Source organism: Hydrogenophaga pseudoflava (genome assembly GCF_004353865.1).
Taxonomy (GTDB): domain Bacteria; phylum Pseudomonadota; class Gammaproteobacteria; order Burkholderiales; family Burkholderiaceae_C; genus Hydrogenophaga; species Hydrogenophaga pseudoflava.
Genome location: NZ_CP037867.1, coordinates 3429351 through 3880608 on the forward strand (window position 1 = coordinate 3429351; position 451258 = coordinate 3880608).

General features: G+C 67.7%; 430 protein-coding genes, 4 tRNA genes, 1 other RNA gene, 2 pseudogenes and 5 riboswitches (2 of these 442 only partly in view). Of the genes and pseudogenes, 243 read left to right on the top strand and 194 right to left on the bottom strand.

The features are described from left to right. On the bottom strand, positions 1 to 893 hold the 5' portion of the coding sequence (locus HPF_RS16450) for an ABC transporter substrate-binding protein (protein ID WP_066158331.1). Its footprint begins 265 nt before the window's first position; only the first 893 of its 1158 coding nucleotides appear in the window; the start codon lies at positions 891 to 893; its stop codon lies off the left edge, out of view. Between the two features lie 175 nt (positions 894 to 1068). On the opposite strand from HPF_RS16450, the gene trmB reads away from it, so the two are divergent. Continuing rightward, positions 1069 to 1812 carry a tRNA (guanosine(46)-N7)-methyltransferase TrmB gene (trmB, locus tag HPF_RS16455; protein WP_079367186.1) on the top strand — a complete coding sequence of 248 codons (744 nt, stop codon included), beginning with the start codon at positions 1069 to 1071 and terminating at the stop codon, positions 1810 to 1812. Positions 1813 to 1826: 14 nt separating this feature from the next. Here trmB and HPF_RS16460 read toward each other — a convergent pair whose 3' ends face one another. After that, positions 1827 to 2084 carry a hypothetical protein gene (locus HPF_RS16460; RefSeq protein WP_066158327.1) on the bottom strand — a complete coding sequence of 86 codons (258 nt, stop codon included), beginning with the start codon at positions 2082 to 2084 and terminating at the stop codon, positions 1827 to 1829. A gap of 47 nt (positions 2085 to 2131) precedes the next feature. Here HPF_RS16460 and HPF_RS16465 point away from each other — a divergent pair, with 47 nt between their 5' ends. Beyond that, entirely contained in the window at positions 2132 to 3073 is a 942-nt protein-coding gene (locus HPF_RS16465) for a pseudouridine synthase (RefSeq protein ID WP_079367185.1), read from the top strand. A 3-nt stretch (positions 3074 to 3076) separates the two neighbouring features. Here the strand turns inward: HPF_RS16465 and alaS are convergent, their stop codons facing one another. After that, the gene (gene alaS / locus HPF_RS16470) at positions 3077 to 5704 is read right to left on the bottom strand and encodes an alanine--tRNA ligase (RefSeq protein WP_133157220.1); all 2628 of its coding nucleotides are present in this window, start codon (positions 5702 to 5704) and stop codon (positions 3077 to 3079) included. A gap of 104 nt (positions 5705 to 5808) precedes the next feature. Next, a complete protein-coding gene (locus tag HPF_RS16475; RefSeq protein ID WP_066158321.1) occupies positions 5809 to 7215 on the bottom strand; it encodes an aminotransferase-like domain-containing protein in 1407 nt (468 codons plus the stop codon). Positions 7216 to 7362: 147 nt separating this feature from the next. Here HPF_RS16475 and gabT point away from each other — a divergent pair, with 147 nt between their 5' ends. The 11 genes from gabT to HPF_RS16530 are packed head-to-tail and all read left to right on the top strand — an operon-like array spanning position 7363 to position 18570. After that, the gene (gabT, locus tag HPF_RS16480) at positions 7363 to 8658 is read left to right on the top strand and encodes a 4-aminobutyrate--2-oxoglutarate transaminase (RefSeq protein WP_066158318.1); all 1296 of its coding nucleotides are present in this window, start codon (positions 7363 to 7365) and stop codon (positions 8656 to 8658) included. Further along, positions 8655 to 9830 carry a CaiB/BaiF CoA transferase family protein gene (locus HPF_RS16485; protein ID WP_127805015.1) on the top strand — a complete coding sequence of 392 codons (1176 nt, stop codon included), beginning with the start codon at positions 8655 to 8657 and terminating at the stop codon, positions 9828 to 9830. Before gabT ends, HPF_RS16485 begins: the two co-directional genes overlap by 4 nt. A gap of 44 nt (positions 9831 to 9874) precedes the next feature. Beyond that, positions 9875 to 10957: an ABC transporter ATP-binding protein gene (locus HPF_RS16490; RefSeq protein WP_066158316.1), complete on the top strand. Its 1083-nt coding sequence runs from the start codon at positions 9875 to 9877 to the stop codon at positions 10955 to 10957. A 39-nt stretch (positions 10958 to 10996) separates the two neighbouring features. After that, entirely contained in the window at positions 10997 to 12022 is a 1026-nt protein-coding gene (locus HPF_RS16495) for an ABC transporter substrate-binding protein (RefSeq protein WP_066158314.1), read from the top strand. Next, the gene (locus HPF_RS16500) at positions 12022 to 13266 is read left to right on the top strand and encodes an ABC transporter permease (RefSeq protein ID WP_424955201.1); all 1245 of its coding nucleotides are present in this window, start codon (positions 12022 to 12024) and stop codon (positions 13264 to 13266) included. The genes HPF_RS16495 and HPF_RS16500 overlap by 1 nt, the downstream gene beginning before the upstream one ends. Positions 13267 to 13279: 13 nt before the next feature. Further along, entirely contained in the window at positions 13280 to 14098 is an 819-nt protein-coding gene (locus HPF_RS16505) for an ABC transporter permease (protein WP_127805021.1), read from the top strand. A gap of 3 nt (positions 14099 to 14101) precedes the next feature. Then, positions 14102 to 14707, top strand: coding sequence for a GNAT family N-acetyltransferase (locus tag HPF_RS16510; RefSeq protein ID WP_133157222.1), 606 nt, complete (start codon positions 14102 to 14104; stop codon positions 14705 to 14707). 4 nt (positions 14708 to 14711) lie between these two features. Then, entirely contained in the window at positions 14712 to 15671 is a 960-nt protein-coding gene (speB, locus tag HPF_RS16515) for an agmatinase (protein WP_133157223.1), read from the top strand. 15 nt (positions 15672 to 15686) lie between these two features. Beyond that, the gene (locus HPF_RS16520) at positions 15687 to 15971 is read left to right on the top strand and encodes a cupin domain-containing protein (protein ID WP_066158306.1); all 285 of its coding nucleotides are present in this window, start codon (positions 15687 to 15689) and stop codon (positions 15969 to 15971) included. Positions 15972 to 15981: 10 nt separating this feature from the next. Next, entirely contained in the window at positions 15982 to 17058 is a 1077-nt protein-coding gene (locus HPF_RS16525) for an ABC transporter substrate-binding protein (protein ID WP_079367182.1), read from the top strand. Positions 17059 to 17091: 33 nt separating this feature from the next. After that, a complete protein-coding gene (locus HPF_RS16530; RefSeq protein WP_066158302.1) occupies positions 17092 to 18570 on the top strand; it encodes an NAD-dependent succinate-semialdehyde dehydrogenase in 1479 nt (492 codons plus the stop codon). Between the two features lie 12 nt (positions 18571 to 18582). Here the strand turns inward: HPF_RS16530 and HPF_RS24090 are convergent, their stop codons facing one another. The 4 genes from HPF_RS24090 to HPF_RS23960 all read right to left on the bottom strand — a co-directional run bounded on the left by HPF_RS24090 (position 18583) and on the right by HPF_RS23960 (position 23365). Next, on the bottom strand, positions 18583 to 19881 hold the full coding sequence (locus tag HPF_RS24090; RefSeq protein ID WP_207959183.1) for a DUF3047 domain-containing protein: 1299 nt from the start codon (positions 19879 to 19881) through the stop codon (positions 18583 to 18585). 131 nt (positions 19882 to 20012) lie between these two features. Continuing rightward, a complete protein-coding gene (locus tag HPF_RS16540) occupies positions 20013 to 20660 on the bottom strand; it encodes a response regulator (protein WP_066158298.1) in 648 nt (215 codons plus the stop codon). Next, positions 20638 to 22044 carry a sensor histidine kinase gene (locus tag HPF_RS16545; RefSeq protein WP_133157224.1) on the bottom strand — a complete coding sequence of 469 codons (1407 nt, stop codon included), beginning with the start codon at positions 22042 to 22044 and terminating at the stop codon, positions 20638 to 20640. Before HPF_RS16545 ends, HPF_RS16540 begins: the two co-directional genes overlap by 23 nt. Further along, positions 22034 to 23365, bottom strand: coding sequence for a tetratricopeptide repeat protein (locus tag HPF_RS23960; protein ID WP_133157225.1), 1332 nt, complete (start codon positions 23363 to 23365; stop codon positions 22034 to 22036). Before HPF_RS23960 ends, HPF_RS16545 begins: the two co-directional genes overlap by 11 nt. Before the next feature lie 175 nt (positions 23366 to 23540). Between HPF_RS23960 and HPF_RS16555 the strand changes: the two genes are divergently transcribed. Then, a tRNA-Gly gene (locus HPF_RS16555) sits at positions 23541 to 23614 on the top strand. A 62-nt stretch (positions 23615 to 23676) separates the two neighbouring features. Here HPF_RS16555 and HPF_RS16560 read toward each other — a convergent pair. Then, positions 23677 to 24315: a CoA transferase subunit B gene (locus HPF_RS16560; RefSeq protein WP_133157226.1), complete on the bottom strand. Its 639-nt coding sequence runs from the start codon at positions 24313 to 24315 to the stop codon at positions 23677 to 23679. 11 nt (positions 24316 to 24326) lie between these two features. Continuing rightward, positions 24327 to 25028, bottom strand: a complete 702-nt coding sequence (locus HPF_RS16565; RefSeq protein WP_066158291.1) for a CoA transferase subunit A — start codon at positions 25026 to 25028, stop codon at positions 24327 to 24329. A gap of 109 nt (positions 25029 to 25137) precedes the next feature. Between HPF_RS16565 and HPF_RS16570 the strand changes: the two genes are divergently transcribed. Continuing rightward, positions 25138 to 25698, top strand: a complete 561-nt coding sequence (locus HPF_RS16570) for a LuxR C-terminal-related transcriptional regulator (protein ID WP_133157227.1) — start codon at positions 25138 to 25140, stop codon at positions 25696 to 25698. 13 nt (positions 25699 to 25711) lie between these two features. On the opposite strand, the gene HPF_RS16575 is transcribed toward HPF_RS16570, so the two are convergent. After that, complete coding sequence (locus tag HPF_RS16575) at positions 25712 to 26695, bottom strand: Bug family tripartite tricarboxylate transporter substrate binding protein (RefSeq protein WP_066158288.1); 984 nt, start codon at positions 26693 to 26695, stop codon at positions 25712 to 25714. A gap of 70 nt (positions 26696 to 26765) precedes the next feature. Next, positions 26766 to 27143, bottom strand: coding sequence for a 4-carboxymuconolactone decarboxylase (gene pcaC / locus HPF_RS16580; RefSeq protein ID WP_133157228.1), 378 nt, complete (start codon positions 27141 to 27143; stop codon positions 26766 to 26768). Between the two features lie 81 nt (positions 27144 to 27224). Between pcaC and HPF_RS16585 the strand changes: the two genes are divergently transcribed. Beyond that, entirely contained in the window at positions 27225 to 27812 is a 588-nt protein-coding gene (locus tag HPF_RS16585) for a peroxidase-related enzyme (RefSeq protein WP_133157229.1), read from the top strand. Between the two features lie 31 nt (positions 27813 to 27843). On the opposite strand, the gene HPF_RS16590 is transcribed toward HPF_RS16585, so the two are convergent. The 3 genes from HPF_RS16590 to HPF_RS16600 are packed head-to-tail and all read right to left on the bottom strand — an operon-like array spanning position 27844 to position 30037. Then, positions 27844 to 28293, bottom strand: coding sequence for an acyl-CoA thioesterase (locus HPF_RS16590; protein WP_127805172.1), 450 nt, complete (start codon positions 28291 to 28293; stop codon positions 27844 to 27846). Positions 28294 to 28311: 18 nt separating this feature from the next. Beyond that, positions 28312 to 29274 carry a DMT family transporter gene (locus HPF_RS16595; protein ID WP_243721602.1) on the bottom strand — a complete coding sequence of 321 codons (963 nt, stop codon included), beginning with the start codon at positions 29272 to 29274 and terminating at the stop codon, positions 28312 to 28314. Further along, on the bottom strand, positions 29255 to 30037 hold the full coding sequence (locus HPF_RS16600; protein WP_066158281.1) for an SDR family oxidoreductase: 783 nt from the start codon (positions 30035 to 30037) through the stop codon (positions 29255 to 29257). Before HPF_RS16600 ends, HPF_RS16595 begins: the two co-directional genes overlap by 20 nt. Before the next feature lie 139 nt (positions 30038 to 30176). On the opposite strand from HPF_RS16600, the gene HPF_RS16605 reads away from it, so the two are divergent. The 9 genes from HPF_RS16605 to gcvP all read left to right on the top strand — a co-directional run bounded on the left by HPF_RS16605 (position 30177) and on the right by gcvP (position 43128). Beyond that, on the top strand, positions 30177 to 31859 hold the full coding sequence (locus HPF_RS16605; RefSeq protein ID WP_133157230.1) for an electron transfer flavoprotein-ubiquinone oxidoreductase: 1683 nt from the start codon (positions 30177 to 30179) through the stop codon (positions 31857 to 31859). A gap of 108 nt (positions 31860 to 31967) precedes the next feature. Continuing rightward, positions 31968 to 33287 (top strand): TAXI family TRAP transporter solute-binding subunit, encoded by a 1320-nt coding sequence (locus tag HPF_RS16610; RefSeq protein WP_133157231.1) that lies wholly within the window; start codon positions 31968 to 31970, stop codon positions 33285 to 33287. After that, positions 33284 to 34597, top strand: a complete 1314-nt coding sequence (locus tag HPF_RS16615; RefSeq protein WP_133157232.1) for an ABC transporter substrate-binding protein — start codon at positions 33284 to 33286, stop codon at positions 34595 to 34597. Before HPF_RS16610 ends, HPF_RS16615 begins: the two co-directional genes overlap by 4 nt. A 25-nt stretch (positions 34598 to 34622) precedes the next feature. Next, entirely contained in the window at positions 34623 to 35273 is a 651-nt protein-coding gene (locus HPF_RS16620) for a nucleoside/nucleotide kinase family protein (protein ID WP_133157233.1), read from the top strand. 236 nt (positions 35274 to 35509) lie between these two features. Continuing rightward, positions 35510 to 37678: an ArnT family glycosyltransferase gene (locus HPF_RS16625; RefSeq protein WP_133157234.1), complete on the top strand. Its 2169-nt coding sequence runs from the start codon at positions 35510 to 35512 to the stop codon at positions 37676 to 37678. Positions 37679 to 37755: 77 nt separating this feature from the next. After that, positions 37756 to 38280 (top strand): hypothetical protein, encoded by a 525-nt coding sequence (locus tag HPF_RS16630; protein WP_127805185.1) that lies wholly within the window; start codon positions 37756 to 37758, stop codon positions 38278 to 38280. 39 nt (positions 38281 to 38319) lie between these two features. Beyond that, positions 38320 to 38418: riboswitch (glycine riboswitch) on the top strand. A gap of 12 nt (positions 38419 to 38430) precedes the next feature. Beyond that, positions 38431 to 38534, top strand: a riboswitch (glycine riboswitch). 69 nt (positions 38535 to 38603) lie between these two features. Beyond that, positions 38604 to 39764 (top strand): glycine cleavage system aminomethyltransferase GcvT, encoded by a 1161-nt coding sequence (gene gcvT / locus HPF_RS16635; RefSeq protein WP_279512597.1) that lies wholly within the window; start codon positions 38604 to 38606, stop codon positions 39762 to 39764. A 38-nt stretch (positions 39765 to 39802) separates the two neighbouring features. Further along, positions 39803 to 40174: a glycine cleavage system protein GcvH gene (gcvH, locus tag HPF_RS16640; protein ID WP_133157236.1), complete on the top strand. Its 372-nt coding sequence runs from the start codon at positions 39803 to 39805 to the stop codon at positions 40172 to 40174. Positions 40175 to 40200: 26 nt separating this feature from the next. Then, entirely contained in the window at positions 40201 to 43128 is a 2928-nt protein-coding gene (gene gcvP, locus HPF_RS16645) for an aminomethyl-transferring glycine dehydrogenase (protein WP_133157237.1), read from the top strand. 53 nt (positions 43129 to 43181) lie between these two features. Here the strand turns inward: gcvP and HPF_RS16650 are convergent, their stop codons facing one another. Continuing rightward, positions 43182 to 43817: a trimeric intracellular cation channel family protein gene (locus tag HPF_RS16650; RefSeq protein ID WP_066158265.1), complete on the bottom strand. Its 636-nt coding sequence runs from the start codon at positions 43815 to 43817 to the stop codon at positions 43182 to 43184. Further along, positions 43814 to 44710, bottom strand: a complete 897-nt coding sequence (locus tag HPF_RS16655) for a LysR family transcriptional regulator (protein ID WP_133157238.1) — start codon at positions 44708 to 44710, stop codon at positions 43814 to 43816. The genes HPF_RS16650 and HPF_RS16655 overlap by 4 nt, the downstream gene beginning before the upstream one ends. Positions 44711 to 44816: 106 nt before the next feature. Between HPF_RS16655 and HPF_RS16660 the strand changes: the two genes are divergently transcribed. The 5 genes from HPF_RS16660 to HPF_RS16680 all read left to right on the top strand — a co-directional run bounded on the left by HPF_RS16660 (position 44817) and on the right by HPF_RS16680 (position 51918). Continuing rightward, complete coding sequence (locus HPF_RS16660; RefSeq protein WP_079367165.1) at positions 44817 to 45989, top strand: M20 aminoacylase family protein; 1173 nt, start codon at positions 44817 to 44819, stop codon at positions 45987 to 45989. Between the two features lie 23 nt (positions 45990 to 46012). After that, a complete protein-coding gene (locus HPF_RS16665; protein WP_133157239.1) occupies positions 46013 to 47011 on the top strand; it encodes a tripartite tricarboxylate transporter substrate binding protein in 999 nt (332 codons plus the stop codon). A gap of 9 nt (positions 47012 to 47020) precedes the next feature. Continuing rightward, a riboswitch (glycine riboswitch) is annotated at positions 47021 to 47115 on the top strand. 12 nt (positions 47116 to 47127) lie between these two features. Beyond that, positions 47128 to 47235: riboswitch (glycine riboswitch) on the top strand. Positions 47236 to 47296: 61 nt separating this feature from the next. After that, positions 47297 to 48550 carry a D-amino acid dehydrogenase gene (locus HPF_RS16670; protein WP_133157240.1) on the top strand — a complete coding sequence of 418 codons (1254 nt, stop codon included), beginning with the start codon at positions 47297 to 47299 and terminating at the stop codon, positions 48548 to 48550. A gap of 16 nt (positions 48551 to 48566) precedes the next feature. Further along, a complete protein-coding gene (locus HPF_RS16675) occupies positions 48567 to 49955 on the top strand; it encodes an L-serine ammonia-lyase (RefSeq protein WP_079367163.1) in 1389 nt (462 codons plus the stop codon). 43 nt (positions 49956 to 49998) lie between these two features. Continuing rightward, positions 49999 to 51918, top strand: coding sequence for a B12-binding domain-containing radical SAM protein (locus HPF_RS16680; RefSeq protein ID WP_133157241.1), 1920 nt, complete (start codon positions 49999 to 50001; stop codon positions 51916 to 51918). 14 nt (positions 51919 to 51932) lie between these two features. Here HPF_RS16680 and HPF_RS23675 read toward each other — a convergent pair whose 3' ends face one another. Beyond that, on the bottom strand, positions 51933 to 52532 hold the full coding sequence (locus HPF_RS23675) for a Crp/Fnr family transcriptional regulator (protein WP_066158248.1): 600 nt from the start codon (positions 52530 to 52532) through the stop codon (positions 51933 to 51935). Between the two features lie 64 nt (positions 52533 to 52596). On the opposite strand from HPF_RS23675, the gene HPF_RS16690 reads away from it, so the two are divergent. The 3 genes and pseudogenes from HPF_RS16690 (at position 52597) to HPF_RS16700 (ending at position 55345) form a co-directional block, all read left to right on the top strand. Continuing rightward, positions 52597 to 53568: an alpha/beta fold hydrolase gene (locus tag HPF_RS16690; RefSeq protein ID WP_165961731.1), complete on the top strand. Its 972-nt coding sequence runs from the start codon at positions 52597 to 52599 to the stop codon at positions 53566 to 53568. A 55-nt stretch (positions 53569 to 53623) separates the two neighbouring features. Next, positions 53624 to 53791 carry a DUF2256 domain-containing protein gene (locus HPF_RS16695; protein ID WP_133157244.1) on the top strand — a complete coding sequence of 56 codons (168 nt, stop codon included), beginning with the start codon at positions 53624 to 53626 and terminating at the stop codon, positions 53789 to 53791. A gap of 1 nt (position 53792) precedes the next feature. After that, positions 53793 to 55345, top strand: a pseudogene (locus tag HPF_RS16700) (cryptochrome/photolyase family protein). Here the strand turns inward: HPF_RS16700 and HPF_RS16705 are convergent. Continuing rightward, entirely contained in the window at positions 55346 to 56002 is a 657-nt protein-coding gene (locus HPF_RS16705; RefSeq protein ID WP_066158243.1) for a DsbA family oxidoreductase, read from the bottom strand. Between the two features lie 77 nt (positions 56003 to 56079). On the opposite strand from HPF_RS16705, the gene aroE (HPF_RS16710) reads away from it, so the two are divergent. Both aroE (HPF_RS16710) and HPF_RS16715 read left to right on the top strand, forming a co-directional pair. Beyond that, a complete protein-coding gene (aroE, locus tag HPF_RS16710; protein ID WP_133157245.1) occupies positions 56080 to 56901 on the top strand; it encodes a shikimate dehydrogenase in 822 nt (273 codons plus the stop codon). Positions 56902 to 56908: 7 nt separating this feature from the next. Beyond that, positions 56909 to 57796, top strand: coding sequence for an EamA family transporter (locus HPF_RS16715; protein WP_133157246.1), 888 nt, complete (start codon positions 56909 to 56911; stop codon positions 57794 to 57796). 25 nt (positions 57797 to 57821) lie between these two features. Here HPF_RS16715 and HPF_RS16720 read toward each other — a convergent pair whose 3' ends face one another. Both HPF_RS16720 and HPF_RS16725 read right to left on the bottom strand, forming a co-directional pair. Continuing rightward, positions 57822 to 58256, bottom strand: coding sequence for a GNAT family N-acetyltransferase (locus HPF_RS16720; protein ID WP_133157247.1), 435 nt, complete (start codon positions 58254 to 58256; stop codon positions 57822 to 57824). Between the two features lie 74 nt (positions 58257 to 58330). Continuing rightward, positions 58331 to 58708, bottom strand: coding sequence for a bleomycin resistance protein (locus HPF_RS16725; protein ID WP_133157248.1), 378 nt, complete (start codon positions 58706 to 58708; stop codon positions 58331 to 58333). A gap of 290 nt (positions 58709 to 58998) precedes the next feature. On the opposite strand from HPF_RS16725, the gene HPF_RS16730 reads away from it, so the two are divergent. After that, positions 58999 to 60780: an SIR2 family protein gene (locus tag HPF_RS16730; RefSeq protein WP_133157249.1), complete on the top strand. Its 1782-nt coding sequence runs from the start codon at positions 58999 to 59001 to the stop codon at positions 60778 to 60780. 179 nt (positions 60781 to 60959) lie between these two features. Here the strand turns inward: HPF_RS16730 and HPF_RS16735 are convergent, their stop codons facing one another. The 9 genes from HPF_RS16735 to speB (HPF_RS16775) all read right to left on the bottom strand — a co-directional run bounded on the left by HPF_RS16735 (position 60960) and on the right by speB (HPF_RS16775) (position 70305). Beyond that, entirely contained in the window at positions 60960 to 61922 is a 963-nt protein-coding gene (locus HPF_RS16735) for an IS5 family transposase (RefSeq protein WP_133157250.1), read from the bottom strand. Positions 61923 to 62188: 266 nt separating this feature from the next. Beyond that, a complete protein-coding gene (locus tag HPF_RS16740) occupies positions 62189 to 63154 on the bottom strand; it encodes a 2-hydroxyacid dehydrogenase (RefSeq protein ID WP_207959185.1) in 966 nt (321 codons plus the stop codon). Continuing rightward, on the bottom strand, positions 63151 to 63903 hold the full coding sequence (locus tag HPF_RS16745; RefSeq protein ID WP_133157251.1) for a class II aldolase/adducin family protein: 753 nt from the start codon (positions 63901 to 63903) through the stop codon (positions 63151 to 63153). The genes HPF_RS16740 and HPF_RS16745 overlap by 4 nt, the downstream gene beginning before the upstream one ends. Positions 63904 to 63919: 16 nt before the next feature. Then, positions 63920 to 65467: an amino acid ABC transporter permease/ATP-binding protein gene (locus HPF_RS16750; RefSeq protein WP_133157252.1), complete on the bottom strand. Its 1548-nt coding sequence runs from the start codon at positions 65465 to 65467 to the stop codon at positions 63920 to 63922. 34 nt (positions 65468 to 65501) lie between these two features. Further along, positions 65502 to 66299, bottom strand: coding sequence for an ABC transporter substrate-binding protein (locus HPF_RS16755; protein ID WP_133157253.1), 798 nt, complete (start codon positions 66297 to 66299; stop codon positions 65502 to 65504). Positions 66300 to 66373: 74 nt separating this feature from the next. Continuing rightward, on the bottom strand, positions 66374 to 67456 hold the full coding sequence (locus tag HPF_RS16760; protein WP_133157254.1) for an isopenicillin N synthase family dioxygenase: 1083 nt from the start codon (positions 67454 to 67456) through the stop codon (positions 66374 to 66376). Positions 67457 to 67472: 16 nt separating this feature from the next. Beyond that, complete coding sequence (locus HPF_RS16765) at positions 67473 to 68345, bottom strand: sugar phosphate isomerase/epimerase family protein (RefSeq protein ID WP_133157255.1); 873 nt, start codon at positions 68343 to 68345, stop codon at positions 67473 to 67475. Beyond that, entirely contained in the window at positions 68342 to 69337 is a 996-nt protein-coding gene (gene speB, locus HPF_RS16770; protein ID WP_079367138.1) for an agmatinase, read from the bottom strand. Before speB (HPF_RS16770) ends, HPF_RS16765 begins: the two co-directional genes overlap by 4 nt. A gap of 17 nt (positions 69338 to 69354) precedes the next feature. After that, complete coding sequence (gene speB, locus HPF_RS16775; protein WP_133157256.1) at positions 69355 to 70305, bottom strand: agmatinase; 951 nt, start codon at positions 70303 to 70305, stop codon at positions 69355 to 69357. 102 nt (positions 70306 to 70407) lie between these two features. On the opposite strand from speB (HPF_RS16775), the gene HPF_RS16780 reads away from it, so the two are divergent. Continuing rightward, positions 70408 to 71310, top strand: a complete 903-nt coding sequence (locus HPF_RS16780; protein WP_133157257.1) for a LysR family transcriptional regulator — start codon at positions 70408 to 70410, stop codon at positions 71308 to 71310. On the opposite strand, the gene HPF_RS16785 is transcribed toward HPF_RS16780, so the two are convergent. Then, positions 71273 to 72244 carry a LysR family transcriptional regulator gene (locus HPF_RS16785; protein WP_165961732.1) on the bottom strand — a complete coding sequence of 324 codons (972 nt, stop codon included), beginning with the start codon at positions 72242 to 72244 and terminating at the stop codon, positions 71273 to 71275. The genes HPF_RS16780 and HPF_RS16785 overlap by 38 nt on opposite strands. Before the next feature lie 92 nt (positions 72245 to 72336). On the opposite strand from HPF_RS16785, the gene HPF_RS16790 reads away from it, so the two are divergent. From HPF_RS16790 to HPF_RS16805, 4 genes are read left to right on the top strand one after another with little or no spacing between them, the layout of a single operon-like run. Beyond that, complete coding sequence (locus HPF_RS16790) at positions 72337 to 73329, top strand: Bug family tripartite tricarboxylate transporter substrate binding protein (RefSeq protein ID WP_165961733.1); 993 nt, start codon at positions 72337 to 72339, stop codon at positions 73327 to 73329. Position 73330: 1 nt separating this feature from the next. After that, a complete protein-coding gene (locus HPF_RS16795) occupies positions 73331 to 74344 on the top strand; it encodes an alpha/beta fold hydrolase (RefSeq protein ID WP_133157260.1) in 1014 nt (337 codons plus the stop codon). A gap of 41 nt (positions 74345 to 74385) precedes the next feature. Then, the gene (locus tag HPF_RS16800) at positions 74386 to 75366 is read left to right on the top strand and encodes a Bug family tripartite tricarboxylate transporter substrate binding protein (RefSeq protein WP_133157261.1); all 981 of its coding nucleotides are present in this window, start codon (positions 74386 to 74388) and stop codon (positions 75364 to 75366) included. Between the two features lie 17 nt (positions 75367 to 75383). Further along, complete coding sequence (locus HPF_RS16805) at positions 75384 to 76199, top strand: alpha/beta fold hydrolase (RefSeq protein WP_133157262.1); 816 nt, start codon at positions 75384 to 75386, stop codon at positions 76197 to 76199. Between the two features lie 6 nt (positions 76200 to 76205). On the opposite strand, the gene HPF_RS16810 is transcribed toward HPF_RS16805, so the two are convergent. Then, a complete protein-coding gene (locus tag HPF_RS16810; RefSeq protein ID WP_207959187.1) occupies positions 76206 to 77825 on the bottom strand; it encodes a M28 family metallopeptidase in 1620 nt (539 codons plus the stop codon). Between the two features lie 231 nt (positions 77826 to 78056). Between HPF_RS16810 and HPF_RS16815 the strand changes: the two genes are divergently transcribed. Then, positions 78057 to 78536, top strand: a complete 480-nt coding sequence (locus HPF_RS16815) for a VOC family protein (protein WP_133157263.1) — start codon at positions 78057 to 78059, stop codon at positions 78534 to 78536. Between the two features lie 15 nt (positions 78537 to 78551). Here the strand turns inward: HPF_RS16815 and HPF_RS16820 are convergent, their stop codons facing one another. The 6 genes from HPF_RS16820 to HPF_RS16845 all read right to left on the bottom strand — a co-directional run bounded on the left by HPF_RS16820 (position 78552) and on the right by HPF_RS16845 (position 85304). Next, the gene (locus tag HPF_RS16820) at positions 78552 to 79142 is read right to left on the bottom strand and encodes an RES family NAD+ phosphorylase (RefSeq protein ID WP_165961734.1); all 591 of its coding nucleotides are present in this window, start codon (positions 79140 to 79142) and stop codon (positions 78552 to 78554) included. A 13-nt stretch (positions 79143 to 79155) separates the two neighbouring features. Continuing rightward, positions 79156 to 79623: a helix-turn-helix domain-containing protein gene (locus tag HPF_RS16825; protein WP_066158228.1), complete on the bottom strand. Its 468-nt coding sequence runs from the start codon at positions 79621 to 79623 to the stop codon at positions 79156 to 79158. A 392-nt stretch (positions 79624 to 80015) separates the two neighbouring features. Then, a complete protein-coding gene (locus HPF_RS16830; protein ID WP_133157265.1) occupies positions 80016 to 81245 on the bottom strand; it encodes an efflux RND transporter periplasmic adaptor subunit in 1230 nt (409 codons plus the stop codon). Beyond that, positions 81242 to 83611 (bottom strand): ABC transporter permease, encoded by a 2370-nt coding sequence (locus tag HPF_RS16835; RefSeq protein WP_133157266.1) that lies wholly within the window; start codon positions 83609 to 83611, stop codon positions 81242 to 81244. The genes HPF_RS16830 and HPF_RS16835 overlap by 4 nt, the downstream gene beginning before the upstream one ends. Positions 83612 to 83621: 10 nt before the next feature. Next, positions 83622 to 84371: an ABC transporter ATP-binding protein gene (locus tag HPF_RS16840; RefSeq protein WP_079365139.1), complete on the bottom strand. Its 750-nt coding sequence runs from the start codon at positions 84369 to 84371 to the stop codon at positions 83622 to 83624. A 63-nt stretch (positions 84372 to 84434) separates the two neighbouring features. Then, on the bottom strand, positions 84435 to 85304 hold the full coding sequence (locus HPF_RS16845) for a LysR family transcriptional regulator (protein ID WP_079365140.1): 870 nt from the start codon (positions 85302 to 85304) through the stop codon (positions 84435 to 84437). A gap of 89 nt (positions 85305 to 85393) precedes the next feature. Here HPF_RS16845 and HPF_RS16850 point away from each other — a divergent pair, with 89 nt between their 5' ends. Together HPF_RS16850 and HPF_RS16855 are read left to right on the top strand one after the other, a co-directional pair. Next, positions 85394 to 86116 carry an AzlC family ABC transporter permease gene (locus HPF_RS16850; protein ID WP_243721603.1) on the top strand — a complete coding sequence of 241 codons (723 nt, stop codon included), beginning with the start codon at positions 85394 to 85396 and terminating at the stop codon, positions 86114 to 86116. After that, complete coding sequence (locus HPF_RS16855; protein WP_127805231.1) at positions 86106 to 86414, top strand: AzlD family protein; 309 nt, start codon at positions 86106 to 86108, stop codon at positions 86412 to 86414. Before HPF_RS16850 ends, HPF_RS16855 begins: the two co-directional genes overlap by 11 nt. A 6-nt stretch (positions 86415 to 86420) precedes the next feature. Here HPF_RS16855 and HPF_RS16860 read toward each other — a convergent pair whose 3' ends face one another. After that, on the bottom strand, positions 86421 to 88403 hold the full coding sequence (locus HPF_RS16860; RefSeq protein ID WP_133157267.1) for an acyltransferase family protein: 1983 nt from the start codon (positions 88401 to 88403) through the stop codon (positions 86421 to 86423). A 54-nt stretch (positions 88404 to 88457) separates the two neighbouring features. After that, entirely contained in the window at positions 88458 to 89354 is an 897-nt protein-coding gene (locus tag HPF_RS16865; protein ID WP_127805235.1) for a LysR family transcriptional regulator ArgP, read from the bottom strand. Positions 89355 to 89430: 76 nt separating this feature from the next. On the opposite strand from HPF_RS16865, the gene HPF_RS16870 reads away from it, so the two are divergent. From HPF_RS16870 to HPF_RS16880, 3 genes are read left to right on the top strand one after another with little or no spacing between them, the layout of a single operon-like run. Continuing rightward, the gene (locus HPF_RS16870; RefSeq protein WP_133158151.1) at positions 89431 to 90120 is read left to right on the top strand and encodes a LysE/ArgO family amino acid transporter; all 690 of its coding nucleotides are present in this window, start codon (positions 89431 to 89433) and stop codon (positions 90118 to 90120) included. 29 nt (positions 90121 to 90149) lie between these two features. Beyond that, entirely contained in the window at positions 90150 to 90680 is a 531-nt protein-coding gene (locus HPF_RS16875; protein WP_133157268.1) for an FMN-binding negative transcriptional regulator, read from the top strand. Positions 90681 to 90685: 5 nt separating this feature from the next. Further along, positions 90686 to 91321, top strand: a complete 636-nt coding sequence (locus tag HPF_RS16880) for an FMN-binding negative transcriptional regulator (protein WP_079365143.1) — start codon at positions 90686 to 90688, stop codon at positions 91319 to 91321. Between the two features lie 32 nt (positions 91322 to 91353). Here the strand turns inward: HPF_RS16880 and HPF_RS16885 are convergent, their stop codons facing one another. Further along, a complete protein-coding gene (locus HPF_RS16885) occupies positions 91354 to 92013 on the bottom strand; it encodes a glutathione S-transferase family protein (RefSeq protein WP_133157269.1) in 660 nt (219 codons plus the stop codon). Positions 92014 to 92148: 135 nt separating this feature from the next. Here HPF_RS16885 and HPF_RS16890 point away from each other — a divergent pair, with 135 nt between their 5' ends. Beyond that, positions 92149 to 93042 (top strand): DMT family transporter, encoded by an 894-nt coding sequence (locus HPF_RS16890; protein ID WP_241559733.1) that lies wholly within the window; start codon positions 92149 to 92151, stop codon positions 93040 to 93042. Between the two features lie 37 nt (positions 93043 to 93079). On the opposite strand, the gene HPF_RS16895 is transcribed toward HPF_RS16890, so the two are convergent. After that, a complete protein-coding gene (locus tag HPF_RS16895) occupies positions 93080 to 94024 on the bottom strand; it encodes a LysR family transcriptional regulator (RefSeq protein ID WP_133157270.1) in 945 nt (314 codons plus the stop codon). 108 nt (positions 94025 to 94132) lie between these two features. Between HPF_RS16895 and HPF_RS16900 the strand changes: the two genes are divergently transcribed. The 12 genes from HPF_RS16900 to HPF_RS16955 all read left to right on the top strand — a co-directional run bounded on the left by HPF_RS16900 (position 94133) and on the right by HPF_RS16955 (position 103979). Next, positions 94133 to 95059: a ketopantoate reductase family protein gene (locus HPF_RS16900; RefSeq protein ID WP_133157271.1), complete on the top strand. Its 927-nt coding sequence runs from the start codon at positions 94133 to 94135 to the stop codon at positions 95057 to 95059. Continuing rightward, complete coding sequence (locus HPF_RS16905; RefSeq protein ID WP_133157272.1) at positions 95056 to 95466, top strand: VOC family protein; 411 nt, start codon at positions 95056 to 95058, stop codon at positions 95464 to 95466. The genes HPF_RS16900 and HPF_RS16905 overlap by 4 nt, the downstream gene beginning before the upstream one ends. 3 nt (positions 95467 to 95469) lie before the next feature. After that, positions 95470 to 95937: a MaoC family dehydratase gene (locus tag HPF_RS16910; RefSeq protein ID WP_133157273.1), complete on the top strand. Its 468-nt coding sequence runs from the start codon at positions 95470 to 95472 to the stop codon at positions 95935 to 95937. Beyond that, positions 95937 to 97160, top strand: a complete 1224-nt coding sequence (locus HPF_RS16915) for a CaiB/BaiF CoA transferase family protein (RefSeq protein WP_207959191.1) — start codon at positions 95937 to 95939, stop codon at positions 97158 to 97160. Before HPF_RS16910 ends, HPF_RS16915 begins: the two co-directional genes overlap by 1 nt. A 9-nt stretch (positions 97161 to 97169) precedes the next feature. Next, entirely contained in the window at positions 97170 to 97991 is an 822-nt protein-coding gene (aroE, locus tag HPF_RS16920) for a shikimate dehydrogenase (RefSeq protein ID WP_133157275.1), read from the top strand. 53 nt (positions 97992 to 98044) lie between these two features. Continuing rightward, complete coding sequence (locus tag HPF_RS16925) at positions 98045 to 98728, top strand: TetR/AcrR family transcriptional regulator (RefSeq protein WP_207959193.1); 684 nt, start codon at positions 98045 to 98047, stop codon at positions 98726 to 98728. A gap of 91 nt (positions 98729 to 98819) precedes the next feature. Then, positions 98820 to 99353 (top strand): TRAP transporter small permease, encoded by a 534-nt coding sequence (locus HPF_RS16930; RefSeq protein WP_207959195.1) that lies wholly within the window; start codon positions 98820 to 98822, stop codon positions 99351 to 99353. Positions 99354 to 99374: 21 nt separating this feature from the next. After that, positions 99375 to 100655 carry a TRAP transporter large permease subunit gene (locus tag HPF_RS16935; RefSeq protein ID WP_133157276.1) on the top strand — a complete coding sequence of 427 codons (1281 nt, stop codon included), beginning with the start codon at positions 99375 to 99377 and terminating at the stop codon, positions 100653 to 100655. A gap of 94 nt (positions 100656 to 100749) precedes the next feature. Further along, positions 100750 to 101748, top strand: coding sequence for a TRAP transporter substrate-binding protein (locus HPF_RS16940; protein WP_133157277.1), 999 nt, complete (start codon positions 100750 to 100752; stop codon positions 101746 to 101748). A 49-nt stretch (positions 101749 to 101797) separates the two neighbouring features. Further along, a complete protein-coding gene (aroQ, locus tag HPF_RS16945; RefSeq protein WP_133157278.1) occupies positions 101798 to 102274 on the top strand; it encodes a type II 3-dehydroquinate dehydratase in 477 nt (158 codons plus the stop codon). Continuing rightward, positions 102271 to 103104 carry a shikimate dehydrogenase family protein gene (locus tag HPF_RS16950; RefSeq protein WP_133157279.1) on the top strand — a complete coding sequence of 278 codons (834 nt, stop codon included), beginning with the start codon at positions 102271 to 102273 and terminating at the stop codon, positions 103102 to 103104. Before aroQ ends, HPF_RS16950 begins: the two co-directional genes overlap by 4 nt. 14 nt (positions 103105 to 103118) lie before the next feature. Next, the gene (locus HPF_RS16955) at positions 103119 to 103979 is read left to right on the top strand and encodes a DMT family transporter (protein WP_079365154.1); all 861 of its coding nucleotides are present in this window, start codon (positions 103119 to 103121) and stop codon (positions 103977 to 103979) included. A 10-nt stretch (positions 103980 to 103989) separates the two neighbouring features. On the opposite strand, the gene HPF_RS16960 is transcribed toward HPF_RS16955, so the two are convergent. The 3 genes from HPF_RS16960 to HPF_RS16970 all read right to left on the bottom strand — a co-directional run bounded on the left by HPF_RS16960 (position 103990) and on the right by HPF_RS16970 (position 105680). Beyond that, positions 103990 to 104298: a hypothetical protein gene (locus tag HPF_RS16960; RefSeq protein WP_133157280.1), complete on the bottom strand. Its 309-nt coding sequence runs from the start codon at positions 104296 to 104298 to the stop codon at positions 103990 to 103992. Between the two features lie 26 nt (positions 104299 to 104324). Continuing rightward, complete coding sequence (locus tag HPF_RS16965) at positions 104325 to 104879, bottom strand: hypothetical protein (RefSeq protein ID WP_133157281.1); 555 nt, start codon at positions 104877 to 104879, stop codon at positions 104325 to 104327. 105 nt (positions 104880 to 104984) lie between these two features. Next, positions 104985 to 105680: a class I SAM-dependent DNA methyltransferase gene (locus HPF_RS16970; protein ID WP_133157282.1), complete on the bottom strand. Its 696-nt coding sequence runs from the start codon at positions 105678 to 105680 to the stop codon at positions 104985 to 104987. Between the two features lie 71 nt (positions 105681 to 105751). Between HPF_RS16970 and HPF_RS16975 the strand changes: the two genes are divergently transcribed. Together HPF_RS16975 and HPF_RS16980 are read left to right on the top strand one after the other, a co-directional pair. After that, positions 105752 to 106624 carry a LysR family transcriptional regulator gene (locus tag HPF_RS16975; RefSeq protein WP_066158177.1) on the top strand — a complete coding sequence of 291 codons (873 nt, stop codon included), beginning with the start codon at positions 105752 to 105754 and terminating at the stop codon, positions 106622 to 106624. A gap of 325 nt (positions 106625 to 106949) precedes the next feature. Continuing rightward, positions 106950 to 107447: an FxLYD domain-containing protein gene (locus tag HPF_RS16980; RefSeq protein WP_133157283.1), complete on the top strand. Its 498-nt coding sequence runs from the start codon at positions 106950 to 106952 to the stop codon at positions 107445 to 107447. Positions 107448 to 107791: 344 nt separating this feature from the next. Here HPF_RS16980 and HPF_RS16985 read toward each other — a convergent pair whose 3' ends face one another. After that, positions 107792 to 108835 (bottom strand): IS110 family RNA-guided transposase, encoded by a 1044-nt coding sequence (locus tag HPF_RS16985; RefSeq protein WP_243721604.1) that lies wholly within the window; start codon positions 108833 to 108835, stop codon positions 107792 to 107794. Between the two features lie 186 nt (positions 108836 to 109021). On the opposite strand from HPF_RS16985, the gene HPF_RS16990 reads away from it, so the two are divergent. Both HPF_RS16990 and HPF_RS16995 read left to right on the top strand, forming a co-directional pair. Further along, positions 109022 to 109267: a DUF1010 domain-containing protein gene (locus HPF_RS16990; RefSeq protein WP_133157284.1), complete on the top strand. Its 246-nt coding sequence runs from the start codon at positions 109022 to 109024 to the stop codon at positions 109265 to 109267. Between the two features lie 120 nt (positions 109268 to 109387). Further along, positions 109388 to 109597, top strand: a complete 210-nt coding sequence (locus HPF_RS16995; RefSeq protein ID WP_133157285.1) for a hypothetical protein — start codon at positions 109388 to 109390, stop codon at positions 109595 to 109597. Between the two features lie 807 nt (positions 109598 to 110404). On the opposite strand, the gene HPF_RS17000 is transcribed toward HPF_RS16995, so the two are convergent. Continuing rightward, positions 110405 to 111487, bottom strand: coding sequence for an IS110 family RNA-guided transposase (locus HPF_RS17000; protein ID WP_133157286.1), 1083 nt, complete (start codon positions 111485 to 111487; stop codon positions 110405 to 110407). A gap of 176 nt (positions 111488 to 111663) precedes the next feature. Between HPF_RS17000 and HPF_RS17005 the strand changes: the two genes are divergently transcribed. The 3 genes from HPF_RS17005 to HPF_RS17015 all read left to right on the top strand — a co-directional run bounded on the left by HPF_RS17005 (position 111664) and on the right by HPF_RS17015 (position 113249). Then, positions 111664 to 112188, top strand: coding sequence for a GNAT family N-acetyltransferase (locus HPF_RS17005; RefSeq protein ID WP_133157287.1), 525 nt, complete (start codon positions 111664 to 111666; stop codon positions 112186 to 112188). Between the two features lie 66 nt (positions 112189 to 112254). Next, positions 112255 to 112680, top strand: coding sequence for a GFA family protein (locus HPF_RS17010; protein WP_133157288.1), 426 nt, complete (start codon positions 112255 to 112257; stop codon positions 112678 to 112680). 8 nt (positions 112681 to 112688) lie between these two features. Continuing rightward, entirely contained in the window at positions 112689 to 113249 is a 561-nt protein-coding gene (locus tag HPF_RS17015) for a dihydrofolate reductase family protein (RefSeq protein WP_133157289.1), read from the top strand. Positions 113250 to 113276: 27 nt separating this feature from the next. On the opposite strand, the gene HPF_RS17020 is transcribed toward HPF_RS17015, so the two are convergent. After that, positions 113277 to 114035 carry a DeoR/GlpR family DNA-binding transcription regulator gene (locus HPF_RS17020; RefSeq protein ID WP_133157290.1) on the bottom strand — a complete coding sequence of 253 codons (759 nt, stop codon included), beginning with the start codon at positions 114033 to 114035 and terminating at the stop codon, positions 113277 to 113279. Between the two features lie 87 nt (positions 114036 to 114122). Between HPF_RS17020 and HPF_RS17025 the strand changes: the two genes are divergently transcribed. Together HPF_RS17025 and HPF_RS17030 are read left to right on the top strand one after the other, a co-directional pair. Continuing rightward, a complete protein-coding gene (locus HPF_RS17025; protein ID WP_133157291.1) occupies positions 114123 to 114743 on the top strand; it encodes an NUDIX domain-containing protein in 621 nt (206 codons plus the stop codon). 99 nt (positions 114744 to 114842) lie between these two features. Continuing rightward, the gene (locus HPF_RS17030; protein WP_133157292.1) at positions 114843 to 115682 is read left to right on the top strand and encodes a DUF3047 domain-containing protein; all 840 of its coding nucleotides are present in this window, start codon (positions 114843 to 114845) and stop codon (positions 115680 to 115682) included. Positions 115683 to 115688: 6 nt separating this feature from the next. Here HPF_RS17030 and HPF_RS17035 read toward each other — a convergent pair whose 3' ends face one another. Both HPF_RS17035 and HPF_RS17040 read right to left on the bottom strand, forming a co-directional pair. Next, a complete protein-coding gene (locus HPF_RS17035) occupies positions 115689 to 116378 on the bottom strand; it encodes a DUF4286 family protein (protein ID WP_066156004.1) in 690 nt (229 codons plus the stop codon). Continuing rightward, positions 116375 to 117349: a LysR family transcriptional regulator gene (locus HPF_RS17040; protein ID WP_243721605.1), complete on the bottom strand. Its 975-nt coding sequence runs from the start codon at positions 117347 to 117349 to the stop codon at positions 116375 to 116377. The genes HPF_RS17035 and HPF_RS17040 overlap by 4 nt, the downstream gene beginning before the upstream one ends. A 114-nt stretch (positions 117350 to 117463) precedes the next feature. Between HPF_RS17040 and HPF_RS17045 the strand changes: the two genes are divergently transcribed. Both HPF_RS17045 and HPF_RS17050 read left to right on the top strand, forming a co-directional pair. Beyond that, the gene (locus tag HPF_RS17045) at positions 117464 to 118063 is read left to right on the top strand and encodes an FMN-dependent NADH-azoreductase (RefSeq protein ID WP_133157294.1); all 600 of its coding nucleotides are present in this window, start codon (positions 117464 to 117466) and stop codon (positions 118061 to 118063) included. Positions 118064 to 118132: 69 nt separating this feature from the next. Then, positions 118133 to 119017: a pirin family protein gene (locus HPF_RS17050; RefSeq protein WP_133157295.1), complete on the top strand. Its 885-nt coding sequence runs from the start codon at positions 118133 to 118135 to the stop codon at positions 119015 to 119017. A gap of 7 nt (positions 119018 to 119024) precedes the next feature. On the opposite strand, the gene HPF_RS17055 is transcribed toward HPF_RS17050, so the two are convergent. Genes HPF_RS17055 through HPF_RS17070 form a run of 4 tightly spaced genes read right to left on the bottom strand, consistent with a single transcriptional unit; the run spans position 119025 to position 123257 of the window. Further along, positions 119025 to 120455: a phospholipase D-like domain-containing protein gene (locus HPF_RS17055; RefSeq protein ID WP_133157296.1), complete on the bottom strand. Its 1431-nt coding sequence runs from the start codon at positions 120453 to 120455 to the stop codon at positions 119025 to 119027. Beyond that, entirely contained in the window at positions 120455 to 121168 is a 714-nt protein-coding gene (locus HPF_RS17060; RefSeq protein WP_133157297.1) for a YebC/PmpR family DNA-binding transcriptional regulator, read from the bottom strand. The genes HPF_RS17055 and HPF_RS17060 overlap by 1 nt, the downstream gene beginning before the upstream one ends. A gap of 56 nt (positions 121169 to 121224) precedes the next feature. Next, entirely contained in the window at positions 121225 to 122259 is a 1035-nt protein-coding gene (locus HPF_RS17065) for a YeiH family protein (RefSeq protein WP_133157298.1), read from the bottom strand. A 17-nt stretch (positions 122260 to 122276) separates the two neighbouring features. Further along, positions 122277 to 123257 carry a tripartite tricarboxylate transporter substrate binding protein gene (locus tag HPF_RS17070; RefSeq protein WP_133157299.1) on the bottom strand — a complete coding sequence of 327 codons (981 nt, stop codon included), beginning with the start codon at positions 123255 to 123257 and terminating at the stop codon, positions 122277 to 122279. A gap of 136 nt (positions 123258 to 123393) precedes the next feature. Here HPF_RS17070 and HPF_RS17075 point away from each other — a divergent pair, with 136 nt between their 5' ends. The 4 genes from HPF_RS17075 (at position 123394) to HPF_RS17090 (ending at position 127507) form a co-directional block, all read left to right on the top strand. After that, complete coding sequence (locus HPF_RS17075) at positions 123394 to 124434, top strand: AraC family transcriptional regulator (RefSeq protein ID WP_133157300.1); 1041 nt, start codon at positions 123394 to 123396, stop codon at positions 124432 to 124434. Positions 124435 to 124553: 119 nt separating this feature from the next. Further along, complete coding sequence (locus HPF_RS17080; RefSeq protein ID WP_133157301.1) at positions 124554 to 125534, top strand: quinone oxidoreductase family protein; 981 nt, start codon at positions 124554 to 124556, stop codon at positions 125532 to 125534. 20 nt (positions 125535 to 125554) lie between these two features. Then, positions 125555 to 126403, top strand: a complete 849-nt coding sequence (locus tag HPF_RS17085; RefSeq protein WP_133157302.1) for a TauD/TfdA dioxygenase family protein — start codon at positions 125555 to 125557, stop codon at positions 126401 to 126403. A gap of 45 nt (positions 126404 to 126448) precedes the next feature. Further along, a complete protein-coding gene (locus HPF_RS17090) occupies positions 126449 to 127507 on the top strand; it encodes a beta-keto acid cleavage family enzyme (protein WP_133157303.1) in 1059 nt (352 codons plus the stop codon). A 32-nt stretch (positions 127508 to 127539) separates the two neighbouring features. On the opposite strand, the gene HPF_RS17095 is transcribed toward HPF_RS17090, so the two are convergent. Both HPF_RS17095 and HPF_RS17100 read right to left on the bottom strand, forming a co-directional pair. After that, positions 127540 to 129684 carry a xanthine dehydrogenase family protein molybdopterin-binding subunit gene (locus tag HPF_RS17095; RefSeq protein ID WP_133157304.1) on the bottom strand — a complete coding sequence of 715 codons (2145 nt, stop codon included), beginning with the start codon at positions 129682 to 129684 and terminating at the stop codon, positions 127540 to 127542. Positions 129685 to 129686: 2 nt separating this feature from the next. Then, a complete protein-coding gene (locus HPF_RS17100; protein ID WP_066155958.1) occupies positions 129687 to 130151 on the bottom strand; it encodes a (2Fe-2S)-binding protein in 465 nt (154 codons plus the stop codon). A gap of 185 nt (positions 130152 to 130336) precedes the next feature. Between HPF_RS17100 and HPF_RS17105 the strand changes: the two genes are divergently transcribed. Then, complete coding sequence (locus HPF_RS17105; RefSeq protein ID WP_207959197.1) at positions 130337 to 131602, top strand: Hsp70 family protein; 1266 nt, start codon at positions 130337 to 130339, stop codon at positions 131600 to 131602. An 8-nt stretch (positions 131603 to 131610) separates the two neighbouring features. Here HPF_RS17105 and HPF_RS17110 read toward each other — a convergent pair whose 3' ends face one another. The 5 genes from HPF_RS17110 to HPF_RS17130 all read right to left on the bottom strand — a co-directional run bounded on the left by HPF_RS17110 (position 131611) and on the right by HPF_RS17130 (position 136544). Continuing rightward, positions 131611 to 132522 carry a sugar phosphate isomerase/epimerase family protein gene (locus HPF_RS17110; protein ID WP_133157306.1) on the bottom strand — a complete coding sequence of 304 codons (912 nt, stop codon included), beginning with the start codon at positions 132520 to 132522 and terminating at the stop codon, positions 131611 to 131613. A gap of 3 nt (positions 132523 to 132525) precedes the next feature. Beyond that, positions 132526 to 133446 (bottom strand): 4-hydroxyphenylpyruvate dioxygenase, encoded by a 921-nt coding sequence (locus HPF_RS17115; protein WP_133157307.1) that lies wholly within the window; start codon positions 133444 to 133446, stop codon positions 132526 to 132528. Positions 133447 to 133474: 28 nt separating this feature from the next. Beyond that, positions 133475 to 134968, bottom strand: a complete 1494-nt coding sequence (locus HPF_RS17120; protein ID WP_133157308.1) for a tripartite tricarboxylate transporter permease — start codon at positions 134966 to 134968, stop codon at positions 133475 to 133477. Beyond that, positions 134965 to 135477, bottom strand: a complete 513-nt coding sequence (locus HPF_RS17125) for a tripartite tricarboxylate transporter TctB family protein (RefSeq protein WP_133157309.1) — start codon at positions 135475 to 135477, stop codon at positions 134965 to 134967. The genes HPF_RS17120 and HPF_RS17125 overlap by 4 nt, the downstream gene beginning before the upstream one ends. 77 nt (positions 135478 to 135554) lie before the next feature. Beyond that, positions 135555 to 136544 carry a Bug family tripartite tricarboxylate transporter substrate binding protein gene (locus HPF_RS17130; protein WP_066155940.1) on the bottom strand — a complete coding sequence of 330 codons (990 nt, stop codon included), beginning with the start codon at positions 136542 to 136544 and terminating at the stop codon, positions 135555 to 135557. Between the two features lie 167 nt (positions 136545 to 136711). Here HPF_RS17130 and HPF_RS17135 point away from each other — a divergent pair, with 167 nt between their 5' ends. Beyond that, positions 136712 to 137542: an IclR family transcriptional regulator domain-containing protein gene (locus HPF_RS17135; RefSeq protein ID WP_079365199.1), complete on the top strand. Its 831-nt coding sequence runs from the start codon at positions 136712 to 136714 to the stop codon at positions 137540 to 137542. Here HPF_RS17135 and HPF_RS17140 read toward each other — a convergent pair. From HPF_RS17140 to HPF_RS17150, 3 genes are all read right to left on the bottom strand, one after another. Further along, entirely contained in the window at positions 137539 to 138708 is a 1170-nt protein-coding gene (locus HPF_RS17140; RefSeq protein WP_133157310.1) for an MFS transporter, read from the bottom strand. The genes HPF_RS17135 and HPF_RS17140 overlap by 4 nt on opposite strands. Next, entirely contained in the window at positions 138701 to 139801 is a 1101-nt protein-coding gene (gene aroC, locus HPF_RS17145) for a chorismate synthase (protein ID WP_133157311.1), read from the bottom strand. The genes HPF_RS17140 and aroC overlap by 8 nt, the downstream gene beginning before the upstream one ends. A gap of 70 nt (positions 139802 to 139871) precedes the next feature. After that, on the bottom strand, positions 139872 to 140342 hold the full coding sequence (locus tag HPF_RS17150) for a CBS domain-containing protein (RefSeq protein WP_066155932.1): 471 nt from the start codon (positions 140340 to 140342) through the stop codon (positions 139872 to 139874). A gap of 120 nt (positions 140343 to 140462) precedes the next feature. On the opposite strand from HPF_RS17150, the gene HPF_RS17155 reads away from it, so the two are divergent. Then, a complete protein-coding gene (locus HPF_RS17155) occupies positions 140463 to 141773 on the top strand; it encodes an O-acetylhomoserine aminocarboxypropyltransferase (RefSeq protein ID WP_066155928.1) in 1311 nt (436 codons plus the stop codon). Further along, entirely contained in the window at positions 141773 to 142591 is an 819-nt protein-coding gene (locus tag HPF_RS17160; RefSeq protein WP_133157312.1) for an alpha/beta fold hydrolase, read from the top strand. The genes HPF_RS17155 and HPF_RS17160 overlap by 1 nt, the downstream gene beginning before the upstream one ends. Here HPF_RS17160 and HPF_RS23680 read toward each other — a convergent pair. Beyond that, complete coding sequence (locus HPF_RS23680) at positions 142528 to 142866, bottom strand: DUF2917 domain-containing protein (RefSeq protein ID WP_165961735.1); 339 nt, start codon at positions 142864 to 142866, stop codon at positions 142528 to 142530. The genes HPF_RS17160 and HPF_RS23680 overlap by 64 nt on opposite strands. Positions 142867 to 143061: 195 nt before the next feature. On the opposite strand from HPF_RS23680, the gene HPF_RS17170 reads away from it, so the two are divergent. After that, positions 143062 to 144561, top strand: coding sequence for an aminotransferase-like domain-containing protein (locus HPF_RS17170; protein ID WP_133157314.1), 1500 nt, complete (start codon positions 143062 to 143064; stop codon positions 144559 to 144561). Between the two features lie 32 nt (positions 144562 to 144593). After that, positions 144594 to 145883, top strand: coding sequence for a cytochrome P450 (locus tag HPF_RS17175; protein WP_243721606.1), 1290 nt, complete (start codon positions 144594 to 144596; stop codon positions 145881 to 145883). On the opposite strand, the gene HPF_RS17180 is transcribed toward HPF_RS17175, so the two are convergent. Then, positions 145884 to 147116 carry a YihY family inner membrane protein gene (locus HPF_RS17180; RefSeq protein WP_066155920.1) on the bottom strand — a complete coding sequence of 411 codons (1233 nt, stop codon included), beginning with the start codon at positions 147114 to 147116 and terminating at the stop codon, positions 145884 to 145886. It lies immediately after the preceding gene. Between the two features lie 60 nt (positions 147117 to 147176). Here HPF_RS17180 and HPF_RS17185 point away from each other — a divergent pair, with 60 nt between their 5' ends. After that, positions 147177 to 147626 carry a DUF2069 domain-containing protein gene (locus HPF_RS17185; protein WP_341785638.1) on the top strand — a complete coding sequence of 150 codons (450 nt, stop codon included), beginning with the start codon at positions 147177 to 147179 and terminating at the stop codon, positions 147624 to 147626. Beyond that, complete coding sequence (locus tag HPF_RS17190) at positions 147623 to 149044, top strand: FAD-binding oxidoreductase (RefSeq protein ID WP_133157316.1); 1422 nt, start codon at positions 147623 to 147625, stop codon at positions 149042 to 149044. The genes HPF_RS17185 and HPF_RS17190 overlap by 4 nt, the downstream gene beginning before the upstream one ends. Before the next feature lie 33 nt (positions 149045 to 149077). Here HPF_RS17190 and HPF_RS17195 read toward each other — a convergent pair whose 3' ends face one another. After that, positions 149078 to 149707 (bottom strand): glutathione S-transferase family protein, encoded by a 630-nt coding sequence (locus tag HPF_RS17195; protein ID WP_133157317.1) that lies wholly within the window; start codon positions 149705 to 149707, stop codon positions 149078 to 149080. An 85-nt stretch (positions 149708 to 149792) separates the two neighbouring features. Between HPF_RS17195 and HPF_RS17200 the strand changes: the two genes are divergently transcribed. The 3 genes from HPF_RS17200 to HPF_RS17210 are packed head-to-tail and all read left to right on the top strand — an operon-like array spanning position 149793 to position 152065. Beyond that, entirely contained in the window at positions 149793 to 150635 is an 843-nt protein-coding gene (locus tag HPF_RS17200) for a thymidylate synthase (protein WP_133157318.1), read from the top strand. A gap of 10 nt (positions 150636 to 150645) precedes the next feature. Further along, the gene (locus HPF_RS17205) at positions 150646 to 151560 is read left to right on the top strand and encodes a DMT family transporter (protein WP_133157319.1); all 915 of its coding nucleotides are present in this window, start codon (positions 150646 to 150648) and stop codon (positions 151558 to 151560) included. Next, positions 151553 to 152065: a dihydrofolate reductase gene (locus HPF_RS17210; RefSeq protein WP_133157320.1), complete on the top strand. Its 513-nt coding sequence runs from the start codon at positions 151553 to 151555 to the stop codon at positions 152063 to 152065. Before HPF_RS17205 ends, HPF_RS17210 begins: the two co-directional genes overlap by 8 nt. A 21-nt stretch (positions 152066 to 152086) precedes the next feature. Here HPF_RS17210 and HPF_RS17215 read toward each other — a convergent pair whose 3' ends face one another. Genes HPF_RS17215 through HPF_RS17235 form a run of 5 tightly spaced genes read right to left on the bottom strand, consistent with a single transcriptional unit; the run spans position 152087 to position 156416 of the window. After that, on the bottom strand, positions 152087 to 152767 hold the full coding sequence (locus HPF_RS17215; protein ID WP_207959199.1) for a tetratricopeptide repeat protein: 681 nt from the start codon (positions 152765 to 152767) through the stop codon (positions 152087 to 152089). Positions 152768 to 152790: 23 nt separating this feature from the next. Next, positions 152791 to 153612, bottom strand: coding sequence for an SDR family oxidoreductase (locus HPF_RS17220; RefSeq protein WP_079365211.1), 822 nt, complete (start codon positions 153610 to 153612; stop codon positions 152791 to 152793). Beyond that, on the bottom strand, positions 153609 to 154298 hold the full coding sequence (locus HPF_RS17225; protein ID WP_066155892.1) for an iron-containing redox enzyme family protein: 690 nt from the start codon (positions 154296 to 154298) through the stop codon (positions 153609 to 153611). The genes HPF_RS17220 and HPF_RS17225 overlap by 4 nt, the downstream gene beginning before the upstream one ends. Positions 154299 to 154317: 19 nt before the next feature. Further along, complete coding sequence (locus HPF_RS17230) at positions 154318 to 155772, bottom strand: AMP-binding protein (protein ID WP_243721607.1); 1455 nt, start codon at positions 155770 to 155772, stop codon at positions 154318 to 154320. Next, positions 155769 to 156416, bottom strand: a complete 648-nt coding sequence (locus tag HPF_RS17235; RefSeq protein ID WP_133157321.1) for a thermostable hemolysin — start codon at positions 156414 to 156416, stop codon at positions 155769 to 155771. The genes HPF_RS17230 and HPF_RS17235 overlap by 4 nt, the downstream gene beginning before the upstream one ends. Before the next feature lie 133 nt (positions 156417 to 156549). Here HPF_RS17235 and xth point away from each other — a divergent pair, with 133 nt between their 5' ends. Continuing rightward, positions 156550 to 157317 carry an exodeoxyribonuclease III gene (gene xth / locus HPF_RS17240; RefSeq protein WP_133157322.1) on the top strand — a complete coding sequence of 256 codons (768 nt, stop codon included), beginning with the start codon at positions 156550 to 156552 and terminating at the stop codon, positions 157315 to 157317. 89 nt (positions 157318 to 157406) lie between these two features. Here the strand turns inward: xth and ntrC are convergent, their stop codons facing one another. From ntrC to HPF_RS17270, 6 genes are all read right to left on the bottom strand, one after another. Next, positions 157407 to 158945 carry a nitrogen regulation protein NR(I) gene (gene ntrC / locus HPF_RS17245; RefSeq protein ID WP_066155880.1) on the bottom strand — a complete coding sequence of 513 codons (1539 nt, stop codon included), beginning with the start codon at positions 158943 to 158945 and terminating at the stop codon, positions 157407 to 157409. A gap of 38 nt (positions 158946 to 158983) precedes the next feature. Next, positions 158984 to 160072 carry a nitrogen regulation protein NR(II) gene (gene glnL, locus HPF_RS17250; protein ID WP_066155876.1) on the bottom strand — a complete coding sequence of 363 codons (1089 nt, stop codon included), beginning with the start codon at positions 160070 to 160072 and terminating at the stop codon, positions 158984 to 158986. Positions 160073 to 160125: 53 nt separating this feature from the next. Further along, on the bottom strand, positions 160126 to 160713 hold the full coding sequence (locus HPF_RS17255; protein ID WP_373270134.1) for a hypothetical protein: 588 nt from the start codon (positions 160711 to 160713) through the stop codon (positions 160126 to 160128). A 192-nt stretch (positions 160714 to 160905) separates the two neighbouring features. Then, positions 160906 to 162321: a type I glutamate--ammonia ligase gene (glnA, locus tag HPF_RS17260; protein ID WP_066155873.1), complete on the bottom strand. Its 1416-nt coding sequence runs from the start codon at positions 162319 to 162321 to the stop codon at positions 160906 to 160908. 248 nt (positions 162322 to 162569) lie between these two features. Further along, positions 162570 to 163400 carry a competence/damage-inducible protein A gene (locus HPF_RS17265; protein ID WP_133157323.1) on the bottom strand — a complete coding sequence of 277 codons (831 nt, stop codon included), beginning with the start codon at positions 163398 to 163400 and terminating at the stop codon, positions 162570 to 162572. A 5-nt stretch (positions 163401 to 163405) separates the two neighbouring features. Then, positions 163406 to 164296: an EI24 domain-containing protein gene (locus HPF_RS17270; RefSeq protein ID WP_133157324.1), complete on the bottom strand. Its 891-nt coding sequence runs from the start codon at positions 164294 to 164296 to the stop codon at positions 163406 to 163408. A 55-nt stretch (positions 164297 to 164351) separates the two neighbouring features. On the opposite strand from HPF_RS17270, the gene HPF_RS17275 reads away from it, so the two are divergent. Together HPF_RS17275 and HPF_RS17280 are read left to right on the top strand one after the other, a co-directional pair. After that, on the top strand, positions 164352 to 165167 hold the full coding sequence (locus HPF_RS17275; protein ID WP_133157325.1) for an alpha/beta fold hydrolase: 816 nt from the start codon (positions 164352 to 164354) through the stop codon (positions 165165 to 165167). Between the two features lie 224 nt (positions 165168 to 165391). Continuing rightward, on the top strand, positions 165392 to 166123 hold the full coding sequence (locus tag HPF_RS17280; protein WP_066155863.1) for a DUF2726 domain-containing protein: 732 nt from the start codon (positions 165392 to 165394) through the stop codon (positions 166121 to 166123). Between the two features lie 22 nt (positions 166124 to 166145). On the opposite strand, the gene HPF_RS17285 is transcribed toward HPF_RS17280, so the two are convergent. The 6 genes from HPF_RS17285 to ompA all read right to left on the bottom strand — a co-directional run bounded on the left by HPF_RS17285 (position 166146) and on the right by ompA (position 171153). Continuing rightward, complete coding sequence (locus HPF_RS17285; protein WP_066155861.1) at positions 166146 to 166880, bottom strand: 16S rRNA pseudouridine(516) synthase; 735 nt, start codon at positions 166878 to 166880, stop codon at positions 166146 to 166148. 51 nt (positions 166881 to 166931) lie between these two features. Beyond that, positions 166932 to 167320, bottom strand: a transfer-messenger RNA (tmRNA) gene (gene ssrA, locus HPF_RS17290). 14 nt (positions 167321 to 167334) lie between these two features. Further along, positions 167335 to 168006, bottom strand: coding sequence for a phosphoglycolate phosphatase (gene gph / locus HPF_RS17295; protein ID WP_079365239.1), 672 nt, complete (start codon positions 168004 to 168006; stop codon positions 167335 to 167337). After that, positions 168003 to 168707: a bifunctional 2-polyprenyl-6-hydroxyphenol methylase/3-demethylubiquinol 3-O-methyltransferase UbiG gene (gene ubiG / locus HPF_RS17300; RefSeq protein WP_066155803.1), complete on the bottom strand. Its 705-nt coding sequence runs from the start codon at positions 168705 to 168707 to the stop codon at positions 168003 to 168005. The genes gph and ubiG overlap by 4 nt, the downstream gene beginning before the upstream one ends. Positions 168708 to 168727: 20 nt before the next feature. After that, positions 168728 to 169684, bottom strand: coding sequence for a hypothetical protein (locus HPF_RS17305; protein ID WP_133157326.1), 957 nt, complete (start codon positions 169682 to 169684; stop codon positions 168728 to 168730). 800 nt (positions 169685 to 170484) lie between these two features. Then, positions 170485 to 171153: an outer membrane protein OmpA gene (gene ompA / locus HPF_RS17310; protein WP_066155797.1), complete on the bottom strand. Its 669-nt coding sequence runs from the start codon at positions 171151 to 171153 to the stop codon at positions 170485 to 170487. A gap of 250 nt (positions 171154 to 171403) precedes the next feature. Here ompA and gyrA point away from each other — a divergent pair, with 250 nt between their 5' ends. From gyrA to lapB, 9 genes are all read left to right on the top strand, one after another. Further along, positions 171404 to 174040, top strand: coding sequence for a DNA gyrase subunit A (gyrA, locus tag HPF_RS17315; protein WP_079365242.1), 2637 nt, complete (start codon positions 171404 to 171406; stop codon positions 174038 to 174040). Then, entirely contained in the window at positions 174037 to 175146 is a 1110-nt protein-coding gene (gene serC / locus HPF_RS17320; protein WP_066155791.1) for a 3-phosphoserine/phosphohydroxythreonine transaminase, read from the top strand. The genes gyrA and serC overlap by 4 nt, the downstream gene beginning before the upstream one ends. Then, entirely contained in the window at positions 175143 to 176243 is a 1101-nt protein-coding gene (gene pheA / locus HPF_RS17325; protein WP_066155788.1) for a prephenate dehydratase, read from the top strand. The genes serC and pheA overlap by 4 nt, the downstream gene beginning before the upstream one ends. A gap of 1 nt (position 176244) precedes the next feature. After that, positions 176245 to 177141 carry a prephenate dehydrogenase gene (locus HPF_RS17330; RefSeq protein WP_066155785.1) on the top strand — a complete coding sequence of 299 codons (897 nt, stop codon included), beginning with the start codon at positions 176245 to 176247 and terminating at the stop codon, positions 177139 to 177141. A gap of 13 nt (positions 177142 to 177154) precedes the next feature. Next, positions 177155 to 179173, top strand: coding sequence for a bifunctional 3-phosphoshikimate 1-carboxyvinyltransferase/cytidylate kinase (locus HPF_RS17335; RefSeq protein ID WP_133157327.1), 2019 nt, complete (start codon positions 177155 to 177157; stop codon positions 179171 to 179173). Between the two features lie 181 nt (positions 179174 to 179354). After that, complete coding sequence (gene rpsA, locus HPF_RS17340; RefSeq protein ID WP_066155779.1) at positions 179355 to 181031, top strand: 30S ribosomal protein S1; 1677 nt, start codon at positions 179355 to 179357, stop codon at positions 181029 to 181031. Positions 181032 to 181082: 51 nt separating this feature from the next. Then, positions 181083 to 181436, top strand: a complete 354-nt coding sequence (locus HPF_RS17345) for an integration host factor subunit beta (protein ID WP_341785663.1) — start codon at positions 181083 to 181085, stop codon at positions 181434 to 181436. A gap of 33 nt (positions 181437 to 181469) precedes the next feature. Beyond that, a complete protein-coding gene (locus tag HPF_RS17350) occupies positions 181470 to 181772 on the top strand; it encodes a lipopolysaccharide assembly protein LapA domain-containing protein (protein WP_066155775.1) in 303 nt (100 codons plus the stop codon). Then, positions 181762 to 182907, top strand: a complete 1146-nt coding sequence (gene lapB / locus HPF_RS17355) for a lipopolysaccharide assembly protein LapB (RefSeq protein ID WP_066155772.1) — start codon at positions 181762 to 181764, stop codon at positions 182905 to 182907. Before HPF_RS17350 ends, lapB begins: the two co-directional genes overlap by 11 nt. On the opposite strand, the gene HPF_RS17360 is transcribed toward lapB, so the two are convergent. Then, entirely contained in the window at positions 182877 to 183581 is a 705-nt protein-coding gene (locus HPF_RS17360) for an aspartate/glutamate racemase family protein (protein WP_133157328.1), read from the bottom strand. The two genes, lapB and HPF_RS17360, sit on opposite strands and share 31 nt — an antisense overlap. Positions 183582 to 183631: 50 nt before the next feature. Between HPF_RS17360 and HPF_RS17365 the strand changes: the two genes are divergently transcribed. Then, positions 183632 to 184900, top strand: a complete 1269-nt coding sequence (locus HPF_RS17365; protein ID WP_079365246.1) for an NAD(P)/FAD-dependent oxidoreductase — start codon at positions 183632 to 183634, stop codon at positions 184898 to 184900. Between the two features lie 9 nt (positions 184901 to 184909). On the opposite strand, the gene HPF_RS17370 is transcribed toward HPF_RS17365, so the two are convergent. The 3 genes from HPF_RS17370 to HPF_RS17380 are packed head-to-tail and all read right to left on the bottom strand — an operon-like array spanning position 184910 to position 187693. After that, entirely contained in the window at positions 184910 to 186205 is a 1296-nt protein-coding gene (locus HPF_RS17370; protein ID WP_133157329.1) for a TRAP transporter large permease, read from the bottom strand. Continuing rightward, on the bottom strand, positions 186198 to 186704 hold the full coding sequence (locus HPF_RS17375) for a TRAP transporter small permease (RefSeq protein WP_066156067.1): 507 nt from the start codon (positions 186702 to 186704) through the stop codon (positions 186198 to 186200). The genes HPF_RS17370 and HPF_RS17375 overlap by 8 nt, the downstream gene beginning before the upstream one ends. A 14-nt stretch (positions 186705 to 186718) precedes the next feature. Next, positions 186719 to 187693 (bottom strand): TRAP transporter substrate-binding protein, encoded by a 975-nt coding sequence (locus HPF_RS17380; RefSeq protein ID WP_133157330.1) that lies wholly within the window; start codon positions 187691 to 187693, stop codon positions 186719 to 186721. A 170-nt stretch (positions 187694 to 187863) separates the two neighbouring features. Between HPF_RS17380 and HPF_RS17385 the strand changes: the two genes are divergently transcribed. The 4 genes from HPF_RS17385 to HPF_RS17400 are packed head-to-tail and all read left to right on the top strand — an operon-like array spanning position 187864 to position 190974. Further along, on the top strand, positions 187864 to 188412 hold the full coding sequence (locus HPF_RS17385; RefSeq protein WP_066155760.1) for a winged helix DNA-binding protein: 549 nt from the start codon (positions 187864 to 187866) through the stop codon (positions 188410 to 188412). Positions 188413 to 188417: 5 nt separating this feature from the next. Further along, entirely contained in the window at positions 188418 to 189161 is a 744-nt protein-coding gene (gene pxpB / locus HPF_RS17390) for a 5-oxoprolinase subunit PxpB (RefSeq protein WP_079365248.1), read from the top strand. Further along, positions 189158 to 190210, top strand: coding sequence for a 5-oxoprolinase subunit C family protein (locus tag HPF_RS17395; RefSeq protein ID WP_127806405.1), 1053 nt, complete (start codon positions 189158 to 189160; stop codon positions 190208 to 190210). Before pxpB ends, HPF_RS17395 begins: the two co-directional genes overlap by 4 nt. Next, entirely contained in the window at positions 190207 to 190974 is a 768-nt protein-coding gene (locus tag HPF_RS17400; RefSeq protein ID WP_133157331.1) for a LamB/YcsF family protein, read from the top strand. Before HPF_RS17395 ends, HPF_RS17400 begins: the two co-directional genes overlap by 4 nt. Positions 190975 to 191011: 37 nt before the next feature. Here HPF_RS17400 and HPF_RS17405 read toward each other — a convergent pair whose 3' ends face one another. Beyond that, the gene (locus HPF_RS17405; protein WP_133157332.1) at positions 191012 to 192379 is read right to left on the bottom strand and encodes a Tle-like phospholipase domain-containing protein; all 1368 of its coding nucleotides are present in this window, start codon (positions 192377 to 192379) and stop codon (positions 191012 to 191014) included. Then, on the bottom strand, positions 192376 to 193080 hold the full coding sequence (locus HPF_RS17410) for a hypothetical protein (protein ID WP_133157333.1): 705 nt from the start codon (positions 193078 to 193080) through the stop codon (positions 192376 to 192378). Before HPF_RS17410 ends, HPF_RS17405 begins: the two co-directional genes overlap by 4 nt. Before the next feature lie 199 nt (positions 193081 to 193279). On the opposite strand from HPF_RS17410, the gene HPF_RS17415 reads away from it, so the two are divergent. The 12 genes from HPF_RS17415 to HPF_RS17470 all read left to right on the top strand — a co-directional run bounded on the left by HPF_RS17415 (position 193280) and on the right by HPF_RS17470 (position 205592). Then, a complete protein-coding gene (locus HPF_RS17415; protein WP_066155745.1) occupies positions 193280 to 194278 on the top strand; it encodes a recombination-associated protein RdgC in 999 nt (332 codons plus the stop codon). Between the two features lie 22 nt (positions 194279 to 194300). Next, entirely contained in the window at positions 194301 to 194687 is a 387-nt protein-coding gene (crcB, locus tag HPF_RS17420) for a fluoride efflux transporter CrcB (RefSeq protein ID WP_066155743.1), read from the top strand. A 111-nt stretch (positions 194688 to 194798) separates the two neighbouring features. Continuing rightward, complete coding sequence (locus HPF_RS17425; RefSeq protein ID WP_133157334.1) at positions 194799 to 195179, top strand: hypothetical protein; 381 nt, start codon at positions 194799 to 194801, stop codon at positions 195177 to 195179. Further along, on the top strand, positions 195176 to 197110 hold the full coding sequence (nosZ, locus tag HPF_RS17430; RefSeq protein ID WP_133157335.1) for a TAT-dependent nitrous-oxide reductase: 1935 nt from the start codon (positions 195176 to 195178) through the stop codon (positions 197108 to 197110). The genes HPF_RS17425 and nosZ overlap by 4 nt, the downstream gene beginning before the upstream one ends. A 101-nt stretch (positions 197111 to 197211) precedes the next feature. Continuing rightward, a complete protein-coding gene (locus HPF_RS17435) occupies positions 197212 to 199848 on the top strand; it encodes a NosR/NirI family protein (RefSeq protein WP_133157336.1) in 2637 nt (878 codons plus the stop codon). A 41-nt stretch (positions 199849 to 199889) separates the two neighbouring features. Beyond that, the gene (locus tag HPF_RS17440) at positions 199890 to 201140 is read left to right on the top strand and encodes a nitrous oxide reductase family maturation protein NosD (protein WP_424955202.1); all 1251 of its coding nucleotides are present in this window, start codon (positions 199890 to 199892) and stop codon (positions 201138 to 201140) included. Then, on the top strand, positions 201121 to 202065 hold the full coding sequence (locus HPF_RS17445) for an ABC transporter ATP-binding protein (protein ID WP_133157337.1): 945 nt from the start codon (positions 201121 to 201123) through the stop codon (positions 202063 to 202065). The genes HPF_RS17440 and HPF_RS17445 overlap by 20 nt, the downstream gene beginning before the upstream one ends. Next, positions 202062 to 202889: an ABC transporter permease gene (locus HPF_RS17450; RefSeq protein WP_079365257.1), complete on the top strand. Its 828-nt coding sequence runs from the start codon at positions 202062 to 202064 to the stop codon at positions 202887 to 202889. The genes HPF_RS17445 and HPF_RS17450 overlap by 4 nt, the downstream gene beginning before the upstream one ends. Beyond that, complete coding sequence (locus HPF_RS17455) at positions 202886 to 203443, top strand: nitrous oxide reductase accessory protein NosL (protein ID WP_133157338.1); 558 nt, start codon at positions 202886 to 202888, stop codon at positions 203441 to 203443. The genes HPF_RS17450 and HPF_RS17455 overlap by 4 nt, the downstream gene beginning before the upstream one ends. A gap of 2 nt (positions 203444 to 203445) precedes the next feature. Next, positions 203446 to 204078 (top strand): nitrous oxide reductase accessory protein NosL, encoded by a 633-nt coding sequence (locus HPF_RS17460; RefSeq protein ID WP_133157339.1) that lies wholly within the window; start codon positions 203446 to 203448, stop codon positions 204076 to 204078. An 82-nt stretch (positions 204079 to 204160) separates the two neighbouring features. Continuing rightward, the gene (locus HPF_RS17465) at positions 204161 to 204577 is read left to right on the top strand and encodes a c-type cytochrome (protein ID WP_066155725.1); all 417 of its coding nucleotides are present in this window, start codon (positions 204161 to 204163) and stop codon (positions 204575 to 204577) included. Positions 204578 to 204596: 19 nt separating this feature from the next. Next, positions 204597 to 205592 carry an FAD:protein FMN transferase gene (locus HPF_RS17470; RefSeq protein ID WP_133157340.1) on the top strand — a complete coding sequence of 332 codons (996 nt, stop codon included), beginning with the start codon at positions 204597 to 204599 and terminating at the stop codon, positions 205590 to 205592. 21 nt (positions 205593 to 205613) lie between these two features. Here HPF_RS17470 and HPF_RS17475 read toward each other — a convergent pair whose 3' ends face one another. The 10 genes from HPF_RS17475 to HPF_RS17520 form a co-directional block, all read right to left on the bottom strand. Beyond that, complete coding sequence (locus tag HPF_RS17475) at positions 205614 to 206180, bottom strand: RrF2 family transcriptional regulator (RefSeq protein WP_079365261.1); 567 nt, start codon at positions 206178 to 206180, stop codon at positions 205614 to 205616. 121 nt (positions 206181 to 206301) lie between these two features. Further along, positions 206302 to 206748, bottom strand: a complete 447-nt coding sequence (locus HPF_RS17480) for an OsmC family protein (protein WP_133157341.1) — start codon at positions 206746 to 206748, stop codon at positions 206302 to 206304. 64 nt (positions 206749 to 206812) lie between these two features. Beyond that, positions 206813 to 209632 carry a formate dehydrogenase subunit alpha gene (fdhF, locus tag HPF_RS17485; RefSeq protein ID WP_133157342.1) on the bottom strand — a complete coding sequence of 940 codons (2820 nt, stop codon included), beginning with the start codon at positions 209630 to 209632 and terminating at the stop codon, positions 206813 to 206815. Further along, a complete protein-coding gene (locus HPF_RS17490) occupies positions 209629 to 211395 on the bottom strand; it encodes an NADH-ubiquinone oxidoreductase-F iron-sulfur binding region domain-containing protein (protein ID WP_133157343.1) in 1767 nt (588 codons plus the stop codon). Before HPF_RS17490 ends, fdhF begins: the two co-directional genes overlap by 4 nt. A gap of 58 nt (positions 211396 to 211453) precedes the next feature. After that, the gene (locus tag HPF_RS17495; RefSeq protein WP_133157344.1) at positions 211454 to 212410 is read right to left on the bottom strand and encodes a LysR substrate-binding domain-containing protein; all 957 of its coding nucleotides are present in this window, start codon (positions 212408 to 212410) and stop codon (positions 211454 to 211456) included. Between the two features lie 229 nt (positions 212411 to 212639). Beyond that, complete coding sequence (locus HPF_RS17500) at positions 212640 to 212939, bottom strand: hypothetical protein (protein ID WP_133157345.1); 300 nt, start codon at positions 212937 to 212939, stop codon at positions 212640 to 212642. A 22-nt stretch (positions 212940 to 212961) separates the two neighbouring features. Next, on the bottom strand, positions 212962 to 213216 hold the full coding sequence (gene thiS / locus HPF_RS17505; RefSeq protein WP_133157346.1) for a sulfur carrier protein ThiS: 255 nt from the start codon (positions 213214 to 213216) through the stop codon (positions 212962 to 212964). Positions 213217 to 213223: 7 nt separating this feature from the next. After that, positions 213224 to 214579 (bottom strand): NAD(P)/FAD-dependent oxidoreductase, encoded by a 1356-nt coding sequence (locus HPF_RS17510; protein WP_133157347.1) that lies wholly within the window; start codon positions 214577 to 214579, stop codon positions 213224 to 213226. 79 nt (positions 214580 to 214658) lie between these two features. Further along, a complete protein-coding gene (locus tag HPF_RS17515; protein ID WP_066155698.1) occupies positions 214659 to 216506 on the bottom strand; it encodes an aldehyde ferredoxin oxidoreductase family protein in 1848 nt (615 codons plus the stop codon). Between the two features lie 28 nt (positions 216507 to 216534). Continuing rightward, positions 216535 to 217008 carry a 4Fe-4S dicluster domain-containing protein gene (locus HPF_RS17520; protein ID WP_066155694.1) on the bottom strand — a complete coding sequence of 158 codons (474 nt, stop codon included), beginning with the start codon at positions 217006 to 217008 and terminating at the stop codon, positions 216535 to 216537. Between the two features lie 441 nt (positions 217009 to 217449). Between HPF_RS17520 and HPF_RS17525 the strand changes: the two genes are divergently transcribed. From HPF_RS17525 to HPF_RS17560, 8 genes are all read left to right on the top strand, one after another. Further along, a complete protein-coding gene (locus HPF_RS17525) occupies positions 217450 to 217920 on the top strand; it encodes a (2Fe-2S)-binding protein (RefSeq protein ID WP_127806386.1) in 471 nt (156 codons plus the stop codon). 11 nt (positions 217921 to 217931) lie between these two features. Then, a complete protein-coding gene (locus tag HPF_RS17530) occupies positions 217932 to 220304 on the top strand; it encodes a xanthine dehydrogenase family protein molybdopterin-binding subunit (protein WP_133157348.1) in 2373 nt (790 codons plus the stop codon). Positions 220305 to 220320: 16 nt separating this feature from the next. Then, positions 220321 to 221109 (top strand): FAD binding domain-containing protein, encoded by a 789-nt coding sequence (locus HPF_RS17535; RefSeq protein WP_133157349.1) that lies wholly within the window; start codon positions 220321 to 220323, stop codon positions 221107 to 221109. Between the two features lie 70 nt (positions 221110 to 221179). Beyond that, positions 221180 to 222112, top strand: coding sequence for an AAA family ATPase (locus HPF_RS17540; protein ID WP_133157350.1), 933 nt, complete (start codon positions 221180 to 221182; stop codon positions 222110 to 222112). Between the two features lie 11 nt (positions 222113 to 222123). Then, the gene (locus HPF_RS17545) at positions 222124 to 223308 is read left to right on the top strand and encodes a vWA domain-containing protein (RefSeq protein ID WP_133157351.1); all 1185 of its coding nucleotides are present in this window, start codon (positions 222124 to 222126) and stop codon (positions 223306 to 223308) included. A gap of 40 nt (positions 223309 to 223348) precedes the next feature. Continuing rightward, on the top strand, positions 223349 to 223948 hold the full coding sequence (locus HPF_RS17550) for an SRPBCC family protein (protein WP_133157352.1): 600 nt from the start codon (positions 223349 to 223351) through the stop codon (positions 223946 to 223948). 41 nt (positions 223949 to 223989) lie between these two features. Next, complete coding sequence (locus HPF_RS17555) at positions 223990 to 225063, top strand: XdhC family protein (RefSeq protein ID WP_133157353.1); 1074 nt, start codon at positions 223990 to 223992, stop codon at positions 225061 to 225063. A 133-nt stretch (positions 225064 to 225196) separates the two neighbouring features. After that, positions 225197 to 226303, top strand: coding sequence for a helix-turn-helix domain-containing protein (locus HPF_RS17560; RefSeq protein WP_243721608.1), 1107 nt, complete (start codon positions 225197 to 225199; stop codon positions 226301 to 226303). A gap of 23 nt (positions 226304 to 226326) precedes the next feature. On the opposite strand, the gene HPF_RS17565 is transcribed toward HPF_RS17560, so the two are convergent. Both HPF_RS17565 and pedF read right to left on the bottom strand, forming a co-directional pair. Beyond that, the gene (locus HPF_RS17565) at positions 226327 to 227217 is read right to left on the bottom strand and encodes a substrate-binding periplasmic protein (protein WP_133157354.1); all 891 of its coding nucleotides are present in this window, start codon (positions 227215 to 227217) and stop codon (positions 226327 to 226329) included. A 53-nt stretch (positions 227218 to 227270) separates the two neighbouring features. Further along, positions 227271 to 227756 carry a cytochrome c-550 PedF gene (gene pedF / locus HPF_RS17570; protein ID WP_066155669.1) on the bottom strand — a complete coding sequence of 162 codons (486 nt, stop codon included), beginning with the start codon at positions 227754 to 227756 and terminating at the stop codon, positions 227271 to 227273. Positions 227757 to 228157: 401 nt separating this feature from the next. On the opposite strand from pedF, the gene HPF_RS17575 reads away from it, so the two are divergent. Continuing rightward, the gene (locus tag HPF_RS17575) at positions 228158 to 230209 is read left to right on the top strand and encodes a sigma-54-dependent Fis family transcriptional regulator (RefSeq protein ID WP_133157355.1); all 2052 of its coding nucleotides are present in this window, start codon (positions 228158 to 228160) and stop codon (positions 230207 to 230209) included. On the opposite strand, the gene HPF_RS17580 is transcribed toward HPF_RS17575, so the two are convergent. Together HPF_RS17580 and HPF_RS17585 are read right to left on the bottom strand one after the other, a co-directional pair. Further along, positions 230186 to 231202, bottom strand: coding sequence for an MBL fold metallo-hydrolase (locus HPF_RS17580; RefSeq protein WP_133157356.1), 1017 nt, complete (start codon positions 231200 to 231202; stop codon positions 230186 to 230188). The genes HPF_RS17575 and HPF_RS17580 overlap by 24 nt on opposite strands. After that, the gene (locus tag HPF_RS17585; protein WP_243721609.1) at positions 231199 to 232305 is read right to left on the bottom strand and encodes an alpha/beta fold hydrolase; all 1107 of its coding nucleotides are present in this window, start codon (positions 232303 to 232305) and stop codon (positions 231199 to 231201) included. Before HPF_RS17585 ends, HPF_RS17580 begins: the two co-directional genes overlap by 4 nt. Before the next feature lie 31 nt (positions 232306 to 232336). On the opposite strand from HPF_RS17585, the gene pqqA reads away from it, so the two are divergent. The 9 genes from pqqA to HPF_RS17630 all read left to right on the top strand — a co-directional run bounded on the left by pqqA (position 232337) and on the right by HPF_RS17630 (position 238163). Next, on the top strand, positions 232337 to 232411 hold the full coding sequence (gene pqqA, locus HPF_RS17590) for a pyrroloquinoline quinone precursor peptide PqqA (protein WP_068167214.1): 75 nt from the start codon (positions 232337 to 232339) through the stop codon (positions 232409 to 232411). Between the two features lie 72 nt (positions 232412 to 232483). Further along, the gene (gene pqqB, locus HPF_RS17595; protein ID WP_133157358.1) at positions 232484 to 233401 is read left to right on the top strand and encodes a pyrroloquinoline quinone biosynthesis protein PqqB; all 918 of its coding nucleotides are present in this window, start codon (positions 232484 to 232486) and stop codon (positions 233399 to 233401) included. Positions 233402 to 233408: 7 nt separating this feature from the next. Beyond that, positions 233409 to 234140 (top strand): pyrroloquinoline-quinone synthase PqqC, encoded by a 732-nt coding sequence (gene pqqC, locus HPF_RS17600; protein WP_066155657.1) that lies wholly within the window; start codon positions 233409 to 233411, stop codon positions 234138 to 234140. Then, positions 234137 to 234403, top strand: coding sequence for a pyrroloquinoline quinone biosynthesis peptide chaperone PqqD (gene pqqD, locus HPF_RS17605; RefSeq protein ID WP_066155654.1), 267 nt, complete (start codon positions 234137 to 234139; stop codon positions 234401 to 234403). Before pqqC ends, pqqD begins: the two co-directional genes overlap by 4 nt. Further along, on the top strand, positions 234387 to 235613 hold the full coding sequence (gene pqqE, locus HPF_RS17610; protein ID WP_243721610.1) for a pyrroloquinoline quinone biosynthesis protein PqqE: 1227 nt from the start codon (positions 234387 to 234389) through the stop codon (positions 235611 to 235613). Before pqqD ends, pqqE begins: the two co-directional genes overlap by 17 nt. A 4-nt stretch (positions 235614 to 235617) precedes the next feature. After that, positions 235618 to 236343, top strand: a complete 726-nt coding sequence (locus tag HPF_RS17615; RefSeq protein ID WP_207959201.1) for a MotA/TolQ/ExbB proton channel family protein — start codon at positions 235618 to 235620, stop codon at positions 236341 to 236343. Beyond that, positions 236318 to 236929 (top strand): hypothetical protein, encoded by a 612-nt coding sequence (locus tag HPF_RS17620; protein WP_133157360.1) that lies wholly within the window; start codon positions 236318 to 236320, stop codon positions 236927 to 236929. Before HPF_RS17615 ends, HPF_RS17620 begins: the two co-directional genes overlap by 26 nt. 20 nt (positions 236930 to 236949) lie before the next feature. Further along, positions 236950 to 237474, top strand: coding sequence for a hypothetical protein (locus HPF_RS17625; protein WP_066155650.1), 525 nt, complete (start codon positions 236950 to 236952; stop codon positions 237472 to 237474). Then, positions 237471 to 238163, top strand: coding sequence for a hypothetical protein (locus HPF_RS17630; RefSeq protein ID WP_133157361.1), 693 nt, complete (start codon positions 237471 to 237473; stop codon positions 238161 to 238163). The genes HPF_RS17625 and HPF_RS17630 overlap by 4 nt, the downstream gene beginning before the upstream one ends. A gap of 22 nt (positions 238164 to 238185) precedes the next feature. On the opposite strand, the gene HPF_RS17635 is transcribed toward HPF_RS17630, so the two are convergent. Next, entirely contained in the window at positions 238186 to 238881 is a 696-nt protein-coding gene (locus HPF_RS17635; protein WP_127806370.1) for a hypothetical protein, read from the bottom strand. Between the two features lie 252 nt (positions 238882 to 239133). Between HPF_RS17635 and HPF_RS17640 the strand changes: the two genes are divergently transcribed. Continuing rightward, entirely contained in the window at positions 239134 to 239853 is a 720-nt protein-coding gene (locus HPF_RS17640; RefSeq protein ID WP_133157362.1) for a DUF5666 domain-containing protein, read from the top strand. Positions 239854 to 239886: 33 nt separating this feature from the next. Here HPF_RS17640 and HPF_RS17645 read toward each other — a convergent pair whose 3' ends face one another. The 8 genes from HPF_RS17645 to HPF_RS17680 all read right to left on the bottom strand — a co-directional run bounded on the left by HPF_RS17645 (position 239887) and on the right by HPF_RS17680 (position 247839). Beyond that, positions 239887 to 240456 carry a hypothetical protein gene (locus HPF_RS17645; protein ID WP_133157363.1) on the bottom strand — a complete coding sequence of 190 codons (570 nt, stop codon included), beginning with the start codon at positions 240454 to 240456 and terminating at the stop codon, positions 239887 to 239889. Next, the gene (locus tag HPF_RS17650; RefSeq protein WP_243721611.1) at positions 240432 to 240752 is read right to left on the bottom strand and encodes a c-type cytochrome; all 321 of its coding nucleotides are present in this window, start codon (positions 240750 to 240752) and stop codon (positions 240432 to 240434) included. Before HPF_RS17650 ends, HPF_RS17645 begins: the two co-directional genes overlap by 25 nt. A gap of 166 nt (positions 240753 to 240918) precedes the next feature. Then, positions 240919 to 242610: a PQQ-dependent methanol/ethanol family dehydrogenase gene (locus tag HPF_RS17655; RefSeq protein ID WP_066156046.1), complete on the bottom strand. Its 1692-nt coding sequence runs from the start codon at positions 242608 to 242610 to the stop codon at positions 240919 to 240921. A gap of 297 nt (positions 242611 to 242907) precedes the next feature. Continuing rightward, positions 242908 to 243906, bottom strand: coding sequence for a quinoprotein relay system zinc metallohydrolase 1 (locus tag HPF_RS17660; RefSeq protein WP_133157364.1), 999 nt, complete (start codon positions 243904 to 243906; stop codon positions 242908 to 242910). Next, on the bottom strand, positions 243903 to 244700 hold the full coding sequence (locus HPF_RS17665) for a quinoprotein dehydrogenase-associated SoxYZ-like carrier (protein WP_133157365.1): 798 nt from the start codon (positions 244698 to 244700) through the stop codon (positions 243903 to 243905). Before HPF_RS17665 ends, HPF_RS17660 begins: the two co-directional genes overlap by 4 nt. Positions 244701 to 244721: 21 nt before the next feature. After that, positions 244722 to 245567, bottom strand: coding sequence for an ABC transporter permease (locus HPF_RS17670; RefSeq protein ID WP_133157366.1), 846 nt, complete (start codon positions 245565 to 245567; stop codon positions 244722 to 244724). Then, complete coding sequence (locus tag HPF_RS17675; protein ID WP_243721612.1) at positions 245549 to 246706, bottom strand: type 1 periplasmic-binding domain-containing protein; 1158 nt, start codon at positions 246704 to 246706, stop codon at positions 245549 to 245551. The genes HPF_RS17670 and HPF_RS17675 overlap by 19 nt, the downstream gene beginning before the upstream one ends. Positions 246707 to 246834: 128 nt before the next feature. Then, the gene (locus HPF_RS17680; RefSeq protein WP_133157368.1) at positions 246835 to 247839 is read right to left on the bottom strand and encodes a PQQ-dependent catabolism-associated beta-propeller protein; all 1005 of its coding nucleotides are present in this window, start codon (positions 247837 to 247839) and stop codon (positions 246835 to 246837) included. Between the two features lie 177 nt (positions 247840 to 248016). Here HPF_RS17680 and HPF_RS17685 point away from each other — a divergent pair, with 177 nt between their 5' ends. After that, entirely contained in the window at positions 248017 to 249075 is a 1059-nt protein-coding gene (locus tag HPF_RS17685; RefSeq protein WP_165961736.1) for a Bug family tripartite tricarboxylate transporter substrate binding protein, read from the top strand. After that, positions 249072 to 249830, top strand: coding sequence for an ABC transporter ATP-binding protein (locus HPF_RS17690; protein ID WP_133157369.1), 759 nt, complete (start codon positions 249072 to 249074; stop codon positions 249828 to 249830). The genes HPF_RS17685 and HPF_RS17690 overlap by 4 nt, the downstream gene beginning before the upstream one ends. Before the next feature lie 13 nt (positions 249831 to 249843). On the opposite strand, the gene HPF_RS17695 is transcribed toward HPF_RS17690, so the two are convergent. The 17 genes and pseudogenes from HPF_RS17695 to HPF_RS17770 all read right to left on the bottom strand — a co-directional run bounded on the left by HPF_RS17695 (position 249844) and on the right by HPF_RS17770 (position 266804). Then, positions 249844 to 251934: a TonB-dependent receptor family protein gene (locus tag HPF_RS17695; protein ID WP_165961737.1), complete on the bottom strand. Its 2091-nt coding sequence runs from the start codon at positions 251932 to 251934 to the stop codon at positions 249844 to 249846. Between the two features lie 94 nt (positions 251935 to 252028). Further along, positions 252029 to 252409, bottom strand: a complete 381-nt coding sequence (locus tag HPF_RS17700; RefSeq protein WP_133157371.1) for a DUF779 domain-containing protein — start codon at positions 252407 to 252409, stop codon at positions 252029 to 252031. A 78-nt stretch (positions 252410 to 252487) separates the two neighbouring features. Continuing rightward, positions 252488 to 254008 carry an aldehyde dehydrogenase gene (gene adh / locus HPF_RS17705; RefSeq protein WP_133157372.1) on the bottom strand — a complete coding sequence of 507 codons (1521 nt, stop codon included), beginning with the start codon at positions 254006 to 254008 and terminating at the stop codon, positions 252488 to 252490. 229 nt (positions 254009 to 254237) lie between these two features. Further along, positions 254238 to 255005 (bottom strand): TOBE domain-containing protein, encoded by a 768-nt coding sequence (locus HPF_RS17710; RefSeq protein ID WP_127806358.1) that lies wholly within the window; start codon positions 255003 to 255005, stop codon positions 254238 to 254240. Positions 255006 to 255222: 217 nt separating this feature from the next. Then, positions 255223 to 255981: a uroporphyrinogen-III C-methyltransferase gene (cobA, locus tag HPF_RS17715; protein ID WP_133157373.1), complete on the bottom strand. Its 759-nt coding sequence runs from the start codon at positions 255979 to 255981 to the stop codon at positions 255223 to 255225. Next, the gene (locus tag HPF_RS17720) at positions 255971 to 256321 is read right to left on the bottom strand and encodes a (2Fe-2S) ferredoxin domain-containing protein (protein WP_133157374.1); all 351 of its coding nucleotides are present in this window, start codon (positions 256319 to 256321) and stop codon (positions 255971 to 255973) included. The genes cobA (HPF_RS17715) and HPF_RS17720 overlap by 11 nt, the downstream gene beginning before the upstream one ends. Continuing rightward, positions 256318 to 257337 (bottom strand): precorrin-3B C(17)-methyltransferase, encoded by a 1020-nt coding sequence (gene cobJ / locus HPF_RS23685; RefSeq protein ID WP_165961768.1) that lies wholly within the window; start codon positions 257335 to 257337, stop codon positions 256318 to 256320. Before cobJ ends, HPF_RS17720 begins: the two co-directional genes overlap by 4 nt. Positions 257338 to 257523: 186 nt before the next feature. Beyond that, positions 257524 to 258504, bottom strand: a pseudogene (bluB, locus tag HPF_RS23965) (5,6-dimethylbenzimidazole synthase); the annotation flags it as partial. Next, positions 258501 to 259283, bottom strand: a complete 783-nt coding sequence (locus HPF_RS17730; RefSeq protein ID WP_133157376.1) for a cobalamin biosynthesis central domain-containing protein — start codon at positions 259281 to 259283, stop codon at positions 258501 to 258503. The gene HPF_RS17730 and the pseudogene bluB, both read right to left, overlap by 4 nt. Beyond that, positions 259280 to 260086, bottom strand: a complete 807-nt coding sequence (gene cobI / locus HPF_RS17735; protein ID WP_133157377.1) for a precorrin-2 C(20)-methyltransferase — start codon at positions 260084 to 260086, stop codon at positions 259280 to 259282. Before cobI ends, HPF_RS17730 begins: the two co-directional genes overlap by 4 nt. Then, positions 260079 to 261434: a precorrin-6y C5,15-methyltransferase (decarboxylating) subunit CbiE gene (cbiE, locus tag HPF_RS17740; RefSeq protein ID WP_133157378.1), complete on the bottom strand. Its 1356-nt coding sequence runs from the start codon at positions 261432 to 261434 to the stop codon at positions 260079 to 260081. The genes cobI and cbiE overlap by 8 nt, the downstream gene beginning before the upstream one ends. Continuing rightward, the gene (locus tag HPF_RS17745; protein WP_133157379.1) at positions 261431 to 262630 is read right to left on the bottom strand and encodes a cobalt-precorrin-5B (C(1))-methyltransferase; all 1200 of its coding nucleotides are present in this window, start codon (positions 262628 to 262630) and stop codon (positions 261431 to 261433) included. Before HPF_RS17745 ends, cbiE begins: the two co-directional genes overlap by 4 nt. After that, positions 262631 to 263311, bottom strand: a complete 681-nt coding sequence (locus tag HPF_RS17750; protein WP_133157380.1) for a precorrin-8X methylmutase — start codon at positions 263309 to 263311, stop codon at positions 262631 to 262633. After that, positions 263308 to 264198 (bottom strand): sirohydrochlorin chelatase, encoded by an 891-nt coding sequence (locus HPF_RS17755; RefSeq protein ID WP_133157381.1) that lies wholly within the window; start codon positions 264196 to 264198, stop codon positions 263308 to 263310. The genes HPF_RS17750 and HPF_RS17755 overlap by 4 nt, the downstream gene beginning before the upstream one ends. Continuing rightward, positions 264195 to 264977, bottom strand: a complete 783-nt coding sequence (gene cobM / locus HPF_RS17760) for a precorrin-4 C(11)-methyltransferase (protein WP_127806349.1) — start codon at positions 264975 to 264977, stop codon at positions 264195 to 264197. Before cobM ends, HPF_RS17755 begins: the two co-directional genes overlap by 4 nt. 13 nt (positions 264978 to 264990) lie before the next feature. Further along, positions 264991 to 265668 carry an energy-coupling factor ABC transporter permease gene (locus HPF_RS17765; protein WP_127806348.1) on the bottom strand — a complete coding sequence of 226 codons (678 nt, stop codon included), beginning with the start codon at positions 265666 to 265668 and terminating at the stop codon, positions 264991 to 264993. Positions 265669 to 265904: 236 nt separating this feature from the next. Continuing rightward, a riboswitch (cobalamin riboswitch) is annotated at positions 265905 to 266145 on the bottom strand. A 374-nt stretch (positions 266146 to 266519) separates the two neighbouring features. After that, entirely contained in the window at positions 266520 to 266804 is a 285-nt protein-coding gene (locus HPF_RS17770) for a VF530 family protein (RefSeq protein ID WP_127806347.1), read from the bottom strand. A 94-nt stretch (positions 266805 to 266898) separates the two neighbouring features. Between HPF_RS17770 and modA the strand changes: the two genes are divergently transcribed. The 3 genes from modA to modC are packed head-to-tail and all read left to right on the top strand — an operon-like array spanning position 266899 to position 269445. Next, on the top strand, positions 266899 to 267654 hold the full coding sequence (modA, locus tag HPF_RS17775; RefSeq protein WP_133157382.1) for a molybdate ABC transporter substrate-binding protein: 756 nt from the start codon (positions 266899 to 266901) through the stop codon (positions 267652 to 267654). 1 nt (position 267655) lies between these two features. After that, entirely contained in the window at positions 267656 to 268345 is a 690-nt protein-coding gene (gene modB, locus HPF_RS17780) for a molybdate ABC transporter permease subunit (RefSeq protein WP_133157383.1), read from the top strand. Further along, complete coding sequence (gene modC, locus HPF_RS17785; protein WP_133157384.1) at positions 268342 to 269445, top strand: molybdenum ABC transporter ATP-binding protein; 1104 nt, start codon at positions 268342 to 268344, stop codon at positions 269443 to 269445. Before modB ends, modC begins: the two co-directional genes overlap by 4 nt. 9 nt (positions 269446 to 269454) lie before the next feature. Here the strand turns inward: modC and HPF_RS17790 are convergent, their stop codons facing one another. The 3 genes from HPF_RS17790 to HPF_RS17800 are packed head-to-tail and all read right to left on the bottom strand — an operon-like array spanning position 269455 to position 271798. Beyond that, positions 269455 to 270294, bottom strand: a complete 840-nt coding sequence (locus HPF_RS17790) for an ABC transporter substrate-binding protein (protein ID WP_133157385.1) — start codon at positions 270292 to 270294, stop codon at positions 269455 to 269457. After that, on the bottom strand, positions 270291 to 271073 hold the full coding sequence (locus tag HPF_RS17795; protein ID WP_084397290.1) for an ABC transporter ATP-binding protein: 783 nt from the start codon (positions 271071 to 271073) through the stop codon (positions 270291 to 270293). The genes HPF_RS17790 and HPF_RS17795 overlap by 4 nt, the downstream gene beginning before the upstream one ends. Further along, positions 271070 to 271798, bottom strand: a complete 729-nt coding sequence (locus HPF_RS17800; RefSeq protein ID WP_066155557.1) for an ABC transporter permease — start codon at positions 271796 to 271798, stop codon at positions 271070 to 271072. Before HPF_RS17800 ends, HPF_RS17795 begins: the two co-directional genes overlap by 4 nt. 118 nt (positions 271799 to 271916) lie before the next feature. On the opposite strand from HPF_RS17800, the gene HPF_RS17805 reads away from it, so the two are divergent. Continuing rightward, complete coding sequence (locus HPF_RS17805) at positions 271917 to 273032, top strand: substrate-binding domain-containing protein (RefSeq protein WP_066155554.1); 1116 nt, start codon at positions 271917 to 271919, stop codon at positions 273030 to 273032. A 3-nt stretch (positions 273033 to 273035) separates the two neighbouring features. Here the strand turns inward: HPF_RS17805 and HPF_RS17810 are convergent, their stop codons facing one another. Next, a complete protein-coding gene (locus HPF_RS17810) occupies positions 273036 to 274109 on the bottom strand; it encodes an MBL fold metallo-hydrolase (RefSeq protein WP_133157386.1) in 1074 nt (357 codons plus the stop codon). A gap of 85 nt (positions 274110 to 274194) precedes the next feature. After that, entirely contained in the window at positions 274195 to 275445 is a 1251-nt protein-coding gene (gene coaBC, locus HPF_RS17815) for a bifunctional phosphopantothenoylcysteine decarboxylase/phosphopantothenate--cysteine ligase CoaBC (protein ID WP_133157387.1), read from the bottom strand. Positions 275446 to 275546: 101 nt separating this feature from the next. Between coaBC and HPF_RS17820 the strand changes: the two genes are divergently transcribed. The 8 genes from HPF_RS17820 to HPF_RS17855 all read left to right on the top strand — a co-directional run bounded on the left by HPF_RS17820 (position 275547) and on the right by HPF_RS17855 (position 282558). Next, complete coding sequence (locus HPF_RS17820) at positions 275547 to 276089, top strand: hypothetical protein (RefSeq protein WP_127806337.1); 543 nt, start codon at positions 275547 to 275549, stop codon at positions 276087 to 276089. Between the two features lie 116 nt (positions 276090 to 276205). Further along, entirely contained in the window at positions 276206 to 277861 is a 1656-nt protein-coding gene (locus HPF_RS17825; RefSeq protein WP_133157388.1) for a CTP synthase, read from the top strand. 11 nt (positions 277862 to 277872) lie between these two features. Continuing rightward, complete coding sequence (kdsA, locus tag HPF_RS17830; RefSeq protein WP_133157389.1) at positions 277873 to 278727, top strand: 3-deoxy-8-phosphooctulonate synthase; 855 nt, start codon at positions 277873 to 277875, stop codon at positions 278725 to 278727. Continuing rightward, positions 278724 to 279011 (top strand): DUF1330 domain-containing protein, encoded by a 288-nt coding sequence (locus HPF_RS17835; protein ID WP_066155538.1) that lies wholly within the window; start codon positions 278724 to 278726, stop codon positions 279009 to 279011. Before kdsA ends, HPF_RS17835 begins: the two co-directional genes overlap by 4 nt. Positions 279012 to 279058: 47 nt before the next feature. Continuing rightward, entirely contained in the window at positions 279059 to 280345 is a 1287-nt protein-coding gene (gene eno / locus HPF_RS17840; RefSeq protein WP_066155533.1) for a phosphopyruvate hydratase, read from the top strand. A 46-nt stretch (positions 280346 to 280391) separates the two neighbouring features. Then, entirely contained in the window at positions 280392 to 280676 is a 285-nt protein-coding gene (locus HPF_RS17845) for a septum formation initiator family protein (protein WP_066155530.1), read from the top strand. A gap of 8 nt (positions 280677 to 280684) precedes the next feature. Further along, a complete protein-coding gene (locus tag HPF_RS17850; protein WP_133157390.1) occupies positions 280685 to 281359 on the top strand; it encodes an AAA family ATPase in 675 nt (224 codons plus the stop codon). Then, positions 281356 to 282558: an AGE family epimerase/isomerase gene (locus tag HPF_RS17855; protein ID WP_133157391.1), complete on the top strand. Its 1203-nt coding sequence runs from the start codon at positions 281356 to 281358 to the stop codon at positions 282556 to 282558. The genes HPF_RS17850 and HPF_RS17855 overlap by 4 nt, the downstream gene beginning before the upstream one ends. Before the next feature lie 4 nt (positions 282559 to 282562). On the opposite strand, the gene hslO is transcribed toward HPF_RS17855, so the two are convergent. After that, the gene (gene hslO, locus HPF_RS17860; RefSeq protein WP_133157392.1) at positions 282563 to 283543 is read right to left on the bottom strand and encodes an Hsp33 family molecular chaperone HslO; all 981 of its coding nucleotides are present in this window, start codon (positions 283541 to 283543) and stop codon (positions 282563 to 282565) included. 37 nt (positions 283544 to 283580) lie between these two features. Next, a complete protein-coding gene (locus HPF_RS17865) occupies positions 283581 to 284105 on the bottom strand; it encodes a gamma carbonic anhydrase family protein (RefSeq protein ID WP_133157393.1) in 525 nt (174 codons plus the stop codon). Between the two features lie 45 nt (positions 284106 to 284150). Here HPF_RS17865 and HPF_RS17870 point away from each other — a divergent pair, with 45 nt between their 5' ends. The 6 genes from HPF_RS17870 to HPF_RS23700 all read left to right on the top strand — a co-directional run bounded on the left by HPF_RS17870 (position 284151) and on the right by HPF_RS23700 (position 289984). Beyond that, a complete protein-coding gene (locus tag HPF_RS17870; protein WP_133157394.1) occupies positions 284151 to 285002 on the top strand; it encodes a ferritin-like domain-containing protein in 852 nt (283 codons plus the stop codon). Positions 285003 to 285130: 128 nt separating this feature from the next. Next, positions 285131 to 286159, top strand: a complete 1029-nt coding sequence (locus HPF_RS17875; RefSeq protein ID WP_066155512.1) for a sensor histidine kinase — start codon at positions 285131 to 285133, stop codon at positions 286157 to 286159. Continuing rightward, on the top strand, positions 286156 to 287643 hold the full coding sequence (locus HPF_RS17880) for a sensor histidine kinase (RefSeq protein WP_133157395.1): 1488 nt from the start codon (positions 286156 to 286158) through the stop codon (positions 287641 to 287643). Before HPF_RS17875 ends, HPF_RS17880 begins: the two co-directional genes overlap by 4 nt. A 34-nt stretch (positions 287644 to 287677) precedes the next feature. After that, the gene (gene dbpA, locus HPF_RS17885) at positions 287678 to 289087 is read left to right on the top strand and encodes an ATP-dependent RNA helicase DbpA (RefSeq protein ID WP_066155503.1); all 1410 of its coding nucleotides are present in this window, start codon (positions 287678 to 287680) and stop codon (positions 289085 to 289087) included. A 55-nt stretch (positions 289088 to 289142) separates the two neighbouring features. Beyond that, positions 289143 to 289388 carry a DUF3297 family protein gene (locus HPF_RS17890; RefSeq protein WP_066155501.1) on the top strand — a complete coding sequence of 82 codons (246 nt, stop codon included), beginning with the start codon at positions 289143 to 289145 and terminating at the stop codon, positions 289386 to 289388. 11 nt (positions 289389 to 289399) lie between these two features. Further along, positions 289400 to 289984, top strand: coding sequence for a DUF1439 domain-containing protein (locus tag HPF_RS23700; RefSeq protein WP_165961738.1), 585 nt, complete (start codon positions 289400 to 289402; stop codon positions 289982 to 289984). A gap of 39 nt (positions 289985 to 290023) precedes the next feature. Here the strand turns inward: HPF_RS23700 and HPF_RS17900 are convergent, their stop codons facing one another. The 3 genes from HPF_RS17900 to HPF_RS17910 are packed head-to-tail and all read right to left on the bottom strand — an operon-like array spanning position 290024 to position 293195. Then, the gene (locus tag HPF_RS17900) at positions 290024 to 291268 is read right to left on the bottom strand and encodes an AAA family ATPase (RefSeq protein ID WP_133157397.1); all 1245 of its coding nucleotides are present in this window, start codon (positions 291266 to 291268) and stop codon (positions 290024 to 290026) included. Between the two features lie 29 nt (positions 291269 to 291297). After that, complete coding sequence (xerD, locus tag HPF_RS17905; protein ID WP_127806324.1) at positions 291298 to 292218, bottom strand: site-specific tyrosine recombinase XerD; 921 nt, start codon at positions 292216 to 292218, stop codon at positions 291298 to 291300. Further along, on the bottom strand, positions 292218 to 293195 hold the full coding sequence (locus HPF_RS17910; protein WP_066155487.1) for a tripartite tricarboxylate transporter substrate binding protein BugE: 978 nt from the start codon (positions 293193 to 293195) through the stop codon (positions 292218 to 292220). The genes xerD and HPF_RS17910 overlap by 1 nt, the downstream gene beginning before the upstream one ends. A 157-nt stretch (positions 293196 to 293352) precedes the next feature. On the opposite strand from HPF_RS17910, the gene HPF_RS17915 reads away from it, so the two are divergent. The 27 genes from HPF_RS17915 to HPF_RS18045 all read left to right on the top strand — a co-directional run bounded on the left by HPF_RS17915 (position 293353) and on the right by HPF_RS18045 (position 329307). Then, entirely contained in the window at positions 293353 to 294258 is a 906-nt protein-coding gene (locus HPF_RS17915) for an AEC family transporter (RefSeq protein ID WP_066155484.1), read from the top strand. A gap of 76 nt (positions 294259 to 294334) precedes the next feature. Continuing rightward, entirely contained in the window at positions 294335 to 295501 is a 1167-nt protein-coding gene (locus tag HPF_RS17920) for a nucleotide sugar dehydrogenase (RefSeq protein ID WP_066155481.1), read from the top strand. A 30-nt stretch (positions 295502 to 295531) separates the two neighbouring features. Beyond that, on the top strand, positions 295532 to 297328 hold the full coding sequence (locus HPF_RS17925; protein WP_133157398.1) for a GDSL-type esterase/lipase family protein: 1797 nt from the start codon (positions 295532 to 295534) through the stop codon (positions 297326 to 297328). A gap of 10 nt (positions 297329 to 297338) precedes the next feature. Further along, positions 297339 to 298409 (top strand): glycosyltransferase, encoded by a 1071-nt coding sequence (locus HPF_RS17930; protein ID WP_133157399.1) that lies wholly within the window; start codon positions 297339 to 297341, stop codon positions 298407 to 298409. Continuing rightward, on the top strand, positions 298406 to 299359 hold the full coding sequence (locus HPF_RS17935; RefSeq protein WP_133157400.1) for a glycosyltransferase family 2 protein: 954 nt from the start codon (positions 298406 to 298408) through the stop codon (positions 299357 to 299359). The genes HPF_RS17930 and HPF_RS17935 overlap by 4 nt, the downstream gene beginning before the upstream one ends. A gap of 31 nt (positions 299360 to 299390) precedes the next feature. Beyond that, positions 299391 to 300350 carry a glycosyltransferase family 2 protein gene (locus tag HPF_RS17940; protein ID WP_133157401.1) on the top strand — a complete coding sequence of 320 codons (960 nt, stop codon included), beginning with the start codon at positions 299391 to 299393 and terminating at the stop codon, positions 300348 to 300350. Beyond that, positions 300347 to 301078 (top strand): glycosyltransferase, encoded by a 732-nt coding sequence (locus HPF_RS17945; RefSeq protein WP_207959203.1) that lies wholly within the window; start codon positions 300347 to 300349, stop codon positions 301076 to 301078. Before HPF_RS17940 ends, HPF_RS17945 begins: the two co-directional genes overlap by 4 nt. A gap of 98 nt (positions 301079 to 301176) precedes the next feature. Next, positions 301177 to 302241 carry a dTDP-glucose 4,6-dehydratase gene (gene rfbB, locus HPF_RS17950; RefSeq protein WP_066155466.1) on the top strand — a complete coding sequence of 355 codons (1065 nt, stop codon included), beginning with the start codon at positions 301177 to 301179 and terminating at the stop codon, positions 302239 to 302241. Next, positions 302238 to 303140: a dTDP-4-dehydrorhamnose reductase gene (rfbD, locus tag HPF_RS17955; protein WP_079365332.1), complete on the top strand. Its 903-nt coding sequence runs from the start codon at positions 302238 to 302240 to the stop codon at positions 303138 to 303140. The genes rfbB and rfbD overlap by 4 nt, the downstream gene beginning before the upstream one ends. Then, positions 303137 to 304018 (top strand): glucose-1-phosphate thymidylyltransferase RfbA, encoded by an 882-nt coding sequence (gene rfbA / locus HPF_RS17960; RefSeq protein ID WP_133157402.1) that lies wholly within the window; start codon positions 303137 to 303139, stop codon positions 304016 to 304018. The genes rfbD and rfbA overlap by 4 nt, the downstream gene beginning before the upstream one ends. Before the next feature lie 3 nt (positions 304019 to 304021). Beyond that, positions 304022 to 304567 carry a dTDP-4-dehydrorhamnose 3,5-epimerase gene (gene rfbC / locus HPF_RS17965; protein WP_133157403.1) on the top strand — a complete coding sequence of 182 codons (546 nt, stop codon included), beginning with the start codon at positions 304022 to 304024 and terminating at the stop codon, positions 304565 to 304567. A gap of 6 nt (positions 304568 to 304573) precedes the next feature. Beyond that, complete coding sequence (locus tag HPF_RS17970) at positions 304574 to 306049, top strand: mannose-1-phosphate guanylyltransferase/mannose-6-phosphate isomerase (RefSeq protein ID WP_133157404.1); 1476 nt, start codon at positions 304574 to 304576, stop codon at positions 306047 to 306049. Then, positions 306049 to 306840 carry an ABC transporter permease gene (locus tag HPF_RS17975; protein ID WP_133158159.1) on the top strand — a complete coding sequence of 264 codons (792 nt, stop codon included), beginning with the start codon at positions 306049 to 306051 and terminating at the stop codon, positions 306838 to 306840. The genes HPF_RS17970 and HPF_RS17975 overlap by 1 nt, the downstream gene beginning before the upstream one ends. Before the next feature lie 17 nt (positions 306841 to 306857). Continuing rightward, positions 306858 to 308153, top strand: coding sequence for an ABC transporter ATP-binding protein (locus HPF_RS17980; protein ID WP_133157405.1), 1296 nt, complete (start codon positions 306858 to 306860; stop codon positions 308151 to 308153). Between the two features lie 10 nt (positions 308154 to 308163). After that, positions 308164 to 311910 (top strand): glycosyltransferase, encoded by a 3747-nt coding sequence (locus HPF_RS17985; protein WP_133157406.1) that lies wholly within the window; start codon positions 308164 to 308166, stop codon positions 311908 to 311910. Then, the gene (locus HPF_RS17990) at positions 311907 to 313637 is read left to right on the top strand and encodes a glycosyltransferase family 4 protein (protein ID WP_133157407.1); all 1731 of its coding nucleotides are present in this window, start codon (positions 311907 to 311909) and stop codon (positions 313635 to 313637) included. The genes HPF_RS17985 and HPF_RS17990 overlap by 4 nt, the downstream gene beginning before the upstream one ends. Before the next feature lie 48 nt (positions 313638 to 313685). After that, a complete protein-coding gene (gene gmd, locus HPF_RS17995; RefSeq protein WP_133157408.1) occupies positions 313686 to 314720 on the top strand; it encodes a GDP-mannose 4,6-dehydratase in 1035 nt (344 codons plus the stop codon). Further along, positions 314720 to 315604 (top strand): NAD-dependent epimerase/dehydratase family protein, encoded by an 885-nt coding sequence (locus HPF_RS18000; RefSeq protein WP_133157409.1) that lies wholly within the window; start codon positions 314720 to 314722, stop codon positions 315602 to 315604. The genes gmd and HPF_RS18000 overlap by 1 nt, the downstream gene beginning before the upstream one ends. Positions 315605 to 315792: 188 nt before the next feature. After that, the gene (locus tag HPF_RS18005) at positions 315793 to 317802 is read left to right on the top strand and encodes a glycosyltransferase family 4 protein (RefSeq protein ID WP_165961739.1); all 2010 of its coding nucleotides are present in this window, start codon (positions 315793 to 315795) and stop codon (positions 317800 to 317802) included. A 10-nt stretch (positions 317803 to 317812) separates the two neighbouring features. Then, positions 317813 to 319990 carry a glycosyltransferase gene (locus HPF_RS18010; protein WP_243721613.1) on the top strand — a complete coding sequence of 726 codons (2178 nt, stop codon included), beginning with the start codon at positions 317813 to 317815 and terminating at the stop codon, positions 319988 to 319990. Between the two features lie 18 nt (positions 319991 to 320008). Beyond that, positions 320009 to 321709: a glycosyltransferase family protein gene (locus HPF_RS18015; RefSeq protein WP_133157411.1), complete on the top strand. Its 1701-nt coding sequence runs from the start codon at positions 320009 to 320011 to the stop codon at positions 321707 to 321709. 49 nt (positions 321710 to 321758) lie between these two features. Next, complete coding sequence (locus HPF_RS18020) at positions 321759 to 322706, top strand: glycosyltransferase family 2 protein (protein WP_066158141.1); 948 nt, start codon at positions 321759 to 321761, stop codon at positions 322704 to 322706. Continuing rightward, positions 322703 to 323644, top strand: coding sequence for a UDP-glucose 4-epimerase family protein (locus HPF_RS18025; RefSeq protein ID WP_133157412.1), 942 nt, complete (start codon positions 322703 to 322705; stop codon positions 323642 to 323644). The genes HPF_RS18020 and HPF_RS18025 overlap by 4 nt, the downstream gene beginning before the upstream one ends. Continuing rightward, complete coding sequence (locus tag HPF_RS18030) at positions 323641 to 324201, top strand: sugar transferase (RefSeq protein ID WP_066254014.1); 561 nt, start codon at positions 323641 to 323643, stop codon at positions 324199 to 324201. Before HPF_RS18025 ends, HPF_RS18030 begins: the two co-directional genes overlap by 4 nt. A 22-nt stretch (positions 324202 to 324223) precedes the next feature. Further along, positions 324224 to 326149: a polysaccharide biosynthesis protein gene (locus tag HPF_RS18035; protein WP_066158135.1), complete on the top strand. Its 1926-nt coding sequence runs from the start codon at positions 324224 to 324226 to the stop codon at positions 326147 to 326149. A 31-nt stretch (positions 326150 to 326180) separates the two neighbouring features. Then, the gene (locus HPF_RS18040; protein ID WP_079365352.1) at positions 326181 to 327320 is read left to right on the top strand and encodes an NAD(P)-dependent oxidoreductase; all 1140 of its coding nucleotides are present in this window, start codon (positions 326181 to 326183) and stop codon (positions 327318 to 327320) included. 88 nt (positions 327321 to 327408) lie between these two features. Next, positions 327409 to 329307 (top strand): acyltransferase family protein, encoded by a 1899-nt coding sequence (locus HPF_RS18045; protein ID WP_165961740.1) that lies wholly within the window; start codon positions 327409 to 327411, stop codon positions 329305 to 329307. Between the two features lie 6 nt (positions 329308 to 329313). Here the strand turns inward: HPF_RS18045 and HPF_RS18050 are convergent, their stop codons facing one another. Beyond that, positions 329314 to 331038, bottom strand: a complete 1725-nt coding sequence (locus HPF_RS18050) for a DEAD/DEAH box helicase (protein ID WP_079365354.1) — start codon at positions 331036 to 331038, stop codon at positions 329314 to 329316. Positions 331039 to 331474: 436 nt separating this feature from the next. Here HPF_RS18050 and HPF_RS18055 point away from each other — a divergent pair, with 436 nt between their 5' ends. Next, a complete protein-coding gene (locus HPF_RS18055; protein ID WP_066158130.1) occupies positions 331475 to 332122 on the top strand; it encodes a DUF47 domain-containing protein in 648 nt (215 codons plus the stop codon). 16 nt (positions 332123 to 332138) lie between these two features. Further along, positions 332139 to 333149: an inorganic phosphate transporter gene (locus HPF_RS18060; protein ID WP_066158128.1), complete on the top strand. Its 1011-nt coding sequence runs from the start codon at positions 332139 to 332141 to the stop codon at positions 333147 to 333149. Positions 333150 to 333219: 70 nt separating this feature from the next. On the opposite strand, the gene orn is transcribed toward HPF_RS18060, so the two are convergent. Then, entirely contained in the window at positions 333220 to 333825 is a 606-nt protein-coding gene (gene orn / locus HPF_RS18065) for an oligoribonuclease (protein ID WP_133157414.1), read from the bottom strand. 71 nt (positions 333826 to 333896) lie between these two features. Between orn and HPF_RS18070 the strand changes: the two genes are divergently transcribed. Both HPF_RS18070 and rsgA read left to right on the top strand, forming a co-directional pair. Further along, positions 333897 to 335165 carry a M48 family metallopeptidase gene (locus HPF_RS18070; RefSeq protein ID WP_079365356.1) on the top strand — a complete coding sequence of 423 codons (1269 nt, stop codon included), beginning with the start codon at positions 333897 to 333899 and terminating at the stop codon, positions 335163 to 335165. Beyond that, positions 335162 to 336145 (top strand): ribosome small subunit-dependent GTPase A, encoded by a 984-nt coding sequence (gene rsgA, locus HPF_RS18075; RefSeq protein ID WP_133157415.1) that lies wholly within the window; start codon positions 335162 to 335164, stop codon positions 336143 to 336145. Before HPF_RS18070 ends, rsgA begins: the two co-directional genes overlap by 4 nt. 2 nt (positions 336146 to 336147) lie before the next feature. Here the strand turns inward: rsgA and HPF_RS18080 are convergent, their stop codons facing one another. The 6 genes from HPF_RS18080 to rpsP form a co-directional block, all read right to left on the bottom strand. After that, positions 336148 to 337077, bottom strand: a complete 930-nt coding sequence (locus HPF_RS18080; protein WP_127805563.1) for a CobD/CbiB family protein — start codon at positions 337075 to 337077, stop codon at positions 336148 to 336150. 37 nt (positions 337078 to 337114) lie between these two features. Continuing rightward, positions 337115 to 337807: a CoA pyrophosphatase gene (locus tag HPF_RS18085; RefSeq protein WP_066158122.1), complete on the bottom strand. Its 693-nt coding sequence runs from the start codon at positions 337805 to 337807 to the stop codon at positions 337115 to 337117. A gap of 98 nt (positions 337808 to 337905) precedes the next feature. Next, the gene (rplS, locus tag HPF_RS18090) at positions 337906 to 338262 is read right to left on the bottom strand and encodes a 50S ribosomal protein L19 (RefSeq protein ID WP_066158120.1); all 357 of its coding nucleotides are present in this window, start codon (positions 338260 to 338262) and stop codon (positions 337906 to 337908) included. 112 nt (positions 338263 to 338374) lie between these two features. Further along, positions 338375 to 339151, bottom strand: a complete 777-nt coding sequence (gene trmD / locus HPF_RS18095) for a tRNA (guanosine(37)-N1)-methyltransferase TrmD (RefSeq protein ID WP_133157416.1) — start codon at positions 339149 to 339151, stop codon at positions 338375 to 338377. Positions 339152 to 339163: 12 nt separating this feature from the next. Further along, positions 339164 to 339760, bottom strand: a complete 597-nt coding sequence (gene rimM / locus HPF_RS18100) for a ribosome maturation factor RimM (protein WP_133157417.1) — start codon at positions 339758 to 339760, stop codon at positions 339164 to 339166. Positions 339761 to 339776: 16 nt separating this feature from the next. Next, positions 339777 to 340031: a 30S ribosomal protein S16 gene (gene rpsP / locus HPF_RS18105; RefSeq protein WP_066158114.1), complete on the bottom strand. Its 255-nt coding sequence runs from the start codon at positions 340029 to 340031 to the stop codon at positions 339777 to 339779. A 162-nt stretch (positions 340032 to 340193) separates the two neighbouring features. Between rpsP and HPF_RS18110 the strand changes: the two genes are divergently transcribed. Beyond that, positions 340194 to 340724, top strand: coding sequence for a GNAT family N-acetyltransferase (locus tag HPF_RS18110; RefSeq protein ID WP_133157418.1), 531 nt, complete (start codon positions 340194 to 340196; stop codon positions 340722 to 340724). Continuing rightward, entirely contained in the window at positions 340721 to 341176 is a 456-nt protein-coding gene (locus tag HPF_RS18115) for a TM2 domain-containing protein (protein ID WP_133157419.1), read from the top strand. The genes HPF_RS18110 and HPF_RS18115 overlap by 4 nt, the downstream gene beginning before the upstream one ends. 111 nt (positions 341177 to 341287) lie before the next feature. Here HPF_RS18115 and HPF_RS18120 read toward each other — a convergent pair whose 3' ends face one another. The 6 genes from HPF_RS18120 to HPF_RS18145 form a co-directional block, all read right to left on the bottom strand. Next, positions 341288 to 342244, bottom strand: a complete 957-nt coding sequence (locus tag HPF_RS18120; protein WP_133157420.1) for an AEC family transporter — start codon at positions 342242 to 342244, stop codon at positions 341288 to 341290. Positions 342245 to 342266: 22 nt separating this feature from the next. Further along, the gene (locus HPF_RS18125) at positions 342267 to 342698 is read right to left on the bottom strand and encodes a DUF3299 domain-containing protein (RefSeq protein WP_243721614.1); all 432 of its coding nucleotides are present in this window, start codon (positions 342696 to 342698) and stop codon (positions 342267 to 342269) included. Positions 342699 to 342932: 234 nt separating this feature from the next. Continuing rightward, a complete protein-coding gene (locus HPF_RS18130; protein ID WP_066158104.1) occupies positions 342933 to 343175 on the bottom strand; it encodes a hypothetical protein in 243 nt (80 codons plus the stop codon). Between the two features lie 5 nt (positions 343176 to 343180). Further along, the gene (locus HPF_RS18135) at positions 343181 to 344392 is read right to left on the bottom strand and encodes an FtsX-like permease family protein (protein ID WP_133157422.1); all 1212 of its coding nucleotides are present in this window, start codon (positions 344390 to 344392) and stop codon (positions 343181 to 343183) included. Next, positions 344389 to 345039: an ABC transporter ATP-binding protein gene (locus HPF_RS18140; RefSeq protein ID WP_133157423.1), complete on the bottom strand. Its 651-nt coding sequence runs from the start codon at positions 345037 to 345039 to the stop codon at positions 344389 to 344391. Before HPF_RS18140 ends, HPF_RS18135 begins: the two co-directional genes overlap by 4 nt. After that, positions 345036 to 345551 (bottom strand): Fur family transcriptional regulator, encoded by a 516-nt coding sequence (locus HPF_RS18145; RefSeq protein ID WP_079365366.1) that lies wholly within the window; start codon positions 345549 to 345551, stop codon positions 345036 to 345038. Before HPF_RS18145 ends, HPF_RS18140 begins: the two co-directional genes overlap by 4 nt. 86 nt (positions 345552 to 345637) lie before the next feature. Here HPF_RS18145 and HPF_RS18150 point away from each other — a divergent pair, with 86 nt between their 5' ends. The 4 genes from HPF_RS18150 to HPF_RS18165 all read left to right on the top strand — a co-directional run bounded on the left by HPF_RS18150 (position 345638) and on the right by HPF_RS18165 (position 349282). Continuing rightward, a complete protein-coding gene (locus HPF_RS18150; protein WP_133157424.1) occupies positions 345638 to 346447 on the top strand; it encodes a metal ABC transporter ATP-binding protein in 810 nt (269 codons plus the stop codon). Further along, positions 346444 to 347316, top strand: a complete 873-nt coding sequence (locus tag HPF_RS18155) for a metal ABC transporter permease (protein WP_133157425.1) — start codon at positions 346444 to 346446, stop codon at positions 347314 to 347316. The genes HPF_RS18150 and HPF_RS18155 overlap by 4 nt, the downstream gene beginning before the upstream one ends. 37 nt (positions 347317 to 347353) lie before the next feature. After that, positions 347354 to 348304, top strand: coding sequence for a metal ABC transporter substrate-binding protein (locus HPF_RS18160; protein WP_133157426.1), 951 nt, complete (start codon positions 347354 to 347356; stop codon positions 348302 to 348304). 99 nt (positions 348305 to 348403) lie between these two features. Next, on the top strand, positions 348404 to 349282 hold the full coding sequence (locus HPF_RS18165; RefSeq protein WP_207959205.1) for an EamA family transporter: 879 nt from the start codon (positions 348404 to 348406) through the stop codon (positions 349280 to 349282). Positions 349283 to 349285: 3 nt separating this feature from the next. Here the strand turns inward: HPF_RS18165 and msrA are convergent, their stop codons facing one another. After that, the gene (gene msrA / locus HPF_RS18170; protein WP_079365371.1) at positions 349286 to 349813 is read right to left on the bottom strand and encodes a peptide-methionine (S)-S-oxide reductase MsrA; all 528 of its coding nucleotides are present in this window, start codon (positions 349811 to 349813) and stop codon (positions 349286 to 349288) included. 85 nt (positions 349814 to 349898) lie between these two features. Then, positions 349899 to 350786 carry a LysR family transcriptional regulator gene (locus HPF_RS18175; RefSeq protein WP_133157428.1) on the bottom strand — a complete coding sequence of 296 codons (888 nt, stop codon included), beginning with the start codon at positions 350784 to 350786 and terminating at the stop codon, positions 349899 to 349901. A gap of 113 nt (positions 350787 to 350899) precedes the next feature. On the opposite strand from HPF_RS18175, the gene HPF_RS18180 reads away from it, so the two are divergent. Further along, a complete protein-coding gene (locus HPF_RS18180; RefSeq protein ID WP_133157429.1) occupies positions 350900 to 352087 on the top strand; it encodes an acyl-CoA dehydrogenase in 1188 nt (395 codons plus the stop codon). A 57-nt stretch (positions 352088 to 352144) separates the two neighbouring features. Here the strand turns inward: HPF_RS18180 and HPF_RS18185 are convergent, their stop codons facing one another. The 4 genes from HPF_RS18185 to HPF_RS18200 are packed head-to-tail and all read right to left on the bottom strand — an operon-like array spanning position 352145 to position 354381. Beyond that, a complete protein-coding gene (locus HPF_RS18185; RefSeq protein ID WP_133157430.1) occupies positions 352145 to 352588 on the bottom strand; it encodes a hypothetical protein in 444 nt (147 codons plus the stop codon). 10 nt (positions 352589 to 352598) lie between these two features. Continuing rightward, entirely contained in the window at positions 352599 to 353168 is a 570-nt protein-coding gene (locus tag HPF_RS18190; protein WP_066158078.1) for a GNAT family N-acetyltransferase, read from the bottom strand. After that, on the bottom strand, positions 353165 to 353596 hold the full coding sequence (locus tag HPF_RS18195; RefSeq protein WP_133157431.1) for a DUF2267 domain-containing protein: 432 nt from the start codon (positions 353594 to 353596) through the stop codon (positions 353165 to 353167). The genes HPF_RS18190 and HPF_RS18195 overlap by 4 nt, the downstream gene beginning before the upstream one ends. Beyond that, positions 353593 to 354381 (bottom strand): class I SAM-dependent methyltransferase, encoded by a 789-nt coding sequence (locus HPF_RS18200; RefSeq protein WP_133157432.1) that lies wholly within the window; start codon positions 354379 to 354381, stop codon positions 353593 to 353595. Before HPF_RS18200 ends, HPF_RS18195 begins: the two co-directional genes overlap by 4 nt. 153 nt (positions 354382 to 354534) lie before the next feature. Here HPF_RS18200 and HPF_RS18205 point away from each other — a divergent pair, with 153 nt between their 5' ends. Further along, positions 354535 to 354918 (top strand): VOC family protein, encoded by a 384-nt coding sequence (locus tag HPF_RS18205; RefSeq protein WP_133157433.1) that lies wholly within the window; start codon positions 354535 to 354537, stop codon positions 354916 to 354918. A gap of 10 nt (positions 354919 to 354928) precedes the next feature. Here HPF_RS18205 and HPF_RS18210 read toward each other — a convergent pair whose 3' ends face one another. Both HPF_RS18210 and HPF_RS18215 read right to left on the bottom strand, forming a co-directional pair. After that, positions 354929 to 356026 carry an enolase C-terminal domain-like protein gene (locus HPF_RS18210; protein ID WP_133157434.1) on the bottom strand — a complete coding sequence of 366 codons (1098 nt, stop codon included), beginning with the start codon at positions 356024 to 356026 and terminating at the stop codon, positions 354929 to 354931. Positions 356027 to 356047: 21 nt separating this feature from the next. Continuing rightward, a complete protein-coding gene (locus HPF_RS18215; protein WP_133157435.1) occupies positions 356048 to 356455 on the bottom strand; it encodes an MAPEG family protein in 408 nt (135 codons plus the stop codon). A gap of 112 nt (positions 356456 to 356567) precedes the next feature. Between HPF_RS18215 and HPF_RS18220 the strand changes: the two genes are divergently transcribed. After that, on the top strand, positions 356568 to 358049 hold the full coding sequence (locus tag HPF_RS18220) for a potassium/proton antiporter (protein ID WP_133157436.1): 1482 nt from the start codon (positions 356568 to 356570) through the stop codon (positions 358047 to 358049). A gap of 19 nt (positions 358050 to 358068) precedes the next feature. Here HPF_RS18220 and HPF_RS18225 read toward each other — a convergent pair whose 3' ends face one another. Next, positions 358069 to 358551 carry an Lrp/AsnC family transcriptional regulator gene (locus HPF_RS18225; RefSeq protein WP_066158062.1) on the bottom strand — a complete coding sequence of 161 codons (483 nt, stop codon included), beginning with the start codon at positions 358549 to 358551 and terminating at the stop codon, positions 358069 to 358071. Between the two features lie 107 nt (positions 358552 to 358658). On the opposite strand from HPF_RS18225, the gene mdeB reads away from it, so the two are divergent. From mdeB to HPF_RS18275, 10 genes are all read left to right on the top strand, one after another. Next, positions 358659 to 361226: an alpha-ketoglutarate dehydrogenase gene (gene mdeB, locus HPF_RS18230; protein ID WP_133157437.1), complete on the top strand. Its 2568-nt coding sequence runs from the start codon at positions 358659 to 358661 to the stop codon at positions 361224 to 361226. A gap of 74 nt (positions 361227 to 361300) precedes the next feature. Next, positions 361301 to 361912 carry a DUF2239 family protein gene (locus HPF_RS18235; RefSeq protein WP_133157438.1) on the top strand — a complete coding sequence of 204 codons (612 nt, stop codon included), beginning with the start codon at positions 361301 to 361303 and terminating at the stop codon, positions 361910 to 361912. 26 nt (positions 361913 to 361938) lie between these two features. Next, positions 361939 to 362580: a TetR/AcrR family transcriptional regulator gene (locus tag HPF_RS18240; protein WP_066158054.1), complete on the top strand. Its 642-nt coding sequence runs from the start codon at positions 361939 to 361941 to the stop codon at positions 362578 to 362580. A 26-nt stretch (positions 362581 to 362606) separates the two neighbouring features. Then, a complete protein-coding gene (locus HPF_RS18245) occupies positions 362607 to 363794 on the top strand; it encodes an efflux RND transporter periplasmic adaptor subunit (RefSeq protein WP_133157439.1) in 1188 nt (395 codons plus the stop codon). Positions 363795 to 363804: 10 nt separating this feature from the next. Next, entirely contained in the window at positions 363805 to 366972 is a 3168-nt protein-coding gene (locus HPF_RS18250; RefSeq protein ID WP_133157440.1) for an efflux RND transporter permease subunit, read from the top strand. Positions 366973 to 367028: 56 nt separating this feature from the next. Then, positions 367029 to 367718 (top strand): protein-L-isoaspartate O-methyltransferase family protein, encoded by a 690-nt coding sequence (locus HPF_RS18255; RefSeq protein WP_133157441.1) that lies wholly within the window; start codon positions 367029 to 367031, stop codon positions 367716 to 367718. Positions 367719 to 367729: 11 nt separating this feature from the next. Continuing rightward, entirely contained in the window at positions 367730 to 368077 is a 348-nt protein-coding gene (locus tag HPF_RS18260) for a rhodanese-like domain-containing protein (protein ID WP_066158042.1), read from the top strand. Between the two features lie 32 nt (positions 368078 to 368109). Then, positions 368110 to 369453, top strand: a complete 1344-nt coding sequence (locus tag HPF_RS18265; RefSeq protein WP_133157442.1) for a TolC family outer membrane protein — start codon at positions 368110 to 368112, stop codon at positions 369451 to 369453. Positions 369454 to 369533: 80 nt separating this feature from the next. Beyond that, positions 369534 to 370274, top strand: a complete 741-nt coding sequence (locus HPF_RS18270; RefSeq protein ID WP_066158037.1) for a glycosyltransferase — start codon at positions 369534 to 369536, stop codon at positions 370272 to 370274. After that, complete coding sequence (locus HPF_RS18275) at positions 370265 to 372268, top strand: 3-deoxy-D-manno-octulosonic acid kinase (protein ID WP_133157443.1); 2004 nt, start codon at positions 370265 to 370267, stop codon at positions 372266 to 372268. Before HPF_RS18270 ends, HPF_RS18275 begins: the two co-directional genes overlap by 10 nt. Here HPF_RS18275 and HPF_RS18280 read toward each other — a convergent pair. From HPF_RS18280 to HPF_RS18295, 4 genes are read right to left on the bottom strand one after another with little or no spacing between them, the layout of a single operon-like run. Next, positions 372250 to 373500 (bottom strand): O-antigen ligase family protein, encoded by a 1251-nt coding sequence (locus tag HPF_RS18280; RefSeq protein WP_066158031.1) that lies wholly within the window; start codon positions 373498 to 373500, stop codon positions 372250 to 372252. The genes HPF_RS18275 and HPF_RS18280 overlap by 19 nt on opposite strands. Positions 373501 to 373549: 49 nt before the next feature. After that, on the bottom strand, positions 373550 to 374344 hold the full coding sequence (locus HPF_RS18285; RefSeq protein ID WP_133157444.1) for a glycosyltransferase family 2 protein: 795 nt from the start codon (positions 374342 to 374344) through the stop codon (positions 373550 to 373552). Continuing rightward, a complete protein-coding gene (locus HPF_RS18290) occupies positions 374337 to 375221 on the bottom strand; it encodes a glycosyltransferase family 2 protein (RefSeq protein ID WP_243721615.1) in 885 nt (294 codons plus the stop codon). The genes HPF_RS18285 and HPF_RS18290 overlap by 8 nt, the downstream gene beginning before the upstream one ends. A 28-nt stretch (positions 375222 to 375249) precedes the next feature. Continuing rightward, a complete protein-coding gene (locus HPF_RS18295; protein ID WP_066158027.1) occupies positions 375250 to 376632 on the bottom strand; it encodes a phosphomannomutase/phosphoglucomutase in 1383 nt (460 codons plus the stop codon). Positions 376633 to 376739: 107 nt separating this feature from the next. Here HPF_RS18295 and HPF_RS18300 point away from each other — a divergent pair, with 107 nt between their 5' ends. From HPF_RS18300 to HPF_RS18310, 3 genes are all read left to right on the top strand, one after another. Further along, on the top strand, positions 376740 to 378266 hold the full coding sequence (locus HPF_RS18300) for a DNA-3-methyladenine glycosylase 2 family protein (RefSeq protein WP_133157445.1): 1527 nt from the start codon (positions 376740 to 376742) through the stop codon (positions 378264 to 378266). Between the two features lie 11 nt (positions 378267 to 378277). After that, positions 378278 to 378805 (top strand): methylated-DNA--[protein]-cysteine S-methyltransferase, encoded by a 528-nt coding sequence (locus HPF_RS18305; RefSeq protein WP_133157446.1) that lies wholly within the window; start codon positions 378278 to 378280, stop codon positions 378803 to 378805. Positions 378806 to 378866: 61 nt separating this feature from the next. After that, positions 378867 to 379772, top strand: coding sequence for a DMT family transporter (locus HPF_RS18310; RefSeq protein ID WP_066158020.1), 906 nt, complete (start codon positions 378867 to 378869; stop codon positions 379770 to 379772). Positions 379773 to 379848: 76 nt separating this feature from the next. Here HPF_RS18310 and HPF_RS18315 read toward each other — a convergent pair. From HPF_RS18315 to pip, 10 genes are all read right to left on the bottom strand, one after another. Next, positions 379849 to 379925, bottom strand: a tRNA-Asp gene (locus HPF_RS18315). Positions 379926 to 379979: 54 nt separating this feature from the next. Further along, positions 379980 to 380055 (bottom strand) — tRNA-Glu (locus HPF_RS18320). A 60-nt stretch (positions 380056 to 380115) separates the two neighbouring features. After that, positions 380116 to 380191: transfer RNA gene (locus HPF_RS18325), tRNA-Ala, on the bottom strand. A gap of 85 nt (positions 380192 to 380276) precedes the next feature. Continuing rightward, complete coding sequence (gene gltX / locus HPF_RS18330) at positions 380277 to 381659, bottom strand: glutamate--tRNA ligase (protein WP_066158017.1); 1383 nt, start codon at positions 381657 to 381659, stop codon at positions 380277 to 380279. A gap of 17 nt (positions 381660 to 381676) precedes the next feature. Next, positions 381677 to 382891, bottom strand: a complete 1215-nt coding sequence (locus HPF_RS18335; RefSeq protein WP_133157447.1) for an O-succinylhomoserine sulfhydrylase — start codon at positions 382889 to 382891, stop codon at positions 381677 to 381679. 6 nt (positions 382892 to 382897) lie between these two features. Beyond that, a complete protein-coding gene (gene purF, locus HPF_RS18340) occupies positions 382898 to 384403 on the bottom strand; it encodes an amidophosphoribosyltransferase (RefSeq protein WP_133157448.1) in 1506 nt (501 codons plus the stop codon). 33 nt (positions 384404 to 384436) lie between these two features. Beyond that, positions 384437 to 384922 (bottom strand): CvpA family protein, encoded by a 486-nt coding sequence (locus tag HPF_RS18345; RefSeq protein ID WP_079365394.1) that lies wholly within the window; start codon positions 384920 to 384922, stop codon positions 384437 to 384439. Positions 384923 to 384953: 31 nt separating this feature from the next. Next, positions 384954 to 385637 (bottom strand): SPOR domain-containing protein, encoded by a 684-nt coding sequence (locus tag HPF_RS18350; RefSeq protein WP_066158005.1) that lies wholly within the window; start codon positions 385635 to 385637, stop codon positions 384954 to 384956. A 34-nt stretch (positions 385638 to 385671) separates the two neighbouring features. Then, positions 385672 to 387021, bottom strand: coding sequence for a bifunctional tetrahydrofolate synthase/dihydrofolate synthase (folC, locus tag HPF_RS18355; protein WP_133157449.1), 1350 nt, complete (start codon positions 387019 to 387021; stop codon positions 385672 to 385674). Positions 387022 to 387057: 36 nt separating this feature from the next. Further along, complete coding sequence (pip, locus tag HPF_RS18360) at positions 387058 to 388005, bottom strand: prolyl aminopeptidase (RefSeq protein ID WP_133157450.1); 948 nt, start codon at positions 388003 to 388005, stop codon at positions 387058 to 387060. A 46-nt stretch (positions 388006 to 388051) separates the two neighbouring features. Between pip and HPF_RS18365 the strand changes: the two genes are divergently transcribed. Together HPF_RS18365 and HPF_RS18370 are read left to right on the top strand one after the other, a co-directional pair. Beyond that, the gene (locus HPF_RS18365) at positions 388052 to 388411 is read left to right on the top strand and encodes an ArsC family reductase (protein ID WP_133157451.1); all 360 of its coding nucleotides are present in this window, start codon (positions 388052 to 388054) and stop codon (positions 388409 to 388411) included. Between the two features lie 89 nt (positions 388412 to 388500). Further along, on the top strand, positions 388501 to 390555 hold the full coding sequence (locus tag HPF_RS18370) for a hypothetical protein (protein ID WP_133157452.1): 2055 nt from the start codon (positions 388501 to 388503) through the stop codon (positions 390553 to 390555). Positions 390556 to 390569: 14 nt separating this feature from the next. Here HPF_RS18370 and HPF_RS18375 read toward each other — a convergent pair whose 3' ends face one another. Continuing rightward, positions 390570 to 392342 (bottom strand): bifunctional protein-serine/threonine kinase/phosphatase, encoded by a 1773-nt coding sequence (locus tag HPF_RS18375; RefSeq protein WP_133157453.1) that lies wholly within the window; start codon positions 392340 to 392342, stop codon positions 390570 to 390572. 48 nt (positions 392343 to 392390) lie between these two features. Next, positions 392391 to 393686, bottom strand: a complete 1296-nt coding sequence (locus HPF_RS18380; protein WP_133157454.1) for a type IV pili methyl-accepting chemotaxis transducer N-terminal domain-containing protein — start codon at positions 393684 to 393686, stop codon at positions 392391 to 392393. 359 nt (positions 393687 to 394045) lie between these two features. Here HPF_RS18380 and nirB point away from each other — a divergent pair, with 359 nt between their 5' ends. The 9 genes from nirB (at position 394046) to rpsU (ending at position 405082) form a co-directional block, all read left to right on the top strand. Further along, positions 394046 to 396499 carry a nitrite reductase large subunit NirB gene (gene nirB / locus HPF_RS18385; protein WP_133157455.1) on the top strand — a complete coding sequence of 818 codons (2454 nt, stop codon included), beginning with the start codon at positions 394046 to 394048 and terminating at the stop codon, positions 396497 to 396499. 9 nt (positions 396500 to 396508) lie between these two features. After that, positions 396509 to 397291 (top strand): type IV pili methyl-accepting chemotaxis transducer N-terminal domain-containing protein, encoded by a 783-nt coding sequence (locus tag HPF_RS18390; protein WP_133157456.1) that lies wholly within the window; start codon positions 396509 to 396511, stop codon positions 397289 to 397291. 22 nt (positions 397292 to 397313) lie between these two features. After that, on the top strand, positions 397314 to 397697 hold the full coding sequence (gene nirD, locus HPF_RS18395) for a nitrite reductase small subunit NirD (protein WP_133158162.1): 384 nt from the start codon (positions 397314 to 397316) through the stop codon (positions 397695 to 397697). A gap of 5 nt (positions 397698 to 397702) precedes the next feature. Beyond that, on the top strand, positions 397703 to 400501 hold the full coding sequence (locus tag HPF_RS18400; protein WP_133157457.1) for a nitrate reductase: 2799 nt from the start codon (positions 397703 to 397705) through the stop codon (positions 400499 to 400501). Between the two features lie 36 nt (positions 400502 to 400537). After that, on the top strand, positions 400538 to 401485 hold the full coding sequence (gene ybiB / locus HPF_RS18405) for a DNA-binding protein YbiB (protein WP_133157458.1): 948 nt from the start codon (positions 400538 to 400540) through the stop codon (positions 401483 to 401485). 2 nt (positions 401486 to 401487) lie between these two features. After that, positions 401488 to 402306: a uroporphyrinogen-III C-methyltransferase gene (cobA, locus tag HPF_RS18410; protein WP_133158163.1), complete on the top strand. Its 819-nt coding sequence runs from the start codon at positions 401488 to 401490 to the stop codon at positions 402304 to 402306. A 141-nt stretch (positions 402307 to 402447) separates the two neighbouring features. Further along, positions 402448 to 403515, top strand: a complete 1068-nt coding sequence (locus HPF_RS18415) for a sterol desaturase family protein (RefSeq protein ID WP_371836600.1) — start codon at positions 402448 to 402450, stop codon at positions 403513 to 403515. Positions 403516 to 403519: 4 nt separating this feature from the next. Continuing rightward, the gene (locus HPF_RS18420; RefSeq protein ID WP_079365406.1) at positions 403520 to 404722 is read left to right on the top strand and encodes a BaiN/RdsA family NAD(P)/FAD-dependent oxidoreductase; all 1203 of its coding nucleotides are present in this window, start codon (positions 403520 to 403522) and stop codon (positions 404720 to 404722) included. Positions 404723 to 404869: 147 nt separating this feature from the next. Next, positions 404870 to 405082 (top strand): 30S ribosomal protein S21, encoded by a 213-nt coding sequence (rpsU, locus tag HPF_RS18425; protein ID WP_056273869.1) that lies wholly within the window; start codon positions 404870 to 404872, stop codon positions 405080 to 405082. A 54-nt stretch (positions 405083 to 405136) separates the two neighbouring features. Here rpsU and HPF_RS18430 read toward each other — a convergent pair whose 3' ends face one another. After that, positions 405137 to 406069, bottom strand: coding sequence for a LysR family transcriptional regulator (locus tag HPF_RS18430; RefSeq protein ID WP_133157459.1), 933 nt, complete (start codon positions 406067 to 406069; stop codon positions 405137 to 405139). A 70-nt stretch (positions 406070 to 406139) separates the two neighbouring features. On the opposite strand from HPF_RS18430, the gene lysA reads away from it, so the two are divergent. The 3 genes from lysA (at position 406140) to HPF_RS18445 (ending at position 409161) form a co-directional block, all read left to right on the top strand. Next, positions 406140 to 407378, top strand: a complete 1239-nt coding sequence (lysA, locus tag HPF_RS18435; protein WP_133157460.1) for a diaminopimelate decarboxylase — start codon at positions 406140 to 406142, stop codon at positions 407376 to 407378. Positions 407379 to 407418: 40 nt separating this feature from the next. Further along, complete coding sequence (locus HPF_RS18440; RefSeq protein WP_066157959.1) at positions 407419 to 407865, top strand: GatB/YqeY domain-containing protein; 447 nt, start codon at positions 407419 to 407421, stop codon at positions 407863 to 407865. A 96-nt stretch (positions 407866 to 407961) separates the two neighbouring features. Further along, positions 407962 to 409161, top strand: a complete 1200-nt coding sequence (locus tag HPF_RS18445; protein WP_133157461.1) for an ABC transporter substrate-binding protein — start codon at positions 407962 to 407964, stop codon at positions 409159 to 409161. Positions 409162 to 409171: 10 nt separating this feature from the next. Here HPF_RS18445 and HPF_RS18450 read toward each other — a convergent pair whose 3' ends face one another. Then, positions 409172 to 410041, bottom strand: coding sequence for a DMT family transporter (locus tag HPF_RS18450; protein ID WP_243721616.1), 870 nt, complete (start codon positions 410039 to 410041; stop codon positions 409172 to 409174). 110 nt (positions 410042 to 410151) lie between these two features. After that, the gene (gene pmbA, locus HPF_RS18455; protein WP_133157463.1) at positions 410152 to 411576 is read right to left on the bottom strand and encodes a metalloprotease PmbA; all 1425 of its coding nucleotides are present in this window, start codon (positions 411574 to 411576) and stop codon (positions 410152 to 410154) included. A 42-nt stretch (positions 411577 to 411618) separates the two neighbouring features. On the opposite strand from pmbA, the gene yjgA reads away from it, so the two are divergent. The 5 genes from yjgA to HPF_RS18480 are packed head-to-tail and all read left to right on the top strand — an operon-like array spanning position 411619 to position 416224. Continuing rightward, positions 411619 to 412281, top strand: a complete 663-nt coding sequence (yjgA, locus tag HPF_RS18460) for a ribosome biogenesis factor YjgA (RefSeq protein ID WP_066157948.1) — start codon at positions 411619 to 411621, stop codon at positions 412279 to 412281. Then, a complete protein-coding gene (gene mog, locus HPF_RS18465) occupies positions 412274 to 412867 on the top strand; it encodes a molybdopterin adenylyltransferase (RefSeq protein ID WP_066157945.1) in 594 nt (197 codons plus the stop codon). Before yjgA ends, mog begins: the two co-directional genes overlap by 8 nt. A gap of 54 nt (positions 412868 to 412921) precedes the next feature. Then, entirely contained in the window at positions 412922 to 413911 is a 990-nt protein-coding gene (locus HPF_RS18470; protein ID WP_066157944.1) for a PDDEXK family nuclease, read from the top strand. Between the two features lie 19 nt (positions 413912 to 413930). Then, positions 413931 to 414407, top strand: coding sequence for an FKBP-type peptidyl-prolyl cis-trans isomerase (locus HPF_RS18475; protein WP_133157464.1), 477 nt, complete (start codon positions 413931 to 413933; stop codon positions 414405 to 414407). Then, positions 414404 to 416224: a chorismate-binding protein gene (locus tag HPF_RS18480; RefSeq protein ID WP_243721617.1), complete on the top strand. Its 1821-nt coding sequence runs from the start codon at positions 414404 to 414406 to the stop codon at positions 416222 to 416224. The genes HPF_RS18475 and HPF_RS18480 overlap by 4 nt, the downstream gene beginning before the upstream one ends. Here the strand turns inward: HPF_RS18480 and cysE are convergent, their stop codons facing one another. Both cysE and HPF_RS18490 read right to left on the bottom strand, forming a co-directional pair. Then, on the bottom strand, positions 416225 to 416995 hold the full coding sequence (gene cysE / locus HPF_RS18485) for a serine O-acetyltransferase (protein WP_133157465.1): 771 nt from the start codon (positions 416993 to 416995) through the stop codon (positions 416225 to 416227). Positions 416996 to 417026: 31 nt separating this feature from the next. Then, the gene (locus HPF_RS18490; RefSeq protein ID WP_133157466.1) at positions 417027 to 417776 is read right to left on the bottom strand and encodes an RNA methyltransferase; all 750 of its coding nucleotides are present in this window, start codon (positions 417774 to 417776) and stop codon (positions 417027 to 417029) included. Between the two features lie 117 nt (positions 417777 to 417893). Here HPF_RS18490 and HPF_RS18495 point away from each other — a divergent pair, with 117 nt between their 5' ends. Further along, positions 417894 to 418802: an inositol monophosphatase family protein gene (locus HPF_RS18495; RefSeq protein WP_133157467.1), complete on the top strand. Its 909-nt coding sequence runs from the start codon at positions 417894 to 417896 to the stop codon at positions 418800 to 418802. 7 nt (positions 418803 to 418809) lie between these two features. Here the strand turns inward: HPF_RS18495 and HPF_RS18500 are convergent, their stop codons facing one another. Continuing rightward, positions 418810 to 422046 (bottom strand): PAS domain-containing protein, encoded by a 3237-nt coding sequence (locus HPF_RS18500; protein WP_165961741.1) that lies wholly within the window; start codon positions 422044 to 422046, stop codon positions 418810 to 418812. Positions 422047 to 422251: 205 nt separating this feature from the next. On the opposite strand from HPF_RS18500, the gene mutS reads away from it, so the two are divergent. Genes mutS through HPF_RS18520 form a run of 4 tightly spaced genes read left to right on the top strand, consistent with a single transcriptional unit; the run spans position 422252 to position 428469 of the window. Continuing rightward, entirely contained in the window at positions 422252 to 424852 is a 2601-nt protein-coding gene (gene mutS, locus HPF_RS18505) for a DNA mismatch repair protein MutS (protein ID WP_133158165.1), read from the top strand. Then, a complete protein-coding gene (locus HPF_RS18510; RefSeq protein WP_127805445.1) occupies positions 424849 to 425676 on the top strand; it encodes a proteasome-type protease in 828 nt (275 codons plus the stop codon). The genes mutS and HPF_RS18510 overlap by 4 nt, the downstream gene beginning before the upstream one ends. Then, positions 425676 to 426530, top strand: coding sequence for an alpha/beta fold hydrolase (locus tag HPF_RS18515; RefSeq protein ID WP_133157469.1), 855 nt, complete (start codon positions 425676 to 425678; stop codon positions 426528 to 426530). The genes HPF_RS18510 and HPF_RS18515 overlap by 1 nt, the downstream gene beginning before the upstream one ends. Before the next feature lie 34 nt (positions 426531 to 426564). Further along, entirely contained in the window at positions 426565 to 428469 is a 1905-nt protein-coding gene (locus tag HPF_RS18520; RefSeq protein WP_133157470.1) for a PAS domain S-box protein, read from the top strand. A 15-nt stretch (positions 428470 to 428484) separates the two neighbouring features. Here HPF_RS18520 and HPF_RS18525 read toward each other — a convergent pair whose 3' ends face one another. From HPF_RS18525 to HPF_RS18535, 3 genes are read right to left on the bottom strand one after another with little or no spacing between them, the layout of a single operon-like run. After that, positions 428485 to 429756: an MFS transporter gene (locus HPF_RS18525; protein WP_133157471.1), complete on the bottom strand. Its 1272-nt coding sequence runs from the start codon at positions 429754 to 429756 to the stop codon at positions 428485 to 428487. Between the two features lie 28 nt (positions 429757 to 429784). Further along, a complete protein-coding gene (locus tag HPF_RS18530; RefSeq protein WP_133157472.1) occupies positions 429785 to 430609 on the bottom strand; it encodes an undecaprenyl-diphosphate phosphatase in 825 nt (274 codons plus the stop codon). A gap of 10 nt (positions 430610 to 430619) precedes the next feature. Further along, positions 430620 to 431195: a DUF1439 domain-containing protein gene (locus HPF_RS18535; RefSeq protein WP_127805435.1), complete on the bottom strand. Its 576-nt coding sequence runs from the start codon at positions 431193 to 431195 to the stop codon at positions 430620 to 430622. Positions 431196 to 431378: 183 nt separating this feature from the next. Here HPF_RS18535 and HPF_RS18540 point away from each other — a divergent pair, with 183 nt between their 5' ends. Genes HPF_RS18540 through HPF_RS18550 form a run of 3 tightly spaced genes read left to right on the top strand, consistent with a single transcriptional unit; the run spans position 431379 to position 433838 of the window. After that, positions 431379 to 431915 (top strand): DUF6622 family protein, encoded by a 537-nt coding sequence (locus HPF_RS18540; RefSeq protein WP_133157473.1) that lies wholly within the window; start codon positions 431379 to 431381, stop codon positions 431913 to 431915. 37 nt (positions 431916 to 431952) lie between these two features. Continuing rightward, a complete protein-coding gene (locus HPF_RS18545; protein ID WP_243721618.1) occupies positions 431953 to 433035 on the top strand; it encodes a sensor histidine kinase in 1083 nt (360 codons plus the stop codon). Beyond that, a complete protein-coding gene (locus HPF_RS18550) occupies positions 433032 to 433838 on the top strand; it encodes a LytR/AlgR family response regulator transcription factor (RefSeq protein ID WP_133157474.1) in 807 nt (268 codons plus the stop codon). Before HPF_RS18545 ends, HPF_RS18550 begins: the two co-directional genes overlap by 4 nt. 437 nt (positions 433839 to 434275) lie before the next feature. Here the strand turns inward: HPF_RS18550 and hutC are convergent, their stop codons facing one another. Beyond that, positions 434276 to 434977 (bottom strand): histidine utilization repressor, encoded by a 702-nt coding sequence (hutC, locus tag HPF_RS18555; RefSeq protein WP_066157897.1) that lies wholly within the window; start codon positions 434975 to 434977, stop codon positions 434276 to 434278. A gap of 123 nt (positions 434978 to 435100) precedes the next feature. Between hutC and HPF_RS18560 the strand changes: the two genes are divergently transcribed. The 6 genes from HPF_RS18560 to hutG are packed head-to-tail and all read left to right on the top strand — an operon-like array spanning position 435101 to position 442474. Continuing rightward, positions 435101 to 436426 (top strand): YjiH family protein, encoded by a 1326-nt coding sequence (locus HPF_RS18560; protein ID WP_133157475.1) that lies wholly within the window; start codon positions 435101 to 435103, stop codon positions 436424 to 436426. A 40-nt stretch (positions 436427 to 436466) separates the two neighbouring features. Continuing rightward, positions 436467 to 438164 (top strand): urocanate hydratase, encoded by a 1698-nt coding sequence (hutU, locus tag HPF_RS18565; protein ID WP_133157476.1) that lies wholly within the window; start codon positions 436467 to 436469, stop codon positions 438162 to 438164. Between the two features lie 20 nt (positions 438165 to 438184). Continuing rightward, positions 438185 to 439726 (top strand): histidine ammonia-lyase, encoded by a 1542-nt coding sequence (hutH, locus tag HPF_RS18570; RefSeq protein ID WP_133157477.1) that lies wholly within the window; start codon positions 438185 to 438187, stop codon positions 439724 to 439726. A gap of 5 nt (positions 439727 to 439731) precedes the next feature. Then, positions 439732 to 440316, top strand: a complete 585-nt coding sequence (locus tag HPF_RS18575; RefSeq protein ID WP_133157478.1) for a HutD/Ves family protein — start codon at positions 439732 to 439734, stop codon at positions 440314 to 440316. Further along, the gene (gene hutI, locus HPF_RS18580; RefSeq protein ID WP_133157479.1) at positions 440313 to 441527 is read left to right on the top strand and encodes an imidazolonepropionase; all 1215 of its coding nucleotides are present in this window, start codon (positions 440313 to 440315) and stop codon (positions 441525 to 441527) included. The genes HPF_RS18575 and hutI overlap by 4 nt, the downstream gene beginning before the upstream one ends. Continuing rightward, the gene (gene hutG / locus HPF_RS18585; protein ID WP_133157480.1) at positions 441524 to 442474 is read left to right on the top strand and encodes a formimidoylglutamase; all 951 of its coding nucleotides are present in this window, start codon (positions 441524 to 441526) and stop codon (positions 442472 to 442474) included. The genes hutI and hutG overlap by 4 nt, the downstream gene beginning before the upstream one ends. An 18-nt stretch (positions 442475 to 442492) precedes the next feature. Here the strand turns inward: hutG and HPF_RS18590 are convergent, their stop codons facing one another. Further along, positions 442493 to 442930 carry a hypothetical protein gene (locus tag HPF_RS18590; protein ID WP_133157481.1) on the bottom strand — a complete coding sequence of 146 codons (438 nt, stop codon included), beginning with the start codon at positions 442928 to 442930 and terminating at the stop codon, positions 442493 to 442495. Between the two features lie 133 nt (positions 442931 to 443063). Between HPF_RS18590 and HPF_RS18595 the strand changes: the two genes are divergently transcribed. Then, the gene (locus HPF_RS18595) at positions 443064 to 443669 is read left to right on the top strand and encodes a DUF924 family protein (RefSeq protein WP_133157482.1); all 606 of its coding nucleotides are present in this window, start codon (positions 443064 to 443066) and stop codon (positions 443667 to 443669) included. Positions 443670 to 443679: 10 nt separating this feature from the next. Here HPF_RS18595 and HPF_RS18600 read toward each other — a convergent pair whose 3' ends face one another. Next, positions 443680 to 444066 (bottom strand): hypothetical protein, encoded by a 387-nt coding sequence (locus HPF_RS18600; RefSeq protein WP_133157483.1) that lies wholly within the window; start codon positions 444064 to 444066, stop codon positions 443680 to 443682. Positions 444067 to 444227: 161 nt separating this feature from the next. On the opposite strand from HPF_RS18600, the gene HPF_RS18605 reads away from it, so the two are divergent. Then, positions 444228 to 446108 (top strand): glutamine--tRNA ligase/YqeY domain fusion protein, encoded by a 1881-nt coding sequence (locus tag HPF_RS18605; protein ID WP_133157484.1) that lies wholly within the window; start codon positions 444228 to 444230, stop codon positions 446106 to 446108. A gap of 73 nt (positions 446109 to 446181) precedes the next feature. On the opposite strand, the gene HPF_RS18610 is transcribed toward HPF_RS18605, so the two are convergent. Genes HPF_RS18610 through HPF_RS18620 form a run of 3 tightly spaced genes read right to left on the bottom strand, consistent with a single transcriptional unit; the run spans position 446182 to position 450632 of the window. After that, positions 446182 to 447969: an ATP-dependent nuclease gene (locus HPF_RS18610; RefSeq protein WP_133157485.1), complete on the bottom strand. Its 1788-nt coding sequence runs from the start codon at positions 447967 to 447969 to the stop codon at positions 446182 to 446184. A 47-nt stretch (positions 447970 to 448016) separates the two neighbouring features. Further along, positions 448017 to 448775 (bottom strand): NYN domain-containing protein, encoded by a 759-nt coding sequence (locus tag HPF_RS18615; RefSeq protein WP_133157486.1) that lies wholly within the window; start codon positions 448773 to 448775, stop codon positions 448017 to 448019. A gap of 18 nt (positions 448776 to 448793) precedes the next feature. Then, positions 448794 to 450632 (bottom strand): 3'-5' exonuclease, encoded by a 1839-nt coding sequence (locus HPF_RS18620; RefSeq protein WP_133157487.1) that lies wholly within the window; start codon positions 450630 to 450632, stop codon positions 448794 to 448796. A gap of 151 nt (positions 450633 to 450783) precedes the next feature. Here HPF_RS18620 and HPF_RS18625 point away from each other — a divergent pair, with 151 nt between their 5' ends. After that, positions 450784 to 451258, top strand: the 5' portion of a protein-coding gene (locus HPF_RS18625; protein WP_133157488.1) for a nucleotidyltransferase domain-containing protein. Its footprint extends 170 nt past the window's final position; only the first 475 of its 645 coding nucleotides appear in the window; the start codon lies at positions 450784 to 450786; its stop codon lies beyond the right edge, outside the window.

Here is a 451258-nt window from a genome sequence, read left to right on the forward strand (position 1 = left end):
TCGCGGGTGATGGGTTTGGCGGTGCTGAACGGGTTGGGCACCACCTGCGACACCACCACGCCGGCCCCGTCCTTGCCCAGCTCATCGGCCAGCGCCTGCGTGCCCACGAAAGACACGTTGTAGAAGCTGCCGCCGAAGCCGGCCTTGCGTGCCGCGCGGATGTACGCGGCGCAGGATTTGTAGGCGCTGATCTGCACCACGGCCTGCGGGTTGGCGGCGTTGATGGTGGCCACCGCCGCCGCCACGTCCACGCTGTTGCGCTCGACCGTGCCGGTCGCCACCGGCTTGAGGCCGCGGCTGGCCAACGCCAGCACGGTGCCGTCCAGACCGGCCTTGCCATAGGCATCGTTCTGGTGGAACACCGCGACCCGGGTCAGCCCGAGGTTGACCAGGTTCTTGACGATCAGCTCGGTCTCGTCGTTGTACGAGGCCCGCAGGTGAAAGGCCATGCGGTTGAACGGCTGGCGCAGCGACATGGCGCCGGTGAACGGGGCGATGAACGGCATGTCGGCCTTGGTCGCCAGCGGCAGCGCCGCCACGCTGGTGGGCGTGCCGATATAGCCGAACAGCGCGAACACGTCCTTGTCCAGCAGCTTCTGGGTGTTCTCTGCGCAGCGGTCCGGCTCGTAACCGTCGTCCATCTGCTCGATCTCGACCCGGGCCCGGCCCGAGCCCTGGGCGTTGTACTGGTCAAAGAACAGCTTGGCGCCTGCGTGGAACTGGATGCCCAACTGGGCGGCCGCGCCGGTGAAGGCGGCCGACTGGCCCAGCACGATGCGGTTGGACGACTGCGCCCGCAGCGCGGGCACCGCCAGGGCGGCGGCTCCGGCGATGCCACCGGCAAAGGCTCGGCGGGTCAGGCCGCGGCGGATGGAAGAGGTGTGGTGTGTCATGAATTCCCAACGAAGATGCCGCGAATGCTAACCATGGCTCACACCTTGTGAAGCAACTTTCATACGCCCGATGGGACCGCCCATCGCGCAGTCCGGCAAGGCACATTCTTTTTCAGTACAGCACCGCACCTACAATCACGCACCCCGGGCGATCCATGGCCTGCGGCAGCCTCACATGTCCGACGATTCCACGCCCCACACCCCAGATGCCGCCCAGCCGGGCACCCCGTCCAAGCCCTTCATGCGCGTGGTCAAGAGCTACGTGCTGCGCACGGGCCGCGTAGGCCCCGGCCAGCAGCGTGCCTACGAGCAGTTCGGTCCGCGTTTCCTGCTGAACTACGACGCGTCCACCCTGCTGGACCCGGTCGCGGCCTTTGGCCGGCAGGCACCGCTGATCATGGAAATCGGCTTCGGCATGGGCGGCGCCACGGCGCAGATCGCCCAGGTGCGGCCGGGCGACAACTTCCTGTGCTGCGAGGTGCACGAGCCGGGCGTGGGCGCCCTGCTCAAGCTTTGTGGCGAACAGGGCATCGAGAACATCCGCATCTTCCGCCACGACGCGGTCGAGGTGCTGGACCACATGCTGCCCGAGCAGAGCCTGGACGGCGTGCACATCTTCTTCCCCGACCCCTGGCACAAGAGCCGCCACCACAAGCGCCGTCTGATCCAGGGGCCGTTTGTGAACCGGCTCGCGCGCCACCTCAGGCCCGGGGGTTACCTGCACCTGGCCACCGACTGGCAGCCCTACGCCGAGCAGATGCTGGCGGTGCTGAGCGCCGAACCGTTGCTGCAAAACACCGCGCCGGCCGACGGTGACGGCTACGCGCCCAAGCCCGACTACCGCCCGCTGACCAAGTTCGAGAACCGCGGCCTCAAGCTCGGCCACGGCGTCTGGGACCTGGTGTTCCGGCGGGTCTGAGCCCGCCGCAAGGCTCAGTCGTCCGTTGCTTCGTCTTCGTCGTCGTCGAGCACCGCGTCGGCCCCGGCGCCGATGATCTTGCCGCCGATGCGGGCCGTGCCCACGGCGGCATCGACCGCGAGGCCGGCCACGCCCACCACCGCCGAGGCCGCGACATCGGCCACCGCGATCACCGCGCAGCCACCCAGCAGGGGCACCGACAGCAGCAGCGCGCCCAGCACGCGCCAGCGGCGGGCGGAACGTTCAGAACACAGGGGCAGCACAGCAATCATCGCGGCGGGGTCTGGGTGAGAAGGCGCAGAGAATACCCGCTTCCACCATGGCCCGTCCGCCGAAAAACCCCCTGATCCCGACCCGCGACGGCGTTTCGCCCAGTTGCGTGGCGCTGCCGCTGCTGCCTGCGGGCGACAGTCGCTGGCCGACCCTGCTCGACTTTCTGGCCGAGCGCCTGCCGGCGGTGGACCGCGGCGCCTGGCAACAGCGCCTGTCCGACGGCCAGGTGCTGGACGAACACGGCCAGCCGGTGCGCGCGGACAATGCCTACCGGGGCGGCGGCCGGCTCTACTACTGGCGTGCGCTGGACGACGAGCCCGAGATCCCGTTCGAGGCCACGGTGCGGTTCCAGGACGCGCACCTGCTGGTGGTCGACAAGCCGCACTTCCTGCCGGTCACCCCCACCGGCCGCTTCGTGCGCCAGAGCCTGCTGGTGCGGCTCAAGCAGGCCACCGGCATCGACACGCTCAGCCCGATCCACCGCATCGACCGCGAGACCGCCGGACTGGTGGTGTTCAGCCTGCGCCCGCAGGACCGCGGTGCCTACCAGGCGCTGTTCCGCGAGCGCTCGGTGGACAAGGTCTACGAAGCGATGGCGCCGCTCGACCCTGCGCTGGCGCTGCCCCGGGTGCACCGCAGCCGCATGGCCGAAGACCCCGAAGCGTTCTACCGCATGACCGAAGTGGACGGCGAACCCAACAGCGAAACCGCCATCGCCCTGCTGGAGTGTCGCGGCGCCTGGGGCCGCTACCGCCTGGAGCCTGTCACTGGCAAGCGCCACCAACTGCGCGTGCACATGGCCGCGCTGGGCCTGCCGCTGGCGGGCGACCAGTTCTACCCGCGCGTGCGGCGCGGGCCTGGGGAGGCCGAAGACTATGCCGACCCGCTGCGCCTGCTGGCGCGTGCCATCGCCTTCACGGACCCGGTGACGGGCGAGCAACGGAGCTTTGAAAGCGGGCTGGACCTCAAATGGCCCAGCCCGGGCTGAGATCTACAGTTTTTCAGAAACCCAGGCCTGCACCGACGCCAGCGCCTTTGGCAGACCCGATGCATCGGTACCACCGGCCATGGCCATGTCGGGCTTGCCGCCGCCCTTGCCGCCCACCTGCTGGGCGACGAAGTTCACCAGCTCGCCGGCCTTGAGCTTGCCCACGCTGTCGGCCGTCACGCCCGCGGCCAACTGCACCTTGCCGCCGTCCACCGCGGCCAGCACGATGGCAGCGGTCTTGAGCTTGTCCTTGAGCTTGTCCATGGTCTCGCGCAGGGCCTTGGCGTCGGCGCCGGCCAGCGTCGCGGCCAGCACCTTGATGCCCTTGATGTCCACCGCCTGGTTCACCAGCTCGTCGCCCTGGGCCGACGCCAGGCGGCTCTTGAGCGCGTTCATTTCCTTTTCCAGCTCGCGCATCTGCTCCAGCAGCGCACCCACGCGGGCCGGCACCTCGCCCGGCGCCACCTTGAGCGTGCCGGCCACGCCGCCCAGCGTGTCTTCCATGCCCTGCACATAGCGCAGTGCGTTCAGGCCGGTGGTGGCCTCGACGCGGCGCACGCCGGCGGCCACGCCACCCTCGGCGGTGATGGTGAAGAAACCGATGTCGCCGGTGGCCTTGACGTGCGTGCCGCCGCAGAGTTCGCGGCTGCTGCCGATGTCCAGCACGCGCACGGTGTCGCCGTACTTCTCGCCGAACAGCATCATGGCGCCGGTGGACTTGGCCGATTCGATGTCCATCACGCGTGCCTGGGTCGGCGCGTTGGCGACGATCTCCATGTTCACGCGGCGCTCGATCTCGCGGATCTGGTCGTCGGTCACGGGCGCGTTGTGCGTAAAGTCGAAGCGCGTCTTCTCGGCATCGACCAGCGAGCCTTTCTGCTGCACGTGGGCGCCCAGCACCTCGCGCAGGGCCTTGTGCATCAGGTGGGTGACCGAGTGGTTGCGCATGGTCGCGGCGCGCTGGTCGAGGTTGACCGAGGCGGTGACACTGTCGCCCACGGCCAGCGTGCCCTGCTCCACCGTCCCGTGGTGGCCGAACACGTCGGCCTTGATTTTCTGGGTGTCGCCCACGGCGAACCGGGCCGAGCCGCTGGTGATGACGCCCTCGTCACCCACCTGGCCACCGCTTTCGGCGTAGAACGGGGTGGTGTCCAGCACCACGACGCCTTGCTGGCCGGCCTTGAGTTCCGCCACGGGCGTGCCGTCCAGGTACAGGGCCACGACCTTGGCAGGCGCCTCAAGCCGGTCGTAACCGACGAAGGTGTTGCCGGCGCCGCTGTACTCCAGCGCCTTGTCCATCTTGAACTTGCCGGCCGCGCGGCCCTTGGCCTTCTGGGCTTCCATGGCGGCGTGGAAACCGGCTTCGTCCACCGTCAGGCCACGCTCGCGGCAGACGTCGCCCGACAAGTCGAGCGGGAAGCCGTAGGTGTCGTGCAGCTTGAAGGCCACATCACCCGGCAGCACCTTGGCGCCATCGGCCAGGGCGGCGTCCAGGATTTCCATGCCGTTGGCCAGCGTTTCATAGAAGCGCTCTTCCTCGGCCTTGAGCACCTCGGTGATGCGCTGCGCCTGCGAGGCCATGTTGGGGTAGGCCTCGCCCATCATCTTCACCAGATCGGGCACCAGCTTGTGGAAGAACGGGGTCTTCTGGCCCAGCTTGTAACCGTGCCGGATGGCGCGGCGGATGATGCGGCGCTGCACATAGCCACGGCCTTCGTTGCTGGGGATCACGCCGTCGCTGATCAGGAACGAGGTCGCGCGGATGTGGTCGGCGATCACCTTCAGCGAGGGATTACTCAGGTCAGCGGTGCCAGTCTCGCGGGCGGCGGCCTTGATCAGCACGTCGAAGATGTCGATCTCGTAGTTGCTGTGCACGTGCTGCAGGATGGCGGCCAGGCGCTCCAGGCCCATGCCGGTGTCCACGCAGGGCGCGGGCAGCGGCGTGACCGAGCCGTCCTCCTTCATGTCGAACTGCATGAACACGTTGTTCCAGATCTCGATGAAGCGGTCGCCGTCTTCGTCCGGGCTGCCCGGGGGGCCGCCGGGGATCTCGGGACCGTGGTCGTAGAAGATCTCCGAGCAGGGGCCGCAAGGACCGGTGTCGGCCATCATCCAGAAGTTGTCGCTCTTGTAGCGGCCGCCCTTGTTGTCGCCGATGCGGATCACGCGCTCGGGCGGCAGACCGATTTCCTTGGTCCAGATGTCGTAGGCCTCGTCGTCCTCGGCGTACACGGTCGCCAGCAGGCGCTCGGGCGGCAGCTTGTAGACCTCGGTCAGCAATTCCCAGGCCCACATCAGCGATTCGCGCTTGAAGTAGTCACCGAAGGACCAATTGCCCAGCATCTCGAAGAAGGTGTGGTGGCGGGCGGTGTAGCCCACGTTTTCCAGGTCGTTGTGCTTGCCGCCGGCGCGCAGGCAGGCCTGGACGGACGCGGCGCGCACGTAGTTGCGCTTGTCGGTGCCCAGGAACACGTCCTTGAACTGGACCATGCCCGAATTGGTGAACATCAGCGTCGGGTCGTTGCCCGGCACCAGCGGGCTGGACGCCACCACGGTGTGGCCCTTGGAGGCGAAGAAATCCAGGAAGGTCTTGCGGATGTCGGCGACGGAAGCAACGGCGGGGGCGGTCATGGTGGCCTGTCTTTGGGGGTTATCTGTGGGTGGCGCCGGCTGACGCAGACGCGAAACCCGGTATTTTGCGGGCGCGAAGCCCGCCATTTTCGCAAACTGCGGGGTCACCCGGCGTGGCGGTGGTCGCTGAGGAAGCTCAGCACGCGCGGATCGTCGGTGAAGGCGACGTTGAAACGGAACCAGGGGCTGGGTTGCAGCTCGGGGTCGAACAGGTGGCCGGGGCCGAGCAGGATGTCCTGTTCAGCCGCCTGGTAGGCCAGTTCGGTGGCGTTCTGGATGTCGGGGTGGCGCGCCCAGAGAAACATGCCGGCCTTGGGCTCGCAGAACAGGTCGAAGCCCAGGCTCTCCAGCGCCTGGCCCACCCGCTGGTGCGCCTGCGCCAGCCGCTCGCGCAGGCCGCGCAGGTGCTTGCGCCAGCGGCCGTCCACCAGGGCGCCGTAGGCCAGGCGCTCGCTGAACTCGGACGAGGTCAGGCCCGAAATCATCTTGAGCTGGGCGAAGTCCTCCAGCAGATCGGGCGGCGCCGCCATGAAGCCCACCCGGATGTTGGGTGAGATGGTCTTGGAAAAGCTGCTGATGTAGACCACGCGCTGCAGCTGGTCCAGGCTGGCCAGCGAGGGGCGCGGCTCGGGGTCCAGGTCGGCGTAGATGTCGTTCTCGACCACGGTGAACTGGTGCTGCTCGGCCAGCAGCACCACGCGGTGCAGGTGGGCCAGGTTGGCGACCGAGCCGGTGGGGCTCTGCAGCCGCGGCTGGGTGAAGAACACCTTGGGCTGGTGCTCCTTGACCAGCGCTTCCAGCGCCGCCAGGTCGTAGCCGTCGGGCGTGCGCGGCACGCCGATCAGGCGCGCGCCCAGGAAGCGCAGCGAAAACAGCATGTTCGGGTAGCCGGGGTCGTCCACCAGCACCGCGTCGCCCGGACGCACCAGGCGGCGTGCGACCAGGTCCATGGCCTGGCTGGAGCCCTGGGTCAGCAGCACCTGGTCGGCGCTGACGGCGATCTCCTGCTCGGCCAGCAGGTCGCGCACCAGCTGGCGCAGCGGCATGAAGCCCTTGGGTTCGCCATAGCCGCCCAGGTCCACGTTCTCGGCCGCCAGCGTGCGCAGGCTGCGCCGCATGCCTTCCTCGAACAGCCAGTCGCCGGGCAGCCAGCCGCATCCGGGCTTCATCTTCAGAGCCCGCGCCTCGAACACGCGGCGCAGATACCACATCGAATCGAAGTTGTAGTTGGCCGCTTCGGCCGGTGCGTTGCCGGCGCTCAGCCGGGCCAGGGCTTCGCGCTGGCGCACGAAAAAGCCCGAATGCGGGCGCGAAACGAAATAGCCCAGGGCCACGAGGCGGTCGTAGGCGTCGACAACTGTATAGGTGCTGACACCGTGCGCGTGCGCAAACTGGCGGATGGAAGGGGCCTTGGAGCCGGGGCGCAGACCCCCGCCCTGGATGGCGGCGCGGAAACCCTCGACGATCTGAACCACCAGCGGGGTCGCGCCTTTCGGGTTAAGGGAAAACATGGACGAGGGGAATTGGGGTTTGTCTGTACAGGACAACAGAGCTATACAGTGCATCGCTGTACAGCCAGTGTCTGTATATGTTAGCCGCCGGCTTTGGCGCCTACAGTGCGCCCCAGTCTGAAACTTGTTCACGAACGGAGCCCCAGCATGCAACGCGAACCCCACTTCACCAACGCCGCCCTGATGGCCCGCCGCCGCGCCGCTCTGCCCAACGGGCTGGGCCAGGGCTTCGAAATCTTCGCCGACCGCGCCGAAGGCGCCGAGGTCTGGGACGTCGAAGGCCGTCGCTACATCGACTTCGCGGGCGGCATCGCGGTGCTGAACACCGGCCACCGCCACCCGGCGCTGGTCAAGGCCGTGGCCGAGCAGCTCGAGCGCTTCACGCACACCTGCTTCCAGGTGCTGGCCTACGAGTCCTATGTGGAACTGGCTGAGAAGCTCAACGCCATGGCGCCGGGCAACTTCGCCAAGAAGAGCTTCTTCCTGACCACCGGCGCCGAAGCGGTGGAAAACGCGGTCAAGGTGGCCCGCGCCTACACCAAGCGCTCGGCCGTCATCGCCTTCGGCGGCGGCTTCCACGGCCGCACCCTGATGGGCATGGCCCTCACCGGCAAGGTCGCGCCCTACAAGGCGGGTTTCGGCCCCTTCCCGGCTGAAGTCTTCCACGCCAAGTTCCCCAACCCGCTGCACGGCGTGAGCGAAGACGACGCCATCGCCTCGGTGGAAGCGCTGTTCAAGTACGACGTGGAGGCCTCTCGCGTGGCCGCCATCATCCTGGAGCCGGTGCAGGGTGAAGGTGGCTTCTACGCCGCGTCGCCCGCCTTCGCCCAGCGCCTGCGCGCCCTGTGCGACCAGCACGGCATCCTGCTGATCGCCGACGAAGTGCAGACCGGCGCCGGCCGCACCGGCACCTGGCTGGCCTGCGAGCAGTGGGGCGTGGCGCCCGACGTGATCACCATGGCCAAGTCGCTGGCCGGTGGCATGCCGCTGTCGGCCGTGATCGGCAAGGCCGAGGTCATGGACGCCGCCGCCGTGGGCGGCCTGGGCGGCACCTACGCCGGCAACCCGCTGGCCTGCGCGTCCGCGCTGGCGGTGATCGAGACCTTCGAAAAGGAAAACCTGCTGGCGCGCAGCCGCGCCGTGGGTGAGCGCCTGACCAGCCGCCTCAAGGCCCTGCAGGCGCAGCACAACTGCATCGCCGAGGTGCGCGGTCTGGGCGCCATGGTGGCCATCGAGCTGTGCAAGAACGGCGACCCGCACCAGCCCGACGCCGAACTGACCAAGCGCATGGTGGCCGAGGCGCAGAAGCGTGGCCTGATCCTGCTGAGCTGCGGTGTGTACGCCAACGTGATCCGCGTGCTGGTGCCGCTGGTGGCCAGCGACGCCCTGCTCGACGAGGGTCTGGACATCATGGCTGCGTCCCTCGCTGCTGCGCTGGCATGACGGCGCCGGATCGCATGAGCGCCCAGCCGCCCCGGCCGCTCGAGGGTGTGCGTGTGCTCGATCTGTCGCGCGTGCTGGCCGGTCCCTGGGCCGGCCAGATGCTGGCCGACTACGGCGCCGAGGTGCTCAAGGTCGAGCGCCCGGGCGCCGGTGACGACACCCGCACCTGGGGCCCGCCGTGGTGGGGCGAAGGCGAGGCGCGCGTGGCCGCGTACTTCGTCTGCGCCAACCGCGGCAAGCGCTCGGTGGCGATCGACATCGCCTCGCCCGAAGGCATCCAGACCGTGCGCGAGCTGGCGCGCGAGGCGGACGTGCTCATTGAAAACTACAAGGTCGGCCAGCTGGCGCGCTACGGCCTCGACGCGGTGAGCCTGCAGGCCATCAACCCGCGCCTGATCTATTGCTCCATCACCGGCTACGGCCAGACCGGACCACTCGCTCACCGCGCCGGCTATGACTTCGCCATACAGGCCGAAGGCGGCCTGATGAGCATCACCGGCAACAAGGGCGAAGAGCCGCAGAAGGTCGGCGTCGCCGTGACGGACCTGATGACGGGCGTCTACGCCACCACCGCCATCCTCGCCGCACTGCACGAGCGCGCACGCACGGGCAAGGGCCGGGTGATCGACGCCGCACTGTTCGACGTGCAGGTGGCCATGCTGGCCAACCAGGCCAGCAACCAGCTCATCGGGAACAAAACCCCGACGCGCATGGGCAACGCGCACCCGAACATCGTGCCCTACCAGGTGTTCCCCACGCGCGACGGCCACATGGTGCTGGCGGTGGGCAACGACGGCCAGTTCGCCAAGTTCTGCGACGCCGCCGGGCAGCCCGCGGTCTCGCGCGACGCGCGCTTCTCGACCAATCCGGCGCGCGTCGAACACCGCGCCACGCTGGTGCCGCTGATCACCGGCTGGACGATGACGAAAGACACGGCCGAATGGGTCGCCCTGCTCGACCAGGCGGGCGTGCCCTGCGCACCGATTCTTGACATTGCTCAAGTCATGGAACATCCGCATGTGGCGGCGCGCGGAATGGCGCTACAACCACGCGACGCGTCGACCCCGCCCATGGTCGCCAACCCCATGCTGTTCGATGGCCAGCGCCCGGTCGCCGACCTGCCGCCGCCCGCACTGGACGCGCATCAGGCACGGTGGTTGCATACCTCCTGATGATCCGCCCACCGGGCCCGCTCCCACACACAACCCAAGCGTTCATGACCACCAGCTCCGCACTCGTCACCTTCACCGGTGTGCAGAAAACCTACGACGGCAACACCCTGGTGGTGCGCGACCTCAACCTCGAGATCCAGAAGGGGGAATTCCTCTCACTGCTGGGCCCGTCGGGCTCGGGCAAGACCACCACGCTGATGATGCTCGCCGGCTTCGAGTCGCCGACCTCGGGCGAGATCGCACTCAACGGCGTGCCCATCACGCGCACCCCGCCGCACAAGCGCAACTTCGGCATGGTGTTCCAGAACTACGCACTGTTCCCGCACATGACAGTGGCCGACAACATCGCCTACCCGCTGACGGTGCGCAAGCTCGACAAGAACGAGATCGACACCAAGGTCAAGCGCGCGCTGGACATGGTGCAGATGGGCCACATGGGCCAGCGCTATCCGTCGCAGATGTCGGGCGGCCAGCAACAGCGCGTGGCCCTGGCGCGCGCCCTGGTGTTCGACCCGCAGCTGGTGCTGATGGACGAGCCGCTGGGTGCGCTGGACAAGCAGCTGCGTGAGCACATGCAGATCGAACTGAAGGCCCTGCACCGCAGCCTGGGCGTGACCTTCGTCTATGTCACGCACGACCAGAGCGAAGCGCTGACCATGTCCGACCGCGTGGCCGTGTTCAACGAGGGCGTGATCCAGCAGATCGACCAGGTCGACCGCCTCTACGAGACGCCCGCCAACCGATTCGTCGCCGGCTTCGTGGGCGACAACTCCGTGCTCGACGCGCGCGTGATCCACAACAACGGTGACACCTGCGAGGTGCAGCTGGCCGATGGCACGCACCTGCACGGTGTCAACGTGAACCACGCCCAGGTCGGCGACACGGTGCAGTGCAGCGTGCGGCCCGAGCGCATCGCCGTGGTGGACGCCGGCCACAGCGCCGGCAACCGCGTGGCCGCGACGATCTCCGACGTGATCTATTTCGGCGACCACCTGCGCCTGCGCTGCCAGGTGCCCGAGCAGCCCGAGATGAGCGTCAAGGTGCCGCTGCAGCACCTGGGCCACATGCAGGCCGGGCAGACGGTGCACCTGCACCTGCCGCCCACCCATCTGCGCGTGTACCGCTGAGCCCTTTCCCCCGTTCCTCAACCCATGGAGACCCTCCAGATGAAACTCAAACCTGTACTGATTGCCGTGGCCGCCCTCGTGGCCCTGCCCGCCATGGCCCAGAGCCTGACGGTCGTCAACTTTGGCGGTGCCAACGGCGCCGCGCAGAAGAAGGCCTACATCGATCCGTTCGAGAAGACCGGCACCAAGGTCACCATGGTCGAATACAACGGCGAACAGGCCAAGATCAAGGCCATGGTCGAAGCCAAGAAGGTCACCTGGGACGTGGTGGAAGTCGAGAGCCCGGACCTGAGCCGCGGCTGCGATGAAGGCCTGTTCGAGAAGCTGGACTGGGCCAAGATCGGCAACAAGGCCGACTTCCAGAAAGCCGCCGTGCACGAGTGCGGCGTGGGCACCTTCGTGTGGTCCACCGTGATGGCCTACAACGGCGACAAGCTCAAGGACGCTCCCGTGACCTGGGCCGATTTCTGGGACACCAAGAAATTCCCGGGCAAGCGCGGCATGCGCAAGGGCGCCCGCTACAACCTCGAATTCGCGCTGATGGCCGACGGCGTCAAGCCCGCCGACGTCTACAAGGTGCTGGCCACCAAGGACGGTGCCGACCGCGCCTTCAAGAAGATGACCGAGCTCAAGCCGAACATCCAGTGGTGGGAAGCCGGCGCGCAGCCGCCCCAGTTCCTGGTCGCCGGTGACGTGGCCATGACCACCGCCTACAACGGCCGCATCGACGCCGCCCAGCGCGAAGGCAAGAACCTCAAGATCACCTGGACCGGCGGCATCTACGACCTGGACTACTGGGTCATGCCCAAGGGCACGCCCAACAAGGACGCCGCACTGAAGTTCATCGCGCTGGCCAGCTCGGCCGACACACAGGCCGAGTACGCCAAGAACATCAGCTACGGCCCGACCAACACCAAGGCCCTGGGCAAACTCGACGCCAAGGTGCTGAGCCAGCTGCCCACGTCCGCGGCCAACGCCAAGGATGCGCTGCAGTTCAACGTGGGCTTCTGGGCCGACCAGGGCGAAGCCCTGGAGAAGCGCTTCTCGGCCTGGGCAGCGCAATGATGATGGCCGGCGGAACCCTGGACCTGGCCACGCAGCTGCGCCGCGCCGAGCGGCGCCGCAAACAGCGCGCGGTGGCGCTCACGCTGCCGCTGCTGGCGTTTCTGGTCGTTTTTTTCCTGGTTCCGCTGGCATCGCTGCTGGTGCGGGCGGTGGAGAACCCCGAGGTCGCCGACGCCCTGCCCCGCACGGGGCAGGCGCTGGCCGGCTGGGATCGACACAGCCCGCCCGACGCCGCCGCCTTCGCGGCGGTGATCGCCGACCTGTCGGCGATCGAGGACACCGCGCAGGCCGGCGTGCTGGCGCGGCGCCTCAACAGCGAAGTCCCTGGTGCACGTTCGCTGGTCATGGGCACCTACCGTGCCGTGCAATCCGAAGACGCTGGTTTCAAGGACCTCGCCTCCGAACAGGCCAAAGCCAAACTGATCGAGCAGGACGCGCGCTGGGAAGAGCTGCCCTACTGGCAGGCCATCGCCCAGAACAGCTCGCGCTGGACGCCCGACTACCTGCTGGCCGCGGTCGACCTCAAGCGCACGCCGCTGGGCGACATCGTGCGCGTGTCCGACGACGAGGCCGCCTTCTCAGACATCCTGGGCCGCACCTTCCAGATGAGCGCGGTCGTCACCTTCTTCTGCCTGCTGCTGGCCTACCCGCTGGCCTACTGGCTCTCCACCCTGCCCGAGCGCAAGGCCAACATCCTGCTGATCCTGGTGCTGCTGCCGTTCTGGACCTCGGTGCTGGTGCGCATCGCGGCCTGGATCGTGCTGCTGCAGAACAACGGCCTGGTCAACCGGTTCTTCATGTGGATCGGCCTGACCGACGCGCCGATCCCGTTGCTGTTCAACCGCGTGGGCGTGATCATCGCGATGGTCCACATCCTGCTGCCCTTTGCCATCCTGCCGCTCTACAGCGTTATGAAGTCGGTGCCGCCCAACTACCTGCGCGCCGCCATCTCGCTGGGCAGCGCGCCATTCGCCGCCTTCGTGCGCGTCTACCTGCCGCAGACCTACCCGGGCGTCGCCGCTGGCGGCCTGCTGGTCTTCATCACCAGCATCGGCTACTACGTGACCCCGGCCCTGCTGGGCGGCGCGGGCGACCAGATGCTGAGCTACTACGTCGCGCAGTACACCAACGTCGAAGTCAACTGGGGCATGGCCTGTGCGCTCGGCGGCGTGCTGCTGACCACCACGCTGATCCTGTATTCGATCTACCGCAAGGTCTCGAAGGCCGAGCTGAGCCTCGGTTGAGCGGGAGTCCAAGATGTTCAAACTGCCCGACTTTCCCGCCTACTACACCCTGTTCGACAAGCTCGGCTGGCTCGCCCTGCGGGCCGGGGGCCTCGCTGTGCTGGCCTTCCTGCTGATGCCGGTGATCGTGATCATCCCGCTGTCGTTCAGCGACTCGTCCTTCCTCGCCTACCCCATCGAGGGCTGGTCGCTGCGCTGGTACCAGGAGATGTTCCACTCGGACGACTGGATCCGCGCCACCAAGAACAGCTTCATCGTCGCGCCGCTGGCCACGCTGCTGGCGACCACGCTGGGCACGCTGGCCGCCATGGGCCTGGCCAACACGAAGTTCCTGGGCAAGGGCTTCATCACCGGCCTGCTGATCTCGCCCATGGTGGTGCCTATCGTCGTGGTCGGCGTCAGCGCCTACCTGTACTTCGCGCGCTGGGGCCTCAACGACTCCTACCTCGGCCTGGTGATCGTGCACGCCGCGCTGGGCGCCCCCTTCGTGGTGACCACCGTGCTGGCGACGCTTCAGAGCTTCAACCACAACCTGGTCAAGGCAAGCCTGAGCCTGGGCGCCAGCCCGCTGGAGACCTTCTTCCGCGTCACGCTGCCGGTGATTGCGCCGGGCGTGATCTCGGGCGCGCTGTTCGCGTTCGCCACCTCGTTCGACGAAGTCGTGGTGACCCTGTTCCTCGCCGGACCCGAGCAGGTCACGCTGCCGCGCCAGATGTTCACCGGCATCCGCGAGAACATCTCGCCCACCATCGCCGCCGTCGCCACGCTGCTGATCCTGTTCACGACCGCCTTGATGCTGACGCTGGAGTGGCTGCGCGGCCGCAGGAAATAACGGATGCCCTTCACCACCGACACCACCCTCGCCGGCCGCCACGTTCGCCTCGTTCCGCTGCGACCCGAGCACCACGACGACCTGGTCGAGGCGGTGCGCGACGGCGAACTCTGGAAGCTCTGGTACACCGCCATCCCCACGCCCGAGGGCATGGCGGCCGAGATCCAGCGCCGCCTGGGCCTGCAGAAGGCCGGCAGCATGCTGCCCTTCGCGGTGCTCAACCCGGAGGGCCAAGCGGTGGGCATGACCACCTACATGAACATCGACGCCGCCAACCGCCGCGTCGAGATCGGCTCCACCTGGTACCGCCAGGCGGTGCAGCGCACGCCGCTCAACACCGAGGCCAAGCGCCTGCTGCTGACCCACGCCTTCGAGACCCTGGGCTGCATCGCGGTGGAGTTCCGCACCCACTGGTTCAACCACGCCAGCCGCCGCGGCATCGAGCGCCTGGGTGCCAAGCTCGACGGTGTGCTGCGCAGCCACCAGATCAACCGCCATCCCGACGCCCCCGGCGCACTGCGCGACACCTGCGTCTACAGCATCGTGGCGCACGAGTGGCCGAGCGTGAAGGCCCACCTGGATTTCCAGCTGAGCAAGCCCCGCACCTGATGACATGACCGATACCAACACCTTCAACCAGCCGCTGGGCGGCAACGAGATGCCGCGCTTCGGCGGCCTGGCCAGCATGATGCGGCTGCCCGTCGCGGCATCCGCCGCGGGCCTGAACGCAGGCTTCATCGGCGTCCCGCTGGACATCGGCACCAGCCACCGACCGGGTGCGCGTTTCGGCCCGCGCCAGATCCGCGCCGAGTCCTGCCTGATCCGCCCCTACAACATGGCGACAGGGGCCGCGCCGTTCGACACGCTGCAGGTGGCGGACCTGGGCGACGTGCCCATCAACACCTACAACCTGCTCAAGTCGGTCGACATCATCGAGCGGCACTACAAGCCGGTCCTCGACGCCGGCTGCATCCCGCTGACCCTCGGTGGCGACCACACCATCGCCCTCCCGATCCTGCGCGCGATGAAGGCCAGGCACGGCCCGGTGGCGCTGATCCACGTGGACGCGCACGCCGACGTCAACCCCGACATGTTCGGCGAGCGCATCGCCCACGGTACGCCGTTCCGCCGCGCCGTGGAGGAAGGCCTGCTGATCGGCGACAAGGTCTGGCAGATCGGCCTGCGCGGCAGCGGCTACTCGGCCGAAGACTTCGACTGGCCGCGCCAGCAGGGCTTCACCATCGTGCCGGCGCACGAGGTCTGGTGGCAGTCGCTGGCTCCGCTGATGGCCGACATCCGGGCCAAGATCGGCCCCGACACGCCCACCTACCTCAGCTTCGACATCGACGGCATCGACCCCGCCTACGCCGGTGGCACCGGCACGCCCGAGATTGGCGGCCTGAACGTGCCGCAGGCGCTGGAGATCGTGCGCGGCTGCCGCGGCCTGAACCTGGTCGGCTGCGACCTGGTCGAGGTCTCGCCCGCCTACGACACCAGCGGCAACACCGCGCTGCTGGGTGCCAACCTGCTCTTTGAAATGCTGTGCGTCCTGCCCGGCGTTCACTACCGCTGAAACCGAGGAAAGTCCATGAGCCGTCCCCAGGCCATCCCCACCGTTCAGATCGACAACGACCGCGTGATCGTCACCGAATGGCGCTTCCCGCCCGGCGCCGAAACCGGCTGGCACCGCCATGCGCACGACTATGTCGTCGTCCCGATGACCGGCGGGGAGCTGCTGCTGGAGACCCCGGAGGGCAACCGCACCTCGCCGCTGGTGCCGGGCCAGTCGTACACGCGCCAGGTCGGTGTGGAGCACAACGTCATCAACCCCACCGGACACGAGGTCGTGTTCGTGGAAATCGAAATGCGCTGACGCCACGCCCATGCCACTTTCCAGACCCTTCCTGCTGCTGGCCCTGACAATTCCTGCGCTGGCCTCGGCCCAGTCCCAGCCCCTCGTGGTTGCCAACTTCGGCGGCGCCAACGGCAAGGCGCAGGAAGTGGCCTTCCTCAAGCCCTTCACCCAGGCCAGCAAGGTGCCGGCCAAGGGCGTCGAGTACGACGGCGACCTCGGCCCTGTGCGCAAGATGGTCCAGACCCGCAAGGTCGAATGGGACGTGGTGGAAGTCGAATCCTCCGAGCTGACCACCGGCTGCAAGGAAGGCCTGTTCGAGCCCTTCGACAAGAGCAAGGTGCCCCACACCTCCATGCTGCTGGCCGGCAGCGTGCAGGAGTGCGGTGTCGGCGCTTTCGTGTGGTCCACCGTGCTCGCCTACAACGGCGCCACGCTCAAGACCGCGCCGCGCAGCTGGGCCGATTTCTGGGACGTGAAGAAATTCCCGGGCAAGCGCGCCATGCGCAAGGGCGCGCGCTACAACCTCGAGTTCGCGCTGATGGCCGACGGTGTGCACCGCCGCGACGTGTACAGCCTGCTGGCCACCGAGCCGGGGCTGCAGCGCGCCCTGGCCAAGCTGCAGCAGCTCAAGCCCCACATCGTCTGGTGGGAATCCGGCTCGCAGCCACCCAAGCTGCTGGCCGCCGACGAGGTGGTGATGAGCACCGCCTACAACGGCCGCATTTCGGCGGCCGTGGCCGATGGCGCCACCCTGTCGACGGTGTGGACCGACGCCATCTACGACATCGACTACTGGGCCATCGTCAAGGGTTCGCCGCGTGCCGAACAGGCGCGCGCCTTCGTGAACTTCGCCACCACGGACGCCGCCCAGCTCGCGTTCTCGCGCGAAATCGCCTACGGCCCGACCCACTACAACGCCATCTTGCAGTACGACAACGGCCGCAAACGGGTCATCGACGACGCCCACCTCATCGACCTGTCGATGGCGCCCAGCGACCTGCCATCGGCGCCCGGAAACCTGCGCCGCTCGCTGGGCTTCAACCCGACCTTCTGGGTGGGCAATGGCGCGCAGCTTGAAAAGCGGTTCGCCGACGCGCTGAAATAGAGCATTCCACCCATTGCATTCAAGGAGACCCGCATGGACATGAAAACCTCCCCCCTGGCCCTGCTCAAGGACCCGACCCTGCTCAAGACCGACGGCCTGATCAACGGCGAATGGGTCCAGGGCGCCAGCCGCTTCGACGTGCTCGACCCGGCCACGGGTCTGAAGCTGGCCGACGTCGCCAACCTCGGCCCGGCTGATGCCGAGCGTGCCATCGCCGCCGCCAACGCCGCCTGGGCCGGCTGGAAGAACAAGACCGCCAAGGAGCGCAGCATCATCCTGCGCAAGTGGTACGACCTGCTGATGGCCAACCAGGACGACCTGGGCCGCCTGATGACCGCAGAACAGGGCAAGCCCCTGCCCGAAGCAAAGGGCGAAGTCGCCTACGGTGCCAGCTTTGTCGAGTGGTTTGCCGAAGAGGCCAAGCGCGTCAACGGCGAGACCCTGCCGCAGTTCGACAACAACCGCCGCCTGATGGTGCTCAAGCAGCCCATCGGCGTCTGCGCCGCCATCACGCCCTGGAACTTCCCTCTGGCCATGATCACCCGCAAGGTCGCGCCTGCGCTGGCCGCCGGCTGCCCGGTGGTCATCAAGCCCGCCGAGCTGACGCCGCTGACCGCGCTGGCCGCCGCCGAGCTGGCCATCCGCGCCGGCATCCCGGCCGGCGTGCTGAACATCCTCACCGCCGACGACCAGAACTCGATCGCCGTGGGCAAGGTGCTGTGCGCCTCCGACGTGGTGCGCCACATCAGCTTCACCGGCTCCACCGAAGTCGGCCGCATCCTGATGGCGCAGAGCGCTCCCACGGTCAAGAAGATGTCGCTGGAACTGGGCGGCAACGCGCCCTTCATCGTGTTCGACGACGCCGACATCGACTCCGCCGTCGAAGGGGCGTTTGCCAGCAAGTACCGCAACGCCGGCCAGACCTGCGTGTGCTCCAACCGCCTGTACGTGCAGGAAGGTGTGTACGAGCAGTTTGTCGAGAAGTTCGCCGCCAAGGTGAAGACCGCCAAGGTCGGCAACGGCTTTGAAGATGGCGTGAACCAGGGCCCGCTGATCGAGGAAGCCGCACTGCAGAAGGTGGAACGCCACGTCGCCGACGCACAGGCCAAGGGCGGCCGCGTGCTGGTGGGCGGCAAGCGCCTGGACGGCCAGTTCTTCGAACCCACGGTGGTGGCCGACGCCACGGCCGACATGCTGTGCGCCCGCGAAGAGACCTTCGGCCCCTTCGCGCCGGTGTTCAAGTTCAAGACCGAGCAGGAAGCCATCGACGCCGCGAACAACACCGAGTTCGGCCTGGCCAGCTACTTCTACAGCCGCGACATCGGCCGCATCACCCGCGTGAGCGAAGCGCTGGAGTACGGCATGGTGGGCGTGAACGTCGGCATCCTGGCGACCGAGCACGTGCCTTTCGGTGGCGTCAAGCAGTCCGGCCTGGGCCGCGAAGGCTCGCACTACGGCATGGACGACTACGTCGAGATCAAGTACGTCTGCATCGGCGACGTGCTTAAGTGATCTGACCCCCGCCTACAGGATGCGTTGCTGCTGGCCGGTCTGGCCGATGGCAATGCGCCGGTAGGCGCAGCGCCCGACCTGGCGCAGGAACAGCGAGTTGGCGATCAGCCAGACCCGCACCGCCTGCTTGGCCTGGCCGCCGACGATGCGGCGGTAGTCCTCGAACAGATCGCGGCGCTCGTCGAACGCCTTGCCCAGGTCGGCCAGCCCGCTGCGCTGCACCACATGGGTCTCCACCGCGTCCCAGCCCGGCAGCGGACAGCGGAACACCTGGCCCACCGGCAGGCTGGAACTCCACATATACGTAATGTCCTGGCCGTCGTCGAACTCCACCGCGATGGACAGGTAGTCGTGGGTCAGGATCTGGTCCTCGGGCAGGTGCGAGGGCAGGCGGTCCACCACCCACTGCCAGTCCAGCGTGAGCCCCGGACGCAGCGGCTGGTCGGCCAGCGGGTACTGCAGGATGCCGACGTTCTTGTGCGTCTCACAGTCGATGCGCTGGTCGGGCCCCTCGGTGAAGATGCCACCGTCACCGAAGGCGAAGAAGTGGTGCCAGCCCGCCGGCATCAGCCGCGCCTGGCGCTGGCGCTGCAATTCGGCGCGCACCAGGCCCTGCACATCGCCGCGGGCCGACAGGGCCAGCAGCCCGTCTTCGGCGCTGCCCTTCCAGACCACGGCCACGCCCTCCACCCGGCCTTCGCCCGCCAGGTACTGCGCCAGCGGCACCGCGAGATCGCCCTGCGGGTTGGCGAACTCGCCGGCCGAACGGGCGATCTGCAGGCGGCCGGTGCGGTCGGCCGTCAGCGTGCCGGTGTTCTGCATGGTGTTGTGGATGGCGCTGCTGCCGCCGCTGCCCGCCACGCGGGCGAAGAACACGAAGCCCGGCTCCAGCCAGCGGCCGTGTTCCTTGCTGAACCACCAGAGGCCGTTGAGGAAGAAAGTGGCCTGCTGCCCGGCCTGCAGCTCGCCCAGCGCCTGGCTCCAGGGCAGGTTCGCCGGTGTCAAGGTGAAGGGCTCAATGCGGGCCACCGCGTCGACCCCGCGCGCCAGGTGCCGGACCTCCTGTGCCAGCTCGGCCGCCGGGCGGACGGCACCGGGCGCCGGCTGCGGGTTGTTGGCATGGGCCACGGCGCAGGGGCCGGCCAGCAGCGGCGCCGCGGCCAGGCCCTTGACCCACTGGCGACGGCTGGCGCTGGGCATGGCCGGGGTGGCGTGTTCACCCGCGTGGGTGTGGCCACAGCAATGGTCGTGTATGCCGTGGTTTTGGCCGTGGTCGAGGGGCGCGGCGGGAACGGTTGTCGAGAGGGTCACGGTGGTCTCCTGAAGGGGTGGCTGCCCGCCGGAGCGGATGCCGGCGGGCTGGAACCCATGCTAGGAAGCACCACGGCCGCTTCGGACACGGCGGGCGTTTTGCCCGACCCCGTCCGGGACAGCGTCCCGGGTCAGGCGCTGGCCGGGTCGCTGCTGCCCAACAGCTTGAACTGCAGCGCCTTGCGCGTGAGCTCGATGTCGCTGCGCGCGCCCAGCTTGGCCTTGAGCTGGTAGTGGCCGTTGCGCACGGTCTTGGGACTGATGTGCAGCGCCAGGCCGATGGCATCCACGTCCAGCCCCTGCATCAGCAGCCGCAGGATGTCGAACTCGCGCGGCGTCAGTCCGGCGTGTTCGCCCTCGCCGTCCAGCAGCATGCCCGCCACCTCACCCGCGATGTCGGGGCTGAGCGCGCGCTGGCCGCGCGCCACCTGGTAGACCGCATCCACCAGCACCTGTGGCGCACTGCCCTTGGTCACGTAGCCGCGCGCGCCGGCCTTGAGCGCCTGCACCGCGTACAGCGGCTCGGCGTGCATGGAGAACACCAGCACCGCCGCCTCCGGGCTGTGGCGCAGCATCTGGGACAGCAGCCGCAGGCCACTGCCCGATCCCAGGCTCAGGTCCAGCAGGGTCACCTCGGGCTCGTGGGTCTTGAACTGCTCGTATCCCTCGTCGGCCGTGCCGGCCTCGGCCACGATGCGCAGGTCCTGGCGCCGCTCCAGCAGGCGGCGGTAGCCCTCGCGCACGATGGCGTGGTCGTCAATGATCAGCAGGCGCAGCATGGTGTCCCTCATGAACCGGCAGGTGGATGCGCAAGCGCAGGCCGTGCGGATCGGCCACTTCCAGCGCCAGCGTGCCGCCGAGCGCCTGCACCCGTTCGCGCATGCCCAGCAGACCCTGGCCGCCGCTGTCCGGCAGCGAAGGCGGCTGAGCCAGCGGGCCATTGTCCTGCACCTGCAGGTGCAGGCCGTCGGCGCGTTCGCTCAACACCACCGCGATGCGCGTGGCCTGGCCATGGCGCACGGCATTGGTCAGGCCTTCCTGCACCAGCCGGAACACGCTGACCGAGAGCGTGTCGTCCCAGCGATCGAAGTCGCCGTCGATCTGCAGGCTGTACCCGCAGCGCCCGGTGTCGCGTCGACGCCAGCTGTCCACCAGCTGCTCCAGGCTGGCCTTGAGCCCGAAGGTCTCCAGCCCCGGCGGCCGCAGCTGCTGCACGATGTGGCGCACCGCGGTCACCATGCCCTCGCAGGTGCGCGTGAGCGCATCGGCGCTGGGCAGCAGCGCAGGCACCGACTCGCGCGCCACCTCGTCCACGATTGCGACCTCGGCCCGCATCGAGGTCAGCGACTGGCCCAGCTCGTCGTGCAGCTCGCGCGCCAGGTGGCGCCGCTCCTCCTCGCGCACAGACAGCAGCCGGTCGGCCAGCTGCCGCTGCGCGCCCACCGTGTCCTGCAGCCGGTCGGCCATGCGGTTGAACTGGGCGCCAATGCGCTGCAGCTCGCGGGGGCCTGCGGGTGGCATGCGGGCCGACAGGTCGCCCGCCTCCAGCCGCTGCAGCGTGGCCATCATGGCGCCGGTGGGCTTGAGCGCGCGCCGCGCCGCCAGGTAGGCCAGCGCCGCCACCGCCAGCACGCCCGCCGCGCTCACCAGGGTCTGCCACCAGTGCTGCCACAGCAGGGCCGATTGCGCCGGCCAGTGCGGCGCCAGGGCCAGTTCGCCGACGCGGGTGCCGGGGTAGCGCACCAGCGGCAGCAGCGCGCCCACCTCTTCTCCGGCCGTGGCCCGCAGCAGCGACTCCACCCCACCGGGATGCGCCCCCGCCGTGCCCAGGCAGCGCTGGTCCACCGCCAGGCCGTGGATGTTGCGCACGGTCAGGCAGAACGGCACCAGCTCGCCCAGCCCGACCAGGTTCTGCAGCTCCTCGCCCGCGAGCGTGGCCTGGAACACGCCGGGCTCGGCTCCCAGTTCGTTCAGCCGCAGGCGTTCGATGGTCCGCGCCAGGCGCTGCAGCTGCGGGTCGACCGCCGAGGCCACACGCCACAGGCTCCAGCCACCCGAGGCCAGCAGCAGCAGCGCCGCCCCCGCCAGCAGCCAGGCGCCCAGGCGGCGCTGCAGGCGGTAGCCGGGGACGGGGAACAGGACAGAAGCGGGCTCAGCGGGCATGGGCCCGATTGTCGGGCCCGGCCTCCAGCCGGGCGAGGGCCTCGCGCGCCTCGTCCAGGCCCTCCTGCGCTGCGCGCTGCAGCCAGTGGCGCGCCTGCGCCGGGTCGGCCGGCACGCCCTGACCCTGCGCCAGCACCATGCCGTAGTGGTAGCGCGCCAGCGTTGCGTAGCCCGAGGTGTCGGGGTGCTCGGCGCCCTGGCGCAGCAGTTGCGCCGCGCGCGCCAGGTCCCTGGGCACACCATGACCGTTCTCCAGCAGATGCGCCAGCCAGATGATCGAGTACGGGTCGTTCCAGCGGCTGATGCAGTCCTCGAAGATGCGCACCGCCGCCGCGTGGTCGCCGGTCTTGTCTGCGGCGTAGCCGTAGAGGCACTTGATGCGCTTGTCGCTGTTCACGAACGCGCCGTAGCTCATGTCGTTGCCGGAGTCGTCGCGCGACACCGCGGCGGCCGGCGAGGCTGCGGGCGTGTCCCGGAAGCGCTGGCCGTCGGGTCGCAGCCAGGCGCCGTGGTGACCCAGGCGCAGGAACTCCTGCGCATCGGCCTGCCCTTCCCGGGCCAGGTCTTCAAACAGGCGGCGTGCGGCTGTTCGGTCGCGTGCCACACCCAGGCCGAAATGCAGCGCCGTCGCGTAGTGCAGCCGGGCCAGCCGGGCATAGCCATCGTTGTCGCTGTCCATGGCCAGGCGCAGGAACTCCACCACCCGTTCGGGGCGCTTGGGCACGCCGTAGCCGAGGTCGAAGTACTGCGAGAGGCGGATCAGCCCGCCCGCATGGCGCCGCTTCACGCAGTCGGCCATGATCTGCAGCGCGGTGTCGAAGTCGCCGCACTTCTCCAGTTCGAACAGCGCGGTCGAGAAGTGCCCGGTGCTGTACTCGCAGCTGGCGGGGATCTCGATCTGCGCCGCCTCGATCTCCTCGGCCGTCGGGTGGGGGCCGCGACAGAGCTGGTTGCTCGCGCGCAGCCGGCCCGCACGCTCTGCGAGCCGCTGCACCCACGCGGCGGCGTGGGCCTGCGCCTCGGGCGCCGTGGCGGACCAGCGCAGGCGCGTGCCGCCGGTGCGGGTGTCCCAGTCCACATCCAGCCAGAGGTCGGCCCCGGCCAAGGCCTGTGGCCGCAGGCGGGCTTCGTAGCGCCCGTCGTCCAGCGCGAGCACCTCGGCGCGGCCCGCGCCGCGGTCGGCCAGCGCCTGGTGAACCGCCCGCCAGACCCGCTCCGGCGGCATGGGCAGCAGTTGTTCACCGGAGGCGCCGTCGGCCGCCCAGGCCGACGGCGTCGCGAGGGCGGTGAAAAACAGGACGGCGGTCACAAACCTGCGCATGGTGGGCTCCTTCGTGTCGTGGGCTCCCGGGCTCGGGAGTGGCGCGATGCTAGGAAGGAACGCGGGGCTTGTGGGCGGCCGGCGGCGCTCAGGGCACGCCGCCCGGGCGGCGGCGGGCAAAATGCCCGGTCGGCCATCGAGGCCCGGGCTGGCCCCGCTACAATCGCCACCCATTGCGGGTGTAGTTCAATGGTAGAACGGCAGCTTCCCAAGCTTCATACGAGGGTTCGATTCCCTTCACCCGCTCCAGAATGACGAAGGCCCCGCGGCGCAAGCAGCGGGGCCTTCGGCTTTGTGGGCGAGCGGACCGGTCAGATCAGCGGCACGCCGGTCTTGCTCTGGATCTCCTCGCGCGTCACGCCGTCGGCCAGCTCCACCAGCTTCAGACCCTCGGGCGTCACGTCCATCACGCCCAGGTCGGTGATGATGCGGTCGACCACGCCCTTGCCGGTCAGCGGCAGGGTGCACTCGGACAGGATCTTCAGGTCGGTGCTGCCGTCCTTCTTCTTCGCCACGTGCTCCATCAGCACGATCACGCGCGGCACGCCAGCCACCAGGTCCATGGCGCCGCCCATGCCCTTGACCATCTTGCCGGGGATCATCCAGTTGGCCAGGTCACCCGTGCCGGTGACCTGCATGGCGCCCAGGATGGACAGGTTGATCTTGCCGCCACGGATCATGGCGAAGCTGTCGTGGCTGCCGAAGATCGACGAGCCCTTGATGGTGGTCACCGTCTGCTTGCCGGCGTTGATCAGGTCGGCGTCCACCTCGTCCTCATAGGGGAAGGGGCCGATGCCCAGCATGCCGTTCTCGCTCTGCAGCCACACCTCGACGTGGTCGGGCACGTGGTTGGCCACCAGCGTCGGGATGCCGATGCCGAGGTTCACGTAGAAACCGTCCTGCAGTTCCTGGGCCGCACGCGCGGCCATCTGGTCTTGGGTCCATGCCATGTTCGTGCTCCTTACTTGCGGTCGCGGGTGGTGCGCTTCTCGATGCGCTTCTCGGGCGTGGGGTTGTGCACGATGCGGTGCACGTAGATGCCGGGCAGGTGCACGTCGTCCGGAGCGATCTCGCCGGTGGCGACGATGCGCTCGACCTCGACGATGCAGACCTTGCCGGCCATGGCCGCGGCCGGGTTGAAGTTGCGCGCCGTCAGGTTGAAGCGCAGGTTGCCCGAGCGGTCGGCCACGTCGGCCTTGACCAGCGCCACCTCGGGGAACAGCGCGTGTTCCATCACGTAGGTCTCGCCGTTGAACTCGCGCAGCTCCTTGCCCTCGGCCACGATGGTGCCGACGCCGGTCTTGGTGAAGAAGGCCGGAATGCCGGCACCGCCGGCGCGCAGCTTCTCGGCCAGCGTGCCCTGGGGCGTGAATTCCAGTTCGAGTTCGCCGGCCAGGTACTGGCGCTCGAACTCCTTGTTCTCGCCCACGTAGGACGAGATCATTTTCTTGATCTGGCGCGTCTGCAGCAGCTTGCCCAGACCGAAGTCGTCCACGCCGGCGTTGTTGGAGATCGCAGTCAGGTTCTTCACGCCCGAATCGCGCAGGGCGTCGATGAGGGCCTCGGGAATGCCGCAGAGGCCGAAGCCGCCGACTGCTATCAGCTGGCCGTCGGCCACCACGCCCTTGAGGGCTTCGGCCGCGCTGGGATAGATCTTGTTCACGTGAAAAGACTCCAGTGGTTGAACAAACAGGGATCGAGAAATCGGGTGGCGGAACGATACTACGTATCCACATACGTAGTTTGACCTAAGGACCAACCCGCACACACCCATGGACCAGATCGACTACCGCCTCGCCTTCGACCTGGCCCCGGTGGGCCTGGCACTCTCGCGCCAGCGCACCATGGTGGACTGCAACCGGGCCCTGTGCGAGATGTTCGGTACAGCCCGCGAGCAATTGGTGGGTCAGAGCTTCCGCATCCTCTACCCCAGCGCCGACGAATACGAGCGCACCGGCGCGCGCATCGTTCCCATCCTGGGCCGTGGCGGCACCTACGCAGACGAACGCATCATGCAGCGGGTGGACGGCCGCTTCAAGGGAGAAACCTTCTGGTGCCACGTGACCGGCCGCGCGCTGAACCCGGCCGACCCGCACGCCGCCGGCATCTGGACCTTTGAAGACCTGAGCGCGCGCCGGCCGGTGGGCGCTGCGCTGACCCCGCGCGAGCGCGAGGTGGCCGCCTGCCTGATGGACGGCCTGACCAGCAAGGAAATCGGCAAGCAGCTGGGCATCAGCCACCGCACGGTGGAAATCCACCGCGCGCGGCTGATGCGCAAGTACCAGGCGCACAGCACGCCCGATCTTGTCCATCGACTGATCGCGGGAAGCTGAAGCCCGCAACAGTTCACTGGGGCTGGTAGCCCGAGTCCTTGATGATCCTCGCCCACACCTCGCGGTAGGCCGTCTCGCGCTTGCCGAGCTCGGCACCGCTCATGTAGCCCACGGTCAGGCCCATGGCGGTCAGCCGGTCCTTCACGTCGGCCTGCGCGATCACCTTCTGCAGCGCGGCAGCCAGCTTGTCGAGTTCGGCCTTGGGCGTGCCAACGGGCGCGAACAGACCGTAGTACGGCACTTCCTCGAAACCCTTGATGCCCAGTTCGGTGAAGGTCGGCACCTCGGGCAGTGCGGCCTGGCGCTGGGTGCCCATGACGGCGGCCACGCGCAGCTTGCCGGCCTTGTGGTTCTCGATGAAGTCGGGCACCGAGCCCACGCCGGCCGGGATGGTGTTGCCCAGCATGTCGGCCATCATGGGCGCGCTGCCACGGTAGGGTGCCGCCACCAGGTCCAGCCCGAACTGCTTGCCAATCACCTGCACCGCGAACTGCGGCGTGGACGCGGGCGCCGGGATGCCCATGGTCGCCTTGCCGCCGGCCGCCTTCACGCCGTCGATCCAGGCCTTGAAGTCGCGCGCCGGCGTGCCGCCCGACAGCGCCACCGCGTTGACGAAGGTGGCGAAACCGGCCACCGGCACGAAGTCCTTGGCCGGGTCGAAGCCCGGATTCTTCATCGTCAGCGGCAGGATGGACACGCTGTGGTCGTGGCTCAGAAACAGGGTGTGGCCATCGGGCGCGGCCGCCTTGAGCGCCTGTGCCGCCAGCTGGCCGCCCGCGCCGGCCTTGTTGTCAACCACCACGCTGCTGCCCAGCTCGGCCTGCAGGCGCTCGGCCAGGATGCGGGCGATGGCATCGGTGCCACCACCCGCCGGAAAACCGACCAGGATTCGGGTGGTTGGCGCCTGTGCGTGTGCCGTGAACGGCGACAGCAGGGCCGATGAAGTGGCAATCGCAGCGAACGTGCGCAGCATCCATGAACGGCGGCTTGAGGTCATGACAAACTCCTTTTGATTGAACGACGTTTAAGAAATTGACATTTGTTTGATTCTTTGAGCCATCCAGGCATCACAGACCGTCCACCGGGACCACCTCGGCCGCAGTGCGGAAGGCCTCCACCGCCGTGGGAATGCCGCAGTAGACGGCGGCGTGCAGCAGGACCTCCTGGATCTCTGCCGGCGTTGCCCCGTTGTTGAGCGCGCCGCGCACATGGCCATTGAGTTCGTGCTGCTTGCCCAGCGCGGTCAGCATGGCCACGGTGATGAGGCTGCGGGTCTTGCGGTCCAGGCCGGGCCGCTGCCAGACATCGCCCCAGGCGGCGCGCGAGATGTGGTCCTGGATCGGCTGGGTGAAGGACGTGGCGCCCGCCAGGGCGCGGTCGACAAAGTCGTCGCCCATCACCTCGCGGCGGGTCTGGAGGCCTCGGTGGTACTGCTCATCTTGCATGATTTGTTCCCCAGGTGTCAGAGTCGGTGCAACGCGCGAGGATAAGCTGGACCTTTGCCCAGAACCTGACCGGAGACAAACATGAGCGACCGCTACCCCCTGCCCGACCTGAACAGCCTGCCCGACGACCTCAAAGCCAAGATCCTGGAGGTGCAGGAGAAAGCAGGCTTCGTGCCCAATGTGTTCCTGGCCCTGGCCCGCCGCCCGGCCGAGTGGCGCGCCTTCTTCGCGTACCACGATGCGCTGATGGTGCCCGAGTCGGTGGGACGCAGCTCCGGGCTCACCAAGGGCGACCGGGAGATGATCGTCACCGCCACCAGCGCCGCCAACCATTGTCTGTACTGCGTGGTGGCGCACGGCGCCATCCTGCGCATCTACGAGAAAAAGCCCCTGGTGGCCGACCAGGTGGCGGTGAACCATCGCAAGGCCGACATTCCGCCGCGCCAGCGCGCCATGCTCGACTTCGCGATGAAGGTCTGCCTGGCCTCGCACGAGATCGACGACGCGGATTTCAAGGCCCTGGCCGCCCACGGTTTCAGTGATGAGGACGCCTGGGACATCGCCGCCATCACCGCGTTCTTCGGCCTGTCCAACCGCATGGCCAGCTTCAGCGGAATGATGCCCAATCCCGAGTTCTATCTGATGGGACGTATCCCCAAGCAGAAATAGAGCCCCACGCTCCAGCGCTGAAATCCGTCGATCAGCGCCCCAGCAGCGGCGGGTGGCCGGCGCCTTCGATCAGGGCGCGGGCTTGGTCGGACATGGGCACCGACTTCTGCCTGGGGAAGTCCACCCACACCACCGTCGCACCGCCATTGGCGCAGACCGTGACCGGGTCGTCGGTGCGCAGCATCTCGTGGAAAGTGTCGAACGAGGTTCTGCCCATCGTGCCGACATAGGTGCGCACCAGCACGTCGCCCGGGAACTCGAACTGCCGGATGAAGTTGCAGAAGGCGTTGACGATCACCGGCCCCTCGCCCTGCGGGTCGGCCGGCAGGCCCAGGCCGAAGAACCAGTCCAGCCGCGCAATCTCCATGTAGCGGAAATAGATCGTGTTGTTGACGTGCCCCATGGCGTCCATGTCGCCCCAGCGGATAGGCACCACGATTTCATGCACCAGGCGTTTCTCGGCAGGCAGTTCGAGTTTCATGGGTTGTCCTTGTCATGTTCAGCGGTGGGCGCGGATGGAGGCCAGGATGCCGGCCACGAACAGCACACAGGCCAGCAGCTGCGCGGTGGCCGGCCAGTCGCCGCTCCAGGCGAAGGCGTAGATCAGCGCAAACACGGTCTCGCTCACCACCAGCTGGCCGGCCAGGCTGGTGCTCAGTCGGCGGCTGGCGACGTTCCACATCACCGAAGCGATCCAGGCCGAACCGATGCCGGTGAAGGCGCACACGAACACGAACCGGCCGAAGCCAGGCCGGCCGGTCACTTCGGCCCAGCCGGTGCCCCAGCCCAGCCACAGCAACAGCCCGCCGAGCCCGGCGGCCAGACCCAGCCAGTTGGCCCAGGCGGTGGACTTCACCCCGGGGTGGCGGCGGATCCAGCGGGCGTTGAGCATGCCGAAGGCCAGCCAGCTGAGCATGGCGCCTGCAGCCAGCAGCACGCCGCGCCAGAAGTGGCCGGCCCCGCTGGCGTTCACCTCTTCCGCCGTGGCGTCCATCATCAGCACCATGCCGGCCGCCGTGAGCAGCAGCCCTGGCAGCAGCGCCGCCCAGCGCAGGTGCGCGGGTTTGCCCAGCAGCATCATCCAGACCGGCAGCGTGCCGATGATCAGTGCCGGCAGCGCCGCGCCGGCGTCGGCAATGCCGTAGACCAGCAGCAGGTAGTAGCCGGTGTAGCCCAGCACGCTGAGCCACAGCGCTGCGCCGGCCTGGGCCGCATCGGGCCACTGCCCGGCGCGCTGTCCTGATGGCATGCGCAGCGTCTGCCACAACATCCAGGTCAGCGAGAACAGGCCGCAGGCGATGAAGCGCCCCGCCGTGTAGTCCACCGACGAAAACCCGGGCGCCACCAGCGGCGCCACAAAGGTCGTGCCCCAGAACGCCCCTGCTCCCAGCCCGGCGGCGATGCCCGCCGCCATGCCGGGCGGCAGGCCCGCCGGCGCACGATCAGACACCGAAGCCGTCATCTGCCGCAATCACTGCACCGTTCACAAAGTGGCTCTCGTTAGACGCCAGCATGACCAGCACCGCGTCCAGATCGGCCGGCTGACCCACGCGCTTGCGCGGCAGCATGCCGATCAGCTTCTGGCCCTGTTCGGTCTGCCAGTGGTGGTGGTTGATCTCGGTGTCGATGTAGCCCGGGCAGATGGCGTTCACGTTGATGCCGAACTTGCCCCACTCCACGGCCATGGCCTTGGTCATCTGCACCACGGCAGCCTTGCTCATGCAGTACACGCCGATCTGCGGCAGCACCTTGAGCCCCGCCATCGACGCGATGTTGATGATGCGGCCACCGACGAAGGTGCCGGGCGCCGCGCCCTTGGCGCGCGCCAGCATGCGTTTGGCCACTTCCTGGGCGACGAAGAAGGCGCCCTTGGTGTTGGTGTTGAAGACGTAGTCGTAGTCCTCTTCGGCCACATCCTGCAGGCGCTGCGTGGTGCTCACGCCCGAGTTGTTCACCAGGATGTCGATCGGGCCGACCTCGGTCTCGGCGTGGGCCACAGCCGCCCTGATCGAGGCGGTGTCGGTCACGTCCAGCGCCACCACGTGCGCATCGCCTCCCTCGGCCTCGATGTGCGCGCGCAGCGCCATGAGGCGGTCGGTGCGGCGGCTGGCCAGCACGACGGCGGCACCGGCCTTGGCGAGGGTCTTGGCGAACTGTTCGCCCAGGCCGCCGGAAGCGCCGGTGATGAGGGCCACGCGGCCCGAAAGGTCGATCTGGTAGGTCACGGGATAATCTCCGGGCAGGTGCAAATTAGCACGATCGTTCGATTTTCTGGCGCCGCAGCAATAGAATGCTGTCCGCCCGACGACAGACGCCGCGCCAGGTGGCGGCAAAAGTACAAAACCATTATCCGCGAGACCCCCCATGACCTCTGAAGAAATCCTTGCCCAGTTCGGCCCGCGCGAAGCCATGGAATACGACGTGGTGATCGTCGGCGGAGGGCCCGCTGGCCTGGCCACCGCCATCCGCCTCAAGCAGCTGGCCACCGAAAAAGGCAGCGAGGTCAACGTCTGCGTGCTCGAGAAAGGCTCGGAGCCCGGCGCCCACATCCTCTCGGGCGCCGTGATGGACCCCAGGGCCATCACCGAACTGTTCCCGAACTGGAAGGAACTGGGCGCGCCGCTGAACCAGCCCGTCACCGGCGACGACCTGCTGGTGCTGTCCGAAACCGGCGCGCAGCGCACGCCCGACTGGCTGATGCCCCGCAACTTCCACAACGAGGGCTGCTACGTGATCAGCCTGGGCGCGGTCACCAAGTGGCTGGGTGAGCAGGCCGAGGCCCTGGGCGTGGAAATCTTCCCCGGCTTCGCGGCCGCCGAGGTGCTCTACAACGACGACGGTTCGGTCAAGGGCGTGGCCACCGGCAACCTCGGTGTGGGCAAGGACGGCGAGCCCATGGACAGCTTCCAGATCGGCATGGAGCTGCACGCGAAGTACACCGTGTTCGCCGAAGGCGCGCGTGGCCACCTGGGCAAGCAGCTGATCGCCAAATACAAACTGGACGAAGGCAAGGACGCTCAAACGTTTGCCATCGGCATCAAGGAACTGTGGGAAGTGCCGGCCGACAAGGCCAAGCCCGGCCTGGTGGTGCACACCGCTGGCTGGCCGCTGAACGACGACGCCTTCGGCGGCGGTTTCCTCTATCACCTCGAAGGCAACAAGGTCACGCTCGGCTATGTGATCGGCCTGGACTACCAGAACCCCTGGCTCTCTCCGTTCGAGGAGATGCAGCGCTGGAAGACCCACCCCAGCATCAAGGCGCACATCGAAGGCGGCAAGCGCCTGGGCTACGGCGCGCGTGCGCTGAACAATGGCACGCCGCAGGCCCTGCCCAAGACCGTGTTCCCGGGCGGTGCGCTGGTCGGCTGCGACGCCGGCTTCCTCAATGCCGCGCGCATCAAGGGCAGCCACGCGGCCATCAAGAGCGGCATGCTCTGCGCCGAAGCCGCCTTCGAGGCCGTGGCCGCGGGACGCCAGTCGGACGAACTCACCGCGTTCGAGACCGGCTTCAAGGCCAGCTGGCTGCACGAGGAACTCTGGACTTACCGCAACTTCAAGAACTGGTTCAAGAAGAGCCCGCTCATGGGCAAGCTCATGACCGGGGTCGAGCACTGGTTCCTGCCCAAGGTGGGCGTGAGCGTGCCGCCCTGGACGCTGCACAACACCGTCAAGGACCACACCAAGCTGCGCCCGGCGGCCGAGATGCCCAAGATCGCGTATCCGAAACCCGATGGTGTGATCACCTTCGACCGCCTCTCCAGCGTGTTCGTCAGCAACACCAACCACGAGGAGCAGCAGCCGGCGCACCTGACGCTCAAGGATGCCAGCGTGCCGGTGAAGATCAACCTGGCGAAGTACGCCGGCCCCGAGAGCCGCTACTGCCCGGCCGGCGTGTACGAGTTCGTCGAAAAGGACGGGCAGGACCAGCTGGTCATCAACGCGCAGAACTGCGTGCACTGCAAGACCTGCGACATCAAGGACCCGACGCAGAACATCGTCTGGGTCACGCCCGAAGGCGGGGGCGGTCCGAACTACGCCGGCATGTGAGCCCTGTGGCTTCCTGACACCAGCCGCCCTCCCGGGCGGCTTTTTTGTGCCCGCGCTTGGTTGCAAAAGGATACAGAACCCGTATCCTCGCCTTGGCTTTTGTCCACCATGACCTACGCCCACCTCTACCGCCACCGCTGGCTGCTGATCCGCCTGCCGATCGTGCTGGCCGTGGTGGTCATGGCTGCGGCGGCCTGGCGGTGGCTGTACCCGATGCCGCCCACCCAGCTGACGATCAGCAGCGGCCAGGCGGACGGTGCCTACCAGCGCCATGCCATGCGCTACGCCGAGGCCTTTTCCCGCCACGGCATTTCGCTGGAAATCCACTCGTCCGAGGGTTCGGCCACCAACCTGCAGCGTCTGCAGGCGCAGCCCCCCCAGACCGACCTGGCCCTGGTGCAAGGCGGATTTGGCTGGTCGTCGGCCGCTGGCGCGGCCCGCAGCGCGGCCGATGTCCAGACCCTGGGCAGTGTGGACATCGAGGTGCTGTGGCTGTTCAGCCGCGAACAGCCGATGACCTCCCTGCTTGACCTGGTGGGCAAACGGGTGGCCGCCGGCCCCGATGGCAGCGGACACCGGGCCATGCTGCAGCGCCTGCTGAAACAGATGCAAGTCGACCTGGGCCAGGTGGCGATGACGGCTCACAGCGGTGTGGCCGCGCGCGATGCCTTGCTGCGGCACGAGGTGGATGCGGTGTTCATGGTGGCGGCACCGAGTGCGCCCGGCATCGGCGCCCTGCTGTCCGCGCGGGGTGTTTACCTGGCGTCGCTTCGCCGCACAGCGGCCATATCGGAGCGCAACAACTACCTGGAAAACCGGCTGCTGCCCGAAGACACGCTCGGCCCCGGACAGCCACCAGCCGACACCCCGGTGCTGACCACACCGACGCACCTGCTGGTGCGCCAGGACCTCGATCCCGCCCTCAAGCGGCTCGCGGCCGCAGTGGCGATGGAGGTGCACGGCGGCGCGGATGCGTTCCATCGCGCGGGTGAATTCCCGGCCCTGCGCTTCAGCGACTTCCCCTCGGCACCCGAAGCGCGCCGGGTGCTGTCCCAGGGCCTGGGTGGCCTGGAGGCACTGCTGCCCTTCTGGTGGGCGCAGGTGCTGCAGCGCCTGCTGGTGATCGGCGTGCCCATGCTGCTGCTGGCGCTGGTGCTCGCGCGGCTGGTGCCGGCCTGGGTGCGCTGGCGGCTGGAGAACCGGGTCACCCGCTGGTACGGCGAGCTGCGGTTCATCGAGAACGATCTCGCGAACAACGCCGTCAACCTGGGTGGCATGGACCTCAGCCGCATCCACGGGCGGCTCAATGGCATGGAAACCGCCATCGTCGGCGAAGGGTTGCCGCCGGAACTGGCGCAGCGCTGCTACACCCTGCGCCAGCACGTGAACTTCGTGCGGCAGCGGATCCGGGAGTACCGCGGCCGATGAAGATCCTGCTGCTCTACCAGCGCCGCTGGTTCCTGATCTACCTGCCACTGCTGCTCCTGCTGTGCGCGGCGGTCGTGACCATCCTGTGGGTCTGGAAGCCGCTGCCGCCCCAGCGCGTGGTCATCGGCACCGGTCCCGGTCAGAGCAGCTACCTCGAGTTGGCCCGCAACTACGCAGCCCGGCTGGAGAACCTCGGCATCCAGGCCGACATCGTCGCCCACGACCGGCCCCAGGAAGCGCTGGACCGCATGGCTGCGGGCGGGGGCCGCATCGATGTCACCTTCGCCCAGGGCCTGTACGCGCCCAAGGGCGCCGCGGTACAGGCTCTGGCCGTGGTGGGTCACGAAATCGTGTGGGTGTTTGCGCGCGAGGGCATCGACCACCTCGACCAGCTGCGGGGCGGGCGAGTGGCGGCCTCGGTCGAAGGCTCGTCCAACCGCATCGCGGCCGACCTGCTGCTGCGCCACGCCGGGCTGGCCAAGGACGAAGTGGCGTTCACGGACGACGTCGGCGACAGCGCGATCGACGCCATCACCACCGGTCGGGTGGACGCCGTGGTGCACGTGGCGACCGGCGACTCGCAGACCGCGGCCACCCTGGCGCGGCTGGACGGCGTGCGCCTGCTGGGCGTGGAACGTGCCGGGCAGCTGGCCTCGCGCGAGCCCCGGCTGCGCGCCCTGGTCATGCCCCAGGGCTCGATCGAACTGCGCGCCAACCTGCCGGCGGCCGACCTGCCCACCATGGTCACACAGACCCATCTGATGGTGCGCGAGGACCTGCACCCCGCGCTGCAGCGCGCGCTGGTGGACGTGGCAGGCGAGCTGCACGTGATGTCCGGTTTCCTCGAAGGCCAGGGGATCTACCCCACCGCCATCGGCAGCAACTACCCGGTGTCCCCGGTGGCCCGAAAGGCGCTGCGCGGTGGGCGCCCCTGGATGGAAACCATCCTGCCCTACGGCATGGCGCAGTGGGCCGAGCTGGTGCTGTACGCGCTGCTGCCCGTGGGCCTGGCGGGCACCATGCTGCTGCTGCGGGCGCCCCGCTACATCGACTGGCGCGTCGACGCCGCCATCCTGCACTTCTACGGCGAGCTCAAGTTCCTGGAAGAAGACCTCTCCAGGCACCCCGACCCGGCCCGGCTGCGCGCCGCGGCGCGCCGCCTCGTGGTGCTGGAGCAGCAGGTCGACAAGATGGAACTGCCCGACCGCTACGCCGACCGCTGGTACACGCTGCGCGAACACCTGCATCAGGCGCGGACCCGGGTGCTGACCTCTCCGCAGACCGCCCCTCAGACCGTCCCGCAGACCTGAGCCGGCTGCGCTACATTGGCGCGCCATGACCGCTCCCCGACTGCACCCCGACCTGATCGAGCAACTTCATGCCCTGGCCGCTGGCCCCCGCCGGCTGCTGGGCGTGGTCGGCCCGCCTGGCGCGGGCAAGTCCACCCTGGCGGCGCTGATGGCGCAGGCGCTGGGCGAGCGCGCCCAGGCCGTGCCCATGGACGGCTACCACCTGGCGCAGATCGAACTGGAACGGCTGGGCCGCGCGCAGCGCAAGGGCGCGCCGGACACCTTCGACGCCGCCGGCTACGCCGCCCTGCTGCGTCGCTTGCGCCAGCAGGCCGCCGACGAGACGGTGTACGCGCCCGATTTCCGGCGCGAGATCGAAGAACCTGTGGCCGGCGCCCTGCCCGTCTTTGCGGCCACACCACTGGTCATCACCGAAGGCAACTACCTGCTGCTGGACGACGACCCGGCCTGGGCACCCGTCGCCGACCTGCTCGACGAGGTCTGGTACCTCGACGTACCTGCGGATTTGCGGCTGGAGCGGCTGGCCGCGCGCCACGTGCAGTTCGGCCGCACGCGCGAGCAGGCGCTGGCCTGGATCGCGCAGACCGACGAACCCAACGCGCGGCGCATCGAGGCCTCGGCCCACCGCGCCCGGCGACGGGTGACCTGGGACGAGCCCAGCAGCCAGTTTGTGTGACCGCCGGGCGCGTGCACTGCGCCCGGCGCATCGCCTGTTTCTGCAGCGCAACATCTCCCCCTTCCGGGGTGCCCAGGCCCCAGGGTTCGTAAACGTCGCTTAAGTGACCCAACTTATCATCCTTAAGTTTTGTATCTCCTCGGCAGACCCCACGCTCCGAAGGGCACCAGAGCAGATCCCGGACCGGGCCGGCAGGCACCGCCAGGGGACACAACAAACAAAACGGGTGGTCTTGCATGCATCAGGCGCTCACCAGCGAGCCAACAGGTCAATCCCCGCGCAAAGTGGCCCTCCGGTCGCTGGCCGTCGCCTTTCTTGCCATCCTCCTGGTCTTCCTGCAGGCCCGGCTCAGCCGCGATCTGCAGATTGTTTTTGACCTGCGGGTCGAGCGCCCCGGCCCTTACCAGCTGTACCTGGCCGACGACCAGGGCAACTTCAGCGAGCGGCTGAACTACACCCGCTCGACCCGGGCGGGCGAATGGCAGCGGCACACGATCAATGTGAACACGCTGCGCAAGGTGACCCAGGTCCGCATGGACCCGACCACCATGCCCGGCCGGGTGGACTTCGGCGCGCTGGAACTCAGAAGCCGCTGGGGCCTGCTCACCCTGCAGGGTCCGGCCCTGCGCGAGGCCATCCAGGGCATGAGCGACCTTTCCGTGTTGGCGGTGGAGCCCGAGATGATCCGCTTCCAGGTCACCGGCGCCGACCCCCACTTCGTGTACCGGCTGCCCAGGCAGGTGATCAGCCCGCCCACGCGCCAGATCTGGCCGGTGGCGCTGGGTACGGCCCTGGTCGCCGGCCTGGTGTGGCTGGCCGCGGAACTGGCCCTGGGCTGGATGCGCCGCGAGCGCCCGCGGTGGCACCAGGGCCTGTGGCAAACCGTGGCCCGCGGCTGGCTGCTCCCGCTGGTGGTCTGCCTGGGCCTGACCTGGAAGGCCTCGGACCGCATCTCCAGCGACCCGATCGTCGGCGACGGCATCCAGAACATGCTGATGGCGGTGAACCTGTTCAAGCACGGCACCTTTTCGCTGGACAACAACAGCAGCCCCAACCCCCGGCCCACCAACTTCCGCGAGCCTCTGGACCCGCTGGTGGTGGCGCTGCACCTGAAGCTGGCCGTGCCGGACGCTGTGGACCGGCCCATGGCCGACTTCCGCTCCGGCGACCTCACGCGCACCATCAAGCTGAGCAACCTGCTGTGGGTGTTCCTTGGCCTCGCGGGCATCTGGGCGCTGGCGCGGCGGCTGGGCGGCAGCAACCTGGCGGGTGCCGTGGCCACCGGCCTGAGCTTCCAGATCTTCTTCCATGGCGGCACCTACATCGACACGCTCTACACCGAGCTCTCCACCGCCACGCTCATGATCTGGGGAACCTACGGCCTGCTGCGGGCGGTGCAGCAGCAGTCGCTGGGCTGGTTCTTCGGGTCGGGCATGCTGATGGGTCTGCTGGCCCTGGGCAAGGCCGCGTTCGCCTACATCGGGGTCGTTGCCGTGCCGCTGCTGATGGCGGCCCTGCTGATCGCCCGGCGTCCCGACCGGTTTGCCTTCTCGCAGGTCATCGTGTGGGGGCTGGTGATGGGGTTCGCGTTTCTGCTCACCCTCTCGCCCTGGCTGGCGCGCAACTACGCGCACTTCGACAACTTCCGCATCAACGAGCGCGGCGGCCTGATCCTCTGGGGCCGTGCCCACATGAACAACATGAGCAACGAAGAGGTGCTCGGCCTGGTCTACGACCACAGCCCCACGCTGTACCGGCGCGCCGTGGCCGGCACCCACCTGGGTGAGAGGCCGGGCGACTTCGAGCGCGGCGGCCGCTGGCAGCGCATCAACCGCCACCTCTCCACCTTCTGGGAGTCCGACCGCCGCGCCGCCTATGCAGGCACTCCAGAACAAGCCATCAGCTTCCACTACAACCTGGCGGCGCAATACAACCAGCGGGTGTTCCGCAAGCGCGACCAGGGCCACCCCTTCCCCGACCAGGCCGTCGGCGACGAGATGAAGCGCGAGGCCATGGCCATGCTCAAGGAGCGCCCCTGGCGCCATGTGGCCATGACGGCCGCCTTCTTCTGGCACGGTTTCTGGAGCTTCAAGAAGGTCGAGGTGCCGCTGGTGTCCATCGCGACGCAGGACGCCATCGGCGAGCTGCTCAACCTGTTCGCTGGCGTGGCCCTGTTCGGCGTGTTCTGCTACGGCCTGTTCCGGCGGCACGCGCAGTGGGTCGCGGTGACCGTGCTGCCCGTGGGCCTGCTGGTGTTCTACGCCTTCCTCAGCCACAACATCCCGCGCTACTCGTCACCGGCCCATCCGATGATGCTGCTGGCGCTGGTGCTGGTGGTGCGCACGCTGTGGCTGCGCTGGCGGCGCCGGCAGCATCCCCCCGGCCCCGAGCGGATGGTCGGCTGACCCCCCTCATCCTGCAGGCGTTTCACGACAACGACATGAAACAGCGGCACAGTGCCCGCTTGTCGTTGGAGTGAACCATGCTGATCAAGACCGAAAAAGGTCGCCTTGAACTGCGCCCGGGCCACCGCAGCCTGGGACAGCGGGAGCGCGCCCTGCTCCTGGTGGCCGATGGCCAGCAGAGCGAATCAAAGATGGCCGGGCTGTTCCAGGGCGATGGCCGCCGCCTGATCGACCTGCTGCTGGCCCAGGGCTATCTGGTGCGGCAGGCGTCCGGCGCCGGCCTGTCGCCCGCGCCGGAGTCGCCACCGCAGCCCCAGACACCCGCGTCGCACGGCGAGCAGTTCGCCGGCACCCGCTCGCTGGCCTCCGCGCGCATGTTCCTGTTCGACCTGAGCGAGCGGCTGTTCGCCCCGCGCGACAAGGCGCTGGCCAACCGCTACCGGGACGCCCTGCGCGAGGCGCGCGACCCCGAGGCCATGCTGGCCGTGGGCCGTGCCCTGATCGCCGACGTGGAGGCCCTGGCGGGCAGCGAACGCGCGGACGGCATCAGCGAGCGCCTGGCCAAACTGCTGCCGGCCGGCCTGCTGGAAAACAGCATCTGAGCCCGGACGATGACCGCCCGGGCGGTCGATTCCGGTAAACTCGCGCGATCAGGAGAGCGCTCCCCGTGGAGCCGCCGAAGGCGCAGGCGGTCGTTGCAACGGCCCTGAACGCTCAGGCAAAAGGACTGATGACCACCAGCCGCAAGGCCGGTGTCCCCCACTGGAGAGAGGTGGCCCTGGCGGCCATCCACCGAAGGAGCAAGTGCGGCATCGCCCGCGCGAATCTCTCAGGTAAAGCGGACAGAGGGGGCAGCTCACGGATGCACCGTGTCGTCGCCGTGGCCCCGTGCCTCGGCATCTGCCCCCATCACCGAGGTCCGCCCGTGTCCGCTCCTGCCGAATCCTCCGCCCTGCTCCAGACCCCGCTGAACGCCCTGCTCCAGACCCCGCTGAACGCCCTGCACCTCGAACTCGGTGCGCGCATGGTGCCCTTCGCCGGCTATTCCATGCCGGTGCAGTACCCCGAAGGCCTGATGGCCGAACACCACCACACGCGCCGCTCGGCCGGCCTGTTCGACGTGTCCCACATGGGCCAGCTGCTGCTGTCCGGCCCCGATGCGGCGGCCGCATTCGAGAGCCTGATGCCGGTCGACGTGATCGGCCTGGGCCTGAACAAGCAGCGCTACGGTCTGCTGCTCAACGACCAGGGCGGCATCATCGACGACCTGATGTTCGTCAACCGCGGCGACCACCTCTACGTGATCGTCAACGGCGCCTGCAAGCACGGCGATCTGGCCCACATCCAGGCCCGCATCGGCAGCCGCTGCACCGTCACCCCGCAGTTCGACCGCGCCCTGCTGGCCCTGCAGGGGCCGGTGGCGGTCAGCGCGCTGCAGCGCCTGCTGCCCGGCGTCGAGAACCTGGTGTTCATGACCGGCCACGGGTTCACCTGGAACGGTGCCGACCTCTACGTGACCCGCAGCGGCTACACCGGCGAAGACGGCTTCGAGATCTCGGTGCCCGCCGCCAGCGCCGACGCCTTCGCCCGCGCCCTGCTCGCGCAGCCCGAGGTCAAGCCCATCGGCCTGGGTGCGCGCAATTCGCTGCGCCTGGAGGCCGGCCTGTGCCTCTACGGCAACGACATCGACACCACGACCACGCCGGTCGAGGCCGCGCTGAACTGGGCCATGCAGAAGGTGCGCCGCACCGGTGGCGAGCGCGCCGGCGGCTTCCCCGGCGCCGATGTGGTGCTGGCCCAGCTGGACGGCACCCGGCCCCTGACGCGCAAGCGCGTGGGCCTGGTGGCGCTGGAGCGCGTGCCGGTGCGCGAGCACGTCGAGTTGCAGAGCCTGGACGGCGCGAAGATCGGCGAAGTCACCAGCGGCCTGCTCGGCCCCAGCGCCGACAAGCCGGTCGCCATGGGCTATGTCACCCCCGAATTCGCCACCGCCGGCACGCGCGTGAACGCCCTGGTGCGCGGCAAGACCGTGCCGATGGAGGTCGCGCCCATGCCTTTCGTGCCCAACCGCTACTACCGCGGCTGATCCCTTCCACCTGTTTCATCTTTTCACCGGAGCCCACCATGACCACCAAGTACACCGAAGACCACGAATGGATCACCGTTGATGGCGGCATCGCCACCGTCGGCATCACCCACCACGCGCAGGACGCGCTGGGCGACGTGGTGTTCGTCGACCTGCCCGAAGTGGGCAAGACCTTTGCCCAGAAGGACGTGGCCGGCGTGGTCGAGTCCGTCAAGGCCGCCGCCGACGTGTACATGCCCATCAGCGGCGAAGTCACCGAGGTGAACGAGGCCCTGCGCGCCGACCCGTCCCTGGCCAACAGCGACCCGCTGGGCGCCGGCTGGTTCTTCAAGGTCAAGCTCTCGGACGCGTCTCAGCTGGACGCCCTGCTGGACGAGACCGCCTACACCGCCTTCTCGGCCAACGCCTGATTCCCTGCTGCCCGGAGCCTGCCGCCATGCTGATGCCGTCCGTCAAACCCCTGGGTGAACTCGAAAACGCCAGCGAGTTCATCGCCCGCCACATCGGCATCAGCGAAGCCGATGAAGCCCACATGCTGTCGGTCATCGGCGAGGCCTCGCGCCGCGCGCTGATCGACTCCATCGTGCCGCGCAGCATCGCGCGCAGCACCGGCATGGACCTGCCGCCCGCCGCCACCGAGGCCGCAGCGCTGGCCGAACTCAAGGCCATCGCGGCCAAGAACAAGGTCTTCAAGAGCTTCATCGGACAGGGCTACTACGGCACCCACACGCCGGGTGTCATCCTGCGCAACATCCTGGAAAACCCCGCCTGGTACACCGCCTACACGCCCTACCAGGCCGAGATTTCGCAGGGCCGCATGGAAGCACTGGTCAACTTCCAGACCATGGTGACCGACCTGACCGGCATGGCGATCGCCAACGCGTCCATGCTGGACGAGGCCACCGCCGCCGCCGAAGCCATGACCCTGGCCAAGCGCTCGGTCAAGGCCAAGGGCACGGTGATCGTGGTGGCGGGCGACGCGCATCCGCAGACCATCGAGGTGATCCAGACCCGCGCCAAGCCGCTGGGCCTGACGGTGAAGCTGGCGAATTCGGCGCCCGAATGGGCCGAAGCACTCAAGGGCGACGACTACTTCGCCGTGCTGGCGCAGTACCCGTCCACCAGCGGCCGCATCGACGACCTGCGCGCCGACGTGCAGACGGTGCACGCCAAACAGGCCGCCTTCATCGTCGCGGCCGACCTGCTGGCCCTGACCCTGCTGGTGCCCCCGGGCGAGTTCGACGCCGACATCGTGGTCGGTACCACGCAGCGCTTCGGCATGCCCATGGGCGCGGGCGGCCCGCACGCCGCCTACATGGCCTGCCGCGACGAGTACAAGCGCTCGCTGCCCGGCCGGCTGGTGGGCGTGAGCGTGGACACGCACGGCAACCCGGCCTACCGGCTGGCGCTGCAGACGCGCGAACAGCACATCCGCCGCGAGAAAGCCACCTCCAACATCTGCACGGCGCAGGTGCTGCCCGCCGTCGTGGCCAGCATGTACGCGGTCTACCACGGTCCGCAGGGCCTCAAGCGCATCGCGCAGCGTGTGGCCGCCTACACCGCCGTGCTGGCCGCCGGCCTGCAGCAGCTGGGCCACACGCTGACCAGCGAATCGGCCTTCGACACGCTGACCGTCAAGGCCGCCGACGCTGCACAGGCGAAAGCCATCGTCGCCAAGGCCCTGTCCAAAGGCGCCAACCTGCGCCTGTCCTGGGGCCAGTTCGTCAGCATGTCGCTGGACGAAACCACCACGCGCGACGACATCGCCCTGCTGTGGTCGGCCTTCGCCGCCGACGGTCAGGCCCTGCCCTCTTTCGACGCCTTCGAGAAGGGCGTGGAGCCGCTGATTCCGGCCGAGCTGCGCCGCACCAGCGCCTACCTGACGCACCCGGTGTTCGACAGCCACCACAGCGAAACCGGCATGCTGCGCTACATCCGCGCGCTGTCCGACAAGGACCTGGCGCTGGACCGCAGCATGATCCCGCTGGGCTCCTGCACCATGAAGCTCAACGCCACCAGCGAGATGATCCCCATCACCTGGCCGGAATTCGCAGGCGTGCACCCCTTCGCCCCCGCCGACCAGCTGCAGGGCTACCAGGAGCTGGACGAGCAGCTGCGCGCCTGGCTCTGCCAGGCCACGGGCTACGCCGGCATCAGCCTACAACCCAACGCCGGTTCGCAGGGCGAATACGCCGGCCTGCTGGCCATCCAGGCCTTCCACGCCTCGCGCGGCGAAAGCCACCGCAACATCTGCCTGATCCCCTCGTCGGCCCACGGCACCAACCCGGCCAGCGCCCAGATGGTGGGCCTGCAGGTGGTGGTGACCAAGTGCGACGAGAACGGCAACGTGGACATGGCCGACCTGAAGGCCAAGTGCGAACAGCACAGCGCGAATCTAGCGGCGGTGATGATCACCTACCCCTCGACCCACGGCGTGTTCGAGACCACGGTCAAGGAACTCTGCGCCCTGGTGCACCAGCACGGTGGCCGCGTGTACGTGGACGGCGCCAACATGAACGCGCTGGTCGGCGTGGCGGCGCCGGGCGAGTTCGGCGGCGACGTGAGCCACCTGAACCTGCACAAGACCTTCTGCATCCCGCACGGCGGTGGCGGCCCGGGCGTCGGTCCGGTCTGTGTGGTCGAAGACCTCGTGCCCTTCCTGCCGGGTCACGGCCGCGGCGCCGAGCCGGGCGGCGTCTGCGGTGCGCCCGCATCGACCAGCGCCGTGGGCGCGGTCAGCGCGGCCCCGTTGGGCAACGCGGCCGTGCTGCCCATTAGCTGGATGTACATCCGCATGATGGGCGCCGACGGCCTGAAGCACGCCACCGAAGCGGCCATCCTGTCGGCCAACTACATCAGCAAGCGCCTGGCCGACCACTACCCCACGCTCTACGCGTCGGCCAACGGCCATGTGGCGCACGAGTGCATCCTGGACCTGCGCGGCTTCAAGGAGACCTGCGGCGTGATGGCAGAGGACGTGGCCAAGCGGCTGATGGACTACGGCTTCCACGCGCCCACGCTGAGCTTCCCGGTGGCCAACACGCTGATGGTCGAGCCCACCGAGAGCGAGACGCGCGAGGAACTGGACCGCTTCATCGACGCGATGATCGCGATCCGCGAGGAAATCCGCCGCGTGGAAAAGGGCGAGTGGCCGCAGGACGACAACCCGCTGAAGAACGCGCCGCACACCGCGGCCAGCGTGCTCAAGGGCGAGTGGCCACACCCCTACTCCCGCGAAGTGGCGGTGGCCGCCCAGGGCGCCGCGCTCAACACCAAGTATTGGCCGTCGGTGGGCCGGGTGGACAACGTCTACGGCGACCGCAACCTGTTCTGCAGCTGCGTGCCCGTCAGCGAACTGGCCTGAACGTCGGGCTCCATCAATGTCAACGCCGGTGGGGTTCGCCCTCACCGGCGTTGTCATTTCTGCGGCAGGCGCCAGCCGGGCAGCTGCCAGTCGAAGGCGACGGCCAGCAGGCGGCTGCCGGTGGCCACGGCGATGCCCGCCAGGCTCGCCAGCTCGGAACCCAGGCCCAGCACAACAACCAGCCCGATGTAGGCCAGGCTGCCCGCCACCGCACACAGCGCATAGGGCCGGTGGTCCTGGTACACCTTGGGCACCTCGTTGCACAGCACGTCGCGCGCCACGCCACCCACGATGGCGGTGGTGGTGCCCATCAGCACGCTCACGCCCGGCGACATGCCCGCCGCCACGGCGATGCTGGTGCCCGAGATCGCGAACAGCCCGAGGCCGAAGGCGTCGGCCCACTCCATCAGCCGCACGCCCGCGTCCTTGAGCACGGCCTTGAGCCACCAGGGCGCAGTGATGACCATGGCGAACACCAGCCAGAGGTAGGCCTCGTGCTCGACCCAGAACAGCGGCCGGCGGTCCAGCAGAAGGTCGCGCACCGTGCCGCCGCCGAAGGCGGCGACGAAGGCGACCGAGAACACACCCACCACGTCCATGCGCTTGCGCATGGCCTCGATCAGCCCGGACATGGCGAAGGCCACCGTGCCGCCCACCTCGATCGCGATCAGCAAAGCCGTGAGTTTCATGCGGCCCCATTCTGGACCACCCAGCGGCCCAGCCACTCGCGCAGGATGCGCAGCGCGGGCGCCTCCTGCCGCTGACTGAGCGTGACCAGGCCGAAGCGCGCGGTGGCGTCCAGCGCGGGCGCCATGCGCAGCGGCACCAGCCCCGGGGCCGCGGCGTGGGCGGTCAGCACGATGGCCTGGCTCTGGCGCGCCACCTCGACGATGGTCAGCGTTTCGTCGCTGCGCAGGGTCACCATGTCGTCCGGGTTGGCCTGCGGGCCGTAGCGCCCGATCAGGATGCGCGCCACCTCGTCGCTCAGCGGCGTGGAGGCGATGGGATAGGCCAGCACGTCCCTGATGGTGGCCGGCCGCCCGAGCTGCACCAGCGGGTGGTCCGGCCGCACCAGGAACCCCGCAGCCAGTTCGAAGACCTGTGCGATGGCGAGGTCGGCCGCAGGCCGCACCGAGCGCACGTCCAGCACGGCGGCGTCCAGCTGCTGCTCGCGCAGCGCGTCGACCAGCACGCTGGTGTTGCCGCGCGAGATCTGCAGCTGCAGCCTGGGGTGGTGCTCACCCATGTGCAGCATCAGCGGCACCGACAGCAGCGCACCCGGCCCCGAACTCAGGCCAATGCGCAATGTGCCGATCAGGCCCGCGTGCAGGCCCTTGCCGGTCTGCTTGAGCGCTTCGGCATCGGCCACCAGCCGGCGCGCGCGCTGCAGCGCCTCCTGGCCGAACGGGGTGAGCGCGATGCGCCGGCCCAGCCGGTCGAACAGGCGGCCGCCCAGCTCGTCCTCCAGCCCCTGGATGCTGCGCGTCAGCGCGGGCTGCGTCAGGTAGAGCACCTTGGACGCCTGCACGAACGATCCTGCCTCCGCCAGCACCACAAAGTGCTTCAGCTGCACAAGGGTCATCCCCAATCTCCATCAAAAGTCATGGATCGTTGCACATCAATGCATTGGACTTTAATTCAGGCGCTTCCTAACATGCAACAAAGTTCATGTTTCAGGAGTGCTTTGCATGGATCGCCTCAGTGACGCCGCCGTCGAACAGTTCATCGCCGTCCGCCGCGACATCCACCGCCACCCCGAGCTGGCCTTCAGCGAGCGCCGCACCGCCGCGCTGGTGGCGGCCCAGCTGGGCGCCTGGGGCTACGAGGTCACCACTGGCCTGGGCGGCACCGGCGTGGTCGGGCAACTGAAGCGCGGAACATCGAACCGAACCCTCGGCCTGCGCGCCGACATGGACGCCCTGCCGATCGCCGAGGCCACCGGCGCGGCCTGGGCCAGCTGCGAGCACGGCGTGATGCACGCCTGCGGCCACGACGGCCACACCGCCATGCTGCTGGCCGCCGCGCACCACCTGGCGCAGCATGGCCGCTTCGACGGCACGCTGAACCTCATCTTCCAGCCGGCCGAAGAAGGCGGTGGTGGTGCGCTCAAGATGATGGAGGACGGCCTGTTCCAGCGCTTCCCCTGCGACGCCATCTTCGCCATGCACAACATGCCGGGCATCCCGCAGGGCCAGCTGGTGTTCCGCAGCGGCCCGGCCATGGCCTCGTCCGACTACGCCACCGTCACCCTGCACGGCCACGGCGGCCACGGCGCCATGCCGCACAAGGCGACCGACGTGGTGGTGGCCGCGGCCTCGCTGGTGATGGCGCTGCAGACCGTGGTCTCGCGCCACGTCGACCCGCTGCAGCCGGCCGTGGTCACCGTGGGCGCGATCCATGCGGGCGAGGCCAACAATGTGATCCCGGCCGAGGCGCGGCTGGAGATCAGCGTGCGCACGCTGGACCCGCAGGTGCGGCGCAGTGTGGAGCAGCGCATCCGCGAACTGGTGCAGCTGCAGGCGCAGAGCTTCGGCGTGCGTGCCGAGATCGCCTGGCGGCCCGGCTATGCGGTACTGGTCAACGACGCAGAGCAGACCGCCCGCGCGCTGGCAGTGGCGCGCAAGCACTTCCCCGCGGAACAGATCAACCCGCAGGGCCCGATGGTCAGCGGCAGCGAGGACTTCGCTTTCATGCTCGAACGCGTGCCGGGCAGCTACCTCTTCATCGGCAACGGCGCCGATGGCGAGCCCGGCGCGTGCATGGTGCACAACCCGGCTTACGACTTCAACGACCTGAACATCGCCCCCGGCGCGGCCTACTGGATCGCGCTGGTGCAGGACCTGCTTTCCCCCACCCCTTGAGAACCACAACAGGAGACAACACCATGAACGCCCGCATCCGCATCCACTTGGCTCTGGCCGCCGCCGCGCTGGCCACCCTCGGCTTGGCCGGCACCGCCGCCGCCCAGACCTTCCCGTCCAAGCCGGTCACGCTGATGGTGCCCTACCCCGCCGGCGGCCTGTCGGACGTGATCGCGCGCTCGGTCAACAACACCCTGGGCAAGCAGCTGGGCCAGCCGGTGATCGTGGAAAACCTCGGCGGGGCCAGCGGCTCCATCGCCGCGGCCAAGGTGCTCAACGGACCGAGCGACGGCCACACCATCTTCCAGGGCTCGCCCAACGAGCTGATCCTGGCGCCGCTGGCGATTTCGTCGATCAAGTTCAAGAGCGAAGACTTCCGCCTGGTGCAGATGATCGCCACCGCCCAGATCGCCTTCCTCGCCAAGAAAGACCTGCCGGTGAACAGCGTGGACGAGTTCGTGGAGCACGCCCGCAAGGCCGCCAAGGACGGCAAGCCGCTGACCTTCGCCAGCGTCGGCCCCGGTTCGTTCTACCACCTGCTGGGCGAGCACCTGTCCAAGGTCACCGGCATCCCTATGGTCCACGTGCCCTACAAGGGCGCCGCGCCGGCCGAGCAGGACCTGATGGCCGGCCAGGTGGACTTCTTCCTTGCGCCCTACGGCAAGAAGTACGACGAGATGCAGAAGCAGGGCCGCGTGAAGGTGCTGGCCATGCTGAATGGCGAGCGGCTGGAGAGCGTGAAGCAGTACCCGGCGATCAGCGAGAGCAAGCAGCTCAAGGACTTCACGTTCAGGATCTGGACCGGCTACTTCGTCAAGCGGGACACGCCCGAACCTGTGGTGGCCGCACTGCACAAGGCCATCACCGGCACGCTGGGCGACCCGGCCGTGCACGCCGCGCTGGAAGCCAACAGCCAGCTGCTGCCCAAGCCGCAGACCCTGGCCGAGGCCGACAAGGCCTACACCGACGGCACCCAGCAGTTCCGTTCGATTGTCAAGACCATCGGGCTGCAGGCACAATAACCGCCTTTCTTCCGCTGATCGGGAGAGACCGGCCCCACAGGGGAACCGGCGCCGAAGGAGCAACCGCCCCGGAAACTCTCAGGCAAAAGGACCGATCAGCGCTCAGCGCGCGCTCAGCGCAACACTCTGAAGAGCGGCCGGGATTCGTCCCCCGGCCCACCGCAGGAGCAAGCCAGCCCACACCGGGCCGGTGAATCTCTCAGGTCACAAACAGAGGGGGTCATGGCCCGCACACGGTGTGCGGGTCGTGCCCATCCCTGTTTGACGGCTATCGAGAGAAACCCCATGGCACAGCTCATCGTCATCGGCGGCGGCATCACCGGCGTCACCAGCGCCTACGCCCTGTCCCGCGAAGGTCACGACGTCACCCTGATCGAACAGCACCGCTACGCGGGCATGGAAACCAGCCACGCCAACGGCGGCCAGCTGTCGGCCTCCAACGCCGAAACCTGGACCCACCCCTCCACCCTGCTCAAGGGCATCAAGTGGATGCTCAAGGCCGACGCGCCGCTGCTCGTCAACCCCAAGCCGAGCTGGCACAAGCTGTCCTGGTTCGCCGAGTTCGCAGCGGCCATTCCGAAGTACCGCGAGAACACCATCGCCACTGCCAAGCTGGCGATTGCCGCGCGCGAGCACCTGTTCGGCTGGGCGCAGGCCGAGGGCATCGATTTCGACCTGAAGCAGCAGGGCATCCTGCACATCTACCGCGACAAGGCCGGCTTCGACCACGCGAGCGAAGTGAGCAAGCTGCTGGCCGAAGGCGGCCTGCCGCGCCGTGCCGTCACGCCCGACGAGATGCGCGCCATCGAGCCCACCCTGGCCGGCGACTACTACGGCGGCTACTACACCGAGAGCGACAGCACCGGCGACATCCACAAGTACACCCACGGCATGGGCCTGGCCTGCGAACGCCGTGGCGTTCGCCTGCTGACGGGCCGCGCGGTGGCGCGTGTGCAGAGCACGGGCCAGACCGCCCACGTCACGCTGGCGGACGGCGAGGTGGTGAGCGCGGATGCGGTGGTGGTCTGCGCCGGCGTGCACAGCCGCGCCATCGGCGCCCAACTGGGCGATCGCCTCAACGTCTACCCGGTCAAGGGCTACTCCATCACCGTGATGCTGAACGACGAACAGAGCCAGGCCGCCGCGCCGAATGTGAGCCTGCTGGACGACGAGACCAAGCTGGTCACCAGCCGCCTGGGCGTGGACCGCTTCCGCGTCGCCGGCACGGCCGAGTTCAACGGCTTCAACCGCGACATCCGCGCCGACCGCATCAAGCCGCTGGTGGACTGGGTCAACCAGTGCTTCCCGGGCGTGAGCACGCGCCGCGTCGAGCCCTGGGCCGGCCTGCGGCCCATGATGCCGGACATGCTGCCCCGCGTCGGCCCCGGCCGCCTGCCCAACGTGTTCTACAACACCGGCCACGGCCACCTGGGCTGGACGCTCTCGGCCATCACCGCGCACCAGCTGGCCGGCCACGTGGCACAGTGGCAGGAGCAGCGGCGCCACACCCGCGTGGTGATGCCCGCACCCGCCGTCTGACCACCAAGGAACCGCCATGGCCGTCTCCGCGTTCGACCTGTTCAAGATCGGCATCGGGCCCAGCAGCTCGCACACCGTCGGCCCGATGCGCGCAGCGCGCCTGTTCGCGCACGGGCTGGAATCCGCCGGCCTGCTGCCGGCCGTGGCGCGGGTGCAGGTGGGCCTGTACGGTTCGCTGGGCGCCACCGGCCGCGGCCACGGCAGCGACAAGGCGGTGCTGCTCGGGCTGTGCGGGCACGAGCCGGAGTCGGTGCCTATCGAATCGGTCGAACCCACCGTGCGCGCCATCCGCGAGCAGGGCCGCATCCCGCTCATGGGCACACACACCATCAGTTGGAACGACCGCGAGGACCTGACCCTGCACCGCCAGGCCCTGCCGCTGCACGCCAACGGCATGCGCCTGTGCGCCTGGGACGCGGCGGGCGCGGTGCTGTCCGAGCGCACGTTCTATTCGGTGGGCGGCGGCTTCGTGGTGAGCGAGGAGGTCATGGCCGACGGCCAGCGGCAGAAGGTGATCGCACCCGACATCACACAACTGCCGATCCCGTTTCGCACCGGCGACGAGCTGCTGCAGCGCTGCCGCGAACACGGCCTGTCCATCGCGGGCGTGATGCGCAGCAACGAGCGCCACTGGCGGAACGACGAGGAAGTGCGCACCGGACTGCTGCGCATCTGGGACGTGATGCAGGCCTGCGTGCAGCGCGGCTGCGCCACCGACGGCGTGCTGCCCGGCGGCTTCAAGGTGCGCCGCCGCGCGCCCGCGCTGCACCGCGACCTTACCGGCCACCCCGAGAAGGCGCTGACCGACCCGCTGGCCGTGCTCGACTGGGTCAACCTCTACGCGCTCGCGGTGAACGAGGAAAACGCCGCGGGTGGCCGCGTGGTCACGGCGCCCACCAACGGCGCGGCCGGCATCGTGCCCGCGGTGCTGCACTACTACCGGCGCTTCGTGCCGGGCGCCAGCGACGACGGCGTGGTGGACTTCCTGCTCACCGCCGCCGCCATCGGCATCCTCTACAAGGAAAACGCCAGCATCAGCGGCGCCGAGGTCGGCTGCCAGGGCGAGGTGGGCGTGGCCTGCTCCATGGCCGCCGGTGCGCTGTGCGCCGTGCTCGGCGGCACGCCCGAGCAGGTGGAGAACGCGGCCGAGATCGGTATGGAACACCACCTGGGCCTGACCTGCGACCCGGTCGGCGGCCTGGTGCAGATCCCCTGCATCGAGCGCAACGCCATCGCCTCGGTCAAGGCCATCAACGCCGCGCGCATGGCGCTGCGCGGCGACGGCACGCACCACGTCAGCCTGGACAAGGTCATCAAGACCATGCGCGAGACGGGGGCGGACATGAAGACGAAGTACAAGGAAACGGCGCGCGGCGGGCTGGCCGTGAACATCGTGGAGTGTTGACCCCCACGCCCGCCGGACCGCCCCTTGTCGGCACAATCGGGGGATGACCGCAGCCGCCTTCCGCGTGCTGAGCCTCATCCCGCCGATGACGCAGCTCAACACGCCCTACCCCTCCACCGCCTACCTCACCGGCTTCCTGCGCTCGCGCGGCATCGACGCGGTGCAAGAAGACCTGGCGCTGGCCCTCGTGCTGCGGCTGTTCACGCCCGCCGGGATGGAATCGCTGCGCGGTTGCGCGCTGGCGCAGCCCGAGGCGCAGCGCACGGCCAGCGTGCACAGCTTTCTCGACCAGTTCGAGGCCTACCGCGCCACCATCGGCCCGGTGATCGCCTACCTGCAGGGCCGTGATTCGACCCTGGCCTACCGCATCGCCGCGCGCGGCCTGCTGCCCGAGGGGCCGCGTTTTTCCGCGCTGGACAACTACGTCGACGACGGCAGCGGCGACCCGCTGGGCTGGGCTTTTGGCGCGCTGGGTGTGCAGGACAAGGCGCGCCATCTGTGCACGCTCTACCTGAACGACCTGTCGGACGTGATCCGCGACGCGGCCGACGAGCGCTTCGAGTTCGTGCGCTACGCCGAATCACTGGCCAGCAGCCAGCCCAGCTTCGACCCGCTGGCCAATGCCCTGGCCGCACCGCCCACCCTGGTGGACCAGCTGCTGCACGACCTGACCCTGGCGGCCCTGCACCGCCACCAGCCCACGCTGGTGCTGCTCTCGGTGCCCTTCCCGGGCGCGATGTACGCGGCACTGCGCATCGCGCAGACCATCAAGGCGCAGCACCCGCACATCCGCATCGGCCTGGGCGGTGGCTTCGTCAACACGGAGCTGCGCGAGCTGAAAGACCCGCGCGTGTTCGACTTCGTCGACTACGTGACGCTGGACGCGGGCGAGCGGCCCGTGCTCTCGCTGATCGAGCACCTGCGCGGCGCGCGCGGCAAGCAGCGGCTGCAGCGCACCTTCCTGCGCGAGAACGGCGAGGTGAAGTATGTGAACCTGGCCGAGCCCGACGTGCCGTTCGAGGACGTGGGCACCCCCACCTGGGACGGCCTGCCCATCGACCGCTACCTCAGCCTGCTGGACATGCTCAACCCCATGCACCGGCTCTGGAGCGACGGGCGCTGGAACAAGCTGACCGTGGCGCACGGCTGCTACTGGAAGAAGTGCAGCTTCTGCGACGTGAGCCTGGACTACATCGGCCGCTACGAAACAGCGACTGCGGCCACCCTGGCCGACCGCATCGAGAAGATCGTCCACGAGACCGGCCAGACGGGCTTTCATTTCGTCGACGAGGCGGCGCCGCCCAAGGCGCTCAAGGCCCTGGCCGAGGAGCTGATCCGCCGTGATCTGCAGATCAGCTGGTGGGGCAACATCCGCTTCGAGAAAACCTTCACGCCCGAACTGAGCGAGCTGCTGGCGCAGAGCGGCTGCATCGCCATGAGCGGCGGTCTGGAGGTGGCGAGCGATCGGCTGCTGGCCCTGATGAAGAAGGGCGTGAGCGTGGAGCAGGTGGCGCGCGTGACCAAGGGCTTCACCGACGCCGGCATCCTGGTGCACGCCTACCTGATGTACGGTTTCCCGACGCAGACGCTGCAGGACACGGTGGACGCGCTCGAATACGTGCGCCAGCTGTTCGAGAACGGCTGCATCCAGAGCGGCTTCTTCCACCGATTCAGTTGCACGGTGCACTCGCCAGTCGGCATGGACCCGGCGGCCTACGGCGTCGAACTGGTCCCGCTGCCAGAGGTGACGTTCGCCAAGAACGACATCGGTTTCACCGATCCCACCCCCATGCCGCCCGGCGTGGACCACGACATGCTGGGCCAGGGCCTGCGCAAGGCCATCTACAACTACATGCACGGCCTGTGCGTGGACGACGACGTGCGGCGCTGGTTCGAGCACCTGCCCTGCCAGGTGCCACGCCCCACGGTCAAGCGCGGCAAGATCGCGCGGGCACTGGCCTGAGCCTGTGCCCCACCTCAGGTCCCGAGCTGCCGCCGCAGGCGGCTGAGCGTCACCGGCGTCACACCCAGGTAGCTGGCGATCAGGCGGTGCGCCACGCGTTGCTCCAGCCCCGGCATCGCCTCGCGCAACAGGGCCAGCCGTTCGGCCGCTGGCAGCGCGGCCAGCTGCCATTCGCGGTCGGCCTTGCGCAGCAGTTCGCCACGCAGCACCGCATCGCCCCAGCGCTGCACCGCCGGGTGGCGCAGCATCGTGGCCGTCAGCAGCGCCGCGTCGAAGCCCGCCACGCGCGACGGCTCCAGCGCGGTCGCGTCGATGCGCGAGTGGCCGTCGCGGGTGCGCGTGATGGAAGGCGGCAGCACGCACGGCCCGGCGCAGAAGCCCAGCGTCACCTCGCGGCCCTGGGCGTCGCCCACGCTCAGCCGCACCAGGCCCGAGAGCACGAAGAACTCGCGCGCATCGGCCTGCCCGGCGTGCAGCAGCGCCTCGCCGGCCGCCAGGTCGCGGCCCTCCAGCGCCTGCAGCAGCGGTGCAAAGTCGGCGTCGGAGACGGGTGCGAACCCGGCCGCGATCCCGAGGACGGCGCGGCGGTCAGCGTCGGTGGTGCTCGATAACATTTGTTGTCGCGCCGGCAGGTGGTGTGGGCGACGATTCTGGCATTCCGTCCAACCCCTCACCACCATGCTCCGAACCCTCGCCACTTTCAGCGGCCTGCTGCTTCTGGCCCTGGCCGCCCGCGCCGCCGCCATCACCGTGCCGGCCACCACCGACCAGGACCCGGCCCTGCCCTCGCTCACCGCCAACGGTTACCGCTTCCACGCCGAGTCGTTTGGCGACACCGGCAAGCCGGTGCTCATCGTGCTGCACGGCGGACCGGGCGGCGACTACCGCTACCTGCTGGGCCTGCAAGCCCTGTCCGACGTGCGCCGCGTGGTGTTCTACGACCAGCGCGGCAGCGGCCTGTCGCCGCGCGTGCCGGCCGAGACCATCAGCGTCGAGGGCTACCTGGACGACCTCGACGCCATCGTGAACCAGGTCAGCCCCGGCCGTCCCATCGACCTGCTGGGCCATTCCTGGGGCGCGATGCTGGCCTCGGCCTACACCGGTCGCCACCCTGACAAGGTGCGCCGTTTGGTGCTGGCCGAGCCGGGTTTCCTGGACAAGGACACGATGGAGGCCGCCATGGGCGGCGGCTGGCCCGGCTGGGCGGTGGTGGGTGGCATGGCCCGGGCCTGGCTCTCGCAATGGCGGGTCGACAGCGGCGGCGACCCGCATGCCCGGCGCGACTGGCTGATCGGGCAGATGATGACCCTGTTCCAGGCCGGCGCCACCTGCGACGGCCGCGTCCCGGCGCTGGAAGGCTGGCGCGCGGGCGGCGCGGTCTACGACGCCATGATCGGCCGCATGGGCGACGACCCCGCCTTCGCCGCCCGCCTGAGCTTCCGCCGGGGCGTCGAGGCCTTCGCCGGACCGGTGCTGTTAATGACCGGCGGCTGCAGCCCGCGCATGGGCGAGGCGCAGCAGCGGCGGCACATGGTGCACTTCCGGAACGCCCGGCTGGTGAACCTGCCCGATGCCGGTCACGCCCTGTTCAACGACCAGCCTGAGGCGGCGATGCGTGAGGTTCGCCGGTTTCTGGACGCCCAGCCCTGAGGGCACAAAAGCCCGCGCACGGCGCGGAGTAGGTTGGCTGCGGTAGAACCGCCGGGTGCGAAACGACTTCAAAGGCAACAAGGCCCACCTGCCCAGCAAGCCCTGCGTGGTCTGTGGCCGGCCCATGAGCTGGCGCAAGGCCTGGGCGAAGAACTGGGACGAGGTCAAGTACTGCTCCGACGCCTGCCGGGCGCGCAAGAACCCTTCAGCGCGGAGTGCCTGACATGCCGGCCTCCCCGATCCGCCACCTGGTCCTCGTCCTGGGCGACCAGCTGGACCACGACAGCACCGCCTTCGACGGCTTCGACCTGGCGCAAGACCGGGTGTGGATGGCCGAGGTGGCCGAAGAATCTACCCACGTCTGGTCGGCCAAGCCGCGCACCGCGATCTTCCTGAGTGCGATGCGGCACTTCGCTGCCGAGCTGCGCGAGCGCGGCCTGCCGCTGCGCTACACCCGGCTTCAGGACGCGGACAACACCGGCACGCTGGCGGGTGAACTGCAACGGGCCATCACCGACCTGCAGCCGCAAGCATTGATCCTCACCGCCCCGGGCGACTGGCGCGTGCTGCAGGCGCTGCGCGGCGTGGCGTGGCGGCGCAGGCTGGCCTGCCGCTGGAGCTGCGCGACGACACGCACTTCTTTTCCACCGTGCGCGAGTTCGCCGCGCACGCCAAGGGCCGCCAGCAGCTGCGCCTCGAATACTGGTACCGCGCGCTGCGGCAGAAACACGGCGTGCTGATGGACGGCAAACAGCCGGCGGGCGGCCAGTGGAACTTCGACGCCGACAACCGGGAGAGCTTCGGCAAGACCGGCCCGCAGAATGTGCCGGCGCCGTTCTTTGTTGAGCCCGATGCGATCACGCGCGAGGTGATCGAACTGGTCAACCTGCGCTTCGCCGACCACCCGGGATCACTGGACAGCTTTGCCTGGCCCGTCACCCGCGCCGACGCCCTGCGCGCGCTGGACAACTTCATTGAGCAGCGCCTGCCGCTGTTCGGACAGTTTGAAGACGCGATGTGGGTCGGCGAGGTCTGGCTCTGGCATTCGCAGCTGAGCGCCGCGCTCAACCTCAAACTGCTGAACCCGCGCGAGGTTGTGGCCGCGGCCGAAGCGGCGTACCGCAACGGCCACGCACCGCTGGCCGCGGTGGAAGGCTTCGTCCGCCAGATACTGGGCTGGCGCGAGTACGTGCGCGGCATCTACTGGACGCAGATGCCCGGCTACCTGGAACGCAACGCGCTGGAGGCGCAGGCGCCGCTGCCCGCCTGGTACTGGACCGGCGAGACCGAGATGGCCTGCCTGCGCGAGGCCGTCACGCAGACGCTGGCGCACGGCTACGCGCACCACATCCAGCGCCTCATGGTCACGGGTCTGTACACCCTGCTGCTGGGCGTGCGGCCGCAGGCCGTCCACGCGTGGTACCTGAGCGTGTACGTGGACGCGGTGGATTGGGTGGAGCTGCCCAACACCCTGGGCATGAGCCAGTACGGCGACGGCGGCCTGCTGGGCAGCAAGCCCTATGTGGCCACGGGCAGGTACATCCAGCGCATGAGCAACCACTGCAGCGGCTGCCGCTACGACCCGGCCCAGAGCACCGGACCCAAGGCCTGCCCCTTCACCACGCTGTACTGGGACTTTCTGATGCGGCACGAGCCGGTGCTGCGGCGGAACCCGCGCATGGCCATGCAGATGAAGAACCTGGACCGGCTTGCGCCCGAGGTCCGGTCGGCCATCACCGAGCAGGCCCGGACCCACCGCTCGGCGCAGACCGGCTGATCAGGCCTCCTGGGCGATCTGCCGCAGTGCCTGTTCGTAGGCCTCGGCCGGTTGCCCGCCCGAGATCAGGTGCCGGTCGTTGACGATCACCGCCGGCACCGAGTGGATGCCGTGGCCGGTGTAGAACTGCTCGCGCTCGCGCACCTCGTCGGCGAACTCGTCGCTGGTCAGCACCCGCTGCGCGCGGTCCACGTCCAGCCCGGCCTGCTGCACCGCCGCCAGCAGCACCGCCGGGTCGGCCGGGCTTTCGGCGCGGCCGTGGTGCGCCTCCATCAGCGCGCGCTTGAGGGCCAGCTGCTGGCCCGGTTCACCTTCCGCCTCGGCCCAGGTCAGCAGGCGGTGCGCGTCGAAGGTGTTCCAGATGCGGCCGCGACCGTCCTTGTTGAAGCTGAAACCAGCCTCCGCGCCACGCTGGCGGATGGTCTCGCGGATCTGCGCCTGCTGCTCGGGCGTGCTGCCGTACTTCCTGGTCAGGTGCTCGCCCACGTCCTCGCCTTCGGGGCCCATCTGCGGGTTGAGTTCGAAGGGCTGGAAGTGCAGCTCGGCCGCGATGTCCGGCTGCACCCGCTCCAGCGCACGCTCCAGGCCGGCCAGGCCGATCGCACACCAGGGGCAGGACACATCGGAGACGAAATCGATCTTGAGGGTCTTGGTCATCGGGGCATGGTAGCCCCCATGCGCGACAATCGCAGGCTGCCTTTCCAAAGCCCCTGTTTCCTCCCGCGCCCCGCACCATGACCGACCGCTACGCCGTCATCGGCAACCCCATTGGCCACAGCAAGTCCCCCCTGATCCACGGCGCCTTCGCGCAGGCCACCGGCCAGGACATCGAATACACCGCCATCGAAGGCCCACTCGATGGCTTCAAGGCCACGGTCGAGGCCTTCATCGCCAACGGCGGCCGGGGCATGAACGTCACCATCCCCTTCAAGCTGCAGGCCTTCGAGATCGCCACCGACCCGATGGAGTCGGCCCGCTTGGCGGGCGCGGTCAATGCGCTCAAGTTCGAGGGCGGCCGCATCTGGGCGCAGAACTTCGACGGCCTGGGCCTGGTCAACGACATCCAGCGCAACCTGGGCGTGTCGCTGGCGGGCAAACGGGTGTTGATCTGCGGCGCGGGCGGTGCCACGCGCGGCGCCATTCTGCCGATCGCGGCGCAGAAGCCGGCCGTGATCGCAGTGGCCAATCGCACCGCCGCCAAGGCCCAAGGCCTCAAGGCCGACTTCGCGGCCCACAAAGCACTGCAGACCGGCGGCTACGACGAACTCGCGGGCGAGACCTTCGACGTCGTCCTCAACGCCACCTCCACCGGTCTCTCCAAGGACGAACTGCCGCTGCCTGCGGGTGTGTTCGCGCCCGGCGCCCTCGCCTACGACCTGGTCTACGGCAAGGGCCTCACGCCGTTCCTCAAACAGGCACAGGCCGCCGGCGTGACGCAGCTGGCCGACGGCGTGGGCATGCTGGTCGAACAGGCTGCCGAGGCCTTCGAGTGGTGGCGCGGTGTGCGGCCCGACACGAAGCCAGTGATCGCGCGCTTCACGATCCCTCTGGTCTGATTTCAAAGTGAGTTCTCTCCGCTGGGCACAGGCCGTGCCCCTGCTGGCCGTGCTCGGCTCGGTCGTGGCACTGGGCATCGGCACCTCGTTTGGCAAACAGCTGTTCCCTCAGGTCGGGGCGCTGGGCACCACCGCGCTGCGCGTGGGCTTCTCGGCCCTGATCCTGCTGCTGATCTGGCGGCCCTGGCGCTGGACCACCACGCGCGCCGACGCCAGAAGCCTGGTGCGCTACGGCATGGCCCTGGGCTGCATGAACCTGATGTTCTACCAGTCGCTCCAGACGATCCCGTTCGGCGTCGCGGTGGCCATCGAGTTCAGCGGGCCGCTGGCCGTGGCCTTCTTCACCTCGCGCCGGGCCATCGACTATCTCTGGATCGCCTTCGCCATCGTGGGCCTGGGCCTGCTGCTGCCACTGGGCCACGACGTGACCCGCCTCGACCCGGTGGGCGTGATGTTCGCGCTCGGCGCGGCCGTGTTCTGGGCCGCCTACATCCTGTTCGGCAAGAAGGTCGGCCACCTGCACGCCGGCCATTCGGTGGCGCTGGGCCTGACCATGGCCGCGGTCACGGTGGTGCCCTTCGGCGTCTGGCACGCCGGCAGCGCGCTGCTGCAGCCTGGCATCCTGCTGTTCGGCCTGGGCGTGGCGGCCGTCTCCAGCGCCATCCCGATCTCGCTGGAGATGGTGGCGCTCAAGCGCCTCACGCCCGCCGCCTTCGGCGTCATGGCCAGCATGGAGCCGGCCGTGGCCGCGCTGATGGGCGTGCTGGTGCTCGACGAGCACCTGAGCGGCCTGCAATGGCTGGCCATCGGGCTGGTGATGAGCGCCGCCGCCGGCAGCGCCGCCACGGCCAAACCCGACACGCACCGCGGGCCGGCGGACGAAATCGTGCAGTGAGGCCACCCGGCGCCGCCGGAGGGCTTCAGACCTCGCCCAGGTGGCCGCGCGCGATGGCCGCGGCCTGGTCCTCGAAGATGGCCATGCCCGTCAGCAGTCGCATGAAGCCGAGCCGGCGGTAGAAGTCTTCCTTGCCCGGCACCGCGTACAGGATGATCTTGCGGTGCCCCTTGCAGTGGTCCAGCAGCCGCTGCACCACCGCCCGCCCGAGCCCCGTGCCCTGGTGATCGGGCATGACGGCCACATCACACAGGTAGGCACAGTCCGCACCGTCCGACAGCACGCGCCCCGCTGCCACCAGCCGGCCCGCCTCGTCGCGCACAAAACACTTGAAACGGCTGTTCGTGAACACCGTCTGCAACAGCTCGACCGACTTGTCGCCCAACGGGGCCAGGCGGTAGAGGTTCTGCAATTCGTGCCAGTTGATCGTGTCCTGGCTGTCGCTCCATTCGAGGGTCATGGGGGTGTCTGTCTCGGTGTGGGTCTGGCACCCACTGTAGCGCCCACGCGCTCTGGCAGACGAGCGTCATTGGCTCAGTCGCTGAGCTCTTCACCAAAGCGGATGGCGTTGCCAAAAGGGTCGTCCACCTGCATCTCGTGCATGCCCCAGGGCTGGCGCGTCAGGCCATAGCGAAATGGCGCTTGCAACTGCACCAGCTCCTGGTGCAACTGCTCGATGCGCTGAACGCGGATGTAGCAACTGCTGGCACTGCCGTGGTGCCGCGCCTCGTCTTCCGACGCGGCCAACCAGAAGTGGATCTCTGCGGATCCACGCCGGACGATGAGGTGCCCGTGCTCGGGAAACAGCTTGAAGTCCGTGAAACCCAGCCGGTCACGAAAGAAGTCGGCCGTGCGCTGCAGGTCCCCGCTTGGGAGTTGCGGAATGACGGAGTGCAGGATGGGGGGTGGCATGGGTTGTGGGCGCGTTGAGGATTCGTCGATTTTCCGGGGATGGCAGGTCGAGGCTGGAAGTGGTCACTCATACACATGCAGCGAATGAACAGCTGCGACGGCCATGACCAGAAACTCATTGCCCACAGCGAGTGATCAGTCCACTTCCCCCCCGACTTCGTTCTGGCCGGTGCGCTCAAATCAAAAAGTAAACGGCGGAGTCAGATGCCTTGGGTTGGCCAACGGCGGATATACGTGTTCATCATCAAGGATGATTGAGGGTAGGACGGCACTCTCAAGGACGACTATCAATGACATTGCTTCAGAACGACCCTACTACCCAACTTGCATTTGCTGTACACGAGAACAAGGGGGTCTTCGCTGTTCTACTGGGGTCGGGCCTGTCTCGTTCCGCTGAAATACCGACTGGTTGGGAAATCACTCTAGACCTCGTACGCCGCGTGGCATTGGCTCAAGGAGTTCCGGAGCAGTCTGACTGGGCAAAGTGGTATCGGGAGAAGACAGGCCAAGAACCGAATTACTCCGCGCTGCTAGAGGAAATCGCCACCTCTCCGGATGAACGAAGAGCGATCCTCCATCGCTATATCGAGCCGGATGAACAGGACCGAGAGGAAGGACGGAAGACCCCGACCAAGGCGCACCACGCAATCGCGCACTTGGTCCTGGCCGGCTATGTGCGGGTGATCGTCACCACCAATTTTGACCGCCTCATGGAAAACGCACTGCGCGAACAAGGGGTTGAACCCACTGTGGTCGCATCCGCGGATGCGCTCGCGGGCGCGGAACCTCTGACCCACAGCCGCTGCTATGTGCTCAAACTGCACGGCGACTACAAGGACGCCCGCATCCTAAACACCGATCAGGAACTGAGCGCTTATCCAGACAGCTACAACCGATTGCTTGACCGCATCTTCGATGAGCATGGCTTGATCATCTGCGGTTGGTCGGGCGAATGGGATCATGCCCTGCGCGCAGCTTTCCTTCGAGCGCCTAACAGGCGCTACCCCATCTACTGGACAGCACGTGGAGCGCTCGGATCGGGCGCACAAGAGTTGGCGGTGCACAGGTCCGCAAAGACCATCCAGATCACCGGTGCTGATGAGTTCTTCCAGACTCTTCAGCAGCGGGTCGAAACTCTTGAACAGAGCCAGCGTCAGAACCCGGCAAGTGTCGAACTACTCGTCAACAGCGCAAAACGATACCTTTCAAAACCAGAGCACCGCATTCAATTGGACGAACTGCTTTCGCAGGCAACAGAATGGTTGATGGTGGAGCTTGATGACCAGCGATTTTCAGCTCAAGGGCAGTGGAGTCAGGAGGAGTTCCGACATCGCGTCCAGCAATACAAGGCGGCGGCCGAGCCCTTAACACGCATCGCCGGGGTGTTGGGAAGATGGGGAGATGGTGATGAACTAAACACAGTGTTGGACATCGTTAGAGGTTTGTACGTCCATGCCGAAAAGGTGGGCAACGGCTTGACTGTATGGCTCGGCCTGCGCTCCTATCCCACTGTTTTGGTGTTTACGGCCTACGGGGTTGGGCTCACACGTTCCCACCGCTGGAAGACACTGCACGAGTTTCTCGTTGCTCCTTGGCCAAGGGAGTACCGAGATGCCAAGAGAACTGTGTCTATGCTCCTACTCGGCGCTTGGAAAGGCGAGCGAAACGACCTCTGGTCCGAGTTGGATGGTTTGCACAATCACAAGACTGCCTTCAGTGACCACATGTTTGACGTGATGAACGAATGGCGATCCAGCTTTGCTGGCGTGTCAGCGGAATTCGAGTTGATATATGAAAGATTTGAAACTCTGGCCGCGTTGGCATACTTGGAAGAAGACAGTGAGGCAACCTTGGAACAAGCGCTCGCCAATACGCCTCGTGGGCTGTTCGCCCACATGCCCGTTGGACGTGTAGGTTGGCATGAAGCATCGGCAACTACGCTGCTGCAGGAGCTTCAGTCGGAGGCGGTGATCACCGAGCTCTTGAACGCGGGATTCGCTTACAAGAGCCGCCGATTCCTTGAACTGTTTGTAGAGAATCTGAAGCGCTACGTCAGCAAGATGTCTTGGTAGCCGCTTTCTTCGACGTGGTCGATTACACCTAAGGCTACGCTGAACAAGCCGCTGTTTTCAGCAGGACGGTGCTCTGTGATTTCGCATTGAGGGGTCGGAGCCCTGAAGTACCCCGAACGCGGTGCGAGGAGGCACCTTTTGAGCCCGGCAGGTACGCAGGGCGCCTATTGCGGGCGCACTTATGCCACCAGATGCTGGCGCGCCAGATAGATGTTGGCCAGACCCAGAGCCACGAAGGATCGAGTGGCGTTTTTGGCCAACCCGCGGTAGCGCACCTTGGTGAACCCCCACAGCCGCTTGACCACCGCGAAGACGTGCTCGACGCGGGCGCGGACCTTGGACTTGTTGCGATTCTTCGCGCGCTTGGCTTCGTCAACTTCACCGTCCCTGCGCACGCGCTCGTTCGTGAAGTCCCGCGCCAGCGGCGCCTTGGAGCCGATCAGCGCTTTCTGGCTGGCATAGGCGCTGTCGCCATAGACGCGCCGCTCGTTGCCGTGCAGCAGATCGGGCAGAGGATGCTTGTCGTGCACGTTGGCCGCTGTCACCACGGCGCTGTGCGCCAGCCCGCTGCGGCTGTCCACGCCAATGTGCATCTTCATCCCGAAGTACCACTGCTGGCCCTTGCGCGTCTGGTGCATCTCGGGGTCGCGCTGCTTGTCGGCGTTCTTGGTTGAACTCGGCGCGCCGATGATGGTGGCGTCCACGATGGTGCCGGTGCCCAGCTTCAAGCCTCGCGCCTGCAGCACCTGACCTACTTTGGCAAACAGCGCCTGTCCCAGTTCGCGCTTCTCCAGCAGTCGGCGGAACTTCAGCAGCGTCGTGCCGTCGGGCACGCGCTCTCGTCCCAGATCGATGCCTACGAAGCGACGCAGCGCCGTGCTATCCAGCAGCGCCTCCTCGCAGGCCTCATCGGCAAGGTTGAACCAGTGCTGCACGAAGTACATGCGCAGCATGCGCTGCAGTCCGACCGGCGGCCGCCCGTTGCCGGCCTTGGGGTAGTGCGGCTCGATGACCGAGCACAGCTCCTGCCAAGGCACGATCTCATCCATCGTCGCCAAGAACGTGTCTCGCTTGGTTGGCCGGCGGTACTGCTCGAATCCGTCGCCTTGATCGGCTGCCATCGCCAGGGTCTGCTGCTTCATCGTTGTGCACCTGTGCTTTCGGTGCCACCGCTCATGCAAGCCGCACGCCAGGGTTGGTCTTGATCAGCGTAGCCCTAAACAAGGTGTCTGTGAGACCGGCAGCAGCCCAGTGGCCGACTCAACGGCTGCGTTCCGTCCGAGACCGTGGGCGCAGATTCAGATTCCTGATTGACTGCGATCGCTGCACAACCGTCACTCGATCCGTCGCAAACGCCCGCGCCGGAGCGCGGCCGAAGAAGTCGCCCGGCATGCCCGGCCATGGATGCTCAGTAACCGCGCTGACGATCTACGGCGTGCAGCGGCGCCTGCCCGACCAGCACACGCGCGGTGTTCTCTACGATCTGCCCGGCGATCACTTCGGCTGACGCGGACGAGGCCATGTGCGGGGTGATGAGCACGCCGGGTTCGGCCCACAGCGGGTCGTCGGCGGGCAGGGGTTCGTGTTCGAACACGTCGAGCACCGCGCTGCGCAGGTGGCCGCTGCGCAGGGCGTCCTGCAGCGCCGGCACCACCAGCTGTTCACCCCGGCCGCAGTTGACGAACACCGCGCCCGGTTTCAGCGCGGCGAACCAGTCGGCGTTGAACAGGCCGCGCGTCTCGGGTGTAAGCGGCAGCAGCGAGACCACCATGTCCAGTTCCGCCAGGAAGGGGCACATCGCTTCCGGCCCGGCCCAGGTGGTGACGCCTGGCAGCGTGGCCGGCCGGCGGGACCAGCCGTGCACGTCGAACCCGTGCGCGGCCAGGGTGCGTGCCACTTCGGCGCCCATGGCGCCCAGGCCCATGATGCCGACGCGGTAGGCGCTGGCCGGGCGTTGCGCCGGCATGCGCCATTCGCGGCGCGTCTGCTGTGCCAGCAGGCGGTCGAGGTCGCGGTGAAAGTGCAAGGCCGCCCACAGCACGTACTCGGCCATGCCGCGCGCCTGCGCCGGGTCGACGATGCGCGTGACCGGCAGATCGGGGGGCAGGTCCGGGTCGCGCAGCAGGTGTTCCACCCCGGCCCCGATGGAGGCCAGCAAGCGCAGGCGTGGCAGGCGCGCCGGCAGGCCCAGCGGCACGAACCAGCCCGCGATGGCGACCACGCTTTGCAGTTCGGTGGTCGCCGTGTCCGGCGTCCAGCACAGCACGCGCAGGCCGGGGCAGGCCCGCGCGGCAGCGCGCTCGAATTCGCCACACAGACCCGAGAGGTCGTCGGTCTCGCTGCACAGCAGCAAGGTCGGCGCGGCGTCGTTCACAGGCGGTAGTCCGGTTCGCTGCGGTCCAGCTCGCGCAGCCACGCGGCCCAGACCAGCTGGCGCTCGTGTTCCACGCCGCGGAACTGTTTGCGCACGTGGGCGCTGAGCACGGGCGGGATGCGCGTGACCGGCCCGGCGATGCTGGCCAGCTGCGCGGCGGCAAGCTGGATTTCGCAGGCCTTGTTGAGGTAGTACATGACGCAGAAGGCATCGGCCACCGTCGGTCCCACGCTGAGCAGGCCGTGGTGGCGCAGGATCAGCGCCATGTTGTCGGCCAGCGCGGCCTGGATGCGGCTGCGTTCCTCCAGGTTGAAGGCCACGCCTTCGTAGGGGTGCACGCCCACCGACTGGTGGAACTCGGCCGAGATCTGGTTGAGCTGCAACAGGCCTTGCTCGCAGGCGGCCACCGCCATGCCGGGCACGGTGTGGGTGTGGATGACGCAGTGCGCGTCGTCGCGTGCGGTGTGCACCGCGCTGTGGATGGTGAAGCCAGCCGGGTTCATCGCGGCGCCGCCCTGCACCACCTTGCCATCCAGGTCGACCACGATCAGGTCGCTGGCGCGCACCTCCTTGAACAGCAGGCCGAAGGGGTTGAGCAGGAAGCGCTGCTGGCCTTTCCTGCCACCGGGCAGCCGGGCCGAGAAGTGGGTGTAGAGCGTGTCGTCCCAGCCGAAACGGGCGGCCAGCCGGTAGGCGGCGGCCAGGTCGCGGCGCAGGGTGGCCTCGTCGGCCTGGGGGGTGGTGGGCATGGAATCTCCGTGAAGGTCAGGCCGCAACGGCGGGGCCGCTGTCCAGGCCCATGAAACGGCGCACGCGGGTCAGCGTCGGGTCCTCGCCGGCATCGGGCTGCTGCAGGCGCGCGGGCGGCGCGTCCAGCAGCAGCTGGCCGTTTTCCATGAACACCACGCGGTCGGAGATCTGCAGCGCGAACTCCATTTCGTGGGTCACGATGAGCATGGTCATGCCCTCCTCCGCCAGGTCGCGGATCACCTTGAGCACCTCGCCCACCAGCTCGGGGTCCAGCGCCGAGGTGGGTTCGTCGAACAGCATCACGTCCGGCCGCAGCGCCAGGGCGCGGGCGATGGCCACACGCTGCTGCTGGCCGCCCGAGAGCTGGTGCGGGTACTTGTGCAGGTGGGCCAGCAGGCCAACCTTGTCGAGCAGGCGCTGCGCGGTGTGCTGGCGCGACTCCGGGTCGCCCTGGCCATGCAGGCCGGGCGCGAGCAGGATGTTCTGCAGCACCGTCAGGTGCGGGAACAGGTTGAAGCCCTGGAACACCATGCCGATGCGGCGGATGCCCTGGCGCACACGGGCCGCGTCCTGCGGCGCGGCGCCCAGCAGGTAGCTCTCGCCGAACAGCACGATCTCGCCCTGGTCCAGGCTCTCAAGCGCGTTGACGGTGCGGATCAGCGAGGTCTTGCCCGAGCCGGAGGGGCCGATGACCGAGATCACATCGCCCGCGCCGACCCGCAGGTTCACGCCCTTGAGCACGGCGTGGCTGCCGTAGGCCTTGTGGATGGCCATGAGGTCCAACGCAGGCGGCGCGCCGGGCCCGCGTTCGGCGGGCGCCACCACCGGCGCCGCGGGCAGGCCGGCGCGCAGCCGGGCCAGGTCCGCCTCGTCCACCGGGCCGGGCTTGCGGCGCTGCAGGTCCAGCCGGCGCTCCAGCGCGTTGAGCACCGCGCCGAACACGGTGACGATGGCCACGTAGTACACCGCCACGGCGAGCAGGGTTTCGAGGATCAGGAAGTTCTGCGTGTACAGGCGCTGCCCGGTCAGCAGCAGCTCGGGCAGGGAGATCACCGACACCAGCGAGGTGAGCTTGATGATGGTGACGAATTCGTTGATGAGCGAGGGCAGCGCGATGCGGAAGGCCTGCGGCAGCACGATGCGTGTCTGCGTGGCGAACCAGCCCAGGCCCAGCGCATGACCGGCCTCGCGCTGGCCGCGGGCCACTGACAGCAGGCCACCGCGGTGGATCTCGGCCATGTAGGCGGCCTCGGTCATCACCATGCCGGTCAGGCCCGCCAGGAAGGGAATGCCCAGCACCACGCCGGTGGCGGGGAAGATCTGCGGCAGGTTGTAGACGAACACCAGCAGCACCAGCAGCGGCACGCTGCGGAAGAACCAGACGTAGAGGCGCGCCGGCCAGCGCAGCCAGACGTGGCGCGAGCCCTCGGCCTGGGCCAGGCCGAAGCCCAGCACCAGCCCGAGCAGCCAGGACAGCGCACCCAGCGCGATCACCATCGCGCTGGCGCGGTAGAACGCCCCCATGGAAAAGAGCGAGAAGAAGTAGGTCCAGTCCAGTTCCATGGGTGGCGTCCTCGTGTGGTGGGGCAGCGGTGGCTTACTTGACCGGGGTCAGCTCGTACTTCTTGATCAGCGCGTCGTATTCACCGCTCTTGCGGATCGCGGCCAACGCGGTCTCGAAGGACTGCTTCAGTGCGGTGTTGCCCTTCTTGAAGTAGATGCCCAGGGTCTGCGGATAGACGATGTCGGGCGAGCTCACCACCACGCGGCCCTTGGTGCGCTCGACGATCTTCTTGGCGGCGCCGGCGATCTCCACCTGCGCGTCAATGTTGCGCGACATCAGCGCCTGCGAGGCCTCGGGCGAGGTCGGGAACTCCATCACCGTGACCGCACCCTTGCCATTGGCCTTGCAGTACCCGTTCGACAGGGTCTCCAGCTGCTTGACCCAGGAGGTGCCGTTCTGCAGACCGACCTTCAGGCCACACAGGTCCTTCTCCGTCTTGGGCTCGACCTTGCTGCCCTTGGCCACCATGATCAGCGCGCCCGTGCTGGCGTAGGGAACCGCGTCGGCCAGAGCCATCCGCTCGGGCGTGATGTAGAGGCCGGAGATCACGGCGTCGTGCTGGCCGGCGGCCAGGCCCGTGACCAGGTTGATGAACTTGGTGTCGGTCAGCGCGGGCTTGAGCTTCATCTCGCGCGCCAGCAGCGCGGTGATGTCGGGGTCGAAGCCGACGATCTTGTCGCCGTCGTAGGACTCGAACGGCGGGTAGGTCGGCTCCAGACCCACCTTGAGCACGCCGGGGGCCATGGTCTGCGCCTGGGCGCCGGCGAGGCAGCCGAGACCTACGAGGGTGGCCAGGGCGGTGCGGGAGAAGGAAGCGGTCAGTGGGGGCATGGCAAGACTCCTGAGAGGAAGGGAATGGACAGGGAAGGGAAAGGCACGGAAAACAAGCGGGGGGCGGCGGGTGTTCAGGGCGCCGTGGCGGGCTCCGCCCGGGTCGGCTCCAGCGCCTTGAACTGGCCGAAGCTGGTGGTGCTGCGGGCATTGGCGGGCAGCTGCAGCTCGCCGCGCGCGACCTTCTCGCGCAGGTAGCGGTAGGTCTGCAGCGCCATGCTCCACATGTGTTCGCCAATCGCGATGTCGCCGTAGCGCGCACGCGCCTCGCCCGTGGGGTCGAAGGCCGGCAGCGGCGCGATGCGGGTGGCGTAGTCGCAGGCGAAGAACAGCGGAAACGAGTAGCGCTCGTGCCGCACCTTGCGCACACGGTGCGTGGTGGCGACGAAGGCGCCGGCGGTCATCACCTCCAGCATGTCGCCCACGTTGATGACGTACAGCTCCTCGCCGTCGATGGTCAGCGGCGGCGCGTCGACCCAGCGGCCCTGGTCGTTGAGCACCTCCAGCCCGGCCTGGTCGGCCAGCAGCAGGGTGAAGCACTCGTAGTCGGTGTGGGCGCCGATGCCCGGCGTGTCTTCGGCCGCCGGGTCCACCGGGTAGTGGATCAGGCGCAGCTTGGACGGCGGGCAGGTCACGTACCGGTCGAGCGCGTCCTCGGGCTGGCCCAGTGCCAGCGCAAAGCCGTGCAGCAGCGTGCGGCCCAGCGCGAACACGCTGTCGTAGTAGGCCGCAACCGCCTCGCGGAAGCCCGGCAGATCGGGCCACTTGTTGCCGCCGATCAGCGGCTGGCCGGCCTGCACGAAGGGGTGGTCGTCGGCGGCCTCGAAGCCAATGTCGTAGGCCTCCTTGTGGTCGGGCTTGCCGGTGCCGTAGATCTCTTCGCCCTCGGGCACGAAGCCCTTGTGGCCGCGGCCCAGGCCGATGTGGTGGCGCATCTTCCAGTCCAGGTCCTGGGCGAACAGCTGTTCGGCGGCGCGGCGCAGGCCGGCGATCTGTTCGCGCGGGATGCCGTGGCCCCTGACGTAGAAGAAGCCGACGTGGCGGGCCGCGTGGCCGAGCTGGTCGGCCACGGCCTGGCGGTCGGCCAGCGTCGGGCTGAACAGGCCGCGGATGTCGATGACGGGCAGCGATTCGAAGTTGGCGGTGGTGGTGGACATGGCAGGTGGTCAGGCTTCAGGAAAGGGGGACGGCAGCGGGGTCGGGCTGGGCGGCGCGCCACTGCGCGAAGTGCTCACGCTCGGCACGGGCCATCCACTGGTTGAGACCCCAGGTGTCGGCGACCGGCGCCTGGGTGAAGGGCAGCAGGTGCGTGTAGCCATCGGGGCCGAACTCGGGCGTGAGCGTGGTCACCGCCTGGCCGCGGGCGCGCTGTGCGGCCCAGATGCGTTCCCACACGCCCTGGTGGAAGGCGAGCGCGCGGGCATGTTCGGGCGCGGCCGGGTGCGGCACCTGCGGCCCCTGGTCGTAGCCCACGCGGGCCTGGATGTGGTGCACCCGCTCGATGAAGGGTGAGAGGTCGTCGGCCGGGTCGTCCAGCAGGCGTTCGCACACCACCACCCAGTGGCTGATGTCGGCGGTGAAGCGCAGCTGGGGCAGCTGGGCGATCACGTCCAGCGCCACCCAGGGGCTGTAGAGCGAGGTGGCGCGGTGGATCTCGAAGCTGCACACCGCGCCGGCCGCGTCGGCCAGGGCCTGCGCGCGGCCGAAGAACTCGACCTGCTTGGCCAGCGGCCAGCGGTCGTTGCCCGGCAGCACGTTCAGGAAGCGCGCGCCCACGGCCTGCGCGCCTTCGATGCTGGCTTCCAGCCGGTCCCAGTGCTGCTGCAGCGTCCAGTCCTGGCGCGGCACCACGTCGCCGCCGGTGAACACCACGGCGATGTAGTCCAGCCCTTCCTGCTGCAGGCTCTGGCGCAGCGCGCGCTGGGCGAACGGATCGCCGGGCAGCCGGGCCTCCACGCCGACCGCGCCCATGCGGCGCACCTCGGCGGCGCAGATGGCCCAGTCGCCCTGCCAGCCCCAGAGTGAACGGAACAGGTCGAGCCTCATGTCCGTGCCCCCGGAGCCTGCAGGCGGCCCAGCCGGGCATGCGCCTCGGCCAGCAGGCACAGCAGCTCGAAGGCCATGGTCGCGCCCACCAGCGAGGTCACGCCACCCACGTCGAACGGCGGGCTGACCTCGACCACGTCCGCACCAATCAGGTGCAGCCCCTGCAGGCCGCGCACCAGGTGCTGCGCCTGCAGCGTGCTCATGCCGCCGATCTCGGGCGTGCCGGTGCCGGGTGCGAAGCAGGGGTCCAGGCAGTCGACGTCGAAGCTGATGTAGGTGGGCGCGTCGCCGACGATGGCCCGCACCTCGGCCAGCAGGTCCTCGTTGCTGCGGGCCGCCACCTCTTCCATGTGCACCACGCGGATGCCGACCGCCTTCGCGAAGTCGAGGTCGGCCGGGTCGTAGACCGAGCCGCGGATGCCGATCTGCACCGTGCGCTTCGGGTCCAGCAGCCCCTCTTCCACCGCGCGGCGGAACGGCGTGCCGTGGGTGTAGCGCTGGCCACCGAAGTAGCTGTCGTTGGTGTCGGAGTGGGCGTCGAAATGCACCATGCCGACCGCGCCGCCGTGGGCGATGCCGCGGAACACCGGCAGCGTGACCAGGTGGTCGCCGCCCACCGACAGCGGCCGCACGCCGGCCGCGTGCACCCGGCGGTAGAAGGCCTCGATCAGGTCCAGGCCCAGCATCAGGTCCATGGGCGGCAGCGCCACGTCGCCCAGATCGGCCACGCGCGCCAGGTCGTAGGGCGCGATGCGGCTGACGTGGTGCACCTTGCGCATCAGCGCCGACTGGTTGCGCACCTCGCGCGGGCCGTGGCGGGCGCCGGCCCGGTTGGTGGTGCCGGCGTCCCAGGGCAGGCCGATCAGGCCGATGTCGACGGTGTCCAGCCGGTCGGGCTCGACCAGCGGCAGGCGCATGAAGGTGGACAGGCCGGCGAAACGCGGCACCTGGGCGGCGTCCTGCGGCTGGGGAAACGGATGGCGGGCGTTCATGACAAGGACCCCTGGGTTCAGCGAACGGGAACGCCCGGCAGCACGCAGAGCATTTCGTAGAGCAGGTTGGCGGCCAGCTGGGCGGTGTTGCCGCTCTGGTCGTAAGGGGGCGAGACCTCGACCAGATCGCCGCCGATGAGGTTCAGGCCGCGGCAGCCGCGCACGATCTCCAGGCCCTGGATGCTGGTCAGGCCGCCGACCTCGGGCGTGCCGGTGCCGGGCGCCCAGGCGGGGTCGATGCCGTCGATGTCGAAGCTCAGGTACACCGGGCCGTCGCCCATGGTCTGGCGCACCTCGTCCATCAGCGGCGCGAGCGGGCGGTACCAGCACTGCTCGGCGGTGAACAGGCGGAAGCCCTGGTCCACGCCCCACTGGAAGTCGGCGCTGGTGTAGCCCTGCGCCCGCTGGCCGATCTGCACCACGCGGCGGCAGTCCAGCAGGCCCTCTTCCACCGCGCGGCGGAAGGTGGTGCCGTGGGCGATCTTCTCGCCGAACATGTGGTCGTTGGTGTCGGTGTGGGCGTCCACATGGACCAGCCCCACCGGGCCGTGCTTCTTCACCAGCGAGCGCAGGATGGGCAGCGTGATGGTGTGGTCACCACCCAGCGTGAGCGGCACCACCTTGTGCGGCAGCAGGGCGTCGTAGTGCGTCTCGATGATGCGCACCGACTCGAGCAGGTTGTAGGTGTTGATCGGCACATCGCCGAGGTCGGCCACCTGCAGCGCATCGAACGGCGCCGCGCCCGTCGCCATGTTGTAGGGCCGGATCATCACCGACTCGCTGCGGATGCTGCGCGGCCCGTAGCGGGTGCCGGCGCGCTGCGAGGTGCCGATGTCGAGCGGAATGCCAATAAAGGCGGCGTCCAGGCCGTCGGGGGTGTCGGCCGCGGGCAGCCGCATCATGGTGCCGCGACCGGCGAAGCGGGGCATCTCGTTGCCCCCCTGCGGCTGGTTGAAGTGAGTGGTCATTCGGTTCCGGGTCGGTGGTTGTGTGCTGGTGCCCATTCTTCGGACGTCCCCTGGCACGACAAATGCTCAGAACCAAAAACTCACTTCAGACTTTTCACAACCATGCATCCCACCACCACCGCGCCGCTGCCGGACATGAAGCTGCTGCGCATCTTCTCCAGCGTCGCCCGCCACCAGGGGTTTGCGAAAGCGCAGCAGGAACTCAACCTCACGCTCTCGGCCATCAGCACCTACATGAGCCAGCTCGAAGGCCTGCTGGGTTTCAAGCTCTGCGACCGCGGCCGCCGCGGCTTCTCGCTCACGGAAAAGGGCGAGCTGCTGCTGGGCGAGGCGCAGCGCCTGCTGGGCGAGATCGACGGCTTCGGCAGCTTCGCCGCTTCGCTCAAGGGCGGCCTCTCGGGCACGCTGCGCATCGGCGTCATCGACTCCACCGTCACCGACAGCGCCCTGCGCCTCTCCGATGCGATCGGCGACTTCAACCAGCGCCACCCCGCCGTGCACCTGGGCCTGTTCGTCAAGAACCCCTACGACCTGCAGGAGGGCATCCTCAACAACGAGCTGGACCTGGGGATCGGCTTCTTCCCCACCCGCCCGCCGGGCCTGGTGTTCCAGCCCCTCTACCGCGAACAGCAGTGGCTGTACTGCAGCAACCAGCACCCGCTGTTCGCCCAGCGCCACATCACGGAAGCGCAGGTGTCAGAGCTCAACGTGGTGCGCCGCAGCTACTGGAGCAAGGCCGAGCTGGGCAAGCACGGCATGAAGAACAGCGTGGCCACGGTGGACAGCATGGAGGCCCAGCTGTTCCTCATCCTCTCGGGCGGCTACGTGGGCTACCTGCCCGAACACTACGCCCAGCCGTGGATGGACCAGGGCAAGCTGCGCGTGCTGCTGCCGGCCAGCTTCGGCTTCCAGTCGCCCTTCATGCTGGCCACCCGCCGCGGCCGCGGGCGCGAGGCGCCGATCCAGATCATGCGCGAGCTGCTGCTGCGCAGGATGCGGGGTTGACCGGCGCCGCATGGGTCAGCAGGAATTCCGCCAGCCGGTCCTGCGCGGCGCGCGCGCCCTGCTCCGGCCGCAGCACGCCGATGGGCTCCAGCACCGCCCCGGTGTCCAGCGGCACCGTGGCCAACAACCCGTCGTCCAGCCAGGCGCGCACCGAGCGGTAGGGCAGCAGGGCCAGCAGCGGCCGCTGCCGCAGCAGCCAGACCAGCGCCGACAGTGATCGCGTCACCACCGGGTGGGTGGCGGGCGCCGCGCCCGCGCCCCGCACCACCTCGTCGAAGCTCGCCCGCGCGATGCTGTCCACCGGCGGCAGCAGCCAGGTGGCCTTGAACAGCGGCGACCAGGACCGCACCCGCTTGCCCGCCAGCGGGTGCGCCGGCCCGCACACCACCACCAGGTGGTCGTCCACCAGGCGGTCGAAGCGCCAGCCGCTGGGCACCACGGTGGGCCGGCGGCACACCGCCAGATCGGCCTGCCCGGACGTGACCAGCAGCAGCAGTTCGTCGCGCTCCAGCTCGCGCAGCTGCACGCTGATGCGCGGGTGCCGCTCGCCGAACGCGGCCAGGGCCGGCAGCAGCAGGCCGTTGATCGCGGCGCCGGACGCCGCCAGCCGCACCATGCCCTGCCCCTGCTGCTGGCGCGCGGCCACCGCCTCGGCGCCCGCACCCAGGCCCGAGACGATCTGCCGCACCACGGGCAGCAGGTCCTGGCACACCTCGGTGGGCCGCACGCCGCGCGCATGGCGGTGGAACAGCTGCGACTCCAGCAGTTGCTCCAGGTAGGCCAGCGACTGCGTCACAGACGACTGTGTCATGCCCATGGCGTCGGCCGCGCGTTGCACGCTGCCCAGCTCGGCCAGGTGCAGCAGCACCTGCGCGTGGCGGAACTTGCCCCGGGCCAGGAGGCGGTTGAGCAGCACGGTGGAGGCGACGGGCATGGTATTGAAGAGTCTAATGTCTGACCGTGATTTCTGTCTTGTTGCCGATGGCTTTTGCGCGGACCATGCGGTCACAACCACAGGAGACAGACATGCACCCATCCCTTCGGCTGAGCCGTCGCCAGGCCCTGGTCCTGGGCGGTCTCGGCGGCCTGCAGGCGCTCGCGCCCACCGCGGTCCGCGCGCAGGCCCCCTTCCCCAACCGCCCCATCCAGTTCATCGTCGCGGCGCCGGCCGGCGGGCCGTCCGACAACGCGGCGCGCATGATCGCCGACGAGATGGGCAAGCTGCTGGGCCAGCCCATGGTGGTGGTGAACAAGCCCGGCAGCGCCGGCGTGATCGCCGCCGAGGCCACGGCCCGCGCGGCGCCCGACGGCCACACGCTGATGCTGTCCTGGATCGGCAACGCCACCAGCCCGGGCCTGGTGGCCAAACTCCCGTTCGACATCAACCGCGACTTCGTGCACATCGCGCTCGCGCTGGCCGGCGCGAACGCACTGATCGTGCACCCCTCCACCGGCTTCAGGACCCTGGCCGATCTGGTGAAGCACGCCAAGGCCAACCCCGGCCGGCTGAGCTACGCCAGCTCGGGCAACGGCACCTCCGGCCACCTGGCCATGGAGATGTTCAAGCAGCGCGCCGGCATCTCCATGCTGCACATTCCCTACCGCGGCGGCGCGCCCGCCCTCACCGACCTGATGGCCGGGCAGGTGCAGCTGATGTTCCTCAACCAGGACGCCGTGATCGCGCCCAGTGCCGCCGGCAAGGTCGTGCCGCTGGCCATCAGCAGCGCGCAGCGCAACCCGCTGCTGCCCCAGGTGCCCACAGTGGCTGAATCGGGTTACCCCGGCTTCGAGGCCACCGCCTGGGCCGGCATCTCGGGGCCGCAGGGCATTCCCGCGCCGGTGGTCGCGGCTATCGAGGCCGCCGCCATCAAGGCGCTGAACGGGCCGCTCAAGGCCCGCATCGAAGCCACCGGCGCCACCGTAGTCGCCACCGGCAAGGACAGATTCACCCCCTTCGTCCAGCGCGAAACCGAGACCTGGACCCAGGTCATCAAGACCGCCGGCATCAAGGTCGACTGACATGCTGAACACCCTTTCACTGGGCGCCCACCGGCTGTCCAGCGGCACCGAGCTGCCCGCGCTGGACATCGCCTACGCCACCTTCGGCCAACTCGCACCCGACGGCCGCAACGCCGTGCTGGTGACCCACGGCTACACCAGCGGCCCCTCAATGCTCGTGCCCGGCCACCATGTGGCCGAGAGCTCGTGGGCGCCGCTGCTCGGCCCCGGCCGGCCGCTGGACACCGACCGCTTCTTCATCGTCTGCAGCAACATGCTGGGTTCCTCATTCGGCACCACCGGCCCGAACACCACCAACCCGGCCACCGGACGGCCCTGGGGGCCGGGCTTTCCCGCCATCACGCTGGAAGACATCGTGGCCGTGCAGCACCGCCTGCTGCAGCAGCTGGGCGTGCGCCACCTGCGCGCGGTGGTGGGGCCGTCCTACGGCGGCTGGCAGGCCCTGCAATGGGCGCTGTCGTTCCCCGACATGGTCGACGCCGTGGGATCGCTGGTGTCCGGCCTCACCCACCCCAAAGGCCTGAGCGCCGAGTCCACGCGCCAGCGTTTTGCCGACCACCCGGCCTGGAACGGCGGCTGGCACTACGGCGATGCGCGCATGACGGACATGCTGACCGAGCTGCGCCGCCAGACCCTGCGCAGCTACGGACTGGAGACCCTGTTCGAAGCCCGCATGCCCGACCCGGCGCAGCGACAGGCCGCCATGGACCAGGCCTGCCGCCAGTGGGCCGAACGTTTCGACCCCAACAGCATGGTCACCCTGGCCGCCGCGGCCGAGCGCTTCGACGTGCGCGACCGGCTCTCCGAGATCCGCGCGCGCCTGCTCTTCATGGTCTGCACCACCGACGCGATCTTCCCGCCCGACCCCGTGGTGCGCGCCCTGCTCGATGCCGTCCCCGCCCCGCTGCGCTACCGCGAGCTGGACAGCCCCTACGGCCACATGGCCTCGGGCGTGGAGTGGCCGCGGCTGGAAGACGACCTGCGCTGGCTGCTGGACCCGCCCGCCGCCACCTGAACCCGACCACGCCCAGAACAACACCACCGGAGACACCACCCATGCACCGCCGTTCCCTGCTGGCCCTGGCCACCCTGCCCCTGGCCGCCGCCATGCCCTCTGTCCACGCCCAGACCGCCGTCAGCGACTGGCCGAACAGGCCCATCCGCCTCATCGTGCCCGCGCCCGCCGGCGGCGCCTACGACCTCACGGCCCGGCCGCTGGCGCAGGAACTGTCCACCCTGCTCAAACAACCCGTGGTGGTCGACAACCGGCCCGGCGCGGGCAACATCGTCGGCACCTCGGCCGGCGCCCGCGCCGCGCCCGACGGCTACACCGTCACCATGACCGGCATGCTCAACACCATTGCGCAGAGCCTCTACCCGAATGTCGGCTTCGACATCGTCAACGACTTCGCGCACGTGACCGTGCTGGGCGAGGGCGCGCAGTGGCTGGTGGTGCGCCCGGACCTGGGCGTCAACACCGTGGCCGAGCTGGTCGAGCGCGCGAAACGCGAACCCGGCAAGCTCAACTACGCCACCTCGGGCGCGGGCTCCACCGGCCACCTGATCATGGAGCTGTTCCAGCGCGCCACGGGCACCTCGCTCACCCACGTGCCCTACAAGGGCGGTGCGCCCGCCCTGCAGGACGTGCTCTCGGGCGTGGTGCCCATCACCGTGCTGCCCCTGGCCGGCGCCGAACCCCATGTGCGCTCGGGCAAGCTCAAGGTGCTCGCCAGCTCCGGCGCCCAGCGCGCGCCGCAGCACCCGCAGGTGCCCACCTTCGCCGAGCTGGGCCACAAGGCGCTCACCGTCAGCTCCTGGGTGGGCCTGTCCTTTCCCAAAGGCACACCGCCCGAGATCGTGCGCAAGCTCCACGCCGCCACCGTGAGCGCCATGGCGGCACCGGCCGTCAACGCCCAGCTGGAAAAGCTCGGCATCGACCCGGCCACCTCCACCCCCGAGGCCCACACCCAGCAGGTGCGCAGCGACACCGAGCGCTGGGGCCAGCTGGTGCGCAGCCTCAACCTCAAGGCCGAGTAAGCGGAAGCAGAACACCCATGCCCTTCTTCACCTCGCACGGCCGCCCGCTCTACTACGAACGCCACGGCCAGGGCCCGGCCCTGGTGTTCCTGCACGGCGCCGGCTCCAACGGCGCCACCTGGTGGCAGCAGCTGCCCGCGTTCACGCCGCACTTCAGCTGCGTCACCGTCGACATCCGCTGCTTCGGCCGCTCGGTCGCACCGCCCGACGAGCTGCAGGTGCGGCTGATGGTGGACGACCTGGTCGCCCTGCTGGACCACGAAGGCATCGACAGCGCCGTGCTGGTGGGTCAGTCGCTGGGCGGCATGATCGCGCTGCGCACGGCACTGGAACACCCGCGTCGCGTGCGGGCCCTGGTCCCCTGCGACAGCTCGCTCGCCATCGACCACCCCCGTCAGCTCGCGATCCTGGAGCACCGCATCACCGCGGCGGCGGCCATGTCCATCGAGCAGCGCTCGCTGGGCGCCTGGTTCATCCAGAACCGGCCCGCGCTGGTGGCGCTGTACGCGCAGATCAACCACTTCAACCCCAGCGCGCACAGCATCCCGCCCGAGGCCTGGCGCGAAGCCATGCGCGGGCTCAACCACCCGGCCAACCTGGTGCCCACCGAGGCGCTGCGCCGCCTCGCCTGCCCGGTGCTGCTGGTCGTGGGGCGCGAGGACCCCATCGTGCCGCTGGACATCGTGCAGGAGGTCGCAGCGCTGATTCCACGAGCCGAGGTGGCCGTGGTGGAACAGGCCGCCCACTCGGCCTACTTCGAGCAGGCCAAGGTGTTCAACCAGCGGTTGATGGGCTTCCTGCAGGGGCTGCCGGACCCACCGGCCAGCCCCTGACGCCGCTCAGTTCCCCGTGCGCTCCGGGTGCAGCGGCTTGAGGGCCGGCATGCGGAAGTTGCCCTTGCCGCGCTGGTCGTTCACGCTCGAGGTGTTCATCGAGAACAGCAGCGTGGTGTAGGCCACCGCGTCGGCGTTGATGTCCAGTGCCGTGTCGCTGTTGTTGGCAAAGGTGTCACAGGCCTGGTGGTAGCACGGGTCGTAGGCTGTGCCCGCCGTGCCGCCCCACAGCGCCGCTTCCTCCGCGGTCTTGACACCTTCGGCGCCCGTGAACAGGCCGCCGGCCGGAATCAGGTTCTGGATGAAGGCCCGGTAGTCGGAACGACCGTCGAAGTCCGTGCCCTTGAACGGCACGCCGCGTTGCATGTAGAACGACTCGAACGCCTTCTCGATCTGGTCCGAACCGCCGGGGCCGGGGCCTTCGCCCGTGGCGTCCGAATCGTCACCGTCGTAGACAAAGAAGACGTGGTTGGGCGAACCGATCATGTCGAAGTTCAGGTACAGCGCGATGCGGTCCTTCTCGGCCTGGCTCAGTCCGTTCACGTAGTTCGTGGAGCCGACCAGCCCGGATTCTTCCGCACCCCACAGGGCGAAGCGCAGCTTGTTGCGCGGCTTGACCTTGGCCATCTGCACCGCGGTCTCCAGGATGGCTGCCACACCCGAGCCGTTGTCGTTGATGCCGGGGCCTTCGTTCACCGAGTCCAGGTGCGCGCCCACCATCACCACGTTGTTCGGGTCGCCCGTGCGCGACTCCGCAATGATGTTGCTGGTGGTCGCCTCGCCGCGGAAGGTGTCGGTCTTCAGCCGCAGCACCAGCCCCGGCGTTGCCGCCAGCTGCTGCCCCAGGGCCTGGGTGATGCCGGTCACGCCGATGTCCTCCGTGAAGGCCTCGCCCAGCGTGCCGTTGAGGTCGCCGGTGGTGTTGTTGTAGATGACCACGCCGCTCGCCCCAGCCGCCAGGGCGTTGGTGGCCTTGAGCGCGAAGGGACAGGCGCCGCGGCTGATGAGCGCGATGTTGCCGGCCGGGAAGCCGGCGAAGTCCGCCGCCTCGCAGCCCGGCGTGCCGTCGCCCGGCGGCGGCGTCAGCGCTGTCACGGAGGCGGTCACGTCGCCGCTGCCCGAGTACTCCATGATGTTGTTCGCCAGCGGGCCGGCCGGGCCGGGCGACACCTGCTCCAGCACCGTGGGCGAGAGTGTGATGAAGGTCTGGAACTGGAAGTCGGTGACCGTGACCAGGTAGCCCGCGTCGCGCAGCACCTGGGCCGCGTAGTCCACCGACGCGTCGTACCCCGGCGTGCCCGAGGTGCGGATGCCGTTGTTCTCGTCGGCGATGGTCTGCAGGGCCTGCTGATGGCGCCGGACACCGGCCAGGGTCACACACTCCAGCAGTTTGTTGAACGTGTTGTTGACCCGGTTGAGGCAACTGGGAGATGACGATCCAGCGGCCGCCGCCCCTCCCGCTGCAGCCACCTCTGTCGTCAGCATCCGCGCGGTGGCGAGGTCGCCCCCGCTGTCGCTGGACGCATCGCTGCCGCCGCCGCACGCTGCCACGAGCAAGGTGGCCGCGAACGCCGCGCCCCATCGCCCCCGGGTCAGACGCCGACCAATCGAACCGGTCTTTTCCATGTCTGTCTCCTGTGTGTGTTGTTGATGCTTCGGATCCCGCCGCCGTCGAACAACTGGCACCCCGGCCTCTTGCGACCGCGAGGGGATGGGCAGCGTACTCCTCGCACCTCAGCGGCCACAAGACGACTTACAGAAAGACACGAAAGAAACGCCCGGGGGACCGACCGCCTGCCCCTCGACGTCTGCGGCGCATTGCGGCTATCGTGGGTGCCCCGTTTTCAGGAGACGCCCATGCCCGCCAAAAACACCATCTGCCTCTGGTTCGACGGCACCGCCGAAGAAGCCGCGCGCTTCTACGCCGCCACCTTCCCCGACAGCGCCGTGGGTGCGGTCATGCGCGCACCCGGCGACTTCCCCTCGGGCAAGCAAGGCGACGTGCTCACCGTGGAATTCACCGTCATGGGCATCCCCTGCCTGGGGCTCAACGGCGGCCCCGGCGTGCCGCACGGCATGGCCTTCTCGTTCCAGGTGGCCACCGACGACCAGGCCGAAACCGACCGCCTGTGGAACGCGATCATCGACAACGGCGGCGAAGCCAGCGCCTGCGGCTGGTGCAAGGACAAGTGGGGGCTGTCGTGGCAGATCACCCCACGCGTGCTGACCGAAGCCATCACCGACCCCGACCGCGCCGCGGCCCAGCGGGCGTTCAACGCGATGATGGGGATGACGAAGATCGATATTGCGGGGATTGAGAAGGCGCGGCGGGGGTGACCCAGACCGCCGCCGTCAACTCGCGCCTTCTTCCAGCAGCGGCACGCCCGAGCGACGCGCCGCGTCTACCACGGCATGCAGCAATTGCCGCGTACTTGGCTTCACCAAGGGCCACTGCTGTTGTCGCTTCAATGCCGCGATCCCGTCCGGAAACAAGCAGACGCAGGCGTGCTGCATGTGCTGCGCCGAGGCGTAGATCAATCCCTGATGGCCAGCCTTGAAGCAGTCTCGCGCCAGCGCCTGAGTCTGTTCGATGCGCAAGCTCAACAGTAGTGGGTAAGGCTCCGCCAGCGGGCGCAGGTCCACCAGCCTAAGAGGTCGCACGGTAGTGAATTGAAGCAGTGCTCGCTTGCGCAACTCGCCCAAGCTTCGGCTCTTCGTGTCGCGGCGGAACTGCGCTTCGAACAGTGCGGTATCTGCGCTGTCTGCCAAGTAGGCAGTGACCTGATCAGTCAAACAGAACCTTCCGGACAACACGCCGGCTGGTGGCAACAAGAGCCCGTTCGTTTTGACTGCACCGGGCCGAGCACGCAGCACCTGGACCCGGAAAAACGTCTGCCCGGCAGGCAGTTCAATCAGCGGAGGTTTGAGTTCTTTGAGGTTCATGAGCAGGGGGGCATCAATGTCCCTCTGCTGTTGCCAGACCCAGTACCCGTTTCGCATCCACGCCCTGCTCCAGCGCCACGCGGGGCGTCTGGCCATCCAGTGCAGGGTGAGGGCTTTCCAGGAAGGCCAGCAGTGGCCAGCCGTCGGTGGTGCCCAACGCCTTCGACATGGGTTGGAGGTACGGGAACACAAACGGCTCGAACTGCCAGCGCGGCAGCTTGAAGCCACGCCGCAGATGCGACACACCGAGGCACCGACCGGACTTGATCCACGCGTTGATGGTCACGCGTGAGGTGCCCGCCAGTTCAGCGGCTTCTTCGGTGGTGATCATGTCGGCCGCCTGCATTCGCTCGCGCCGGTAGGCCGCACCCGAGCGCAGCAGCGCATCGGTCTGCGCTCCGCTGGCGTAGGGGTCGGCGGATACGGTACGGCGGGTTGGGGCTTCAAGGGCAACAGAGAGAGGAAAAGTCAAAGTGTTCATGTGCGTTCACTGGTGCCCACTGTTATGGCGCGTTGCGCTTGTTGACCCTGCATTCAAAAAAACCTTGCTGCGGCAAGAGCTGAGCCGTTGGCCTAAATCCTGAGTCCTGCGTCCTGAAAAGCAGCCGCGTCCAAAGAGCGATTCGTATAGAAGTCACCAGCGATGCCAAAGAGTCGAGTTGCGTCTTCCAGGGCGCGGGATCGAATGACTGAAGCACGGGTAGTTCGCGAACGACCCTGCGATAGAGATCGCACATGGACTCGTCAATGGACGCCCAAAGATTGGCTGGGTTGACTTGATGTGACATGGGTCTGTGCCGTTGAATTGACGCTAGATTTTCGTTCAAAAAAACAATTTCGTCAAACTCGTTAAGTTGGACAACAATCCTATGGTTAACTTTTCCTGCTCTTCACTGGCTGCCCATCCCTCATCCCGCTCCCCGGATAAAGAATCACCGTCTCCCCCGCCTTCAGTCCGTCCTTCACCCAGGCGCTGTCGGCGTTGCGGTCGCTGAAAGTCACCGTCCTCGCGCGGGCCTTGCCACCCTCCACCACGAACACCTGCCAGCCCTCGCCCTGGCGCACCAGCGCGGCCGAGGGCACGAGCAGCGCGCCGTCGTTGGCCGAGATGGTGATGCGCGCGTCGACGCGGAAGCCGTCGCCGAGCTTCTGCAGTTCTTCCGGTGGCGCCTTGAGCGCGACGGTGACGTTGACGCGCTGTTCTTCGATGCCCAGGGCCGAGGTCTTGGTGAACGCGACCGGGTCGACCCGGGCCACGGTGCCGGCCAACGGCGGCTGGTTGCGGCCGGTGGACAGTTGCACCGCGGCGCCCACGGCGATGCGCGGCGCGTCGCCGGAGAGCACGTCGATCACGGCTTCCATGGCGCCGGTGTCGCCGATTTCCAGCAGCGGCGCGCCGGCCTGAACCGGTTCGCTGCTGTCCTTGTGCAGCTTGAGCACGCGGCCGTCGACCGGGCTCTTGAGTGACCAGAGACCGGGAGTGCTGCCTTGCGCAGCGCCGGACGGTTCTGCGCGGCCCAGCGCGGCGCGGGCTTCGCTGGCGGCGTGGCCGGCGGCGGCCTGCTCGGCCTGCGCGGCTTTCAGGGCCTGGGCCGCGGCCTCACGCGCCAGGCGGCTCTGGTCGCGGGCGGACGGGGCGATGAAGTTGTCCTTGGCGAGCTGCGCAGAGCGTTCGGCTTCGAGCGTGGCCTGGGCCAGCGCGGCCTGGGCGCGCTGCACGTTGGCGCGGGCGGCGGCCACGGCGGCGTCCGCGCTGCCCACGCGCTGCTGCAGCACGCTGCGGGTGCGCGCGTCGATCATGCCGGGCGCATTGGGCGCGAGCACGGCCACCACGTCGCCCGCCTTCACCGCGTCACCCACCTTGATCGCGGGCCGCTGCAGTTGCGCGGCGGTGGGCGCGGTGACCAGGTAGCGCTGCTGCAGGCGCAGCTGGCCGTCTTCCTCGATCACCTGCTCGAAGCGGCCTTCGGCCACGGAGGCGGTTTCCACGTCCAGCGGGCGCGGGCGGTAGGAGGCCCAGAGGATGGCGGCCAGAGCCACCACGGCCAGTCCGCCGATGAGCCAGCGGCGTTTTTTGGCCGCACCGTTGTTCGACTTGTTCATTCGCGTACCTTCAAGACAGAAACCAGATCCAGGCGGTCGATGTGGCGGCGCACCAGCAGCGCGCTGGCCACACCGGCGGCCAGCACGATGAGGGCGGCCGAGGCGTAGGTGGACGGTTCGATGACCACCGGAAAATCGATCGCGTCGCTGGCCATGAGCTGCATCATCAGCGTGGCCAGGCCCCAGCCGGCCAGCGCCCCCAGCGGCAGCGCCACCAGCAGCTCGGCCGCCAGCTCGGCCAGCAGCAGCACCGACACTTCGGCCCGCGTCATGCCCAGCACGCGCAGGCTGGCCAGTTCCCACGCGCGTTCCGAGAGCGAGATGCGCGCGGCGTTGTAGATGATGCCCACCGCCATGGCCACCGCAAACAGCGTGAGGATGCCGCTGAACACGCCCATGTTGCGTTCGGTGCGGTGGTTGAACTCGGCCATGGAGCTGGCCTTGTCGAACACCGAGTTGATGCCGGGCGCCGCCTTCACCGCGGCCCAGAAGGCGGGCATGGCGGCCGGGTCCACCTGCAGCGCCGCGTCGGCCACGCCGTCGCCATCGCCGGCCAGGCGGTTGAGGGTGTCCAGGTTCATGTAGAGCAGCTGGCCGAACATGGTGCGCGCGATGTCAACCACCTCCACCTCCACGCTGCGCCGGCTCCACAGGCGGAACTGCAGCGTGATGCGGTCGCCCACCTGGGCGCCGAGCTCGCGCGCCAGCAGGCCCGAGAGCACCACGCCGTGCGCCGGCAGGGCCAGCGCGCCGCGGTCTTCGTCCACCAGGCGCATCAGCCTGGCGTTGCCCCGCAGGGCCATCACCGCGGTGTCGTTGCTGCGCCCGCGCAGCGTCACCTTCACCGGCTCGGTGCGGTAGACCTCGGCGTCGAGCACGCCGGGCAGGCGCTGCAGGTCGCGCACCACGGTCACGGGCACCGGCCGGTGGAAGTTGACCAGCACGTCGCCCTGCTGCACCTGACGGAACTGCACGTCCACGATGTGGGCGATGGCGTCCAGCCAGAACGCGCCCGAGATCTGCAGCGCGACGGCCAGCGCGATGCCGGTGACGGTGAAGGCGGCGCGCAGCGGCCGGCGTTCGAGGTTGCGCACCACCATGCGCGCGCTGGTGGACAGGAAGCGCCCCAGGCCCAGGCGCTCGACCAGCGTGGCGGTGTAGGCCGGCGGCGCGGGCGGCAGCATGGCCTGGGCCGGGCGCAACCGCACCACGGCGTGGATCGCGGTCCAGGTGCCGGCGGCGGCAGCCAGCCCGGCGATGGCGGCCGAGAGCAGGACCAGCGTGGTGTCGGTGGCGTAGGCCAGGCGGTTGAAGCGGAACACCTCGTCGTACAGGCTGAGCATGCCGCGGCCGATCAGCTGGCTCAGGCCCAGGCCCACCGCCACACCCAGCCCCGCGATGACCAGCGCGAGCTGGATGTAGTGCCACGCGATGGCACCGTCGGTGTAGCCCAGGGCCTTGAGCGCGGCGATCTGGCTGCGCTGCGTGGCCACCTGGCGGCTGAGCACCACGTTGAGGATGAACATGGCCACGGCCAGGAAGATGGCCGGCAGCACCGTGCCCATGACCTTGAGCTGCGCCAGTTCGTCGCTGACGATCTTGGTGGAGAGCTGGCGGTCGCGCCCGACGGCGCCGATGCTGCCGTAAGGTTCGAGCAGGCGGTCCAGCGGCGTCAGCACGGCGCGTTCGGGCACACCGGCTTCGAGCCGCAGCGAGGCCTGGTTGAACGCGCCCTGCATGTCGAACAGCTCGGTCATGCGCGCGCCGTCGATCCACCAGATGCCGAAACCGGTGTCGTCGGGCGCACCGCCCTGCGAGGCGAACACGTACTCGGGCGTGGCGGCCGTGCCCACCAGGTGGATGCGCTCGCGCCGGCCGTTGAGGATGGCGTGCACCACGTCCCCGGGCTTGAGCTGGCGCGCGGCGGCGAAGCGGTCGCTGACCAGGGCTTCGAGCTGGGCGCCGCGCTCGGGCCAGCGCCCCTGCTTGAGGCTGAGCGCGTTCAAGCCCTGGCGCCCGGCCTGCGCGGCCGACAGGTCCAGCCCGATGAAGCGGCCGGTGACCGGCTGCACCACTTCGGGCAGGTCCACCTGGGCGTCGAACACCACTTCGAGCTTCACCTCCGCCACGCCGGGAATGGCGCGGAGGCGCTCGCCCAGCGACACCGGCGCACGCTTGATGCCGGCGAACAGGTCGGCCAGGCGGTTGTCGGCGTAGAAGGCGTCGCGCGAGGTCTTGAGCGAGTCGTGCACCGCGAACATGCCGACGAAGCCCGCCACGCCGATGGCCACCACCACCGCAATGGTGACCACCTGCGCACGCAGGCGCCTGAGGTCGCGCCAGAGCTTCGTATGAAGGGTGCTCATCTCAGAGCGCTCACCACCGCAGCGTGGACGCGGCCACCTTGTGCGGGTTCACATGGGTTTCGACGATGCGGCCGTCGGCCAGGCGCAGCACGCGGTCGGCCATGTCGGCGATCGGCGCGTTGTGCGTGATGACCACGGTGGTCGTGCCCAGCTCGCGGTTCACGCGTTCGATGGCCTGCAGCACCATGACGCCGGTGGCGCAGTCCAGCGCACCGGTGGGTTCGTCGCAGAGCAGCACGGCCGGGCGCTTGGCGATGGCCCGCGCAATGGCCACGCGCTGCTGCTCGCCGCCCGAGAGCTGCGAGACGAAGTGGTGGCGCCGCTCGGCCAGCCCCACCAGGGCCAGCGCCTCGGCCGGGTCCATCGGGTCCTCGGCCAGGTCGGTCACCAGGGCCACGTTCTCCTCGGCCGTCAGGCTGGGGATGAGGTTGTAGAACTGGAACACGAAGCCGACGTGCTCGCGCCGGTAGCGCGTCAGCTCGGCATCGCCCGCGCCGATGAGTTCGTGCACCTGGCCCTCGTGCGTCCAGCTGGCCGAGCCGCTGGTGGCCGTGTCCAGCCCGCCGAGGATGTTGAGCAGCGTGGACTTGCCGCTGCCCGAGGCGCCCAGCAGCACCACGAACTCGCCGCGCACGATGTCCAGGTCCACGCCGCGCAGCGCGTGCACGGCCGTGTCGCCCTCGCCATAGGTCTTGGTGAGGGCTCGGGCGGTGAAGACGGAGCCGGCGCCGGGTTGGGAAACGGGATCGGAAACGGTCATGGCGCTATGTTCGCGCAAACGGGTCACAGCTGGCTGACATGCGTCAAGGCACCTTGCAGGCCCTCAGCCCGCCGCCGACTGCCGCAAGGTCTTCACCAGCAGGTCGTGCAGGCCGTCCACCGCCTTGTTGCCGCGCGACTCGCGGCTGCGGTAGACGCCCACCTCCATCGGGATCAGCGGGCCCAGGCCCTGCTCGGCGCCCAGCACCTGCAGGTGCGGCGGCGCGCTGCATTGCGTGAGCACGGCCACGGCCAGGCCGCTGTCCACCGCCGCGATCTGCCCGGCCAGGCTGGAGCTGTTGTAGACCACCTTGTAGCGCCTCCCCTGTTGCGCCAGCGACTGGATGGCGCCGCGCCGCGCGAGGCTGGCCTCCTCGTACACCGCGATCGGCAGCGGGTCGCGCCGCCACAGCTCGAACTGCGCCGAGCCGACCCAGACCATGGGTTCGTGGAACAGCAGGGTGCCGCGCCGCGCGTGGTCGCGCGAGACCAGCGCCAGGTCCAGCTCGCCACGCGCCACGCGCGGGATCAGTGATGGCGACTGCTCGCAGTGCAGCTCGATCTCGACCCCGCTGTGCTTGGGCGCGAAGCGCTTGAGCACCGGCGTGAGGTATTTCGCGGCGTAGTCGTCGGGCACGCCCAGGCGCACGCGGCCGGTCAGCTCGTCGCCGTGCAGCGCGGCCTGCGCCTCGGCCTGCAGGTCGAGCATGCGCCGGGCGTAGCCCAGCAGGGTCTGGCCGTCGGGTGTGAGCTGCAGCTTGCGCGGCCCGCGCTCCAGCAGGCGCCGGCCTGCCGCGTCCTCCAGCTTCTTGAGCTGCATGCTCACGGCCGACTGCGAGCGGTGCACCTCGCCGGCCGCGGCCGACAGCGAGCCGGCGTCGACCACCGCCACAAAGCATCTGAGCCAGTCGATCTGCAGATCCTGCGGGGTCATGGGCGGCGTCCTTGCATGCGGTTATCGAATGGAAACGATGTGAATTTTGCGCTTTTCGGGATTCATGAAACCCGGCACAGTCTCGCCCCATGACCACAACCGATGACCTCCGCTCACAAAGTGCCCTCACCCGCCGGCTGGTGTGGGCCGGCTTTCGCGAGATGCTGCCGATCGCCCTGTTTGTGCTGGTGTTTGGCGCGGCCTTCGGCCTCGCCTCCCTGCAGCAAGGACTGAACACCCCATGGGCGGTGCTGATGAGTTCGGCCGTGTTCGCCGGCGCGGCGCAGTTCGCGGTGCTGGACCTGTGGGGACCGCAGGTGCCGCTGCTGCCCCTGGCGCTGACCGTGTTCGCCATCAATGCGCGCCACCTGCTGATGGGCGCCACGCTCTACCCCTGGCTGCGTCAGCTGCCGCCCGCGCGGCGCTATGGCGTGATGGCGCTGGCGTCGGATTCCAACTGGGCGCTCGCCATGCAGGCCCTGGGGCGCGGACAGCCGGGCCTGGGGCTGCTGCTGGGCGGTGGCCTGGCGCTGTGGGTGTTCTGGATCATCGGCACCGTGCTGGGCACGCAGGTGGGCAGCCTGATCGCCGACGCGCGGCGCTGGGGCCTGGACATGGTGATGGGTTGCTTCCTGCTCGCCATGGTGGTGGGTGGCGAGAAGAACCTGCGCATGCTGCTGATCTGGGTGGCGGCGGGCGGCGCGTCGATCGCGGCCTGGCACTGGCTGCCGGAGAACAGCCACGTGGTGACCGGCACGCTGGCCGGCGGCTTGCTGGGCCTGCTGTGGAAGGAGAAGAGCGATGAGCGTTGAATCCACCGGCTGGGGCACCCTGCTGATCGTCGCCGTGATGGCGCTGGTGACCCTGGCCACCCGCTGGGGCGGTGTGTTCGTGATGTCCTACGTGCCCATCGGGCCACGCGTGCGGCGTTTCATCGCGGCCATGTCGGGCTCGGTGCTGGTGGCCGTGCTGGCGCCGATGGCCGCGCAGGGCGACCTGGGCGCCCGCGCGGCACTGGCCACGACCGCCCTGGTGATGCTGGTGCTCAAGAAGCCGCTGCCGGCCATTGCGGCCGGGATTGTCGCGGCGGCCCTGTTCAGGCAGTTCTGAGCGCGCTCAGGGCTTGAGGATCAGCGGCGCGATCTGCTCGACGTAGTACTTCACCGCGGGCAGCGTCAGGTGCCCGTAGTCGTAGCTCAGGGGCTCGGCGGAGCCGGGCTCCATGCGCGTGAGGCAGCCCTGGCGGTTGCAGAAGTAGTCCATGCCGGAGATGAACTCGATGCCCATGGCCTTGGCGCGTTGGCGCATCTCGGCGGTGGCGGCCTTGACGTGGGGGTCGAGGTACTCATCACCCAGGCGCAGCGGAATGCGCTGCTGCTCGCGCCACACCTTCAGCAGCAGCTTGGGCAGGTCTTCGCGCCAGTAGGGCACGGCGCCGAGCAGCACGATGCGCTTGACGCCGGCCTTCTTGAGTTCGGCCACGGTGGGCTCCAGGCCCGAGGTGTCCTTGTAGCGGCCCTTGACCTTGCCCTCGTGCCACCACGCATAGAGCACGACGATGTCGGGCTTGCTCTCGCGGATGACGCGGATGGTGTCGTCGTTCAGGCTCTTGCACAGCGGGCGCGGGTCGATGCCCAGGATGGGCGGGCAGATGGCCGCGGTGCGTTCGCCCAGGCCGAAGCTGTACTTGCCGCTGTCCTGCAGCGCCTTGAAGCCCGGGTAGAGCGAGCCGGCGTGCGAGTCGCCCCAGAGGAAGACCAGCGGGCGCTTCTGCTCGACGCAGAAGGGTTTGTAGTGGCTCGCCGGCAGCTTGTAGTCGAGCATGCAGTCGCCGTCGCGCCAGCCTTCGATGATGGCGGGCCGGCCGCCCTTGGACGAGAGCGTCTTGAGCAGGGCCTGGATCTGTTCGGGCGTGCCGTCCTGCCCCGGCTGGTTGGCCGCCAGGCGCTGCAGCCGCTCGGGCTGGCCGTCCTGCTTGTAGATGGTGAAGCCGGTCAGGCCCGTCATCGCCACCCCGGCACTCAGCGCCACGGTGGTGAAGCGCCACTGGCGCCAGTGGCCGAAGCGGATCGGCGTTTCCACCAGCCGGTAGGTCAGCCAGGCCAGCAGCACAGCCAGCAGCACCCAGCCGACCTGGTGCAGCGCCGGAGGCACGCCGCCGTTTTCGATGTGCGGGTAAGCCAGCAGCGGCCAGTGCCAGAGGTAGAGCGGGTAGCTGATCAGACCGATCCAGACCATGGGCTTGCTCGACAGCACGTAGCGGTTGAACCAGCCGCGCGGGCCGGCGGCGATCATCAGGCAGGTGGCCAGGGTGGCGGCAAAGGCCCAGCCGCCAGGAAAGCGGCGTTCGGGGTCGAGCTTGACCATGACGGCGGCCATCAGCACCACACCGGCGGTGGAGAGCCATTGCACCCGGGCTCCGGCATGCTGCACCGTGGTGCCCGGTGCGGGGCGGCTGGCGGCCAGGAAGGCGCCCATCATCATTTCCCAGAAGCGCCCCAGCGGGTTGTAGAAGGCCGGGTTCGGATCGTCGAGACGCACCAGCCAGAGGTTGAACGCCAGCGAGGCCAGCAGCAGGGCTGCGATCCAGATCCGCTTGGGCTGGCCCACGCGGTGCAGCACCACCAGCACCAGCGGCCAGAACATGTAGAACTGCTCCTCGATGGCCAGCGACCACAGGTGCAGCAGCGGCTTTTCGACCGCCGAGGCGTCGAAGTAGCCGGCCTCCTGCCAGAACGCAAAGTTGGACACGAAGAAGCTGCCCGCCAGCGCGTGCTTGCCCACCGCCTTGTATTCCAGCGGCGAGAGCACGAACCAGCCGTAGGCCAACGTGGACGCCAGCACCAGGAACAGGGCCGGGAAGATGCGCTTGACGCGCCGCGCGTAGAAGTCCGCGAAGCTGAAGCGGTTGCGGGCCAGGTTGTCCAGGATGATCGAGCTGATGAGGTAGCCCGAGATCACGAAGAAGATGTCCACACCGACGAAGCCGCCCGGGAACAGCTCGGGAAACGCGTGGTGGATCACGACGGCAGAAACGGCGATGGCACGCAGGCCATCGATGTCGGAGCGGTAGTTGTCTGCGTGTGGCAGGTGGGACATGTAACAGGGTCGGGGAACAACAGGGGGCGCAGCATCCTAACAAAGGACGCCGGCTCACCCGGGCCGCAGGGCCTCCCGCGCGGCGGCCACCATCCGCCGGGTCAGCCCGTCGAGCAGGCCGGATGCCGCCCGCGCCGTCTGCCAGTACAGCGGCACATCCAGCGGCGTGCCGGGCGCCAGCTCCACCAGCGTGCCCTCGGCCAGGTGGGGCTCGATCATGCCCTGCGGGAACATGCCCCAGCCCATGCCGGCCAGCGCGGCGGTGACGAAGGCGTGCGACGAGGGCAACGTGTGCCGCGGCAGTTCCACATGGCGGTGGCACAGGCGCCGCACCCAGCCGGCCTGCAGCTCGTCCTTGGTGTTGAACAGCAGGCTGGGCGCCTGGGCCAGGCTGCCTGCGCCCACCCCCTGCGCAAAGTGCTGTGCCACGAACGCCGGGCTGGCGGCGGCCAGGTAGCGCATCACGCCCAGCGGCTGGCTGTTGCAGCCGGTGGCCGGCCGCGCGGTGCCGGTGACGGCGGCCACCACCGCGCCGGTGCGCAGCCATTCGGCCGTGTGGTCCTGGTCGTCCACGCTCAGCTCCACCAGCACCGGCGCCTCGGCCGCGAACGCCGCCAGCGCGGGCGCGAACCAGGTGGCCAGGCTGTCGGCGTTGACGGCCACCGGCAGGTGGACCCGCGCCCCGCCCTCGGGCGCGATGGCGGGCAGCGCGTCGGTCAGTTCCGCCTCCAGCAGGCGCACGCGGTCCACGTGCTGGCACATGCGGCGTCCGGTGTCCGTGGGCCGGCAGGGCTGGCCGCGTACCACCAGCGCGCAGCCCACGCGCTCCTCCAGCAGGCGGATGCGCTGCGAGATCGCCGACGGGGTGACGTGCAGCGCGCGCGCCGCGCGGTCGAAGCTGCCTTCGCGCACCACGGCGGCCAGGGCGTTGAGGGCGGCGTAATCGAGCATGGATTCAGTTCTTCTAAAGCAGATTTAGGAAAGACAGTTTGTCTTCATCCTCCAGCACTGGCAAGCTCGGCCCATGTTGTCCACGTCTTTCGCCCAGGCGCTGCCCGTGTTCGTGCAGGGCCTGCTGCTCTGCTTCGGTCTCATCGTCGCCATCGGCGCGCAGAACGCCTTCGTCCTGCGCCAGGGGCTGCGGCGCGAGCATGTGGTGCCGGTGGTGCTGTTCTGCGCCCTGGCCGACGCGGCGCTGATCAGCGCCGGTGTGCTGGGCATGGCCCAGGCGCTGGGACGGCACCCGGTGTTTGCGCAGGCCATGGCGCTGGCGGGCGCCCTCTTTCTGGCCTGGTACGGCTGGCAGGCGCTGCAGCGGGCCCGGCTGTTCGGCCCCCACGCTCCACCGCAAAGCGGGTCGCTGCCCCCCGGGGGGGCTGATCCGGCTTGGGGCGGCCCGGCGCCGGATCGGCTCTCTCGGGGCGCCGCGATGGCCCAGGTGGCGGCGTTCACCCTGCTCAACCCGCACGTCTACCTGGACACGGTGATGCTGATGGGCAGCATCGGCGCCCAGCAGCCGGCCGGCCTGCGCGGCTGGTTCATCGCCGGCTCCAGCCTCGCCAGCCTGGTCTGGTTCTGCGGCCTGGGCTTCGGCGCGCGCTGGCTGGCGCCGCTGTTTGCAAAACCCCGCGCCTGGCAGGTGCTGGACGGCCTGATCGGCCTGACCATGTGGGCGCTGTCGGTGCTGCTGCTGCGGCACGCGCTGCGGGGCACCTGAGCCCGGCCGGCACCGCCCTCTATCTATATATGTACGTCCCCCCGCACCACCGCTTCGACGACCGCGCCGCGCAGCTCGACCTCATCGACGCGCACCCGCTGGGCACCTGGGTCTGCCTGGGCGCGGACGGCCTGACCGCCAGCCACCGGCCCTTCGTGCTGGACCGCAACCGCGGCAACCACGGCACACTGAGCGTCCGGATCGATCCGGACGACGCCGGGGCGCGCGCGGTGCCGGCCGGTGCCCCTTCGCTGATCGTGTTTCATGGACCGCAGGCCTACATCTCCCCCGGCTGGTACCCCGGCAAGGCCGAACACGGCCGCGTGGTGCCCACCTGGAACTACGTGGTGGTCCATGCCCATGGCGCCGTGCGGTGGACCGCCGATGGTGCGGGCATCGAGATCGCCATCCAGCGCCTGGAAGGCAAGCTCAAGGCCAGCCAGGACGAAGCGCGCGCCGACCGCGAAGGCACCGTCGTGGGCCTCACCGCCTCGGGCTCCGAGGCCGCACGCACAATGGCTGCACTGGTGCAGCACGCACTGAACACATCGCCCCACTGACCACCATGTACCTGCCCACCGCCTTTGAAGAACAACGCCCGGAAGCCCTGCACGCACTCATGCAGGCGCACCCGCTGGGCACCCTGGTCACGCACGGCCCCGACGGGCTGGACGCGAACCACATTCCCTTCGAACTCGACACCGCCGTCGGACCACACGGGCTGCTGCGTGCCCACGTGGCGCGCGCCAACCCGGTGTGGCAGCAGGCGGCCGACACCGAGGTGCTGGTGGTCTTCCGGGCCGCCGACGGGTACATCTCGCCCAACTGGTACCCGAGCAAGCCCGAGCACCACAGGCATGTGCCGACCTGGAACTACGCGGTGGTGCACGCGCACGGCGTGCTGCGCGTGCGCGACGACGAGCGCTTCCTGCGCGGGCTGGTGGCGCGGCTGACGCGAGAGCACGAGGCGCGCTCGCAGCAGCAGAAGCCCTGGAAGATGGGCGACGCGCCCACCGACTACATCGACGGCCTGCTCAAGGCCATCGTCGGCCTGGAGATCGAAGTCTCCCGGCTGGTGGGCAAGTACAAGCTCGGCCAGAACCGAGAGGAGCGCGACCGCCTCGGCGCCGCGGCGGGCCTGGAGGGCCTGGGGAACGTGGAGGCCGCGAAGGCCATGCGCGAGGCAGGAACCCCTTCCTGATCCGCCGGCACCATGCGCGCCGTGGCTGAGGCTCAGTCCCTGTCCGGCGCGCCCAGCGGAAAGAGCGACCTGTAAGGCCGCGCTTCGTCCACCGCGCGGGCGAACGACGGGCGTGCCAGCAGGCGCGCGCGGTAGGCGCGCAGCAATGGTTGCGCCTCAGCGATCGGGTGCACCCAGTCGGCGTAGAACAGCGACGGTGCGGCGGCGCAGTCGGCCAGCGTGAACGTGTCCCCCGCGGCCCAGGTCTTGCAGGCCAGGTGCCCTTCGAGCCAGGCATAGGCCCGCTCCAGCCGTTCGCTGGCGATGGCCCGCCCCTCTTCAACCGTCATCGGGTAGCGCTGCAGCGCGGTGTCCACCGCCAGCTGCACCGCGCTCATCACGTACAGATCGAAATACCGGTCGAGAAAGCGCACGTCCAGCGCGGCCATCGGGTCGGCGGGCAGCAGGCGCACGGGGCCGGGGTGGACCAGCTGCAGGTATTCGATGATCAGGCTGGTCTCGACGATCTGGCGTTCTCCGTCCAGCAGCAGCGGGAACCGGGCGATCGGCCAGCGCCGCAACCAGTCGACCGTGTGCTCAGGTGTGTCGGGCCCGATGCAGCGAAATTCAAACGCTGTGAAGTTCTCGTACAGGGCGACGAGCGCTTTCTGTGTGTACGAAGAGAAGGGGTGACCGTAGAGGACGAGCGGCATGGTGTGACCTGCGAAGGACGACCGTCGGTGGACTGGCCTGCGCCGCCACTGTAGCGGAGCGGGCGCGACGCACACCTGTTCACCCTGTCGGTCACAGGACAGCCTGGCGAAGTGTTCAGCCCCACAATCGGCGCGGTGAAAACACGCCACTTCGCGCAGCTCGTCGCACTCTCGGCCCTCTGGGGCGCCTCCTTCATGTTCATCCGCATGGCCGCGCCGGTCATGGGGCCCTGGGTACTGGCCGCCGGCCGGGTCGGCCTGGCCGCCCTCACCCTGGTGCTGCTGATGTCGGTGCTGCGCCACGCCTGGCCCTGGAAGGAGTGGCGCATGCTGGCAGTGATGGCGCTGCTGTCCGTCGCGGCGCCGTTCATGCTCTACGCCTGGGCCGGCCTGTACCTGCCGGCGGGCTACAGCGCGCTGCTCAACACCACGGCCGTGCTGTTCGGCACGCTGTCCTCGGCCTGGTTCAAGGAAGACACGCTGACCGCCCGCAAGCTGCTGGGCTGCCTGATCGGCTTCATCGGGGTCGGCCTGATCGTGCGGCTGGGCCCGGTGCCGCTGGACGGCACCACCCTGGTCGCGGCCCTGGCCTGCGTCTGCGCCGCCGCCTGCTACGGCCTGGCCACGCCGGTGATGAAGCGCGCCACCGCGCGCATGCAGCCGCTGTCCATCGCCGCGGGCATCCACGTGATGGCCCTGGTGCTGGTGCTGCCGGGCGCGGCCTGGCAGTGGCCGGAGGCCCGCTTCACCGGCGCCACGCTGGCGGCCACCGCGGTGCTGGGCATCGTCACCTCGGGCCTGGCCTACTGGGCGCACCTGCGCATCATCCGCAACGTGACGCCGGTGGCGGCCATGAGCCCGGTGTTCATGATCCCGGTGTTCGGCGTTGCGTGGGGCCACCTGTTTTTGGGCGAGGCGCTGTCGCCGGGCATCTTTGCCGGCGGGGCGCTGGTGCTGGTGGCCTCGGCGCTGGTGACCGGGTTCAACCCGCTGCGCCGCATCTTCGGCGTCACCGACCCGGCCCCCTGAGCGGCCCCACGGGATCGGCGCACCGAAGGTGCCTGCCTCACCGTGGCACCTCCGTGTCGTGGGCCGACATCACCCGGGTGGTGTCCATGAACAGCTCGGCACACACCCCGCGCAACCAGCGGTTGGCCGGGTCGTGCTGAAAGCGGGCGTGCCAGTGCTGCTTGACCACAAAGGTGGGGATCGGCACCGGACACGGCAGCACCTGCAGCCCCGCCGACCGGGCCAGGGTTTCGCCGATGTGGCGGGGCAGCGTCGCCAGCAGGTCGGTGGTGGACAGGATGGCCGACAGGCCCAGAAAACCCGGCAGCTTCAGGCTGATCTGCCGCTCCACGCCCCGCTCGGCCATGGCCTTTTCCAGCAGCAGCTGGCCGGTGCCGGAAACGATGCCCACATGGGCCTCGCGCCGGTACTGCGCCAGCGTGAGGCGCCCCTGGAGGCGCGGGTGTCGGGCGTTGGCCAGGCACACCCAGTCCTGGATGAACAGCGCCTGCTGGAAGAAGCCCGCGTCCAGCCGGGGGATGAGCCCCAGCGCCAGATCGGCCTCGCCCGACTCCAGCGCCTGCGCGATGCCCGGGTGGAGGGCCGCCGCCTCCAGCTGCACCTGCGGCGCAAGCGCCCGCACGTGGGTGAACAGGCGCGGCAGCAGGGTGATGTGGCTCGCGTCCGTCATGAAGATGCGAAAGCTGCGCCGGGCCGTCGCGGGGTCGAAGCCCGCCTGCGCCTCGGAGAGGCGGCGCAGCCCGTCGAGCACCTCGCGCACGGTGCCGATCAGCGCCTCGGTGCGCGGTGTGGGCTGCATGCCCTGTGGCGTGCGCACGAACAGCGGGTCGCCCAGCTGCTCGCGCAGGCGGCCCAGCCCGATGCTGATGGTGGGCTGGCTCTGGCCCAGCAGCTCGGCGGTGCGGGTCACGCTGCGGGTGCTGTGCAACGTGTCCAGCAGGCGCAGCAGCCGCAGGTCGATCAGCGGAATGTCCGGGTTCATGAGGCCTCTTGCGTATTGATGAATGCAATGAAGTGTATTTAATCCATTCGATAGACGAAATAAAAGCAGACACCCAGAATCCGCCCCATTCCACAACGGAGACGGACAGTGAAGATCGCGGTTCTGGGCGCAGGCGCCCTGGGTTGTGCCATCGGCGGCACGCTGGCACAGGCCGGCAACAGCGTGGTGCTGATCAACCGCCATCCGGCCCAGGTGGACGCCATCAACACCCGCGGTCTGCTCATGCGCACGCCCGATGGCGAGCAGGTGGTCCGCACCGTCACCGCCGCCACCAGCGCCGCGGGACTGGCCCCGGTGGATCTGGTGATCGTGCTCGTCAAGTCCTTCCACACCGAGGCCGCCATGTCGGCCGCCACCGCGCTGGTCGGTCCACAGACCACGGTGCTCTCGCTGCAGAACGGCCTGGGTCATGAAGACGTGCTGGCGGCCATCGTGGGTCGCGAGCACGTGCTGGCCGGCAAGACCTATGTGGGCGGCGTGATGCTGGCGCCGGGCCGCATCATCAGCGGCACCGTGGGCAAGGAGACGCTGATCGGCGAACTCGACGGCCGCATCAGCGAACGCGCACAGCGCATCGCCGCCACCTTCACCGCCGCGGGCCTGGCCACCACCGTCAGCGACAACATCGTCGGCACCATGTGGGACAAGCTGCTGATCAACGTCTCCACCGGCGCACTCAGCGGCATCACGCGCCTGCCCTACGGCCCGCTCTACGAGATTCCCGAGATCGAGGCCACCGCGGTGGCCGCGGTGCAGGAAGCCATGGACGTGGCCGCCGCCAGCGGCGTGACGCTCAGCTTCACCGACCCCCGCCAGGCCTGGCGCAAAGCCCGCGCCGGACTGCCGGCCGACTTCAAGACCTCGATGCTGCAGAGCCTGGAAAAAGGCTCGGTCACCGAGATCGACTTCATCAACGGCGCCGTGGTGCGCTGGGGCCAGCGCTGCGGCGTGCCCACCCCCGTCAACCAGACCCTGGTCGCCTGCATCAAGGGCATCGAAAGGACATTGGCATGAGCACCCCCTTCACACCGCCGACCCGCGCCTACGTCGAACACGTGGCCGTGCGCGTCCGGGACATCCACTGGCACATCCAATTCTTCTATGAGGTGCTGGGCATGGACGTGCGTGAGATCGACGGCCCGACCGACGACCCGCGCCAGTACTGGACGCTGGGCGGCCTGCAGCTGATGGCCACACCCGATTTCGAAGCACCACCGAGCAACGACGCCGGCTGGCTGGCCCATCTGGGCGTGATGGTGGACGACCTGGAGGCGGCCCTGAAGGCCGCCGAACCCTGGGGCGTGAAGGCCCTGCCGCAAGGGCGCAACTGGCTGCAGCTGCCCGACGGCCTGGCGGTGGAACTCATCCAGGCTGCGCCCGGCAGCGTGGCGGCGGCCCTGGCCGTCCAACCCCGGGGCTGAACCATGACCACACCCTCCATGCCAGAAAAGTACTGGGACGACGCCCGCGACGGCGACACCTGCACCAGCCCGACCTACACCGTCACCAAAGAACGCATCCTGGCCTACGCCGACCTCACCGGTGACCACACGCCGGTGCACGTGGACGAGGCCTACGCCAACGCCAGCCACTTCGGCTGCATCGTCGCGCACGGCCTGTTCGGCCTGTCGATCGCCGACGGCCTGAAAACGCAGAGCGACTACCGTTTCCTGCCCGGCATGTCGCTGGGCTGGACCTGGGACTTCCTGCTGCCCATCAAGGTCAACGACGTGCTGCATGTGAAGTTCAGCGTCACCGGCCTGCGCCCCAGCAAGAGCCGGCCCGGCTGGGGCATCGTGGTGCTGCCCAGCGAACTCGTCAACCAGCACGGCCAGGTGGTCCAGAAGGGCGAACACCGCCTGATGATCCCGCGCCGCCCGGGAGCGTTCTGATGCAGGCCCTTCCCCTCTCCGGCGTCCGCGTCATCGACTACAGCCACTTCCTGGCCGGCCCCTATGTGGGTCGCTGCCTGGCGGCGCTGGGCGCCGAGGTGATCAAGGTCGAGCGCCCCGGCAGCGGCGACGCAGGCCGCCAGCACGCCCACATCCTCGACGACCAGCAGAGTGGCTACTTCCTGCAGCTCAACATGGGCAAGCAGGGGGTGAGCGTGAACATGAAGGACCCGCGCGGCAAGGCCTTCATGCAGCAGCTGTGCGACAGCGCCGACGTGTTCATCGAAAACTACCGCCCCGGCGCGCTGGACAAGCTGGGGCTGGGTTATACCGAGCTGTCGGCGCGCAACCCCCGGCTGGTGTACTGCTCGATCTCGGCCTACGGCCACACCGGGCCCGACGCGCACCGCGCCGGCTTTGGCCTGATCGCCGAGGCCAAGAGCGGCATCATGCAGATGGTGGGCACGCCGGGTGAGGCGCCGCCGCTGCTGCGCATCTCGCTGGGCGACATGTACACCGGCATCCACGCGGTGGCCGCCATCAACGCCGCCCTGCTCGGCCGCGTGACCAGCGGCAAGGGCCAGCACGTCGACATGGCGCTCTACGACACGCTGGTCTCGATGCACGAGTACGCGGTGCAGTGCTACACGCTCTCGGGCGGCACCGTGCTGCCGCAGCAGACCGGGCACGACATGCCGACCTCCACGCTGTACGGCGTGTTCCGCGCGCAGGACGGCGACCTCGTGATCGCCGCCCAGGTGGACGACGCCTGGAAGCGCTTCGCCGCACTGGTGGAACAGCACGGCGGGCCGGCCGGTTTCGGCGCCGATGCGCGTTTTCACGACGCCAACGGACGCAACGCGCACCGGCTCGAAATCCTGGCCGTGGTCAAGCCCTGGGTGGCGGCGCGCACGGTGACCGAGGTGCTGGCCCTGCTCGACGGCATCGACGTGCCCTCGGCCAAGGTGCAGCGCATCGACGAGGTGCTGGCCGATCCGCAGATCCAGGCGCGCGGCATGGTGCTGGAGCAGCAGCACCCGCGCTACGGCACGCTGCGCCTGCCCAACCTGCCGTTCCGCTTCTCGGACTGCGACACCAGCGCCCCCATGCAGCGCGTGGCGCCCGACCTGGGCCAGCACAACGCCGAGGTGGCCCGCTCGCTGGGCTACAGCGATGCCGACATCGCCACGCTGCAGACAGACGGCGTGCTCTTCTCTAAATAAGGAGACCCTATGTCCGACGCCTACGCCGTCATCGGCAACCCCATCGGTCACACCAAGTCGCCCCTGATCCACGGTCTGTTCGCCGAGGCCACCGGGCAGGACATGGTCTACACCGCCATCGAAGGGCGCATCGGCCAGTTCGCCGCCGACATGGACAAGTTCCGCGCGGCCGGCGGACGGGGCATGAACGTCACAGCCCCATTCAAGCTCGACGCCTTTGCCTGCGCCACCGAACACTCCCAGCGCGCGCAGATGGCCGGCGCGGTGAATGCGCTCAGGTTCGACGGCGAGCGGGTGATCGCCGAGAACTTCGATGGCGTGGGCCTTGCGCGCGACGTCGTGCACAACCTGGGCCACCCGCTGAAAGGCAAACGCGTGCTGGTGCTGGGCGCGGGCGGTGCGGCCCGTGGGGCCCTGCTGCCTTTTCTGGCCGAAGGACCAGCCGGGCTGGTGATCGCCAACCGCACCGTGTCCACAGCCGAAGCGCTGGCAGAGGCGGCGAGCGCACACGGCCGGGTGGTGGCCTGTGGCTACAGCGACCTCGAAGGCCTGGAATTCGACCTGGTGTTCAACGCCACCTCGGCCAGCCTGCGCGGCGAGCTGCCGCCGGTGCCGGCCACGGTGTTCGCACCGGGCGCGCTGGCCTACGACCTCGCCTATGGCAAAGGGCTCACGCCCTTCCTGCGCCTGGCACAGCAGGCCGGTACGAAGCAGCTGGCCGACGGCGTCGGCATGCTGGTGGAGCAGGCCGCCGAGGCCTTCGCCTGGTGGCGTGGCGTGCGCCCCGACACGCGCGCCGTCATCGACCTCCTGACCGTGCCGCTGGTCTGACCGGAACACACACCGAAGTCGCCTGATGAGCCACCTGACCCTATACTGCCGGAATGAACGAATCAGTACATTCCCGGAGGCAGGTGGTTCGCGGCAAGGCCCACGAGGCCAAGGCCACCACCCGCACCAACGACCCCGAACGCACCATGGCCAACATCCTGGAGGTGGCCATGAACGAGTTCGCCGAGAAGGGACTGGCGGGCGCGCGCATCGATCAGATCGCCGACGAGACGCACACCTCCAAGCGCATGATCTATTACTACTTCCAGAGCAAGGAAGGCCTGTACCTGGCCGCGCTGGAAGAGGCCTACCGGCGGGTGCGCACCACCGAGAGCGAGCTCAATCTCGACGACCTCGACCCCGAATCCGCGCTGCGCCGGCTGGTCGAGTTCACCTTCGACCACCACGCGGGCAACGAGCCCTACATCCGCATGGTGATGTCTGAGAACATCAACCGCGGCCAGTTCCTGGCCCAGAGCAAGAGCATCCAGGCGCTCAACCTCAAGGCCATCTCGGCCATCGAGAAGCTCTACGCCCGCGGCGTCGAACAAGGCATCTTCCGCCCCGGGCTGGACCCGGTCGACATCCACGCCTCGATCTCCGCGCTGTCGTTCTTCAACGTCTCCAACCGCCACACCTTCGGCCTGATCTTCAAGCGCGACTTCACCTCGCCCACGATCGCCACGCACCGCCGCGCGTCGATCGTCGAGATGGTCACGCGCTTCGTCAAAAAGTAAGCCACTGCGGCCGGGGGTTTAGGGAAACTCCTGATATCTGAAAAACTAACCAGTTCGTACATTACGAACCTCAACGATTCGGAGACACCCCTTGGTCCAGAAACTCATCAACGGCTACTGCCGGCTGCTGGCCGTGCTCATGGTCCTGTCGCTCGCGGCGATGGTGGTCATGGTGTTCGGCAACGTAGTCATGCGCTACGGCTTCAACTCCGGCATCACCCTCTCGGAAGAGCTTTCGCGCTGGCTGTTCGTGTGGATGACCTTCCTGGGTGCCGTGGTCGCCATCAACGAGCGCGGCCACCTGGGCACCGACTCGCTGATCTCGCGCCTGCCGGTGGCCGGGCAGAAGTTCTGCCTGGGCCTGTCGCTGCTGCTGATGCTGTTCATCTGCTGGCTGGTCTTCAAGGGCTCGCTGGAGCAGACCAAGATCAACTGGGAGTCCACCAGCGCCGTCATGGAAACCTCCATGGGCTACTTCTACGCCAGCGGCGTGGTCTTCGCCGTGCTGGCCGCCCCCATCCTGCTGCTGAACCTGGTGCGCCTGGTCACCGGTCAGATGGCGGACAGCGAGCTGATCGGCATCCGCGAGTCCGACGACATGCCGCACGGCGACCCGCACCCCTGATCAGCGCCAGGAGACCTTCCCATGACCATTGCGATCTTCCTGAGCTCCCTCATCGCCGCCATGATGATCGGCGTGCCGATCTCGTTCTCGCTGCTGCTGTGCGGCGCCGCGCTGATGTGGCACCTGAACATGTTCGACGCGCAGATCCTGGCGCAGAACCTGATCGAAGGCTCCAACAGCTTTCCCCTGCTGGCCGTGCCTTTCTTCATGCTGGCCGGCGAGATCATGAACGCCGGGGGCCTGTCCAAGCGCATCGTGGCCTTCGCCATGGCGCTGGTGGGCCATGTGCGCGGTGGCCTGGGCTACGTGGCCATCATGGCCGCGGTCATCATGGCCTCGCTCTCGGGCTCCGCTGTGGCCGACGCCGCGGCGCTGGCCGCCCTGCTGCTGCCCATGATGCACACCGCCGGCCACGACAAGGCCCGTTCGGCCGGCCTGCTGTCCGCAGCCTCGATCATCGCGCCCGTCATCCCGCCCTCGATCGGCTTCGTGATCTTCGGCGTGGCCGCCAACGTGTCCATCTCCAAGCTGTTCATGGCCGGCATCGTGCCGGGGGTGCTGCTGGGCGCGGCGCTGTGCCTGACCTGGTGGTGGGTGGCGCGCAAGGAGAACGTCAAGCCGCCGGCCCGCAAGACCCGCGCCGAGGTCTTCAGGTCCCTGCGCGACGCGCTCTGGGCGCTGGGCCTGCCGATCATCGTGGTGGTGGGCCTGAAGTTCGGCGTGTTCACGCCAACCGAAGCCGCCGTGGTGGCCGCCGTGTACGCGCTGGCAATCTCGCTGCTGGTCTACCGTGAACTCAGGATCAGCCAGCTCTACGGCCTGTTCCTGGCCGCCGCCAAGACCACCGCAGTCATCATGTTCCTGGTGGCCGGTGCCATGGTCTCGGCCTGGCTGATCACCGTGGCCCAGCTGCCGGCCCAGCTGGTGGACCTGCTGCAGCCCCTGCTGGACAGCCCCACCCTGCTGATGTTCGCGATCATGATTCTGGTGATCATCGTCGGCACGGCGATGGACATGACGCCCACCATCCTGATCCTCACCCCGGTGCTGATGCCCATCGTCAAGGCCGCCGGCATCGACCCGGTCTACTTCGGCGTGCTGTTCGTGATGAACAACGCCATCGGCCTGATCACCCCGCCCGTGGGCACCGTGCTCAACACCGTGGCCGGCGTGGGCAAGATCAGCATGGACGAAGTGACCCGCGGCGTCTGGCCTTTCATGATCGCCCAGTTCGCGCTGATGTTCCTGATGGTGCTGTTCCCCCAGATCGTGCTGGTGCCACTGGGCTGGTTCTACGGCTGACCCTTTCTGTGTTCCACACCCTTGCCCGGAACGGGCACGCCAAGGCAAGGGGCTTTTTCGTCTGCGTCCCATCCCTGATCGCTGGAGACAAACCATGAAACGTCTGTTCATCAAGACCCTCGTCGCCACCGCCGCCCTGGCCACCGTCGGCATCGCCGCCGCCCAGGACAAGGTCATCAAGTTCGCCAACCAGAACGCCGCGGGCCACCCCATCGTCCAGGGCATGGAGAAGTTCGCCGAGATCGTGGCAGCCAAATCCGGCGGCAAGATCAAGGTCAACGTGTTCCCCGGCGGCCAGCTGGGCAGCGACCAGGCCAACGTCTCGGCCCTGCAGGGCGGCACGCTGGAGATGGCCTCGATGAACTCGGGCATCTTCGCCAGCCAGGTCAAGGAATTCGCGGCCTTCGACCTGCCCTTCATGTTCGCCAACGGCAAGGAAGCCGACGCCGTGGTGGACGGCCCCTTCGGCCAGAAGATGCACGCCAAGCTGGAAGAGAAGGGCCTGGTCGGTCTGGGCTACTACGAGCTGGGCTTCCGCAACATCACCAACAGCAAGCGCCCCATCACCAAGGTGGAAGACATCGCCGGCCTGAAGCTGCGCGTGATCCCCAACCCGATCAACGTGGACTGGGTCAAGGCCCTGGACGCCAACCCCACGCCGCTGCCATGGCCCGAGGTGTACGCCGCACTGGAGCAGAAGGCCGTGGACGGCCAGGAAAACCCGGTCGCCACGATCTGGGGCGCCAAGCTGCACGAAGTGCAGAAGTACATGACCCTGACCAACCACCAGTACAACCCGCAGTCGGTGGTGATCAGCAAGAAGTTCTGGGACACCCTGTCGGCCGACGAGAAGAAGATCATCGGTGAGGCCGTGGCCGAGTCCACCAAGTTCCAGCGCGCCCAGGCCCGCGCCTCGGTGGCCAGCACGGTGGAGAACCTGAAGAAGGCCGGCATGACCGTCTCCGAACTGGCCCCCGGTGAGCAGGTCAAGCTGGTCGAGAAGATGAAGCCCGTGATCACCAAGCACGCCGGCGCCGTGGGCGAAGCCACGGTGTCGGAACTGCTGGCCGAACTCGCAAAAGCACGCAAGTAAGCCACCCCTGCGCCGCGCCTTCGGGCGCGTCGCCCCCTCAAGGAACGCCATGAAAAAAATCCTCATCCTCAACGGCCCCAACCTCAACCTGCTGGGCACGCGCGAGCCCGCCCAGTACGGCTACACCACACTGGCCGATGTGGAGGCCTTCTGCAAGGCCCATGGCACCCAGATCGGCTACGAGGTGGAGTGCTTCCAGAGCAACTGGGAAGGCGCGCTGCTGGACAAGATCCACGAGTACGGCCGCCTGTACAAGGCCGGCGAGGTGCTGGGCGTGGTCATCAACCCCGGCGCGCTCACCCACACCTCGATCGCCCTGCACGACGCGATCAAAGGCGTCGAGCCGATGCCGGTGATCGAGTGCCACATCTCCAACGTGCATGCGCGCGAGGAGTTCCGCCACCACTCCTGGGTCTCGCCCGCCGCCGCCGGCATCGTGGTCGGCTTCGGTGTGGACGGCTACCTGGTGGCCATGGACGGCCTGGTGCGCAAGTTCGTGAACTCGGCCGCCACGAAGAAACCATGATCAACGGCCACACCGAACTCATCGCCCACATCGGCTACCCGACGCACACGTTCAAGTCGCCGATGATCTACAACCCCTTCTTCGAGAAGCACGGGATCAACGCGGTGGTGGTGCCCTTCGGCTGCAAGCCCGAGGACTACCCGGCATTCCTCAAGAGCGTGTTCACGCTCACCAACATCCGCGGCGCGCTCATCACCATGCCGCACAAGGTGGTCACCGTCGGCCTGCTGGACGAGGTCACCCCCACCGTGCGCGTGGCCGGCGCCTGCAACGCCGTCAAGCGCCTGCCCGACGGCCGCCTGGTGGGCGACCAGTTCGACGGCGCCGGTTTCGTGCGCGGCGTGCTGCGCAAGGGTCTCAAGCTCGCCGGTGCGCGCGTGCTGGTGGTGGGCAGCGGCGGCGTGGGCTGCGCCATTGCCGCCTCGCTGGCCGGCGCGGGCATCGCCCACATCAGCCTCTACGACGTGAACACCGCCGCGGCCGAGGCCCTGGGTAAGCGCATCCGCGACAACTACCCCGCCATCGACGTGACCACCGGCAGCAACGACCCTGCCGGCTTCGACCTGGTCGTCAACGCCACCCCCATGGGCATGAACGAAGGCGACCCGCTGCCGCTGGACGTCTCGCGCCTGGATGCCAGCACCTTCGTCGGCGAGGTGGTGATGCGCACCGAGATGACCGCCTTCCTCACCGCCGCAGCGGCCAGAGGCTGCAAGGTGCAAGTGGGTTCCGACATGCTGTTCGAAATGATCCCGGCCTATCTGGAATACTTCGGCTTCGCCACCACGACCGCCGAAGAACTGCGCACCGTGGCCCGCCTGAGCTACTGACCCGCAGCCCCTCCTTGCCAGACCCCCACTACCCCCACCCCGGCCGCGGCATCGCCCTGGCCGTCCTCGCCACCGCCTGCTTCGCCCTGCTCGACACCACCAGCCAGTACGTGGGCGGCGTGGTGCCGGTGATGATGGCCGTCTGGCTGCGCTTCGTGGTGCAGGCCGGCATGACAGCCGCCATGCTCTATCCGAGCCAGGGCCGTTCGCTGTTCGTCACCCGCGCTCCTTGGTGGCAGCTGCTGCGCGGCGCGCTCATGGTCACCTCGGGCACCGTGGCCTACATCAGCCTGCAGCACGTGCCTGTGGGCGAATTCACCGCCATCCTCATGCTGGTGCCGCTGGTCATCACCCTGCTGGCTGCGGTGCTGCTGCGCGAGCACGTCAGCGCGCTGACCTGGCTGCTGGTGGCCGGTGGGCTGACGGGCGCGCTCATCGTGGTGCGGCCCAAGGGCAGCGACCTGAACATCGGCATGTTCCTGCCGCTGCTGCTGGTGGTCATCAATGCGCTCTACCAGATCGTCACCAGCAAGATGGTGAAGACCGAAGACCCCGGCACCATGCACTTCTACACCGGGCTCACCGGCCTGGTGTTCGGCACGGTGGCCCTGCCCTGGAGCTGGGCGCCGATGCAGGACCCGATGCTGTGGCTGCTGGTGGGCCTGATCGGCGTGTTCGGCTCGCTCGGCCACTACTTCATGATCAAGGGCTACCAGAAGGCACCCGCCTCGCGCATCACGCCCTACATGTACACGCAGATCGCCTTCGCCACCCTGGCCGGCTGGGTGGTGTTCGGCTACGCGCCCGACGTGTGGACGGTGCTGGGCATCGCACTCATCGCGGTTTGCGGCGTGCTGGGCGTGCGGGCGCGCTGAGAGCGCCGCCTCAGCGCGAAATCTTGCGCTCCACCTCGGCCACACGGCCCGCGTGGAAGCGGATGACGGTGAGCGTCTGCGGGTCCCGGGGGTGAGGGAAGTAGGTCCAGGACTTCTCTTCGGGCTGGCCCCGCACGGCGCGGTGCACGGCCTCGTGGTCGGGCGGGCCGATCTTCAGCACCACCTCGCCCTCGCCCATGCCCTGGCGGATGAACTTGCGCTCGGCGGCGTCGGGCTCAGCCGGCTCGGCGGACGTGCTGGCCAGGAACAGCAAGGCCGCAGCCAGCGGCAGCAGGGTGCGGCGGTTCACAGGTTGCATCAGGGGCTCCTGGGTGTGGGCGGGGTTCATCGGACAAAGCAGTTGTCAGCGGGCACGGTGGCCAGGCTGGCGGACACCGCCGACAGCGTGGGCTGGATGCTCGGGATCTCGTCGCCCAGCAGGCACAGCAGCGGCGGCGAACGCAGCGCCCAGACGGCGCCGTGGCGCGTGCCGATGACGGTGCGGTAGAGGCCCCAGTGCGCGGCCAGGCCGCCGCCCGCCTCGGAGCGGTCGAAGCTCAGCGTGCCCAGCTTGGACGGGCCGGTCAGGCGCCCGCCACCGGCGCAGTCGTTGCCGCCGAAGGTGAACACGCCTTCGTAGTAGTCGAGCGTGTTCGCGCCGGTGACGCGGGCGCGCAGCATCTTCTTGTAGGACTGGCCTCCGGCCTTCGCGCAGCCCTTCTGCACCCAGTCGCCGGCCAGGGCTTGGAGCGACACCGACGGCGTGGCCCCGCCACTGCCGCCATCGGGCGTGTCGTCGCCCCCGCCGCCGCCACAGGCCGACAGGGCCAGGGCGAAAAGCAGCGCCACGGTGGTGGCGGGACGGCGTGCGAAGCCGGGCAGCGGACGGATGCGTGGCATGAAGAAACTCCTGAGTCGCTTGAAAAAAGGGACGAACGCGTCCCGGCCGGGCGAACGACGCCCCGCCTGGGCACAAACCCGGGTCGCTGGTGAAGGGGGGAAAACTCAGCCCGGCTTGCGGGCGACGATGAACACGCGGATGTCCTTGCCCTTGGTGCCGTGGCGCTCCACCGCCTCGATCACCAGGCCCTGGCGCACCATGGCGGCCTGCAGCGTGTCTGCATCGAACAGGAGCACGTGGGGCGCCTTGCCGATGGCCTGCATCACCGGAATCGCCAGCCAGCGGATCAGCGGGTTCATCTCGGCCACACAGGCGGTCTTGGAAATCAGCAGGCCGCCCGGCCGCAGCGCCTGCACCGCCGAGGCCAGCGCGCCGTCGAGGTCGCTCACCAGGTGCAGCAGGTTGAAGGCCAGCACCGCGTGGTAGGCGCCGGGGCCGGCCGCGGGGGCGTCGGCGTCGGCCAGCGCGAACGCCAGCTGCGGCAGCAGCTCGGCCGCCAGCTTCTCGCGGGCGATGCCGATCATGCCGGCCGACACGTCGGTGGCCAGCAGCCGCCGCGTGAACGGCGCCAGCCGCAGCGCGGTGCTGCCGGTGCCGCAGCCGATCTCCAGCACGTTCATCTCTGCGGTCAGCAGGCCCTGCACCCGCCGCAGCGTGGCCTCGTAACCCGGCATGTCGGCAATCGGGTCGGCCGCGTACTTGCGCGCGATGCGGTCCCAGAAACGGGCCTTGCGGGACACCACGTCGCTGCTCTGCGGCGGGCTTGGGGTGTCGAGAGAGGGGGTGGTGGACAGCGGCATGGGTGGCATCCTATCCATGCACAAGCCGCAGAGGAACTGCGGTAAATTGCAGCGGACATATACATAAACGCATGAACAACCTCGATTGGAACCAGCTCAAGGCCTTTCTGGAAACCGCCGAAACCGGCTCGCTGTCGGCCGCCGCGCGCAAGCTGGGCCTGACCCAGCCCACGCTCAGCCGCCAGGTGGCCGCGATCGAGCAGCGCATGGGCGTGACCCTGTTCGAGCGGGTGGGCAAAAGCATGGTGCTCACCACCACCGGCATGGACCTGCTGGAGCACGCACGCGCCATGGGCGCGGCCGCCGAGGCGCTGGGCCTGGCCGCCACCGGCCGCTCGCAGGCGGTGGGCGGCGTGGTCTCGGTCACGGCCAGCGACGCGGTCGCCGCCTACCTGCTGCCGCCGCTGGTGAAGCAACTGCGCGAACAGGAACCGGGCATCGCCATCGAGTTGATTCCGTCCAACGCGCTGAGCGACCTGCTGCGCCGCGAGGCCGACATCGCCATCCGCCACGTCAAGCCCGAGCAGCCCGAACTGATCGCCCGCTTCATCCGCGAGGCCACGGCGCATTTCTATGCGTCGGAAGACTGGGTGAAGACCCACGGCCACCCGCGCAGCGCCGAAGACGCCGCCCACCTGCCCTTCGTGGGCTCCGACCGCCAGGGCCGTTACCTGGGCTACCTGCGCATGCACGGCCTGCCGGTGAACGAAAGCAACTTCAGCTGCTACGTCGACCACACCGTGGCGCACTGGGCGCTGGTGCAAAAAGGCCTGGGCATCGGCGCGATGATGGAAGAGATCGCCCGCGACACACCGGGCGTGGTCCGCGTGCTCGACGATGTGCCGCCGATCCGCTTCCCGGTCTGGCTGGTGACGCACCGGGAGTTGCGGACTTCGAGACGGATCCGGGTGGTGTTTGAGGCGTTGGCGGAGGGATTGGGGTGAGGTGTGGGAGGTGGGTTTCGACCCGGAGGCGTCATTCGCAACAGGGCGAAAGGCTGGCGGCCCTTTCATCGTCTGTAGCCGGCAGGTCCCGTGGCACAAGTTGGCGATACGCCGCTAGACTGCCTCGCGATGGCGACCGTGGAGTGCCGGAGTTGCCGATTCTGTTATACCTGTTCATGCATACAGATTTGTGCTGTACTGAATTGATTTCAAAGAACTTTTGGAGGTGTCATGCGACTTTGTTTAACGACTGCGTCCAATGTTATCCGCCGTTTTGCGGGATATATCTAAGTTAGGGTACTTTATGAGTAACTCAGACTTCACCATGAAAAAATTGGGATTCACTGTTCTTCAAGGAATAGCATTTGGTCTAGGGCTAGTTATTCTGCTGGTCTCAATCCTCACAGTTTTTGGCGCCTTTAGCTTCTCAACGCCTTTTCGAAGTGAGGTGCCACCAGAATTGCATAAACCTGCTCTGCAACAACCAACTGGGCCAACCGCTGACCAACTGGTAGTTTCAAATACAAACGCAATACTTCCTTCGCCCAATGGACAAGAAACCCAATCCAAATGTGGGAACACCTCAGGACAAATTAGCTTCACTGGAACTATCGAGAACAAAGGTCCTGACAGCGAGAAATATTTGAACGTCTATGCTGATTTGTTTGATACGAATGGAGCGTTTATTTTCCAATGTCAAACACAATTCATGGAAGGGCTAAAAAACGGTGCAAAGCAAAATTTCATAATCAATTGCTACAACTGGCCGAAAGAAATCGCCGACAAATATTCGTCCTTCAAGATTTACGCCAGAGGGAGCTAACAGTGCTTGCGTACCCTAACCTGGCGTATATGGACTCCCCCTCAACAGCAAGGGACTGACCGATTGGGGACCGTGGGGTAGAGCACCTGCAGTCGTATATCCGGCATCTGGAGTGGGATCGTCAATGTCCCGTGCCGACATGGAATCTGCGTCACCGCATCGCCACACGCTGCAAGCGGCAGGCAAGCTGCCGGAAGAGTTATCGGCGCAGTGCGGTGTGGGAGGAACCCGGTTGGCCATGATGGTCGATCAAACCCGTCGCAAGGTGAGATGGGTTGGGTGAAGAGATCTGGTGAGACGAGATCAGGCCGGCAGGGCGAAGCTCTGCCGGCTTTGTTTTTTGTTCAGCCGGGCTGCTTCGTCAAACGGGGCGTGGTCGCGCAGCGTGGCGTAGCAGATGCGCGCGAGCTTGTTGGCCAGGGCACAGGTGGCTTTGTTGTGGTTAGAGCGGCCCTGCACCTCCAGCGCCCAGCGGCGGATGCCGCAGATCTCTTTGCCCGCGCCTTCGGCCACCTTGGCCGCTCGCAGCACGCTGCGCGCGCCGTGGGTGAGCAGCATGCGCAGGTAGCGGTCGCCCTTCGTTTGGAGATGCGGCCCAGGTACCGGCTCGACCCCGAGCTGTATTCGCGCGGCGTCAGGCCGAACCAGCTGGAGAAGTGGCGCGCGTCCTGGAAGTGCGTCACGTCGCCCGATGTGGCGGCCACCAGGGCGGTGGCGGTGAGCAGCCCGATGCCGGGCACCGAGAGCAGCAGCGTGCAGGCCGGGCTCTGGCGGGCCACGCTGGCCAGTTCGCGCTCGACCTGAGCGATGCGCGCTTCGAGCAGGCGGATCTCTTCGAGCAGCATGCTGGCGGTGTGGCGGATCAGATCGGGCACGGCCGAGCGCGGGTCGGCCAGCACGCGGCCGATGGTTTCCACGCCGGTGCGGGCACCCTGCGGGATGGTGATGCCGAACTCGCGACAGAAGCCGCGCAAGGCGTTGATGCGCGAGGTGCGCGTGCCCATCCAGAGCGAGCGGATGCGGTGCAGGCCCTGCAGGGCTTGTTGTTCAACAGACTTCACGCGCACGGGGCGGATGTCGGCAGCGCGTGCGGCTTCGAGCAACGCGGCAGCGTCGGTGGCGTCGGTCTTGTTGCGCCGGACGTAGGCGCGCACGTACTGTGCGGGCAGCAGGCGAACGGAGATGCCCAGACCATTGAGCCAGCGTGCCCAATGGTGGGCCGAGCCGCAGGCTTCCATGATGACCAGGGATACAGATCGGTTGGCAAACCAGCGCTCGAACTGGGTGCGCGTCAGGCGCTGGGTTTCAACGATGCGCCATTGATCATCGGCAACAGCGATCTGGAAAACGGATTTGGCCAAGTCGACGGCCACGGTAGTAGCATGCATCTCGGACTCCTTTCGTTTGTTGAAGACCTGATCCCCACGCCAATGAAGACCAGTGCGCGTTTCTCGCGCAAACAAACGGGGGAGTCCATCCCATCACTCAACCTCGCTCCTTTCAGTCGCTGGACGCTGCGCGATAAACCCGCGCAGCGCCGGTTAGCTCTACGTTAGTCCCATCACCCGCTTTTTATGCGCGCAGTCACTTGCTCCAGCGCTCGGCCCTGTTCCAAGTGTTTTCAAGCCTTTTTCGCCTCTAGCGCTTTTGCAGAAAGCGCCACCAGCTATCATTTTTGCAGCGCTGCGCCACTTTCGTGGCCCAGCGCTTTTTCGTGGGCTGCGCCCTGGTCCAAGTCTGGGCGCTCCCTTTTGACCTTCGGGTCTAACCCGGCGTTCAAGCCGACCCGCCTACGGCGGGCGGCTTACCTTAGACGTTAGACCGCATTTTCAAATGCATTGTTTTGCCAAGTATTTTCTAGAGGAGTAGGGCGTATGCGTCTTTTATATGTATTTGCTCTTTTCACTTTGACCGCTTGTTCCAGCACTGGTGTTGTGCCAATGAACAAAGATTCCTACCTCATCTCGAAGAAGAGCGCACAAGTCGGGTTCGGCCCACCCATCGGAATTAAGGGCGAGGTCTATACCGAGGCCAACGACTTCTGTGCCAAAGAAGGAAAGGCTGTGGAAACGTTGAAGTACGAAGAAACCAACTCTGGTTTTGCCCGTTCAGCTGCTGTTGCACTGGAGTTCCGTTGTGTGCCAAGGTGACTCGCAGGACTCCGCAGAGCGGTCTAACAAATCGGCCCAGCACGGACGGCCTTCTGCCTCCGCTGGCCTTAATCGTTAGCCGTCAATGGAACCCGATCCGTCGCAAGTCGCGAGTGCCCGCACTGAGCGCTATGCGCAGTGGGAGAAGGCTGCGCCAGCAACCTGCGCTGCACTGGTCGTCGCCGCATCTGTCGCCGCCTACACATTCAGTCCCAACTTGTTTGTCATCGTTGGCCCGTTCATAGGTGGCTTGGCGTTCTACTTCAGCTGGCGGGCGGCGCTTCTTGAGCGTCACAGTGTTGCCTTGGCTCATGCCCTGGTTGGCCTTGTCGTTGCAATGTCAGGTGTAGTCTTCGCTGGCGAAGTCGGCATAGTCGTCATGTTCTCTCAGAGCTTCCCTTGGCTCGGGCTCGGGTTGTTTCTCCCCATCTGGTTCGCTCGTCGCCATCATCCTGCACCATAGCCATTCACATTGCGCTGTCATGCTTCAAGCCCTCTCGCTCGCCCAACCGCTGACGGCTAACCCCTCATATATGGACTCCCCCTCAACAGCAAGGGACTGACCGATTGGGGACCGTGGGGTAGAGCACCTGCAGTCGTATATCCGGCATCTGGAGTGGGATCGTCAATGTCCCGTGCCGACATGGAATCTGCGTCACCGCATCGCCACACGCTGCAAGCGGCAGGCAAGCTGCCGGAAGAGTTATCGGCGCAGTGCGGTGTGGGAGGAACCCGGTTGGCCATGATGGTCGATCAAACCCGTCGCAAGGTGAGATGGGTTGGGTGAAGAGATCTGGTGAGACGAGATCAGGCCGGCAGGGCGAAGCTCTGCCGGCTTTGTTTTTTGTTCAGCCGGGCTGCTTCGTCAAACGGGGCGTGGTCGCGCAGCGTGGCGTAGCAGATGCGCGCGAGCTTGTTGGCCAGGGCACAGGTGGCTTTGTTGTGGTTAGAGCGGCCCTGCACCTCCAGCGCCCAGCGGCGGATGCCGCAGACGTCTTTGCCAGCCCCCTCTGCGACCTTGGCCGCCCGCAGCACACTGCGAGCGCCGTGCGTGAGCAGCATGCGCAGGTAACGGTCGCCCTTCTTGGAGATACGCCCCAGGTACCGGCTCGATCCCGAGCTGTATTCGCGCGGCGTCAGGCCGAACCAGCTGGAGAAGTGGCGTGCGTCCGCAAAGTGCGTCACATCGCCCGATGTGGCGGCCACCAGGGCGGTGGCGGTGAGCGACCCGATGCCAGGCACCGACAGCAGCAGCGTGCAAGCCGGGCTGTGACGGGCCACGCTGGCGAGTTCGCGCTCGACCTGGGCGATGCGGACTTCGAGCAGACGGATCTCTTCGAGCAGCATGCCGGCGGTGTGGCGGATCAGCTCGGGCACGGCAGAGCGCGGATCGGCCAGCACGCGGCCGATGGTCTCGACGCCGGTACGTGCGCCTTGTGGGATGGTGATGCCGAACTCGCGGCAGAAGCCGCGCAGGGCGTTGATGCGCGAGGTGCGCGTACCCATCCAGAGCGATCGGATGCGGTGCAGACCTTGCAAGGCTTGTTGCTCGACCGACTTCACGCGAACGGGGCGGATGTCGGCAGCGCGGGCCGCTTCAAGCAGGGCTGCGGCGTCGGTGGCATCGGTCTTGTTGCGCCGCACGTAGGCGCGAACGTACTGGGCGGGCAGCAGGCGGACGGTGATGCCCAGACCATTGAGCCAGCGCGCCCAGTGGTGGGCCGAGCCGCAGGCCTCCATGACGACCAGGCCCACGGAACGGTTGGCGAACCAGCGTTCGAACTGGGAGCGCGTCAGGCGCTGAGTTTCAACGATGCGCCAGTGCTCGTTGGCAACGGCGATCTGGAAAACGGATTTGGCCAAGTCGACGGCCACGGTAGTAGCATGCATCTCGGACTCCTTTCGTTTGTTGAAGACCTGATCCCCACGCCAATGAAGACCAGAGCGCGTTTCTCGCGCAAACAAACGGGGGAGTCCATCCCATCATCCAAGCCGACGCCGCTTCGCGGCGCGGCTTAACTCAGGTGTTGAGCGTCCGCTCCTGGCCGATACCGGTTCCAAACCCCATGCCCGAAGACTTCGAGCACCGCCGAGCAGCCACTACCGACGCCCAAACCCTCAGCACGCTCGCCACCCAGGTCTTCCTCGACACCTACGCCACCCACGGGATCAACGACGCCCTCGCACGGGAAGTGGCCACGGTCTACTCCATCGAAATGTTTGAACGGCGGCTGCGGGACGCGGATGTCGAGCTGCTGCTCGCCACTTCGGGCGGGTACACGGTGGGTTTCGTGGACATCGCCTTTGCCACCCTTTGCCCGGTTCCGGGCGTGCGCGGCGCCGAAGTGTTCCGGCTGTACGTGCAGCGCCCGTTCCTGCGCCGTGGTCTGGGGCGCAAGCTGATGGCCAAGGCCGAGGCGTCCGCCCGCGCCCGGGGTCTGGAGTCCATATGGCTCACCGCCTGGGCCGGCAACCACGGGGCGCTGGCGTTCTACCAGTCGCTCGGCTTCCGGGACATCGGGACCACGGAGTACGTCATCGACGGCGTGGGCCATGAGAACCGTGTGCTCTGCAAGACCTTCGCCCGGTAGACGCCTGTCCTTCCGGTCTGTAGGCTCTGCCGCTGGTGCCGAATTTCAGACGGACAAGGAGCTCACATGAAGTCATTCACCGGCGGTTGCCTCTGTGGCGAGATTCGATATCAGATCACCGCAGAGGCCGGTCCATCCAGGATCTGCTGGTGCAGGGATTGCCAGAAGATCTCATCCAACGGAACGGTCAACGTCATCTTCCCCAGCGATGCCATCAAGATCTCGGGAGCGCCGGGCCAGCACGAGAAGACGGCCGACAGCGGCAACACGGTGACCCGCCGGTTCTGCGCGAGCTGCGGCACCCAGCTGTTCTCCGACTCCAGTGGCCGCCCGGGCCTGACGGTGGTTCGGGTGGGCACGCTGGACGAGCCATCGACGGTCAAGCCGACCACCAACATCTGGGTGGCCAGTGCGCCCAGTTGGGCTTGCGTTGATCCATCGCTGGAGCAATTCGAAGGCCCGCCAGTGGTGGCGCCGCAGCCCAAGGCGTGATGCCCACCATGGGCCTCCTGACCTTCAGCCTCAACCTCACCCTGGACGGCTGCGTCGACCACCGGGAAGGCATTGCCGACGAGGAGACGCATGCCTTTTTCACGCGCCTCATGGACGAGAGCGACGCGATGCTGTGGGGCCGCACCACCTACGAGATGATGGAAAGCTTCTGGCCGGCGGTGGCCCGGGGCGAGACCGAGGCGCCGCCCGCGGTGCGCGAGTGGGCGGTGAAGCTGGAGGCCAAGCCGAAGTACGTGGTGTCGTCGACGCGAAACGACTTCCCCTGGACCCACAGCCACCACATCGCTGCCGATGACCTGCGCACTGGTGTGCAGGCGCTCAAGGACGCCACGCCCGCGGGTGTGCTGCTAGGCAGCGGCCTGCTCGCCACCGCGCTCGACCGGCTGGACCTGATCGACGAGTACCGTTTTCTCCTTCACCCCCGGATCGCCGGCCACGGCCCGACGCTGTTCGCCAGCGGCCTGCCCGGCACGCGCCGGCTTGAACTGGTGTCTGCACAGCCGCTGCGCTGCGGCGCGGTCGCCCTGCACTACCGGCGCGGACGCTGACCGAGTCGCCTACGGGGCCGGGCGCAGTCAGGCCGCTTTCTGCACCGCCACGCCCCCCGCCCGCAGCGCCGCCACCGTCTTGGGCTTCGTGCCGTCCGGCACCACCAGCAGCGACAGGGCCTTCATCGGTGCGATGACGAAGGCCGAGGCGCTGAGCAGCTTCTCGCTGGACGCCAGCACCACGGTTTCCGCCGCGCGGGCGTGCAGCGCACGCTTCACGTCGGCCTCTTCGGCGTCGCCGGTGCTCAGTCCCGCCTCGGGGTGCACGCCGGTCACGCCCAAAAAGAACAGGTCGGCCCGGAAGCGCGAGGCAGCTTCGATGACCGAGGCACCGACGTTCACCATGGAGTGGCGGAACAGGCGCCCGCCGAGCACGATGATGTCCACGTGCCGGTGCGCGGCCAGCTCCACGGCCACGTTGGGGCTGTGGGTGATCACCGTGGCGCGCAGGTCGGGCGGCAGCTGCCGCGCGACCTGTATGGCGGTGGTGCCGCCGTCGAGCATGACCACCTGGCCGGGCTTGATGAGCTGCGCACCGAAGCGCCCCAGCGCCTGCTTCTCATCGGTCGACACCTGTTGCCTCACCCGCAGGTTGCCCGTGGCCGCGGACGCGGGCAATGCCCCGCCGTGCACGCGCTGCAGCTTGCCCTGCTGCGCCAGCTCGCGCAGGTCGCGGCGGATGGTGTCTTCCGAGGTGCCCAGTTCCAGCGCCAGTTCCCCGGCCACGATCTGACCGTGCGTGGCGAGGCGGTTGAGGATGAGCTGTTTGCGCTGGGCGGTGAGCATGGGGGGCCTCTTTGGCGATGTCTTGTGCGGTGGCGTCGGACGCGCTACGATTGCACGATATTACACGACACTGCACGAAATTAAACAATGACCAGACCCCATCACCGAGAGATCCCGCTGCCCGCGAACGAGCGCGTGCGCATCGTCGAACAGCGCGTGCTGGCCGACGACTGGTTCGTGCTGAAGAAAAACACCTTCGACTACCGCCACAGCAACGGGCGCTGGCAGCGGCTGCAGCGCGAAACCTACGACCGCGGCGATGGCGCGGCGCTGCTGCTGTTCAACCGGGCGCGTGGCACGGTGGTGCTGACGCGCCAGTTCCGTTTTCCGGCCTACGCCAACGGCCTGGCCGACGGCATGCTGGTGGAAGTCTGCGCCGGCCTGCTGGACAACGAGGCACCGGAAGTGGCGATCCGGCGCGAGGTGCAGGAAGAAACCGGGTTTGCGGTGCGCATGCCGCGCAAGGTGTTCGAGGCCTTCATGAGCCCGGGGTCGGTCACCGAGCGGCTGCACTTCTTCGTGGCGGAATACGAGGCCGGGGACCGCGTGAACCAAGGCGGCGGCGACGCCAGCGAGGGCGAGGACATCGAGGTGATCGAGCTGCCGCTGGAGCGGGCGCTGGCCATGATCGGCCGCGGCGAGATACAGGACGGCAAGACCATCATGCTGCTGCAGCACGCGGCGCTGGTGGGGCTGGAGCGCTTGTAGGGGCTGTCCAACCGGGCGGCACAACTCGTAACCCACCCAACCCGAGCCGCGGCGTCACAATATGCCCCGGCTTTTTCGCCGCTGCCCCTCGCGTCTCTCATGTCTTCTGCTTTCTCCCCTCGCTCGTCCCGCCTCTGGGGCCCCCTCCTGGCCCTCATCCTGAGTGCCTGCGCCAGCGCCCCTTCCCCCTCGGCCGAAGGTGCCGACGACACCACCGCGGAGGCCGACGAGGCCAGCCCCAAGCAGCGCCCGGTGATCCTCGACGGCACGGCCTGGCAGGCCAGCAACCACATCGACGGCGCCGCACCCACCTCGCCCTGGGAACACCAGGTCTTCATGAGCCGCCGCCCCACGCGCTACCAGGCCACCGAACACGAAGGTCGGCCGGCCGTGCGGGCCGAGGCCATGGGCTCCAACAGCACGCTGAACCTGCTGCTCAAGCCCGCCCCCGGCGCGCAGGCCAAGCGCCTGCACTTCTCGCTGTTCGTGCCGGCGCTGAACCCGGCGTTCAATCTGGGCGAAAAGGGCGAGGACGATTCGGTGGCGCGGCTGATCCTGAGCTTCGACGGCGACCGCCACAACGGCACCTGGAAGGCGCGCGACCACATCGTCTCGGAGCTGTCGGGCCTGATCGCCGGCAAGCCCCTGCCCTACGCGTCCATCATGTACGTGTGGGACAACCGCTACCCGGCCGGCACGGTGATTCCCAACCCCTACACCGGGCGCATCCGCCAGATCGTGGTGGAGTCGGGACCGGCGCGGCTGAACCAGTGGGTGGACTTCGACCGCGACGTCGAGGCCGATTTCCGGCTGGCCTTCGGCGAGGCGCCGGGGCCGATGATCGGCCTGGGCCTGATGACCGATTCGAACAACTCGGGCGCCGCGGTCACGGCCTGGTACGGACCGCTGCAGCTGACGATGTCGGCGCCGGCGAACTGAGCCTGCTCAGTTGGCGCCATCCAGCCCGGCCAGCCGCCGGTCAAGCTGGAAGCTGGCGCTGAACAGCTGCGGGTCGCTCACCCCGGCGCCCGCCAGTTCACGACCCAGCAGCCCGTCCAGCGCCGCCTGCGCGCCTGCCGCGTGCAGCGCCTCGACCACCAGCACGCCGTCGAACACACCCTCCACGCTGCGGCGCATGGACTTCTCCTTGGTCTGCACGCCAGTGCCGGCTGCGTCCACCTGCATCAGCCAGACCTGGGCCACAGCGTCCAGCCCCGCGACTTTCTGCACCAGCGCTTGCTGCGCGCCAGCGTCTTGCAGGCCCGCCGCGGCAAGGTCCAACCGCAGCGGCGCCACCACCGATCCATTGCCCAACCCCGCCCTTGCCACCACCGGCCCGCCGCCGCGCGCAAAGTTCTGCAGGATGGGCATGGTGCGCTGCGACCAGGGCGTGGGCGCGTTCAGCCGGGCGAGGTACGAGGGGCCGGCCAGCACGCCAGCGTCCTGCAGCTCGTAGGTAATGAAGAAGCGGCGCTTGCCACCGGCCTCGGCGCGGAACACGCGACCCGAGAGAAAGCCGTCGACGCCGACGCGCTCCAGCACGTGCTCGCGCGTGAGCCAGTGCAGGTAGTCGGTTTCCTGGCCGGGTTCGATGTCGCTCCAGATGGCGAGCTGGGCTTGTCCGCGGTGGGTCATGGTGTCTCCTGGGTGAGGTTGGAAGGGGGAATGCGCGCCATGTCGCAGCGCGCCAGCGCGGCCTTGAGCATGTCCACGAACGCGCGGGTCTTGGGCGGCACCAGCTTGCGCCCCGGGTAGACCGCCCAGGCCGGCGCTTCGGGCAGGCTCCAGTCGGGCAGCACGCGGCGCAGCTGGCCGGCGTTCACCACCTCCTCGGCGAAATGGTTGGGCAATGCGGCGATGCCGGCGCCCGCCCGTGCCATGCGCATCAGCAGCTCGGGCGAGTTGGCGCTGACCTGCCCGCTCGGCACCGCAGACCAGCGCTCGCTGCCGCGGCTCAGCGGCCAGACGGCCGGCTCGCCGTTGCCGCGCAGCAGGCGCAGCGCGGTGTGGCCGGCCAGATCGTCGGGGTGCTGTGGCTCGCCACGCGCTTGCAGGTAGCCCGGCGCGGCATACAGCCCGTTGGCAAACACCGCGAGCCGCGTGGCCACCAGCAGGTTGTCGTCGGGCAGTTCGCCCATGCGCACCACCACGTCGAAGCCCTCGCCCAGCAGGTCGACCCGACGCGGCGACAGGTCCAGGTCGAGCGTGATCGCCGGGTGCAGCGCGGTGAAGGCGGCCAGGCTATCGGCCAGCATCAGGTTGGCGAAATCGCTGGGCATGGACACGCGCAGCCGGCCGCTGGGCGCGGCACGGCGCTGCTCGCGCAGGCTGTGCACCGCCTCCAGCTCGGCCACCACCTGCCGGGCGTGTTCCAGCAGCTGCAGGCCGAACTCGGTGAGCGACTGGCGGCGCGTGGTGCGCAGCAGCAGGCGTTCCCCCATGAGCCGCTCCAGTGCGGCCACGCGGCGTGAGACGGTGGATTTGGGCAGGCCCAGGCGCACGGCGGCCTGGCTGAAGCTGCCCAGCTCGGCCACCCGGGCAAAGATGAGCAGATCGGTCGGCTCGATGGCGTCGGGGCCACATTCGCGGTGTGATTGTTCCACCATGGAAACAATCTTATCCATTTCAACGGCTTTTCAGGGTAATTGGAAGCCCATAAAGTCGAGTCCGTCGATCAACTACTGGTCGTTTCCGAATTTCCAAACTCCCAGGAGCCCGCCATGAAGATTCTGCAGATCAACGCCAGCCCCCGCCGCGAAGCCGGCAATTCCACCAAGCTCGCCAACAGCGTGAGCGAGCGCCTGGTGGCCGCCCACCCGGGCAGCACCGTCACCCTGCGCGACCTGGGCACCACGCCCGTGACCGTGCTCGACGAGGCCGCCCTGGGTGCCCTGTTCACCCCCGCCGAGCAGCGCAGCGCCGGCCAGGCTGCCGTGGTGGCCGAGTACGACGCACTGATCGCCGAGCTGCAGGCGCACGACGCCATCGTGCTGGGCGTGCCGATGTACAACTTCGGCGTGCCGGTGCAGCTCAAGGCCTGGATCGACGCCGTGGCCCGCGCCGGCGTGACCTTCCGCTACACCGAGAAGGGCCCCGAAGGCCTGGTCAAGGGCAAGACCGTCTACCTGGCGCTGGCCCGCGGCGGCCTCTACCGCGACCAGCCACACGACAGCCAGACGCCCTACCTGAAGACCGTGCTGGGCTTCCTGGGCCTGACCGATGTGCGCTTGATCTACGCCGAAGGCCTGAACATGGGCCCCGAGGCCGCCGCCAAGGGCTTTGCCCAGGCCGAGGCCGACCTGGCCGCCGCCATCGGCTGAGCGCACGCCTGCACTGCGGCTGCGCGGGGTGGCCGCTTCTTTGACACCCCGCACCTTCAGGAGACCACCATGACCGCCACCCTCACCCCCCGCCTGCAGCAGCCCCGCCGCGTCGAGCGGCTGGTGGCCGGCATACCCACCTCCGACGGTGCGGGCGTCAAGCTCACCCGCGTGCTGACGCAAAACCTGCAGCGCCGGCTGGACCCGTTCCTGATGCTCGACGCCTTCGGCAGCGACCAGGCCGACGACTACATCGCCGGCTTCCCCGACCACCCGCACCGCGGCTTCGAGACCGTGACCTACATGATCGCGGGCCGCATGCTGCACCGCGACAGCGCCGGCCACGAAGGCCTGCTGGAAAACGGCGGCGTGCAGTGGATGACCGCCGGCCACGGCGTGATCCACTCCGAGATTCCGCAGCAGGAAGAAGGCCTGATGGAAGGCTTCCAGCTCTGGCTGAACCTGCCTGCGCGCGACAAGCTGTGCCCGCCCTGGTACCGCGACTTTGCCAACGCCGACCTGCCGCAGTTCACCACGCCCGAAGGCGTGGCGGTGACGGTGATCGCCGGTGAGAGCCACGGCGTGACCGGTGCGGTGACGCGCGAGGGCACGCAGCCGCTGTACCTGGACCTGCACCTGGCCGCCGGCTCGCACTTCGAGCAGGCGCTGCCGGGCACGCACAACGCCTTCGTCTACGTCTACCGCGGCGAGGTGAGCGTGAACGGCACGGCGGTGCCGGTGCAGCGCATGGCGCTGCTGGCCAACGACCCGGCCAGCGACGGTGTGCGCATCGAGGCCTCGGCCGACGCCAGGGTGCTGCTGATCGCCGGCCGGCCGCTGAACGAACCCATCGCCCAGTACGGCCCGTTCGTGATGAACACCACCGACGAGATCTACCAGGCGCTGGCCGATTTCCGCGACGGCCGCCTGGGCGAGCAGCGCGCCACGGCCTGAGCGGCGGCTACAGCAGGAAGTCCAGGAAGCTGGCGAAGGGGCGGACCATGCGCATCTGGAAGATGGTGTCCGGGTCCGCGCCCTCGATCAGCGCGTCGTAGCCGCGCGCGCCCGGCGCGCCGGTGATGGCGCGCGACTGCGCCAGCCGTGCCTTCAGGCTCGCCGTCATGGCCGCGGCCAGCTCGGGGTTGTTGCGGCAGATCACGATCAGTTCCGAGTTGAGGTTGGCCGAGCGCGGGTCCATGTTGTAGGTGCCCACCACCACGGTGCGGTCGTCGAACACGGCGCGCTTGCCGTGCACGCCCCAGCGCTCGGACGCGGGCGGGCGGGCGTTCTGCTTCAGCGGCCGGCCGTCGTAGCCCCAGACCTCCAGGTTCGCCTGCGCGAAGCGGTCCAGCGAATCGGCCAGGCTGGCCACGGCGTAGAACGCGTCGGTGGAATGCAGGGTGTTGGTGAGGAACTGCAGCTTCACGCCACGCTGCAGCACCCCCTGCATCAGCGCCACGCCGTCGTCGCGCAGCACCAGATACGGGCTCTCGACCACGATGTGCTGCTTCGCCTCCTGCACCAGCGAGGCAATCGCCGTGTAGACCTTGCGCCGCTCCACGCCCGAGCCGGGGTAGTCGGTGACGAAGTGCGTGTCGCGGCAGGTGCTGAACCGCGGCGCCGCGGTGTGCTGGCGCAGCTCGGCGCTGATGCGCTCTTCGGCCACCGTGCGGTTGCCCAGCAGGTTGATGCGGGGCGCATCGGTCTCGTCCACCGCGATGTCCTTGGGCTCGGTCACCCAGTCCGACGCCCAGTACAGCTCGAAGCTGTCGACGATGGCGGCCGCGATCGGCCCCTGGATCAGCAGGTCGCTGTCGAGGAAGTTGTAGTGGGTGGACAGGTCGAAGTAGTCGTTGCCGATGTTGCGGCCGCCGATGATGGCCTTCTGCCGGTCCACCACCAGCAGCTTGCGGTGGGTGCGGTGCTGCATGGCGAAGAAGCGCGCGATGCCCGAGGTGTTGTAGTAGCGCACCTGCACGCCCGCCTGCTCCAGCGTGCGCGCCACCTGCGGCGCCAGCTTGAACACCGGCATCGCGAAATCCACCAGGATGCGCACCTTCACACCCTGCGCCGCCTTGCGCGCCAGCGCCTGGCTGATCAGGCGGCTGGACTCGTCGAGTTCGTAGATAAAGAACTCCAGCTCGATGGACTGCCTGGCTTCCTCGATCAGCTTCAGGCGCGCGGCCAGCGAGTCGAAACCCACGTCCAGCAGCGCCACCGCGTGCGGCTCGCGCGAACGCACGTCGATGGCGGCGTGCTGCGGCGCCTGGCCCAGCCACTGGCGCTCGCTCGCCTCCTGGATGCCCAGGAAGGCGATGGCGAACACCACCGGCACACCGACCAGCAGCACCAGCAGCGCGATGCCGGTCCACCGGACGAGCCGCCAGACCATCAGCCGCCCAGCCCGGCGAAGATGTTCTGCACGTCGTCGTGTTCGTCCAGCGCCGCCAGAAAGGCCTCCACCTCCTCCAGCGCCTCGGCGCTCAGGCTGGCCGGGTCCACCGGGTTCTTGGGCTTGTAGCCCAGCTTGGCCGACAGCACGGTGAAGCCCTGGGCGGGCAGCGCACGGCTCACGAGGTCGAGGTCGGTCGGGTCGGTGAGGAACACGCACACGCCCTCGTCGTCGGCGGGCTCGAAGTCCTGCGCGCCGGCCTCGATGGCAGCCACTTCGGCGTCGGCGTCCTTGTTCGTGGCTTCGGCTTCGATGATGCCGACGTGGTCGAAGTCCCAGGACACCGAGCCGCTGGTGCCCAGCTGGCCCTTGCGGAACAGCACGCGCATCTCGGGCGCGGTGCGGTTCACGTTGTCGGTCAGGCACTCCACCATCACCGGCACGCGGTGCGGCGCAAAGCCTTCGTAGATCACGTGTTCGTAGTGCACCGCCTCACCCGTGAGGCCGGCGCCTTTCTTGATGGCGCGCTCCAGCGTGTCCTTGGGCATGGACACCTTGCGCGCCTGTTCGACCACCAGGCGAAGGCGGGCGTTGGCCGCGGGGTCGGCGCCGTTGCGGGCCGCAATGATGATGTCCTTGACCAGCTTGCCGAACAGCTTGCCTTTCGCGTTCGCGGCGATGTCCTTGTGTTTGGCTTTCCATTGCGCGCCCATGGGGTTCCCTTCCGTGTGAACCCGGAAGTGTAGTGGGCCGGGTACGCGGCACCGGGCTACGACAGCTGCAGCAGCCCCCAGAACAGCGCCGCCAGGAAGGCCGTCTCCAGCACCATCAGCGCCACCGGCTTCCAGCCCACGGTGACGATCTCGCGCAGCTGGGTCTTCATGCCGATGGCCGCCATCGAGGCCACCAGCAGGAACTGCGACGTGCCCTGCCCCGCCTGCACCAGCGCCGCTGGCAGCCAGCCGCTGCTGTTGACCAGCACCAGCACCGCGAAGGCCACCGCGAACCAGGGCAGCAGCGGTGGGCGTGGACCGGCCGGCACATCGCCGCCCTGCGCGCGCTCGTAGCGCCGCGCCAGCACCGCGGCCAGCGCGATCACCGGCAGCAGCATGGCCACCCGCATCAGCTTGACCAGCGTCGCCGCATCGCCCGCCTCGTGCGAGAGGCTGTAGCCAGCGCCGACCACCTGGGCCACGTCGTGGATGGTGCCGCCGATGAAGAAACCGGCCATCACCGGCGGCATGTCCAGCGCGTGGGTAAGCATGGGGTAGAGCACCATGGCCAGGGTCGAGAGCGTGCTCACGCCGATCACGGTGAACAGGGTGGCGCGCTCCTTGAGCGGGTGCGCGGGCATGGCCGCCGACAGGGCCAGCGCCGCCGACGCGCCGCAGATCGCCACCGCGCCGCCGGTGAGCAGGCCGAAGAACAGGCGGAAGCCCATCAGCCGCGCCAGCACCATGCCCACCGCAATCGTCGCGGCCACCGAGACCAGCACCATCAGCACCGGCGACCAGCCCAGCGCCGCCACCTGCGCCACCGTGATGCGCAGCCCCAGCAGGGCCACACCCAGGCGCAGCAGGGTGCGCGCGGTGAACTGGATGCCGGGGCCGGCCTTGCCTTCGGCCGAGAGGAAATTCAGCGCCATGCCCAGCAGCAGCGCGAACAGCATCACCGGCGCGCCGTAGTGCGCCCCCAGCGCCATGGCGGCCACCGCCACCACGGCGCTGAGGGTGATGCCTGGGGCCAGCTCGGCCGCGTGGGCGCGCAGCCGGGGCCAGTGTGCAGGCGCGAGGAACGTGCTCATGGTGGGCACCGGCAGGCTCACTGGTTGAGCTTGATGTCGAAGGCCTTGACGATGGCCGCGTTGCGCTCGAAGTCGGCGCGCAGCGACTGCGCCATCTGCTCGGCGGTCTCGTCGCCACCCGCATCGAAGCCCGCTCCCAGCAGGCGGTCGCGCACCTTGGGCGAGGCGGCGCTCTTGTCCACCGCCGCGTTGATCTTCTGCACCAGGGCAGGTGGCACGCTGCTGGCCACGATGATGCCGACCCAGTTGCTGAAGTCGAGGTCGGGGTAACCCTGTTCGGCCATGGTGGGCACGTTGGGCAGGTGCGGTGAGCGCTTTTTCCCGGCGACGCCGAAGGCCTGGATCTTGCCGGCCTCGATCATCTTCTTGGACGTCGCCATGCCGTCGAACATCAGCGGCACCTGGCCGCCCATGAGCTGGGCCAGCGCGGGCGGCGAGCCCGCGAAGGGCACGTGCTGCATGTCCAGCCCGGCCTTCTGGTTCAGGATCATGCCGGCGTAGTGCGAGCTGGTGCCCGTGCTGTACGACGCGAAGCTGACCTTGCCGGGGTTGGCCTTGACCCAGGCCACCACGCCCTTGACGTCCTTGGCCGGCACGGTGGGTGCCCCCACCATGACCATGGTGGCGCGGGCGATGGCGGTCACCGGCTTGACGTCCCTGAGCGGGTCGAAGGCCGTCTTCATGACATGCGGGATCTCGGTGAGGATGTTGCTCGCCGTCATCATGATGGTGTGGCCGTCGGGCGGCGCGGCCAGCATGGCCTGCACCGCGATGGCGCCGCCGGCGCCGGGCTTGTTCTCCACCACCACCGGCTGGCCGATGTCGGCCGCAAGCTGGTCGGCCACGATGCGGGCCACCACGTCCATGGTGCCGCCGGCCGGTGCGGGCACCAGCATGCGCACGGGCTTGTCGGTCCAGGCCATGGCGGCCGGCAGGGTGAGGGCAAGGGCGGCAGCGCACACGGCGCGGCGCAGGGGCGAAAAGCGGAAGGCGTTCATGGATGTCTCCAGTGTGGCGCAGGCCATCGGGCGGGCCTGTCGTGGCCCGGGTGTCGGACCGTGGGGCAAATCCTAGGTCTGCCACCCCCACTGTGCTTGTCCAATCGGGACATCGACTTTCGAAATTGGGACATTCATGGATTACCCCTACGTGCCCGTGGTGCGCAGCGCCAGCCTCTCCGGCTACGTCGAGCTGGCGCAGTCGCTGGGGCTGGATGCGCGCGCCCTGCTGCGCAAGGCCGGACTCTCGCCACGGGCGCTGGACGATCCCGAAACGCCGCTGAGCGCAGCGGCGGTGCGGGCGCTGCTGGAAGACAGCGCGCAGGCCAGCGGCGTGGACGACTTCGGCCTGCGCATGGCGGCGCGGCGCCACCTGGCCAACCTCGGCCCGATCAGCCTGGTGCTCAAGGAGGAGCCCACCGCGCGCGCCGCGCTGGACACGCTGTGCCGCTACCTGCGCCTGCTCAATGCCTCGCTGCTCACGCGGGTGGAGGACCACGGCGCGCTGGTGATCATCCGGGAGGAGATCCTGGTCGATCAGCCGGCCAGCACGCGCCAGTCGATGGAACTGGCGGTGGGCGTGATGCACCGCATCCTGTGCGAGCTGCTGGGCGGGCCGTGGAAACCGGTGCGCGTCTGCTTCAAGCACCGCCCGCCGAAGGACACCAAGGCGCACAAGGCCTTCTTCGGCACCGCCGTGGACTTCAACGGCGAGTTCAACGGCATCGTCTGCACCGCCGCGGACCTGCAGACCCCGCTGCCCGGCAACAACCCGGAGATGGCGCGCTTTGCGCGCCAGTACCTGGACCGCGCGCTTTCGGGCCGGCACCAGAGCACCAAGGCCACGGTGCAGCAGCTGGTGGCCGCGCTGCTGCCCGGCGGGCGCTGCACCTCGCAGCAGGTGGCGCAGCACCTGGGCGTGGACCGCCGCACCATCCACCGCCACCTGGCGCGCGAGGGCGAGAGCTTCGCCACGCTGCTGCAGGCGGTGCGTTCCGAACTGGTGCTGCGCCAGGTGCAGGACAGCGACCTGCCGCTGTCCGAGGTGGCGCAGCTGCTGGGGTTTGCGGCGCCGGCCGCGTTCTCGCACTGGTTCCGCCACACCTTCGGCTGCAGCGTCACGGCCTGGCGCGCACAGGAAAAGGCGAAAGCGGCGGTGCGTCAGGGTGAACCCTGACTGTCCCAGATTCGAAAGTTAGTGTCCCAGTTTGACAAGCGTCAAACGACCGCGACTCCTACGATGCGTTCCATGGTCCAGGCACCCTGCCCCCCGAACGCACGAAGGAGACACCCCCCATGGCCACAGCCATCCGCATGCACCGCACCGGCGGCCCCGAGGTGCTGGAGATCGAACAGGTCGAGGTCGGCGAGCCCGGCCCGGGCCAGGTCCGCCTGCGCCACGCCGCCGTCGGCCTGAACTACGCCGACACCTACTTCCGCAACGGCACCTACCCCATGCCCCTGCCCGCGGGCATGGGCGTGGAGGCGGCAGGGGTGGTCGAGGCCGTCGGCCCCGATGTGAGCAACGTCGCCGTGGGCGACCGCGTCACCTACACCGGCTTCCTCAACACCCTGGGCGCCTACGCCACCGAGCGCCTCATCGCCGCGGCACCGCTCATCAAGCTGCCCGACGGCATCGGCTTCGAGACCGCCGCCGCCATGACCATGCGCGGCCTGACCTCGGCCTACCTGATGCGCCGCATCCACCCCTTCAAGGCCGGCGACACGCTGCTGCTGCACGCAGCGGCGGGCGGCGTGGGTCTGATCGTGGCGCAGTGGGCCAGGCTGCTGGGCATCACCGTCATCGGCACCGTGTCCACCGACGCCAAGGCCGAGGTGGCCCGCGCCCACGGCTGCACCCACACCATCAACTACAGCCACGAAGACGTGGCCGAGCGGGTCAAGGAACTGACCGGTGGCCAGGGTGTGGACGTGGTGTTCGACAGCGTGGGCAAGACCACCTTCATGGCCTCGCTCGACTCACTCAAGCGCCGTGGCCTGATGGTCTGCGTGGGCACGGCCAGCGGCCCCATCGAGGGTTTCAACCCCAACCTGCTGGCCATGAAGGGCTCGCTCTACCTCACGCGCCCGGCCCTGGCCGACTACATCGCCGACCCGGCCGAGAAGGCCGAGCTGGCGGCCGAGGTGTTCGGCCACGTGGCCGCCGGCCGCATCCGCATCGACATCCACCAGCGCTACGCACTCGGCGATGCGCAGCAGGCGCACCGCGACCTGGAGTCGCGCAAGACCACCGGTTCGTCGGTGTTCGTGATCTGAACCGCCCGAGGAGACACCCCATGAAGATCGAGCAACTCACCTGCGCCATCGGCGCGGAAGTCAGCGGCGTGAGCCTGGCCGATGCGGCGCGCGACAACGCGCTGTACGAGGAGATGAAGGCCGCGCTGCTCAGGCACAAGGTGCTGTTCCTGCGCGACCAGGACATTTCGCGCGCCGACCACGTGGCCTTCGCGCGCCGCTTCGGCGAGCTGGAAGACCACCCGGTGGCCGGCAGCGACCCGGAACACCCGGGCCTGGTGCGAATCTACAAGACGCCCGACGCGCCCAACGACCGCTACGAGAACTCGTGGCACACCGACGCCACCTGGCGCGAGGTGCCGCCCATGGGCTGCGTGCTGCGCTGTGTGGAATGCCCGCCGGTGGGCGGCGACACCATGTGGGCCAACATGGCGCTGGCCTACGAGCGGCTGCCCGAGCCGGTCAAGCAGCAGATCGCCGGCCTGCGCGCGCGCCACAGCATCGAATGCAGCTTCGGCGCGGCCATGCCCATCGAGCGCCGCCTCGCGCTCAAGGCCCAGTTTCCCGACGCCGAGCACCCGGTGGTGCGCACCCACCCCGAGACCGGTGAGAAGGTGCTGTTCGTCAACGGCTTCACCACCCACTTCACCAACTTCCACACGCCCGAGAACGTGCGCTATGGGCAGGACTTCACCCAGGGCAGCTCGGCCCTGCTGCAGTACCTGATCAGCCAGGCCGCGATTCCCGAATACCAGGTGCGCTGGCGCTGGAAGCCCAACAGCGTGGCCATCTGGGACAACCGGTCCACCCAGCACTACGCGGTGATGGACTACCCCCCTTGCCACCGAAAGATGGAACGCGCCGGCATCGTCGGCACGCCCACCTTCTGACCGTTCACCTTCTGATCGCCCCATTCAACGCACCCGGAGACAACCATGAACTTCCTCGACGGTCACCTCTTCCCCGAGAACCAGCAACCCCTGGTCATCACCGCCGCCCCCTACGGTCCCGAGTGGATTCCGTCGGACTTCCCCGAGGACATCCCGGTCACGATGGAGGCGCAGGTGCAGAAAGCCGTGGACTGCTACAACGCCGGCGCCACCGTGCTGCACCTGCACGTGCGCGAGCTGGACGGCAAGGGCAGCAAACGCCTGTCCAAGTTCAACGAGCTGATCGCCGGCGTGCGAGAGGCGGTTCCCGAGATGGTGATCCAGGTCGGCGGATCGATCTCGTTCGCGCCGGTCGGCGAAGGCGAGATCGCCAAGTGGCTGTCCGACGACACGCGCCACATGCTGGCTGAGCTGACGCCCAAGCCCGACCAGGTGACCGTGACCGTCAACACCACCCAGATGAACGTGACCGAACACATGGAAGAGGCCGACATCGCCGGCACCTCCATGGCCACCGCAGAGGGCCGCCGCGCCTACACCGAGATGGTGGTGCCCTCCACGCCCAGCTTTGTCGAAGAGCATGTGCGCCGGCTCTCGGCGGCCGGTATCCAGAGTGCCTTCCAGTTCTACAACCTCAACAGCTTCGAGACCGTCGAGCGCCTGATCCGCCGCGGCGTCTACAAGGGCCCGCTGGTGTGCAACTGGGTCGCCATCAGCGGCGGCATGGACGCGCCCAACATCTACAACCTGGCCAACTTCCTGCGCGCCATTCCCGACGGCACCATGCTCACGGTGGAAAGCAGCATGCGCAACACCCTGCCGATCAACATGATGGGCATGGCCATGGGCCTGCACGTGCGCTGCGGCATCGAGGACAACCTCTGGAACCAGAGCCGCACCGAGAAGATGACCACCGTGCAGCAGATTCAGCAGCTGGTGCGCATGGCCAACGAGTTCGGCCGCCCTATCGCCACCGGCCAGCAGGCGCGCGAGATCCTGAAGATCGGCGTGTTCTACGACACCGTGGAAGAGACCCTGGCCGCCAACGGCTTCTCGCCCAACGCACCGGGACGCCAGCAGGGTTTCCTGCGCAAGGTGGCCTGAAAGAAAAAGGGGGCCATCGGCCCCCTGTGCGATCAGGCTTTCTTGAGCTGCGAGGTGTCGAACGGCAGGCTGCGCAGGCGCTTGCCAGTGGCCGCGAAGATCGCGTTGGCCACCGCCGGCGCCACCGGTGGCGTGCCGGGCTCGCCGATGCCGCCGGGCTTCTCGGTGCTCTTGACGATGTGCACCTCGACCTTGGGCATCTCGTTGTGGCGCAGCACCGGGTAGTCGTGGAAGTTGCCCTGTTCGACCCTGCCGTCCTTGAGGCTGATCCTGCCGTACAGCGCGGCCGACAGCCCGTAGACGATGGCGCCCTCGACCTGGCGCTCGATGATGGTGGGGTTCACCGTCATGCCGCAGTCCACGGCCGCCACCACCCGGTGCACCTTGGGCGTGCCGTCGGCATTGATCGAGACCTCGGCCACCTCGGCCACATAGCTGCCGAAGCTCTGCACCACCGCGATGCCGCGGAACACGCCCGCCGGCAGCGGCTTGCCCCAGCCCGCCTTCTCCGCCGCCACTTCCAGCACCTGCCTGTAGCGCGGCTGCTTGTCCATCAGCGCGCGGCGGAACTCGAACGGGTCCTTGCCCGCGGCGTACGCCATCTCGTCGATGAAGCCTTCCATGAAGAAGCTGTTCTGCGAGTGGCCGACCGAACGCCAGAACCAGACATTGGGCCCCGGCTCGCGCCGGCCATAGGCGATGAGCTGGTTGGGCACGCTGTAGGGGTGGTCGTTGATGCCCTCCATCGCGAAACTGTCCACACCGCTCTCGGGGATCTTCATGAAGCCCGAGGCCGCCATGATGGACGGCGAGCCCACGCCGGCCTTGAGCAGCACCGCGTTGCCCTGGGCGTCCAGCCCGCCGGTGAACTTGGCCACCGAAGCCGGGCGGTAGAAGCCGGCGGCCATGTCGTCCTCGCGGGTGTAGACCAGCTTGACCGGCGCGCCGCTGATCTTGGACAGCAGGGTCGCGTCGATCACGAAGTCGGGCGCGAAGCGACGGCCGAAACCGCCGCCCAGCAGCATGGTGTTGACCTTGACCTTGCCCGGGTCCACCGAAGCCACCTGCGACAGGATGCCCTGCACCGGCCCCTGGCTCTGCGTGCCGGCCCAGATTTCCACGCCGTCGGGCTTGACCCAGGCGGTGCAGTTCATCGGCTCCATGCAGGCGTGCGCGAGATAGGGCGCCTCGTAGGTGGCCTCGACCAGCTTGGCCGGGGTGATGCCGGCGTCGCCCGCCTTGAGCGCCACCGCGTCGGCCTTGCTGGCGCCGTCGGTCAGCATGGCCGTGACCTTGGCCGAATCGAGCCCGGCCTTGTCGCCAAAGTCCCAGTCCACCTTCAACGCGTCGCGGCCCTTCTTCGCCGCCCAGTAACCCGTGGCCAGCACCGCCACACCGGTGGGCAGCGTGATCACCTGCTTCACGCCCTTGACCGCCTTGGCCGCCGTGTCGTCCACCTTGGCCACCTTCACGCCCGGCAGGGGCGCGCGCGCCATCACGGCCACCAGCATGCCGGGCAGGTTGACGTCGATGCCGAACTTGGCCGAACCGTTGGTCTTGCCCGCCGTGTCCAGCCGGGCCTTGCGCTGGCCGAGGATCTTGAAGTCCTTCGGGTCCTTCAGCGCCACCTTCTCGGGCGCCTTCTGTTTCGACGCCGCCTCGGCGAGCTGGCCGTAGCTCAGCTTCTTGCTGCCGTGCATCACGTGGCCGGCCTCGGTGCGGCATTCGCCGGCCGGCACCTTCCATTGCTCGGCCGCGGCCGCCACCAGCATGGCGCGCGCGGTGGCGCCGGCGTTGCGCATCACGTCCCAGTGGCCGCGCACCGTGGTCGAACCGCCGGTCGCCTGCATGCCGAAGGCGGGGTTGTTGAAGGCCTGGCTCACCGGCGCCTGCTCCACGCCCACCGTGGCCCAGTCGGCGTCCAGCTCTTCGGCCATCAGCTGCGGGATCGCGGTCAGCACGCCCTGCCCCATCTCGGAGCTGCCGCAGACCACGGTGACGCGGTTGTCGGGCGTGATGCGCAGCCAGGCGTTGGGCGTGAAGGCGGTGTCGGTCGCTGCCAGAGCCCGGCCGCCCATGGACGGCAGGGTGAAGCCGACGACCAGGGCGGCGCCTGAACCGGCCATGAAGCCGCGGCGGCTGGTCTCGAAGGCGTGGGAATCGTTGGTGGTGCTCATGATCAGGCTCCCTGCAGGGCGGTCGCAGCGTCCTTGATGGCCGCCTTGATCTGGTTGTAGGTGCCGCAGCGGCAGATGTTGCCGCTCATGGCCTCGTCGATGTCCTTGTCGCTGGGCCTGGGCTTGGCGGTCAGCAGCGCGGTGGCGCTCATGATCTGGCCGCTCTGGCAGTAGCCGCACTGCGGCACGTCGTGCTTGACCCAGGCGGCCTGCACGGCCTTGCCGGCCTTGCTGTTGCCAATGGCCTCGATGGTCACCACTTTCTTGCCGGTGGCGGCCGACAGCGGGGTGGAGCAGGAGCGCACCGGCTGACCGTCCAGGTGCACGGTGCAGGCGCCGCACAGCGCCATGCCGCAGCCGAACTTGGTCCCGGTGAGTTGCAGGTCTTCGCGCAGCGCCCAGAGCAGGGGCATGTCGGGTTCGGCGTCGAGCGACGCCGCTTTCCCGTTGACAGTGATGTTCAACATGGGGTGTGTCTCCTGTAGGGTTCGCCCGGCGATCAAGGCGCCAAGGTCGTTCTGCAATGTAACGAGCAGCCACCCGGCCCCTGAGCCGGGCAAACCCTTGTCCTACGTTGGTGTGGGGACAAGCTGTTCCGTTTCGGGTCACCCGGCGCGGTGGCAGAATGCCGCTCCCCTTGTTGGCCCCATATATGCATCCAGACTCCCACGGCACCCTCGGCATCGACTTCGGCACCTCCAACTCCGCCATGTCCTGGGCCGCCCCCGACGGCCTGTCGCGCCTGATCCCGCTCGAAGGCGACGCCGTCTCCATGCCCACCGCCGTGTTCTTCAACAGCGAAGACCACCGCACCCACTTCGGCCGCGACGCCGTGGCCCAGTACCTCGCCGGCACCGAAGGCCGGCTGATGCGCTCGCTCAAGAGCCTGCTGGGCAGCCCGCTGATCCACGAAAGCACCGAGGTCAACCACCGCCCGGTCAGCTTCCTGGAGATCGTGACCACCTTCGTGGCCGAGCTGCGCGAGCGCGCCACCCGCACGCTGGGCAGCGCGCCCAGGCGCGTGGTCATGGGCCGGCCGGTGCACTTCGTGGACGACGACCCGGCGCGCGACGCCGCGGCCCAGCAGTCGCTGCTGGAAGCCGCGCAGGCCGCGGGCTTCCGCGAAGTGAGCTTCCAGCTCGAACCCATCGCCGCCGCGCTGGACCACGAGCGCCGCCTGGCGCGCGAATCCCTGGTGCTGATCGTAGACATCGGCGGCGGCACCTCCGACTTCACCGTGGTGCGCCTGGGCCCTGATCGCATCGCGCGGCCCGACCGGGCAGACGACGTGCTGGCCACCACCGGCGTGCACATCGGTGGCACCGACTTCGACCACCGGCTCAGCCTGGAACAGGTGATGCCGCTGCTGGGTTACCGCCACCTCGGCCCGCAAGGCCGCGAAGTGCCCAGCCGCACCTTCTTCGACCTTTCCACCTGGCACCTGATCCAGTGGCTCTACCTGCCCAAGGCGGTCAGCCAGGCGCAGTCGCTGCGCGTGAACTACAGCGATGTGCGGCTGCACGAGCGGCTGATGCGCGTGCTGCGCGAGCGCCACGGCCACCACATCGCCCACGAGGTCGAGCAGGCCAAGATCCGCTGCTCAATGACCGACGCCGACACCAGCGTGGACCTGTCCATCGTCGAAGCCGCCCTCACCGCGCCGCTGGGCACGGCCGCACTGCGCGAGCACCTGGGCGGGCTGCTGGATCGCACCGTGGTCTGCGCCCAGGAATGCGTGCAAGGCGCCGGCCTGCGAAACGACCAGCTGGACGCGGTCTACCTCACCGGCGGCTCGTCGGCCCTGCGGCCGTTCCAGCAGACGCTGCGCGATGCGTTCCCGGGCGTGCCGCTGATCGAGGGGGACCTGTTTGGCGGCGTGGCGTCGGGGCTGGCGTACGGCACCGGGCGTTCAGCGTAACGCCCGCTTCAGCCCACCGACTTCAGCCGCATCTGGTTGGGCAGCGGCACCGAGCGGCGCAGCACGTCCTCGGCCAGCCAGAGCGCGGCGCGCTTGCCGCGCTCGGCCACCATGGGCAGCGGCATCTGCTGGTAGTCGTCGTTGAATACCTCGAAGCTGTAGTCGCCCGCGTAGCCGAGCCTGTCCAGCCGCAGCACGAGGTCGACGATCTGCTCGCTGTGCACCCCTTCGCCGGGGAAGACGCGGAAGGTGCGCGCGGTCGCCATGCGCTCCTCGAAGGTCTTGGCCTCCTGCCACATGAAGTCGGAGAGCTGCACCAGGAAGATCTTGCTCGGGTCGAGGTAGTCGATCTCGTCCAGCGCGGTCTTGGCCGCGAAGATGTGGAACGAGTCCAGGCCAATGCCCAGGTTGGGGCAGTCGGCGCGGCAGACCACGTCCCAGGCCGATGTGAACTCGTTGATGGTGCGGCCCCAGGACAGACCTTCGTAGGCGATCTTGATGCCCAGCGGCAGCGCCAGCATGGCGAGCTTGCGCAGGTCGCGCGCGAGGTGATCCAGGTCCTGCGTGGCGTGGGCCGAGGTGGACGAACAGGCCAGCAGCACCTTGCAGTCCAGCGCCGCACACATCTCCAGCATGGCCTTGGCGATGTCGATCTTGTAGTGGTGCAGATGGCCCGAGAGGCCCTCGAAGTCGCGCAGCACCTGGAAGCCCGTGCCGCGCAGACCACTGGCCTTGACGGCCGCGACGGCGGCCTCAATGCCGCCCGGGTGGCCGTTGATGTCGTTGGCCTTGAGCATGACCTGCGAGAAACCCGCGGCCTTCATGGCGGCCAGCTTGGCTTCGAGCGGGCCGGCGAGCGTGATGGTGTCCATGCCGAAGCCGGAGATGGCTTCGACGATGGCGGCGTGGGAAGGCTTCATGGCTCAGCCTCCGGCGCGCTCGCTGTGCACCAGCTCGAACACCACCGAACCCAGGTAGGTCTTGGTGATGGCGCCGCGCTGCTCGGTGTGCGCCGCTTCGGTCTCGACGAACTCGACGCCCAGCGCGCGCAGCGCCTTCACCGCCGCCAGCACGTCGGGCACGCCCAGGCCGATGCGCTGCAGCTTCTCGTCGGCGTCGTACACGTTCACCGGCGGCTCCACGAGCTGCAGCATGAAGCGCTGCGACGGGTCCAGCGCCGGGGTGCGCAGCAGGGTGCCCTTGGGCATGATGCCGAAGCGCTGGTCATCGGGAATCACCTCGGTGCCGAACAGCTCGTCGTAGAAGGCGATCCAGTCGTTGCTGCGCTCGGGGCCGATGTACTGCACGATGCCGAAGAAGTGGATGCCGGCGGTGGCGGGCGGCTTCTGGTCCACCGTGGGGATGGGCACGAAGTCCACGTCGTAGATCGAGAACTCCTTGTAGCGGTCCACGAAATAGATGCGGCTGCCGCCCGCGCCGTGGATGGCCGGGATGTTCAGCTCCATCACCTCGGCGTGCGTCGGCACCGACCAGGCGCCGCGCTCCAGCACATAGTGGTAGGCGGCACGCGCATCGCGCACGCGCAGCGCCATCGCGGAAATCGAGGGCACGTCGCTGCCGTGGCTGGCGCCCTGGGCATCACTGGGGTGGGCGTTGACGACGATGTTCAGGTCCCCCTGGCGGTAGAGCAGGATCTCGCGCGAGCGGTGGCGCGCCACCGGGCGGAAACCCATCATCTCCAGCACCTGGCCCAGGGCCTGGGGTTTGGTGGTGGCGTATTCGATGAACTCGATGCCGTCCAGGCCCAGGGGGTTGGCGGCGTCGCTGAACGAAGCCTGAAGGGGCTCGCGGCCAGCGGCGGTGTTGAGCAGCAGATCACTCATGGCAAGACTCCATGCAAAAAAGGGGATATCAGGTGCGACCGCGCAACCGCTTCCACCAGGTCGACTGGCTGGCGATGGTCAGTGTCAGCGCGATCAGGATCACGAGCGACAGCGGCGATGTGAAGAATTCGCCCGCGAACTGCACCGGGTTGCCCTCGGCCGAGATCATGGCCTGTCGGTAGCTCTTGTCCATCAGCGGACCCAGGATCATGCCCAGGATCACCGGCCCCACCTGGAAGCCGTACATCTTCAGGAAGTAACCGAGCACGCCGAAACCGAGCATCCAGTACACATCCACCGGGTTGTTGTTGATCGCGTACGCACCCACGGCCGACAGCACCAGGATCACCGGCAACAGGATGGGTTTGGGCGTTTCGACGATCTTGGCGAACAGCCGGATGCCGGTGAGACCGAACACCAGCAGGAAGATGTTGGCCAGTGTGAGGCTGCCCACGATGAACCAGAACAGGTGCGGCGTTTCCACCATCAGCATCGGGCCGGGCTTGAGACCGTGGATGTACATGGCACCGATGATCACGGCGGTGACGGCGTCGCCCGGTATGCCCAGCGTGAGCATCGGGATGTAGGCGCCGCCCACGGCCGCATTGTTGGCCGACTCCGGCGCCACCAGCCCTTCGTAGGCACCCTCGCCGAACGGCCGCGACGGGTCTTTGACCGTGCGCTTGGCGTGGTCGTAGGCCATCAGCGCGGCAATGTCGCCACCGGCGCCGGGCAGCGCGCCCACCACCACGCCGATGGTGGAGGTGCGCGCGGTCAGCGGCAGGTATTTGCGCAGCAGGCTCCAGGACGGCAGGATTTTCGAGACGTCCTGCTTGATCGCCTGGAGCTTGAGTTCGTGCAGCTGGCACAGCACCTCGGCCACGCCGAAGAAGCCGATCATGGCGGCCACATAGGAGATGCCCGCGGTCAGCTGCAGGCTGCCAAAGGTGAAGCGCGACTCGGCGGTCATCGGGTCGAGCCCGACCGAGCCGATCAGCACGCCCAGGGCCCCGGCAAAGATGCCCTTGGCCAGCGAGCCACCCGAGAGACTGCCCACCAGCAGGATGCCCCAGATGGCCAGCATCAGGTAGTCGCGCGGCGCGAACTGGAGCGCCAGATCCGCCACCGCCGGCGCGGCCACGGCCAGCGCCAGGATGCCGATGAAACCACCCACCACAGAGACCACCGTGGTCAGCCCGATGGCGGTGCCGGCCTCGCCCCGCTTGGCCAGCGGGTAGCCGTCCAGCCCGGTGGCAATGGCCGAGGGTGCGCCGGGAATGTTCAGCAGGATGGCGCTGCGCGAGCCGCCATAGACGCCGCCCAGGTAAATGCCCGAGATCAGCGCCAGCGCCGAGTTGACCTCCCATTTGAAGGTGAACGAGATCAGGATGGACACCGCCATCGTCACCGACAGGCCGGGAATGGCGCCAATGTAGATGCCGGCGAAGGTGCCGGCCGCGGTCAGCAGCAGCAACCGGACGTCGACCCAGCTGATGAAGAAATAGTTGAGCGCTTCGATCACGTGGCGGCTCCGTTGAACAGGCCCTGCAGCAGGGTGCCGCTAGGCAGCACCACCGAGAACACGGTCTGGAAGATCCCGTAGATCGCGGCCAGTGCCAGCGCCGACACCAGCAGGTTCAGGCCCCAGCGGCGGCTGCCCAGCAGCGCCATCGACACCACCAGGAACAGGTAGGACGCCAGCAGAAAGCCCAGCGGTTGCAGCAGCACCATGTACAGCGCGATGGCGACCGTGAAGCCCACCACCACTGGCGGCGTGAGGCGCCGCACGAATTGCGCCGCCAGCGACTCACCGGCCCGAGTCTCGGTCGGTGCCGAGCGCGCCGCATCCCGCAGGATCAGCACGGCGCAGACCACCATGATCGCTGCAGCGAACATCGGGAACGCGCCCGCAGACGTGAGCGACTCGAACTTCGAGATGCCGTACGCCGTCCACAGAAGAAAGAGGCTGGCCAGCAGCAGCACGGCCAGAAAGCTCAGCTCGCCAGGGAGCCGTTGTCGGGTGGGTTGCATGGTGGGTTACGCAAGGGTTCAGGCACAAACGCGCAGCCGTCCGGCCGGGACCGGACAGGCTGCGGACAGGCGGACGCTCAGGGCTTGGCGATGCCCAGCTCGGCCGGGTTCTTCTTAGCGACGCCCACTTCCTGGTAGGTCCAGGAAGTGACCGACTGCCACTTCTTGAGGAAAGCGTCGGCTTCGGCGCCCGAGATGTTCATCATCACGTTGCCACGGCTGGCCATCAGTTCGCGGAACTTCGGATCGTCGCCGGCCTTCTTGAATGCCGCCGTCAGCCTGGCCTTGACCGCATCCGGCACATCGCGCTTGACGAACACGCCGTAGAACGGCCCCCAGGGCAGGTACTTCTCCAGCGTCGGCAGGTCCTGTGTGATCGGCGGCACATCGCCGAACGGCTTCTCATCCACCACCGCCAGGGCCTTCAGGCGGCCGGCCTTGATGTGCTCGGCGGCCGCGCCCGCACCCACGAACATGAAGTCCACATGGCCGCCCAGCAGCGCCGTCAGACCCGGGCCGTCGCCATCGAACGGCACCGAGGTGACCGGAAATTTGGTGGCTGTCGACACCATGGCCCCCACGGTGAAGGGCAGGCCGCCGGCGCCGGTGGACCCCTGCTTCACCTTGCCAGGATTGGCCTGGATCTCGGCCAGCATGTCCTTGAAGCCCTTCCAGGGCTTGGCGGCGTTGGTCACCAGCAGCACATTGCCGCGGGCGGCGATGGTGACCGGGTAGAACTTGCTGTAGTCCAGCTCGCTGATGGCCAACACCGGGTGCAGCTGCGGGTTTTCGGCACCGAACAGCAGTGTGTAGCCGTCGCTGGGCTGCTGGTACACGAAGTTCGTGGCGATAGCGCCGACGCCGCCTGGCTTGTTCTGCAGCACGATCTTCTTGCCCAGCGCCTCCTCGGCCACCGGCGCCAGCGCGCGGCTGACCACGTCGCTGGCGCCGCCGGCGCCCCACTGGATCACCCCGCTCAGTTCACGGTCAGGAAAGCCCTGTGCGGCACCGATCGTGGAAAAGGCGGCCAGCGCGACCGTGGCCAGGAATTGACGGCGAAGGTTCATGGTGATGTCTCCAAGGTTGGGTGGAAAAACGGAAATAGCCGGGAACACCCGAGCACTCTATGAAAGGAACGGCCAACTTCCTACTTCTGGGCCGCCCAAGTGATCGATAATCGATCGACATCGATCAATCATCGATCATTTCTGGTACTTCCCCCAATGCCTCCCCCATGAACTCCCGGACCACCATCGACAGTGCGCGCGCGGCAACGGCGGCTGCGTCTGCGCCCGGGCGGGGGCATCCCGCGCTTGAACGCCGCGACTGGATCGCCGGTCTTGAAAAAGGGCTGGCCATCATCGAAGCCTTCGACGACCAGCACCCGCGCCTGACCGCCAGCCAGGCCGGCGCGCGCTGCGGCCTGACCCGCACCGCTGCGCGGCGTTACCTGCTGACCTTGGCACACCTGGGCTATGTGGGCACCGACGGCAAGCTGTTCTGGCTGATGCCGCGCATCATGCGGCTGGGGCATGCGTATCTGGAGTCGGCGCGCCTGCCAAGACAGGTGCAACCCTTTCTCCAGCGGATCGTGGGCGGCACCCAGGAGATCGCGTATCTCGCGGTGCTGGACGGCGAGGACGCCGTCTACATCGCCCGAGGTGGGTCGCCAAGGCACATGTTCGAAGGCTACATGCTGGGCACGCGCGTGCCCGCCCAGGTCACCGCTGCCGGCCTGGCCATTCTGTCGATGCTCAGCGAGCCCAGCCTGAACGAGTGGCTGCTGGCGCATCCATTGCGCGCCTTCACCTCGTTCACCGTCTCCAGCAAGGACCAGCTGCGCGCAGAACTCAAACGCTGCCGGCGCCAGGGCTGGGTGTTGTCGGAACAGCAGCTGGAACTGAACCACCGCGGTATCGCCGTGCCTCTGCTGGACCGCAACAACGATGTGCACGGCGCGATCAGCGTCACCATGCCGATCAACCAGGAAAGCAGCGAGGATGCGGTCAAGCGCGTGCTGCCGGTGCTGCAGGAAGCGGCGCGCGGGCTGCGCAACCTGATCTAGGCGCGGTGCTCCAGCCGGCGCAGGCGCCAGGCGCACAGCGTCGCCACCCCCGCCAGCGCGCCCGCCAGCCAGAACACGCTGGCCAGGCCCAGCGCCGACGACAGCACGCCGCCGCCCAGCCCGCCGAGCGTGCCCGGCAGGCCGTAGCCGATCACGGTGTACAGCGCCTGGCCGCGCCCGCGCAGCCGGCCGGGAAAGTGGTGCGAGATCAGTGCGATGCAGACCGTGTGGTGCGCCGCGAAAGTGATGGCGTGCAGCGCCTGCGCGGCCAGCAGCAGCGGCCAGACCTGCGGCAGGCCGGCGGTCAGGCCCATGCGCAGCACCATCAGTGCCGAGGCCAGCACCAGCCAGCCGGTCAGGCTGAGCCGGGGCAGCCAGCGCCCCTGGGTGAAGAACCAGCCGATCTCGATCAGCACGGACACCGCCCAGAGCAGACCGATCACGGTCTTGCTGTAGCCCAGGCTGTCCAGGTAGAGCGAGAAGAAGACATAGATGGCGATGTGCGCGAGGATGTGGAAGAACACCGACGCGAAGAACCAGCGCACCGCGGGTTGCCTGAGCAGCGGCCAGATGGCGGGGTGGTCGTCGTCGTGGTGCGCCGCCTCCTTGTGGTCGGGCAGCCACCAGACGCTGGCCACCACCGCCACCAGGGTCAACAGCGTCCATGCCGGGAAATGACCGAGCCCGAAGTGTTCGAACCACCAGCCGGCCACCATCACCGTGAGCAGGAAGCCCAGCGAGCCCCAGAGCCGCACGCGGCCATAGCGTTTTGCGTCGAACGCCCCGCCCTGGCTGACCAGGTGCGCCAACGCGGCCTCGCTCATCGGCATCATGGCGCTGGTATGGGTGAACATCAGCAGCAGCACTGCAAACAGCGCAACCGGGCCCAGCGGAAACCACAGCGCCAGCGAGAAGACCAGCGCCGCCGTGGCCCCATAGCGCAGCAGCTTGACGCGCTCGCCCGTGCGGTCGGAGAGCGTGCCCCAGGCGTAGGGCGCGAACAGGCGCGTGGCCGACTGCACCGAGGTCAGCACGCTGATGGCGAACAGCCCGAACCCCAGGTCTTTCAGCCAGAGCGGCAGGTAGGGGTTGAAGAAGCCGATGTGCGCGAAGTAACTCGCGGACAGGGCCGCGAAGGGCAGGAGTTGCTTGCGCTGTTCAGGCACGCGACGCGGCAGCGATATCCGGTGTCTCGACCGTCACATCGCCGCACTGCGCACGGTGCCGCAGCGCGTGGTCCATCACCACCAGGGCCAGCAGGGCTTCCATGATGGGCGCGGCGCGGATGCCGACGCAGGGGTCGTGGCGGCCCTTGGTGATGACCTCGGTCGGCTGGCCTGCCACGTCGATGGAGTCGCGCGGGACCAGGATGGAACTGGTGGGCTTGATGGCGACCGACACGTCCAGGTCCTGCCCGGTGCTGATGCCGCCCAGCACGCCGCCGGCCTTGTTGCCCACAAAACCGCTCGGGGTGAGCGAATCGCCGTGGGTGCTGCCCTTGTCGGCCACCGACGCAAAGCCGGCGCCGATCTCCACACCCTTGACGGCGTTCAGGCCCATCATGGCGTAGGCGATGTCGGCGTCCAGCTTGTCGTACAGCGGCTGGCCCAGGCCCACCGGCATGTTCTTCGCGACCACGCGCAGGCGCGCGCCACACGAATCGCCGCTCTTGCGCAGCGCGTTCATGTAGTCCTCCAGCGCCGACACGTCGGCCACCGGGGCGAAGAACGGGTTGTTGGGCACATGCTCCCAGCTCTCGAAACCGATGGGTACCTCGCCGATCTGCGTCATGCAGGCGTGGAAGGTGGTGCCGAACTTCTCCTTGAGCCACTTCCTGGCGACGGCGCCGGCCGCCACCGTGGGCGCCGTGAGGCGGGCCGAGCTGCGGCCACCACCGCGCGGGTCGCGGATGCCGTACTTCTGCCAGTAGGCGTAGTCGGCGTGGCCGGGGCGGAAGGTCTGCAGGATGTTGCCGTAGTCCTTGCTGCGCTGGTCGGTGTTGCGGATCAGCAGGGCAATCGGCGTGCCGGTGGTCCGGCCCTCGTACACGCCACTGAGAATCTCGACGGCGTCGGGCTCGTTGCGCTGGGTGACGAACTTGCTGGTGCCGGGGCGGCGGCGGTCCAGGTCGTGCTGGATGTCGGCTTCGGTTAGCGACATGCCGGGCGGGCAGCCGTCGATCACGCAGCCGATGGCCGGGCCGTGGGATTCACCGAAGTTGGTGACGCAAAACAGGGTGCCGAAGGTGTTGCCGCTCATGGGCTCCGATTATCGCCAAGCAAAACGCCCCGCGAGCGGGGCGTTTTGCTTCGGGTCACGGACAGACCCATCAGGGGAAGTTCGGTTCGTTCTTGCCTTCGGACTCTTCTTCCGGCCAGTCGCGGATGTAGGCCTTGAGCATCTTGTTCTCGAAGTTCTGCGCGTCCACCACGGCCTTGGCCACGTCGTAGAAGCTGATCACGCCCATCAGCATGCGGTTCTCGATCACGGGCATGTAGCGGGCGTGGCGGTCGAGCATCATGCGGCGGACCTCGTCCATCTCGGTGGCCATGGTGCAGGTCAGCGGGCCGGGGTCCATGGCGCGGTAGACGGTGGTGGTGCCCAGCTGGCCGCCGTTCTTGACCAGCGTCTTGATGACCTCGCGGAAGGTGAGCATCCCGACCACCAGACCGTTGGACATCACGACCAGCGAGCCGATGTCCTTCTCGTCCATGAGCTTGACGGCGTCGGCCAGGGAGTCCTCGGGGGTGACGGTGTAGAGGGCGTTGCCCTTGACGCGCAGGATGTCGCTGACCTTCATGGCACTTCTCCTTGGGATGGATGCTGTCGCCAGCTGAGCAGGCGTGGAGATGAATATAGCCCACAATCGGCGCGAACAACACACCGGGACTGCCCGGACGTTACCTTCGGAGACACACGCATGCCCGGCCATTCAGACCCCGGCTTCGACACCCTGGCGCTGCACGCCGGTGCGGCCCCAGACCCCTCCACCGGCGCCCGCGCCGTGCCCATCCACCTGACGACCTCGTTCGTCTTCGAATCCAGCGACCACGCCGCCGCCCTGTTCAACCTCGAACGCGCCGGCCACGTCTACAGCCGCATCAGCAACCCCACCAACGCGGTGTTCGAGCAGCGCATGGCCGCGCTCGAAGGCGGCATCGGCGCCATCTCGGTGGCCAGCGGCCAGGCCGCGCTGCACCTGTCCATCGCCACCCTCATGGGCGCCGGTTCGCACATCGTCGCCAGCACCGCGCTGTACGGCGGCAGCCAGAACCTGCTGCACTACACGCTGCGCCGCTTCGGCATCGAGACCACCTTCGTCAAGCCCGGCGACATCGACGGCTGGAAGGCCGCGGTGCGCCCAAACACGAAACTGTTCTTCGGCGAGACCGTGGGCAACCCGGGCCTGGACGTGCTGGACATCCCGACGGTGGCGCAGATCGCGCACGAGGCGAAGGTGCCGCTGCTGGTGGACAGCACGCTGACCACGCCCTACCTCATCAAGCCCTTCGAGCACGGTGCCGACCTGGTCTACCACTCGGCCACCAAGTTCCTCTCCGGCCACGGCACCGTCATCGGCGGTGTGGTGGTGGACGCCGGCAGCTTCGACTGGGACGCCTCGGGCCAATTCCCCGAGTTGACCGAGCCCTACGACGGCTTCCATGGCATGACCTTCAGCGAGGAAAGCACCGTGGGTGCCTTCCTGCTGCGCGCCCGCCGCGAGGGCCTGCGCGACTTCGGCGCCTGCCTGAGTCCGCACAGCGCCTGGCTGATCCTGCAGGGTCTGGAAACCCTGCCGCTGCGCATGGAACGCCACATCAGCAACACCGAAAAGGTGGTTGCTTTCCTGGCCAGCCATCCGCTCGTGGGCAGCGTCGGTCACCCGCTGCTCGAGTCGCACCCCAGCCATGCGCTGGCCAACCGCCTGCTCAGGCACGGCGCCAAGGGCGCGGGCTCGGTGTTCAGCTTCGACATCAAGGGCTCTCGTGAACAGGGCAAGGCCTTCATCGAAGCCCTCAAGCTCTTCAGCCACCTGGCCAACGTGGGCGACTGCCGCTCGCTGGTGATCCACCCGGCCAGCACCACGCACTTCCGCATGAGCGACGAGGCGCTGGCGGGCGCCGGCATTGGCCCGGGCACCATCCGCCTGTCCATCGGGCTGGAGGATGCGGACGACCTGATCGACGACCTCAAGCGTGCCCTCAAAGCCGCAGAAAAGGCAGGTGCGTGATGGAACTCACCGTCAACGGCGCCACCACCTACTGCTACACCGGCGGCAAGGCCTTCGACCCCGCCAAGCCCACCGTGGTGTTCATCCACGGCGTGCTCAACGACCACAGCGTCTGGATCCTGCAGAGCCGCTACCTCGCCAACCACGGTTTCAACGTGCTGGCTGTCGATCTGCCCGGCCACTGCCGCAGCGCCGGCGAAGCCCCCTCCACGGTCGAGGAAGCGGCCGACTTCATCGGCGCCCTGCTCGACGCCGCCGGCGTGCAGAAGGCCGCGCTGGTCGGCCACAGCTGGGGCTCGCTGATCGCCATGGAAGCGGCGGCTCGGCTCAAGGAGCGCGTCACGCACACGGTGCTGGTCGGCACCGCCTTCCCGATGAAGGTGTCGCCCGCGCTGATCGAAGCCTCGCTGAACGAACCCGAGAAGGCGCTGACCATGGTCAACGTGTTCTCGCGCTCCACCCTGGCCGCGCCGCCCTCGGCTCTGGGCCCGGGCACCTGGGTCTACGGCGCCGGCATGGCGCTGGGCCGGCGCGTGTTGCGCAGCAATCCCAAGGTGAATGTGTTCCACCGCGGCTTCGTGGCCTGCGACCGCTACGCGGGCGGCGAGGCCGCCATGGCGGCCCTCACCTGCCCGGTGCTGTTCCTGCTGGGTGGCCTGGACCAGATGACCCAGCCCAAGGCTGCACAAGGGTTGATCAAGACCTCCCAGGCGGCGGGCAAAACCGTGCAGGTGGTGACCCTGCCGGTCGGCCATCACCAGATGACGGAGACCCCGGACCTCACCCTGTTCGCGATCCGCGACTTCCTCAAGCGCTGAAACCAGGACGGTGCGGGCGCCACCAGCGGCATGAGCAGGTACTCGCTGTAGTGCTCCTGCGGCGTGTGCGAGGGTTCAGCGTCGGCACCGATCACCACCCAGTCCTGCTGCAGGTCAATCACCGAGCCCGGGCCGAGGAACAGGTCCTGCGCCATGTTCGGCTGCGTCAGCCAGAGCCGACCGCTGACCACGCGCAGCCGCAGGCCGGCGCTGGCGTGGATCACGCGGGTCTGCAGCGGGAACAGGCGGGTGGTGGAGGGCTGGCTGGAGAGCATGTCGGACCTTTCGTGAATGAGGCCCCACTGTCCGGCGTTCCGCCCCACCGCAACAGACACAGCGGGCCGGCAGCATGCCCGCTCAGCGCCGCACAGATCCGCATCTGTGTGGTCGGCTTGCCGGCCAACTGTGCTGGTCGGCGGCAGACCACCGGCGTCGCCGGCCGGCCGGCGCTCGGTTAGCATGGACCGTCCATGCCCGAGCCCTCCCAGCCCCCCGCGCTGCGCCCGGTTCCACCGGTGTCGCCCCCCGACACGCCGCTGTACCAGCAGATCGCGCAGGCCCTGGCACAACTGATTCATGGCGGCACCCTCAAGGCCGGCCAGCGCCTGCCCTCGGTGCGCGAAACCTCGGTGGCGCACGGCGTGTCGATCTCCACCGCGCTGCAGGCCTACCGCCAGCTGGAGGAGCAAGGCCTGGTGCAGGCGCGCCCCAAGGCCGGCTACTTCGTGCGGCGACCGCAGCGCATCGCCCAGCCCGGCCTGAGCGCGCCGCCGCAGCGCAGCTTTCTGGTGGAGCGGCAGACCCGCTCCGAGGGCTTTGCCATGCTGCACCAGCCGGGCGACCGCGCCAGCTTCGGCGGCTTCGCGCCCGAACAGAGCACGCTGTTCGACGAGGAACGCCTGCGCGTCGCCATCGGCCGCGCCTCGCGCGTGCACCGCCACAGCCTGACCGAATACAACAAGGCCGACGCCGGCCGCCCCGCGCTGCGCCAGGCGGTGGCCCGGCGCGCGCTGCACCTGGGCTGCGCGCTGGACGCGGCCCACATCGTCATCACCGCCAGTTGCACCCAGGCCGTCAGCCTGTGCCTGCGCGCCGTGACCCAGCCGGGCGACGTGGTGGCGCTGGAGTCGCCCACCTTCTTCGGTTACCTCGACCTGATCGAGTCGCTGGGCCTGCGCGTGCTGGAGATCCCCACGCACCCCGCCACCGGCCTGTCCCTGCCCGCGCTCGAGCTCGCGCTGGACACGCAGCCGGTCAAGGCGGTGCTGGCCGCGCCCACGCTGTCCAACCCGCTGGGTTCGGTGATGCCGATGAACGCCAAGCAGAAGCTGGTGAAGCTGCTGGCGCAGCGGCGGGTGCCGCTGATCGAGGACGTGGTGTTCAACGACCTGCTGGCCGGCGACGAGCGCCGCAAGGCGGCCAAGTCCTTCGACACCGACGGCAACGTGATGGTCTGCGGCTCGTTCGCCAAGACGCTCACGCCCGGTATCCGCCTGGGCTGGGTGGAGGCCGGCCGCTGGCGCGACAGCGTGGCCTCGCACAAGCGGCTGCAGGGTGCGGCCACGCCGGTGGTGCTGGAGGAAGCCCTGGCCGACCTGCTGAACCAGGGCAGTTACGAGGCCCACCTGCGGCGCCTGACCACCTACATGAACCAGCGCCGCAACGAGGCGCGCCGCCTGATCGCGCACCACTTCCCGCCGGGCACCAAGGTGAGCAACCCGCCCTCGGGCGACACGCTCTGGCTGGAACTGGCGCCCGACCTGTCGGCCATGGAGCTGTTCCGTCGCTGCGCCACCGAAGGCATCACCTTCGGCCCCGGCGAATTCTTCACCGCCACCGACCGCTACCGGCACTGCCTGCGCCTGAACTTCTCCGGGCCCTGGACCACGCTGGAGATGCAGGCACTGGCGCGCATCGGCGAGATCGCGCGGCAGATGCTGCAGGAAAACCCCGAGAAGAAGCGCGCCTGAGCGCCGCGCGGCGGCGCCAGAATGGCCGCACCATGATCCAGCCGCAACAGATCACCCCGCCCATGAGCGCCGAGCGCGCGCGCGAGATCGCCGCAACGTTCGACCTGCGCGCCCTGCCCGCCGATTTCCTGGCCAACCCATTCCCGGTCTACGCCCTGCTGCGCGAACACGAGCCGGTGCGGCGCATGCCCGATGGTTCGCTCTTCCTCACGCGCCACGCCGACCTGATGGCGGTGTACCGCGACGCCGCCGTGTTCAGCTCCGACAAACACGTCGAGTTCGCACCCAAGTACGGCGTGGGCTCGCCGCTGTACGAGCACCACACCACCAGCCTGGTGTTCAACGACCCGCCGCTGCACACGCGGGTGCGCAAGCTAATCATGGGCGCCCTCACCCGCCGCGCGATCGCCGACATGGAGCCGGGCCTGGTGACCCTGGTCGACCAGCTGCTCGACCGCATCGAGGCGCAAGGCGGCGGTGATCTGGTCGAGGACTTCGCCTCCGCGATCCCGGTCGAGATCATCGGCAACCTGCTGGGGGTGCCGCACGCCGACCGTGGCCCGCTGCGCGACTGGTCGCTGGCCATCCTCGGCGCGCTTGAACCCGTGCCCACGCCCGAGCAGCACGCCGCCGGCAACCGCAGCGTGACCGAGATGCTGGCCTACCTGCGCACGCTGGTTGCCGCACGGCGCCAGGCCCCGGGCGACCCCGAGCGCGACGTGCTCACGCGCCTGATCCAGGGCGAGGCCAGTGGCGAGAAACTCAGCGAGGTCGAGCTGCTGCAGAACTGCATCTTCCTGCTCAACGCCGGCCACGAAACCACCACCAACCTGATCGGCAACGGCCTGATCCTGATGCAGGAGTTCCCGGCCCAGCGCAAACAGCTGCTGGCCGACCTGCGCACCGCCGGCACCGACGAGGCGGCCCGCGAACAGGTGCTGACGCTGGCGGTGGACGAATGCCTGCGCTTCGAGTCGTCCAACCAGCTGGGCAACCGGCGCGCGCTGACGGCGGCCACGGTCGGTGGCGTGGCGCTGGACGCGGGCGCTCTGGTCACGCTCTGCATCGGCGCCGCCAACCGCGACCCCGCGGTGTACGACCAGCCCGAGACCCTGAACCTGCGCCGCGAGGGCAACAAACACCTGGCGTTCGGCTTCGGCATCCACCAGTGCGCGGGCCTGAGCCTGGCGCGGCTCGAAGGCCGCATCGCCATCGGGCGCTTCCTGGCCCGCTTTCCGCGCTTCGAGCTCAGCGCACCGCCGGTGCGAGGCGGGCGGGCGCGGTTCCGGGGCTTTCTCTCGGCGCCGTTCAGGACCGCCTGATCAGGGCACCGACGGCGCCGCCAGCGCCTGCGCCACCGTCATGCTCCGCAGCCCGCTGACCGCCCAGAAGGCCTCGGTGCTGGGCGAATCGGGCAGCAGCAGGCGCTGCGCCAGCGGCGCCACCGGCAGGTTCGCCGGGTCCTGCAGCAGCACGTAGCGCTCGTCCTCTTCGTCCAGCCGGCCCAGCCAGTCGAGCGCCACCAGCGCGCCGATCGGCTCCTCCAGGTGCAGCGGGTCGACCTGCAGCGCCTGCGCCAGCGCGTCGAGGCTCAGGCCGCGCGCCGGTGCCTCGCGCACCAGCTGCAGCTGCACCAGCGTCTCCAGCGCGAGCTGGAAGCGCCAGCCCGGGTAGTTGCCGCGGCGTGCGATGCCCGAGAGCAGGCTGGGCAGGTAGGCCGCGACCACCGCGCCCAGCAGCACGATCACCCAGGCCACGTAGAACCAGACCAGCAGGATGGGCACGGTGGCGAAGGTGCCGTAGACCACCGAGTAGGTCGGCACCTGGCCCAGGTACCAGGCCAGCACGCCCTTGGCCAGTTCCAGCGCACCCGCGGTGAACAGGCCGCCCACCAGCGCGTGCGACCAGCGCACCTTGGTGTTGGGCACGAAACGGTAGAGCGCGGCCATGCCGCCGGTCATCAGCACAAACTGCAGCGAGTCGAGCAGCACCCGCACGCTGCCCGATCGCGTCACGCCCGTCGTGGTGACGGCGTAGGAGGTGGCGGTCAGGCTGGCGGCCAGCAGCAGCGGCCCCAGGGTGAGCACCGCCCAGTACACCAGCACACGCTGTGTCAGCGGCCTCGAGGTGCGCACACGCCAGATGTCGTTGAGCTTGCGGTCGATGGTGAGGATCAGCGCCAGCGCGGTGCCCAGCAGGATCAGCGCCCCGACCCAGCCGATCTGCCCGGCCTTGGCCGCGAACTGGTTGAGGTAGCTCAGCACCTGCTTGGCGATGTTGTCGGGCACCAGGCTCTCGACCAGCCAGCGCTGCAGCGTGACCTGCAGCCGGCCGAACATGGGGAAGGCGCTGAACACCGCCAGCGCCACCGTGAACAGCGGCACCAGCGAGATGGTGGTGGTGAAGGTGAGGCTGGACGCGGTCACGCCCAGCCGGTCTTCGCGGAAGCGCTCGCGCAGGGTCAGCGCGGTGGTGCGCCAGGGGAAACGCAGCAGGTTCTGCCACAGCTCGGCCAGCAGGGTCTGGGCGTCGGCAAGGCGCTCGGAAACAGTCATCCCGGTATCATGCCACCCGCCATGACAGACCCGCTCTCCCCCTCTTCCCCCGCGACCGCCATGGCCCCGGTTCCCGCGGGCGTGGCCCGCTCCCGCCAGCTCGCGGTGACCAGCCTGGTGGCGCTGATCGCGCTGTGCCTGGCATGGGAACTCTGGCTGGCGCCGCTGCGGCCCGGTGGTTCCTGGCTGGTGCTCAAGGTGCTGCCGCTGACCTTGCCGCTGGCGGGCCTGCTCAAGAACCGCATGTACACCTACCGCTGGCTCAGCCTGCTGGTCTGGCTGTATGCGGCCGAGGGCGCGGTGCGCATGACCAGCGACCCCAGCAGCCTCTCGGCCCTGCTCGCCGGCATCGAGCTGCTGCTGTGCGTGGTGCTCTTCGTGGCCTGCACCTGGCACATCCGCACCCGGCTGCGCGCCGCCGGCAAGGAGGCCATCGCGGCCGACGCTGCCCGCCGCGCCGCCGAGGCCGGCTATGCGGCCGACCCGGTTCCGCCATCGAGGAAGCCATGAACGAACTGATCACCACCCTGCGCAGCATCGTCGGCCACGCCCAGGTGCTGACGCACGACGACCCGGCCACCGACCTCTCGGCCTGGGAACAGGACTGGCGCAAGCGCCTGCGCGGCCGTGCCCTCGCCGTGGTGCGACCCGGCCATACGGCCGAGGTGGCGGCGGTGGTGAAAGCCTGCGCCGCCGCCGGCGTGAGCATCGTGCCCCAGGGCGGCAACACCGGTCTGGTGGTCGGCTCGGTGCCCGATGACAGCGGCACGCAGGTGGTGCTCAGCCTCACGCGCATGAACGCCGTGCGCGCCATCGATGGCGACAACCTCACCATGACGGTCGAGGCCGGCTGCGTGCTGCAGGTGCTGCAGGAAACCGCCGAGAAGGCCGGCTACCTGTTCCCGCTCTCGCTGGCGGCAGAAGGCAGCTGCACCATCGGTGGCAACCTGGCCACCAACGCGGGCGGCACCCAGGTGGTGCGCTACGGCAACGCGCGCGAGCTGTGCCTGGGCCTGGAGGTGGTGACCGCGCAGGGCGAGGTCTGGAATGGTCTCTCGGGCCTGCGCAAGGACAACACCGGCTACGACCTGCGCGACCTCTTTGTCGGCAGCGAGGGCACGCTGGGCGTGATCACCGCGGCCACCATGAAGCTCTACCCGCTGCCCGCCGCGCAGCTCACCGCCTGGGCCGCCGTGCCCTCGCTGGAGGCAGCGGTGCAGCTGCTGGGCCTGGCGCACCGGCACCTGGGCGCGGGCCTGACCGGCTTCGAGGTCATGGGCCGGTTCGCCCTCTCGCTGGTGGCCAAACACTTTCCGCAGCAGCGCGTGCCGCTGTGGGCCGATCACCCCTACTGCGTGCTGCTGGAGAACAGCGACAGCGAGTCCGAGGACCACGCGCGCGGCCAGTTCGAGCGGCTGCTGGAGACCGCGTTTGAAAACGGCGTGGTCAGCGATGCGGTGGTGGCGGAGAACCTGTCGCAGGCCCATGCGCTGTGGCACATCCGCGAAAGCATTCCGCTGGCACAGGCCGAAGAGGGCCTGAACATCAAGCACGACATCAGCATCCCGGTCTCGAAGATCCCCGCCTTCTGCGCCGAGACCGACGCGCTGCTGCAGCGCGAGATACCCGGCGTGCGCCTGGTGAATTTCGGCCACCTGGGCGACGGCAACCTGCACTACAACGTGCAGGCGCCCGAAGGCGGCGACCCGGCCACCTTCCTGCGCGAGCAGGAGGAACGGGTCAACCACCTGGTGTTCGACCAGGTCGCGCGCTTCGAGGGCTCGATCAGCGCCGAACACGGCGTCGGCAGCCTCAAGGTCGACAAGCTGCCGGACTACAAGGACCCGGTGGCGCTGGCGCTGATGCGCTCGATCAAGCAGGCGCTGGACCCGCAGAACATCCTCAACCCCGGCCGGGTGCTGCGCTGATCGGCCGGCAGCGGCACGCCCGTCGAGGCAGGGTCAGCCTGCGGGCTGTGCCTTGAGGCGTTCTTCGTTGAGGCGGTCGGCGCGCTGCGCCGCCGTGCGCCCGCCCAGCCGTTTCACATAGTCGGCGAACACGGGGCGCTTCTCTATGGTTCCGAACATCAGGCCCCAAGCCAGGCTCGACCCGATGTAGACATCCGCGGCGGAGAAGCGCTCACCGCAGATGAACGGCCCGGGTCGCAGGGCGATCTCCAGTGCGTTCAGGGTGTCGTCGTAGCTGCCAAAGCCTGCCATGCGCTCACGTCCCGGTGGCACCTGCCAGCCGAGGGCCCGGGCGGTCACGGCCTGCTCCAGCGGCCCGGCCCCGAAAAAGAGCCAGCGCAGCCAGGTGCCCCGCAGCGGATCGCCCGGCGGGGGCGCCAGGCCGGTGTCGGGAAAGGCATCGGCCAGGTAGGCACAGATCGCGGCGGCCTCGGTCACCACCACATCGCCGTGCCGCAGGGCGGGCACCTTGCCCATCGGGTTGACCGCGCGGTACTCGGCGGACTTCATCTCGGGCCCGAAGTTGAGCCAGACGGTGCGGTAGGGCTGCCCCACCTCTTCCATCATCCAGTGCACGATGCGCCCCCGGGACTGGGGGTTGGTGTAGAAAACCAGCTCGCTCATGGCGTTCCTCCTGTGGTCGGTGGTGGCAAAGGGCGATCCTAGCCGCTGCCCCCGGGGGCCACAACCTTGCAGGCAAAATGGCGGGATGACTGCCCCGACCCACCGCCCCGTCCGCTCCCAGTACGAAGACTTTATGCGCCACGTCTATGAGCATGGCGTGCAGAAGGGCGACCGCACCGGCACCGGCACGCGCAGCGTGTTCGGCCACCAGATGCGCTTCGACCTCAACGAGGGCTTTCCGCTGGTGACGACCAAGAAGGTCTTCCTCAAGGCCATCATCGTCGAGCTGCTGTGGTTCCTGCGCGGCGATTCCAACGTGAAGTGGCTGCAGGAGCGGGGCTGCACCATCTGGGACGAATGGGCGCGCGAGGACGGCGAACTCGGCCCGGTGTACGGCGTGCAGTGGCGCAACTGGCCCAAGCCGGGCGGCGGCCACGTCGACCAGATCAGCGAGGTCGTCAAACAGCTCAAGACCAACCCCGACAGCCGCCGCATCATCGTCAGCGCCTGGAACGTGGCCGACCTGGACCAGATGGCGCTCATGCCCTGCCACGCCTTCTTCCAGTTCTACGTGGCGCCCGCCACCGAGCCGGGCGGTCGCGGCAAGCTGTCCTGCCAGCTGTATCAGCGCAGCGCCGACATCTTCCTGGGCGTGCCCTTCAACATCGCGTCGTACGCCCTGCTGACCCACATGCTGGCGCAGCAGTGCGACCTGGACGTGGGCGACTTTATCTGGACCGGGGGCGACTGCCACATCTACAGCAACCACCACGAACAGGTGGAACTGCAGCTGAGCCGCCAGCCTTTTGCCTACCCGACGCTCAACATCAAGCGCAAGCCGGCCTCGATCTTCGATTACGAGTACGAGGATTTCGAAGTGGTCGGCTACGAGTGCCACCCCGCCATCAAGGCGCCCGTCGCCGTCTGACGATCTTTCCGTGATTTCGCGCCGCCAGCTCTGGGCGCTGCTGGCCCTCACACTCATGTGGGGGGTCAATTGGCCCATGATGAAGCTCTCGCTGCAGCAGCTCTCGCCGCTGTACTTCCGTGCCAGCACCATGCTGCTGGGCGCGGCCTGGCTGTTCGCCTACGTGGCGTCCAAAGGCGAACGCATGCGGCCCTCCGGCAAGGAATGGCTGACCATCGCCTGGCTGGGGCTGCCCAACGTGCTGGGCTGGCACACGCTGTCCATCTTCGGCGTGCAGGAACTGGCCTCGGGGCGTGCCGCCATCCTGGGCTTCACCATGCCCATCTTCACCGTGCTGATCGGCGCCGCCTTCTTCGGCGAGCGCATCACGCCGCGCGTGCGGCTGGCGGTGGTGTGTGTGAGCCTGGCCATCGGCCTGCTGCTGTGGCACGAGCTGCAGCGGCTCAGTGGCCGCCCCGCCGGTGTGGCCTGGATGCTGGGCGCCGCGGCCTCGTGGGCGCTGGGCACGCTGATGTTCCGCCGCGCCCACCTCACGCTCTCGCCGCTGGTGGTCACGGTCTGGATGCTGCTGCTGGGCAGCAGTGTGGTCTGGGCACTCGCGCTGTCGCTGGAACCGCTGCCACAACCCGCCAGTTTCACACCGCTGATGTGGATCAGCCTGGCCTATGGCGTGCTGATCAACTACGGCTTCGCGCAGCTGATCTGGTTCGGCATGGCGCGCGACCTGCCGCCGGCCACCAGCGCCATGAGCGTGATGGCGATCCCGCTGGTGGGCACGCTCAGCGCCACTTTCATCACCGGCGAGGTGCCGCACTGGCAGGACTGGCTGGCCATGGTGTTCGTGATGGTGGCGATCGCCAGCGTGCTGCTGCCCTCGGGCTTTCTGCGCAGAAGTCCCGGCGCGGCACAATCGCCGGATGCCTGAGACCACCGCCCCCGCTTCGCTCCACCTGATCTACGCCCGCGCCGCCAATGGCGTGATCGGCAAGGACAACCAGCTGCCCTGGCACCTGCCCGAGGACCTGGCGCACTTCAAGCGCACCACCCTGGGCTGCCCGGTCATCATGGGCCGCAAGACCTGGGACTCGCTGCCGCCGAAATTCCGCCCGCTGCCGGGCCGGCTGAACATCGTCGTGACGCGGGACACGGGTTTCGTCGCCGAGGGCGCGAGCGTGGCGCATTCGCTCGAAACCGCGCGCGGGCTCTGCCCCGCCGGTAGCACCGCCTGGGTGATCGGCGGTGCGCAGATCTATGCGCAGGCGCTGCCGCTGGCCAACGAGGTGATGGTGACGGAGATCGCGCAGGACTTCGAGGGTGATGCCTTCGCGCCCGTGCTGGGCGGCGAATGGCGCGAGGTGGCTCGCGAAGAACAGGTCAGCGCCAGCGGGCTGCCCTTCGCCTTCGTCACCTACCGGCGCGCGGACGCCTGAGCGTCCGCCATCCGCCGACCGTCACTTCGACTTGATCTTTTCCATCAGCTCGCGCGCCTCGGCGCGGCGGCCTTCGTCGGCAATCTGGCGGCCGGCGCGGGGCGCCGCCTGCATCACCTTCTCCAGGTGGGCCACGGCCTTCTGCGGCTCGCCGGTCTCCACCAGGTAGTCGGCGAAGAAGTAGTTGGCGTCGATGCCCTTGGGGTTGATCGCCAGCGCCTTCTGCAGCAGGTCGCGGGCCTTGTCCTTGTCACCGAAGGCGATCGGCCAGCCGGGCACCTTGTAGTACAGCACGCCCAGGCTGTTGTAGGCCGAACCGTCGAGCGTGTTGCCATCGATCTGGATCGCCTGCTCGTACAGCACCTTGGCCTGCTTGACCAGGCCGAGAGCGCCCAGCCCGCCTTTGGCGCCACCCCAGGAGCTGAGGATGATGCCCTCCCAGACCAGGGGCTCGGGGCGGCCGGAAAAGCTCTCGCTGACCTTGTGGGCACGGGCGGCCAGGGCCTCGAACTTCTTCTCCTTCTCGGCCGCGGGCGTCTTGTAGTTGATGACCTCCCAGGCCTGCTGCAGCTCGGTGACGGACTCTTCGACCGTGGCGGCCTGGACCGCCGGCAACAGGGACAGGCCGGCGAGCGCCAGCAGGACAGAGGTCAGACGGCGGCGCGACGCGCCGGTGGTGGAGAGCGGAAACGGAACAGACATGGAAGGACCTCCGGGAATGTGATTCAGGAACTCAGGACCGGCCGGACATGACCGGTGGCCTGCAGGTGGCGGCTGTGGCGCTTGAAGCTGCCATCCAGCAGCGCAGGCGCCAGGCCGTTGAGGCGGGCAGCGAACTTCTCGGGAAAGCCGACAAAGCGTTCCCCGTCCCCGCTCTCCAGCAGGGCCACCAGCTCGGCGGCCACCTGTTCGGGGCGGTCGCTGGCGGTGCCGGTGGCGCGGTTGTAGGCCTCCACAGCTTCGCTGTTGAAGGCGGTTTTCGTGGTGCGCGGGCCGAGGTACTGCACCGCCACCGGCGTCTCGGCCAGCTCGCGGCGCAGCGCCTGCGCAAAACCGCGCAGCCCGAACTTGCCCGCGCTGTAGACGCTGAAGCCCGGCAGGCCAATGGCCCCCAGGGCCGAGCCGACGCAGATCACCTGTGCGGCCTGCTGAGCCAGCAGGTGCGGCAGCAGGCAGCGCGTGAGCAGCATGGGCGCCAGCAGATTGATCTGCAGCGCCGCCGTCATCTGTTCGGGTGTCTGGTCCTGCAGCCGTCCGAACGAGGGCAGGCCGGCGTTGTGCACCAGCACGTTGCAGCCCCAGACCGCCGCCTGCGCGGACAGGCTGTCCAGATCCTTCGGCTGCGTCAGGTCCGCCACCCGGCAGGCCACCCGCGCGGGATGGGCACCGGTGCTGCGTCCGAGCTGGCTCGCCAGCTCTTCCAGGCGGGACGCCGAGCGCCCCACCAGCATCACCGCCGCGCCGGCCTTGAGCAGCGCCTCGGCGCTGGCGGCACCGATGCCACCAGCCGCGCCAGTGATCACCACACGCGCGTTCGCGGCCTTCATGCGGCCACCGCCTCGCGCGCGGGCTGTGCCGCCATTTGCGGCAGCGGCAGGCCGCGGAACACGTCGCCATACAGACGGAAGAACGCCTTCGCGCTGTGCACGATGTCGGCCTGGTCCTGCGGGTCGCTGATCTGGTCCATCAGCAGCTGGAAGTGGGCCGTGTGCTCCTGGTCCAGCGTGCCGTGCGAGCGCAGGTAGCTGAAGGCCGAGTCCGGCAGGTTCAGCGGCTTCTGGATGCTGTCGGCCGCCAGCAGGGCCAGCGAGACGCTGGTGCCTTCGAGCACGTGCACCATGCCGAAGAAACCCAGCGGGTTGCCACGCTGGATGGTGTCGTAGGCGTAGGCGACCATGACCTCGGCCGCATGGCCGGGCCGGCCGTGGCGCACCGCTTCGGCGTCACCACCGCAGGCGCGGATGTCGTCCAGGATCCACTCCTCGTGGCCCTTCTCTTCTTCGACGTATTCGTCCAGTGCAGGTTTCAGCCAAGCGTGGTGCGCCGGCAGCGCGGCCTGGCAGGCCTGCAGCAGCGGCACGGTGTGCTTGACGTGGTGGTAAGCCTCGGTGAGGAAGGCGATGTAGCTGGGCAGCGAGACTTCGCCGCGCAGGCAGCCCTGGATGATGGGCGCGGAGAGCAGGCCCATGCGGGCCTGTACGGTCTGTTGCAGCAGTTGGGCGTGAAAGGACATGAGGACTCCAGAGAAACGCTCAGGCGGTCACCGCGTCGTGGGCGGTGAGACCGAGCAATTGGGCATGAAGGGTCAGGATGGCGTCGCGGCGTGGCCGGCCGTTGGCGGTGGCCATGCTGCTGCCGGCGGTGAACGGCGCCTGCGCCCGCACCCAGCGGGCCACGCGGGCGTAGTCGGGCAGCGAGGCGTTGGCGGCGTCGATCTCGGCCTGGATGGCCGAATCGGGCAGCGCGTCGTTCACCGGCCAGACCACGGCGCTCAGGGCCGGTTCGCCGTCGCCGAGCACCACCGCCTGCGCGAGGGTGCGGCCGCTGCGCAGCGCGGTCTCGACCCACTCGGGCGAGACGTTGCGGCCGAAGGCGGTGATCAGCACGTGTTTGATGCGCCCACGCACGTGCACGAAGCCGTCGGCATCGATCTCGCCCAGGTCACCGGTGGGCCACCAGTCGCCTTGCAGCGGCCGCTGGCCGAGGTAACCCAGCATCAGGCCGCCAGCCACCTCGATCTCGCCGTGTTCATTCACACGCAGATGCGCATGTGGCAATGGGCGGCCGGCGCTGCCGGGACCGTCGGCGCCGGGCAGGTTGAGCGTCTGCACCGATGAGCCCTCAGAGAGGCCATATCCCTCGTAAGCAGGAATGCCCAGCTGGCTGGCGGCCATCAGCAGCGGCGCGCCCACGGCGGCGCCACCGACGGCGACCATGCGCAGGCCTTCGGGCGCCCGGCGGCCCTGGCTGACCAGCCAGCCGGCCCAGGCGCGCAGCATCTGCGGCAGCAGGATCAGGCTGTGGGGCTGGTGGCGCTCCACCGCCGCGTTGAACACGGCGGGGTCGAAGGACGAGGAACCGCTCAGGCCCAGTTCGGCCAGCGGCGGCACCAGGCACTCCGCCCCGCGCGCCAACGGCGCCATGACACCGGCCACGTTCTCCAGCAGCACCGCCAGCGGCAGCGCGCACAGGTGGCGGCGGATGTCCAGCGGCTCCAGCGCCTGCACCAGCGCGTCGCGCACCCGGTGCAGGCCCTCGGCGCCAAGGCACACGCCCTTGGGCGTGCCGGTGGTGCCGGAGGTGAAGGTCAGCTTGGCCGTGCCGGGCGGCATGGGCAGGCCCTGTGCCGGCAGGCGCAGCGCACACAGCGGTTCGCCCGCCACGTCCCATTGCTCGCACGGAGCCTGCGGCCAGCGCGCGGCCAGCGGGGCGATGGTGAGCAGCGTGTCGACGCCCGCCGCCTGCAGCGCGTGCGCGGTCTGCTCTGGCGTGAAAAACAGTGGCAGCGGCACGTGCACCACACCCGCGTCCTCGGCGGCCAGGTCGGCCACCACCCAGGGCATGCCGTTGTCCAGCAGCGTGGCCAGCACCCGGGTGCCAGCGTGCTTCAGGTGCGCGGTCAAGGCGGCCACTTCGGCGGTCAGTTCGTCGCGGGTCAGACCGGTCTGGCCGTTGCCCAGCGCGATCACGGTGTCGAACGCCATCATGCGTCCAGCCCCCTGGCCTGGCGGCGCTGCAGCCAGCGCAGCGCCGGCTGCATCTGCCCCGCCAGCACGACCGGGTGGTGTTCGTAGTAGCTGCCCCATTCGCCCGCCTGCTCGCCCAGCGCGGTGGCGTCCGCCCGGCCCAGGGCCAGCGGCGTGATGCCCATGCGCACGAACAGGTGGCGCAGTTCTTCGGTCAGCGTGCTCACCACCCACTGCGTGTTCTGCGCGGCCAGGTGGTGGGCCAGCCGCACGATCAGGCGGCGGCCTTCACCGGCGCGCTCGGACGCCAGATGCCCGACCTCGACAATGCCGGCGCGGGCCACCGCCGGCTGGCCCGGCTCGGCCAGGCACTGTTCGACCGGGCGATCCAGGTAGCGCTCCAGAAACAGGGCCCCTTGGTCGGCAAAGCGGTAGCCGGCCGCGGCCACGATGTCACCGCTGTCGGGATCGCGCAGGCACACCAGTTCAGGTGCGAAGCGCTGCACGCGTGCACCAAACCGGCGCGCAAACACCCGCTGGATGAAGCGCTCCACGGTTTCGCGCCCCGGATCGGACTCCGTGCACACGCAGAACGAGGGTGACGGGTTCGCCGCGGGGAACGAGGGGGCGCATGGGCCACCCGCGGTGGCAATGGCCAGGGGCATCGTGCTTCCTTTTCCAGCCGGTTCGGCCGGACACGGACGCATGGTCTGCGGACCAGATTAAGCGAGTCTTATGGGAGACGTAACAGTGCCCTCACTCCCTAGAATGCAGCTCTTTGGACTCCAGGGAATCCCCATGCAACTAGCGACGTGGAACGTCAACTCCCTCAACGTGCGCCTGCCCCAGGTGCTGGCCTGGCTGGCCACCAACCCGGTCGATGTGCTGGCCCTGCAGGAACTCAAGCTCACCGACGACAAGTTCCCGGTGCAGGCCTTCACCGACGCCGGCTACCACGCGCAGTGGTTCGGCCAGAAGACCTACAACGGTGTGGCGCTGCTGAGCAAGACGCCCGCGGAGAACGTCATCAGGAACATCCCGGGTTTCGACGACGAACAGTCGCGCGTGCTCTGCGCCACCATCGACGGCGTGCGCGTGATCGGCGCCTACTTCCCGAATGGCCAGGAGCCGGGCAGCGACAAGTTCGCCTACAAGATGCGCTGGCTCGACGCGATGCGCGAGTGGGTCCGGGCTGAGCTGCAACAGCATCCGCAACTGGTGCTCATGGGCGACTACAACATCACCTTCGACGACGCCGATGTCTGGGACCCGGTGGGCCTGCGCGAGACCATCCACTGCACGACCGAAGAGCGCAACCAGCTCCAAAGCCTGATCGGCCTGGGCCTGCACGATGCGCACCGGCTGTTCGAGCACCCGCCCAAGACCTTCAGCTGGTGGGACTACCGCATGCTGGGTTTCCAGAAGAACCGCGGCCTGCGCATCGACCACATCCTGATCAGCGATGCGCTGAAAGCCCGCACCACCGCCTGCGAGATCGACCGCGCACCCCGCAAGAACCCCCAGCCCAGCGACCACGCACCGGTGGTGCTGACGATCGGCGCCTGAGCCCCTCCAGGAGCACCGCGGAACCGGCTTCGCCGGGCCGCAGGCGCTGTCCCCCTCTCAGGGGGAAGGCGCGTCAGCGCCGCAGGGGGTCATTCCAGATTGAGTTCCTGGATCTTGCGGGTGATCGTGTTGCGGCCGATGCCCAGCTTGTGGGCGGCCTCGATGCGGCGCCCGCGCGTGTTCGCGAGCGCGGTCAGGATCAGGCCGGTCTCGAAGCGGCGCGTGAGCACGTCCCACACATCGGTGCGCCCGGCTTCCAGCAGCGAGCGGGCTTCGGCCTGAAGACCCAGCTCCCAGGCCGACACAGGGGCTGACGTGGCGGGCGCACCCACTGAGGCCACTGCGGGCGCCTCGTGAACCACAGGAGACCACTCCGCGGGAGCGGCCGTCGGTGCCGGCGCGGCAAACACCGGCGCCACCGGCTCGGCGGGCACCGACAACTCGGGCGGCACCGCATCGCCGACCGCAGACAGCACCTCCGGCGGCAGGTCCTTCACCTCGATCATCTGTGCCGGCGCCATCACCGTCAGCCAGTGGCAGACGTTTTCCAGCTGGCGCACGTTGCCCGGGAAATCAAAACCGCTGAGCAGGCGCAGGGCTGCATCCGAAATGCGCTTGGGCTCCACGCCCAGCTGCTTGGCGCTTTGCTGCAGGAAGAAGCGCGTGAGCATGGGCACGTCCTCTCGGCGCTCGCGCAGCGCGGGCAGGCGCAGCCGGATCACGTTGAGGCGGTGGAACAGGTCCTCCCGGAACACGCCTTCCTTGACGCGCTGCTCCAGGTTCTGGTGGGTCGCCGCGATCACGCGCACATTGGCCTTGACGGCGCTGTGCCCACCGACGCGGTAGAAGTGCCCGTCGGACAGCACGCGCAGCAGGCGCGTCTGCAGGTCGAACGGCATGTCTCCGATTTCGTCCAGGAACAGCGTGCCGCCCTCGGCCTGCTCGAAGCGGCCGCGCCGCATGGTCTGCGCGCCGGTGAAGGCGCCGCGCTCGTGACCGAACAGCTCGGACTCCAGCAGGTCCTTCGGAATGGCGGCGGTGTTGATCGCCACGAACGGACCGCCACCGCGCGGCGAGTGCTTGTGCAGCGCGCGCGCCACCAGCTCCTTGCCCGAGCCCGACTCACCTGTGATCAGCACCGTCACGTTGCTCTGCGACAGCCGCCCGATGGCGCGGAACACGTCCTGCATGGCGGGCGCCTGGCCCAGCATCTCGGGCGCGGCCGTCAGCGACTCCTGCGCCACTTCCTCGCGCTGGCTCTCCTCCACCGCGCGGTGGATCAGCTCCAGCGCCTTGGGCAGGTCGAAGGGCTTGGGCAGGTATTCGAACGCACCGCCCTGGAAGGCCGACACCGCGCTGTCCAGATCGGAGAACGCGGTCATGATGATGACGGGCAGGCCCGGCAGCTTCTCCTTGACCTTCTCCAGCAGGTCCAGGCCCGAGCCGCCCGGCATGCGGATATCGCTCACGAGGATCTGCGGCCCTTCGCTCTCGGGCGTCTCGTTCAGTGCCTTGAGGACTTCCTGCGGATTGGTGAAGCTGCGGGTGGGCAGGTTCTCCCTCAACAGCGCCTTCTCCAGAACGAAGCGGATCGATTGGTCGTCATCCACTATCCAGATCGGCTTCATGTGTGCGTCTTCCCTTCCTCAGGCGAGGCGTTTCGGTTTCATGGCAACGGAATCAGCAATTTGAAATCCGTGTGGCCTGGCGCGCTCTCACACTCGATCAGTCCGTGGTGCTGCTGCACGAAGGTTTGGGCCAGGGTCAGCCCCAGCCCGGAACCTCCCTCACGACCCGACACCAGCGGGAAGAAGATGCGGTCCTTGATCGCATCGGGCACGCCAGGCCCGTTGTCGATCACATGCAATTCCAGTGCCAGGCGGTAGCGCTGCTTGCCGAAGGTCACCTGCCGGCCCACGCGCGTGCGCAGGGTGATCTGCGCATCGCCCGCCGCGATGCGCTCGGCCAGCGCCTGCGCCGCGTTGTGCGCGATGTTGAGCACCGCCTGGATCAGCTGCTCCTTGTCGCCGCGGAACTCGGGGATGGAGGTGTCGTAGTCGCGAACCACCTTCAGACCCCGGGGGAACTCGGCCACGATCAGCGAGCGCACGCGTTCACACACCTCGTGGATGTTCACATCGCCCACCACGTGAGGCCGGCGATGTGGCGCCAGCAGGCGATCCACCAGCGACTGCAGGCGGTCGGCCTCGTGGATGATGACCTGCGTGTACTCGGTCAGTTGTTTGTTGTCGAGCTCCAGCTCCAGCAGCTGGGCCGCACCGCGAATCCCGCCCAACGGGTTCTTGATCTCGTGGGCCAGGTTGCGGATCAGCTCCTTGTTGGCCTGTGCCTGGTCGATCAGCCGCTCTTCCCGTTCCTGCCGGGCCTGCTGCTCCAGCGGGAGCAGCTCGACAATGACTTCGCCCGCCGTGTCGGTCTGCGCCACCACCACGTGGACCGGCAGCGGTTCATGGGCGAGGCGCCGCAGCCAGGCGTCGTACCGCAGGGCAGCGAACTCGTTGACTGCGGCGCCGCTGAGCGCGTTCTGGAGCAGCTGCGGTTCGGTGAAGCAGTCCTGCAGCCGCGTCCCCGTGATGCTGCGACGGGACATGCCCAGGGCATCCTCCAGCGCCGCGTTGGCAAAAAGTACCTGCCCGTCAAGCGAGACCACCGCCACCAGCGTGGCCAGCAGATCCAGCGAATGGAACTTGCCGTGCGCCGAAGCCGCGCGCTGCGCAGCCTTTCCCGGCAGCATGGCCGCATCGACACGGGACAGGGGGAGAGAAAGGTCTGGCTTTTTCAAGCCGGCTATTTTGCGGCAGGTTCGGACGGCCCGCTCGCACCCGGCACCGCAGGAGCGGGTCCCGCGGGGCCCGACGCCGCTGGCGGCGCCATCGGCGCACCGCCCATGCGGGCCAGTTCGCGCCGCAGACCACTCACATCTGCCTCGGCCCGGCCCACCGACGCCTTGAGTTCGGCCACACGGTCGAGATAGCGCTGGTAGTTGCGCGACTCGATGCCTTCTTTCTCGGGCTGCCCATTGGCGTAGGCCTTCTGCGCCTGGGCCAGCCGCTCTTCTGCCTTTCTCAACTCCATCTCGAGGATCTGGCGGGCATCGCTGTCGCGTGCACGCTGCTCAGCAGAGTCGTTGCGAGGTGCGCTGCGGGGCGCTGTCGACGAACTGGCAGACCGCGGAGCCGCCTGCGGCGCCGGGCCTTGAATGACGGTGATGTTGCCGCCCTCCATCAGCTTGCAGCCCTGGGCCTTCGCCACCGTGGCGTTGTTGGTGTATTCATTGCCACAGCGATAGATGCGCTCTTGCGCCAAAGACGGCAGGCACCACGCCACGGCAACGGAAAGGATCAGGACGCGATGGGTTCTTGCGGCAACGTTCAGCTTCGACAACACGTGGGCTCCAGGCGCTGTGGGCGCATTGAGAATCAATTTTCAGTATGACCCAAAAACAGGTCGCATGGTATCCGCCATGACAGGGCGCCCGCGCGCCCGTCCGAACGGCCCAAAAAAAAAGGACGGCCGAGCCGTCCTTTTCATCTGCGAAGCGAGGCCCGGGTGATCCCGGGCCCGCCATCACAGGCTGTAGTACATGTCGAACTCCACCGGCGACACTTCGATACGGCTGCGGTTGACTTCGCCCATCTTCAGTTCGATGTAGGCGTCCAGCATGGAGTCGGTGAACACGCCACCCTTGGTCAGGAACGCGCGGTCCTTGTCCAGGTAGTCCAGCGCCATGTCCAGGCTGTGGCACACGGTCGGGACCAGCTTGTCCTCTTCCGGCGGCAGGTGGTAAAGGTCCTTGGTCGCTGCCTCGCCCGGGTGGATCTTGTTTTCCACGCCATCCAGACCGGCCATCAGCAGCGCCGAGAAGCCCAGGTAGGGGTTCATCAGGGGATCGGGGAAGCGGGCTTCCACGCGGCGGCCCTTCGGGTTGGCGACGTACGGGATGCGGATGGAGGCCGAACGGTTCTTGGCCGAGTAGGCCAGCTTCACCGGGGCTTCGAAGTGCGGCACCAGCCGCTTGTACGAGTTCGTACCGGGGTTGGTGATGGCGTTCAGGGCGCGGGCGTGCTTGATGATGCCGCCGATGTAATACAGCGCGAACTCGCTCAGGCCGGCGTAACCGTCGCCAGCGAACAGGTTCTTGCCGTCCTTCCAGACCGACTGGTGCACGTGCATGCCGGAACCGTTGTCACCGGCGTAGGGCTTGGGCATGAAGGTGGCCGTCTTGCCGTAGGCATTGGCCACGTTGTGCACAACATACTTCTGCAGGACTGTCCAGTCGGCGCGCTGCACCAGCGTGCTGAACTTGGTGCCGATCTCGTTCTGGCCCGCGCCCGCCACTTCGTGGTGGAACACCTCGACCGGGATGCCCAGCGATTCGAGGATCAGTGCCATCTCGGCGCGCATGTCCTGCGTGCTGTCGACCGGGGGCACGGGGAAGTAACCGCCCTTGACCGTCGGACGGTGGCCACGGTTGCCGCCTTCGAGCTTGGCACCCTTGTTCCAGGGGGCTTCGTACTCTTCGATTTCGTAGAAGGTGTGGCCCGGGGCCGTGCTCCAGCGCACGCCGTCGAACAGGAAAAATTCGGGTTCCGGTCCGAAGAAGGCGGTGTCGCCCAGGCCCGAGGACTTGAGGTAAGCCTCGGCGCGCTTGGCGATGGAGCGGGGATCGCGGTCGTAGGCCTTGCCGTCGGCAGGCTCGATGACGTCGCAGGTGAGGATCAGCGTCGTCTCTTCGTAAAACGGGTCGATGTTGGCCGTGTTCGGATCGGGGATCAGTTGCATGTCGGAAGCTTCGATGCCCTTCCAGCCTGCGATGGACGAGCCATCGAATGCATGGCCGGAAACGAACTTGTCTTCATCGAAGTGAGACACGGGCACGGTGGTGTGCTGCTGCGCACCACGGGTGTCGGTGAAGCGGAAATCAACGAACTTGACTTCGTTGTCCTTCACCATTTGCATCACGTCTGCGACGGTCTTGGCCATCAAATACTCCTGTTGCTGTGTGAGTGGAAAACTGAATTTGACAAGGGCATGAAGCAGTTTCTGTGCCAAAGTTGTGCCGTCGGGTTCAATCAACGATGCGCCAGGCCCCAAGGCGGCGCAGATTATGGCGCAGCGCCCTGCGCCGGCGGGCTGCAAAGCCTGGATGCCCGGCGTGACCGCTGTAAACCCGGCATGCAGCGCATTGTTCTGGTGCATTCCAGCAGAATGCACAATATTGGTGCAAGCAACTATCGCACCAATTCGGGTCCCAACTCCGCACCAAACCGCTCAAGCCCGTCAAGCAGCGACGCAAACGCCGGGGCCACGGCGTCTGGGGCACCCTTGACGCCCAGTTCGATGTGCCGCCCGTAGTCCGGGTGGTCCACGCTGGGAAGGCTGAACACCTTCACCGGGTGCTCGCGCTCAATGGTTTCCATGAGAGGGGTCAAGGTAGCCTCCATGGCCCCCATGACCACCACCGAGCGCTCCTGCCACGCGTCTTGCCGGTGCAGATGGCGGTACGCCCCATCCAGCAGCGCTTCGATCATCGGCCAGGCCATCACGGGAAACCCCGGGACAAAATGCACGGAACCACCACCAGGCCCATCGCAGCTGAACCCGGGAATCTTGTTGTACGGGTTGGGAATGATCCGCGCGCCGACCGGGAACACCCCCATGTTCAGCCGTTGCATGTTGTCGGGCCTCTCGGGGTCGTGAACCTCACCCTTCTCGGCGGCCACGTCCCTCATACGCTGCTCAATGAGGTCGCGGGCCTCGGGGTGGAGCGCCAGGTCCACCTGCAGTGCCGCAGCCGCGCACTGGCGCGTGTGGTCGTCGGGCGTGGCCCCGATGCCACCACAGCTGAACACGACATCACCGCTGGCGAACGCCTCCCGCAGTGCGTCGGTGATGCGCTCGCGGTCATCACCGATGAACCGAGCCCACGCCAGCGAAAGGCCTCTTCCCGCCAGCAGTTCGACCACCTTCGGCAAGTGCTTGTCGGCGCGTTTGCCCGACAGGATCTCATCGCCAATGATGATCAGACCAAACGCCGGTGGGTTCTCTTTGCTGGTGTTCATGGAGGTCAGGCGCCAGGCGGCGGAAGAACGGTGGTGGGCTGCAGGGTCTCCAGCGGCATGGCTGGTTGGCCTCCTGGCTCAGGATCCAGGACCTCCACCACCTGCGCCGCGCGCATCCGCTGCAGCGCCGCCAGCGTGAAATGTGCGAACCACAGAGACGCAAACGCAAATACCAGGGTGTAGATCCAGATGGCCACCGGCACCAGCAAGGGCGCCAGCGCCACGAACATGGCACCCGATGCCCAGAGCAGGCTGGGTGCCGCGCCCAGATACCCGCTGAGGATGCCCATGACCAGAAGGCTGCCACGGTGTTCACGCAGGATGGTCTTGCGCTCGGCACTGCTGGCATGCTGCGCCAGTGCGTCATAGGCAAACACGCGGTAGGTCAGCCAGCCCCAGATCAGCGGCGGAAGGATGAGCACCAGCGGAGGAACCAGCCACAGGGGCATGGAAAGAACCAGTACCACCAGGGCCACGAACGTGGACCCCAGCGACCACAACAGACCGAGAACGAAAGAGCCACCACGCCTGCGTTCGAGCAAAGGAAAGCGCCTTTGCGCAACCAGTTCAACCATGGACGGAGTCATGAACACGGCGACCAGCAGCAGGCACAGCAACACGATCACCGGCGTCGCCAGAACCAGGACCACCAGCGGTGCAAACACCGTCCGCATGGAGCCTAGGCCGACGCGATCCAGCCAGCCCAGAAAGCCCTGAACCAGTTCATAGGTCTGCAGCCACTGCGTGACGGCATCGACAGACGTGTCCCAGAAGAAATAGCCCAGCCCAAAAGACAGTGCGACCATCAGCACCAGGGGCAGGAACGACAAACCGATCACCCGCGGGTGCATGCAGTACACCACCGCCCGCCAGAACGCATCAAACAGCTGAGTCATGCAACGAGAATACCGGTTTTCCCGCCAGCCAGGCGGCACGCGAAGCGGAGACACGATGGACAGCGTCATCATCCACGGCACCCGCCTGGAAGTTCGACACATCCCAGGCCCGACCGGCCGCTCGCCGTTGGTGTTCCTGCACGAGGGGCTGGGCAGCGTGTCCATGTGGACCCAACGAGGCCGCGACTGGACGATGGAACTGTGCAACGCCACCGGACGGGCCGGCTGGGTGTACTCCCGGAGAGGCTATGGGTGCTCGGACCCCGTGCCCGACGTGCGCGGGGCGCCCCATGCCGGAGAGTTCTGGCACACCGGACGGCACGAACCCGACTACATGCACCGAGAGGCCCTGGATGTGCTGCCGGCCTTGCTGGAGGCACTGGGCATCGACGCGCCCGTGCTTGTGGGCCACTCCGACGGCGCCACCATCGCGCTGCTGCACGCCAGCCGGCATCCGGTGACAGCCTGTGTGGTCATGGCACCCCATGTGTTTGTGGAGGATGTCTCGATCCGGTCCATCGAGCAGGCCAGGTCCGCCTACATGCAACCCGGGGAACAGGGCCTGCGGTCACGCCTGGCGCGCCATCACAGGGATGTCGACAACGCCTTCTGGCAATGGAACGACATCTGGCTAGATCCCACATTCCTGAGCTTCGACATTCGCCACGAATGCCAAAACATCCAAGCGCCTGTGCTGGCTATTCAAGGAGCCAGCGACGAGTACGGCACCCTCCAGCAGGTACGGGACATACAACCCAAGAACGCTGCAGCCCGCACCCTGGTGCTGGAAGCTTGCGGGCACAGCCCGCATCGGGACCAACCCGACGCGGTGCTCGCTGCCATTGGGGAGTTTCTGTCCGAACTCCCGTGAATCCCCCGTTTGTGGGATGGCAACACACCTCCAGCGCCGGCAAAATGCCCGGTTGGCCGCTCGGAAACCGGCATGAAACGCGCGCTCACGACCGTGGGCTTTGGTCGGCGAGTGGCTCCAATCCCCCAAGGAAATCACGCAAACGACGTGTCAAATTGCGACAAAACTGCCCGTTTGCGCGATCATCCAACTACATTTGGTCACACTCCGTCACTGAAACTTGCATGATCGCCTGGAACAACCCTTGGCTGCTTTCCGTGCTGGTACCCGCTCTGCTGGTGACCGGCGCTTGGATGTATCGCCTCTGGGAGAGTCGCAAAGCCCGGGCCCAGCGCAGGATTCCCAAGCGGTGGCCACTGGATACCCGGGTGATCGCGAACTCAGAAGAGCTGCAGGTGTGGCACTGGCTGTCCCGGGCCTTCTACGATCACCACGTGATGATCAAGCTGCCGGTCACCCGCTTCACCCTGCCCCGGGAGAAGCAGCAAGGAATGGACTGGTACCGGCTGCTTGGGGGCGTCTACTGCACGTTCACCATCTGCAAGTCCGACGGGCGGGTGGTCGGCTGTCTGGACGTGCCTGGACGGGCGGGCATCCCGAGGAGCACGCGCCAGCTCAAACACTCCCTTCTCACGCAATGCGGACTCCCCTACTGGGTGGTTCGTTCGTCCAGCCTGCCCACGGTTTCCGAAGTCCGCAGCGAGTTTCTCGGCGAGACCCCCACCGCGCAGAGCATGCGTGAGCACGAGCAGGAAGAACGGGCCATCATCGCTGCACAGGCCAATCTGCGCTCTGCACTGAACCGCCAGCGCAGCACCCGTCACAGTGACTTCAGTCCCCTGTCGACCTGGCCCGGCAGCACCACAGGTGATTCACGCGTCAGTGATCTGGGCTCCCAATGGCAGGACAATTCGTTCCTGATGCCGCTCGACAGCCGCAAAGGCGACCTGCTCTGACCGGGTCGCCCCGTCAAGGGGCTCATTGTTTGCGGCTCAGGTCAGCCACTTCGTCGGCCGTCAGCCACCGCCAATGTCCGACTGGCAGCTCATCGGTCAGTTCAATGCTCCCGATCCGGGACCTGTGAAGCCCCTCCACCCTGTTCCCGACAGCGGCCACCATGCGCTTGACCTGGTGGTACTTGCCCTCCGTCAGCGTCAACTCCAGGTGGTTCGGCCCCAGAGCCCGGCACGCCGCTGCACGCACTGGCTTCGGATCGTCATCCAGCACGACGCCATCCATCAGGCGGACTGTCTGACGCTCATCGAGCGGATGTTTCACCTGCACCTGGTACACCTTGGGCACATGGTGCTTGGGCGACGTCATCCGGTGAATGAATTTGCCATCGTCGGACAGCAGCAGCAGGCCCGTGGTGTCCTGATCCAGCCGACCCACCGCCTGCACCCCGGCGGCGGCACCACCTCCCCGCTGGCGCAGCGGGGCCGGTAGCAGCGTGTACACACCTGGATGAGCCCCAGGCTTCTGGGAGCACTCGAAGCCAGCCGGTTTGTGCAGCATCAGGTAGGCGTACTCCTGGTAAGTCCAGCGCACACCCTGCACCCAGAACACCAGGCCGTCCTCATCCAGCATGATTCCAGGGTCCGTGCAGGGGTTCCGCGCCTCGCCCAGATCGACGAAACCCTGCTGGACCAGTCCGCAGCAGACGCGACGGGTTCCGAAGCCCTGACTGAAAAGGATGTCCTGCAACGCGAGCATGACAAAACAACAATGAAAAACCCCAGCCGGTGACGGCTGGGGTTGGATGAATGGTGGAGCTGGGGGGATTTGAACCCCCGTCCGCAAGCCTTCTTCGAGCAGTTCTACATGTGTAGCCGTCTGTTTTGGATCTCACCCCCTGAGCCGCGCAGCGGCACGCTGCCCAGGACGCCAGCAACCTTGGATCTCACCGCGCGACAAGTTGCCCGTCGCGCGACCAGCCTATGTAAATAACTTTGCAGCCTGGACCCTCACAGCTTGCGCTGATCAGACCCTTGCCCAGCCCATAGGCCTGCTGTTGCAAAGCTCACCGGCAATTAAGCGGCGAGTGCGAAACGTTCGTCGTTTGCAGTTAGTTTTTTTCTGCTGTTTTACGAGGTGACAGAACCTCGACATGCCCTGCTGCGTGTCCGAACCCACGTCGAAACCAGTGCAGCCCCTTGGAATCGGTAGTTTAAGGCAGTCCCAGCCATTTCAAGAGCCCAAGGGGCACCTCAATGATTTCGTCCGCGCCCCAGGTCGACACGTCGGCCTCTGGCCCCAGGTAGCCGTACATCGCAGCCACCGTGCGCATTCCCGCGGCGCGACCGGCCTGGATGTCGCGAATGTCGTCGCCCACGTAGAGGCAATCCGCGGGCGAAACCCCGATGCGGCGGGCTGCTTCCAGCAGTGGCTCGGGATGGGGCTTGGTGTGTGGCGTGGTGTCGCCGCTGATGACGGCGGCAGCCCTGGCAAACAGCGGCATGGACTGGGTCAGCGGCCGGGTGAAGCGCTCGCCCTTGTTGGTCACCACGCCCCAGAAGAGGCCCTGCTCCATCAGCCTGCCCACCAGCCTCTCGACACCGTCGAACAGACATGTCTGCAGCAGCAACCGGCTCTGGTAGTGATCGAAAAATTCCTGCTTGAGGTCTTCAAAGCCGTGATCGCCAGGTCCGGTATCGAAAGCCACCCGCAACATGCCGCGCGCACCAGAGCCCGAATGCGCGCGGTAACGATCCAGGGGAATTGGCGTCAGTTGGCGGCTGATGCGCATGGCGTTGGCAGCACCCGCCAGATCGGGAGCACTGTCGATCAGGGTGCCGTCCAGATCGAACAGCACCGCGCGAACGCCAGCAAAAGACGTCATGGCTTGCGGCTGGACACCAGGTAGTTCACGCTGGTGTCGCTGCTGAGCCAGTAGCGCTGGGTCAAGGGGTTGTATTCCATGCCCCGGGTTTGCTCAAGAGACAAACCCGCTGCGCGGCAATGCGCTGCCAGCTCGCTCGGACGGATCATCTTGGCGTATTCGTGCGTGCCCTTGGGGAGCATGCGCAACAGATACTCGGCGCCGACAATTGCAAACAGGAACGATTTGGGGTTGCGGTTGATGGTCGAAAAAAAGACCCAGCCGCCAGGCTTCACGAGCGCGGAACACGCGCGGACAACCGAAGAGGGGTCCGGGACATGCTCGAGCATCTCCATGCAGGTCACCACATCGAAGCCGGCGGGCTGCTCCTGCGCCAGCGCCTCGGCACTGATCTCGCGATACGACACGTTCTGTGTTCCGGCTTCCAGCGCATGCAACTGCGCGACCTTCAACGCCTTGGTTGAGAGATCAATGCCCGTGACGTCCGCGCCCTTGCGCGCCATGGAGTCGGACAGGATGCCGCCGCCGCATCCGATGTCCAGAACGCGCTTGCCCGCCAGCGACACCTGGCCATCAATCCAGCCCAGTCGCAAAGGGTTGATCTGATGCAGAGGCTTGAACTCGCTGTCAGGGTCCCACCAGCGATGAGCCAAATCAGAGAATTTGGCCAGTTCGGCCGGGTCGGCATTGACGTTGTTCATGTTTTCATTGTCCCATGTGCTCAGGGCGCCAGCCCCAGTTCGGAGGCGAAGTGCCTGCGCTCCCTCTGGACATCGGCGTGTGTGATGCAGAGCTTCTCCGTCGACAGACCGAGGCGTTGAACCTGTTGCCGGTAGTCGGCATTCTGATATGGGTCGGCCACCACATAGCCGGCCCGGCTTTCACACCGGCCATGGACCGTGCAATCCTGCCAAGTGGCGCCAAACAAGATACGGCCGTCGCGAGTGAATCCGGGAAAAGCACTCGCCAGCACCTGCGTGCGCTCGTCATCAATGCGAAACACCTGGTCCTGCAGCGGGGCGCGCCGGTCCACGAAGTACACGCTGGCGTTGTCGGTGTAGGCCAGCATCGCGGAGGTGCGGCCGGGGAATGCGAACACGGCCTTCCCCGGCGAAGCCTTGAGGTCCATCCGAGGCTCACAACCATGATCCGCACCCGGAATCACGGTCGACAGCCCATACACACGCATCGATGGTTGACCCACCCGTGGGTTGATGGGTATGGCTGAAAACTCGCGCCCATCCACAGAAATCATGGGCAAGGTGTACACCCCACCGTCGACGGCCCGCCGAGAGCCACAGATGAACTGGGGGCCGGTGTCGGACACGACCTCTGCCGCCCGGCCATCGTCGAGGATCGCGATGGTCCTGACCTGCAACGGCCCCGTGCCCTGACCGGACCGGTCGCCTTGCGGCCAACTCATGGACCTGATCCAGACGAGGGACGGATCTGGCGCATCGCGAGCATCCAGTTCGGATGCAGCCGCGTAGAAGCCCCGCATACCCCCCTGGAAGAGCGGTTTGGCACCCGCCTCAGACCGCAGCACGTCGCGCAGACGGAAATGGCGTCCATCCACATCCACCAAGTATCGCCAGCTGCCCTGCACCGGAAAGGCCTCGTTGCTCAAGGGTGTCCGGTAGGCTCGGATACGATCGTCCGGCTCGGAGGGCAGTTCCATCAACGACACCTCTCCGAGGCGTTTGCCTGAGTACGAGCGCAACACAAACCGCCCGTCAGGGCTGATGCGTTCATAGGTGCCCAAGGAGGGTACGCCGTTCGCGTCAGTCCCCACGACCGCGGCGTCCAGGGGCAGGTAGCTGACCGCGGGAATGCAGGAAGACCCGGTGACGTCTGCGGACCAAGCCAGGCCAATGCAGCAGGCCAGAGTCCACGGAACCATTCGTCGCAAGACCGCCGGAGTCATGGTCTGCGCCCCTCCCTGGGTTGCTGCAGCGACCACAACCGCCAGCGCAAGGAATCCACCCAGGCTTGATTCGGCATCACACCCCAGATCGGCCAGGCATGCATCCCACCTCGGTCCAGCACCCTGCTGTATGGAAAGTGATTCGGATGCCCCAACGATCCGGCACACGCGTCGGGCACCCGGACCACATCGGCCATCTCGCGGACCGACCACCCGGCCCTTTGTGCCGCCAGGACACCCTCATCATTCGTCAGATCTGGCGTCCACCAGGCGACAGTATCAAAACCCTCTGCCTCCGCAGCAGCCCTCATTCGGGGCCACTCGGTCATGCTGTAAACCATCCTGGGCGACAACACAGCCACCACGACCGGGCGCTGAATGCCCGAGGGCACAACGACGTCGAGGCATTCTGGCGAGAGGACAAGTGCCTCACCCGCATGCAACGGTGCCGTCAGGATGCTGGCGAAGCCCAGGACACAGCATCGGGCGCCCAGCAAAAAGCCCCAGGCATTTGCACGCCTGGGGCTTTTTGAAAGAAACGAGACCGGCAAGTCTTACTTGTTGGTGCGGGTGCCCACCACCTCGACTTCCACGCGGCGGTTCTTGGCACGACCTTCCTTGGTGCCGTTGTCTGCCACCGGCTGGCCTTCGCCCTTGCCTTCGGTGTAGACGCGGTTGCTTTCGATGCCCTTGCTCACCAGATAGGCCTTGACGGCTTCGGCACGACGCACGGACAGCTTCTGGTTGTATCCGTCGGTACCGGTGGCATCGGTGTGGCCAACAGCGATCACCACTTCCAGGTTGATGCCCTTGACCTTGTCGGCCAGATCGTCCAGCTTGGCCTTGCCTTCCGGCTTCAGAACAGCCTTGTCGAAATCGAAGAAGGCGTCGGCGGCGTAGGTCACCTTGGTGGCAGCAGGGGCCGGTGCGGGAGCGGGGGCCGGTGCGGGCGCCGGAGCCGGGGCAGCAGCAGGTGCGGGTGCCGGAGCAGGCGCGGGGGCGGGCGCCGGCACGATCGCGCCGTCACAGCCCTTGGCTGCAGTGGCGGGCGTCCAGTTGGCATCGCGCCAGCACAGGGTGCCATCACCATTCTTCCACTGGAGGTTGCCATGGCCGCTGCGCCAGTTGTCGTTCGTCGCAGTACCGCTCGAGGGAGCAGCGAAAGCAGCCGATGCCATGGCGGCGGTTGCGAACAGCATTGCCACTGAGTTCAGTTTTTTCATGGTTTTCCTCTTGGAGTAAGCCGCAGACGGCTGATTTCTGATTGAACGCGCTCGAGGTGACCACCACCTGTAACGCTCAAATCATTGTGCCACAAGCCTCTGGAATACCAAGGTCGGCGCGGGGACAAGGTCGCCCGCAACGCCCGTCGGTACGTTGCCCACACACAACATGGCACCGTCCGGACCTGAGCCCGACCCGTCAACTAAAATTGTTGGCTTTCCCTCTCCGTCACGGACCCCTTCAAAGCTCATGACCCAGTTCGCCAAAGAAACCCTGCCGATCAGCCTTGAAGAGGAAATGCGCCGCAGCTATCTCGACTACGCGATGAGCGTGATCGTGGGGCGCGCCTTGCCGGATGCCCGGGACGGCCTCAAGCCTGTGCATCGCCGCGTTCTGTATGCCATGCATGAGCTCAACAACGACTGGAACCGCCCATACAAGAAGTCGGCCCGCATCGTTGGCGACGTCATCGGTAAATACCACCCGCACGGTGACAGCGCGGTGTACGACACCATCGTTCGCATGGCACAGGACTTCTCTCTGCGCCACATGCTGGTGGACGGTCAGGGCAACTTCGGCTCGGTAGATGGCGACAACGCCGCGGCCATGCGCTATACCGAAATCCGCATGTCCAAGATCGCGCACGAGATGCTCGCGGACATCGACAAGGAAACGGTGGATTTCGGTCCGAACTACGACGGCTCCGAAAAAGAGCCCCTGGTGCTGCCGACCCGCCTGCCCAACCTGCTGGTCAACGGCTCGGGCGGTATCGCGGTCGGCATGGCCACCAACATCCCGCCGCACAACCTCAATGAGGTGGTGGACGCCTGCCTGCATTCGCTGAAAAACCCGGACTGCTCCATCGACGAGCTGATGGAGATCATCCCGGCACCGGACTTCCCCACCGGCGGCATCATCTACGGCATCAACGGCGTCAAGGACGGCTACCGCACCGGCCGAGGCCGCGTGGTGATGCGCGCCAAGGTGCATTTTGAGGACATCGACAAGGGCCAGCGCCAGGCGATCATCGTTGACGAGATCCCGTACCAGGTCAACAAGAAGACGCTGCAGGAGCGTATCGCCGAACTGGTGCACGAGAAAAAGCTCGAAGGCATCAGCCATATCCAGGACGAGTCGGACAAGTCTGGCATGCGTCTGGTGATCGAGCTCAAGCGCGGCGAAGTGCCCGAGGTCGTGCTGAACAACCTGTACAAGCAGACGCAGCTGCAGGACACCTTCGGCATCAACATGGTGGCGCTGATCGACGGTCAGCCCAAGCTGTGCAATCTCAAGGATCTGATCACCGTCTTCCTGGAGCACCGCCGCGAGGTCGTCACCCGCCGCACCGTCTTCAACCTGCGCAAGGCGCGCGACCGCGGCCACGTGCTTGAAGGCCTGGCTGTTGCTCTTGCCAACATCGACGAATTCATCAAGATCATCCGCGAGAGCCCCACGCCACCGGTGGCCAAGGCCGAGCTGATGACCCGCTCGTGGGACAGCCAGCTGGTGCGCGAGATGCTCACCCGCGCCAAGGCCGACGGCGGCACCGTCAACGCCGACGACTACCGCCCCGAGGGCCTGGAACGCGAGTTCGGCATGCAGGGTGATGGCCTGTACCGTCTGAGCGAAACGCAGGCCCAGGAAATCCTGCAGATGCGCCTGCAGCGCCTGACCGGGCTGGAGCAGGACAAGATCGTCGCCGAGTACAAGGATGTGATGGCCGAGATCGACGATCTGCTGGACATCCTGGCCAAACCCGAACGCGTCTCGACCATCATCAGCGAAGAGCTGGTGGCGGTGAAGAACGAGTTCGGCCAGACCAAGCTGGGCGCCCGCCGCAGCGAGATCGAGCACAGCGCCCAGGACCTCTCGACAGAAGACCTGATCACGCCCACCGACATGGTGGTCACGCTCTCGCACAGTGGGTACATCAAGAGCCAGCCGCTGTCCGAGTACCGCGCGCAGAAGCGCGGCGGCCGGGGCAAACAGGCGACCGCCACCAAGGAAGACGACTGGATCGACCAGCTCTTCATCGCCAACACGCACGACTACATCCTGTGCTTCTCGAACCGTGGTCGCCTGTACTGGCTCAAGGTCTGGGAAGTGCCCGCCGGCTCGCGCGGCTCGCGCGGCCGACCGATCGTCAACATGTTCCCGCTGCAGGAAGGCGAGAAGATCAACGTGGTGCTGCCGCTGACCGGCGAGTTCCGCAGCTTCCCCGAGGACCACTACGTGTTCATGGCCACCAGCATGGGCACGGTCAAGAAGACGGCGCTGACCGAGTTCAGCAACCCGCGCAAGGCCGGCATCATCGCTGTCGACCTGGACGAAGGCGACTTCCTGATTGGTGCGGCGCTGACCGACGGTCAGCATGATGTGATGCTGTTCAGCGACGGTGGCAAGGCCGTGCGGTTCGACGAAAACGATGTGCGCCCGATGGGTCGCAATGCGCGCGGCGTGCGCGGCATGATGATCGAAGACGGCCAGAGTGTGATCGCCATGCTGGTGGCCGAGGACGAACAGCAGAGTGTGCTGACCGCCACGGTCAACGGGTACGGCAAACGCACGCCGATCGGCGAATACACCCGCCACGGCCGCGGCACCAAGGGCATGATCGCCATCCAGCAAAGTGAGCGCAACGGCAAGGTCGTGGCCGCCACGCTGGTGCACAGCGATGACGAGATCATGCTGATCACCGACAAGGGCGTGCTGGTGCGCACCCGGGTGAGCGAGATCCGCGAGATGGGCCGCGCCACCCAGGGTGTGACGCTGATCGCGCTGGACGAAGGGGCCGAGCTGTCGGGTCTGCAGCGCATCGTGGAAAACGATGCCAACGCACCCGAAGCAGCAGAAGGAAACGACGACGTGGCGGGTGACGCCGAATGACCCAGCGCCCCTACAACTTCTCGGCCGGCCCGGCCGCGATTCCAGAAGAAGTGTTGCAACAAGCCGCTGCCGAGATGCTGAACTGGAATGGTTCCGGCATGGGCGTGATGGAGATGAGCCACCGCGGCAAGGAGTTCATGTCCATCGCGGCGCAGGCCGAGGCCGACCTGCGCGAACTGCTCGCCGTTCCAGCCCACTTCCGCATCCTGTTCATGCAGGGCGGGGGACTGGCGGAAAACGCGATCGTGCCGATGAACCTGTCTCGCGGAGGCACCGTTGACTTCGTCGTGACCGGCGGCTGGAGCCAGAAGTCGGCCAAGGAGGCCCGCAAGTACGCCACCGCGAACGTTGTCGCAAGCAATGAAGCCGACGGTCATACCACCCTGCCCGCCCCGGCTGGCTGGAAGATCAGCCCCGGTGCACAGTATGTGCACATCTGCAGCAACGAGACCATCCACGGTGTGGAGTTTCACGAGCTGCCCGATCTCAAGGCCCTGGGCAGCAATGCTCCGTTGGTGATCGACTTTTCGTCGCACGTTGCGTCCCGTCCGGTGGACTGGGCGCGCGTGGGCCTGGCCTTCGGTGGAGCTCAGAAGAACCTCGGTCCGGCGGGTGTGACGCTGGTGGTGGTGCGCGAGGACCTGCTGGGCCAGGCTCTGTCGATCTGCCCGAGCGCATTCGACTACCGTGTCGTGGCCGACAACGCGTCCATGTACAACACCCCGCCCACCTACAGCATCTACATGGCCGGGCTCGTGTTCCAGTGGCTCAAGCGCCAGAAGGAAGGTGATTTCACCGGTATCGCCGCCATGGAGGCGCGCAACTTGGGCAAAGCCAACCTGCTCTACAACTTCATTGACCATTCCCAGTTCTACGTGAACAAGGTGGCCAGAGACTGCCGTTCTCGCATGAACGTGCCCTTCTTCCTGCGCGACGAGAGCCGCAACGATGCCTTCCTCGCGGGGGCGAAAGAGCGCGGCCTGCTGCAACTCAAAGGCCACAAGTCGGTGGGAGGCATGCGTGCCAGCATCTACAACGCAATGCCACTGGCGGGCGTGCAGGCACTGGTGGACTACATGCGCGATTTTGAGAAGACCTGCGCATGAGCCAGCAACCCGTTCAGTCCGAGGCGCTCGCTGGTCTGCGCGTGCAGATCGACAGCATCGACCAGCAACTGCTGTCCCTGCTGAACCAGCGCGCCCGTGTCGCCGAACAGGTGGGCGAGATCAAACGGGCCGAAGGCTCGCCCTTCTTCCGCCCTGACCGTGTGGCCCAAGTGATCGACAAGATCCAGAACGCCAACCAGGGTCCGCTGCTGAACCAGCACGTGGCGTCCATCTGGCGCGAGATCATGTCGGCCTGTCTGGCGCTGGAAGCCCCGCAGCGCGTAGCCGTGCTCGGCCCCGAAGGCACGTTCACCGAACAGGCCGCGATCGAGTTCTTCGGCAGCGCCGCCAACCTGATCTACTGCAGCAGTTTCGACGAGGTGTTCCACGCGACCGCCGCAGGCACGGCCCAGTTCGGTGTGGTCGGCGTCGAGAACTCCACGGAAGGTGTGGTGGCGCGCTCGCTGGACCTGTTCCTGCGCTCACCCGTGCACGTGGTGGGCGAAGTCAGCCTGCTGGTGCGCCACAACCTGCTGCGCCAGGTGAACAACCTGGACGCGGTCGAGGTGGTGCTGGCCCACCCACAGGCGCTGGCCCAGTGCCAGGGCTGGCTCACACAGCACCTGCCCAGGGCAGAACGGCGCGCCGTTTCAAGCAACGCAGAAGGCGCGCGGCTCGCTGCCACCAACCCGGCCTGGGCGGCCATCGCTAGCGAGCGCGCTGCGGCGCAGTTCGGCCTGCACATCGTCTCGCACGCCATCCAGGACGAGGCCTACAACCGCACACGCTTCTTGGTGATCTGTCTGCCGCAGACCCTGGCCACGCCACCCGCCTCCGGGCGCGACTGCACCAGCCTCGTGGTGTCGGTGCCGAACCGCCCGGGTGCGGTGCACGACCTGCTGGTGCCGCTGAAGAACAACGGTGTCTCCATGACGCGGTTCGAGTCCCGCCCGGCCAAGTCCGGCCAGTGGGAGTACTACTTCTACATCGACCTCGCGGGTCACCCCTCGCAGCCCAACGTGGCAGCAGCCCTGAAGGAGCTGCAGGGCCTGTGTGCGTTCTACAAGGTGCTGGGTGCCTACCCGGTCAGCGAATGACATGAACGCCCCTCCTCTCAAATTTGAACAACTGGGCCTGATCGGCTGCGGCCTGATGGGTGGATCGTTTGCGCTGGCCATGAAGAAGGCCGGGCTGGTCAAGCGTGTCGTCGGGTACAGCAAGTCGCCATCCACCACCGAACGCGCCCGCCAGATGGGTGTCATCGACATTGAGGCGCCTTCCGCCCTGCTCGCCGTCTCGGGCGCCGATCTGGTGCTGGTCGCCGTTCCGGTGTCAGCAACCGAAGCCACCTTCAAGGCAATCCGCCACCTGCTGACCAAGGACACGCTGGTGATGGATGTGGGTTCGACCAAACGGGAAGTCATCGACGCGGCACGGCGCGTGCTCAAGGATCAGGTGGGTGTGTTCGTGCCGGCGCACCCGATCGCAGGCAAGGAGCTGGCGGGCGTCGAGAACGCCGACGCGGACTTGTACCAGGGCCGCCAGGTCATCCTCACCCCCATCGAACGCACCCAGACAGTTCAACTGGAGAAGGCGGCCCAGCTCTGGGCGGCTCTGGGCTGTCATGTGCAGCGCATGTCGCCCGAGGCACACGATGCCGCCTACGCTGCGGTCAGCCACCTGCCGCACATGATTGCGTTTGCACTCATGAACGCCATCGCGGGTCATGAGCACGGCAAACAGTTCCTCGCCCTGGCCGGCCCCGGTTTCCGCGACTTCACGCGGATCGCCGCCAGCGACCCCAGCGTCTGGCGCGACATCCTGCTGTCCAACCGCGAGGAATTGATCGCACAGTCCCGACAGTTTCAGCGCGCTCTGCACGCGTTCGAGTCCGCCATCGCTGCAGGCAATCCAGACGCGCTCGAAGCACTGATCGACAAAGCCAGCCAGACCCGCTCGCGGTGGCGCATGAGCGCCCACAAGCCCCAGAGCTGACCTCCTCCAGCGCATGTACGCCATTGCCCATCTCGACATCCCGCCTCTGGCCAGCGCGGGCGGCACCGTCCGCCTGCCCGGATCCAAGAGCATCTCCAACCGTGTGCTGCTGCTCTCGGCCCTGAGCGCCGGCCACACCGACATTGCCGACCTGCTCGATTCGGACGACACGCGCGTCATGCTGGCCGCCTTGGACCAATTGGGTTGCCGCATTGAACAGCGCCCCGACAACCTGCTGCGCGTGCACGGTCTGGGCGGTCAGCTGCCGGTGAAAGGGGCCGCACTGTTCCTGGGCAATGCCGGCACCGCCATGCGGCCACTTACCGCGGCGCTTGCGCTGCTGGCCGCCGAGCAGGGCGGGTGTTTCGAGCTGAGCGGCATCCCGCGCATGCACGAGCGGCCCATCGGCGACCTCGTCGACGCGCTGCGCCAGCTGGGTTGCCCGGTGGACTGCCTCGGTCAGGAGGGTTACCCGCCGCTGCGCCTGGGCAATGGCACACCTTCTGTGCTTCGTCTGGACCAGCCCATCCGGGTGCGGGGCGACGTTTCCAGCCAGTTCCTCACGGCGCTGCTGCTGGCCCTGCCGCTGGTGGCGCGAGAGCGCCCGGTGGTAATCGACGTAGTCGGCGAACTGATTTCCAAGCCCTACATAGAGATCACGCTCAACCTCCTGGAGCGGTTTGGTGTGCACGTGCAGCGCGACGAATGGTCCCGATTCACGATCCCCGCCGGCAGCCGCTATGTGTCGCCCGGGCTGGTCCACGTCGAAGGAGACGCCTCGTCGGCGAGCTATTTCATCGCGCTGGGTGCGCTGGCGCCTGCCCGTGAGGGCACAGATGGCGTGACCATCGAGGGCGTGGGGCTGTCGTCGATACAGGGCGACATCCGGTTCGTCGAGGCGGCCCGGATGATGGGCGCCGAGGTGACGGGCGAAGCCAACCGCCTGCACATCCGGCGCGGCCAGTGGCCCCTCAAGGCCATCGACCTGGACTGCAACCACATCCCCGACGCCGCCATGACGCTCGCGGTGATGGCGCTCTACGCCGAAGGCACCACCACGCTGCGCAACATCGCGAGCTGGCGCGTCAAGGAGACCGACCGGATCGCGGCAATGGCCATCGAATGCCGCAAGCTGGGAGCGACAGTCGAGGAAGGTGCAGACTTCATCCGCGTCACGCCGCCCGCCCGCTGGACGGGTGCGAGCATCCACACCTACGACGACCACCGCGTCGCCATGTGCTTTTCGCTGGCCGCCTTCAATCCGGATGGTGTCACCGTGCGCATCGAAGACCCGAAGTGCGTGGCCAAGACCTTCCCGGACTACTTCGAAACCCTGTTCGAGCTGTGTGCCACACCGGCGGCGCACATCCCTGTGATCTGCATTGATGGCCCTACCGCCTCAGGCAAGGGCACGCTGGCCTCCGAGGTTGCCAAACGACTGGGTTTTCACCTGCTGGACTCCGGCGCGCTCTATCGCGCCACGGCCCTGGCCGCACAGGACGCCGGACTGGACCTGGACGATGAAACGGCCCTCGCCCGCCTGGCAGCCCATCTGCCCCTGGCCTTCCGCGATCACCGGGTCTACCTTGCCGGCCGGGACATCACCGATCCGTTGCGGCTGGAATCCACCGGGGGCATGGCCTCCCGGGTGTCCCAGCACCCGGCGGTGAGGGCGGCGCTGCATGGCCTGCAGCAAAGCTTCCGGCGCCTGCCGGGGCTGGTGGCCGATGGGCGCGACATGGGCACGGTGATCTTCCCGGACGCAGGCCTGAAGGTGTTCCTCACCGCCAGCGCCGAACAACGGGCCCAGAGACGCCATAAACAATTGATTTCCAAGGGAATTTCTGCTAGCATCGACGACCTTTTGGCAGACCTCAAGGCGCGCGACCACCGGGACATGTCCCGTGCACACGCACCCTTGAAGCCCGCGGAAGACGCCCAGTTGCTGGACAACTCGGACCTGAGCATCGAAGCCTCGGTGCAACTGGTTCTTGACTGGTGGCAAGGCACAACGGCGGTTCCAGGCAACTGAACCGCCTTTTTCGATGGCCCAGAAGGCCCCGCCGGGTGTTCACAGCCCGCAGGCCCCATGGTTCTTTCACTTAACCCGCGGTGTCACGCACCGCAACGTCAACGCCGCCCACACGTCGATTCCTCGCGCACCCTCCTTCGGTGCTGCTGCTGTCCGACGCCAGGTGGTCATAGGAAATTCAATGTCTGAATCTTTTGCCGCCCTCTTCGAAGAGTCCCTGAAGCGCGCAGAAATGCGCTCGGGTGAGGTCATCACCGCCGAAGTCGTGCGCATCGAGCACAACCACGTGGTGGTCAACGCCGGTCTGAAGTCGGAAGCCTACGTGCCTCTGAACGAATTCAAGAACGACCAGGGCGAACTCGAAGTCCAGGTCGGTGATTTCGTGTCCGTGGCGATCGACTCCGTCGAAAACGGCTTCGGCGACACCCTGCTGTCGCGCGACAAGGCCAAGCGTCTGGCCTCCTGGATGGCCCTGGAAAAGGCCCTGGAGTCCGGCGAGTTCGTCACCGGCACGACCTCGAGCAAGGTCAAGGGCGGCCTCAAGGTCATGGTCAACGGCATCAGCGCCTTCCTGCCGGGCTCGCTGGTCGACAGCCGTCCCACCAAGGACCTGACCCCCTACGAGAACAAGACCCTGGAATTCAAGGTCATCAAGCTCGACCGCAAGCGCAACAACGTGGTGCTGAGCCGCCGCGCTGTGGTGGAAGCCTCCATGGGCGAAGAGCGCGCCAAGCTGATGGAAACCCTCAAGGAAGGTGCCATCGTCAACGGCGTGGTCAAGAACATCACCGAATACGGTGCGTTCGTGGACCTGGGTGGCATCGACGGCCTGCTGCACATCACCGACATGGCATGGCGCCGTGTCCGTCACCCGAGCGAAGTGGTGACGGCTGGCCAGGAAATCACCGCCAAGATCCTGAAGTTCGACACCGAGAAGCACCGCGTCTCGCTGGGTCTGAAGCAGATGGGCGACGACCCCTGGATGGGCGTGGCCCGCCGCTACCCGCAAGGTACCCGCATGTTCGGCAAGATCACCAACATCGCCGATTACGGCGCGTTCGTGGAGCTTGAGCCCGGCATCGAAGGCCTGGTGCACGTCTCCGAAATGGACTGGACCAACAAGAACGTGGCCCCGTCCAAGCTGGTGTCGCTGGGTGATGAGGTCGAAGTCATGGTGCTGGACATCGACGAAGACAAGCGTCGCATCTCCCTGGGCATGAAGCAGTGCCGCGCCAACCCCTGGCACGAGTTCGCCGAGCAGACCAAGCGCGGCGACCGCGTCAAGGGCCCGATCAAGTCGATCACCGACTTCGGCGTGTTCGTGGGTCTGGCCGCCGGTATCGACGGTCTGGTGCACCTGTCCGACCTGTCCTGGAACGAGCCGGGCGAAGCCGCCGTGCGCAACTTCAAGAAGGGCCAGGAAGTCGAAGCCATCGTGCTGGCCATCGACGTCGAGCGCGAGCGCATCTCCCTGGGCATCAAGCAGCTCGACGGCGACCCGTTCACCACCTTCGTGTCGGTCAACGACAAGGGCTCCGTGGTGACCGGCAAGGTCAAGACTGTGGACGCCAAGGGCGCCGAGATCGACCTGGGCGAAGACGTCATCGGCTACCTGCGCGCCTCGGAAATCTCCCGCGACCGCGTGGAAGATGCCCGCAACGTGCTCAAGGAAGGCGACGAAGTCACGGCCGTGGTGGTGAACGTGGATCGCAAGACCCGCAACATCCAGCTGTCGATCAAGGCCAAGGACATGGCCGACCAGAACGAAGCCATGGCCAGCCTGAACCAGAACACCGGCAACGCCGGTACGACCAACCTGGGCGCCCTGCTCAAGGCCAAGCTGGACAGCAACAACTGAGATCCAGCCTGAGGCTTCTGCCGGTGCTTCACGCACCGGCAGGGCCCGGCGCTGTTCCGGACACACCAACGCCCGAGTTCAGTCATGACCCGCAGCGACCTTGTCGAAGCACTGGCCAGCCGGTTCGGCCAGCTCACCCACCGCGATGCAGAGTTCGCTGTCAAGGCGATCCTGGACGCGATGGGCGATGCCCTGGTGAAAGGCCACCGGATCGAGATCCGCGGGTTCGGCAGCTTCTCTGTCAACCGCCGCTCGCCCCGCATCGGACGCAATCCGCGCTCGGGCGAGAGCGTGATGATCCCCGAGAAGCGGGTGCCCCACTTCAAGCCTGGCAAAGCCCTGCGCGAGCAGGTGGATGCCAAGACGGCGGAGATCCTGGGTCGAGAGCCGAAAAATACGGCCTGATCGCTACAATCGTCCCACCACAGAGGGGATGATTTGAAATACCTGACGTGGCTGCTCAATGCAGCCATTTTTTTTGTTCTGTTCGCCTTCGCGCTGAACAATCAGGACACGGTCACCATGCACCTGTTCTTCGGAGCCCGCTGGCAGGCCCCGCTGGTGCTGATTCTTCTGTGCGCCTTGCTCCTGGGCGTGGTGCTGGGTGTGGTGGTGATGCTGCCGCTGTGGCTGCGGGCGCGTCGGCGTTCAGCAGCCCGACCGGCGACCGCACCCATACCCTTGCCTCCCGCCGTCCCGGACGCAGTGTCCACCGCGTCCCGCCCCCCGAATGGAACTTGACCTGACCTGGCTCCTCTGGGGCCTTCCCCTGGCCTTTGCACTCGGATGGCTGGCCTCACGCCTCGACCTGCGTCAGTGGCGCATGGAAAGCCGCCAGACGCCCAAGGCCTATTTCCGGGGACTGAACCACCTGCTCAACGAACAGCAGGACCAGGCCATCGACGCCTTCATCGAGGCGGTGCAAGGAGACCCCGACACCGCCGAGCTGCACTTCGCACTGGGCAACCTGTTCCGCCGCCGCGGCGACTACGACCGCGCCGTGCGGGTGCACGAGCACCTGCTGGCCCGCGCCGACATCGGCCGCAAGGACCGCGACCGCGCCCAGCATGCGCTGGCGCTGGACTTTCTCAAGGCGGGCCTGCTGGACCGTGCCGAGTCCGCCCTGCACAAGCTGGAAGGGTCTGCCTACGAGGGCGAAGCCCTGATGGCGCTGCTGTCGATCGCCGAACGCTCGCGCGACTGGCCCCAGGCGCAGATCCTCGCCCAGCGCCTGGAGGACACCCACCAGGGCAGCTTCACGCCCCGCCTTGCGCACTACCTCTGTGAAGAGGCCGAGCTGGCCATGAGCCAGGGGGACGCCGCGGAGGCCCAGCGCCTGCTCAACAAGGCGGTGGAGCGCGCGCCGCAGATGGTCCGCGGCTGGATGGCGCTGTCGGCGCTGAAAGCGCAGCAGGGCGACACCAAGGGTGCATTCGACACGCTGCTGCAACTGGTGCGCCATGCGCCGCAGGGCTTTCCGCTGGCGGCGCGACCCATCGCCGACCTTTCAATCGCCACCGGGCGCCAGCAGGAAGCCATCGCCCTGCTCAACGAGGCGCAGGCCCACGGCCCCTCGCTGGACATCACCGAGGCGCTGGCCACGCTCAGCGGCAGCGCGACAGCGGCCCGGAGGCACTACCTCAGCCACCTGGAGCGGGAACCTTCCCTGGTGGCGGCCACCCAGTGGCTGGCTGGCGAAACCCTGTCGGACCCCGCTGCCCAGAAGCGGGTCCAGGCGGCGCTCGAACATGCGGCCGCTCCGCTCAAGCGCTACCGCTGCGCCGCCTGCGGCTTCGAGGCACGCCAGCACTTCTGGCACTGCCCGGGCTGCCAGAGCTGGGACAGCTACCCGGCTCGCCGCGTCGAAGAACTCTGAGCACGGCGCCAGACGGCCAGCAGCCAGGTCTCCAGGTCGTGTACCGGCCGACCGGTCGCCGCCTCGACGGCCGCACGGTAAGGCGGCATGTTGGTGCACTCCAGCACCACGGTCCGCACCTGCGGGTGCCGCGACACCAGCCTCATGGCCGCCGCCACCACATCTTGCTGCGCCTGCGCCAGGTCCAGCACCGAGTCATCGGCGAGGATGCGCGATTGCAGCTCGCAGCCGGGAGCGAGGCCTTGCACGGGTGTTCCGGCGGGCACACCGGCCTTGCGCAGCAGGGATGGGTGCAGCGAGGCCGCGTCAAAGGTGACGATGCCCGGTGCGGGCAGGTCGGCACATTGCAGCAGGCTGGAGGTGATCACGGGCACCGGGACCACGGCCTGCAGTTCGGCCTGCCACCCGGCGAGGAAACCGCAGCTGGTGGAGATCAGGCGTGCACCGTCATCCGCCAGAGAGCGGGCCGCGTCGATGAACGGGCCGAGCAGTGCCGGGTCCTGTTGCTGCACCACGCGCCGTGCCGATGCCCCTGGCACGACACGCAGCCGGGCCGGGATGCCGGCCCGCGTCCAGGTCTGCGGACAGCCGATGTCGCCGGGCGGACGCGGGAAGCGCGTGTCGAGCACGATCACGCCGAGAAAGGCCTTTTCACCGCTGTCCGAACCATTCATGGCGATAAGCTGTGCGTCCACATCCGAAGCAACAAGAAGGTGATTGAAGCATGACGCAGGCCAGACCAGGGCAGCGCGCTGTGGTGCTGGGCGCCGGCATGGTGGGTATTGCCTGTGCCCTCTCGCTGCGCCAGCGGTCCATGGACGTCACGGTGCTCGACCCGCTGGGTCCCGGCGCCGCCACCTCGCATGGCAACGCGGGCGTGCTGGCGCGCAGTTCGCTGATGCCGTTCAACCACCCAGGGCTGTGGGCCCAGCTGCCGGCGCTGCTGCGCGGGAAAAACCCGGGCTTTCGCTACCACCTGCCGTGGGTGCTGGGCCAGTGGCGCTGGGGGTTGTCGTTTCTGGGCCATGCGCGGGCTGCCGACTTTCAGGAAACCACCACCGCGCTGGACGCGCTGATCCGCCACTCCGGCACCGTCCACCGGCGCTGGATGGCCGAGGCGGGCATCGCACACCGCCGCCGCGACGACGGCTGGCTGTTTCTCTACCGCAGCGAGGCCGCTTTCGACAGTGGCGCCTTCGGGCGCGAGACGCTGGCGCGCTTCGGCGTGGCCACACGCGTGCTAGATGCGGCCGCGCTGCACGAGCTGGAGCCCCACCTGAAGCCAATGTTCCCGCGCGCGCTGTGGGTGCAGGACGCCAGCTCGGTCGACAGCCCCGGCGAGGTGGTGCGCAGCTATGCGGCCTGGCTCCAGGCGCTCGGCGGCGCGGTGCGCACGGACGAGGCCACCGGGCTGCATCGCCACAGCGGCGGCTGGACGGTTCACACCCGCAGCGGCACACCGCTCGAAGCCGACCATGTGGTGGTGGCGCTTGGCCCCTGGTCGCGCGACTTCCTGCGCGGGCAGTTCGGCCTGCGCCTGCCCATGGGCTTCGAGCGCGGCCAGCACCGCCACTTCCACCCCGCCGAGGGCACAGCGCTGTGCCGGCCGGTGTACGACACCGCTGGCGGCTACGTGCTGGCGCCGATGGCGCAGGGGCTGCGGCTGACCACGGGTGTCGAGCTGAACGCGCAATTCGCGCCGCCCCACCAGGCGCAACTCGAGGTGGCCGAACGCACTGCGCGGGAAGCGATGCCGCTGGGTGACCGAACTTCCGACCCCGACTGGCTGGGCAGCCGCCCCACCATGCCCGACTGCAGGCCGATGATCGGTGAATGCCCGGGGCAGGAGGCGCTGTGGCTGGCGCTGGGTCACCAGCACATCGGCTTTTCCACCGGCCCGGGCACCGGCGAGTTGCTGGCGCAACTGATGCTGGGCGAACCGAGCGCCATCGACCCGCACCCGTTCAGGCCGCAGCGCTTCCTGCGCGCCTGAACAGCGTGCTCACATGTTCCCCGGCAGCCACATCACGATCTGCGGGAACCAGTACAGCAGGGTGACCGCCAGCACCATCAGCAGGAAGTACGGCATGCAGACCCGCGCAATCCAGTTGATTTCGCGCCGCGTCATGCCCTGCAGCACGAACAGGTTGAAGCCCACCGGCGGCGTGATCTGCGCCATCTCGACCACGATCACGATGAAGATGCCGAACCAGATCAGGTCGATGCCTGCGGCCTGCACCGTGGGAATGATCACACCCATGGTCAGCACGATCATCGAGATGCCATCGAGGAAGCAGCCGAGCACGATGTAGAACAGCGCCAGCGCGACCAGCAGCAGGCCGGGCGACAGGCCCAGCGAGCCCACCCATTCGGCCAGGTGGCGCGGCAGGCCGATGTAGCCCATCGACAGCGTCAGGAAGGCCGCGCCCGCAAGGATCAGGGCCATCATGCAGTACAGGCGCGTGGCGCCCAGCAGCGCATCCCTGAAGCTCTGCCACGAGAGCGACCTCTGGTAGGCCGACAGCAGCAGCGCACCGACGACGCCGATGGCCGCCGCCTCGGTCGCAGTGGCCACGCCGACATAGATCGAGCCGATCACACCGCCGATCAGCAGGATCACCGGAATCAGCTCGCTGGACGCGCGCAGCTTCTCGCCAAAGCTCATGCCGGCGTCGGCCTCGGGAATCTTGTCAGGGTTCATCAGCGCCCAGACCATCAGGTAGCCGCTGAACAGCCCCGCCAGCAGCAGCCCGGGAATGACGCCTGCGACGAACAGCTTGGCGATCGACACCTCGGCTGCGACACCGTAGACGATCATCACGATCGAGGGCGGAATCAGCAGCCCCAGCGTGCTGGCGCCACCCAGCGAGCCGATCACGCGCTCGGGCGGGTAACCGCGCTCGGTGAGCTCGGGAATGGTCATCTTGCCGATGGTGGCGCAGGTCGCGGCCGAGGAGCCGGACACCGCGGCGAAGATGGTGCTGCCCAGGATGTTGGTGTGCAGCAACCGGCCCGGCAGCGCATTCACCCAGGGCGCCAGCCCCTTGAACATGTTCTCGGACAACTTGGTGCGGAACAGGATCTCGCCCATCCACACAAACAGCGGCAAGGCGGTGAGTGTCCAGCTGCTGGCCGAGCCCCAGATGGTGACCGCCATGGCGTCGCCCGCGCTGCGCGAGGAGAACAGCTCCATGCCGATCCAGGCTACGCCGGCCAGTGTCAGGCCGATCCAGACCCCACTGCCCAGCAGCAGGAACAGCGCGACGATCAGAAAACCGGTGACCAGCATCTCATTCATGGCGCGTCTCCGGTCCGCCGATGTGCTGGCGCTGGCCGCGCAGTTCCAGCACCCATTCGTCCACAAACGCGATGAGCAGCACCAGCGTGCCCAGCGCCATGCCCAGCTGCGGAATCCACAGCGGCGTGGCGTCGTTGCCGGTGGAGATGTCGTTGAACTCGTGCGACTGCATCACCAGCCGCAGCGAGAACCAGGCAAACAGGCCGGACAGCAGCACCGCCGCGCTCAGCGACCACAGCTCCATGCCCCGGCGCGCACCGCCTGTGAGCTTGCCGAGCACCAGCGTGACGCGGATGTGCTCGTTGCGCTTGAGCGTGTGCGCCAGTGCCAGGAAGCCGGCCGCCGCCATGCTGTAACCCGCGTAGGCGTCGGTGCCCGGCACATGGAAATTGAACTGGCGCCCCAGCACCGACAGCAGCACCATGACCAGCACGCCGATCATGAACACCGCCGCGAGCCAGGCGCAGCCGTCGTACAGAGCGTCGAGCGCGCGCCGCATGCTGCTGCCGCCGCTCACTTGCGGAACGCGTCGACCAGGGCCTGGCCCTCAGGACCCGCCTTGTCCAGCCACTCCTTGAGCATGGTGTCGCCGACCTTCTTCATGTCGGCCTTGAGCGCGGCTGGCGCGGGCAGGATCTGCATACCGCCGGCCTTGAGCTTGTCCAGGCTTTCGGTGTTGGCCTTCTTGCTGGCGTCCCAGCCGCGCGTCTCGGCGTCGGCAGCCGCCTTGAGCACCGCGTCCTGCGTGGGCTTGTCCAGCGCGTCGAAGGCTTTCTTGTTCACCAGCAGAGCGTTCTTGGGCAGCCAGGCCTGGGTGTCGTACCAGTACTTCACATGCTCGTAGAGCTTGGCGTCGGCGCCGGTGGAGCCGCTGGACATCATGCTTTCGGTCACGCCGGTGGCGAAGGCCTGGCTGACTTCGGCGGCCTGCACCGTCACCGGCTGTGCGCCCACCAGTTCGGCGATGCGGGCGGTGGCGGGGCTGTAGGCGCGCCACTTGATGCCCTTGAGGTCGGCGGCGCTGTTCAGCGGCTTCTTGCTGTAGACACCCTGCGGCGGCCACGGCACGGCGAACAGCACCATCATGCCCTGCTCGGCCAGTTTCTTCTCCAGCAGCGGGCGCTGCGCCTTCCACAGCTTGGCGGCCTCGTCGTAGCTGTCGGCCACGAACGGAAGGCCGTCGGCGCCGAACAGCTGCCACTCGTTCTGGTAGTTCACCAGCAGGATCTCGCCGGCCTGCGCCTGGCCACCCTGCACCGCGCGCTTGATCTCGGGCGCCTTGAACAGCGCGGCGTTGGGGTGCACCGTGATCTTGAGCTTGCCGCCACTGGCCTTGTCCACGTCGGCCACGAACTGATTGATGTTGACCGTGTGGAAGTTGCTCGCCGGGTAGGCGGTGGCCAGGTCCCACTTGGCCTGGGCGAACGCCGAGGTCGAGAGGCCGATGGCAGCGAAGGCCATGGAGAGTTGGAAAGCGCGACGTTTCATGAAAGCTCCAGTTGCAGGTTGAACAAACCGCGGCACCGACCGCAGAAGACGGGTGCATGCACTGTAGGGGTCATGGCAACAGATTGTGACCAGTGTTTTCCCTTATTGTTGACAAATCGTTGGTAAATTGTCGTCAAATACAGGCGCCCGCCCACCACGGAAACCGACCCATGGCCAAGTCAGCCCAAGCAAGCAGCACGCCAGTCACCGCCGCACCACGATCGCCCATCGTGTCCTCTGCGCACCTGGTCTCGCCCCAGAGCGCGGAGATGAGCGAGTTCGAGTTCGGCCTGATCGTGGCCAGCAACGCCTTCCACCGCTGGGTGGTGCACTGCATGGCCGCCGCCGGGCTGAAGGACCTGATGCCGCTGGACGTGCTGGTGCTGCACCACGTGACGCACCGCGCGCGCGACAAGCGCCTGTCCGACATCTGCTTCATCATGAACATCGAGGACACGCACCTGGTGAACTACTCGCTCAAGAAGCTGGCGAGCCTGGGCGTGGTGGCATCGAGCAAGTCGGGCAAGGAAGTGACCTACGCGGCCACCGAGTCCGGCAGCGCCTTCGTCCAGCGCTACCGCGAGATCCGCGAGCAATGCCTGATCCAGGCGCTGCACGCCGACGATGCACTGAACAAGGACATCGGCGAGCTGGCGCGCCTGCTGCGCGTGCTCTCGGGCATGTACGACCAGGCCGCCCGGTCGGCGGCGTCGTTGTGAGCGTCATGACCCCACGTCTGCTGCCCCTGGGCGACAGCGCCTGGACGGTGGAGTTCGGCCACGCCATCGACGCGGCAACCAACGCGCGCGTCATGGGCCTGGCCGGGCGGGTCGCGGCCGCGCGCCAGAACGATCCGCTGCTGGCCCCGGTGACCGATGTGGTGCCGACCTTCCGCTCGCTCACGGTGCATTTCGACCCTTGGGCGGGCGACGCCACTGCCTTGGGCCGGCAATTGCTGTCCATGGCGCAGGAGGGTCAGCAGACCACTGTGCAAGGACGCCAGTGGCAGCTGCCCGTGTGCTTCGACGACGACTTTGCACCCGACCTGCCGCGCGTGTGCGAGCTGAAGCAACTGAGCCGGTCCGAGGTGATCAGCCAGCTGCTGGGCGCCGCTTTCCGGGTCTACATGCTCGGCTTCCAGCCCGGCTTCCCCTACATGGGCGGACTGCCACCCACGCTGGTCACGCCACGCCTGCCCTCGCCGCGACAGAAGGTGCCCGCGAAGTCGGTGGCCATCGCGCTGGACATGTGTTCGGTCTATCCCTGGGAGAGCCCGGGGGGCTGGAACCTGCTGGGGCGCACGCCGGTGGTGCTGTTCGACCCGGCGCAGACCGAACAACCCGCCATGCTCGCCGCAGGCGACGAGGTGCGCTGGACCGCGGTGGACCGCGCCACCCACGACCGGCTCGCGCGCGAGATCGCCAACGGCCTGCCGCGCGAGACCTTCCTGAAAGAGTCTGCGACATGAGCGGCCAGCTGGAAGTCCTGCAGCCCGGCATCGGCACCACCGTGCAGGACCGGGGCCGTCCGGGCCACCGGCACCACGGCCTGCCGCTCTCGGGCTGGCTCGACGCGCCGCTGGCCCGGGCCGCCAACGCGCTGCTGGGCAACGATCTGAACGCGGCGGTGCTGGAGCTGCGCGGCGTCGGCACGGCGCTGCGGGTGAAGCGCGGACCCGTGCGCGTCGCGCTGGCCGGCCGCATCGGCGCGCAGCGCATGCGAGAGGACGGCGCCCGCACGCCCCTGCCCGCCTGGCAGACCGCCACGCTGCACGAGGGCGAGACCCTGCAGCTGGGCAGCGCCGACAGCGGCTGCGCCTACCTGGCGGTGGCGGGTGGCATCGCCCTGGCGCCGGCCTTCGGCAGCCGCGCCAGCTACTGGCGCGCCGGCCTGTCGGGTGTGCTGGGCCGCGCCTTCCAGCCGGGCGACGTGCTGCCCTGCGGCGAGACCGGCAGCGGCGACCCGCGCGAGTGGCGCTGCCGCTCGCCCTGGGAGCCCGAGACCGGCCCGATCCGCGTAATGCCTGGCCCGCAGGACGACCATTTCACCCCCGACGCGTTGGCGAGCTTCTTCGCGCAGGACTGGCAGGCCACACCCGCACAGGACCGCATGGGCCTGCGTCTGGAAGGCGAGGCACTCGCGCACACCAGCGCAGACGCCGCCGACATCGTGTCCGACGGCGTGACGCCGGGCGTGATCCAGGTGCCGGCCAACGGCCAGCCCATCGTGCTGCTGGCCGATGGCCAGACCGTGGGCGGCTACCCCAAGATCGCGACCGTCATCACCGCCGACCTGCCGCGGCTGGCGCACCTGCGGCCGGGCACCCGCGTGCGCTTCGCGGCCGTGACGGCCGAACAGGCGCACGAGGCCTTGACCGCCCAGCGTGTGCGCTGGCAGCAGTGGCTGGCGGGCCGCGAAGCCTTCCTGCCGCCGGGCCACATCGACGAGGCCGCGCTCTACGGCCGCAACCTGATTTCCGGCATGCTCGCCACCCACCCCGGAGAGGACACACCATGAGCCCCATCAACCTCAACGCCGATCTCGGCGAAAGCTTCGGTGCCTGGACCATGGGCAGCGACGCCGAACTGCTGCAGGTGATCCACAGCGCCAACATCGCCTGCGGCTTCCACGCCGGCGACCCGGTGGTGATGCGCGAGACCGTGCGCCTGGCCATCGCCAACGGCGTGAGCCTGGGCGCACACCCGGCCTTCCCCGACCTTCAGGGCTTCGGCCGGCGGGTGATGCAGCTCTCGCCCAGGGAACTGGAAGCGGCCATCCTCTACCAGGTCGGCGCGCTGCAGGCCATGGCCTCCGCGGAAGGCGGCCGCGTGACCCACGTCAAGCCGCACGGCGCACTGAACAACATGGCCTGCGCCGACGAGGCCATGGCCGCCACCGTGGCGCGCGCCGTCAAGGCGCTGGACCCGCAGCTGATTCTTCTGGCGCCCGCCCTCTCGGCGCTCGAGCGTGCGGGCGAAGCCGCCGGCCTGCGCGTCGCGCGCGAGGTGTTCGCAGACCGCACCTACCAGGCCGACGGCCAGCTGACGCCACGCTCACAACCGGGCTCGGTGCTGCATGACGCGCAGGACTGTGTGCGGCACGTGCAGCACATGCTGGAGGCCGGCGGCATCGTCACCGCCGACGGCCAGCACCTGCCCACGCCCATCCACAGCATCTGCGTGCACGGCGACGGCCCCGGCGCCGTGGCCGCTGCGCGGGCGATCCGCACCGCGCTGGAAGCGGCCGGCCACTGCCTGGCGGGCTTGCCGGCACTGGTCTGAGGCGGTCCTTCGAGGACCAGGGTCGCCGTGGCGAGGCTCAAGCCCTGATCGGGGCCTGTCTTTCCTGGGGCTGAACAGCCGCCACCTCGGCGACCGGCTCCACGCCCGCGGCCAGCCGCTGCAACGATTCATCCGCAGGCCTGTTGGCCGCCTGCCGCGCATCGACGGCGCCTTCCTTCAAGCCGATGCCATCGAACTCCGCGACGCGGATCTGGCCCCCATCCGCACGCAAGTGGGTGATGCGCGACAGACCGGCCTCGCGCGCGCCCAGCGCCACCGCGTGCACCGTGTTCTCCATGCCCTGGTCCCAGGGCAGTCCGTGCTGGTCGGCCAGCCGCTGCACATGGCCCCTGCTGTCGTCGAGCAACCGCCGGGTCGGTTCGGGCAAGGCCGCCGGGTCCAGGGCGGCGCCTTTGCGCGGCTCGCGCTGGGCAGGTTCACCCGGTTCGAGCGGTCCGCGGATGGTGTCGATGGCGTCGCGGGCGTTGCCATCGAGGCCGCGAGACACCGCCGTCAGCACGCCACGCATCTGGCGCACGTCCCGGCGGTACTCGCCGATCTGCACCGACTGCTGCTGCGCCAGGCTGCGCGCCTGCGGATTGGCAAGGATGGAGCGGTCGGGCTGGCCGCCGGCGTCCACCTCCACGAAGTGGTGCATGCTGTGGCTGCCCCCCAGCGCCACCGCCGCGCCAAGGGTGCTGGGCGGGGTGGTGCCCGTGGCAATATTGATGGGCGAATAACCCTTCAGCGCGTCGCTCCAGTGGGTGTGGTTGTCATAGCCCTTGGACAGCAGCGTCTTCACCTCCTCGGGCCGGGCATAGATCCGTGTCTCTCCAAAGTGCGGGCTGGCCGCGCTCACCGCGTCGCCCGCCATCATGTGGTTGATGACCGAGTGCCCGCCTTCGGGAATGCGCCGGCTCAGGCTGACCGCACCGTAGGCGTTGAAGGTTTCCCCTTTGAGACCGAAGTGGTGGGCGCTGACCTGAGCCAGCGTACCGCCCAGGGAGTGGCCGGTGGTGGTGACGGGCGATGGTGGCAACCCCTTCCTGGAAGCGTCCTTGGATGCCATATCGAGTGCGTCACGCGTCAAAGAAATCGCGTCCTCTGCTTGCAGGTTGGAACGCGCGAGCACCATGCCACCGTCGGCCAAAGCGCCGTCTTTGAAGGCCTCTCGGTCGAACTCGGTTCCTCGATGGGCCACAACCAACTCACCTGTGTCGCGGCGCTGGTAAATCGTGCCCTGGTACCCGGTCCCGGGGTTGTCCACATGGGCTCGCACGAAGAACCGAACACCACCCGAATCCACGTAGGGCGCGTCTTTGTCGTTGCTCGCATAGCTTCGAGCAGATGTGCCCCTGTACACATGAAACGACAGGTCGGCGTATTGCTGCGACGTGACGCTCATGGCTTGGCCTTCACTTTGGCAGTGATGGAGAACAGGTTGTTACGGTGCGTCGGGCCGAAGCCTTCGGGGCTCCTATCACCTGCAGCGCTGTTTCCCCCGGGCCCAGGAAGCCGCGGATAGTCCCCCTTCCAGAAGTACTGCCGGTAGCTTGCTCCATCCACAAATTCTTTGGCATCCAGCGACATGCCATACCGGGTGTCTTCCTCTGACGTTCCGGCAGCAAAGCCCGCCCCCGCGCCACCCATCTCCCAGCGGCACACCCCCTTGCCGTAGTAGTCCTCGTCCAGCATGGCATCCAGCGCCACCGTCATCACGAAGCGATTCGGACCAGCGGGTGTGACGGGCAGGCTCAGACCTTTGAACGGCGTGCCCCAGGTGCCTGCCCAGGCATTGGTGACAAAGGTGCAGTTGGGCGCCTGCGGCGCGCTGTAACCGGCGCTGCCCCGCACGGCCATCAGCGGCCCGGGGGCATCGTGGATCTCGAACGTGACCTCGAACACCCGGCGAGGCGAGGGGTTGAGCTTGAAGAGATGGGCCTGCTCCGACCGGTCGTTCTTCTGCGCGCCGGTGGGCTGGTCGGTCGCAGCGGATGCGCCCGGCGCAGGCGCGGCTGGGGCGGTGGGTTGGCAGGCCATCAGCGTCCCCCACATGACGATGGCGCAGGCCAGACGGGCGCCGCGGTTGAAAGGCAACTCATGCACACACACCTCCTTGATGTTTTGCTGGCAGGGTCGCTGGTGCACATCTGTTGGCCGCCCTGCCCGATCTGTTCCGCCGGCAGTATAGGCAAACGCCTGGACATACCAACCGGCTCGGTATCATCGAACGCCCAGATCCCAGGCCTCTCCTGCCGCCGGCAGGGGAGGTCGGCCGCTGACGGCCTGCAACCCAAGGAAACACGTGTTCAAGAATGTGACGATCTACCGCATCGCGCCCGGCTGGGACGCGACGCTGGAGTCGATGGAGGCCGCGCTGGACGCGGCGCGTTTCGTGCCCTGCAGCGCCTCGCAGGACAAGTCGGTCGGCTGGGCCGAACCGCGTGGTGAGGAGCATGGCCCGCTGGTCGAATCCGTGGCCGGCCAGCGCATCCTCAAGCTGGTCATCGAGACCAAGGCTGTGCCCGGCAGCGTGGTGAAGGAAAAGGCGCAGGAAGCGGCCGACCACATCGAGGCCACCACCGGCCGCAAGCCCGGCAAGAAGGAAACCAAGGAACTGCGCGAAGACGCGCTGCAGGCACTGCTGCCCCAGGCCTTTCCGCGCCGCGGCAGCGTCTGGGTCTGGTTCGACATGAAGAACGGCCTGCTGGTCACCGACGCCGGCAGCCAGGGCAAGAACGACGAGGTCGTGACCGCGCTGGTGCGCGCCTTCGACGGCCTGGCCCTCACCCTGCTGCAGACCGCCATGACGCCGCAGACCGCGATGACGCAGTGGCTGGCGACCACCGAACCCGAGAACGACTGGCCCGAAGGCTTCAACGTCGAGCGCGAGTGCGAGCTCAAGTCGGCTGACGAAGAGAAATCGGCCGTGAAGTTCACGCGCCACCACCTGCTGACCGACGAGGTGCGCAAGCACCTCACCGAAGGCAAGCTGCCCACGCGGCTGGCACTCAGCTGGGAAGGCCGCATCGGCTTCACGCTGACCGAATCCATGCAGCTGAAGAAGCTGGCCTTTCTGGAAGGCGTGTTCGACGACCGGCCCAACGACGACGAGAGCGGTTTCGACACCGACGTGGCCCTGGCCACCGGCGAGCTGAGCCAGTTGATCCCGGCGCTGATCGGAGCCTTGGGCGGCGAGATCGAGCCCGGCGCGGCGCTGCCGGGTGCAGAGCCCGCGTCGGCGCCGGCCAAACCCAAGCAGGAAGCCGTCACCGCCGTGGGCGACGGCGACGCGCCGTTCTGACACGCTCAGCGGCGCCTGATCCATGCTGCAAATCGTTGCCATCAGCCTCGGAGCGAGCGTCGGCGCGCTCTCGCGCTGGCAGCTGAGCCTGTGGCTCAACCAGGGCCACGCCGTGCTGCCCTGGGGCACGCTGGCCGCCAACTGGATCGGGGCCTGGCTGATCGGCGTGGCGGTGGTGTTCTTCCAGAGCCAGACGCAGCTGGACCCGGCCTGGCGGCTGGCGCTGGTCACCGGTTTCCTCGGCGCGCTCACCACCTTCTCCACCTTCTCGGCCGAGGTGGTGTCCATGCTGCAACACGCGCGCTACCTGCTGGCCTTCGGCACGGCGGCGCTGCACCTGCTGGGTTCGCTGGCGCTCACGCTGCTGGGCATGAAGATGGCCGGCACCTGGTTCGGTCCGACCACCTGACACGGCGCCACTGACGTCTGCGCACCACACCACCGGGGAGCGCAATTGACGAATGTCAATTGCCCTTAAAGATTCATTTTTTATGAAGCATATCGGACCTATAGTCCGCCCATGCTTTTCCTGAGCCGACTCCGCGGCCGCTGCCAATGCCCCGTGCTGTGGTGCCTGCTGGTGAGCTGGTCGCTGGTGTTCGCCTCACCACTGATCCAGCCGCCGCAGAGCACCACGGTCTGCAGCAGCACCGGCCTGCAGTGGGTGGACCTCGACAACGAAGGCGCACCGGCGACCACCGGTCACGCCATGGACTGCGCACTGTGCCTGCCGACGGCGCTGCCCTCCCCGCCTCCCATCAGTGACGCCTGGCTGCTGGACTTTGGCCACCACCAGCGTGCCGTCGCCACGGCCACACGCCACCCCGTTCCCGAGGCCACGCCGCCACCCGCGCGCGGGCCACCCCGTTTCCCAAGCCCAACCCTAGAGGTTTTCACATGAAAGACGACAGCATTTCCAACGATCAAGACCGCGCCGCCTGGGGGCGTCGCAAGTTCCTGAACACCGCCGCGCTGGCGGGTCTGTCCATCGGCGCCGTGGCCTGCACCGACAAGTCCGCCGGAACAGCCGCCACACCCGCTGCCCCTGCAGCCCCCGCCGATGCGGCGCACGCTGCCTCGGGCGCCGCCGCCGGCCACCTCAAGCCCGGTGAACTCGACACCTACTACGGTCTCTGGAGCGGTGGCCACACGGGCGACATGCGCGTGCTGGGCATGCCCTCCGGCCGCGAACTGCTGCGCATCCCCTGCTTCGTACCCGACGCACTGGTCGGCTGGGGCATCACCAACGAGTCCAAGGCCATCATGGGCACCAAGGCCGATGGTTCGCTGCGCTACACCGTCGCCGACACGCACCACACCCACGCCTCCTACAAGGACGGCAACTACGACGGCCGCTACGCCTGGATCAACGACAAGATCAACAGCCGCCTGGCCCGCATCCGCCTGGACTACTTCGTCTGCGACAAGATCACCCAGCTGCCCAACGTGCAGGGCTTCCATGGCATCTTCCCGGACAAGGCCGACCCGGTCGATCCGGCCATCAACTACACCACACGCGTGTTCTGCGGCGCCGAGTTCTCGATCCCCCTGCCCAACACGGGCACCGAGGACAGCAGCAAGTACCGCTCGATGTTCACCTGCGTGGACGCCGAATCGATGGAGGTGCGCTGGCAGGTGCTGATCGACGGCAACTGCGACCTCACCGCCACGTCGTATGACGGCAAGCTGGCGGCCACCAACCAGTACAACATCGAGATGGGCGCCAAGTACGAGGACATGATGTCCGCCGAACGCGACGCCTGCCTGTTTTTCAACATCGCCCGCATCGAAGAGGCCGTCAAGGCCGGCAAGTTCAAGACCGTCGGCACATCGAAAGTGCCTGTGGTGGACGGCACACACGAAGCCAACAAGGATCCCAAGACGGCGCTGACGGCGTATGTCTCGGTTCCCAAGAACCCCCACGGCGTGAACGCCAGCCCCGACGGCAAGTACTTCATCTGCGCGGGCAAGCTCTCGCCCACCGCCACGGTGATCGAGCTCAGCAAGGTGCTGGAGTGGTTCGACGGCAAGCTTGAAAAGCTCGACGATGCCATCGTGGCCGAGGTTGAACTCGGCCTGGGCCCGCTGCACACGGCCTTCGACGGCCGCGGCAACGCTTACACCACGCTGTTCCTGGACAGCCAGGTGGTCAAGTGGAACGTGGACGCCGCCATCAAGTTCCATGCCGGCGACAAGGCCGCCAAGTACGTGGTCGACCGCATCGACGTGCACTACCAGCCGGGCCACATCAACGCCTCGCAGTCCGAGACCAAGGCCGCCGACGGCAAGTACCTCGCCGTGGGCTGCAAGTTCTCCAAGGACCGCTTCCTGCCGGTGGGCCCGCTGCACGCCGAGAACGAACAGCTGATCGACATCTCGGGCGAGAAGATGGTGCTCATGGGCGACCACCCGGTGCGCGGCGAGCCGCACGACTTCATCATCTTCAAGCGCGACCTGGTCAAGCCCAAGCAGGTCTATTCGCTCGACGACTTCCCGAACGCCGTCAAGGACCCGAAGGAGTCGGGCGTGTTCCGCAACGGGAAGAAGGTGACGGTGAAGATGACCTCGCAGGCGCCGGCCTTCAGCCTGCGCGAGTTCAAGGTCAAGAAGGGCGACGAGGTCACGCTGATCCTGACCAACCTGGACAAGATCGAGGATCTGACCCACGGCTTCGCGATCCCCAACTACAACGTGAACTTCATCGTCAACCCGCAGGAAACGGCGTCGGTCACGTTCATCGCCGACCAGCCGGGCGTGTTCTGGTGCTACTGCACGCACTTCTGCCACGCATTGCACCTGGAGATGCGCTCGCGCATGATCGTGGAAGCGTAACGACGGGCCGATGAGGCCCCTTCCCCACCAGGGGAAGCTGTCCGCCGGCGGCGGTGCATCACCGTGATGCCCCGCCGCCGGAGACAACAGAGAGATTGAAGATGTCGACTGTTCGCCTGCTGGCCTCTGCGCTGGCCGCCTTCTGGCTGGGTCTGCTGACCCTGATGCCCGTGGACCGTGTGGCCCACGCCCAGTCCTACGAAGCCAAACTCCCCGACGACCTGGCCAGCCACCCCGCGCTGTGCGAGCGCGTGCCCTGCACCGAGGTGTTTCCCGGCGCCCAGGCCTTCTCGGCCCGCATGGGCCAGCCGCCCTATGTCGAGGCCTATGGCGAGGCCGACCCGCAGCAACCGGGCAAGCGCCGGCTGCTGGGCTATGTGATGCTGTCCACCGACATCACCGACACACCCGCGTATTCGGGCAAACCGGTGGTGACCCTGATCGGCATGGACCTGCAGGGCCGCTATGTCGGCGTCAAGGTGCTCAAACATTCCGAGCCCATCCTGCTGCTGGGCATTCCCGAAAAGGCGCTTGTCGATTTCAACAACCAGTACCTGGGCAAGTCGGTCAAGGACACGATCGAGGTCGGTCCCTCGCGCCCGGACGAGAACGTGCTGGGCGTGGACGCCATCTCAGGCGCCACGGTGACCGTGATCGCACAGAACCAGGTGATGCAGCTCTCCGGCTCGGCCGTGGCGCGGCAGGTCGGCATCATCGCGCCGACCGTGCGCGAGCCGGCCCGCTTTGTGGAACACAAGCGCCGCTACAACTGGAGCGAACTGGAACAGATGGGCGCGGTGCAGCGCCTGCGCGTGATGCCCGAACAGGTCGGGCTGGACCGCAGCCCCGAGCCCTTCATCGAACTGTGGTTCGGTGACCTCAACCACCCCGACACCGGCCGCAGCCTGATCGGCGAGCGCGGGTTCGAGAACCTGCACGACCAGCTCAAACCGGGCGACAACGCCTTCTTCGTCATCCGCACCGCGGGCCAGGAGTCGTTCAAGGGCTCGGGTTTCGTGCGCGGCGGGCTGTACGACCGCATCCAGGTCAAGCAGGGCGCGGACGCCTTCACCTTCCGCGACCTGGACTACCTCAACCTCTACGGGCTGGAAGCGGACGGTGCGCCCTCGTCCACCGAGTCCGGCATCTTCATCATCCGCAAGGGCGCGTTCTCGGCTGCCCACCCCTGGCGCCTGGCCTTCCTGGGCAACCGGGTGGACCGCGCCACGGGCCATCGCAGCTTCGCCACCTTCGAAGCGCGCTACTGGCTGCCCGACGAACTGCTGCAGGGCGGCCGGCCGGTGGTGCAGGAACCTGAGGCGCCCTGGGTGCGCATCTGGAAATCCCGCGCCGTCGAGATCGCCCTGTTCGTGGCGCTGCTGGTCGCCGTCACCGTGGTCTACGCGCTGCGCGACCAGCTCACCCGCCGCTCCACGCACAAGAACAAGTGGCCGGTCAACGCCTTCAAGTACAGCGCCTGGGCCCTGTCGATCACCTTCGTCGGCTTCGGCGTCATGGCCCAGCCCTCGATCACGCAGGTGCTGACCTGGTTCCATTCGCTGCTGTTCCAGTGGACCTGGTCGCTGTTCCTGTCCGACCCGTTCATCTTCGTGTTCTGGATCTTCATCATCGTCACCGTGTTCCTGTTCGGGCGCGGCCTGTTCTGCGGCTGGATGTGCCCGTTCGGCTCGCTGTCGGAGGCGATCTACAAGGTGGCCGGCAAGATCGGCCTCAAACGCTGGCAGCGGCGGGTGCCGCAGCGCCTGCACGACCGGCTGAAGTGGCTGAAGTACGCGATCTTCTTCGGCCTGCTGGTGGTGTCGATGTTCTCCATGGGCCTGGCCGAAGTGCTGGCCGAGGTGGAGCCATTCAAGACCACCTTCCTGGTCGGCATCACCAACCGCAGCTGGCCCTATGGCCTGTTCGTGGCGGCGATCCTGGGCCTGTCGATCTTCATCGAGCGGCCGTACTGCAAGTACATCTGCCCGCTGGGCGCCTCGCTGGCCATGCCCAGCACTTTCCGCTGGTTCGGTCTGCGGCGCAAGCAGGACTGCAACAGCTGCAAGGCCTGCGCCGTGGGCTGCGGTGCCCAGGCCATCGACGCCGACGGCCGCATCGACCACCGCGAGTGCCTGCACTGCCTGGACTGCATGGTGCTCTACACCGACGAGAAGGGCTGCCCGCCGCTGGCCAAGGAACGCAAGCGGCGCGAGCGCGACGGCCTGCTGATCACGCCCATTGGCCGGGACGGCTACTACATCCCGCTCACGGTGATCCCCGCGGTATCGCAGGTCAGCGCCAAGGCCGCACAAGGTCCGGACCCCCGCATGCCCACGCCACCGGCCCAGCCCTGGCCGGGCGGCCGTGCCCCTGGTGTGCGCGGTCTCTGGCAGGAGCTGGTGCACCACCTCTGGCCCTGGAGCCGCGACGGCTGGCAGAACCAGCGCGCCCTGGCCTACGCCGGTCTGTCGCTGGCGCTGGCGGCCACCGCGGCCTGGGTGCTGGCGGCCGATGGCCGGCTCTCGGCCAGCGCCATCATCGGCTGGTGGTTCGGCTGGAGCGTGTACGAGGTGCTGATCCGCATGCAGGGCAAGCGCGTGGTCAAGGACGGCCCCTGGTGGCGTGCGCGCTACCGCGAGGCCAACTGGATGGACATGCTCAGCTACGTCGGCTTCAAGAACCTGCTGATCGGCGCCACGCTGTTCCTGCTGCTCAAGTCGCTGGGGGCTCTGGCGTGAACCCCTGGTCTGCGCAGCTGCGTGCGCTGCTGTGCGCGTGGCTGGCTGTGGCCGGCTTCGTGCTGGCCGGCCCGGCCTGGGCCACAGTCTGGCCGGTGGCGCCCGGCGCGGACCTGCAGGCCGTGGTGGCGCAGGCGGCGGCCGGCGACGTGGTCGAGGTGCAGCGCGGCTTCTACGCGGTGAACCTGCGCATCGACAAGCCGCTGACGCTGCGCGGCGTCGGCCGTCCCACGCTTAGCGGCGGAGGCCGGGGCGACACCATTCGCGTCACCGCGCCCGATGTGCTCATCGAAGGCCTGATCGTGCGCGACTCGGGCACCAGCCTCAAGAACCAGAACGCGGGCATCTACCTCCAGCCCGGCGCGCACCGCGCGGTGGTGCGCGGCTGCGACCTGACCTACAACCTGTTCGGCCTGTGGATCGAGAAGGCCGACGACGTGCGCATCGAACACAACCTCATCACCGGCCTGCGCGATTTCAACTCCGCGCAGCGCGGCAACGGCATCCAGCTCTACAACACCAAGGGCGCGCGCATCGTCGGCAACCACATCGGCTTCGTGCGCGACGCGCTCTACGTCGACGTCTCGCACCACGCCGAGTTCCGCGGCAACCGGCTGCACCACAGCCGCTACGGCACGCACTACATGAACTCGTACCACAACCTGTGGGAAGACAACGACAGCTACAACAACCGCGGCGGCCTGGCGCTGATGGAGGTGCGCGACCAGGTGGTGCGGCGCAACCGCACCTGGGGCAACACCGACCACGGCATCATGCTGCGCACCATGCAGGACTCGGTGATCGAGGGCAACGTGGTGGCCGACAACGACCGCGGCTTCTTCATCTACGACGTGGAGTACGTGACCCTGCGCGGCAACCTGGTGGTGAACAACCGCGTCGGCGTGCACCTCTCGGCCGGCTCCACGCGCAACCAGGTGGTGGGCAACGACTTCATCGCCAACCGCGAGCAGGTGCGCTACGTGGGCGCGCGCGACGAGCCCTGGGGCCGGCCCGAGCCGGGCCAGGGCAACCACTGGAGCAACTACCGCGGCTGGGACCGCAACGGCGACGGCGTCGGCGACGTGGGCTACGAGGCCAACGACCTGGTCGACCGCCTGCAGTGGCGCCACCCCATCGTCCAGCTGCTCATGGGCAGCCCCGCCGTGGAGGCACTGCGCATCCTCGGCCAGCAATTCCCCGTCCTGCGCGTGCCCAGCGTGGTCGACCCCCACCCGGCCATGGCGCCGGCCCACCCCCAATGGAGCACCTGGCGTGAACACACACAGCGCTGATGCCTTGCGCCTGGAAGGCGTGACCAAGACCTACGGCAGCGCCAAGGCGCCGCTGAACGCGCTCGACGGCGTGGATCTCACCGTGCCCAGCGGCCAGCTGTTCGGCCTGATCGGCCACAACGGCGCCGGCAAGAGCACCCTGTTCAAGCTGGTGCTGGGCCTGATCCGGCCCAGCCGTGGCCAGATCCGCATCAGCGGCAGCCTGGTCAACGGACCGGACTTCCGCTCGGTGCGGCGCACGCTGGGCTACCTGCCCGAGAACCTGGTGCTCTACGACAACCTCAGCGGCCTGGAGACGCTGCGCTTCTTCGCCCGCCTCAAGGGCGCGCCCGAGCGCCAGTGCGGCGAGCTGCTGGACCGCGTGGGGCTGGGCCAGGCCGGGCAGCGGGCCGTGCGCGAATACTCCAAGGGCATGCGCCAGCGCCTGGGTTTTGCCCAGGCCCTGCTGGGCGAACCGCGCCTGCTGCTGCTGGACGAACCCACCACCGGCCTGGACCCTTCCGCCATCCGTGCTTTCTACGAGCAGCTGGACGCGCTGCGCGAGCAGGGCGTGACGCTGGTCATCAGCTCGCACATCCTGGCCGAGCTGCAGCAGCGCGTGGACGCGCTGGCCATGCTCAGCAACGGCCGCGTCTGCGCGCAGGGCTCGGTGCAGTCGCTGCGCGAGCGCTCGCGCATGCCCCTGAACTTCGTGCTGACCGGCTCGCCCGGGCAGTTGCACGCGCTCGACCAGTGCCGGCCCGACGCACTGGCGGGCGCCGCGCTCGACTGGCAACCCGTGGCCGCCGACCAGCGCGTGCTGCGCTGCGACCGCGCCCACAAGATGGCGGTGCTGCACTGGCTGGGCCAGGCCGGACTGGCCGACCTGCAGGTGCAGGAGCCCTCGCTGGAAGACGTGTACTTCGGTCTGAAGGAGGCCGCATGACCCCCGCCCTCACCTGGCACCAGATGCAGGCGCTGGCCGCCAAGGAATTCCGCGACCGGCTGCGCAACCGCTGGGTGCTCGCTGTCGCCGTGGTGTTCACCGCGTTCTCGCTGCTCATCACCTACTTCGGCTCGGCCGCGCAGGGCCAGATCGGCCCACGCTCCATCGAGCTGACCATTGCCAGCCTGGTCAGCCTGGTGATCTACCTGATCCCGCTGATCGCGCTGCTGCTGGGCTTCGACGCCATCGTGGGCGAGCGCGAGCGCGGCTCGCTGGACCTGCTGCTGGCCCTGCCCATCACCCGGCTGGAACTGTTGCTGGGCAAGTACCTGGGCCTGGCCGCCGCGCTCACGCTCTCCACCGTGGCCGGCTTCGCGCTGGTGGCGGGCGTGCTGTACCAGCGCTTCGGCGCCAGCGCGCTCTACCACTACGGCGGCTTCGTGCTCAGCTCGGTGCTGCTGGGCCTGGCCTTCCTGAGCCTGGCGGTGCTGCTGTCGGTGCTGGCGCGCGACCGCACCCGCGCCTCGGGCCTGGCGATCGCGCTCTGGTTCGGCCTGGTGCTGGTGTTCGACCTGCTGCTGCTGGGCCTGCTGGTGGCCACCGGCGGCCAGGTCGGTGGCGAGGCCTTTGCCTACCTGCTGCTGCTCAACCCGGCCGACATCTTCCGCATCCTCAACGTGTTTTCGCTCGACGATGCCCAGCGCCTGTACGGCCTGGCCAGCATCCTGCCACCGGCCATGGGCCAGGTGGGCGGGCTGACGGCCGCCATGCTGGCCTGGATCGCCGGGCCCCTGCTGATTGCTTCCTGGAGATTCCGCGCATGACCCCCGACCTCCCCTTCGTGAACCGCCGTCGCCTGCTGTGCGGCTGCGCCGGCCTGGCCGGTTTCGCGGCCCTCGGCCTCGCCGGCTGCGGGCAGGACACCGCCTCGTCCGCGCAGGCCCAGGCGCCGGCCGAGATCCAGCCGCAGTCCAGCTGCTCGCTCGACGGCATGCTGCTGTCCGACTACCCTGGCCCCAAGGGCCAGATCCGTTTTGCCAACGTGGCCGAGGTGCAGTGGTTCTGCGACACCACCGAACTGCTGTCCACCCTGCTCGCGCCCGAGCAGGTGCGCACCGTGGTCAGCGCCTTCGTGCAGGACATGGCCAAGGCCGACTGGGAACAGCCCCGCGGCCACTGGATCGACGCCCGCCAGGCGGTCTATGTGTTGGGCAGCCGGCGCAGGGGTTCGATGGGCCCCACCGCGATCAGCTTCGCCAGCGATGCCGATGCGCAGGCCTTCGTGCAGCAGCAGGGCGGCCGGGCGCTGCGCTTTGCCGAGATCCAGCCCGCGATGGTCGATCTCAGCGGCGGTGCGCAGCAAGACACGCGCATGTGAGCATGCTCGAACGACGCAGCATCCTGGGACTGGCGGTGGCGGGTGGCGCGGTCCTGCTGACCGGCGCGGCCCAGCGCTGGTGGCCGCCCGGCGCGTCCCGTGCCGCACCGGGCACGGCGCCGCCGGACGACATCTGCCTGGTCGCGCCGCCTTTCGAGTTCGATCCGGCATCGGGGCTCCCGGTGGCGGCCGCGCGCCCCATTCCCGAGCACGCACGCTGCCCGGTCTGCGGCATGTTCCCGGCCCGCCAGCCGCGCTGGGCGGCGCAGGTGATCTTTTCCAACGGCGACGTGCAGTACCTCGACTCGCCGCTCAGCCTGTTCCTCTACCTGCAGAACGTGCCGCGCTACACCGTGGGCCAGCAGGCCAGCCGCATCCTCGCGATGTACGCCACCGACCTGGAGACCGGCGCCTGGGTGCCCGCGCAACAGGCGGTGTACGTGCACGGTTCGCGCACCCTGGGTCCCATGCGCTCGGGCAACCTGCCCGCGTTTGCCAGCGCGGCCGCGGCCGCGGCCTTCATCGCCCGCCAGGGCGGCACCGCCGTCGGTGCCGACGCGTTGCGGCGCACGCTGCCGGCCGAGCTGCAGCGGCTTGCCCCGCAGACCCACGAGGGCCACGACGCCGCGGTTTGATCACCGTCAAGTCAAGTTTTTAAGATTCATATTGAATGCATATTAAAATCTGCTCGTCTCCTCTTCTTCAAAGAAAGCTCCCATGAACGCACGACACCTCCTGCTCTCCCTCGGCTGCGCCCTGACCCTGGCAGCCTGCGGCGACAAGCCCGCCGAAGCCCCTGCCGCCAGCACCGCACCGGCCGCTCCTGCAGCGGCTCCCGCCGCCCCTGAGGCAGCCCCGGCCCCTGCACCGGTGGCCGAAAACGCGGTCGGCAAGAAGGTGTATGGCAGCACCTGCGCCCTGTGCCACGCCGCTGGTGTGGCCGGCGCCCCCAAGCCCGGCGACAAGGCCGACTGGGGTCCGCGCATCGCCCAGGGCAACGACACGCTGTACAAGCACGCCCTGGAAGGCTTCACCGGCGCCAAGGGCATGATGCCCGCGCGCGGCGGTGGCGCATCCCTGACCGATGACGAGGTCAAGGCCGCGGTCGACCACATGGTCGCGCTGTCGCAGTAACCGATCACCGGGCCACGCCATGAACCTGCACCGACGCCACCTCCTCTCCGGCCTGGGCCTGCTCGTGGCCGGCTGGAGCCTCCATCCGGGCCTGGCCCTGGCCGGGGTCCGGCGCGACAGCCGGGTGCTGATGGGCACGCGGGTGGACATGGTGGTTCCTGACGCGCCGGACGCCGCGAGCGCCATCGAGGCCGCCTGGGCCGAGATGCAGCGGCAGGAACGCCTGATGAGCCGCTACCGCAGCGAGAGCCTGGTCTCGGCCCTGCACCGGCAGGCAGGCCGTGGATCGGTGCAGGCACCGCCCGAGCTGCTGGCCGTGTTGCGGCAGGCCGCCGCGCTGTCCGAGCGCACGCGCGGCGATTTCGACATCAGCGTCGGTGCCTACGACGGCTGGTCGTTCGACCCCGCGCAGCCCCGCCGCCCCTCGGCACAGGAGCTGCTGGAAGAACGCCGGCTCGTGAACCACCGTGATGTGCGGATCGAGGGCGACCGCGTGCGGCTGGCCCGCCCCGGCATGCGTATCGACCTGGGCGGCGTGGCCAAGCTGCCCGTGCTGCAGGCCGGCATGCAGGTGCTGGAACACCACGGCATCCGCCACGCCATGATCAACGGCGGCGGCGACGTGCTCACGCGTGGCCAGCTCCACGGCCAGGACTGGCGCGTGGGCCTGCGCGATCCGCGCGCACCCGAGAAGCTGCTGGGCGTGGTGACGCTGCGCGACGGCTGCGTCGCGTCTTCTGGCGACTACGAGCGCAGCTTCCGACAGGCCGGCCGCCGCTACCACCACGTGCTGGACCCGCGCACCGGCTGGCCCACCGAGGGAGTGCGTGGCGTGGTGCTGGTGGCCCGCGACACGGCCGCCGTCAACGGCATCGGCGCGGCCGCCATGGTCGGCGGCCCCGCGCGCGGCCTGGACCTCATGGCCTCGCTGCCGGGGGTCGACAGTCTGCTCGTGGACACGGCGGGCGAGGTGCACACCCGCGGCCGCATGGCGCAGCGGCTGCAGGCCGCCTGAGCGCCCCGCCCCTTCGGGGCTTCAACCCTTGGCGGGGGGCGGCTTGGCCGTCTTGCGGGCGGTCGCCGGGCGGACCGGCTTCTTCGGGGCGGGCGCCGCTTTGGCTGCCGGGCGCTGCAGCGCCGCCATCTGGATCGGAATCAGGTGCGGCAACTGCCCCGCCACCGCGGCCGACCGGGCCGTGGGCGCCAGCAGGTCGGACAGCGTCACGCCATCGAGCGCCACCAGAAAAGCCTGCATGGCCTGACCCAGCGCACCCTTGAGCCGGCAGTAGCCGTTCAGGCGGCAGGTGTTGTGCTGGACATCGAAACACTCGACCAGGTTCAGGTCGGGCTCGGTCTCCCTGATCACCTGCCCCAGAGTCAGCCGGCGCGGGTCGGCCATCAGCCGTAGGCCGCCCCCACGCCCCCGGGTCGTGGCGAGCCAGCCATGGCCGGCGAGGATCATCACGATCTTGGTCAGGTGGCTGCGAGAGATGCCGTGCGCCTCGGCAATCTCGCTGACGGTGGGCGGCTGGGCACGGCCTTCGCAGGCCGCGCAGTACATCAGCACACGCAGGCTGTAATCGGTCCACTGGGTCAGTCGCATCGGTTCACCGTCTCGATCGGATACAGGCCGGGGTAGCCTGAGGCATCACTCTACCCCGATTGTCCAGGCGGACGGCGACCGACTATTTGATGCAGCGCACCTGCCGCGCATCGTCGGCTGATCAACCCTTGAGCACGGCGCCCGCGCCGTCGCGCACCTGCAGGTCGATGGCGATGCCCTGGCGCACGCTCATGGACACGGTGCAGAACTCCTCGAACTGCGCGAGCACGCGGTCCAGGTGCTCCAGTTCGGCGGCGGTCTTGCCCAGCTCCAGCTGCACATGGATGCGCTGGATGCGCAGGCGCTTGTTCTCGTTGCGACCCATCTCCGGTGTGGCGGTGGCGATCAGCGCGCCCGGGTCCTGCTTGAACTTCTTCAGCGAGAACAGCAGGCTGGCGCTGAGGCAGTTGGCCACCGCGGCCAGCAGCATGTGGTCGGGTGCGGGCCCGGCACCCTGCCCCAGCGGCGCGGGCTCGTCGGCCAGCAGTTGCGGGAGGGTCTCGCCGAAGTCGACCAGGAACTGGTAGCCGGACTGGCGGGTGATGGTGACACTGGCGTTGTCGCTCATGGCGTTTTCCGATGGTGTGGGACAAGTGGCTTCATCTTAGCCATTCTCCCCGGGGTATGAAGCATCACCCCGCCTTCTGCACCGACACCGCGCAGTACTTGAACTCCGGGATCTTCCCGAACGGGTCCAGCGCGGCGTTGGTCAGCAGGTTGGCCGCGGCCTCCGAGTAGGCGAACGGGATGAACACGCAGCCGGCGGCGGTGCCGTCGTCCTGCCGCGCGCGCAGCGTCACCTCGCCGCGGCGCGAGCGCACGGTGATGCGCTCGCCCGGCCTCACACCCAGCCGCGCCAGGTCGGCCGCGGCCAGGCTGGCCGTGGCCTCGGGCTCCAATGCGTCGAGCACGGTCGCGCGGCGCGTCATGCTGCCGGTGTGCCAGTGCTCCAGCTGGCGGCCGGTGATCAGCACCATCGGGTAGTCCGCATCGGGTGTCTCGTCCGCCGGCACCAGCTCGGTCGGCACCAGCCGCAGCCGGCCGTCCTCGGTCGGGAAGCGGTCGATGAAGACGATGGGGTGGCCCGGGTCGTCGTCGCTGAGGCAGGGGTAGGTCACGCTGCCCTCGCGCTCCAGCCGCTCCCAGCGGATGCCGCCGATGGCCGCGTGCATGGCCTGGCGCATCTCCTCGTAGACGGCCGCCACGCCGTGGTGCTCGCCCTCGTAGCGCCACGACAGACCCATGCGCTGCGCCATCTGCTGGATGATCCAGAGGTCGGCGCGCGCATCGCCCGGCGGGTCGATCGCCTGGCGGCCCAGCTGCACCATGCGGTCGGTGTTGCTCACCGTGCCGGTCTTCTCGGGCCAGGCGCTGGCGGGCAGGATCACGTCGGCCAGCCAGGCGGTTTCGGTCATGAAGATGTCCTGCACCACCAGGTGTTCCAGCGAGGCCAGCGCGTGCCGCGTGTGGTTCAGGTTGGGGTCGCTCATGGCCGGGTTCTCGCCCATGATGTAGAGACCGCGCAGCTTGTGCGGGTCGCTCTCGTCGGCCAGTGCCTTGTCCATCAGCTCGACCACGGTGTAGCCCGGCGCTCGGTCCAGCGGCGTGCCCCAGAAGTCTTCGAACCAGGCGTGGGCCGAGGCGTTGTCCACCCGCTGGTAGTTGGGGAACATCATCGGGATCAGGCCGGCGTCGCTTGCGCCCTGCACGTTGTTCTGGCCGCGCAGCGGGTGCAGCCCGCTGCCGGGCTTGCCGATCTGGCCGGTGATGGCACACAGCGCGATCAGGCTGCGCACGTTGTCGGTGCCGTGCACGTGCTGGCTCACGCCCATGCCCCAGAGGATCATCGCCGCCTTCGCGGTCGCGAACGCGCGCGCCACCTCACGGATCGTCGCCGCGGGAATGCCGCAGACCGGCGCCATCGCCTCGGGGCTGAAGCGGGCGACGCTCTGCGCCAGCTCCTCGTAATGGGAGGTGCGCCGGGCGATGAAATCCTGGTTCACCAGCCCCTCATCGATCACGGTGTGGATCATTGCGTTGAGCAGCGCCACGTCGGTGTCGGGCCGGAACGGCAGCGTGCGCCAGGCGTGCTGGCCGATGTCGGTGATGCGCGGGTCGGCCAGCACGATGCGCGTGCCGTTCTGCGCGGCGTTCTTCATCCAGGTCGCGGCCACCGGGTGATTGACCGTGGGGTTGGAGCCGATCACCAGGATCAGCTCGGCGTGCGCCACGTCGTTGACCGGGTTGCTCACCGCGCCCGAGCCCACGCCTTCGAGCAGCGCCGCGACGCTGGAGGCGTGGCACAGGCGGGTGCAGTGGTCGACGTTGTTGGAGCCGAAGCCGGTGCGCACCAGCTTCTGGAACAGGTAGGCCTCTTCGTTCGTGCCCTTGGCCGAACCGAACCCGGCCAGGCTCTTCGGGCCGTGCGTGTCGCGCAGCGCCTTGAGTTTTCCGGCGGCCAGTTCCAGGGCTTCTTCCCAGGTGGCTTCGCGGAAGGTCTCGCGCCAGTCGGCGTCGCGCGGAGGGATGGCGTCGCCGTGTTTGGGCACACCTTCGCGGCGGATCAGCGGCACCGTCAGGCGGCCGGCGTGGTGCACATAGTCGAAACCGAAGCGGCCCTTGACGCACAGGCGGCCGTGGTTGGCCGGGCCGTCGCGGCCTTCGACCGCCACGATCTGGCCGTCGCGCACCTTGTAGCTGAGCTGGCAGCCCACGCCGCAGAACGGGCAGACCGAGTCCACCGAGCGGTCCACCGCCTGCGACCCCACCAGGCTCTTGGGCGAGAGCGCGCCGGTCGGGCAGGCCTGCACGCACTCGCCGCAGGCCACGCAGCTGCTCGCGCCCATTGGGTCGCCGAGGTCGAACACGATCTCGGCGTGGCCGCCGCGGCCGGCGAAACCGATCACGCCATTGACCTGTTCCTCGCGGCAGGCGCGCACGCAGCGCCGGCACTGGATGCAGGCGTCAAGGTTCACCGCCATCGCAGGGTGCGAGAGGTCGGGCGCCGGCTGCTCGCGCCGCAGTGCCTGCAGCGCGGGCCGCACCGAGACCGCCTCGCGCTGCGCCCAGTCGCTCAGCTCGCCGTGCGGCTGGCGGCCTTCGGCGTCGATCCACTGGTGGCCCTGGTCGGGCATGTCGGACAGCAGCAGCTCCAGCACCATCTGGCGCGACTTCTTCGCGCGCAGGCTGTCGGTCAGCACCTTCAGGCCGGGCGTCACGCTGCGGCAGCAGCTCGCGGCCAGCGCACGCTCGCCCGCCACTTCGACCACGCAGGCGCGGCAGTTGCCGTCGGGGCGCAGCGGGTCGCTGTGGCACAGGTGCGGCAGCTCTGTGCCGTGGCGCTTCGCGGCGTCGAAGATCGATTCGCCTTCAAACGCCTCGACCTCACGGCCATCGAGCTCGAAATTCAGCTTCACCGGCATCAGCTGCTCGGGGCTCAGCGGGCGGTTCATGCTGCACCTCCGACCTCGTGCGCAAAGTGCTTCAGCACCGAGCGGATCGGGTTGGGCGCGGCCTGGCCCAGGCCGCAGATCGAGGCGTCGCCCATCACGTCGGCCAGATCGCGCAGCGTGTCCTGGTCCCAGGTGTCGGACGCCATCAGGCGCGCGGCCTTGTCGGTGCCGACGCGGCAGGGCGTGCACTGGCCGCAGCTCTCGTCCTTGAAGAAACGCATCACGTTGAGCGCGGCCTCCCGCACGCTGTCGTGCTGGCTCAGCACCATCACCGCCGCCGATCCGATGAAGCAGCCGTGCGGCTGCAGGGTGTCGAAGTCCAGCGAGATGTCGGCCATGCTGGCCGGCAGGATTCCGCCGCTGGCGCCACCGGGCAGGTAGGCGTAGAGCGTGTGGCCCTCGGCCATGCCGCCGCAGAACTCGTCGATGAGTTCTTGCAGCGTGATGCCCGCGGGCGCCAGCTTCACGCCGGGCTCGCGCACCCGGCCGCTGACGCTGAAGCTGCGCAGGCCCTTGCGGCCGTGGCGCCCGTGCGAGGCGAACCAGTCGGCGCCGCGCTCGACGATCTCCCGCACCCAGTACAGCGTCTCGAAGTTGTGCTCCAGCGTCGGCCGGCCGAACAGGCCGACCTCGGCGATGTAGGGCGGCCGCAGCCGCGGTTCGCCGCGCTTGCCCTCGATGCTTTCGATCATCGCGGACTCCTCGCCGCAGATGTAAGCGCCCGCGCCGCGCCGCAGCTCGATGGTCGGCAGCGGGCACGGCGGGTCGGCCTGCAGCGCGGCGATCTGCTCCTGCAGCAGCGCGCGGCAGTCGTGGTACTCGTCGCGCAGGTAGATGTAGACCTTGTCGATGCCGACCACCGCCGCGGCAATCAGCACCCCTTCCAGGAAACGGTGCGGATCGCGTTCGAGGTAGTGGCGGTCCTTGAAAGTGCCGGGTTCGCCCTCGTCGATGTTCACCGCCATCAGGCGCGGCGCCGCGAAGCCACGCACGATGCGCCACTTGCGGCCGGCCGGGAAACCGGCCCCGCCCAGGCCGCGCAGGCCGGCGTGCTCCAGCGTCTGGATCAGGACCTCGGGGTCGTGCGCGCCCTGCGCGACCGCCGTCGCCAGCCGGTAGCCGCCGCCGGCGCGGTAGGCCGCCAGATCGACAAACTCGGGCACGCGTTCACGCGGCAGGATTTCACCCGCCAGCACCCGCTGCGCGAGCGCCTCGACCCTGGACTCGTCGGCGTGCGGCACCGCCGCCTGCGCCACCTGCGCCACCGGCGCCTGCGCGCAGCGTCCCAGGCAGGGTGCGGCCTGCACACGGACGCCCTCGCCCAGCCGGGCGCGCAGGCGCTGCAGCAGCTCACCGCCGCCGGCCAGGCTGCAGCTGAGCGAGTCGCAGACCCGCACCGTGACCGCCGGACCCGGCGTCCCGTCGCGCAGCACCTCGAAGTGGTGGTAGAAGCTCGCCACCTCGTAGACCTCGGCCACCGGCAGCCTCATTTCCTGCGCCAGCGCCACCAGCAGGGCCTCGGGCAGGCCGTGGTGGGCGTCGTTGATGGTGTGCAGGTGTTCGATCAGCAGGTCGCGGCGGTGGCCCTCTTCGGGCCGCTCGCCGATCAGGGCGCGCAGCGCCAGCAGGGCCTCGGGCGTGGCTTGGCGGCCCTTGAGCCGGTCGCGGGCCCGCTTCTGCGGACGTGCGTCGTGCGGACGGACCTCAGCGGCGGGGCCGCTCGAAGGGACGATCGGGATGGTGCGAATGGCGGACGAACTCATCGCCGCACTGTGTCGGTTGCGCAGCGCGCCGTCAAATTGGTTTGGGACATGGGTTCATTCAAGTCTTGAATGAACCGCTGGTGGCGGCCAGCTCGGCGCGCCATTCCGCATCGCGGGCCAGCGCCAGCGCGGCCTCCTGCGTGCGCGTGAGCGCCACCTCGCGGCGCACCAGGAAGCCGACCGGGGTCTGCACCTCGGGTTTCACCAGGGGCCGGAACAGCAGACCCGGCTGTTCGCGCAGGCTGGAGACCAGGGCGCCAGGCATCACGCTCGCCAGCGGGCCGGTGCGCACTGCCAGCGCCAGCGAGAGCACGGAGTTGGTCTCCATCACCGGCTTCACCGCCACACCCGCGCGGGCGAACGCGGCATCGACGATGCTGCGGTTGTGCATGTCGGGCGTCAGCAGGCAAAGATCAAATCCAACCGTGTCGGCCCAGGCCAGCGGCTCGCCGATGCGGCTGGGCGGCGGTGACTTGGCGCGCACCGCACGGGGCGCTTGGGTCACGAGGTAGAGGCGCTCCTGGTACTGCGGAAACACCTGAAAGCCACTGCTGCGGGCGCTGACGCGCTCCAGAAAGCCCAGGCCCAGGTCGAGCGTCAGGGCCTTCAGGCCCGATTCGATCTCACCCGAGGGCAGGGAGAGCAGCACCGGCGCGATGCCCGGATGGCGCGACTGCAGCAGCGTGCAAAAGCGCGTGGCCACCGGCACGGCCGACGGCACCACCCCCAGCCGCAGGCTGCCCACGGGCTGGTCCTGCTGGCTGGCCAGGGATTGCTGCAGGGCCTCGTGTTCGCGCAGCATGCGGCGCGCGGACGCCAGCACCTGCTCGCCTTCGGGCGTCAGGCCCGAGTAGGTGCGGCCACGCCGCACGATGGGCGTGCCCAGCTCGCGCTCTAGGGCGCGCAGCGCATTCGACAGCGCCGGCTGGGTGATGTGGCAGGCCTTGGCGGCGCGGTCAAAGTGGCGGTGGTCGTGCAGGGCCACCAGGTAGCGCATTGAGGTGAGCAGGTTCATGGCCCTGCAGCCTAGCAGGACCGCCCCCTCCGCGCGGGACTGAGTAGCGGACGTTGCTGCGGTCGATGGCGAACCAGGCTTTCGTAGGCCTTGCGTTTCTCGGCCGGCACATGGGCTGTGAGCAGGCCGGTTTTCTCTTCCGCCCTCAGCGACTTGTCCAGCAGGCGGCTGGCGCGGCTCTCGAAGCAGGACTCCGCGTTCAGGGCCCCGTTGACGATGACACGAAAGTTCAACCGCCGCCGCGCTGAAGGCTCAGGTCAAAGGGCTTCATGAACGTCCGCCGCTGGTCCGCATCCAGCCCGCGGAAGGCGAACACCACCTTCAAGCGCTGCATGCGCAGCAGCGCGATGCGGCGCTCGGGCAGGGGCTCCCAGGCGATGTCCAGCGCGCCCGGGGGAATGTCCACGGTGATGCGCGCGCCCTCGCGCCTCCAGGCATGGGCCCCGAGCGCCCGCGGCATCCAGCCCAGCCACTCGGCCTCGCTGCAGCCGACGTCGCGCTCGAACTGCTCGGGGTAGTCCGACTGCATGGGCGTTGGTCGGCAGCGGCGCTCAGCCGCCGGCGATCGGCGGCCAGATGGCGAGCACGTCGCCCTCGCTCAGCGTCGTACTCAGGCGCTGCTCGGGTGCGACGTACTTGCCGTTGACCAGCACCAGGTGCACCAGCTTCGGCGGCAGGCCGAAGGGTTCGATGATCTGGCTGATGGGCGCGTCGGGCGCCACATCCAGTTCGATCTGGTTGCTGCGCCGGGCCTCGGGCGGCAGGTGGTCGGTGAGCGTGGCAAAGAGCTTGAAGGTGATCTTCATGCCCGGATCATGCCCTGCGCCGGTCATCGGCTGCACCACTCCAGTGGCCTTGGCCCTGCGCGGCGGACAGGTAAGCGTCCATCAGCTTCGTGGGGTCGGCGATCAGCCGGTCCTTCCACTCGCCCAGCTTCACCTGCCCCTCGACCAGGCCACGCATCACGCCCACGTGCTCGGTCCAGCCCACGCTGTTGCAGCCCACCATCTGGTCGCCCTTGAACTGCAGGCTCAGGTGCCTGTGGTTGGCCTTGTCGGTCAGCTCCACGTGCTGGCCGCCCGGCAGACCTTCCCAGTTGCCGAAGCTGCTGGAGATCAGGCCCAGGGTGTCAAGCACGTTGATCTGCGTCACGCCCATCAGCTCGGCCTGCTGGCCGACCATGTTCAGCGCCGCCACACGCGCCTGTTCGGCGGCGTTGGGCTGGATGGCGCTGACGATGGTCTTGCCGCTGACCTTGTCGAAGGCCTCGGCGCAGTCGCCCGCAGCGTAGATGCCCGGCACGTTGGTCTGCAGGTGCTCGTCGGTCAGCACGCCGACCAGGCAGCGCACGCCGGAATTTTCCAGGAAACCGATGTTGGGCTTGACGCCGGTGGCGCTGATGACCAGGTCCGCGTCAAGCTGCTGACCAGTGGACAGGCGCACCGTCATCCGGCCACTGGGCATGGCGCTCTGGCCGATGCCGACCACTTCGGCGATCTTGCCCAGCAGGCCCTTTTCAGCGCCGGTGCCGCGTTCGATGGCCTCGACCCGGGCGCCGGTGTAGACCTTCACACCCTTGGTCTCGCACCAGTCCTTGATCATGCCGCCGGCCGTCGGCCCCATCATGCGCGGCACCATGCGGTCGCCCATCTCCACGACGGAGAGTTCCACGCCGCGTTGCTGCAGCGCTTCCATGATGATGCAGCCGATGAAGCCCGCGCCCATCTGCAGCACCTTGGCGCCGGGCTGGGCGAGGTTGGCGATGGCGCGCGCGTCGGCCAGGGTCCAGCAGCTGTGCACGCCGGGACCGTTGATGCCGGGGATCGGCGGCGTCGCGGGGGATGAGCCGGTGGCGATCAGCAGCTTGTCGAAGCCGATGGTGTTGCCGTCGCTCAGTTCGATGGTCCGCTTGGCCGAATCCAGCACCTTGGCGCGCACCCCGCGCCGCACGGTGATGCCCAGCTTCTCGAAGTGGCCCGACGTGTGGCGCAGGTGTGTGCCCTCCTCGCCGACCTTGCCGATCAGCAGGTAGGGAATGGCCATGCGCGAATACGGCGCTTCGTTCTCGTCACCGATGACGGTGATCTGGTCCTTGGGTGCGTGCTTGCGGATGGTTTCGGCCGCGATGACGCCGGCCGGGCCGGCGCCGAGGATGACGTGGTGGGTCATGTTCTGTTCTCCAAACTCCAAAAAAAAGAAGCGGTCACGGGGACCGCTTCTTCGGTGCATCAGTCCCCGATGCGCAGGATCAGAGACCCAGGCGCGCCTTGGTGTCGGCGGTCGGGCGGCCCTCGGTGTCCCAGCCGCGCACTTCGTAGTACTTGGGCAGCATCTCGCCGAGCTTGCTGACCGTGCCCTTGCCCGGGCCGGTCTTGGCGGCTTCGGTCATCAGGCGCTTGGGCAGGTTGTCGTCGGCCTTGGTGAAGCCGGCCGCGTTGTTGAACTCGCGCTCCATGTTCCAGATGCGCTCGCCGATGTGGTTGAGGTGTTCCATCGTGAACTCCTCACCGCAGGCGGCCTGCACCTGGGGTGCCACGTCGGCCAGGGTCCAGGCGAAGCTGGTGAAGATGCAGATGCCGGCGGAGTCGAAGGCCGCGGTCGCGTCCTGGAAGGCCTTGACCAGCTCGGGCTTGCCCGCGCTCTCGGACGGCTCGGTCTTGACCGGGATGCCCAGCACTTCGGACGCGATGGTGTAGCCGCGCAGGTGGCAGGCGCCGCGGTTGGACGTGGCATAGGCCAGGCCGATGCCCTGGATCACACGACCGTCGTAGGCCGGGAATTCCTGGCCCTTGACGCTCATGGACAGGTCGGGGTGGCCGTACTTGGCGGTCAGGCGCTTGGAGCCCAGGCCGATCTCCTTGCCAAAGCCTTCGCCCTTGGCGGTCATCACGGCCAGTTCGCACAGCGCCTTGGCCGAGCCGAACGGCGCTTCGATGCCGATCTGCTCCTTGGTGAGCACGCCCATTTCGTACAGCTCCATCACGGCGCCGATGGTGGCGCCGAAGCTGATCGGGTCCATGCCCTCTTCGTTGCAGATCAGGTTGGCGAACTGCAGCGCTTCGAGGTCGTTCACGCCGTTGGCGGCGCCCAGGGCCCAGGCGGCTTCGTATTCCAGACCACCCGACGCACCCCAGTACTCGGGCTTGTTGGCCACCGAGAAGTGGCTCTCGTCGATCTTGGAGATGCGGCCGCAGGCGATGGTGCAGCCAAAGCAGGCCTGGTTGGTCACCAGGTGCTTCTTGCCGTCGGTCGCGCGCGGCGTGGCCATGGCTTCGGCCGAGATGTCCTTGGCGCCCTCGAACTGCACGTCGCGGTGGTTGCGCGTGGGCAGACCGCCGATTTCGTTGATCACGTTCATCAGCACCTGGGTGCCATAGGTGGGCAGGCCCTGGCCGGTGACGGCGTTGTCGGCCAGCACCTTCTTGGCGGCCTTGGCGGCGGCCATGAAGGCCTTGGGGTCGCGCACATTGCCCACGCCCTTGGTGCCGCGCACGGCAATCGCCTTGAGGTTCTTGCTGCCCATGACGGTGCCCACGCCCGAGCGGCCGGCCGCACGGTGCAGGTCGTTCACCACGGCCGCGTACAGCACGCCCACTTCACCGGACTTGCCGATGCTGGAGACGCGCAGCAGCGGATCCTGCAGGCTGGTCTTGAGCATCTCTTCGGTCTTCCAGACGCTCTGGCCCCAGAGGTGGCCCGCGTCGCGCAGCTCGGCCACGTCGTCGTTGATGTAGAGGTAGACCGGCTTGGCCGACTTGCCTTCGAAGATGACCATGTCCCAGCCGGCCATCTTGAGTTCGGCACCCCAGTAGCCGCCCGAGTTGGAGCAGGCGATGGCGCCGGTCAGCGGGCCCTTGGTGACCACGGTGTAGCGGCCGCCGGTGGAGGCCATGGTGCCGGTCAGCGGGCCGGTGGCCCAGATGATCTTGTTCTCCGGCGACAGCGGGTCGACCTTGGGGTCGATTTCGCTGGTGAGGTACTTGGTGGCGAGACCGCGCGAACCGAGGTAGGCCTTGGCCCACTCCATGTTCAGCGGTTCGGAGGTGACGGTGCCCGCGGTCAGGTTGACGCGGAGGATTTTTCCAGCCCAAGACATGTTGATGCTCCTTGTATGTGTTGGGGGATCAGGCGGCCGCCTGGTTGCCCAGCTTGTCGGCCCACTGCTTCATCTTGTCGATGCCAGACCAGTTGGCATCAATGAACGTGATGGCGCCGGTCGGGCAGGCGTCGGCACAGGCCGGCTCGCCGCCGCAGAGGTCGCACTTCTGGACCTTGCCGGTTTCCTGCACGTAGTTGATGGTGCCGAAGGGGCAGCTGATGGTGCAGACCTTGCAGCCCACGCAGGTGGTCTCGTTCACCACCTTGGCGCCGGTCACCTTGTCGACCGTGATGGCCTCCACCGGGCAGGCGTGCAGGCACCAGGCCTCGTCGCACTGGGTGCAGGTGTAGGGCACCTTCTTGCCGGTGTGGTGGAAGTCGAAGACCTTGATGCGCGACTTCGAGGTGGCGTAGGTGCCGTAGTTCTCGAACGAGCAGGCCATTTCGCACTGCAGGCAGCCGGTGCACTTGTCGGCGTTGATGTGGAGTGTTTTCTGCATGTAGTTTCTCCGGTGGTGGGGCACACATGGCCCATCAGGAGACCTATGACCATGTGTTCATACGATTGTTGACGTGAAGCACAGCCACTTCGTCAGGGTTAACCCGAAAAGCTCCGCGCCGCTATCAGAAAGTCTCAGATTGAGACTGCCACATGCTGCCCTGCACAACGCCTTGATTTCAAACGGAATTACCGAATCAACAACATTCATCCGGCGAAACAACACCACCCAACATAGGAATCGGAATACATAGCTTAGAAATGCAGCTGATTTCACAAATTTCCTTTGAAATCAATGCATTTCATTGCCTTTTCAAGCGTCTCAATTTGAGAATGTTTCAGACCGCAATTTGCAATTGAGGGTTAACACTCAAATCGCCGCGGCGCTGCGATGTTTCACTGTTTGAGGACCCCAAGAGGCCCCAACCATCAGGAGACACAGATGCAGGTTCAGCTCACGGTCAACGGCCAGGCCCGGTCGGTCGACGTTCCGCCCAACACCCTTCTCGTCCAGGTGCTCCGGGAGCACCTCAAGCTCACCGGCACCCACATCGGCTGCGACACCTCGCAGTGCGGCGCCTGCACCGTCATCAAGGACGGCCGCGCCATCAAGTCGTGCAGCGTGCTGGCCGCCCAGGTCAGCGGTTCGGAGATCACCACCATCGAAGGGCTGGCCGCCGCCGACGGCGCCATGCACCCGATGCAGGCGGCGTTCAAGGAATGCCACGGCCTGCAGTGCGGCTTCTGCACCCCGGGCATGGTCATGAGCGCGGTGGACCTCTGCAAGCACCACCCCAAGGCCGACGAGACGGAAGTCCGCGAGCTGCTCGAAGGCAACCTGTGCCGCTGCACCGGTTACCAGAACATCGTCAAGGCCGTGCTCAAGGGCAAGGCCGACATGGCTTCGGCCTGAGGAGACACGACATGGGTGCATCCGACTTCAGCAAGCTGCCGCACATCGGCGAAGGCGTCCGCCGCAAGGAGGACTACCGCTTCCTCACCGGCGCCGGCCAGTACACCGACGACATCACGCAGGCCGCGCAGACCTACGCGGTCTTCGTGCGCAGCCCGCACGCGCACGCCGCCATCAAGGGCATCGACACCAGCCGCGCCAAGGCCATGCCGGGCGTGGTGGCCGTGTTCACCGGCGCCGACATCGACGGCAAGATGGGCGGCCTGCCCTGCGGCTGGCTCATCACCTCGACCGACGGCACGCCGATGAAGGAGCCGCCGCACCCAATCCTGGCCATCGGCAAGGCGCGCTACGTGGGCGATCAGGTGGCCATGGTGATAGCCGACACGCTGGAGCAGGCCAAGAACGCCGCCGAGGCGGTGGAGGTGGACTACGACGTGCTGCCGGCCGTGATCGACATGCGCGAAGCCAGCCAGGGCCCCGCCCTGCACGACGCCGCGCCCGACAACCACTGCTACAAGTGGGCCATCGGTGACAAGGGCCAGGTGGACGCGGCGTTCGCACAGGCCGCGCACGTGACGAAGATCGACCTGACCAACAACCGTCTGGTGCCCAACGCCATGGAGCCGCGCGCGGCCATCGGCAGCTACAACCGCGCCACAGAGGAGTACACGCTCTACGTCGCCAACCAGAACCCGCACGTCGAGCGCCTGCTGATGACCGCCTTCGTGCTGGGCCTGCCCGAGCACAAGGTGCGCGTGATCGCGCCCGACGTGGGCGGCGGCTTCGGCTCGAAGATCTTCCTGTACGCCGAAGACGTGGCCCTGACCTGGGCCGCCAAGCAGACCAACCGCAGCATCAAGTGGACCTGCGAACGCAGCGAGTCCTTCCTGACCGATGCGCACGGCCGCGACCACATCAGCCACGCCGAGATGGCGATGGACAAGGACGGCAAGTTCCTGGCGATGCGGGTGCACACCGACGCGAACATGGGCGCCTACCTCTCGACCTTCGCGTCCGCGGTGCCGACCATCCTCTACGCCACCCTGCTGGCAGGCCAGTACACCTGCCCGCAGATCTATGTGGAGGTGGACGCCTGGTTCACCAACACCGCGCCGGTCGACGCCTACCGCGGCGCCGGCCGCCCCGAGGCCACCTACCTGCTGGAGCGCCTGGTCAGCCGCTGCGGCTGGGACCTGGGCCTGTCGCAGGCCGAGATCCGCAAACGCAACTTCATCAACAGCTGGCCCTACCAGACGCCGGTGGCCCTGCAGTACGACGTGGGCGACTACCTGGGCGCGCTGACCAAGGCCGAAGACATGGCCGACGTGGCCGGCTTCGAGCAGCGCAAGGCCGCCAGCGCGGCCAAGGGCCTGCTGCGTGGCATCGGCTACAGCAGCTACATCGAGGCCTGCGGCATCGCGCCGTCGAACATCGCCGGCGCGCTCGGTGCGCGGGCCGGCCTGTTCGAGTGCGGCGAGGTGCGCGTGCACCCCACCGGCAGCGTGACCGTGTTCACCGGCTCCCACAGCCACGGACAAGGCCATGAAACCACCTTTGCCCAGGTCGTGGCCGCCCGTCTGGGCATCGCGGTGGACGCGGTGGACGTGGTGCACGGCGACACCGGCCGCGTGCCCTTCGGCATGGGCACCTACGGTTCGCGCTCCATCTCGGTCGGTGGCGCGGCCATCATGAAGGCGCTCGACAAGATCGAGACCAAAGCCAAGAAGATCGCGGCCCACCTGATGGAGGCCAGCGACGCCGACGTCGAGTTCGCCAACGGCGAGTTCACCGTCAAGGGCACCGACAAGAAGGTCACCTTCGGCCAGGTCGCGCTCACCGCCTACGTGCCGCACAACTACCCGCTGGACAAGCTGGAGCCGGGCCTGAACGAGACCGCGTTCTACGACCCGACCAACTTCACCTTCCCGGCCGGCACCTACATCTGCGAGGTCGAGGTCGACCCCGCCACCGGCAAGACCCGCGTGGACAAGTTCACCGCGGTCGACGACTTCGGCACCATCATCAACCCGATGATCGTCGAGGGCCAGGTGCACGGCGGCATCGTGCAGGGCATCGGCCAGGCGCTGCTGGAGAACTGCGTCTACGACAAGGAAAGCGGCCAGCTGCTGACCGGCTCGTTCATGGACTACGCCATGCCGCGCGCCGACGACTTCCCCGAGTTCAAGATCGGCACCATCTGCACCCCCTGCACCCACAATCCGCTGGGCACCAAGGGCTGCGGCGAGGCCGGCGCCATCGGCTCACCACCGGCCGTCATCAACGCCGTGCTGGACGCCCTGAAGCCGCTGGGCGTCACCGAGTTCGACATGCCCGCCTCGCCGGGGCGCGTGTGGGAAGCCATTCAATCCGCCAAGGCCTGACCAGGAGGAGGACACCATGTACGCATTCACGCTCGACAAACCCGCCTCCCTCGCCGACGCCCAGAAGGCCGCCGCCGGCGGCGCCAAGCCCCTGGCCGGCGGCCAGACCCTGCTGGCCTCCATGAAGCTGCGCCTGTCCGACCCGGGCACCCTGGTCGACCTCGGCGGCGTCAAGGAACTGGCCGGCATCCGCAAGGAGGGCAACGCCCTGGTGATCGGTGCCATGACACGCCACATCGACGTGGCCAACAGCGCCGAGGTGGCCGCCGCCATTCCCGCCCTCGCGCACCTGGCCGGCCACATCGGCGACAAGCAGGTGCGCGCCATGGGCACGCTGGGCGGCTCGGTCGCCAACAACGACCCCGCCGCCTGCTACCCCAGCGCGGTGCTCGGTCTGGGGGCCACGGTGCACACCACGAAGCGCAAGATTACCGCCGACGACTTCTTTCAGGGCATGTTCAGCACCGCGCTGGAAGACGGCGAGCTGATCACCGCGATCAGCTTCCCGATCCCGAAGAAGGCGGCCTACCTGAAGTTCAACCAGCCTGCCTCGCGCTTTGCGCTGATCGGCGTGTTCGTCGCGCAGACCGACGGCGGCGTGCGCGTGGCCGTGACCGGCGCCGGCAACGGCGTGTTCCGCCACGCCGGTCTGGAAGCCGCGCTGAACGCCAGCTTCACGCCGCAGTCGGCCGCCAGCGTGAAGATCAGCGCCGACGACTGCAGCGCCGACCTGCACGCCAGCGCGGCCTACCGCGCCAACCTGATCAGCGTGCTGACCCAGCGCGCCGTCGCCCAACTGGCCTGATTTCCGGCTGTCACCGCCAGGGCCCCGCGTTCACCGACCCGGGGCCCTTTTTCCTTCACAGAACATTCCCATGAGCGCCTTCGCCTCAATCGACGCCCTGATGCAAGCCCTGCAGTCGGCCGGCTACTACGCCGACCGCCGCCTGGCGACCGCCGTGTTCCTGGCCCTGAAGCTGCAGCGCCCCCTGCTGCTCGAAGGCGAACCGGGCGTCGGCAAGACCGAGCTGGCCAAGGCGCTGTCGGTCGCACTGGGCCGCGCCCTGCTGCGCCTGCAGTGCTACGACGGGCTGGAGCAGCGCGAAGCACTCTACGAGTGGAACTACGCCGCACAGCTGCTGCACATGCGCGCCGCCCAGACCCGGCTGGAGGTCGCGCACACGGACGGCGGCGCCGACGAGGTGGCGCGCATCGAGCGCGAGGTCTACCAGGAGCGCTACCTGATCAAGCGGCCGCTGCTGGCGGCTCTGCAGGCGCCCGAGCCCGGCGCGCTGCTGCTGATCGACGAGGTCGACCGCGCCGACGAACCCTTCGAGGCCTTTCTGCTGGAGTACCTGGGCGAGTACCAGGTCAGCATTCCCGAGTTCGGCACGGTGCGCGCCGCCTGCCCGCCGGTCACCATCCTCACCAGCAACCGCACGCGCGAGCTCAACGACGCGGTCAAGCGCCGCTGCCTCTACCACTGGCTCGACTACCCCGAGCGCGAACGCGAGCTGGACATCGTGCGCGCCCAGGTGCCGCAGGCCTCGGCCGCGCTGGCGACCCAGGTGGCCGAAGTGGTGCAGCGCCTGCGCAGTCAGCCCTTTGCCAACGCTTTCCAGCGCTCGCCCGGCATTGCTGAAAGTGTCGAGTGGGCCAAGGCGCTGGTGGCCCTGGACACGCTGGCGGTCGACCCCGAGGTGCTGAGCGACACCGCCGGCATCCTGTTCAAGCAGCGCGAGGACGTGGCCGCGCTCACGCGCGACATGGCCGCCGAGTTGCTCAAGCCGGCCGACACGCCCGCCTGAGTTCGCCGCTCATGCAGCTCGGAGATTCCCGCACCGGCAAACTGGCCGACAACATCGCCGGCTTCGGCCGCGCGCTGCGCCGCGCCGGCGTGCGTGTGGACAGCTCGCGCATCGCACTGGCCACGCGCGCCGCCATGGCGGTCGGCCTGGAGCGCAAGGAGGACGTGAGCGCGGCGATGGAGGCGGTGTTCGTGACCCGCGAGCAGGACCGCCTGGTGTTCCGCGAGCTGTTCGACACCTACTTCCGCAACCCCGAGATCGCGCAGAAGCTGCTGTCGCAGTTGCTGCCCAGCGCCGAGGGCAAGGCCGAGCCGAGCAAGCGCCGGCCGCGCGTGCGCGAGGCGCTGTCGCCGCAAAAGAGCTTCGGGCAGCAGGCCAAGCCCAAACAGGAAGACCAGAAGGTCGAGTTCGACGCCGCCATGACGGCCAGCGACATCCGGCGCCTGCACCACGCCGACTTCAACGCGCTGTCGGGCACCGAATACCGGCTGGTCGAGCGGCTGGCGCGCGACATCCGCCTGCCGCTGCCGACCTACGATTCGCGCCGCACCCGGCCCGGGCCCGGCGGCACCCGCCCCCACTGGCAGCGCGCCCTGCGCCGCGCGGTGCGCCACGGCGGCGAGCTGATGGAGCTGCCGCAGCTCTCGCGCCGCGAACAGCCGCTGCCGCTGATGGTGCTGGTGGATGTGTCCGGCTCGATGGAGCGCTACACCCGGCTGCTGCTGGCCTTCCTGCACGCGGCCACGCGCCACCACCGGCGCCGCGACGTGTTCGCCTTCGGCACCCGGCTGACCGACCTCACGCCGGCGTTCCGGCTTGCCGACACCGACGACATGCTGGTCGCCGCCAACGAACTGATCGCCGACTTCGCCGGCGGCACCCAGCTCGGTGCCTCGCTGCAGGCGCTGCAGCAGGACCACGCGCGCCGCCTGGTCGGCCGCCGCACGCTGGTGCTGATCGTCAGCGACGGCCTGGACACCGGCGAGCCCACGGCGCTGTCCGAATCGCTGGCCTGGCTGCGCCGGCGCTGCGGCCGCCTGCTCTGGCTCAACCCGCTGCTGCGCTTCGAGGGCTATGCCCCGCTGGCCCGCGGCGCAGCCGCACTGCACACCCACGCGCACGGCATGCTGGCCGTGCACAACCTCAGCAAGCTCGAAGACCTGGCCGCCAGCATCGCGGCGGTGCTGCGGCGCTGAGCCCTTCGTTCAGACCCCACAAGAAAGAGGACACACCACCATGGACATGCAAGGCAACCGCTCCCTGGCCATCACCCAGCAGCAGGCCTGGGACGCGCTCAACGACCCCGCCGTGCTCAAGGCCTGCATCCCGGGCTGCGACAAGGTCGAGGCCACGGGCGAGAACCAGTACGCGGTGGGCATGGCGCTCAAGATCGGGCCGGTGGCGGCCAAGTTCGCCGGCAAGATCCTGCTCTCCGACATCGTCGCGCCCGAGTCCTACAAGATCAATTTCGAGGGCCAGGGCGGCGTGGCGGGCTTCGGCAAGGGCACGGCGGCGGTCAAGCTCACGCCCGACGGCAGCGGCTGCACGCTGGACTACACCGTGCACGCCACCGTCGGCGGCAAGGTGGCGCAGCTGGGCCAGCGCCTGATCGACGGCACGGCCAGGTCCATGGCCGAGGACTTCTTCAAGCGCTTCGACGAGGCCATGCAGCAGGCCCACCCCGAGGCCTACGCCGCGCGCGACGCGGCGGCGAAGGCCGCTGCGGCGGGCGAGGCACCGGTGGCCGAGGCCCCCGCGGCAAGCGGCGGCATTCCCGCCTGGGTCTGGATCGCGGGCGGTGTGGTGCTGCTGGCCCTGTGGTGGCTCAGCCGCTGAAGGCTTCGCCGCGCACAATACCTGCCAGGACTGGAGACACCATGGAAAACCTCGACATCACGGTGCTGCGCCATCTGCTGCAATGGCGCCAGCAAGGGCAGCGTGCGCTGCTGGCCACGGTGATCCGCACCTGGGGGTCTTCGCCCCGCCCGGTCGGCTCGATCATGGCGCTGTGCGAGACCGGCGCCGTGATCGGATCGGTCTCCGGCGGCTGCATCGAGGACGACCTGATCTACCGCTACCGCCGTGCGGACGGCGCTGCGGGCGCGGGCACCCACGACATCCCCGACGGCCCGCCCGAGCGGGTGAAGTACGGTGTGAGCGCCGACGAGGCTCACCGCTTCGGCCTGCCCTGCGGCGGCACGCTGGAGCTGATGCTGGAGTTCAACCCCGACGCCGGCGCGCTGGCGGCGCTGGTGACGGCGCTGGGCGACGGGCGGCTGATGCAGCGCAGCACCGACCTGGCCACCGGCCGGGTCACGGTCGCGCCCTGCGAACGGCCCGAGGCGCTCAGCGACGACGGCCAGGTGCTGCGCAACACCTTCGGGCCCGAGTACCGCATGCTGCTGATCGGCGCCGGCCAGCTGGCCGAGTACCTCTCGACCATGGCGATCTTCTGCGGCTTCTCGGTCTCGGTCTGCGACCCGCGCGAGGAATACCGCGGCAGCTGGAACGTGCCCGGCGCCAAGCTGCTCACCGGCATGCCCGACGACGTGGTGCAGGCCTTCGGTGTCGACCGCCGCACCTGCGTCATCGCGCTCACGCACGACCCCAAGCTGGACGACCTGGCCCTGCTCGAAGCCCTGGGCACCGAGGCCTTCTACGTCGGCGCCATCGGCTCGCGCCGCAACAACGAGGCCCGGCGCGCGCGCATGATCGAACACTTCGACCAGACCGAAGAGAGCCTGGCCGCCATGCGCGGCCCCATCGGCATCTACATCGGCAGCAAGATGCCCTCGGAAATCGCGGTCAGCATCATGGCCGAGGTGCTGGCGGTGAAGAACGGCGTGGCGCTGCCGCGCGACGCCCAGGTCGGCCCGGCCAAGGACCAGCTCCAGCCCCGCAGCGCGGACGAAGGCGGCGCCGTCTGCTTCAGCGCGTCCCGCGTGGCCTGAGCGCCGCGGCCCCGGCCGCGGCGTGGCATGTGACTTGCGGTTGACTGCAAAAGAGGTGCATTGTCCGGGGGCCTGCCCGGGCACTGTCTCAATCTGCAACACTGTTGTTCCGCCCACGAACGCCGAGGCCGATGTGACCACCACCGTCCAATCCCCCCTGCTCCCTGACCAGCGTCTGGCCCTGATCGAACGTGCGCGCCTGTCTGTGCTGGAGGCGCGCGACAGCGCCCCCTCGCCCTGGCTGGCCGCGCCCATCGAGCGCTCCTGGCGGCGCTGTCTGGCCATGGGACAGGACCCGCACCAGCGCGTGGCCTTCGAGCCGGTGTCGGCCAGCGCCATCCGCCAGGCGCTGGAGGCGAGCCAGCCCCTGATCCAGGCTGCCGCGCCTGTGATCCGCTCGCTCTCGCGGGCGATGGTGCACACCCGCTACTTCGCCATCCTGACCGACGCGCGCGGCACGGTGATCGACGTGGACGGCCCGGTCGACCGCAACAACCCGCGGGCCGCGGCCATCGCGCGCGTGGGGGTCGACCTCTCCGAGCGGGCCGTCGGCACCACCGCCATCGGCACCACGCTGACCGACCATGAGCCGGTCTGGCTGCACCGCGGCGAACACTTCTTCCACGACAACGGCGCCTTCAGCTGCGCCGGTGCGCCGATCTGGGGGCCGGACGGCCACTGCGTCGGCATGCTGGATCTCACTGGCGTCGACGTGGCGGAACAACCCGCCCTCAAGCACCTGGTGACGCAGTCGGCGCGCAGCATCGAGAACGCGCTGACCACCTCACGCCCGCACCGCATGCTGCTGCGCCTGAACTGGCCGGGCCGCGTGCTCGGGGACGACAACGACGGACTGGTCTGCGTGGACGACGACGGCCGCATCATCGGCGCCAACCGGGCCGCGTCCGACATGCTGGGCCTCATGCCGCAGCAGGGCGCGATGCACTGCAGCGAAGTCTTCGCGGTGCCCACCGATGGCCTGTTCGACGCCGCCCGCGCGCAGCGCCCCGCCTTCGAGGTGCCGCTGTGGTCCGGCCTGCGGCTGCAGCTGCTGGCCCAGGGGCCGGGCCGCGTCTCCGGTTCACCGCGCCCGGCCAGCCACAGCGTGCCGCTCAAGGACGTGGAGGCTGCCCTGATCCGCCGCGCGGTGGAAGACGCACGCGGCAACGTGATGGAAGCGGCCCGCGCGCTGGGCATCAGCCGCGCGACCGTCTACCGAAAACTCACGAAAAAGAAGTAACCCCCCTGCGCCGCTGCGCGGCTTCAGGGGGCTGTGAGGGTCAAGCCGTGCTGCTTGAACATGGCCAGCAGCTCACCGCTCTCGCGCAGCGACTTCATGGCCGTGTCCAGCGCCGCGCCCAGGTCCTTGTGGGCCGCCTTGATCGCCATGCCCACCGGCCAGCCGGTGTCGGCGATGCCGTTGTTGAGGTTGAGCTTGGACAGCGGGAACTGCTCCACCGACGCCTTGCGCTGAAACAGCGCGGCTTCGGCCTGCGCCCGCAGCACGAACGCCGCCGCGGCCTTGCCGTCGATCACCGCCTGCGCGGCTTCGACGCCCGACGGGTAGATCGAGACCTGGTTGCGCAGCAGACCACCGCCATAGCCCATGAGCACGCTGGCCGCGCCAGCGCCCCGCTCGGCCGCCAGCGGCAGTCCCTTGAGGTCTTCGGGCGTGGCGGCTGCGGCCAGGCGCCGGCTGTCGTGCAGCAGCACATTGGACTGGCGCATGTAGGGCGCCAAGATCGTGACCTGGGGGTTCCCATTGGCCAGGAAGCGGTCGGCCGGCACCTGCAGCATCACGTCGGCCGGACCGTAGCCCAGGTAGTGGCCACGCCAGACCATGTTGCGCAGGTCGTCGTTCATGTTCTCGCCCGCATCGAACGGCAGCAGCGAGAGCTTGAGGTTCATCTGCCGGGCCAGCGCCTCGGCCAGCGACACGTCCAGGCCCGTCATGTCCGTGGCCGGGCCGCTGGAGAACGGCGCGTTGTCCTTGTACACCGCGACCTTGAGCGCCCCGTTCGCACGGATGCGCGCCAGGTCGCTCAGGTCGGTCTGCGCCAGCACCGGCCAGGGCATGGCCAGCGCGGCCGGCAGCAGCGCCAGCGCTTCGCGGCGGCGCAGGCCTCTGGAAGTCTTCAGGGTGGAGTCGGTCATGGGTCTTGTCTCTCTGTGATGTTGTAGCTGACGGCCCGTCCGGTGGCGCGGGCTCAGGGTTCGCGGCGGGTCTCGATGTAGGTGCGGATGGTCCAGATCGCTTCCTGCGTGAGCGTGCCTTCGAACGGCGGCATGTAGACGCGCCCGTCGCGCACGCGGCCGCGGCGGACGGTGGAGATGAAGTAGTCGTCCATCTCCTTCATGCAGGAGGCCTTCTTGGCCGCGTCGGCCAGGCCGGAGCAGTCGCTGTCCATCTTGCGCAGGTCGGGCGAGATGCCGCCGGAGATGGCTTCCAGGCCATGGCAGCGGGCGCAGTTCTGGTTGTAGGCCGAGGTGCCGATGCGCAGCGCTTCCTTGCGGGCCGGGCTCTGCTCGTTGTAGGGGTTGGCATCGAGCCACTTGGCGCCCAGCTGCGGCAGGGTGCTGGTGTCCACGGCCTGCGGGACCACGTCCCCGTGGGCGTACACCGCGGTGGCGGTCAGGCCGGCCACCAGCAGGGCGACGGCGCGTCGGGATGCGAGGGAAAAACGGACGTTCATGGGCTTGTCTCCAGGTTCAGAAAAAAAGGCTTCGACACCCGGTCAGCAATAAGCGGGCCACAAAACGAAGCGCCCCTGCACCACCCGCATCCCGGCCCGATTGCGACGACCATGTGTTCCAAATTGAACCACCCTGTTGTTCCGCGCCCCACCACTGTCCCATTCCGAACAGGCACAACGGGCCACTGTGGGCTGGCCGGGGATTTGCTTTGTACCGGAAGGAGGCACCCGCCACAGCTTGTTTCATTCAGGGATTTCCCACTGTTGATTCGTGGCACAGATATGAAGAAAATCACATGAGTCAGGACAGCAACGACCACGATCCCCTTCAGTTCGGCCCCATCGAGCCGAACTGGTCGATGGATTACTGGGGAGGCCTTCCCCCGGACCCTGGAGACAACATGAATGCCGCCATGTACACGCCACCCGGCCGAGAGCGTGTCAACATGCCTTCCGCCCCCCACGAGGCCGGTCATGATCCGATCGACCAGTCGCACCAGCGTTCGCGCGCCTTCGGCATCACCGAACAGACGGAACCCGACTTTTCCAGCCCGCTGCGCGGCGACCTGACCAGCGCCCTGGACGAAAACCGCTTCCTGTTCCAGCACGCGGCACCGGTCATGGAAACGCTCTACGACCAGATCGCCAACACCCACAGCATGGTGCTGCTGACCTCGGCCAAGGGCATGGTCCTGCACTCGCTGGGCGACAACGACTTTCTGGAGAAGGCCTCGCGCGTGGCCCTGATGCCCGGCATGGACTGGTCCGAACAGACCAAGGGCACCAACGCCATCGGCACCGCGCTGACCGAAGAGGAAGCGCTCACCGTCCATGGCAACCAGCATTTCCTGAATGCCAACAAGTTCCTGACCTGCTCGTGCTCGCCGATCTTCGACCCCTACGGTCAGGTCATCGGCGCGCTGGACGTGACCGGCGACCAGCGCAGCTTCCACCAGCACACGCTGGCCCTGGTGCGCATGTCGGCGCAGATGATCGAGAACCACATGTTCGCCGACATCTTCCCGAAGGCGATCCGGGTGCACTTCCACACCCGCTCGGAGTTTCTCGGCACGCTGGTCGAGGGCATCGCGGTGTTCTCGCCCGAAGGCCGCTTCATCTCGGCCAACCGCAGCGCGCAGTTCCAGATCGGCCTGCCGTTTGCCGCGCTCAAGGCCCACACCTTCTCCTCGCTGTTCGGCATCCCGATCTCCTCGCTGGTCGATCTGTTCAGCGGCACCCTGCCCACGCCCAAGCAGCTGGTGCTGCACAACGGCGTGGCCGTGTGGTGCCGGGTCAAGATCAAGGCGGCCAATCCCTGGAACGCCGGCCGGCCCATGCCGGTCACGCCGCAGCAGGCCGAGGAACAGGCCGCCGCCACACCGTCGCCCGCAGTGGCCAAGGTGGTGCCGCGCAAACCGCATCTGTCCACGCTGCAGTACCTGGACACCGGGGACCCGCAGGTCTCGGCCGTGATCCACAAGCTGCGCATGGTCTCGGGCAAGGACATCCCTGTGATGATCCTGGGCGAAACCGGCACCGGCAAGGACCTGCTGGCGCAGGCCATCCACGGTGATTCGAACCGCTCGGGCCAGCCCTTCGTCTCGGTCAACTGCGCATCGATCCCGGACACGCTGATCGAGTCCGAGCTGTTCGGCTACGAGGAAGGCGCTTTCACCGGCGCGCGCAAGAAGGGCTCAATCGGCAAGATCCTGCAGGCCAATGGCGGCACGCTGTTCCTCGACGAAATCGGCGACATGCCCAAGCACCTGCAGGCGCGGCTGCTGCGCGTGCTGCAGGAGCGACGGGTGAGCCCGCTGGGCGCGGGCAAGGAGGTCGATGTGGACGTGGCCATCGTGAGTGCCACGCACAAGAACCTCAAGGACATGATCGCGCGCGGTGACTTCCGCGAAGACCTTTACTACCGCCTCAACGGCCTGGTGGTGCGCCTGCCGGCGCTGCGCGAGCGCACCGACTTCGACCTGGTGGTGCAAAAGATCGTCAAGTCGCTGTGCGAGAACGGGCAGAACATCGGCATCGCACCGCGGGTGATGGACATCTTCAAGCGCTACCACTGGCCGGGCAACTTCCGCCAGCTGCACAACCTGCTGCGCACGGCGGTGGTCATGGTCGGCTGCGCCGGCATGATCGACATGGAGCACCTGCCGGACGACTTCCTCGAAGAGCTGGAACACGGCCTGCCACACCCGGTGGCGCAGCGCATGAGCACGCCGGTGCCGACCGTCGACGCCTCGCTGCCCGAGCTGCCGAGTGCGCCGCCCATGCCCGAACCCACGCTGGACGGCCAGAAGCTGCAGGACGTGGCGATCAGCGCCATGGCGCAGATGCTGCGCCTGCACGGCGGCAACGTGTCGGCCGCGGCCAAGGCGCTGGGCGTCTCGCGCAACACCATCTACCGCAAGAAGCACCTGCTACCGCCCGACCTCCTGGGCTGAGGGCTGGCGGTCCATCCACACCGGCTCCAGCTCGCGCCAGGCGCGCAGCACGTTGAAGCCGTGCCGCGCGCCGTAGCCCGCCCAGCCGCGGAAGGCGGGCAAGGCGACGCGGTCGATCTCCTGCGGCTGGGCGCCTTCGTCCATGGCCTGCAAGGTCTTCTCGCGCAAGGCGCCCAGGTAGGCGCGCGTGTCCAGCAGTGCGGAGGGTACCCCCGACCCGTCGGCCACCGACCACGTGGTGGCGATCACCTGCTGTGGCGCCAGCGCCTGCAGGCGGTCCAGTGCCGCGATCCAGCCGTCCAGATGACCTTGTGCCAGTTCGGGCACACGGCCCTGGTACACCAGCCCGCCGGCCCACAGCACGCGCTGCCGCGCATCCCACAGCACCAGGTCGCCCTCGGTGTGCGCATGCTCCACCCGCATCACGCGCAGCCGCCAGCGGCCCAGGCGCAGCACCTCACCTTCGGACAGCGTGCGCGTGGGCAGCACGATGCGCGTGCCGGCCATTGCCCCTTCGCCCACCCGCTGCGTGAGGCTCGCCAGGCAGTCCGGGCAGCGCAACGCCATGCCTTCGCGGGTCGGGGCGGTTGCGAGGATCTGCGTGCGTCCGGCCGCCACGTCGGCGGCGAACGCCGAGTTGGCCAGCACGTTCTCGGAATGCGCGTGGGTGTTGACGATCCAGCGCACCTGCGCGCCAAAGCGGCAGGCCAGCGAACGCCGCACCCGCTCGCCGTGCCGGTGGCTGGGCCCGGGGTCGATCACCAGCGCCTGGCGCCCCGACACCAGCACGCTGGTGGGCACCACATGGCCGGCGTTGGCGGGCGACACATCGCCACCGTCCGGCGGCAGCCAGACCCAGGCGCCCGGCGCGACGGCGCGCCAGGGCACCGGCTCCAGCGTGTCGCAGCCCGGGGCCGCCAGCACAGACACCGCCTGCCCCAGCAGCAGCGAGACCAGCGCCCGGCGATACCACGCTTTTACGTCGACCTTCACGACCGCCCCACCTTCTCGCGCAGCGCCGCCAGTGTCTTCGGCTCATGGCCCAGATGGCCGGCGCGGGTGAACGTGAGCGACGACAGACCGGGCGCCAGGCGCTCCATCTGCGCCTGCCAGCGCCGGCTGTTCTGCGGCGGGCACACCGCGTCGAACGCGCCGTGCACCCAGTCCACCGACACACCCGCGAGCGCAACCGCGCGCACCGCCCGGTCCAGGCCGCCCGGCCGCACAAAGCCACGGTGCAACAGGTAGTGCGACTGGATGCGGAACTTGCGCCGCAGCGCCTGGTCCGTGCGGTCGCTGCGGTTGCCCCGGCGCCGGAATCCGGCCGCCAGACGCCGCTCGCGCCGCCGCTGAGCAGCCCAGACCGGTCGGGCTCCAGCCACAACGGGGCCTGCACCGAGCAGCGCACGCCACATGCCTCGGGCCGCCGCGCGCGATTCGAGCAGGGCCCAGCGCCGCGCCGCGCGCAGACCTGCAACAGCGGGTGTACCGGATTGGAGCAACTGGCGCAGACGGGCCAGCAGCGCGGGCAGTGCCACGCTGCGCGAGGCAGGCCAGACAGCCCCAGGAACACTCAGGGTCTTCCCTGATGCCGCGCCCTGCAGCAGGCCGCCAATCTCGCGCCGCGACAGCGCAAAGGCGCCGCGCAGCACCAGCCGCTGCACCCGCTGCGGATGGGCCTGCGCGTAGGCCAGCGCGAGCACCGTGCCCCACGAACCGGCCAGCAGCGACCAGCGCTCCAGGCCCAGGTGCCGCCGCAGGGCTTCGAGGTCCGACACCAGCGCCGCCGTGTGGTTGCGCAGCGTGCTGCCGCGCGGGCGGCTGGCGCCGCTGCCGCGCTGGTCGGGCGCAATCGCGCGCTGCCGGCGCAGATCCAGCGGCGCCAGCAGGCTCAGGTTCGCACCGCTGCCCGGCCCGCCATGCAGCAGCAGCCAGGGCTCACCATCAGGGTTTCCACCCAGGTGCCAGGCCATGCGGTGCGGCGCCCCGAGGTCGAGGTCGCGCTGGCGTCGCCAGGGGCCTTGTCCGGTGGCATCGTTTTTGCTGATCATCGGGTGCGGCTTGAACTGCAACAGTGCAGGCAGGTCAGCAGTCACGATTCATGCCAACCCCAACTGGAGACAAGACATGCAGTGGACCACCCCCGCCTTCACCGACCTGCGTTTCGGTTTTGAAATCACGATGTACATCGCCAACCGCTGACCACCGGCGACGAGCGACCTCAGGCGCACGGGTGTTCCCACACGTGCGCCTTTTTTCTTCCCAATCCAGTCTATGCGCATCCGCGTTCTTGGTTCTTCCGCCGGTGGCGGTTTCCCGCAGTGGAACTGCAACTGCCCCAACTGCAGCGGCCTGCGCCGCGGCACGCTCAAGGCGCGCGCCCGCACACAGTCGTCGATTGCGGTGAGTGACAACGGCCAGGACTGGCTGCTGGTCAATGCCTCGCCCGACATCCTCACCCAGATCCGCGACAACCCCGAACTGCAACCGGCCCGCGCCATCCGCGACAGCGGTATCGCCGCCGTGCTGCTGATGGACGCGCAGATCGACCACGTGACCGGCCTGCTGATGCTGCGCGAGCGCAAGACGCCGCTGCCGCTGCTGGCCACGCCCGAGGTCTTCTCCGACATCGGCAGCGGCTTCCCGATCACCGGCATCCTCTCGCACTACTGCGACACGGCGCGCCAGGAACTGCCCATCGACGGCCGCGCGGTGCACATCGCCGCCCTGCCCGGCCTGCAGCTGCACACCGTCTCGCTGTCGTCCAAGCCGCCGCCGTACTCGCCGTTCCGCGGCAACCCGCGCCCCGGCGACAACATCGGCCTGCTGATCACCAACCCGGCCACCGGCGCCAAGGCCTTCTACGCGCCCGGCCTGGCCGAGGTCACCGACGAGCTCATCGAGCTCATGAGCGGTTGCGCCGTCGTCCTGGTCGACGGCACCTTCTGGACCCACGACGAGATGCAGCGCCTGTGCCTCTCGGCCAAGGCCGCGCTCGACATGGGCCACCTGCCGCAAAGCGGCCCGGGCGGCATGGTCGAACATCTGGACCGCCTGCCCGCCGGCGTGCGCAAGGTGCTCATCCACATCAACAACACCAACCCCATGCTGGTGGAAGACTCGCCCGAGCGCGCCGAACTCACGGCCCACGGCATCGAGGTCGCCCACGACGGCATGGACATTTCTTTCTGAGCACGCCATGGAGATCGCCCGCCACCACCGCCCCCACGAAGGCCTGCCCGCCTGGAGCGCGCAGGAGTTCGAGGCCCAGCTGCGCGACAAGGGCCGCAGCTACCACATCCACCACCCATTCAACGTGCGCATGAACTCGGGCGGCTGCACGCCCGACGAGATCCGTTGCTGGGTGGCCAACCGCTTCTACTACCAGATCTGCATCCCGCGCAAGGACGCCGCCATCCTGGCCAACATGCCCGACCGCGAACACCGGCGCCTGTGGGTCGAGCGCATCCTCGACCACGACGGCCATGGCGACCACCAGGGCTCTGCGGCAGGGGGCATCGAGGCATGGACACGGCTGGGCGAGGCCGTGGGCATCTCCCGCGAAGAACTGTGGTCGCTGCAGCACGTGGTGCCCGCGGTGCGTTTCGCCTGCGACGCCTATGTGCACTTCGCCGCCACCGCGCCCTGGCAGGAAGCGGTGTGTTCCTCGCTCACCGAGATGTTCGCGCCGCAGATCCACAAGGACCGCCTGGCCACCTGGCCCACGCACTACCCCTGGATCGAATCCAACGGCCTCGCCTACTTCCGCAGCCGCATTCCGCTGGCCAGCCGCGACGTGGAACACGGCCTGCGCGTGACGCTGGCGCACTTCCAGACGCGCGAGCAGCAGCACCACGCGCTGGACATCCTGCAGTTCAAGCTGGACATTCTGTGGACGATGCTCGACGCCATTGAAAAGGCCTGCCAGTGAACACCGCCCTGCCCACCCGCCCGAAGCTCTCGCGCCGTTTCCGGCTGCAGTACGAAGAGGCGCAGTCGCGCTGGGTGCTGCTGTACCCGGAAGGCATGGTGCAGCTCAACCCGAGCGCCGCCGAGATCCTCAGGCGCTGCGATGGCGAGCGCTCGGTCGATGCCATCGTCACTGAGCTGGAAGCCGCGTTCAACGCGCAGGGCATCGGCCCTGAAGTCCGCAACCTGCTCGAAGAGGGCCAACGCCGTGGCTGGATCGACTGATCTTCTGAGCGCTGCGCCCATCCCCGCCGGCCCGCCGCTGTGGCTGCTGGCGGAGCTGACCTACCAGTGCCCGCTGCACTGCGTCTTTTGCTACAACCCGACGCAGCACGCCAAAGTCACCGACGAGCTGACCACGGCGCAGTGGGTGGACGTGATGACGCAGGCGCGCAAGCTCGGCGCGGCGCAGCTGGGTTTCTCCGGCGGCGAGCCGCTGCTGCGCGACGACCTCGAAGAACTGGTGCAGGAAGCGCACCGACTGGGCTACTACACCAACCTCATCACCTCGGGCGTGGGCCTCACCCCGGCCCGGGCGCAGAAGCTCAAGGACGCCGGCCTGGACCACGTGCAGCTGTCGTTCCAGGACTCCACCAAGGAGCTGAACGACTTCCTCAGCCACACCAAGACCTTCGACCTCAAGCAGCGCGTCGCCAAGCTCATCAAGGCGCACGACTGGCCCATGGTGATGAACTGTGTGCTGCACCGGCACAACCTGCCGCACGTGCGCAAGATCATCGACATGGCCGTGGCGCTGGAGGCCGAGTACCTGGAACTGGCCAACACCCAGTACTACGGCTGGGCCTGGATCAACCGCGATCACCTCATGCCCACGGCCGAGGAACTGAAGGTCGCCGAAGCCGAGGTCAACTCCTTCCGAGCCGAGCAGGACGCGAAGACCGATGGCCACAAGACCCGCGTGCTCTTCGTGGTGCCCGACTACTTCGAGGAACGCCCCAAGGCCTGCATGAATGGCTGGGGCGCGGTGTTCCTCTCCATCGCGCCCGACGGCCTGGCCATGCCCTGCCACAACGCGCGCGACCTGCCGGGCTTGCGGCTGCCCAACGTGAAGGACGTGTCGATTGCCGACATCTGGCAGCGCAGCACCGCCTTCAACACCTACCGCGGCGACGCCTGGATGAAGCCGACCTGCCGCAGCTGCGACGAGCGCCACAAGGACTTCGGTGGCTGCCGCTGCCAGGCCTTTTTGCTCACCGGCGACCCGGCCGAGACCGACCCGGTGTGCAGCAAGTCGGCCCACCATCAGAAGGTGGTGGCGGTGGTGCGCGACGCACCGAAGCACCGCAACATCCCGATCGTGTTCCGCAGCGACGCCGAGTCGAAGGCATTGCACGAGTCCCCACGCTCCGCGCCTGCGGCGGTCGCTGCCCACCGGGGGGGCGCGTTCACGGCTTCGGGCGGCCGTGCGCCGTGAACCCATGAACACATCCACCCACCGCATGTTCGGCGCGCTGCTGGTGCGGCGTCTGCCGGGTGCTACGCAGCCCACGCTGAACGTGGAGCGCGCGGACCAGGGTCTGTTCCTGCTCTGGCTCGCCTACATGGGTCTGCTGGTGTTCGCGGCCTGGCTGCTCTGGCGCGCAGGGGCCTGGCACCGGCTGGTGGAGGCCGACCCGACGCACCTGACGCTGGTGATCGTGGTGCTGTTCATCGGCTGCTCGCTCTGGGCGGGACGCCGCGCCTGGGACCTGGGCCGCCAGCGCAGCGCGCTCGACGCGGGCCAGGCGCAGGGCTGGAGCAGCGAATTCCTGCAGGGTTCTGCACGGCCCGGCGCCGACCGGGCGTCCTGGCTGCAGGTGCTGGGCGAGCGCGCGCACGGCCCGCACGAGATGGCCTGGTGGCTCAACGGCATCCAGCTCAAGCTCGGCCTGCTGGGCAAGGTGATCGGCTTTTCCATCCTCGCGCTGCAACTGGGCCAGATGGACAGCTTCGACCCCAGCCAGAGCGCGCAGCTGCTCAAGAGCCTGACGGGTGGCCTGGGCATCGCGCTGCTGACCACGGTGACGGGCCTGACCGGCAACATCCTGCTGGGCCTGCAGCTGATGCGGCTGGACCGCTTTGCCGACGCTCTGGTGGCCGACGCGCTGGCGCTCTCGCTCACGAACGAAGGACTGCGCGATGGCGATCGGCCGGCCGATTCGTGACACCGAGGCCGATCCGTTCTACGACATGTTGTTCAACATGTTGATCGCGTTCGTCTTCTGTTTTGTCATCGCCATCCTGGCCTTCAACCCGCAGGCCCGCAAGGCGGGCGACGTGCCGGCCAAGGCAGAGTTCATGGTCACGGTCTCCTGGCCCGACAACAACCCCAACGACGTGGACACCTGGGTGCTCGAACCCGGCGGCAAGACGCTGTGGTTCCGCCAGCGCGACGCCGGCATGCTGCACCTGGACCGCGACGACCGCGGCGCCAAGAACAACAGCGTGCTGGTCAACGGCAAGCTGATCAGCAGCGCCATCCGGCAGGAGATCGTCACCCTGCGTGGCATCGTGCCCGGCGAGTACGTGGTCAACGCCCACTACTACGACAGCGGCGACCAGCAGCCGGTGGAGGTGACGGTGGCGGTGGTGAAGGTCAATCCGCAGGCCGAGATCGTCTACACCGGCACCCAGCAGATCCCGCGCAAGGGCGACGAACGCACACTGGTTCGCTTCACGCTGGACGAGGCGGGACAGGTTCTGGACCTTTCCACGACTCCCAAGACCATCGTGCAGCGCGCCGGGCTCTGAACCCCACCACAACAAGAACCATGATCCCTGCCGTCTCCTCCCAGTTGCTGCTGCTGTCCATCGCCTACGCGCTGCTGGCCTTCCTGCTGCTGATCCTGTGCCTGGGCACACGCTGGCACTGGGGCCTGAAGGCCTCGCTGGTCGTGCTGGTCAGCGGTTTTTATGTGTTCTCGTTCCAGACCTTCCGCGGCCTGGCCGGCTGGCCGGCCGAGGACGAGCTGCCGCGCCAGTTCGTGCTGCTCTCGGCGGTGTTTGACGAGCCCAGCCCCGGCCGTGGCCACGAAGGCGCCATCTTTCTCTGGGTGCATCCGATGAAGGACGATGCGCCGCTGGCCATGCCCCGCCAGTTCAAGCTGCCCTACGAGAAGGACCTGCACCGCATCCTGGGCGACGGTATCAAGAAGGCGCGCGACGGCAACACCCAGCTGGGCGAAACCGAACCGAAGCGCGGCACCGGCAGCCTGCCCTGGCTGCGCCCGGCGGGCAACGACAAGGTCGAGATCAAGCTGCGCGACCTGCCCCGCGCACAGCTTCCAGAAAAATGAGCCGCCACCTCCTTCTCTGCGCGCCACTGGCGCTGCTGGCCGCCTGCAGCGGCCGCGACCTGGGCAACGAGTGGTTCCCGCTGCGCGTGGGCGACGAACAGACGATGTCGGTGAGCTACCAGATGGATGAGCCGCGCGAGCCTGAAGAGTGGGTGATGCGCGTGGACGAGCCTGTGGTGTTCCAGGACCAGCCGGTCGCGGTGCGCCACCACTCGGCCGGTGTGAGCTACTACCTGAGGGCCGACGACCAGGGCGTTCGCCGGATCGCCACCCGCACCGACATCGATAGCGAGCCGACAGCAGATGCGGAACCCGTCTGGGTGCTCAGGGCGCCCTACCAGGTCGGCACAGAGTGGACCACGGTCACCGTGCCTTACCTTCTGCAACGCAGGAACGAACACCCGCGCGATCTGAAGCACACGCACAAGGCCCAGATGACCTGGCGCATCGAGGCGGTGGACGACATGGTGACGCTGGCCGACGGCAGCGCGCACCAACCCTGCCTGCGCGTGGTGGGCCAGGCCCGGTTGAATCTCTACACCGACCCAGTGAACGGCTTCACCGACGTGCCCCTGATCAGCCGCGAGTGGTACTGCAAAGGCCAGGGGCTGGTGAAGCTGGAACGCGAAGAGCAAGTGCCGGCGGGCTTCATGACCGGCGGCACGCTGCGGGCCGAGCAGCTGCGCTGAGCAACCCGGCCCACGTCAGCGATCAGTTCTTTCCGCCGCCCTTGCCCCCGCCGTTTCCGCCGCCGTTGCCACCACCCTTGCCGCCACTGTTGCCGCCACGGTTGCCACCGGCGTTGCTTCCACCTTTGCCACCGCCCGCATTGCCGGAGTTGCCGGCGCCCTTGCCGCCGCCACCATCACCACCGCCGCTGGCGTTGCCACCGCCTTTGCCGCCACCCGCGTTGCCCGACGAGCCAGCGCCGTCGCTGCGGCCCTTGCCCGCATCGGACGGACGTCCCAGGGCCAGGCCCACGCGGTCCTGTTCGGGCGCATCGGTGCTCACCGTGTCGCGCGGCTTGGTCTTGCGCAGAGCGTCTTTCTCGGCCTGATCGGCGCGGTTGGCGGCGCTGACCACCGCCCCCAGGCGAAGACCCAGGCTGTTCGCAATGGCGCCCCAGCCCATGCCCTGGTCGCGAAGCGCCTGCACGTTGCTGGCCGCCAGGGCCAGTTGTTCTGTGGTCGGTTCGGTGATGCCCTGCTTGCTGAGATCGGCCTTGGCCAGCTGCATGGTGAGTTCCTGCTGGCGAGCCGAGGGCGAGGTGGTCGGCGCGGTGGGTGTCGGCGTCGGGGTGGTCCCGACGGTCACCACCACGTCGGCGGCCGAGGCTGCGCCCATGCAGACCACCGCGGCGACGGCCAGCAGGCCACTGGTCAGAGAGGTGGTGTGGGGTGTCTTCATAGTCGTTGTCCTGTGTGGTTGACGGAGCACGAATGCTACCCACCGGGGTACCACCCTGGGTGTCCGTTTGTTACAGGCCAGCATCCTGGCCGGATGCCGCGCAACCAAAGGTAAGCCTTGAAAAACCCTTTGCCATTTCAGCCTGCCTTAATGCTCGCCCGTGATCTTGTGCGCCGACGCGAGCGACTGCGCCACACCGGCTGGCGTGCGTTGCACGGCCGTCATTCACAACAACACCGAGGACCCTTCACCATGACGCACACCCCCTCCATGCCCACCCGTTTGTCCTTGACCGCGGGGCGGCTGATCACCACCGCCCTGCTGGCTGCAGGCCTGGCCGCCTGTGGCGGCGGCAGCGGAGACAGCAGCAGCACCGCCAGTGGCCGTTCCCTCACCGGCACCGTGACCAGCTACGAGAGCCCGCAGAGCTTCAGCGTCGATGGCATTCCGGTGGATGCGAGTGGCTCCAGCGCCACACCCCAGGGCATGACCACGGGCAGCCGCGTGGAGGTCCACGGCGAAATGGTCAATGGCACATTGCAGGCCAGCAAGGTCGAGCTGGATGACAGCGACGACCGCGACGACGACAACGCCAATCCGAACGAACTGGAAGGACGCGTGACGGCCTACACCAGCCCCACCAGCTTCAGCGTAGACGGCATTCCTGTGGACGCCAGTGGAGCACCCAGCACGCTGGCAGTGGGCATGCGCGTCGAGGTCTACGGCACCATGGCCAACGGCGTCCTGGTGGCCAGCCGCGTCAAGATCGAGGACGGTGACGACGATTCCAATGACGACGAGGACGACGACAACTGCACCGCCACCGGCAAGTCCGATTGCCACGACGACGATGGCGACGGCCATGACGATGGGGACGACCACGACGACGATTCGGACGACCACGACGACGATTCGGACGACCACGACGACGACTGCGACGCGCTGGGCAAATCGGACTGCGACAAGGATTGAGGCGGGCGTGCGGGACGCGTGCCCGCACGCAGCTCACTCGATCCGCAGTTCCTGCACCCAGCGAGCGCCGGGCGCGAAGTCGTCTCGGTCGAAGCGACCATAGGGCGGCTCGTCTGGCTTCTCGGGCGGTACACCGATGCGGTTGAGGTCCACCGCCTGCGGTGTGCCCACCAGTCCCGTCGGCGTCGGTGCGAACTTGAAGATGACGCCGTTCCACAGCTTGGCGCCGAAGTCCGCCGGCTGCTTGAAGAAGAACAGCAGGTTGTGCTCCAGCCAAGCGAAATCGGTGGCGCTCACCGTGCCCGGGTGCGGGTACGGATAGGGCACGAAGCAGGTGATCTCCTGCGCCGCCGGCAGGCACTTGAATTCGCGCATCGACAGGAAGTGGTCGCGCATCACCGAGTGGTCCATCTTCACCTGGAAGCTGGTCCGGCCTCCGCTGGGCGTACCGAAGGTCACGGTGCCGATGCGGGTGCGCTGGCCGTCGCGCGTGACCGCCACGAGGGACTTCTCGCCCTCGGGCAGTGCCGGCTGTGCCACCGCGGCGCCCATGCTGAGCACCGCCGCGACCAGCGCGGTCAGTGTTGGGCGGTCATGACCCATTGCGCGAGGGTCTTGATGTCGGCCGCGCTCATGTTCGGGTGCGCGGGCATGGGGATGCGGCCCCACTTGCCCTTGCTGCCGTACTGGATCGCCTGGACCAGGTTGGCCACGGCGTCCTTGTCGTTCCTGTACTTGTCAGCCACATCGCTGTAGGCGGGGCCGACGATCTTTTCCTTGGCCGAGTGGCAGGACAGGCAGCCATTGTTCTTGGCCAGCTCGATCGCGGCCGCTTCATCGACCGCGTGGGCAGCGCCGGTGGAGAGAACAAGACTGGAGAGGAGAAGAAAAGTGCGCATGATCAGAAACCGGTAGAAACAACAGACGAAAAAAATGGACAGGGCCCTCTCCAGCACAGCGGAGGAAGAAGTGCCCCATCCAGCACACACCACGGAACTAGCTTCGCCAGGCCGTAGGTGTGGTCCCCCCTTCCAGGGGGGAAGCCGCGTCAGCGGCGCAGGGGGGTCACTTCATGACTTTGAAGGTCCAGACCGAGCCGCCCTGTTCGAGGAAGTTCACCTTCTTGGCCACTTCACCACCCCACAGTGGCACCGCACCACCCCAGCCGGACACGACCGAGATGTACTGCTCGCCATCCTGCGTCCAGGTGATGGGAGGCGCCACCACACCGGAGCCGGTCTGGAACTGCCACACCACCTTGCCGGTCTTGGCGTCGGCGGCCTTCAGGTAGCCCTCGGGCGTGCCCCAGAACACCAGGTCACCCGCGGTCAGCACGCCACCCCAGAGAGGGGCCTCGTTCTTGACTTCCCAGGCCACCTTGCCGGTCTTGGGGTCGATCGCGCGAAGCGAACCGATGTGGTCGTCGAACAGCGGCTTGATGGTGAAGCCGGCGCCCAGATAGGCCGCGCCCTTCTTGTAGGTGATGGGCTCGTTCCAGATCTCCATGCCCCATTCGTTGGTGGGCACGTAGAACAGACCGGTCTTGGGGCTGTAGGCCATCGGCATCTGGTTCTTGCCACCCAGGAAGCCGGGGGCCGAGAACACCGACTTGCCCTTGGCACCGTCGCCGCCGGCGGCCGTCGGGTCCCCAGGACGGTTGGCCGGGTCGTAGTTCGGACGGCCGGTCTTGAGGTCGATGCCGGTGGCCCAGGTCACCTTCTTCACGAAGGGGAAGGCGTTGAGCAGCTTGCCGGTTTCGGCGTCGTTCACGTAGAAAAAGCCGTTGCGGTCGGCCTTGGCACCGACGCGCTTGCCGTCCATGTCGAAGGTCACGAACTCGTTCACGCCGTCGTAGTCCCAGCCGTCGTTGGGCGTGGACTGGTAGTGCCACTTGATCTGGCCGCTTTGCACGTCGATGGCAACGGTCGACGCGGAGTACAGGTTGTCACCCTTGCGCACATGGCTGTTCCAGGGGCCGGGGTTGCCGGTGCCGAAATAGGCCAGCTTGGTCTTGGGGTCGTAGGTACCGCCCAGCCAGGTGGCCGCGCCGCCAGTCTTCCAGGTCTCGCCGGGCCAGGTGGCGTTGGTGGTGCCGGTGATGCCGTTTTCCTTGCCGTCCTTGTAGCCCATGTGGCCTTCGACCACCGGGCGCGTCCAGACCATCTTGCCGGTCTTGGGGTCGCGCGCTTCCACGCGGCCGACCACACCGAACTCACCGCCGGACACGCCGGTCATCAGCAGGCCTTCGGCGATCAGGGGCGCAGCGGTGTAGCTGTAGCCCGCAGAGTAGTCGTCGATCTTCTCGCGCCACACCACCTTGCCGGTGTCCTGGTCCAGGGCCACGAGCTGGGCGTCCAGCGTGCCGAAGATCACCAGGTTGTCGTACAGGGCGGCGCCGCGGTTGATCACGTCGCAGCAGGGCATGATGCCCTCGGGCAGGCGATGCTCGTACTTCCAGAGCTTCTTGCCGGTCTTGCTGTCCACCGCGTAGATGCGCGAGTAGGACGCGGTCACGAACATCTTGCCGTTGTGGACCAGCGGCTGGCTTTGCTGGCCGCGCTGCTTCTCGCCGCCGAAGGACATGGACCACACCGGGACCAGCTTGTTGATGTTCTTGGCGTTGATGCCCGTCAGGGTGGAGTGGCGCTGGCCTTGCGTGCCCAGGCCCCAGCTCAGAACGTTGTCGGGCGTCGCGGCGTCGTTGGCGATCATGGCGTCGGTCACGCCCTGGGCGCTGACGTGGGCCGTGGCGGCCATGACCAAAAGGCTCAGTAGGGTGCGTTTCACTGTGGGTCTCCTGCTCGTTCGAGGGTTGATGGCTTTTCTGTGGTGGGTGCCGCCGGACCGCTCGTGGCTCCGACCCTCCGGTGCCTGGCGTACACATCACAGCCAGCAAAGGGCAACATCCGTGCCAGCGGGCCGACCCTGAAAGGCCTAGGGTTTACACCGACGTTTGAGCGCGCTGGATGCCCCGGGAGAGGTCCTCCGTGACCTCAACTGCGCCAACCGCGCCACAGTGGCCGGGACACCTCTGTGACACTGTTCAAAAATGTGTCACCTGGCCGGCGCAGCCAGCGCGCGCTGCTCGTAGCGCGGGTACCACTGGGTCAGCGAGCGCTGCAGTTCCGCAGGCTGCGCAGCCCATTGCGCGAAGCGCTCGGGCACCGGCGTGCGCAGCACCTCTCCCAGGTCAAGGCCGCGCTCGGCCGAGGTCTGCATAAGGTTCGTGAGCCACTGCAGCCAGTCGCGCGTCTGGCGCAGGCCGGCCAGCCCCTCGTGCACCGGGCCGTGGCTGGGCACCACGGTTTTGGCTTTGCCGCTGGTCAGCAACGGCTCCAGCGTGTCCAGGCTGGCCAGCCAGGCGGCGAAGTCGGCGTGCGGCGTGGTCGGCACGCGCTCGGTGAACACCAGGCCCCCCGCGAACAGCACGCCCGTCGTGGTGTCCAGCACCACCAGATCGTCGGCGGTGTGGCCGTGCAGGCGCATCAGCGCCAGCTTGTGCGTTCCGAGTGACAGTGTCTGCGGCAGGTTCTTGGGGTCGATGGCTTCGCGCGAGGGCGTGGACTCGGTGCCGCGCATCCAGTCGCCACAGAGCCGGTAGAGGTTGTCGGCGTAGGCGCCGCCCTCGGCGCGCGCGCCGGCAATGGAGCCGACCAGCGCCTCGGTCGGCCGGTCGGCCCAGGCCTGGTGGCCGAAGAAGTAGTCGGGGTGCAGGTTGAGCTGCAGCACCTTGTGCACCGGCGCCTTCGTGATTCGTTCGATGGCGCGCCGCTGCTGCTCGCCGTACAGCCGCGACGGCCCGGTGTTGATCACCACCACGCCGTCGCCGGTGTCGATGAAAGCGGTGTTGATGATGTTGCAGCCGTTGGCACGCGAGAAGTCGGCCACCTCACCCTCGATCACCCAGGTGCCGGGCGCGATGGGGCGCGGCTTGAGGTCGTAGTCCAGCCGCGCCAGGTCGGGCTTGGAGGCGAACGGTGGCACGGCCACCGGCTGCGCCAATGCCACGGTTGCCAACAGCGCCCACAGCGCGGCCACGCCCAGGCGTCTCATGCCCTCACCTCGGCGTCGATGCGGTTGCCGTTGTTGTCGCGGCCGAGCAGGCGGAAGGCCGGCGGCGAAACGGGCGGCAGCTCGAAGGTGATGAGCGGGTTCTCGGACACCGGTTCGTGCAGCGCCAGCCGCCACCAGGGCTGGCCGCCCGGGTCCTGCAGCTCCATCTGCTCGATGTAGAAGGCCGGGATGCCCGCCACCAGGCCGGTGTCCATCGGGTGCATCACGCGCAGCCGCAGGCGGCGGCTGCCCTCGATCACGTTGTTGAAGAAGCGCGCCTGCACCTGGCCCAGGGTCTTGCTCCAGGAACCGTCGGCCCGTGTGATGCCCGGCACCGTGCAGCCGCCGCCCGCCGCCTGCACCCAGGTGCTGCCCACGTGCCACTGGCCGTCTTTGGTCTGCACGAAGGCGCGCACCGGCGAGGCCTGTTCCATACGGATGCGGAAGGCCAGCATGGGCAGTGCGCGCAGCGGTTCGAAGTCCAGCACCTGGCGCACCGGGTTGCGGTCCACCGAGACCTTGATGCGCACCACCCCACCGCCGACCGCGGACAGCGCCCGCGCATCCACCAGCAGCGGCACGTTCATCGCGTCGTCGGCGAAGGCCGGCCCCTTGACGATCACCGCGTCGCTGAACGTCGCCGTGGCCCTGCCAATGGTCTGCTCGCGCAGACTAGGGTACTGCATCGAGCCCAGCGGATCGCCTCCGGTCTGGTCGTCCTGCGCCAGCGAGGTCCCACCGATCAGCGCGGCGGTCGACAGCAGCCATTGACGGCGGTTGGAAGCAAGGCGCATGACTGGGTCTCCGGGCCTGGCTCAGCCGCCAGGCTTCTTGCTGATCGAACCGCGCTGCGGGTCGTAGCCCCAGAGCGCGGCGACAAAAAACACCACCGTGCAGCCCAGCACCACCGCCCAGGCCGTGGTGTTGAACTGCCCGTACATCGCAAAGCGGATCGCCTCCACCGCATGGGTGAAGGGGTTGGCCTGCGCCAGCTTGAGCAGCCACCAGGCGCCCGACTCTTCGAGCTTCCACAGCGGGTACAGCGCGGGGCTGATGAAGAACATCGGGAAAATCACGAAGTTCATCGTGCCTGCGAAATTCTCCAGCTGCTTCACGTACACGGAGAACACCAGCCCGACCGAGGCCAGCATCACCGCGCCGCACACCATGGCCAGCAAAGCGGCCGGCAGGTGCAGCAGCGGCAGCTCCACTCCGAAGGCCCACGCGATCGCCAGGAACACCACCATCTGCAGCACCGACAGCGCGGTGCCCGCCAGCAGCTTGAAGGCCAGCAGCCAGCCGCGCGCCAGCGGCGCGGTGAGCAGCAGGCGCATCACGCCCATCTCGCGGTCGTAGACCATGGAGAGCGAGCTCTGCATGCCGTTGAACAGGGCCACCATGCCCAGCAGGCCGGGCACCATGTATTCCTTGTATTCGACGTAGGTCTCGTAGGGCGGCGCAATCGCCACGCCAAACACGTTGTGGAAGCCCGCGGAAAACACCACGAACCACAGCAGCGGCCGCACCAGGGCCGAGCCCAGGCGCGAGGGCTGACGCAGGAAGCGCCCGATCTCGCGCCCCACCACCGCGCGCAGGGCGCGCAGCAGGTGCGGCAACAGGGCGGGCGCCGGGTCGGGGGTGTTCAAGGTCGCTGCTTGCATGCGCTTTCCGCTTCGTCCACGCCCAGCGTGTCCATCACTTCCTTGGGGTGCAGCACGCCGTCCAGTGGCGCCACACCGATCACACCGTCGACATGGCTCAGGAAGATCGGCTGGCGCAGCTGCCCGTCCCAGGCGCGGAACGACAGGCGCGGCCCCTTGAAGCCGTCCACCGCCACCGGCCCGCCGCGCAGGGCCTTGAGCTGCTGCGCGATGGGCGCCTTGGGCAGGTCCACCAGCACGGTCGCCACCGCGCGACCGGCGATCCAGGCGGCCCAGTCGTGGCCGGTCATGGGGCGCTTGGCGTCCTTGGCGAAACGGCGCGAGAGCTGAGGCCCGCCGTTGCGTTCCCACAGCGGGTGCCAGGGCACGGCCACCAGGCCGGCCGCACCCACCACCGGCCGCGGCAGTTGCGTGGCATAGGGCACGGTGCGCGCGAACTCGCCGTCGCTGTCGAGCACCGCCACCACCTCGTGCTCGCGGTCGCTGCCTGTCAGCAGCCGCACGTTGCCCAGGTCACGCTCGCGCGGGTCGCCGGTCAGCTTGAAGGGTTTGGTGGACGTGGCCTTGATGCCGTAGCGCTTGGCCGAGCGGTTGAAGGCCTCCAGCACGGGCGCATCGCCCGGCAGCGGCCCCTGAAGCACCAGGGCCTTGCGCCAGTTGCGCGCCGCCAGGTACTGCGCCAGCGCGTCGCTGAGCATCGCGCGGCTGGGGATGGTGTGCAGCAGGTGCGCCGCGCACTGGGCGCCGCGCAACGCGTCGTCGTCGGCCGCCGCGTTGAACACGATGGCGCCGCCCAGCGCCGCCGGCGCGGCCTGCACCAGCGCGCGCAGCTCGGCCGCCGGCAAGTCGGCCACCACGTGCTGCACCTTGGCGGCCTTCAGCTCGGCCAAGGCCTTGGTCAGGCCCGCGGCGTTGGGCAGCACCACGTCCTTCACCTCCAGCGCGATGCCGGCGGCGTCCAGCTCAAACGCCGAGTCTTCGGCCGCCAGCTGCACGCCGTCGATGGCGCGCCCGGTCGGGTGGCCGGGGTAGGCCTTCTCCAGCCGCCGCGGCGCGTGGCGCGGGTCGCCGTCCAGCGACACCACCGCGATGGTGACCTTGGTGGCGGCCAGCGCTGGAGCAGGCACCGACGCCCACACGCAGGCACACCACAAACCCAAGCCCAGAATGCCGCGGAACCGGCTTTGCCGGGCCGCAGGCATTGCGCCTTGAGGGGCGGAGCGGCCACACGAAGTGGGCAAGCGATGGGGGTGGGCCACAAGCTCTGTCATTTGCTCACAAGAATGGTGTGCGGCACGCGTCCGGCAGGAACCGTCTTGATCGCCTTGGCCGCAGCGGTGTCCACCAGCGTTATGTCGTCCGACAGGCCGTTGGCCACGAACAGGGTCTTGCCATCGGGCGTGAAGCCCAGGCCCCACGCGCGCTTGCCCACCAGCACCTGGTTCTTCACCGCCTTGCTCGCCACGTCCACCTCGGCCACGTGGTTGGCGCGGCCCAGGCCCACCCACATGCTCTTGCCGTCCGGGCTGATGGCCATGCCCACGGGGGTGATGTCGGCCGGGCGCATGCCCTTGACCTCGAACTTGATCTTCTGCTTCTCGGTGTGGGTCTTGGTGTCGACCACGCTCACGGTGGCGTCCAGTTCGTTGGTGACCCACAGTTCGCTGCCGTCGGGCGACATGACGAAGCGGCGCGGGCGCTTGCCGACCTTGATGTTTTTGGTCACCTTCTTCGTGCCCAGGTCGATCACATGGACGACGTTGGCCACTTCGGAGGTCACGTAGGCGGTTTTGCCATCGGGCGTGACCAGCACGCCTTCGGGCTCGCCGCCGGTTTTCACTTCAAACACCGCCTTTTTCGTGGCGATGTCGTAGGCGCCCAGCACGCTGTCGTCCTCCACCGACACATAGGCGGTCTTGCCGTCGGGGCTGAGGTCGAACATCTCCGGGCTCTCGCCCAGCGGCACGGTGCCGGCCAGCTTGCCGCCGGCCACGTCCACCACGCCCATGGCGTTGCTGTCGCCGCAGATCACGAAGATCTGCGAACCATCGGCGTTGAACCTCATGTCGCGCGGCCGCTTGCACACGTCGATGGCGCCCTGGCGCTCGCCCGCGGTGTTGAACACGTAGAGCTTGTTGTCCTTCTCGCTGGACACGTAAACCTTGCTTTCGGCATGGGCCGGCAGGCTGAAGGCGAGCGAGGCGCCGGCGGCGCACAGGGCCGCGGTCAGCGGGCGCATGGAACGGCGGAATGCGGTGGCACGGAGGGCCATGTCTTTGTCTCCTTGGTGTTGTCAAACGGTCAGCGGCCGGGCGGGCATCGCCACGGGCGCGCGATGCCTCTGCAAATTCGGTGCCAGTGGGCCATGGGCTGTTGCGGGAACAGAATTTGCCTCAAGATGCCCTGTCCCGAGGGCGCTCCAAGGGACAGGAGACTATCAGGCCCCGCCATGAGACACACACCGCTGTTCCCAGCGTTCAAAAATGACACAGGGATAACCCTGAGCCGTGACACAACCCAGGCCCGGCACCCGACGCGCCGCGACATCCTGTTCCAGGCCGGCGCGCTGGCCGTGGCGTCTGCGACGCCGCTGGCGAGGGCCCAGGCGCCCTTTCCCAGCAAGCCGCTGCAGCTCATCGTGCCCTGGCCCGCAGGCGGTCAGACCGATCTGACGATCCGCATCCTCTGCGAAGAGGCCGAGCCGCTGCTGGGCCAGCCGGTGCTGGTGGTCAACAAGCCCGGCGCGGCCGGCACGCTGGTGGCGCCCGCGCTCAAGGCGGCAGAGGCCGACGGTCACACCATCGGCCAGGTGCCCATCACGGTCTACCGCCACGCACTGATGAACCACGTGCCCTGGGACCCGGTGACCGACCTCGCGCCCATCCTGCAGGTCTCGGGCGTGAGCTTCGGCCTGCTGGTGCCGGCCAGCAGCCCGTTCAAGAGCGCCACCGAGCTGATCGACTGGGCCATCAAGCACCCCGGTGAGCTGATCCTGGGCTCCACTGGCATCGGCACCACCGCCCACCTGGCGATGGAAGAGATCCTGCTGCAGCACAACGTGAAGTACGTGCACGTGCCCTACAAGGGCACGGCCGACCAGATGCTGGCCATCGCGGGCGCGCAGATCATGGCGGGCGTCAACTCCACCGGCTTCGCGCCCTGGGTCGAGAAAGGCCAGATGCGCGTGCTCGCCACCTTCAACGCCACGCGCAACCCGCGCTGGCCCGACGCGCCCACCATGCGCGAACTGGGTTATCCGCAGGCGGTCTACACCTCGCCATGGGGCCTGGCCGCGCCGGCCGCCACACCGCCCGCGGTGGTGCAGAAGCTGCACGACGTGTTCCACAAGGCCATGTTCAGTGAGCGCCATGCCAGCGCGCTCGCCCGCTACGATCAGTCACTCGATTACCTGGGCACGCGCGACTACCGCCAGGCCGTGCTCGCCACCATCGAGCGCGAGAAGAAACTGCTCGCGCGCATGAACCTGCTGGCCAAAACCGCCTCATGACCGAGCCCACCGCCCTCGCCTCCGACACCGTGCTGAAGGCCGACGGCCTGCACAAGGCCTACAACGGCAAACCCGCACTCAAGGGCGTGAGCCTGTCGCTGCAAGCCGGCGAGATGGTGGCGCTGCTGGGCCCCAACGGCGCCGGCAAGTCCACCCTGCTGCAGCTGCTCACCGGTTTGTTCACACCCGACCAGGGCACGATCACCGTGCTCGGCCACGACATGCGCCAGCAGCCGGCGCGTGCGCTGGCGGGCCTGGGCGTGGTGTTCCAGCAAAGCGCGCTCGACCTGGACCTGACGGTGATGGCCAACCTGCTGTTCCACACCGACCTGCACGGCATCCCGCGCCAGACGGCGCGCGAGCGCATAGCCGCGCAGCTCGCCGCCATCGGCCTGCAGGACCAGACCAAGGCCGTGGTGCGCAGCCTGTCGGGCGGCACGCGGCGCAAGGTGGAGCTGGTGCGCGCGCTGCTGCACCGGCCGCGCCTGCTGCTGATGGACGAGGCCACGGTGGGCCTGGACCCGGCCTCGCGCCAGCAGCTGCTGGACACCGTGCGCGGCCTGTGCCGCGACCATGGGCTGGCGGTGCTCTGGGCCACGCACCTGATCGAAGAAGTGAAAACCGCCGACCGGCTGCTGCTGTTGCACCAGGGCACGGTGCGCTTCGACGGCGCCATCGGCGCCTTCATGGCCGCCGCCGAAGGCTCGGACTTCCAGACAGAGGTATTGAAGGCGCTGCAGAAGCCGGGGCTCTGAACCCCGGCCGGGTTCAGAACGCGTAACTCACCGTGGCGCCGACACCCCATTGCCGGCCGGGCGCCGGCTCGAAGAAGCGGCGGTTGCCGTCGTTGGCGATCACCGAACCGATGGTGGCCTTGTCGGCCAGGTTGTCCACGCGCACGTACTCGCGCAGCTTCCACGCGCCCAGCTTCTGTTCCCAGCCCAGGCGCAGGTTGAACAGCGTGGCCGCGTCGGTGCGGTCGCTGTTCACGTCGTCCACCACCATCGAGCCGCGGTGCACCGCCTCCAGCGCGGCGGTGAAGCCGGGCCAGGCGCGCGGCTGCCAGACCAGCTCGCCGAACAGCGTGCGGTTCATCGTGCCGGGAATGCGGTTGCCCTTGGCCACGGTGGCGCCGCTGCTGCTGGCAAAGGCCTGGTCGAAGCGGGCATTCAGCGTGGAGAACGCCAGGTGCGTGCGCCACTCGGGGCTCCACTGCGCGCTGTGCGCCAGCTCAATGCCCGAACGGCTGGTCTTGCCCGCGTTGGTGTAGACCGTGCGCCCGCCGCTGCTGGACGCGACCACGATTTCATCGGTGGTGCCGATGTGGAACAGCGCGGCGTCCAGCCGCTGGCCCTCGCCCAGCTTGGTCTTCAGGCCCAGTTCCACGTGGGTGCTGCGCGCGGACTTGAGATTCAGGTTGGGGCCGCTGCCGTCGGCGGTGTAGGCGATCTCGGTCAACGTCGGCGTCTCGAAGCCCTTGCCGATGTTGGCGTAGAGGTTGGTGTCGGGGCTGAGGTGGCGCGTGAGCCCGATCACCGGGTTGGTGGCGTTGAAGCGTGCGTGGCCGCTGTCGTCGGGGTTGCCGGGGCGCACGAAAAAGTCCTTCACCTTGAAGCTCACCCGGTTGGCGCGCAGGCCGGCCACCGCGCTCCAGCCCTCGTTGATCGCCCAGTCGGCCTGGGTGTAGACGCCCGTGCTGTCCACGCTGTCGTCCTCGTCGCGCTTGAGCTCGCCCGGCTCGCCGAAGTTGTTGATGAAGCCGCGGCGGCGCTCGCTCATGCGCTCCACGTCCAGCCCCGCGCTCAGCCGGACCTCGCCCTCGCCCGCCGCGATGCGCCGTGCGTACCGCAGGCCCGTGCCGCTGTAGCTGCGGTCCAGCTGCACCACGCCGCCCGCCGCCGTGGGCGAGGTCTGCGCCATCAGCGGAATCGAGAGCCGGTTGTCCAGGTCGCGCTGGCCTGCATAGACCCGCGCCGAGAGTTCGCTCTTCGCATCCAGCTGGTGTTCCGCCACCAGGCCGACCTGGTTCTGCGACACGTCCTTGCCGGCCTTGTAGAGCGTGGAGTTCGCCACCGCCTGGCGTGGGTTGGCTTCGAACTGCTCGCGCGTCAGGCCCAGCGGATCGCCCGATTCGGGCTGGTCGAACGCATTGGCCACCAGGGTGACTTTCGTGGCGTCGCTGGCCGCCCAGCGCAGCTTGGCGTTGGTGTGCTTGCGCTTGGCCGCGCTGTTGACGCGCCAGCCGTCGGTGGAGAAGTCGCTGTGGTCGATCACGTAGTTCAGCGAACCGCTCTGCCCCGCCGCCTGCAAGCCATAACGGCGCAGCTGTTCGGATCCCGCATCCACGCTGAAGCGGACCTCGGGTTTTGCCGGTCCGTCGGCGGTGAACACCTGCAGCACGCCGCCGGCCGAGTTGCCGTAGAGCTGGGCCAGCGGACCGCGCAGCACCTCGATGCGCTGGGCCGAGGGCAGGCTGATGGTCGAGGCCTGGCCCTGGCCGTCGGGCATGGTGGCGGGAATGCCATCGACGATCAGCCGTGCGCCACGGATGCCGAAGGGCGAGCGCGAGCCCGAGCCGCGGATCGACAGCTGCAGGTCCTGCGCGTAGTTCTGGCGGTTCAGCACCGTGATGCCGGGCACCCGGGTCATCACCTCCGACAGGTTCACGCGCGGGCCGGCAGCCTCGATCGCGTCCTGGCCCACGGCCTGCACCGAGGCCGGCGCGTCAAAGCTCTGCTGCTCCTGCCGCGAGGCGCTGACGACAACCTCCTGCAGGGTTTGGGCACCAGCGGTGCCGGCCAGGGTCATGAGCAGCGCAGCGTTCAGGCGCCGCAGGGCGAAGGTGGGGCGTGGGGTCATGGTCTTGTCTCCGGAAGGGGCCGATCTTCCAACAAGTTCCATGCCATGTGCCCCGGCCGGCGCACTGTTCAGGAATGGAACACCCGACGGCTGTTCAGTGCCCGGCCGCGCGTTCCTCCGCCTCGATCTGCACCATTTCTTCCGGCGTGAACACCCGAGAGCGCGTGTGGAAGGCCTTGCCTTCCGGCCCCTCCAGCGAGAAGGTGCCGCCGTGGCCTTCGATCACGTCGATGATCAGCTGCGTGTGGCGCCAGGTGGCGTACTGCGATTTGCTCATGTAGAACTCGCAGCCGCCGATGGCGCCCAGGAACACGTCGCCCTGACCCATGGTGATCTCGCCCAGCAGGTAGCAGTTGGCCGCGCTGTTGTCGCAGCAGCCGCCGCTCTGGTGGAACATCAGCCCGGGGCCGTGCTTGGCCTTGAGGAACTCGATCAGTTCCAGCGCCGCCGGTGTCGCCACGACTTTTTCAACCATGTCTGTCTCCTTGTTCTGAAAACCGAAAAGGGGAAGCGGTTGCCCGCCTCCCCTCGCACTCCGAAACCCTGGTGAGGATCAGAAGAAGCCGAGCTTGTTCTCGCTGTAGCTGACCAGCAGGTTCTTGGTCTGCTGGTAGTGGTCCAGCATCATCTTGTGGGTTTCGCGGCCGATGCCCGATTCCTTGTAGCCACCGAAGGCGGCGTGCGCGGGGTAGGCGTGGTAGCAGTTGGTCCACACGCGGCCGGCCTTGATGGCGCGGCCCATGCGGTAGGCCACGTTGCCGTTGCGGCTCCACACGCCGGCGCCCAGGCCGTACAGCGTGTCGTTGGCGATTTCCAGCGCTTCGGCTTCGTCCTTGAAGGTGGTCACCGCCAGCACGGGGCCGAAGATCTCTTCCTGGAAGATGCGCATCTTGTTGTGGCCCTTGAACAGCGTGGGCTGCACGTAGTAGCCGCCGCCCAGCTCACCGCCGAGCTTGGCCTGCGAACCGCCGCACAGCACCTCGGCGCCTTCCTGCTTGCCCAGATCCAGGTAGGACAGGATCTTGGTCAGCTGTTCCTTGGAAGCCTGCGCACCCATCATGGTGTCGGTGTCCAGCGGGTCGCCCTGCTTGATGGCGGCCACGCGCTTGAGCACGCGCTCCATGAACTTGTCGTAGATGCTCTCCTGGATCAGCGCGCGGCTGGGGCAGGTGCAGACCTCGCCCTGGTTGAACGCAAACAGCACCAGGCCTTCGATCGCCTTGTCCAGGAACGAGTCGTCCTTGTCCATCACGTCGGCGAAGAAGATGTTGGGCGACTTGCCGCCCAGTTCCAGCGTGGCGGGGATCAGGTTGTTGGCAGCGGCCTGGGCGATCACGCGGCCGGTCGAGGTCGAACCGGTGAAGGCGATCTTGGCGATGCGCTTGCTGGTGGCCAGCGGCATGCCGGCCTCACGGCCGTAGCCGTTGACGATGTTCAGCACGCCCGGGGGCAGCAGGTCGGCGATCAGCTCGGCCAGGATCAGGATGGAGATGGGGGTGTTCTCGGCCGGCTTGAGCACCACGCAGTTGCCGGCGCCCAAGGCGGGGGCCAGCTTCCAGGCGGCCATCAGGATCGGGAAGTTCCAGGGAATGATCTGGCCCACCACGCCCAGCGGCTCGTGGATGTGGTACGCCATGGTGTTCTCGTCGATCTCGCTGATGCCACCTTCCTGCGCACGCAGGGCACCGGCGAAATAGCGGAAGTGGTCGACCGCCAGCGGGATGTCGGCGTTCAGCGTCTCGCGGATCGGCTTGCCGTTGTCGATGGTCTCGGCGTAGGCCAGCAGTTCGAGGTTGGCTTCCAGGCGGTCGGCGATCTTCAGCAGGATGTTGCTGCGCGTGGCGGCGTCGGTCTTGCCCCACTTGTCGGCGGCGGCGTGGGCCGCGTCCAGTGCCAGCTCGATGTCTTCCGCCGTGGAGCGGGCCGCCATGGTGTAGGGCTTGCCCGTGGTGGGCGTGATGACCTCGAAGTACTCGCCCTTGACCGGAGGCGTCCACTTGCCACCGATGAAGTTGTCGTACTGGAATTTGTAGGTGATCTTGGCGCCTGCGGCGCCGGGAGCTGCGTAGATCATGTGTCGTCCTCTGAAAGGGGTGGTTGTGAACAAAGCCGGATCGGCTGACGCTCCTGCCCACAACATCCGTGCCATCGCGAAGGAGCGACTCAATCTGAGACGAATGCTCTTTTTTTTGACAACACAAAACGCAGGGTTGCGCCATTCGGGTCCAGACCTGCGCGCATTGCGTCAGGCTGCCACGGCACACCCGTTCATATGAACGCGGCTGCCAAAGGCGGCCGATGCTTCAGCCCGCCAGGCCCACCACCAGCGCGCTGGACGACATGGTGGCCACCGCCCGCTGGCCCTTGCGTGCAGGGAACGGGTGCTCGGCAAAACCCACCCACTGCCCGCCGCCATCCAGCGACAGCACGACTTCGTCGCGCCCCTGCCCGCGCGAGAGGCGCTCGATGCGACCCGGCAGCGCACACCCACCGTCCGCATCCTCCACCTCACCGCGGCCGATGCGCACCGCCGTCGCCTTGCACAGCACCAGCACCTCCCGCCCCGCGGCCAGCGCCAGCAGATCGGCGCTCTCGCGCGTGATGCTGGACGTCAGCAGCGCCTGCCCCGGCGTGCGCAGTCGCACCAGCACCGCCGGGTCGTCGGGCCCGACCGGCTCCACCGCCTCCACGCGGCACGGCAGCTGGTTGCGCATGCTGGTGCGCAGGCCCAAGCCCATCGGCAAGGCGGCGCCGCCTGAGAACCGCAAGAGCACCGCCGCCCGCGCCCGCGCCAGCTCGTCCGCCAGGGAGAGCAATTGCAGGCCCTGCGGCGTGATGCGCGCCCCGCCACCGCCCGAACCGCCCACCGTGCGTTCCACCAGCGTCTGCCCACTGAGGTTGCTCAGCGTGTCGATGGCCTGCCAGGCGGCCTTGTAGCTGATGCCCGCGTCGCGCGCGGCCTGCGAGATGGAACCGGTCTCTGCCACGCGGCGCAGGACTTCCAGGCGCTTGTCGGCGGGGGCGTGGCCCAGGGCTTCGGAGAGTGAGGCGTGAGGGGCGGTGGCGGTCATCGCTGAATTGTTCCATGCAGCGGTGTCGCGGGAGGACTGGGGGCCTGAGTCTGGTCAAGGCAGTCTGCTGTCACCCGTGGCGTCCGACTCAATGACCGCTGATACAGCAGTGCAACGCTTGCCTTGGCTGGCGCAAATGTGTCCGAATCCTCAAATTGCCTTCTGCACCCTGCAGGATCGATCAGCTCCAAGGAGAGTCAGCGCCCATGCCGCCCATTCAGACATGCGCATTTTCTTCATATGACGGACTCAGTCGCACCGTTTCGCCAACAATGAGCAAGCCCGGTCGTGGACCATACGGAGGAGCGATCTCGACCAGCAGGCGCAAAGGGTGGGCCAGTACACGCTGTGTAGGTCGGGTACCGTCTTGGACGATGGCCGCAGGTGTGTCGGGCGGTAGTCCATGGGCAATCAAGGCCTGGGCGATCTGCGCCAGTCGCTGAACGCCCATGTAGAACACCAGAGTCTGCCCCGCGCGCGCCAGAGCCTGCCAGTCGTGGCTGGCCTGGGCGTCCGCCAGATGGCCCGGCAGAAACACGCAGCTGGCCGCCAGGTGGCGGTGTGTCAGCGGAATGCCCGCGGCGGCCGAACAGCCGCTGGCCGCCGTCACACCGGGCACCACCTCGAACGCAATGCCGGCCGCCTGCAGCGCCAGCACTTCCTCGCCACCGCGTCCGAACACGAAGGGGTCGCCGCCCTTGAGGCGGACGACGCGCAGGCCCTGGCGCGCATGCGCCACCAGCAGCGCATGGATCTCCTCCTGAGGGACGGCGTGGTGTCCCAGGGCCTTGCCGACGTACACCCGCCGGGCGGTGGCCGGGATCAGCGCCAGCACATCCTCGGCGATCAGCCGGTCGTGCACCACCACCTGGGCCTGTTGCAGCCGGTTCAGCGCGCGCAGCGTCATCAGGTCGGCCGGTCCCGGCCCGGCACCAACGATGCAGACCGAGCCAACGGCCGGTGTCTCACTCGCCATCGATGACCCCCGGTCCCTGGTGGAACACCAGATCGGCGACCACCTGTCCGCCCACCAGGTGCTGCCCGATGATGCGGTCCATGTGGTCGGGGGTCACGCCGTGGTACCAGGTGCCGTCGGGCTGCACGCACAGGATGGGGCCGCCCTTGCAGGCGGCAAAACAGCTCACGCGGCTGCGCTTGACACGCAGTGCGCCTTCGTGCAGGCCGGCGGCCTTGAACTTCTCGCCCAGGCTGTCGAACAGCGCTTGCGATGCGCCGTCCTGCGTGCAGCGTGCGCCGGTGCAGACCAGCAGGTGCCGTCGGTAGTCGCCGATGCGGGGCTTTTCCGTGGTGCTCATTGTTCTGCTTCCTCGGTGCCGGCGTCGGCTGCTTCGCGCGCGTCGGGTGCCGCCAGCACCTGCGCTATGTAGTCGGCAGGCAGGCTGTGGCGGCTGGCGAGTTCGGCCAGGTCCAGGCCTGCCGCCTGCTCGGCCCGCAGCCCCTCGATCCAGCCCAGCAGGCCGCTGGAGAGCGATCGGCCTGCCTTCTCGCCTGCGCGGGTCTCGAAGCCCTGGTCCGAGTCGTACTTGTTGGCATAGCCGCGCGGCGTGACCATCAGCCCCGAGCGCAGGAAGGTGCTGCTGTTGCCGATCAGCACGGTGCTGAGCATGCCGATCTCCTGTTCGGCCATCTGGTCCAGCGTGGTGTGGACGATGTGCTGGCGGCGCCGGTAGGCGCTCTTGACGATCGCCACCGGCGTGTCCGCCCGGCGGTGCCGCAGGAAGAGGCGCTGCGCTTCGACGATCTGGCGCGTGCGGCGGCCGCTCTTGGGGTTGTAGAGCGCTACCACGAAGTCGGCGGCGGCGGCGGCGTCCAGGCGCCGCGCGATCACCGGCCAGGGTGTCAGCAGGTCGGACAGCGAGATGGAGCAGAAGTCGTGCGTCAGCGGCGCACCGACCAGGGCCGCGCAGGCGTTGATCGCCGAGGCACCGGGCACGATCTCCACCGTCACGTCGTCCTCCGGCGTCCAGCCGGCCTGGAACAGCACCTCGTAGGTCGGGCCGGCCATGCCGTAGACGCCGGCGTCGCCCGACGAGATCAGGGCCACCTTCTTGCCGGCGCGGGCCGCGGCCAGCGCGTGCACGGCGCGGTCCAGCTCTTCGGTCATGCCCTTGCGCACGACTTCCTTGCCGTCCAGCAGGTCGGCCACCAGCTTGATGTAGGTGACGTAGCCCACCACCACATCGGCCTCGGCGATGGCGGCGCGCGCGCGCGCGGTCATGTGTTCGGTGTGGCCGGGGCCGATGCCCACCAGGCTGATGCGGCCGGTGGTGCCCGCGTTGTGCGGGGTGGTGACGGGGGTGTCGGTGGTCATGTCGTTCCTTGGGACGGGCGGGGGTTCAATGGCAAGGCCGCGGTCAGCCATGCAGCGGTTGTTCGGTGGTGGCGCTGGTGTCGGTGTTCCAGGACGGGCCCAGGTGTTCTCGGTGAACAAGGCCGGAACCGGACGCGCCTGGCGCCACTGTTGCTGGATGAGCAGGGGTGTTTCGTAGAAGCGATCCACCGGACCGATGCACAGCAGGCCCAGCGGCACGGCGCCCGCGGGGAGCGCCAGCAGCGTGTGCAGGTCGCCGGGTTCGAACAGCGACACCCATCCGAGACCCAGGTGTTCGGCGCGCGCGGCCAGCCAGAGGTTCTGCACGGCGGCGCCTGCCGAGCACCACGCCATTTCGCTCGCCAGCGTGCGGCGACCGAACAGCGTGCCGTCGTCTGGCGCCAGCACCAGCGCCCACAGTTCGGCGCACTCGCGCACCCCTTCCACCTTCAGCGCCAGGAACTCGGCCGCGCGCGATCCCATGGCCTGGGCGGTGCGCATCCGCTCCGCGTCCACGGCGGCGGCCAGCCGGTCGCGCAACGCCGGGGCGGTGATGCGCAGCACCCGCAGGGGCTGCATCAGCCCCACCGACGGCGCGGCGAGCAGCGCCGACTGCAGGCGCGCCCTGACGTCGTCGGCGATTTGCGTACCGGCGCTGAAGTGGCGCATGTCGCGCCGCACCTGCATCAGCGACTGCACCGCCTCGCGCTCGGCGACCGTGAAGCGGCGGTTGGGGTCGGTGCTGGCGACGCAAGGCGGGATGGCCGTTCGGGGCATCACGCGCGCCACGGACACGGTGGCATGGCGCCCATCGTCGCCGCGCAGCCGGTGCTTCTCGACGCACAGGGCGGCGGCCTCGGTGGTGCCCGCGGCCAGCAGCGCCGCGGCTTCGGAGACCGAGGGGGTGCCGGTGTGGCGGCGCACGGTTTCGGACGGGTTCGGCACCGCGACCTCGGCCAGTTGTGCGGCGGGGTAGAACCGCAGCGGCCAGCCCTGCTGCGCCGCCAGGGCCAGCAGCGCGGGCTCGTCGGCCTTGAGCGTGATGCTGCCCAGGCCCGCCACCTGCCGGCGGTCCAGGCCGACCACGGCCAGGGCCTCGTCGACCGCGCGCTCCAGCGTGGCCAGCGGGGTGCCGCGGTCGCAGCCGATGCCCAGGGCCACCGTCATGCAGCCACACCGGTGGGGGCGCCGGTCTCTGCCGGCTGCGGCGGGCGGTACACCACCAACCGTTCGTGCAGGGTCTGCCACAGCGCGTCGTCCACCGGGCGGTGGGTGATCCACAGCACCGCGCGGTAGCGGGCCAGGTCCACGTCCTCCAGCCGCGCGTGGCGGTGGATGTTCGGCGGCAGCGGGGTGGGGCGGGTCCACCAGTGTGGACTGCCGGCTTCCTGCACCAGGGCCACCGGTTCTTCGTTGACCACGGCGGCGGAGACGCGGGTGATGTTGAGCTTGGGCGCCTCGACCTGCCAGCCCAGTTCGCGGCCCAGGATGTCGACCGGGATGGTCCTGCCCACGTCCGATGCCGTGGTGAGCACCGCCGTGGCGCCCAGCAGCGCGGCCACGGTCTCGGCCATGGCGTTGGCGCCACCCACATGGCCTGAGAGCACGGGAATGGCGAACTGGCCGGCATCGTCCACCACCAGCACGCCGGGGTCTTCGTCCTTGTTCTTCAGGTGCGGCGCGATCAGGCGCACCACGGCGCCGAGCGAGACGAAGAACACGATCTGGTCGAACTGCGCGAACAGCTCGCCGATCTGTTCCTTTAACGGGCCGTCGTAGGCGAGCACCGGGTTGGGCAGGCCGGCGCAGGCGTCGGCAAACCGGGCGGCCACGCAGACGCTGGCCCCAGGCAGCGCGCGCGCCAGAGTGGCGGCCTGCGCGGCGCCGTGTTTGGTGATGGCGACGAGGACGGTGCGGGGAAGAGGATGGGGATGGTCGGGGTTCATGCAGCGGGTTCCGGGGTTTTCTTGAGACAGCCCTTGATGCGCTCACCGCGCACGCGGTGGGGGTTCTTCACGATCAGCAGCGAGAGGTAGCTGACCTTGGTGCCGCGCAGCGTGAGCAGCGCGGGGCCCGAGAGGTGCCGCTCGTCCAGCGCGCCAACGCGTTCGACGAAGTGCGCGCCGGCCAGCAGGTCGCGCGCCTCCAGCCAGTCCAGCAGGTCCTCGATCAGCGGCTTGATCTTCATCAGCACCAGGGTGTCGAAGTCGGGCAGCAGCCGGTCGACCGCGCCCACGCCGTAGGCCGCCGGCACGATGGCCACGGTGTCGTCCTGCTCGGCGAACGGTTCGCCCACATCGGCACAGGCCGCGGTGAACGAATTGACTCCGGCGATGGTGCGCACCGGCAGCCGCTCGTCCAGCCCGCGCAGGGTGCGCGCGAGGTGGCCGAAGGTGGCGTAGGTGGAGGCGTCGCCCTCGACCAGGAACAGCACGTCGCGCCCGGCCTGCAGCCAGGGCAGCACGGTCTGCGCGGCCTTCAGCCAGGCGCGCGCCAGCTTCTCGCCGTCGTGGGTCATGGGAAACAGCAGCGGCGTGTGGGTCTCGGGCAGCGGCAGCCCGGCGCGCATCACGATGTCCAGGGCATAGCTGGGCGTCTTCCCGCTGCGCACCGGGTAGACCCAGATGGCGTCGCGGCGCTCCAGCGTGGCCCAGGCCGTGCGGGTGATCAGGCCGGGGTCGCCCGGGCCGAGCGAGATGCCGTGCAGGGTGCCCATGCGGGGGGCGGTGGCGGGCGCGATGTCAGCCATGCGCCGTCTCCTCGGCCGCCACCACCGGCCCGTGTGCGCCGTGGCCCATGGGGCCTACGCCGGCGCACACCAGCCACACCGGGTTCTCGGCGGCCATGCGGTGCATGTGCAGGATGGGGCGGCTGCGCGCGGCCTGCAGTTGCAGCACGTCCCAGTCGGCGTTCAGCTGCTGCAGGGCCTGGGTGGCGGTGGCCAGGTTCTCCAGGGTCACGAAGTTCATCACCAGCCGGCCCTGCGGCCGCAGGCGTCGCAACACCTGCGCGATCAGCCCGGCCAGCTCGCCGCCGGAGCCGCCGATGAACACCGCGTCGGGGTCGGGCCAGGTGTCCAGGCCCTCGGGCGCCTTGCCAAGGTGGAGGCTGTAGTTGCTGACGCCGAAGGCCGCGTGGTTGCGCCGGGCGATGGCGTGGTCGGCCTCGTTCTTCTCGATGGCGAACACATGGCCCTGCGGGCACAGGCGGGCGGCCTCCAGCCCCACCGAGCCGCTGCCGGCGCCGATGTCCCAGACCACGCTGTCGGTGCGCAGCTGCAGCCGCGCCAGGCTGACGGCACGCACCTCCTGCTTGGTGATCAGGCCCTTCTCGGGCTGGCGCTGCTCGAAGGCGCTGTCGGCCAGGCCGAAGCGCACCGGCTGCGGCCGCGGCCGGGTGCGCCACAGCAGCACCACGTTCGGTTCGGCAAAGCGCATGCGGGCCGCTTCCGCCGGGCTGAGTTGCGCATGCACCCGCTCGCCGGGCTGCAGCAGGTGTTCGGCCACGGCCATGTGGAAGTCGCTGCCCAGGCCTTCGGCCAGCAGCAGACGGGCGATGCGGTCGGGGCTGTTCGCCGGGCTGGTCAGCAGCAGCAGGCGCTGCTCGGCGCGCAGGGCCTGGGCCAGCGCGTACAGACCGTGCGTGGGCGGGGCGCCGCGCTGCCACTCGCCGGCATCGGCGGCGTGCACGGAGACGATGCGCGCGTCCTGCCAGGCCAGGCCCACGCGGGCGCAGGCCAGTTGCAGAGTGGAGAGGTTGGGCAGGATCTCCAGCGCCTCCAGGCACAGGTGCTGGGCCAGGTAGGGCGCGATGCCGTGGCACAGCGGGTCGCCGGTGGCCAGCACCACGCAGGCCTGGTGGGCCTCGCGCGCGGCGCGCACCCAGCCGGGAACCGCCTTCAGCTGGCCGGTCAGGTCGTGGGTGACGGCGCCGGCCTTGAACGTGCGCCGGAACAGCGCCAGCGTGCGCGCGCCGCCGATCACCACGTCGGCCGCGCGCAGGTGGGCCAGTGCGGTGGCGCCGAGGCTGGCCACGCCGTCGTCGAGCACGCCGATCACGCGGCAGCGGTTGGGATCGTGGGAGGGAAGGTCGTTCATTCGGTGTCGAAGTCGGTGTGGTGGGTGTGGCCGATGCCGGTGCGGCCGGCGGTGGCGGGGCGGGGCCGTGCCTCGGCGGGGGCCGAGCGCACATCGGCCACCGGCTGGCCGCTGAAGTCGCACACCAGCACGCGCAGCGCGAAGGCGTGGCCGTAGCGTTCGGGGGCGGTCAGGGTGTCGATGGCGCGCTGCGCCAGCGCTTCGTGGAAGGCCGGGCCCAGGCCTCGCTCGACCATCAGCTCGGCGCCGAAGCGCGCGGTTTCGGCGGCGGCGATGGCGGCGCAGTCCTCGGCCGTGGCGCCGATCTGGCGGGCGATCTCGGCCACCAGGTCGGTGTCCACCATGTTGCGGTTGGCGTGGGTGATGGTCTCGCCCTGGGCGATCTTGGTCAGCTTGCCCACCATCACGCCCAGCACCACCTCGGGCAGGCCCTGGGCCACCACCTCGTCGAGCGCGTAGCGCAGGAAGTCGCCCATCTGCACGAAGCAGGCGGCGGGCAGGCCGGGCCGCTCTGCGCGCAGCGTCTGCATGGCGAAGGTCTCGGTGCGGCCGCCGGTGGTCAGCGCCACCACGCCGTGGTCCAGTGTGGCCGCCACCTGGATGCCCTGCACCACGCTGGCCCGCCAGGCGGCGGTGGAATAGGGTTTGACGATGCCGGTGGTGCCCAGGATGCTGATGCCGCCCAGGATGCCCAGCCGCGCGTTGGTGGTCTTCTTCGCCATCTCCTGGCCGCCGGGCACGCTCACCGTGACTTCCAGCCCGTGCTGCGCGAGCAGCCGCGGCGCGGCCTCGTGCAGGTTGTCGGCGATGTTCTGGCGCGGCACCGGGTTGATCGCCGGTCCGCCCACCGCCAGCCCCAGGCCGGGCAGCGTCACCGTGCCCACGCCGTCGCCGGCCACGAAGCTGATCTCGCCCGCTTGGCCGGGCAGCAGCCGCAGGTCCACCGTGAGGTGGGCGCCGTCGGTGCAGTCCGGGTCGTCGCCCGCGAACTTCACCACCATGGCGTGGGCGCTGTGCGCATCGCAGCGCCCGTCGCGCACGGCAAAGCGCACGCGCTGGCCATTGGGCAGCAGGCTCTCCATGGCGTCCGGCACCTGCCCGGTTTCCAGCCCCTGTGCGGCGGCCCGGGCGGCCGCGGCCGCACAGGCACCGGTAGTGAAACCGGTGCGGGTGCCGCGCGGGGTGGTGCTTTCCATTCAGGCGCCCTCGGCGCGTTGCTGCGCCTCGGCCAGCGCCAGCAGCGCGTGCAGGGCGGCGACCACCAGGGTGGAGCCGCCCTTGCGACCGCGGATGACGATCCAGGGCACGTCGGTGATCTGCGCCATCAGGTCTTTCGACTCCGCGGCCGACACGAAGCCCACCGGCATGCCGACCACCAGGGCCGGGCGCACGCCGTCCTCCACGATCAGCCGCACGAGTTCGATCAGCGCGGTGGGCGCGTTGCCGATGCCGACGACGGCGCCCTGCAGCAGGCCCAGGCGGTGTGCCTTGCGCATGGCCTGCACGGCGCGGGTGGTGTTCTGTGCCTGCGCCTGCGCAATCACGTCGGCGTCGCTGATGAACTGGTGCGTGGCCATGCCGAAGTGCGCCAGGCGCGGCCGCGACAGGCCCGAGCAGATCATCTCCACATCGGCCACCACGGGGGTGCCGCCGCGCAGCATCGCGGCCACGCCCGCACGCACCGCGTCGGGGTGGAAGTCGGTCAGGCCGTTGAACTCGAAGTCGGCGTTGGCGTGGATCATGCGGCGCACGATCGGCCACTGCTCGGCCGAGTAGCCGTGCGGCCCGGCCTCGGCGTCGATGATGGCGAAACTGTCGTGCTCGATGGCCTGGCCGGCGGCGGTGAGCTGCTCGGTGACGGTGTTGACCGTGCTCATGCTGGCTGCGCCTGTGCGGTGTGCGGATGCACATGCACAGGGGCGTGCGTGTGCTCGTGCGAGTGCCCATGGCCCAGGTCGTGCGCGATCTCGCGGTAGCTGCAGCCGTCGCAAGGCATCCGGCTGTCGGGCACGCCGGCCAGCAGGTCGTGCACGCGCTGCTCCACCAGTTCGAAGATTTCCTTCTCGAAGCCGAAGTGCGTGCCGCAGGCGAAACGGATCTGCGCGTACTGCGCGCGCAGGTGGTCCACCTGGCGGTGGATGCGCTGCATCAGCGTGCCGGTGTAGAGGTAGTAGGGCAGCACCACGATCTGACGCAGGCCGATCAGCGCCTGGCGCTGCACCACGCGCTCCAGCCGCGGCCAGGTGATGCCGGTGAAGGCCAGGTCCACCAGCTCGTGGTCGCTGTCCTCCTGCAGCCAGCGCGCCATCTTGGCCATGTCGCCGTTGGCACCGCGGTCCGACGAGCCCCGGCCCAGCAGCACCACACCGGTGGTGGTGGGGTCGGGCATGTCCAGCATGGCCATAGCCTGGCGCAGGCGGCGCTTGAGGATGGCGAGGATGGGGTCGCAGGCGCTCAGGTGCGGGCCGTAGAGGAACTCGACGCCGGGTGCGTGCTCGCGGGCGTGCTCGATGGCTTCGGGAATTTCCATCTTGGCATGGCCGGCGGCGTTCAGGATCAGCGGCAGCACCAGCACGCGGCGCGACGACTGCGCCGCGGCCAGCAGGCCGTCGTGCAGCGAGGGCGCGGCGAATTCGATGAAGCAGACCTCGATGCGCCAGGCCGGTTGGCGGGCGCGCCACTGGTCGACGAAGTCGCGGATTTCCTGGTTGCCGGAGTCCTCGCGCGAGCCGTGGCCCACCAGCAGGATCGTGGTGTCGTTCATGTCGTGGCTTTCCTGAAGCGGTGTGTGAAGCCCGGGTCGTAGAGCCGGGACCTGGTCAGCTCGGGCCAGTGGCGCGCGCCCAGCGTGGGGCTGGCGATCACCATGGCCTGGCTGACGATGCCGGCGTCGCGGCACTGTTGTTTGATGGTGGCCAGCGTGCCGCGCACGATGCGCTCCTCGCCGGGCCAGCTGGCCTTGTGCACCACCAGCACCGGCGCGTCGTCGGGCCAGCCGGCCTGGCGCAGACCGGCCTCCACCTTGTGCAGCAGCGTGATGGACAGGAAGATGCACAAGGTCGTGCGGTGCGCCGCGAGCGCCGCCAGGTCCTCGCCGTCGGGCATGGGCGTGCGGCCCTCCACCCGCGTGAAGATGGTGGTCTGCGTGACCTCGGGCAGGGTGAAGCTCTCGACCGCCGCCGCCGCCGAGGCCATGGCCGAGGACACGCCCGGCACCACCGCCACCGGCGCACCGGCCGCATCCAGCGGCTGCACCAGTTCGATCAGCGTACCGTAGAGGGCCGGGTCGCCGGTCTGCAGGCGCACCACGGTGTCGCAGCGCGCCGCGTTTGCGATCAGCCAGGCCGACATCTGCTCCAGCGTCATGTCCTTGCTGTCAGCGATGACGCAGCCCGGCGGTGCCCAGCGGGTGGCCGCCTCGTTCACCAGCGACCCGGCGAACAGGATGGCCCCTGCGCGCGCGATCAGGTCGCGCCCCTTGACAGTGACCAGGTCCGGATCGCCCGGACCCGCCCCCACAAACCAGACCGTTCCGAGGCCCATGGTGTGCCCCCGGTCAGGCGGCCTGGTGCAGACGGCGCTCCACCACCGCGCTGCCCTGCAGGCCGCGCAGCGTCTTGGCCAGTGCGAGCACGGCCAGGTCGATCAGCGGCTCGGCCAGCACCACGCTCATGTAGGCGGCGCCGAAGCTGCCGATGCTCACCAGGTTCTCGGCGCCCAGGCCACGCCCGTACAGCGCCCAGAAGCCCACCCACAGCACGATGCCGCCCTGGTAAGCCAGGGACAGCTTCAGGGCCTGGCCGTAGCGCAGATCCACATAGGCCATCTGGTCGGGAATGACGCGCCGAGCCAGCGCTGCGGTGGCGAACAGCGGCACCAGCAGCGTGGTCAGGTTCATGCCGTACTGCGGCAGGTCAAAAGGTGCAAAGAACAGGCCCTGGATCAGCAGGCCGCCCGCCAGCCCGATGGCCGCGGGCGCCGCGCCGAACAGCAGCATCAGCGTGGTGCCCAGGATCAGGTGCACCTCGGACACGCCCACCGGGTGGTGCGGCAGCACCTCGAAAAAGCAGAACACCAGCGCCGTCGCCAGCAGGGCCCGCAGCAGCAGGGCTGCCGCGCCATCTGTTTTGAGCATGTCGGCAGACAGCTTGAGCGTGTAGCCGCCACAGGCGGCCGCTGTGGCGTAGCTCAGTGCGAGCTTGGCCCCGTCCACCAGACCTGGTTCGATGTGCATGAAGTGACTCCTTGGGTTGGGTGCGTTGGACACAACGCGGTTGAAAAGGCGGCAAAGACCCAAGGGGAAAGCGAGCACAGGTTCCAGCGGCGAACGGACAGCCCCCTGCGAGCGCAGGCGCAGGCGCAGGCGCTGGCACAGACTCGCAAAGCAATGCGAAGGGACGACATGAGGACACCGACAAAGACCCCTCACCGCCTTCCCCGACGGTGTTTGGGTAATGCGGCTGCGCCTGGGGCACAGCCTCCTTGTTGGCCGGTATCCGGGCTGACAGAACGTTTCCCAAAGCCTTCCCGGTGTGACCCAGTGGCGAAATTTTGAGAAATGGGGGCCTTGGCAATGCCTTGGTCCACCCGTCTGCTTACCGTTGCGGGGGCAGCGCAGGTTAGGTTCGTCCGTGTGGGACTCGCCCTCCTGCTTCCCGTTGAACTGCAATGCCTGAACAGCATCACGAGCACCAACAGCTTTTTATTCTATACCCCGAAAAACAGCTCGAGGCCTTTTGAGGGGCGACGTTGCAATCTCAGATCCCGTGCATCGGGACATAGCGCACCTGAAAGCCATTCGTCGTGGCTGACATGGGCACTCTGAATTCCAATGCTGCGATCTTGAAGCAAGGGTGCTGGGTGAGTACTGTTTCGCGGCTGAACGGAACCCTCGGGATCAGTGCCTTCACACAGGTGGGCGCAACTTGTTGGTTGCCGACGCATCGCAAGGTGAATCTCGTCTTTGGACCAGGACCGCTGAAGGTATTTGAATGACCGCCTCGTCTACCAAAGCAGTCCTGGAGCGGATACCCCCGAACCACGGCAATCGCTGCTTTGCCGCCAATGACACGGCGGCCTTGCTCCTCAGCCACCGCCCTGGAAACCTCTGACGCTACCCCGCTGCGACCGCCGCGCCTCCCGCAGCATGAACAGGTAAAGCCCCTCCACCTTCTCCCGCGCCCATGGCGTCTTGCGCAGGAACGTCAGGCTGGACTTGACGCTCGGGTCGATCGCGAAGCAGCGGATGGGGATGCGCCGCGCAAGCTCGTCCCAACCGTAGTGCGCCTCCAGTGCGCGGACCATGGCCTCGAGGGTCACGCCGTGGAGGAGGTTGCGGGGCTGTTCGGCCGGCGGTGGTGCGTCTGTCATGCCGCGATTCTGCCCGGCTGGCCACGCGCTACACTCGCTATTCCATTTTGGGATAACGATCCCCGCCACCATTCCGCTTCATACCGAGGTGCCCATGCGTCTGCTGCTCTCTGCCCTTTCCGTCCTGCTGTGCACCGCGTTCACGCACACCGCCGCCCAAGCCGCCGAAGCCCAGGTGGCCGTCGCTGCCAACTTCGCCGAGCCGATCAAGGCCATCGCCGCGGTGCTGCAGAAGACCACCGGCCACACGCTGAAGATCTCCACCGGCGCGTCGGGCGCGTTCTACACGCAGATCAAGAACGGCGCGCCGTTCGATGTGTTCCTCTCGGCCGACAACGAACGCCCCGAGATGCTGGAGAAGGACGGTCTGGCGCAGCCGGGCACGCGCTTCACCTACGCCAACGGCAAGCTGGTGCTGTGGTCGGTCAGGCCCGGCCGTGTGGACGGCCAGGGCGCGGTGCTCAAGGCGGCCGACCTGGGCAAGGTGGCTTTCGCCAACCCCAAGACCGCGCCCTACGGCGCCGCCGCGCTGCAGGTGCTGGACAAACTGGGCCTGAAGGACGCGCTGGCGCCGAAGCTGGTGCAGGGCGAGAGCATCGGCCAGACCTTCAACTTCGTGAAGACCGGCAACGCCGACGTGGGCTTTGTGGCGATGTCGCAGGTGCTGGAAGGCGGCCAACTCAAAGAAGGGTCGATGTGGGTGATTCCGCAGACCCAATACGACGCCATCCGGCAGGACGCGGTGTTGCTCAAGCGGGGAGCGAACAACGAGGCTGCGAAAGAGCTGTTCAAGCTGCTGCAGAGCCCGAACATCAAGGACCTGATCCGCAGTTACGGCTACGACCTCTGACATGTTCCTCACCCCGGACAACCTCCAGGCGCTGTGGTTGACCTTCAAAGTCGCTGCGCTGACCACGCTGATCCTGTTGCTGCTGGGCACGCCGCTGGCGTGGTGGCTGGCGCGCTCGCGCAGCTGGGTGGCCAGGCCCGTGGGCGCGCTGGTGGCGCTGCCGCTGGTGCTGCCGCCGTCGGTGCTGGGCTTTTATCTGCTGGTGGGGCTGGGGCCGAACGGGCCCATCGGCGCCTGGATGGTGTCCCTGGGTCTGCCCACCCTGCCCTTCACCTTCGCCGGGCTGGTGGTGGCCTCGGTGTTCTATTCGCTGCCGTTCATGGTGCAGCCCATCCTCAACAGCATGCAGGCCCTGGGCGAGCGGCCGCTGGAGGCAGCGGCCACGCTGCGCGCCTCGCCGCTGGACCGCTTCTTTCATGTGGTGCTGCCGCTGTGCCGGCCGGGCATCGTGACCGGCTGCATCATGAGCTTCGCGCACACGGTGGGCGAGTTCGGCGTGGTGCTGATGGTGGGCGGCAACATCCCGGGCGTGACCCGGGTGGTCTCGGTGCAGATCTTCGACCATGTCGAGGCGCTGGAATACGCCGATGCGCACCGGCTGGCGGCGGTGATGCTGGTGTTCGCCTTCACGGTGCTGATGGCGCTGCAGTTCTTCAACGCGCGGCAGGCGCGCCGGGTGCGCACCGCATGAGCAAGACCACACTGACCCTGAACGCCCGGCTGGACCGGGGCGATTTCACGCTCGACGTGCAACTGGCCCTGCCGGGCCACGGCATCACCGCGCTGTTCGGCCCTTCGGGCAGCGGCAAGACCACCTGCCTGCGCGTGCTCGCCGGGCTGGAACGCCAGGCCACCGGCGCGGTGGTGGTGGACGGCCAGACCTGGCAGGACAGCGCGCGCGGTGTGTTCCTGCCCACGCACCAGCGCGCACTGGGCTATGTGTTCCAGGAGGCCAGCCTGTTCGACCACCTGACGGTGGAGGGCAACCTGCGCTTCGGCTTCGACCGCACACCGGCCGCGCAGCGCCGGCACGACTGGCGCCACGGGCTGGAGCTGCTGGGCATCGGCCACCTGCTGCAGCGCCGGCCGCACGAGCTCTCGGGCGGCGAGCGCCAGCGCGTGGCCATTGCCCGCGCGCTGGCCACCAGCCCGCAGCTGCTGCTGATGGACGAGCCGCTGGCCGCCCTGGACACGGCGCGCAAGGCCGAGATCCTGCCCTGGCTGGAGCAGCTGCACGAGGCGCTGGACGTGCCGGTGGTCTATGTGACGCATTCGCTGGACGAGGTGGCGCGGCTGGCCGACCACGTGGTGTTGCTCGAAGAGGGCCAGGTGCTGGCCGACGGCCCGCTGGCCCAGATGCTCACGCGCAGCAACCTGCCGCTCGCGCGCGGTGACAGTGCGGTCTCGGTGCTGCAGGGCCACTGCAGCGGCTATTCGCCCGCGGACCAGCTCGCGGTCTACGACATCGACGGTGGGCAGTTGCTGCTGCCGCAGTCGCGCCAGGGTGTGCCGCAGCCTGGCACGCGTGCGCGCCTGCACATCCAGGCGCGGGATGTGAGCCTGTCGCTGGTGATGCCTGCGCAGACCAGCGTGCTCAACGTGCTGCCGGCGGTGGTGGACAGCCTGACGGACAACGCCCTGGCGCAGGTGGTGGTGAGCCTGCGCCTGGGCGCCGACGGCCAGGGCGCCACCCTGCTCTCGCGCATCAGCAGCCTGTCGGCCCGGCGCCTGGCGCTGGCGCCGGGTCAGCTGGTCTACGCCCAGATCAAGGGCGTGGCGATGGTGCGCTGAGGCGCACTGTCATTTCGTGGCGTTCGGAAAGAACAGCTGCTCGCCGCCGATCTTGTAATCGGCGATGGCCTTCTGGCCGGCGGGGCCGGTGACCCAGTCGACAAACTTCTGGCCGTCGGCCGTCTTCACCTGCGGGTGCTTGGCGGCGCTCACCAGCATCACGCCGTACTGGTTGAACAGGCGCTTGTCACCTTCCACCAGAACGGCCATGTCGGCGCGGTTCTTGAAGTTGAGCCAGGTGCCGCGGTCGGCCAGCACGTAGGCTCCGCTGCTCGCGCCAATGTTCAGCGCCGGGCCCATGCCGCAGCCGCATTCCTTGTAGCCGCTGCCCTTGTTGGCATCGGTGTCGGTCATCTTCCAGAAGCGCAGCTCGGCCGCGTGCGTGCCGCTCTTGTCGCCGCGCGAAACGAAGGGCGCATTGGCGGTGGCGATCTTCTTGAGCGCGGCCACGATGTCGTTGCCCTTGGTGCCGGCCGGGTCGGCCTTGGGGCCGATCAGCACGAAGTCGTTGTACATGACCTCCTGGCGCTTGGCCGAGAAGCCGTCGGCCACGAACTTCTCTTCGGCGGCCTTGTCGTGCACGAACAGCACGTCGGCGTCGCCGCGGCGCGCCATGTCGATGGCCTGGCCAGTACCCAGCGCCACCACCTTGACGTCGATGCCGCTGGCCTGCTTGAAGGCCGGCAGGATGTGGCCGAACAGGCCCGACTGCTCGGTGGACGTGGTCGAGGCCACGACGATGCTGCTCTGGGCCAGTGCGGAAGTGGCGCCCAGCAGGCCAGCCGACACGAGGCCGGCAGCGGTGAGCAGTTGCACGACGGTGCGACGGGAAGTGGTGAACGACTTCATGTGGTTTCTCCTTTGACAAAAGCACTGGCCTGCGGAAAGCGCTCTTCCAGCAGGGACTGATCAAAAAACTGCTGCACGGGCAGGTCGGCCAGCACGCGCCCCTGCTCCATGTAGACCACGCGGCTGGCGAGGCGCTTGACCTGACCGAGGTTGTGGCTGGCGAACACCAGCGTGGGCGGCAGGTGGCCAGGCACAGGCGCTTCGTCGCCGAAATCAGCGATGAGCGCCTCGACATCGCGTTTGGCGTGTGGGTCCAGGCTCGCGGTGGGCTCGTCCAGCAGCCACACATCGGGCCGCAGCGCCCAGGCCCGCGCCAGCGCCACGCGCTGCTGCTGCCCGCCCGACAGCGCGCGGCCGTTGCGCTCGGCCAGCGACGCCAGCTGCACGCGCTCCAGCGCCTGCCGGGCGCGTTCCTTGGTCTGTCCCCAGGGCACGCCGCTGAGCCACAGGCCCAGTTGCAGGTTGCGCCGCACCGACATGCGCAGCATGTGCGGGCGCTGGAACAGCATGGCGATGCGCGAGGCATGGGGCACCTCGCGCCGGCCCTGCGCGATGGGCAGCAGGCCGTGCAGCGTGCGCAGCAGCGTGCTCTTGCCGCAGCCGTTTGGGCCGACCAGGGCCACGCGCTCGCCCGCGTGGATGGCCAGCGTGATGTTCCGCAGCGCCTCCACCTGCGCGGCGGGCCCGAGGCTCACGTGGACCGACGCCAGCGTCAGCACGGCCGGCGCTGCGCCTGCGCGGCCGAACACCTCGCCCGTTGCGGAGAGTTCCACCTTCATGTCGTGGCCATCCGCAGATCGCCACCGTCCAGGTGTTCGCGCCAGCGGCGCAGCAGCGCCACCAGGCTGTTGAGCAGCAGCACCACCGCCAGCAGCACGATGCCCAGACCCAGCGCCAGCGGCAGGTCGCCCTTGCTGGTTTCCAGCGCGATGGCGGTGGTCATCACGCGGGTGAAGCCGTCGATGTTGCCGCCGACGATCATCACCGCGCCGACCTCGGACACCGCGCGGCCGAAGGCGGTGATCAGCACCGTGAGCAGCGCGTAGCGCTCGTCCCAGGCCATCAGCAGGCTGCGCAGGCCCAGACCCGCTCCCAGCGAAGACAGCTGCTCGCCGTGGCTGCGGTCGGCGTCTTCGACCACCTGGCGCGTGAGCGCAGTGACCAGCGGCAGCACCAGGATCGCCTGCGCCAGCACCATGGCCTGGAAGCTGAACAGCCAGCCCAGGAAACCCAGCGGGCCGGAGCGCGAGAGCAGCAGGTAGATCACCAGACCCACCACCACCGACGGAATGGCCAGGAAGGTGTTGAGCACGGTCAGCACCATCGGCCGACCCGGGAACCGCGCCACCGCCAGCCAGGCGCCGAGCAAGAGCCCCAGGCCGCAGGCAAACAGGCAGGCCGTGGCGCTCACGGCGAGGGAGCGCGTCACGATTGCCCAGAGACTGGCATCGCCCGAGAGGATGAGTTCGAGCGCGGTGACTGCGCTATCGGAAAAGGTGTTCATACGTTGCGTCGCAGCATAAGCGGGCGCTACGGGTTTGGGAGTACGTGGCAACTCGGTATGAACGGAACAACATAGGAAATTGTTTGCATATGAAAGCTCTCAGGCACACTCGACGCCCATGAAACGGATTGCGATGTCCTATTCGCTGATGGCCGAACGCCCGGAGCGCGGGCGGGGCTCGGCGTTGCTGAGCAACCCGATGATGGATGTGCTGCACGCCGTGCACGAGCAGGGTTCGATTTCCGCGGCGGCCCGGCAGCTGGGCCTCTCGTACCGCCATGTCTGGGGCCAGCTCAAGGAGTGGGAACAGCAACTGGGACGCGAGCTGCTGGTCTGGGAACGCGGGCAATCCGCCCTGCTCTCGCCCTTTGGCCAGCGCCTGCTGATGGCCGAGCGGCTGGCCCAGGCACGGCTGGGCCCGCAGATGGAGAGCCTGCGCGCGGAGCTGGAACGGGCCTTTGCCTTGGCTTTCGACGACGCGCAGCGCCCCCGCGAGGTCCTGACGCTGTACGCCAGCCACGACCATGCGCTGGCCGAGCTGCAGGAACTGGCCGCCTCGTCGCAGACGGCGAACGAGCCCGGCGTGCATCTGGACATCCGCTTCACCGGCAGCGTCGACGCGATCCGCGCCCTCAACGAAGGCCGCTGCCTGCTGGCGGGCTTCCACACCCAGCCCTTTGCGGACGCCGACAGCCGCAGCGCCCGCACCTACCGCCCGCTGCTCAAGCCCGGCACACACAAGATCATCGGTTTTGCGCGCCGCTCGCAGGGGTTGATGGTGGCGCCGGGCAACCCCTTGCGCTTGCGCGATCTGCGCGATGTGTCTCTGCAGCGCGCCCGCTTCGTCAACCGCGCCATCGGCACCGGCACCCGGCTGCTGCTGGAAGAGCTGCTGAGCCAGGACGGCCTGAGCAGCGCCGACCTCAACGGCTTCGACCGCGAGGAAAGCTCCCATGCGGCGGTGGCCCAGGCCGTGGCCAGTGGCGACGCCGACGTGGGCCTGGGCACCGAGTACACAGCGCGCATCCAGGGACTCGGCTTTGTGCCGCTGACGGACGAGCGCTACCTGCTGGTGTGCCTGAAATCGGCACTGGAGCAGGCGCCGGTGCAGAACCTGCTCAGGCTGCTGCACAGCACGCGCTGGCAACAGCGCCTGCAGTCGATGGCCGGCTACCTGCCGGATCACCCGGGTGAAGTCGCCGCGATGAAGCGGCTGCTGCCCTGGTGGCGCTGAAAATCAGAACGCCTCTTTCTCCGCCTCCAGGTAGGCCAGGCTGGTGTATTTGCCGATGTTGCTGTCGAAGCCGTCCATGGTCTTCGCGCGGCTGGCGACACGGGGGTCTTTCATCACCAGCGCCTTGGCGCCATCCAGCGGAATGCCGTCCTTGACCGCCTGCACACACGGTTCCCAGATGCCCCGCATGAAAGTGCCATAGGTGTCCAGCAGGTCCTTGCTGCCCCGGCCGTGGCCGGGCACCCAGAGCTGGTCGCCCGCGGCGCTCCTGAGCGCCTCGTAGTACTTGAAGGTGCCCGGGTAGGAACCGTCGTCGATGTTGGCGATACGGTTCGCCATCGCGATGTCGCCCACATAAGTCAGCTTGTCCTGCACGACTTCGAAACACAGGTCCGACGGCGTGTGGGCCCGACCGTAGTGGTGCAGCCGGATCTGCACGTCGCCGTAGTCGAACACCTGTCCGTGCTCGACGGTCTGGTTGGGCGCCACCACCTTGGTGCCCAGGGTGGCCTGGTTGGTCCAGCGCTCCATCAGGCTGCGCCAGAGGTTGCCCTCCTGACCGGCGATCTGCTCGCGCGTGTACGCCAGCGCATGGATGGGGAGGTCCTTGCCATACGCGTCGGCGAAGGCGTGGTTGCCCAGCCAGTGATCGCCGTGGTAGTGGCTGTTGAACACCGCGATCACCGGCTTGGGCGTAACGGTCCTGATCATGCGGATCGCCATCTGACCGATCTGCAGCGAAGCGCCGCTGTCCAGCACCACCACGCCCTTCTGCGTCACCACGAAGATGACGCTCGCCATCAGGCCCTGGTTCTCCTGCGTCGGAAAGCCTTCCTTGGCGTACACCATCCAGACGTGGGGCGACAGCTGCTCTGGTTTGACGTCCGGCACCGGCGGGCCTTCGATGAACTCCTGGACCTGCTGGGCGAACACCCGCACTTCGGGCACCAGGGCCAGACCCAGCCCGGCGGCCCCCAGGCCGGCAGCGGCACGCAGCCAGTGGCGCCGGGATTCGTTGGCAGCGCCGGACGGGGCCCCTGGGACCGGAGATCGGCGGGTCGGAATTCGGGATGGCATGGGCGTCTCCTCCAAATCATCGAATAAGCAATTGCTTATTCGATGATAGCGAGTGTGCCTGCACCGGGCAACCGGCGTTACCAGGTCAGGTCGTGGCTGGCAGCGGCGAGGGGTTGGGCAGACGCCGCGCGATCTCCGCCACAAGCTGCCGCGCCAGCTGCAGCTTGGACGCCCGGGGCAGCTCCGAACTGCCCTGCTCATCCACCAGCAGCAGGGCGTTGTCGTCCTGGCCAAAGGTGTCGGGACCGATGTTGCCCACCAGCAGCGGCACGCCCTTGCGCACGCGCTTGGCCTGCGCATGGGCCAGCAGGTCCTCGCTTTCGGCGGCGAACCCGACGCAGTACAGCGCCCGGCTCTGCGCGCGGGCGGTCTGGGCAATGCCAGCCAGGATGTCGGGGTTCTCGACGAAGCCCAGGGTCGGCACCTGGCCGGAACCGTCTTTCTTGATCTTCTGCACGGCGATGTCGGCCGGACGCCAGTCGGCCACCGCGGCGGCCGAGATGAACACCGTGGCGTTCTGGCTCAGTACGCCGAGCGTCTTCTGCATGTTCAGCGCGGACTTGACGTTGATGCGCCCCACGCCTCGGGGGGTCGGCAGGCTCACCGGCCCAGCCACCAGCGTCACATGGGCGCCCGCCTCGTGCGCGGCCCTGGCAATGGCAAAACCCATCTTGCCGCTGGACAGGTTGGTCAGACCCCGCACCGGGTCGATCGCCTCGAAGGTCGGGCCGGCGCTGACCAGCACCTGCTGGCCGGCCAGCAGCTTGGGCGTGAAAAAGCGGATGAGCTCGTACAGCAGTTCGTCCGGTTCGAGCATGCGCCCGTCGCCAATCTCGCCACAGGCCTGATCACCCACGCCCACGTCCAGCACCGTGGCGCCATCGGCTTTGAGCTGGGCCACATTGCGCTGCGTGGCCGGGTGGGCCCACATCTCGCGGTTCATGGCGGGCGCCAGGATGAGTGGAACCTTGTCGATCGGGCGCGCCAGGCACATCAGGCTGAGCAGGTCGTCGGCCCGGCCGTGCAGCAGCTTGGCCATGAAGTCGGCGCTGGCGGGGGCCACCACGATCGCGTCGGCTTCCCGGCTCAGGTTGATGTGGGGCATGTTGTTGTCCACGCCCGCTGCGTTGCGGTTGTCCCACTGGGACGAGAACACCGTGCGACCTGACAGGGCCTGCATCGTGACCGGTGTGATGAACTGGGTGGCCGCTTCGGTCATGACCACCTGGACGGAGGCACCGGCCTTGATCAGGGCGCGACAGAATTCGGCCGCCTTGTAGCAGGCGATCCCGCCCGACAGCCCCAGGACAATGTGTTTGCCGGCGAGTTCGCTCATGGCCGCAATGTAGCAGTTTGAAACGCCTGCCAGCAGGCCACGACCGCGCGAACCCATAATCTGCGCTTTGACCAACCTTCCATATCAGGACACCCTTGGCCATGCACTTGACCCGCCTTCCCATGCTCCTCAGCGCCAGCCTTGTCCTGGCCTCCCTTGCAGCCTGTGGAGGAGGCTCCGACGGACCGGAAGGCGAAGCGCCCACGGGGGGTGCCCTGGCCAACGTCTGGTTTGCCGACAGCGACAGCTACCACCCGCTGGACAAGATCAGACCCGATGGCAGCTTCTACTCGGGCAACGAGGCCGACTTCGGCCCGGTCAATCCCGCGTACGCCGGCAGCACCGCCACCCAGTCGCGCTGGGCCATCGACACCTCGGCCACCCCGCCCGCCGGCGAAACCCTGAGCTACTCGTTCAAGCTGGACGGCGTCAGCGCCTCGGGCAGCGCGGTGGCGGCACTGCTGACCAATCTGCGCATCAACAGCAGCACCGGCCTCATCACCCAGACGTGCAAGGGCTTTCCCGAGTGCTACGACAACACCTCTGGCCAGGACGAGGACTTCCTTGTGACGGTGACGGCCCAGGCCAGTGGCGGCGGCAAGCTGGAGAGGAATTTCCTGCTGCGGGTGCGCGGCAACCGCTGAGCACCACAGCCCGCGGACCGACCGTGTCGTGACCGGTCCGTGCGGCCGGGCCAACAGGGGGGTGGCGCCTATAATCGCCATTTCCACCTCCTGCGAGCGCCCGGCTCGCCCGAGTCATGACCAAATTCGTGTTCGTCACCGGCGGTGTGGTGTCCTCTCTTGGCAAGGGCATTGCTTCTGCTTCCCTGGCTGCGATCCTTGAATCGCGCGGCCTCAAAGTCACCCTCATCAAGCTCGACCCGTACATCAACGTGGACCCGGGCACCATGTCGCCCTTCCAGCACGGCGAGGTGTTCGTCACCGACGACGGCGCCGAAACCGACCTGGACCTTGGTCACTATGAGCGTTTCATCGAAACGCGCATGAAGAAGACCAACAACTTCACCACCGGCAAGATCTACCAGTCGGTGCTGGAGAAGGAACGCCGCGGCGACTACCTCGGCAAGACCGTGCAGGTCATCCCGCACGTCACCAACGAGATCCAGGAGTTCATCAAGCGCGGCGCCGGCATCGGCACGCCCGATGCCGTGGACGTGGCCATCGTCGAGATCGGCGGCACGGTGGGCGACATCGAGTCCCTGCCCTTCCTCGAAGCCGTGCGCCAGATGAGCCTGCGCATGGGCCCGAACAACTCGGCCTTCGTGCACCTGACCTACCTGCCGTGGATTGCCGCGGCCGGTGAGCTCAAAACCAAACCGACCCAGCACACGGTGCAGAAACTTCGCGAGATCGGCATCTCGGCCGACGCCCTGCTGTGCCGTGCCGACCGCCGCATTCCCGAAGAGGAGCGCGCCAAGATTTCGCTGTTCACCAACGTGCCCGAGTGGGGCGTGATCAGCATGTGGGACGTGGACACGATCTACAAGGTGCCGCGCATGCTGCACGAGCAGGGCCTGGACGGCCTGATCTGCGACAAGCTGCGCCTGAACACCCCACCCACCAGCCTCAAGCGCTGGGACGACCTGGTTTACGAGACCGAACACCCGCAAGGCGAGGTGAAGATCGCCATGGTCGGCAAGTACGTCGACCTCTCGGACAGCTACAAATCGGTCAACGAGGCCCTGCGCCACGCCGGCATGCGCAACCATGTGCGCGTCAAGATCGACCACGTCGACTCCGAAACCATGGAGGGTGCCGATGTGGCGACCAAGCTGGCACAGTACGACGCCATCCTGGTGCCCGGCGGTTTCGGTCAGCGCGGCGTGGAAGGCAAGATCGCCACCGCCCGCTTCGCGCGTGAGCACAAGGTTCCCTATCTCGGCATCTGCCTGGGCATGCAGGTTGCGACCATCGAGTACGCGCGCCACGTCGCGGGCCTCGAAGGTGCCAACAGCACCGAGTTCGATGCCGCCACGCCGCACCCGGTGATCGCACTGATCGAGGAATGGAAAGACGCGGACGGCAGCATCCAGAAGCGCGACGCCAGCTCCGACCTGGGCGGCACCATGCGCCTGGGCGCGCAGAGCTCCGACGTGGCCAAGGGCACCCTGGCGCACAGCATCTACGGCGACGTGGTGACCGAGCGCCATCGCCACCGCTACGAAGCCAACGTGAACTACCTCGATCGGCTGCGCCAGTCCGGTCTGGTGATCTCGGCGCTGACGCAGCGCGAGCAGCTGACCGAGATCGTCGAGCTGCCGCAGACGGTGCACCCCTGGTTCATCGGCGTGCAGTTCCACCCCGAATTCAAATCCACCCCCTGGGCCGGCCACCCGCTGTTCAACGCCTTCGTCAAGGCGGCGGTCGAGCACCAGAAGGCCGCCAAGGCCTGACCGGAGCCCCCATGAAACTCTGCGGATTCGACGTCGGCCTGGACCAGCGCTTCTTCCTGATCGCAGGCACCTGTTCCATCGAAGGTCTGCAGATGTCGCTCGATGTCGCTGGCCAGCTCAAGGAAATTTGCAGTGCGCTGGGCATTCCACTGATCTACAAGGGCTCGTTCGACAAGGCCAACCGCTCGTCTGGCAGCAGCCAGCGCGGCGTTGGACTGGATGCGGGACTGAAGATCCTCGACGAAGTGCGCCGCCAGCTGCAGCTGCCCGTGCTGACCGACGTGCACGACGAGTCGCAGGTGGCCGAGGTCGCAGCCGTGGTGGACGTGCTGCAGACGCCGGCCTTCCTGTGCCGCCAGACCGACTTCATCCGCGCCGTGGCCCAGTCGGGCAAGCCGGTGAACATCAAGAAGGGCCAGTTCCTCGCCCCCTGGGACATGAAGAACGTGATCGACAAGGCCCGCGCCGCCGCGAAGGACGCAGGCCTGTCGGAAGACCGTTTCCTGGCCTGCGAGCGCGGCGTGAGCTTCGGCTACAACAACCTCGTGGCCGACATGACCAGCCTGGCCGAGATGCGCAAGTCCGGCGCACCGGTGGTGTTCGACGTCACCCACTCGGTGCAGAAGCCCGGCGGCCTGGGCGCCGTCAGCGGCGGTGCGCGCGAGATGGTGCCGGTGCTGGCCCGCGCGGGTGTCGCCGTGGGTGTGGCCGGCCTGTTCATGGAAACGCACCCGAAGCCGGCCGAGGCCTGGTCCGACGGACCGAACGCGGTTCCGCTGGGCCGCATGAAGGCGCTGCTGGAAACCCTGGTCGCGCTCGATTCCGTAACCAAAACAAATCCGCTGCTGGAGAACGATTTCCAATGAGCGCGTACATCATTGCGGATGTGACCGTCACCGACGAAGCGCAGATGAAGGTCTACCGCGAGTGGAGCACCCGCGCCATGCAGGAGTTTGGCGCCGAGGTGCTGGTGCGCGGTGGCCGTATCGAGCCGCTCGAAGGTGGCTGGCATCCGCAGCGGGTTGTGGTGCTGAAGTTCAAGGACATCGCCACCGCACAGGCCTACTACCACTCCGAAACCTACACCCACGCGCGCACCCTGCGTGAGGGTGCAGGCTCGATCCGCATGTTTGCCGTAGAGGGCGTCTGAGCGCCCCGTTCCGATTTCTTTTTTGACTTGTTCCAAAGGTAGAAACCATGAGTGCAATCGTTGATATCGTCGGCCGCGAAGTCCTGGACAGCCGTGGCAACCCCACCGTCGAATGCGACGTGCTGCTGGAGTCGGGTGTGATGGGTCGTGCGGCCGTGCCGTCGGGCGCCTCCACCGGCTCGCGCGAGGCCATCGAGCTGCGCGACGGCGACAAGAAGCGCTACCTCGGCAAGGGCGTGCTCAAGGCCGTCGAGAACATCAACACCGAGATCAGCGAAGCCGTGCTGGGACTGGACGCCTCCGAGCAGGCCTTCCTGGACAAGACCTTGATCGACCTGGACGGCACCGAGAACAAGGGCCGCCTGGGCGCCAACGCCATGCTGGCCGTGTCGATGGCCGTGGCCCGCGCTGCGGCTGAAGAAGCCGGCCTGCCGCTGTACCGCTACTTCGGCGGCATGAGCGCGGTGCAGATGCCCGTGCCCATGATGAACATCATCAACGGCGGCGCACACGCCAACAACTCGCTCGACCTTCAAGAGCTGATGATCATCCCCGTGGGCGCCCCGAGCTTCCGCGAAGCCCTGCGCTGGGGCGCCGAGGTGTTCCATGCCCTCAAGGCCATCCTGCACGACAAGCACATCAGCACCGCCGTGGGCGACGAAGGCGGGTTTGCCCCCTCGGTCGAGAACCACGAAGCCGCGCTGCAGCTGATCCTGCAGGCCATCGACAAGGCCGGCTACACCGCCGGCGACCAGATCGCCCTGGGCCTGGACTGCGCCGCCAGCGAGTTCTACAAGGACGGCAAGTACGTGCTCGAAGGCGAAGGCGGCATCCAACTCACCGCCGAGCAGTGGACCGACATGCTGGCCACCTGGGTCGACAAGTACCCCATCGTCTCCATCGAAGACGGCATGGCCGAAGGCGACTGGGACGGCTGGAAGCATCTGACCGAGCGCCTGGGCCAGAAGGTCCAGCTCGTGGGCGACGACCTGTACGTCACCAACACCAAGATCCTCAAGGAAGGCATCGAGAAGGGCATTGCCAACTCGATCCTGATCAAGATCAACCAGATCGGCACCCTGACCGAAACCTTCGCCGCCATCGAGATGGCCAAGCGTGCCGGTTACACCGCCGTCATCAGCCACCGCTCGGGTGAAACCGAAGACAGCACCATCTCCGACATCGCGGTGGGCACCAACGCCGGCCAGATCAAGACCGGTTCGCTGTCGCGCTCGGACCGAATGGCCAAGTACAACCAGCTGCTGCGCATCGAGGAAGACCTGGGCGACGTGGCCGTGTACCCCGGTCGTGCGGCCTTCTACAACCTGAAGTGATCAGGACTGGCGGCTCCAGGGTCGCCAGACCAACCCATCCAGTCCAATGGCACATCGCATCGTCCCCGGCCTGCTGATCACGCTGCTGCTCGTGCTGCACGCGCAGCTGTGGTTCGGCCGGGGCAGCGTGCCCAAGGTCTCTCGCATGAAGACCGAACTGGCCGTGCTGGAGTCGGTCAACCAGGAAGCGCGGCAGCGCAACGAGCGGCTGGCCAACGAGGTGCGCGACCTCGAAGAAGGCTTGGGCATGGTCGAAGAACTGGCCCGCAACGATCTGGGCATGGTCCGGCCCAACGAGATCTTCGTGCAGATCGCCCACAAGAAGCCCTGAGCTGCGCCGTGGCACTTGTGGTCACGCTGCTCGGCGGCGAATCCACCGGCAAGACCTCCCTGGCCCGTGCCTTGTGCGGGCACCTCATGGCAAGGGGTCTGACCACCGAGCTGGTGTCCGAGCATCTGCGCCACTGGTGCGAACAGCAGGGCCGTGCGCCCCACTCGCACGAGCAGGCCGCCGTGGCCCGCGAGCAGGCCCGCCTCACCGACGAGATGGCTTCCCTGCATGGGGTGGACATCGTCGTCGCCGACACCTCTCCGCTCGTGATCGCGGCCTACAGCGAGCTCTATTTCAAGGACCACTCGCTCTGGCACGAGGCCCTGGCCTGGCAGCGCTGTGTGGACCTGACCCTGCTCATGGGTCTGGACCTGGCCTGGGTCGCCGATGGATTCTTCCGCGACAGCCCCGCCGTGCGCGATGCGGTGGACGCAGCGATCCGGCGCGAACTGCAGGCCGCGGGACTGGCCTTCCAGACCATCCACGGCCACGGGCAGACCCGAACCGAACAAGCCCTGCGCGCCATCGGCCGCTGCCTGGGGCAGGACCTCACCACCACCGAACCGTCCCTGACCAGCGGCCGCCGCGCCTGGAGCTGCGACAAATGCAGCGACCCGGCCTGCGAACACCGGCTGTTCAGCGGCCTGCTGGCACGCAACCACACTGGAGACGCACGCCCATGATTCCTGCAACACCCCTGCCCGACTTCCGCTCGCCGGCATTCCTGCGCAACCACATCGAAGACACGCTGTCGTTCTACCTGCCGCGCGCCATCGACCCCAACGGCGGGCTGTTCCATTTCCTGCGCGACGACGGCAGCGTCTACGACGCCCACACCCGGCACCTGGTGAGCAGCACGCGCTACGTGGTCACCCTGGCGATGGCCGCGCGCCGCGGGCTGGGCGGCGAAGAGGTGCGCCGTGCGCTGCAGCAGGCCTTCGACTTCCTGCCGGTGCACCGCAACCCGGACACCGGCGGCTACGCATGGCTGCTCGACTGGCGGGACGGCCAGGCCCGGGTGCTGGACGCCACCAACCACGCCTATGGCCTGGCCTTCGTGCTGCTGGCCCACGCCCACGCGCACATGGCCGGCGTGACCGGCGCACAAGCCGGCATCGCGCAGACCTACGACCTGCTGGAGCAGCGCTTCTGGGAGCCGGCCCACGGTCTGTACGCCGACGAAGCAACGGCCGACTGGCGCGTGCTGCCCTACCGCGGGCAGAACGCCAACATGCACCTGTGCGAGGCCCTGCTGGCGGCTTACGACGCCACCGGCGAGGCGCGCTACCTGGACCGCGCCGCGCTGCTGGCCGAACACATCACCATCCGGCAGGCGGGCCTGGCCGACGGCCTGGTCTGGGAGCACTACAAAGCCGACTGGTCGGTGGACTGGGACTACAACAAGGACGACAAGACCAACATCTTCCGGCCCTGGGGCTTCCAGCCCGGCCACCTGACCGAGTGGACCAAGCTGCTGCTGCAGCTGCATGAGCGCCGCCCCGATGCGGCCCTGATCGACCGCGCGCGCCATTTCTTCGACACCGCGATGCACAAGGCCTGGGATGGCGAGCACGGCGGCCTCTACTACGGCTTCGCGCCCGACGGCAGCATTTGCGACAGCGACAAGTACTTCTGGGTCCAGGCCGAGTCGCTGGCCGCCGCGGCCCGGCTGGCCACCGTCACCGGCGAGCCGCGCTACTGGGCGGCCTACGAGCACCTCTGGGCCTACTCATGGCGCCATTTCGTGGACCACGAACACGGCGCCTGGTGGCGCATCCTGACGGCCGACAACCGCAAGTACAGCGACGAAAAGAGCCCGGCCGGCAAGGTCGACTACCACACCATGGGCGCCTGCCACGATGTGCTCGATGCTCTGAAGTAAAGGCTCAGTGCGTGCCGCCCGCGACGGGTGGCTGCGCCGCCGCCTGCAGGAAGACCTGCGCGGCGTCGACCGGATCGAAGTGGTACTGCGCGCCGCAGAAGTCGCAACCCACCTCCACCTGTCCCTGCTCGGCAATGATGGACTCGACCTCCTCGCGCCCCAGCGACTTGAGCATGCCCGCCACGCGCTCGCGCGAGCAGGTGCAGGCAAAACGCGGACCTTCGGCGCCGATCTGCGGCTCGAAGCGGCGCACATCCTCTTCCCAGAACAGGCGGTGCAGGATGGTGTCGGCATCCAGCGTCAGCAGTTCCTCGCGCTTGAGACTCGCGGCCAGGATGGCGATGCGGTTGTAGTCCTCGTTACGGCCGATCTGGTCCTCGTCGCGCGCCACCGCGCCCGCACCAGCCAGGTTGGATTCGCCCTGCAGCGGCAGGCGCTGGATCAGCAGGCCAGCCGCGACCTGGTCGTTGGCGGCCAGCACCAGGCGCGTATCGAGCTGCTCGCTCTGCAGCATGTAGTGCTCGATCACCTCGCTGAGCTTCTCCAGCTTTTCGTGACGATCGCCGAACAGCGGCACCACCCCCTGGTAGGGCTGCTGCCCGGGCAGGCGGTCCTTGGGGTCGAGCGTGATGGCGCAGCGGCCGAGATTGTTCACATTGACCATGTGCGACAGCGGCGCCTCGGCCGCCACCTCGCCGGTCACGGTGGCGGTGGCGCGCAGGGCCAGGTCGGGCTGCACCTCGGCCACGGCCAGCTTGACCGGACCATCGCCCTGGATCTGCAGGATCAGCGCGCCATTGAACTTGATGTTGGCCTGCATCAGCGTGGCCGCTGCCGCCATTTCGCCCAGCAGCTCGGTCACGGCTTCGGGGTAGCCACCGGCTTGCTGGCGACGGCGGAGGATTTCCTGCCAGCTGTCGGTCAGGCGCACCAGCATGCCGCGCACCGGCAGGCCTTCAAACAGGAATTTGTGGAGTTCGGACACTCTGTGCTTTCAGAAAAAGAACGTTGGCAGATCGGGGTCAGCCGATTATTTTCAAGCCCTGGCGGTAGCGCTCGGCGTTCTCCATGTAGTGCAAGGCACTGCGGCGCAAGCCCTCGATCTGCTCGGGCGTGAGCTGGCGCATGGCCTTGGCCGGACTGCCGATGATCATGGAGCCGTCGGGGAACTCCTTGCCTTCGGTGACCAGCGCACCCGCACCGACCAGGCAGTTTTTGCCGATCTTCGCGCCGTTGAGCACGATGGCGCCGATGCCGATCAGCGACTCGTCGCCGATGGTGCAGCCGTGCAGCATGACCTGGTGACCCACGGTGACGTGGCGACCGATGGTCAGCGGCAGGTTCTTGTCGGTGTGCAGCACCGAGCCGTCCTGGATGTTGCTGCCCTCGCCCACCACGATGGGCTCGGTGTCGCCCCGCAGCGTGGCGCCGAACCACACGCTGCTGCCGGGCGCGAGCTGGACGTCGCCGATCACCTGCGCGTTCTCGGCCACCCAGGCCGATTCGGCCACCTGCGGGCGGGTGCCATCGAGTTCATAGATCGCCATGCGGGGGTCTCCTGTGGGCTGCGGGGCAAACCTAGAATTGTAGGGATGCCCACTGTCCCCAGCACCGAACCCAGCCTGCGCGAGGCAGTGCTCGACGCCCTGTGCCTGCCGGACCCTCAGGCCAAGATGCAGGCGGCCCATGCGCTGTGGCAGCGGCTGCTGGCGCTGCCCGACGAGGCCGCGCGCGAGCAGGCGCTGGCGCCAGCCCAGTCCATCCTTGCGCCCGATGACCGGGTGTTGCCCGGCCGCCCGGCCCAGCCGGTGCTGGTGCCCCCCATGGCGGTGGCGCAGCGCTCACCGTTCACGCCGGAAGGCCTGGCCGCCCTGCTGCACGCGGTCTGCCACATCGAGTTCAATGCCATCAATCTGGCGCTCGACGCGGTCTGGCGCTTCCCCGGCATGCCCGCCGACTTCTACCGCGACTGGCTGCTCGTGGCCGATGAAGAGGCCACCCACTTCGGGCTGCTGCGCGATCACCTGCAGAGCCTGGGCCACGACTACGGCGACTTTCCCGCTCACAACGGCCTGTGGGAAATGTGCGTGAAGACGCAGCACGACATCACCGCCCGCATGGCCCTGGTCCCGCGCACGCTGGAAGCGCGCGGACTGGACGCCACGCCGCTGATCCAGGCCCGGCTGCGCAAGGTCGGCACCCCGGCCGCTCTGCGCGCCGTGGACATCCTGGACATCATCCTGCGCGACGAGGTCGGGCATGTGGCGATTGGCAACCGCTGGTATGGCTGGCTGTGCGAACGGCAGGGCCTGGAACCGCTGTCTCACTACCGGCACCTGGCGCGCGTGCACACGGCGCCCCGGCTGCGCCCGCCTTTCAACAATGAGGCCCGCCGGGCGGCGGGTTTCAGTCAGGCCGAACTCGACTATCTGCTCAGCGCCTGAGCCGAAAACGAATTCGTTTGTATCAAGCGAGGGTGCGACGCGCGCCCGGACGGTGTTTTTCCCCGCGCAGCGTGGCCCATTCCCCTTTATGCTGGGCCACCACCTGGCATCACTCCCGCACGTTGGCCATGAGCACACGAAACATCCAGCTGGACGAATACCTCGGACAGGCGTTTGACCGCATTCCGGTGGCCATGGTCGTGGTCACGCAGCAAGGCATGATCACCCGCGTGAACCGGCTCGCCGAGGCCACCTTCGGCTACACGAGCGAAGAGATGCTGGGACAGCCGGTGGAAATGCTGGTGCCAGAACGCTACCGGCACGCACACCCCGGGTACCGGCGCGGCTTCCAGACCGAGGCCACCGCGAGACCGATGGGCGCGGGACGCGATCTGAGCGGACTGCGCAAGGACGGCAGCGAGTTCCCGGTGGAGATCGGCATCAACCCGGTGGACACCGGTGAGGGCCCGATGATCCTGTCGGTGATCCTGGACCTGAGCGAGCGCAAGCAGAACGAACGCCGCATCAGCGACGCACTGCGCGAGAAGGAGCTGCTGCTCGAAGAGGTGCACCACCGGGTCAAGAACAACCTGCAGGTGATCCACAGCCTGCTCGACCTGCAAATGCTCAAGATCGGCGACCCGGATCTGGTGGCCATGCTGCGCGACAGCCAGAACCGCATCCGCTCGATGTCGATGATCCATCAGACGCTGTACCAGTCGCACGACTTTGCCCGGGTCGACTTCCAGCAGTTCCTGGGCGAGCTGCTGCCCAGCCTGATGGACTCCTACGGCATGGTGGCGGGTCATGTTGCGATCAACATCGAGTCGACCCACGTCAAGCTGCCGATCAACGAGGCGATACCCTGTGGCCTGATCGTCAACGAGCTGGTGAGCAACGCGCTCAAACACGGGTTTCCCGGCCAGCGGCGCGGCACCATCCAGGTGGTGCTGGAGCAGGCAGAGGATGGCAGTGTCAGTCTCTCCATCAGCAACGACGGCGTCGCCATCCCGGAGGATCAGAATCTGGAGCGAACCGGTTCGCTGGGCCTGCAGCTCGTGCGGCTGCTGACGCGCCAGTTGCAGGGCACGCTGGAGGTGCAGCGCGCCGACCCCACCCGGTTCACCGTCCACATCCCTCCCGGAGGCCCGCCATGAACCAGCCTGCCCGCATCCTCGTGGTGGAAGACGAGAGCATCGTGGCCTTCAACCTGCAGCAGCGCCTGTCGATGCTGGGGTACGACGTGCCCGCCATCGCGGTCTCGGGCCAGGAGAGCATTGATCTGGTGTCGCAGATGCGGCCCGACCTGGTGCTGATGGACATCCACATCCAGGGCGACATGGACGGCATCGAGGTGGCCGCGAAGCTGCGCGAGACGCACGCTGTCCCGGTGATCTACCTGACGGCCTACTCCGAGGACTCGACCCTGGAGCGTGCCCGCAGGACACGACCCTACGGCTACCTGCTCAAGCCCTTTTCGGAGCGCGAGCTGCACGCCACCATCCAGATGGCGTTCGAGCGCCAGCGACTGGAGAACGAGCTGAACGACAGCCGCCGCCTGCTGCAGCAGGCACTCGATGCCGCCAGCCTGGGGGTCATGGAGCTGGACAAGACCACCACCACCATCACCCCTTCGCCCCGCACCGCCGACCTGATCGGCTGGCCACACGACCAGCCGCTGACACTGCCCGACCTGCTCGCGCGCGTGGACGCCACCGAACGGGACGCCATCGCGGCCAAACTCCACCACTGCCTGAAAGACCTCAGGCATTTCAGCGAAGAGTTCCGTGTGCTCGCAGAAGGCAGCACGCCCCGGTGGATCAAGATCGACGCCGGCCACGTCTCCGACCAGCGCGTGACCGGGGTGGTGCAGGACGTGTCGGAGCGCAAGCAGAGCGAACTGCGGCTCAAGACCCTGAACGAGAGCCTGGAGCATCTGGTCACGGCGCGCACCGATCAGCTCCACCAGAGTCTCAAGGAGCTGGAGGCGTTCAGCTATTCGGTGGCGCACGATCTGCGAGCGCCGGTGCGCGCCATCATCGGCCTGAGCGAAATGCTGCTGCAGACACAGCCGACCCGCTTCGACCAGGACGGGATCGACCTGGTCCAGCGGATTGCCGCCACCGGCCAGCGCATGAGGGCGCTGATCGACGCCCTGCTGCACATGGCCCGCCTGAACCAGGTGCCCATGCAGCTGCGGTTGGTCGACATCAGCGGCATCGCCGGCGAGATCGCCAGCCAGCTGATGGAGTCCGAGCCGCAACGTGTCGCCGAGATCCGGATTTCACCCAAGCTCGAGGCCATGGCGGACCCGACGCTGGTGCGCGCCCTGCTCGACAACCTGATGCGCAACGCCTGGAAGTTCAGCGCCCACAGCAAGATCACGCGCATCGACGTCGGTGCCAAGACGCTCGGCGGGGAAACGGTGTTCTTCGTGCGCGACAACGGCTGCGGCTTCGACATGGCCTCGGCCGACCGCCTGTTCGGCCCCTTCCAGCGCCTGCACCGGGAGGATGAATACACCGGCACCGGCATCGGGCTGACCATCGTGCAGCGCATCGTCATGCGCCACGGCGGTCGCGTGTGGGCGTTTTCCGAGCCCGGGCTGGGGGCGGCCTTCCACTTCACCCTGAGCGCCTGAACACCCAGCAGCCGGCATGTGCGGATAATCGCGGATGACCTCCGCCTCCCCCGCCGCATCCTCCGACGCCGGTTTCAGCCAGCTTCCGCTCTCACCCGCCACCCTGGCCAACCTGGAGCAACTGGGCTACCTGCGCATGACGCCGATCCAGGCGGCCTGCCTGCCCCCTGCGCTGCTCGGCAAGGACCTCATCGCCCAGGCCCAAACCGGCAGCGGCAAGACCGCCGCATTCGCCCTGGCCCTGCTGGCCAACCTGAACCCGCGGCGCTTCGCGGTGCAGACCCTGGTGCTCTGCCCCACGCGCGAGCTGGCCGACCAGGTGACCACCGAAATCCGGCGCCTGGCGCGCGCGGAGGACAACATCAAGGTTGTCACGCTCTGCGGCGGCGTGCCGCTGCGCGGTCAGCTGGCGACGCTGGAACACGGTGCACACATCGTGGTTGGTACTCCGGGCCGCATCATGGACCACCTGGAACGCGGCAGCCTGCAACTGGACGCGCTCAACACCCTGGTGCTGGACGAGGCCGACCGCATGCTGGACATGGGTTTCTTCGACGACATCGTCAAAGTCGCCAAGCAGTGCCCCAAAGAGCGCCAGACCCTGCTGTTCTCGGCCACCTACCCTGAAGGCATCGCCAAGCTGGCGGCGCAGTTCATGCGCGATCCGCAGACGATTGCCGTGCAGGCCCAGCACAGCAGCGCGCAGATCGAACAGCGCTGGTACGAGGTGAGCGACAAGGAGCGCCTGCACGTGGTGGGCCAGCTGCTGCTGCACTTCCGCCCGGCCAGCACCATCGCCTTCTGCAACACCAAGGCCCAGTGCCGCGACCTGGTGGCCGTGCTGCAGGCCCAGGGCTTCAGCGCGCTGGCCCTGTTCGGTGAACTGGAGCAGCGCGAGCGCGACCAGGTGCTGGTGCGCTTTGCCAACCGCAGCTGCAGCGTGCTGGTGGCCACCGACGTGGCTGCGCGCGGGCTGGACATCGCCAGCCTGGCCGCCGTCATCAACGTGGATGTGACGCCCGACCCCGAGGTGCACATCCACCGCATCGGCCGCACCGGCCGCGCAGGCGAGAGCGGTCTGGCGCTGAACCTGGTGAGCATGGACGAGATGGGCTACGTGGGCCGCATCGAACAGCTGCAGAAACGCGAGTCCGAATGGCACCCGGTGAGCGAACTCGTGCCCGCCAGCGCCGAGCCGCTGCAGCCCCCCATGGCAACACTGCACATCCAGGGCGGGCGCAAGGAGAAGATCCGCCCCGGTGACGTGCTGGGTGCGCTCACCGCCGACCTGGGCTACACGCGGGAACAGGTGGGCAAGATCAACGTGAACGAATGGTCCACCTACGTGGCGGTGGACCGCGCCATCGCGCAGCAGGTGGCCAGCCGGCTGGCCACCACCAAGGTCAAGGGTAAAAGCGTGAAGGTGCGCGTGCTGGAGGACTGAACGCCGGCCGTGATGCGGGACAATCGCGCTTTATCGATTCCCGCACGCCGCCGCCATGTCCGACACCGCCCGCCCCGAACTCCCCGACCACCTGAGCATCGACCCGCGCAGCCCCCACCATGTGGCCGCCGTGTTCGAACACGACATCGGCATCCGCTTCAACGGCAAGGAGCGCTTCGATGTCGCCGAGTACTGCATCAGCGAAGGCTGGGTCAAGGTGCAGTCGAGCAAGACGGTGGACCGCCGTGGCCAGCCTGTGCTGATCCAGCTCAAGGGCCCGGTCGAGGTGTTCTACCGCTGAGCGGAGTCCGCATGCGCCGCCGCCTGCTTCTTTCGTTGGTGACGGTGGGCCTGTGCGGGCACAGCCTGGCGCAGACCACCGGCGCCGCGTCGGCCGAACCGCCCCCCGCCCTGCCCCGCATCACCGTGCCGCAGGATCTGCTGCAGACCGAGGTGGCCAAACGCTTTCCGGTGCGCTACCCGATCGCCGGCCTGGTGAACCTGGACCTCGGCGCACCGCGCCTGGGCCTGCTGCCGGCACAGAACCGGCTGCGCGCCGAGATGCCGGTGACCGCCGCCGGCGCGGCACTGGCCCGCACCCAGCAAGGCAGCTTCACGGTCGACTTCGCGCTGCGCTACGAACACAGCGACCGCTCGCTGCGGGCCCACCAGCTCAAGGTCTACCGCTTCCGGTTCCCCGGCCTGCAGCCCGAGGCGGTGGACCTCCTCAACACCTACGCCCCCGCGCTGGCCGAGCAGTCGCTGCGCGAAGTGGTGCTCTACCAGCTGCAGCAGAAGGAAGCCGCCATGGCCGACCTGCTGGGCCTGCGGCCTGGCCAGATCACGGTCACCGAGCAGGGGCTGCTGGTGGAGCTGGTGCAGCGACCGCCCCAGTAGCTGAAAACACGATCCGGCGCCGGGCCGCCCCAAGACGGATCAGCCCCCTCGGGGGGCAGCGACCCGCGCAACGGCGGAGCGTGGGGGCTTGCCAAATGTTTCGCCAAAGCGGCGCATGAGCATGCCCTGCACCTGCGCCGGCGACAGGCCCTGCGGGGCGTGCTTCGAGGCGAACGCCAGCGCCGCCACCTCGTCCGGGTCGAACTTCAGGTAGAGCCGCCGCAGCTGCTCTTCGTCACAGGCGCCCAGTTCCACCCGCTCGTCGATGCGCCCGGCGCGGATCAGCGCCTCGTCCAGACGCTCGGCGTGGTTGGTCGTCATGAATAGCACATTGCCCTCCTGCGTCGCCACACCGTCCAGCGCGTTGAGGAAGCCGGAGAACGACAGCCGCACCTGGGCGTGCGCCGCGTCGCGCTGGCGGAAGAAGGCGTCGACGTCCTCAATCAGCAGCAGCGAGCGCTGCGGCACGGCCGCCAGCAGGGTGTGGATCTTCTCGTCGGTCACGATGGGCGAAGCCAGGCTGAGCGTGCAGACGTTCAGGTGCAGCTCGGACGCCAGCGCGGTGACCAGCGAGGTCTTGCCGGTGCCCGGAGGCCCGTAGAGCAGGTAGCCGCGGCGCCAGGGAATGCCCAGTTCCGCGTAGCGCTCGTGGGCAGCGTAGAACGATTGCAGGTCGGCCAGCAGCGCCTCGGCCTGCCCGGCCTTGAGCACCACAGACGACAGCGGGCGGCGCGAGCCCAGCCGTGCCCGCATCCAGTCCCCGCCGTGGAACGGGTTGGGGATATAGACCGAGAGCGTGTCGCTCTCGCGGCTTGCGCGCGCGTCGATGGCGCGCTGCAGGAAGGCCGACAGCCAGTCACCGGAGCGACCGAAGTGCGACAGGCTGATGCGCTCGAACACGCTTTGCGTCACCTGCAGTTCGCGGCGTATCCAGACCAGCCGGCCGTCGATCCAGAGGATGTGCAGGCCTTCGCCAGGCGACAGATAGGCCCGGGGCGCCTGGCCGGCCCGCAGGTCCTCGGCCAGGCTCTGGTATTCCGTGCCCTGGCGCACGCTGCGGGCCGTGAACTGGTTGACCTGCCGCAGCGAGGGATGGGTGTCCATGTACTCCACGAGCGCCGAAAACAGGAACTCGTCGCGCGAGTCGATGGAGAGGGTGGAGATGAAGAAGCGCTTGCCCCAGGAGACCACCAGCCCGGGCACGTCTCTCAGCCAGAACGCCAGCGCGCCCGCCGCCGCCAGCATCGCGGCCTGCGCCACGGGGGTTTGCAAGAAGCCATCCATATCCGGGTTATACCCCCAGGACCATCCCCTCAGCCGCGCGGATGGTGCTGCGCCACGACCGATTTGAGCCGCTCGCGCGCGACATGGGTGTAGATGGTGGTGGTCGAAATGTCGGCGTGCCCCAGCAGCATCTGCACGGCACGCAGGTCGGCGCCGTGGTTGAGCAGATGGGTGGCGAAGGCATGGCGCAGCGTGTGGGGCGACAGCGGCGAGGTGATGCCGGCGGCCAGCGCGTAGCGCTTGACCAGGTTCCAGAACATCACCCGGCTCATGGCTTCGCCGGCCTTGCTGCCGCGCGCGGTGACGAACAGGTCTTCGCTGGCTTGCCCACCGAGGATCTCGGGGCGCCCTTCCCTCAGATAACGCTGCAGCCACTCACCAGCGATCTGCCCGAACGGCACCAGCCGCTCCTTGTTGCCCTTGCCGGTGACCCGCAGCACGTGGTCCTGGTGGCCCACCTGAAAGGTGCGCAGCGTCACCAGCTCGCTCACCCGCAGCCCGCTGGCGTACATCAGCTCCAGCATGGCGCGGTCGCGCAGGCCGAGCGGTGTGGCGGTGTCGGGTGCGTTCAGCAGCGCCTCGACCTGGGCTTCGGACAGCGTCTTGGGCACGCGCAGCGGCTGACGCGCCGCGGTCAACCGCAGGGTCGGATCGGCGTCGATGAGGCGCTCGCGCAGTGCCCAGCGGAAATAGCGCTTGAACACCGTGAGGCGCCGGTTGGCGGTGGTCGCCCGGGTCTCGGCGTGGCGGCTGGCGAAGTAGGCATGGATGTCGGCCTCGCCCGCCTGCGGCAGGGAACGCGCGCCATGGGCCGCCAGCCACTGGCCGAACAGCACGAGGTCGCGCCGGTATGCGTCGAGCGTGTTGCGCGAGAGGCCCTCCTCCAGCCAGAGGGCATCGACAAAGGCGCCCGCGCTCTCTTCGCTGCGCGCGAGCGCCGTGGGGTCCATCAGTCCAGCGAGAGCTTCTGCTTGGTGACGACTTCCTTGTACACCTCGTACTCGGCCTTGATCTGGGCCGTGAACTGCTCGGGTGTGTTGGCCACGATCAGCGAACCGGTGTCCTCGATGCGCTTGCGGACCGCCGGGTCCGTCAGCGCCGTCTTGGTGGTGTTGTAGAGCTTGTCCACCACGTCCTTCGGCATGCCCTTGGGGCCGATGAGGCCGTAGTAGGCCATGCGGTTCACAGGCTCCAGCCCCACTTCCTTGAAGGTCGGCACGTCGGGCAGCACCGGCAGGCGCTGCGGCGCGGCCACCACGATGGGCACCAGGCGACCAGCCTTGATGTGCGGCAGGGCCGACGGCAGGTTGTCAAAGATGATGGGCACCTGGCCGCCCACGGTGTCGTTCAGGGCCGGACCGGCGCCACGGTAGGGAATGTGGGTCATGAACACACCCGCAAGGCTCTTGAACAGCTCGGTCTGCAGGTGGCCGATGCCACCGGTGCCGGAGCTGGCGTAGCTGTACTTGCCAGGGCTCTTCTTGAGCTCGGCGATGAAGGCCTTGTAGTCCTTGGCCGGGAAGCTGGGGTGCACCGCGATCACGTTGGGCGTGGCGGCGATGTTGGTGATGGGGGTGAAGTCGGTGAGCGTGTTGTACGGGATCTTGGGGTTGATCGCCGGGTTCGCCGCCGTGGTGGACACCGTGGCCATGCCGATGATGTAACCGTCGGCGGCGGCACGTGCCAGCTCGGTGGCGCCGATCACACCGCCGCCACCAGCCTTGTTCTCGACCACCACGCTCTGGCCCAGCGATTTGCCCAGCGGCTCGGACATGACGCGCGCGACGATGTCGGTCGTACCGCCTGGTGCGAACGGCACCTGCAGGCGGATGACCTTGGTCGGGTAGGCCTGCGCCCAGGCCACTCCGGTCGCACCCAGCGACATGGCAACCAGACCCAGCCCCATCAGGGAACGGCGAGCAAACATGCGATCTCTCCTTCGTTGTACACAAAACAATAGCAACGGTCATATTACCCCTGCCAGCCCCCCGGGACTGTAGACAGGCTGCACCCGGTTGACCATGGGGAGACTACATAAGTACAAACCCCCGGAAGCAGGCACGTCCGGGCGCTATGCTCGCCCGGTGAACTTTGCCCAACTGCTCTTTCCGGACTTTTCGCTGATCCTCTGCGGCTACCTGGTCTGCCGCTTCACCGCCCTGAACCGGACGGTGTGGGAGCCACTGGAAAGCCTGGTGTATTTCTTCCTGTTCCCGGTCCTGCTCTTCCACTCGATCGTCAAGAGCCCGCTGGACATAGGTGCCGCCTCCAGCCTTATGGCGGCCGGCCTGGCACTGGGCATCTGTGGCATCGCGCTGTCCTATTCGCTGCCTCACTGGCCCTGGCTGGGGCGGCGGCTGGACCCGCGGTTGCACGCCGCCAGCGCACAGGTGGGGTTCCGGTTCAACTCCTTCATCGCCCTGGCACTGGCCGACAAGATCGCCGGCCCCCAGGGGCTGCTGATGATTGCGGTGCTGATCGGGGTCTGCGTGCCATTGTTCAACGTGGGCGCCGTATGGCCGATGGCCCGCCGCGCCAACAAGGGCTTCGCCCGCGAGCTGGTGCGAAACCCGCTGATCATTGCCACCGCCAGCGGGCTCGTCGCCAATTTGCTCGGCTTCACGGTTCCGTCCTGGCTGGAACCGACGGTCAACCGCATCGGGCAGGCCTCGCTGGCCCTGGGTTTGATGGCCGCTGGCGCGGGTATGCGGCTGGGCAGCCTGACCAAGGCCAAGCAACTCGGCGCGATGGTGCTGTGCGTCAAGCACCTGGGCATGCCGCTGCTCGCCTTCGGGCTGGCCATGGCCTTCCGCCTCGACACGGCACAGACCACCATCTTGCTGATGTTCTCTGCCGTGCCGACGGCCTCCAGCTGCTACGTGCTGGCGGCCCGGATGGGCTACGACGGGCCCTATGTGGCCGGTCTGGTGACCCTGTCCACACTGCTGGGCATGGCCAGCCTTCCGTTCGCGCTGGGAATCCTGGCCTAAGGAACCCATAAGGGTTTCAGAGGCCCCTATGGCAAAATTCCAAGGTTTTAGGCCTAGCTCTTTCACAAGGTTTCCCATGAAGATTGCGGTTGCTGGCACCGGCTACGTCGGGCTGTCCAACGCCGTGCTGCTGTCCCAGCACCACGAAGTCGTCGCTCTGGACATCGTTCCCGAGAAGGTGGCGCTGATCAATGCGCGCAAGAGTCCGATCGTCGACGCGGACATCGAAGACTTCCTGGCCCACCAGCCGCTGAACCTGCGCGCCACGCTGGACAAGCACGAAGCCTACGAAGGCGCCAGCTTCGTCATCATTGCGACGCCCACCGACTACGACCCCGAGACCAACTACTTCAACACGCGCTCGGTCGAGGCGGTGATCCGTGACGTGATGCAGATCAACCCGCAGGCAGTGATGGTGATCAAGTCCACGGTGCCCGTGGGCTATACCGCCAAGCTGCGCGAGCAGACCGGCTGCCAGAACCTGCTCTTCTCGCCCGAGTTCCTGCGCGAAGGCAAGGCCCTGCACGACAACCTGTACCCGTCGCGCATCATCGTGGGCGAGCGTTCGGAGCGGGCTGAGACCTTCGCCGGGCTGCTCAAGGAAGGTGCGCGCAAGCAGGACATTCCGGTGCTGTTCGTCGATTCGACCGAAGCCGAGGCGGTCAAGCTGTTCTCCAACACCTATCTGGCCATGCGGGTGGCTTACTTCAACGAGCTCGACACCTACGCTGCTGCGCACAACCTGGACTCGCGCCAGATCATCGAGGGCGTAGGACTCGATCCGCGCATCGGCAACCACTACAACAACCCGTCCTTCGGCTACGGTGGCTACTGCTTGCCCAAGGACACCAAGCAGATGCTGGCCAACTACCAGCACGTGCCGCAAAACCTGATCCAGGCGATCGTCCAGTCCAACACCACGCGCAAGGACTTCATCGCCGAGAGCATCCTGAAGCAGAAGCCCAAGACGGTCGGCGTGTTCCGCCTGATCATGAAGGCGGGCTCGGACAACTTCCGGTCCTCCAGCATCCAGGGCATCATGAAACGGATCAAGGCCAAAGGCGTCCGCGTCATCATCTACGAACCCGCCCTGCAGGAAGACGAGTTCTTCCACTCGCCGGTGGTCAACGACCTCGAAACCTTCAAGAAGGAATCGGACGTGATCATCACCAACCGCCTCACGCCAGTGCTGGCCGATGTGCAGGGCAAGGTCTACACGCGCGACCTGTTCGGCAGCGACTGACCCACCAGACACTTTTCGGGGAGAACCTTCATGAAGTCCCACCACGCGCTGTCAGCCATGACCTTGGCGGTCACAGCCCTGATCACCGGCTGTGCCAGCTCCGGCGGATCCACCCCTGCGGTCGCCAACCCCTACAGCAGCAGCGGCGGCAGCTCGCTGGGCGAGGTGCATGTGAACACCATGCGGGTGTTCGGCGACAGCTACTCCGATCCGCGCTTCACGAACTCCATCGGCACCATCAACTGGGCCACGCAGATGCAGGGCCGTGGCACGGTCACGAAATCCGACATCTACGCGCTGGGTGGTGCACGCGCCAGCTACGGCGAAGCCCGCGCCTTCGACAAGCAGATCGACAACTGGCAGAGCCGGGGCAGCGCGATTGGCGACGGCGACCTGACCGTGGTCTACCTGGGCCACAACGACATGGGCCGCAACGGCTCTCCGGACAACAACCTCACCAACGCCAAAAAAGGCTACTCCGACGGCGTGGCCCGCCTGATCGCGGCCGGCGCCGCGGCCGACAATCGCCGACTGTTTGTCACCCAGCTGCACGACTGGGGCCGCGGACCGGGCGTGTCGTCGCTGGCCTCCCAGCAGGTGATTGGCTGGAACAACTACATCGCTTCGGTGGCCAACGCCACACCCAACGTGATCGCGGTGGACATGTACACCGTGTTCCAGCGCGTCTTCAACGAACCCGGCAAGTTCGGCTTCAACAACGTCTCGACGGCCGACGCCTCCCGCTCGGCCACCGACACGCTCTACCACGACGCCACCCACTTCGGCAACCGTGGTCAGGACATCATCACCCGCGTCTATCAGCACTACCTGACCCGCGGCTGGGACTGGGCCAACAGCGTGAGCGCCGGCGCCGACTCGGCCGGGCGCATCAACCAGGACATCGACAACGGCACGCTGGTGCTGTCCATGGCCGAACAGAAGACCCTGCAGCCTGGCTTCAGGTTGCTGCCGCTGGGCCTGCGAGAGGGCGATGCCTTCCAGTTCAACGCACGCAACAGCCGGGTGTTCCAGCCGTTCGCCCAGACGCCGCAAGGCTCTGCGCCGACCGGCCTGGCCTTCGACATGCGCGTCGGATCGGCCGACAACGCCCAGAGCAGCCGCATGGGCATCGCCGTGTTCCAGCAGGACCAGGCCAAGTACCTGTCCACCACCGAGATGCGCAACTCCAAGCAGTACACCTCCGACGCCGTGTCGCTGTACTGGAACAAGCCGGTGTCGGGCTGGGTGATGAGCAGCCAGGTCTCCCACCTGGACCTGAGTTTTTCCAGCCACGCACAAGACGGTCTGGTCCGCCGCACGCTGGAAAACCGCCAGCGCGGCAGCACCTGGTCGTTCGAGAACAAGATGCGTTACCCGATGCGTGGCGACTTCTTCAGCGTCACACCCTGGGTGTCTCTGACCAACCAGTCGCACAGTCTCGACCCTGCCCTGACCTCCACCCTCTACACAACCGACGTGCTGTTCAGCTCCAACCGGGTCAACGAGTGGCTCTCGGGGATCGGCGTGGACCTGCAGACCGACCCGATCAGCCTGAGCGGCCAGCGCAAGCTGCGTTTCGGCGGCAGCCTGCACCACACCTCCAGCCTGTCGCGCGACACCGTGACCGTGTCGATGCGCGAGTCGGGCTCTCCCAACGTCGTGCAGCGCGAGATTTTCCCGCTGTCCAAGGTCGAGCGCACGCAGCTGGGTCTGCAGGCCACCATGGACGTGGCTCGCCACCTCCAGTTCAGCGCCACCTACGGCGCCCAATTGCAGGACGTGCGCAAGACACAGAGCGTGGTGTTCAAGGCCAACCTCCGCTTCTGATCCGCCCTTGATGAAAATCCTGTATGTCGCCGGACGGGAGGCCGCCTACTCACGCACCCGCATCGTGCTCAACGCCATGCGCCAGAACGGCTTTGACGTGATCGAATGCCTGCCGCCCAACAAGTCGTTCAAGCACTACCCGGGCCTGTTGCTCAAGACCCTGCTCAACGCCCCCCGCTGCGATGCGGTCGTGGTGGGTTTCTACGGTCAACTGCTGGCGCCGCTGGTGCGGCTGCTGACCTGGAAGCCCATTCTGTTCGACATGTACATCACCACGTACGACACGATGGTGTTCGACCGGGAGAAGGCGGCCCCCGGCTCGTTCAAGGCCCGCATCTATGGCCTCAGCGACTGGCTGTCCTACAAGATGACGAAGCTGTCCATCCTGGACAGCCACCACGTCATCGGCCATTTCGGGCGCACCATCCACACCGAGACCAGCAAGTTCCGCCGGCTCTTCCTGGCCGTGGACGACAGCGTGATCAAGCCGGGGCCTTTGCGGCCCGCCGATGGCGAGTTCCTCGTGCACTTCCATGGCGAATACATCCCGTTCCATGGCGTGCGTCACATCCTCAAGGCCGCCAAGCTGCTGGAACCACATGGTGTGAAGTTCCAGATAGTGGGCAAAGGACTGACCTACGAAGAGGACATGCAACTGGCCCGCGAGCTTGGCCTGCCGCATGTGAAGTTTCTGGACCCAGTGCCATATGCCAAGCTGGCCGAGCTGATGTCCCGGGCCGATGTGTGCCTGGGGATCTTCGGCGACAACGAGCGCGCCAAGCTGGTGCTGACCAACAAGGTCGTCGAGGCGATCGGCGTGGGCAAACCCCTGATCACCAGCCGCAACGAGCCCGTCCAGGAGCTGCTCAAGGACGGCGAAAGCGTGCTGCTGGTGAACCCCGCCGATCCTCAGGCGCTGGCCGATGCCATCCTGCGCCTCAAGAACGACGAGCCGCTGCGCCATCGCATCGCGGCCGCCGGCCACAAGGTGTTCAGGCAGCAGTGCGCCACCGAGACCTTCGGAAAACGCTTCACCGCGATCCTGCACGAGGTGCTGGGTACGCGACGCACCGCCGAATGAGTGAAGCGTCCGGTGCCGCGCCCTGCGTTCATGTGCTGCTGGCGTCCTACCAAGGTGGCAGGTACATCCGTGAGCAGCTGGAGTCGATCGCCGGCCAGACCCACCCCAACTGGACGCTGACCGTCAGCGACGACGGATCGACGGACGACACCGTGCGTCTGTGCGAAGCCTTCGCGGACAAGCACGGGGACCACCGCATCCGGCTCGTCAAAGGACCCGGGCGGCGCTCCACCGCCAACTTCTTCCACCTCCTGCGCACCGTCGAACCCACGTCCAACCACGACCTGATCGCGTTCAGCGACCAGGACGACGTCTGGCTACCGGAAAAGCTCTCCCGCGCCGTGCACGCACTGCGGGCCCTGCGGCCGACCACGGGCCAGCCGGCGCTGTATGCGGCGCGCACCCGCCTGGTCAACGAGCGACTGGAGCCCATCGGCGTGAGCCGCCTGCCACAACGCCCCCTGGGCTTCGGCAACGCCCTGCTGCAGAACGTCGCCAGCGGCAACACCATGGTGTTCAACCAGCCCCTGCTGCGGCTCATGCGCCGGGTCAAACCCGAGCATTCGGTCCTGCACGACTGGACGGCATACCAGGTCGTTACCGGCTGCGGCGGGCAGATGCACTTCGATCCGGAGCCCTGTCTGCTCTACCGCCAGCATGCCGACAACCTGATCGGATCGCAGGGCCGCTCCTGGGACAAGGTGCTGCGCATGGGCATGCTGTTCAAGGGGCAGTACCGCACCTGGGGCGATCAGACGGAAGCGGCCATGAACGACATCGCCAATGAACTGCAGCCCAAGGCGCTGGATGTGCTGCGCAAGTTCCAGGACATGCGCCGCCGCCCCGATCTGATCGGGCGCATGCAAGCCGGACGCCACAGCGGCCTCTGGCGGCAGACCCGTTCCGGCCGCGCCTCGTTCTGGCTGGGCCTGGCCCTCAACCAGCTTTGACCTGGCCCCGGCGGTCCACCCATCACTCTCCATGAGCCAGTCTCCCGTTCCTACTTTTTCTGACCCTGCTTCACCCTGGGTGCTGGTGCTGCTGCCGGTGTACAACGGCCAGCGCTTCCTCACGCAACAGGTGGAGTCCATCCTGAACCAGAGCGGCGTGAGCACCCACCTCCTGTGCCGAGACGACGGCTCTGGCGATGGATCACCCGGACTGCTGCACGAACTCCGGCTGCGCTGGCCCGAGCGCATCACGGTGGTCGAGGACGATCTGGGCAACCTGGGCGCCAGCGGCAATTTCTCATGCCTCATGCGACAGGCACTGGACCTGGAGCCAAACGGCCTCGGAAGAGCGAACTACATTGCACTCTCCGATCAGGACGATGTCTGGCACCACGACAAACTGCTCATCGGACTCGGAGCCATTCAATCGCTTGAGCACGCACGCCCAGGAGCACCCGCCCTCGTGCACAGCGACCTGCGCGTCATTGAAGAAGACGGACGTGAGATCGCTCCTTCGATGGCCCGCTACCAGGGCCTGCGCCCCGACCTCAGCAGCCTCTCGGCCCAGCTCCTGAGCAACACACTGACCGGCTGCACCAGCCTGATGAACCGGGCTCTGCTGGAGAAAGCCCTGCCGGTCCCTCCCGAAGCCATCATGCACGACTGGTGGCTGTCGCTGGTGGCCAGCGCCTTGGGCAGCCGCATCTACCTGGACCAGTCGCTGATCGACTACCGCCAGCACGCCACCAATGCCATCGGCGCCAAGGCGCGAGACAAGCCCGTGGCCTTCAAAACCATCATGCACCGCTTGTTCGACGACCGGCACGGCGAGATCTTTCGCCTCAACGCCCGCCAGGCGCGTGGCTTCTTGGTACGTTTCGGCGGTGAGCTGACCGCCCGCCAACGGCTTACCACCTGGCTCGCATCCCAGCTGTCGCTGCCTTTTCCGCCCCTGCAGCGCCTGATCTACCGAGTGCTGAGGCGCCTGTGAGCATCCGCCTGTCCATGGTCAGCCACGGCCAGGCCCGGCTGGCCAACCAGTTCCTGCAGGACCTGACCGGAACACACGAAGTGGCTGAACTGGTGGTCACGGAAAACATCCCGGACGCGCCCATGCACCCACCACCCGGCTTGACTGTCCTCGCGCACCACAACCCGTTGCCGTTGGGGTTTGCGGGCAACCACAACCAGGCCTTTGAGGGATGCGAACAAGCGTTCTACTGCGTAGCGAATCCCGACATCCGTTTGCCGATCAATCCGTTCCCGGGCCTCCTGGCAGCAATGCAAGACCCTACAGTGGGGCTGGTGGCTCCGCTGGTGCTCGGCCCGGCCGGACAGCCTGAGGACAACGCGCGGCGCTTTCCCACCCCCTGGAACCTGGCGCAGAAACTCGCTGGCGTGAACGATGGTCGCTACCACCTCATGCCCCAGTCGGATGCCCGCCCGGTCGAATGGGTCGCAGGAATGTTCCTGCTGTTTCGCGCCCAGGCGTTTCGGGATGTGGGAGGTTTTGATGCTAAATTCCACCTCTACTATGAAGATGTGGACATCTGCGCCCGGCTGTGGAAATCGGGCTGGAAAGTGATGTGCGATCCGGGGGTCACGGTGGTGCATGAGGCCCAGCGCGCCAGCCGGCACAGCTTCCGGTACATGCGCTGGCATGCTGCGAGCATGGCACGCTACTTTGGCAAGCACCTGGGCCGCCTGCCACTGGTATAGCCACCCCTTCAAGACACAAGCCCTTCAGAGCCGCTCCATCCCGATGGGTGGGTGACGGACTTCCACGATCTCGCCCGACACACCAAGCAGGAGAAAAGATGATTCTGGTTACCGGCGCCGCAGGCTTTATTGGCGCGAACTTCGTGCTCGACTGGGTCGCACAGTCCCAGGAACCCGTCGTGAATCTGGACAAGCTGACCTATGCCGGCAACCCCGAGAACCTGGCCAGCCTGCAGGGCAACCCCGGACACATCTTCGTTCAGGGTGACATCGGCGATCGCTCCCTTGTTGACCGCCTGCTGGCCGAACACAAGCCCAGGGCAGTGGTGAACTTCGCTGCAGAAAGCCACGTCGACCGATCCATTCACGGACCGGAGGACTTCATCCAGACCAACGTCGTCGGCACCTTCCACCTGCTGGAGTCTGTGCGTGCGTATTGGGGTTCTCTTGAAGGTGAAGCCAGGGCTGCTTTCCGGTTCCTGCACGTCTCGACCGACGAGGTCTACGGCACGCTCGGCCCGAACGATGCTCCGTTCACCGAGACCACACCCTACACGCCCAACAGCCCCTACTCGGCCTCCAAGGCGGCCAGCGACCACCTGGTGCGCGCCTACCACCACACCTACGGTCTGCCGGTGCTGACCACCAACTGTTCGAACAATTACGGTCCCTACCACTTCCCCGAGAAGCTGATCCCGCTGATGATCGTCAACGCCCTGGCCGGCAAGCCACTGCCGGTCTACGGCGACGGCATGCAGGTGCGCGACTGGTTGTTCGTCAAGGACCACTGCAGTGCGATCCGCCGCGTGCTCGAAGCCGGAGCGACTGGTGAAACCTACAACGTGGGCGGCTGGAACGAAAAGCCGAACATCGAGATCGTCAAGACGGTCTGCGCGTTGCTGGACGATCTGCGCCCCCGTGCCGACGGCCAGTCCTATGCCACGCAGATCACCTACGTGAAGGACCGGCCGGGCCACGACCGCCGCTACGCCATCGACGCAACCAAGATTCACCGCGAACTGGGCTGGAAGCCTGCCGAAACCTTCGACACCGGCATCCGCAAGACCGTGCAGTGGTACCTGGACCATCCCGACTGGGTGGCGCACGTGCAAAGCGGCGACTACCGGAACTGGATCGGCCAGCAGTACGGAGCGCTTGCATGAAGATTCTCCTGACCGGCAAGAACGGCCAGGTCGGGTTTGAGTTGCAGAGAGCCCTGGCGCCACTGGGCACCGTTCATGCAGTGGATTCAAGCGACTGCGACCTGGCCGACGAACAGGCGCTGCGAGCCCTGATCAGGGCCTCGTGCCCGGACCTCATCGTCAATCCTGCCGCGTACACCGCGGTGGATCGTGCCGAAGATGAAGCCGGCGGGCAACTCGCCACCGCGGTCAATGCCATCGCCCCCGGCGTCATGGGTGAGGAAGCCGCGCGTCTGGGCGCCGCAGTCATCCACTACTCCACCGACTACGTTTTTGACGGCCACAAGGCCACGCCATACGTGGAAACGGATCCGACCGCCCCTCTGGGGGCCTATGGGCGCAGCAAGCGCGATGGCGAGCTGGCCTTGATGCGCAGCACTCCGCGGCACATCGTGCTGCGCACCAGCTGGGTGGTCGGAGCTCACGGAAACAACTTCGCCAAAACCATGCTCCGCCTGGCGGCCGAGCGCGACGAGTTGCGCGTGGTCAGCGACCAATTCGGTGCACCCACCTCTGCCGCGCTGATCGCCGATGTGACCGCGCATCTGGTGCGCCAGCTGCAACGTACGGGCACGGAGCCTTTCCCCTACGGCCTCTACCACGCAACGGCCGGAGGGGAAACCAGCTGGTGCGACTACGCCCGCTTCGTGATCGGGTACGCACTGCGCACGGGACACGCCCTGCGCGTCACTCCCAACGAAGTACACCCCATCGGCTCCGACCAGTACCCCACGGCAGCCCGACGCCCGACGAATTCGCGCTTGGACACCACCCTGTTTCGCTCCACCTTTGGCTTTGAACTGCCGCACTGGCAGGAAGGCCTGGGCCACATCCTGCAACAGATCCTGAGAACGCCATGAACAGAAAAGGCATCATCCTGGCCGGCGGTTCCGGCACGCGCCTGTACCCCGTGACGCAGGCAGTGAGCAAGCAGCTCATGCCCGTGTACGACAAGCCGATGATCTACTACCCGCTGAGCACCCTCATGCTCGCCGGCATCCGCGACATCCTGGTCATCTCCACCCCGCAGGACACCCCTCGCTTCACCGACCTGCTGGGCGATGGCAGCCAGTGGGGCCTGAACCTGCAGTACGCCGTGCAGCCCAGCCCCGACGGCCTGGCGCAGGCCTTCATCATCGGCGAGCAGTTCATCGGCAACGATCCTTCGTCTCTGGTGCTGGGCGACAACATCTTCTACGGCCACGACTTCGCGGCCCTGCTGGGCAACGCCACGCGGCGCCCGGACGGCGCCACCGTCTTCGCCTACCACGTGCACGACCCAGAGCGCTACGGCGTGGCCGAGTTCGACCCCTCGGGCAAGGTGCTCAGCCTGGAAGAAAAACCGACCAAGCCCAAGAGTAACTACGCGGTCACCGGCCTGTACTTCTACGACAACCAGGTGGTGGAGCTGGCCAAGAACCTCAAGCCTTCTGCCCGCGGCGAGCTGGAGATCACCGACCTCAACCGCCTGTACCTGGAGGCCGGCTCGCTGCAGGTGGAGGTGATGGGTCGCGGCTACGCCTGGCTGGACACCGGCACCCACGACAGCCTGCTGGAAGCCGGCCAGTTCATCGCCACCCTGGAAAAGCGCCAGGGCCTGAAGGTGGCCTGCCCGGAGGAGATCGCCTACCGCAGCAAGTGGATCGACGTCGAGCAGGTGCAGCGCCTGATCAAGCCGCTGGCCAAGAACGGCTACGGCCAGTACCTGCAACAGATCATCAAAGACGAGCTGCGCTGAGCCATGAAAGCGACCCCACAGTCCATCCCCGAGGTCATCCTGTTCGAGCCCAAGGTGTTCGGCGATGAGCGCGGCTTCTTCTTCGAGAGCTTCAACCACGCCCGCTTTGAAGAAGCGGTGGGGCGCCCCGTGCGCTTCGTGCAGGACAACCACTCCAAATCAACAAAGGGCGTGCTGCGCGGGCTGCACTACCAGGTCCAGCAGGCCCAGGGCAAGCTGGTGCGAGTGGTCCAGGGCGAGGTGTTCGATGTCGCGGTCGACATCCGCCGCTCATCGCCCACCTTCGGGAAATGGGTGGGCGCGCACCTGACGGCTGAGAACAAGCACCAGCTGTGGGTGCCCGAGGGCTTTGCGCACGGCTTCGTCGTACTCAGCGAGACCGCCGAGTTCCTCTACAAGACGACCGACTACTACGCCCCCGCCCACGAGCGCAGCATCCTCTGGAACGACCCGGACGTGGGCATTGACTGGGGAAACATTCAGGTCCCGACCCTGTCGGCAAAAGACCAGGCAGCCAAGCTGCTCAAGCACGCCGACGTGTTCAATTAAGTGTCCATGAAACTCGTTTCCGTTGTTCTATCCGGCGGTGCAGGTACCCGCCTGTGGCCGGCATCGCGCCAGGCCTACCCCAAGCCTTTCATGAAGCTGGGCGGTCGAACCCTGCTGGAACAGGCCATCAGCAGGGGGCAGGCGTGCGGCACCGACCACCTGATCGTGGTGACCAACCAGGATCACCTGTTCCTGACCCAGGGTCTGTTGGCCGAGATGGCAGACCCTCCCGCTCCGCACTACCTGCTGGAACCCAAGGGCCGGAACACGGCCCCAGCGATCGCTCTCGCCGCCCTGGCCTGCCGGCAACAGCACGGCGACGATGCGGTGATGCTGGTACTTCCAGCCGACCACCTGATTCCAGACACGGAGTCCTTCGTGGCCAACGCGCTGGAAGCAGCGCGTCATGCGCTGGACGGCCACCTGATGGTATTCGGCATCCAGCCCACCGGACCTGAAACCGGCTTTGGCTACATCGAAGTGGCGAAGGTCGGGCGCCAGACGCAGACAGTGCTGCAATTTGTGGAGAAGCCCGACCTGGCCACCGCCCAAGAGTACCTAGCCACTGGTCGATACTACTGGAACAGCGGCATGTTCTGCTTCACTGCAGGCACCTTGCTGACAGCGCTGGAGCAGCTCGCGCCCGATGTGCTGTCGGCTGCGCAACAAGCAATGGAGTACGCGCAGACCAAACCGATGTCGCTGCCGGATGGCGCAGCGACGCCGCTAGTGACACGCTTCGAGACGCACTCCTTCGGCAAACAACCCGACATCAGCATCGACTACGCCGTCATGGAACGCGCCAAGAACGTGATGCTGGTGCCAGCCCGCTTTGGCTGGAGCGATGTGGGAGCGTGGCCCGCAGTGGCCCAAGCCCACACCCCTGACGCCAGTGGCAACACCCTGGGTGCGGCCGAGCACATCGACTGGGTGGCGGTGAACACGACGGGAACGCACGTGCACATCGACAGCCATGGGCACAAGGTGGTCGCCACCGTGGGGGTCAAGGATCTGGTGGTGGTCGACACGCCCGACGCCCTTCTGGTCACGAGCAAGCAGGAAGCGCAAAACGTCAAACGTGTGGTCGATGCGCTCAAGGAACGTCACGCCAACAGCCCGCAGTACCAGAGCACCGTGCTACCCCCAGAGGTGCACCGCCCTTGGGGAACCTACGCGACCCTCAAGGAAGAAGAGGGCTACAAGGTCAAACGCATCACCGTCCGACCAGGACAGAGCCTTAGCCTTCAGTACCACCATCAGCGCGCCGAGCACTGGGTGGTGGTGCGCGGTCGTGGCCTTGTCCAGATCGGCGATGTCGAATACCCGACCCGACCCGGCGAATACCGCCACATCCCGCTGCAGGAGAAGCACCGACTGACCAACACGGGTCACGATGAACTGGTGCTGATCGAAGTGCAATGCGGGGACTATCTGGGCGAAGACGACATCGTTCGACTGTCGGACACCTACGGGCGGGTGTGATGGGCGCCATTCGAGCCTTGTGGGCCTACCGCGGCTTCATCCTGGGCAACGTCAAGCGGGAGTTTCAGACCAAATACCGCAACTCCTTGCTGGGCGCAGCCTGGAACATCATCAATCCGCTGTCGATGATCCTGGTCTACACCGTGATCTTCTCCAACCTCATGCGTGCAAGACTTCCGGGGACTCAGGATCCGTTTTCCTTCAGCATCTATCTGTGTGCGGGGATCCTCACCTGGGGCCTGTTTGCGGAGATCACCAACCGGGCCACTGGCATGTTCATCGAACACGCCAACCTGCTCAAGAAGCTGAGTTTTCCGAGACTGTGCCTGCCCGTGGTGGTGGTTGCCAATTCCCTGGTCAATTTCGGCATCCTGTTCGGCTTGTTCCTTATCTTCCTGATGGCCACCGGCAACCTGCATGCCGCGGCGCTGCCGGCCATGCTGCCGCTGCTGGTGCTTCAGGTAGCGTTCGCCATTGGCATGGGCATCAGCCTTGGGGTGCTCAACGTGTTCTTCCGCGATGTGGGGCAGTTCTTCACGCTGTTTCTCTCCTTCTGGTTCTGGTTCACCCCCATCGTGTATCCGGTGGGCATTCTTCCGGAGAACGTGCAGTCACTGATGTCCTACAACCCGATGGCGCGGCTGGTGCACGGGTATCAGCAGATTCTGCTGCGCGGCGAAATGCCCGACTGGGCCAGCTTGCTGCCCGTCGCGGTGCTCGCGGCGCTGTTTTGTCTGTACGGGCTCTGGCAGTTTCGCCGCCACGCCGGTGAAATGGTCGACGAACTCTAATCAAGAACCAGACTGACATGGGTTCCATCACTGTTTCGGGCGTCGGGAAGGCGTACAAGTTTTATTCAAGCCGCTGGGCACGTCTGGCAGAGTGGCTCAGCCCGTTCCACAAACGCCGCCACACCCTCAAATGGGTTCTGCAGGACATCAATGTCTCCATCGGACAAGGCGAGTCGGTTGGTGTACTGGGCGTCAATGGCGCCGGCAAGAGCACCCTGCTGAAGATGATCACCGGGACCACTCAACCCACGACCGGTTCCATATCGATCAACGGAAGGATGGCCGCGCTTCTGGAACTGGGCATGGGCTTCCACCCGGATTTCACTGGGCGGCAGAACGTCTTCATGGCTGGTCAGTTGCTGGGGTACCAAGCCGGAGAGATCGCCGAGCTGATGCCGGAGATCGAGGCGTTTGCAGAGATTGGCGACTACATCGATCAGCCTGTGCGGGTGTACTCCAGCGGCATGCAGGTCCGACTGGCCTTCAGCGTGGCGACCATGAAGAAGCCCGACATCCTGATCGTTGACGAGGCCCTTTCGGTCGGGGACGCCTACTTCCAGGCCAAGTGCTTTCAACGCATCAACAACTTCAGGCAGAACGGAACCACCCTGCTGCTGGTCTCCCACAGTCCTGGCGACGTGGTCAAGCACTGCGACCGCGCCATCCTGCTCAAGGGAGGCCGCGTCGCCATGGACAGCTCATCTCGAGAAGTCACCAATCGCTATCTGGACGAGCTGTTCGGAAAGCCCGATGAAGCCCCCGCAGATGCCGAAGCATCAATTCCGACCGATAGCGCCGCGGCCCATGGCCTCAGTCAACACGACGACGTGTTCCACTCCCGGCCCGGTTACCACCCGTCCGAGCACCGGTGGGGCCACGGTGGCGCATCGATCATCGATTTTTTGGTGTCAACCCCGGATGCGTCGTATCCGTCCCGCATCGAAAGCAACACCCAGACGGAGTTCTACTTCACCGTCCGCTTCGACAGCGACTTCGACCAGGTGGTGCCCGGTTTTCTGCTCAAGACGCTGGAAGGCATTTTTCTGTACGGTACGAACTCCTACCTGTCGTCTCGAGGCACCGCGCACCATTCGGCCCAGGCCGGCAGTGTCCAGACGTACCGCTTCTCCATGCCCATGGCGCTGAACGAAGGGCACTATCTGGTGTCGTTCGGGATTTCGTCGGGCGACCCCAGGCAGGATCTTGTTCCGCTGGATCGCCGGTACGACTCAGTGCTCATCCACGTGGGGCGCGACGTCCAGTTCTGGGGCATTGCAGACCTGCGCGCAACCTATCAACAGCTCAACGCCTGATCCGCCCTGTTTGGCGATCCACCAGATGATTCGAAACCTCGTTGCCCAGCTACCGGAGATCTACCAGCCGATTTTTGATCACCCCGAGCTGTCCACACAGACATCCCGACCGTGCGAAGACCGTCTGCAAAAGATTGCGGTGGTCTACAAGTCCCTTGAAGACCACCTGGGCCGGCCGTTGTCGGTGCTGGATCTCGGGTGTTCACAGGGATTCTTCTGTCTGAATCTGGCACAACTTGGCGCCACGGTCCATGGAGTTGACTTTCTCGACAAGAACATCGCGGTTTGCGAGGCGCTTGCAGCAGAACACCCATCGTGGAAGCTGTCGTTCCAGGTGGGTCGGGTCGAGGACTTCATCGAACAACTCACGCCAGGCCGCTACGATCTGGTGCTAGGACTGAGCGTCTTCCACCATGTGGCCTATGCCAGCGGCGCGGACAGCGTGAAACGCCTGCTCAAGCGCTTGGCCGAAGCGACGGGCGCACAGATTTTTGAGCTTGCACTGCGTGAAGAGCCGCTGTACTGGGGGCCGGCCCAACCGGAAGACCCCTTCGAGTTGGTGAACCAGATCGGATTTGTGCACCTGCTCGGAAAAATCCCCACGCACCTGTCCCACATCAGCCGGCCGTTGTACGTCACCAGCGACCGGTATTCCATCGTCGATGAAACGGTGATCCCGTTCTCGCACTGGACTTCGCACGCCCACGCGTTTGCAGCACCGTCCTCGCAAGCCAGCCGACGTTATTACTTCGCGGAACACCAGTTGGTGAAGTACTACCGGCTAGACCAAGAACAACGGGTTCTCAACCAGACCGAGCAAGCCCAGGAGGTGCACTTTCTGAAGTCGGCGCCGCCCGGATTCAAGGCTCCTCGCTTGCTGGCGAGCGGCGGCACAGCCACCGCCGCCTGGACGGTGATGGATCGCCTGCCCGGACGGACTCTGCTGGAACTCGAACAGCACAAGCTGGACTTCGACCGCCATGCAGCGCTGAAGGCGGTGCTGGACCAACTAGTGATTCTGGAATCAGCCGGTCTGTACCACGCAGACGTCCGCACTTGGAATGTGCTGAGATCGGACGATGGAACGGTGCGACTCATCGACTACGGCTCGATTTCGCCCACCCCCCAAGACTGTGGCAGGCCATCTGACATTTTCCTTGCGTTTCTGCAGTTTGCTCAAGACCTGCTTAGTGGAAAGACAGCGGGCGCCAAGCCTGCCCAACGCGTTTTTCTCAGCCCTGCCAGACTCGAGGAACCGCTGAAGACTGCATTCCAGTCGCTCTGGGAGTTGCCGCGCCAGGACTGGTCCTTCCGCGGTCTGCGCGCCTTGATGGACAGCACTGCGGAGCCCTCTTTGCCGCACCAGCCGATCAAGGGCGCTGATGTCTGGGCCATGGCCATTGAGGATGTACTGACGCATTTGCAACATTTCGCTGACATCGTGGATGCGCATGAGCACAGGCTGCGCGACAGCTCAAACCGCCTCTTTCGCGCCGAAAACCTGCTCGAACATTCTGAGGCCCGGCTACTGCAGGCCGAGAACCGGATCGACAATCTGCAGCGACAACTCGACGACGTGCGCCAACGGGCAGAAGCGGCCACTAGCCACATCGAACAGAACATCGCAAGGCCCCATGCTGCGTTGCCCTTGGCAAACGAAGGGACGGCGTCCCTGGAGAGGCGGTTGAAGAACATCGAGGTCGAGGTCCAAACCAACGCCGCTTGGCGAGACCAGGTCAGCGCCACGTTCTCCAACGCCGTGGAGCGTCTGGGTCGCCTGGAAGCCTTCAGTCCGCGGCGACTCGTCACCAATCGCTTTGCGCTCGCCCTGCGGCGCCGTGTAGGAAGCCTGCTCTCACGCTACGCGCCCGGCCTGCACCAGCAACTGGTGACGCGTCTGCGCGGCGTTCCAACAGTGGCCGATGCACCGGCGTCGGAGACCGCCGGCACTGCGCCGCAGAACAGCGTTTCGCCGGCATCGGCAGCGCCAGAGGTCGCTCGGGGTGCTTTCCGCAGGACTGCAGTGCCCCGGGCCAGCGAACTGTTGGCAGACCCCAGACTGGCGCACCTGGCACGCCCCAGAGATCTGGATCGCTTCGTTCGTCCGCTCCACGAGGTGCAGCAGAACGAAGCGCTCGAGCCGGTTACCGCCTTGTCACAAACGAGACGCAGTGCCTCGTCGGTGGCATTCGTGATCACGGTCTCCAACGATGACACGGCGGCTTTGGAGCGGAGCATTCAGTCGGTGTTGCGGCAGACGGATCCCGCCTGGGAGCTCTTGCTGTGCGCACCCGATGACCGGCAGTCGTTGGTGGAAGGATGGCTGGACATCGACTGGCGTATCCGGCGAATCACCGGCGGAACCCCGGACGAGGTTCTGAACCTGATCGTCGCCAGTTGGCAATCGACCACCGAATACATTGGGCTGCTAAGCCCCGGCGATGTGGTCGACGACGATCTGGTCAAGCACATCAGCAAGCGGTGCAGCGCGCTGCCGCCATGTGATCTGCTTTACACCGACGAGGCCTCGCTGCTGCCCGACGGCTCGATAAGCTCGGCCTTCTACAAGCCCGACTGGTCACCCGAACATCACCACTCGGTCAACCTCATGGGTCGCTTTCTGGCGGTCCGCAAGTCGCTGCTGCTGAACCTGGGCATGGACGCTGGCGATCCGGGTGCGGCGCGCGAATACGCGCTGAGTCTGAAGCTCGCTGCGAGGGCCCGCTCAATTGGCCATATCGATGAAGTGCTGTATGTGCGTCGTCGCGAGGCGGAGTGGCCCGCAGGCGGTTTCTTCGAGGCGAAGGACCTCGAAGCCGCTCGCCAAGTGCTCCAAGCCCACCTGTCGGGCCAAGACCCCGCGGTCGAAGTGGTCGCACACCACTCCCCCGGCTCCCTGGAGGTGCGCTGGCCGATTCCGAAGGACACCGAAGTCACACTGCTGATCCTGACCAACATGCAGGAGCGCCAGGTTGCGGGGCGGGGCAACATCGTGCTGGCCACGAATTTCGTGAAGTCGATTCTGGAGAAGTCGACGTTCAAGGGCTACAAGATCATCGTGGTGGACGACGGCCATGTTCCCGACGACCTCCAGAAGCTTCTGGCCGACCACGGCCACCGCTCGGTTAGCTACCCCAGAAACGGCGAGTTCTCGTTCGCCAACAAGTCCAACTTCGCCACCTCGCTGGTCTCCTCGGGCGTGGTGCTGCTGCTCAACGACGACTTGGAGGTCATCGCGCCGGACTGGATCGAAGCGCTGGTCGGTCATGCGCTGCGGCCGGAGATTGCCGTGGTCGGCGGCAAGCTCCTATTCCCGGACCACCGCATCCAGCACGCCGGCATCTCCACCGGCCTGAATGGCTCGGCTGGGCACGTTTTCATGAACAGCGCGTCGGATCAGCTCGAATACGGCGGCTATGCCTCGGTGATCAGGAACTATGGCGCGGTCACCGGTGCGGTGATGGCCTACCGCAAGGAGCTGTTCGACCAGATGGGTGGGTTCGACGAGTTCTTCCGGGTGGACTACAACGACATCGACTTCTGCCTGCGCTGCATCCAGGCGGGCTACCGGGTGGTGTTCACACCCCACGCTCAGCTGTTCCACTTTCACAATTCGAGCTTCAAGCGCAAGCACGACCGCAGCGCCGAGCGCAAGGAGTTCCTCGCCCGCTGGCACGACGTCGTGGAACGGGACCCCTATTGCGGAACGCAATTGCGGGTGATCAGCGCCGAGCAAAAGAGCGAGCAGGCAGCATGAATTCCACGCAACAGGATCCTCAGACCGACCTGCCCGATCCCTACGATCGGGCCACGTACGAGTCGGTCCTGGATCGGCTTGAAGACGAAGCGCGCCAGACGGCCGAACGGCAGGGATGGGACTGGAACGCCGTGATGGGCGGCCCTCTGGATCATGCCACCGTCCAACAACAGGCGCTCACGCTACTGCTCCTCGGGCTCTTCGACGCCCAGCACTACCGCAGCACCTACCCCGACATCGCCAACAGCGGGGCCGATCCGCTGCTGCACTATGTCGAATACGGAGACCGTGAAGGGCGCTGGCCGAACGCCTACTTCAACCCCAGCACCTACCGGCAACACTTCGAACCCGGCGCCCTGGACGCGGTGTGCTCGCTCTATCACTACGCGGTGTTCGGCGAGGACTTGGGTGTTGACGTGCCCACGACGTTCAGCCCGAGGCGTTATTTCGACTCGAATCCAGAACTGCGGACCTGGGTGGACCGGCCGCTCACCCACTTCCTGCACCTGGGCAAACCCGCCGGTCTGGTGCTGCACCACCGCATCCGCTTGTCGAACGAGCAGAAAGTGAGCCTGCCTGAGAAACAACGCGCCCGACCTTCCGAGCGGTTGGATATCTCCAGCGGCATCAATGTGATCGGACCGCTGGACAAGGTCTCGGGGTTGGGTGTGAGCGCGCGCGGCTACCTAGAAGGCTTGCGAAGGGCTGGAGCTCCTCTGCTGGGAACCCTTGCACGGCAGTTGGAGTTTCCCCGGCAAACCAGCCTTGGTGCCGACCAGCTTCAGCTGCCGCCCTGGGTCAAGGATGCAGCCGTCAACGTGTTTCACATGAACGGCGACACCCTGCCGTTGATGCTGGAACACGGCGGTGAGACTCTTTTTTGTGGCGCCTACAACATCGCGGTCTGGTACTGGGAACTGCCCACTCTGCGGCCCGAGTGGCAAGTGTCGATGAAATACTTTGACGAGTTCTGGGCGCCCACGCCGTTCATTGCGGAGACGCTCCGGCGTTCGACTTCCAAACGGGTCACCCTGCTGCCGCCTTATCTTGCCTACCTCGCCGACATGGAGGAGGTCCGTCCGGTCGAGGGCCCCCACAATATCCTCTATTGCTTCGACGCCAACAGCATTCTGGAGCGGAAGAACCCGGGGGCACTGCTCGACGCGTTCCAGATGGCGTTTCCCCGCCAAGCCGCGACGCCTGAGGTTCGGCTGACGCTCAAGATCACCTATCCGGACAAAACCAATCCGGAAGTCCAGCGGGTCTACGAAGCCGCAGCCGACGACGATCGCATCCACATCGTCGACCACCTCCTTTCGGACCAGGAACTGCACCAACTGATCGCGTCGGCCGCCGCCTACGTCTCCCCGCACCGGTCCGAGGGCCTGGGCTTGACCGTGGTGGAAGCCATGGGCGCCGGCATTCCGGTCATCAGTACCACATTCAGCGGACTGGGCAGCCTGATTAGGGACGATACGGCGCTGCCGGTGCGCTACGACCGCGTCGAGCTGCCGGACGACTATTTCCCCTACCCCCGAGGGTTCGTCTGGGGGAACCCGGACGTGGCCTCGCTGGCTCAGCGCCTTCGCGAGGCGGTGGACCGGCCAAAGGATGTCCGGTCGCGAACCGAACAGGCGCGCCATGAGGTGACTGACTACTTCTGCTCAGACCGTCTGGTGGAAGCCTATCGCGCCGAACTCGATCGCCTCGAACACCTTGCCGGGTAGTCCCCGTCTCTGGCCACACCGCTTACAGCTTGCAGAATGGAGAAACGCATGAAAAAAGCAATCATCACCGGCATCACAGGGCAAGACGGTGCCTACCTCGCCGAACTGCTGCTCGGCAAGGGTTACGCCGTGCACGGCACCTACCGCCGCACAAGTTCCGTCAACTTCTGGCGCATCGAGGAACTGGGCATCCAGAACCACCCCAACCTGCACCTGGTCGAGTACGACCTGACCGACTTGGGCGCCAGCATCGCGCTGGTGCAAAAGGTCCAACCCGACGAGATCTACAACCTCGCTGCGCAGAGCTTCGTCGGCGTGAGCTTCGACCAGCCCACCACAACGGCCCAGATCACCGGCCTCGGAGCCGTCAACCTGCTCGAAGCGATCCGCCTCATCAACCGAAAGATCCGCTTCTACCAGGCCAGCACCTCCGAAATGTTCGGCAAGGTGCAGACGATTCCGCAGACCGAAAGCACGCCGTTCTACCCGCGCAGCCCCTACGGTGTGGCCAAGCTCTATGCGCACTGGATGACCATCAACTACCGCGAGAGCTACGACATCTTCGGCAGCAGCGGCATCCTGTTCAACCACGAAAGCCCGCTTCGCGGCCGCGAATTCGTCACCCGCAAGATCACCGATGCAGTGGCCAAGATCAAGCTCGGACAGCTTGACTGCGTGGAACTGGGCAATCTGGACGCCAAGCGCGACTGGGGCTATGCCAAAGAGTATGTCGAGGGCATGTGGCGCATGCTGCAAGCGGACCAGCCCGACACCTTCGTTCTGGCCACCAACCGCACGGAAACCGTGCGCGACTTCGTGCGCATGGCCTTCAAGGGTGCCGGGATCGAGGTGGATTTCCACGGGCAGGCCGAGGGTGAAACGGCGGTGGATGCAGCGACCGGCAAGACCGTGATGCGCGTCAACCCCAGGTTCTACCGCCCAGCCGAAGTGGAGCTGCTGATCGGCGATCCTGCGCATGCGAAGGCCACGCTGGGCTGGGCTCCCACAACCACACTGGAGCAACTCTGCCAGATGATGGTGGAGGCGGATCTGCGCCGCAACCGGACCGGGATGTCGTTCTGATGCGCATTCTGCTGACAGGTGCGTCCGGATTCACGGGGCTGCATTTCGGTCAACTGGCGAAACAGCACGGACACGAGGTCGTCGACTGTCCCGTCGACCTGACCGACGCTTCTGCAGTGAAGCGCGCCATCGAATGCACCGACCCCTGTGATGCGCTTGTGCACCTGGCCGCCATCAGCTTTGTTGGGCATGCCGACGAATCGGCCTTTTACGGGGTCAATACCGTGGGCACGACGAACCTGCTCAAGGCATTCGATGCACTGCCGGCCTCGGCTCGCCCGCGGAAGCTGCTCCTTGCGAGCAGCGCCAACGTCTACGGCAACTGCCTCCAGTCGCCCATCTCCGAAAACCAGCCAACCGCACCTGTGAACCACTACGCCGCGAGCAAGCTGGCCATGGAGCAGATGGCGCAGGCGTATGCCGACCGCCTCCCCATCGTCATCACCCGTCCCTTCAACTACACCGGCCCCGGACAAGCCACGTCATTCCTTGTCCCCAAGCTGGTTGATCATTTCGCGCGCCGCGCGCCGGTCATTGAACTGGGCAACCTTCACGTAGAGAGGGAGTTCAACGACGTGCGCATGGTCTGCGAAGCCTACCTCCGGTTGCTTGACCACGGTGAGTCGGGACAGATCTACAACGTGTGCACGGGCACTGTGTTCAGTCTGCAGCAGGTGCTTGACACGCTCAAGCACCTCACCGGTCATGACATCGCAGTCCGGGTCAACCCGGCCTTCGTACGCGCGAGCGAGGTGCACCGCCTGTGCGGCGCTCCCGACAAGCTGATCGGGTGCATCGGCCCGTTGCCGGTCTACCCACTCACCGAGTGCCTGTCCGCCATGATCCAGGCACACGCCACCCAAGCTCGGCCTGCGCCACTCTGAAGCCTGGAGCCGGCTTACAGGCTCGCACAGGTGCGCAACCTATAATTGCGGGTTGGCCGCTGGTTGGTGTGGTCATGTCTATGCGCCCCTTACAGGATCCCCCAGTGTCTTCTCATACCGCGTGGTCAGCACGGGCTCCCTCGGACCAAACTGACCGGCACTTGAGCGTGCCTGCGGGACTCCAGGCCATGGCGGCGATCCGCCCTGACCTGCGGCATCTGGATCTCGCCCGCCTGACAGACCGCATAGCCCTCTATGCCTTTTGGGAAAGCAGGCTTCACCGCGAATACCCGGAGCTGGAGTGGCGCCTGACCACAGGGGACATGACTCACCTGGGTGAATACGACGTCTCCCGGTTTCTTGCAGACGGCGGCACCGGGCTGTCCAGCGCTCTTCAGGGAAACTGGCCCACCCAGCTCGACCTGATGCCGGGATTCGAGGCATACAGCCGCCATGCAGACATTGACACAGCCGCGTTCAAAGAGGCGCTGCCGCTTCCACTGCAACTGATCTGGAACGACCGCCCGGATCTGCAGGCTTCTCATGACATCCGCTCCGACGAGGGCCGCATCGGGTTCCTTCGTTGGTGGTTCCACTTCGGACACCTCGAACACTTGCGCGTCCGATGGAGTCTGGCCAGTGACCTGAATGCACTCGACTGGCATGTGCAGGGCCGTCTGCCCTGGCCACGCTTTCTGTCCCTGATCGTGGATGGACGCAGCGACCTGGACAAATCCCGCTTCGCGCCCCTCACTGAAGACAACTGGTTCAACGGTCTGGCGTGGTGGCTGCGCAGTGGTTGTGCGGAGTTTGGCGTCCCCTCCTGGTCTTTGATGTGGCTGACTGACCTGAGGCAACACCTCCATCAGGTGGCCACCTCGTTCGATGCCTGCGCGCCCGAAAATGGCCGCTGCGCCAAGCCTCTGCCCTACGTGCCTTTCCGTGTCTTCTCGTCGCGAGCCGACCTTCGACAGGCGTTCGATCTCAGCCAGCCGACGGGGTGCGATGCCCTGCTGGCGTGGTGGGCTGCTCACGGGGTCCGCGAGTACGGCCCTCTGGAATCGTTGTTCCATAACCCGCTGGACGAGCAACCGGGAATGAACATCGTCGGGTATGCGCGCAGTGTGATCGGTATCGCAGAGGACGTTCGCATGGCAGCCCAGTCTGCCCGCCTTGCCGGTATCCCGTTCGCCGTGATCGATGCCCCGATGCCTGGCCCGCAGAAGGCGGATTTTTCCCTTGACGACCACATCGTCGAGCGACCTCAGTGGCCGGTCTCCCTGTACTGCCTACCACCCACCGAGACCATCCGGCTGGGGATGGAGGGCGGCCGCACGCTGCTGGACTCTGGCACCTACAACATCGGTGGCTGGCACTGGGAACTGCCGGTCTGGCCGGACCACCTGGCGGGGGTGATCGACTCGGTGGACGAGCTGTGGGTGTACAGCGATTTCGTCCGGCAAGCGTTCGCAAACAGGACGGACAAACCAGTCCGCAAGATGCCCCTGGCCGTCGAACTGCCCGACAGCCCTGCGCCGAACCGCTCGTTGTTTGGCCTGCCCAACCACCGCTTTCTTTTCCTGGTCATGTTCGACGGGAACTCGTGGCTGTCCAGGAAGAACCCTCTGGCAGCGGTGCAAGCATTCAAGAAAGCCTTCCGGACCGACCAGGGAGTCGGACTGGTGATCAAGGCCATCACACTCGACAGAGGTTCGGAGGCTTGGCAGGCCATCGAGCAGGAAATCGGTGGCGACCCGCGAGTGTCCGTGATTGACCGGACCATGCAGCGTGTCGAACTCGTGCAGCTTATGTCGTCCTGCAACGCCTACGTGTCCCTGCACCGATCTGAAGGCTTCGGCCGCATCATTGCCGAATCGATGCTCCTGGGAATACCCACGGTCACCACGGCGTTCTCGGGCAACGCCGACTTCTGCACCCCGGAGACCAGCTACCTGGTTCAGGGGCCGCTGGTGGCGCTCACCTCCAAGGACTACATCTTTCACCAAGGGCAGTACTGGTGCGATCCGGACGTCACCCAGGCCGCCGAGCAGATGCAGCGGCTGGTCGAGCACAGGCAGGAGGCAGCTCGCCTGGTGCAGAAGGCACAGGACAATATCCGCCAGCACTACTCCTCGCGCGCGGTGGCAGAGGCCTACCGCCTTCGATTGCGCGAGCTGCGCCAAGCCCATCTGATCTGAAGAAACCACAATGTCCGAACACGACACGTCCACCATGACCGAGTCTTCCAAACTGCTGTCGCTGGAAGACGAGTGCACCAGGCTTGCCGAAGAACTCAAGGACCGCGAGCAGCAGCTCGTGGACCTGCTGCAGGATTACACCGACCGCAACCTGCAGTTGGTGTCCGCACAGCACCAGGTCATGACGCTGACCCAACGCGTGCTGGCGCACGAAGAAGCAGCCAAGGTGCACGCAGACCACATCGACAACCTCTACCAGTCCACCAGCTGGCGAGTCACCGCTCCTCTAAGGCGCCTGAGTGTCATGGCACAGGACGTGAAGTACTCGGTTCGAGTGTTCCAGGAAGCGCTGGCAGCGGGCAAAGGAATGGGCCTGGCTTTCAGGCAAGCACTGCACTCGCACGCAGCCGATGCCACTGTGGTGGCAGCAGAAGTGGCGGACCACGCGCCCAAGACAATGGACGTCCGCGACTACAAGGAGTGGGTGCGGCGGTACGACACCCTGGACTCCGCGACGGTGGAGCAACTCAGGCAGGAGGCGGCCTCGATGACCGAAGGCCCGCTCGTGTCGGTCGTCATGCCGACCTACAACGCCAACCTCGACTGGCTGGGACAGGCCATCAGATCCGTCAGGGAGCAGCTGTATCCGCGCTGGGAGCTGTGCATCGCCGACGATGCGTCGACCGACCCCGAGGTCCGCCCCTTCCTGGAACAGTGGGTGGCCAAAGACCCACGCATCAAGGTCACCTTCCGTGACACCAACGGGCACATCTCGGCGGCCACCAACAGCGCACTGGCCCTGGCGTCCGGCGGCTGGATCACCTTTCTGGACCACGACGATGTGCTGCCAGCGCACGCCCTGCTGTACATGGTCAAGGCCATCGCCCGCCATCCCGACGCGCGGATGCTGTATTCGGACGAAGACAAGCTCGACGAGAACGGCAAGCGGTACGACCCTTACTTCAAGACCGACTGGAACCCGGACCTGTTCTATTCGCACAACCTGGTCACTCACCTGGCCTTCTATCGCGGCGATCTCATGCGCGAGGTGGGCGGCCTGCGGGACGCCTACGCAGGCGCACAGGACTACGACCTCGTCCTGCGGGTGATCGAGAAGGTGAAGGCCGAACAGATCGTCCATGTGCCGTTCATCCTGTACCACTGGCGTGCCCATGCCGGCAGCACCGCCACGGCCGACCTGAACATCAAGCCCTACGCCATGCTCGCCGGCGAGCGGGCGCTCAACGACCATTACAAGCGGATGGGCATCAACGCCCGGGCGCAGTTCATCGGCCACGGGTACCGCGCGCGCCACCGACTGCCCAAGCCGGCGCCCAAGGTCAGCATCATCATCCCGACCCGCAACGCGGTGGACCTCGTCAGGACCTGCGTGGAGAGCATCCGGGAAAAGTCCACCTACAAGAACTACGAAATCCTGCTGATGGACAACGGCTCAGACGACCCCGAGGCGCTGGCGTACTTTGCCGAACAGGCCCAGACGCCCAACTTCCGGGTCATCCGCGACGATTCTCCGTTCAGCTACTCGGCCATCAACAACCTGGGCGCCTCACAGGCCACCGGGGACGTGCTGTGCTTCCTCAACAACGACATTGAGGTGATCTCGCACGACTGGCTGGAGGAACTGGTGAGCCAGGCCTGCCGTCCGGGCATCGGCGCCGTGGGTGCCAAGCTGCTGTATCCGAATACCACCATCCAGCACGCCGGTGTCGTGCTGGGCATCGGCGGCTGGGCCGGGCATGCCCACAAGGGTTTCTCCCTGTACGCGCACGGCTACGTCGGCCGTGCATCGCTGGCAAGCAACTTCAGCGCCGTCACCGGCGCCTGCATGGCGGTGCAGAAACAGCACTTCGACCAGGTCGGCGGGTTCGACGAGGTCAACCTCAAGGTCGCCTGCAACGACGTGGACCTCTGCCTGCGGTTCGCCGAAATGGGCCTGCGCAACCTGTTCACGCCGCACGCCCTGCTTTTCCACCACGAGTCGGCCACCCGGGGCTACGAAGACACCCCGGAGAAGAAAGCCCGATTCCAGAAGGAAGTGGACTACATGTGGAAGCGCTGGCCCGTCATGATGGCCCGCGACCCGGCCTACAGCCCTTATCTCTCGCTGGATCACGAGGACTTCGGTCTCGCCTGGCCTCCCCGCGTTCGCCACGGCGAGCCGGTCTGACCTCAGGGGCACCCGCGCATGTTCCAACGCATCCACCGCAGCCTCCGCCAAGGTCTGAACACCTGGGCGGGCATGCCGCTGGCTTTGTTCATGCTCGTGTTCGTGATCCTGCAAGGCGTGGTCATGGCCAGCCATTCGCCGCTGAGCTATCCGCCGGACGAGATGCCCCACCTGTCCTACATCAACGACAGCATCCGCTCGCCGCAGGCACTGCCGAACTACAGCGACGGCAAGATCATGGGGTTCACCCAGACCAACTACCTGGGCCATCCACCGCTGTACTACAGCGCGCTGGGCGTGGTTGGCAAGCTGTTCTCGCTGAACCCGAAAGCGGACTACCTGATCTTCCGGCTGATCGGTGTCGGTTTCGTGGGACTGGGACTGGCCTTCGTGGTGCTGATGGCCCGGGAGCTGCGCCTGACGCAGACCACCACCTCGCTGCTGCTGTTTGCATGCGCCAGCGTCCCCATGTTCTCGTACATCGCCGGCAGTGTCTCCAACGACACCCTGCTGTACCTGGGCATGACCATGGGCTTCTACGGACTGGCGCGCATGGCCAATCCCGCCCGCAATGGGCCAGATGCCTTGGCGCCGGTCGTGCTGCTGGTCGGCCTGTTGATTGTGTTCCTCACCAAGGCCACAGGCATCGTCTTCATGATCCTGCTCCTCGGCGCCTGGGGAATGCGCAATTTCCGGCGCATCCATCCGGTGGTGCTGGTCCGCAGCTACTGGCCCCACCTGGCTGTCTTCTCCGTTGTTGTGGGCGGCTACTACGTCTACACCCTGCTCCAGCACGGGGGTGTTTTCCCATCGCCCGGCAGGCTCTATGGCAGCACGCCACCCGCCGAACCGCTCGATCTGGCCGGTTATGTCAGGGAATATGTCGGTTCGATGTGGCGGCGGCTGCACGGCATCATGTCGCACCTGAGCATCACCCCCATCGGAGACCGCTGGCAGCCGGTGTTCTACACGATGGCCTGCCTGCCCATCGTGGGCTGGCTGGTGGCTCGATTCAGCACGCCCCTGTTGACCTCCAACCGCATGGCCGTCCGGCTGTTCGATGCCATGGCCCTGGCCACCTTGGGCACCGTCGTTGTCCACGTGGTGTTCGGCTACCGCGCCTACCTCGTCAATGGCGTGCTCTCGGGTCTGCAGCCGCGCTACTACATGTACCTGCTGCCGGTGTTGTGGTTACCGTTCTTCGTGCTCTGCCAGCCCGGCTGGTTCAAACAGACGGTCACCACACTCTTTGCAGCCAGTGCTCTTGTGGTGTTCTGGGCCTCTGCTCCGCAGGTGCTGCTCAAACAGCACCAGGCCCTGCAAGAACTGCCCCGCAACATCGGATACGCCGACCGCGACGGGCTCGAAGCGATGTCGGTCCGCCTCCCCCGCCGCCTCACCACCGAAGGCAATGTGGAAACGCTCACGCTGACCAATGGGGAGTTGCGGGCCAAAGGCTGGGTCTATGACACCAAACTGGGCGATCAGGCCCAGCGCCTCTGGATCCTGGCCGGAGACGAGTTTGTTTCGTCCGTTCCGGTGCTGATCAAACGCGACGATGTCGCCGCCGCCCTGGGCACGCAACGAGCACTGAACACCGGGTTCGCCTTCACCGCCCGACACTTGCCGACCACCCTGACACCCTGCGATGTCCGGCTGCTGGCCGAGTACCGCGACGGCAGCGTGGGCCCACTGAAGAACGACCTGTGCCCGCAATGACCTGCCGGCACGACACCGACACACGTCGTCAACCTCCACGGAGTTCCTCTTGAAACTCATCATCCAGATCCCCTGCTACAACGAAGCCGCCACCCTGGGCATCGCCCTGGCAGCCCTGCCGCGCGAAGTGCCCGGCTTCGACAAGGTCGAGTGGCTCATCATCGACGACGGCTGCACCGACAACACGGTCGAGGTGGCCCTGGCCCACGGCGTCGACCACGTGGTGCGGCACACCCGCAACCAGGGTCTCGCACGCGGCTTCATGAACGGCCTGCAGGCCTGCCTGGAGCACGGCGCCGACGTGATCGTCAACACCGACGCCGACAACCAGTACAACGCCGACGACATCCCGGCGCTCACCCGACCGATCCTGGAAGGCAAGGCCGACATCGTGATCGGCGCACGGCCCATCGCCGCTATCGAGCACTTCAGCCCGATCAAAAAGCTCCTCCAGAAGCTGGGCAGCTGGGTGGTGCGGGTGGCCAGCAAGACCAGCATCCCCGACGCGCCCAGCGGCTTCCGCGCCATGAGCCGGTCCGCAGCACGCAGGCTCACGGTGTTCTCCGACTACACCTACACCCTGGAAACCATCATCCAGGCGGGCCAGAAAAACATGGCCATCACCTCGGTGCCGATCCGCGTCAACGGCGATCTCCGCCCGTCTCGCTTGGTCAAGAGCATCGCCTCCTACATCCAGCGCAGCATCGTCACGATCATCCGGGTGTTCGTGATCTACCGTCCGTTTCGCTTCTTCGCCAGCATAGGCATCGCCCTGTTCACGCTGGGCTTTATCATTGGCCTGCGGTTCCTCTACAAATGGCTGACCATGGACTACGATGGCCACATCCAGTCCCTGATCCTGGCCAGTTCGCTGCTGATCATCGGCTTCCAGACCATCCTGATCGCTTTTGTGGCCGACCTGCTGTCGGCCAACCGCAAGCTGATGGAAGAGGTCCGCTCGCTGACGCTGGAGAACCGGGACCGCCGGCCGCAATGACCGTGATCGTGGCCGTCACCGGCGCCCACGGTTTTGTCGGGCGCGCCCTTTGCCAGCACCTGAAGGCCTGCGGATTCTCTGTCCGGGCCATCACACGCTCCGCGTCCGGCGAAGAAGACACCTGGGCCGTTGGAGACCTGGGACCAGGAACCGACTGGGGCCAGAGCCTGCAGGGGGTCGACTGCGTGGTCCATTGCGCCGCCCGGGTACACATGGTGCAGGACACCGACCCTGACCCGTTGCAGTCCTACCGGCGGGTCAATGTGGAGGGCAGCCGGTCCCTGGCCATCGCTGCGGCGGCTGCGGGCGTTCGCCGGCTGGTGTTCCTGAGTTCACTCAAGGTGCATGGAGAGCGCACTGTGCCGGGTCACCCGTTCATGTCTGGCATGGCGCCAGCCCCCGAAGATGCCTACGGCCAGTCGAAATGGGAGGCCGAACAGGCCCTTCACGAGGTGGCCGGAAGAACCGGCCTTGAACTGGTGGTGGTCCGGCCACCCCTGGTCTACGGCCCCGGGGTGAAGGCCAACTTCCTCAAACTCATGAACGCGGTGGCCCGCGGCACGCCGCTTCCGCTGGGCGCTGTAGACAACCGGCGCTCGCTTCTGGCGCTGGACAACCTGACCGATCTGCTGCTCCGCTGTGTGGAACAGCCGGCCGCCGCAGGACACACCTTCCTGGCATCGGACGGTCAGGATCTTTCAACGCCGGACCTGGTGCGCGCACTTGCGCGTGCGATGGGCCGGCCCGCACGGCTGTGGCCGGTGCCTGTTGCCTGGTTGCGCATGGCGGGAAAATTGCTGGGTCGGGGCCCTCAAATCGACAGACTGATCGGATCGCTGCAGGTCGACATCGGGCATACTAGACAGGTCTTAGGCTGGACGCCCCGGTTGACGGTGGAGCAGGGCCTGCGTCTCGCGGTACAGGATGTGATGGCATGAAACGCGCCTTCGACCTGTTCTTTGCGCTGTGCGCGGCCGCCATCCTGCTGCTGCCCATCGGGTTGATCGCCTTGGTGGTTCGTTGGACCTCACCCGGTCCCGCCCTCTACTGGAGTGATCGCATCGGCCGGGACAACCGCATTTTCAAGATGCCCAAATTTCGCAGCATGCGACTGGACACGCCCGCCGTGGCCACCCACCTGCTGTCAGATCCCGACCGGTATCTGACGCCAGTGGGATCCTTTCTGCGAAAAACCAGTCTGGACGAGCTTCCACAGCTCTGGAGCATCCTGAAAGGCGACATGAGTCTGGTGGGGCCTCGCCCCGCCCTGTTCAACCAGGACGATCTGATCGCCTTGCGCACCGAGGCCGGTGTTCACCGGCTGGTCCCCGGCTTGACGGGCTGGGCCCAGATCCACGGTCGGGACGAGTTGCCGATTCCCGAGAAAGTCCGGCTGGATGCCGAGTACCTGCAGAAGAGGTCGCTGGGACTGGACCTGAAGATCATTTTCCTCACGGCGTGGCGCGTGCTGCGCCGCGACGGGGTGACCCACTGACACACGATTCGACGCCCACACGATGCTGAACCGATTCGCACAGCCCATTCTGGCCATGCCCCGCCCTGCCAAGCGGGTGGTGGTGCTGTCGGTGGACGCTGCACTGTGCATTCTCACAGTCTGGCTGTCGTACTACCTGCGCCTGGGCGAGTGGGTCAAGCTGTCGGGCGACAGCTACTGGCAACCCATGTGGGCCGTTGGCGTGTCGCTGCTGCTCGCGCTGCCCATCTTTGTGGTCAATGGTTTCTACCGGGCCATTTTCCGCTACACCGGTCTCTCCGCACTGCAGACCATCCTGAAAGCGACAGCGGTATACGGTCTGCTGTTTGCCACGGTGTTCACCGCCTACGGTGTGGACGGCGTGCCCCGAACGGTGGGTCTGATCCAACCGATGCTGCTGCTGCTGACCGTCGGCGCGTCGCGCATGCTTGCACGTTTCTGGCTCGGAGGTCTCTACCGCAATCAGTTGCGGATGGTGGCTCTGCCCAGGGTGCTGATTTACGGCGCCGGCAACGCCGGGCGCCAGCTGGCGGCGGCCATGACCAACAGCCACGAGATGCGGGTGGTGGGGTTTCTGGACGACGACGACCGGCTGCATGGTCATGTGCTCAACGGTCTGTCGATCTACAGCCCCGCCGACCTGCCGGGCCTGGTGACCTCGCTGCAAGTCAGCACTGTCCTGCTCGCCATCCCCTCGGTCAGCCGCCACCGGCGCAACGAAATGATCGCGCAGATGTTGCGGGCCCACGTTCAGGTGCGCACCCTGCCTGCGGTCAGCGAACTGGCGCAGGGCATGGTCAGCACGTCCGATCTGCGCGAACTGGACATCGACGATCTGCTCGGTCGCGAACCGGTCGCGCCCAACCACATCCTGCTGGGACGCAACATCACTGACAAGGTGGTGCTGGTGACCGGGGCCGGCGGCTCCATCGGCAGTGAGCTGTGCCGTCAGATCCTCTCGGTCAATCCGAGCACGCTGGTGCTGATCGAACAGAGCGAATTCGCACTGTACGAAATCCAGCAGGAACTGCAGGAGAAGATCGAAGACAACGCCACCCTGCTGGTGCCGGTACTGGCCTCGGTGCGGGACGCGCAGCGGCTCAACGAGATCTTCGCCGACTGGAAACCCGACACTGTTTACCACGCGGCTGCCTACAAGCACGTGCCCCTGGTGGAGCACAACCCGATCGAGGGCATCCGCAACAACACGCTGGGCACCCTCACGGCCGCTAGGGCGGCGGCGGAGCACGGCGTGAGCGACTTCGTGCTCATCAGCACCGACAAGGCGGTGCGCCCGACCAACATCATGGGCGCATCCAAGCGCCTGGCGGAAATGGCGCTGCAGGCGCTGGCCGCCACAGCTCCGAAAACGCGTTTCTCGATGGTGCGTTTCGGCAACGTGCTAGGCTCCTCCGGCTCGGTGGTTCCCAAGTTCCGGCGCCAGATCCGCGATGGAGGTCCCATCACGCTGACCCACCCGGACATCACGCGCTATTTCATGACCATTCCCGAGGCCGCCCAGCTGGTGATCCAGGCAGGTGCCATGGCCAAGGGCGGCGACGTGTTCGTGCTGGATATGGGCGATCCCGTCAAGATCATGGACCTGGCCACCCGGATGATCGAGCTCTCGGGCCTCTGCGTGCGCGACGAGAACAACCCCGAAGGCGACATCGAGATCGAGATCACTGGCCTGCGCCCGGGCGAGAAGCTGTTCGAGGAACTCCTGATCGGAAACAACCCGCGCCCGACCTCCCATCCCCGCATCATGAAGGCCCACGAAGAATTCGTCGCCTGGCCTGTCCTGCTGGAGAAACTGCAGCAGCTGGAGTCCTTGCTCGAACAGCGGAACGTCGAAGGCACCAAGGAACTCCTTACCGAGCTGGTGTCCGGCTACGCGCCGCAAGAGCCGGGGCAGGAATCCGACAGCCGCCTGCGCTACAGCGTCTGAGCGGCCTCACAAACCATTGTCATCACACACCATGAACAGCCCCCAAAAACGCATCGGTCTGGTTGGAACCGGCTTCATTGCCAGCGGCTTTGCCAGGCTGCTGCACAACCACGCCACCGACCTGACCCTGAGCGCCGTGCTCACCCGGCGCCCTGCTGCCAGCGTCGAAGGATTTCCCTGCACCGACCGCTTCACGCACTCGGAGCAGGAACTCCTGGACAAGTCCGACCTGATTGTCGAATGCAGCGGTGACGTGCTGCACGCCACACGCATCATCGACATCGCGTTGAAGGCCGGCAAGCCGGTCGTCACGATGAACTCCGAGTTCCACGTCACCACCGGCTCCTACTTCGCCGACAAGGGTCTGCTCACCGAGGCGGAAGGCGACCAGCCCGGCTCGATCGCCGCCCTGCGCGAAGAGGCGGTGATGATGGGCTTCAAGCCCCTCGTGTACGGCAACATGAAGGGCTTCCTGAACCACCACCCGACGCCCGAAGAAATGGCGTACTGGGCCGGCAAGCAGGGCATCAGCGTCGAGCAGACCACCTCGTTCACCGACGGCACCAAGATCCAGATCGAACAGGCCCTGGTGGCCAACGGCTTCGGCGGCACGATCACGCGCCAGGGCATGGAAGGCCCCAAGGCCACCGACGTCACCAAGGCGGCTATCGAACTGGCACGCGGGGCGGCCGAGCGGGGACAAGCTATTTCGGACTACGTGCTGGCACCGGGCAACGCGGGTGTCTTCGTGGTCGGCACGCACGACAAGTCCGAGTGGAAGGCGCTGAACTACCTCAAACTGGGCGACGGTCCCTACTACGTGCTGGTGCGTCCGTTCCACCTCTGCCAGTACGAAATCATCAAGACCGTGCGACGGGTGCTCCACGGCGGTGGCGTGCTGCTGAACAACTCCAGCAGCCCGACGGTCTCCATCGTGGGCATCGCCAAACACGACATGCCCGCGGGCACGCGCATCGACCGCGCTATCGGCGGGTTTCAGGTGCGTGGCGAGGCCGCCCGCATCGCCGACGTCAAGGGCCACGTCCCCATCGGCATGATCCAGGACGCGGTACTGACCCGCGCGGTGAGTGCCGGGCAGACGCTGATGTTCGACGATGTCGAGTTGCCCGACTCCCTGGCGCACACCATCGCCCGCCAGCTGTACGCGTGATCGCCGGGCATCCGGGTCTCTTAAGGCCTGGATGCAGATCACCTCGGCCCGTGCCGTTCCCCGGCGCCACCGGTGCAGCCGCCAGCCCATGTCTGCCGAAGCCCGTATCGCCCCGCTCCGCCCCGACCTTGATGGCCTGAAGGCGGTTGCAGTGGTGTCCGTGGTGCTCCACCAGGCCTTTCCCGACGTCCTCGCTGGGGGTTTTGCAGGCCTCGGCGTCTTTTTTGTCGTTTCCGGCTATCTGATCTGCTCAAGCGTCCTGTCAGAGCTGCAGAGCCCGAGGTTCAGCCTTGGCGATTTCTGCGCACGGCGCATCAGACACCTCGTCCCAGCGCTGCTTCTGGTGCTGGCCGCGGTGCTGGTCGCTGGCTGGTTCCTGTTGGCGCCGACCGACTACCGCCAACTGGGCCAGCAGGTCGTGACAGGCAGCACCTTCGTTCCCAACCTGACGGCAGAGGCTGGCTCTTTTGCTGCAGGGTCTGCCAGCAAGCCGCTGCTGCATCTCTGGCCACTGAGCATGTGGGTTCCGTTCTGCCTGCTGTGGCCTCTCGCAATGTGGGCGCTTCACCGCTGGCACATGAACGCGATGCGCTGGACCTTTGCTGCGCTGCTGCTGTACGTCCTCCTGCATCTGGCGCACGACCAGACCGCAGCCGGGTTCGACCGATCAGCGGCCCTGCTCCTGGCGCTGCTGGTCGGGGCGCTGCTGGCCACATGGCAGAAAGAAGTGCCTGGAGGGCGCACGAATGCACTCGCCTGGATCGGCGCGGCGCTGCTGACACTGGCGCTGATGAACATCGCGCCAGAGACAACATCCGTTGCTGGCTGGTGGGCATTGCTGCCCACCCTGGGAACGGCGCTGCTGATCGCAGCGGGCGCCTCGGCCTGGCTCAACCGGGTCGTGCTGTCGAGCAAGCCCTTGGTGGAGATCGGCCTCATCAGCTACCCGCTGTACCTGTGGCACTGGCCGCTGCAGTCCTTTGCACACCTCAAGTCCACGGGCGATCCTGGCTGGGAGCAGCCGCTGTCCTGGATGGCACTGGCCTTCGTGCTGGCGTGGACGACCCACCGTTTCATCGAGAAGCCGATCCGCATCGGGCGCATGAATGGGACGGTGGTCATCACCGCCCTCTGCGTGGGCCTGTGCCTGGTTGCGGTCGCCGGCTTCGCCATCCACCGCAACAACGGATTCGAGCAGCGCATTCCCGAGCTGGTGCGCCACCTCATGTCCACAGGCGGCCGGTCGGCCGTGGTCGATGGATGGCGGGACAAGGACTGCATGCTGGACTACCGCCTGCCTCCGTCTCACTACAAGCCTTTCTGCATCGAACAGAAACGGCCGCTGGTCTTCCTCTGGGGGGATTCGCATGCGGGCTCGCTGTACCCGGGCTTCAAGGCGCTGAAAGAATCTGGCCGCCACGAGTTCGGCCTGGCGGAACGCACCGCCGCCATCTGTCCATCGGTGCTGGGCATCGAGCCCCGGCCGCTGTGCAGAAGCATCAACGATGCCAACATCCAGGCGATCCGGGACACCAAGCCCGACATCGTGATCCTCTACTCGTGGTGGCACAACAAGCGCTACGACCTGCGCAACCTCGAAGCCACAGTGGAGCAGATTCAACAGGCGGGCGTGCCCCGCATCATCTTGCTGGGCGCCGTCCCCTACTGGAGGAAGCACCTGCCGCAGATCCTGCTGGAGGAATGGAAGAAAGGGCCTGTGCAGGCCCTTCCGCCGTTGCGGCTGGATGACGTGTTTCTGGACCCGGAGGTGCGCAGGGCGACCGAGATCATGCGCGAGCGTGCCCAAAGAATGGGTATCGAGTTCATCTCGGGGATGGACTTCTTCTGCAACGCCCAGGGCTGCCTGACCCGGCTGTCCGAAGACGCCACGCAGCCACTCTCCTACGACTACGGGCACCTGTCCACAGGTGCCGCTGCGTTCTACATCGAGCGGCTGGCGCCGCTGATGTTCAACAAAACGCGCTGACCGCGCTCAGCGCGGTTGGCGGCGCGGGCCGGCCGGGCGGGACGCGCCGGCGTCACCGCGCCCCCAGTTGCCCGCCCCACCCTGGGGCTTGCCGAAGCCACGCGCAGGTGCGTGATCGCGGCGCTGGTCCGGACGGCTGTCGAAACGCACATCGCCGCGCGGCGCGGCGTCGCGGCCTTCGAAGCGGGGGGCGTCGAAGCGCCCTTCGACGCGGGGACCACGCGGCGCCGGACGGCGGTCGCCGCCGAAACGGTCACCACCAAAGCGGTCACCGGAGGGGCGCTGGAAACGGTCGTTGCCCGGACGGCCACCACCTGGGCGACCGCGGCCATTGAACTCGGGTTGCGGCGGGCGCTGGCGCGGCTCCAGACCGGGCACCACCTCCACAGCGATGCGCTGGCGGGTGTAGGCCTCGATGTCACCGATCTTGCGGCGGTCGCGGAATTCGGCGAACGTCACGGCCAAACCATCGCGGCCGGCGCGGCCGGTGCGGCCGATGCGGTGGGTGTAGTCCTCTGCCTTCATGGGCAGGCCGAAGTTGAAGACGTGCGTGATGGTCGGCACGTCGATGCCGCGAGCGGCGACATCGGTGGCCACCAGGATCTGGACCTGTCCGCTGCGCAGGGCCATCAGGCGCCGGTTGCGCAGCCCCTGGCTCAGGGCACCGTGCAGGGCCACGGCATGGAAGCCAGTCTGCTGGAGGTCGGTGGCCAGGCCATCGCACTCCACCTGGGTGCTGCAGAACACTACCGCCTGGTTGATCGAAGCGTCGCGCAGCCAGTGGTCCAGCAGCTTGCGCTTGTGCTCGGCGTTGTCGGCCCAGAACAGAACCTGCTTGATGTTGGCGTGCTTTTCCTGCGGGCTGTCGATCTGCACCTTCTGCACGTGTTTACCACCGTCGTGCATCACGCGCAGTGCCAGCTGCTGGATGCGCGGCGCAAAGGTGGCCGAGAACATCATGGTCTGGTCGCGCTGGCTGGTCAGTTGGTTGACTTCGGCCAGGTCGTCCGAAAAGCCCAGGTCGAGCATGCGGTCGGCCTCGTCGACCACCAGGAACTGCACCTGGTCCAGCTTGAGCTGCTGCGATCGCTGCAGGTCCAGCAGACGGCCCGGCGTGGCGACCACGAGGTCGGCGTTCTGCAGCCGTGCGATCTGCAACTGGTACGGCATGCCTCCGACCACGTTGGCGATGCGCAGGCCACGGCAGTGGCGCACCAGGTCGATGGCATCGTGAGCCACCTGCTGCGCGAGCTCGCGGGTCGGGCACAACACGAGCGCGCCGGGCGTGGCGGCCTTGAAGTTGCGGGGGTTGGTCGGATCCTTGCGTTTGGCGCGCTTGGGGGCGGGCTTGCCGGCGGCCAGCGCCTCGGCGGTTTCCTTCTCGAACGCCAGGCGCTCGGCCTCGGCCCGCGCATCCTGCTGCTGGAGCAGGGTGTGCAGTACCGGCAGCAGGAAGGCCGCGGTCTTGCCACTGCCCGTCTGGCTGGAAACCATCAGGTCGGCATAACGCTCGTCGGCCTGGTGCTCCTGACGGATGGCCTTGGGAATGACCATCGACTGCACCTGGGTGGGCTGGGTGTAGCCCAGATCGGCCACCGCGCGCACCAGTTCCGGAGCCAGCCCCAGCAGCTCGAAAGCATTGGGTTCCGTGGCCACGGGCGCTTCGGCCAGCAGTTCGTTGGAGGAAATGTCGGGCGTGAATTCGCCGCGATCTTCAAAAGCGTCGCTCATGTTCGTCCTGGCGCCACAAGGGGCGTCATTGAACAGAACAGGCCATCGGAAATGCCGGCCATTGGCCGGAACCCGCAGGTGTCTGATCCGTTCGTGGTTACAAAACATCAACCACAAACGGTACCGCGCGGGACAGGCCGGAGGGTCTCCGGCGAGCTCAGCGAGTGGCCTCGTCCGTGTCCGGCCTTGGCGTCGTTTGACGATGCCGGCGGGCATTCGGGAGGCCTCTTGTGTGAGGCAGATGCACAAATCCGCCCTTCTCGTGGAAGGGCAGCCTGCAATTATGGCACGAATCGGGGTTTTCCCCAAGTTATTGGGACGCGCCGGTGCTGCGCGGGCCCCACGCGTGTCCTTTGGCAAAAGTGCCGGCGGCTAAAATCTTCCGATTCGACGCCTGTGCGTCACATCTCTTTCACATTCCACCACCGGAGACGCCATGTTTTTTGGCAAGCTGTTGCCCAAAGAGGGCAATTTTTTTGAGCTGTTCAACCAGCACGCCGAACAGATCGTCAAGGCCGCGCATGCGTTTTCGCAGCTGGTGGCCCACTACAGCGACCCGCTCCTGAGGGACAAATACAACCAGGAGGTGGACCACGCCGAACGCGCGGCCGACCGCATCACCCACGAGGTCAACCGCCTGCTGCACACCACCTTCATCACGCCGATCGACCGCGAGCAGATTCACTCGCTGATCAACACCATGGACGACGTGGCCGACCTGATCCAGGACTCGGCAGAAACCATGGCGCTGTACGACGTGCGGCACATGACCGACGAGATCTCGCGGCTGACCGACCTGAGCGTCAAGTGCTGCGAACGGCTCAAGCACGCCATCAGCCTGCTCAAGGACGTCAACGAGCCCAAGACAGCCGAAGCCGCCGTCAAGACCTGCGAAGAGATCGACCGCCTCGAATCGGACGCCGACCGCGTCATGCGCTCGGCCATGAGCAAGCTGTTCCGAGAGGAGCCGGAAGTGCGCGAGGTGATCAAGCTCAAGGCGATCTACGAGTTGCTGGAAACCATCACCGACAAGTGCGAGGACGTCGCCAACCTCATCGAGGGCATCGTCCTCGAAAACTCCTGATCGGAAGGGTCCTGCCATGACGACCGTTCAGGCGGCCCTCTGGGTCGTGGTCATGCTGGTGGCGCTGGCGCTGATCTTCGACTTCATGAACGGGTTTCATGATGCCGCCAACTCGATCGCGACCATCGTCTCCACCGGCGTGCTCAAACCCGGGCAAGCGGTGGTGTTCGCCGCCTTTTTCAACTTCGTTGCCATCTTCATCTTCAAGCTCAGCGTGGCAGCCACCGTGGGCAAGGGCATCGCCGACCCCTCAGTGATCGATACGCACGTGGTGTTCGGCGCCCTCAGCGGGGCGATCACCTGGAACCTGATCACCTGGTACTACGGCATTCCCAGCAGCTCCTCTCACGCGCTCATCGGCGGCATCGTTGGCGCCGTGATTGCCAAGGCCGGCGCTGGTGCGCTGATCGCCACCGGCGTGCTGCGCACCGTGGCGTTCATCTTCGTCTCGCCGCTGCTGGGTTTCATCCTGGGCTCGCTGATGATGGTCCTGGTGGCCTGGGTATTCCGCCGCACGCGGCCGCTCAAGGTCGATGGCTGGTTCCGGCGGTTGCAGCTGGTCTCGGCCGGCGCCTACAGCCTCGGCCACGGCGGCAACGATGCGCAGAAGACGATCGGCATCATCTGGATGCTTCTTATAGCCACCGGCTACGCGTCATCGGCCGACAAGTCGCCGCCGACCTGGACCATCGTGTCGTGCTACGCGGCCATCGGCCTGGGCACCATGTTCGGTGGCTGGCGCATTGTGCGCACCATGGGCCAGAAGATCACCAAGCTCAAGCCGGTGGGCGGCTTCTGTGCCGAAACCGGGGGCGCAATGACGCTATTCCTCGCTACAGCGCTGGGCATCCCCGTGTCGACCACCCACACCATCACCGGCGCGATCGTTGGCGTGGGTTCGGTGCAGCGCGCCAGCGCAGTGCGCTGGGGGGTGGCGGGCAACATCGTCTGGGCCTGGGTGCTGACCATCCCGGCGTCGGCCTTCGTGGCTGCGGTGGCCTACTGGTTCAGCCTCACGGTGTTCTGAGCCTGCTCGGAGTCCTCCGGCAGAAAACAAAAAAAGGGCCGGAGGCCCTTTTTTTGTTTTCTGCCGCTGATCAGTCCACCCGGAGGAAGTGCTCGCGGTAGTGGGCCAGTTCGTCGATGGACTCGTGCACATCGGCCAGCGCCGTGTGCCTCTGGTGTTTCTTGAAGCTGTCGTAGACCGCAGGCTTCCAGCGCTTGGCCAGTTCCTTGATGGTGCTCACGTCCAGGTTGCGGTAGTGGAAGTACGCCTCCAGCTTGGGCATGTACTTCACCAGAAAACGCCGGTCCTGTCCGATGCTGTTGCCGCACATGGGAGAACCATTTTTCGGCACGTACTGGCCGATGAAGGCCAGGAGCTCGGCCTGGGCCTGCTCCTCGTCGACGGTGCTGGCCTTGACCTTGTCGATCAGGCCGCTCTTGCCGTGGGTGCCCTTGTTCCAGGCGTCCATGCCATTGAGGACCGCGTCGCTCTGGTGGATGGCAAACACCGGGCCTTCCACCCGGGGCTCCAGGTTGGGGCCCGTGACCACCACAGCGATCTCCAGCAGGCGTTCCTTTTCAGGGTCAAGCCCACTCATCTCGCAGTCGAGCCAGACCAGGTTCTGGTCGCTCTTGCTCAGGGTAGGCACAGGGGTGTCGGCGGCCACGGCGGCCGTGTTGAGGTGGTCTTGGCTCATGCGCCGATTTTCACCCATGACCGCCATGCCCCTGCGCGGCAGCGGTGGCGCGGCTTCGATAGACTCTCGCCATGGACAGCAGCGCCCTCGCCTTCACCTACCTATTCTGTGCCTTGCTCGTGGGCGGACTGATCGTCCGCACGGTGCTCGCCAGCCGGCAGATCCGCCACGTGGTCCGCCACCGCGACCGGGTCCCCGATCCGTTCGCGGCCACCATCGGGCTGGATGCCCACCGCAAGGCCGCCGACTACACCGTCGCCAAGGCCCGCTTTGGCATCCTCGAATCAGCCGTTGAAGCCGCCCTGCTGCTGGGCTGGACCTTGCTGGGTGGACTGCATGCGCTCAACCAGCTGCTGCTGCAGTGGATGGCGCCCGGCATGTGGCAGCAGCTCGCCTTGCTGGGCGCGTTCACGCTCATCGGCGCGGTGCTGACCCTGCCCCTTGGCTGGTGGTCCACGTTCCGGCTGGAAGAGCGTTTCGGATTCAACAAGATGAGTCTGGGTCTGTGGCTCGGCGATCTGCTCAAGGGTGCCGTGGTCGGCGGGCTGATCGGACTGCCCATTGCGGCGCTGGTGCTGTGGCTCATGGGCGCCGCCGGCCCCTCCTGGTGGCTCTGGGCCTGGGGGGCATGGATGGTGTTCAACCTGCTGCTGCTCGTGCTCTACCCCACGCTGATCGCGCCGTTGTTCAACAAGTTCGAACCGCTGCAGGACGAGACGCTCAAGACCCGCGTGAACGACCTGATGAAGCGCTGCGGCTTCGCGGCCAAGGGCCTGTTCGTGATGGATGGCAGCAAGCGCAGCGCCCACGCCAACGCCTACTTCACCGGTTTCGGCGCCGCGAAACGCGTGGTCTTCTTCGACACCCTGCTCAAGCAACTCGCGCCGCCGGAGATCGACGCGGTGCTGGCGCATGAGCTGGGCCATTACAAGCGGCGCCACATCCTCCAGCGCACCGTGCTGATGTTCGCGCTCAGCCTGGTGGGCTTTGCGGTGCTGGGGTGGGTGTCACGCCAAGCCTGGTTCTACACCGGCCTGGGCGTGGTGCCGTCGCTGGAGGCCCCCAACAACGCGCTGGCGCTGCTGCTGTTCCTGATGGTGGTGCCGCTGTTCACCTACTTCCTCTCGCCGCTGCTGGCGCAGCTCTCGCGCCGCCACGAATTCGAGGCCGACGCCTACGCCTGCGCCCATACCGACGGCCACGACCTGGCCAGCGCGCTGCTCAAGCTCTACAAGGACAACGCCAGCACCCTCACCCCCGACCCGGTGTTCGCCCGCTTCTATTACTCGCACCCGCCCGCCAGCGAACGCATCGCGCGCCTGCAGGGTGCGGCCGCATGAACCACTCGCCCCACTCCCGCTCGCGTGCGGATGCCGCGGGCCGGGCGCCGGAGTCCGAGGGTTCCATCGACATCGGACTGGTGGTTGCCGCCCACGGACGGCACTGCCTGGTCGAGAGCCCGGACGGGCAACGCCGCATCTGCCATCCCCGAGGCAAAAAGAGCCAGGCCGTGGTGGGCGACCGGGTGCGCTGGATGCCCACCGGTGACGAAGGCAGCATCGAGCAGATCGAGCCACGGAACAACCTCTTCTACCGCCAGGACGAGCTGCGCACCAAGTCGTTCGCCGCCAACCTCGATCAGGTGCTGGTGCTGCTGGCGGCCGAGCCGGAGTTCTCCGAACATCAGCTGGCGCGCGCACTGGTCGCCGCCGAAGCCGAGGGCATCGCACCTCTGATCGTGCTCAACAAGGCCGATCTCGGCACCTTGTTCGAGCGCGCCTGGGATCGGCTGGCACCGTACCGGGCCATGGGCCTGACCGTGCTGCCGCTGCGGCTCAAGGGCGAAGACGATGCCTCGTCTGGCCTGGATGCGCTCGTGCAGCGGCTGGAGGGCAAGACTACCCTGGTGCTCGGCCCGTCCGGTGTCGGCAAGAGCACCCTCGTCAACCGCCTGGTGCCTCAGGCCCAGGCACAGACGGGTGAGATCTCGCGCGCCCTGAACTCGGGCAAACACACGACCACCAGCACCACCTGGTACTGGGTCGACACGGCGCGCACCACCGCACTGATCGATTCGCCCGGCTTCCAGGAATTCGGCTTGAACCATATCGAGGCGACCCGGTTGGCCAGCCTCATGCCCGATCTGCGCGCAGCGCTCGGTGCCTGCAGGTTCTACAACTGCACCCACCTGCACGAACCCGGCTGCGGCGTGCGCGCAAAGGTTCAGGGCGAGGGCTGCGGCGACGACGGCATCGCCGCCACCCGCTACCGAATCTACGAAGACCTGTTCGCCGAACTCTCCGCCAAACGGAGCTACTGAGCTCAGCCGAGCAGACGGGCCAGCGTCAACAGGGCCAGCAGGAGCATCCAGAGCACCACGCTGCGCCACACCAGTCCCACCGCGCTGGCCAGATGGGCGAGCTGGGGTTCGGGCCGGGTCGCGACTCCTTCGGCCTCTTCCGGTTTTCCTTCGCGGGCGTTCAGACGCACGTTGATCGCGCCGGACGTGGCGGCCAGGACCACGCCATCGGTGCCCGGACCGAACTGTTCGGCCTCACCCCGCCAGCTCGCCACAGCCTCCTCGAAGTTGCCCACCACCGCGAAACCCAGCGCCGTCGCACGGGCAGGCAGGTGGTCCACCCACTGCCACCCGGTGACCGCCGCCTGCTGGGTGGCCTGGCTGGGCGTGCCATCGGGGCGCCCCCGCCAGTTGCGCGAAAGGTACTCGGCCATCCGGTAGAACACAGCCCCCGCTGGCCCCAGTCCGAGCAGCCAGCACACGACAAACGCCGCCAGCACACCAAAGACATGGCGGTGCGCGGCCAGCACCGACTGTTCGATCACCTGCCGCAGCACCTCGGCCCGGGGCAGGCTGCTGGTTTCCACATGCAGCCACTGCGCCAGCTTCTCGCGGGCGAGCAGGTCGTCGCCCACCTCCAGCGCCTGACGGATGTCGGTGAAGTGGTGGCTGAACTGGCGAAAGCCCAGTGTCACGTAGAGCACCAGCACCAGCCAGACGAACGACAGCACGTTGCTGAACTGCCAGAGCCCCCAGTACACCAGGGTCGCCAGCAGGGCCGGCACCATGGTGGCCAGGCCCCAGGCCAGCCATCCGTGCACCGCCTGGCCGGTGTCCAGGTTGCGGCGCACCAGCCGGGCCCAGCTCCGCAGACCAGCAAACACAGGGTTGTCGATCGACAGAGGACGCGCCTGTTCGATCAGGAAAGCCAGCAGGATGGCAAAAAAGATCATGGCCCGATGATAGCGAGCGCCCCGCGGGACCGGCGCCTCAGGCGGTGAGGAAACGATACAGGTTGCGCAGCATGCCGGCGGTGGCGCCCCAGATGAAGCGCTCTGTCGCGCCCTCCTGGTACGGCATCGAGTACCACTCCCGCATCTCGCCGTTCCACTCGAAACCATGGCGGCGATGGTTCACCGGGTCCATGAGAAAGTCCAGCGGCACCTCGAACACGTCGTCCACCTCACCTGGGTTGGGCAGAAGCGTGAAACCGGGCTGCACCAGCGCCACCACCGGTGTGATGTGGAACTGCGTGCCCGTCACGTATTCCGGCAGGCGGCCCAGCACCTCCACATGCGCCGGTTCGAGACCGATTTCCTCCTGGGCCTCTCGCAACGCCGCTGCAGTGGCGTCCCGGTCCTCGGCATCGACCTTGCCGCCCGGAAACGCGATCTGCCCCGAGTGGGTGGACAGGTGGGCCGTGCGTTGCGTCAGCAACAGCCCCAGGCGCTCACGCACCACCAGCGGGATCAGCACGGCTGCTGGCGCTGGTGCCCGGTCGGTGAAACGGCGCTCGCGCACCAGCTCCGGGGTCCAGACCGGCGGGCGCGCAAAACGCTCCCGCAGCCCTTCTGGAGTGAGGCGTCCGGCCGGCGCTGCTGCCAGCCCCTCGGCACCGTGCAGCACGGGCACCTGGCGTGGATCAAAGGTGGGTGGATAGCGCGTTGGCGCAGAGGAAGACATGGGGACGAGTATGGAACAGGCACAAAAAAGCCGCTCGGGTGAGCGGCTTTTCGAGGTGGGCCATCAGGCGCCCGGCTTCTGACCGAAGCTGTGCGCTTTTACGCGCCCAGCTTTTCCTTGATGCGGGCCGACTTGCCGCTGCGCTGGCGCAGGTAGTACAGCTTGGCACGGCGCACGTCACCGCGGCGCTTGACTTCGATCGAAGCGATCAGCGGGCTGTACAGAGGGAAAGTGCGCTCGACGCCTTCGCCGTTGGAGATCTTGCGCACGATGAAGCTGGAGTTCAGACCGCGGTTGCGACGGGCCACCACCACGCCTTCGTAGGCCTGCACGCGCTTGCGGGTACCTTCGATCACGTTCACGCTGACGATCACGGTGTCGCCAGGGGCGAACGCGGGGATGGTCTTGCCAAGGCGAGCAATTTCTTCCTGCTCAAGGGTCTGGATGAGGTTCATGGTTTCCTGTTTACCGATCATGGCCGCGCTACACAAGAGGCTGCAATTCCCTGACCTCCGCAGTGGTGGTCACCGGTCACAACGGCCGGCCAGAGGATCGAAAAGCCTTGGATTATAGCTTTTTCAAGGAGCGCAGGAAAACTTCGTCGACCGGCGTGAGCCGCCCAGCCTCCCGCGCCTGCGCCAGCAGGTCCGGCCGCTGGCGTGCAGTGAGCGCCAGACTCTGCTCCCGGCGGTAGCGCGCGATGCGCTCGTGGTGCCCGCCCATGAGCACTTCAGGGGCCGCCGCGGGGCCTTGTGGCCCTTCCCACACCTCGGGCCGCGTGTGGTGCGGGCTGTCCAGCAGGCCGTCCAGCGCCGGATTGAAGCTGTCCTGCTGGTGGCTGCCCTCGTCGCCCAGCACGCCCGGCATCAGGCGCGCCACCGAGTCCAGCAAGGCCATGGCGGCGATCTCGCCGCCCGAAAGCACGAAATCGCCCAGGCTGATCTGTCGGTCCACGCAGGCGTCGATGAAGCGCTGGTCGACGCCTTCGTAGCGCCCGCAGACCAGCACCGCGCCCGCGCTTTGCGAATAGCCGACAGCCAAGGCGTGATCCAGCCGCTGGCCGATGGGCGAGAACAGCACCACCGGCGCACGGGCGCCCTCTGGTTCGGCGCGGTCGGCGCGGATGGCCTGCAGGCAGCGCCACAGGGGCTCGGCCATCATGACCATGCCGGGTCCGCCGCCGAAAGGCCGGTCGTCCACACGGCGGTAGTTGCCCTCTGCAAAGTCACGCGGGTTCCAGAGGCGCACGTCGACCTGCTTCGATTCAAACGCCCGGCGGTTGATGCCGCTGCGGAAGAAGGGCTCGAAGAGTTCGGGGAAAAGCGTGATGACGTCAAAGCGCATGGCGCGCTCCGGTCAGTAGTCGGTCTGCCAGTCGGCGGTGATGCGGCGGGCGTTCAGGTCCACATCGTCGATGTAGGCCGCCACAAAGGGCACCATGCGCTCGGCCGTCTTTTCGACACCGTCCACAGTCTCGGTGTAATCCATCACCAGCACCGAGGTCGGGCCGGTGGGTATGAGGTCGCGCACCACACCCAGGTGCACGCCCTCGCGGTTGACCACGTCAAGACCGATCAGATCGACCCAGTAGTACTCACCGTCGGCGGCGGCGGGAAAGGCGCTGCGCGGCACATGGATGCGCGCCCCCTTGAGCGCTTCGGCACCACTGCGATCCACCACACCCTCCAGGCGGGCGACGATGCCATCGGAGTGCACCTTGATTTCGGCCACGTGCACACGCACCGGGCCCGGAAACGCCGAAAAACCGCGCGCGAAACGGGCTTCGGGCGGCAGCAGGAACCAGTCGGGTGATTCGAACAGCGCACGGGTGTCGGCGCTGTGCGGCTGGATGTGGACCCAGCCTTTGACGCCCCAGGCGTCAAGAAAACGGCCCAGTTCGACCGCATCCGCCGGCAGGGGCGATGCTTCGAACGGGCCGCTCGAGGGGATCACTGCGAACGCAGGGAGATCAGGCAGCGGCCTTGGCGGCGGCTTGCTTGACCAGACGGGCCACGGTGTCCGACGGCTCGGCGCCGACGCCGGTCCAGTAGGTCAGACGGTCCTGGGCGATGCGCAGGGGCTCTTCGCCACCCCTGGCCAGAGGGTTGTAGAAGCCGATGCGCTCGATGAAGCGGCCGTCGCGGCGGTTGCGCTTGTCGGCGACCACGATGTTGTAGAACGGACGGGCCTTGGAGCCGCCGCGGGAGAGTCGAATGACGACCATGATTTATCCTTCGGGTGGTGGTGAACACCGGCACAACGCGTGACAGTGTTTTCTCGCAGCGCTTGAGACACACGACTGACCACCCGGCCAGCGAAACGCTGCAAAGCCTGCCATTATAACCAGCCGGCTCAAGAACCCAAGCCCTCATTTCCTGCCCCTTCCATGCCCCTGATCCGCCCCAGCACCGAGCACGACCTGCCCGCCATCACCCGCATCTACGCACACCACGTGCTGCACGGCACAGGCACCTTTGAGACCACGCCCCCCACCCTGGAAGAGATGACCGCCCGCCGGGCCGACGTTCTGTCCAAGGGGCTGCCCTGGCTGGTGGCCGAAGAGGCTGGCGAGGTGCTGGGCTATGCCTACGGCAACTGGTTCAAGCCGCGGCCGGCCTACCGCTTTTCGGTGGAGGATTCGATCTATCTCGCCCCCGAAGCCGCCGGCAAGGGCCTGGGCCGCGCGCTGCTGGCCGAACTGCTGGCCACGCTGGAGCGCAGCGGCATCCGCAAGGTGATGGCGGTGATCGGTGATTCGGCCAACGCAGGCTCCATCGGCGTGCACAAGGCCCTGGGCTTCGAGCAGGTCGGCGTGGTCCAGGCCTGCGGCTGGAAGTTCGGGCGCTGGCTGGACATCGTGATGATGCAGCGCGCCATCGGCGAAGGCGACCGCACACCGCCCGAGGGCGAGGCATGAGCCGTCAGAAGAGCAAAACCCTTACCGTCTGGCTGGCCGTGCTGGGCGGCCACCTGGGTCTGCACCGCTTCTACCTGCGCGGCCTGGGCGACTGGATCGGCTGGCTGCACCCCATCGCGTCGGCGCTGGGCTGGTGGGGCGTCGAGCGGGTGCGCGCCTTCGGGCAGGACGACGTGCTGTCGTGGCTGCTGATCCCGTTTCTGGGCATGAGCATCGCCACCAGCTGCCTGGCCGGCATCGTCTACGCGCTGAGCGACCGGCCGCGCTGGAACGGCTGGTTCAACCCGCAGGCACAGCCCGAAGACAGCGCGGGCGCCACGAACTGGCTGACCATCGGTGCTCTGGTGCTGAGCCTGCTGGTGGGCACCATCGCCTTCATGGGCAGCCTGGCCTTCGGCATCCAGCGCTACTTCGAGTACCAGGTCGAAGAGGCCCGCAAGATCAGCCAGTAGGCTGGCCCACCCCGCGCCGCGCTGCGCGCGTCACCCCTCAAGGGGCAACACCTGCGGCCCGGCGAAGCCGGTTCTGCGGTGTTCTTGGCCAATTCCCCCGCTCCGACCGGATCAGTTCACGTATGTCATCAGGAGCATCACGGCACTGAGCGTGAACAGCGCCAGCACCGTCGACAGGCCCATGGCGGCGGTCGTGAGGCCCTGGGCGACCTCGTAGCGCTGCGCGAACAGGAACACGTTGGCGCCCATCGGCAGCGCCGCGGCCACGACCATCACCGTCAGCGGCAGGCCGGTGATGCCCCAGGCCCAGGCCGACACGCCGACCAGCAGCGGCAGCAGCAGGTTCTTGGACGCCGTGATCCACAGCGCGGGCTTCAGGTGCCCGCCCAGCGGCGTGCGCGCCAGCGTGACGCCCACCAGCACCAGCGCCAGCGGGCCGAAGGCGCTGCCCAGCAGCTGCAGCGGCTTGTCGACCACTGCGGGCAGGCTCCAGCCGGTCTGCGCGAACAGCAGGCCACTGATGATGGGCAGCGGGATGGGGTGGATCAGCGCGCCCTTGAAGGCCGACCAGGCGGTCTCCAGCACATGGGGCGCACGCTCGCCGCCTTCGCGCGCCTCGCGGGCGACCACCAGCTCCAGCACCACCGAGCCCACGGTGAGCAGGATCAGCGCATGCACCGACACCAGGGTCAGCAGGGTCACCAGCGCTGCCTTGCCATAGGCCAGCTCGACCAGGGTGATGCCGATCATCACCATGTTGGAGAACACCCCGCCCAGGGCCATGACGACGCTGGAGCGGTTGAAGCCCCGCCAGGCGATGGACACGATGAGCAGCAGCAACGCCGCCGGGAAATACGCGGCGAGTGGCCGCAGGTCCAGCGTCTCGACGTGCACGCCGCTCATGGTGCGGAACAGCAGCGCCGGAATCAGCAGCAGGAAGACCAGGTTGGAGAGGTCCCGCACCGCCGACTCGCGGATCCAGTCGCGCCGCCCGGCGAAGTAGCCCAGGGCGATCAGCAGGAAGACGGGGGTGAGGGAGGCGACGACGGGGTGGCTGGCGAGGTTCACCCGGGCGATCGTACCCCGCCCGTCATTTCGTACCGACCGCCTCGGTCATGCGGTAGTACAGGCCGTAGGGGTCGTTCTGCAGCACGTGGAACGTGCCCTCGACCACCACCGCGTTGAGGCTGTATTTGACCGGCGCCTTGGTGCGGACCTCGATCATGCTTTCCGGCCCACCAGGCGTGCAGAACGAGCAGGTCGGCGGCACCGAGGCCAGCAGGAAGTGGCGCTGCTGCTCGCCCGGTCCCAGCGGCAGCATGAAGCCCTGCACCTTCTGCGTCTTCTGGTTCAGCGCCTGCACGGCCGGCGTGTAGACCGGCGTGATGCGCTTGTTCTTCACCTCGGTCTTGATGTCGGTCAGCAGCGACCAGGGCACCACATCCTCGCGCGGCTTGAGCGGCGCAAACGGCGACAGCGGGCTGTGCACACCCGCCCCCTGCCCCTGCACATGCGGCGGCACGGCGGGATCGGCTGCAGCCCCGGCAGCCGGCGCCGCAGGCGTGCCAATCGGCGACGTCAGCTGCGCAAACGCCAGCCCAGACCCACAGACGAGCGGCAACAAGAGACAACGAAAAAGAAGATTCATGACAAGAGAAGTGACTGCTTCCAGAACGCGGCGGAACCGGCTCCGCCGGGCCGCACGCGTTGCCCCCTTGAGGGGGTGACGCGCGAAGCGCGGCGCGGGGGTGGGCCATCAATGTGCGTGTTTCATCCCGCAGTATTTGCCAATCGCCAGACCCCGGCACGCGGCCTGAAGTTCCGCCATGCAGACCTTCTCGTCCTTCTTGGTCTCCAGGCACTTGGCCGCGCCTTCGTGGGCCGCGGCCATGGCGCGGTGGCGCTGGACGTCCTGCTGCAACTCCTTGTCGGAATGCTGCGCCAGTGCAGCCGTGGTCATGCAGGCGGACAGGGCCAGCCAGAGCGCGATCTTCTTCATCGGTTTCACCTTGTGTTCAACAACGGGGTCACGTCGACCCGATAGGCGCTGATGGCCGGCACCAGCGCCGCCACCACCGCCACTCCGAATGCCAGCAGCGGCACCCAGCCTTCGGCGGGCACCCACTGCCAGCCCGTGATGGCCAGCGACTGCTGCTCCATCAACATCTGTCCCATCAGGGCGGTCAGCCCATGCGCCGCCAGCAGGCCCAGCGCGCAGGCCAGCAGCGCCAGCCACAGCGATTCGCACAGCACCAGCGCGCCCACGCGGGTCGGCGGCGCGCCGAGCATGCGCAGCATCGCCAGGTCGTGGCGGCGCTCGCGCACCGCACCCCAGAGCGCGATGAACACCGACAGCCCGGCCACCGCGAGCAGCACCGCGCCCAGGCCCTGCAGCACCCGCGTGCCCACACCCACCATGCTCAGCAAGCGCGTGATCTCCACCGCCGGCGAGGCCGCCTGCATCGGCGTGCTGTCGTTGATGAAGCGCGGGAAGCTTGCGGCGGCCAGCGGCGTGCGGTAGCGGATCAGGGCCAGCGTCACCTCGCGGTCGGCCTCGATGGCCGCGCGGTCTTCCTCGTCCATGTCGTCGGTCGCGTGCATGTCGTCGTGCACCTTCCAGACCGATTCGGTGGCGGTGAGCGCCAGGCGATCGAGCACGCAACCGCAGGGCGCGAACACGCCGCTCACCGCATAGAGCGCCTCGCCGTGCATGGCACCGCCGCTGCCCAGGCCGTGCGCGCCGACGAAGCTCTGGCCGATGGTCAGCCCGGTGACGCGCGCCACCTGCGCGCCGAGCACGGCCTGCATCGGTGCGGTCCAGAACGCGCCCTGCGCGAGGGCAACGCCGTAGTGCGCCGCGTAGTCCGGCGTGGTGCCGACGATGCGGAAGCCCGCGAGGTTGTCGCCCAGGCTCAGCGGGATCAGCTGCGCCACCTGCGGGTGCGCCTGCAGCCTCTTCACCTCGTCCAGCGGGATGTTGCCCGGCGGCACGTCGATGTGGAACACGCCCGCCAGGATCAGCTGCATCGGGCTGCCCTTGGCGCCGACCACCGCGTCGATGCCCTGCAGGTCGCGCTCGAAGGCGCGGTCCACCTGGTGCTGTGCGATCAGCACGAAGGCCATCGACGCCAGGCCCAGCGTCAGCAGCAGCAGGTTCAGCGCCGTCGACAAAGGGCGAGACCAGAGGTAGCGCCAGGACAGGGACAACACGTTCATGCAAAACCCTCCCGCGCCAGCCGCAGCGTCTGCGCGTCCGGCAGCGCCTGCACCACGCGCGCATCGTGGGTCGAGATCACCAGCGTCGCCCCGGCCCCGGCGGCGCAGCGCCGCAGCAGGTCCAGCGCGGCCGCGCAGGCCTCGTCGTCCAGGCTCGCGGTGGGCTCATCGACCAGCAGCACCCGGGGCCGCAGCAGCAGCGCCCGCGCCAGGGCCACCCGCTGCGCCTGACCGCCCGAGAGCTGCGAGGGCTTGCGACCGGCCAGCGCGGCCAGGTCCAGCGCGGCCAGCGCGTGGTGAATGGCGCCGCGGTCCACCGGCAGGCCGGCGGCGAAGAACACCAGCGCCAGGTTGTCGGCCACCGACAGCGCCTCGCTCAGGAACAGCTTCTGCGGCAGAAAACCCAGGCAACGCGCGCGCCAGCGGTCGCGCGGCGCGCCGGCCAGCGCCTGCACCGCCTGCCCGGCCACCACCACCTCGCCCGACGAAAGCGTGAGCAGACCGGCCACCAGGGCCAGCCAGGTCGACTTGCCGCTGCCCGAGGGCCCGCGCAGCAACAGCGTGCCGCCCTGCGGCACCGCCACATCGGGGAAGCGCAGGACGGGCGCCTGCGGGTAGGCAAAGCCCAGGCCTCGGGTCTCGATCACCGTGACGGCTCCATCGCCGTGCCGTCCGAGGGGTCGGCGCAATCGGCGCAGGTGCCGTGCACCGCCATGTCCAGCCGCAGGCCGCGGTGGCCCATACCGGCCAGCGTGCGCATGAGCTCGTCGGCCACCGCCCGCGCCGGCTCGCTCGCCCCGGTCAGGCGGAACTGGCGGTGGCAGGCGTCGCATTCGAAGCGCGGCGCCGCGCCATCGTCGCCCAGGTCGGCCAGGCGGAAGCGCCAGGTGCGCGCGTCGTCGTCGGTCTGGCGCTGCAGCACGCCGCAGGCGGCCAGGCGTTCCAGCAGCCGGTAGAGGGTGACGCGGTTGATGTCCAGCCCGCGCGTCTGCAGCGAGGCCAGGGCCTGGGCGTGGCTGAGCGTGCCCTGCGGGTTCGCCAGGAACAGGCCCAGCACCGCGCGCGTGGCCAGGGTGCGGCGCAGGCCGGCGGCTTCCAGACGGGTCTGGATCTCGGCCGGCACGGTCACCGGTTCTTTGGGGCTGGATCGGGTCGCCATGGCAGGCCTCCATTACTGCAACAATGTTGCGTTAACATCTCCGCTATCGCAATTGAGTTGCAACAGTGTACACAGCACCCCACCCCATGCCCGGCCCCCAAGCCCCCACCATCACCTTTCGCGACCTGACGCTGGGCTACGAGCGCCACCCGGCCGTGCACCACCTGAGCCTGCAGATCGAACCCGGCGCGCTGGTGGCCGTGGTCGGCCCCAACGGCGCCGGCAAGAGCAGCCTCATCAAGGCCCTGGCCGGTGTGCTGGCGCCGCTGTCGGGCCACATCGAAGGCCTGCGGCGCGGGCACATCGCCTGGCTACCCCAGCACAGCGAGCTCGACGCCAGCTTTCCCATCGACGTGCGCGGCATGGTCGCCAGCGGCCTGTGGCGCCGCGTCGGCGCGCTCGGACGCTTCAACGCGGAACACCGGCGGCAGTGCGACGCGGCGCTGGCCGCGGTCGGCCTCTCGGGCTTCGAATCGCGCGGGCTGGACACACTCTCGGGCGGGCAGCTGCAGCGCGCGCGGTTCGCGCGGTTGATCCTGCAGGACGCGCCAGTGGTGCTGCTGGACGAGCCCTTTGCCGCGGTGGACCAGCGCACCACCGCCGACCTGCTGGCCCTGTTGCACCAATGGCAGCGCCAGGGCCGCACGGTGATCGCCGTGCTGCACGACACCGCCCAGGTGCGCGCACACTTTCCGCGGACCCTGCTGCTGGCGCGCGAGCCGGTGGCCTGGGGCGCCACCGCCGAGGTGCTGACCGACGCGAACTGGGCGCGTGCGCAGTTGCTGCGCGAACCCTTCGACGATCGGGCCGATGAATGCGAGACCGGCTCGCGCGACGCCGACTCACAGGCAGTGAACCGCCACGCCCACAGGCCGGCGCTGGAGGCCACACCATGAGCGACGACCTCCTCGTCTTCGGCCCCTTCGTCGAGTTCGCCTTCATGCGCCAGGCCCTGCTGGGCTGCATCGCGCTGGCGCTGTCGGCGGCGCCGGTGGGCGTGTTCCTGATGCTGCGGCGCATGAGCCTGACCGGCGACGCCATGGCCCATGCCATCCTGCCGGGCGCGGCCATCGGCTACCTGCTGTTCGGCCTGTCGCTGACGGCGATGACCGTGGGCGGCATCGTCGCCGGCCTGGCGGTGGCCATCGGCTCCGGCCTGGTGGCGCGCCACACGCTGATCCGCGAAGACACCAGCCTGGCCGCCTTCTACCTGATCTCGCTTTCGCTGGGCGTGCTCATCGTCTCGGTGCGCGGCAACAACGTGGACCTGCTGCACGTGCTCTTCGGCAGCGTGCTGGCACTGGACGGCGCGGCGCTGGCGCTGCTGTGGGCCATCACCGGCGTGACGCTGGCAACGCTGCTGCTGATCCGCCGGCCGCTGATCCTGGACTGCCTGGACCCGGGCTTTCTGCGCCAGGTCAGCGGGCTGGGCAGCGTCGCGCATGTCGGCTTCCTGGCCCTGCTGGTGATCAACCTGGTGGCCGGCTTCCATGCGTTGGGCACGCTGATGGCCGTGGGCATCATGGTGCTGCCGGCCGCCAGCGCGCGCTTCTGGGTGCGGCGCGTCGGCCCGCTGGTGGCCGTGGCCACCGGCATCGCGCTGTTCACATCCGTCGCCGGCCTGCTGCTGTCCTACCACGCCGACTGGCCCACCAGCCCGGTCATCGTGCTCGGACTGGGCGCGGTCTACCTGCTGTCCATGGCCTTTGCGCCGCGCGGCCTGCTGCGCCAGCGCCGTCCCCATCCGCGCCACCTGCGCGCCTGACCCCTTCCCCTGTCTCACCCATTCAAGGACTACCGCCATGAACCTGCGCCGTCGCCACCACCTCCTCGCTGCTGCCGCCACCGTCGGCGCCCTGAGCTTCGGCCTGCCCGGCCACGCCCAGACCACCGCCACACCGGTCAAGGCGGTGGCCAGCTTCAGCATCCTGGGCGACCTGGTGCGCCAGGTCGGCGGCGAGCGCGTGCAGGTGGACGTGCTGGTCGGCCCGGGTGCCGACGCCCACGTGTTCCAGCCCTCACCCTCGCACGCGAAACAGGTGGCACAGGCGCAGGTGGTGTTCGCCAACGGGCTGGGCTTCGAGGGCTGGATGCAGCGCCTGCTGAAGACCGCTGGCTACAAGGGCCGGCCGGTGGTGGTGAGCCAGGGCATACAACCCATCCAGACCGAAGAGGACGAGCACGACCACAAGGCAGAAAAACACGGTCACCACGACCACGGCGAGGCCGACCCGCACGCCTGGCAATCGGTGTCCAACGTGATCACCTACGTGGCCCACATCGCCAAAGGCCTGTGCGCGGCCGACGCCGCCGGCTGCGACACCTACAGGAAGAACGCCGCCGCCTACACCGGCCAGCTCCAGGCGCTGGACACCGAGATCAGGGCCGCCTGGGCCGCGATTCCGGCCGCGCAGCGCAAGCTCATCACCTCGCACGACGCCTTCGGCTACTACGCCCAGTCCTACGGCGTGCAGTTCCTGGCGCCGCAGGGCGTGAGCACGAACAGCGAAGCCTCGGCCAAGGGGGTGGCACAGCTGGTGCGCCAAATCAAACAGGAGCGCATCAAAGCGCTGTTCGTCGAGAGCATCTCCGACCCGCGACTGATCGAGCAGATCGGCCGCGAGACGGGCGTCAAGCCGGCCGGCGCGCTGTTCTCCGACTCGCTGTCGGACGCCAGCGGCCCGGCCAGCACCTATGTGGCCCTGATGCGCGCCAACACCCAGACCATGACCCGGGCCGTGCTCGGGCACTGATCGCCAGCCCGCCTCAGGCGCGGACGGCGGCGCGCTCCAGAACTCGGGACACCGGAGCTGCCAGATACACTGCCCTCCCCACCGTCCGCGGAGCTCCGATTGCCCCCCTCCCACCTTCTGCTCGCCCTCGCAGTCGTCTTTGTATGGGGCACGAATTTCGTCGTCATCCGCTGGGGACTGGACGGGCTGCCGCCCTTCCTGTTCGCCACGCTGCGTTTTGCCTTGTCGGCCCTGCCCTGGCTGCTGTTCATTCCGCGCCCCACCGCGCCGTGGCGCAAGCTGGCCGCGTTCGGTGTGCTGCTGGGCGTGGGCCAGTTCGGCCTGCTGTTCCTCGCCATCCAGGGCCGCATCTCGCCCGGGCTGGCCTCGCTGGTCGTCCAGATCCAGGTGTTCTTCACCATCGGGATGTCCCTGGTGCTGATGCGCGAGCGGGTGCGCGGTTTCCAGGTCATGGGCCTGCTGCTGGCGCTGGCGGGGCTGGCTGTCATCGCCGCGCATCTGGACGCCACCGTCACCCTGTTGGGTCTGATGCTGGTGATCGGTGCGGCCTTCTTCTGGGCCTGCGCCAACCTGGTCGTGAAGTCGCTCGGGCCGGTCAACATGCTGCACTTCATGGTCTGGAGCAGCGCGTTCGCGGTGCCGCCGCTGCTGGTCATCTCCGTGCTGACCGAAGGGGTGCCAGCCATCACTGCGGCCCTGCAAGGCGCCGACGCGGTGGTGTGGGGCAGCGTGCTGTGGCAGGCGCTGGGCAACACCCTGTTCGGCTACGGCGTCTGGAACTGGCTGCTCGCCCGGCACCCCGCCGCCACCGTCACGCCCCTGGCCCTGCTGGTGCCCGTGTTCGGCATGGGCGCCTCGGCGCTGTCGCTGGGCGAGCCCCTGCCGGGCTGGAAGCTGGGTGCGGGCGCCCTGGTGCTCAGCGGGCTGGCCGTGATCGTGCTCTGGCCCCGACTTCAGACGAAGCTGGCCCGCGGCTGAGCCTCAACGGGCAAGGCGTGCAAACGTCTTGCGGAACTTCGCCACCTTGGGCGCCGCCACCGCCATGCAGTAACCCTGGTGCGGGTTGCGCTCGAAGAAGTCCTGGTGATAGTCCTCGGCGGGCCAGTAGTTCGCCAGTGGCAGCACCTCGGTGACGATGGGGCGGCCGAAGGCGTTGTCGGCCTTCAGCTCGTCGATCAGCGCCTGCGCGGTGGCGCGCTGTTCCTCGGTGGTGAAGTAGATGCCGCTGCGGTACTGCGTGCCCACGTCGTTGCCCTGGCGGTTCAGGGTGGTCGGGTCGTGCACCACGAAGAAGATCTCCAGCAGCTCGCGCGTGCTCACCTGCTCGGGGTCGTATTCGAGTCTGACCACCTCGTTGCAGCCGGTCAGGCCGGTGCACACGTCTTCGTAGCTGGGCCGCGGTGCCTGGCCGTTGCTGTAGCCCGACTCGACGTCGGTCACGCCGCGCACTTCCTTGTAGACGCTCTCGGTGCACCAGAAGCAGCCACCGCCCAGTACCAGCGTTTCCATCGATGTGTCCTTTCCGTAGGTTCGTTGCAGCGACGACGAGTGTCGCACCCGCCTTGGTCGCGCGCTGGCGGCGGGTCTTACACCCTCACGCGGGTGCGGCCGCGCGCTGGACCGCCGCCAGGAACGCGCCCAGCGCCGACTGGTCGCGCCCGGTGCGCCAGAGGCAGTGCGTGTCGTAGGGCGCCAGCGGCTGCTCCAGCGGCAGGAACATCACGCCCGGCAGCCCGGCCTGCTGCAGCGCCGCGGGCACCAGCCCCACGCCCAGACCCTGCGCGATGACCGACACCACGCTCAGCCAGTGCCGCAGCTCGAAGCCCAGCGCGGGCTCGAACCCAGCGTCGGCACAGGCGGCGAGGATGCGGTCGTGGTAGTCGGGCGAGACGGCGCGCATGACGATGGCGAAGGACTCGTCTTTCAACGCTTGCAGCGGCAGCTTGCGCTTCTTCGCCATCGGATGGCTGACAGGCAGACAGGCCATGAAAGGCTGGCTGGACACCAGGATCTGCGAGAAGCCGGCCGGCACGCGCGTGGTGTGGACGAAACCCAGGTCCAGCCGGTCGTGCACCAGTTCCACCAGCTGCTCGCTGCTGCTGAGTTCGCGAAGCGCCAGCCGCAGCTTGGGGTGCGCGGCGGCGAACGCGCGCAGCACCTGCGGCAGGCCGCGGTACAGCACCGTGCCGGCAAAGCCGATCTGCAGCTGCCCCGCCAGCCCCTGCCCCACATCGCGCGCCTCGCGCGCGGCCAGCGCCGCCTGCTCCAGCAGCGCCTGCGCGCGCGGCAGAAACGCCAGGCCGGCGGCGGTGAGCGCCACGCCGCGGCTGTTGCGCTCGAACAGGCGCGCGCCCACATCGGCTTCGAGCTGCTGGATGGCCATGGACAGCGGCGGCTGGGTCATGGCCAGGCGCTGGGCCGCGCGGCCGAAGTGCAATTCCTCGGCGAGCACGGTGAAACAGCGCAGGTGGCGGAACTCCATGAATCTGCTTGACGTATTGATCAATCGGCAATCAATATTAGACAGCTATTCATGGTCGCCCGACAATCTCACCCAACCAACACCTTCCACCCTTTCCAACGGAGACCCGCACCATGGCCACGAGCAAGAACACCTTCAGCTGGGAAGACCCCTTCCACCTCAGCGCCCAGCTCACCGACGACGAGCGCCAGGTGCAGGACGCCGCCCGCGCCTACTGCCAGGAAAAGCTGCTGCCGCGCGTGCAGCTGGCCTTCCGCAACGAGACCACCGACGCGTCCATCTTCCGCGAGATGGGCGAGCTGGGCCTGCTGGGCCCGACGATCCCCGAGCAGTACGGCGGCGCCGGCCTGAACTATGTCTGCTACGGCCTGGTGGCGCGCGAAGTGGAGCGTGTGGACTCCGGCTACCGCTCCATGATGAGCGTGCAGAGTTCGCTGGTGATGGTGCCGATCAACGAATTCGGCAGCGAGGCACAGAAGCAGAAGTACCTGCCCAAGCTGGCCACCGGTGAATGGATCGGCTGCTTCGGCCTGACCGAACCCAACCATGGCAGCGACCCCGGCAGCATGATCACCCGCGCCCGCAAGGTCGACGGCGGCTACAGCCTGTCCGGCGCCAAGATGTGGATCACCAACAGCCCGATCGCCGACGTGTTCGTGGTCTGGGCCAAGGACGATGGCGGCCAGATCCGCGGCTTCATTCTGGAAAAGGGCTGGAAGGGCCTGTCCGCCCCGGCCGTGCATGGCAAGGTCGGTCTGCGCGCTTCCATCACCGGTGAAATCGTCATGGACGAGGTGTTCGTGCCGGAAGAAAACGCCTTCCCCGAGGTGCGTGGCCTCAAGGGCCCGTTCACCTGCCTGAACAGCGCCCGCTACGGCATCGCCTGGGGCGCGCTGGGCGCCGCCGAAGACTGCTACTTCCGCGCCCGCCAGTACGTGCTGGACCGCCAGCAGTTCGGCCGCCCGCTGGCCGCCAACCAGCTGATCCAGAAGAAGCTGGCCGACATGCTGACCGAGATCAGCCTGGGCCTGCAGGGCTGCCTGCGCCTGGGCCGCATGAAGGACGAAGGCACCGCCGCGGTGGAGATCACCAGCATCCTCAAGCGCAACAGCTGCGGCAAGGCGCTGGACATTGCCCGCATGGCGCGCGACATGATGGGCGGCAACGGCATCAGCGACGAATACGGCGTGGCGCGCCATCTGGTGAACCTGGAGGTGGTGAACACCTACGAAGGCACGCACGATGTGCATGCGCTGATCCTGGGCCGTGCGATCACCGGGATTGCGGCGTTTGCGAACTGACTGGGTTGTCGCTCAATAGAAAGTAGAAAGGGCTGCCAGAGGCAGCCCTTCTTGTTGTCACGGACAGGAAGCAAACCTGAATGTCAACGAATAGGTCAGATCCTGCTTCGTCGGCACCCTCAACTGCATCATCAGCACGCCGGAGTCCACCAGTCCGTCGAACAAGGTTGCGGCGTTTGGAGAGTCTGTTCTGAAGCTAAGCCGTTGGGCTTCCAGCCGATAGCTCGCGCCCTTGGACCAGTGAGGTGCCTCCAGTTCAGGCTTGAACCACTCACACACACGCTCCTGCCTGGCTGGCATTGAAACGTGCGATAGAAACACGCGCCCGTCTGCGGCGAATCGCAACAGGCTGATGTAGTCCACACCATCCGCATTGGTTTGCACTTCACTGCGATAGATGCCATCGGTGCGCAAACTCTCAGACGCCGATGCTGCATGGGTCGCGCACATTGCGAACAGCAATGGAAGCAGTCGTTGAAAGACTCTCAGGTCGACAGTCATGAGGACTCCACTACAAAGAAGAACGCTGGGAGGTGCGGCCCGTCGCGCCCATTCCGCCTGAATCGTGCACGGTAAGCCGCTGCCCGACCAAAGACCTCAACAAGTACCGCACCAGCCCGATGCGCCCTGCCCTGGGTTCCGCGTACTCGGTGAACCCCGCCACGTCGTAGGCGCGCCGGGCTGCCAGGTTCTGGTCGTCCACGCACAGTGCGAGCTTGCTGCAGGACACCCAGTGTTCCGACACCCATGCAGCCACCAGTGCCAGCGAAGCGCGTCCGTGGCCTTTCCCCTGTTCCCGGCTGTCGATGCGCATGGCCCTGAGCGCGGCAGCCCCTGCGGGCGCCCAGTCCGGCAACCGGGCACCCCGGCTGAGAAGCACAAAGCCGATGGGCGTTTCCGATTCCAGAATGGCCAGGCCGGCCACCTCGTCCGGCGAGGCGCCTTCGCACACCGAAACGGCCTGCGCGGTGGTGCCGGCGAACTCGATCTGCTCGGGCGAGATGTGCAGGGCCAGCACGCGCTCGCGCTGATCTCCGGTGAGCGACTGCCAGCGCTGGAGTTGAAGCCGGGTGGGTGTCATGGGGCAGGTCTCGCCTGCCAGTACCGGCGAGCCTCAGGTGGCAGCTGCGCCAGCACCCTCTCAAATGCCACCACATCCACATGCCGCCGCAATGCCGTTGCCACGGACACCACCGAGTCGGCGGGCGAGAAGTTGTGCTCCGTGCGCACGGCGCGCACGTCTGCCAGCCACTCGTCCGGCCCACCAAAGGGCACCGGCGCCTGGTCAAAGGGCCAGTCTTCGATGAAGATCGCCCGGATCACAGGCGGCAGCACGGCCGCAAAAGCGAGGGCCTGCGGCACGGTCAGTCGCCGGCGGAACGCGTGCAGCACACCCACCACCATGTTCCAGGCCATGTTGGTGGTGGGCAACCCGGCACAGTCGCGGGCGTCGACCATGAAGCGCTCGAACTGGAGCGTGGGGTTCTGGTATTCGAAGGGCAGCGTCATGGGAACAGGTGGGATGTCTGCGGAAATGTGATCCGCCTGGCGACGTACACGCCATAGCCGAAGTACATCGAGTTTGCTTCGTACAGCGCAATCTCCTGCTCGTGTTCCGCCACCAGCGCCCGTGCGGCCTCGCTGTTTCCGTGGCGGCAAAGGAAGTCATTGAAGCCCGCCTGCAGCGGGCGGTAGTAGGCGTCGCGCCAGCAGGTCTCGGGCAGCACGAAATAGCCCAGTGGCGAATAGCCGTGCCGCTCCAGCACGCGGATCTTGTCCGCTGCGGTGGCGACTTCGGAGTAGGCGGCGTCCCAGAAGGCCTGCAGTTCGACCGGGCGGGTATTCGTGGTCCAGGTGAGTTCGGAGGCGACGAGCACACCACCGGGCTTGAGAAAGCGCCGCCAGTTTTTCACGCCGTTCTCGAAGCCCATGTTGTAGATCGCGCCCTCGGACCAGAGCAGGTCGAACTGCGCGTCGGCAAACGGCAGTTCGCTCATGGACGCCGCCAGTGGTGTGACTTGATCGGCCACCCCGGCAGCTTTGTTGCGCTGCTGCAGCGTCGTCAGGAACGGTGGCAGAAAGTCCACCGCGGTGATCTGCGCCTGCGGCAGCAGCCGGGCCAGCGCGAGCGTGGCGGCGCCGGTGCCGCAGCCGATGTCGGCCACGGTCAGCGGCGCCGCCGGGTCAAGCCCGGTCAGGCGCAGCGCCAGTTCGGTCTGTGCGTCGCCGCCCGGCCCCTGGCGGGGGTTGGGCTGGTGCAGGTCGATGAGGAGGTCGAGCTTGTCCTGGGTCATGGATGAGCATGGTAGTTCCAGCCATGCCCACACCACCCGGTGGGGGCCACTGGCGCCGGGGTCGCCTCAGGCCTATGCTGGTGCGCCGGCCCGGTGTGGCCTGGCGGGCGCCAGGCGCCGCGAACGCGGCCGGATCGAGCGAAAGGACCAGCCATGTTGTCCACTGCTTCTGTCACCACCATGCTGCCCGTGAAAGACATCGACCGCGCGCGGGCGTTCTACGAAGGCTGTCTCGGCCTGACACCGGGCGGGTTCAAACCCGACGGCAAGTTCGTCTATTCGGTCGGTGGCACCACGCTGGCCCTGTTCCCCAAACCCGACGGCACCAAGGCCGACCATACCGCCGTCAGCTTCCAGGTCAGCGACATCGCCGCCAGCATCGCGCAGTTGAAGCGCGCGGGCGTGGTGTTCGAGGACTACGACTTTCCCGGGCTGAAGACGGTGAACCACGTCTGCGTGCTCGGGGCCGAGAAGGCCGCCTGGTTCAAGGACACCGAAGGCAACTACCTCTGCCTGCACGAAGACCTGCCGGCGTAGTGCACCGGGTTCATGGCACGAGGCAGCGCTTGATGCCGTCCTCGTTCCAGCGGATGCCGCTGCCGGGCACATCGGGCGGGGTGACGTGGCCGGCCTCCACCCGCAGCGGCTCCTGCAGCACCGGGTCGGCCCAGTCGACATATTCCAGCCAGTGCGCGGTGGGCGTGACGGCCAGCAGGTGGCTACTGATCTCCGGAAACAGGTGGCTGGACAGCGGCAGGCCAGCGGTCTCGCCGATGGCGGCGGCGCGCAGCCAGCCGGTCACGCCACCGATCTTCATGGCGTCGGGCATACCAAAGTCCGAGGCGCCGGCGGCCACGCAGACCGCCATCTCGTGCGGGCCCCACCAGTTCTCGCCCATCTGGATGCGCGAACGTGTCCGCGAGCGGATCTGGGCGTGGCCGGCATGGTCGTCGGCCGAGGTCGGCTCTTCCACCCAGTACAGCCCTTCGCCGTCGAGCGCCTGGATGCGCGCGGACGCGTCGGCCACGGACAGCGCCTGGTTGTAGTCCGACATCAGGTGCACGCCGTCCCCAATGGCGCGCCTCACGGCGCGCACCACCGCGAGGTCGGTGGCCGGGTCGGCATAGCCCAGGCGCACCTTGATGGCGGGAAAGCCGGGCGCCGCAAGCTGCTGGGCCTCGGCCGCGGCGCGCTCGGCACCGATCATGCCCAGGCCGCAGCTGTTGTAGGCCGGGATGCGCCGCAGCTCACCGCCCAGCGCCCGTGCCAGGGGCAGGCCCTGCGCCTTGGAGAGCGCGTCCCAGGCGGCCATGTCGATGCCCGCCAGCGCCATGCCCACCACGCCCTTGACCCCGAGCAGCCGGAACCGGGCGCGCAGCTTGCGGTCGAGTTCCAGCGGCGCCACCGCATCACCCTTGACCACGGGCAGCAACTCGTTGAGCAGTTGCACCACCGGCTTGAGCACCAGCGGCGTGTAGCAGAACAGGTAGGTGGAGCCGGTGACGCCCTCGTCGGTGAGCAGGTCGATGAGGGCCAGCGGCGCGATGTGAATGGTGCCGCTGCTGGTCTGCAGCGGGATGCGCAGCGGCACATGCGCGGCGCGCACACGCAGGTCCCGGATCGTGAGCGGAGGATGGGCATTCATGGCGTTCTCCTTTCTGCGGCTTCAGACCCCCGACAGCCCAAGCACCCACCAGACGGCGATCGCCACCTGCACCGCGAACGCGGTGAACCGCGCAGTAACGGCGGCGGGCGAAGTCGAGACCAGATGGATCAGAGACTGCACGATGCGCGCACCGAGCAGCACCCAGGCCAGCGGGTCGGTGACGGTCGCGCGCCCGGCCACCACGGCGACCAGCATGAGCCCGCCAAAGAGGGGCAACCCCTCCAGGCAGTTCGCGTGCGCCCGGGCCAGCCGCTGCATGAAGGGCGAGAGGTTGGCGTTGTCGGGGGTGAAGCCATTGGCGGGCACGGCGCCCGAGAGGACGAGCCAGGACCGGATGGCTTCCATGAGGACCAGCAGGCACAGGGTCCAGGCGATGAATCCGAGAAGCGCTTGCAGCGTGGCGGTCATGGTGCGGACTCCCGGCTGCAGGCGTGGGCGACCTGCCACGGGTTGACCATGCAGCCAGACGTAATGTAGTCCTCAGCCCCACCGCTGGCACACATTCTGTTAGCTTGCGGCCATGGCCCTGTCGCTGGACTTTCTCGCCCTGCCCCTGCTCGTCGCCGCCGCGCTGGTGTTCGTCAGCGTGCTCGCGGGCGTGGTCTCGACGCGGGTGGGGTTTTCCTTCCTGCTGGTGTTCCTGCTGGCGGGCATCCTGGCCGGCCAGGACGGGCCCGGCGGGCTGGTGTTCAACGACTTCCGGCTGAGCTTCTGGGTCGGCAACATCGCGCTGGCGGTGATCCTGCTCGACGGCGGGTTGCGCACCGACTTCGACACCTTCCGCACCGGCCTGAAGCCCTCGCTGCTGCTGGCCACGCTGGGCGTGGTGCTCAGTGCGGGCATCACCGGCGCGGCGGCGCGCTGGCTGCTGGACCTGTCCTGGCCGATGGCACTGCTGGTGGGCGCCATCGTCGGTTCGACCGACGCGGCCGCGGTGTTCGCGCTGCTCAAGTCCTCGGGCGTGCGGCTGAACGAGCGTGTGGCTGCGACGCTGGAGATCGAGTCGGGCATGAACGACCCGATGGCGGTGTACCTGACGCTGGCGCTCATCGGCGTGGTGCTGGCGGCGTCCACCGCAGGGTCTGGCGCCGGGCTGTCGGCGCTGGAGGTGCTGCGCTCGCTGGCCCTGCAGTTCGGCTGGGGCGGGGCACTGGGGCTGGGCGCCGGCTTCGCGATGGCCGAACTGCTCAAGCGGCTGGGGCGCGGCGAGGACGGTGGCGGCGGCATCCGCGCGCTGCTGCTGGTCTCGGGCGGGCTGACGGTGTTCGCGGCCACCACTTGGCTGGGCGGCTCGGGCTTTCTGGCGGTGTACGCCATGGGCGTGATCGCGGGCAACCGGGCGCGGCGGCAGGTGCGGTCCACGCTCTCGGCCATGGACGGCTACGCCTGGCTGTCGCAGGCGGGCATGTTCCTGCTGCTGGGCCTGCTGGCCACGCCGTCGCAGCTGCTGCCCACCCTGCTGCCCGGGCTGGGGGTGTCGCTGGTGCTGATGCTGGTGGCCCGACCGCTGGCGGTGGCGCTGTGCCTGGTGCCGCTGCGCTTTCCGCCGCGCGAGATCGTGTTCATCTCATGGGTGGGTCTGCGCGGTGCGGTGCCCATCGTGCTGGCCATGTTCCCGTTGATGGCCGGTGTGCCCGGCGCGCAGACCTTCTTCAATGTCGCCTTCGTCGTCGTGCTCACCTCGCTGCTGCTGCAGGGTTCGACCATCGCCTGGAGCGCGCGGCGACTGGGCCTGGCGCTGCCCGAACCGGACGACCTGCAGGCCAACCGGCTGGTGTTCGGCGATTTCGTGATCGACGGCGCGACGCCGATGGACACGCTGTGCGCCTTCTATGGCCTGCCCGTGCCGCCCGATGCGCCGACCGACGTGGCCACCTGGATGCGCGAGGAGCTGCGGCGCCCGGCCGTCGAAGGCGACAGCGCCATGCTGGGCGCGGCGGAGCTGAGCGTGCGCGCGCTGGAGGGCGGCCGCATCACGCGCGTGGGCATCCGGCTGGGCTGAGGGCGGTGCCGCACAGGCATCAGGTCGGCGCCAGCGGCAGCGCCGTCTTGTAGCGCACCTGCTTGAGCGCGAACGACGAGCGGATCTTCTCGACCTGGGCGATGGGCGAGAGCTGTTCGAGGATGAAGCGCTCCAGCGCCGGCATGTCCGGCACGGCCACGCGCAGCAGGTAGTCGGCGTCGCCGGACATCAGGTAGCACTCCATCACCTCCTCGCGCAGCGTGATGCGCTCCTCGAAGGCCTGCAGCGCCTTGCGGCTCTGCTGCTTGAGGCTGATGGAGACGAACACGTTCAGGTGCAGCCCGAGCTGGCCGGCGTCCAGCAGGGCCACGTACTGGCGGATCAGCCCGCTGGCCTCCATGGCGCGCACCCGCGCCAGGCAGGGCGAGGGCGAGAGGTGCACGCGACGCGCGAGCTCGACGTTGGACAGGCTGGCGTCCCGCTGGAGCTCTTCCAGAATCCGGCGGTCGGTGGCGTCGAGGTGGTTTGTGCTGCTTTTCATTGGTTTGGCGGTGCATCGTGCTGCAGAGGCGCCCATTGTTCAGCAAGTCCGGCAACAAATGCGCGTGCGCCCTGCCTACAGTGCTGCGCTCACCCGGAGAATTTCCCTTGAACAGCAGCCCCGACCTCGACCCGGCCGAAACGCAGGAATGGCGCGACGCCCTGCGCTCGCTCATTGACACCCAGGGGCCGGCGCGCGCCCGCGCCGTGCTGGACGAGCTGGCCCGCCTGGCGCACGAACACCACGTGGGCTGGCAGCCCGAGCGCAACACGCCATATGTGAACACCATCGCGGTCGACGACCAGCCGCCGTTCCCGGGCGACCTGGCCATCGAGGAACGCCTGGCCTCGCTGATGCGCTGGAACGCCCTGGCCATGGTGGTGCGCGCCAACAAGGCCTATGGCGAACTGGGCGGCCACATCGCCAGCTACGCCAGCGCGGCCGACCTGTTCGAGGCCGGCTTCAACCACTTCTTCCACGCGCGGAGCCACGGCCATGGCGGCGACCTGGTGTTCTTCCAGCCCCACAGCGCGCCCGGCGTCTACGCCCGCGCGTTCCTCGAAGGCCGCCTGAGCGAGGCCGACCTGGCGCACTACCGGCAGGAAATCGTGGCGCCCGAACACGGCGCGCGCGGCCTCTCCAGCTACCCGCACCCCTGGCTGATGCCGGACTTCTGGCAGTTCCCCACCGGCTCCATGGGCCTGGGGCCGATCAGCTCGATCTACCACGCGCGCTTCATGCACTACCTGAGCGACCGGAACCTGCTCGACTGCGCCGGCCGCAAGGTCTGGGGCGTGTTCGGCGACGGCGAGATGGACGAGCCCGAGAGCATGAGCGCGCTCACCCTGGCCGCGCGCGAGCGGCTGGACAACCTGGTCTGGGTGGTCAACTGCAACCTGCAGCGGCTGGACGGCCCGGTGCGCGGCAACGGTCGCATCATCGACGAGCTCGAACGCCTGTTCGCCGGCGCCGGCTGGAACGTGATCAAGCTGGTCTGGGGCAGCGACTGGGATGGCCTGTTCGCCCGCGACCGCAGCGGCGCCCTGGTGCGCGCGCTCCAGGGCACGGTGGACGGCCAGATGCAGACCTTCGCGGCCAAGAACGGCCGCTTCAACCGAGAACACTTCTTCGGTCAGAACCCCGAGCTGGCCGCCCTGGCCCAGGGCATGACCGACGAGCAGATCGACCGCCTCAAACGGGGCGGACACGATCTCGTCAAGATTCACGCCGCCTACGCCGCCGCTGCCGCCCACAAGGGGCAACCGACGGTGATCCTGGCCCACACCAAAAAGGGCTATGGCATGGGACAAGCGGGGCAGGGCAAGATGACGACGCACAGCCAGAAAAAACTGGACGACGCCGACCTCATCGAGTTCCGCAACCGCTTCAACCTGCCGCTGACGGATGAGCAGGCCACAAGCCTCAGCTTCTACAAACCCGCGGCCGACAGCCCCGAGATGCAGTACCTGCACGCGCGCCGCGCCGCCCTGGGCGGCCCCCTGCCGCGCCGCGACACCGCCTGCGAGCCGGTGGCCGTGCCGCCGCTGGCGGGCTACGGCCAGTTCGCCCTCGCCGCCGGCGGCAAGGAGATGAGCACCACCATGGCCTTTGTGCGCATGCTGGGCAACCTGCTCAAGGACGCCGCGCTCGGCCCTCGCATCGTGCCCATCGTCGCCGACGAGGCGCGCACCTTCGGCATGGCCAACCTGTTCAAGCAGGTCGGCATCTACAGCAGCGTGGGCCAGCGCTACGCGCCGGAAGACATCGGCTCGGTGCTGAGCTACCGCGAGGCCAAGGACGGGCAGATCCTGGAAGAAGGCATCAGCGAGGCCGGCGCCATCGCCAGCTGGACGGCGGCGGCCACCAGCTACAGCGTGCACGGCCTGGCCATGCTGCCCTTCTATATCTACTACTCGATGTTCGGCTTCCAGCGCGTCGGCGACGCCATCTGGGCCGCCGCCGACCAGCGCGCCCGCGGCTTCCTGCTGGGCGCGACCTCGGGCCGCACCACGCTGGGCGGCGAAGGCCTGCAGCACCAGGACGGCAGCAGCCACCTGGTGGCCGCCACCATCCCCAACTGCAGGGCCTACGACCCGGCCTACGCGGGCGAACTGGCGGTCATCCTCGACCACGGCATGCGCGAGATGCTGGAGCGGCAGCAGGACGTCTTCTATTACGTCACGCTGATGAACGAGAACTACGCCCAGCCCGACCTGCCCGAGGGCGCGGCGGCCGGCGTGATCGCCGGGGCCTACCTGTTCGAGCGCCTGGGCCCGGCCAGCGGCCCCGGCGTCACGCTGATGGGCTCGGGCGCCATCCTGGGCGAGGTGCGGCAAGCCGCGCAGCAACTGGCCGCACAGGGTCTGGGCGTCGACGTGGTCAGCGTCACCAGCTGGAGCGAACTGGCGCGCGAAGGCGCCGCCGCAGGCGCAGCCGAGCCCTACATCGCGCGCCTGCTGGGCCAGACCCGCGGGCCCATCGTGGCCGCCTCCGACTACGTGCGCGCCGTGCCCGACAGCGTGCGCGCCTACCTGCCCGCCAGACGCGCCTGCGCCACCCTGGGCACCGATGGTTTCGGCCGCAGCGACACGCGCGCCGCGCTGCGGCGCTTCTTCGCGGTCGACGCTGCCAGCATCGTGGAGCGGGCGCTGGCCCTGAGCGCGGCGGCCTCCTGACGGCGGCGGTCGTTTTATTACCCGGGTAAAAATGAGCTATACTTTTACCCGGGTAATATTCGGACGCCGCTCACATGCCATTGCTTTCTCCACACTGGATCGCTTTTGAACACCACCGCCGGCTCGCCCGCGGCGAGCCGGCCGGCGTGATCGCCGCCGTGCAGCTGCACCTGGCGGCACAGCCCGAGGCGCTGCCGCTCGTGCTCGACGCCGTCTCCAGCGAACGCATCGAACTGGACTGGCAAACACCCGCCGCCCAGCTGCTGGCGCAGCTGCCGCCCACCCCGGCATCCGACGCCCCGGACGAAGCACCCGGCAGCGACGCGCCGCGCGGCCCCGGCCGACCCAAGCTGGGCGTGACCGCCCGCGAAGTGACCCTACTGCCGCGCCACTGGGACTGGCTCTCGCGCCAGCCCGGCGGCGCCTCGGTCGCGCTGCGCAAGCTGGTGCAGTCGGCCATGCGCGAAGGCGGCTCGGCACAGGCCCAGCGGCGCGCCACCGAGGCGGCCTACCGCTTCATGTCCATCGTGTGCGGCGACCTGCCGCAGTACGAAGAGGTCAGCCGCGCGCTGTTCGCGGGCGATCTGGCGCGGGTGGAGGCGCTGGCGGCGGACTGGCCGACCGATGTGACGGCCCACCTGCGCACGCTGCTGGCCCAGATTGACGCTGCGGGGGTGCGGAACTAAACTACTGACCAGTCAGTCATTAGAAGATGAATTCCGCACTCTCCCCCACCAAACGCGAACGCCGCAAGGAAGCCCGCCCGGGCGAACTGCTGGACGCCGCGCTCGCCCTGTTCGTTGAAAAAGGCTTCGCCGCCACCCGCGTCGAGGAGGTCGCCGCGCGCGCGGGCGTCTCCAAAGGCACCCTCTTCCTCTACTTTCCCAGCAAGGAAGAACTCTTCAAGGCCGTGGTGCGCGAAACCATCGCCGGCCGCTTCGGCGAGTGGAACGACGAGCTGGACGCCTTCCAGGGCGACAGCGCCGAACTGCTGCGCTACACCATGAACGCCTGGTGGGAACGCATCGGCATGACCGCCGCCTCGGGGATCACCAAGCTGGTGATGAGCGAGGCCGGCACCTTCCCCGAAATCGCCAGCTTCTACCAGCACGAGGTGATCGACCCCGGCCGGGCCCTGCTCAAGCGGGTGCTGCAGCGCGGCATCGACCGCGGCGACTTCCGGCCGATGGACCTGGACAGCGCGGTCTACAGCCTCATCGCACCCATGATCTTCCTGCTGATGTGGAAACACTCGATGGCGCCCTGCTGTCCGCCCGCCGACCGGCTGGACCCGCAGGCCTTCCTCGGCACGCAGGTCGGCCTGCTGCTGGATGGCATGCGCGTGCGCCCCTGAACACCAGACCTCTTCCGAGAACCCCCATGAACGCACCCGCTTCCCGTTCCGGCTGGATCAAATGGCTGCTGCTCGCCCTGCTCGTGATCGCCATCGCCCTGGGCGTGACCCGCGCCCTGGGCAAGCGCAAGGCGCAGAACGAGGCCGCCACGGCGGCCGCCGTCGCCGCGCAGAAGGCGCCGGTGTACGAACTGCCGCCGCAGGACGTGGCCACGGTCGAAGCGCTGGAGCTGGCGCAGTCGGTCGGCGTCTCGGGGTCGCTGCGGGCGCTGCAGACCGCCGCCATCAAGGCCCGCGTGGCGGGTGAGGTGCAGGGCATCACCAAGCGCGAGGGCGATGCCGTCCAGGCGGGCGAAGTGGTCGCGCGCATCGACAGCACCGAGGCCCAGGCCCGCGTGCGCCAGGCCGAGCAGCAGGCGAAATCGGCGCTGGCCCAGGTGGCGATCGCCAGGCGCGCGCAGGACAACAACCAGTCGCTGGTGCAGCAGGGTTTCATCTCGGCCACCGCGCTGGAGACCTCGACCAACAACCTCGCGGCCGCCGAGGCCAACCACCAGGCCGCCGTGGCGGCGCTGGACATCGCGCGCAAGGCGCTGGGCGACACCACGCTGCGCGCGCCGCTGTCGGGCCAGGTCTCGGCGCGGCTGGTGCAGAACGGCGAGCGCGTCGGCGTGGACGCCCGCATCCTGGAGGTGGTGGATCTCAGCGGCTTCGAGCTGGAAGCCGCGCTGGCCCCGGCCGACGCTGCGAGCGTGGCGGTGGGCCAGAAGGCGCGGCTCAAGATTGAAGGTCTGGACAAACCGGTGGACGCCACAGTGGCGCGCATCAACCCCAGCGTGCAGGCCGGCAGCCGCAGCGTGCTGGTCTACCTGCGCCTGCCCGCCGCAGCCGGCATGCGCCAGGGCCTGTTCGCACAGGGCGAGATCGTCACCGGCCAGATCCAGGCGCTGGCCGTGCCGCTCTCGGCGGTGCGCAACGACAAGCCCCAGCCCTACATCCAGGTGATCCAGAGCGGCAAGATCGCCCACGTGCCGGTCCCCCTGGGCCGACAGGGGCAGCACGGCGGTGAGGCCATGCTGGTGGTCGACGGCGTGACCGCCGCACCCGCGGGCACGCAGCTGCTGCGCGTGCAGGCCGGCCTGATCCGAGAGGGCACCGAGGTGAAGCTCGCGGCGCCCGCCGCCACGCCCCCGGTCACCGCCGCCACCAACTGAGCGCCGCACCATGTGGTTCACCCGCGTTTCGCTGCGCAACCCGGTCTTCGCGACCATGGTCATGCTGGCCCTGCTGGTGCTGGGGCTGTTCGCCTTCCAGCGCCTGAAGGTCGACCAGTTCCCCAACATCGACTTCCCGGTGGTCGTGGTCACCACCGAGTACCCCGGCGCCTCGCCCGAGATCGTCGAATCCGAGGTCACGAAGAAGGTTGAAGAAGCCGTCAACGCCATCGCCGGCGTCAACGCCCTCACCTCGCGCAGCTACGAAGGCCAGTCCGTCGTCATCATCGAGTTCCAGCTGCATATCGACGGCCGCAAGGCCGCCGACGACGTGCGCGAGAAGATCGCCATCCTCAAGCCGAGCTTCCGCACCGACGTGAAGGAACCGCGCGTGCTGCGCTTCGACCCCGCCAGCCGGGCGATCTGGTCGGTGGCGGTGCTCCCTGAAGCAGTCAACGGAAAGGCGCTCAGCGCGGTCGAGCTGACCACCTGGGCCGAGCAGACGCTCAAGAAGCGCCTCGAGAACGTGCGCGGCGTGGGTTCGGTCACCCTGGTGGGCGGCACCCGGCGCGCCGTCAACATCCACCTCGACCCGGCCGCGATGGAGGCGCTGGGCGTCACCGCCGACCAGGTCACTACGGCGGTGCGCAACGAGAACCAGGACCTGCCGGTGGGCACGCTCAAAACCAGCGAGCGCGACCGCGTGGTGCAGGTGCTCTCGCGCCTGAAGAACCCGCAGGACTTCGGCCAGATCATCGTGGCGCGGCGCGGCGGCAGCCCCGTGCACCTGTCGCAGGTCGCGCGCGTGAGCGACGGCACGCAGGAGGTCGAGAGCCTGGCGCTCTACAACGGCCAGCGCACCCTGCTGCTGCAGGTGCAGAAGGCGCAGGACGAGAACACCATCGCGGTCACCGATGGCCTGAAGGTCGCCGTCGAATCGCTCAAGGCCGAGCTGCCACCGGGCGTGAAGCTGGAGCCGATCGCCGACGGCTCGCGGCCGATCCGCGTCTCGGTCGAGAACGTGCGCCAGACGCTGATCGAGGGCGCGCTGCTCACCGTGCTGATCGTGTTCCTGTTCCTGAACTCGTGGCGCTCGACGGTGATCACCGGCCTGACGCTGCCGATCTCGGTGATCGGCACCTTCTTCTTCATGAACCTGCTCGGGTTCACCATCAACATGATCACGCTGATGGCGCTGACGCTGTCGGTGGGCCTGCTGATCGACGATGCCATCGTGGTGCGCGAGAACATCGTGCGCCACGTGCAGATGGGCAAGCGCCCGTTCGATGCGGCCATGGATGGCACGGCGGAAATCGGGCTGGCGGTGCTGGCCACCACGCTGTCCATCGTCGCGGTGTTCCTGCCCATCGGCTTCATGGGCGGCATCATCGGCAAGTTCTTCCACGAGTTCGGCATCACCATGGTCGCGGCCGTGCTGATCTCGATGTTCGTGAGTTTCACGCTCGACCCCATGCTGTCCTCGGTCTGGCACGACCCCGAGATCGAAAAGCACGGCCAGCACCGCGCGCCGGTGACGCTGTACGACAGGACCATCGGCCGCATCACCGGCTGGTTCGACCACATCCAGGACCGGCTGGCCGACATCTACCAGGGTGCGCTGCGCTGGTCGCTGGCGCACAAGCTGTCCACCATGGGGCTGGCGATCGCGGTGTTCGTCGGAAGCATCTTCATGCTGCCGCTGCTGGGCACCGAGTTCGTGCCCAAGGCCGACTTCTCCGAAACCTCGCTGTCCTTCCACACGCCAGTCGGCTCCTCGCTGCAGGCCACCGAGGCCAAGACGAAGCAGGTGGAAGCCGTCCTGCGCGAGTTCCCCGACGTGAAGTACACGCTCTCGACCATCAACACCGGCAACGCCCAGGGCACCATGTACGCCAGCGTCTACGTGAGGCTGGTCGACCGTCAGCTGCGCACCCTCAACGCCGACGCCATGGCCGCGAAGCTGCGCGACCGGCTGCGCACCGTGCCCGGCATCACCGTCACCCACGCGGGCCTGCTCGACCCGGTGGGCGGCAACAAGCAGATCGAGTTCTCTCTGCAGGGCGACGACCTGGCCGAGCTGGAGCGGCTGACCGCCCAGGTGACGGAGCGCGTGCGGCCCATCGTCGGCCTGGTCGATCTGGACGCCAGCATCAAGCCCAACAAGCCCACGGTGGACATCGTGATGCGGCGCGAGATCGCCTCTGACGCGGGCCTCAACAGCGCAGCCGTGGCCAGCAGCCTGCGCACCTTCGTGGCCGGGCAGACGGTGGGCAACTGGCGTGCCACCGACGGCGAGAGCTACGACGTGAACGTGCGCCTGGCGCCGGAGCAGCGCGCCCGCGCCGACGACCTGGAACAACTGCCCTTCGTGGTCGGCAACAACGCCGACGGCAGCGCGCGCGTGGTGCGGCTGGGCCAGATCGCCGAGGTGGTCGAGTCCACCGGTCCGAACCAGATCAACCGCCGCAACCTCAACCGCGAGGTCGCGATCAGCGCCAACGTCTACGGCCGTTCGGCCGGCGAGGTCTCGGGCGAGATCCGCCAGGTGCTCGACCAGATGAGCTTCCCGCCGGGTTACCGCTACGAGTTCGGCGGCTCGACCAAGAACATGCAGGAATCCTTTGCCTATGCGGTCTCGGCGCTGGCGCTGGCGATCATCTTCATCTACATGATCCTGGCCAGCCAGTTCCAGAGCTTTCTGCAGCCGCTGGCGCTGATGACCTCGCTGCCGCTGACCCTGATCGGCGTGGTGCTGGCGCTGCTGATGTTCGGCTCGACGATGAGCATGTTCTCGGTCATCGGCATCGTGCTGCTGATGGGCCTGGTGACCAAGAACGCCATCCTGCTGGTCGACTTCGCGATCCGGGCCAGGGAAGGTTTTGAAGGCCAACCGCCGCTGGACCGCGAGAACGCCCTGCTGCTGGCGGCCAAGGTGCGGCTGCGCCCGATCCTGATGACCACCCTGGCCATGGTGTTCGGCATGGTGCCGCTGGCCTTTGCGCTCAGCGAAGGCTCGGAGCAGCGCGCCCCCATGGGCCAGGCCGTGATCGGCGGTGTCATCACCTCTTCCATCCTGACCCTGGTCGTGGTGCCAGTCGTCTACTGCTACATGGACGATCTGGCAACCTGGGTGCGGCGCCGGCTGGGCTTCGCGCCCGCGGCGTCAGCGGCCCGATGAGCCCCGCTCGGTAAAATCGGAACAGATCGGCTAACATACCCACCGGAGTATCAAAAATGACCTCTTCGACGCCCCTGAGCCTCGACCGTGCCCGCTTCAATATGATCGAACAGCAAGTCCGCCCCTGGGAGGTGCTGGACCCGGCCGTGCTGGAGCTGCTCGACCGCGTCAGGCGCGACCAGTTCGTCTCGCGCGCGCAGAAGGCGCTGGCCTATGTCGACATGGAACTGCCCCTGGGCCACGGCGCCGACCAGGTCATGCTCGCCCCGCGTGTGCAGGCCCGCATGGTGCAGGACCTGGCACTGAAAGCCACCGACAAGGTGCTGGAGATCGGCACCGGCAGCGGGTACACCACCGCGCTGCTGGCCAGCCTGGCCCAGCGCGTGGTCTCGCTGGAAATCGACGACGCCATCGCCAGCGCCGCGCGCAAGAACCTGCAGCAGGCCGGCATCACCAACGCCGAGGTGCGGGTGGCCGACGCCGCAGCCAACGGCTTTGCCGCCTGCGCCGCCGAAGGCCCCTGGGACGCCATCCTGGTGGCCGGCTCGGTCGCCGAAGTGCCGGCCGGTCTCCTGGCCTTGCTGACCAAGGGTGGCCGTCTGATCGCCATCGTCGGCCACGAGCCGGTGATGCGTGCCACCGTCGTCACCCGCGTGGACGACGCAGGTTTCAGCACCCAGCAGCCCTGGGACACGATCGCGCCCCGCTTGCGGAACTTTGCCGAGCCCTCGCGCTTCTCTTTCTGAGCCGCGACGCCATGCAAGCCATCCACCCCGCCCAACTCGACGACTGGCTGCAGCACGCCAGCGCACAGAAACCCGGCGCACTGCCGGTGGTGCTGGACGTGCGCGAGCCCTGGGAGCTGCAGACCGCCTCGGTGCGGCCCGACGGCTTCGAGCTGGTGGCCATGCCGATGCGCAGCGTCCCCGCCCGCTACCTCGAACTCGAACGCGACCGCCCCATCGCCTGCCTGTGCCACCACGGCGCACGCAGCGCCCAGGTGGCGCACTTCCTGATCCAGAACGGCTTCACCGCCGTCGTCAACGTCCACGGCGGCATCGACGCCTGGTCCCAGCAACGCGATCCCGGGGTTCCCACCTACTGACCCCGCCGGCGCCCCGTTCCCAAGGAAACCCCATGACCGCTCCGTCTCTCGCCCCCCGCCGTTCTGCCCTGACCCGCCTGTCCTTCGCGGTCGCCCTCGCGCTGGGTGCGGCGGGCGCCCAGGCCCAGAGCCTGGTGGAGCTGTACGAGGCGGCACGGGGCTACGACACCACGCTGCAGTCGGCGCGCGCCCAGTACGACGCCAGTCTCGCCAAGGCCGACCAGGCGAAGGCCGGCCTGCGTCCGCAGGCGGGGCTGGGCGCTGGCGCCAACTGGACCAACAGCCGCAACGACGTGACGGACACGGGCCGCACCAGCAACTCGCAAAACGTCACCCTTTCGGCCAGCCAGCCGCTGTACCGCCCGGTCAACCGCTACAACGATGAGCAAGGCCAGCTCTCGGTGGAGATTGCCCGTGCCCAGCTGGAAGCGGCCGAACAGGACCTGATGGTGCGCACCGCCCAGGCCTACTTCGACGTGCTGGCCGCGCAGGACACGCTGACCTTCGTGCAGGCCCAGAAGACCGCCGTGGCCGAGCAGCTCGCCGCCGCCAAACGCAATTTCGAGGTCGGCACCTCCACCGTCACCGACTCGCGCGAAGCCCAGGCCCGCTACGACCTGGTGCTGGCCCAGGAGATCGCCGCCAGCAACGACCTGCTGGTCAAGAAGCTCGCCCTCGACCAGCTGGTGGGTCGCAGCGGTGCCAGCCCGAAGCCGCTGGCCGCCCCGGTGAACCTGCCCGCGGTGCAGCCCGCCAGCGCCGAGGCCTGGGTGGAACAGGCGCTGACGCAGCATCCCGCGGTGCGCCAGGCCGACAAGGCCTTCGAGATCGCCGAGGTCGAGGTGCAGAAGGCGCAGGCCGGGCACAAGCCCACGCTGGACCTGGTCGGCCAGTACCAGGTGGCGCGCGGCCCCAACTCGAACTTCCCGACCGCCGGCAACGTGCGCACCAACAACGCCAGCGTCGGCCTGCAGTTCAACCTGCCGCTGTACGCCGGCAACGCGATCGAGAACCGGGTCCGCGAAGCGCTCGCACTGGTCGAGAAGTCGCGCGCCGACCGCGAGACCGCGCTGCGCAACATCTCGCAGGCCATCCGCAGCGCCTACTTCGGCGTGGTCTCGGGCACCAGCCAGGTCAAGGCCCTGGAAGCGGCCGAGGCGTCCAGCCAGAGCGCGCTGGACGCGAACAAGCTGGGCTACCAGGTGGGCGTGCGCATCAACATCGACGTGCTCAACGCCCAGAGCCAGCTGTTCCAGACCAAGCGCGACCTGGCTGTGGCACGCTACAACGTGCTGGTGGGCCAGCTGCGCCTTAAGCAGGCCGGCGGCGTGCTCAAGGCCGACGACCTGCAGCCGGTCAACGCCTTGCTGAAGTGATCCCCCTGCTGGGATAAACTGCCGGGTCGGCCGCTGGGGACATACCGTCCGCGGCGGCAAGACAGAGCCAAAGGTGATTCATGCAAGCGGTCAATGTGCTGTGCATCAAGTGGGGCAAGAAGTACGGCCCCGAGTACGTCAACAAGCTGCACAGCATGGTCCGCCGCCACCTGCACCGGCCGTTCCGTTTTGTCTGCCTGACCGATGACGGCGCCGGCATCGACCCCGCCGTCGAGGTCAAATCCATCCCCATGGTCGGCTTCGAAGAGTTCGACCAGCGCAAGCCCTGGACCTTCGGACACGGCTGGCTCAAGCTGACCTCGTTCGCGAATCCGCTGTACGACCTGCAGGGCCGCACCCTGTTCCTCGACCTGGACATCGTCATCCTCGACAGCCTGGACCCGTTCTTCGAGCAGAAGGGCGAGTTCATCGTGATCAAGGAATGGGACAAGAAGGACGGTACGGGCAACACCTCGTGCTACCTCTACACCATCGGCGCGCACGCCGACGCGCTGGAGCACCTGAAGAACGATTACCCCGCCTCGATCGCGCCGGTGCGCAACGAGCAGGAGTTCATCACGCTGTATCTCGCGCGCCAGGGCAAGCTCAGCTACTGGCCCGAGGAGTGGTGCCGCAGCTTCAAGCGACACTGCCTGCAGCCGGGCATCATGGGCTGGTTCAAGCCGCCCACCATCCCCAAAGGTGCCCGCCTCATCGCCTTCCACGGCAAGCCCAACCCGCCCGACGCCATCGCCGGCGTCAGTGGCAAGTGGTACCGCCGTGTCCTGCCGACCCAGTGGGTCGCCGACCATTGGCGCTGAACAAGGCCAGCCTGGCCCAGCGCGGCTACCGGCTGCTGCTGCGTGGTCTGACGCTGCCCCTGCTGGGCTGGCTGTGGCTGCGCGGCCGCAAGGACGCCGGCTACCGTGAACGGCTGCGCGAGCGACTGGGCTTCATCCGCATCGAGCCCGCGTCCATGGGCGGCCTCTGGATTCACGCCGCGTCCGTGGGCGAGGTGCAGGCGGCGCGCCCGCTGATCGCGGCGTTGCGCGAAACCTGGCCCGACCATGCGATCACGGTCAGCACCCAGTCGCCCACGGGCGCACGCACGCTGCGCTCCCACTGGGGCGACGACATCCGCCACGTCTTCGCGCCCATCGATACACCCGGTGCCACGCGCCGCTTCCTGGACCGGCTGCAACCGTCCCTGCTGGTGCTGATCGAGCGCGAGATCTGGCCGGAGATGCTCTGGCAGTGCCGCCAGCGGCTCACGCCCGTGGCCCTGGTCAATGCCCGGCTGTCGGCCGATTCGGCCCAGTTCTACCAGCGCTGGCGCGCCCTGATGGCGCCCGTCTGGTCGCAGATGGCCGTGGTGGCTGCCGCCGACGCGCCCAGCGTGGAGCACTACGCGGCCCTGGGCGTGCCCGCCGACCGCCTGGTGCTCACCGGCAACCTCAAGTTCGACCAGCGCGACACGCCCGAGAGCCCGGACCGCCTGCCCTGGTTGGCGGGACGGCCCATCGTGGTCGCCGGCAGCACGCACGACGGCGAAGAAGCGGCCCTGCTGCTGGCCTGGCCCGAGCTGGCGCGCCAGCACCCCGGCGCGCTGCTGATCCTCGTGCCGCGTCACCCGGAGCGCTTCGACGAGGTGGCCGAACAGATCACCGCCAGCGGCCTGAGCTTCGTGCGGCGCAGCCGTGGCGAAACGCCGGCGGCCGGCACCGCGGTGCTGCTGGCCGACACCATGGGCGAACTGGGCACCTGGTACCTGCACGCCAGCGTGTGCTTCATCGGTGGCAGCCTGGTGCCCATCGGCGGTCACAACGCGCTGGAGGCCATGGCCTGTGCCCGGCCGGTGCTGTTCGGCCCGCACACCCACCACTTCCAGGAGCTGTACCAGGACGTCGAGGCCTGCGGCGCCGGCGAACGCGTCGACTCGGCCCGCCTGATGCTGCACACCGCCGCTCAGTGGATGCGCGACAAGGCCTTGTTGCAGCGCAAGGGCCAGCAGGCGCGCGATTTCGTGCTGCGCCAGCAGGGCAGCAGCCAGCGCAGCCTGCAGGCGCTGCGCCAGGTCTGGGCCCCCATGCGGCCCGAGCGCCTGGCACCGGCCCGGGCCTCGACGCCGGCCGGCCAGACCATCTGGTTCGACCCCACCCAGGTTGTCGAGGCTCTGCCGGCCCTGTTCACGCCGCCACCCGACGACAGCGCAGCGCTGGCGACGGGCAGCGGCCGTGGCCAGGCCCACCGCGTGGCGCTGGACCACGGCGAGGGCGTGCTGCGCCACTACCGGCGCGGTGGCCTGATGGCCCGGCTCAGCCCCGACCGCTACCTGGGCCGTTCGCCGCTGTCCAGCCGGGCCATGAACGAATTCACCCTGCTGCGCCGCCTGCGCGCCTGGGACCTCCCGGTGCCGGCGCCCGTGGCCGCGCGACAGGTGCGCGGCCTGATCGGCCACACCGCCGACATCGTGGTCGCGATGATCCCGCAGACCCGCAACGTGGCCCAGGCGCTGTCCGAAGGACCGTTACCGGCCACGGACTGGATCGCACACGGAAGCGCCATCCGCCAGTTGCACGACCGCCAGGTGTTCCACTCCGACCTGAACTGCCACAACCTGTTGCTGGACGCGCAGGGCCGCGCCTGGATCGTGGACTTCGACAAATGCGGCGTGCGACCGGGCGAGGCCTGGAAGCAGGAGAACCTGGAGCGCCTGCGCCGTTCGCTGCGCAAGGAACAGGGCCGGCGCCACCCGTTCCACTGGGACGAAGCCCGCTGGGACGACCTGCTGAAGGGCTACGCCGGCGAGGCCTGAACCGCCGATGATGGCGGGCGACGGCCCGCCGAGGCCATCAGCAGCGCGGTCATCAGGATGAAAAAGTGGCTCTCGGTCGACAGCCACAGCGAGCTGTGGGTCATGTTCGAGGTCAGCATGATGCTCACGAAGGCCAGCATCAGCGCCCGGTGTGTCGAACGGTAGCGCAACCCCTGCCGCACGATGGTGCCCATGAACCAGAGGATCAGCACGAAGCCGGGCAGCCCCTGCTCGAAATAGAACAGGATGAACTGGTTGTGCGGGTGCGGGCAGATGGCGTCGCAGAACTTCGGATCCTTGAAGTACGAACGCGCCAGCACCGGGTAGGACGCGGTTCCGGCGCCCATCAGCTTGGCGTTGTCAAAGTCGGTCTGGCGGACCATGAAGCGCCAGACCTCGATGCGCGCGCCGATCGAGGTCACGGTCCCCGCACTGTGGTTCTGCGCCTCCTGCCAGGCCAGGTTGGTGCGGTGCTGGAACTGCGGCGAGAGCGTGTAGGCCGACATCAGGGCCAGCGCGCCGGCCAGCACCACGCCCAGCAGCATCTGCGGGCGGCGCCAGAGCATCGCCAGCGAGAACACGACAGTGGCCAGCAACAGGCTGAGGTAACCGGTGCGGCCCTGCGTCAGCACCAGGATGCTCACTGCGGCCAGCCCGGCCACCAGCCAGCAGAGGACCTTCTTCCAGTTTGAAGTGGCCTTGATCGCCCAGTGCGCGCACAGGACGGTGAACAACGACATCATGATGCCCTGCGAGATGTGGTCCTTGAACACGGTGTGGTCGGCACCGAAGCCCTGGTTGTAGGTGCGCGACCAGGGCAGCTGGAACCACACGTTCAGCCAGGTGGACACCAGCGTGAACAGCAGCGCCAGACCGAACGCGGTCCAGCAGTGGGCCCGGTCTTCGCGGCGCGCCAGCAGGAAGATGAACACCGGCAGCAGCAGGAACTTCACGTATTTCTTGTAGTAGCCCCCGATCTCCGCCCAGCTGGCGGGCGACCAGAACGAGGCCAGGACGATCAGCAGCACCAGCGCCAGCGCCGGACGCACCACCGGGTTGGCCCAGGAACTGCGCAGGAACTCGCGCAAGTCGGTGCCGTCGAGGCTCAGCGCCCACAGCAGGACGACGATCAGCATCAGGCTGTTGGCCAGCGCCACCGACATCGGAAAGGCGCCGAACAGCAGCGCCAGGCTGTAGATGGCGGCCCTGCGGGCAAACGTTCGGAAACTCATTGCAGACTTGTCGTGGGAAGAAGTGCCGGTTCAGGAGGTCGGCAGCGGCTCAGCGCTTGACCATGGTGTCGCCGGGCACAGGCCGGTCGTAGCGGATGATGGCGTAGCGGAAGAAGCACTCCAGTGCCACCAGCAGGCAGAACAGGAAGCCTTCCGCGCCACACAGGAATCCGCGCCGGAAGATGTACAGACGGATGAAGTTGCTGGTGGCCGAGGCCAGGCCGCGCAGCACGCCACCGCGGCGCCCGGCCTGCACGCGGCGCACCGCGCCGAGCTGGGCGTACTGCGCCATCTTGAGCAGGCCGCCATAGACCGACTCGCGCGAGTGGTGCAGCAGGCGGGTGCGGAAGGTCCTGACCGGCGTGGCCGGGTCGCGCAGCACCGCGTGTTCGTGCACAACGCCCTCGTAGCGCAGCAGCTGGTCGGTGCGGAACAGGCGCCACACGCCACCTTCGGTCTTGGCCATGCGGTGCAGGGTGCGGCCGAAAGCCACCTGGTCCCAGTAGATCTTCCACACCGCGTTCTCACCGGAGGCCACCGCAGCCCTGATCTCGTCCTGCAGGCCGTGCGGAATCACCTCGTCGGCGTCCAGGAAGAAGATCCAGTCCGCCTTCACATGGGTCATGAGCCGGTTGCGCTGCTCGGCGAAACCGCGCCAGTCCGGATACAGGTGCACCTGGGCCCCCATCTCCTGGGCGATCTCACGCGTGCGGTCCTCGCTGCCGCTGTCAATCACCACCACCTGGTCGGCGAACGACGCACTCTGGATGCAGCGCGCGATGCGGTGCGCTTCGTTGAGCGTGAGGATGCCGATGCACAGCGTCGGCTTGCGATGTTCAGCCACGGGCCCTCCAGCCGATGAGCCCGCGCCAGCGGCCGAACATGCGGGCCAGCAGCTTGGGCGAAAACACGATGGCCCGCAGGGGCAGTCCCAGGGTGGTGGTCACCAGCAGCCATCGGCGCAGGCGCTGCGCCTCCTCGCGCGAGCGGTACTTGGTGGCGAACTGCAGCTTGGACTGCGCGTGGTGGAAGCCCCGTGCGTACTCGTGGCGCCAGGGCGACGCGCCGCGCACCGAGCCGCGCGAATGGTGGATGGCCAGCACCGCGGGCACGACGACGATGTTCTGTTTCGCGTTGAACAGGCGCAGGCACAGGTCGTCGTCCTCGTAGTAGAGGAAGAACTGCTCGTCGAAAAACCCGACCTCGCGGAACGAGGCCATGCGCAGCAGCATCGCCGCGCCACAGACGAAGCCCACGCAGGTGGGGCCGGAAGCGCCCGGACCGCGCGGTGCCCACCAGGTCTGGGGAAAGCGGTAGTTGATCTCGGGCTTGCCGGAGGCGCTGACCAGCTGCGGCGCCAGCACGGCGGCCTGGGGCATCGCGGCCGCGGTTGCGAGCAGGGCTTCCAGGCCCGGGCCGTCGATCTCGCAGTCCGGGTTCAGCAGGAAGGCGAACGGGGTCTGCACCCGGGCCAGCGCACGGTTGTTGGCCGCACCGAACCCCAGGTTGCGACCATGGTCGAGCACGATCGCGTGCGGCCAGAGACGGCGCGCCGAGGCGGCCGTGCCGTCGGCGCTGCCGTTGTCCGAGACGATGACGTTCGGGCACCGCGACAGGAGCGTGTTCAGGGCGGGCAGGCAGTGCGCGCTCTCGCGCGTGACCACGATGATGGTGACCGCCGCCAGGGCCCCGCCGCTCAGGCGCGCAGGGTCCGGGGACACGTCGTGACTGCTGGGCACCGGCGGGTCCTCAGTGCGCGCTCGCGCCCACCACCGCGTCGGGCTTGGCCTGGCGCAGCAGATCCAGCATGGTGTGTTCGATGCGGTGCAGGGCCTCGGCCGAATGGCCCTCGAAGCGCAGCACCAGCACGGGCGTTGTGTTGGAGGCACGGATCAGGCCAAAACCGTCGGGCCAGTCGACCCGCAGGCCGTCGATGGTCGAGACCTTGGCCGGCACCTCGAAGCGCGCCAGGGTCAGCAACTGTTCCACCACCGCGTGGGGTTCGCCTTCCGCGCAGGCCACGTTGAGCTCCGGCGTGCTGTGCGAGGTGGGCAGCGCGTTGAGCACCGCGTTGGCGTCGGGGCTTCGGCTGAGGATCTCCAGCAGGCGCGCACCGGCGTAGCTGCCGTCGTCGAAGCCGAACCAGCGCTCCTTGAAGAAAATGTGGCCGCTCATCTCGCCGCCCAGCGGGCTGTCCAGCTCCTTCATGCGCGCCTTGATCAGCGAGTGGCCGGTCTTGTAGATGTTGGCCACACCGCCGGCCGCCTCGATGGCCGGCGCCAGGCGCTGCGAGCACTTGACGTCAAAGATGATCTGGCCGCCCGGCACGCGCGACAGCACGTCCTGAGAGAACAGGATCATCTGGCGGTCGGGGAAGATGTTCTGACCGTCCTTGGTCACGATGCCCAGGCGGTCGCCATCGCCATCAAACGCCATGCCCAGCTCGGCATCGGTCTCTCGCAGCACGCGGATCACGTCCTGCAGGTTCTCAGGCTTGCTCGGGTCCGGGTGGTGGTTCGGAAACTCGCCATCGACCTCGCTGAACAGCTCGATCACCTCGCAGCCCAGCGCTCGGAACAACGCCGGGGCCGAGGCGCCAGCGACGCCGTTGCCGCAGTCGACCACGACCTTCATCGGGCGCGAGAGCTTCACGTCGCCGACGATGCGGTCGGTATAGGGTTTCAGCACATTGACATGCCGCACCCGACCGCCGTCCTGGCGCACATGGGTTTCGGTCTCCATCATCCGGCGCAGGGCCTGGATGTCCTCGCCATAGATCGCCCGGCCGCCCATGACCATCTTGAAGCCGTTGTAGTCTTTGGGATTGTGGCTGCCGGTGACCTGGATGCCGCTGCTGCACAGCGTGCTGGCCGCAAAGTACAGCATGGGGGTGGTCGCCATGCCGATGTCGATCACGTCGATGCCTGCGGCCACCAGGCCCCGGATCAGCGCCGCCGACAGGCCGGGGCCGCTGAGCCGCCCGTCGCGGCCCACGGCCACCGAGCGCTCGCCCTGCTGCAGGGCCACCGTGCCGAAGGCAAGCCCCAAAGCTTCCGCCACCGTCTCGTTGAGGGCGCCGGGAACGATGCCCCGGATGTCGTAGGCCTTGAAGATGGAGGCGGTCACTTGCATGGTCGTCGCTCGGGGGAACAAACCCGCGATTGTAGGTGGCCGGGCCATGCTTCCCGGCCCGGGACATGTCCGGAAATGGCCAGTCTCAACTCGGAATAACACCTACCATGCCAGCCATGAACCGCCCTGCCCCGCTCGACGCCGACGCCCTCTACCGGGCGCTGGGCGCGCGCGACGCCCGTTTTGACGGGCGCTTCTTCACCGGCGTCACCTCCACCGGCATCTACTGCCGCCCGATCTGCCGGGTCCGCACCCCCAAGCGAGACAACTGCCAGTTCTTTGAACACGCCGCCCAGGCCGAACAGGCCGGCTTCCGCCCCTGCCTGCGCTGCCGGCCGGAGCTGGCGCCGCGCGACCGCCACTGGTCGACCGAGGACGCCGGGGACATCCTGATCCGCCAGGCCACCGCCCTGCTCGACACGCCGGAGACCTGGAACACAGGCGCGAATGAACCACCGCTGGAGCAGCTGGCGGCTCGGCTGGGAGTGAGCGGACGTCACATCCGCCGCCTGTTCGAAAACCGACTGGGCGTCTCGCCCCTGCAGTACCTGCAGACGCGGCGCCTGCTCGCCGCCAAACAGATGCTGGCCGACACCGACCTGCCGGTGGCCCAGGTGGCCCTTGCCGCCGGATTCAGCAGCCTGCGCCGCTTCAACGACGCGTTCGTGGGCCGCTACGGCCTCAATCCGACCCAGTTGCGGCGCAGCCGGTCCACCGACTCGCCCAACGCCCCGCGGGCGCCGGCCGAGGTGCGACTCTCCTGGCGGCCGCCCTACCGGGTGCAGGACGTGCTGCGCTTCTTCGCCGACCGTGCCCTGCCGGGACTCGAGGCAGTCGACACGGTGCAAGAGAACCTGGTGCGAACGCTGCGCCTCTCGGTGCGCGGCACGGTTGCGTGCGGCTGGATGCTCATCCGATTCCTTCCGGACGAGCACCGCATCGGTCTGCGGGTCAGCGAGGGCCTGCTGCCGGCACTGCCCGCGGTCATCGACCGAGTGCGCGCGGCCCTGGACCTGGACGCCGACCCGCTGGCCATCGACAGCGTGCTGCACCCTGATTTCCCCCACAGCGACGGCATGCGCGTGCCCGGCACCTTCGACGGCTTCGAACTGGCGGTGAGGGCTGTGCTGGGTCAGCAGGTGACGGTGGCTGCGGCACGCACCCTGTGTGGCCGCCTGGTGGACCGGCTGGGCACACCGTTGACCGACGGTCCACCGGGTCTGCAGCGCCTGTTCCCCACGCCCGAGGCGCTCGCCGAGGTCGAAGGGCAGGTGCTGGGCGAGATCGGGATCGTGCGCCAGCGCCAGCAGGCGATCCTAGCGCTGGCGCGCGCAGTGGCGGACGGCCACCTGGTGCTCGACGGTCGTGCCGACCCGGCATCGACCCTGAAGAGCCTCGAGGCCCTGCCCGGCATCGGCCCCTGGACAGCCCAATACATCGCAATGCGGGCCCTGCGTTGGCCCGACGCCTGGCCCAGCGGCGACGTCGTGCTCCTGCAGGCGCTGGGTCTGCGGGGCCTGCCCGCCGCCGCGGCACGCCGGGAAGCCGATCGCATCGCCCGGCGCTGGCAGCCCTGGCGCAGCTACGCCGTGATACGCGCCTGGGCCACACCCCCAATGTTTCCACGCTCCTGAGGAGATCCCCGATGAACACCGCCCCTCACCACCGTGTCCAGACCATCGTGGGCAGCCCGCTGGGCGATCTGCGTCTGGTAGCCAGCACCAACGGACTGGCCGGCCTCTGGTTCGTGCAGCGGCAACGCCACGAGCCACCCGTGGAGCGCCTGGCTGCCTGGCCCACCGTGGCGTCGCACCCGGTTTTCGAAGCGGCTTCGCGGCAACTGGACGAGTACTTTCACGGGCGCCGCCAGCACTTCGACCTGCCACTGGATCTGGGGCAAGGCACAGCGTTCCAGCGCGCCGTCTGGCAAGCCCTGCTGGCGATCCCGGCCGGCGCCACCACGAGTTACGGCGCTCTGGCCTCCGGCCTGGGCAAGCCCCAGGCGGTGCGCGCGGTGGGCGCTGCTGTCGGTCGCAATCCACTGAGCATCGTGGTGCCCTGCCACCGGGTGGTTGGCGGCAACGGTTCACTGACGGGGTACGCCGGCGGTCTGGACCGCAAGCAGGCTCTGCTGCAGCTCGAGGGCGCATTGATCGACAAACCGCATCAATGACCAGAGCGAACATCATCAACGCTTCAGCCCGCCGCACGGCCTTTGCCTGCACACTGAATCCATGTCGCCCACACTCGCTCTCGAATTTTTCCTGCTCGCCGCCCTCTGGGGCTCGTCTTTTCTCTTCATGAGACTGGGGGCGGCAGAGTTCGGCGCCCTGCCCACGGCAGGCATGCGGGTGGCGCTGGCGGCGCTGTTCCTGCTGCCGGTGTTTCTGCTCAAAGGCGTCTGGGCCGACTTCCGCCAGCGCGCCCGGCTCATCCTCTTTGTGGGCCTGCTCAACTCGGGCATCCCGTTCGCCCTGTTCGCGTATGCGGTCATGCACATCAGCACCGGCCTGACCTCGATCCTGAACGCCACGGTGCCGCTGACGGGGGCCCTGGTGGCCTGGGCATGGCTCAAGGACCGGCCCGATGCCTGGCGCGCCACCGGCCTGGCCATCGGCTTTGTGGGCGTCTGCCTGCTGGTGATCGGCAAGTCGGGTTTCAGCCTGGCACCGGGAGCCGCCTCCGCTGGACAAGCCCTGTTGGCCATGCTGGCCTGTCTCGTGGCCACGTTCTGCTACGGGCTGGCGGCCAGCTTCACCAAACGCCACCTCACCGGCGTCCACCCGCTGGCCACCGCTTCGGGTAGCCAGATCGGCGCTGCCCTGGGGCTGGCCCTGCCCACGCTGTGGCTGTGGCCTGACCAGCCAGTCAGCACCGGCGCCTGGGGCGCGCTGGTCGCCGTGGCCCTGCTGTGTACATCGCTCGCTTACGTCCTGTTCTTTCGCATCATTGCCCAGGCAGGCCCCAGCAAGGCGCTCACCGTGACCTTCCTGGTACCCGTGTTCGCGCTGATCTACGGGCGCATCTTTCTCGACGAAGCCATCACCCCGTGGATGATCGGCTGCGGCCTCGTCATCATGGCGGGCACGGCCCTGTCGACGGGCCTGGTGAGGCGACGCCCACAGGTCGGCAGCGCATAAAAGCAGACACGCCGGCGTGCGTGTTGCGGAAATGAAAAAGCCGTTCAGACCAGAGATCTGAACGGCTTATCAAAACTGGCGGAGTGGACGGGGCTCGAACCCGCGACCCCCGGCGTGACAGGCCGGTATTCTAACCAACTGAACTACCACTCCGCAGTGGTGCAGCTTCTGCCTTCTGCTCTCGCATCAGGCCAAGTGCCACAAACTTGGCGACCCTACGGGGATTCGAACCCCGGTACTCACCGTGAAAGGGTGATGTCCTAGGCCTCTAGACGATAGGGTCAAAACCTAAGAACCGAACTGTGCATTGTAGCAAAACCACGCTGCCCAATTCTTCAATTTTTGGTGGAGGTAAGCGGGATCGAACCGCTGACCTCTTGCATGCCATGCAAGCGCTCTCCCAGCTGAGCTATACCCCCACGAAATCCATTTCTGGGATGCCGACCCTGCTTTGTTGCGAGCAACTCAGTGTGAATCAGCAAGACTCAAATTATAGACCATTTTTCAGGCTTTCTGCAACCTCGTCAAAACTGTTTGTCGATTTTGCAGTTCCAGCACCGCATCAAGCGACGGTGTCTGTGCTGTGCCCATCACGAGCACGCGCACCGGCATGGCCAGTTGCGGCATCTTCAGACCATGCGCCGTGATGGTCTCCTTGATCGCTGCTGAAAGGCTGGCCTTGTCCCAGGCACAGTCGACCAGTTTGCTGGCCAGGGTCTGCAGCGCGGGACGGACGACGTCGGTGATGTGTTGCGTGCGCTCGGCGTCTGACGGTGTCACGTCGGTGTAGAAGGCCGCTGCCCAGTCGGCCAGCGCCACGGTGGTGTCGCAGCGGTCCTTGAAAAGACCACAGATGCGCGGCAGGCGCTCGTCGGCGGCGATGCCACGCTTGGCCAGTTGCTCAGCCACCAGCACCGACAGTGCAGCGTCGTCCATGGCCTTGAGGTGTTGCGCGTTGACCCAGCGCAGCTTGGCTTCGTCGAAGCGGCCTGCGCTGCTGCCCAGATGGTCGAGGTTGAACCACTGCAGGAACTGCTCGCGGCTGAAGATCTCGTCATCACCGTGGCTCCAGCCCAGGCGGGCGAGGTAGTTCACCATCGCGTCGGGCAGGTAGCCTTCGTCGCGGTACTGCGTCACCGGCTTGGCGCCATTGCGCTTGCTCATCTTCTCGCCCTGCTCGTTGAGCACGGTGGGCAGATGGGCGTAGACCGGCGGTTCCTTGCCCAGGGCACGGAAGATGTTGATCTGGCGCGGCGTGTTGTTGACATGGTCGTCGCCACGGATCACGTGCGTGATGGCCATGTCGATATCGTCCACCACCACGCAGAAGTTGTAGGTGGGCGTGCCATCGGGGCGCGCGATCACCAGATCATCGAGTTCGTCGTTGCTGAACTCGACACGGCCTTTGACCTTGTCCTCCCAGACCACCGACCCGCCCTGCGGGTTCCTGAAGCGCAGCACAGGCTTCACACCTTCCGGGATGGGCGGCAGGGTCTTGCCAGGCTCCGGGCGCCAGGTGCCGTCGTAGCGCGGCTTCTCCTTGTTGGCCATCTGGCGCTCGCGCAGCGCATCCAGCTCTGCCACGCTCATGTAGCAGGGGTAGACAAGCCCTTTTTCAACCATCTCGGCCAGCACCGCCTTGTAGCGGTCCATGCGCTGCATCTGGTAGAACGGCCCTTCGTCGTGGTCCAGGCCCAGCCACTTCATGCCTTCGATGATCACGTCCACCGCGGCCTGGCTAGAGCGCTCCAGATCGGTGTCTTCGATGCGCAGGATGAAGGTGCCGCCGGTGGCGCGGGCAAAGGCCCACGGGTACAGCGCCGAGCGGATGTTGCCCAGGTGGATGAAGCCGGTGGGCGATGGTGCGAAGCGGGTGCGAACGGTCATGTGAGGGAAAAGAAGATTCAAAGACTGGAGAGGCCGCGATCCAGGTCGCTGCGGATGTCGTCCAGATGTTCAAGGCCGACGGCCACGCGGATCAGGCCCTGACCGATGCCGGCGGCCTGGCGCTGCGCTTCGGACAGCTTGCCGTGCGAGGTGCTGGCGGGGTGGGTGCACAGGGTCTTGGTGTCGCCGAGATTCGTGCACAGCGACAGCACTTGCAGCGCATCAAGCACATGAAAGGCGCGTTGGCGCGCCTGCTCGGGGCTGGCTGCTTTCACATCGAAGGACAGCACGGCACCACCGATGCCGTTCATCTGGCGCATGGCCAGTTCGTGCTGCGGATGGCTCGCCAGGCCGGGGTAGTACACGCGGCCCACGGCGGGGTGTGCCTCCAGCCAGTGAGCCAGTGCCAAGGTCTGCGCGCTCTGGGCTTTCATGCGAAGGTCCAGCGTTTCCAGGCCCTTGAGCACCACCCAGGCGTTGAACGGCGAAAGCACCATGCCGGAGTTCTTCTGCACCGGCAGGAACTTCTCGTGCACCATGGCTTCGCGGGCACACAGGGCACCGGCCATCACGCGGCCCTGCCCGTCGAGGTACTTGGTGCCAGAGTGCATCACGATGTCGGCACCCAGAGCGATGGGGCGCTGCAGCACCGGGGTGGCAAAGCAGTTGTCCACCGCCAGCAAAGCGCCGGCGTTGTGGGCCAGATCGGCCAGGGCCTGGATGTCGCACACCTCACCCAGCGGGTTGGTGGGTGTTTCGGCAAACAGCAGGCGGGTCGTGGGCCGCATGGCCGCGCGCCAGGCCGCCAGATCGGTCTGCGGCACCACCGAGGTTTCCACGCCGAAGCGCCCGAACTCCGAGCCAATCAGCTTGAGCGTGGAGCCGAACATGGACTGCGAAATGATGACGTGGTCGCCCGCCTTGAGCAGGCTGAAGCACATCAGCATGACCGCGGCCATGCCCGAGGCGGTGGCCATGCAGGCCTCGGCACCTTCCATCGCGGCCAGGCGCATCTCGAAGCTGGTGACCGTCGGATTGCCTGAGCGGCCGTAGGTGTAGCCGTCGTCTTCGCCGGCAAAGCGGCGTGCGGAGTCTTCGGCGGACGGCTGCACATAACCGCTGGTAAGGAACAGCGCCTCGGAGTTCTCGCCGTACTGGCTGCGCTCGGTCGCCAGCCGAACCGCCAGGGTTTCGCGATGCAGAGCGTCAGCGGATTTCGCGTTCGATGACATGGCGGATCAGGCGGTCTGGGCGTTGGGCAGAGCCAGGCGCGAGCTGTCTTCCTGCCCTTCTTCGGTCTGGTCGCGGCCCTGGTTCATGCGGGCAATGGTCTCGGGCGTGATGTCGCCCGTGACATAGACGCCATCGAAGCACGATGCGTCGAAACCCGCCAGCTTCGGATTGAGCGCGGCGATGGCCTGCTTCATCGCATCCACGTCCTGGTAGATCAGCGCGTCGCAACCAATGAGTTCGCGGATCTGCTCAACCGTGCGGTCGTGCGCCACCAGCTCCGTCGCGGTGGGCATGTCGATGCCATACACGTTGGGGAAACGCACCGGCGGCGCGGCGCTGGCCATGTAGACCTTGCGCGCGCCGGCGTCGCGCGCCATCTGCACGATCTCCTTGGAGGTGGTGCCGCGCACGATGGAGTCGTCCACCAGCAGCACGTTGCGGCCCTTGAACTCGCTGGCGATCACGTTGAGCTTCTGGCGCACCGACTTCTTGCGAACACCCTGACCGGGCATGATGAAGGTACGGCCGACGTAGCGGTTCTTCACGAAGCCTTCGCGGTACGGCAGGCCCAGGAGTTGTGCCAGTTCCATGGCACTCGGGCGCGAGGACTCCGGGATCGGGATGACCACGTCGATTTCAGTCGGTGGCACGGTGGACACCAGCCGCTTGGCCAGGGTCTTGCCCATGTTCAGGCGCGCCTGGTACACCGAGATGCCGTCGAGCACCGAGTCCGGCCGGGCCAGGTAGACATATTCGAAGATGCAGGGGTTGTGGCTGACCTTGTCCGCACATTGCTCGAAGCTGGCCTTGCCATCCAGGTCGATGAACACGGCCTCGCCGGGCGCCACATCGCGTTCCAGTTCAAAGCCGTTGCCCTCAAGCGTGACCGATTCGCTGGCGACCATGCGGGCGCCATCGGCGTTGCGACCGATGCACAGCGGACGGATGCCGAAAGGATCGCGGAAGGCCAGCAGGCCGTGGCCGGCGATCAGCGCGATCACGGCATACGAGCCCTTGATGCGCCGGTGCACGCCACGCACCGCGGCAAACACGTCGGCCGGCTTGAGCGATGCCCCGCGGGTGGACTTTTCCAGTTCGTGCGCGAGCACGTTGAGCAGCACCTCGGAGTCGCTCTCGGTGTTGATGTGGCGGTGGTCGGTCTGGAACAGCTCCTGCTTCAGACCCTGGGCATTGGTCAGGTTGCCGTTGTGCACCATCACCAGGCCAAACGGCGCGTTGACGTAGAACGGCTGGGCCTCTTCCTCGCTGAAGGCGTTGCCCGCGGTGGGGTAACGCACCTGACCGAGCCCGACATTGCCCGGCAGCGCGCGCATGTTGCGCGTGCGAAAGACGTCGCGCACCATGCCCTTGGCCTTGTGCATGAAGAACTTGCGCCCTTGCTGGGTGACGATGCCGGCGGCATCCTGTCCCCGGTGCTGCAGTAGCAGCAGAGCGTCGTAGATCAGCTGATTGACAGGCGCCTGGCTCACCACGCCCACGATTCCACACATGATTGGATCCTCAACGAAACAAAGACTGTCGACTCAGGCCAGGTAACGGGCCACCGGCTCGGGCAGCAGCGGCCTGAGGGCCTGCAGGCTGTCACCCAGCACCTGGGCCACCGCTGACGTCTGCCAGGCTTGTTGCGACTGGAGCGGTGTCATTCCCACCACCACCGCCACCGCCAGCAGCACCACCGCGCCACGCAGCAGGCCAAACACACCACCCAGCACGCGGTCAATGGGACGCAAACCCACGGCCGCCACCATCTTTTTCACCAGCCACGCCACAAACCCGCCGGCGAACGCGCTGGCCACAAACACCAGGACGAATGCCACCGCAATGCGCAGTGCCGCGGAGAGGCCGTCCAGCGGCAGCAGGCGCGCCACATCTCCTGCATAGGCCTGGGCCAGCAAGAACGCCGCCACCCAGACCATCAAAGAAAGCACTTCGTACACCAGACCCCGCCACATGCCGACCACGGCCGACAGCAGCAGCACGAACAGCAACAACCCATCCACTGCGTTCATGTCGCCGCCCCCAGGCCCCGGGCCAACGCCGTCACAGCCAGAGCAGGGCCGTCGACAGACCCAGCGCCTTGGCGCGCTCTGCGGCCTTTTCGGCCTCCGCGCGCGTGGCGAAAGGTCCCAGGCGCACCCGGATGCGACGCCCCTGCGGCGTCTCGGCCACATGGGTGTAGGTCTTGAGTCCGGCCCGCTCCAGCTTCAAACGGGCCTCGCGGGCACGTTCGGCCTCCGAAAACGCCCCCACCTGCACGACGATGCGCTCGTTGCCGGTAGCGGTTTTTTCAGAGGGCTTCTCAGGTGGTTTTTCGGTGGTGTTCCCCGCCGCAGCCTTGTCGGCAACGGGCTTCTCAAGCGGAGGCTTCTCTGCGGGCTTTTCAACGGGTTTGTCGGCCGGCTTGGCCACAGCCTTCGGCTCGACCACCTCCTCGCGCGCGGCAAGGCTGTCGGCCGTGGCCACCGGCGCCGGCCTGGCCGCGGCAGGAGCCTCGGTCTTGGGTGCAGGCGTTGCAGGCGTGTTGCGGGAGGGAATCTCGATCGGCACGTCGACCGCAATGGGGCGGGGTTGCGTATCGAACAGCAGCGGGAACCCGAGCACCCCCACCAGCACCAGCACGGCCGCCCCGATCAGGCGGTGCCGGGCCCGACGACGCACGGCCTCGATGCTTTGCGGCGGCGGTGGGGCGGTGTGGCCCGCAGAACCGGAACGGGATGTGAGCATGCGGAAATGGGTCCGGCGGAGATCGCGGAGAGGATCAGTTCGCGAGGTGCCTGGCCGCCAGACGCGGCACGCCATCCTTCAGAACACCCCCCACCGTGTGGAAGGAACCAAAGACAACGATTCTATCAGTGGGGTCCGCTTCCAGCACCGCCGCGCGCAGCGCCTCCAGCGGCGACGGATGGCATCCGGCCACCCGCGAACGCCCGCCAGAGGCCTGGCCGGCGCCGCTGTCGAGCACGGCCGCCAGATCGGTCGCCCGGCTGGCGCGCGGCAGTGGCAGATCGGTGAGGTGCCAGCGGTCGATCAGCGATGAAATGCGCTCCAGCATGGCGGGCAAGTCCTTGTCGGCCATGGCACCGAACACCGCGTGCGTGACCGGGTAGTAGCCCATGGCGTCGAGGTTCTCGGCCAACGCGGCCACGGAATGGGGGTTGTGGGCGACATCGAGCACGAGCGCGGGCTCTCCGGGCACGATCTGGAAACGGCCGGGCAGCTCGACCATGGCCAGCCCGTTTCGGACGGCCTGTGCCGTCACGGGCAGGCGGGGCCGCAGCGCCTCGATGGCGGCCAGGACGCCCGAGGCGTTCACCAGCTGGTTGGCGCCGCGCAGGGCCGGGTAGGCCAGACCACTGAACTTGCGCCCACCCTGTGAAGGGTGCATGGCCCAGCCCCACTGCTGCTTGTCACCGGCGAAATGGAAGTCCTTGCCGATGCGCCAGAGCTGGGCGCCGACTTCGAGCGCCCGGTCCAGCACGCTTTGCGGCGGCACCGGATCGCTGACCACCACCGGCCGGCCGGTGCGCATGATGCCGGCTTTCTCGTAGCCGATGGCCTCGCGGTCGTTGCCCAGCAGGGCCATGTGGTCCAGCGCGATGCAGGTGATGACCGCGCAGTCCGGGTCGACGATGTTCACCGCGTCCAGCCGCCCGCCCAGTCCCACCTCCAGGATGGCCACATCCAGCCCGCTGAGCGACAGCGTGCGCAGGATGGCGAGTGTGGTGAACTCGAAATAGGTCAGTACCACGACGCCGTCATCACCCGATCCACCGTCCCCGAGCCTCGCACGCTCGACCTCGGCGAACGCCGGCAAAAGGGCATCAGCAGCGACCGGCTCGCGCCCGATGCGGCAACGTTCCTCGAAATGCACCAGGTGGGGCGAGGTGTAGACCCCGGTCCGGTACCCGGCCTCGCTGTAGATGGCCTCCAGCATGGCGCAGGTCGAGCCTTTGCCGTTGGTGCCGGCCACGGTGATCACCGGGCAGGGCATGGACAGGCGCATGCGCTGCGCCACCCGCTGCACCCGGTCCAGCCCAAGCTCGATGCCGCTGATGCCCTGGGGATGCTGGCGCTCGCAATGGGCCAGCCACTCGTCTAAGGTGTTCATGACCGGGATTATCCCGGCCATCACAAAGCCCCGTGCTCAGCCCGCGAAACGGTCGGTGGCTTCGATCAGCCGGTCCAGGATGCCGGGTTCGTTGAACGCGTGGCCAGCATCGGGCACGATGTGGAAGTCGGCCTGCGGCCAGGCGCGATGCAGATCCCAGGCGGTGCGGGCCGGGGTGCAGGCGTCGTAGCGCCCCTGCACGATCACCCCCGGCACGCCGGCCAGCCTGTGCGCGTCGCGGATGAGCTGCCCTTCCTCGAGCCAGCCGTCGTGCACGAAATAATGGTTCTCGATGCGTGCGAAGGCCAGCGAGAAGGCGTCGTCAGAGTGTTTGGCGGTGTTGGCCGCGTCGGGCAGCAGGCGGATGGTCTGACCCTCCCACAGGCTCCAGGCACGCGCGCAGGCCAGTTGGGCCACCGGGTCGTCGCCGGCCAGCCGCTTCCGGTAGGCGGTGAGCAGGTCGCCGCGTTCGGCCTCGGGGATCGGTGCGAGGAAGCCCTCCCACAAGTCGGGAAAGAGCCACGAAGCCCCCTCCTGGTAGTACCAGCGCACCTCGTCGCGGCGCAGGGTGAAGATGCCGCGCACGACCAGTTCGGACACGCGCTCCGTGTGCGTCTGCGCATAGGCCAGCGCCAGCGTGCTGCCCCAGGAACCACCGAACACCAGCCAGCGATCGAAGCCCAGCAGAGCGCGCAGCCGCTCCATGTCAGCCACCAGGTGCCAGGTGGTGTTGTTCTCCAGCGAAGCCGCCGGCTTCGACCGGCCGCAGCCGCGCTGGTCGAACAGCAGCACGCAGTACTTCTGCGGGTCGAACAGGCGGCGGTGGTCGGGCGAGCAGCCCGAGCCCGGCCCACCGTGCAGGAACACCGCCGGCTTGCCCTGCGGGTTGCCGCAGAGCTCCCAGTAGATCTGATGGCCGTCGCCGGTGTCGAGCACGCCGGTCTTGAAGGGTTCGATGGGGGGATAGAAGCGGCGCAGGGTCATGGTGAAGCGCGACCTTCACCAAGAGGCCGCGTGACAGAATTCGGGGATGACCACACTCTACGGCATCCCCAACTGCGACACCGTCAAAAAGGCCCGGGCCTGGCTGAACGAGCATGGCGTGGCACACAGCTTCCACGACTTCAAGAAGCAGGGTGTGCCCGAGGCCGCACTGGACCGGTGGCTGGCTGCGGCGGGCTGGGAAACGCTGGTCAACCGCAAAGGCACCACCTGGCGCGGGCTGGACGAGGCCACCCGCTCGGCGGTTTTGGACAGCGCAAGCGCACGCGCCGTGCTGCTGCAGCACCCCAGCCTGATCAAACGCCCGGTGGTCGGCTGGACGGACGGCTCGGTCACCGTGGGCTTCGACCCGGGCGCCTGGAGCGACCGGCTTGACCGCGAGCGCTGAGCGCGGCTGGCGGTGATCGAATTCACTCCGATCTCCCGGCGCCACGCATTCAACTTTTACAATACGAAAATTGCTCAGAAGGAATGCGCATGCGCTCAACACGCACGTTTCAAAGACATTGGCTTGCTGCCCTGCTGGCCAGCCTGGTGCTGGCGGCCTGTGGCGGTTCGGGGGAATCGCCTGGCAGTTCCGACGAATCGGTGTCAAGGGGCAGTGAGGTTGCCGCCAGCCAGCAGCGCGCATCCAGCATCAATTCGACCGATGCCGTGGTTCAGAGCCCTGCCTCCAGTGAGACGGGCGCGCAGGCCAATCCGGTCCACAAGGTGAGCGTCGACCGCCGGGCCGCACCCTCCCCTGCCATCAGCGTGGATCTGGGCCCGCCGGAAGCCTCGGCCATCGAGAAGATGGAACGGCACAACCGCAAAGGAAATGGCCTTGAGAGGGCCAAGCGCGTCCAGATCGGCTTTGGCCGTGACATGGCCACCACCAGCTCGCGCAAGAATTTGCAGCAAATGGCCTGGAACACCACAGCCAGCGGCGTGCAGCGGGCCAGCCTGCGCTTCAGCTCCACCGGGGCGGCCGGCCTGCGCCTGGGCGTGCTGGTCCAGGCCTTGCCCGACGACGCGGTCCTGCGGGTGTATGCCGAAGGCAGCACCGACGCCCGGGAGACCACGGGCGCCCACATCAATTCCTCGATCGCGGCCAACGTGCAGGCCGACGGCAACTCGGACGCTGCCCGCACGTACTGGACCCCGACGACGGAGGGCGAAGCCACGGTTCTGGAAATCGACCTGCCTGCGGGGCGCCCGACCGCCTCCACCGTGTTCACCGTGCCCAAACTCATGCACCAGACCGTGCTCGCACCCAAGGCCAGTCTGGGCCAGATCGAGCAGAAGTCTGAATGTCCCGGCGTGACACCCGACGTTGTGTGCACTGACCCCCTCCCGCCGGTGACCAATGCCGTGGGTTCGATGGACTTCGTCGACGGCGGCTTGTCGTGGGTCTGCACCGGAACGCTGATCGCCAACCGCGGCGCCACACAGCAAGGCTACTTTCTGACGGCCAACCACTGCATCAACAACCAGTCTGCGGCCAGCTCGCTGCATGTCTTCTGGTTCTACCGCTCCAGCGCCTGCGACAGCACCACCGTCAACCCGGGCACCGTGCCGAGCTTCAGCGGAGCAGACCTGCGCTACAACAAGACCGAGTTCTCGGGCAGCCTGCGCACCCCCGTGGGCACCGACACCTCGCTGCTGGACCTAAGAGACACACCGCCCGCAGGAACGATCTACGCCGGCTGGTCCTTCCAGCGCGAAGTCGTGGGTGGCAGCGCGAACTACGTCGGCGTGCACAGCCCGGGTGGCGGATTCCTTCGCCGCTCCGACGGACGGCTGATCGGGTACGGGTCCGTGCTGAACACCTACGTTTTCGATGGCGACGAATATTTCAATGTCGACACCTCCCCCAACCCGCAGTCTCCGATGTACCAGGTCCGCTGGACCACCGGCATCACCGAAGGCGGCAGCAGCGGCTCGGGCCTGTTCGCCGGCGGCACGACCAGCACCCCCCGCATCGTCGGCCAGCTGTGGGGCGGCGCTTCCAGCTGCAGCAACACCACCGCGAGCGACTACTTCGGCCGATTCGACCTCGCCTACGAAAGCGGTTTGGTCAACTGGCTGAACCCGGGCTATAAATTCGTCTTCCGCTTCTACCGCCCCAGCAACGGCACCCATTTCTTCAGTGCCCATGTGCCGGAGAGAGATGCAGTTCGAGCCAGCAACTCGGCGCTGTCGTACGAAGGTCCGGTGTTCATGGTGGCACCAGCACCTGGCAACGGCCTCAGCCCGGTTTATCGCTTCGTCAACCGGCAAACCGGGGCGCACTTCTACACCATCAATGAAAGCGAAAGGGCCTCAGTTGCCGCGAACCTGTCGCATGTCTTCACGAACGAAGGCATCGCCTGGTACGCGCGTCAGGCGAATTCTCCCGCCAGCGGCACGGTAGAGGTGTACAGGTTCTTCCGTAGGTCGGCGGGCACCCACCTGTACACCGTCAGCGTGGCGGAACGGGACAACATCATCGCCACCCGCGCGGCGGAATACACCTACGAAGGTGTGGCCTACCTCGCGTGGGCAGCCAACTGACCGGGCGCTGACCTTCAGCGCGGCAGGAACACCAGCCAGTACACCAGCAGCAGGTTCAGCAGCGCGCTGAACCCCAGCAGCAGCTTCCAGAGCATGGCCGGGTCGCGCTGGATCAGCGGGGTGGCAGGCGGTGCGGTGAGCGGGCGCGACGCGCCACGCTCCAGTGCCAGCAGCAGCTCTTCGGCGGTTTCGAAGCGCTGCTTCTGGTCGCGGCTGACGGCCTTGAGCACGATGTGGTCGAGCCAGATCGGCACCTCGGGGTGGTGGCGGCTGGGCGCGACCGGGTCGCGGTAGTAGCGGCCGGCCTGGTAGGGCAGCACCTCGCCATAGGGCAGCTTGCCCGTCAGCAGCTGGTAGAGCGTGACGCCGAGCGCGAACAGGTCGCTGCGCGCGTCGGCGGCTTGTGGCTCCGCGTCGGTGTCCACGCCGCCGCTGCGCAGCCGGAAGCCCCACTGCTCTGGATTGATGAAGCTGGGCGTGCCGGCGTGCAGCGCGCGCGCCGACGCGGGCTCACGCCCGCTGAGCGCCACGCCCAGGTCGAGCAGGCGCAGCACGCCGTCTTCCCCCTGGTGCAGGTTGGCGGGTTTCACGTCTCGGTGGATCACGCCCTGGCGGTGCAGGTGGCCCAGGGCCCGGGCGGCCTGGGTGGCCATGGCGATGGTCTGGGCCACGCCAGGTCGGTGCTGCCGGTCCAGCATGTGCTGCAGCGATTCGCCGGCATGCCAGTCGTAGAGCAGGTAGAAGGCGCTGGCGCCCTGCCCCGCGGGCAGCGTGGGCGGTGCGTCGTGCACGGCCACCAGGTGTTCGGCCGCGCGGCTGGTGGCCATGCGGCGCGCCAGCCAGGCCTCGTGCGCGAGCATGGCGCGCTCTTCGGCATCGTGAGCGCGCTGGGGGTGCAGGGTCTTGAGCGCGTAGAGCCTGTGCGTGACTGGGTCGCGCGCCTGGTAGACGAGGTTGATGCCGTTGTCGGCCACCACGGCGGTGATGGCCAGGCCGTCGATCTGTTCGCCCAGCCTGAGCCTGGGCGGGATGGGCAGCTGTGCGGCCAGGCGGTTCTGGTCCTGCAGGGTGGCGCTGTCGAGCCCGCGCACGCGCACGGCCAGCGCGGTGGCGTTGTCGGGGCTGCCGCGTTGCAGGGCCGCGGCCACCAGGGCTTCGCACAGGCCCTGGGCGTCGGCGGTGTCCGGTTGTTCGTCGATCAGGGCCTTCAGCCGCGCCTCGTTCAGCACGTTGTGCACGCCATCGGACATGAGCAGGAACAGGTCGCCCACCAGCAGATCACCCTGTGAGTAGTCCACCACCACGCGGTCTTCCACGCCGATGCAGCGCAGCAACTGGTGGCTGAGGTCGGGGTGGTCGGCCACGTGATCGTGCGTGAGCTGGGTCAGCTGGCCGCCGCGCAGCAGGCAGGCGCGCGTGTCGCCCACGTGGGCCAGGGTGTAGCTGTGGCCGCGCAGCACCATGGCCGTGAGCGTGGTCAGGCCCATGGCCGGATGGCGACGCCGGTTGACGCCCGCCAGCCAGGTGTTCTGCGCGCCGATGACGCGGTCCATGGCCACCGTGGTGTCCCAGGTCTCGGGTGTGCCGTAGTAGTCGCGCACCAGGCTGGTCACCGTGGTCTGCGCCGCTTCCCTGCCCAGCCCGCCCGCACTCACGCCGTCGGCGATGGCGACGATGGAACCCATGTCCGCCTGCCCAGGGGGCGGCAGCATGGCGGCGCAGAAGTCCTCGTTGGTGTCCTTGCGGCCGGCCTGGCTGGCGTAGCCGATGTCAATGTCAAAAGCCATGCACCACCTCAAGCAAGAACAGCGCCCAACGTTGGTGCGGCGCAGGGGCTAGCCCATCAGCATCTGCATGCTGCGCTCGTAGTGGGTGGACAGGCTTTCAAACTGGGCCAGCAGACCCTCGCTGGCATGGGCCACGGTCTCCAGCCGCGCCAGCCGGTCGCGTCCCGCCGGACGGTGGCCTTGCGGCGTGGCGGCCAGCATCTGCCGCCAGCCGGTGGTGGCCTGGTCCAGGGCGGTGCGGATGTCGGGCGTGGTCAGCGGCAGGCCGTTGAGGTAGGCCAGTGCGCGCTCGAAATCGTGCTGCACCTCGGTCATGGCGGCGCTGCGGCTGGCGCTGCCCTCTTCCAGATCGAGCAGGTCCATCAGCGCCATCTTGGCGAAACGCTGCGAGAGCATGCGCTGGCGGCCGGCGGCGTTGAGCACCTGCAGCGAGGCCATGGCACCGGCGTGCTGCAGGCTGGCGGTCAGGCGCTCGGCGTCCTGCAGCAGGCGGTCGGCCAGCTCGTCCACCCGGGGCACCTGCGCCGGGGCGGGCTTGCCCTTGAGCGAGGCCTTCAGCGCCTGCCAGGTGGCGCCCAGCAGGCCCAGCAGGTCGCCGAAGCTGGGTTGCGACAGGCCCTTGCCCAGCCAGGCCAGGTTGGCGTCCACCCGCTGGATCGACTCGTCCAGCAGGGCCTGCTGCTGGCGCGACTGCACGTCGGCCAGCCGCAGCAGGTGCAGCTTCACCAGGCGCTGCGAGAACATGCGCAGCTGGCCCGCGCGGTTGACGGCCTCGGCGAAATGGGCCGACTGGATGATCTGTTCCGACACCTGGCCCAGGCGCTGGTTGGTGTGCATGGAGGCGGTGCGCAGGATCTGGAAGGCGTCGTCGTCGGTCAGCGCGCGCGCCCGCATGAGGATGCCCTTGGCGCGCTCGACCAGCTTGCGCTCCTCGAAGCGCTGCGACACGTCGCGCAGCTGTTCCAGCAGCGCCTGTTCGCGCTCGAAACGCGCCTGCGCCAGCTGCACCAGTGGCCGCAGGCGCGCCGCCCCGTACCCGTTCACCACCCAGGCATGCACGCCGGCGCCCGTGGCGCGCTCGATGTGGGCGGCGTCGGCATCGGACGTGAACAGCAGCACTGGCCGGGGCAGCACCTCCGCCAGCGTCTGCGTGGCCTTGAACAGGGCTTCATCGGGGCGCGCGACCTCACCGACCACCAGATCTGGTGCGTGCTGCACGGCGACCTGCACCAGTTTGCTGCAGTCCTCGACGATGGCCAGGACCTGGCATCCCGCGGCGGGCAGGTCGTCCTGCAACGGCAGAAGGGCCCGGGAACCGGGGCGAAGAAGCAGCACGGAAGTCATAAGAATCAAGCACTTGTGATCAGTGAGCGCCCTGCCCGCTGTGGCCGGAACCGGCGCGGCGCCAGGGGTGCGGCAAAGGCCCGCGAATGGGGCGCCGATCATATGGCACACCTCTTGCATTGAACAGGCCAGACGTGACGACGCGTCCCACCCCGACCGCAGCGTCGGGGCCTGCCCACAACGACGTGTGCAGCGACTGAAACGGTGCTGGCCCTGTGCCTGCGCCACCCCGGCAGACCTGCCGGGTTTCGAACATTCCCTACCCCTGAGTTCCGGCCCACCCGCCGCTGTGCGATCGCCCGCGTGCGTCCGCCGGAGCCAGCCACAACCCCCGTGATCTTCAGACAGGAGTCGCCGCAATGAAAAAGATGAAACTCGTGATGGTGGGCAACGGCATGGCCGGTGTGCGCACGCTCGAAGAGCTGCTGAAGATCGCACCCGAGTTCTACGACATCACCGTTTTCGGTGCCGAGCCGCACCCCAACTACAACCGCATCCTGCTCTCGCCCGTGCTGGCGGGCGAACAGACCATCGACGAGATCATCCTCAACGACTGGTCCTGGTACACCGACAACGGCATCACGCTGCACGCGGGCTACAAGGTGACCGAGGTGGACCGCGTCAGGCGCGTGGTGCACTCGGTCGGCCCCAATGGCGAGAAAGTGTCGGCCGAGTACGACCGCCTGATCATGGCGACCGGATCCAACCCCTTCATCCTGCCCATCCCCGGCAAGGACCTGCAGGGCGTGCTGGCCTACCGCGACATCGCCGACACGCAGGCCATGATCGACGCCGCCGCCACCTACAAGCACGCGGTCGTCATCGGCGGCGGTCTGCTGGGCCTGGAAGCGGCCAACGGCCTGATGAAGCGCGGCATGACGGTGAGCGTGGTGCATGTCGCGCCCTGGCTGATGGAGCGCCAGCTGGACGACGTGGCGGGCAAGCTGCTGCAGAAGTCGCTGGAGGAGCGCGGCATGCAGTTCCTGATCGGCGCGCAGACGCAGGAGCTGGTGGGCGGTGACGATGGCCGCGTGAAAGCCATCCGTTTCAAGGACGGCAGCGAGGTGCCGGCCGACCTGGTGGTGATGGCCGTGGGCATCCGCCCCAACACCGCGCTGGCCGAAAGCATGCGCCTGCACGTCAACCGCGGCATCGTGGTCAGCGACACGATGCAGACCGTGACCGACCCGCGCATCTACGCGGTGGGTGAGTGCGCGGCGCACCGCGGCATCGCCTACGGCCTGGTGGCGCCGCTGTTCGAGCAGGGCAAGGTGCTGGCCACGCACCTGGCCGAGTTCGGCATCGGCCGCTACACCGGCTCGCTCACCTCCACCAAGCTCAAGGTCACGGGCATCGACCTGTTCTCCGCCGGCGAGTTCATGGGCGGCGACGGCACGGAAGAGATCGTGATGAGCGACCCCTTCGGCGGCGTCTACAAGAAGCTGGTGATCAAGGACGACAAGCTGGTCGGCGCCTGCCTGTATGGCGACACGGTGGACGGCAGCTGGTACTTCAAGCTGCTGCGCGAAGGCCGCACGGTCGGCGACATCCGGGACAGGCTGATGTTCGGCGAGTCCAACATCGGCGACACCGGCCACCAGGGCCATAACAAGGCCGCGGCCATGGCCGACAGCGACGAGGTCTGCGGCTGCAACGGCGTGACCAAGGGCGCCATCTGCAAGGCCATCAAAGAGAAAGGCCTGTTCACACTGGACGAGGTGAAGAAGCACACCAAGGCCAGCGCCAGCTGCGGCTCCTGCACCGGTCTGGTGGAGCAGATCCTGATGTTCACGGCCGGCGGCGACTACTCGGCCACGCCGAAGAAAAAGGCCATCTGCGGCTGCACCGAGCACAGCCACCAGGACGTGCGCGACGCGATCCGCAACGACAAGCTGCTGACCATCGCCGACACCTTCAACGCCCTGGGCTGGAAGACGCCCAACGGCTGCGCCACCTGCCGACCGGCCATCAACTACTACCTCATCAGCACCTGGCCCAAGCAGGCCAAGGACGATCCGCAGAGCCGCTTCATCAACGAGCGCTCGCACGCCAACATCCAGAAGGACGGCACCTACTCCGTCATTCCGCGCATGTGGGGTGGCGAGACCACGGCCGACGAGCTGCGCCGCATCGCCGACGCGGTGGACAAGTACAAGATCCCGACCGTCAAGGTGACCGGCGGCCAGCGCATCGACCTGCTGGGCGTGAAGAAGGAAGACCTGGTCAACGTCTGGAAAGACATCGGCATGCCCAGTGGCCACGCCTACGCCAAGGCGCTGCGCACGGTGAAAACCTGCGTGGGCAGCGAGTGGTGCCGCATGGGTACGCAGGACTCTACCCAGATGGGCAAGGACCTCGAAAAAGCCATGTGGCGCATGTACGCGCCGCACAAGGTGAAGTTCGCCGTCAGCGGCTGCCCGCGCAACTGCGCCGAAGCCGGCATCAAAGATGTGGGCGTGATCGGTGTCGATTCGGGCTGGGAGATGTACATCGCCGGCAACGGCGGCATCAAGACCGAGGTCGCGCACTTCCTGGTCAAGGTGAAGACGGCCGAGGAGGTCATGGAATACACCGGCGCCTTCTGCGAGCTCTACCGCCAGGAGGGCTGGTACCTGGAGCGCACGGTGCACTACGTCAACCGCGTGGGCCTGGACTACATCAAGAAGCGCATCCTGGACGACGCGGCCGGCCGCAAGGCACTGTGGGAACAGCTGCAGTTCGCGCTCGACGGCGAGCCCGACCCCTGGTTCGACTTCCCAGAAGCGGCCGTGGACACGCGCCAGTTTGAACCCGTCGCCATCGTCAAGGCCTGAGGAGCGCTCATGAAACGACGCGACGTGCTCATCCTGGCAGGCTCCCTGCCCCTGGGTGTGAACGCCCAGGTCAGCGACCTCGCCGATGCGATCAACAAGGCCGGGCGTCAGCGCATGCTCTCGCAGCGCATGGGCAAGGCCTGGCTCGCAATGGTGCACAAGACCGAGGACCGGTCGGCCCAGGCCGTGCTCGACAAGTCGATGGCGCTGTTCGACCGCCAGCTGGTCGAGCTCAAGGCCTACGCGCCGTCGCCCGAGATCCGCGAGACCTACACCACGCTGGAAGCCGCCTGGAGCGACTACAAGACCGCGCTCGTCGGCGCCGCGCCCAGCAAGGCCGGTTCTGCCGCGCTGCTCAAGGCGGACTCCCGTGTGCTGGCACTGGCCCACCAGGGCACGGTGCAGTACGAGGCCGCCATGGGCCAGCCCGTCGGCAAGCTGGTCAACGTCGCGGGCCGCCAGCGAATGCTTTCGCAGCGCATGGCCAAGTTCTACTTCGCAGCCGCGTTGCCGGTGGACGCTTCGACAGCGCTCGCCGAGATCGGCAAGGCCCGCACCGAGTTCCTGGCAGCCATGACCACGCTGCGCGAGGCGCCCGAAGCCACGTCCCGCATCCGCGACGAACTCAGCCTGGCCGATGGCCAGTGGTTCTTCTTCGACCAGGCCCTGCAGCGTGTGCAGTCCGGTGCCGCGGCCACGGCCAAACCGCTGTCCGACGTGTTCGTGACCAGCGAGAACCTGCTCAGCGTGATGGACCGCGTCACCAATCTCTACGCCAACCTGAAGTCCTGATTACAGAGAAAGCCCCATGAACATGAGCCAATGGACCCCCATCTGCCAGGTTGACGACATCCCCGTGCTCGGCTCGCGCCGCGTGGCGCGCGAGCAGGGCCTGGACGTCGCGATCTTCCGCAACGACCAGGACGAGGTGTTCGCCCTGCTCGACCGCTGCCCGCACAAGGGCGGCCCGCTGAGCCAGGGCATCGTCTTCGGCACCCACGTGGCCTGCCCGCTGCACAACTGGACCATCGGCCTGTGCGACGGCCAGGCGTCGGCGCCCGACGAGGGCTGCACGCCCAAGTTCAGCGTGAAGGTGGAGAACGGTCAGGTGTTCCTGGACGCCACGCAGCTCGCGTCGCACGCGACCGACCTTGCCCGCCCAATCGCTGGCCCTGCCCGCCGTTCAACTTCCGCCTGAGCACCATGACCGAAACCCGCTCCACCTGCCCCTACTGCGGCGTCGGCTGCGGGGTGCTCATCCAGAGCGAGGGCGGCCAGATCACCGGTGTGCGCGGCGACCCGGACCACCCCGCCAACTTCGGCAAGCTCTGCACCAAGGGCAGCACGCTGCACCTGACGGCCGCGCCCGCCATCACGCGACAGGCGCGTCTGCTGCAACCCATGCAGCGGCTGCAGCGCGGCCAGGCGCCGGTGGCCCTGGGCTGGGACGCCGCGCTGGACCGTGTGGCCGGCGAGTTCGGCCGCATCGTGCGGGACCACGGCCCCGACGCGGTGGGCTTCTACATCAGCGGCCAGCTACTGACCGAGGACTACTACGTCTTCAACAAGCTGGCCAAGGGCCTGATCGGCACCAACAACGTCGACACCAACTCGCGCCTGTGCATGAGCAGCGCGGTGGCCGGCTACAAGCTCACGCTGGGCGCCGACGCGCCGCCCGCCTGCTACGACGACGTGAACCACGCCGCCTGCCTGTTCATCGTGGGCAGCAACGCTGCCTACGCCCACCCCATCCTGTTCCGCCGCATCGAGGCCGCGAAGCAGAAGAACCCGGGCATGAAGGTGATCGTGGCCGACCCGCGCCGCACCGACACCGCCGAGCTGGCCGACCTGTATTTGCCCCTGCAGCCGGGCACCGACGTGATGCTGTTCCACGGCCTGCTGCACGTGATGCTGTGGGAAGGCTGGACCGACAACGCCTACATCGCTGCGCACACGAACGGCTTCGACGAGCTGAAGGCGCTGGTGCGCGACTGCACGCCCGACTTGGTGGCGCAGACCTGCGGCATCTCCAAGGAAGACCTGTTCAAAGCCGCAAGGTGGTTCGCTGGCCTTGACGGCCAGGGGTTCGCACATCGCCGACCGACGCTCAGCCTGTATTGCCAGGGCCTGAACCAGAGCAGCAGCGGCACCGCCAAGAACGCCAGCCTGATCAACCTGCACCTGGCCACCGGCCAGATCGGCAAGCCCGGCGCTGGCCCCTTTAGCCTGACTGGCCAACCCAACGCCATGGGCGGGCGCGAGGTCGGTGGCCTGGCCAACCTGCTGTCCGCCCACCGCGACCTGGCCAACCCGGCGCACCGCGCCGAAGTGGCCGCGCTCTGGGGCGTGGCCGATGTGCCATCGAAACCCGGCAAGACCGCGGTCGAGATGTTCCAGGCCGCGGCCGATGGCGAGATCAAGGCGCTGTGGATCGCCTGCACCAACCCGGCGCAGTCCATGCCCGACCAGGCCACCGTGCGCCGCGCGCTGCAGCGCGCCGAGTTCGTGGTGGTGCAGGAAGCCTTTGCAACAGCCTCGACCTGCGACTTCGCCGACATCCTGCTGCCCGCCACCACCTGGGGCGAGAAGGAAGGCACGGTGACCAACAGCGAGCGCCGCATCAGCCGCGTGCGTGCCGCCGTGCCTGCCGCGGGTGAAGCACGGCACGACTGGCGCATCGCGGTGGACGTGGCGCGCCGGCTCGAAGCGCAGCTGCGCCCGGGCCAGGCTTCGCTCTTTCCCTACGAGACGCCCGAAGCGATCTGGAACGAACACCGCGAATCCACCCGCAGCCGCGACCTGGACATCACCGGCCTGTCCTACGCCATGCTGGAAGCCGATGGCCCGCAGCAGTGGCCGCTGCGCGAGGGCGACCAGGCCGGCAAGACCCGGCTCTACGAAGACGGCATCTTCCCCACCACCGACGGCAAGGCCAGATTCGCCGCCCTGCCCTACAGGCCCACCGCCGAGCAGCGCGAATCGCGCTTCCCGTTCTCGCTGACCACCGGCCGCCTGCGCGACCACTGGCACGGCATGACGCGCACCGGTACCCTGGGCCGCCTGTTCGGTCACGTGGCCGAGCCGTCGGTGCAGATGAACCCGCAGGACATGGAGCGCCGAGGCCTCAAGGACGGCGAGCTGGTGCACGTGACCAGCAAACGCGGCTCCATCGTGCTGCCGGCGCAGGGCTCGCGCACCGTCCACACCACGCAGGCCTTCATCGCCATGCACTGGGGCCCCGAATACCTGAGCGGCCGCAGCAGCCAGGGCGAGCCGCTGGCGGGTGTCAACGCCATCACCACCTCGGCCTGTTGCCCCACGTCCAAACAGCCCGAACTCAAGCACGCGGCGGTCAAGGTCCTCAAGGCCGAACTGCCCTGGACCCTGCTGGGCGTGGCCTGGTTGCCCGAAGCCTCGGCGCTGACGGCGCTGACCGAACTGCGCGCGCTGATGCCGTCGTTCGAGTTCGCGTCCTGCGTGCCGTTCGGCCGCGAACGCACCGGCGTCCTGTTCCGCGCCGCCGCGCACGAAGCACCGGAGCCCGCGCTGGTGGAGCGCATCGAGGCGCTGCTGGGCCTGTCCACCCCGGACACCCTGCGCTACGCCGACAAGCGCCGCCAGCAGCGCCGCAGTGCCCGCCTGCAGCGCTGCGGTGACGACATCACGCTCGAAGCCTTCTTGCTCGCCGGCGACACCAGCGCCGAGGGCTGGATCAAGACCCTGCTGCAGGACGAGCTGCCCGCCGGCCGCTACGGCCGCCTGCTGCTGATGCCCGGCGCCGCGGCCCCGGTGGCGGTGGTCGCGAAAAGCCCCCAGGTCTGCACCTGCTTCAATGTCGGCGAAGACGCGATCCGGGGTGCGCTGCCGCGCTGCGGCGGCACCGACGACCAGCGCCTGGCGCAGTTGCAGGGCCAGCTCAAGTGCGGCACCAACTGCGGCTCCTGCATCCCGGAACTGCGGCGGCTGGTGAAGGCCGTGCCCGCATCCCTGGTAGCCATATAACCCGCAGTCATCTGACCTCGCGGACAATGGCGGCCCATGAGCATCAGCCACTACATCAAGGAGATCGGGCGCGGCAAGGATGGCGCCCGTTCGCTCAGCCGTGAGCAAGCCACCGACCTGTTCGGCCAGGTGCTGGACGGCGCCGTGACCGACCTGGAGGTCGGCGGCTTCTGCCTGGCGATGCGCATCAAGGGCGAGACGCCGGACGAGATGGCCGGCTTCCTCGACGCCACGCACGCCCGCCTGCGGCGCCTGCCGGACAACGGCCTCACCACCGTGGTGCTGCCGAGCTACAACGGTGCGCGCAAGCTGCCGGTGCTCACCCCCCTGCTGGCCCTGCTGCTGGCGCGCGAAGGCGCGGCGGTGCTGGTGCACGGCACCGCAACCGAGGACAAACGTATGAGCAGCGAAGCGGTGTTCGCCGCGCTGGGCCAGCCGGCCTGGACGGCCGTCGAGCCGCTGTCTGCCGGCCAGTGCGCCTTTGTGCCCACCGAGGTGCTGCACACCGGCCTCAAGCGCCTGCTGGACGTGCGCCGCGCGGTCGGCCTGCGCAACCCGGCGCACAGCCTGGTCAAGCTGATGAATCCCTGCGAAGGCCGCGCGCTGATCGTGGGCAGCTACACCCACCCCGAATACGCGGTGTCCATGGCCGACACCTTCGCCCTGGTCGGCGCGCACGCCCTGCTGCTGCGCGGCACCGAAGGCGAGCCGGTGGCCGACGCGCGCCGCACGCCGCAGATGGACGCCTTCCGCGATGGCCAACGCCACCTGCTGCAGCCCGCACAGGAGGGTTCGCTGGCCGCCCTGCCCGATCTGCCCAAGGACATCTCGGCCGACGCCACCGCCGCCTACATCCGCGGCGTGCTGAGCGGCCGCCTGCCCGTGCCCGCCCCCATCGCCCTGCAGGTGGCACACATCCTGCAAGAAGTCTCTCGCCCTGCCACACCAGAGACAAACCGCGTCGCCGCGGTCAGCACACCATGAACATGCCCGCCGCCATCATCACCTCCGAAAGCCAGTTCCACCCCGGCACCGTCACCCTCGTGGGCGCCGGACCGGGTGACCCGGATCTGCTCACCATCAAGGCCGCCAAGGCGATTGCCGCGGCCACAGTGCTGCTGGTGGACGACCTGGTGGGCGACGGCGTGCTGGCCCATGCATCCCCGAGCGCGCGCATCGTGTACGTGGGCAAGCGCGGTGGTTGCAAGAGCACACCGCAGGCTTTCATCGAGAAGCTGATGATCATGGCCGCACGCGAAGGCGAGGTGGTGGTGCGCCTCAAGGGCGGCGACCCCTTCATCTTCGGCCGCGGCGGTGAAGAGGTCGAACACCTGCGCGAAGCCGGCATCGCGGTGCAGGTCATCAACGGCATCACGTCCGGCCTGGCCGGCCTGACCTCGCTGGGCGTTCCGCTGACGCACCGCGATCACGCGCACGGCGTGGTGTTCATCACCGGCCACGCCAAACCCGGCATCACACACGAATCTCGCGGCACCGACTGGCAGCAGCTCGCCGCCACCGCGCGCGACGCGAAGCTGACCCTGGTGATCTACATGGGCGTCTCCAGTGCCGCGCAGATCCAGGCCGACCTGCTGACCGGCCTGCCGGCCGACACCCCGCTGGCCATCGTCCAGCACGCCAGCCTGCCGCAGCAGCGCCACGCGGTGGGCACGCTGGGCACCCTCACCGACACGCTGGCGCGCGAAGGCCTGGGCAGCCCCTCGGTGATCGTGGTCGGCGACGTGGTGCGCGGCATCGCGGCCGTGGCGCAGCCGGCGGGCGCGCAGGCCCTGCGCGCCGCCTGAGCACCGGCCGCGGGGGCCTGCCTCGCTACACTCCGCGCACACCAATACAAGTGCGGCGAAGGCCGCCGGCGGAGGATGCCCGTGATCAACAAACTCAAGCGTTTCGTGGACAGCCACGGCAGCCTGCACACGGGCCGCGGCATGGTCACCGGCGTCATCGCCTTGACCCTGGCCTGCCTGTGCTTCCTCGGCGTGATGGCCTTCCACTTCCCCGAGTACCTGACCACACCCGAGCTGCGCAAGAGCTACGACGTGGCGCTGATGCGCCAGCTGCTGTTCTGGTCGCTGGTGGTCGCGGGCGCTCTGAGCCTGGTGAACCTGGTGTTCCGTCGCGCGCCCTGGCTGGCCGCCTCGGCATTTGCCCTGGTGCTGGTGTCGGCCCTGCTGGGCGGCCACCAGGTGGAGGTGGACCCCAACTTCCCCGACCACACGCCCTACATCGGCCTGGACTGGTTCATCCTCGACCTGCTGGGCTCGGCGCTGATCTTCATCTTCATCGAGAAGCTGTTCGGCCTGCGCAAGGACCAGCCGGTGTTCCGCCCCGAGTGGCAGACCGACTTCCAGCACTTCATCGTCAACCACATGCTGATCGGCTTCATGCTGCTGGCCACCAACCTGCTGGTGCACAAGCTGTTCGGCTGGGCCGCCAGCGACGGCATCCGCGGCTGGGTCGCGGCGCTGCCGTTCTGGGTCGCGTTGCCACTGATCATCCTGGTGGCCGACCTGGTGCAGTACTGGACGCACCGCGCCTACCACGAGGTGCCTCTGCTCTGGCGCCTGCACGCGGTGCACCACAGCGCCAAGCACATGGACTGGATGGCCGGCTCGCGCCAGCACGTGATCGAGATCCTGATCACCCGCACCCTGGTGCTGGCGCCCATCTTCACCCTGGGTTTCTCCAAGGACGTGATCGACGCCTACATCATCGTGGTCGGCTTCCAGGCCGTGTTCAACCACGCCAACGTCAGCGTGCGCCTGGGGCCGCTGCGCCACCTGATCGTGACGCCCAACTTCCACCACTGGCACCACAGCCAGGACCAGGAGGCGCTGGACCGCAACTACGCCGCGCACTACGCCTTCCTCGACCACCTGTTCGGCACGGCCGTCAAGAGCGACCGCGAATGGCCGGCCCAGTACGGCGTCCTGGGCGACTACGTGCCCGACGGGTTCTGGAAGCAGGTGAAGTTCCCCTTTGTCTGGAAAGGCTGACCCGGTGCAGTCTTTCGATGTGGTGATCGTCGGCGCGGGTGCGGCTGGCCTGTTCTGCGCGGGCCTCGCGGGCCAGCGCGGCCTGAAGGTGCTGCTGCTGGACCACAGCGAGAAGGTGGCCGAGAAGGTGCGCATCTCGGGCGGCGGCCGGGCCAACTTCACCAACCGCGACATCGACGTGCGCCAGCCGCACAAGCACTTTGTCGGCGAGAACCCGAACTTCTGCCGCTCGGCGCTCTCGCGCTACACCCCGACCGACTTCATCGCCCTGGTGCAGAAGCACGGCATCGCCTTCCACGAAAAGCACAAGGGACAGCTCTTCTGCGACCGCTCGGCCGGCGACCTGATCGACATGCTGCTGGCCGAATGCGCAACCGGCGGCGTGGCGCGCTGGCAGCCCTGCGGCGTGAAGGACCTGCGCACCACGGCCGGCGGCGGCTACGAACTCGATACCGACCGCGGGCCGGTGCAGGCGCGCAAGGTGGTGATCGCCACCGGCGGCCTGTCGATCCCGGCCATAGGGGCCACCGACTTCGGCTTCCGGGTGGCACAGCAGTTCGGCCTGCGCACCGTCGAACCGAGACCTGGCCTGGTGCCGCTGACCTTTGACGGTGCCGGCTGGGCGCCCTACGCGGGTCTGGCAGGCCTCGCATTGCCCGTTCTCATCGAAACCGGCGACAAAAAACACCGCACCGTCTTCGCCGAAGACCTGCTGTTCACCCACCGCGGCCTCTCCGGCCCGGCGGTGCTGCAGATCTCCAGCTACTGGCGGCCCGGCACGCCGATCCGCATCAACCTGGCACCCGAGGTGGACCTGCCCGCGGCGCTGGCCGAGGCCAAGCAGCGCTCGCGCAAGCTGCTGGTCAACGAACTCGCGCAGTGGGTGCCGTCCCGCCTGGCCGAGGCCTGGGTGGCGCAGGACGCCGACTGGCAGCGCCCGGTGGCCGAATGCAGCGACAAGGCGCTGGCCCGGCTGGCCGAGCGCCTGGCGCGCTGGGAACTGGTGCCCACCGGCACCGAGGGCTACAAGAAGGCCGAAGTGACGCTGGGCGGCGTGGACACCCGCGACCTGTCGCAGCAGACCATGGAGTCGAAGCAGCCGGGCCTGTACTTCATCGGCGAGGTGGTAGACGTGACCGGCTGGCTGGGCGGTTACAACTTCCAGTGGGCCTGGGCCAGCGCACACGCCTGCGCTTCCAGCTTGTGAAGAGCATCCAAAACGCTATAATCCAAGGCTTTGCTGGCAAAACCCCGTCGGCCAATACTAGTTTTCAGACGGGGAAAACCGCTGGTACGAAGGCCGGGCCCGATCTTCCCGTCCATCCTCTGCCCGCACATTTGGAACCATTAGCTAATGACCACCATCCGCGTTAAAGACAACGAGCCGTTTGACGTCGCCCTGCGCCGCTTCAAGCGCACCATCGAAAAACTGGGTCTGCTGACCGACCTGCGCGCCCGCGAGTTCTACGAAAAGCCGACCGCCGAGCGCAAGCGCAAGAAGGCCGCCGCCGTCAAGCGCCATTACAAGCGCGTGCGCAGCATGCAGCTGCCCAAGAAGCTGTACTGATCCTCACGTCAGTCGCTTCGACAAGAACCCGCCCGGGACGCCGCGCGGGTTTTTTTACGTCTGTGCGGCGAACGCCAAGCGGGTTTTCAGGGCGCCGGCCGCCTCGGCCAGAGCGGCCTCGAAGTCTGGCCGCAGCGGGTGCTCGGTGCGCCAGCTCGGCCGGATCAGCGCCACATGGAACGGGATGCTCACAGCCAGCGGCCGCACCACCAGACCACCCTCGACCCCATTCCCAGCGAGCTCCAGCGCCGTCAGCGGGTTGACGATGCCCAGCCCCAGACCCTGTCGCACCAGGGCGCAGACCGACACCGCGCTGGGGGTTTCCAGCTTCAGGACGCGTTCGACGCTCGCTGCGGCGAACAGCGCATCCACCTGCTGCCGGTAGGGGTCGGCAGGCGCGAAGCTGATGAAGGGCTGGTCCGCAAAATCGGCCGGAGCCAGCACCGCCTTCTGCGCCAGCGCATGCCCCGCCGGCAGCACCGCCACCTCGTCGGCCACCAGCAGCGTGTCCAGCGTGCAGGCGGCCGGCGCCTCGTGACGCTCGGAGAGGCCGAGGTCGAAACGCTGCTCGGACAGCGCGGCCTCCAGTTGCGGCGACTCGATGGGCGTCAGGGCCACCGCCGCTTCGGGCTGTTTCAGGGCGAAGCGGCGCACCGCATCGGGCAGCAGGGCGTGCGAGAGCGCGGGCAGGCAGGCCAGCTGAAGTCGCCCGTGGGCGTAGCCCTTGAGCGCCACGGCCGTGGCGGCGATGCGCTCCAGCCCCACGTAGGACTGCTCCACCTCGTCCATCAGCGCCAGCGCCCGCACGGTGGGTTTCAGGCGCCCCCTCACCCGCTCGAACAGCGCGAAGCCCAGCACCTGCTCCAGCCGCGCCAGTTCGCGGCTGACCGTAGGCTGCGAGGTGTGCAGCAGCTCGGCCGCGCGCGTGACGTGGCCCGTGCCCATGACGGCTCGGAAGAAGTCGATCTGGCGGTGGCTGAGTTTCATATCAATTTTGAATTGATATCGAATTATCTGGCATTGATCAATATGACCATAACCGGGATCATCGACGCCCATGAACCCCTTTTCCGATGCCCTCCTCCTGTCCCTCGCCCGCGAGCACGGTACCCCGCTCTGGGTCTACGACGCCGCCACCATCCGCACCCGCATCGCCGAACTGCGCGCCTTCGACACCATCCGCTTCGCGCAGAAGGCCAACTCCAACATCCATCTGCTGCGCCTGATGCGCGAGCAGGGTGTGGTGGTCGATGCGGTCTCGCGCGGCGAGATCCTGCGCGCCCTGGCCGCCGGCTACACCGCCGACCTGGACGCGCAGGGCGCCTCGGGCATCGTCTTCACCGCCGATCTGTTCGACCACGCCACCCTGGCCACCGTGGTCGAGCACCGCGTGCCGGTCAACGCCGGCTCCATCGACATGCTGCACCAGCTGGGCGCGGTCTCGCCCGGCCACGCGGTCTGGCTGCGCATCAACCCCGGTTTCGGCCACGGCCACAGCAACAAGACCAACACCGGCGGCGAGCACAGCAAGCACGGCATCTGGCACGCCGAGCTGGACGATGCGCTGGCGGCCGTGAAGCAGCACGGCCTGACGCTGGTGGGTCTGCACATGCACATCGGCTCCGGCGTGGACTACGCCCACCTGCAGGAGGTCTGCCAGGCCATGGTGCAGCTCGTGAAGCGTGCCGGCACGGACCTGCAAGCCATCTCGGCGGGCGGCGGCCTGTCCATCCCCTACCGCGAAGGCGAGCCGCGCATCGACACCGCGCACTACTTCAGCCTCTGGGACCATGCGCGCCGCTCCATCGCCGCCCACCTGGGCCACGCGGTGCACCTGGAACTGGAGCCCGGCCGCTTCCTGGTGGCCGAGGCCGGCGTGCTGGTGACCGAGGTGCGAGCCACCAAGCCCATGGGGTCGAACCGATTCACCCTGGTGGATGCCGGCTTCTCCGACCTGATGCGTCCCTCCATGTACGGCGCCTTCCACGGCATGGGCCTGATCCCCGCCGACGACACGCCGCGCGCCACGGTCGAGACCGTGGTGGCCGGCCCGCTGTGCGAATCGGGCGATGTGTTCACCCAAGCCGAGGGCGGTGTGGTGCTGACGCGCGCGCTGCCGCAAGCGAAGGTCGGCGACCTGCTGGTGCTGCACGACGCCGGCGCCTACGGCGCCTCCATGTCCAGCAACTACAACAGCCGTCCGCTGGCGGCCGAGGTGCTGGTGGACGGCGACAGCCACCGCCTGATCCGCCGCCGCCAGACGGTCGACGAGCTGCTGGCGCTGGAACAGGTTTGAGAGAATCACGGGTTTTCCAGAACATCCACGGGAACACACCATGAGCCTCAAAGAGAAGATCACCGACGACATGAAGGCCGCGATGCGCGCCAAGGACAGCGAGCGCCTGGGCACCATCCGCCTGCTGACCGCGGCCATGAAGCAGAAGGAAGTGGACGAGCGCATCGAGCTGGACGACGCGGCCGTGATCGCCGTCATCGACAAGATGGTCAAGCAGCGCAAGGACTCGATCACCGCCTTCGAACAGGGCGGCCGCGCCGACCTGGCGGCCAAGGAAGCGGCCGAGCTGGTGGTGCTGGAGGCCTACCTGCCGGCCCGCCTGTCGGCCGACGAAATCGCCGCCGAGGTCCAGGCCATCGTGAGCGCGCTGGGCGCGAAGGGCCCGGGCGACATGGGCAAGGTCATGGGTGCCGTCAAGGCCAAGCTGGCCGGCAAGGCCGACATGGGCCAGGTGTCCGCCGCCGTCAAGGCCGCGCTGGCAAGCTGACAGGACGCTGAACACCCGGCGGCCTTTCAGGGTAAACCGGGTCAGGCTGGCGACAGCTGCGTTCCTACACTCGCGGCACTTTTCCGGAGGTGCCCCATGCGAGTTCTGTTCTCCCGTCTGACCCTGGCCCTCGGCCTGTGCGCCGCCGGCTTGGCGCTGGCCCAGGCGCCAACCGCCCAGCCGGTGCGCATTGGCGTCATCGGCCCGTTCAGCGGCCCCTCGTCCGACTTCGGCAACCCCATGCTGCACGGCGTGCAGCTGGCGGTCGAAGAGATCAACGCCGTCGGCGGCTACCTGGGCCGCCCGCTGGAGCTGGTGGTCAAGGACGACCAGGGCAACCCGGACGTGGGCCTGAAGGGCTCGCAGGAGCTGGCCAAGGAAGGCGTGATCGCCACCATCGGCTTCTGCAACACCGGCGTGGCCGCCAAGTCGCTGGACGTATTCCAGAACGGTCAGCTGCCGCTGATCATCCCCTGCGCCACCGGCACGCCGCTGACAGCCAAGTTCCCGGCGCCGCAGAGCTACATCTTCCGCACTTCCGCGCGCGACGCGATCCAGGCGCCCTTTGTGGTCGGCGATCTGGTCAAACGCGGCTGGACCAAGGTCGCGATTTTTGCCGACACCACCGGCTACGGCGAAGCCGGCATGAAGGACGTGGAGGCGGCGCTGGCGGCCAAGCAGCTCAAGCCGGTGCATGTGGCGCGCTTCCCGCTGGGCGTGAAGGACCTGGACAAGGAGCTGGCCGCCGCGCGCGACGCCGGCGCCAATGTGGTGTTCAGCTACACCGTCGGACCGGAGAACGCGACCATCGCCAACGGCATGCGCGACCTCAAGTGGGACGCGCCGCAGGTCGGCGCCTGGCCGCTGTCCTTTCCGTTCTTCATCGACGGCGCCAAGGCCGCGGCCGACGGTGCGCTGATGGCCCAGACCTTCATCGCCGAGCCGAGCAACGAGCGCCGGGCCGCCTTCCTCACCGCCTACCAGCGCAAGTACAAGCACAAGATCGCCGTGCCCATGGCGGCGGCGCAGTCCTACGACAGCACCTACCTGCTGACCTACGCGCTGTTCTCGATCCGCGACGGCAAGTTCACCGGCCCGGCCGTCAAGTCCGCGCTGGAAAACATCACGCGCGTGTACTACGGCGTGGTCTCGACCTACGAGAAGCCCTTCAGCACCGACGACAAGGACGCGGTCACGCCCAACATGCTGGTCATGGGCAAGGTGAAGAACGGCGCCGTGACCTTCGCCTACCCGGAAGACGCGCGCCGCAACCTGGTGGTGCAGCGCAAGAAGTGACATCGGACCGCTAGGATCGGGCGAGGATCAGCGCCGTGCCGGCCACCGCCAGCGCCGCCCCGAGCCAGGCCCTCGCGGCCGGCCGCCGGCGGTAGACCGCCCACAGCAGGGGCAGCAGCAACACCGGCGTGACCGACGAGAAGATCGCGACCAGGCCGGCCTGGCCGTGGCGCATGGCATAGAGGATCAGGGTCATACCCAGCGCCATCGCCACGGCAGCACTCAGGAAGGTCAGCAGTGCATCGCGCACACGCAGTGGCTGTTTGGCCCGAGCGCCCGGCCAGCCCGAGGCCAGCAGCAGGCCGTGCGCCGCCAGCGCCAGGCTCATGCGCACCGCCGAGGCGCTGACCGCGTCGATGCCGGTGGCCATCAGCGGCTTGAGCATCAGCGTCGCGACCGACTGGCACAGGGCCGCGACCAGGCCCAGCCCCACGCCGATCAGCAAGCGGCCGCGCGTCTGTTCCCAGCCGTGCGACTCGTCCTCGCGTTTGCCCCAGAGCACGGCCATCATCACGCCGCCCACCAGCAGCGCACTGCCCACCAGTGCCCAGCCCTGGATCAGCTCGCCGAGGAACAACCAGGCCAGCAGCGCCGAGAACATCGCGTGGGTGGCGAACAGCACGCCCGAGCGGCGCGGGCCGAGGCGGTTCATGCAGGCGAACAGCGCGGTGTCGCCGATGAAGATGCCGACCACACCCGAGAGGCCCAGCAGGCCGACCGCAGCGGCGTCCAGATCGCGCCAGCCGCCACCGGCCAAGGCCAGCGCCCAGAGGATCGCGCTGGCGAACAGCATGCGCCAGCGGCTGAAGGCAAACGCCCCCAGGCGCTGCGCCGGCGGCGCGGAGAAGAGACTGGACACCGCCCAGCTGGCGGCGGCCACGACCGCGAGCGCCTCGGGCCTCAAGCGATGCAGCGCAGGGCCGCCCCAAGCTGTATCAGCCCACTCGGGGGGCAGCGACCCGCGCAGCGGCAGAGCGTGGGGGCCATGGCCTAGCTCCCGGCGACCTTCATGCGGTTGATCAGGATCGAGCCGACCGTCTTGGAACCGTAGTTGTAGGCATCGGCGCCCACCGCCTCGATGCCCTTGAGCATGTCCTTGAGGTTGCCGGCGATGGTGATTTCCTGCACCGGGAACGCAATCTCGCCGTTCTCGACCCAGTAGCCCGACGCGCCGCGCGAGTAATCGCCGGTCACGTAGTTCACACCCTGGCCCATCAGCTCGGTGACGAACAGGCCGCGACCCAGCTTCTTCAGCATGGCGTCCAGGGTGTCGCCCGACTGCGTCAGGCGGCTGGACAGCGTGAGGTTGTGCGATCCGCCGGCGTTGCCAGTGGTGCGCATGCCCAGCTTGCGCGCCGAGTAGGTGGAGAGGAAGTAGCCCTGCACCTTGCCGGCCGACAGCACCTTGCGGCGCACCGTCTTCACGCCTTCGTCGTCGAACGGCGCACTGCCCTTGCCGCCCACGATGTGCGGGTCCTCGACGATGTCCAGGTGCGGCGCCATCACCTTCTTGCCCAGGCTGTCGGCCAGGAAGGTGGTCTTGCGGTAGAGCGCACCGCCGCTGGTGGCCTGCACGTAGGCGCCCAGCAGTCCGGCGGCCAGCGGCGACTCGAACAGCACCGGGCATTCGATGGTCGGGATCTTGCGGGCGTTCAGGCGCGAGAGAGCACGCTCGGCGGCGTAGCGGCCCACGGCTTCGGGCGTGGCCAGGTCCTGCGGCGCGCGCACCGAGCTGTACCAGTAGTCGCGCTGCATGTGGGCGCCCCGGCCGGCGATCGGCGCCACCGACAGGCTGTGGCGCGAGCTGGCGTAGCCGCCGCTGAAGATGCCGGGCTTGCCGCGCTCGCCGCCGCGCATGTGGGCGGTGAAGAAGTGCGACTGCTGGGCCGAGACGCTCGCGCCCTCGCTGTTGCTGATCTTCTTGCTGGTGGCGAACGCCGCCTGTTCGCAGGCCAGCGCGAGGCGCACCGCCTCATCGGACGTGATGGCCCAGGGGTGGAACAGGTCCAGGTCGGGGTAGCGGTCGGCGATGTCCTCGGGGTCGGGCAGGCCGGCCACCGGGTCCTCGGCGGTGAAGCGCGCAATGTCGTAGGCGGCCTGCACCGTCTGGCGCACCGCCCCGGGCGAGAAGTCGGAGGTCGAGGCGTTGCCGCGGCGGCGGCCCAGATAGACCGTCACGCCCAGCGACTTGTCGCGGTTGCGTTCGACATTCTCCAGCTCGCCCTTGCGCACGCTGACGTTCAGGCCAGCGCCTTCCGAGACCTCGGCGGCCGCGTCCGCCGCCCCGAGACGCTTCGCTTCGGCCAGCGCAAGGTCCACCACCTCCTCGAAGCGGCTGCGCGAATACTGGAACCCGGCCAACGGTGCGGAGGGATCGGACGGGGTGGAAACGGGAGCGGTGGGGGTGTTTTTCATGTCGGCGGCTATGATACTTGCCGCCCTCTTTCCCCCTTCCCCATGTCCCGCAAACCCACAAAAGGCTACTTCGTCCGCGGCCATTTCGTCGCCATCGGCAGCGAACTGGACCTCGAACTCAAACGCGAACTCAAGGGTTCGGTCGACATGAGCAAGACCGACCTCAAGAAGCACAGCGACCACCTGCAGTCGCTGGGCGAGAGCCTGCTGACGCTGCGCAGCGACCTCATGACCCGGCTGCGCGAGCAGCACGAGGGCATCGACGACAAGCTGATCGACGCGCTGGTCGAGGCCAAGCGCATCACCAACTTCGAGGGCAAGCGCCGCCAGATGCAGTTCATCGGCAAGCTCATGCGCAAGCTGGACGAGGGCACGGTCGCCGCCATCGAAGCGGCGCTCGAAGAACAGCGCAAACCCTCGGCCCGCGAAACCCTGGCCCTGCACCAGGCCGAGCAGTGGCGCGACCGCCTGATCGCCGACGACGGCGCGCTCACCGACTGGATGCAGGCCGCGCCCGAAACCGACGTGCAGCCGCTGCGCGCCCTGATCCGCCAGGCCCGCAAGGATGCCCAGGGCGTGACCGAACGCCCCGGCGAGGCCCAGCGCCACGGCAAGGCCTACCGCGAGATCTTCCAGCTGGTGCGCGCCGCGCTGAGCCGCGACGACACCGACGAACCCACCTCTTCAGAAGACGACCATGAGTGAATCCTTCGACCCGGTGCGCATCGGCATCGTCTCCATCAGCGACCGCGCCAGCACCGGCGTCTACGAAGACAAGGGGCTGCCGGCCCTGCGCGAGTGGCTGGGCAAGGCGCTGAAGAACCCGATCACCTTCGAAGAACGCCTGATCCCCGACGAGCAGGCGACCATCAGCCAGACCCTGATCGAACTGGTCGACGCCGGCTGCGCCCTGGTGCTGACCACCGGCGGCACCGGCCCCGCCAAACGCGACGTGACGCCCGAGGCCACCCTGGCCGTGGCGCACAAGGAAATGCCCGGTTTCGGCGAACAGATGCGCCAGATCAGCCTGGCCTTCGTGCCCACGGCGATTCTCTCGCGCCAGGTCGCGGTGATCCGCGACAGCAGCCTGATCATCAACCTGCCGGGCCAGCCCAAGGCCATCGCCGAGACGCTGGAAGGCGCGAAAAACGCCGACGGCAGCACGCGCGTCAACGGCATCTTCGCCGCCGTGCCCTATTGCATCGACCTGATCGGCGGGCCTTACCTCGAAACCAACGATGACGTGATCAAGGGTTGGCGTCCGAAAACCGCCGTTCGCCCGGCGCGCTGACATCCATCGCGGGGCCCATCACGCCCCGCAGACAACAACGCTTCGGGGGGAAGCATGCCGGTTTATCGCTGCAACAAATGCGGCCACGTGAGCGAATCGGGTGTCGCCGGGACGCAGGTGGCCTGCGCCGTCTGCCAGGCGCCGTGTTCGGTGTTCGACACGGTGTTCTATGTTCAGAAGCTGATCGAACGCTACGCCGCCGCCATGCGGGAGATCCGGGCCCTGCAGGCAGATGAGCGGCAGGCCGCCGACGGTGACCCGAATGCGGGCCAGCCCGCTCAGCAGGAAGAACCTGACGGGGACACCGACACGGAAAACTTTGCAACGGCCGCCCAGCACGCGCCCATCGAGCGCTGGCTCAAGGCCAAACAGATTGAAGCCCGCTTCGATCACAGCAATGTGGACACCAGCGGGTATTTCGATGAAGCCGCCCAGCAACTGGGGAAAAACCATGCGCTGTTTGGCGAGCTGATCCAGCGCGTCACCTGGTCCTACCGCAAGAGCCACACCGGGCTGAACATCGATCTGACCGGCGTCGCGCAGAAAGACGTGCTGGCACTCACGACGCTCTGCCGCCAGTTCTACAGCCACACCCTGTTTGCCCGATACCAGTATCAGAAGCAGGAAAAGGTCATCCGGCTTTCACTCCAGCCCGCGCCCAAGGTCAGGCAGTTCTTTGAAGGCGCCTGGCTCGAGTGGTTCGCGCTGCTGGAGCTGGTGGACCACCTCAAAGCGAGAAAGCTGGGTTTTTCCTGCGCCCGTGGTGTGGAGGTCCTTTTCCCCAACGAGGACATGCACGAACTGGATGTCGTGGTGCTGCCCTCCGGTCAGAATCCCATCTGCATCGAGTGCAAGACAGGTGAGTTCCGGCGCGAGATCGACAAGTACCAGCGCCTTCGCAAGCGTCTGGGAGTGGAACGGAGCCGCTTCATCATCTGCGCCACCGACATCACGGAAGAACAGGCTGTCAGCCTCACGGCCATGTACGACCTCACCTTTGTGAACCCGGCCTCTCTTGCGCGCCATCTGAACAGCCTTGTCTGAAACCCTGCCATTCCATCCCATGAACATCACCAAAGACACCGTCGTCACCCTCACCTTCCGCGCCAGCGATGCCAGCGGCAAGCTGCTCGAAGATGGCAAGACGCCGCGCAGCTACCTGCATGGCGGCTATGGCAACACGCTGCCGGGCATCGAGACGGCGCTCGAGGGCCAGGCGGCCGGTTACCAGACCACCGTGAAGCTCGCGCCGGCCGATGCCTTCGGCGAACGCGACGAGTCGCTGGTCACCACCATTCCGAAGAAGGACTTCCCGCCCGGCGTCAAGGTGGGCGGCCAGCTCGAAGGCCACGACGACCAGGGCCGGCACCAGGTGTTCACGGTCGTGAAGATCAAGGGCGACACCGTGCACCTGGACGGAAACCACCCGCTGGCCGGCCAGACGCTGACCTTCCAGCTCAAGGTGCTGGACGTCAAGGCTGCGAGCGCCGAAGAGATCGCCCACGGCCACGCCCACGGTGCGCACGGCCACCACCATTGAGTCGCCGATCCCCGCTGACCGCCTCCCTCGATTTCCCGGACACCGCGCCGGGAGCCCTGCCCGGCGCCCGGCTGCGGCTGCGTTTTGAACAACCGCTCGCGGTGATCGAGGCCTGGTCGCTGGACCAGGTGCGGCCAGCCATCGAGCAAGTGCAGGCTCATGCGGCGGCGGGTCGCTGGTGCGTCGGCGGGCTGGCCTACGAAGCAGCACCGGCGTTCGACCCGGCACTGCCCGTGTGGCCCGCCGACCCCCGCTGGCCGCTGGTCTGGTTCGGCGTCTACGACGCCCCTCTGGATGTCCCCGCCGGTGAACCACCAGCCCCGGTCCCGGTGGACTGGCGCATGGACTGGGACCGCCCGCGCTACCTGAAGCAGGCCGACACCGCTCGCCAGGCCATGGCGGCCGGCGAGTGTTACCAGATCAACCTCACCACGGTCCAGCAGGGCACTCTGGGAGGAGACCCCGCGGGCTGGATGGATGCGCTGCGGCACCACCAGGGCAGCGGCTACCTGCTGCGGCTGGGCGATGGGGAGCGCCAGGTGCTCAGCGCCTCGCCCGAGCTGTTCTTTGACTGGCAACCCGGCCCGCAGGGCGGGCGCCTGTGCTGCCGCCCGATGAAGGGCACGGCCGCGCGCGAGAGCGACCCGGTGCTCGACCGGGCCGCGCGCGAGGCGCTGCAGGCCAGCGACAAGGAGCGGGCCGAGAACGTGATGATCGTGGACCTGCTGCGCAACGACATGGGCCGCCTGGCCCAGACCGGCAGCGTGCGCGTGGACCGCCTGCTGGAGGTGGAGGCCTGGCCCACCGTGTGGCAAATGACCTCCACCCTCACCGCCTCCGCCCTGCCCGACACCACCCTCGGTGATGTGCTGACCGCACTCTTTCCCTGCGGCAGCGTCACAGGCGCGCCCAAGCGCCGCGCCATGCACCACATCGCCGCGCTGGAAGACGCGCCACGTGGCTTCTACTGCGGCGCCCTCGGCGTGGTGCGGCCGGGCGGCCACGCCACCTTCAACGTGCCAATCCGCACCGTCTGCCTGCACCGGCCGGGCTCCGGAGCCAGCGACGACGGCTGGCACGCCCGCTACGGCGTCGGCAGCGGACTGACCGTGTGCGCCGACCCGGCTGCCGAATGGAGAGAACTCATGACCAAGAGCCGCCACCTGCACCGCATCGGCGAGCCGTTCGATCTGCTGGAAACCCTGCGCCTGGAGCACGGCCGCTACTGGCTGCTGCCGCACCACCTCGACCGCCTGCGCGAGAGTGCGGCCCACTTCGGCCACGTGTTCGATCCGTCGGCGGTGGACAGCGCGCTGGAAGCCGTGCGCCAGGCGCATCCCCAGGGTCTGTGGCGCGTGCGCCTGCTGCTGGATGCTTCGGGCCGGGTCGAGGCGCAGGCCTACGCCATGATCGAGACCGCGTCGCCCGTGCGGGTGGGGCTGGCACCCTCGCCGCTGAACACCGAAGAAGCGCTGCAGGAGTTCATCCTGCACAAGACCACGCGGCGCGCGCACTACGAGGCGCTGGCGCCCACCGACCCCGCCGTGTTCGACCACCTGCTGTTCAACCAGCGCGGCGAGCTCACCGAGTTCACCCGCGGCAATGTGGCCATTCAGCTGGACGGGCAGTGGTGGACGCCGTCACTGGACTGCGGCCTGCTGCCCGGCACCTACCGGCGCGAGCTGCTGGCCCAGGGCCGGCTGCAGGAGGCGGTGATTCCGGTGCAGCAGCTGGCGCAGGCCCAGGGCCTGGCCTTCTTCAACGGCCTGCGCGGCTGGCTGGACGCAGCACTCGACCCGGCGCCGACACCCGGCTGATCACTTGCCGACCAGCTGGTTGAGCTTCTCGGCCTCGAAACACTCGGTCTTGGCGGCGTCGGCCGGCACACAGTCCTTCTGAGCCAGCGACAGCTTCTCAATCGCCTGCCACAGCAGCGCGATCTGGTGCTCCTGCCCGGCGGCACTGTCGATCAGGCTGCGCATGGCCTGCGACAGCGGGTCGTCTTCCTGCGTGATGCCGTAGGCGCTGAACTTGGGTTTGGCCTCTTCGGTCACGTCGGCGCTGGCGCCCTGCTTGCTCTGGATGATGCGCGCCGGGATGCCCACGGCGGTGGCACCCGCCGGCACCGGCTTGATCACCACCGCGTTGCTGCCGATCTTGGCGCCGTCGCCCACCTCGAAGCCGCCCAGCACCTTGGCGCCGGCGCTGACCACCACGTCCCGGCCCAGCGTCGGGTGGCGCTTGGTGCCCTTGTACAGCGAGGTGCCGCCCAGGGTCACGCCCTGGTAGATGGTGCAGCCGTCGCCAATCTCGGCGGTCTCGCCCACCACCACGCCCATCGCGTGGTCGAAGAACACGCGCTCGCCCAGCTTTGCGCCGGGGTGGATCTCGATCCCGGTGAGGAAGCGCGCGATGTGCGAGATGAACCGCCCCGGCCACTTGAGGCCGTGCGTCCAGCACCAATGCGCCGGGCGGTGCAGCCAGACGGCGTGCAGGCCCGGGTAACAGGTGATCACTTCCCAGGTGCTGCGCGCGGCGGGGTCGCGCTCGAGGATGCACTGGATGTCGGATCGGATTCTGGCAAACATGGGGCCGGGAGTATGTAAACGGGGAATCAGTCTAGCGCTTCGCGCGCTCGGCCGTTTGCAGCATCGCCTTGGCGACACCGCGCAGGATGTGGATTTCCTCCGGTGTCGGTTGCGCCCGGTTGAACAGCGCGTTCAGCCGCGGCATCAGCTTTTTGGGCGCGGCGGGGTCGAGGAAATCGACCGCCACCAGGGCCTGCTCCAGGTGGCCCAGCATGCCGGCCACCGCCGCCGCATCGGCGGCCGGGCGCTGGGGCGTGGTCGCCGGCAGCGCAAAACCGCCCAGCGCCTGGCGCCAGTCGTAGGCGATCAGCTGCACCGCGGCGGCGAGGTTGAGCGAGCCGAAGCCTTCGCTGGTGGGGATCGACAGGCAGGCGTGGCAGCGGTAGACGTCCTCGTTGCGCATGCCGAAGCGCTCCGACCCGAACAGGAAGGCCACGCCTTCGGGCTGCACCGCGTCCGGCGCGGCGGTCCCGGCCAGGAACTGCGCAAAGTGTTCGCGCGGCGCCCTGGTGGGCGGGCCGAAGTCGCGCGGTGTCATGGCCGTGGCGCAGAGGTGGCTCACGCCCTCAAGCGCCTCGTCCAGCGTCTCGACGATGCGCGCTTTGGCCAGCACGTCGTTGGCGCCGCTGGCGCGCTGGATGGTCTCGTCCTTGCGCAGCACATTCGGCCAGCGCGGCGCCACCAGCACCAGATCGTCGAAGCCCATCACCTTCATGGCGCGGGCGGCGCCGCCCACATTGCCGGCATGGCTGGTCTGGATCAGGATGAAGCGGGTGCGCATGTCGGGTGAGCCGGTAAAATGACGGGTATTGTCGCCGCCCGCATCGCCGGACACCGCGCTCCCGTTCTTCCCCCTGCCCACGGCCGCTTTCTGCGGCGCCGTCAAGGAACACAATTCATGTCGTCCAACCTCCACCCCATGCTGAACGTGGCCATCAAGGCCGCCCGCGCCGCCGGCGCCATCATCAACCGCGCCGCCCTCGATGTCGAAACCGTGCGCGTGACCACCAAGCAGACCAACGATTTCGTGACCGAGATCGACCATGCGGCGGAGGCCGCGATCATCGAGACCCTGCTGACGGCCTACCCCGACCACGGCATCTGGGCCGAAGAATCCGGACGACGCGAAGGCAAGGGCCGCGACAAGAACCACGTCTGGATCATCGATCCGTTGGACGGCACCACCAACTTCATCCACGGCTTCCCGGTCTACTGCGTGAGCATCGCGCTCATGGTGAACGGCCGCATCGAGCAGGCTGTGGTCTACGACCCGACCCGCAACGACCTGTTCTGCGCGACCAAGGGCCGCGGCGCCTACCTCAACGACCGGCGCATCCGCGTCGCCAAGCGCACCACGCTGCGCGACTGCCTGATCTCCACCGGCTTTCCGTTCCGCCCGGGCGACGCGTTCCAGACCTACCTGCAGATGCTGGCCGACGTGATGCCCAAGTGCGCCGGCGTGCGACGCCCCGGCTCTGCCGCGCTGGACCTGGCCTATGTGGCGGCCGGTTTCTCTGACGGCTTCTTCGAGATGGGCCTCTCGCCCTGGGACGTGGCCGCGGGGGCGCTGCTGGTGACCGAGGCCGGTGGCCTGATCGGCAATTTCACCGGCGAGGCCGATTTCCTGGAGCAGCGCGAGTGCCTCGCCGCCAACCCGCGCATCTACGGGCAGTTGGTGGGCCTGACCGGCAAGTACAGCAAGTTCGCCAGCGCCGGCGACAAGGCCTCGGTGCGGCAGGCGGTTGCCAAGGCCCCGGAAGCCGCGAGCGAAGACACCCCGCCCTCGGAGCCCTCCGCACCGTTCTGACCGGGCCTCAGTCCATCGGCAGGGTCCACCAGAAGGTGGCCCCATGGCCAGGCCGGGCCTCGGCCCAGATGCGGCCGCCATGGCGCTCCAGCGTGCGCGCCACGATGGCCAGCCCCACGCCGGTGCCGCCCGGTGCATTGGCACCGGCGTGCAGGCGCTGGAACAATCCGAACAGTTTCTGGGCGTGTGCCATGTCGAAGCCCATGCCGTTGTCCCGGAGATAGAACGCCCGGCGCGCCGCATCGAAGCCCAGTTCGATCAGCGGCGACTCCAGGTGGCGCGAGTATTTCAGCGCGTTGTCCATCAGGTTGGACAGCAGCTGGCGCAGCAGCTTGGCATCACCCATCACCCGCGGCAGGGGATGCAACTGGACCCTGGCGTGGGGCACGCCCGGTGCCAGCGCCTCGGCCACCGAACGGGCCAGCGCGTTCATGTCGACCGACACCGGCTCGATCTCGACCCGCACCACGCGCAGCAGCTCCAGCATGTCCGTGATCATCTGGCCCATGTTGCGCGAGGCGCTGACGATGCGCTCGAACATCAGCCGCCCTTCCGGGCTCAGGCGCTCGCCGTCGGTTTCGCCGACGAGCGATGCGAACCCGTTGACCGAGCGCAGTGGCGCCCGCAGGTCGTGGGCGATCGAGTACGAGATGACCTCCATGTCGCGCATCGAGCGCTCCAGCTCGGCGGTGCGCTCGGCCACGCGCCGCTCCAGGCTGGCGTTGAGCGCGCGCACCTCCTCCTGCGCCGTGACCCGTTCGTGGATGTCCAGCAGCGTGCCCGACATGTAGAGCGGCCGGCCGGCCTCGTCGCGACGGTGCACCCGGCCGCGGTCGTTGAACCAGAGCCATGCGCCCCTTTTGTGGCGCATGCGCAGGTCGCAGTCGTAGACCGGTGTTCCGCCCCGCAGGTGGGCCTGCAGCAGCGACTGCGCCCGGCCAAGGTCGTCGGGGTGCACCAGCGCCTGCCAGGTCTCGCGCGTGGGCGGTTGCAGCTCCTCCAGGCGGTAGCCCAGCAGACCTGCCCAACGGTCGCTGTAGTGCGTGAGGCCGGTGGTGATGTCGAGTTCCCAGATGCCGGGGCCGGTGGCCTCCAGCACCCACTCCAGGCGCTGGCGCTCATCCCTCAGCGCCTCTTCGGCCTCGATGTAGGACGTGACGTCCGAGTAGGTGCGCACCATGCCACCGTCGGGCAGTGGCCGGTTGTGTATTTCCAGCGCACGGCCGTCAGATGTGCGGCGCATGTAGCGGTCGGGCACAGGTCCGGCATCGGCCTCGACATAGCGGCGCGCCCCTGGCTCAACCAGGCCGTAGTCCACACCAAAATCTCCGCGCGCCGTCTGGAAAGCGACGACCTCGTCCTGCGTGGGCTGCCGGGACATCAGCTCGTCGGGCAGGTCGAGCATCTCCAGCAGGCGCCGGTTGTAGACGGTCACCCGCCCCTGGGCATCCATCTTGGACAGGCCCTGGCTCATGGTGTCGAGCGTGACCTGCAGGGCCGAAGTCTTGTCGGCCAGCAAGGCGCTGGTGGCCTGCAGCTGCTGGCGGGAGCGCTGGCGCTCGTCGTGTCCGCGCCGGGCCAGCACCAGTTGCCGCACCGTGCCCAGCAGCGGCTGCAGGAACTCCACATCGTCCTCGCGGTAGCCGTCGGTGGCGTTGGCCAACCCCACCATGGCGATCAGCCGGCCACCGACCTCCAGCGGAATCCCCAGGAACGAGTGCATGGGCGGGTGGCCGTGCGGCAGCCCCCCCCGGCGCGCGTCGGTTTCCGGGTGGTTGGTGAGCACGGTCTCGCCGGTCAGCAGCGCGTGCCCGAACAGGGTCTTCAGATTGCGGAACTCCATGCCCGAGTCCATCTGCTCGGCGAACACACGCCTGGACGCCTCGTCCCAGGAGATGTCGGTGATCGCATGCGACTTGAGGTACGGCTGCCCTTGCGGGTCGTACAGCACCTCGCCCACGAAGCCGTAAGCGCTGTTCGTCACCGACAGGAAGGCCTTGAGCAGCCCTTCGAAGGCCTGCCGCTTGTCGTCGGCTTCGATGTAGGCGGCCTGCGCCTGCCGCACAGCGTCCAGCATCCGGTGCTGCCGGTCGAGCGCCTGCGCGGCCTGGCGGGCCTCGGTCACATCGTGGACATAGCCGTGCCACAGCACCGAACCATCCGGCTGCGCCTGCGGCAGGCCTTCCGCACTGCACCAGCGCGTGCCCTTGCCCGGATGGCTGACCCGGAACGCCGTGCGCCAGGGAACCAGCCGTTTCGTGGAATCCCATATCGAGTGCGCCATGGCCTGCTGGTCGTCCGCATGCACCCGGCTGAACAGGATTCGTCCGTCCCGGTACAGCCGCTCGGGCGTCAGGTCGAACAGGTCGCGCACCATGTCGCTGACAAACTCGAAGCTGCCCCAGCCCTTGACGGGCATGCGCGACTGGAACACCACGCCGGGCACCCGGGCCGTGATGTGCTGCAGCAACTGCAGCTGCTTCACATGGGCGTCGATGGCCTCGCGCTGGGCCGTGATGTCCTGCACCACACCAAAGTCGGTCTGGGGAATGCCCTTGACGGCGGTCTGGCTGATGCGGGTGCGCATCCAGCGCATCGCGCCATCCGGCCGGGTCCACCGGAAATCCAGCTCGCGCCCGTCGCGCGCCGCTCGGGCCTCCAGCCAGGCCGGCATGTCGTCGGGATGGATGCCGCCACGTCCCACGGTGCGCTCCAGCGTCGTGGCCGGTGCAAGACCGGTGATCTCGAACAGACCGGGTGAGAAGTTCACCGTGTCGTCGTCGTGTGCATTGGTCCAGTGACCGACCATGGCCAGCTTCTCGATGGCGGCATGCAGCTCCACCTGGTGCTGCAGGTCCAGGTTGGCGGCCCGCAGCTCCTTCTGGGTCCGGTCGCGCTCCTTTTCAGGCGCCACCTCATGGCTGATGTCCAGCAGGTACACCAGCAGCAGCTCGTCCCCGCCGAGCATCGAGGTGTGCAGGCGCAGGTGGCGCGCGCGGCCGTCGATCATCACCGTGCAACGGGGTTTGTCCTGCTCCTTGAGCGAGTCGAGATAGGCTTGGCGCTGGGTGGCGTCGGGCCACAGCCCCAGTTCGATGGTGGAGCGTCCGATGGCCTGGTCACGGGCGATGCCCGAAAGGGCTTCCCACGCCTGATTGACCGCCACCAGACGGCCATCCGCGCGCCGGGACAGCGAGGCAGCGAACGGGGCGTCTTCGAACATCTGCTCGAACGGCAGGGGCATGACCGCAGCGGACAAACCGGTTCCGGACGGGTACGCGCTGGTGGACGGCGGCATGTTCAAAAAGACAGGGCTCTGCGGACAGACAATGGCCCATTGTGGGTCACAAGGTCGCACTGCGGGAAGACCCCGAACTGCTAAAGTAGGTCGCTTTTGTGCACTGTTTCCCGGACTTGCCTTGACCGCCCCGCTGGACCGCCACACCCCCATGATGCAGCAGTACCTGGCCCTCAAGGCCGGGCACCCCGACACGCTGCTGTTCTACCGCATGGGCGACTTCTACGAGATGTTCTACGCCGATGCGGAAAAGGCCGCGCGGCTGCTGGACATCACACTCACGCAGCGCGGCCAGTCGGCCGGCGAGCCGGTCATCATGGCCGGCGTGCCCTTCCATTCGGTCGAGAGCTACCTGGCGCGCCTGATCAAGCTGGGCGAGTCGGTCGCGATTTGCGAGCAGGTGGGCGACGTGGCCACCGCCAAGGGGCCGGTGGAGCGCAAGGTGGTGCGCGTGGTCACCCCCGGCACGCTGACCGACACCGAGCTGCTGTCCGACAAGACCGAGGCGCTGGTGATGGCGGTACACCCCGGTGCCCGCACCGGCCTGGGCCTGGCCTGGCTGTCGGTGACGCAGGGCATCGTGTTCCTGGCGCAGTGCGCCAGCGACGAGCTGGCCGACTGGATCGCCCGCGTCGGCCCCGGCGAGGTGCTCTACAGCGCCGAGGTGACCCCCGCGTTCGAGAAATCGCTGCAGCAGATCAGCGCCCAGCCCCTGCCCAGCGGCGCGCGCTGCGTGGCCGTGGTGCGGCCGGCCTGGGCCTTTGACGCCGGGCTGGGTGAGCGCAAGCTGCTCGAACAACTCCAGGCCGCCAGCCTGGGCGCCTGGGACGCGCAGGACCTGAAGGACGCGCACGCCGCGGCCGCCGCGCTGCTGGCCTACGCCGAACACACGCAGGGCCGCGCGCTCACCCACATCAGGAGCCTGCAGGTGGCGCGCAGCGGCGAGCTGATCGACCTGCCGGTCAACACGCGGCGCAACCTCGAACTCACCCACACCCTGCGCGGCGAGACCAGCCCGACGCTGTTCTCGCTGCTGGACACCTGCCACACGGGCATGGGCAGCCGCGCGCTGCGCCACTGGCTGCTGTCGCCGAGGCGCGAGCGCACCGAGGCGCGGGAACGGCTGGCCGCCATCGACCGGCTGCGTGGTGGGTTGTGGCAAACGCTGCGTGTTGAACTCAAGGGGTCGAGCGACGTCGAGCGCATCACCGCCCGAACCGCACTGCGCCAGGTGCGCCCGCGCGAGCTGGTGGGTCTGACGGCGACGCTGGGCCGGTCGTTGCAGCTGTCGAAGGCGCTGGCCACCGGCCTGGGCGCCACGCCACCCGCGCTGCTGCAGCGCATCGCCGCCGACCTGACACCACCCGCGGGCTGTGCCGAGCTGCTGGCCCAGGCCATCGCGCCCGAGCCGGCCGCCCTGGTGCGCGACGGTGGCGTGATCGCCGACGGCTTCGACGCCGAACTCGACGAGCTGCGCGCCATCCAGACCAACTGCGACGGCTTCCTGATCGACCTCGAAACCCGCGAACGCGCGCGCACCGGCATCGCCAACCTGCGCGTGCAGTTCAACAAGGTGCACGGCTTCTACATCGAGGTCACGCAGGGCCAGCTGGACAAGGTGCCCGACGACTACCGCCGGCGCCAGACGCTCAAGAACGCCGAGCGCTTCATCACGCCCGAGCTCAAGGCCTTTGAAGACAAGGCGCTCAGCGCGCAAGACCGTGCCCTGGCGCGCGAGAAATATCTCTACGAGCTGCTGCTCGACGAGATGCAGTCCTGGATCGACCCGCTGACGAAACTGGCCCGTGCCATGGCCGCGCTGGACGCGCTGTGTGCGCTGGCCGAACGCTCGCTGACGCTGAACTGGGCCGAGCCCACGTTCGCGCCCGAGCCCTGCATCGAGATCCGCGGCGGCCGCCACCCGGTGGTGGAAGCGCGCCTGAACGAAACCACCGGCGGCAGTTTCATTGCCAACGACACCGTGCTGGGCGGCAAGCAGCGCATGCAGGTCATCACCGGCCCCAACATGGGCGGCAAGAGCACCTACATGCGCCAGGTCGCGGTGATCGTGCTGCTGGCCAGCATGGGCTCGTACGTGCCCGCCGCCAGCTGCCGCCTCGGCCCGATCGACGCCATCCACACCCGCATCGGTGCGGCCGACGACCTGGCCAACGCGCAGTCGACCTTCATGGTCGAGATGACCGAGGCGGCGCAGATCCTGCACGCCGCCACGCCCGAAAGCCTGGTGCTGATGGACGAGATCGGCCGCGGCACCTCCACCTTCGACGGCCTGGCCCTGGCCGGTGGCATCGCCGCCCACCTGCACGACAAGGCGCGCTGCTTCACGCTGTTCGCCACCCACTACTTCGAGCTCACCGAGTTTCCGGCCACCCACCACGGCGCGGTGAACGTGCACGTGAGCGCGGTCGAGGGCGGCGGCAAGAGCGGCATCGTGTTCCTGCACCAGATCGAGCCCGGTCCGGCCAGCCGCAGCTACGGCATCCAGGTCGCTCGCCTGGCCGGCGTGCCCGGCGCGGTGGTACAGCACGCCAAGCACGCGCTGGCCGCGCTGGAGGCGCACAGCGAAAGCAGCCGTGTGCAGGTGGACCTGTTCGCCCCGCCACCGGCCCCACCCGAACCTGAAACGCCCCCGGTGCTGGCCGCCCTGGCCACCATCGACCCCGATGCGCTGAGCCCACGCGAGGCGCTGGACCAGCTCTACGCCCTCAAGAAACTCGCCACGAAACCATGACTTACTGCGTCGCCGTCAAACTCAAGGCCGGACTGGTCTTTCTCTCCGATTCCCGCACCAACGCGGGCCTGGACCAGATCAGCACCTTCCGCAAGATGATCGTCTACGAGAAGCCGGGTGACCGCTTCATGTGCCTGCTCTCGGCCGGCAACCTGAGCATCTCGCAGTCGGTGCGCGAGATCCTGCAGGTCGAGCAGCTGGCCGACCACGAGGGCGGCGACCCGGTCACCATCTGGAACGCCAGGAGCATGTTCGACGCCGCGCGCGTGCTGGGATCGGCCGTGCGGCATGTGTTCGAACGCGATGGCGAGGCGCTCAAGCGCGCCGGCGTGGACTTCAACGTGTCCATGATCTTCGGCGGGCAGATCGGCAGCGAGGGCATGCGCCTGTTCCAGGTCTACTCGGCCGGCAACTTCATCGAGGCCACGCCCGAGACGCCCTTCTTCCAGATCGGCGAATCCAAGTACGGCAAACCCGTGCTGGACCGTGTGATCACACCCGACACACCGCTGGACGAGGCCGCCAAGTGCGCGCTGGTGTCGATGGACAGCACGCTCAAGTCGAACCTGTCGGTGGGCCTGCCGCTGGACCTGGTGGTCTACGAGGCCGACGCGCTCAAGACCGACCGGATCACCTGCATCGACGAAAACAACCCCTACTTCCGCATGGTGCGCAACACCTGGGGCCAGAAGCTGCGCGAGGTGTTCGACGCCATCGAGCATCCGGTCTGGGACGGTTCGCCGACCACCGTGCCGCTGATGGGCTGCAGCACGCGCAGCCAGCCCCTCAAGAAGATCACGAACCCGAAAGAGAAGCTGATCTGATGTCCCTGATCGTTTTCTCCCACGCCAACAGCTTCCCGGCCAGCACCTACGGCGTGCTGTTCAAGTCGTTGCGGGCGCGCGGCCACGCGGTGCGTGCGGTGGAGAAGTTCGGCCACGACCCGAAGTACCCGGTCACCAGCAACTGGCCGCACCTGGTGCAGCAGCTCGCCGACTTCGCCGGCCCGGAAATCGAGAAGCACGGCAAGCCCGCCTGGCTGGTCGGGCACTCGCTCGGCGGCTTCCTGAGCATCATGTGCGCCGCGCGCCACCCCCGGCTCGGCGGCCACGGCGTGCAGGGCGTGCTGCTGATCGACTCGCCGGTGCTGGGCGGCTGGCGGGCGCGGGCGCTGGAGCTGGCCAAGCGCGCGCAGCTGGTGGGATCGATCTCGCCCGGCAAGATCAGCCGCATCCGCCGCCACAGCTGGCCCGATGCCCAGGCGGCCTTCGACCACTTTGCCCGCAAGAAGGCCTTCGCCGCCTGGGACCCCCAGGTGCTGCGCGACTACATCGAACACGGCACGCTGGATGCGACCACGCCCCAGGGGCCACGCCGCGTGCTGGCGTTCGACCGCGACATCGAGACCGCGATCTACAACACCCTGCCGCACAACCTCGACCGCCTGCTGCGGCGCCACCCGCTGCAGTGCCCGGTGGGCTTCCTGGGTGGCCACGACTCGCAGGAGATGAAACAGGTCGGCATGGCCATGACGCACAAGCTGGTGGGCCCCCATCCCGGGCGCCTGCGCATGCTCCCGGGCAGCCACCTGTTCCCCATGGAACGCCCGCACGAGACCGCTGCGGCCATCGACGCCTGCCTGCAGGCGCTGAAAAATCCGGGCTTTTCCGGCGCTTGATCCCGGGTACCCGGGGTAGGATGCTTCAAGCACCATGAGCGCTGCGTCCAACCCACACACGGCCACTGCCGGCCGTGCCCTCCTCGACTGGACCGATCACCCGGCCTGGCTGCGCTATGGAGCGGCCATCGTGCTGACGCTGATCGCGGTCTGGGCGCGCGTCGCACTGGCGCCGGCCGACTCCGGCGGGCGCTTCATCACCCCTGCGCTCGCGGTGGCGCTTTCGGCCCTCTACGGCGGGCTCGGCCCCGGACTGGTCAGCCTCGCACTGGGCATGCTGCTGGTCAATTTCTTCATGGTGCCGCCCTACGGGTCCTTCGTGTTCCAGAACCTGGAGGAAGCCTTCTGGCTCAACACCTGGCACCTGATCACCCAGCTGGTGGTGGTCGGGGCGATTGCGCTGATGCAGTCGCGCAACCGGCAGCTGCAGGCAGCGGACCGGCAGATCCGGCTGGCGCAGCAGCACCTCCTGGACACCTTCGAGCACGCGGCATCGGGCATCACCCACGTCGACACCCGAGGCCGGCTGCTCCGCGCCAACCAGACCTTCTGCAACATGGTCGGCTACAGCAAGGACGAGCTGGCGCACCTGAGCTTCCAGGACATCACCGTCGCCGAGGACATCGGCCCCGACCTGCGCATGCTCGACGAGGCGCTGACCGGCGCACGGATCAGCTACATGCTGGAGAAGCGCTACCGGCACAAGCACGGACACATCGTGTGGGTCCAGCTGACGGTGGCGCTGGTGCGCAAATCCAGCGGCGAGCCCGATTACCTCATAGCGGTGGTGCAGGACATCAGCGCCCAGAAGGCCGCGGAAGAGGCCCTGCGCACCAGCCAGAACCTCATGAGCCAGGCACAGAAGCTGGCGAACATCGGCGCCTGGCAGGCCGACCTCGCCACCGGCCGGATCGGCAACCTCACCAAGAGCGAGTCCTTCCTCTCCTTCCCGTCCAACGAATACGGCATCAAGGACATGCTGGACATGATCCACCCCGACGACCGCCTGCGGGTGATGGCGCTGTGGCCACGGGCCGTCAAGGGAGAGGCCGTCTACGAGATCGAGTACCGGGTCGTTCTTGACGGGCACGAGTACTGGCATTCGGTGAAGGCGGAGTTCGAACGCGACCCCCAGGGCCGCGCGATCCGGGCCCTGGGCGTGACGCAGGACATCACCGAACGCAAACGCATCGAACTGGAGTTCCAGCAGCTCAACGCGACGCTGGAGCAGCGCATCCGCGACCGCACACGCGCGCTGCGAGACGCCTACGACGAGCTGGAGAGCTACTCGTACGCGGTGGCGCACGACCTGCGGTCGCCGCTGCGCATCATCAATGGCTTCGCGCAGGCCCTGCGGGAAGACAACCCGGGCCTGGACACCGCCAGCCAGGAACACCTCGGCCGCATCATGGGCGCGAGCAAGAAGATGGGCGAGCTGATCGACGGGCTGCTCAAGCTCTCGCAGTACTCACGCGGCGAGGTGCAACGCGAGAACGTGAACCTGAGCGCCATCGCCACCCGCATCCTCGAGGAGCTGTCGGTGGCCGAACCCCAGCGCGCGGTCGAGTGGGAGATCGAGCCCGGCCTGCTCGTGCAGGCCGATCCGGCGCTGATCGAGGCGCTGATGCAGAACCTGCTGAACAACGCCTGGAAGTACACCTCCGGTGTGGCACCGGCCCGCATCCGGGTGTTCTCGCGCAAGGCCGATGGCGGGCGCGAGTTCTGCGTCAGCGACAACGGCACGGGTTTCGACATGGCGCGCGCCAGCAAGCTGTTCCAGCCCTTCCAGCGCCTGCACGGACCGAGCGAGTTCGCCGGTCTGGGCATCGGCCTGGCCACGGCGCGCCGCATCGTGCAGCGCCATGGCGGGGAATTGCGGGCCGAAGCCCGTCCGGGCGCGGGAGCCACATTCGGATTCACGCTGGGCGATCCCGCCTGACCCCGCCTGGGACGTTCAGTGGGGCGGCGTGCTGGCGGACGCCGCATCGTCCGGGCCTGTTGCCCCGGACTGGCGCGGGTCCATCTGCAGCACCGCCTGGGATCCTCCGCCCATGAGCACGAACTGCGCCTTGTCCTCGGCAGGCACCGGGCCGGCGACCCCCAGGCGCTTGAGGGTGTAGATCGCCAGCCCGCCCAGCACCGCAGCGAAGCACAGCATCAGGCTGTCGGAACCGGCCACCTCCATCACCGTACCGGCCAGGGCCGGTCCCAGCGCCGCGCCGGCGCCGTGCAGCAGCAGGAGGCCTCCGGTGAACTCCACCAGCCGGCTGGAGTCGATCACGTCGTTCACGTGCGCCACACCCAGGCCATAGATCGCGAAGATCAGGCCGCCGAGCAGCGGCGCCAGCGCCAGCAGCCAGGGCGCCGCGATGCCCGCCACCAGCCAGCCCAGGCCGCACAGGCCTGCACCGAGCAGGCACACCCACAGCAGCACCAGGCGCCGGTCGTGGGTGTCCGAGAAATGCCCGACCGGCCACTGGAACACCGCTCCACCCAGGATGGTCGCGGCCATGAAACTGGCCACAGCGCCATCGCCCAGCCCGGCGCCCTGCGCGAACGACGCCGCCAGCCCGTAGAACGACCCGGTGACCAGCCCCGAACAGAGCGCCGCCGCCATGCCCATGGGCGACGCGTCGTAGAGGCTGCGCATGCTCAGCCGGGGCGCCTGCACCGGCTCGGGTTCGTCCACCGGCGTCATGGTGATCGGCAGCAGTGCGAACGAGAACATCACAGAGACCAACGCGAACGGCACGAAGCCCAGCCGGTCACCCACCAGGATGAGCCACTGCCCCAACGCCAGCGCCACGAAATTGATCGCCATGTAGACCGCGAACAGCTTGCCGCGGTGTTCGCTGGGTGCCAGCGCGTTCAGCCAGCTCTCCACCACGATGTACAGACCCACCATGCACACGCCGGTGACCAGGCGCAACAGGCCCCAGAACCAGGGGTCGATCCACAGCGCGTGCAGGATCGGCATGGTCGATGCCAGCGAGGCCATGGCCGCGAAGGCACGGATGTGGCCCACCCGGCGGATCACCTTCGGGCAGAGGTAGGTGCCCAGCACGAAGCCAGCGAAGTAGGCCGATGTCACCAGGCCCAGCGCCAGGCGCGAGAAGTCGGCCGCCCCCGCACGCAAGCCCAGCACCGAGAACAGCAGGCCCACGCCCACCACCAGCAGCCCGACGCCACCGAGCAGCGTGGACAGCCGCCAGAGCAGCGAACCCATGGTGGTCACCGGGCCGTGTTCTCCGCCCTCAGGCCGACCAGTCGACCCAGCCGAAGTGGGCGGTCAGCAGGATCAGCACACCGAAGGCGATCCGGTACCAGGCGAAGGGCACGAAGCTGTGGCTGGCCACATAGCGCAGCAGCCAGCGGATGCAGACCCAGGCGCTGAGGAAGGCGAACAGCAGACCGACCGCGAACATGGGGATGTCGGCGGCCGACAGCAGCGCGCGCTCCTTGTAGAGGCTGTAGCCCCCGGCGCCGATCAGGATCGGGATGCCCAGGAAGAAGCTGAAGTCGGTCGCCACCTGGCGCGAGAGGCCGAACAGCATGCCACCGATGATGGTGGAGCCCGAGCGGCTGGTGCCCGGCACCAGGCCGAAGCATTGCGCCAGCCCGACCTTGAGCGCGTCCAGCGGCGTCAGCTCGTCCAGCGACTGCACGCGCGCGGCCGACGGCGGGCGCCGCTCGGCCCAGAGGATCACGAAGGCGCCGGCGATGAAGGCCAGCGCCACCACCGTGGGCGTGAACAGGTGGGCCTTGATGGCCTTGCCCAGCAGCAGGCCCAGCACCACGGCGGGCACGCAGCCGATCACCACGTTGAGCGCGAAGCGCTGCGCGTCCCGCTCGGACGGCAGGCCGACGATGGTGGCCCGGATGCGCTGCCAGAACACGATGATCACCGCGAAGATGGCGCCGGTCTGGATCGCGATCTCGAACACCTTGGCGCGTTCGTCGTGGAAGTCCAGCAGCGTGCCGGCCAGGATGAGGTGGCCGGTCGACGAAATCGGAAGGAACTCGGTCAGCCCTTCCACCACGCCCATGATGGCGGCCTTGATCAGCAGCAGGAGGTCCATGGTGAGGCCCTCAGCGCGGCAGGGGTTCGAGGGTGAGCTGCAGCCCGCCGGGCACGACGCGCAGCGCGCCGGGCCGGTAGCCGCGGCCGGCCAGCGACTCCAGGTCTTCCTTCTTGAAGCGGTGCACCACCGCCTCGTTCAGCAGGTCCTCGGCGAGCAGGCCGCCGACCTTCTTCACCTGCGCCGCCTGGGCGGCGTTCATCCCGTCCACGTCCAGCCGCTCCACCCGCGCCTGCGTCAGCCGCAGCGTGGTGTCCGAGGGCTCGAAGCGCAGGCCGTAGCTCAGCTCCAGCTGGCCCTTGATGTCCGACTGCCCGGGCAGGGGCAGCGCGATCAGATAGTTCACCAGGGTGCCGACCCGGTTCTCCTCGGGCCGCAGGCGCAGCCGGGGCTGGTCCAGCGTGGTCTCCAGCAGGCCCAGGTAGCGCTGCTTGACCGGGAAGCGCGTGGCGATGCGTTCGAGCAGCTGGGCTTCGCTGATGTTCACCTGGCGCGGGCCGGTGGGCAGGGCGTTGCAGCCGGCCAGGGCCAGCAGGGTCAGCGATGCGGCGGCCAGGCGGCGCCGGGGAAGCACGGGAAGCGTCATGAAGTCGGTGTCCTCGAAGGCCGCCACCCCGGGCGGGGAGCGGTCGGTCGATTGTAGGAAGCCTGCATTTCGCTCCCCGCTGGCCGCACTTCGCGAAGGTTTCCAGATGTTCCGTCTCGCGGCACTGGCCGGGCACGCGGGCGACCGGCACAGTGCGCCCATCGCCACCCGACGGAGAACCCCATGCTGATCCAGTTGCTCATGAACCACCCCGAAGCCGGCACCGAGATCCTGCGGCGCACCCCGACCTGGGTCTGGGGCCTGCTGGCCAGCCTGCTGCTGCTGGGCGCGATCCAGCTGCGCACCCGCCACATCGGCCTGCGCCGCGCGGCCGCTCCGGCGATGGGCCTGACCGCGTTCTCGCTGATCAGCCTGGTCGGCGACCTGGCCGCCGGCCCCTGGCTGGCCCCTGGCCTGCTGGTGTGGCTGGCCGCGGGTGCCCTGGTGCTGGCCTGGCGAGGCCCGCGCGCCCTGCCGACCGGCACCGCCCGCGACCCCGCCACCGGCCTGTTCACCCTGCCCGGCAGCGCCCTGCCCCTGCTGACCATCGCCGCCATCTTCCTGCTCAAGTACGGCGTGGGCGTCGAGCTGTCCATGCAGCCCGGCCTGCGCCTGGACCCGCTCTTTGCCCTCTCGATGGCCGCCGGCTACGGCGCCCTCACCGGACTGTTCTCGGCCCGGCCCGTGGCGCTCTGGCTCATGGCCGGCCGCCGCACATGACAGAATCGTTGCCGCTCCGCCCGCCACCGAATCAGCCATGAATTCCGCCGTCGCCCACCGCCTGTTCGGCTGGCTGCCTGCCGATGCACGCGAGCGGGCGCTGCGGCGTTTGCTGGTGATCTGGTGCTTCGCATTCGCCATCGGCCTCATCCTCTGGGGCATCGGGGCACGCAGCCACCCGCTGGACATCTCGCTGGTCTACAGCTACGCGATCAGCACCTCGATCTGGTTCTTCAGCGACCCGCTGCGCATCGCGCTGCATGGCTGGCTGCGAACACCGCCGCCGCACTACTGGGCGTCCAACCTGCGTGTGTTCGCCTACATGCTGGTGGCGGCGACACTGGGCTACACCCTGGGCACCGCCATCGGCGACGCCTATGCCGGCCGCTCGACCTGGGAGATGGTCAGCCAGTCGCCCAAACGGCTGTTCGGCATCTGGTTCTCGGGCATGGTGATCTCGGGCTTCTTCGTGCTGGGCTTCTACCAGCGCGCCAAGGCCGAGGATTTGCGCCGCCAGGCCACCGAAGCGCGGCTGAAGCTGCTGGAGACGCAGCTCGAGCCGCACATGCTGTTCAACACCCTGGCCAACCTGCGGGTGCTGATCCAGACCGACCCGCCGCGTGCGGTCCAGATGCTGGACCGGCTCAACGACTACCTGCGCGCCACGCTGCGCGGTTCGCGCGCCGACGCCCACACACTGGCCGACGAGTGTGCGCGGCTGGGCGACTACCTGGAGCTGATGGCGGTGCGCATGGGGCCGCGGCTGGTCTTCGGCTTCGACCTGCCGGCCGAACTGCAGGCGCATCCGGTGCCACCGCTGCTGCTGCAGCCGCTGGTGGAAAACGCGATCCGCCATGGGCTGGAGCCGCGCGTCGAGGGCGGCCGCATCGATGTGGTCGCCCGCCGCGAAGGCCAGACGCTGCGGATCGATATCACCGACACCGGCGTGGGCATGGCGCCCGACACGCAGCGCACCGACACCGATGGCGGCTTCGGCCTGGCCCAGGTGCGCGAGCGCATGGCCAGCCTGCCCGGTGGCGCGGGGTCGGTGCAGGTCTCCAGCCAGCCCGGTCAGGGCACCACGGTGCGGCTCACGCTACCCCTTCAGATCACCCCATGACATCCATCACCGCCCTGATCGCCGAAGACGAACCGCTGCTGGCCGCCGCGCTGCGGGCCGAGCTGGCGCGTGTCTGGCCCGAACTGTGCATAGCGGCGCAGGTGGGGGACGGTGCGAGCGCGGTGCGCCAGGCGCTGGCACTGCGGCCGGAGGTGCTGTTCCTGGACATCCGCATGCCCGGCATGACCGGCCTGGAGGCGGCCGCCGAGCTGGCCGAAGAGTGGCCGGACGATCACCCCTTTCCCTCGCTGGTGTTCGTGACGGCCTACGACCAGTACGCGGTGCAGGCCTTCGAGGCGCAGGCGGCGGACTATGTGCTCAAGCCGGTGGTGCCGGAACGGCTGGCGCGCACGGTGCAGCGGGTGCAGGCGCGGCTGCAGCAACGGATGGACGGGCAGGCGTCACCCGCGCCGATGGCGGGCGCGGACGACGCGACCTTCGAGCGCCTGCGCGCCCTGCTAGCGGCCCCGGCGGCACCCGCGCTGAAGGTGATCCAGGCCGGTGTGGGCAGCACGATCCGGCTGGTGCCGGTGGACGAAGTGCTGGTGTTCGAGGCCGCCGACAAGTACGTGCGGGTGCTGACGGGCGAGGCCGAGCTGCTGATCCGCACGCCGCTGAAGGACCTGTTGCCGCAGCTGGACGGCAGCGTGTTCTGGCAGGTGCACCGGGGCACGGTGGTGCGTGCCACCGCGGTCCGAACGGTGCACCGGGACGAGGCCGGCAAGCTGAGTCTGGAAGTGGCGGGGTTGATGGAGCGGGTGCCGGTGAGTCGGCTCTATGCGGGGCGGTTTCGGGCGATGTGAGCTGGGTGGCTGGCGTTCGGGCGGTTTCGCTCATCCACCTCGCGTCATGCGGGTGGTGAGGCCGGCGTTCTCCGGCTCACGCTCGCGGGCGACGCGCCTCGACCCGCCTGCATGCCTTCGTCAACCATGTCACTGGCGCGCCAACTCTGTGGCAACCGCGAATGGAGCCTACGCCCGCCGACCTCACCACCCCCATGCAGTGCGACCCGGACACTCGAAGAGAGACATGGCGTTTGATTCTTGGCGCGCCAACCCGTCTGCGGGGCTGGGGCGTGGGGAGCCCGGGCGCAGGCTCCATTCGCGGTTGCCCCCACAGCCGCGCACAGGTCCGGTGTTGACGAAGTGGCACCGGCAAACAGGCACCGACGCCCGCGAGGTGAGCCGGAGAACGGGCACCCCACGTCCCAGCCCACCCAACACAGCAGGCAAAAAAGAAGTCAAAAACTCCCCGTGAACTGGTACCGGGAAGCCGGATGCCACATAGCAGCGACAGAAGCCACCTTGCCCATCGACCGCGTCTGCCGCCGCAGCACCAGACAAGGCTCCCCCGCCTGCATCGCCAGCATCTCGGCCACAGCCTGCGGTGGATGCAGCGCCTCGATCTCGAACGACACGCCCTGCAGCGGCGCCACCCGCATCAGGTAGGCGTTCGGCGTCTGCGAGGTGAAATCCTGCGTCAGGTAGTCCGGCGCCACCTCCGGGTTCACATGCCGGTCCTCTACCTGGATCGGCTGGTCGTTCTCGAAGTGCACCACCACCGAATGGAACAGCGTGTGGCCCGGTGACACGCCGAACGCGCGCCCCAGCGCCTCGCCCGCCTTCACCCGCTCCAGCTTGTGCAACTCGCTGCGGTGCCGGTGGCCACGCGCCGCGATCTCCTCGGCGATGTTGCGGATCTCCACCAGCGTCGCCTGGTACTTCTGCTGCGCCACATAGGTGCCCGAGCCCTGCACCCGCTCGACGATCTGCTCCTCGCTCAGCTCGCGGATCGCGCGGTTCACCGTCATGCGCGAGACGCCGAACTCGCGCGCCAGCGCTTCCTCGCCCGGGATCGCGTCGCCCTCTTTCCAGGTGCCGTCGTGGATGCGCGCGAGCACGTGGCGCTTGATGGTTTGGTAGGCGGGCAGCTTGTCGGACATAGGGTTTTCCCGGGTACGCCACGCGATCAATGGCATTGACAGACCGGATTCTGGCCCATAAAGTTGTATATACATTTCAACAAGACAGCTTTAAAAGCTGTCTGTCAGACCAGGAGACACCGCATGAACACCAGCGCCGCCGCTGCCAGCGCCCCCAACCCCACCGCCGCCCTGCGCATGCTGGCCTACAGCAGCCTCGGGCTGGTGATGTTTTTCCTGCCGGTGGAGATCGCCGGCAAGACCACCATCCTGTTCGATCACGCCGCCACCTGGCTGGCCACGCAGCAGCGCCCGCTGGCGATTGCCTTCGTGCTCGCGCTCATGGCCTGGGGCGCGGCCTCGCCCTTCATCAAAGGCAGCTGGCGTGCCAGCACCACCGCCACCGTGTTCAGCGCGCTCAAGGTGCTGGGCCTGGTGCTGGCGCTGATGTACCTCACCGGCACCGGTCCGGCCGTACTGTTCCAGAAGGACATGCTGCCCTTCCTGTTCGACAAGCTCGCGCTCACCGTGGGCCTGATCGTGCCGCTGGGCGCGGTCGCGCTGGCCTTCCTGGTCGGCTTCGGCCTGCTGGAGCTGGTGGGCGTGCTGATGCAGCCCGTCATGCGCCCGATCTGGCGCACGCCCGGCCACTCGGCCATCGACGCCGTGGCCTCCTTCGTCGGCAGCTACTCGGTGGGCCTGCTCATCACCAACCGCGTGTACCTTGAAGGCAAGTACACGGCGCGCGAGGCCGCCATCATCGCCACGGGCTTTTCCACAGTCTCGGCAGCTTTCATGATCATCGTGGCCAAGACGCTGAACCTGATGGACGCGTGGAACTTCTACTTCTGGTCCACCTTCGTCATCGCCTTCGCTGTCACCGCCATCACCGCCTGGATTCCGCCGATCTCGCGCATGGACAACAGCGGCGGCGTGAGCGACACGCTGCCCGTCGGCCGCAGCCGCTGGCAGGCCGCGTGGGACGCCGGCATGCACCAGGCCCGCAGCGCGCCGTCGCTCTGGCGCGTGCTCTCCGAGAACCTGCGCGACGGCATCGCCATGGCCAGCGCCGTGGTGCCCACCATCCTCGCCGTCGGCCTGATCGGCCTGCTGCTGGCGCGCTACACGCCGGTGTTCGACCTGCTGGGCCTGCTGCTCGTGCCCTTCGTGTGGATCGCCGGTCTGGCCGAACCCATGCTGACCGCCAAGGCCCTGGCCTCGGGCCTGGCCGAGATGTTCCTGCCCGCCATCCAGCTCAAGGGCGCCGACCCGGTGGTGCGCTACGTCGCCGCCGTGGTCTCGGTCAGCTCGGTGCTGTTCTTCTCGGGTTCCATCCCCTGCGTGCTCGCCACGCGCATCCCGCTGTCGCTGCGCCAGATGGTCGCCGTCTGGTTCGTGCGCACCGTGCTCAGCCTGCTGATGGCCGCCGCCATCGGCCACTTCGCCCTCGCCCAAGGCTGGATCGCCTGATCCCGCCCCTCACCACAGCTTGTTCCTCAGGAGTCACCCCATGTCCACCAACACCGATCCCCGCCTCGACCCCACCCGCGTGATCCGCGCCCCGCGCGGCAGCCAGCTGAGCTGCAAGAATTGGATCGCCGAAGCCGCGTTCCGCATGATCCAGAACAACCTCGACCCCGAGGTGGCCGAAAACCCGCAACACCTCGTGGTGTATGGCGGCATCGGTCGCGCCGCGCGCGACTGGGCCTGTTTCGACCAGATCCTGGCCTCGCTCAAGGACCTGAACGAGGACGAGACCCTGCTGGTGCAGTCGGGCAAGCCGGTGGGCGTGTTCAAGACCCACAGCAACGCCCCGCGCGTGCTGCTGGCCAACAGCAACCTGGTGCCCAAGTGGGCCAACTGGGAACACTTCAACGAGCTGGACCGCAAGGGCCTGTTCATGTACGGCCAGATGACCGCCGGCAGCTGGATCTACATCGGCAGCCAGGGCATCGTGCAGGGCACCTTCGAGACCTTCGTCGAGGCCGGCAAGCAGCACTACAACAATGATCTGTCGGGCCGCTGGATTCTCACCGCCGGTCTCGGCGGCATGGGCGGCGCACAGCCCCTGGCCGCCACGCTGGCCGGCGCCTGCTCGCTCAACATCGAGTGCCAGCAGAGCAGCATCGACTTCCGCCTGCGCACGCGCTATGTGGACAAGCAGGCGCGCGACATCGACCACGCGCTGGAACTCATCAAGGAACACACCGCCAAGAAAGAAGCCATCTCCATCGCCCTGCTGGGCAACGCGGCCGAGGTGCTGCCCGAGCTGGTGAAGCGCGCGAAGGCCGGCGGCATCAAGCCCGACCTGGTGACCGACCAGACCTCGGCGCACGACCTGATCAACGGCTACCTGCCCGTCGGCTGGACCGTGGAACAGTGGAAGGCCGCGCAGCGCGACCCGTCGCAACACGCTCGCCTGAGCGCCGAAGCCGCACAAGGCTGTGCGGTGCACGTGCAGGCCATGCTGGACTTCCAGGCCATGGGCATTCCCACGGTGGACTACGGCAACAACATCCGCCAGGTCGCGTTCGACCAGGGCGTGAAGAACGCCTTCGACTTCCCCGGCTTCGTGCCCGCCTACATCCGCCCCATGTTCTGCGAGGGCAAGGGCCCGTTCCGCTGGGTCGCGCTCTCGGGCGACCCGGAGGACATCTACAAGACCGACGCCAAGATCAAGGAACTGTTCCCGAACAACAAGCACACCCACCGCTGGCTCGACATGGCGCGCGAGCGCATCAGCTTCCAGGGTCTGCCCGCGCGCATCTGCTGGCTGGGCCTGGGCGAGCGCCACCTGGCCGGCCTGGCCTTCAACGAGATGGTGAAAAACGGCGAACTCAAGGCGCCCATCGTCATCGGCCGCGATCACCTGGACACTGGCTCGGTCGCCAGTCCCAACCGCGAAACCGAAGCCATGAAGGACGGCACCGACGCCGTGAGCGACTGGCCGCTGCTCAACGCCCTGCTCAACACCGCCGGCGGCGCCAGCTGGGTCAGCCTGCACCATGGCGGCGGCGTGGGCATGGGCTACTCGCAACACTCGGGCATGGTCATCGTGGCCGACGGCACCGACGCCGCCGCCGAGCGGCTGGCGCGTGTGCTGGTGAACGACTGCGGCTCGGGCGTGATGCGCCATGCGGATGCGGGTTACGAGCTGGCGATTGCGACCGCCAAGAAGCAGGGCCTCAAACTCCCCATGATTGGCTGATCAACAGACACACTCCACTCATGAGCACCACCCTCACCCTGAACCCCGGCCAGATGACCCTGGCCGACCTGCGCGCCGTCTGGCAGCGGCCCGTCACCGTCGCACTGAACGGAGACGCTCGCGCCGCCATCGACGCCTCGGCCGCCGCGATCCACGCCATCGTCGCCAAGGGCGATGCGGCCTACGGCATCAACACCGGCTTCGGCAAACTCGCCAAGACCCGCATTCCCGACGAGCAACTGGAGCAGTTGCAACGCAACCTGATCCTGTCGCACTCGGTCGGCACCGGCGAACCCATGAGCGACGCCACCGTGCGCCTGGTGATGCTGATGAAGGCGGTGAGCCTGGCGCGCGGCTACTCGGGCGTTCGCCCGGTGGTCATCGACACCCTGCTCGCACTGCTCAACGCGGGCGTGATGCCGGTGATCCCGGTCAAGGGTTCGGTAGGCGCCTCGGGCGACCTCGCGCCGCTGTCGCACATGACACTGGCGCTGATGGGCGAAGGCCCGGTGCGCGTGAACGGCGAGATATGCCCCGCCGCCGAGGCGCTGAAGGCGGCCGGCATCGCGCCGCTGACGCTCGCCGCCAAGGAAGGCCTGGCCCTCATCAACGGCACCCAGGTCTCGACCGCACTCGCACTGCATGGTCTGTTCATGGCCGAGCGACTGCTCGAGGCCGGCACCACCATCGGCGCACTTTGCGTGGACGCCGCCAAGGGCAGCGACGCGCCCTTCGATCCGCGCATCCACGCCGCGCGCGGTCAGCCCGGCCAGATTGCCCAGGCCGCCGTCACGCGCACGCTGCTGCAGGGCAGCCAGATCCGCCTCTCCCACATGGACAACGACGAGCGCGTGCAGGACCCCTACAGCCTGCGCTGCCAGCCCCAGGTCATGGGCGCCTGCCGCGACCTGATCGCCAACGCCGCGCGCACCCTGCTGACCGAGGCCAACGCCGTCACCGACAACCCGCTGGTGTTCACCGACACCAACGAGGTGCTCTCGGGCGGCAACTTCCACGCCGAGCCGGTCGCCTTCGCCGCCGACACGCTGGCGCTGGCCATCAGCGAGATCGGTGCCATTTCCGAGCGCCGCATCGCACTGCTGATCGACAGCACGCTCTCGGGCCTGCCACCCTTCCTGGTGGACAACCCGGGCCTGAACAGCGGCTTCATGATCGCCCACGTCACCGCCGCCGCGCTGGCCTCGGAAAACAAGTCGCACGCCCACCCCGCCAGCGTCGACAGCCTGCCCACCAGCGCGAATCAGGAAGACCACGTGAGCATGGCCACCTACGCCGGCCGCCGCCTGGCCGAGATGGCCGACAACACCGCCACCATCCTCGGCATCGAGTGGCTGGCCGCGGCCCAGGGCGTGGACTTTCACCGTCCGCTGGCCACCTCGCCGCGCCTGCAGGCCACGCACGCCACCCTGCGCGAGCGCGTGCCGTTCTACGACCAGGACCGCCTGTTCGCGCCCGACATCGAGGCCGCGCGCAGCCTGGTGCTGCAGGGCCACGCCACCGACGGCAACGCCGACGCGCTGGCCGGCCTCTGGACGCACTGAGCGCCATGCGGCAGCTCTGCGCGCTCGACATCTCCCCGGTGCCCTGGCGCAACGGCGGTGGCCTCACGCGCGAGCTCCTGGCCTGGCCTTCGCCGCAGGACTGGCGCTGCCGCCTCAGCGTGGCGGACATCGCCAGCGACGGCCCGTTTTCGGCCTTTCCCGGCGTGGTCCGCCACTTCGTGGTGCTCGAAGGCGATGGCGTGGTCCTGGGCTTCGCCGGCCGCGAGGTCGAGCAGCGCCCCGGTGACGCACCGCGGGTGTTCGACGGCGCTTCGGCGCCCGGCTGCCGCCTGCTGGGCGGCCCGGTGCGCGACCTCAACCTGATGTGCCGCGGCGGCTCGGGAGGCCTGGCCGCCGTGTTGCCCGGCACCCCTTGGCAAGCCCCCGTCGGTGCCCAGGCCGGCCTGTTCGCGCAGGTACCAGGCCGCTGGCGCAACGGAACGGAAGAACTCACCCTGCCCGCCCTCGGCTTGCTCTGGTTCGACACACCACCGCCGGGCGACTGGCACTTCGAACCCGACGCCCCCGCAACACCCGAAGCGCCCGTTGGCTGGTGGCTGCACCACATTCCCGAAGGCATCACCCCATGACCACCACCCTCTGGCACAACGCCCGCCTCGCCACGTTGGACCCCAGCCACGGCGCCGACGGCTGGGGCCTGGTCGAAGACGGCGCCTTGCTCACCGTCGGCGACCGGATCACCTGGGTCGGCCCGAACCGGGGCCTGCCCGCCCACGCCCGGCCCGCACACGGGGTGGACCTCGGCGGCCTGCTGGTCACGCCCGGCCTGGTCGACTGCCACACCCACCTGGTCTACGGCGGCCACCGCGCGGCCGAGGCCGAGATGCGGCTCAACGGTGCCAGCTACGAGGCCATCGCCCGCGCGGGCGGCGGCATCCGGTCCACCGTGGCGGCCACGCGCGCCGCCAGCGAAGACCAGCTGTTCGCCAGCGCCGCCCGGCGCCTGCGGGCGCTGATGGCCGAAGGCGTGACCACGCTGGAGATCAAGTCGGGCTACGGCCTGTCGCTGGAGGCCGAGGCGCGCTGCCTGCGCGTCGCACGCCAGCTCGGCAGCGACCGCCGCGTCGACGTGCGCACCACCTTCCTCGGCGCGCACGCGCTGCCGCCGGAGTTCGAAGGCCGGCCCGACGACTACATCACGGCCGTCTGCGAGTGGCTGCCGGCGCTGCACGCCCAGGGCCTGGTCGACGCGGTCGACGCCTTCTGCGAGAACATCGGCTTCACACCCGCCCAGACCCGGCGCGTGTTCGAGGCCGCGCGGGCGCTGGGCCTGCCGGTCAAGCTGCACGCCGAACAGCTGTCCGACCAGGGCGGCGCCGCGCTCGCGGCCTCGTACGGCGCTCTGTCGTGCGACCACCTGGAACACCTGAGCAGCGAAGGCATCGCCGCCATGAGGGCCGCCGGCACCGTCGCCGTGCTGCTGCCGGGCGCCTTTTACATGCTGCGCGAAATCAAACTCCCTCCGATTGCAGCGCTGCGCGAGGCCGGGGTGCCGATGGCCGTCTCCACCGACCACAACCCCGGCACCTCGCCCGGCCTGTCGCTGCTGCTGGCGGCCCACATGGCCTGCAGCTTCTTCCGCCTCACGCCGCTGGAAGCCGTGCGCGGCATCACCGTGCAGGCCGCGCGGGCACTCGGCCTGCACGACCGCGGCCTGCTCGCCGCCGGCCAGCGCGCCGACTTCGTGGCCTGGGACCTCGATCACCCGAACGAGCTGACCTACTGGTTCGGCCACAACCCCTGCCGCCGCGTCGTGGTGGCGGGCCTGGAGCGCCCATGAACACCCCTGAGCACAACCCCTTCGTCTGGCAAGGCCGGACCGACAGCGAAGAAGTCGGCGACAGCCGCCGCTGGCACCACATGGTGCGCCCCTTCGACGCCGCCTCGCAGGACGGCGTGGCCCTGATCGGCTTCGCGGTCGACGAAGGCGTGCGCCGCAACGGCGGCCGGCCCGGTGCCGCCGAGGGGCCGCGCGCGCTGCGCGGCGCGCTGGCCAGCCTGCCGCTGCTGGGTGAACCGGCGCTGTGGGACGCGGGCGATGTGGACGGCAGCCGCCTCGGCCTGGAAGACGCGCAACAGGCGCTGGCCGGTCGCATCGCCGACGTGGTGGCCCAAGGCTGCCGGCCACTGGTGCTGGGCGGCGGCCATGAAATCGCCTGGGGCACGTTCCAGGGCATCGCGCGCGCTCACCCCGACCGGCAGCGCGTGCTGATCGTCAACCTGGACGCACATTTCGACCTGCGCATGGCCGCCCAGGGCAACTCGGGCACACCATTCCGCCAGATCGCCGACTGGTGCCATGCACAGGGCCGGCCGTTCGACTACCACGTGCTGGGCATCAGCCGCTTTGCCAACACGCAGGCGCTGTTCGACCGCGCGGCGGCGCTGGGCGTGCGCCACCGGCTGGACGAAGAACTGCAGTCCGCCAGGCAGCTGGCGCAGGCGCAGGCCGCACTGGCCGACGACCTGGCGCGCTGCGACGGGGTCTATCTGACGCTCTGTCTGGATGTGCTGCCGGCACCGTGGGCGCCCGGCGTGTCGGCCCCGGCCCCGCTGGGCCTGCCGCTGGCCCATGTGGAAGCGCTGGTGGACCAGGTGATGACCAGTGGCCGCGTGCTGGCGGCCGACCTGGCAGAACTCAACCCCCCGCTCGACGAAGGGGGGCGCACCGCGCGCGTGGCCGCCCGGCTGGCGGCGCGCATCGCGCGCGGCTTCGCGGCCCGCTGAGGGCCGCGGCGGCCACCGTCAGTCGCGGTCCTTGTGGTGACCGCGGCCGTGACCGCGACCGCGATCGTGCCAGTGCCCGTGACCATGACCGCGGTCGTCCCAGCGGCCCGGGCGGTCGCGCCAGTGGCCACCGATCACCACCGGGCGCGGGGGTGCGTAGACCACCGGCGGGCCGTACACCACGGCCGGCGGGCGGTGGTAGTACACCGGGGCGGGCTGCACCACCACGGGCGGCGGCGCGTAGTAATAGGCGGGCGGCTGGTGCACCACCACCGGCGCGTTCGAGGCGCCGATGCTGACGCCCGGGCTGTTCACGCCCACCGACCAGTACACATCGCGGGCATGCGCCTGGCTGGCGGCTGTGGACAGCGCCCAGGCGCCGGCCACCAGGCTCACGGCGGCCAGGCCACGGGCCCAGGCCGAGGTGCGTCGCAGGCTGGGTGAAAGGGTGTTCATCGTGAGGTTCTCCATGTGTCGGGGCCTGGATTCGGACCCGGTGCCCGAATTACAGGCCGAATCCCGGTAACCTGCACCTCACGCTCGGTCAATCTCGTAGCCATTCGTAACAGCAGCCCCTTGGTTTACCCGCATGTCTGCACAACCCAAAGACATTCTCGATTTCTGGTTCGGCGACGGCCTGTCGACCGGCTGGCCCAGCGACGACCGCAGCGCGCTCTGGTTCGGTGGCGGCCCCGCGCTGGACCGGCAGATCAGCGAACGCTTCGGCAGCCGCGTGGAGCAGGCGCTGGACGGCCAGCTCGTGGAGTGGGAGAACGACCTGCTGGAGCGGCTGGCGCTGGTCATCCTGCTGGACCAGTTCACCCGCAATGTGCACCGGGGCCAGGCGCGCGCCTTTGCCGGCGACGGCCGGGCGCAGCGGCTGGTGCTGCAGAGCCTGGCGCTCGACCAGGACGCCGATCTGCCGGCCATCGGCCGGGTCTTTCTCTACATGCCGCTGATGCACGCCGAAAGCCCGGCGCTGCAGGGCGAGTGTGTGCTGAAGTTCGAGGCCCTGGTTCGCCAGAGCCCGCCCGCGCTGCAGCAGAAGCTGCAGGGCAACCTCAAGGCCGCGCGCGAGCACGCCGACATCGTCCTGCGCTTCGGCCGCTTCCCGCACCGCAACGCCGTGCTCGGCCGCGACAGCACGCCCGAAGAAACCGCGTTCCTCACCCACGGCCCGCGCTTCGGCCAGTGAGGGCGCGCGTTCAGGTCCCCAGCACGAACATCAGCGCGGCACCCGCCAACGCGCCGACCAGCAGCATCACCACCTGCTTCATGCCACCGCCCTGGTGCGCGGGCGGCAACTCGTCGGGCAGATCATCCGCCACGGTGTCTTCCACCTGGGTCGGAAGGTAGGACGGGTCCACCGCCGCGCCGCCGCGCCGCAGCGGGCTGCCCGGCGCCGCCCAGGCGGCCCACAGGCCGTGCGCCTCGGAAGGCACCACCGCGCCGCTCTCCACCGCCGCCTCCACGTCGCTCCAGCGGATCAGCACCTGGACCGAAGGCAGGAACACGTCGTCCACCTGCGTGGATTGCCACTCGGACTGTTCGTCCATCACGAACGTGTCCGGGTTGTCCTGGTCCTTGTTCATCGTCGGTTCCCTCGGTCGGCGTGGCGCGTCGGTCTGTTTTGAAAGTGGCGCCAACGATATCGGAAACCCTTTGCCGCTGACACCCCCCAAACGCTCCCCCTGTCGGCTTGCGGGCCGAACCGCCCCGGAATCCGCGCGGGGCGCCGCCCTAGAATGGCCGGATGAGCTCGAACACCCCCAAAAACGCCCCTTCCGGCCCCTCTAAAAACAACGTTCCCGCCACCGCAGACGGCGAGGAACACAAGGTCTCCAACTTCCTGCGCCAGGTCATCGAGAAAGACCTCGCCACCGGCACCTACGCCCAGCGCCAATGGGGCGGCGGCCCGGGTGATGCCGCCTTCCACGACGCCGGCCAGCCCGACCCGGCCAAGATCCGCACCCGCTTCCCGCCCGAGCCCAACGGCTACCTGCACGTGGGCCACGCCAAGAGCATCTGCCTGAACTTCGGCCTGGCGCGCGACTACGGCGGCGTCTGCCACATGCGCTTTGACGACACCAACCCCGAGAAGGAAGAAAAGGAGTACGTGGACTCCATCCTCGACGCGGTGCAGTGGCTGGGCTTCAACTGGCAGAGCAACTTCGGCGCTCAAGACGGAAGACCCCCTGAGTCACATCTTTACTACGCGTCGAACTACTTCGACTTCATGTACCGCGCGGCCGAACACCTCATCACCGCCGGCCTGGCTTATGTGGACGAGCAGACCGCCGAAGAAATGCGCGTCAACCGCGGCGACTTCGGCAAGCCCGGCGTGGACAGCCCCTTCCGCAGCCGCAGCCCGGAAGAGAACCTGGCCCGCTTCCGCGAGATGCGCGACGGCCAGCTCGCCGACGGCGCCGCCGTGCTGCGCGCCAAGATCGACATGGCCTCGCCCAACATCAACATGCGCGACCCGGCCATCTACCGCATCCGCCGCGCCACGCACCACAACACGGGCGACGCCTGGTGCATCTACCCCATGTACACCTTCGCGCACCCCATCGAGGACGCGCTGGAGCAGATCACCCACTCCATCTGCACGCTGGAGTTTGAAGACCAGCGCCCCTTCTACGACTGGCTGCTGGAACGCCTGTGCGAAGGCGGCCTGCTCAAGGCCCCGCCGCCGCGGCAGTATGAATTTGCGCGCCTGAACCTGACCTACGTCATCACCAGCAAGCGCAAGCTGGCGCAGCTGGTGAACGAAAAGAAAGTCAGCGGCTGGGACGACCCGCGCATGCCCACCATCGTCGGCCTGCGCCGCCGCGGCTACACGCCCGAGGCCATCCAGCTGTTTGCCGAACGCATTGGCGTGACCAAGAGCGATTCCTGGATCGACTACAGCACGCTCGACGGCTGCCTGCGCGAAGACCTGGAAAACAAGGCCCACCGCGGCATGGCCGTGCTCGACCCCGTCAAGCTGGTGCTCACCAACTGGGCCGAGGTGTTCGGGTCTGACGGCTACACCGAAGACTGCACCCAGCCCGCCCTGCCCCACAGCGCCATCGCCGAGGGGCAAACGCCCCCGCCCGACCGCGTGTTCAAGATCGGCAAGGACGTGTGGATCGAACGCGATGACTTTGAAGAAGTGCCGCCCAAGGGCTACAAGCGCCTGTTCCCTGGCAACGTGGTGCGCCTCAAAGGCGGCTACGTCATCGAATGCACGGGTTGCGCCAAAGACGCGGACGGCAAAGTGACCGAAGTGCACGCCAAAGTGATTGCCGGCACCAAGAGCGGCACCCCCGGCGCCGACAGCGTCAAGGCCAAAGCCGCCATCACCTGGGTGGGCGCCGCCGACGGCGTGAGCGCCGAAGTGCGCCTGTACGACCGCCTGTTCACCGACCCGCAACCCGACGCAGGCGGCAAGAACTTCCTGGACGCACTCAACCCCGACAGCCTGAAGGTAGTGACGGCGGTTGTGGAGCCGTCACTGGCCGCCGCGAAGCCAGACCAGAAGTTCCAGTTCGAACGGCACGGCTACTTTGTGGCCGACCGGGCGGACCACGGGGTGGGCGGGAAGGTTGTGTTCAACCGGGTGACGGGGTTGAAGGATAGTTGGGGGAAGTAATCGTTAAACCGTTTAGAACAAAAAAGGGCAGCTCAGTGAGCTGCCCTTTTTTTGCCATCCCGAACCAAATCTCTCACGCCCAGATCTTTTTTGCCATAACAGTCAATTCCGGCACAGCGATAGCAGTTGAGCAAACTTCCAAATTCACATTTCTTTTGACAATCTTTTGCAGCTTCCCCTCCAACACGCCAAGCACTCTTTTACTATATCTAAATCTCTCCAAATTATCGTCGTATCTGCTCTCAAGCTCAGCAAGCGTTTTCGCATATGCATTGTTTTCTGGACGATTATTCGAAAAGTAGTGATCTATCATTCGAGCAAGAGATTGCTTTCGCACTTCAAGAGTAGCCTCGGAGATTAACACATCGATTTCTTCGCGAGGATGATCAATTCCCAGTGCAATCACATGCCCTGCATTGAGCAGATGGCTTTCCGCATCAACGCCTTCTGTACAGAAAAACCCAATGCCATCTTTCAAGAAGGGCGCTATCAGCTTTTCTACCTCATCGTCAGACATATAGTCCCGATCCCGATGGACCAAGACAAACACTTCGGGACGTCGCTGCTTTAAGTATCTAGCCAGTATCAACGCACCCTTTACTTGATCCTTCCCCTTATAAGAGAAAAACTCAGTCTGACTCATTACAAATCCACTAGCCTCTAGGATTGCCTTAAGTCCCACAGGATGTTCATCCTCAGTAATGACCAGGCAACGATTTGAACCAACCGCTGCCTCAATCTTTTCTTCGAGCAGACGAATTTTTTGCTCGGCCTCAAATACACTTTTCAAGTAGGGGGTAATTATTGGAAGCAACCCCATCTTGTCATGCAGATCCATGATTTGACCATCTCGACCGAATTCAACTCTATTTATGGTTGAGCACAAGTCCGACTGGCGCCTCACTAAAAAAGTGCGTACATTCTCGTCATGATCAGCACCCAAAGAATAAAATGCCGGAGAATGAGTTGTTACAAATATCTGAATCTCTTTCGAGTAAGTCTTAAACGCACCAGCCAACTCGAAAGCATACCTTAGCTCCAGATTATTTTCCGGCTCCTCAAAACCCCAAATAGTGTCAGGCTTAACATATCCGGATATCGTAATACTCTTCTCTTGATCAGCCATGTATTTGAGAATTACAGGAATGTGTCGAACCTTGATTCCATCTCCACGCTGTTTTAAGTGGTATGTAACACCTCCAGCAGAAGCCCCAAAATCAAGATTAGAAAAAAGAATTCGAAAGTCCGACGGTATCTGAATTGCACTCGGAACTCCAATCTGGGCATCCAACTCCTTCGTTATCGACTTAGTAACCTCCTGTATACCCTCAATAAATCCCGCCCCTTGCCCAGACATTACACCATCGTGCGCCTCCAAAAGAACATCATGCAAATCCCCCATTAGTGAGTTAAAGTATTCCTTACCCTTAATTGCAGGAACATAGCGATATTTAAGTTTATCCAACCACTTTGACACGTTATCTTTCGAGGATAGAGGCTTACCACTTTCAAGGTAGATCCGATCCTCGAGAACGGACCCATCACGCTTCCACCTCTTTGTCCACCTCACAAGTTGCGCATTCTTAAATCTATGCACTGGCGGGTCAATGATCAAATCAATTCGTATTTCTCGACGAATACCCGTACCAGACTCTGCGTGATAGCAATAATCCTCATCAAACCGAAAAGCTTGCCCAACATCAGTTTCCGCATTAAAGAAAAGATTTAGAGCACGAAGAACATTTGATTTTCCATTGTCATTCTGACCAACCAAGACATTTAGATCCGCACAATCTAAATCTTTTGTAGATGACTTGATAGAACGAAACTTCCTAATTTCTATTTGCCTGATTATTTTCATACCAATCCCACGTCAAATAACTAAGCACTACCAAAGCACACTAAGCATTAGCGCGAGATACGCTTCATCCGAATCTGCGGGTTGTTCAGAACCACGCCGTCGGGCCGCGTCACTGGAATGTCCTTAACCTCCACATAGTTCAAGGTGCGCACTAGATCGCTCAGCTTCTTGAATCCGTAGTTCCGCGCATCGAATGACGGGTGAACCTTGCCAATGTGCCCACCCACGCCGCCCAAGGGTGCCCAACCGTCCTCACGGGCGTTCGCGTCGATAGCGGCAATCATCAACGGCTGGAGCTGCACCAGCTCCTTGACAGGCACCTCAACGGGTTCGGCTGCGGCCGCTTGGGGGTCCGCCGGCTTCTGCCGCAGGATCTCCAGATAGATGAACTTGTCGCAAGCTGCCACGAATGGCTCCGGCGTGTGTCGCTCACCAAACCCGTAGACCTCCAGACCCGCCTCACGAATACGTGTTGCCAGTCGGGTGAAGTCGCTGTCGGACGACACCAGGCAGAAGCCATCCACGACTCCTGCATGCAGAACATCCATGGCGTCGATGATCAATGCAGAGTCGGTCGCGTTCTTGCCCGTCGTGTATCGGAACTGCTGGATCGGCTGTACCGCATTCGCATGAAGAACAGTCTTCCAGGGCGTCAGGTTCGTGGTCGTCCAGTCACCGTATGCGCGTTTGATTGTTGCGGTGCCATAGCGGGAAATCTCGGACATCAGCTCCTGTACCAGCGCCGCCTGTGCGTTGTCGGCGTCGATCATCACCGCGAGGCGGCTGCTGTTTTGTTTGTTGGCCATTGGTCCTCCTGTTCGTGTTTACGGTGCAAGGCGGCTGGCAAATCCACCTGAACCACTCGCCCCAATCACTAACCGCTGCGTCGCCCGCGTGGCCCCCACATAGAACAGCCGGGCCTCCTCGCGCTCGTCTTCGCCCTCGGCGGGCATGCGCCCGGCCCCCACCAGCGCCACCACCGGGAACTCCAGCCCTTTGCTGACGTGCAGCGTCATCACCTTGATGCTGTCGTGCGCGGGATCGAACACGCTGGATGAGTTGCGGCGCAGCTGGTGCGGCAGCTTGCGTTTGCGCAGGAATTCGGCGCACATGTCCATTTCGCTGTGGTGGCGGCAGAGGATGGCCATGTCGGCCCAGGCGTGGCCTTCGCGGTGGGCGGTGGCCAGCAGCTCGGCCACCTGGGCCACCTCTTCGCGCAGGGTGGGCAGGCGCACGATGAGTGGCGCCTCGCCGTCGCGCCCGCAGCTGACGGGCTTGAGCAGGGGCACGCCGTCGTCGTCCTTGTCTTCGGCGGTCAACAGATCAGCGGCGACCAGGCTGGCGGTTTGCAGGATCTGCCGCGTGTTGCGGTAGTTGATCTTGAGGATGGTGGTGCGCCCCTGCGCCTGGATGCCCACGCTCTTGAAGCTGAAGTTTTTGCTCTTCTGCGTGCGGTCGTAAATGCTCTGCGCGTCGTCGTACAGCACGAGCAGGCTGTTGGTGGCGGGGTCTACCATCTGCACCACCAGGCGCAGCCATTCGGGCGCGAAGTCGTGGCCTTCGTCAATCAGCACGGCCTGGTATTGCCCGCTGGGGATCTGGCGGCGGTCCACGCCGGTGATGACGCGCTGGACCATGTCTTCAAAGAAGGCGTCCCAAGGCAGGTTCTGCGGGGGCAGGTCTTGCCCGTAGGCCACCAGTTGCTGACGACACCATTTGTGGAAGTGCACGGCGTGCACGCGGTCGGCAATGCCTTTGGCGGCCATCACGCGGGCAATCTGCCGGGCCAGCGGTTCGTTGTAGCAGAGGATGAGGATGGGTTTGCTGGCGGCGGTCTGCGCCTTGGCCAGGTGTTCGGCGCGGTAGCCCAGCAGCATGGTCTTGCCAGAACCGGCCACGCCGTGGATGACGCGGTGCCCGTCGCCAAGGCTCCTTGCAAGCTGCTCCTGCTGCAGGTACATCACCCGCATGATGCTGGGCAGTTCGGCGCCTTCATCGAAATTTTGGTCGGCGCCGTCAAACAGCTCACCATTCACCTGCACGCGCACCTCGGGGAACATGATCCAGCGCACCCGGTCCATCTGCGGCAGCGACATGACGCCGCCCATCATGAAGGGGAACATGTCCCACAGCCGACTTTGCAGCGCCTCGGGCTCCACCTGTTCGCCCATTTCGTCCTGGCAGATGACGCGGTGCGGTTCGATGGCGTGGGCGAGTTCGGCTATGTCGAACTGCGCGCGGGTGATGTTGGGCAGCACCACGCCGTAGCTCCACGGAAAGGCCAGCTTGCCCTGGTGCCGGCCTTCGGGCTGCACCAGCTGCGGGTCGCGCTCCAGCGCGTTGACCACCTGGTGCGCGTACTGCCGGGCCTGCTCCAGCGGGTTGGGAATGGTCTTGGGGCCGAGTTCGCCGTGAATGTCCCAGGTCTGCTTGTTGGCCTGGATGAGGGTGGAGAGCCGGAAGTCCTTGACCTCCAGGATCAGGATGCCCCGGCGCGGGTGCATCACCACAAAGTCCGGGTGCTGGTGCTTGGGGCCGACGGCCACGTCGTACCAGAGCAGGTAGTCGGCGTCGAGCTTCTGTTCAAGCCGCTCGGCGGTGCGGCGTTCGCCGGGCGTCATGCGTGCAACGCGACTGCCCAGGGCGGGTATCAGTGTGGCCATCTGACTTGTGTCTTTTTGTTTCCCTGGGCGGCATGATGCACGCTTTTGGCAGGAACGTGCTCTTTTACCTGCCAACGTCGGCCACCTCCTATGCGCCATTCGTGTTTCCGCCAGCAGCCACTACTCCAACCCAATAATTCCCTTTATGGGTATGATTAAACCCAATATGGGTATAAATCAGCCGTCATCCCTTTCGTCCACCGCCGACGCCCTCTTCCCCAAGGTGCGCCAGCGCGTGCTGGCCGTGCTGTTCGGCGCGCCGGACCGCAGCTTCTACACGAACGAGGTGATCGGCCTGGCGCAGTCGGGTGCGGGCGCCGTCCAGCGTGAGCTGGCCGACCTGGCCGCCGCGGGTTTGCTCACGGTGCGCAGGCAAGGCAACCAGAAGCACTTTCAGGCCAATCCGGCGTCGCCGGTGTTTGCCGAGTTGCGCGGGCTGGTGCTCAAGACGATGGGGCTGGCCGATGTGCTGCGCGCTGCGCTGGCACCGCTGGCGCCGCAGATCGAGCGGGCGTTCGTGTTCGGCTCCATCGCCAAACAGCAGGACACCGCGGCCAGCGATGTGGACCTGCTGGTGGTGAGCGACACGCTGGGCTATGGCGAGGTGTTTGGCGCGCTGGAAAGCG

Bases quoted from the DNA above. Each gene is read 5' to 3' on its own strand.
- HPF_RS17575 (WP_133157355.1), top strand. From the start codon at position 228,158: ATGAATGCCGCCATGTACACGCCACCCGGCCGAGAGCGTGTCAACATG.
- HPF_RS18045 (WP_165961740.1), top strand. From the start codon at position 327,409: ATGTCTGCCGAAGCCCGTATCGCCCCGCTCCGCCCCGACCTTGATGGC.
- HPF_RS17075 (WP_133157300.1), top strand. From the start codon at position 123,394: ATGGATTACCCCTACGTGCCCGTGGTGCGCAGCGCCAGCCTCTCCGGC.
- HPF_RS17865 (WP_133157393.1), bottom strand. From the start codon at position 284,105: ATGGCGATCTATGAACTCGATGGCACCCGCCCGCAGGTGGCCGAATCG.
- gabT (WP_066158318.1), top strand. From the start codon at position 7,363: ATGCAACGCGAACCCCACTTCACCAACGCCGCCCTGATGGCCCGCCGC.
- HPF_RS16500 (WP_424955201.1), top strand. From the start codon at position 12,022: ATGATGGCCGGCGGAACCCTGGACCTGGCCACGCAGCTGCGCCGCGCC.
- ubiG (WP_066155803.1), bottom strand. From the start codon at position 168,707: ATGAACAACGTCAATGCCGACCCGGCCGAACTGGCCAAATTCTCTGAT.
- HPF_RS16885 (WP_133157269.1), bottom strand. From the start codon at position 92,013: ATGCCGCTCGTCCTCTACGGTCACCCCTTCTCTTCGTACACACAGAAA.
- HPF_RS16925 (WP_207959193.1), top strand. From the start codon at position 98,045: ATGAACGAATCAGTACATTCCCGGAGGCAGGTGGTTCGCGGCAAGGCC.
- HPF_RS16880 (WP_079365143.1), top strand. From the start codon at position 90,686: ATGTACCTGCCCACCGCCTTTGAAGAACAACGCCCGGAAGCCCTGCAC.
- HPF_RS18080 (WP_127805563.1), bottom strand. From the start codon at position 337,077: ATGATCTTTTTTGCCATCCTGCTGGCTTTCCTGATCGAACAGGCGCGT.
- HPF_RS17360 (WP_133157328.1), bottom strand. From the start codon at position 183,581: ATGAATGGTTCGGACAGCGGTGAAAAGGCCTTTCTCGGCGTGATCGTG.
- HPF_RS18345 (WP_079365394.1), bottom strand. From the start codon at position 384,922: ATGAACGCAGTGGATGGGTTGTTGCTGTTCGTGCTGCTGCTGTCGGCC.
- pedF (WP_066155669.1), bottom strand. From the start codon at position 227,756: ATGAACGTCCGTTTTTCCCTCGCATCCCGACGCGCCGTCGCCCTGCTG.
- HPF_RS16630 (WP_127805185.1), top strand. From the start codon at position 37,756: ATGCTGATCAAGACCGAAAAAGGTCGCCTTGAACTGCGCCCGGGCCAC.
- lapB (WP_066155772.1), top strand. From the start codon at position 181,762: ATGGAACTTGACCTGACCTGGCTCCTCTGGGGCCTTCCCCTGGCCTTT.
- pqqC (WP_066155657.1), top strand. From the start codon at position 233,409: ATGGAGATCGCCCGCCACCACCGCCCCCACGAAGGCCTGCCCGCCTGG.
- HPF_RS17710 (WP_127806358.1), bottom strand. From the start codon at position 255,005: ATGACCGCCACCGCCCCTCACGCCTCACTCTCCGAAGCCCTGGGCCAC.
- HPF_RS18550 (WP_133157474.1), top strand. From the start codon at position 433,032: ATGACATCCATCACCGCCCTGATCGCCGAAGACGAACCGCTGCTGGCC.
- HPF_RS16980 (WP_133157283.1), top strand. From the start codon at position 106,950: ATGAAAAAATTGGGATTCACTGTTCTTCAAGGAATAGCATTTGGTCTA.
- HPF_RS16620 (WP_133157233.1), top strand. From the start codon at position 34,623: ATGACCGCTCCCCGACTGCACCCCGACCTGATCGAGCAACTTCATGCC.
- HPF_RS18475 (WP_133157464.1), top strand. From the start codon at position 413,931: ATGAACATCACCAAAGACACCGTCGTCACCCTCACCTTCCGCGCCAGC.
- HPF_RS16745 (WP_133157251.1), bottom strand. From the start codon at position 63,903: ATGCCCACCACCCCCCAGGCCGACGAGGCCACCCTGCGCCGCGACCTG.
- HPF_RS17745 (WP_133157379.1), bottom strand. From the start codon at position 262,630: ATGGAAAGCACCACCCCGCGCGGCACCCGCACCGGTTTCACTACCGGT.
- HPF_RS17555 (WP_133157353.1), top strand. From the start codon at position 223,990: ATGGAAAACCTCGACATCACGGTGCTGCGCCATCTGCTGCAATGGCGC.
- HPF_RS16835 (WP_133157266.1), bottom strand. From the start codon at position 83,611: ATGAGCACCCTTCATACGAAGCTCTGGCGCGACCTCAGGCGCCTGCGT.
- HPF_RS18270 (WP_066158037.1), top strand. From the start codon at position 369,534: ATGCAAGCGGTCAATGTGCTGTGCATCAAGTGGGGCAAGAAGTACGGC.
- HPF_RS17800 (WP_066155557.1), bottom strand. From the start codon at position 271,798: ATGAACACCTTTTCCGATAGCGCAGTCACCGCGCTCGAACTCATCCTC.
- pqqB (WP_133157358.1), top strand. From the start codon at position 232,484: ATGCGCATCCGCGTTCTTGGTTCTTCCGCCGGTGGCGGTTTCCCGCAG.
- HPF_RS17235 (WP_133157321.1), bottom strand. From the start codon at position 156,416: ATGCCCCTGGCCATTGCCACCGCGGGTGGCCCATGCGCCCCCTCGTTC.
- HPF_RS16530 (WP_066158302.1), top strand. From the start codon at position 17,092: ATGGACATGAAAACCTCCCCCCTGGCCCTGCTCAAGGACCCGACCCTG.
- HPF_RS17900 (WP_133157397.1), bottom strand. From the start codon at position 291,268: ATGGATGGCTTCTTGCAAACCCCCGTGGCGCAGGCCGCGATGCTGGCG.
- HPF_RS17455 (WP_133157338.1), top strand. From the start codon at position 202,886: ATGACCCCCGACCTCCCCTTCGTGAACCGCCGTCGCCTGCTGTGCGGC.
- HPF_RS17005 (WP_133157287.1), top strand. From the start codon at position 111,664: ATGCCCGAAGACTTCGAGCACCGCCGAGCAGCCACTACCGACGCCCAA.
- HPF_RS17215 (WP_207959199.1), bottom strand. From the start codon at position 152,767: ATGTCTGTTCCGTTTCCGCTCTCCACCACCGGCGCGTCGCGCCGCCGT.
- HPF_RS18115 (WP_133157419.1), top strand. From the start codon at position 340,721: ATGAGCCGTCAGAAGAGCAAAACCCTTACCGTCTGGCTGGCCGTGCTG.
- HPF_RS17690 (WP_133157369.1), top strand. From the start codon at position 249,072: ATGACCGAGCCCACCGCCCTCGCCTCCGACACCGTGCTGAAGGCCGAC.
- HPF_RS18365 (WP_133157451.1), top strand. From the start codon at position 388,052: ATGACCACACTCTACGGCATCCCCAACTGCGACACCGTCAAAAAGGCC.
- cobA (WP_133158163.1), top strand. From the start codon at position 401,488: ATGCCCGCCGCCATCATCACCTCCGAAAGCCAGTTCCACCCCGGCACC.
- HPF_RS17155 (WP_066155928.1), top strand. From the start codon at position 140,463: ATGCCCGGCCATTCAGACCCCGGCTTCGACACCCTGGCGCTGCACGCC.
- orn (WP_133157414.1), bottom strand. From the start codon at position 333,825: ATGAGCCAAGACCACCTCAACACGGCCGCCGTGGCCGCCGACACCCCT.
- hutG (WP_133157480.1), top strand. From the start codon at position 441,524: ATGAACACCCCTGAGCACAACCCCTTCGTCTGGCAAGGCCGGACCGAC.
- HPF_RS18225 (WP_066158062.1), bottom strand. From the start codon at position 358,551: ATGAAAAGCAGCACAAACCACCTCGACGCCACCGACCGCCGGATTCTG.
- HPF_RS16840 (WP_079365139.1), bottom strand. From the start codon at position 84,371: ATGACCGTTTCCGATCCCGTTTCCCAACCCGGCGCCGGCTCCGTCTTC.
- speB (WP_079367138.1), bottom strand. From the start codon at position 69,337: ATGAACGCCCGCCATCCGTTTCCCCAGCCGCAGGACGCCGCCCAGGTG.
- adh (WP_133157372.1), bottom strand. From the start codon at position 254,008: ATGATCTACGCAGCTCCCGGCGCCGCAGGCGCCAAGATCACCTACAAA.
- HPF_RS18615 (WP_133157486.1), bottom strand. From the start codon at position 448,775: ATGGCCAACAAACAAAACAGCAGCCGCCTCGCGGTGATGATCGACGCC.
- HPF_RS18350 (WP_066158005.1), bottom strand. From the start codon at position 385,637: ATGCTCACATCCCGTTCCGGTTCTGCGGGCCACACCGCCCCACCGCCG.
- rpsU (WP_056273869.1), top strand. From the start codon at position 404,870: ATGACCACCATCCGCGTTAAAGACAACGAGCCGTTTGACGTCGCCCTG.
- HPF_RS17700 (WP_133157371.1), bottom strand. From the start codon at position 252,409: ATGGTTGAAAAAGTCGTGGCGACACCGGCGGCGCTGGAACTGATCGAG.
- msrA (WP_079365371.1), bottom strand. From the start codon at position 349,813: ATGGAAACGCTGGTACTGGGCGGTGGCTGCTTCTGGTGCACCGAGAGC.
- HPF_RS17230 (WP_243721607.1), bottom strand. From the start codon at position 155,772: ATGATGGCGTTCGACACCGTGATCGCGCTGGGCAACGGCCAGACCGGT.
- modC (WP_133157384.1), top strand. From the start codon at position 268,342: ATGAGCAAGACCACACTGACCCTGAACGCCCGGCTGGACCGGGGCGAT.
- HPF_RS17375 (WP_066156067.1), bottom strand. From the start codon at position 186,704: ATGCGGCGCGCGCTCGACGCTCTGTACGACGGCTGCGCCTGGCTCGCG.
- rfbB (WP_066155466.1), top strand. From the start codon at position 301,177: ATGATTCTGGTTACCGGCGCCGCAGGCTTTATTGGCGCGAACTTCGTG.
- HPF_RS16830 (WP_133157265.1), bottom strand. From the start codon at position 81,245: ATGAACAAGTCGAACAACGGTGCGGCCAAAAAACGCCGCTGGCTCATC.
- HPF_RS17500 (WP_133157345.1), bottom strand. From the start codon at position 212,939: ATGCAGTCGGACTACCCCGAGCAGTTCGAGCGCGACGTCGGCTGCAGC.
- HPF_RS17845 (WP_066155530.1), top strand. From the start codon at position 280,392: ATGGCACATCGCATCGTCCCCGGCCTGCTGATCACGCTGCTGCTCGTG.
- HPF_RS17435 (WP_133157336.1), top strand. From the start codon at position 197,212: ATGTCGACTGTTCGCCTGCTGGCCTCTGCGCTGGCCGCCTTCTGGCTG.
- HPF_RS23700 (WP_165961738.1), top strand. From the start codon at position 289,400: ATGCGCCGCCGCCTGCTTCTTTCGTTGGTGACGGTGGGCCTGTGCGGG.
- HPF_RS16960 (WP_133157280.1), bottom strand. From the start codon at position 104,298: ATGCAACCTGTGAACCGCCGCACCCTGCTGCCGCTGGCTGCGGCCTTG.
- HPF_RS18390 (WP_133157456.1), top strand. From the start codon at position 396,509: ATGAAACGACGCGACGTGCTCATCCTGGCAGGCTCCCTGCCCCTGGGT.
- alaS (WP_133157220.1), bottom strand. From the start codon at position 5,704: ATGACCGCCCCCGCCGTTGCTTCCGTCGCCGACATCCGCAAGACCTTC.
- hutC (WP_066157897.1), bottom strand. From the start codon at position 434,977: ATGTCCGACAAGCTGCCCGCCTACCAAACCATCAAGCGCCACGTGCTC.
- HPF_RS16495 (WP_066158314.1), top strand. From the start codon at position 10,997: ATGAAACTCAAACCTGTACTGATTGCCGTGGCCGCCCTCGTGGCCCTG.
- HPF_RS16895 (WP_133157270.1), bottom strand. From the start codon at position 94,024: ATGAACCCGGACATTCCGCTGATCGACCTGCGGCTGCTGCGCCTGCTG.
- HPF_RS17480 (WP_133157341.1), bottom strand. From the start codon at position 206,748: ATGAGCGACAACGCCAGTGTCACCATCACCCGCCAGTCCGGCTACCAG.
- HPF_RS18025 (WP_133157412.1), top strand. From the start codon at position 322,703: ATGACCGTGATCGTGGCCGTCACCGGCGCCCACGGTTTTGTCGGGCGC.
- HPF_RS18200 (WP_133157432.1), bottom strand. From the start codon at position 354,381: ATGACCCAGGACAAGCTCGACCTCCTCATCGACCTGCACCAGCCCAAC.
- modA (WP_133157382.1), top strand. From the start codon at position 266,899: ATGCGTCTGCTGCTCTCTGCCCTTTCCGTCCTGCTGTGCACCGCGTTC.
- HPF_RS17530 (WP_133157348.1), top strand. From the start codon at position 217,932: ATGGGTGCATCCGACTTCAGCAAGCTGCCGCACATCGGCGAAGGCGTC.
- HPF_RS18005 (WP_165961739.1), top strand. From the start codon at position 315,793: ATGGCGGCGATCCGCCCTGACCTGCGGCATCTGGATCTCGCCCGCCTG.
- HPF_RS16755 (WP_133157253.1), bottom strand. From the start codon at position 66,299: ATGCCCCCACTGACCGCTTCCTTCTCCCGCACCGCCCTGGCCACCCTC.
- pip (WP_133157450.1), bottom strand. From the start codon at position 388,005: ATGACCCTGCGCCGCTTCTATCCCCCCATCGAACCCTTCAAGACCGGC.
- HPF_RS16845 (WP_079365140.1), bottom strand. From the start codon at position 85,304: ATGACCCCGCAGGATCTGCAGATCGACTGGCTCAGATGCTTTGTGGCG.
- HPF_RS18040 (WP_079365352.1), top strand. From the start codon at position 326,181: ATGAACAGCCCCCAAAAACGCATCGGTCTGGTTGGAACCGGCTTCATT.
- HPF_RS17395 (WP_127806405.1), top strand. From the start codon at position 189,158: ATGAGCGGCCAGCTGGAAGTCCTGCAGCCCGGCATCGGCACCACCGTG.
- HPF_RS17465 (WP_066155725.1), top strand. From the start codon at position 204,161: ATGAACGCACGACACCTCCTGCTCTCCCTCGGCTGCGCCCTGACCCTG.
- HPF_RS16815 (WP_133157263.1), top strand. From the start codon at position 78,057: ATGCCCGCCAAAAACACCATCTGCCTCTGGTTCGACGGCACCGCCGAA.
- HPF_RS17160 (WP_133157312.1), top strand. From the start codon at position 141,773: ATGGAACTCACCGTCAACGGCGCCACCACCTACTGCTACACCGGCGGC.
- HPF_RS18030 (WP_066254014.1), top strand. From the start codon at position 323,641: ATGAAACGCGCCTTCGACCTGTTCTTTGCGCTGTGCGCGGCCGCCATC.
- HPF_RS16855 (WP_127805231.1), top strand. From the start codon at position 86,106: ATGAGCGTTGAATCCACCGGCTGGGGCACCCTGCTGATCGTCGCCGTG.
- HPF_RS17545 (WP_133157351.1), top strand. From the start codon at position 222,124: ATGCAGCTCGGAGATTCCCGCACCGGCAAACTGGCCGACAACATCGCC.
- HPF_RS16545 (WP_133157224.1), bottom strand. From the start codon at position 22,044: ATGCCCGCTGAGCCCGCTTCTGTCCTGTTCCCCGTCCCCGGCTACCGC.
- HPF_RS16525 (WP_079367182.1), top strand. From the start codon at position 15,982: ATGCCACTTTCCAGACCCTTCCTGCTGCTGGCCCTGACAATTCCTGCG.
- HPF_RS17685 (WP_165961736.1), top strand. From the start codon at position 248,017: ATGAGACACACACCGCTGTTCCCAGCGTTCAAAAATGACACAGGGATA.
- HPF_RS17930 (WP_133157399.1), top strand. From the start codon at position 297,339: ATGAAAATCCTGTATGTCGCCGGACGGGAGGCCGCCTACTCACGCACC.
- HPF_RS16810 (WP_207959187.1), bottom strand. From the start codon at position 77,825: ATGGAAAAGACCGGTTCGATTGGTCGGCGTCTGACCCGGGGGCGATGG.
- HPF_RS17150 (WP_066155932.1), bottom strand. From the start codon at position 140,342: ATGAAGGTCAGCGACATCCTGCGCGTCAAGGGCAACGCCCTCTACACC.
- HPF_RS18060 (WP_066158128.1), top strand. From the start codon at position 332,139: ATGACGACCGTTCAGGCGGCCCTCTGGGTCGTGGTCATGCTGGTGGCG.
- hutI (WP_133157479.1), top strand. From the start codon at position 440,313: ATGACCACCACCCTCTGGCACAACGCCCGCCTCGCCACGTTGGACCCC.
- HPF_RS16520 (WP_066158306.1), top strand. From the start codon at position 15,687: ATGAGCCGTCCCCAGGCCATCCCCACCGTTCAGATCGACAACGACCGC.
- cobM (WP_127806349.1), bottom strand. From the start codon at position 264,977: ATGGGCCTCGGAACGGTCTGGTTTGTGGGGGCGGGTCCGGGCGATCCG.
- HPF_RS18220 (WP_133157436.1), top strand. From the start codon at position 356,568: ATGGCCCTGTCGCTGGACTTTCTCGCCCTGCCCCTGCTCGTCGCCGCC.
- HPF_RS16690 (WP_165961731.1), top strand. From the start codon at position 52,597: ATGCTCCGAACCCTCGCCACTTTCAGCGGCCTGCTGCTTCTGGCCCTG.
- HPF_RS17050 (WP_133157295.1), top strand. From the start codon at position 118,133: ATGACCGCCACCCTCACCCCCCGCCTGCAGCAGCCCCGCCGCGTCGAG.
- HPF_RS18610 (WP_133157485.1), bottom strand. From the start codon at position 447,969: ATGAAAATAATCAGGCAAATAGAAATTAGGAAGTTTCGTTCTATCAAG.
- HPF_RS16965 (WP_133157281.1), bottom strand. From the start codon at position 104,879: ATGCCACGCATCCGTCCGCTGCCCGGCTTCGCACGCCGTCCCGCCACC.
- HPF_RS16660 (WP_079367165.1), top strand. From the start codon at position 44,817: ATGGATCGCCTCAGTGACGCCGCCGTCGAACAGTTCATCGCCGTCCGC.
- coaBC (WP_133157387.1), bottom strand. From the start codon at position 275,445: ATGAGCGAACTCGCCGGCAAACACATTGTCCTGGGGCTGTCGGGCGGG.
- HPF_RS17940 (WP_133157401.1), top strand. From the start codon at position 299,391: ATGAGCCAGTCTCCCGTTCCTACTTTTTCTGACCCTGCTTCACCCTGG.
- cobI (WP_133157377.1), bottom strand. From the start codon at position 260,086: ATGGCTGACATCGCGCCCGCCACCGCCCCCCGCATGGGCACCCTGCAC.
- HPF_RS18370 (WP_133157452.1), top strand. From the start codon at position 388,501: ATGCGCTCAACACGCACGTTTCAAAGACATTGGCTTGCTGCCCTGCTG.
- HPF_RS17510 (WP_133157347.1), bottom strand. From the start codon at position 214,579: ATGACCCACCACGTCATCCTCGGCGCCGGCCCGGCCGGCGTCATCGCG.
- HPF_RS16465 (WP_079367185.1), top strand. From the start codon at position 2,132: ATGGCCCGTCCGCCGAAAAACCCCCTGATCCCGACCCGCGACGGCGTT.
- HPF_RS17535 (WP_133157349.1), top strand. From the start codon at position 220,321: ATGTACGCATTCACGCTCGACAAACCCGCCTCCCTCGCCGACGCCCAG.
- HPF_RS18070 (WP_079365356.1), top strand. From the start codon at position 333,897: ATGGACAGCAGCGCCCTCGCCTTCACCTACCTATTCTGTGCCTTGCTC.
- HPF_RS17080 (WP_133157301.1), top strand. From the start codon at position 124,554: ATGGCCACAGCCATCCGCATGCACCGCACCGGCGGCCCCGAGGTGCTG.
- HPF_RS16505 (WP_127805021.1), top strand. From the start codon at position 13,280: ATGTTCAAACTGCCCGACTTTCCCGCCTACTACACCCTGTTCGACAAG.
- HPF_RS17065 (WP_133157298.1), bottom strand. From the start codon at position 122,259: ATGAGCACGTTCCTCGCGCCTGCACACTGGCCCCGGCTGCGCGCCCAC.
- HPF_RS16460 (WP_066158327.1), bottom strand. From the start codon at position 2,084: ATGATTGCTGTGCTGCCCCTGTGTTCTGAACGTTCCGCCCGCCGCTGG.
- kdsA (WP_133157389.1), top strand. From the start codon at position 277,873: ATGAAACTCTGCGGATTCGACGTCGGCCTGGACCAGCGCTTCTTCCTG.
- xerD (WP_127806324.1), bottom strand. From the start codon at position 292,218: ATGGACCCCACGGCGCTCGCGCGCAGCGAAGAGAGCGCGGGCGCCTTT.
- HPF_RS16850 (WP_243721603.1), top strand. From the start codon at position 85,394: ATGACCACAACCGATGACCTCCGCTCACAAAGTGCCCTCACCCGCCGG.
- HPF_RS17200 (WP_133157318.1), top strand. From the start codon at position 149,793: ATGACTGCCCCGACCCACCGCCCCGTCCGCTCCCAGTACGAAGACTTT.
- HPF_RS16820 (WP_165961734.1), bottom strand. From the start codon at position 79,142: ATGAACCTCAAAGAACTCAAACCTCCGCTGATTGAACTGCCTGCCGGG.
- HPF_RS17035 (WP_066156004.1), bottom strand. From the start codon at position 116,378: ATGACCCACCGCGGACAAGCCCAGCTCGCCATCTGGAGCGACATCGAA.
- HPF_RS16795 (WP_133157260.1), top strand. From the start codon at position 73,331: ATGCTGAACACCCTTTCACTGGGCGCCCACCGGCTGTCCAGCGGCACC.
- HPF_RS16665 (WP_133157239.1), top strand. From the start codon at position 46,013: ATGAACGCCCGCATCCGCATCCACTTGGCTCTGGCCGCCGCCGCGCTG.
- HPF_RS18380 (WP_133157454.1), bottom strand. From the start codon at position 393,686: ATGACTTCCGTGCTGCTTCTTCGCCCCGGTTCCCGGGCCCTTCTGCCG.
- HPF_RS18240 (WP_066158054.1), top strand. From the start codon at position 361,939: ATGAATTCCGCACTCTCCCCCACCAAACGCGAACGCCGCAAGGAAGCC.
- HPF_RS16940 (WP_133157277.1), top strand. From the start codon at position 100,750: ATGAAACGTCTGTTCATCAAGACCCTCGTCGCCACCGCCGCCCTGGCC.
- HPF_RS16540 (WP_066158298.1), bottom strand. From the start codon at position 20,660: ATGCTGCGCCTGCTGATCATTGACGACCACGCCATCGTGCGCGAGGGC.
- HPF_RS18375 (WP_133157453.1), bottom strand. From the start codon at position 392,342: ATGGCTTTTGACATTGACATCGGCTACGCCAGCCAGGCCGGCCGCAAG.
- HPF_RS16915 (WP_207959191.1), top strand. From the start codon at position 95,937: ATGCAGGCCCTTCCCCTCTCCGGCGTCCGCGTCATCGACTACAGCCAC.
- HPF_RS17000 (WP_133157286.1), bottom strand. From the start codon at position 111,487: ATGCATGCTACTACCGTGGCCGTCGACTTGGCCAAATCCGTTTTCCAG.
- nosZ (WP_133157335.1), top strand. From the start codon at position 195,176: ATGAAAGACGACAGCATTTCCAACGATCAAGACCGCGCCGCCTGGGGG.
- HPF_RS17795 (WP_084397290.1), bottom strand. From the start codon at position 271,073: ATGAAGGTGGAACTCTCCGCAACGGGCGAGGTGTTCGGCCGCGCAGGC.
- HPF_RS16750 (WP_133157252.1), bottom strand. From the start codon at position 65,467: ATGGAACTGGACTGGACCTACTTCTTCTCGCTCTTTTCCATGGGGGCG.
- HPF_RS17615 (WP_207959201.1), top strand. From the start codon at position 235,618: ATGAACACATCCACCCACCGCATGTTCGGCGCGCTGCTGGTGCGGCGT.
- HPF_RS18440 (WP_066157959.1), top strand. From the start codon at position 407,419: ATGAGCCTCAAAGAGAAGATCACCGACGACATGAAGGCCGCGATGCGC.
- HPF_RS17880 (WP_133157395.1), top strand. From the start codon at position 286,156: ATGAACCAGCCTGCCCGCATCCTCGTGGTGGAAGACGAGAGCATCGTG.
- fdhF (WP_133157342.1), bottom strand. From the start codon at position 209,632: ATGAACCGCCCGCTGAGCCCCGAGCAGCTGATGCCGGTGAAGCTGAAT.
- HPF_RS17720 (WP_133157374.1), bottom strand. From the start codon at position 256,321: ATGAGCACCACGGAAAAGCCCCGCATCGGCGACTACCGACGGCACCTG.
- HPF_RS17100 (WP_066155958.1), bottom strand. From the start codon at position 130,151: ATGTTGAACATCACTGTCAACGGGAAAGCGGCGTCGCTCGACGCCGAA.
- HPF_RS17495 (WP_133157344.1), bottom strand. From the start codon at position 212,410: ATGAACCTGCTCACCTCAATGCGCTACCTGGTGGCCCTGCACGACCAC.
- nirD (WP_133158162.1), top strand. From the start codon at position 397,314: ATGAGCCAATGGACCCCCATCTGCCAGGTTGACGACATCCCCGTGCTC.
- HPF_RS16650 (WP_066158265.1), bottom strand. From the start codon at position 43,817: ATGAAACTCACGGCTTTGCTGATCGCGATCGAGGTGGGCGGCACGGTG.
- HPF_RS17070 (WP_133157299.1), bottom strand. From the start codon at position 123,257: ATGAACGCCTTCCGCTTTTCGCCCCTGCGCCGCGCCGTGTGCGCTGCC.
- HPF_RS18205 (WP_133157433.1), top strand. From the start codon at position 354,535: ATGTTGTCCACTGCTTCTGTCACCACCATGCTGCCCGTGAAAGACATC.
- HPF_RS16985 (WP_243721604.1), bottom strand. From the start codon at position 108,835: ATGCATGCTACTACCGTGGCCGTCGACTTGGCCAAATCCGTTTTCCAG.
- HPF_RS16705 (WP_066158243.1), bottom strand. From the start codon at position 56,002: ATGACCAAGACCCTCAAGATCGATTTCGTCTCCGATGTGTCCTGCCCC.
- HPF_RS17180 (WP_066155920.1), bottom strand. From the start codon at position 147,116: ATGACTGTTTCCGAGCGCCTTGCCGACGCCCAGACCCTGCTGGCCGAG.
- HPF_RS18055 (WP_066158130.1), top strand. From the start codon at position 331,475: ATGTTTTTTGGCAAGCTGTTGCCCAAAGAGGGCAATTTTTTTGAGCTG.
- HPF_RS16670 (WP_133157240.1), top strand. From the start codon at position 47,297: ATGGCACAGCTCATCGTCATCGGCGGCGGCATCACCGGCGTCACCAGC.
- glnL (WP_066155876.1), bottom strand. From the start codon at position 160,072: ATGCTGCCGGGAAAGGCTGCGCAGCGCGCGGCTTCGGCGCACGGCAAG.
- HPF_RS17790 (WP_133157385.1), bottom strand. From the start codon at position 270,294: ATGAAGTCGTTCACCACTTCCCGTCGCACCGTCGTGCAACTGCTCACC.
- HPF_RS16625 (WP_133157234.1), top strand. From the start codon at position 35,510: ATGCATCAGGCGCTCACCAGCGAGCCAACAGGTCAATCCCCGCGCAAA.
- folC (WP_133157449.1), bottom strand. From the start codon at position 387,021: ATGAACACCTTAGACGAGTGGCTGGCCCATTGCGAGCGCCAGCATCCC.
- HPF_RS18295 (WP_066158027.1), bottom strand. From the start codon at position 376,632: ATGCAAGTGACCGCCTCCATCTTCAAGGCCTACGACATCCGGGGCATC.
- pheA (WP_066155788.1), top strand. From the start codon at position 175,143: ATGAGCCAGCAACCCGTTCAGTCCGAGGCGCTCGCTGGTCTGCGCGTG.
- HPF_RS16575 (WP_066158288.1), bottom strand. From the start codon at position 26,695: ATGACCTCAAGCCGCCGTTCATGGATGCTGCGCACGTTCGCTGCGATT.
- HPF_RS18000 (WP_133157409.1), top strand. From the start codon at position 314,720: ATGCGCATTCTGCTGACAGGTGCGTCCGGATTCACGGGGCTGCATTTC.
- HPF_RS18250 (WP_133157440.1), top strand. From the start codon at position 363,805: ATGTGGTTCACCCGCGTTTCGCTGCGCAACCCGGTCTTCGCGACCATG.
- HPF_RS17750 (WP_133157380.1), bottom strand. From the start codon at position 263,311: ATGAGCACGGTCAACACCGTCACCGAGCAGCTCACCGCCGCCGGCCAG.
- HPF_RS17630 (WP_133157361.1), top strand. From the start codon at position 237,471: ATGAGCCGCCACCTCCTTCTCTGCGCGCCACTGGCGCTGCTGGCCGCC.
- hutU (WP_133157476.1), top strand. From the start codon at position 436,467: ATGTCCACCAACACCGATCCCCGCCTCGACCCCACCCGCGTGATCCGC.
- HPF_RS17660 (WP_133157364.1), bottom strand. From the start codon at position 243,906: ATGAGACGCCTGGGCGTGGCCGCGCTGTGGGCGCTGTTGGCAACCGTG.
- HPF_RS16975 (WP_066158177.1), top strand. From the start codon at position 105,752: ATGAACAACCTCGATTGGAACCAGCTCAAGGCCTTTCTGGAAACCGCC.
- HPF_RS16725 (WP_133157248.1), bottom strand. From the start codon at position 58,708: ATGCCACCCCCCATCCTGCACTCCGTCATTCCGCAACTCCCAAGCGGG.
- HPF_RS18415 (WP_371836600.1), top strand. From the start codon at position 402,448: ATGGTCACCGGCGTCATCGCCTTGACCCTGGCCTGCCTGTGCTTCCTC.
- rfbC (WP_133157403.1), top strand. From the start codon at position 304,022: ATGAAAGCGACCCCACAGTCCATCCCCGAGGTCATCCTGTTCGAGCCC.
- HPF_RS16720 (WP_133157247.1), bottom strand. From the start codon at position 58,256: ATGACCCTCGAATGGAGCGACAGCCAGGACACGATCAACTGGCACGAA.
- HPF_RS17765 (WP_127806348.1), bottom strand. From the start codon at position 265,668: ATGCACATCGAACCAGGTCTGGTGGACGGGGCCAAGCTCGCACTGAGC.
- HPF_RS18300 (WP_133157445.1), top strand. From the start codon at position 376,740: ATGCCAGCCATGAACCGCCCTGCCCCGCTCGACGCCGACGCCCTCTAC.
- HPF_RS16680 (WP_133157241.1), top strand. From the start codon at position 49,999: ATGACCGCAGCCGCCTTCCGCGTGCTGAGCCTCATCCCGCCGATGACG.
- HPF_RS17085 (WP_133157302.1), top strand. From the start codon at position 125,555: ATGAAGATCGAGCAACTCACCTGCGCCATCGGCGCGGAAGTCAGCGGC.
- HPF_RS18490 (WP_133157466.1), bottom strand. From the start codon at position 417,776: ATGCGCACCCGCTTCATCCTGATCCAGACCAGCCATGCCGGCAATGTG.
- HPF_RS18260 (WP_066158042.1), top strand. From the start codon at position 367,730: ATGCAAGCCATCCACCCCGCCCAACTCGACGACTGGCTGCAGCACGCC.
- pxpB (WP_079365248.1), top strand. From the start codon at position 188,418: ATGACCCCACGTCTGCTGCCCCTGGGCGACAGCGCCTGGACGGTGGAG.
- HPF_RS18495 (WP_133157467.1), top strand. From the start codon at position 417,894: ATGTCGTCCAACCTCCACCCCATGCTGAACGTGGCCATCAAGGCCGCC.
- HPF_RS17520 (WP_066155694.1), bottom strand. From the start codon at position 217,008: ATGCAGAAAACACTCCACATCAACGCCGACAAGTGCACCGGCTGCCTG.
- gcvH (WP_133157236.1), top strand. From the start codon at position 39,803: ATGACCACCAAGTACACCGAAGACCACGAATGGATCACCGTTGATGGC.
- HPF_RS18265 (WP_133157442.1), top strand. From the start codon at position 368,110: ATGACCGCTCCGTCTCTCGCCCCCCGCCGTTCTGCCCTGACCCGCCTG.
- HPF_RS16475 (WP_066158321.1), bottom strand. From the start codon at position 7,215: ATGTTTTCCCTTAACCCGAAAGGCGCGACCCCGCTGGTGGTTCAGATC.
- HPF_RS16610 (WP_133157231.1), top strand. From the start codon at position 31,968: ATGACCTACGCCCACCTCTACCGCCACCGCTGGCTGCTGATCCGCCTG.
- HPF_RS18180 (WP_133157429.1), top strand. From the start codon at position 350,900: ATGGCCACGAGCAAGAACACCTTCAGCTGGGAAGACCCCTTCCACCTC.
- HPF_RS17385 (WP_066155760.1), top strand. From the start codon at position 187,864: ATGGCCAAGTCAGCCCAAGCAAGCAGCACGCCAGTCACCGCCGCACCA.
- HPF_RS16585 (WP_133157229.1), top strand. From the start codon at position 27,225: ATGAGCGACCGCTACCCCCTGCCCGACCTGAACAGCCTGCCCGACGAC.
- HPF_RS16490 (WP_066158316.1), top strand. From the start codon at position 9,875: ATGACCACCAGCTCCGCACTCGTCACCTTCACCGGTGTGCAGAAAACC.
- HPF_RS18310 (WP_066158020.1), top strand. From the start codon at position 378,867: ATGTCGCCCACACTCGCTCTCGAATTTTTCCTGCTCGCCGCCCTCTGG.
- thiS (WP_133157346.1), bottom strand. From the start codon at position 213,216: ATGAAGATCACCTTCAAGCTCTTTGCCACGCTCACCGACCACCTGCCG.
- HPF_RS17380 (WP_133157330.1), bottom strand. From the start codon at position 187,693: ATGAAACGTCGCGCTTTCCAACTCTCCATGGCCTTCGCTGCCATCGGC.
- HPF_RS17645 (WP_133157363.1), bottom strand. From the start codon at position 240,456: ATGGGTCATGACCGCCCAACACTGACCGCGCTGGTCGCGGCGGTGCTC.
- HPF_RS17370 (WP_133157329.1), bottom strand. From the start codon at position 186,205: ATGAATGAGATGCTGGTCACCGGTTTTCTGATCGTCGCGCTGTTCCTG.
- HPF_RS17275 (WP_133157325.1), top strand. From the start codon at position 164,352: ATGGACAGCGTCATCATCCACGGCACCCGCCTGGAAGTTCGACACATC.
- HPF_RS18400 (WP_133157457.1), top strand. From the start codon at position 397,703: ATGACCGAAACCCGCTCCACCTGCCCCTACTGCGGCGTCGGCTGCGGG.
- HPF_RS18535 (WP_127805435.1), bottom strand. From the start codon at position 431,195: ATGACGCTTCCCGTGCTTCCCCGGCGCCGCCTGGCCGCCGCATCGCTG.
- HPF_RS17640 (WP_133157362.1), top strand. From the start codon at position 239,134: ATGACGCACACCCCCTCCATGCCCACCCGTTTGTCCTTGACCGCGGGG.
- HPF_RS18195 (WP_133157431.1), bottom strand. From the start codon at position 353,596: ATGACGCTGCCCTTCGAATACCAGAACCCCACGCTCCAGTTCGAGCGC.
- HPF_RS17655 (WP_066156046.1), bottom strand. From the start codon at position 242,610: ATGGCCGCCACGGCCCACGTCAGCGCCCAGGGCGTGACCGACGCCATG.
- HPF_RS17825 (WP_133157388.1), top strand. From the start codon at position 276,206: ATGACCAAATTCGTGTTCGTCACCGGCGGTGTGGTGTCCTCTCTTGGC.
- HPF_RS18590 (WP_133157481.1), bottom strand. From the start codon at position 442,930: ATGAACACCCTTTCACCCAGCCTGCGACGCACCTCGGCCTGGGCCCGT.
- rpsA (WP_066155779.1), top strand. From the start codon at position 179,355: ATGTCTGAATCTTTTGCCGCCCTCTTCGAAGAGTCCCTGAAGCGCGCA.
- HPF_RS17730 (WP_133157376.1), bottom strand. From the start codon at position 259,283: ATGAACCCCGACCATCCCCATCCTCTTCCCCGCACCGTCCTCGTCGCC.
- HPF_RS16560 (WP_133157226.1), bottom strand. From the start codon at position 24,315: ATGGCATGGACCCAAGACCAGATGGCCGCGCGTGCGGCCCAGGAACTG.
- nirB (WP_133157455.1), top strand. From the start codon at position 394,046: ATGAAAAAGATGAAACTCGTGATGGTGGGCAACGGCATGGCCGGTGTG.
- HPF_RS16675 (WP_079367163.1), top strand. From the start codon at position 48,567: ATGGCCGTCTCCGCGTTCGACCTGTTCAAGATCGGCATCGGGCCCAGC.
- HPF_RS17755 (WP_133157381.1), bottom strand. From the start codon at position 264,198: ATGAACGACACCACGATCCTGCTGGTGGGCCACGGCTCGCGCGAGGAC.
- hutH (WP_133157477.1), top strand. From the start codon at position 438,185: ATGAGCACCACCCTCACCCTGAACCCCGGCCAGATGACCCTGGCCGAC.
- aroE (WP_133157245.1), top strand. From the start codon at position 56,080: ATGACCGACCGCTACGCCGTCATCGGCAACCCCATTGGCCACAGCAAG.
- HPF_RS18015 (WP_133157411.1), top strand. From the start codon at position 320,009: ATGTTCCAACGCATCCACCGCAGCCTCCGCCAAGGTCTGAACACCTGG.
- gyrA (WP_079365242.1), top strand. From the start codon at position 171,404: ATGACCCAGTTCGCCAAAGAAACCCTGCCGATCAGCCTTGAAGAGGAA.
- ntrC (WP_066155880.1), bottom strand. From the start codon at position 158,945: ATGAAGCCGATCTGGATAGTGGATGACGACCAATCGATCCGCTTCGTT.
- HPF_RS18155 (WP_133157425.1), top strand. From the start codon at position 346,444: ATGAGCGACGACCTCCTCGTCTTCGGCCCCTTCGTCGAGTTCGCCTTC.
- HPF_RS16655 (WP_133157238.1), bottom strand. From the start codon at position 44,710: ATGACCCTTGTGCAGCTGAAGCACTTTGTGGTGCTGGCGGAGGCAGGA.
- HPF_RS17680 (WP_133157368.1), bottom strand. From the start codon at position 247,839: ATGGCCCTCCGTGCCACCGCATTCCGCCGTTCCATGCGCCCGCTGACC.
- HPF_RS18525 (WP_133157471.1), bottom strand. From the start codon at position 429,756: ATGGGTTCGCTGCTCTGGCGGCTGTCCACGCTGCTCGGTGGCGTCGGG.
- eno (WP_066155533.1), top strand. From the start codon at position 279,059: ATGAGTGCAATCGTTGATATCGTCGGCCGCGAAGTCCTGGACAGCCGT.
- ybiB (WP_133157458.1), top strand. From the start codon at position 400,538: ATGAGCATCAGCCACTACATCAAGGAGATCGGGCGCGGCAAGGATGGC.
- HPF_RS17030 (WP_133157292.1), top strand. From the start codon at position 114,843: ATGTCTTCTGCTTTCTCCCCTCGCTCGTCCCGCCTCTGGGGCCCCCTC.
- HPF_RS16970 (WP_133157282.1), bottom strand. From the start codon at position 105,680: ATGCCGCTGTCCACCACCCCCTCTCTCGACACCCCAAGCCCGCCGCAG.
- HPF_RS16590 (WP_127805172.1), bottom strand. From the start codon at position 28,293: ATGAAACTCGAACTGCCTGCCGAGAAACGCCTGGTGCATGAAATCGTG.
- HPF_RS17115 (WP_133157307.1), bottom strand. From the start codon at position 133,446: ATGAGTGATCTGCTGCTCAACACCGCCGCTGGCCGCGAGCCCCTTCAG.
- HPF_RS17330 (WP_066155785.1), top strand. From the start codon at position 176,245: ATGAACGCCCCTCCTCTCAAATTTGAACAACTGGGCCTGATCGGCTGC.
- HPF_RS18110 (WP_133157418.1), top strand. From the start codon at position 340,194: ATGCCCCTGATCCGCCCCAGCACCGAGCACGACCTGCCCGCCATCACC.
- HPF_RS17175 (WP_243721606.1), top strand. From the start codon at position 144,594: ATGATCCAGCCGCAACAGATCACCCCGCCCATGAGCGCCGAGCGCGCG.
- HPF_RS17890 (WP_066155501.1), top strand. From the start codon at position 289,143: ATGTCCGACACCGCCCGCCCCGAACTCCCCGACCACCTGAGCATCGAC.
- HPF_RS18595 (WP_133157482.1), top strand. From the start codon at position 443,064: ATGTCTGCACAACCCAAAGACATTCTCGATTTCTGGTTCGGCGACGGC.
- cbiE (WP_133157378.1), bottom strand. From the start codon at position 261,434: ATGAACGACCTTCCCTCCCACGATCCCAACCGCTGCCGCGTGATCGGC.
- HPF_RS18210 (WP_133157434.1), bottom strand. From the start codon at position 356,026: ATGAATGCCCATCCTCCGCTCACGATCCGGGACCTGCGTGTGCGCGCC.
- HPF_RS17650 (WP_243721611.1), bottom strand. From the start codon at position 240,752: ATGCGCACTTTTCTTCTCCTCTCCAGTCTTGTTCTCTCCACCGGCGCT.
- cysE (WP_133157465.1), bottom strand. From the start codon at position 416,995: ATGTTTGCCAGAATCCGATCCGACATCCAGTGCATCCTCGAGCGCGAC.
- HPF_RS18560 (WP_133157475.1), top strand. From the start codon at position 435,101: ATGAACACCAGCGCCGCCGCTGCCAGCGCCCCCAACCCCACCGCCGCC.
- cobA (WP_133157373.1), bottom strand. From the start codon at position 255,981: ATGGCGAGTGAGACACCGGCCGTTGGCTCGGTCTGCATCGTTGGTGCC.
- HPF_RS17210 (WP_133157320.1), top strand. From the start codon at position 151,553: ATGCCTGAGACCACCGCCCCCGCTTCGCTCCACCTGATCTACGCCCGC.
- HPF_RS16905 (WP_133157272.1), top strand. From the start codon at position 95,056: ATGAGCACCCCCTTCACACCGCCGACCCGCGCCTACGTCGAACACGTG.
- gmd (WP_133157408.1), top strand. From the start codon at position 313,686: ATGAAAAAAGCAATCATCACCGGCATCACAGGGCAAGACGGTGCCTAC.
- yjgA (WP_066157948.1), top strand. From the start codon at position 411,619: ATGTCCCGCAAACCCACAAAAGGCTACTTCGTCCGCGGCCATTTCGTC.
- speB (WP_133157223.1), top strand. From the start codon at position 14,712: ATGACCGATACCAACACCTTCAACCAGCCGCTGGGCGGCAACGAGATG.
- HPF_RS17195 (WP_133157317.1), bottom strand. From the start codon at position 149,707: ATGAGCGAGCTGGTTTTCTACACCAACCCCCAGTCCCGGGGGCGCATC.
- HPF_RS17090 (WP_133157303.1), top strand. From the start codon at position 126,449: ATGAACTTCCTCGACGGTCACCTCTTCCCCGAGAACCAGCAACCCCTG.
- HPF_RS17970 (WP_133157404.1), top strand. From the start codon at position 304,574: ATGAAACTCGTTTCCGTTGTTCTATCCGGCGGTGCAGGTACCCGCCTG.
- serC (WP_066155791.1), top strand. From the start codon at position 174,037: ATGACCCAGCGCCCCTACAACTTCTCGGCCGGCCCGGCCGCGATTCCA.
- HPF_RS16510 (WP_133157222.1), top strand. From the start codon at position 14,102: ATGCCCTTCACCACCGACACCACCCTCGCCGGCCGCCACGTTCGCCTC.
- HPF_RS17980 (WP_133157405.1), top strand. From the start codon at position 306,858: ATGGGTTCCATCACTGTTTCGGGCGTCGGGAAGGCGTACAAGTTTTAT.
- HPF_RS17920 (WP_066155481.1), top strand. From the start codon at position 294,335: ATGAAGATTGCGGTTGCTGGCACCGGCTACGTCGGGCTGTCCAACGCC.
- HPF_RS18470 (WP_066157944.1), top strand. From the start codon at position 412,922: ATGCCGGTTTATCGCTGCAACAAATGCGGCCACGTGAGCGAATCGGGT.
- HPF_RS17185 (WP_341785638.1), top strand. From the start codon at position 147,177: ATGGCCCCGGTTCCCGCGGGCGTGGCCCGCTCCCGCCAGCTCGCGGTG.
- HPF_RS17935 (WP_133157400.1), top strand. From the start codon at position 298,406: ATGAGTGAAGCGTCCGGTGCCGCGCCCTGCGTTCATGTGCTGCTGGCG.
- HPF_RS17335 (WP_133157327.1), top strand. From the start codon at position 177,155: ATGTACGCCATTGCCCATCTCGACATCCCGCCTCTGGCCAGCGCGGGC.
- HPF_RS16990 (WP_133157284.1), top strand. From the start codon at position 109,022: ATGCGCGCAGTCACTTGCTCCAGCGCTCGGCCCTGTTCCAAGTGTTTT.
- HPF_RS17525 (WP_127806386.1), top strand. From the start codon at position 217,450: ATGCAGGTTCAGCTCACGGTCAACGGCCAGGCCCGGTCGGTCGACGTT.
- HPF_RS17405 (WP_133157332.1), bottom strand. From the start codon at position 192,379: ATGAGCGTCACGTCGCAGCAATACGCCGACCTGTCGTTTCATGTGTAC.
- cobJ (WP_165961768.1), bottom strand. From the start codon at position 257,337: ATGACCACCGACACCCCCGTCACCACCCCGCACAACGCGGGCACCACC.
- HPF_RS16910 (WP_133157273.1), top strand. From the start codon at position 95,470: ATGACCACACCCTCCATGCCAGAAAAGTACTGGGACGACGCCCGCGAC.
- HPF_RS18145 (WP_079365366.1), bottom strand. From the start codon at position 345,551: ATGGCGACCCGATCCAGCCCCAAAGAACCGGTGACCGTGCCGGCCGAG.
- HPF_RS16805 (WP_133157262.1), top strand. From the start codon at position 75,384: ATGCCCTTCTTCACCTCGCACGGCCGCCCGCTCTACTACGAACGCCAC.
- HPF_RS18130 (WP_066158104.1), bottom strand. From the start codon at position 343,175: ATGAAGAAGATCGCGCTCTGGCTGGCCCTGTCCGCCTGCATGACCACG.
- HPF_RS18085 (WP_066158122.1), bottom strand. From the start codon at position 337,807: ATGTCTTCCTCTGCGCCAACGCGCTATCCACCCACCTTTGATCCACGC.
- HPF_RS16785 (WP_165961732.1), bottom strand. From the start codon at position 72,244: ATGCCCGTCGCCTCCACCGTGCTGCTCAACCGCCTCCTGGCCCGGGGC.
- rplS (WP_066158120.1), bottom strand. From the start codon at position 338,262: ATGAACCTCATCCAGACCCTTGAGCAGGAAGAAATTGCTCGCCTTGGC.
- HPF_RS17135 (WP_079365199.1), top strand. From the start codon at position 136,712: ATGAACTCCCGGACCACCATCGACAGTGCGCGCGCGGCAACGGCGGCT.
- HPF_RS18600 (WP_133157483.1), bottom strand. From the start codon at position 444,066: ATGAACAAGGACCAGGACAACCCGGACACGTTCGTGATGGACGAACAG.
- HPF_RS18175 (WP_133157428.1), bottom strand. From the start codon at position 350,786: ATGGAGTTCCGCCACCTGCGCTGTTTCACCGTGCTCGCCGAGGAATTG.
- aroQ (WP_133157278.1), top strand. From the start codon at position 101,798: ATGAAAAAAATCCTCATCCTCAACGGCCCCAACCTCAACCTGCTGGGC.
- HPF_RS17875 (WP_066155512.1), top strand. From the start codon at position 285,131: ATGAGCACACGAAACATCCAGCTGGACGAATACCTCGGACAGGCGTTT.
- HPF_RS16605 (WP_133157230.1), top strand. From the start codon at position 30,177: ATGACCTCTGAAGAAATCCTTGCCCAGTTCGGCCCGCGCGAAGCCATG.
- HPF_RS16735 (WP_133157250.1), bottom strand. From the start codon at position 61,922: ATGAAGCAGCAGACCCTGGCGATGGCAGCCGATCAAGGCGACGGATTC.
- HPF_RS18135 (WP_133157422.1), bottom strand. From the start codon at position 344,392: ATGAACGTGTTGTCCCTGTCCTGGCGCTACCTCTGGTCTCGCCCTTTG.
- HPF_RS18190 (WP_066158078.1), bottom strand. From the start codon at position 353,168: ATGACACCCACCCGGCTTCAACTCCAGCGCTGGCAGTCGCTCACCGGA.
- HPF_RS18545 (WP_243721618.1), top strand. From the start codon at position 431,953: ATGAATTCCGCCGTCGCCCACCGCCTGTTCGGCTGGCTGCCTGCCGAT.
- HPF_RS17025 (WP_133157291.1), top strand. From the start codon at position 114,123: ATGACCAGACCCCATCACCGAGAGATCCCGCTGCCCGCGAACGAGCGC.
- aroC (WP_133157311.1), bottom strand. From the start codon at position 139,801: ATGAGCGGCAACACCTTCGGCACCCTGTTTTGCGTCACCAACTTCGGT.
- HPF_RS17110 (WP_133157306.1), bottom strand. From the start codon at position 132,522: ATGAAGCCTTCCCACGCCGCCATCGTCGAAGCCATCTCCGGCTTCGGC.
- glnA (WP_066155873.1), bottom strand. From the start codon at position 162,321: ATGGCCAAGACCGTCGCAGACGTGATGCAAATGGTGAAGGACAACGAA.
- rpsP (WP_066158114.1), bottom strand. From the start codon at position 340,031: ATGGTCGTCATTCGACTCTCCCGCGGCGGCTCCAAGGCCCGTCCGTTC.
- HPF_RS17770 (WP_127806347.1), bottom strand. From the start codon at position 266,804: ATGACAGACGCACCACCGCCGGCCGAACAGCCCCGCAACCTCCTCCAC.
- HPF_RS17540 (WP_133157350.1), top strand. From the start codon at position 221,180: ATGAGCGCCTTCGCCTCAATCGACGCCCTGATGCAAGCCCTGCAGTCG.
- HPF_RS16765 (WP_133157255.1), bottom strand. From the start codon at position 68,345: ATGAGGCTCGACCTGTTCCGTTCACTCTGGGGCTGGCAGGGCGACTGG.
- HPF_RS18245 (WP_133157439.1), top strand. From the start codon at position 362,607: ATGAACGCACCCGCTTCCCGTTCCGGCTGGATCAAATGGCTGCTGCTC.
- HPF_RS16875 (WP_133157268.1), top strand. From the start codon at position 90,150: ATGTACGTCCCCCCGCACCACCGCTTCGACGACCGCGCCGCGCAGCTC.
- HPF_RS23680 (WP_165961735.1), bottom strand. From the start codon at position 142,866: ATGCTCTCCAGCCAGCCCTCCACCACCCGCCTGTTCCCGCTGCAGACC.
- HPF_RS17425 (WP_133157334.1), top strand. From the start codon at position 194,799: ATGCTTTTCCTGAGCCGACTCCGCGGCCGCTGCCAATGCCCCGTGCTG.
- HPF_RS17105 (WP_207959197.1), top strand. From the start codon at position 130,337: ATGCATCCAGACTCCCACGGCACCCTCGGCATCGACTTCGGCACCTCC.
- HPF_RS17190 (WP_133157316.1), top strand. From the start codon at position 147,623: ATGAACGAACTGATCACCACCCTGCGCAGCATCGTCGGCCACGCCCAG.
- HPF_RS17460 (WP_133157339.1), top strand. From the start codon at position 203,446: ATGCTCGAACGACGCAGCATCCTGGGACTGGCGGTGGCGGGTGGCGCG.
- HPF_RS17015 (WP_133157289.1), top strand. From the start codon at position 112,689: ATGGGCCTCCTGACCTTCAGCCTCAACCTCACCCTGGACGGCTGCGTC.
- HPF_RS17305 (WP_133157326.1), bottom strand. From the start codon at position 169,684: ATGGAACTGCCCTCCGAGCCGGACGATCGTATCCGAGCCTACCGGACA.
- HPF_RS17280 (WP_066155863.1), top strand. From the start codon at position 165,392: ATGATCGCCTGGAACAACCCTTGGCTGCTTTCCGTGCTGGTACCCGCT.
- HPF_RS18050 (WP_079365354.1), bottom strand. From the start codon at position 331,038: ATGAGCGACGCTTTTGAAGATCGCGGCGAATTCACGCCCGACATTTCC.
- dbpA (WP_066155503.1), top strand. From the start codon at position 287,678: ATGACCTCCGCCTCCCCCGCCGCATCCTCCGACGCCGGTTTCAGCCAG.
- HPF_RS17925 (WP_133157398.1), top strand. From the start codon at position 295,532: ATGAAGTCCCACCACGCGCTGTCAGCCATGACCTTGGCGGTCACAGCC.
- modB (WP_133157383.1), top strand. From the start codon at position 267,656: ATGTTCCTCACCCCGGACAACCTCCAGGCGCTGTGGTTGACCTTCAAA.
- HPF_RS18430 (WP_133157459.1), bottom strand. From the start codon at position 406,069: ATGAAACTCAGCCACCGCCAGATCGACTTCTTCCGAGCCGTCATGGGC.
- rfbA (WP_133157402.1), top strand. From the start codon at position 303,137: ATGAACAGAAAAGGCATCATCCTGGCCGGCGGTTCCGGCACGCGCCTG.
- HPF_RS17265 (WP_133157323.1), bottom strand. From the start codon at position 163,400: ATGAACACCAGCAAAGAGAACCCACCGGCGTTTGGTCTGATCATCATT.
- HPF_RS17515 (WP_066155698.1), bottom strand. From the start codon at position 216,506: ATGTCTTGGGCTGGAAAAATCCTCCGCGTCAACCTGACCGCGGGCACC.
- HPF_RS18305 (WP_133157446.1), top strand. From the start codon at position 378,278: ATGAACACCGCCCCTCACCACCGTGTCCAGACCATCGTGGGCAGCCCG.
- HPF_RS16865 (WP_127805235.1), bottom strand. From the start codon at position 89,354: ATGCTCGATTACGCCGCCCTCAACGCCCTGGCCGCCGTGGTGCGCGAA.
- HPF_RS16825 (WP_066158228.1), bottom strand. From the start codon at position 79,623: ATGAACACTTTGACTTTTCCTCTCTCTGTTGCCCTTGAAGCCCCAACC.
- HPF_RS18335 (WP_133157447.1), bottom strand. From the start codon at position 382,891: ATGTCATCGAACGCGAAATCCGCTGACGCTCTGCATCGCGAAACCCTG.
- HPF_RS17040 (WP_243721605.1), bottom strand. From the start codon at position 117,349: ATGGTGGAACAATCACACCGCGAATGTGGCCCCGACGCCATCGAGCCG.
- HPF_RS18515 (WP_133157469.1), top strand. From the start codon at position 425,676: ATGTCCCTGATCGTTTTCTCCCACGCCAACAGCTTCCCGGCCAGCACC.
- HPF_RS18620 (WP_133157487.1), bottom strand. From the start codon at position 450,632: ATGGCCACACTGATACCCGCCCTGGGCAGTCGCGTTGCACGCATGACG.
- HPF_RS18445 (WP_133157461.1), top strand. From the start codon at position 407,962: ATGCGAGTTCTGTTCTCCCGTCTGACCCTGGCCCTCGGCCTGTGCGCC.
- HPF_RS17220 (WP_079365211.1), bottom strand. From the start codon at position 153,612: ATGAAGGCCGCGAACGCGCGTGTGGTGATCACTGGCGCGGCTGGTGGC.
- HPF_RS16570 (WP_133157227.1), top strand. From the start codon at position 25,138: ATGGACCAGATCGACTACCGCCTCGCCTTCGACCTGGCCCCGGTGGGC.
- lysA (WP_133157460.1), top strand. From the start codon at position 406,140: ATGAACCCCTTTTCCGATGCCCTCCTCCTGTCCCTCGCCCGCGAGCAC.
- purF (WP_133157448.1), bottom strand. From the start codon at position 384,403: ATGTGTGGAATCGTGGGCGTGGTGAGCCAGGCGCCTGTCAATCAGCTG.
- HPF_RS17060 (WP_133157297.1), bottom strand. From the start codon at position 121,168: ATGGGCGCGCAATGGAAAGCCAAACACAAGGACATCGCCGCGAACGCG.
- HPF_RS16595 (WP_243721602.1), bottom strand. From the start codon at position 29,274: ATGACGGCTTCGGTGTCTGATCGTGCGCCGGCGGGCCTGCCGCCCGGC.
- HPF_RS17670 (WP_133157366.1), bottom strand. From the start codon at position 245,567: ATGCAAGCAGCGACCTTGAACACCCCCGACCCGGCGCCCGCCCTGTTG.
- HPF_RS17620 (WP_133157360.1), top strand. From the start codon at position 236,318: ATGGCGATCGGCCGGCCGATTCGTGACACCGAGGCCGATCCGTTCTAC.
- HPF_RS17400 (WP_133157331.1), top strand. From the start codon at position 190,207: ATGAGCCCCATCAACCTCAACGCCGATCTCGGCGAAAGCTTCGGTGCC.
- HPF_RS18035 (WP_066158135.1), top strand. From the start codon at position 324,224: ATGCTGAACCGATTCGCACAGCCCATTCTGGCCATGCCCCGCCCTGCC.
- HPF_RS16485 (WP_127805015.1), top strand. From the start codon at position 8,655: ATGACGGCGCCGGATCGCATGAGCGCCCAGCCGCCCCGGCCGCTCGAG.
- speB (WP_133157256.1), bottom strand. From the start codon at position 70,305: ATGACCACTCACTTCAACCAGCCGCAGGGGGGCAACGAGATGCCCCGC.
- HPF_RS16950 (WP_133157279.1), top strand. From the start codon at position 102,271: ATGATCAACGGCCACACCGAACTCATCGCCCACATCGGCTACCCGACG.
- aroE (WP_133157275.1), top strand. From the start codon at position 97,170: ATGTCCGACGCCTACGCCGTCATCGGCAACCCCATCGGTCACACCAAG.
- HPF_RS17130 (WP_066155940.1), bottom strand. From the start codon at position 136,544: ATGAACCTTCGCCGTCAATTCCTGGCCACGGTCGCGCTGGCCGCCTTT.
- HPF_RS17695 (WP_165961737.1), bottom strand. From the start codon at position 251,934: ATGACCCCACGCCCCACCTTCGCCCTGCGGCGCCTGAACGCTGCGCTG.
- HPF_RS17990 (WP_133157407.1), top strand. From the start codon at position 311,907: ATGAATTCCACGCAACAGGATCCTCAGACCGACCTGCCCGATCCCTAC.
- HPF_RS17020 (WP_133157290.1), bottom strand. From the start codon at position 114,035: ATGCTCACCGCCCAGCGCAAACAGCTCATCCTCAACCGCCTCGCCACG.
- HPF_RS18235 (WP_133157438.1), top strand. From the start codon at position 361,301: ATGCCATTGCTTTCTCCACACTGGATCGCTTTTGAACACCACCGCCGG.
- HPF_RS17565 (WP_133157354.1), bottom strand. From the start codon at position 227,217: ATGACCGACTCCACCCTGAAGACTTCCAGAGGCCTGCGCCGCCGCGAA.
- HPF_RS17045 (WP_133157294.1), top strand. From the start codon at position 117,464: ATGAAGATTCTGCAGATCAACGCCAGCCCCCGCCGCGAAGCCGGCAAT.
- HPF_RS16935 (WP_133157276.1), top strand. From the start codon at position 99,375: ATGACCATTGCGATCTTCCTGAGCTCCCTCATCGCCGCCATGATGATC.
- gph (WP_079365239.1), bottom strand. From the start codon at position 168,006: ATGACGTCTTTTGCTGGCGTTCGCGCGGTGCTGTTCGATCTGGACGGC.
- mog (WP_066157945.1), top strand. From the start codon at position 412,274: ATGAGTGAATCCTTCGACCCGGTGCGCATCGGCATCGTCTCCATCAGC.
- crcB (WP_066155743.1), top strand. From the start codon at position 194,301: ATGCTGCAAATCGTTGCCATCAGCCTCGGAGCGAGCGTCGGCGCGCTC.
- HPF_RS17805 (WP_066155554.1), top strand. From the start codon at position 271,917: ATGAAACGGATTGCGATGTCCTATTCGCTGATGGCCGAACGCCCGGAG.
- HPF_RS18255 (WP_133157441.1), top strand. From the start codon at position 367,029: ATGACCTCTTCGACGCCCCTGAGCCTCGACCGTGCCCGCTTCAATATG.
- HPF_RS17475 (WP_079365261.1), bottom strand. From the start codon at position 206,180: ATGCGACTGACCCAGTGGACCGATTACAGCCTGCGTGTGCTGATGTAC.
- HPF_RS16860 (WP_133157267.1), bottom strand. From the start codon at position 88,403: ATGTCCCACCTGCCACACGCAGACAACTACCGCTCCGACATCGATGGC.
- HPF_RS17125 (WP_133157309.1), bottom strand. From the start codon at position 135,477: ATGCAACCCACCCGACAACGGCTCCCTGGCGAGCTGAGCTTTCTGGCC.
- HPF_RS16800 (WP_133157261.1), top strand. From the start codon at position 74,386: ATGCACCGCCGTTCCCTGCTGGCCCTGGCCACCCTGCCCCTGGCCGCC.
- trmB (WP_079367186.1), top strand. From the start codon at position 1,069: ATGTCCGACGATTCCACGCCCCACACCCCAGATGCCGCCCAGCCGGGC.
- HPF_RS16995 (WP_133157285.1), top strand. From the start codon at position 109,388: ATGAACAAAGATTCCTACCTCATCTCGAAGAAGAGCGCACAAGTCGGG.
- HPF_RS16730 (WP_133157249.1), top strand. From the start codon at position 58,999: ATGACATTGCTTCAGAACGACCCTACTACCCAACTTGCATTTGCTGTA.
- HPF_RS18215 (WP_133157435.1), bottom strand. From the start codon at position 356,455: ATGACCGCCACGCTGCAAGCGCTTCTCGGATTCATCGCCTGGACCCTG.
- rsgA (WP_133157415.1), top strand. From the start codon at position 335,162: ATGAACCACTCGCCCCACTCCCGCTCGCGTGCGGATGCCGCGGGCCGG.
- HPF_RS18160 (WP_133157426.1), top strand. From the start codon at position 347,354: ATGAACCTGCGCCGTCGCCACCACCTCCTCGCTGCTGCCGCCACCGTC.
- HPF_RS17170 (WP_133157314.1), top strand. From the start codon at position 143,062: ATGCCCGAGCCCTCCCAGCCCCCCGCGCTGCGCCCGGTTCCACCGGTG.
- HPF_RS17550 (WP_133157352.1), top strand. From the start codon at position 223,349: ATGGACATGCAAGGCAACCGCTCCCTGGCCATCACCCAGCAGCAGGCC.
- HPF_RS17855 (WP_133157391.1), top strand. From the start codon at position 281,356: ATGATTCCTGCAACACCCCTGCCCGACTTCCGCTCGCCGGCATTCCTG.
- HPF_RS18575 (WP_133157478.1), top strand. From the start codon at position 439,732: ATGCGGCAGCTCTGCGCGCTCGACATCTCCCCGGTGCCCTGGCGCAAC.
- rfbD (WP_079365332.1), top strand. From the start codon at position 302,238: ATGAAGATTCTCCTGACCGGCAAGAACGGCCAGGTCGGGTTTGAGTTG.
- HPF_RS17625 (WP_066155650.1), top strand. From the start codon at position 236,950: ATGATCCCTGCCGTCTCCTCCCAGTTGCTGCTGCTGTCCATCGCCTAC.
- HPF_RS18500 (WP_165961741.1), bottom strand. From the start codon at position 422,046: ATGCCCCTGCCGTTCGAGCAGATGTTCGAAGACGCCCCGTTCGCTGCC.
- HPF_RS17835 (WP_066155538.1), top strand. From the start codon at position 278,724: ATGAGCGCGTACATCATTGCGGATGTGACCGTCACCGACGAAGCGCAG.
- gcvP (WP_133157237.1), top strand. From the start codon at position 40,201: ATGCTGATGCCGTCCGTCAAACCCCTGGGTGAACTCGAAAACGCCAGC.
- HPF_RS17910 (WP_066155487.1), bottom strand. From the start codon at position 293,195: ATGTTTGCTCGCCGTTCCCTGATGGGGCTGGGTCTGGTTGCCATGTCG.
- trmD (WP_133157416.1), bottom strand. From the start codon at position 339,151: ATGCGCTTTGACGTCATCACGCTTTTCCCCGAACTCTTCGAGCCCTTC.
- pcaC (WP_133157228.1), bottom strand. From the start codon at position 27,143: ATGCAAGATGAGCAGTACCACCGAGGCCTCCAGACCCGCCGCGAGGTG.
- HPF_RS16780 (WP_133157257.1), top strand. From the start codon at position 70,408: ATGCATCCCACCACCACCGCGCCGCTGCCGGACATGAAGCTGCTGCGC.
- mutS (WP_133158165.1), top strand. From the start codon at position 422,252: ATGATGCAGCAGTACCTGGCCCTCAAGGCCGGGCACCCCGACACGCTG.
- HPF_RS23960 (WP_133157225.1), bottom strand. From the start codon at position 23,365: ATGCGCAGGTTTGTGACCGCCGTCCTGTTTTTCACCGCCCTCGCGACG.
- xth (WP_133157322.1), top strand. From the start codon at position 156,550: ATGCAACTAGCGACGTGGAACGTCAACTCCCTCAACGTGCGCCTGCCC.
- HPF_RS18280 (WP_066158031.1), bottom strand. From the start codon at position 373,500: ATGAGTTTCCGAACGTTTGCCCGCAGGGCCGCCATCTACAGCCTGGCG.
- HPF_RS17665 (WP_133157365.1), bottom strand. From the start codon at position 244,700: ATGCGCCTTGCTTCCAACCGCCGTCAATGGCTGCTGTCGACCGCCGCG.
- HPF_RS18520 (WP_133157470.1), top strand. From the start codon at position 426,565: ATGAGCGCTGCGTCCAACCCACACACGGCCACTGCCGGCCGTGCCCTC.
- HPF_RS18185 (WP_133157430.1), bottom strand. From the start codon at position 352,588: ATGACTGTCGACCTGAGAGTCTTTCAACGACTGCTTCCATTGCTGTTC.
- HPF_RS18540 (WP_133157473.1), top strand. From the start codon at position 431,379: ATGCTGATCCAGTTGCTCATGAACCACCCCGAAGCCGGCACCGAGATC.
- HPF_RS17365 (WP_079365246.1), top strand. From the start codon at position 183,632: ATGACGCAGGCCAGACCAGGGCAGCGCGCTGTGGTGCTGGGCGCCGGC.
- HPF_RS17470 (WP_133157340.1), top strand. From the start codon at position 204,597: ATGAACCTGCACCGACGCCACCTCCTCTCCGGCCTGGGCCTGCTCGTG.
- HPF_RS18510 (WP_127805445.1), top strand. From the start codon at position 424,849: ATGACTTACTGCGTCGCCGTCAAACTCAAGGCCGGACTGGTCTTTCTC.
- HPF_RS17095 (WP_133157304.1), bottom strand. From the start codon at position 129,684: ATGAGCACCACCAACGATTCCCACGCCTTCGAGACCAGCCGCCGCGGC.
- HPF_RS18150 (WP_133157424.1), top strand. From the start codon at position 345,638: ATGCCCGGCCCCCAAGCCCCCACCATCACCTTTCGCGACCTGACGCTG.
- ompA (WP_066155797.1), bottom strand. From the start codon at position 171,153: ATGAAAAAACTGAACTCAGTGGCAATGCTGTTCGCAACCGCCGCCATG.
- HPF_RS18605 (WP_133157484.1), top strand. From the start codon at position 444,228: ATGAGCTCGAACACCCCCAAAAACGCCCCTTCCGGCCCCTCTAAAAAC.
- HPF_RS17820 (WP_127806337.1), top strand. From the start codon at position 275,547: ATGCACTTGACCCGCCTTCCCATGCTCCTCAGCGCCAGCCTTGTCCTG.
- pmbA (WP_133157463.1), bottom strand. From the start codon at position 411,576: ATGAAAAACACCCCCACCGCTCCCGTTTCCACCCCGTCCGATCCCTCC.
- HPF_RS18530 (WP_133157472.1), bottom strand. From the start codon at position 430,609: ATGGACCTCCTGCTGCTGATCAAGGCCGCCATCATGGGCGTGGTGGAA.
- HPF_RS16760 (WP_133157254.1), bottom strand. From the start codon at position 67,456: ATGTCCACCACCACCGCCAACTTCGAATCGCTGCCCGTCATCGACATC.
- HPF_RS16615 (WP_133157232.1), top strand. From the start codon at position 33,284: ATGAAGATCCTGCTGCTCTACCAGCGCCGCTGGTTCCTGATCTACCTG.
- gltX (WP_066158017.1), bottom strand. From the start codon at position 381,659: ATGACCGTTCGCACCCGCTTCGCACCATCGCCCACCGGCTTCATCCAC.
- HPF_RS17450 (WP_079365257.1), top strand. From the start codon at position 202,062: ATGACCCCCGCCCTCACCTGGCACCAGATGCAGGCGCTGGCCGCCAAG.
- HPF_RS17975 (WP_133158159.1), top strand. From the start codon at position 306,049: ATGGGCGCCATTCGAGCCTTGTGGGCCTACCGCGGCTTCATCCTGGGC.
- HPF_RS17270 (WP_133157324.1), bottom strand. From the start codon at position 164,296: ATGACTCAGCTGTTTGATGCGTTCTGGCGGGCGGTGGTGTACTGCATG.
- HPF_RS23675 (WP_066158248.1), bottom strand. From the start codon at position 52,532: ATGTTATCGAGCACCACCGACGCTGACCGCCGCGCCGTCCTCGGGATC.
- HPF_RS17635 (WP_127806370.1), bottom strand. From the start codon at position 238,881: ATGAAGACACCCCACACCACCTCTCTGACCAGTGGCCTGCTGGCCGTC.
- HPF_RS16790 (WP_165961733.1), top strand. From the start codon at position 72,337: ATGCACCCATCCCTTCGGCTGAGCCGTCGCCAGGCCCTGGTCCTGGGC.
- HPF_RS17010 (WP_133157288.1), top strand. From the start codon at position 112,255: ATGAAGTCATTCACCGGCGGTTGCCTCTGTGGCGAGATTCGATATCAG.
- HPF_RS17055 (WP_133157296.1), bottom strand. From the start codon at position 120,455: ATGGTCTGGCGGCTCGTCCGGTGGACCGGCATCGCGCTGCTGGTGCTG.
- HPF_RS17870 (WP_133157394.1), top strand. From the start codon at position 284,151: ATGCCCACTGTCCCCAGCACCGAACCCAGCCTGCGCGAGGCAGTGCTC.
- HPF_RS17490 (WP_133157343.1), bottom strand. From the start codon at position 211,395: ATGAGTTCGTCCGCCATTCGCACCATCCCGATCGTCCCTTCGAGCGGC.
- HPF_RS17285 (WP_066155861.1), bottom strand. From the start codon at position 166,880: ATGCTCGCGTTGCAGGACATCCTTTTCAGTCAGGGCTTCGGAACCCGT.
- HPF_RS17225 (WP_066155892.1), bottom strand. From the start codon at position 154,298: ATGTCCTTTCACGCCCAACTGCTGCAACAGACCGTACAGGCCCGCATG.
- HPF_RS18010 (WP_243721613.1), top strand. From the start codon at position 317,813: ATGTCCGAACACGACACGTCCACCATGACCGAGTCTTCCAAACTGCTG.
- HPF_RS17810 (WP_133157386.1), bottom strand. From the start codon at position 274,109: ATGCCATCCCGAATTCCGACCCGCCGATCTCCGGTCCCAGGGGCCCCG.